A 453,996-nucleotide genomic window follows, 5' to 3' on the forward strand; every position below is an offset into this window, starting at 1 on the left:
GGTGGCGGCCCCGGCGGCGTGGCCTTCGGCTTGAAACTGGCCTTTGGCGATGCCGTGCACTGCGTGTTCGTCGAACCGACCCATTCGCCGTGCATGCTGCTGGGCGTGCACACGGGCTTGCACGAGGGAATCAGCGTGCAGGAAATCGGCATCGACAACCTGACGGCCGCCGACGGCCTGGCCGTGGGACGCCCGTCCGGCTTTGTCGGCCGCGCCATGCAGCGGCTGATCGACGGCTACGCCACCGTCACGGATGAAGAACTGTACCGCTTGCTTGCCTTGCTTGAGCAAACGCAAGGCTTGCGCCTGGAACCGTCGGCCGTGGCCGGTTTCGCCGGCATTCCTGCCGTGCTGGCCGCGCCGCAGTACCAGCAGCACCTGGACAAGGCCACGCACCTGGTGTGGGGCACGGGCGGCAGCATGGTGCCGGCGCAGGAAATGGCCGCCTACGTGGCGCGCGGGCGCGCCTTGCTGGCGGCCGGCGCCGCGTGATGCCGGCCAGGGCCGCGCTTGGGGCCACGCTGACGGCCGGCCAGTTCGCCAACCTGCACACCTTTCTCGTGGCGGCGCGCCACGCCAGTTTTGCGCTGGCCGCGCAGGAACTGGCGCTCACGCCCAGCGCCGTCAGCCACCGCATCGCCCGGCTGGAAAGCAGCCTGGGCTTGCGGCTGTTCCAGCGCCTGACGCGGCAAGTCAAGCTGACGGCCGATGGCGAGCGCATCTTTGCCGCCCTGCAAATCGGCTGGGACGGCTTGCAGGCGGCGCTGGCCGGCGGCGATGCGCTGGCGGGCAGCGTCACCGTGCATGCGCGCCCGTCCATCGCCCAGTGCTGGCTGGTGCCGCGCCTGGCAGGGTTCGCTGCGCAGTTCCCGGAGGTGTCGCTTGACTTGCGCGTGGGCAATGAAAGCGTGGACTTTCGCGCCGGCCAGGTCGACCTGGCCTTGCACTATGGCGATGGCCACTTTCCCGGCCTGGCATCGCGCAAGCTGATGGACGAATGGCTGGCGCCCGTCTGCAGCCCGCACTATGCGCGCGAACACGGCTTGCTGGAGGCAGCGCACAACTTGTCCGGCGCGACGGTGCTGCACGATACCCTGGCCTGGCCCGCCTGCGCGCCCGATGCCGAGTGGCGCCTGTGGCTGGACGGGCGGGCGCCCGAGGTGACCTTGCCTGCGCGCAGCCTGCGCTTCGACCGCGCCGACCTGTGCGCGCAGGCGGCCATCCACCACGCGGGCGTGGCCATGGGCCGGCGCCAGCTGCTGCAGCCGTGGCTGGACAGCGGCCAGCTGCTGCTGCCGTTCGGCGCTTTCGACTTGCCCAGCCCGCAGGCGTACTACCTCGTGCATGCCGCGCGGCCGCTGCCGGCCAGGGTGCAGGCCTTGTTCGACTGGCTGCTGGGGCAGGCTATTTGATACACTGCGCCCCTTGTTCAAGCACGCGCACGAAGGAAACACCATGCACGCAACATCCTCACTGACCTTCACCGCGCAGCCGGAATTGCGCGAGTTACGCGCCACTGCGCTCGCTTGCCTGCTGGAACCGGACCCGGCCACCAAGGTGGCGATGGTGGCGGCCATGGCCGAGGCGCAACTTTCTCTCGATGCGCAGGCGCCGCTGGCGCCCACCGGCGCCGTGCCGGGCCGTCCCGAGCGCCCGGAACTGGTGCCGCCGCGCCTCGTGGGGCGGCGCTCGATGATCACGCCGGAAGGGCGCGCCATGCTGGTCCACGCGCTCGCGCACATCGAGTTCAACGCGATGAACCTGGCGCTGGACGCCTTGTGGCGCTTCCCGGACTTGCCGTTTGAATACTACACGGACTGGCTGCGCGTGGCGAAGGAGGAAGCCACGCACTTTGCCATGTTGCAGGCGCACTTGCAGGTGCTGGGCCACACGTATGGCGACTTTCCCGGCCACGACAGCCTGTGGGAAATGGTCGACAAGACGCGCGGCGACGTGCTGGCGCGCATGGCGCTGGTGCCGCGCACCCTGGAAGCGCGGGGCCTGGACGCGATTCCGCCGCTGCGCGCCAAGCTGGCGCAGGCGGGAGATCTGGCCGCCGCCACCATCCTCGACATCATCCTGCGCGATGAAGTGGGGCACGTCGAGATCGGCAACCGCTGGTACGGCTATCTGTGCGATCAACGGGGCCTGGAATTGCGCGCCACCTATGCCGAGCTGGCGCTGCGCTACGAAGCGCCCACCCTGCGCGGCCCGTTCAACCTGGAAGCGCGGCGCCGGGCCGGCTTTTCGGAGCTGGAATTGTCCGACTTGCCGGCCTGAGCCGCCGCATGCCCGCCGCCGGGATGCTCAGGGGTGGGCCGTCAGGCTCAGGTGCCAGTGGCTCAGGTGGGCCGGATCGATGCTCACCTTGGCCGGTTTGGCCCAGGCCGGCACGCCGGGTATCCTGGCGTTGGGCGGGTTGGCAAAGCGGCCGTCGACGAGGGCCAGCTTGACGAAGCTGTGGCCGATGTAGATGACGCGCGTGGCGCCCTGTGCCGCTTCCAGCGTCAGCATGGCCCGGTTGGCCGCGATCCACGCCACCAGCAATGCCAGTCGCGGCTTGTTCGGCAGCCCGGCCGCCACTTCGGCCTGCGCGTCGTTGATCAGCTTGCGGATGCCGGTGCCGTTGCCGGCGCCGCCCAGCGTATCCGTGTAGCCGCCCGCGCCGTCCGCGTAGCGCATGTCGATCTGCTGGCCATCGCTGTGGCCGCTATGCCCGAGGATGGAGCGGCCCGCCGCCGTCTGCGTCACATGCTGGCCGCTGATGTCGTCGAAGCGGTAGGGTTTGTTCAACAGCCAGGCGATCGTCAGGCGCGTGGCCCACGAGTCGCCGCCCGCATCGCGGGCGCCGTAGCGCCGCGCCGCCAGCGCCGGTTCGTTGTCGGCCAGGTACAGGGGAATAAAGGCCGTGTCCCCCTTGAAATCCACCTGGCCCCCCTCGGCCGGATCGGACGTCGCTTCGCTGCTGTCGATCTGCCCCTTCAGGCGGATGGTGACGACGGCCTTCTTGTCGATCTTGTCGCCGGCAAAGGTGGGCAGCACCAGGCCCTCGAACTTGACCTTGCCCGGATTCTTGGTATTGACCTGGGACAACAGGTTGTCGGTGCTGAACGAGGGGTTGCCGCCGCCGGCGGAGATGCCGATGTTCACTTCCGTGATGGTGGCCGCCGCCGGCGTGTACTGCAGTTCCAGCGGTACCGTATGGGTTGGCGTGGTGGTGCCTTGCGATACGGAAACATAGGGGCCCGGCAAGTTGCCCGTTACCTTGATCGGTTGCAAGATGGGGTGGCCATCCTTGTTGGGTGACAGAAATTGCGCCTTGCTGACTTTCAAACCCTTGCATGCCAGGCTCAGCTCCACCCGGGTGACGGTCGGCAGCTGGCTGTCGCCGATATTCGTGGCGCTGACGGCGCCGCCGATGGCCAGGGCGCCATTCACGGTGTGCTTGCTGACATCGATGCAATCGGTCTTGACGATGGTTCCCTGCGTGAAGTGCGACTGGTTCACGGCGCCGGCGGCTGCCAGGTTGGCGCCGGGCAAACCGAGCACGGCATACGACCAGGTATCGTTGAAACGGCTTTGCTGCGTCGTGTACACGGGATATTCGGCGGTGCTGACGGTGATCTTCACGCCCACGTATTTCGTGCCTTGCGGCACCGTGTAGGCGATGGGGACGCTGATGGTCTGGCCTTGCGCGGCCGCCGTGGCCGTAAAGGTCTGGCTGCCCTCGTCATCGAGCGGCGTGGCGGCGGGCGGCGGGGCCGCATCTTCCTGCGCGCTGCGCGCGGGCGGCGCGCTGCCGTCCTGGGTGACGGTGCCGGCGACAAAGGCGCCGCCGGCGGCTGGCCTGGCCACCGACGCCGCATACGGGTAGACGATGCCGACGTTGACCGTCGTGCTGTTCGGAAAGACGGCAGCGCTGATGCTGACCGCATTCGGATGTTCGAGGTCGTTCAGGGTCAGCTGGTAAGTGTCCGGGATGACGCCGTCGAAGCGGAAGGCGCCCGTGGCGTCGATCACGGCCACGCGGCGCTGGTGGAGGTTATAGCCGGCCAGCAAGATCTTCTTGCCGGCCAGGCCCGTGGCGTTGCCACCCGTCGGCGTGCGCATCTGCCCCAGCAGCACGGTGCTCGATTTGATGACGGTCAAGGCATACGACACGGCAAATTCGCCGTCCTGCGAAACGAAGTTGAGCTGCATGTCGAGCGCGCCGGAGGGCAGGGAGGCCAGCAACTGTTGCATGGCCGTGGCGCTGATGGTGAAGCTGCCCGTGTCGGGGTGGAACACCCAGAACGGCTTCAAGGCGACGGCCGTACCGCCGGGCGCCGCCAGGAAGCCGTCGCTGTCGTTCTGCAGGGCCAGCGCCGGCGCGCCGCTCAGGCGCAATGTCAGCCCGCCCGCCAGCAGCGTATTGTTCGGCCCCAGTCCCGTGATGGCCAGCTTGGGCGGCGTGGCCGGCAGGCTGCCATCGTCGAGCGGTTCGACATAGGTTTCCACCGCCGTCGGCACTTCCGTCTGGATCAGCACATCGAAGATGGCGACTCTAGCTCCCTTGCTGATGAAAAATTGCGCATGCTGGTCGCTGCCCGTATCGCCGGGCGTCGAAAAGCGCAGGCTGCCATCCTTGAGCAGCACGTCGGTGACGGCGCCGGCGGCCTTGACGCTGTCGGCGCCATCCGGAAAGCCCAGGGCGTCGAGCGGCAGCACCACCACCTGCGCAGGCCGCACGGGGGCGAGCGCCACGCTGTCGCCGGCCGTGACGTTCCACACGAGGCCGCCCAGCTCGAAGGGCCGCGTGCGGTCGATGCGCAGCACGATGACGTCGGTGGCGGTGACCGTCGCTCCTGCCGCGATGCTGCCGGCCAGCACGTCGCCGTCAACGATGGTGGTGCCGGCCGGCACCCCGGCGAGTACGGCATGCACATTGTTTGCCGTGTCGCTGCCATTGTTGCGGATGCTGACGCGAAACGTGTATTCGTAGATGCGGCGGTTGACGCGCCGCTCGGCCGTCTTGCGCAGCGACGTGACGTCCAAGGGACCGGCGGCAAGGCCTTGATCCGTGCCATCGATGGCCGCTGGCGCCGTATCCTTGCCGGTGTCCTCTGGCGTGGCTGCCGCCAGCATGACTTTCGGCAGCGGCGGCTGCGTCGGGTCGTTCGAGCCGCCGCAGGCGCACAGGCCCGCAGCCAGCAATGGAACCAGCGCGGCGGCGGCCAGCTGCCCGCGCCGCAGGCACAGCATGGCCAGCACGCCGACCAGCAGCAGGCAGAACGTGGCCGGAACGGGAATGGCCACGGCTTGCGTCACGCCCGTTTCCAGCACGCTGAAGGAGACGGGGTCGAGAATGGAAAACGGCTGGGCGCCGGGGCTGCCCGCGCCCAGGTAATCGAAGGTGACGGAAAAGCCCGTGGCCGTGGCGCCGGGCGCGATGCCTCCCAGCATGGCCAGCGCATCGACGTAACCGTCGCCGGGAATGGCGGGATCGGGCTGCGCCAGCAGCACGTCCCAGCCGGGCGCCATGGAGACGTTCTGCAGCTTGGCGTACGTGCCCACGCTGAAGAACAAGGTGAATTCCTCGATGGGCACGGCCAAGGTGGTATTGCTGACCGTGTAGTCGTAGCGCCACTGCGTGCCGCCCAGCGACGTCGCCGTGTAGCCGATGCTGGTGGCGCGCGCGGCCGGCATCGCGCACAGCACGAAAGCCAGCAAGGCCAGCAACTTTACCAGCGCCTGTTTGATGCCTGTCATGATGACTCTCCCTGTTCCCGTCGCAAAGCGTGCCCGGGGAGGAGCTCAAGCAGGAAGCGTTCCTGCGAAAATCAGGCTGATAAAACAAGGACTTGCATGGCGTTTCGGCGGGCGGCTGTCAAATTTGCCGACAGTGGCGGGTATGGCTGAGTCTGTCAGCGCTGTCCTACCCGGCTTGTCGACACTGTCTGATTGTATGCCTTGAGGAAACACGCGATCATGATGTCAACGCTGCAACAACCCACCAATGGAGTATGCGATGCACAAGCCAGCCAAGCCCAGCCAGTTGAACAAGCCATTCCTGCTGATCTGCCTGTTCACCTTCTCGACCCTGGCGGCCACGCTGATGCAGGCTGGCGAGGCACAGCAGGCCGATACGGCGCCGGCGCCCGTGGCGCGCGAGGCGGGACAGGGTACCATGCCCCTGTGCAATAGCGATGCCTTCAAGCTGTCGGCCCAGTGCCAGCCACGACGCGAGGCCTGATACCGGCTTTGCCCGGCGCCTGTTCCTGCAAGCGCTGCTGCAGCAAGGCCAGCACGGCCGCTTCCTCCGGTGCCAGCGCCGGTACATCATCCTGCCATGGCTGCCGCGCCCGCGCGCGCATGCCTGCCAATAGACTGCCATCCAGATACGATTCCAGCACGGCCGGGTGCACATAGCATTTGCGGCAGATGGTCGGCGTGTTGCCCAGCTTTTTTGCCACCGACTCGATCGCCTGCACGATGTTCTTCTTCGCCTGCGCCTGGGAATCGACCTGCTCGAACGCCTGCAGCGCCAGCGCGGCCAGCAGGGTACCGGACCAGGTGCGGAAATCCTTGGCCGTATAGTCTTCGCCCGTCACTTCGCGCAGGTAGTCGTTGACGTCGCCCGAGTCGATGGCGTGGCGTTCGCCATGGTCATCGAGATATTGAAACAGCTCCTGGCCGGGTAGCTCGCGCATGCGCCGCAGCACCGTGGCCAGGCGCCGGTCGCTGAGGCGGATGGCGTGGCGCACGCCGCTCTTGCCCTTGAAGTGGAATTGCACGGCGTTGCCGTCGACCTGCACGTGGCGCGTGCGCAGGGTGGTCAGGCCGAACGATTTGTTCGCGCGCGCATATTCTTCATTGCCAATGCGCATCATCGTCACTTCCAGCAAATGCACGATGGTGGACAGCACTTTTTCGCGGGGCAAGCCGGGCAGCTGCATGCCGCGCGCGACGGCGGCGCGGATGGCGGGCAGGGCGGCTCCGAAGCTGAGCATGCGTTCATACTTGACTTCGTCGCGCAGCTTGCGCCAGCGCGCATGGTAGCGGTATTGCTTGCGCCCCCGCGCATCGCGCCCCGTCGCCTGCAGGTGGCCGTTGGCGCGCGCGCAGATCCAGACATCGGTCCACGCGGGCGGGATGGCCAGCGCCCGGATGCGCGCCAGGGTGGCGTCGTCGCGCACGGCTTGCCCGTCCGCGTCGAGGTAGCGGAAATTGCCGGCTTTGCCCTGGCGCGCGATGCCGTCCTGGTGGTCGCCCGTGTAGCGCAAGCCGGCGGTCTTGGCCGTGTCATGGCCAGGCATCGCCATTTTCATGCTTCACTCCCGGAGCCGGCCGCGCGCGCGGCGCGCCATTATGCTAATGTGCGCCTTCGGCAAGCCGTGCGCGGCGAACAGGAGCAGCAGATGTTTGGTAGAAGAAAGAATCTCGAGCAAGATCACGCCCCCCAGGCTGACAAGCAATACGAAAAGAAATACACCGATGACAGTTTTTGGGACAAGGTCGTCAAGTTCGCCAAGACGGCCGGGCGCGAAGTCATCGAAAAGGCGTTGTGGCTGTACTATGCCGCACAGCAGCCGAATACGCCGCTATGGGCCAAGACGGCCATCTACGGCGCGCTCGGCTATTTCATTTCGCCCATCGATGCGATTCCCGACATCACGCCCGTGGTCGGCTATGCGGACGACCTGGCCGTGCTGGCCGCCGCCGTGGCGACCGTCGCCACCTACATCACGGCCGACGTCAAGCAGCGCGCGGCCGAGAAGCTGCAGGGCTGGTTCGGCGCCTAGGCAGCGGGAGCGGGCTGGCCCTTGACGGCGTTGCGGTACCTGGCCTTGGCCTCGGCCTTCTTCACCGCCTCGCTGGCGATGTTCTGCGCCTTGATGCGGGCTTTTTCACTCTTGCTGCGCTGCTGCGCCACGTCCTTGTTGCCGATACGCTTGGTCATGCTGCTCTCCCTGGTAGTGGTGGGGTCCGAACGGCACAGCATACGTTCTTGCCAGGGCGCCACCGTGCGGCCGTTCACACAATGCGCCGCTTACTTCTTGGCCGGCCCGCCGGCCCGCGCCAGCAGGCGCCGCAGCACCTCCTTTTGAAACGTGCGCAATTCCTTGTCCGCGCCGATATTGGCGAACGCCAGCACGGCCGTCTTGCTGGCGCGGTCGACACAGACGACGGTGGCGGCGCCAGGATCGTTGCCGCTCAGGGTGGCCAGCGGCGTGCCGTCGACATCGCGCAAGACCCATGCCAGCGCCTGCCTGGCCGCCATTTCCGTTGCTGGCAGCGTGGCCGGCTGCGGCGCGAAGAACGTCTGCAAGGTCGCTTCGTGCAGGTAGCGCTCGCCACCGGCCTTGCCGCCATTGCTGAAGATGGCCAGGAAACGGGCAAAGTCATGCGCCGACGTGCGCAGCAGGCCTGCCGGCCAGTCCGGATAGCCGACAGGCGGCAGCAATTGCAGGCCCGGTTCCTTGTGCGCATACGGCAGGGCCACGCTGGCGCGGCGCGGCAGGCCGGCCAGGTTCCAGGCCGTGTGGCGCATGCCCAGCGGCTCGAACAGCAAGTTGTCGCTGAGGGCGTCGAGGCCGTCCGGATTCAGCCGGCCCGCCAGGTAGCCGAGCAGGGCGATGCCGACCCTGCTGTAGCGCCATTCCGTGCCCGGCCGCGCGGCAAACGACAGGTCCGCGTCATACCAGGCGCCGCCGCGCGACAGATAGCCTTTCAGGAAGTCGCGCAGGGGCAGGCGCGGATCGCCATCGACGGCGAAGGCCCTGGTCTTGTCGTACACGGCATCGGAAATGCCGGAAGTATGGCTGAGCAAATGGCGGAAGGTGATGGGAATGTCGGGAAACTTCGGATGCATGAGCGGGAAATCCAGGTACGCCGCCACCTTGTCGTCCAGGCCGAAGCCGCCTTGTTCCAGCAGCATCATGATGGCCGTGGCCGTGACGAGCTGGCTTACGCCGGCCGCATGGAAGGCCGTATCGGCATCGGCTTTCCTGCCGCCCTGTATGTCGGCCCAGCCATAGCCGCGCGCAAACACGGTGTCGCCGCCGCGCACGGCGGCCACGGCCATGGCCGGCGTTTCCGTGCGCGCCAGGCCGTCGTGCATGAAGGCATCAAATTCATTTTCCCAGGCTACATTGGCGGGATCGGTGGCGCAGCCAGTTTGCAGCAGGGCCAGCGACACGCCCAATCCCAGCACGCTTCTACGTTTCATCGTGTTCTCTTTCTGTACTGTTAAGCAGCCATGCGCATGCGGCGTACGCTGAGGGACGCCGTATCGATGGTCGTATATTGATTATCTTAACAATATTTCTGGACTTGATAGGCGAGATTGATGAAACATTGCTGTGCAGCAAAGACAACTGCCATCGCGCCGTGCCTATTTGCGCCAGTAACGGTCCAGCAAGGGCTTGACCGTCAGGCCGTGCGCGACGATGGAAAGCATGACGACGACGATGGTGATGTCGCCCAGTTCGCGCGCCAGCGCGGGCGGCAAGCCATGCGCGCTGGCATAGCTGAGGTAATACACGGAACCGATGCCGCGCACGCCGAACCACGCGGCCAGCCCGCGCAGGCGCACGCTGGTGCCGGAGCTTAGCAGTCCCAGCATCACGCTGGCCGGGCGCGCCACCAGCAGCAGGAACAGGGCCACGCTCCACGCCTGCCAGTTCCACGCCGCGGCCGTGACGGCGCCGCCCAGCAGCAGCACCAGGGTCAGTTCGGACAGGCGTTCCAGGTGTTCCTTGAAGACCAGCGCTTCGCCGCTGACGGTCAGCGGCGCCGCGCTGTCGTGCGGCTTGGCGGCGGACACGGCGTGGGTTTCCCCGGCCTGCAGCAAGCCTTGCCGGTCTTTCGGCGCGCCCGACAGCACCAGTTCCGTCTGGCGCAGGGCCACGCCGGCAAAGAAGACGGCCAGGAAGCCCCACGCATGCAGCCACGTGGCCACGCCGTACACGAGCGCGATCAGGCCCAGGCCCGCCAGGTCGTCGAGCACCTCGTGCTTCGGTTCCTTGCCGCGCACTTGCCAGCCCAGCCAGGCCAGCAGCGCGCCGCCGGCCACGCCCAGGACGATCGCGGCCGCGCTGGCCCACAGCAGGTCGCGCCACAGCCAGTGGCTGCCATGCGTGCCCAGCTCATGCAGGCCCAGCAAGCCCAGGCCCAGCATGACAAACGGAAAGCCGCTGCCATCGTTCATGCCCGCTTCGCTGGTGAGCATGAAGCGCAACTGTTCGCTGTCGCCCGCGTGGCGCAGCTGCACGTCGGTGGCCAGCACGGGGTCGGTGGGGGCGAGGATGGCGCCCAGCAGCACGCCCGCGCCCAATGGCAGGCCCAGCACCAGGCACGAAAAGGCCGCCACCAGGGCCACGGAGATGGCCATCGACAGCCAGGCCAGGCGCAGCGAGGGCAGCCAGCGCGCCAGGCTGAACGGCACGGGCATCTTGACGCCGGCGGAAAACAGGGAAATGAGGACGGCGATCTCGGCCAGGGTTTCCAGCAGGCTTGCCTGCTTGACCAGGTCGATGGAAAACAGGCCCAGGAACATGGGCCCCAGCAGCAGGCCCACTCCCAGGTAAGCCATGGCCGACGTAAACGGCAGGCGCGCGATGCTGGCGGCGGCCAGGCCCCGCGCCAGCATCAGGCAGCCGATCAGGATGAACCAGGCGGTGGTGCTCATGCTCCCTATTCTAATGGCGCACGGGCCAGGGCAGCGCGCCGCAGCTTGTTACGCCTTGTGCAACTGCAGCGTATCGTTCTGCGCCTGCATGGCGTGCAGCTCGATCGGGTCGAGCGTGGAGCGCAGGCGGGGCAGGCTGTGCGGATAATTGGCGGTAATAAAGGCCAGCATCTGCTCGCGCACGAGGCAGCGCAGTTCAAACGCCGTGCCCGAATCCACCGCGCTGATCAGGAAGCGCACGCGCACGGCCCGCTCGTTCGAATCCGTCGCCTGCACGGTGCAGACGCGGCCGTCCCATTGCTTGGCCGATGCGCAGATGCGCGTCAGTTCCGCCCGCAGGGGCTCGATCGGGATGCTGAAATCGAGCCACAGGAACACCGTGCCCAGGATATCCGAGGAGGTATGCGTCCAGTTCTCGAACGGATTTTCGATGAACCACTGCAGCGGCACGATCAGGCGGCGTTCATCCCACACGCGCACGACCACGTAGGTGCCCTTGATTTCCTCGACCGTGCCCCATTCGCCATTGACGATCAGCACGTCGTCGATGCGAATGGGTTGAGAAAACGCAATTTGCAGCCCTGCAATGAAATTGCCGAGCACGGGGCGGGCGGCGATACCGGCCACCAGGCCCGCCACGCCGGCCGAGGCCAGCAGGCTGGCGCCGATCTGCCGGGCGCCGGGCAGTGTCAGCAGCACGAAGGACAGGCCCAGCAGGACGACGATGGCGTGCGCGCTGCGCGTGAGCACGCGGGCCTGGGTGATCCGGCGGCGCGCGCGCAGGTTGTCGGCCGCGTCGACGGGATTGATCTGCGAAATCGTGATGCTGAGCGACTCGATGCATTGCATGGCCAGCCAGGTCAGCGCGATGATCAGCGCCACGCTGGCCAGGTGCGACATGGCGACGAGGCCCGGCGTGTCGTCGGGCGCGCTGGCCAGCACCATGCGCAGGCCGAAGACGACCAGGCACAGCTGGCTGGCGCGGAAGGCCACGCGCGCCACATTGCTGGCCAGCGCGTGGCCATGGGCCAGTCTTTTCAGCAAGCCGATGCCGGCCCGGTGCACGACTATGGCGACCAGGGCGACGAGCAGGGCGGAAACAAGCACGGTCAGCGCCGAGCGCAGCGGGCCTCCCATCAGCGAGTGAAACGTGTTGAGATCCATAGGCGAAAACTCCTTATTGATAAGTGAAATGGATGTCGGAAGCGGCTATTTTACGGGCAGATGACGTAACGGGGACGTGCGTTGCCGAACGGATAAGGTTGCCATCAAGGCAGATACTGGGCGTAACTACATGGCCCGGCCTGCCGCTTGATGTTTCATGACAGAAAGCAAGGGAACGGCGCCCCTCTGGAAACATGGCCATACTTGCCACGTTGTATTTGCAAAGGAAACAGATGATTTTACGATCGCTCCGCATGTCCTTGCGCTTCATCCTGCCACTGGCCCTGGTGCTGGGATTGTTTGCCTACATCGTCGTCCCCCTGCTCGACAATATCACCCTGCGCTGGTATGTGCGCGACCTCGACAGCCGGGCCGAATTGCTCGCCGGAACCCTCCGCCCCTCGCTCACCGACTACCTGCCCGCGCAAGACGCCACCCGCATCAGCGAACTGTTCCAGGGCGCCACGCGCGACGAACGCCTGATCGCGATCGGCTTTTGCGACAATGCGGGCCACTTGCTGTACCAATCCGCGCAATACCCGGCCTCGATCGGCTGCTGGAGCACGCCTCCCACGGGCGGCTTGTACAAGTCGCTGGCGCAATTGCCGCAAGGGCAAGTCCACCTGAGCGAAACGCCCGTCATGCAGGATGCGTCCCAGCTGGGCCGTCTGGTGCTGGTGCAGGACATGAGCTTTGTCGAGCGCCGCAATACCGATACCAAGCGTTTTATCTTTGCCTTCCTGGCCGTGCTGGCCGTGCTGATTTCCCTGATGACCGTGTTCGTCGCCCACCTGAGCTGGCGCGGCTGGCTGTCGGCCGTGAAGGATATTTTAAGAGGCGAATTGCTGCCGAAAAGTAATGCTGCGGTGGCCGCCGCCACGGCACCCGCCGCCGCGCCCGCGCCGCCGCCGGAAATGCAGCCGCTGATCGGCGACTTGCGCGAATTGCTGCAGGAATACCACCTGGAACGCCAGGGCGATAACGGCTGGTCGTCCGACTGGACGCCGGACAAGCTGCGCGGCTTGCTGGAAGCGGACTTGCAGGGCGACCAGGTGCTGGTCGTATCGAACCGCGAACCATATATCCACACCAAAACAGAGAGCGGGATCGTCGTGCAGCGCCCGGCCAGCGGCCTGGTGACGGCCGTGGAAGCCGTGATGCGCGCGTGCTCCGGCACGTGGATCGCGCATGGCGCCGGTTCCGCCGACCGCGAGACGGTCGACAAGCTCGACCACGTGCCCGTGCCGCCCGACAATCCCAGCTATACCTTGCGCCGCGTGTGGCTGACGGAAGAGGAAGAGCAGGGCTATTATTATGGTTTCGCCAATGAAGGCATGTGGCCGCTGTGCCATATCGCCCACGTGCGCCCCGTGTTCCGCTCGTCCGACTGGGAGCAGTATGTCAAGGTCAACCGCCGCTTTGCCGACGCCGTGATCGCCGAGGCAAAGACGGACAACCCCGTCGTGCTGGTGCAGGATTATCACTTTGCCTTGCTGCCGCGCATGGTGCGCGAAGCCTTGCCGAAGGCGACGATTATCACTTTCTGGCATATCCCCTGGCCGAACTCGGAATCGTTCGGCATCTGCCCTTGGCGCGAGGAAATCCTCGATGGCTTGCTGGGCAGCACCATCCTCGGCTTCCACACGCCATTCCACCGCAAGAATTTCCTCGAAACCGTGGACCGCTACCTGGAAACCCGCATCGAACCCGAGGCTTCGACGATTTCCTACGGCGGCGAGATGACGCAGGTCGAGGATTACCCGATCTCGATCGCCTGGCCCGAGGACGACCCGGCGCAGCCCGACGTGGCCGCGTGCCGCGCACAGATCCGTGCCGAGCTGGGCGTGGCGCCCGACCACTTGCTGGGCATCGGCGTGGACCGCCTCGATTACACGAAAGGCATCGTCGAGCGCTTCCAGGCCGTCGAGCGCATGTTCGAACTGCAGCCCGGCATGGTCGGCAATTTCACTTTTGTACAGATCGCCGCCCCCAGCCGCGCTTCGCTTGACGAATATCAAAGTTTTGACGCCAGGGTGCGCAAGATGGTCGAGCGCATCAACCGCCGTTTCGGCAGCGGAGACTACGTGCCCATCCTGCTGAAAGCCGAACACCACGGACAGGACGATCTGCAGCGCTATTTCCGCGCCTCGGAAGTGTGCATGGTGACAAGCTTGCATGACGGCATGAATCTGGTGGCCAAGGAATTCATTGCCGCGCGCGATGACGAGCTGGGCGTGCTGGTGCTGTCGCAATTCACGGGCGCGGCGCGCGAATTGCATGAAGCGCTGATCATCAATCCTTACCACATCGAGCAGGGCGCCGAGGCCCTGTACCGTGGCCTCGTGATGCCGCCCGTGGAGCAGCGCGAGCGCATGAAGAGCATGCGGGCGCGTGTGAAACATTTCAACGTCTACCGCTGGGCCGGGCGCATGCTGCTCGATGCGGCCCGTTTGCGCCAGCGCGACAAGGTCATGACCAAGATCGACGCCCACAGCCGCATGCAGCGGCGCAAGGGGGGGCGATGAAGCAAGCTGTTGACGATGATCACACCGTGCTGGAACTGCTGGGCAATCGCGCCTCGGCCGTCTTCCTCGATTTCGACGGCACCCTGGTCGACCTGGCGCCCACGCCCGACGGCGTGCGCGTGGCGCCCGGCGTCATCGAAGCGCTGGCGCTGCTGGCCGAGCGCCACGGCGGCGCGCTGGCCGTCATTTCCGGGCGTCCCGTGGCGCAGATCGACGCCATGCTGGCGCCCTTGACCCTGCCGGTGGCGGGCGTGCATGGCGTGGAGCGGCGCGGCGCCGATGGCCAGTTGCACGTGGCGGCCACGCCCGACGTGGCGCCCGTGCTGGCGCGCGCGCAATTGCTGGCGGCGATGTACCCCGGCTTGCTGGTGGAACAGAAGCGGGGCGCCGTGGCCCTGCACTACCGGCTGGCGCCCGAGCTTGAACCGTTATGCCTGCAGGAAATGACGGCCGCCGTGCAAGCGTGCCCCGGGGTATTGCTCTTGCATGGCAAAATGGTCGTGGAAGCCAAGCCGGCCGCCACCGACAAGGGCGGCGCCATCGCCGCCTTCATGCGGGAAAACCCGTTCGCCGGCCGCCGGCCCGTGTTTGCCGGCGACGACACCACCGACGAGGCAGGCTTTGCCTTTGTACAACAAGCAGGCGGGCAGGGCGTCAAGGTAGGTGGCGGCCCCAGCGCCGCCACCCTGCGCCTGGCCAGCCCCGGCGCCCTGCGCGCCGCCTTGCTGGCCGCCGCCGTATCCCCGATATCGAAGGAGTAGCCCATGACGACATCGCATGACACCCCCGCCAGCCCACCGTCCGCACCCGCATCGCTGAACTGCGGCGTGGTGGGCAATTGCGCCTTCAGCGCCCTGATCGACCAGGCCGGCCAGGTCGTCTGGTCTTGCCTGCCCCGTTTCGACGGCGATCCCGTTTTTAATACCTTGCTGGATGGCACGGAAAACGGCAGCGTGTGGGCCATTGACATTGAAAACTTTGCCCGCAGCGAGCAATTCTACGAGCCGAACACGGCCGTGTTGCGCACGCGCCTGTACGACACGCAGGGGCGCGGCGTGGAAATCACGGACTTCGCGCCCCGTTTCCTCAGCCGCGACCGCATGTTCCGCCCGCTGATGCTGATCCGCCGCGTGCGCCCGCTCGACCACGCCGTGCGCATCCGCGTGCGGCTGCGGCCCCGCTACGACTGGGGCCGGCTGGCGCCGCAGATCACGCAGGGCAGCCACCACATCCGCTATGTGGGGCCGGAGCAGACCTTGCGCCTGAACACGGATGTGTCGCTCAACTATGTGCTGAGCGAAACCTATTTCGTGCTGGGCGGCACGGCCAACTTCCTGCTGGGCCCCGATGAAACCCTGGCCGGCGGCATCGACGAGACGGCGCGCATCTTCGAAAAGGAAACGATCAATTACTGGCGCACCTACACGCGCCGGCTGGCCGTGCCGCTGGAATGGCAGGACGTGGTCATCCGCGCCGCCATCACATTAAAGCTGTCGTTATATGAGGACACGGGCGCCATCATCGCCGCCATGACCACCAGCATCCCGGAAGCGCCGGGCAGCAGCCGCAACTGGGATTATCGCTATTGCTGGCTGCGCGACGCCTTCTTCGTCGTGCGGGCATTGAACAGCCTGTCCGAAGTGGGCACGATGGAGGAATACCTACGCTGGCTGACGAATATCGTCGCCCGCTCGAAAGGCGGCCACATCCAGCCCCTGTACGGCATCGGCCTGGAAGAGCAGTTGCCCGAATCGATACTCGAGCACTTGCCCGGCTACCGGGGCAACGGCCCCGTGCGCGTGGGCAACCAGGCGCAGGAACACTTCCAGCATGACGTGTACGGCAATATCGTGCTCGGTGCGGCGCAGGCCTTCCTCGATCACCGCCTGTTCCACCGGGCGGGAAAAGCCGAGTTTGCCGCGCTGGAAGCCGTGGGCGACCAGGCCTTCCGCCTGCATGCGGAGCCGGACGCGGGCATGTGGGAGCTGCGCACGCGCGCCAGGGTTCACACCTCGTCCATGCTGATGAGCTGGGCCGCCTGCGACCGCCTGGCCAAGGTCGCGCACAAGCTGGGCTTGGACGACCGGGCCGACCACTGGAACAGCCGCGCCGTGCTGATACGCGAGAGATTACTGCGCGAAGCGTGGAGCGAGGAGCGCCAGGCCTTCGCGGAAAGCCTGGGCGGGCGCGACCTCGACGCCTCCGTCCTGCTGATGGCGGAAGTGAACTTCATCGACCCCATGGACCCGCGTTTCATCGCTACAGTCGACGCGCTGGAAGCATCGCTGTGCGACGGCCCCTACATGCGCCGCTACGAGGCCCCCGACGACTTCGGCAAACCCGAAACCGCCTTCAACATCTGCACCTTCTGGCGCATCGACGCCCTGGCGCGCATCGGCAGGAAGGACGAAGCCCGAAAAATCTTCGAAACCATGCTGCTGGCGCGCAACCACCTGGGCCTGCTGTCGGAAGACACGCACCCGGTGACGGGCGAGATGTGGGGGAATTTTCCGCAGACGTATTCGATGGTGGGGTTGATCAATTGCGCGGTGCGGTTGTCGGCGCCCTGGGATAGTGCGATTTGATTGTACGATTCCAGGTCAATTATTTTAACTGAGTTTGATTCAGTTTGTTCCTTGAAGCCCGCTGAAAGCGGGCTTTTTTCATAGAGTGTTTGACCGATATGTCTAATACCTTTATCACGTGAATTTTGTATTGCAAGGTGTCGTCTGAAATAAAATGTAACTTTGATTTCCTCAGTTATATGTGAAGGTGTCTGTAGAGATCAGTTACCTTCGAGTAGGCTTAGAGTAAGACGCGGCGACTATCCGGAGCAGTCATTGCGGTGCTGGGAGATACCATGGATAGCGTAAGCCCAAAAGTTAAATTATCAATATCTTCCTGCATAATGCACAGATCTTTCGCCAGCATGCTGCGTGTGATACCTTCTGCTCGAAGTGCGTCGAAAATTTTTCGTAAAACTTGAGAAGATTCAGGACGCATCGGTCTCGGCTCCAAGGTGCGATAGCCGTTTTTTGCCATTTGAATGCAGAGATTGCGATATGACCACTCAGTAAATAGGCCTAAATGATTCATTCGATATGCGAGAGCCGCTAACGAGACCCCCCATATATGTTTTATCTGCATCAGTTTGTCTAGTGTTAAAACTCCAGAACCTCTTGCGAATACATTTGCTCTCGGCATTAGGAACGCCGAGGCAAATGCATTCGCCTCACGTTCCATCTCCGGGTTATGATCCTCTCCGTGCAACATGCTATGTCGGTCGCGAACTAAGTGGCCTAGCTCATGAGCAGCATCAAATCGACTATGTTCGGCAGACTTGAACGTGTTGAGAAAGACAAAGGGATGCTCCTTATGCCACACGCTAAATGCATCTACCTCTTTAGCTTCAATCGCTAATGAATAGACCCGGATTCCTTTTGCTTCTAGTAGATGAATAAGGTTACCGATAGGAGTCTCCCCCAGGCCCCAAACACGACGTAAGGTTGCTGCTGCGTCTTCAGGGGATAGGTCACTTAGGTCAGGTAAGTTGGCCTGTGGAAGGCGAAATCGTTCTTCTATCCAATCGTTGAGTAAAAATGCCATTACACCAGCCCCTAGAGCGGTGTTTCTTAGCGCTGCAGACATTTTCGACATTGACCGGAAACTGACTGTGTCAGGTTCAATAACAGGCAGGTCGTCTCCTGAAAAGAACTCTACAGGAAAATGGAGAAGTGCACTAATCGCTGCAAGTTTCTCCGGTTCTGGTGTGTATTCGCTCAACTCATATCCTTGTATCGAGCGTACTTGCAGACCTAATTCCTTGGCAAGGCGAGCCTTCGTAAATCCGCGTCGTGTACGAGCGAACGTTAGCCTTGATGGGTTAAAAAACATTATACCTCTATATTATTTATGTTCCAGTGCGTCGTTCAATGGGCACATCAATCGGTCCAGTGGGGCGGTCATTTTGAATAAAAGCTTCACCATCAAGTAGAATGGAAGATAAAATAATTCTCTCTTTCCAATTTATAATTTTTTTTCTTTCAAATTCCGAAGGCAATGAGAGCTCAGCTCTAATTTCGGCTTTTCCATTTAATCCGGTACTGACGTGATAAAGTAAAACCCATAGTTGTGTAGCTTCTTTCGAATTAGCAAGCCTCGTGGATGCCAAATCCGCGTTAAAAAGAGTTAATTGTTTGTAGTTGTTGGCTACGGCTTGTTTAAGAACAGCGCCTTTTTCTGCTTGATTTGTGGGATATCCGCCGATGGAGCCAGTATCTGAATCACCTGTCATTACTACAATTGCAATTTTACGATTGGGGTCGACAATAAACGGACAATTACGCGTGTTCTCAGGTTTCCATCCGCGCTCAACTAGTAAAGAGCGAATAGCGTACACCGCAGCGTGCCAATGATATGAACCAGCGGCTGTGGTCGAGTGTAACTCTGTCGCTTCAATTCGCGCTCGATAGCCATGTTCGCTCACTTCTCGTAACAACGCCTCATTCAGGCTTGCGCTCAGTTCGGAGAGGCGACTAGAGACCAATGTGGGCTCCCAGACCACCTTGCACACAAATTGATTGGGCATCGGGGGAATACCAGGCAGTTCTTGTAACAAGGAAGCCTCCACAGGTAAATTTACTTCCGATAATCTTACCACGGATTGAGGTTGATAAACCGGAAGTTGGCGCTCGATTAGGCTATAAGTATTTTTCGTCTACACCTGGCGTGGTGGCGGCCAGAGCTTTCCTTCGTAGGCTCGAGAACGGATCGTAAGGGCTACTAGCAACGTTTATGGCTACGGATATTCTGAAGAGCATTCATAAGTAGAAATATATTCAGCACCCAAGAGCCGGCTGAGCAGAATCATTCGCTGCGCTCGCCACGCCCATACAACCTGCACTCCGCCGCCAGCGCCAGCAGATTCGGGTCGCGCTCGCGGCTGCTCTGCATCAGCAGGGTGATCTGCTGGTGCGAGCCGTAGCGCGCGTCCAGGGGCAGCAGTTCGATGCGCGAGCTGAAGGCGCGCACGCGGCCGGGCAGCAGGCTGTAGCCGATGCCGCCGCTGACCAAATTGATCAGCGAGAAGATGTCGCCCACGCGCATCGCCGTATCGGGCACGAAGCCCGCCAGCTCAAACGCGTGGTTGAAGCTTTGCGAGGTGACGAAACCTTCGCTGAGGGTGACGAATTTGTCATTGCGCAACTGCTGCAAGTCCACCGATGCCGTTCCCGCGTAGGGCGAGGCCAGCGGCGCGGCCAGGAAGATGTCGTCCTGGAACAGGGGCACGGCCACCAGCCCGGCATGCTGTTCGTCTTCCTGCACGCCGATGATGATGGCGTCCAGGCGGCCGTCGGCCAGGCTTTGCAGCAGGTCGCGGTTCGAGCCCAGCGTCAGGTCGATGTCGAGGCCCGGCCGGCGCAGCTTCAGGGCGATCACCAGCTGCGGGATGCAGTGCAGGGTCAGTGAATACAGCGAACCGATCTTCAGCCGCACGGGGTTGATGCCCGACATTTCGCGCACCTTGCGCACGCCTTCCTCGCATTCGGCCAGCGCGCGCCGCGCCGATTCGGCAAAGGTGTAGGCCGCGTGCAGCGGGATCAGGCTGCGGCCCTCGCGCTTGAACAGGGGGCAGCGCAAGCCGTCTTCCAGCGAGTGCAGGGCGCGGTGCACGCTGACCGTGCTTTGGCCCAGCGCATCGGCCACCCGCGCCAGGTTGTTCAATTCCATGAAGCTGAGAAACACTTCCAGCTTTTTCAGGGTAATTTCTTCGTTGATGGCCATGACTAGCCTCTTTCAAGGGAGTTCATTAACTTCAGGGTAATGAACATGCTAGCAGATTGATTGTCGCGCTGGCGCTTTCGTTCTATCGTCTGGACTCGATAGCTCATTCCGGAGGCATGATGTCAACCGCCACAGCAGCGCCAGCGCAGCGGCAAAAACAATGGGACACGCGGCGCACCGAGAAACGCCGCCGCCTCGACGCCGTGCGCCAGTACGCGAACGGCCCCGTGCTGCAAGCGGGCGACATGGTCGCCGTGCTCGAAGCGCTGCTTGCGCCGGGCGACCGCGTCGTTCTTGAGGGCAATAACCAGAAACAGGCCGATTTCCTCGCCCGCATGTTGACCCAGGTCAACCCCGACAAGATCCACCATCTGCACCTGATCATGCCCAGCGTCAGCCTGCCCGAACACCTGGACTTGTTCGAACGGGGCATCGCCCGCAAGCTGGACTTTTCGTTCGCCGGCACGCAAAGCCTGCGCATCGCCCAGTTCCTGCAGGATGGCTTGCTGGAAGTGGGCGCCATCCACACGTATATCGAGCTGTATGCGCGCCTGTTCGTCGACCTGACACCCAACGTCGTCATGGTGGCCGGCTACATGGCCGACCGCCAGGGCAATCTGTACACGGGCCCCAGCACCGAGGACACGCCCACGCTGGTCGAATCGGCCGCCTTCCGCGACGGCATCGTCATCGCCCAGGTGAACCAGATCGTCGACGACGTCAGCGACTTGCCCCGGGTCGACGTGCCCGGCTCGTGGATCGATTTCGTGGTGCAGTCCGACAAGCCCTTCTTCATCGAACCGCTGTTTACCCGCGACCCGCGCGTGATCAAGCCCGTGCACGTGCTGATGGCCATGATGGCGATCCGCGGCGTGTATGAAAAACACCAGGTGCAGTCGCTCAATCACGGCATCGGCTTCAATACGGCCGCCATCGAGCTGATTTTGCCCACCTATGGCGAACAATTGGGCTTGAAGGGCAAGATTTGCCGCAACTGGGTGCTCAACCCCCATCCGACCCTGATCCCCGCCATCGAGACGGGCTGGGTCGAAAGCGTGCACTGCTTCGGCGCGGAACTGGGCATGGAAGGCTATGCGGCCGCGCGGCCCGACGTGTTTTTCACGGGCCGCGACGGATCCATGCGCTCGAACCGCGCCCTGTGCCAGCTGGCGGGCCAGTACGCGGTCGACCTGTTCATCGGCGCCACCCTGCAGATGGATGGCCTGGGCAATTCCTCGACCGTGACGAATGGCCGCCTGGCCGGCTTTGGCGGCGCGCCCAATATGGGCCACGACCCGCACGGCCGGCGCCACCCGACGCCGGCCTGGCTGGACCTGATCGAGACGGACGACCCGCTGGCGCGCGGCAAGAAGCTGGTGGTACAGATGGTCGAGACGTTCCAGGATGGCGGCCAGCCGACCATCGTCGAATCGCTCGACGCCGTGGCCGTGGGCCAGGCCAGCGGCATGCCGCTGGCGCCCGTGATGATCTATGGCGACGACGTCACCCACGTGCTGACGGAAGAGGGTATCGCCTATCTGTACAAGGCCCGTTCGCTCGATGAGCGCAAGGCCATGCTGGCGGCCGTGGCCGGCGTCACGCCCATCGGCCTGCGCCACGACCCGAAGACGACGGCCAAATTGCGCGCCGACGGCCTGATCGCACTGCCCGAGGATATCGGCGTGCAGCGCGGCGCGGCGAACCGCTCGCTGCTGGCGGCGAAAAGCATCGCCGACCTGGTCGAATGGTCGGACGGCCTGTATCAACCCCCCGCCAAATTCAGGAGCTGGTAATGAGCGCAATGACGACGACGATGACAATGACGCCGGTGCGGGAACGTTCGGCAGCGCTGGGACGGCAGGTGCTGCAGGCGCTGCTCGATGAAGTGACCCTGACGCCGAAACCGGGCCTGGTCGATTTGCGCAGCCGTGGCGCGCATACGGACTTGAACTGGGCCCTGATGTGCCACTCGGCTTGCGTGCTGCAGCCCGTGTTTGCCGCCATGGCCGACGCTGGCGCGCAGAGTGAAGACGACGACCTGCTGCGCCAGCGCATCGGCGCCATCGGCCGCGATGGCGAGGCGCGGATGCTGGCGGCCACGGGCGGCGTGAACACGCACCGGGGCGCCATCTGGGCGCTGGGCCTCCTGGTGACGGCGGCGGCGCAGCAGGGCGCGCGCGGAGCGTCGCTGGCCTCGCTGGCGCCGCTGGCCGTGGCGGCGCGGGCCGGCGCGCTGGCCCGTTTGCACGACCGGGGCGCGCCTGGCGTCACCGGCAACAAGGGCGAGCTGGCGTGCCGCCAGTACCAGGTCGATGGCGCGCGGGGCCAGGCCCGGGCCGGTTTTCCCCTGGTGACGGGGGCGGGGCTGGCGCAGCTCCATGCGTCGCGGGCGCGCGGCGACAACGAGACGACGGCGCGCCTGAATGCCTTGCTGGCGATTATCAGCCAGCTGGACGACACCTGCGTGCTGTCGCGCGGCGGCGAGACGGCCTTGCTGGCACTGCAGGCGGGGGCGGCGCGGGTGCTGGCGGCCGGCGGCGCGGCCACGGCAGATGGCGCCAAGGCGCTGCTGGCGCTGGAAGCGTTCGCGCTGGCGCGCGGCGTGTCGCCGGGCGGCGCAGCGGACCTGCTGGCGGCGACCCTGTTCCTGGACAGACTACAAAAAGGAGAAGCGCATGGAAACGCGTAATTACGAATTTCCCGCCGGGCAGCCGGCATCGGGGCGCGCGCTGGCCGGCGTCGTCGGTTCGGGCGACCTGGAAGTGCTGCTGCAGCCCGGCGACGATGGCGTGACCCGCATCGTCGTCAACACCTCCGTCGACGGCAAGGGCGCCGTCTGGGATGCGCTCTTGCTGCGCGTGTTCGGCGGCGAGCCGCTGCCGGCGGCGACCATCGTCATCAACGACTGCGGCGCCACGCCGGGCGTGGTGCGCATGCGCATCGAGCAAGCCTACGAAGAATTGCAAGCGGGGAGGGCGGCATGAGTACATTACAACAACTGCTGGAGCGCGACAGCTTCATCGAACGGGGGGCGCGCAGCCGCGCCAAAGCCCTGCTGGATGCGGGCAGCATGCGCGAACTGCTCGACCCGTTCTGCGGCATCGCGTCGCCGTGGCTGCCGCAGCAGGGCGTGACGGCCCAGGCGGATGACGGCGTGGTGGTGGCCAAGGGCTTGTTCGACGGCCAGCCCGCCGTGGTGCTGGCCATCGAAGGCGCCTATCAGGGCGGCAGCATGGGCGAGGTGGGCGGCGCGAAGATCGCCGGGGCGCTGGAACTGGCGGCGCGCGACAACCGCCAGGGCGTGCCGACGCGGGCCGTGATCCTGTTCGAGACGGGCGGCGTGCGCCTTCAGGAAGCCAACCTGGGCCTCGCGGCCATCGCCGACATCCATGCGGCCATCGTCGACCTGCGCCGCTACCAGCCCGTGATCGGCATCACGGCCGGCACCGTCGGCTGCTACGGCGGCATGTCGATCGCGGCGGGCCTGTGCAGCTACCTTGTCGTCACGCGCGAAGCACGACTGGGTCTCAATGGCCCGGCCGTGATCGAGCAGGAGGCGGGCGTGGGCGAATTCGACTCGCGCAACAAGCCATTTATATGGAGCCTGACGGGCGGCGAGCAGCGTTTTAAGAGCGGCCTGGCCGACGCCTATGTGGACGACGATACGGCGCAGATGCGCGTCACCGTGGCCGAACTGTTCGCGCGCGGCGTGCCGGCCCGGCACCGCAGCGACCAGGCGGAAAGCTACCTGGCGCGCCTGGCCGATGTCGACGCGGCCGTGCAAGCCACGCCGGAAGCCGTGCGTTTGATCTACAGCAAAGGAGTCGCGGCATGAACGCCATCACCAATTCCAGCCGGGGCGCCGTCTGGCTGGCGGCACTCACGAATAACACTGCGCCGCTGGATGGTTATCCGCCTTCCGTGCGCGTGGTCGACGCGCCCCTGGCGGGCGAAGCGGCGCGCTATCTGGCCGTGCTGCCCGACCCGGACAACCGTTTTGTGCGCGCCCGCGCGGGCGAAATCGGCCTGGTCGAGGCGTGGCAGCTGGCGCGCGCCGTGCAGCAGGCCGTCCTCGAAGACCAGGCGCTGGCCGTGAAGCGCCCGTTTGTTGCCGTCATCGACGTGGCCAGCCAGGCCTACGGCCGGCGCGAAGAGGCGTACGGCATCCACCAGGCGCTGGCCGGCGCGGCGGGGGCGTATGCCGAGGCGCGCCTGGCTGGCCATCCCGTGATCGGCCTGATCGTCGGCAAGGCCATGTCGGGCGCCTTTCTCGCGCACGGCTACCAGGCCAACCGCCTGATCGCGCTCGACGATCCGCACGTGATGGTGCATGCGATGGGCAAGGCGTCGGCCGCGCGCATCACCCTGCGCACGGTGGCAGCGCTGGAAGCGCTGGCCGCGACGATTCCACCGATGGCCTACGACATCGGGAACTACGCGACCCTGGGGCTGCTGTGGCAAACCTTGCAGGTGGCGCAGCCCGACCATCCTTCGGCGCAGGACACGGCTGCCGTCGACGCCTGCCTGCAGGCGGCGTTGGCCGACATCCGCGCCGATCCGGAACGGGACCTTTCCAGCCGCCTGGGCGCGCCGCACCGCCAGGCGTCGGCAAAAGTCAGGGAGGTGCTACGGCAGCAGTGGTAAGTGAAATAACAGAGAAGACAGCAAGTCATTCCTATTCCAATAACGGAGACAATCATGATCATTTACGGAACCGCATTGCTGGCCCTGTGCCATTTGCTCGGCATCTTCCTGGGCGACCTGCTCGGGCAGCTGATGGGCGTCAAGACCAACGTGGGCGGGGTGGGCATCGCCATGCTGCTCTTGATCTGCGCCCGGCTCTACATGCAGCGCCGCGCATGGCTGCCGCAGATGACGGAACGGGGCGTCGAATACTGGGGCGCCATGTATATTCCCGTGGTGGTGGCGATGGCGGCGCAGCAGGACGTGGTCGCGGCGCTGCGCGGCGGCCCGGTGGCCGTGCTGGCCGCCATCGGTTCCGTGCTCGTCTGCGGCGCCGTCATCTCGCTGATGAATCGCATGGAAACCGCGCGCATGGAAAACCCGTCCGCCGCCGAAGCGGATTCGATGCTCGTCAAGGAGCACCGTCATGCTTGAACTCTTTGATAAAGCCGCCATCCACAATGGCCTGGTGACGGCGTTCGCCTTTGTCGGCCTGGTCATGCTGGTATCGATGACGCTGTCGAAATACCTGACCTTTGGCCGCGTGCACGGCTCGGCCATCGCCATCGTGATCGGCCTGGGGCTCGCTTACTGGGGCGGCGTGCATAGCGGCGGCCACAAGGGCCTGGCCGATCTGTCGCTGTTCGGCGGCATCGGCCTGATGGGCGGCGCCATGCTGCGCGACTTCGCCATCGTCGCCACCGCCTTCGAGGTGCAGGCGACCGAGGCGCGCAAGGCGGGCCTGATCGGCCTCGTGGCCCTGGTGCTGGGCGTGGTGCTGCCGTTTCTCGTCGGCGCCGGCGTCGCTTACGCGTTTGGCTATTCGGACGCCGTCAGCATGACCACCATCGGCGCCGGCGCCGTCACGTACATTGTCGGCCCCGTCACGGGCGCGGCCATCGGCGCCAGCTCGGACGTCATGGCGCTGAGCATCGCGGCGGGCCTCATCAAGGCCATCCTCGTGATGGTGGGCACGCCCGTCGCGGCGCGCTTCCTGCGCCTGAAGACGCCCCGTTCGGCGATGGTCTTCGGCGGCCTGGCCGGCACCGTCAGCGGCGTATCGGCGGGACTGGCCGCCACCGACCGCAAACTGGTGCCGTATGGCGCGCTGGTGGCCACGTTTCATACGGGACTGGGCTGCCTGCTGGGGCCTTCGCTGCTGTTCTTTGCCGTCAAGGCGGTGGTGGCCTGATGGAAGCCTGGCGCGCGCATGATTTATTGTGGGTATCCGGCTTGCCGGCCGGCGCTCCATTGCCCGCCTGGCTGGACGCCGCGTGGCTGGCCGCCGCGCCGCTGGTGGTGCGGCGCGCCAGCTGCGCACCCGGGCGCATTCCCGTCGGCGTGCGCGGCCGGCTGCGCAGCGAGCGGCAGGCGTGCGAAGTGGACGCTGCCGCCGTCGTGCGCCGCGTGACGCCGGAAATGGTGGCGAGGATGCCGATGCCAGATTTTTCCTGCGCCGCGCTGGAGGCATTGCGGCAGGTGGCACCGCTGCTCGATGCCACGGGTTGGGCCTGGGGGCCGGCGGGCGGCGTGGGCTTTGCGCTGGCCAGCGGTTTACCCGTGCTGCGCGCCGACAGCGACCTCGATCTCGTGCTGCGCCTTGCCGCGCCGCCGGATGCGGCACAAGCCGAGGCCTTGCGCACCATCGCGGCGACTGTCACGGCGTGCCGGCTGGACCTGCAGATCGACACGGGCCATGGCGGCTTTGCGTATGCCGAGTGGGCAGCGGAGCGGGGCCGGGTCTTGCTGAAGACGGATCGCGGTCCCGTGCTGACGGCCACGCCATGGGAGCTTGCATGAGCGTGCTATTCACCTTTCCGGGCCAGGGCGCCCAGACGCCGGGCATGCTGCATGCGCTGCCCGGCGACGCGGCGGTGGCGGCGGCTTTGGCCGAAGCGGCTGAAGTGCTGGGCCACGATCCCTTGGCGCTGGACACGGCTTGCGCGCTGGCGTCGACACGGGCCGTGCAACTGTGCCTGCTGATCGCCGGCGTGGCCATGGCGCGCTCCCTGGCGGCGCGCGGCGCGCTGCCCGACATGGTGGCCGGCTTTTCCATCGGCGAATATGCGGCCGCCGTCGTCGCCGGCGCGCTCGATTACGCGGACGCCGTGCGCCTGGTGGCGCGGCGCGGGCAGCTGATGGAGCAGGCGTATCCCACCGGTTACGGCATGGCGGCCATCATCGGGCTTGATCTGGCGCAACTCGAACCCTTGCTGGCCCAGGTGCATGGCGCGGCCACGCCCGTGTATGTCGCCAACCTGAATGCGCCGCGCCAGATCGCCATTGCCGGCAGCGAGCCCGCCTTGCAAGCCGTGATGGCGCTGGCCCTGGCGCATGGCGCCGGCAAGGCCAAGCGCCTGGCCGTCAGCGTGCCGTCGCATTGTCCGCTGCTGGAAGGCGCCGCCGCCGACATGGCCGCCGCCTTCGAGGGCGTGTTTGTCCGCCGCCCATCGCTCGTCTACCTGAGCAGCAGCGCGGCGCGCGCGCTGTTCGACCCGGCCCGCATCCGCGACAGCCTGGCCGCCAACATGGCGCAACGCGTGCAGTGGAGCAGTACCGTGCGCCTGGCGTGGGAGCGGGGCGCCCGGCTGGCGCTGGAAATGCCGCCCGGCAGCGTGCTGACGCGGCTGACGGCGCCTGACTTCACGGATGGCGTGGCCGTCTGCTGCGACGGCAACCGGGGCGACAGCCTGCTGGCGCTGGTACAGCGGGAGCGCAACGGCGCCGCGCCTTAGAGTTTGGCGCTCAATCCGATCTGGAAGCCACGGCCCGGCAAGGGCGCGATGTATTTCAGTGGAGAGTTGTGCGGCCTGGCATCGTCATCGAGCAGGTTGCTGCCGCTGATGAACACTTCGAGGCCTGCAAACGGCGAATCCGGCACCTGCAGGGCGCGGCTCACCTGGAAGTTCACCATGGTGTAGCCATCGAGCGGCACTTCCTCGCTGACGCTCTTGCCCAGGTACTTCTGCTTGTCGTACCAGGTGCTCGACACCCTGGCTTTCCAGCCCTGGTTCTCCCACAGCACATTTGCGCCGTAGCGGTTGGTGGGCATGTTGGGCAGGTAGGCGCCGTCGTTGTGCGCGCGCAGCTTGTCGGGATGGTCCGCCTTGTTCTTGACCAGGTCGGCAAATGCGGACAGATTCAGCTTGCCATAGTGGCCAAGCTGAACGACCTGGGAGGCGTCGATCTCGAATCCCTTGACCGTCGTATCGGTCTGCTTCCAGTATTTTAATGGCAGGCGATTGGCCATCTGGGCGCCCGAATGGCCAAGGTAGAGATAGTTCTCGTACTTCATGACGTAGCCCGTCGCGGACAGCTGGAAGCCGCGATTGCCGAACAGGGCGGTGAGTTCCGTATTCCTCGCGCGCTCGGCCTTCAGGTCCTGGTTGCCTTCCTCCTGGGTCATGATCGAATAGTGGTGGTTGCTCGCATACAACTCATTGACGTCGGGCGCTCTTTCCGAGGAGGCATAGCGCAGCTTTGCACCGAACAGCTGGCCAAGCCTGGTTGAAGCGCCCAGGCTATAGCTGTTCAGGCTGAACGACTTGTCCTCGAGTGTGGCGTTGCTGGCATTCCTCGACGTCTTGAATCCGCTCTTGCGGATGTCGTGCTCCACGTTTTCATGGCGAAAGCCGGCATCGAAGGTGGCCCAGTCGAATTCCAGGTTTTGCTTGACGAACAGGGCGCGGCTGACCGTACTGGCATCGGGCAGGTACAGCTGCGGACCGCTGCCGGCGATATCCCTGGCTTTGTGGCTGAGGCCAAGCAAGCCGCTCAGGGGGCCGGCGCGCCGCTGCGCCAGCAGGAGCTCGGCTTGATTCGTGTCAAACCGGTAGTCATTCGCCTTGGCCGCGCCGAGGCGTTCTCCCGACGCATTGTTCAAGCGGGACACGCGCAGTTGTGCGCTGTCAATGTAAGCGACGGGGTCGCGCAGATGGGCTTCCAGCGCATATTTATCCTGCTGTATCACCACGCCGACGGGCAGCCCCTCGTCATAGTTCGCGCCGAAAGATTTGTTTTCCATGGAAAAGCCCGGCACGCCATACTCGCTATTCTTGGTGTCGAGGCTGACGGCCACGTAGCCGCGATCGAAAAAGTAGGTGCTGCCGACGGCAAAGTGGGAATTGCTGGCCTGGCTGTTGCCCAGGGTGCCGTGGTAATCGGGGGTGACGTCCTTGTTGATCTTGTTCCGGGTCGTCGATGGCGTACCGGGCACGTAGGCGGGGTTGGCCGGATTGACGTAGGTCTTGCGCTGCCATACGGACGTGGGGTTATTTGTGTAGAAGGAGAAATCGCCGTCCGCCCAGTCCGGATTTTTCGTCATGAACTGGTCGATAAACGGCTGCGACGCCTTGTTGTAGACTTGCTGGATCCTCGCTTCCTTCTGGCAACTGTCGGCCAGGAAGGTGTTGACGCCGCCTGTCGCCGGAAACAACTGGCTGTTGCACGCGCCGGCCTTGCTGTTGCCCGGAATGTCGTAATGGCCGATTGTCTGGAAGGACATCTGCAGATTCGTCGAGAAGTGTTTGCCATCGTTGAAATTCAGGCGCAAGCCTTGCGCATCGGCATCGTTGAAACCCTTGCGCAGGACCAGTTCCAGGTCCTTCGGCTGGTCTTCCATCTTCCTGGAAATGAGGCCGGAATCAACGTCGACGCTGCCGCCGATGGCATTGCCGCCGAAGCGCACGCTATCGGACGACTTGTTCACGCTGACGCTGCGCGCAAACAGCGGATCGAACGGGATATTGATGTCGCCGCTGAGCGCATTCATGCCGAGGATGGACTGGCCATCTTCGAGGATCTGCACGCGGCTGCCGCTCAGGCTGCGTATCACCGGTGCGCCCGCATTCGGCCCGAAGGCGCTGCTTTGCACACCCGAGACATGCTCGAGCATGCCGCCCAGCGTCCTGTTCTGGGTTTGCGTATTTTCAACGACAACGACGCTGTCGATGCTTGACGGCCTGTCTGCGCGGACTTTGATGGTCTGCAGGGTGATGTCGTCTGCCGCGTAAGCGAGCGGGGTAGTGGACAGCATGGCGGCTGCGAATACGTGATGGCGCATGGGACTCTCTAAAAAAGGCGGAATGGGGGTGTTGGCGCTGGATGACCGCTTAAATGCAATCGAGTTGCAATCATAGCTTGCGGGTCATGCTATTGCAAGTAAACTGCATTTGATGGCGTTGGCCGGGCCGGCGCCCGGAAAGCGCGCAGCGCAGACAGCCGGCAGATGCCAGCGACTGTGGTTTAAAGTGCGGAGGGTGCGATGACGTTGCGCGTTGCACGTGATGATGCCGGCGGCAAGGTGTGCGGCGCAGACTGAGTCGATCCGCCTGCGCCGTTATGGCATCGCGGCTTCAGAGGAAATTCAATGGCTGCGCGCCTGCAGTCGGCGCGCACGGCGTTTGCGCTCCCAGATGACGATGCCCGTCACCGACAGCATGGCGACCATGAGGCCCATGAACGACATCAGTATGCGTCCCGGCAAGCCGAGGATGCGGCCCGAGTGCAGGGGAAATTGCAGCTGCACGAAGACGTCGGCGGCCGTGCCTTCCCATGGCCGGTGCTGGCCGATGATATTGCCGTCCATGCCGTCGACGTACAGGTTCGACAGGCCCATGCCGGCTGCGCCGAATTCGTCGGCCGGGTCGAAGAACGAGACGTTGTAGAACGAATAATTGCCGCCATAATAAATCCCGCCGATGGGCGCCGTGATGCCGCGCTGCACGGCTTGCTTTTTCGCAATATCTACCGCCTGTTCAAAACCGATCACGGGCGTGATATATGTGCCGTACGGTGCCGGCGTCTGCGTTTCGTACGGTCCCGGCGTGGTGGTCGAGACCAGCGACATGAGGGGATAGAACACTTCGCGGTACAGGTTCAGCGAGAACGAGGTGAAGGCGACGACGAGGATGATGGCCCACACCCACAGGCCGCCCGCGCGGTGCAGGTCGAAATTGAGCTTGTAGCCACCGGCCGCCCAGCGCACCACCCATGACGGTTTCCAGCGTCGCCACCAGCTGGCGGCGTCGCGGTGGCGCGGCGCCTCATCCTGCGCGCGCGGGCGCAAACGGCGCGGCGTGGTCAGGTAAAACGCCACCATGCTGTCGAGCAGCCAGACCAGGGCCACGGTTCCCATCAGCCAGTAGCCCCAGCGGTCCGTGCCCCAGAAGGCGGGCACGTGCAGGCTGTAGTGCAGGTGGCGCAAGAATGGCATCAGGCTGCGGCGCGACAGGGAAATGGCCGTCGAATCGCGCGCGCCCGTGATCTGCGCCGTGACGGGGTCGATGTAGACGGTGTCGTAGCCGAGCGCGAACGGTTTACCCGTGGCCGGGTCGGTCAGGGGGCGCACCATGAAGGCGGCGGCATGGCCCGCTTCCAGGCCCAGGGTCATGTAATTGACTGCCGCGCGCGGGTCGGCGGCGGCGACCTTTTGCGCCAGCGCAAACGGCGACAGCACGGGACCGCGGCCCGGCGTGTCCATGATGTCGGCGTTGAGCCATTCATCGAGTTCATGGTCCCACGAGGTGACGGCGCCCGTGAGTCCCGCGACGATGAGGAAGAGGGCGATGGAGAGACCGGCCCAGCGGTGTATGACGGTCCAGAAAGCGCGCATGCGTAAGACAACCCTGTAAAACTCGTTGAAAAATCCGCATGACCACAAATGCGAAGCATTCTCATTATCGAGCGTGAGGGATGTTTATGCAAGCGCTGGTCCAGGCGGCAACTGCGCGCACGTGGTAGCCGAAGCTGCCCGCCGCCTTGCGGCAGGACCATGGCCAGGATATTGCCCAGCAGCACGCCGCTGGCGCGGTCGAAATGGATGAAGCGGTCCAGGCCGCGCGTCAGCAGCAGGCTGGCGCCGTCGTTCAGGCACACGTCGCCGTAGCTGCGGCCGTTGCCGTGCGCCAACATGCTGCCGTCCACGGCGGGCAGCGGCGCATCGCGCGCATGCAGGGGCAGCTGCCGCGCATGGGCCGCCTGCGGCAAGCCGTTCCACGATCGCGCGGCCCCGTTCATGACGGCTGCGCCTGGATGGTGCGGCTCGAGGACAGGGCGGCCACCCCCAGGGCCACGGCAAACCACAGGGTCGTCAGGCGGATCAGGATGGTGGCGGCCACGGCTTGCGCCGGCGCCATGCCCTGCCACAGCAGCAGGCTGACCATGGCCGCCTCCGTGCCGCCCAGGCCGCCCGGCAGGAAGCTCAGGGCGCCGGCCAGCACGGCGGCCGCGAATACCAGGAAGGCGAACGGCAGGCTGGCGTCGCCGCCCAGCCACCGCAGCAGGCAGTAGAAGGCCAGCGCTTCGGCGGCCCAGGCCGCCAGCGCCAGGGCGAAGGCGGAGGCCAGCAGCCGTGGCGCGTGGCAAGCCTGGGCCTGGTGCAGCAGCTGCGCCAGGTGGCCGGCCAGCGCCCGCAAGCGCGCGCCGGGCCGTGCCACGCTCCAGGCCGCCAGCCAGCGCCCCGGCGCGGCGCGCGTCAGCAGCCACACGCCAAGCAGCGCGGCGGCGCTGGCGCCAGCCACCAGCGGCAGCAGCGGCGGATACTGGCTCAGGCCGATCAATGCCAGGCAGATGACGGCCAGCAAGTCCGACAGGCGTTCGCTGAGCAGCGCCGCCAGGCTGTGCGCATGCGGCACGCCCAGGCGCGCCAGCAGCACGCCGCGCAGCGCTTCGCCCGCCTTGCCGGGCGTGACCGTCAGGGCGAAGCCGGCCACGTAGATGCGCGCGCTGGCACGCCACGGCACGCAATGGCCCATGCCGCGCAGGTAGCGCTGCCAGCGGCAGAAGCGCAGGCTGTAGTTGAGCAGCGACAGGCCCAGCATCAGGGCCGCCCCGGCCGGCCCCACGCGCACGGTAGCGGCGGCCAGCGCGGGCAGGCCGCCCCACAGCGAAAAAACCAGGTAGCCGGCGGCGGCCATGGCAATGGAGAGCAGGAAGGCGCGGTGGCGCCATCCCGACAGCAGTGCGCCGCTCATGGCAGCACACCGATGGTGACGGCCAGCCAGCATGCCACGGTCAGCAACATGTGCCTGTCGGTCAGCAGGTCGTGCGCGGTATCGTTGCCCTGCGCGCGCAGGTGCAATAAAAACAGGTAGCGAAAGATGCCGTACACCACGAACGGTACCGTGTAGATCAGGTTGGCCGTGCCGTGGATGGCGATGGTGTCGCGGCTGACCGTGTACAGGCTGTAGCTCAGTACGGTGCAAGCGGCACTGACGGCGATGAACTGGCCCAGCATCGCCCCGCTGTAGTCGTCGAGCACGGGGCGCGCGCAGGCGCCGCCCGGCTCCGGCACGGGTGTTCCCGCCGCCGCCAGTTGCAGCAGTTCCGCCTGCCGCTTGGCGAAGCCGAGGAACAGCGTCACCATCAGGCCGCACAGCAGCAGCCATTGCGAGGGCGCGATGCCGATGCCCAGCGTGCCGGCCAGGATGCGCAGCATGAAACCGGCCGAGATGACGAAGACGTCGAGTATCACCACATGCTTCAGGTATAGCGAATAGGCCACGTTCAGCGCCAGGTAGGCCAGCAGCAGGGCGGGCACGGCCAGGCCCACGGCCCCGCCCAGGGCCAGCGCGGCGCCGGCCAGCAGCACGCCGGCGCACCAGGCCACGGGCACGCGCACCTGGCCGCTGGCAATGGGACGCCGGCATTTTTGCGGATGCCGGCGGTCCGCCTCGGCGTCGAGCAGGTCGTTGAGCACGTAGACGGCGCTGGCCATGGCGCAAAACGCCAGGAAGGCCAGCGCCGCATGCGTGGCCGTGGCGGCGTCGCGCTGCGTGGCAAAGAGCAGGCCCAGCAGGACAAAGCCGTTCTTGAGGTACTGGTGCGGCCGCAGCAGGCGGATCAGCGCGCGCATGGGGCGCTCCCGGCGGCGGAGGAAAAGAGTGCGTGCATGTTCAGACTCCGGTTGCGTGCAAAAGCCGGGGCGGGCGCGCCACAGACAGGCCCGCCCCGGAGGAGGTGGCCGGCGTTACAGCTGGAACAGATAGCTGAACTTGACGAATACCTTGCGGCCCGTGTGCATGTCGAGGTCGCGCGTGCGCTGCAGCAGCTGCGGATTGCCGATCAACTGCAGGTTTTCCTGCCGGTCCGTGTAGCCCGCATAGGCGGTGGTGCCGGGACTGAGCACGTAGCTGAACAGCAGGTCGCCCGTCAGCCGCTTGCCGCCCTCGATGCCCGTCAGCGCCCGGTTGGTCTTCAGGAAGCTGTAGTCGAGGATCAGGTGGGCGGCCAGGAAGCGGCTGTGCTGGTAGCGCAGCTTGGTGCGCGACAGCAGGTCGCGGTAGACCATGCTGCCGGCCGGCAAGCCCGCCACGCCCGCCTGCGTGCGCAGGTCGTTCCAGTACAGGGTCTGTTCGACCCTGAACTGGGCCACGGGCGTGAACTTCAGGTTGGCCGAGATGCTGCGCGCGTCGCCGAGGAAGGGCGCGATACCGGCCGCCGGCTGGTAGTTGATGACCTCGTTCTGGCCCGCCGTGACCCAGCCCGTCAGCCAGCTCAGCCATTCAGTGCTGGCGGCCAGCGAAAAGCCGGACTTGCGGAAGTCCAGGCCCGCATATTTTTCAAAGGCATCCAGCTTGTGTGCCTCGAACGTGGTGGCGCGCAAGCCGTTGACGCTGAAAAACGCGTCGCTGGACCAGTCCTGCAGCACGTTGTCGTGGTCCCTGGTGCCCACGGCCTTGATGCTGGGGCCGGCGCTGACGAGCCAGGGCGCGTCCGGGAAGTTCCACAGGTAGGACGCCGTCTGCGTCGTCTGGCGGATGTCCGTGCGGGGGATGAAGGCCAGCGCGGGATCGAAGTCGCGCGTGATGTCCAGGTACTGGCCCGCATAGTTGAAATTGCGGTCCGAGCGGCTGGCCTCGACGAAGGCCAGCCGCCCGCTGTGGCCGGGCTGGCCCTCCAGGCTGGACTTGCTGTGCGCCAGCTGGCTCGTCAGCACCCAGTTTTCATCGATCTTGTAGCGCAGGTCGACGCCGGCCACGCGGTTGCTCTGCTGGCCGAACTTGCGGTCCGTCAACAGTACGCCCACATTGGAATCGCCCGCGAAATCGTTCTGCACGCGGGCCACGGCGATGCGCGCCGCCTTGCCATGGTCGCGGCTGTCGCGCGGCAGCGCCTCGCCCGGCGCCAGGTCGTCCATCAGCAAGCCGCCCACGGACCAGTGGCCTTCGCGGCCCGTCAGGCGCGCGCCATAGCGGGGCTCGGCGATGCGGCGCGAAAAGAACAGCGGCTGCGGCGTGGTGAAAAAGCCGGAGTTTTCCAGGAAGAACGGGCGTTTTTCCGGGAACAGCACTTCGTAGCGCTTGTCGATCAGCACTTGCGGCTCGTCCGACTCGACTTCGCTGAAATCGGGCTTGTAGGTGAGGTCGAGGGCGAACTTGTCGGCCAGCACCAGTTTCGCATCGAGCCCGGCCTGGTTCTTGTCGTCGCGCTCCCAGTAGGTGCGGGCCGGATCGCGGCCGTTCAGGGCGCGGCTGCGGCCGATGTAGCCGTACGGTATCAACTGGATGTTGCGTCCGGACGTGATCGGCTCGGCGATCTGCACGGGCGCCAGCTGCGGCACGAAGGCGGCCTGGCGCTTGGTGATGTAGGGCCAGTAGGAAAATTCGTTCAGGCGCGGCACGATGCGGCCCACGGCGATGCCCCAGTTCTGCACGTCGGCGCGGTTGAAGCGCAGGCTCTTGAAGGGGATGGCCATGGTCACGACGTAGCCGGTGGGCGTGATCCTGCCGTCCGACTGCCATTGCGTGTCGAAATTGAAGTCGTCGCCCAGGCCTTCCGTGTGCTTGGCATCCATCTGCACGCCATACGGGTTGGCGTAGAAGCGGAACGAGCGCTGCTTGTCGTTGAACGAGTCGATTTCCAGCTGCACCGCATCGTCGCCGGGCAAGTCTTCGCGGCGGGCGATGCGCGCGCGCACCAGGGCCGGATCGTCCGTGCAGACGAAGACGGCGTACAGGTGCTCGTCGTCATACGACAGATAGGCTTTCGTTTCCAGCAGCGACGCTTCGCCGTCGCCGGGCGCGTACTGGCGCAAGCCCTTGATTTCCACGCCGGCGTCGGCCGGCAGCTGGCCGATATAGTCGGCCAGCACGGGGGCGCGGGCGGCGCGCGGGATCTGCAGGCGCTCGTCGGCCAGGGCCGGGGCGGAAAAGGCCAGCATCAGGCACAGGGCGGTGCGGCGCAACGGGGTCAGGATGGCTTGTTTCATGGTGTGCTTTCGTATCGAGTGGGATTCAGGCGGCCGCGGGCGACGCGGACGGATGGGCGTGGGCGCTGCGGGCGGCGGGGCGCCGCAGCACGGGCCACAGCCAGAAGGCCAGCGCCAGCAGCTGGCTGGCGGTGGACACGGCCAGCAGCAGGGGCAGGTGCTGCGGTTGCACCAGGCCGATCGGCATGACGACGGCAAAGGCCAGCCACAGCACGCCGAACAGGGCGATGCGCAGGGCGCCGCGGGTCTGATTGTTGACCTGGGCGGCGGCCAGCAGGCACCACAGCCACAGGGCGGGGAACAGCGCGTAGTCGTCGGGCACGAAGGGGCTGCGCACGGCGGCCAGGCCCAGCAAACCGAGCCAGACGGCGGCCAGTTCCAGCCGCGAGTACGCGCTGGCGCGGCGCGATGCCAGCCAGGCCAGCGCCACCACCACCACGCTCCACAGCAGGGCCACGGCGGCCAGGTGGCGGTATTCCAGGCCGTCGACGCCGAACAGCTTGAGCTTGAGCACCAGCGCCGGCACCGAGTAATTGATGGCGACGACCGCTTCCAGCCCCTCGAGCTGCATCCAGCTCCACACTTCGCCGCTGGCGATGCGCGGCATTTCATAGCCGATGAAGTCGCGGAAGGGCTGGGCGCCCAGCATGGCCCAGGCCAGCGCCGCGTACAGCAGCGAGAAGGCGATGCTCCACGCCAGCGCGCGCCAGCGCTTGCAGAACAGCAGGTAGGCGCACAGCACGCCGGGGAAGATCTTGAACAGGGCCAGCGCCATCACGGCGCCGCCGGCCTCGTCGCGTCCCCGCTGGAACAGCAGCATGGCCAGCAGGGCCAGGGCGATGGCGGCCAGCTGGAAGTTTCCCGTCTGCATGGTGATCAGCGTGGGCAGGGCCAGCCAGGCGGCCGGCAGCAGCAGGGCGGCGCGGCGTCCCGTGGCGCCGCCCAGCCAGGCGCAGACGGCCAGCATGACGGCCATCACCAGCGCCGCGTCGACGGCGAACCAGACGGCGCGCATGGCCACGAAGCCCGCGCCCAGCGAGGCCGCCAGCCGCGGCAGGATCAAAAACGGCGGCGGATACAGGTATTCGTCGAGCTTGAAGCGGCCTTCGTTGCCCGCGTAGTGGACGCTGTCATAGATGTTGGACGCGCCCGCGCTGGCCAGCTCGGCCGCTTTCCAGTACGAGGAAAAGCAGCTGTGATTGACATAGAAGGGGTCGTACCAGATGGCCGACAGCTGCGGCTGCTGCGGGTCGGCCATGAACAGGGCGACGCCGGCGAAGCGCTCCACGGCCAGCGCGGCCAGCGCCAGCCACAGCAGGCTGAGCACCGGATGCGCGCGCAGCAGGCCGTCCAGCTGGCGTGGCAGATGGCGGGCCAGCACCGGGCTCAGTCCCAGTGCGATGGCCAGCGGCAGCAGCGCCAGCGGCGACGGCGATGCCTGCAGGGCAGTGGCGGCGACGGCCGCGCAGATGCCGAAGAAGGCGCACAGCAGCAGCGCCACGGCCAGGCGCTCCCACGCGCGGCCTTGTGAATGTACAGGATGCATCAGTTACCTCCAATCAGGGTCAGGGACAGGACGACGGCGGCGATGCCCAGCACGGCCAGGGCCAGCGCGCCCGAGGCGTGCAAGACTCTTTCCTGGCGGCGCGCCCGTTGCAGCGCATCGCCGTAGGGCATGGTGGTGTGGGCGATCATGGTGTACAGCGGCAGCCAGCCGCGCGGCCAGGCGCGGTTCAGCAGCAGGTCGAGCTTCTTGCGGGCGACGAACCACGGCGACTGCACCTTTTGCCGCAGTTCCGTGAAGTTGCTTTTCGATAACTGCGCCAGCGCATCCGTGTGTTGCCGCCGCGCCAGCTCGTAGCTGGCAAATGCGCTGGCCGTGTCGCCGTGCGCGGCGGCGAGCGCATTCATTAACGTGCAGCAATCCTCGAACGCGCAATTCATGCCCTGGCCGTAGAACGGGTACACGGCATGGCAGGCGTCGCCCACCAGCACGGCCCAGTCGCCGAAGCGCCACGGCGCCGTGCGCGTGGTGATCAGGGTGCCTGTGGGGTGGCGCGACCACTGTTCCAGCAGGCCGGGCAGCAATGGCAGCAGGTCGGGGAAGTACTTGGCGAACAGCGCCGTCACGTCGGCCTCGCCGCGCACGCTGGCGAAGCTGTCCTCGCCCTCGAAGGGCAGGAACAGGGTCAGGGTGTGCGAGCCGTCCTGGTTCGGATGCGAGACGAACAGGCAGTGGCTGCGCGGCCACACGTGCAGGGCCGTCAGCTCGATGGCCGAGCTGCCGTCCGCGCGCGGCGCCAGGGTCAGCTCCTTGTAACCCCATTCCAGGTATTCCTGCTGGTAGTCGGCGCGCATGCCGTGCTGCAGTTCGCGCCGCATGCTGGAAAACGCGCCGTCGGCGCCCACCACCCAGGCCGGGTGGGCCGTGATGCGGCGGCCGCCCGGCGCTTCCAGCTCCAGCTCGCGCTGCGCCTTGTCGGCGCGCAGCAAACGGTGCTCGAAATGCAGCTTTACCTGCGGATGCTGTTCGGCCTGGTCCAGCAGCAGGTGGTTGAGCAGGTTGCGGTCGATCGAATGCAGCACTTCGCTGTCATCCTTGCCATACGCCTGGTAGCGCGTGCTGCCGTCCGGCGCGTGGATGACCCTGCCGCGCATGACGACGGCATGGGCCAGCACCTGCTCCAGCAGGCCCACCATCTGCAGCGCCTGCATGCCGCGCTTGGACAGGCCCAGGTTGATCGAGCGGCCCGCCGCGCCATCCTGGCGGCGCGGGTCGGCCCGGCGCTCATACACGTCGACGCCGTGGCCCTGCCGCGCCAGCGCCAGTGCCAGCAGGGAGCCGGCCAGGCCGCCGCCGACGATGGCGATGCGCTTGCTTGCCGGGGCCGTCATGCCGCGTCTCCCGCGCCCAGCTCGCCAAGGCGGCCGGCATCGTCCAGGCGCGCCTGCCACTGCTCGATCTCGGCGGCCACCACGCCGTCGAGCGCCTGCTCGAAGCGCGACCAGCCCAGGCTGCCCGCCAGGCGGAACAGGTAGGCGCGCAGGTAGGCGGCCCGCACGGGCGCCGCATACGCCGAGCGCAGCAGGAAGGGCAAGTCCGAATCGACCATGTGGCGCATGGCCAGCATGGGAATGGGACTGCGCAGGGGGCGGAAGTCCGCATTGCGCAAGCCCGGGCTTTCATTGCTCGCGTGGAACTCGCCGAGCATCAAGCCCTTTTCCACGAAGTCTTTCTTCAGCAATTGCTGCACTTCGTCGACCACGCCCGCGCCCGCGGCGCCCAGGTTGGGGAAGATCACGAGAAAAGCCTTGTTGATGGCGTCCGGGCCGCTGGTGGGCTCGGTGGCCAGGAACAGGTCGCGGTAATACAGGATCACGCGCGAGATGCTGTCGAGCGTGGGTTCGCGCTCGGCGATCTCGGCCATCCAGATGCTGTCCTGTTCCAGCGCCAGGGGAACGAAGGGGCAGACGGCGCCCTTGCGGCCCAGTTCGGGGTGGCTGCGGGCGAGAAAGCCGCGCATCCAGTCGAGCACGCTGGCCAGCGCCGTATGGCTGGGATAGTCGCGCTCGACCTGGGAAACGCGCATCAGTCCGTATCCGGGACCGTGCGCCGCGGCAGCCTGGTTGTCATGGTGGGCGACCGGGCACTTTTTGGGCGCCGGTGCCGTGTGCAGCATGTCTGTGTCAGTCATCTTGCTTGCTCCAGAGTATCGTTGTGCTACTGCATTGCGTTTTTGAAGAAAAAGCGTCCCCACAACGCTGCGTGGCAGCGCTTTTTTCATTCACCTTGGGTACTGCCGAGAAAAAATCAGGCCGGCTGTCGCAGCCCCTCCATGGCGGGAGGGTCCGCCTCGGATGGCGCCCAGGCGTCAGGCAGCTCGTCGGCGCGGCGCAGGGCGGGGATGCTGTAGGCCAGCAGGGCGACCAGGCTCATCGCCAGGCCCAGTACGATGAACATCAGGCCCATGCCGCGCCCCGCGCCCGTGCCGATCAGCTGGCCGATGGAGCCGGCCAGGGCGCCGCCCGGCATCAGCAGCGGCTCGAACACATGCTCGGCCAGCGGCCCCGCCAGGCAGTAGCCGACCGGCATGGCCGCTTCCGACAGCACGCGCTGGATGGCGAAGCAGCGTCCCTGCAGGCCGGGCGGGACCTTGCTTTGCCACAGCGAATCGTTTGACGCGCTGATCACGGGCAGGGTCAGGAAGAAGACGAAGCCGGCCGCCGTCACCAGCACGAAGGACGGCGCCAGGCCGTGCGCGGCCAGGGCCAGTCCCGCCAGCAGGGAAAAGCCCAGCACGCCGTTGATGCGCTTCTTCATGCCGCCCGAGGCCGCCATCAGCACGCCGCCCAGCAGCAGTCCCGCGCCGCCGATCGACATCTGCACGCCCAGCAGGGCCGGATCGGCCATCGACAGCACCAGCGGCGTGATGGTGATGGCGGCGATGCCGAAGAGGAAATTGCAGGTGCCAAACACCAGCAGCAGGCCGAACAGGCTGTGGCGCTCGCGTACATAGCGCCAGCCCGTCGCCGCTTCGCGCCACAGGCTTTGCCCTTCGCTGTCCTGGCTGCGCGGCGGACGCGGGATGCGCGCGGCCAGCATGGCGACGAAGGCGGCAAGGAAGGACAGCGCGTCGATCAGCAGCACGCCGGGCAGGCTGACCAGGCTCACCAGCACGCCGGCCAGCAAGGGGCCAGCCACCTGGGCGATGGCGCCGCCCGTCTGCACCAGGCCATTCACCCGGCTCAGCTGGCCGTGCGGCACCAGCAGCGGGATGCTCGACGCATAGGCCGGGCCGTGGAAGGCGTTGGCCAGCGCGGTGGCGCCCACGCACATATAGATGTGCCAGATCGCCAGCTGGCTGTGCATCAGCAGCGCCGCCAGCACCAGCTGGGCGCTGGCCGAGACGAGGTCGCAACACAGCATGATGCGGCGCCGGTCCCAGCGGTCGACGAGGGCGCCCGCGAACGGCGCGATCAGCAGCGCCGGCACGGCCATGGCCACGAAGATCAGCGCGAACTGCGTCGTCGAGCCCGTCGTACGCAAGACCCAGATGCCCAGTGCAAAGCTGGACAGGCGCGAGCCGATGCCCGAGGTCATCTGGCCGAACCAGATCAGCAGAAAGTCGCGCAAGCCCGCATAGCGGCCAGTGGACGTGTTCATGCGCATGCCCTTTCTTGTGGTGTGGCGCCCGCGTCGGGCAGGTAGCCCTGCCGGCGCATGTAGGCCAGATACGTGGCGAACAGCGCGCGGTCGGCCGGCGGGCAGACATGGCCCAGCGCCGCGGCCATGCGCTCGGTGGCGCCGCAGTCGAAGTCCGGCTCGCGCGCGTCGACCTGCTCCGGGAACAGGGCGGCGAAGCTGGCCAGCGCATTTTGCTGGCCAGCCGCCACCGCCTGCCGCAGGGCCGCGCGCCAGGCGGCGTAGTCAAGCAGCCGCACCTGGTGGCCGGCCGCGCGCAGGCCGTCCACCAGGGCGCCCGTCGGCAGGCGCGCGGGATTGAGGAAGTGCCAGGTGCCGTCGGCGCCATCGTCCGCCAGCACGCGGCGCGCGATGACGGCGCTGACGTGGTCGACGGGCGCCATGTCGTAGCTGGCGCCGGCGATGTCGGGCACGAGGCCCAGCTGCACGCAGCCCTTGACCCAGGAACTGAAATAGTCGCCCAGGTTGGCGCTGCCGCTGCCGCTGTCGCCGGTGATGCGGGCCGGCCGGTACAGCGCCACGGGCACGCCGCGTTCGCGCGCCGCCAGCGCCAGCTGCTCGGCGACCCATTTGCTCTGGTTGTAGCCGCCCTGCTGGCTGGCGGCCGTGGGCGGGGCATCGCCTTCGCGCACGGTGGCGCCGAGGTGGTCGGCGCTGACGTACACGCCCAGGGTCGAGACCATGTGCACGGCTTTCAGCGCGCCCGTGGTGGCCAGGCGCAGCACTTCGAGGGTACCGCCCACGTTGGCCGGCGCCAGGCTGGCATACGGCGCCAGGAAGTTGACCTGGCCGCCGTTGTGCACGATGGCGTCGGCGGTGCTGGCCACGCTGGCGTAGCCGTCGTCCGTCAGGCCCAGGCGCGGCGCGGCCAGGTCGCCCGGCAGCGGCACCAGGCGCGCCGCGTAGCTTTCCTGCCACAGGCCGTAGTGCTGCAGGTTGGCGCGCAGGCGCCGCGCGCCATCGTCCGCATGGTCGGCGCGCACCAGGCATAGCAGCCGCGCCGCGCTGGCCTCGAGCAGGTCGCGCAGCAGCCAGGCGCCGAGGAAGCCCGTGGCGCCCGTCACCAGGATGGCGCGCGGCGCGCCGGCCCGGCGCGGCGCGGCGCGCGCCGCGTCGATGTCGGCCGGCAGCGCGGCCTGCGCGGCCAGGTCGAGTTGCGGCGCAGCCACGCCGGCCAGCAGGTCGTCCACCACGCGCGACAGCGCGCTGATGCTGGGCGCGGCAAAGACGGCGCTCAGCGGCAGCTCGACGCCGAAGGCCTGCTGCAGCTGGAATACCAGCGGCAGGGTCAGTAGCGAATCGCCGCCGGCGCTGAAGAATTCATCGTCCGTGCTCAGGCCCTCGCGGCCCAGCACCTGCCGCCAGACGCCCAGCATGCGCTGCTCGGTGTCTGTCGCCGGCGCGATGATGGCGCGCCCTTCCAGGTGGTGCAGCGCCTGCGCGGGGGCGGGCAGGGCGCGCCGGTCGATCTTGCCGTTGCCGGTCAGTGGCAGCGCTTCCAGGCGCTCGAACAGGGCCGGCAGCATGGCGTCGGGCAGGCGCGCGGCCAGCTGGGCGCGCAGGGCGGCGCCCGTCACGCCGGGGCCGACAAAATACGCGAGCAGGCGCCTGTCGCCGGGCGCCACTTCCAGCACCGTGGCGACGGCCGCCTGCACGCCGTCGCAGGCCAGCAGCGCGCTCTCCACCTCGCCCAGTTCGATGCGCACGCCGCGCAGCTTGACCTGGTGGTCGCGCCGGCCCAGGAATTGCAGGCTGCCGTCGCTGTTCCAGCGCGCCAGGTCGCCGCTGCGGTATGCGCGCGCCCCGGCATCCGGGCTGTGGGGATCGGCGATGAAGCGTCCGGCCGTCAGCTCGGGCGCATGGCGGTAGCCGGCCGCCACGCCCGCGCCACCGATGGCCAGCTCGCCCGCCACGCCGCGCGGCGCCAGCTGCAGGTGGCGGTCCAGCACATAGGCGCGCACGCCGGGCAGCGGCCGGCCGATGGGCAGGTCGCTGCCCGCCAGGCCGGCGCCATCGACGGTAGCGAAGGTGGTGGCGCAGACGGTGGCTTCGGTCGGGCCATAGTGGTTGAACAGGCGCACGCGCCCGCCCGTCAGGCGGGCGAAGCGGCGCACCTGCTCCAGCGGGACGGCTTCGCCGCCGAACATCATCAGGCGCAGGCCGGGCAGCACGCCGCCGGCGGCGCTGGCGGCGCCGTCGAAGGCATCGGTCCAGCGGCGCCACAGGGCGGCCGGCGCGTCGATGGCCGTGACGGCGTGGCGCTCGCAATACGCTTGCAGTTCGGCCGCGCCCAGCTGGTTCGGCGCGCCGTGCAGCACCAGGGTGGCGCCACAGGCCAGCGCGGGGAAGATGTCGCCGACGGAGGCGTCGAACTGCAGCGGCGGTATCATCAGCAGGCGCTGGCCGGCCAGGTCGTGGACCTGGGCGAATGCGTGCAGCAGGTGCAGCACGTTGGCCTGGCTGACGCTCACGCCCTTGGGCGTGCCGGTGGAGCCGGACGTGTAGATCAGGTAGGCCGGTGCGGCGCCGTCGATGGCGGGCGCAGTAAAGCTGGCGCCGTCCGGCGCGGCATCGGTGGCCAGCACGGGCAGCTGGTTGGCGATGTCCTGCGCCTGCGCCTGTACTGCGGGCGGCGCGACGATGGCGATGGCGGCCGCGTCGTCCAGCATGAAGCGCAGGCGCGCCTCGGGCAGCGCGGGATCGAGCGGCACGTAGGCGGCGCCCGTGGCGACGATGGCCAGCAAGCCCGCCAGCGCGTCGGGCGAGCGGTCGGCCAGCAGCGCCACGTGGCCGCCCGGCCCGGCGCCCGCCGCCTGCAGGCGGCCGGCCAGCGCGGTGGCGGCGGCGAGCAGGCGCGCATAGCTCCATTCTTCGCCATGGCCGGCGATGGCCGTCGCTTGCGGGACGAGCGCCGCCTGGCGCGCCACCAGGCCGAACAGGCCGCCCAGCGGCAAGGCCGCCGGCGCGGCGGGCATCCCGCCATCGCCCAAGGCCAGCAACTGCGACCGCTGCGCGGCGGGCAGCAATGCCAGGCGCGATACGGGCGTGTCCGGCGCCTGCACGATGGAGGCCAGCAGCTGGGTAAACTGCCCGGCCAGGCGGGCGATGGTGGCGGCCTCGAACAGGTCCACGCTGTAATCGATGACGCCCGACAGCGTGCCGTCCTGCTCCGCCATCGACAGCGTGATCTCGAAGCGGGCCGCCTTGAACGGCGGCTCGAACGGGCCGGGGCGCAGGCCGTGCCAGGCCGCCTGCGCTTCCTGTGCGCTGGCGCTGGCGGACGGCGCCTGCAGCACGAACATGGCCTGGAACAGGGCGCTGCGGCCCGGCACGCGCTCGATGCGCAAGCCGTCGACGACGCGCTCCAATGGCGCTTCCGCATGCGCCAGGGCGTCGAGGAAGTGCTGGCGGTTGCGCGCCAGCAGGGCGCGGTAGCCCGGATCGTCCGACAGGTCGGCGCGCAGGGCCAGCGTATTGACGAACAGGCCGATCAGCGGCTCGCATTCGGCCGCGCCGCGGTTGGCGACAGGGGTGCCGACCACCACGTCATCCTGGTTGGCGTGGCGCGCCAGCAGCACCTGGAAGGCCGACAGCAGCGCCATGAACAGGGTCGCGCCCTCGGCTTGCGCCAGTGCCTTGACCGCGTCGCAGAGCGCGGGCGGCAGCGTGAAGCCGTGGCGTTCGCCGGCCGGCGACAGGCTGGGGCCGCGCGGCGCGTCGGTCGGCAAGTCCAGCAGGCCGCCGCTGCCGGCCAGCGCCTGCTGCCAGAAGTCCACCTGGCGCGCCAGCGCGGCCTGGCGTTCGGGCGAGCCTTGCCAGCGCACGATGTCGGGGAAGTCCAGCGCAAGGGGCGGCAGCGGCGACGGCGCGCCCGTCGCATGGGCGCGGTACAGCGCCTGCAATTCGCCATACAGCACGTTGAGCGACCAGGCGTCGGCGATGATATGGTGCAGCACCACTACCAGCGCGTACTCCTGCGGCGCCAGCGTCACCAGGCTGGCGCGCAGCAGCGGCGGGCGCGCCAGGTCGAACGGGCGCTGCGTCTCGGCGCCGGCATGGTCCAGCGCGGCCGCCTGCGCGGCGGCGGCGTCCAAGTGCGACAGGTCAAGGCGCTGCAGGGTGAACGGCGCGTGCGCCGCCACCGTCTGCAGCGGCTGGCCGCCTTGCTCGCCGAAGCCGGTGCGCAGCGCCGCATGGCGCGCCACGATGGCGGCAAAGGCCGCTTCCAGCGTCTCGGCGTCGAGCGCGCCGCTGAGGCGGCAGTGCTGGTACAGGTGATACGCCCCCGTGCCCGGTTGCAGCCGCTCGAAGAACCACATGCGCTGCTGCGCCGGCGATTGGGCGAACGGCGTGCCGGCGGCCAGCGGCGGCAGCGCGCGCACGGCGTCGGCCAGCGAGGGCCGCGACACGGCGGCGCCGGCCAGGCGCTGGCGCAGCAGCGCCAACTGCTGTTGCGTCAGGCGCGCCAGGCGCGGGTCCGCGTGCATGGGGGTATTGTTTGGATTCATGAGTTTTCCAGTGCGCCGTCCAGCAGCGCTTCGATGTTGTCGTCGGTGAGGCCCTCGAGCTGGTCGAGCATGCTGGCCAGGTCGCCCGCGTCCAGGCTGTCGAGGCGGTTGCGCATCAGGGCCGCGCCAAAGGCCGCCACCGTGGGCGCCTCGAACAGCAGGCGCAGGCTGAGTTCGCCGCCAAAGGCTTTTTGCGCGCGCATCACCAGCTGCGTGGCCAGCAGCGAATGGCCGCCCAGCTTGAAGAAGTTGTCCTCGATGCCCACGCGCTCCAGCCCCAGCACTTCCTGCCACAGCCCGCACAGGATTTCCTCGTCGCCGTTGCGCGGCGCGACATAGCTGTCGCCGGGCGCCGCCGCCATGTCGGGCTGGGGCAGGGCGTTGCGGTCGACCTTGCCGTTCGGCGTCATCGGCAACTGCTCCAGCATCACGTAGGCCGACGGCATCATGTAGTCGGGCAGCCGGGGCGCGATGGCGTCGCGCAGCGCGGCCGCCTGCAGGACCTGGCCGGGCTGGGACAGCAGATAAGCCACCAGGCGCTTGTCGCCCGGACGGTCTTCGCGGCAGGTGACGACGGCCTGGCGCACGCCCGCCTGTTCGCCCAGCACGGCCTCGATTTCCCCCAGTTCGATGCGGTAGCCGCGCAGCTTGACCTGGTTGTCGATGCGGCCCAGCACTTCCATCGTGCCGTCGCGGTTCCAGCGCGCCAGGTCGCCCGTGCGGTACAGGCGCGCGCCCGCTTCCGGCGAATGCGGGTCGGCGAGGAACTTTTCCGCCGTCAGTTCGGGCCGCGCGTGGTAGCCCTGCGCCACGCCGGCGCCGCCGATCAGCAGTTCGCCCGGGATGCCGGGCGGCAGCGGCTGCAGGAAGGCGTCGGCCACGTACAGGCGCGTGTTGGCGATGGGCCGGCCAATGGCGATCGGCGCGCCGCCGGACTCGATTCTGTCCACGCTGGACCAGATCGTCGTTTCCGTCGGGCCGTACATATTCCACAGGGTGCCGCCGCCGGCCAGCAGGCGGTCGGCCAGTTCGCGGCTCAGGGCTTCGCCGCCGCACAGCATGGCCATGCCGGGACGGCTTTGCCAGCCGGCGTCGAGCAGCATGCGCCAGGTGGCCGGCGTGGCCTGCAGCATGCTGGCCTGCGAGCTGTCGAGCAGGCGCGCCAGTTCCACGCCGTCGGCCGCCGTGCCGGGGTCGGCGATTTCGATGCGCGCCCCCACGGCCAGGGGCAGCAGCAGTTCCAGCACGGCGATGTCGAACGACAGGGTGGTCACCGCGCACAGGCGGTCGGCGGCCGTGATGCCGGGCCGCTCCTGCATCGCCAGCAGGAAGTTGTGCACGGCGCGGTGCGGCACGCGCACGCCCTTCGGCCGGCCCGTGGAGCCGGACGTGTAGATCACGTATGCCGTCTCGCCCGCCGCCACCCGGGGCGCGGCCGCCACTTCGTTCAGGCGCGCCTCTTCCAGCAGCACCAGGGCCGCGCCGCCGGCCGGCAGCAAGGGCGCCAGCGCGCGTTGCGTGACGACGAAGCGCGCCTGGGCGTCGTCGAGCATGAAGGCGATGCGCTCGGCCGGATAGATGGGGTCCAGCGGCACGTAGGCGGCGCCCGCCTTGAGGATGCCCAGCAGCGCCACCAGCATGTCGGGCGAGCGCCTGACGAACAGCCCCACCAGCTCGCCCGGCTGCACGCCGCGCGCCAGCAGGTGGCGCGCCAGCGCGTTGGCGCGCTGTTCCAGTTCCATGTAGCTCAATTCACGGCCCAGGTGCGACAGCGCCACGGCGTCGGGCGTGCGCGCGGCCTGCGCCTCGAACAGCGCGTGCGCCGTGGCGTCGCGCGCGGCCGCCGGCAGCGCGCGCGCCGTGTCGTTCCAGTCGTGCAGCACGCGGCGCCGCTCGGCGGGCGTGAGCAGCTCGAGCTCGGACAGGCGGCGGTCCGGGTCGCCCAGCGCGCTTTGCAGCAGCTGCTGCAGGTGGCCGGCCATGGCGGCGATGGTGGCCGCGTCGAACAGGTCGGTCGCATATTCGATGTACATGGCCAGGCCGTGGTTTTCCTCGCTGGCGAACAGGGTCAGGTCGACGCGCGAGGTGCCCGAGGAAATCACGCCCGGCTCGATCGGCGACAGTACCAGCCCTTGCAGGCGGATTTCCTCGGACGGGAAGTTCTGGAAGAACAGCATTACCTGGAACAGCGGCGAATGGCTGAGCGAGCGGTCGATCTTCAGCACGTCGAGCAGGCGTTCCACGGGCATGTCCTGGTGCGCGTACGCGCCCAGCGTGCCGTCCTTGACGCGCGCCAGCAATTCGCGGAAGGTGGGGTCGCCCGCCAGGTCCGTGCGCAGCGCCAGCGTGTTGGCGAAAAAGCCCACCAGCGCCTCGAGCTCCTGGCGCGGCCGGTTCGCCACGCCCATGCCGATGACCAGGTCGAGCTGGCCCGTGTAGCGCGCCAGCAGCGCCTTGAAGGCGGCGGCAAAGACCATGAACGGCGTCGCGCCCTCCTGGCGGCCCAGGCGCTTCAAGCCGTCGTAGAGGGTCGGGTCGAGGCGGTGCACGGACGCCGCGCCGCGCCGGCTTTGCTGCGCCGGGCGGGGGCGGTCGCCCGGCAGTTCCAGCACGGGCGGCGGGCTGACCAGGCGCTGCTGCCAGTAGGCGAACTGCTTGCGCATGGTCTCGCCCGCATCGTCGAGCAGCGCGTTTTGCCACAGCGTGTAGTCGGCGTACTGCAGCGGCACTTCCTGCAGCGGCGACGGCTGGCCCGCATGGTAGGCGTCATACAGCTGGCACAGCTCCGTGAAGATGATGGTGTAGGACCAGCCGTCGAGCGCGATATGGTGGCCGTTCAGCATGAACAGGTGCTCGTCCTCGTCCAGGCTGATGAGGACCGCGCGCAGCAGCGGCCCCGTGCTGAAATCGAAGGGCGTGCCCGCTTCCTGCTGCGCCAGCGCCCCCGCCTCGTCGCGCCGCTGGGCCGCGGGCAAGTGCGCCAGGCTGACGCGCCGCAGCGGCACCGGCGCCGGCGCCAGGATCGCCTGCCGGGGGCCGGCGTCGTCGGTGACGATGGCCGTGCGCAGCACTTCATGGCGGCGCACGATCTCGTCGAGGGTGCGCTGCAGGATGGCGCAGTCGGGCCGCCCGTGCATCCACATGGCCGTGGGCACGTTGTAGGTGGCCGAATTCGGATCCATCTGCTCGAGGAACCACAGGCGGTTCTGCGCATGCGAGACGGGGATGCGCTCGGGGCGCGGCTGGCGCGTGATTTCCTTGCGCGCGGCCGGTGCCGCCTGCCTGCTCAATTGCTGCATCAGCAGCGCGCGTTTTTCCGGCGACAGGCCGGCCAGGCGTTGGTTCAAATCGCTCATGTCATCATCCCAGGATAGGCGAGTCGCCGACGGGCGCGGGCGCGTGCTGCAATTGCGCGCTGGCCTGTTCGTCGCTCAGGTTGTCAAGTTGCTTGAGGAGTTCGTCGAGCGCCTCCGCATGCTGGCTGGCCAGCTGCAGGGCGATGGCGTCGGCCATCGGCGCCAGGCACGGCGCGTCAAATATGGCGCGCAGCGGAAAATCGATGCCATAGTGCTGGCCGATGCGGGCCACCAGCCGTGTCGCCAGCAGCGAATTGCCGCCGATGTCGAAGAAGCTGTCCTGCGCCTGCACGCTGGCGCCGCGCAGCAGGGGGCGCCACAGCCGCGCCAGCGTTTCCTGCTCGGCCGACAGGGGCGCCGCCGCCGCCGCCGCGGCCATGGCGGGGTCGGGCAGCGCTTGCCGGTCCACCTTGCCGTTCGCGTTCAGCGGCCAGCGTGCGAGCACGACGAAGGCGGCCGGCAGCATGTAGGCGGGCAGCTGGGCGCGCAGCGCTTCGCGCGCGGCCGTCACGTCGAAATCCGCAGCGGCCGTCAGGTAGGCCACCAGGCGCTTGTCGCCGGGGCTGTCCTCGCGCGCCAGTACCAGTGCTTCGCGCACGCCGGCGCAGGCGGCCAGGCGCGTCTCGATCTCGCCCGGCTCGATGCGGTAGCCGCGGATCTTCACCTGGAAGTCGTTGCGGCCGGCAAATTCGATAGTGCCGTCGGCGCGCCATTTGCCCAGGTCGCCGCTGCGGTACAGGCGCGCGCCGGGCACGCCGGAGAACGGGTCGGCGATGAAGCGCTCGGCGCTGTGCCGCGGCAGGTTCAGGTAGCCGCGCGCCACGCCATCGCCGCCGATGTGCAGCTCGCCAGCCACGCCCACGGGCACCGGCTGGCCCAGAGGATCGAGCAGGTAGACCTGCGTGTTGCCGATCGGCCGGCCGATGGGAATCGCGCGCGCCTCGTGCGGTGCGCCCGTCACCGCATAGGTGGTGGCAAAGGTCGTCGTCTCGGTGGGGCCATAGCCATTGAGCAGCTGGCGCGGCGGGCGCGCCTTGCCCATGACGCGCGCCACCACCTGCGGGTCGAGCACGTCGCCGCCGGCCAGCAGCCAGCGCAGGCCGCCAAAGGCTTCCTCGAGCGCGTCCGCGTACTCATGAAACAGGCCCGCCGTCAGCCACAGGGCCGTCGCGCCGCCATCGGCCAGCGCGCGGTTCAAGCGCGCGGGGGCGAGCACGGTGTCCTGGTCGAGCACCAGCAGCGAGGCTCCGTTCAACAGCGGCGCCCACAGTTCCCAGGTGGCCGCGTCGAACGCCGGATTGGCGCAGTGCGCCACGCGGTCATCGCCGCGCAGCGGCGCGAAGCCGCTGTCGACGGCCAGGCGCACGATGTTGCGGTGCTCCACCATCACCCCCTTGGGCGTGCCTGTCGACCCGGAGGTGTACATGACGTAGGCCAGCGCTGCCCCGTCGATGCCGCTCACGCCAGGCGTCGTTTCCGGCAGGCCCGGCGCCAGTTCCGCGCCCGTCTCCACCAGCAGCGGCGGCGGGCCGCCGGCCGGCAGGCGGCCCGCCAGCGCGGCGCTGCTGACCACCAGCGCGGGCGCGGCGTCGGCGAGGATATGCGCCAGGCGCTGCGGCGGGCAGTTCGCTTCCACGGGCACATACGCGGCGCCCGCCTTCAGGATGGCCAGCAAGGTCGACACCAGCGCATCGCCGCGTTCGAGCAGCACCAGCACGCGCTGGCCCGGCTGCACGCCGGCGGCCAGCAGCGCATGCGCCTGGCGGTTCGCCTGCGCGTCGAGCGCGGCATACGTCAGGCTGCGCGCGCCGTGGCGCAGGGCCAGCGCTTGCGGCGTGCGCGCCGCCTGCTGCTGGAACAGCGCATGCACGGTGGCCTCGCGCGTGGGGGGGACGGTGGCGCGGTTGAAGTCCTGCAGCACCTGCCGGCGCGCGCCCGCATCCATCAGCGGCAGGCGGCCCAGCGTCAGGTCGTCGTCGGCCGCCATGGCCGCCAGCACGGCCTGCAGGCTGGCGGCCAGGCGGGCGATGCCGTCATGGTCGAACAGGTCGCTCGCATATTCGATGTGGCCCGTCACCTGCCGGCCGTCGTCGTCGAGCAGCAGCGACAGGTCGAAATGCGTTGTGGCCTGGGGCAGCGGCAGGGGGCGCGGATCGAACAGGGTGCCGTCGCCATCGGCCGCCGGGGTGTTGTCGAGCGCCAGCACGCTCTGGAACAGGGGGCTGTAGGCCAGGCTGCGCACGGGCCTGACGGCATCGACCACCTGGTCCAGCGGCAGGTCCTGGTGTTCGTAGGCGGCCAGCGCCGTGGCGCGGATGCGCGCCAGCAGGGCGGCCACCGTGGGGTCGCCGTGCAGGCGCACGCGCAGGGCCAGCGTGTTGACGAAAAAGCCGGGCAGCGCTTCGAGTTCGGGCAGCGGGCGGTTGGCGACCGGGGTGCCGATGACGATGTCGTCCTGGCCGCCCAGGCGCGACAGCAGCGCGCTCCAGCCGGCGAGCAGGGTCATGAACAGGGTGGCGCCGTGGCGGGCGCCGAGCTGGCGCAGCGCGGCGGCCAGCGGCGGCGCCAGCGCGAAGGCCAGGCGCGCGCCCCGGTAGCTCTGGCGCGCGGGCCGTGGCCGCTCGAGCGGCAGCGCCAGCAGGGCTGGCGCGCCATCAAGCTGGGCCTGCCAGTACGCCTGCTGCGCGCGCAGCGTGGCGGCATGCGCGGGATGGCGCTGCCAGTGCGCATAGTCCGCATACTGGAAGGCGGGCGCGGGCAGCGGGTCGGGCAGGCCGGCGCTGAAGGCCGCGTACAGGGCGGCCAGTTCGGCGCGCAGGACCCCCAGCGACCAGCCGTCGCTGACGATGTGGTGCTGCACCAGCAGCAGTTCGTGCTCCTCGGGCGCCCGGCGCAGCAGCAGGGCGCGCAGCAGCGGGCCGCGCGCCAGGTCGAACGGCTGCGCGATCTGCGCCGCGTACAGGGCCTGGGCGGCGGCGTCGCGCCGTTCCGGCGGCAGCGCCGAAATGTCTTCCTCGGCCAGCGGCAAGGCGGGCGCCGCACCGGCCAGCTGGTGCGGCACGCCGTCGCTGGCGCCGAAATGCGTGCGCAGGATGGCATGGCGCGCCAGCAGGGCGTCGAGCGCGCCGCGCAGCGCGCCTGCGTCGAGCGGGCCGCGCAGACGCCACGCCACCGGCATATGGTAGGCGGCGCCGGCGGCGGCGTCGAGCTGGCTCAGGAACCACAGGCGCTGCTGCGTATACGACAGCGCCACCTTGCCGTCGGCAGGCAGCGCCAGTGCTGCCAGCGCAGGCAGGGCGGCACTGGCGGGGGCGCTGTCGAGAATGGCGGCCAGGCCGGCGACCGTGGGCGCGCCGAACAGCTGCCGCAGGGTGAGGGCCGTGCCGCTGGCCCGGCGCAGCCGCGAGAGCAGCTGGCCGGCCAGCAGCGAATGGCCGCCCAGCTCGAAGAAATCGTCGTGCCGGCCCACTTCCTCCAGTCCCAGCAGTTCGCGCCACAGGCGCGCCACCAGCATCTCCTGCGCGCCCAGCGGCGCCTCGACCTGGCGGCCGGACAGCGCGGCGCGGCCGGGCGCGGGCAGCGCGCGGCGGTCCACCTTGCCGTTCGGCGTCATGGGAAAGTGTTCGAGCAGCACGAAGGCGGGCGGCACCATGTAGGAAGGCACGGCTTGCGCCAGCAGCGCGCGCAGGCTGGCGATGGTCGCCGCGACGTCCTCGGCCGCGGCGGCGCAGCGCACGTACGCGGCCAGCCGCTTGTCGCCGGGACGGTCTTCGCGGCACACGACGACGGCCTGGCGGCAGGCCGGATGGCTGGCCAGCACGGCCTCGATCTCCCCCAGTTCGATGCGAAAGCCGCGCAACTTGACCTGGTTGTCGATGCGGCCCAGCATGTCCAGGCGCCCGTCCGGGGTCCAGCGCACCAGGTCGCCCGTGCGGTACAACAGGCTGCCGGGCACGCCCGAGAACGGATCGGCGATGAATTTTTCCGCCGTCAGCGCGGGCCGCGCATGGTAGCCGCTGGCCACGCCCAGGCCGCCGATCAGCAGTTCGCCGGGCATGCCCACGGGCACCGGCTGCAGGTGGCGGTCGACCAGGTAGACCCGGGTATTGCTGACGGGCTTGCCGATGGTGACCAGGCCTTCGCCGGGCAGCACCTGCTCGCCCGTCGAGTAAATGGTGGTCTCGGTGGGGCCGTACAGGTTCCATAGCTGCGCCACCCTGGGCAGCAGGCCGTCGGCCAGTTCGCGCGTCATCGGTTCGCCGCCGCTGATGATGCGCAGGCCGGGGCGGCCCTTCCAGCCGGCGTCGAGCAGCATGCGCCAGGTGGCGGGCGTCGCTTGCACCAGGGTGGCGCCGCACGCGTCGATCAGATCGGCCAGCGCCAGGCCGTCGGCCGCCGTGGCCGTGTCGGCGATGGCGACCGTGGCGCCCACGGTGAACGGCAGCAGCAGTTCCAGCACGGCGATATCGAACGACAGGGTGGTGACGGCGCAGACGGTGTCGGCGGCCGTCATGCCCGGCTGGTGCAGCATGGCGGCGAAAAAATTCACCAGCGCGCGGTGCGGCAGCAGCACGCCCTTGGGGCGGCCGGTGGAGCCGGAGGTGTAGATCACATAGGCGGGAGAAGCGGGATCGACGGCCACGCTCACCGATGCCGTGCCGGCCTCGATATCGTCGATCGCCACGTAGCGGTGGTCGCCGGCCGGCAGGCTGGCTTGCAGCGCGCGTTCGCCCAGCACCAGGCGCGCGCCCGCATCGTCGCGCATGAATGCCAGCCGCTCGGCCGGATAGGCGGGGTCCAGCGGCACGTAGGCGGCACCCGCCTTGAGGATGCCCATCAGGCCGGCCACCAGTTGTGGTCCGCGCCGCAGGTGCAGGCCCACCAGCTCGCCCGGCCGCACGCCCAGCGCCAGCAGGTGGGCGGCGATGTCGTTGGCGCGCCGCGCCAGCGCGCCATAGCTGACGCGCTGGCCGTCATGCACGATGGCGTCGCGTTCGGGCGCGCGCGCCGCCTGGGCATCGATGAAATCGTGCGCATTGCGCAGCGGGCCGAGCTCCAGCGCGCTGGCATTCCAGTCCTGCAGCTGCACGCGCCGCTGCGCCGGCGACAGCAGGTCGAGGCGCGCCAGCGGCGCCGCGGGATCGGCCAGCAGCGACTGCAGCAACTGGCGCAGGCTGTCGCCCCAGGCGGCGATGCAGTCGGCGTCGAACAGGTCTTGCGCATAATCGAGCCGGCCCGCATAGCCGCCGCCGGCGCTGTCGTCAAGGATCAGGGCCAGGTCGCATGGCGATTCCCCGGCGGCGTGGGGGCCGAATGCCAGCAGGGTCTGGAACAGGGGGCTGAAGCTGGTGCTGCGCGCCGGCTGCAGCGCCTCGACCAGCTGCGCCAGCGGGCCGACGGCATGGCGCGCCGCCAGTCGCAGGGTTTCGTCGGCTTGCGCCAGCAGCGCGAGGCCGGTGCAGTCTTCGTCCAGGCGCAGGCGCAGCGGCGCGATGCTGGCGTCGTGCTGGCCGGTGCCGATCACCAGGTCGTGCTGGCCGCTGAGGCGCGACAGGAAGGTCGCCCACGCCGCCAGCAGGACAGCTGGCGGCGCCACGTTGCAGCGGCCGGCCAGCCGGCGCACGTCGGCCATGGTGCCGGCATCGAGCATGAAGGGCACGCTGGCCGTGCGCCAGCTCTGGCGCGCCGGCCTGGGGCGTTCGCTGGGCAGTTCAAGCAGGGCGGGCGCGCCGTGCAGGTGCTGGCGCCAGAAGTCGGCGTGCTCCTGCGCCAGGCAGGGCGCAAGGATGGGAGACGCGGCGGAGGCCGCCTGGCCGCCGTGCCGCAGATAGCGGAAGTAGTCTGTCAGAGCCATGGTATGCACCGAAAAGTAAGACAGTGAATCATTCCGATCCGTGCCGAGGCGGCTGGCACGGAAGTCGGGGCGGGAAATCAGCGTTGCGAATATAGCACCGTGTTTTTCATTTCCAGGGCATCTTGGTGTTTTCAACTTAATAACAACACCTGGCCCGCATAATGATTATTCAGGCCATTTTTCGATTATTCGTGCGCATGGGCGGGCGCCATGATCAACGCGAATCAGGCAATGCTGGCGGCGGTTTTCCCCGCGGTTTATATCGCCACGCGAATATCTGCCTGGCAGCGCTGGCGGTCTTTCCCAGGGGCTGGAAGCACTGCCGGCGGAAGGTGGGGATGAGTAGGGATGCGGATGGCGGGCGTGACTGCGCATGCAAATGCGGCGAAGAATATGCGATTTGAAAGCTGAATCGCAGCTGCTTTTTTATCCGGGGTTAATTGCTGCGCCTTGCTGCAATGCACATAAAATGCAATGTTAACTTGTTGTAATTTTTAGTAAAATCGTAAAACATGGAAAATATTGTATCAATGACTTGTTGCAAAATATAAAAGACAAATGGCTGTAACATTCATTGTTTATTATGAAATAATGAGTTATTGCCATATTTTATTCGATTCAAGGGGCTGGTTTGCCTATGGATGATGCCATTTGACAAATATTTCCACATGTGTAAGGTGCTCTCATCAGGCGTGACGTGGATCTTCAATTGCCTTGCAAGATAAAAAATATAACCAATAGTCGCTATTTTCGTTTATTGCTATAATATTAATTTATGTTTCCGCATTTTCAAAAAAAAGCATTCTTTTCTATGCGCAGTGATATAAGAAATTTTCTATATGGCAATTTCAAAATACTATCGACGTATAAGAAAATTAAATAATTCAATATGGTTTGGTAGATGCTGGCTATCAAAAGTGTGGTAGGGATGTCTTGTTTCTTCGTTTGCCAGCGAGGTGCCATGTGCTATTTGCAATGAATTGCGCCTTATCTGCCGGTAAAATTACTTTAGGGTTAAATGAACTATTTTTGTTGCGATAAGGAATTGCCTGTCTTCCAGGGGTGGACGCGGAAAAGGCATGGCAGTGCCAAGCCGGCATCGGCGAAATGGAAAGCATGGCCCGCGCATTATGTGTGGCACAAGTGTGGCACACAATGGCAGGTGGCTATTAAAATGCTAGTGACTGCCACGTCAGGTGAGGGGGTGGGCGTTTGCGCGCACGGGGGAAGAAATCCGTCCGCTGGCGTGCGTGCCGCGCACGCGGGCAGGAGGGGGGCGGAGCGGGTGTTGCGTGGCCTCGACGGCCATGCGGACGACTACCTTTCACTTCGGCCATCGCGGCAGCCTGGCCGACCACACGCTAGCGGCCCTGATACGGCAAGGCAGCGAGGACTTCCTCGCGCCTTCGCTGGCCGGGCATGCGGCTTGCATCGAGGCGTGGGGCATGACGGCGCTGTGGCCCCATGACGACTGCTGGCGCGGAACAAATGCTGGCAACCGCGATACGGGATGCAACTGAAGCGCACCCGCTGCCGGCAATGACCGTCACCGGTATTGAATGGAAAGACATGGAACAACTGACCGAATTGGACATCGCCGTTTTCCAGCTGCGCATGGGCTTTGCCCCGGCGCAGCGCTGCGTCGACTGGGCCGTGGAACGCTTGCGCCTGGACCAGGAAGGCGACGACCTGGACGTCGTGCTGCTGGCCAGCGCCCGGGGCATTGACGAGGTGTTGCCGCTGGCCGAGGCCATCATCGAGCGCTACCGGGGCGCGCAGCGGCTCAGTGACCAGTTTTTGGCGGGAAAATACATCGTTGCATTGCGCGCCGCCTACCTGGCGGGCCGGGAAAGCGTGTCGTCGCTCGATGCCATCCTGACCCGCCTGTACCGGGCGCTCGATTACCCGGACTGGCTGGTCATGCTGAGCCGCAATTGCGAGTATGCGACGGACGTGCCCGATTTCGAGCAGCCGTTCGAGCGGGAGTTCGATTACGTTGCGGGCTTATGGTCCGAGGCCGGTAGTGCTGCCGAGTTTGAACAGCGATATTCGCGCGAGACGTCGAGCCGGCACGATGTGAGCGGTAACTGATGGGGAACGCACTATGAAGAAAATCGATATTTTTGTGTGTTCCGATGCCGAGATGCGCGCATGTGCCAGCTGGCAGCATGCCTTCAATGCGTTTCCTGTCACCGGCATCACCTTGCCCGGCGAACTGGATTTTGTGTCACTTGGGCAATTGCTGACGCAGTCGGCAGCGCCTACCCTTCGGCCTGCGCCGATGCAGGGGCGGGAGCTTTACGTGTTTACGGACGCCATCGCGCAGGCGATCGGGGGCATGGCCGCCAACGACTTGTCGGATATCGCCGTGGCGTGGTCAAAAACCGCGCCGTGGGCCGGTGCGCAAGTCAATCCCGTCGATCTGGCCGGATTTCTCATGGAACTGCAATCGAACTGGCATCAGTCCGCCACGGCGGACAAATCATTGTTTCTCTGGCTGGATACGTGATGCGAAGCACATGGCCGGCAATGTCTGTGAGCTTATTTGAATAACTATTTTCGTCAGGATAGACGTGCAACACAAAACGATAGGTTTGATCGGCGGCATCGGCTGGGCTTCCACCCTGGAATACTACCGCCTGCTCAATGAAATGCTGGTGGCGCGCATCGGCGCCGCGCACAGCGCGCGCATCATGCTGGTCAGCATCGACCAGGCTGATTTCGTCGCGCACGCGTCGCAGCCCGATCCCCGCGCCATCGAGCAATTCCTCGTGGCGGAAGGGCGGCGCCTGCAAGCCATGGGGGCGGATTTCTTCCTGCTGTGCGCGAATGGCGCGCACCGCTTCGCGCCGGCCGTCGTGCCGCGCATCGGTTTGCCTTTTATCAGCATTGTCGAGGAAACGGCGAAGCGGGTGCGGGAATCGGGCTTGAAGAAAGTCGGCTTGCTGGGCGTCAAGCAGACGATGGCGGGCCGCTTTTATCACGAGGCGCTCGAGCAGCAGGGCATCGCCACGGTGACGCCCGACGCGGCCGACCAGGAAATCCTCCACGAGATTATCTACAATGAACTGGTGCAGAATATCTTTACCGACGCCAGCCGTAACATTTTCCTCGAGATCATCGGGAAACTGCGGCGGCAAGGCGTGCAGGGCGTGATTTTGGGCTGCACGGAAATACCGCTGCTGATCCAGCCCGGCGACGTCGACTTGCCGCTGTTTAATACGACGGCGATTCACTGCGCGGCGGCGGTGGCGTTTGCCATTGCAGCCTAACGGTCGCGCACGAGCGGCCGCCTGAACAGGCCGCCGCTCGCCGGATGCATCACGCCGGCTGCGCGCCGGCCAGAGTGCGGCTGCGGTTTTCCACCAGCACGGAAATGCCGAGCACGACGATGCCGCCGCAGGCCAGCATGGCGCCCACCCAGCCGGTCGAGCGCAAGCCCATGCCCATGGCGATGGCGATGCCGCCGGCCCACGCGCCCAGGGCGTTGGCGATGTTGAAGGCGGAATGGTTGAGGGCGGCGGCCACGGTCTGCGCATCGCCGGCCACGTCCATCAGGCGCGTCTGCACGGCCGGGGCGACGGCGATGCCGGCGCCGATGGCGAACAGGTTGATCGCCGTCAGCCAGACATTGCTGCTGGTATAGGTAAACGCGGCCAGGGCGGCCACGTTCCACAGCAGCACGCCGAAGATGGTCCACAGGCGCGAACGGTCGGCCAGCCAGCCGCCGATCAGATTGCCAACCGTCATGCCGATACCGATGATGGCCAGCAAGATCGAGATGACGAGGGGCGAGACTTTCGTGATTTCCAGCAAGGTGGGCGTGATGAAGGTGTAGACGGCGAACATGCCGCCGAAGCCGATCGCCACCATCAGCAGGGTCAGCCATACTTGCAGGCGGCGGAACACGCCCAGTTCGCGGCGCGGACTCGAATCGCCGGCGGCGACCATGGGCACGAAGATGCGCACCATCAGCATGGTCAATAAACCCAGCGCGGCGACCAGCAGGAAGGCCGGGCGCCAGCCCAGGGTCTGGCCGATGTACGTGGCCAGCGGCACGCCGAAGATATTTGCCACAGTAAGGCCCATGAGGACGCGGGCGACAGCTTGTCCCCGTTTGTCCGGTTCGGCCAGGGCGGCCGCCACCAGCGCCGCCACGCCGAAATACGCGCCGTGCGGAATGCCGGCCACGAAGCGGGCCACCACCAGCAAGCCATAGTTGGGGGCGATGGCGCTGAGCAAGTTGCCGCCAGCGAACATCAACATCAGGCAGATCAGCATCAGCCGGCGCGGCATGCGCGCCAGGAAGATGGTGATCAGGGGCGCGCCGATGACCACGCCCAGCGCGTAGGCGCTGATCATGTGGCTCATCTGCGGCAAGGTCGCGCCCAGGTCGTCGGCCACCACGGGCAGGATGCTCATGGAGGCGAATTCGCCCGTGCCGATGGCGAGGCCGCCAATGGCCAGGGCCAGGTCGGCATAGCCGGCGCCAAAAGGCGCGGTGACGCGCGGAATCAGGGGATCTACGGATGCGTGCATGTTCTTATTAGCGGGTAAAGATGGTGACAGGGTGGAGAAGCGCGCTGTGGCTCAGCCGCAGGAATGGCAATGCGCCACTGGATGCGAGGTGAAGAAAGGCAAGGACTCTCCCGATATTTCGGGCTTGCAGAGCTGCCCACAGACAATATTGTAAAAGATTCGGGCCAGTCCTGCCGGGCGGCGGTCAAAACCTGCTGCACTGCACACCGCCGTCCACGCCCTTGTTGTTAACGATAACACGGAAAGGCCGCGATTGCGCAACAGCAACGGTGAAGAATGTTGTGGGCAATCCGGACAGGCGCGTTCAGGCAATTGCCTGCCTCAAAGGCCGGCGGCAGTTCAGATATCCTTGCTGCGCTTCAGATGCAGGGGCAGCAGCCACCACAGGCACAGGATCAGCGTGCCCATCACGGTGCAGGCAACGATGCCGGCCACGTGGCCGAAGACTTCGGAAATGACCAGGTTGGTGCCGAGGATGAAGGCCAGCGCCAGCGCCAGCGCACCGGCCATCATGATGCGGTCGGCCACGCGCTTGAAGCGCTCGCGGTCTTGCAAAGGGCGCATCACGCGGTGCTGGATGGCGGGCGCGCTGAGCAGCACCAGGCTCGTCATGGAAAGAAAGAAGGTGGCCAGGAAGACGACTTTTTCCGCCTGCACGATCTTTGCGAAGCCGCCGTTGAATGGCAGGATGATCAGGAAGGCCGTCAGCATCTGTGCGCCCGGCAACAGGATGCGCAGTTCGCTGAGCAGGTCGGACAGGTCGCCTTGCTCTTCCTGCTGGCCGTTTCCGTCGTGGTCGTGTGGCATGGCGTGCATCCTCGTGGTGGCAAGGTGGCCAGTCTACGCCGCGGCGCCGGGCTTGACTGTGGGCGCGCGCACCTACGCGCCGATGGCGCGGCGCGCATGAAAAAGCCCGCTGGCGGGAGCGGGCTTTGCGGGGCGGGCGCGTGGCCCGGATTTACTCTTCCGTATCGGCCAGGGTGACGATGGCGCGCGCCCACGTCGAGTATTTCAGGTTGGCCAGGTCGCGTACGGTCCTGACATTGAATGCCTGTTTCAGCAGTTCCGCATCCTTTTCGCTCACGCCTTGCAGCGCATCGACGGGCGCATCAGCAATTTCCTTGAACGTCTTTTTTTCGTAGGCTTTGTCTACCGCTTTATTGATGTTCATGTGTTGATACTCCTCAGTAAGTAGGAAAATTCATTCTACACGGTTTTGTTTTCCATCAATTTACGCTTGCATGTTATGCCGAAGTCAATATGATGGAGGTGGGCGACTCGACAGTCCAGCCTGCATTCCAGCTGCGCGCAGCATTGTAATTATAGCATTGATATTATTCATAGTATAATTGTTGCATGTGTCGGGGAAGGAGCTCCGTCCATACCGGGCGCCGCAGCCATGCGGCACTACTTAATTGCGTTCAGGAGGGTACGATGGGTTTGCTAGATCAACTTGCAGGACAGGCGATGAGCGCTTTGGGCAACAAGGGTGCCGACGGGGAGGCCACATCGGGGCTTATGGCCAGCGTCATGGAGCTGGTCAACCAGCATGGCGGCTTGCCGGGCCTGCTGCAAAAATTCCAGGAAAGCGGCCTGGGCGATCAAGTGGCCAGCTGGATCGGCACGGGCGCGAATGCCCCTGTTTCCGGCGAGCAGATCAAGGATGCGCTGGGCACGGACACGATCGCCGCGATCGCCGAACAGGCCGGCGTCGCGCCCGACGCGGCCTCGGGCGGCCTGGCGGCGCTGCTGCCCCAGCTGATCGACAAGCTGACGCCCGATGGCCAGCTGCCGGAAGGCAATGACCTGGTCAGCCAGGGCTTGAATATGCTGAAGGGCAAGTTTTTCGCTTGATACGCCTGAGTCCCTGGTTTCGGAAGTGAAAAACCTCGCCGCGCTGCGAGGTTTTTTTTAGGCCAGGTCACCGCCGGGTGTGGGACTGCGCCCAGTGTTGCCTTCAATAACGTTTCTGCAGAGCGGATGCGCCCGGCGTCGAGTATCGCGCGCCATCGCCGATAGTGCGGCAGGCAGCTGCGCCCGGGGCGGCGCTCGCTTGCCGGAGCAGAAGCTTTTTTAGGCGCCAGGGGGGGCACGCGAAGCATGAGCGCCTGAAAACCGCCCGCGACCAGGCGCCGCGCCGCAGGCCGCAGGCCGGCATGGCGCGGGGCCCGCATATCCGCGGCAACAACGCCCTGGTGGTTTTCAGGCCGCGGCCATCATGCCGAAGTGGAGCGGGGCGCCGCCGGTGAGGCGCGCCGTACTGCCCTCGACCAGATACGAGCAATAGCGGCGGCGTTCCGCCACGCCGCCGGGCCGCTCCATCAGCTCGCCCAGCATGGCGACGGCGTCGATGGCCATCTTTTGCACGGGCTGGCGCAGCGTGGTGATGTCGTAGCTGAGCCAGCCCGAGGCTTCCAGCGCGTCGAAGCCGGCCACCGACATCTGCAGCGGCACCTGGATGCCCATCTGGTGGCGCGCCGTATCGAGGCAGCCGATGGCCATGATGTCGTTGCCGCAAATGACGGCGTCCGGCGTGCGTCCCAGGCGGTCGATGACCTTGCGCAAGCCCTGTCCGCCGCTGGCGTAATCGTAGTTGCCGCTGACGACGATGGGCGCGGGCAAGCCCAGCGCCAGCAGGCGGTCCAGCACGCCCGCCTTGCGCTCCTGCGCCACGGCCGAATCGCCGGGGCCGTCGATGATGGCGAACTGGCGGTGGCCGGCCTCGGCCAGGCGCGACACCAGCAGGCGCGCCGCCTCGGCCTGGTCGCACAGCACCGCATGCACGGCGTGCCCGCGCGGGCTGCGGTTGAACAGCACCAGCGGCACGTCGCGCCGGGCAAATTCGGCGATCTGTTCGTCGGACAGGCAGGCGGCCACCACGGCGCCATCGACCTGGTATTGCCACACATCGTTCAAGACCTTGCCGATCTCCACTTCGCGTTCCAGGGTAAACAGCAGCAGGCGCTTGCCCTGGCGGGCGATTTGCTGGCTCAGGTCGGAGAGCACTTGCGGATAATACAGATTGGCCAGCTTGGAAATGATCACGGCGACCAGGTTCGAGCGGCGCGTGATCAGGCTGCGCGCGGCCGCGTTCGGGATGTAGTCGAGGCTGGCTGCCGCCCGCATCACCTTGGCGTGGGTGGCGGGAGAGACACTGGCGCCGGGCTTGAAGCAGCGCGACACGGCCGATTGCGACACGCCCGCCATCAGTGCCACGTCGTAGGAGGTCACCCGGCGCCCGGCAGCGGGCGAGCTGCGTGCGGCGGGGGTGTTGCTGGGGATCCGGGCTACAGTATTCTTTTTTCGCATAGTGGTCTGGCTAACAACCTGTCTCAAAGTATGCCTGCAGGCCTGGCCGCTTGTGGCGGCCAGGACGGGAATATGAGCATAGCGAAAATATTTCCATGTGGCAAGACTGTTTTCTTATCCATGTTGCAAATTTTATGATTTATTGGCAAGTGGTCGGCCGCCCGCGCCGGGCGCTCAGTCCGCGCTGTCGCACGGCCCCGTGCCGTAGGGGCTGGTCTGGCCTGGCGGCGGCACGCGGCGCTCGCTGAAGTCTTTGGCCAGGGTGGCCAGCGGCAATTCCGCCGTGGCGACCGATTCCGTGCCTGCCACCGTGCCGCGCACGGTCAGGGTCAGTTGCACCCAGGAACCATAATTGCGGGGATAGCTGACGGTGACGGTGGCCATGCCCAGCGCATCGGTCTGGCCGCTGGCGCTGACGGTCAGCGGGATGCCGGGGTCGAGCACGCCATTGCCGTTGCGGTCATAGGCGGCGTCGTAGATGCCGTTGCGCAGCAGGTCTTCGTTCGCGCAGCTGTAGCGCGGCAGGGCCAGGCGCCAGACGCCCGTGTCGGGGAAGTCCGCCTTGTCCGCTTCCCACACATAATAGCCCTTGCCGTAGCGGCTGGGCCAGGCGGCGGCCGTGATGGCCACCCCGGCCACGGCATTGCCGGCGCTGTCGGACACGAACACGGCAAACTCCTTTTGCAGCACGCTGGCCGAGTATTCGCGCACGATATTGCCGGTGCCAAACTTGATCGACAGGGCTTTTTTGGCCACCGTCAGGCGCACCTGCGCCGTCGCGGCCGCCTGCGTCGTGCCCTCGATGCGTGCCTGGATCAGCACGCCGTCGCGGCCGCTGTCGGCCGGTCCGGCCACGTACACGGCCCGCGCCAGGCCGTCGCTGCCGGTCAGCATGCCGCCCGTTTGCCGCAGGTAACCGCCGCTGGGGTCGCTCAAGATGCTGAACGTGACGGGAGCGTTCTTGACCAGGTTGTTGGCCGGGCCATCGCGCACGACGGCGCTGATGGTGCTGGCATTGTCCGCTGACGCCGCGTCCGTGTTCGCGCCCAGCACGGCCGGCTCCGCCTGCGCGCTGATCTTGCTCGCGCCGCCCAGCGGCGCCACGAACTCCAGGCGCGTCTGCGCCGTGGGGCCGCCCGCCACGGCCGCCGTCACGGTCGCCACGCCCGCCTGCGCCGACTGGATATAGCTGCGTGGCAAGTTGCCATTGTTAAAGGCCAGCGCGCCGGACAAGGGCTGGCTGCAGGCGCTGTCGCTGAACAGGGTGCCGCGCGAGGCCAGCAGGCTGGCGCTGCCGGCCTGGGCCACGCCAGCCTTTTCATAGCGCACGTCGAGCGGCTGGCAGGCCATGGTCGCCACTTCCGGCAGCACGTCGGCGCCGCTGGCATCCTGGCGCACGGCGGGACTCAGGCGCAAGTCGCCGCCGGCCACGGTGAAGGCCTGCGATGCGGTGGCGCCCAGGGCGCTGGCCGACACGGCGTCCTTGCCCAGGCTGCCTGCCGTCAGGCGCAGCAGCAACTGCCCTTGCGCATTGCTGACGGCGGCGCCGCCATCCTTGACGCGCACGCTGTTGCCGCTGCCCGTGCCGTAGCTGACGGCCGCGCCTGCCACGGGGCGCCTGGCCGAGTCGCGCACATTGACGGTCAGGTCGGCGTTTTGCCCCAGCGCCAGCGTGGCGGGCGCGAGGATCTCCACCGTGCTGCCCGTCACGGCCACCGTGCCGCTGCCGCTGCGCGTGCCGACGGTGGCCGTCACCTTGATGCTGCGGTTGCCGTTGGCGCCGCCCGTGCCCAGCAGCGCGCGCGCCTGCCCATTCTTGTCCGTGACGGCATCGACGCTGCCGAGTATGCCGGAATCGGCGCCGAAGGAGATTTTCGCGCCCGGCAAGGCCAGGTTGGCGCCATCCTTGACCAGCGCGGTGACGCGTACCTCGCTGCCGGGCAGGCCCGCCGATGCCAGCTCGGTGCTGGAAAAGACCAGGTCGACGGCGCTGGCCCGGCTGGCCGGCTCGGGTGGCGTGACGGGTGGCGTCACGGGCGGCGTGACCGGCGGCGTGCCGCCGCAGCCGGCCGTGCCGTGCAGGGTGCAGCCGCCAGCGGGCTGGGCATCGGTGCCGCCGCCGCCACAGGCGGCCAGGGACGTCGTCAGGGTGGCCAGCAGGGCCAGGTGGGCCAGGCGGGGAGGGCGGATATCGGTCACGAGGGGTCTCCGGGAGCTTGCCGAATTGCTCGGCATCAATTTCCCAAGAGTAGCTTTTGCGTGCCGCAGCCACTTGATGCAGAGCAAGCTTGGCGTGATCGCCAGGCCTGGACTATTTTTCTGGTGAAACTGCCCTCTTTCTGATAAGATAACGCCCCTTTATTCAGGGAAGGGTCGACATGGCCAATGCTTGCGGCGTCGATTTCGGCACGTCAAATTCCACGGTAGGCTGGGCGCGTCCCGGGCAGAGCACCATGCTCGGCCTGGAAGATGGCAAGACGACCCTACCGTCCGTCGTTTTCTTCAATGCGGAAGATGAAGAGGTCAGCTTTGGCCGCGCCGCGCTGGCCGGCTACCTGGCCGGCTATGAAGGCCGCCTCATGCGTTCGCTGAAAAGCCTGCTGGGCACCAGCCTGATCGATGGCCAGACGGAAGTGGGCGGCCGCGCGCTGCCGTTCCGCCTGCTGCTGTCGCAATTCATCGGTGAAGTGAAGCGCCGTGCCGAACAGTCGGCCGGCCGCGAATTCACGTCGGCCGTGTTTGGCCGTCCCGTCTTCTTTATCGACGACAACGCGCAGGCCGACCAGCTGGCGCAGGACACGCTGGCCGAGGTGGCCCGTTCCGTCGGCTTCAAGGACGTGGCCTTCCAGTTCGAGCCGATCGCCGCCGCCTTCGACTACGAGTCGCAGATCGCCAAGGAAGAGCTGGTGCTGATCGCCGACATCGGCGGCGGCACGTCCGACTTTTCGCTGGTGCGGCTGTCGCCGGAGCGGGCGAAAAAGGCCGAGCGCCGCGACGACATCCTCGCCACGGGCGGCGTGCACATCGGCGGCACGGACTTCGATAAATACCTGAGCCTGTCTTCCGTCATGCCCCTGCTCGGCTATGGCAGCCGCCTGCACAACAATAGCGAAGTGCCGTCCAGCTATTATTTCAACCTGGCCACCTGGCACACGATCAACCTGGCGTACACCAAGAAGATCTGGGTACAGCTGGCCGATGTATGCCGTGATGCGCGTGAGCAAGACAAGATGGGGCGTTTGCAAAAGCTGATCGACGAACGCGCCGGCCACTGGCTGGCCATGAAGGTGGAAGAGGGCAAGATCGCCCTGTCCGACGCGGCCGAAGTGCAGCTGGAGCTGGACCGTCTGTCGCCCGCGCAAAGCCTGCTGCTGAAACGCGCGCAATTCGACGACGCCATCGGCCACCTGTGCGGCTCGGTGGAAGACACCGTGCTGCGCCTGCTGCGCGACGCCGGCGTGGCGCCGCAAGACGTCGACACCGTGTTCTTCACGGGCGGCTCTTCCGGCGTGCGCCTGCTGCGCGAAAAGATCGCGGCCCTGGTGCCGGCCGCGCGCAAGGTCGAAGGCGATTTGTTCGGCAGCATCGGCGCGGGCCTGGCGCTGGACGCCGTGCGCAAATTCGGTTGATCAAATGTGCATGGCGGCATTGCCGCATCTTGCCGTACTAGTGTACTGTCTGCGCTGCGGCGGCTTGCCCCGCGCATTGTATCGATACCTCCATTTTTGCACCGACGAAAGAGCGCCCCATGCATGTGTTTGACAAACCGATCGTCATGATCGACTTCGAGACGACCGGCCTGTCGCCCGACATGGGCGACCGCATCACGGAAGTGGCGGCGCTGCGCATCGAGGGCGGACAGATCACGGGCCGCTACGTCACCCTGGTCAACTGCAATGCGCGCATACCCTCGTTCATCACGGGCTTGACGGGCATCACCCAGGCCATGGTGGACCGGGCGCCGCCCGTGGCCGAGGTCGTGCCGCAATTGCTGGATTTTATTGGCAGCGATGCCTTGTCGGCGCACAATGCCAGCTTCGACGAAAAATTCCTGCGCGCGGAAAGCGCGCGGCTGAACCTGGCGCCCGCGCACCAGTCGCTCGTGTGTTCCTTGAAACTGTCGCGCCGCGTGTTTCCCGGCCTGTCCAGCTACAAGCTGGGGCTGTTGTCGAGCCAGCTGGGCATCGCCTTCAAGAGCGCCGCCCACAGGGCCGAGTCCGATGCTGAAGTGGCGGCGCAAGTGCTGATCCATATCGGCCGCCACCTGCGCAGCAATTACGGCATCGCCGATGTCGATGCCGACCTGCTCGTCTCGCTGAACAGGCTGGCGGCGGCCAAGGTGCCGCAATTCCTGCAAAAGCACCCGTCGCGCCGGTAATGCTTGCCGCACGCCGGTTCCGGCGTGCACCACCGCGCTTCCCGTCGAGGCGGACTCATCAAATTGATATAATTTTGTTATTTCATTTGAGTTCGCTCAAGCCCTCCATGCGCATCGAATTTAAAATTTAAGCAACACACGATTTCGCCGCCCACGGCCGCCGTTTTGCGCGCGCTGCCGGCCAGCGCAATGTGGATGGGGGCGCACATGGACAAGCACCATACTGCCAGGGATAGCCATCAGGCGTATATCTGGTTTCGCACGGCCGCGGAGCAAGGCAATCCCTATGCCCAGTTCAATCTGGGGCTGATGTACAAGAAAGGCGAGGGCGTCGCGCACGACGATGCGCGGGCCTTTGTCTGGCTGCGCCTGGCCGCGCTGCAGGGGCTGGCTTTCGCGCAGAATCACCTGGGCGCGCTGTATTACCATGGCCGGGGCGTGGCGCAGAGCGACGAGGACGCCGTGCTGTGGTTCCGCCGCGCGGCGGCCCAGGGCGATGCGTCGGCACAGCAAAACCTGGGCCAGATGTACCGCAAGGGGCGCGGCGTGCTGCAGAGCGACGAGCTGGCGCTGGCCTGGTTTTACCGCGCGTCGGAACAGGGCGTGGCCAGCGCGCAGTCGCTGTTGGGCGAAGCCTATGCGCAGGGGCTGGGCGCCAAGAAGAACGATGCGCTGGCGCTGGCCTGGTTCCGCAAGGCCGCCTTGCAGGGCGATGCCCAGGCCCAGCTCAACCTGGGCCTCGTCTACAAGCGGGGCCAGGGCGTGGCGCAAAGCGATGCGCAGGCGGTGGCCTGGTTTCGCCAGGCCGCGGCCCAGGGCCTGGCGGTGGCGCAGCGGCAATTGGGCGTGGCATATGCGGAAGGGCTGGGCGTGGCGGCCGACCAACTGCGCGCCTATGCCTGGCTGCAGCGCGCGGCCGAGCAGGACGACGCCGATGCCCAGTTCAACCTGGGCGTCATGCTGGCGCGCGGCCAGGGCGTGGACAAGGACGAGGCGCGCGCCGTCGGCTGGTACCGGCGCGCCGCCCTGCAGGGGCACAGCATGGCCCAGTACAACCTGGGCGGCATGTATGCGGGCGGGCGCGGCACCGCGCGCGACCTGCGCCAGGCACTGGACTGGTACGCCAAGGCGGCCGCCCAGGGCGCGGCCAATGCCCAGTTCAACCTGGGCGTCATGTATGCGAACGGCCAGGGCGTGGCGCGCGACGAGGCGTGCGCCGTGCGCTGGTACCGCACGGCCGCCGAACAGGGCGATGCCAGCGCGCAGAACAACCTGGGCGTGATGTATGCGAATGGCCAGGGCGTGCCGCAGGATGACGGCCTGGCCGTGCACTGGTATGCGCGCGCGGCCGAGCAGGGCCATGCGCTGGCCCAATACAACCTGAGCGGCATGTACAACGGCGGCCGCGGCGTGCAGAAAGACCCCGTGCGCTCGTATATGTGGCTGGCGCTGGCGGCCGAGGGTGGCGACAGCACGGCAGGCAGCGCCCGCGAGTCGGCGGCCGGCAGGCTGGCGCAGGCCGACCTGGACGCGGCGCAGGAAATGACGCGCCAGTGGCGCCAGACGCACCCCGTGCCGGCGCCGCGCGGCTGATGCGGCGCGGCCGCGCCCATGCGATAATTACCGCTCTGCATGCCCGTTGAAGCGGCATGGACCGGGACGCGGCACAGTGAAAGGTTGAGGATGGTGAGGCAGACAGGCGAAGATGCATCCGAGCAAAAGGTCATCGATGACATCGCCACTTATGGCTGGCATTGCGTGCATATCGGTGGCGATGAAGACGGTCCCGGCTATACGTTCACGATAGGCGCTTTCCACAGCTTCGGCTTGCCCGAATTGCTCATCATGGGCTTGCCGCAGGCCACTGCCCACCAGATCGTCGATGTGGCGCTCGATGCCGTGCGCAGCGGCGCCATCACGGATTTTACGCAGACCACGGGCGCCTTGCTTGACGGCCATCCATGCGCATTCGTGCGCGTGCCCGAAGCGCGCTATCGCGACTGGGTCGGCTATGCGCGCTGGTATTACGGGGGCAATGATTTTACCGTGTACCAGATCGTCTGGCCGTCGCGCGACGGCCATTTCCCGTGGGATGCCGAGGCCGGCGAGGCCTATGTCGCCAGCCAGCCGCTGCTGGGGCCGGCCCCGCGGCCGGGCTGATGCGGGCAGCGGCGGTGGCGATCCACGCGTTTTCCTTCTGCACCGATACGGCCACCCTGTGCGTGTTCGATCCGGCCGGCCTGCGCCACAAGCTGGCGGACGACTGCGACTGGTGGAGCATTCCCGCTGCGGAACTGGCGGCCGTGAATGCGGGCCAGGCGGCGTTTTTCAATCTGGACGGCGACGGCGCGTACGCGCTGGAGGTGCAGGCCGAACTGGCCGAGCCGCAGGCGTGCGTGCATATCGCCGTCGTCTCGGGCCGCGTCTTCATCGGCGCCGGCGAGGACGTCACGGGCGGCGGCCTGGAGCCGGACGCGACCTGTGGCGGCCTGTTCGTGGACTTGCCGGTGGGCAGCTACCGGATACAGGCGCGGCGCGACGGCGCACGCATCGGCCTGGCATTCCTGCCCGATGCGCGCGACAGCAATGCGTTTGGCGACCTCGTGCGCATCTGATCTTGCGTCCAGCCTGCCTAGGCGTCGATGCGCGCCATGCCCACGCCTTGCCGCCGGTCCAGGAACAGGCTGTTGCCGTGGATTTTCTTCGCCTGCTTCTTCGCTTCCGCGGCCTGCGTGGCGATCTGGTGGTGCGTATAGTACTGGTGCGCGCCGACCTTGATCACGCCCAGCGATAGGCTGATCAATGAATAAAACACTTTCTTGCCCTGCCGGTCTTCGCTGATGTAGCCGCCCCGTTCGCAGTCGCCGCTGCTGTAGAAGTCGAGGATGGCGGCCGCGAAGTCGTCCAGCATGGCCTGGCAGCGGCTTTCCCAGTCTTCGCTCTGGAACAGGATCATGAAATCGTCGCCGCCGATATGGCCGATGAAGTCGCGGTTCGGGTCGCAATGGTCGCTGAGGATTTTGCCCGTCAGCTGGATCACGTCGTCGCCCTTGCGGTAGCCGTACACGTCGTTGAAGGGCTTGAAGTGGTCGAGGTCGCAATAGCAGACCCAGAAGCGGGTAGCGCTGTGCAGCAAGCGGTCGATATGTTCGTTGATGGGCACGTTGCCGGGCAGCTGCGTGAGCGGATTGGCGTAGCGCGCCGCATTGATCTGCATCTGCGTGATTTCGCGCATCAGGTCGTGTCCCGTGCCCATGCCCAGGTAGCGGCCGTGCTCGGTAATGATGAAGCCGTTGAACAGGTGGTGGGCATCGGACTGCACCATGGTGTAGCTGAGTTCCTGCAAGCTCGTGTCGTGGTCGGCGATGAGGGGATTGGCATCCATGAACAGGCTGCACGATTTCTTCCCGTACAGTTCGCGCTGGTAGGGGCGGGCGAAATGGTCGATCATCTCGAAGCGGCTGATCAGCCCCAGCGGCACGCCGTCGTCGACGACGGGGATGATCATCAGCTTGGGGTCCTTCAGGAAGATGTCGTACACCTCGTTATTGTTCAGTTGCGGCGACACGGCTGCCACCTTGTTCAGCAGCTTGCGGATGCTGGCGCCATTCTTTTCCAGGCTGCTGCGCTGCGGATACACGGCCACGCCGTTGCGTCCCAGCGCCTGCACCACTTCGGCCGGCAAGGCGCGCGCCGGCACCATGTTGGGCCGGCCCAGGTGGTAGCCCTGGCCAAATGCCACGCCCAGGTCGCGCAAGACCAGCAATTCCGTCTGCGCCTCGATGCCTTCGGCGATCACCAGGGTGCCCGACTTTTCCGCGATTTCCTGGATCGAGCGCACGAACTGCAGCTTCACGGGATCGTTGTTGATGCCCTGGATGAAATGCATGTCGATCTTGACATATTCTGGCCGCAGTTCCGACCACAGGCGCAGGCTGGAAAAGCCTTCGCCCAGGTCGTCGATGGCGATCTGGAAGCCCATGTTGCGGTAATGCAGCACCGCCTCGCGCATCAGCTCGTAGTCATAGGTGGGCTGGTTTTCTGTCAGCTCAATGATGACGCGGTCCGGGTTGATGCCGATGTGCTCGATGTATTCGAGGGTTTCGCCATGGCGCGCATTGCGCAGCAACAAGCACTCGGGGCTGACGTTGAGGAACAGTTTTCCTGGCAGTTTCAGTTCAGCAAAGCGCTCGAGCACCACCTGGCGGCACAGGTGTTCCACCTCCAGCGTCAGTCCATGCGCGCGGGCCACCTTGAACAGATTCATCGGCGCGTGCAGCGGGCTGTCGGACGGGCCCCGTATCAAGCCTTCATAGCCGATGATGTCGCCGCTCTGCATATGGATGATGGGCTGGAACAGGGCGCTGAGCTTGCGGCTCGCCAGGATCTCGTGCAAGGCTTCCAGGCCATCGGCGGCCATGGCGGCCGCGGCGGGGAGTTTCAGGTAGGCCACATTGGAGGGCGCCACGGCGTCCTGCGCGGACACGGCGGATGGGAGGGCGAAAGTAGGCATAGGGGATTGGCGGGCGGCGGTCTGCACGGCCGCTGGTCGGGCCATGAACATTTGCCGATAGTAAAGATACTTTATGACAGCTTGATGAAATGCAATGCTTTATGACACTGTTGCCGGCAGCCATGGCACTGTGCGTGGTTTGCCGATTGGGCGTGAAAACAGGATTTTGCATGGCTAACCATGGAAATGTGCAAAACAAAAGTCGGCAAATGCGGGGGATAACTGTGTATTAAAAGTGGCGATCCGCGCTATGATTTCTCTTGGCGAAAGTCACCATGGGCAGCCGCCGGTTTTGCCTGAGCGGCCTGCTTTCCTCGACATCCAACAATGAGACAAACAACCCATGCAATTACGTAGTGCAACCCTCATATTCAGCTTGCTGGCCGCTTTCGGTGGCAATGCCATGGCACAATCCTGCCCCGCTGGCGACGGCGCCGCCGTAACCTATCCGGTCAGCAAGAAGGTCGACCAGCAGGACAGCTATTTCGGCACCACCATCGCCGACCCTTACCGCTGGCTGGAAGACGCCAACAGCGCCGAGACGGGCGAGTGGGTGGCGGCGCAAAACAAACTGACGCAGTCGTACCTGGGCACCATCCCCGAACGCGCCGCGATCAAGCAGCGCCTGACCAAGCTGTGGAATTATGAGCGTTTCTCTACGCCAACGAAGCAGGGTGGCCGCTATTTCTACAGCCGCAACGACGGCTTGCAGAACCAGGCCGTGCTGTACACGGTGAAAAAACTGTCCGACGAGCCGCGTTTGCTGCTGGACCCGAACACCCTGTCCACCGACGGCACGGTGGCGCTGGCCGGCACCTCGATCAGCCCGAACGGCAAGTACCTGGCCTACGCCACGTCCGCTTCCGGTTCCGACTGGAACGAGTGGAAAGTGCGCGATATCGAATCGGGCAAGGACTTGACGGACCACATCCAGTGGGCCAAGTTCTCGGGCGCTTCGTGGACCAAGGACAATACGGGTTTCTTCTACAGCCGCTATGACGCGCCGAACGAAGCAACCAAGCTGGCCGATATCAATTACTTCCAGAAATTGTATTTCCACAAGATCGGCACGCCGCAAAGCGACGACGTGCTCGTCTTCGACCGTCCCGACCAGAAGGAATGGGCGTTCGGCGGCAGCACCGTCAGCGACGATGGCAATTATCTGATCATCACGGCCACGCAGGGCACGGAACGCAAGAACCGCGTTTTTTACAAGGACTTGCGCCAGAAGAATGCCAAGGTCGTCGGCTTGCTGGAGGAATTCGACGCTTCTTACTCGTTCATCGACAATGACGGCCCCGTCTTCTTCTTCAAGACGGACAACAAGGCGCCAAAATCGCGCGTGATCGCCATCGACACGCGCAAACCGCTGCCTGCCGACTGGAAGGAAATCGTGCCGCAAGCGGCCGAAACCCTGGTCGCCGTCAACCTGATCAACAACCAGCTGGTGCTCGACTACCTGAAAGATGCGCAAACGCAAATCAAGATCGTCGACCTGAAAGGCAAGCTGGTGCGTGAAGTGGCCTTGCCGGGCATCGGTTCGGCCGGCGGCTTTGCGGGCAAGCGTGGCGATACGGAAACGTTCTACTCGTTTACCAGCTTCACGACGCCGGCGACCATCTACCGCTACGACATGAAATCGGGCAAGAGCAGCGTGTACCGCCAGCCGAAGGTCGATTTCGACCCGAACGCGTTCGAGACGCGCCAGCAATTCTTCACCAGCCGCGACGGCACCAAGGTACCGATGTTCATCGTCTCGAAAAAAGGCATGAAGCTCGACGGTAGCAATCCAACCTATCTGTACGGCTATGGCGGCTTCAACGTATCGCTGACACCGAGCTTCTCCGTGGCAAATCTTGCCTGGGTGGAAATGGGCGGCGTCTACGTGATGGCCAACCTGCGCGGCGGCGGCGAATACGGCGAAGCCTGGCACCAGGCCGGTACCAAGCTGAACAAGCAAAACGTCTTCGACGATTTCATCGGCGCGGCGCAATGGCTGGTGGACAACAAGGTCACCTCGCCATCGAAGCTGGCGATCGGCGGCGGCAGCAATGGCGGCCTGCTGGTCGGTGCCGCCATGACGCAGCGTCCGGACCTGTTCGCCGCGGCCATTCCGCAGGTGGGCGTGCTCGACATGTTGCGTTTCCACAAGTTCACCGTGGGCTGGGGCTGGGTGCCTGACTACGGTTCGTCGGACGACGCCGAGCAGTTCAAGGCGCTGGTGAAATACTCGCCGCTGCACAACCTGAAGGCGGGCGGCTGCTATCCGGCCACCATGATCACCACGGCCGACCATGACGACCGCGTCGTGCCTGCCCACAGCTTCAAGTTCGCGGCCGCTGCCCAGGCAGCGCAAGGCGGCCCGGCGCCCGTGCTGATCCGCATCGACAGCAAGGCCGGCCATGGCGCCGGCAAGCCGACGACCAAGCAGATCGAAGAAGTGGCCGACCGCTGGGGCTTCCTCAGCCGTTCGCTGAAGATGACGCCGGTAGTGGCGGAGCCGGCCAAGGTGGCGGCGCAGTAAAACACGGTAGGTCGGATTAGCGCGGCATCGCCGTGCGTAATCCGACACCGCCTGTCATGCCAGCAATATGTCGGATTACGCGGGGCTTTTGGCCCCGCTAATCCGACCTACAGTTACAATCCTCGCCAGCACCCCCTCCCCAAATACGGCCTGAAACGGCAAATCCTTGCGCTGCGCATAACCGATGTAGCAGTCGCACTTGAAGCGCGGGCAGCTGCGCTCCCGCAGCATGTCCGCCAGGTCATCCTCATATAGATTCCCCAGCCGCTCGGGCACGAAGTGGCAGCGCGCCAGTTCGCCGTCGCCGTCGACGGACAGCGACGCTTCGCCCGCCAGGCACGGTTTGCCGCGCGAGGGCGAAGGGCGGCGGTTGTGCGCAAACCACGGATCGATGGCGTCCAGTTCGGCCAGGTCTGGTGCGCTGTAGTAGCCGGGGCCACGGCGGTCGTAGGCGTTCAGCCACAGGTAGACGTGGGCGGGCAAGGCGGCGCGCAGGGCGCGGATGGCGTCCAGGTGCGCGTTCATGGCCACCACGCCGACGCCATAGCGCACGCCCATGGCGTCCAGGCGCGCACAGCGTGCGAGAAAGCGGGACAAGGTGGTCTGGTCCGGGTGGTAGGTGCACCACAGGCCGACCTTTTCCAGCCCGTCCATGTGCTCCAGCCAGTCCAGGGGGCCGGACAGATTCGTCTGCAGCGCCACCTGGCGCACGTGCGGCAGCGCCGCCAGTGTCTGCATCGCGCTCCGGTAGTGGCGCCGCACCAGCGCTTCGCCCCACGGTGTAAACAGCACGCCGATGGGGCGCTTCTGTGCCGCCACCCAGCCGGTAAAACGCGCCACTTCGCGCGCATCGCGGGCCAGCGCCGCGCGGCTGTCGCGCTTCTTGGCGAACGGGCAGTAGCCGCAGGCGTAGTTGCAGCTCGATAGCGTGCCCCGGTACAGCAGCGACAGCATCGGTGCCGGCGCTGTCAGCATGCCTGGCCGCCTTCGGCCATCAGCGCGCGCACGGTATCGGACGCCAGCCACGGGCCGATGGTGTCGGCGTAGCTGTAGCCCCGCTCGTTCAGCCGCAGCAGCGGGCCGTTTTCTTCCACCAATTCCAGCGCGTGCAGCTCGGCCAGCTGCGGCAAGTCTGCTTCGCAGCGGCTGCCGAAGCGCGCCGCGTAGGCGTCGCGGTCCAGGCCCGGTTCCGTCAGCAGCGACTGGATCACGTAGCGGCGGCGCTGTTCTTCCTCATCGAGCTGGTAACCGTGTTCGGCCTGCGCGAAGCGCGCCTCGTCGAGCGCCAGGTAGTTGTCGATGATGTTGATGGTATCAAGGCGCGCCACCGCGTATTCGCTGGAGTAATGGAGGCTGGCCGTGTACGAGCGGGCGCCCGCGCCCAGGCCCACCATGCCGTCATTCTGGCAGCAGTACGAGGGACCATTCTGCTCGGGCGCATGGGGCGCGCGGAACATGCGCATGGAGACCTGCTCGTAGCCCTGGGCGCGCAAATGGTCGCGCGCCGCCGCGTACAGGGCCAGGCGGCTGTCGCCGTCCTGCGCCAGCATGATGGGGTTGAGCGATTGCGCGCCCTGGCGGCGCGCCACTTTTCCAAGACCCGTCTGTTCGCGCACGTAGAGCGGATACAGGTAGATTTCCTCGGGCCGGAAGGCCAGCGCGCTGTCGATGGAGGCCAGCAGGCTGGCGATGGTTTGCCCCGCGATGCCGTAGATCAGGTCCAGGTTCAGGGTGGGAAAGCCGGCCGCGCGTATCAGGCCGATGGCGTGCTGGACGGTGGCGTTTTGCTGGGGACGGGCCAGCGCGCGCATTTCGCCGGCGGCAAAGCTCTGGATGCCCAGGCTGACCCTGTCGATGCCGTGCGCGCGGCAGACGGCAAGGCGCTCCGCCGTGATGGTTTCGGGCGAGGCTTCGATGCCGGCCGGCGTGTGTTGCAGGTCGATGCCGAGGATGTCGCGCGCGCCGCACAGCAGGGTGTCGAGCTGCGCCGGCGACAGATAGGTGGGCGTGCCGCCGCCCAGCGCGAAGCGGGCGAAGCGCCGTTCGCCCAGCGCGCCGTTGAGTGCGCGCATCTGCAGCAGCACTTGCCGCACATAGCGCTCGACCATGTCGGCGCTGGGGCGGGCCATGGCGAACAGGTTGCAAAAGCCGCAGCGCATCTCGCAAAACGGGATGTGGATATACGCGAACAGGGCGGAGCGGTCTTGCCGCGCCCACAGGGGCGCCAGCGGCGCCGCCTGCGGCAAGGCGCGGTAGGCGGCCTTGTGCGGATATGAATACGAATACGCCTGGTAGGGCGTGTGGCGCATGCGCTGCGCCAGGGTGCCAGGCTGTTCGGAAGGGTTCACGATGGGGACTCCTGGGAAATGGTATCGGTAGCGGGGGCGATGAAAAAGTGCGCATACGGCACGTTCCACACGCTGTCGTGGGCGATGCGGTGGCCGCGGTAGCCGTCTTCGCCGTAGGCGCTGCCGTGGTCCGAACAGACGATGGCAAACGTGGGCGCGCGCGCGGCGCAGGCGGCAAACAAGGGCGCCAGCGCGCCGTCGACGTAGCGCAGGGCGGCCGCGTGGCTGTCCAGGCAATCGGCGCGGCAGCCGGGCAGGTAGGCGCGGTTGGGCGTATGCAGCGCGCTGACATTGATGAACAAGAAGGTGCGTTGATCGTTTTGCGCCAGCAGCTGGGTCGCCAGCGCCACCTGTTTTTCGGTCGAATGGCGGCTGGCCACGCCCATGCCCGCGCTCCAGTGGCTTTCCTGGAACAGCGATGGCAGCACGCAACCCAGCGCCGTCTGTTTGTTAAAAAAGCCCACGCCGCCGATGCAGAGGGTGCGGTAGCCGCGCGCGGCCAGCGCGGCGGGAATATCCGCTTGCGCGAACGCGTACGTGTGCTTCGATGTCGTTTCGCTGCCCGCAAAAGCACTGGCGAACAGGCGTGGATGGCGGCCCGGCGCGGCCGGCGTGGGCAAGAAGCCCGCGAAGAAGGCCTGGTGCGCCGCGTAGGTGAACGTGGCGGGCGAGTGGCGGCGTTCCCAGCCGCCGGGCGGCAGAAAACGCCCCAGCACGGGCAATTCGCCCGCCTCGTATAGCGCTTGCGCCACGTCAAAGCGCAGGGTGTCGAGCGTGAGGAAGACGATGTCGTGGCTGCCGACGATGGTGTGCATGTCGGGAATGGCCGGTGTTTCTTTAAGCATGGGTCAGTTGCGCTGTGTAAGTATCGATGCCTTGCCAGAGCAGGCCGGGTAGCAGGTCGCCGAAGGCGTTCGCTTCCAGCACATGGGCCTGGCCGTGGCGCACGACGAGGTCGTAGCCCGTCACGTGGCTGTGGGGGAAGGCGCGCGCGGCCAGGGCGGCGGTCTGTTCCAGCGCGGCCAGGCCGGCGGCGTCCAGCAGGCCGGACGCGTCGCCGCGCCGGTTGTCGAGGTGCAGGTTCGTCATCATCTGCTGCCCGATGCGCGCCACGCGGTGCGCGGGCTGGCCCGCCACGGTCACGACTCTCAGGTCGTAATGGCTGTCGCCGCAGCGGGGCTTGTTCAGCCACGCTTCCGCATACAGTTCCTGCGCGGCCAGCGCATCGACGAGGGCGGCGATGTCGTGTTCGGATTCGCAGCGGGCCATGCGCTTGACATTGAACAGGCGCGGCCGGCCATCCGCGCGCGACAAGGCGGCCGAGGTGGTGGCTTGCTGGCGCCCGGCCCGGTTGCGGCGGTAGGCGACGACGCCGGAGGCCGACGAGCCGTAGCGCGGTTTTAAATACACGCGGTCAAGCTGGTGTTCATGCAGCAGCGATTGCAGGTGTGCGTAGCCGTGCACGGGGCCGAGCAGGGTGGGAATGGCGATGCCGTGCGCGGCCAGGTGGCGCTGGCAGGCCAGCTTGTCCGTCATCAGGCAGATATCGGCCGGGGCATTGAGCACGCGCGTTGGCGGCAGCTCAAGCAGTTGCGCCGCCAGGGACGCCATGGCGGCCGCGAAACCGGCAAACCAGGCATCCATGGCCAGCAGCTCGCCGTGTGCGGGCGCGGCGACCGGCGGACGCTCCAGCAGGCGGCAGCCCGCTTGCAGCAAGAGCAAATGGGCGGCAGGATCGTCGCCGGGTGGTTCGATTTTGAGTGTGCCTGGCTGGCGCAAGGCTGGCTCCAGCAGCGCCGGCTGCGCCAGCCAGTCGCGCCATTCCAGCACCTGCGCGGGCGGCAGGCGCAGCTGCGCGCGCGCCGCCTGCATCAGGCGCACGCGCTTGCTGCCCTGTGTCGCCAGCAGGGTGAGTTGCGTGTGCAAAGGGGAAATCCGCTTATTCGCCGACCGCCACGTAGCGGTAGCTTTCGCCGTCGTCCTCGTCCGCTTCCTGCGGGTCGTCCAGCACCACCTCGAAGGGCAGCGCCTTCAGTTTCGCCTGGTTTTCCTCGGAAACGTAGTGGTGCGACAGGTCCAGTCGCTTCAAGCCGCCCAGCTGCGTGTGATGGAGCACGGCCACGGCGCCCAGGTCGCCGATGGTGCCCAGCGACAGGTCGAGAATATCGAGCTGCGCCACCAGCGGTTCCTCGGCCAGCCAGACGGCCAGGTCGTCGGCGATTTCCGCGTCGCGCAAGCCCAGGTATTTCAGGGTGGGCACGGTCAGCTGCGCCAGCACCTTGCGGTACAGGTCCACGTCGCCCGAAAAGCCATAGTCGTCCGTGCCCAGCCACAGTTCCAGGTGTTCCAGCTGCGGCATGCTCGATTGCGCCAATGCCTCGGCGATCTTTTGATCGAGGCCGCCCGCCTCGATGGTGAAGCGGCGCAGGTGCTGGTGCGCGAATGGTTCGATGACGAGTTCATTGCCGCCGCGGATGCGCAATTCTTCCAGCTGCGGGAAAGCGTCCAGCAGGGGCTTGTAGCTGCCTTGCACGATCCACGAGATTTCGCATTCCTCGTACGTCATGTCGCCGATGAAGATGGCGCGCAACTTGGGCAGTTGCGGCGCGTGGGCGATCAGGGCGGCCATCACTTCGTCGGCGCCCGATTCGTAGGGGTCGCCCCACATGCCGATGATCAGCGCCTCGAGTGCGCCCTTGTCGGCCTTGGCGAGGAAGCCGGCGATCAGCTCGTCCATCTTGCGCTCGTCGTCGTATTCGAGCGACAAACGGTAGACGATGCCCGGTGACGCATCGAAGGGCAGGTCAGGGTCGTACTGGACGACTTTCTTGTCGTGGAAGGTGGTGGTGCTGTCGGAAATGGTCATCGCTGTGGCTCCGTGTAGGCGGTGGAGGCCTGGATGCCGCGCGCGATGCGGCGGAGGGACGAGCCGGGATGTGCCGCGACGCTCTGCGAAGACATCCAGGCCTGGAAATCTTGTCTATACTAAAATCTTAGCATAGCCATATGGACATATTGCGCACTGCAGGCGTGCCTTATCGATGGATCACCACCAGCAGGGCCTTGCCCTCGGTTTTTCCAAGATTACGGATGATATGCGGCTGGTCCGCCGGATAGCGGGCCGTGCCGCCATTCTTGACCTTTTTCTTCGCCGTCCCCACTTCCAGCTCCAGGTTGCCGTGGATCACCGTCAAATGCTCGGTGGTGCCCGGGTCGTGCGGCTGCGACGCCAGTTCGCCACCGGGCGCCAGGGTCACTTCATACCATTCGTATTTGCCCGCCAGTTCCATCGGCCCCAGGATGCGCAGCACGTAGCCCGCGTGGTCGCCGGGCAGGGTGGGGGTTTCGTGGGCGTCCGTGATGCGGATGGTTTCCACGGCTTTTTCGGCGCTCGACAGCAATTCGCCGATCTGCACGCCCAGGGCGTTGGCCAGGCGCCAGGTGATGGCGATGGTGGGATTGGCTTTTTCGCGCTCGATTTGCGACAGCATGGACTTCGACACGCCCGCGATGCGCGACAAATCCTCGAGTGTCAGGCCGCGCGCCAGGCGCAGCCGTTGCAGGGTGGCACCCACTTCAGGGGGAGAATTGGTCGAAACGCTGGTTTTCATCGGCAGGTGGCTTGCAAAGTTCAATAGGCTTGGGTAATATCCACTATATTGAATTTCAGTTCGAAATAGTGGATTTTGAGGAAAAACACGGAAGCGTGTAGACTTCAAACAGCGCTTCACGGTACAGCATTGTGCGCGCACCGGTCAAGCGACGGCTTTTCCCCTATGGCGGCCAATACAACACGTATACAACAGGGACACACAAGGATCATCATGAGCGAGCAAGCGAAGAACACCTTTTTCAGCGGTCTGCAACAGAATCTCGATCAACTGCGCCAGCAGGGCTTGTACAAGCCCGAGCGCGTGATCGCCTCGCGCCAGGGCGCCGAAGTGGTGTGCGACGATGGCCGTACCCTGATCAATATGTGTGCGAATAACTACCTGGGCCTGTCCGGCGACCTGCAGACGCAGGAAGCGTCTATTGCCGCCACGCAAAAGTACGGCTACGGCCTGTCGTCCGTGCGCTTCATCTGCGGCACGCAAACCGTGCATAAAGAGCTGGAACAGGCGATTTCCGCCTTCCTGGGCACCGAAGACACGATTCTGTACGCGGCCGCCTTCGACGCCAACGGCGGCGTGTTCGAACCGCTGTTCGATGAAAACGACGCCATCATCTCGGACGCGCTGAACCACGCGTCCATCATCGACGGCATCCGCCTGTGCAAGGCCGGCCGCTACCGCTACGCGCACAACGACATGGCCGACCTGGAAGTGCAGCTGCAGGCGGCCATTGCCGCCGGCAAGCGCCACAAGGTCATCGTCACGGACGGCGTGTTCTCGATGGATGGCACGATTGCGCAACTCGACAAGATCTGCGACCTGGCCGACCAGTACGGCGCGCTGGTCATGATCGACGAATGCCACGCTTCCGGCTTCATGGGCGCGACGGGCCGCGGCACGCACGAGCACCACAATGTGATGGGCCGCATCGACATCATCACGGGCACCCTGGGCAAGGCCCTGGGCGGCGCCATGGGCGGTTTCACGTCGGCGCGCAAGGAAGTCATCGACACCCTGCGCCAGAAATCGCGCCCCTACCTGTTCTCGAACACGCTGGCGCCATCGATTGCCGGCGCGTCGCTGTCGGTGCTCGAGCGCCTGGCCAAGTCGACGGAACTGCGCGACCGCCTGCATGACAACACGGCCTTCTTCCGCAGCGAAATCGAACGCATCGGCTTCACCATCAAGCCGGGCACGCATCCGGTAGTGCCCGTGATGCTGTTCGACGCCCCCGTGGCGCAACAATTCGCCGCGCGCCTGTATGAACTGGGCGTGCTGGTGACGGGCTTCTTCTATCCCGTCGTGCCGATGGGTCAGGCCAGGGTGCGCGTGCAGCTGTCCGCCGCGCATACCCGCGCACAGCTGGTGCAGGTGCTGGCCGCCTTCGAGCAGGCCGGCAAGGAACTCGGTTTGCTGACCGCCACGACCACGACCAACTAACAAGAATTCAGGGGCATAGCATGGAACGCATCTTAGTCATTGGCGCTAACGGCCAAATCGGCAGTGAACTGGTGGGCGCGCTGGCGCTGCAGCACGGCGCGGACAACGTCATCGCCAGCGACATCGGCACGAACAATCTGTACCAGGCCAAGCGCTATGCGCAATTGAATGTGCTGGACAAGGACGGCCTGGCGCAGATCATCGCCGACGAAAACATCACCCAGGTGTACCAGCTGGCGGCCATGCTGTCGGCCACGGGCGAAGCGGCGCCGCTGAAGGCGTGGAGCCTGAACATGGATGGCTTGCTCAATATCCTGGAGCTGGCGCGCGAACGGGGCGAAGCGGGCAAGCCGCTGCGCATCTTCTGGCCCTCGTCGATTGCCGCCTTCGGCCCGAACACGCCGCAGGTGAACACGCCGCAAATGACGGTGATGGACCCGACCTCGATGTACGGCATCAGCAAGCTGGCCGGCGAGCGCCTGTGCGAATATTATTTCAACAAGTATGGCGTGGACGTGCGCAGCATCCGTTACCCGGGCATCATCAGCTACAAATCGCCGCCGGGCGGCGGCACCACCGATTACGCGATCGCCATCTTCCATGCGGCCTTGCGCGGCGAGCGCTATGACTGCTTCCTCGATGCGAACACCACCTTGCCGATGATCTACATGCCCGACGCCATCCGCGCCACCATCGAACTGATGGACGCGCCGGCGGCATCGATCAAGATCCGTTCGTCCTACAATGTGGCCGGCGTGTCGTTCAACCCCGAGCAGCTGGCGAAAGCCATCGTGCACATGGTGCCGGACTTCAAGATCAGCTACAAGCCGGACAGCCGCCAGGCCATCGCCGACAGCTGGCCGCAAAGCCTGGACGACAGCAAGGCCAGCGCGGACTGGGGCTGGAAAGCGCAGATCGGCGTCGAGCAGATGGTCACCGACATGCTGGCCCATGTCGACGTGGGCCATGCCGCCAAGGCAGCCTGAGTCCCACACAAGCATTGATAAAAACATACCAATATAAAGAGACAGCATATGGACATGAGCGTATTCGACCTGTTTAAGATCGGCATCGGGCCGTCGAGTTCCCACACGGTGGGGCCGATGGTGGCGGCGCGGCGTTTTCTGGTCGAATACGGTCCGCTGGACCAGGTGGTGGGCGTCGAGGCGGCCCTGTATGGCTCGCTGGCGCTGACGGGCGTGGGCCATGCCACGGACAAGGCCGTCATTCTGGGCCTGATGGGCGAAACGCCGCAGGACGTGGCGCCCGACGCCGTCGACAGCAAGCTGGCCGCCATCGAGGCGGCCGGCGAGATCGCGCTGCTGGGCACGCGCGTGGTGCCGTTTACGGCCGCCACGGGCTTGATCTGGCACAAGAGCGAATCCTTGCCCGAGCACCCGAACGGCATGCGCTTCACGCTGAAACTGCTTGATGGCAGCCGGGTCGACAAGGTGTATTACTCGATCGGCGGCGGTTTTATCCGCGAGGCGGGCGAGGCGCAAGCTGAGACCCAGTCGGAAGCGGCCGTGGAATCGGCGGCCAGCGCGCGCGTCGTGTTCCCCTTCGATACCATGGAGCAGTTGCTGGCGCATGGCGTGGAAAGCGGCCTGTCGATCCCGGAAATGCTGCGCGCCAACGAGTGCGTCAAGCGCAGCGAGACGGAACTCGATGCAGGCCTGGACCGCATCTGGCACGTCATGCGCGACTGCATCGCGCACGGCCTGGAAACGACGGGCCACCTGCCGGGCGGCCTGAACGTCAAGCGCCGCGCCGCCAAGCTGTGGCGACTGGCGCAGGAAGCGAAGGCGTCGGACAACCGCGCCAATGACTTGCCGCACGACGCCGTGCACCTGGTCAGCCTGTACGCGATGGCCGTCAACGAGGAAAACGCGGCCGGCGGGCGTGTCGTGACGGCGCCGACCAACGGCGCCGCCGGCATCATCCCGGCCGTGCTGCGCTACTACGCGCAGGATTGCCGCCCCAGCGACCCCGTGGGCGGCGTGCGCCGCTTCATGCTGACGGCCGCGGCCATCGGCATGTTGTGCAAACGCAATGCTTCGATCTCGGGCGCGGAAGTGGGTTGCCAGGGCGAAGTGGGCGTGGCCTGCGCCATGGCGGCGGCCGGCCTGGTGGCGGCCCTGGGCGGCACCAATGAACAGATCGAGAACGCGGCCGAAATCGGCATCGAGCACCACCTGGGCATGACCTGCGACCCCATCGGCGGCCTGGTGCAGATCCCGTGCATCGAGCGCAACGGCATGGGCGCCGTAAAAGCCATCACGGCCGCTTCGCTGGCGCTGAAGGGCGACGGCACGCACTTCGTCAGCCTCGACGAAGTCATCGAAACCATGCGCCAGACGGGCGCGGACATGCAGGACAAGTACAAGGAAACGTCGTTGGGCGGCCTGGCCGTGCACGTGATTACCGTCAACCACGCCGCTTGTTGAGGGCGACGCGATAAACCTACTGCGCAGCCCACTCTCGCGTTGGCGTTGCTCGCTGTACCCTGGTACAGCTGCGCTACTCAACGCGATATCGGGCTTGCTCGCTACGGTTTCTCGCGCCGCCGCGACGTCCCGTGCGATTCCTTAAAATCGTGTCGTCGGCGTAGGTCGGCTTAGCCCGCAGGGCGTAAGCCGACATCACCCCTGCAGCAAATAACCTCACTCCTCCTCAAACAACTGCTCCAGCCTTCTGGGGTAGTTATTCAGGAAATCGCGCGTCACGGCATAGTGTTCCGTGTCTTCATACGCCACCTCATGGATGCCGCCGCCCGTAAACATGAGGATTTTCGCGTTCGGGTAGGCCAGCAAAATCGGCGAGTGGGTGGCGATGATCAGCTGCGAGTCGTCCTGCACCAGCTGGTGGATCACGGACAATGCCGCCAGCTGGCGGCTCGGCGACAGGGCCGCCTCGGGTTCGTCCAGCAAATATAAACCCTTGCCCCGCAGCTTGTTGATCAGGGTCGCCATGAACGCTTCGCCATGCGATTGCGCGTGCAGCGACTTGCCGCCGTAGCTGCCCAGGTATTCGGGCATGGCGTCCATGTAGGTGGCGACATTGAAAAAGCTCTCGGCGCGCAAGAAATAACTGTCATCCGGTTTCTTGTAGCTCTTGCTCAGGCGCAAGTGTGCGTGCAAGCCCGATTCCTCGTCCGACGGCAGGGCGATGCGCACGTTGCGCGTGCCGCCATCCTTGCCGAAGCCCAGTCCCACGGCCAGCGCCTCGAGCATGGTCGACTTGCCGCTGCCATTTTCGCCCACGAAAAACGTCACATCGGGGTGGAAGTCCATGTGCACGAAGTCGCGGATGGCGGGGATGGTGAACGGATAGTGATCGAGGTCGACGACGGCGTCGTGGCGCAGCGCGGCGCTTTGCAGATACGGTTTTTTACTCAGCGACATGAGCGCTTCCATGAATGGCCCGCAGGAGGGCCGACAAACACCAGTGTGGCGCAAATCCGGCGCATGCGCCAGTACGCGGCCCCATCTTTATGCGGGACGTTGATCTCGCCATAAGAAATTTCCAAAACACAATGTTTTTGCCTCTGCCCGGCGCTGCTGTTTGACAACAGGGGCGGGGCGCAGGACGGCTGCGTGCGCATGCGATTCGCCTTGGGCGCCGCCTGGCACTATAATATCCGCTGCCATTCATGATCAACCGCACTCAGCTCAACTGGACTCTTCAAATCTATGCACTACGTGTCTACCCGCGCTGATAAAGCGCCATCGAATCCGCAGCAATTCTCCGACATCCTCCTGGGCGGCCTGGCCCCCGATGGCGGACTGTATCTCCCTGAACACTACCCGCAAGTCACTGGTGCCGAGCTCAATGCCTGGCGCACATTGTCGTATGCCGACCTGGCCTACGAAATCCTGAAGAAGTTCGCCACCGATATCCCGGCCGCGGACCTGAAGGCATTGACGGCGAAAACCTATACCAAGGCAGTCTACAAGAACGCCCGCGCCGGCGAAAACGCGGCCGACATCACGCCGCTGCGCGTGCTGGAAGAAAACCTCGTCAAGGGCGGATCGACCACGCTGATGCTGCAGGCGCTGTCGAACGGCCCGACCCTGGCCTTCAAGGACATGGCCATGCAGCTGCTGGGCAACCTGTTCGAATACACCTTGGCCAAGACGGGCGCCGAACTCAATATCTTCGGCGCCACCTCGGGCGATACGGGCAGCGCGGCCGAGTACGCGATGCGCGGCAAGAAGGGCATCCGCGTCTTCATGTTGTCGCCGCACAAGAAAATGAGCGCCTTCCAGACGGCGCAGATGTTCAGCCTGCAAGACCCGAACATCTACAATATCGCCGTCGAAGGCGTGTTCGACGACTGCCAGGATATGGTGAAAGCCGTGTCGAACGACCTGCCGTTCAAGGCCAAACAGAAGATCGGCACCGTCAACTCCATCAACTGGGCGCGCGTCGTGGCGCAAGTCGTGTATTACTTCCGCGGCTACCTGGCGGCCACCACCAGCAACGAGCAAAAAGTGTCGTTCACGGTGCCGTCTGGCAACTTTGGCAATATCTGCGCCGGCCATATCGCCCGCATGATGGGCTTGCCGATCTCGAAACTGGTGGCGGCCACGAATGAAAACGACGTGCTCGACGAATTCTTCCGCACGGGCGTCTACCGCGTGCGCAAGTCGGCCGAAACGTATCACACGAGCAGCCCGTCGATGGATATCTCTAAGGCGTCGAACTTCGAGCGCTTCGTCTACGACCTGGTGGGCCGCGACAGCGACCGCGTGCGCGCCCTGTTCACGAAAGTGGAAACCCATGGCGGCTTTGACCTGTCCGGCAAGCCTGGCAGCGACGGCGACGAATTCAAGCTGGTGGCCAAGTACGGCTTCAAGTCGGGCAAGTCCACGCACCAGGACCGCCTCGACACCATCCGCGACGTGGCCGACGACTACGGCATCACCATCGACACGCACACGGCCGACGGCATCAAGGTGGCGCGCGAGCACCTGGAGGCCAACGTGCCGATGATCGTGCTGGAAACGGCGCTGGCGGCCAAGTTCAACGAAACCATCCTCGAAGCGCTGGGCGTGGACGCGGAACGGCCAAACGGCTTCGAAAACATCGAGGACTTGCCGCAAAAGTTTGTCGTGATGGGCACGGACGTGGAAAAAATGAAGGCGTATATCGCCGCCAATACGGGCTTGTGATGAGCGATCCGACTGCACAACGCAAACCCATGCTGTCGGTGGCCGAGGCGCAAGCCTTCATGCTGGGCGCGGCGCGCCCGGTGGCCGAGGTGGAGCTGGTCGACACCATGCGCGCCAACGGCCGCGTGCTGGCCACGGCGCAGACGTCGACCCTGAACGTGCCCGAGCGAGATAATACGCAGATGGATGGCTATGCCGTGCGCGCCAGCGATTGCGCCAGCGGCGCGGCCAGCCTGCCCGTGTCGCAGCGCATCGCGGCCGGCCACGTGGGTCAGCCCCTGCAGCCGGGGACGGCGGCGCGCATCTTCACGGGCGCGCTGATCCCCGAAGGCGCCGACTGCGTGGTGATGCAGGAGCAGTGCAGCGTGCTTGACGGCGTGGTGACGGTCAATCACGTGCCGCACGCGGGCGAATGGGTGCGCCGCCAGGGCGAGGATATCCGCGCCGGCGGCGTCATCCTCGGCGCGGGCCGGCGCCTGCGCAGCCAGGAAATGGGCCTGGCCGCCTCCGTGGGGCTGGCGCAGTTGCCGGTGCTGCGCAAGCTGCGCGTCGCCGTGTTTTTTACCGGCGACGAACTGGCCATGCCCGGTGAACCTTTGGCGCCGGGCGCCGTCTACAATTCGAACCGCTTTACCTTGCGCGGCCTGCTGGAAAACCTCGGTTGCGAGATCACGGACCTGGGCATCGTGCCCGACAGCCTGGAAGCGACAAAAGCCGTGCTGCGCCAGGCGGCCCAGGGCAATGACCTGATCATCACCTCGGGCGGCGTGTCCGTCGGCGAGGAAGACCATATCAAGCCGGCCGTGGAAGCGGAAGGGCGGCTGAACATGTGGCAGATCGCCGTCAAGCCGGGCAAACCCCTGGCGTTTGGCGAAGTGCGGGACGCCTTCTTTGTCGGCTTGCCCGGCAATCCCGTCTCGAGCTTCGTCACGTTTTTACTGTTCGTGCGCCCGTTCATCCTGCGCCTGCAGGGCGTGGCGGGCAATCTGGCGCCGCGCAGCTACCAGCTGCCGGCCGCGTTCGAGCGCCTGAAGGCGGACAAGCGCAATGAGTTCTTGCGCGCCAAGGTCAATGACGAGGGCGCGCTGGAACTGTTCGCCAACCAGAGTTCGGGCGTGCTGACCTCCACCGTGTGGGGCGACGGCTTGATCGACTGTCCGCCGGGGCTGTCGATCGCGCGCGGCGACATGCTGCGCTTTATCCCGTTTAACGAATTGCTGTACTAAGGAAGTCTTGATGAAGATCAATCTGCGATTTTTCGCCAGCGTGCGCGAGCTGGTGGGCACGGCCCAGGAAGTACTCGAAGTGGCAGGGCCGCTGACGGTGGGCGAGGTGAGAACCTTGTTGATCGGCCGCGGCGGCAATTGGGAATATGCGCTGGCCCAGGGCCGCGCGCTGCGCATGGCGCATAATCAGCTGATGTGCGATGCCGACACGGTGATCGGCGAAGGCGACGAAGTGGCGTTCTTCCCGCCCGTGACGGGCGGCTGATCGCGCTTGCCAAATGAAACGGCCACTTCATCGAAGTGGCCGTTTTTTCATGACGATCTGGTTTTCGGTTTGCCGGCCGTGCTGTCGCCGCAGGCGGCGCAGGCGACGGCCTTCTTGTAGCGCCAGTATTTCGAGCCGATGAAGATGGCCGATGCCACCAGCGACCAGGCCAGCGCGCTGAGTATGTCCGCCTGGCTGGTCGTGCCCTTGCTGTACTCGACCACCGTCAGGATGATGAATAAGATCGAGCTGGCCAGCAAATAACGGGAAATCCAGAATCCTGCACCCATGTGTTTCTCCTCTTGTCGTCTCGTCGTCTCGTGAAGTCAAGCCGCTGTTCGCCGCAGCATGTCCGCGCAGTATGCATCATTTTTCGGCATTCTTGCCATCTGCTGGCCTTATCTCGACTAAAATGCCGGGGTTTTCACCGTCTTCCCCGCTTGCCATGACCCATTCCAGCCTTCCTCCCTTCCACATCGCCGTCATCGGCGGCGGCCCCGCCGGCCTGATGGCCGCCCAGGCCGCCGCCGCCCAGGGGGCCAGGGTGGAATTGTTTGACGCCATGCCGTCCGTCGGCCGCAAATTCCTGCTGGCGGGGCGCGGCGGCATGAACATCACGCACGCGGAAGGCTACCAGGCCTTCGTCTCGCGCTACGGCCGGCAGGCGCCCAGCGTGAAACCGGCGCTGGACCAGTTCGGCCCGCAAAAGGTGCGCGACTGGGTGCATGGCCTGGGCGTGGACACCTTCGTCGGCTCGTCGAACCGCGTCTTTCCGACCGACATGAAGGCAGCGCCCCTGCTGCGCGCCTGGCTGCACCGCCTGCGCGAAGCGGGCGTGCAATTTCACATGCGCCACCGCTGGACCGGCTGGCAGGACGGCCAGCTGGCGTTTGCCACGCCGGACGGCGAACGCCGTTTCACCTTTGACGCCGTGATCCTGGCGCTCGGCGGCGGCAGCTGGGCGCGCCTGGGGTCGGACGGCGCCTGGGTGCCGCTGCTGCAAGGGCAGGGCGTGGCCGTGGCGCCCCTGGCGCCGGCCAATTGCGGCTTCGACGTCGACTGGAGCGCGCATTTCAGCGGCCGCCATGCGGGCGAACCGCTGACGACGGTGGCCATCACGGCGCATGACATCGATGGCTTGAAGGTCAAGCGCCAGGGCCAGTTCGTCATCACGGCGGGCGGCGTCGAGGGCAGCCTGATCTACGCCTTGTCGGCCGCCCTGCGCGAGCAGATCGCGCGTGACGGCCACGCCACCATCTGGCTCGACCTGGCGCCCGACCACAGCCATGAGCGCGTGTTCGAGGAAGTGACGCGCCCGCGCGGCGCCCGCTCCATGTCCAGCCACCTGCAAAGCCGCCTGGGCATCAAAGGGGTGAAATCGGGCCTGCTGCGCGAATGCCTGGGCGCGGCCGACTTTGCCGACGAAGCCAGGCTGGCGGCCGCCATCAAGCTGCTGCCCGTGACCTTGCGGCGTCCGCGCCCCATCGATGAAGCCATCAGCAGCGCCGGCGGCGTGGATTTTGACGGCGTCAAAGGCAGCATGCTGCGCGCCATGCCCGGCGTCTTCGTGGCGGGGGAAATGCTGGACTGGGAAGCGCCGACCGGTGGCTACCTGTTGACGGCCTGCCTGGCGCAAGGCAAGGCGGCCGGCGAGCAGGCTGTCGGTTGGCTGGAGGAGCGAGTGAATGCCGAAAGTTAATGCCAAATAATCTCGCCTGAACCCGAGCGCTGCGCGTCGCGCTGGCGCGGGTTGCCATGCACGTGGATGTCGCCGCTGCCGCGCAGGCTCAGGTTGGCGGCGTCGCGCACGAAGACGGTGCTCTGGCCCGAGCCTTGCAGGCTGACGCTGGCCTTGTCGGCCGCCAGGTGCTCGGCATCGATGTCGCCGGAACCGCTCAGGTCGGCCCGCAGGAACTTGCTGTTGCCGCTGGCGGCGATGCGGCCCGAGCCCACCATTTCCAGCACCACGCTGTCGCTGTTGCCGCCATTGATGTCCAGGTTGCCGCTGCCGTTGACGGTGGCTTGTACCTGCTTGTAGCGTCCCGTGAAGCTGACGTCGCCCGAGCCGGCCAGTTCCAGGATGAAACTGTCGCCGGAAAAGCCCGTGATCTTGCTGTCGCCGTTGCCGTGTACTTCCACGCGCGTCAAGGCCGGCAGCACCAGTTCCACCTGCAGCGGCTGGCGGTGGTGGAACAGCATGCCTTTTGGGCCGATGTGCAGGGTGGCGCCATCTTGCGTGGTATCCACGTTCGACAGCAGGCGCTGCTCGCCGCTGACCTTCAGCGAGGGCGTGGCGCCGCGGCGCAGCGTCAGGTCGATGGGGCCGTTCAAGTCGATCTGCGTGATGGCGGCGGAGACCGGCCGCGTGTCGCTGCGCACGGCGCGGCCGGCTGCACTGCTGGGGCTGCTGATGCCCTTGGCGCGCAGGGCCGCATACGACATGGCGATCAGCACCAATGCCAGCAAGAACATGGACAGGCCAACTTTGAGCAAGCGTTTCATGGCAGCCTTTCTAGTGACCTTTGAGCAGGGAGACATTCATGGCGACGTAGCGCCTGATGCCGATGAGGGTATAGCGGCTGATAACCAGGCTGAGCAGGAAGAGGGCGATGCCGCCGAGCAGCATGCCCATGCCGAACAGCGTCTGCGTGGTGCGCGCATCGCGGTCGAGGTCCGTCGAGATGCGGATGCCGCCGCCAGCCAGCGCTTCGGCCCGTTCCATGACGCGCGAGGAGGCATGTGGCGCATCGCGCTCGCCGTCGTCGGGCGCCGTGCCGCGCCGTGGCACCTGGTCCACGTGGATGCCCGTGTCGCCGATGGTGATGCGGGTCTGCCGCGCGTCGCCGTCGTCGGCGTCATCCTGGATGACCAGGTGGCGCAGCGGTCCGTCCAGCACCAGTTCGTTGGCGCCGGACAGGCCGCTGGCCGTGATGGCGATGCCGGCCAGGTAAAGGCTCAGGCTTACCGCGTACAGGGCGGCCAGCAGCGCCGCGTACACGGCGGCGGGTATCACCATGAAAAGGTTGAAGATGGCCAGGCCCAGCAGCGAGACAAGCAGGCGCAGCAGGTTGACCGGCGTCTTCCTGTGTTCGAACGCCTGCCGCTGCGTGTTGGCGCGCAAGGTCATGGCGATTTTTTTCGGGTCGCCCAGGTCGTTGGCGATTTCCTGATCGCTGCGGCCGGCGGCCAGGCCTTCGATGTAGGTCTGTTCGTAATAGTCGAGCGTCTTGGCCGCCAGGTCCGGCGGCATGCCGGCCAGCGCGCGGCGCAGTGCGTCGAGATAGTCTTGCTTGTTCATCATAGTCTTCCTGTCAGTCCGCTTCGCCGCGTCATCCCACTGCCGGCAGCAGCATGCTTGCCTGGCTCAGCATGAATGGCGCATGGGGCGCCTGCGGTATCTGCATGATGATCAAGGTGGCCAGCGCCACGCAAGCGAGCAGCGCCACGGCTTTCAAGCTGTTTTTCAAGTGCAAGGTGGTGTGCATGGTATTCCCCGTGGCATGGCCGTTGTCGATGATCGGACTGTACCCAAGCGCACGCGGATGCACCAGCGCGGTGCGACAGAATGCAAATTCGCGGGGGCGAGCGACACCAGGGCAGGATGCACCGTCAAGTCCGTTTTGCCGCCTTGGCCGTGGTGACAACCCTGGCGGCCGCCACGCCGCTGCGCACGGCCGCCTCGATGGTGGCCGGATAGTCTTGCGTCCGGTCATCATTGGCCGTGTAGTCGCCGGCCAGCAGCAGGCCCGGCACGCCGCTGGCATTGCCGGGACGCAGTAAATCCGGCGTGCAGGCAAAGGTGGCGCGCTTTTCCGTGATCAGCTGGGTCCAGGCGGGCCGCGCCAGTTCCGGGCGCCGCAAGACCTGCGCCAGCTGCGCGGCGATCGCCTGCGCCAGCGGCCCGTGGCCTTGCTCGGCGGCAGGGCCGGACGCGCTGATGACGACGGCCAGCAAGCCCGCCTGGCTGGCGTCGAGCTGGCCCCGGTCGAAGACGAACTGGCCCCAGTGCTGCTTCTGCGGCGCATCGACGAGGGCGCAGAACGGCAAGTCCAGGCGCACCGAGGCGTCGTATTGCAGGTAGCAAGTGCTGATCGCTTCCGGCGTGAAAGCTTGCATGCGCTCAATGGCGTCGGCCAGGCGCGCGTCCTGCAAGCCTTGCAGCAGGCTGGCCGCCTGCACGGACGAGGTGGCGACGATGACGGCGTCAAAGCCGTCCCCGTCATCGACGCCGTCATCAAGCCGCCAGCGGCCATCGGGCAAGGCGTGCAAGGCGGCGACTTTGGCGCCCGTGCGCACCGCGCCGCCATGCTGTTCCACATAGCGGGCGGCCGCCTCGGGCAACAGGGTACTCAGGTCCGTTTTCGGGATCAGCATGTCGGACGCGCGGCGGCGCGATGCGCCCAGGCTGTCGCGCAGCACATTGACGAAGACGCGGGCCGAGGCGCGCTCGGGCGGGGTATTCAGTGCGGCCAGGCACAGCGGGTGCCACATCAGGCGGTTCAAGGTGTCCGTCTGGTCGAAGCGCTGCAGCAGTTCGCTCACCGTGCAATCGTTGTACAACTGCCAGCCCATCCATCGCATGGCGGTGGAAAAGCGCATCAGGGCCAGCTTGTCGGCGCGCCGCAAACCTCGGGCGCGCAGCAGGGCCCACGCCAGGTGCAGCGGCGCGGGCAGGCGCGGCGCGAGGAAATCCATGCCGCCGCTGCCGTCCGGGTAGCGCATCTGCAGGGGCAGGGTGAGGATCAGTTCGGCCGGGTCTTGCCCCGCCAGCTTGATCAGGCGCAAGGTTTCCGTGTAGGCGCCCAGCAAGATGTGCTGGCCGTTGTCGAGCACCGTGCAGTCTTGCCCAACCCCGCGTTCGACCCGGCGCGCGCGCCCGCCCAGGGTGCGCGCCGCCTCGTGGACGGTCACCGAGTGGCCGGCGCGCGCCAGTTCCATGGCCGCCGCGCAGCCGGCCCAGCCGGCGCCGATGACGGCGTAGCGTGGCTTCACGCTACGCTCAGCCACGAACCCAGGTCTTCCACGCCAGCCACAGTTTGCGGATCGGCGTGAGCGAGATGCGCTGTTTCAGCACGTGATAGCCGTCGCGCTCGACTTCATTGAGCACGGTGCGGTAGATGGCGGCCATGATCAGGCCGGGGCGCTGGGCGCGGCGGTCTTCCGCCGGCAGCAGGGCGAAGGCTTCGTCATAGGCTTGCTGCGCGCGCGCCACCTGGAAGCGCATGAGGTTTTCGAAGTTTTCGCTGTGGCGCGCGTTCAGCAAATCGGCCGCCGTCACATTGAATTGCTGCAACTCGCTGATCGGCAGGTAGATGCGCCCCTTGCGCGCATCCTCGCCCACGTCGCGGATGATGTTGGTCAGCTGGAAGGCATGGCCCAGCTTTTCCGCGTACAGCAGCGTTTCCGGGCGGGTCACGCCAAAGATGCTGGCCGACAAGATACCGACCACGCTGGCCACGTGCCAGCAATAGCGGCTCATGGCCTGGTAATCGAGGTAGCGGGTCTGGTTCAAGTCCATTTCCATGCCGTCGATGATGGCCTGCAAATGCTTTTCTTCCAGCTTATAAATATCGAGGTGCGGCTCCAGCGCGCGCATCACGGGATGCGTGGGGTTGCCCTCGTACATGGCCTTGACTTCCTTGCGCCACCAGACCAGCTTGGTGCGTGCCACGGCTTCGTCCGTGCATTCGTCGACCGTGTCGTCGACTTCGCGGCAGAACGCATACAGGGCCGTGATGGCCTTGCGGCGTTCGGCCGGCAGGAACAGGAAGCTGTAGTAGAAGCTGGAGCCGCTCTGGGCGGCCTTTTGTTGGCAGTATTCGTCGGGAGACATAGGCAAAAGAGCAAGGGTTGCAGATCGAAGCCGCTATTCTATCGTCTTACAGAGTGGCCGACGGGGGAAAAGCCGTTTTTACTTGCGTCTCTTGATGCAGGCTTTTGCGCGACATGCGCAGGGCGCGCCAGAAAATGATCAGCCAGTCGCGTTTCTCCAGCTTGGGGCGGCGCCGGAACACATCGTAATTGACGGCTTCGATGGCTTCGAGGATGCGCAAGCCCCCTTGCACCACCAGGCGCAGCTCCCAGCCGATGCGTCCGCGCAAACGCAGGGCCAGCGGCGCGCCGGACAGCATCAGCGCGCGCGTGCGCGCCACTTCGAAGCGCATCAGCGCGCTCCACTTGCCATGCGCCTCGGGCCGCTCGAAGGCGGCGGGCGAGACGGCAAAGCGGCTCAGGTCTTCCATGGGCAGGTAGATGCGTTCCTTTTGCTGGTCGATGGCCACGTCTTGCAAGAAATTAATTAGTTGCAAGGCTGAGCATATCGCGTCGGAATCGCGTACATTCTCTTCATCGGCGGCCTGGTACAGATGCAGCATCAGCAGGCCGACGGGGTTGGCGGAACGGGAGCAATAGTCGAGCACGTCTTCGTAGCTGGCGTAGCGCGTCGTTTCCACATCCTGCTTGAAGGCCGACAGCAGGTCGTGGAACGGCTTCATCGGCAACTGGAACTTGGCGATGACGGCGGCCAGGCGCTCGAACATGGGGTCGTCCAGCGGTTCCTGCCGTTCGATGCGCTCCAGCGCCGCTACATAGGCGTGCAGGGCCGCAAGGCGTTCGGACGCGCTGGCATCGCCTTCATCGGCCAGGTCGTCCGCGCTGCGGGCGAACGCATAGATGGCCTCGACGGCGGGCACCAGGCGGCGCGGCAGTAAAAAGGATGCTACAGGAAAATTTTCGTAATGGTCTACAGGCATGAACACACACTTCTTTAGTCTTGCAGTTTTTTTAATCTCAAGATTAATGACGCAAAAGTCACTAAAAACTTTTGCTCGCGATTATAATTAATAACCAGAAAGTCATTAAGGAGCGAGACGCGCTTCCCATGATCAAGCTGATATTGTCACAAATTTAAGGATATCGCATGCGAAAAAGTTTGGCTCCCTTCATCCGGCAAGCAAAAAGTTTCCTCGCATAAAAATCTAACAGCCCGCATAGTAAAGGAAAATACCTTGTTTGCCCTGAAAACCCTGCGCCGCGAGACCGGCGCGCCAGTTCCACCGGCATTGCGCCTGATTGCCGCCGCCGCCCTGGCGGCCAGCCTTGGCGCCTGTTCCAAGCCTGCCGTGAAAGTGGATGACGTGCGCCCCGTGCGCGCGATTGTATTGTCTAGCAGTAACGTCGATGTGAATGCGGAGTTCGCCGGCGAGGTCGTGCCCCGCATCGCTTCGCAGCTGGGTTTCCGCGTGGGCGGCAAGATCGTGGCGCGCAAGGTCGACGTGGGTGCCGTCGTCAAGAAGGGGCAGGTGCTGATGCAGCTCGATCCCGCCGACTTGCAATTGTCGCAGGCGCAAGCCAAGGCGTCGCTGGTCAGCGCGGAAACGAGCCGCGACCTGGCGCGCGCGGAATTGAAGCGCTACCAGGATTTGCGCGCGAAAAATTTCGTCAGCCAGGCCGTGCTCGATGGCAAGGATGCCACGTACAAGGCGGCGCAGGCGAACGTGGAAGCGGCGCAAGCGCTGTATCGGGGCCAGGCGAACCAGTCCGGCTATGCCAGCCTGCTGGCCGATGTCGACGGCGTGGTCACGCGCATCGATGCCGAAGTGGGGCAGGTGGTGGCGCCCGGCGCGCCCGTGGTGCAGGTGGCCAAGAGCGGCGAAAAGGAAGTGGTGATCGGCATGCCCGAGGATAAGGTCGAGACCTTGCGCGGCGTCAAGGATGTGGTCGTGCGCCTGTGGGCCGATCCCAAGCAGGCGCTGCCGGGCAAGATCCGTGAAGTGTCGCCCGTGGCCGATCCCGCCACGCGCACCTACCTGGCCAAGGTCAGCATCCCGGACGCGCCGCAGGCACGCCTGGGCATGACGGCCGTGGTGCAGTTCGCCTCGCAGACGGCCACGCCGCAAATCAAGGTGCCGCTGACGGCCCTGTTCAATGAAAAATCGCAAAGTTCCGTGTGGGTGGTGGAAAACGGCGCCGTGAAGCTGGTGCCCGTGACGGTGGGCGGCGTGGCGGGCAATGAATTGCTGCTGACCTCGGGCGTGAAGGAAGGCCAGACGGTGGTCACGGCCGGCGTCAACCTGCTCAAGCCGGGCCAGAAAGTGAGCATCCTCGGCGCCGAACTGGCCGGCAAGCCTGAGGTCGCCGCTGCCGCCGTCAGCGTGGGTGCGGCCAAATGAAGGGCGGCTTCAATCTGTCACGCTGGGCGCTCGAACACATTCCGCTGACCCGCTACCTGATGGCCGTGCTGCTGATCGGCGGCATGCTCAGCTATGCCAGCCTGGGCCAGGACGAAGATCCCCCGTTTACCTTCCGCGCGATGGTGCTGCAAGCTTACTGGCCGGGCGCCACGGCGCTGCAGATGGCCGAGCAGGTGACGGACAAGCTGGAAAAGAAGCTGCAGGAAACGCCGTACATCGACGAGATCACCAGTTATTCGAAGCCGGGCGAAACCCTGATCCTGCTGGAGCTGCGCGAATCGGCGCCGCCCAAGGAAACGGCGGCCGCCTGGTACCAGGTGCGCAAGAAGATCGGCGACATCAAGGGCAGCTTGCCGGCCGGCGTGGTGGGCCCGTTCTTCAATGACGAGTTCGGCGACACCTACGGCTCCATCTTCGCCCTGTCCGGCGACGGTTTTACCTATGCGGAAATGAAGGATTACGCGGACAAGGTGCGCCAGGAGCTGCTCGCCGTGGGGCAGGTGTCCAAGGTGGAACTGTTCGGCGTGCAAGACGAGAAGATTAATATTGTCTTTTCTCACAAGAAATTTGCCCAGCTGGGCATACCGTTCGACGCCATCGTGCAGCAATTGAGCGAGCAAAATACGATCAATGCCACGGGCGTGCTGGTCACGCCGACGGACAATCTGCAATTGCGCGTGACGGGCGCCATGCTTACCGTCAAGGACCTGGAAAACCTGGAGCTGCGCGCCAACGGCACCACCTTCCGCCTCGGTGATTTTGCCACGGTGAAACGCGAGTTCGTCGATCCGCCCAAGGACAAGATGCGCTTCAATGGCAAGGAAGTGATCGGCCTGGGCGTGTCGATGGAAAAGGGCGGCAACATCATCGACATGGGCAAGGCCTTGCAGGCAACGGTGACGCGCATGAAGAGCGAATTGCCGGTCGGCATAGAGCTGCAGCGCGTGTCGAACCAGCCGGAAGCCGTGTCCGCCTCCGTGGGCGAATTCGTGCACACCCTGGTCGAAGCCATCCTGATCGTGCTGGCCGTCAGCTTTGTGGCGCTGGGCCTGCACACGAAGCCGCTGCGCATCGACGTGCGGCCGGGCCTGGTGGTGGCGCTGACCATCCCGCTGGTGCTGGCCGTCACCTTCCTGTGCATGCGCATGCTTGACATCGACTTGCACAAGATTTCGCTGGGCGCCCTGATCATCGCGCTGGGCTTGCTCGTCGATGACGCCATCATCGCCGTCGAAATGATGGTGCGCAAGATGGAAGAGGGCTATTCGCGCTTCGATGCGGCCACGTTCGCCTACACCTCGACGGCCATGCCCATGCTGACGGGCACCCTGATCACGGTGGCGGGCTTCCTGCCCATCGGCCTGGCCAAGTCGGCCGCCGGCGAATACACGTTTTCCCTGTTTTCCGTCAATGCGCTGGCGCTGATCATTTCCTGGGTGGTGGCCGTGGTGTTTACGCCCTACATCGGCTACGTCTTGCTGAAAGTCAAGCCGCACGCGCATAACGACCATGAACTGTTCGATACGCCGAACTTCCGCCGCTTCCGCCGTGCCGTCACCTGGTGCGTGGAATGGCGCAAGACGACGATCGCCGCCACCCTGGCCATCTTCGCGCTGGGCATCTATGGCTTCAATTTTATCGAAAAGCAATTCTTTCCCGATTCCAGCCGGCCGGAACTGATGGTGGAACTGTGGTCGCCCGAAGGCACGACGTTCGCCGCCAACGAAAAGCAGGTGAAGAAATTCGAGGCCTTCGTCGGCAAGCTCGACGGTGTGGAAAGCGTGACCAGCTATGTGGGAACCGGTAGTCCCCGTTTCTACCTGCCGCTGGACCAGATATTCCCGCAGACCAACGTGTCGCAAGTGGTGATCCTGCCGAAGAGCCTGGCGGACCGCGAACGGCTGCGCCAGAAGATCATCGACGTCTTCAAGAAGGATTTCCCGGAAGTGCGGGGCAGGGTCAAGCTGTTGCCGAACGGGCCGCCGGTGCCATATCCGGTGCAGTTCCGCGTCACCGGCCCCGAGGTGGAAGGCGTGCGGGCCATCGCCGACCAGGTCAAGGACATCATGCGCGCCAATCCGAATACGGCAGGCGTCAATGACAACTGGAATGAATCGGTGAAGGTCTTGCGCCTGGACCTGGACCAGGACAAGATGCGTGCGCTGGGCATTACCTCGAAAACCGTGATGCAGGCGGCCAACACCATTCTGTCGGGCACGGTCATCGGCCAGTTCCGCGAAGATAACAAGCTGATCGATATCCAGGTGCGCCAGCCTTTGGCCGAGCGGGCGACCATTTCCGTGCTGAATGACACGAATATTCCTACCGGAACAGGCAAGTTCGTGCCGATCTCGCAAATTGCGCGCGCGCACTTTGTGTGGGAACCGGGCGTGGTCTGGCGCGACAAGCGTGAATGGGCCATTACCGTGCAGTCGGACGTGGTCGACGGCATCCAGGGCGCCACCGTGTCGACGCAGCTGGCGCCGCAGCTTGATGCCTTGCGCGCCAAGCTGCCCGCCGGCTACCGCATCACCGTGAAGGGCGTGGCGGCCGACAGCGGCGAGGCGGAAGCGTCGATCGCGGCCAACCTGCCGCTGGCCATCTTCATCATCTTTACCCTGCTGATGCTGCAGCTGCACAGTTTTTCGCGCTCCCTGCTGGTCTTCCTGACGGGGCCGCTGGGCGTGGCGGGCGCCGCCTTTGCCTTGCTGGCGCTGGGCCGGCCACTGGGTTTTGTGGCCAACCTGGGCATCATCGCGCTGTTCGGCATGATCATCCGCAATTCGGTGATCCTCGTCGACCAGATCGAGCAAGACATCAACGATGGCTCGGCACCATGGGATGCCATCATCGACTCGGCCGTGCGCCGCTGCCGCCCCATCGTGCTGACGGCCGCCGCCGCCGCGCTGGCCATGATCCCGCTGTCGCGCTCCGTATTCTGGGGACCGATGGCGGTCGCCATCATGGGCGGCCTGATCCTGGCAACGGCCCTGACCCTGCTGTTCCTGCCGGCCCTGTATGCGGCCTGGTTCCGGGTCAAGAGGCCGGTGGCGCTGGACAAGGGAGGGGCGGGTGCGCCAGCGGTGTAGTGCCCTGCGGCGTGGCCGCCTGGCGCATGCGCCAGTTCACCCGAACGGCGGAAATGCCGGGGTCGTACCCTGAGGGACGCCCCCCGTGCTTGCTTTGGGGGTGGACATGGCGCCAACTGACCGGTGGCGCGCGCTGAGGCGCAGCAAAAAAAGGCGGCATTCCTCTGGGAAATCCAGTAGAATGCCGCCTTTGCTTTACCGAGCGCTTGCTCCGGGCTTGCTCGTTTAGTGCAAGGTAGCCAGATCGCTCCCGAGTTGTTAAAATCCGGGGAGCTGGCTGTGGCAAGTAGTAGCAAATGCGGATGTGGTGGAATTGGTAGACACGCTGGTCTTAGAAGCCAGTGCTTCGGCTTGGGAGTTCGAGTCTCCCCATCCGCACCAATCCGGGTTGTTCCAGCCCGGACGTGCAGCACCATCAGGATTTTCCCTCAATACATCAGCCCAGTGCGCCCAGTGCGCCCAGTGCCGCCAGTTGCCGGCTCGACTGTTGCACCATTTGCATGATCAGCGCCTGCGCCTGCGGGTAGCCCGCTCTTTCCATCACCGTCCAATCGTGCGCCACCGGCATGAGCGCCTGTAGCACCTGTTGCCGCGCTTGCGGCCAGCTGTGCGCCGCGTCTAGCGTGCAGGGCGGCATGTCCCCCAGCAGATGCAGGGCCGCCCGTGCCTGCGCCAGTTCCTGTTGCGCCTGCAGTGCCGGCAGGTCGCCGCGCGGCGGCGGCTGCTGCGCCAGATAGGTGTCGAGCTTGCGGCTCTGGCGCTCGTACAGGTCGAGCAGCAAATGCAGGGTGGCGCCGCCGGGCCGCCGTTGCGTATCGAGCACGTCGAGCACGTCCAGCAGCCAGCGGGTCATTTGCTGTCCGGCCAGTCCCAGTTCGGGCCAGGTGACGGACAGCAATTGCTCGCCCAGGTAGCGGGCGCGGTCGATGGCGCGCCGGCTGCCGCTCATGTGCTGGCCGATGGGGCCGTACTGGGGCGCCAGCGCCGCTTCCTGCCGCTCCGCCAGCAGGCACAGCAAGGCCAGGTGGACATACACATGAAAGGCGGCCAGGGTGCGGTGGGCATCCCAGTAGTGATTGCCCTCAGTATCGGGCGCATTCCACAGTGAACAGACCTTGGCGCTATCCTCGCGCGCATAGTCGGGCGCCAGCAGGCTGTGGCCGTGGCGGAAGTCGTACAGTTTCTGGTGCAGCGACTCGTGCAGCAAGTGTTCGGCCAGCCACCAGGGGTTGCCGATCAGTTCCTGGTTCAGGAACACGCTGCCGTTGACGCGGAATTGCGAACTGGACGCCTTGCCGCGCCAGGTGCCCAGCTTGGGGAACAGGGCGATTAGTTGCACGTGAGAAAGCGCGCTGGCTGTCAGGCGGGGCAGCAGGGTTTCCAGCAGGCGCAGGCCCCGGCGCAGCAGGACCCGTTCCTGCGGCGTGGGCGTGGCCAGTGGCGCGCCATAGTTGTCGTCCATCACGGCAAGGAAGGCGCGCGCATACGGCGTGTCTTCCTGCCACGCATGCCAGATATAAGTGTCCTCATCCTGCAGGCTGCCCGCGGCGTGCAGCCGCGCCATGGGCGGCAGGTGGGCCACCAGCGGCCCGCCGGGCAGGTCCGCGCGCAGGTGCGCGTGGGCCTGCTGGAACAGCGTCGCGCATTGCGGCAGCGGCAAGCCGTAATCGTCGCCCAGATGCAGCTGGCGCATGGCGTGCTGGACGGCGCAGCGCAGCACCGTGTCGCCCAGCAGCTGGCGCTGGCGCGCGGGCGCCGCCGCGTCGAGCCCGTTGGCCAGCCGTGCGGCCTCGGGCAGGGTGTCACCGAGCTTGTGCAGCCGCCGCCGGTAAGCGACGGCCAGCTGGCAGCGGATGTAGTCGCTGTCGCCAAAGGCGCGGTGGCTGGCCAGCGCCGTTTCCACGGCGCCCAGCACACCGGCGTCCGGTGGCGCGGCGCGAACGCTCTGCATGGGCGGCACGGCGCGGCCGGGTCAGGCGACGGTCGGGTGGTCGTGGTCGTGGTGGCCGTCGCCCTTCATGCGCAATTCCATTTCATCGACTTCCGTCTGGATTTTTTGCAGATCCTCATCGGAAACGCCGTCGAGCAGGCGGCCGAGGACCATATGCAGCTTGGCTTTGGCGTTGCTGGAACTGCCGGGTGCGCTATCGCTCATGATGTTTTCTCCTTTAAATTCACTTGGAGCGGCGCGCAAGGACTTAGGTTTGCCTGAAAAATGGCCAAATTGAGGCAAATCAAAGGTTTTTTGCCCGAAATCTTCGCCGCGAGCGCATTTCTTTGTTTCGGACGGAGCGACAGTTCGCATATACTAATGAACGAAGCAGGCTGGAAAGCCTGTCTCTGGCGAAATAATGAATGCCGGGGCAAGAGTAAAGACAGGGCAGACCCAGGCTGCGGCGATTCGTTCGCCGCCGCTGGCATCCTCTGTGGCCGGGCCGCAAAGCCAGCCACTTCTCCGAAGTCCTTTGTTATAATGCCACGCTTTACCGAATGATGGCCGGCCCTGCGATTTACCTTGAAGCATGGCTGGACGCTCGGAGCCCTGTCGCAGTATTGGAAGCGGCGGATTGTTTGGTGCCTGGTGCGGGTTTTCCCTCAGCCGGGTAGACCAGGTCCATCGTCCTGTTTTCAATGCTTTTACAGATGAATATGCGAGCGAGTGAAGCTGGACCCATGTCTTGCCGCCAGTGATGGCGCAAGGGGTCGGGTCTTCTTTTCTCGCACAAACAGTATCTTATTTTTTGGACGATTTTTTACATGGCAACTGCAGTCGAAACCTTGGGCAAACTCGAACGTCGTATCACGATCTCCTTCCCGCTGACGGACGTCCGCACGGAAGTTGAGAAGCGCCTGAAAGTGCAAGCCCGTACGGCTAAGGCACCGGGCTTCCGTCCGGGCAAAGTGCCGTTGAAAATGGTCGCGGCACAATACGGCTACCAGATTGAATCCGAAGTGCTGAACGATAAAGTCGGCCGCGCATTCAACGACGCCGCCAACGAAAACAATCTGCGCGTGGCCGGCTTCCCGAACATCGTGCCGAAAGAAGAAGCGGCCGAAGGCCAGCTGGCATTCGACGCCACGTTCGAAGTGTATCCGGAAGTCGTCATCGGCGACCTGACGGCCGTGGAAATCGAAACCGTGCAAGCGGAAGTGTCGGAAGCCGAAATCGACAAGACCATCGACATCCTGCGCAAGCAGCGCGTGCACTTCCACACCAAGGGCGAAGCTGGCGAACACGGCGACGGCGGCGAGCCAGTTGCCGCCAATGGCGACCGCGTGACCGTCGACTTCGTCGGTTCCATCGACGGCGTTGAATTCCCGGGCGGCAAAGCTGACGGCTACGCTTTCGTGCTGGGCGAAGGCCGCATGCTGCCGGAATTCGAAGCAGCCACCCTGGGCCTGAAAGTGGGCGAGTCCAAGACTTTCCCGCTGTCGTTCCCTGAAGACTACCATGGCAAGGACGTGGCCGGCAAAACCGCCTCGTTCACCATCACCCTGCAAAAGCTGGAATGGGCGCACCTGCCGGAAGTCGATGCCGAATTCGCCAAATCGCTGGGCGTTGCCGATGGCGACCTGGCCAAAATGCGCGAAGACATCAAAGTCAACCTGCAGCGCGAAGTCGCTGGCCGCGTAAAAGCACGCAACAAGGAAGCCGTCATGGACGCGCTGATCAAAGTTGCTGAGCTGGAAGTGCCAAAGACCCTGATCGCCCAGGATTCCGAGCGTCTGGCCGAAATGACCCGCCAGGACATGGCGCAGCGCGGCATGAACGTCAAGGACGTGCCTTTCCCAGCAGAACTGTTCGCGGAAAAAGCCGAGCGTCGCGTACGCCTGGGCCTGATCCTGTCGCAACTGGTGGGCGACAACCAGCTGCAGGCTACGCCTGAGCAAGTCAAGGCGCAGATCGAAGATTTCGCCCAAAGCTACGAAGATCCGCGCGAAGTGCTGAAGTACTACTACAGCGACCGTCGTCGTCTGGGTGAGATCGAAGCCCTTGTATTGGAAGAAAACGTCGTCACTTACGTGTTGGGCCTGTCGAAAGTCACGACGAAAGCAGTTGCTTTCGACGAACTGATGGGAAGCAACGCACAAGCGTAAACCAGTTGGTATCCGGACGCCGCTCCCGGCCGCAAGGCCGGGGCGGCGCCCTCTAACTGCTTCACAAGGAAATGAAATGACAGGTATGAACCGTAATCCAGCGCTGGACACACAGATGCTCGGCCTGGTGCCGATGGTGGTGGAACAAAGCGGTCGCGGCGAGCGCTCGTATGATATTTACTCGCGCCTGCTGAAGGAACGCTTGATTTTCATGGTCGGCCCGGTCAATGACCAGATGGCCAACCTGGTTGTCGCCCAGCTGCTGTTCCTGGAAAGCGAAAATCCGGAAAAGGAAATCTCGCTCTACATCAACTCGCCAGGTGGTTCGGTCTCGGCCGGCATGGCCATCTACGACACGATGCAGTTCATCAAGCCGGATGTCTCGACCCTGTGCACGGGCATGGCTGCCTCCATGGGCGCTTTCCTGCTGGCCGCCGGCGCCAAGGGCAAGCGTTTCTCGCTGCCCAACTCGCGCATCATGATACACCAGCCGTCCGGTGGTTCGCAGGGCATGGCATCCGACATCGAGATCCAGGCGAAGGAAATCCTTTACCTGCGTACCCGCTTGAACGGCATCATGGCCGAGCGCACGGGCCAGTCGATCGAACAGATCGCCAAGGACACCGACCGCGACCGTTTCATGTCCGCCGACGAGGCCGTTGAGTATGGTTTGATCGACAAAGTGTTGACCAGCCGCGCTTGATGAGCCCCTACCGGTATTGCTAAGGTTGTAAGTAAACGCCCGGGCGATCAAACGTTCGGGCGTTTCGCTTTTATTTCGGGTAGCATGGAGCTTGTGCACGTTGTTGACTTGCGCCATGGGTGGCTGCCCTTGCGGGCAACTGCCGCACTCCGGCTTGCGATTTTGCAATATTGTTAATGCAGTTCCAACCAAAATGCCTTATGTCAGACAAAAAATCCTCTAGCGGCGAAAAACTACTGTATTGCTCGTTCTGCGGCAAAAGCCAGCACGAGGTGAAGAAACTCATCGCCGGCCCGTCCGTGTTCATTTGCGACGAGTGCATCGACTTGTGCAACGACATCATCCGCGATGAAACGTCGAGCATCGAGACGGTGACCGGCACCAAGTCGGATTTGCCGACGCCGCAAGAAATTGCGGCCTTGCTCGACCAGTACGTGATTGGCCAGCAAACCGCCAAGCGCATCCTGGCGGTGGCCGTGTACAACCATTACAAGCGCCTCAAGCACCTGGGCAAGAAAGACGACATCGAACTGGCCAAGAGCAACATCTTGCTGGTCGGTCCTACCGGCTCGGGCAAGACCCTGCTGGCCCAGACCCTGGCGCGCATGCTCAACGTGCCGTTCGTGATCGCCGATGCCACGACCCTGACGGAAGCCGGCTACGTGGGCGAGGACGTGGAAAACATCATCCAGAAGTTGCTGCAAAGCTGCAACTACGACGTCGAGAAAGCCCAGCGCGGCATCGTCTACATCGATGAGATCGACAAGATTTCGCGCAAGTCCGACAATCCGTCCATCACGCGCGACGTGTCGGGCGAGGGCGTGCAGCAAGCGTTGTTGAAACTCATCGAAGGCACGATGGCTTCCGTGCCGCCACAGGGCGGCCGCAAGCATCCGAACCAGGATTTCGTGCAGATCGACACGACCAACATCATGTTCATCTGCGGCGGCGCCTTTGACGGCCTGTCGAAAGTGATCGCCAACCGTTCCGAAAAGAGCGGCATCGGCTTCTCGGCCACCGTGCGCAGCAAGTCGCAAAGCTCGGCCAGCGAACTGATGTTGCAGGCGGAACCGGAAGACCTGGTCAAGTTCGGCCTGATCCCGGAACTGGTGGGCCGCCTGCCCGTCATCGCCACCCTGGCGGAATTGACGGAAGAGGCGCTGATCCAGATCCTCGTCGAGCCGAAGAATGCGCTGATCAAGCAGTATTCGAAGCTGCTCGACATGGAAGGCGCGGAACTGGAGATTCGTCCGGCCGCCCTGCATGCGATCGCCAAGAAGGCGCTGGCGCGCAAGACCGGCGCACGCGGCCTGCGCTCCATCCTCGAGCACGCTTTGCTGGACGTCATGTACGAACTGCCGAGCGAACAAAATGTGGTGAAAGTCGTCATCGACGAAAATACCATCACCAGCGGCGCCAAACCTTTGTTGATTTATCAAGAGACTGCCAAGGCCTCCGGAGAAAATTGATTACTGCCGAGACAAATGCTTAAAAAGGGTTTTGATTCCTTAAGGCATGGCAGTACAATTTAAATCAATGAGTGCAGGCTTCAATCGGAAAGCCACTCGCGGCGCTTAGCTGCGCGTGGCTTTTTTACTGTTACAACTGCATTTGTTACAGTCATGCGGGTGTGTTTTGCGAAATGAACAAAATGTTTGTTTCACAGAATTATTTATTCTCGCCGGTCTTGTGTTTTGGCAGCGAGCGCCAACATCGTAAACACGCTTTCTATAAGGTACGCCATGACAACTTCCAAATTAACTGAGCAAACTCAACTGCCGTTATTGCCGTTGCGGGATGTCGTCGTTTTCCCGCATATGGTGATACCGCTGTTCGTTGGCCGTCCAAAGTCGATCAAGGCGCTGGAAGCTGCGATGGAGCAGGGCAAGAGCATCATGCTTGCCGCTCAAAAAGCAGCCGCGAAGGACGAGCCGTCTCCTTCGGATATCTATGAAATTGGCTGCGTCGCCAATATTCTGCAAATGCTCAAGCTGCCCGATGGCACCGTCAAGGTGCTGGTCGAAGGTGCGCAGCGTGCCCGTATCAACCATATCAGCGATGCGCCGACGCACTTCATCGCCGACCTGACGCCGCTCGAGTCCGAGCCGGGCGACGAGTCGGAAGTCGAAGCCATGCGCCGCGCGATCGTGCAGCAGTTCGACCAGTACGTCAAACTGAACAAAAAGATTCCGCCGGAAATCCTTGCCTCCCTGTCGGGCATCGACGATGCCGGCCGCCTGGCCGACACCGTGGCCGCGCACCTGCCTTTGAAACTTGAGCAAAAGCAAGTCATCCTGGAGATTTTCAGCGTGGCCAAGCGCCTCGAGCACCTGCTGGGCCAGCTCGAAGGCGAGCTCGACATCCTGCAGGTGGAAAAGCGTATCCGTGGCCGCGTGAAGCGCCAGATGGAAAAGTCGCAGCGCGAGTATTACCTGAACGAACAGGTCAAGGCGATCCAGAAAGAGCTGGGCGAGGGCGAGGATGGTGCCGACCTCGACGAGCTGGAGAAAAAAGTCGCTTCGGCGAAAATGCCGAAGGAAGCGCTCGACAAGGCCACCAACGAGTTGAAAAAGCTCAAGCTGATGTCGCCGATGTCGGCCGAAGCCACCGTCGTGCGCAACTACATCGATACCTTGGTCAATTTGCCTTGGAAAAAGAAATCCAAGGTCAATAACGACCTGGCGAATGCGGAAAAAGTGCTCGAAGGCGACCACTACGGCCTCGACAAGGTCAAGGAACGCATCCTGGAATACCTCGCGGTGCAACAGCGCGTCGACAAGCTCAAGGCGCCCATCCTGTGCTTCGTCGGTCCTCCGGGCGTCGGCAAGACCTCGCTGGGCCAGTCCATCGCCCGCGCGACGAACCGCAAGTTCGTGCGCATGGCCCTGGGCGGCGTGCGCGACGAAGCCGAGATCCGCGGCCACCGCCGCACCTACATCGGCTCGATGCCGGGCAAGATCTTGCAATCGCTGTCGAAAGTCGGCGTGCGCAATCCCTTGTTCCTGCTCGATGAAGTCGACAAGATGGGCGCCGATTTCCGTGGCGACCCGTCGTCGGCCCTGCTGGAAGTGCTGGACCCGGAACAGAACCATACGTTCTCCGACCATTACATCGAAGTCGATTTCGATCTCTCCGACGTGATGTTCGTGGCCACGTCGAACTCGTACAATATTCCGCCAGCCTTGCTTGACCGCATGGAAGTGATCCGACTGTCCGGCTACACGGAAGACGAGAAGACCAGCATCGCGCAGCGCTACCTGCTGCCGAAGCAGGTGAAGAACAATGGCTTGAAGGAAGACGAAATCTCGGTGGCCGAGTCGGCCTTGCGCGACATCATCCGCTACTACACGCGGGAAGCGGGCGTGCGTTCGCTCGAGCGTGAAGTGTCGAAGATCTGCCGCAAGGTGGTGAAGATGCTGCTGCTGAAGAAATCCGACAAGAAAGTCATCGTCAACTCGAAGAACCTGGACAAGTTCCTCGGCGTGCGCCGCTATGATTTTGGCGTCGCGGAGAAAGAAAACCAGGTGGGCCAGGTGGTCGGTCTGGCATGGACGGAAGTGGGCGGCGATCTGCTGACCATCGAAGCCGTGTCGATGCCGGGCAAGGGCGGCATCATCCGCACGGGTACCCTGGGCGACGTCATGAAGGAGTCGATCGAGGCCGCCCGCACGGTGGTGCGCAGCCGGGCACAGCGCCTGGGCATCAAGGCGGACGTGTTCGAGAAGAGCGACATCCACATCCACGTGCCGGAAGGCGCGACGCCGAAGGACGGTCCTTCGGCCGGCGCGGCCATGACGGTGGCGATGGTGTCGGTCTTCACGGGCATCCCCGTGCGCGCCGACGTGGCGATGACGGGCGAGATCACCTTGCGCGGCGAAGTGCTGCCGATCGGCGGCCTGAAAGAGAAGCTGCTGGCGGCCCATCGCGGCGGCATCAAGACGGTCCTGATTCCGGAGCAGAACGTGAAGGACCTGGCCGAGATTCCGGACAACGTCAAGAACAAGCTGGAGATCGTGCCGGTGCGCTGGATCGACAAAGTGCTGGAAATCGCCCTCGAGCGCATGCCTGAAGCACTGGCCGAAGTGGCTGCGGTGGAGGCCGTCACGGCCGCCGCCGCCAAGCCTGACGCGGCTGGCGAGGTGGTAAAACACTAACGTTTTACCGCCGTTTTCCCCGAACAAGCGCTTTTAGAGCGCTTGTTTTATATTGAAACGTGAATTGCGCCCCCAAAGCGCTTGACACATATACAGTGTGGCTTGTTTAATACGCCTGCACATTTTTTTCGCCGGACAGCTGTGGTGCCAAAAGTGCCGCAACGATACGGTAAACGTTTTATACCTTTGTAATTGGGGATGCTAGTGAACAAGACTGAATTGATCGACCACATTGCTGAAAAAGCTGACATTTCCAAAGCCGCCGCTGCGCGCGCACTCGACGCTGTTATCGGCGGCGTGACGGAAACTTTGAAAAACAACGACAGCGTGACGCTGGTTGGTTTTGGTACCTTCTCGGTCAGCGAGCGTGCTGAGCGTACCGGCCGCAATCCGCGTACCAAAGAAGCGATCACCATCGAAGCTGCAAAAGTTCCGAAATTTAAAGCTGGTAAAGCTTTGAAGGATGCTGTAAACTAACGGACTTCGGTGAGGTGACAATCACCGGAAACATTTGGCGGCGCTTCCGGGTGCCGCGATTTCAGGGTTGAAGTTCTTCGGATCGCAACCCTGGATGCAAATGCAAGCAGTACTGTGTATTTTTCGGAGTGGTAGTTCAGTTGGTTAGAATGCCGGCCTGTCACGTCGGAGGTCGCGGGTTCGAGTCCCGTCCGCTCCGCCAAAAAAATACGCTCTCAAGGAGTGGTAGTTCAGTTGGTTAGAATACCGGCCTGTCACGTCGGGGGTCGCGGGTTCGAGTCCCGTCCGCTCCGCCAGAATATAGAAACCCGCGCTGCCGAATAAGCAGCGCGGGTTTTTCTTTTATGCGCCCGATTATCTCTGCGCGCTTTCATTTTAAAATTCCCGCATGCCGTTTTTTGAATCAAGAAGCATGGCCATTTAAATCCGCTTTAAGCTGCGCCGGGTTTAATGCGGGGACTGGCGCCTTGCCGGCATCGCCGCGCCGCGCGCCGCCAGGGCAGGGCGCGCGCCCTGATTTACTCTTGCTATAGCGCTATGGGCATTGTAGAATCAGGAGATAATGGCTTGGGCGTCAGAATCCTGCTTTAGTTCCAGCGCCAAGTTGTTGAATCTAAAGGGGAAGTGGACATCTGTCCCGTCCATTCCGCCGAAGAAATCAAGGCGAACGCATGTTCGCCTTTTTTTATAGTGATCCACTCATCCCGAATTGGCTGACCATGTTTGAATTTATTCGTACCCATCGACGCTTGATGCAGTTTCTCTTGATGCTGATCATCGTCCCGTCTTTTGCACTGGTCGGTATCAGCGGCTACCAAAGCTTCGGCGACGGCGCGAACACCATCGCCAAGGTCGGCGACCAGGTCATCACGCAGCAGCAATATGAAGAAGCGCAACGCCAGCAGATCGATCGCTACCGCCAGATGATGGGCGAGCAGTTCGACCAGAAAATGTTCGATACGCCGGAAGCACGCAAGAGCATCCTCGACAACCTGATCGCCGAGCGCGCCGTGGCCGCCGAAGTGGGCCGCAGCCACCTGGTCATCAGCGATGCCGTGCTGCAAAAGGAAGTGCTGGACATTCCAGGCTTGACCTTACCGGACGGTAAATTCGACCTGGAACGCTACAAGGCCATGCTGGCCGCCCAGGGCATGACGCCGCAAATGTACGATGCGCGCCGCCGCAGCGACCTGGCCCTGCAGCAACTGGCCGGCGCCGTGCAAGGTACCGCGTTCGCGCCGAACAGCGTCTCCAAGCGCCTGTCCGACATCACGTCGGAAGAGCGCGAAGTGCAGGAATTGCTGTTGCCGGTCGCCCAGTTCGTGCCTGAAGTCAAGGTCACCGATGCCATGGTCAAGGCTTTCTACGACAAGAACGGCAAGTTCTTTGAAGTTCCCGAGCAAGCCAAGATCGAATACGTGGTGCTCGACGGCGCCGCCGCGGGCGAGCAAGTCGATGTCAGCGATGCCGACGTGGCCGCCTACTACGCGAAAAACCAGAAAGCCTACACGAGCGAAGAAGCACGCCGCGCCAGCCATATCCTGATCGCCGTCAAGAAAGACGCTTCCGCCGCCGACAAGGCCGCCGCCAAGGCCAAGGCCGAAGCCATCCTGGCCGAAGTGCGCAAGGCACCGGCAAGCTTCGCCGCCATCGCCAAGGCCAAGTCGGAAGATCCCGCTTCGGCGGAACTGGGCGGCGACCTCGACGTCGTGGCCAAGGGTGCCTTGCCAAAACCGGTGGAAGACGCGATCTTCAAGCTCAAGCAAGGCGACATCAGCGACGTCGTCGCTTCCGATTTCGGCTACCACGTGCTGACCGTCACGTCCGTCAAGCCGCAGCACGTGAAAGCGCTCGACGAAGTCAAGGGCGAGATCACGGCCGACCTGCGCAAGCAGTTCGCCGCGAAGAAATACTCGGAAATGGCGGAAACCTTCACCAACACGGTCTACGAGCAATCGGACAGCCTCAAGCCGGTAGCCGACAAGCTGAAGCTGAAAGTGGAAACCGTTGCCAACCTGTCGCGCACGCCGTCGCCGGCACTGGGCGCCGCGCCGTTCAATAACGCGAAATTCCTCAGCGCCATCTTCTCGAACGATGCACTGAAGGAAAAGCGCAATACGGAAGCCGTGACCGTCGGCCCGAACGTGCTGATCGCGGGCCGCGTGGTGGAATTCAAGCCGGCTGCCAAGCGTCCGCTGGCCGAAGTCGAAGCGATGATCCGTCAGCGCGTGACCCTGGAAGAAGCGGCGAAGCTGGCGAAGAAAGCCGGCGAAGCCAAGCTGGCCGCCCTGAAGGCTTCGGGCGACGCCAGCGGTTTCGGCGCCGCGCAATGGGTATCTCGCAGCAAGCTCGACGGTATCAACCGCGCCGCCATCGCGCAAGTGATGAAGGCCGATACCAGCAAGCTGCCCGCGTACGTGGGCACGGAATTGCCGGCACTGGGCTATGGCATTTACCGCATCGCCAAGGTTCAGCAGCCTGAGCAGGTCGATGCGGCGCGCCGCCAGCAAGAGAAAGACCAGATCAGCAATATCCTGGCACAACAGGAAATGTTCGATTATGTCGAGTACCTGAAAAACAAGGCCAAGGTCAAGATCGTCAAGCCGGTCGCAGCCCCGGCCACGGCGCCGGTAGCGCCGTAAGAGTTTATATGCGTAAAAATAGCCGCTCTCGAGCGGCTATTTTTTTTGGCTCTGTCCCCGGCAAGCAGGGGAATTCCAGGAATCTGTCTCCGCTCCTGCTGTCTGGCCCTGCATATCGGAGCACCGGGGGCCGTCCATGCGGCCAGCCCGGTGGAAGGCCTTCATGGCCCGGTTCGCCGCACCGCTACGCGCCGCGGGACGCCGCCGTGGCCCTGATCGACAGCATGGCCCGGCAGCGGTGGCATTGTCCCGATTGTCGATTGTAACTGCAGCCATGCTTACCGGCAGGGCCACGCACACGGCTTGCAGCGTTGCCGCTGCGTGCCGTGCCGTGCGGGCGCATCCGCTCTGCAGAAACATTACTGAAGGCAACACCGGGCGCATTCCCGCACCTGGCGGTGGCATGGCCATTTTTGGGGCTGGAAACGCTTGCCGCCTCAACCGCGCAGCGCCTGCGCCGGGGGCAGGCGCATGGCCAGCCAGGCGTGGCGCGCCGCCGCCGCGCAGGTCACGGCCATGGTGGCGGCCAGGGCCAGCAGCATGGTCCACCAGCCCACCGGCGCCCGTTCGACAAAGCCGGCCAGGTAGCGCTCGATGGCCAGCGCCGCCAGCGGCAGCGCGAGGGCGGCCGACAGCAGCACCAGCGTGCCCGTTTCGCGCAGCACCAGCAGGCCGATGGCGGCGCGGTGCGCGCCATGCAGCTTGCGCAGCACGATTTCCCTGGCGCGGCGCTGCACCGTGTGGGCCGACAGCACATAGGTGCCGAAGGCGGCGATGGCCAGCGCGATGCCCGTCGACAGGGTCAGCAGGCGCGCCATGCGCGCATCGTCCGCGTAGTTGTGGGCCAGGATGGCGGCGGCGGGCCGCAGCTTGATGATGGCTTCGGGAAAGTAGCGGGGCCAGGCCGCGCGCACGGCCGCCTCCACGGCCGCCAGCGACCCCGTCGCGCGCACGCTGAGGACGCTTCCTGCCGTCCACAGCTCGTACGCTATGGCGCGCGGCGGTTCGCGCAGCGACTGGAAGCGCAGCTCCGGCGCGATGCCGATCACGCGCTTTTCGGTCACCTTGTTGTCAAAGCCCTTGAACAGCAGGATCTGCCCCAGCGCGGCGGCCGGCTCGGCGAAGCCCAGCTGGCGCGCCGCGATGGTATTGAGCACCAGCGGCACGCCGTCGTCCTCCCTGTCCTGGCGCGGATCGAACAGGCGGCCAGCCGTGGCAGCGACGCGGTACTGCGCAAAGAAATTGGCGCTCACCGACTTCATTTCCATCGGCGCGCTGGCGCCGCCCGGACGCTTCAGGTCGCGGAACCAGGCGGCGTTCCTGCGGCCCACCGCATCTTCCGAGATGGCGATGCCGGCGACAGCCGGCTCGGCCTGCAATGCGGCGATGAAACCTTGCGCCTGCACGTTGCCGCGCACCAGCACGGGCAAGTCGACGATGAGCAGCGGAGCGGGGTCGAAGCCGGGCGCCGCGCGCATGGCATAGCTGGCCTGCCAGGCGATGGCCACGCTGATGCTGGCCAGTCCCATGGCGCTGGCCACCTGCAGCAGCGTCAGCGCGCGCCGCAGCCGCAGGCCGCGCGCCGATTCGCCGCCGCCCCTGCCGCTCATGACGTGGCCCGGGCGCACGCCGATGGCGATCCAGGCCGGGTAGATGACGGTCAACAGGCCCAGCAGCAGTCCCAGCGCGCCGGCCGTGGCGATGCTGGCCGGCGCCAGCAGCGTTTCCAGCCTGCGGTCGACCAGTTCGGCGAACAGCGGCTGCAGCAGCCACGCCAGCAGCAGGCCCGCGGCCGCGGCCGCCAGCGATACCAGCAGCGATTCGGCCAGCAGTTGCAGCACGATCTGGCGCACGCCGGCGCCCAGCACCTTGCGCATCGCCACTTCCGTCTGGCGCCGCTGCATGCGCACGGTGGCCAGGTTGACGTAGTTGACGGCGGCCAGGGCCAGGATCAGCGCCGCCATGGCCGCCAGCGCGGCGATGGCGGCCGGGTGGGCCCGTTCGCCCGGCCCCGCGATCTGGTTGTGCGCCACGTCGGCGTCGAAATACGCGCTGCCCAGCGGTGCCAGCACGATGTCCATCGCCTTGCGTCCTGCCAGGCGCTGCCGCGCTTCCAGCGGCAGCGCCTGCACGGCGGGGCTGGCGTCGATGGCTTGCTGCAAGGCCCGCGCCACCGCGTCCGGCGCGCTGCCAGGGTGTAGCCGCAGCAGCAGCTTGCCCCACCAGCCGCGCTGTCCCGTGTGCATTTCGTCGCGCACGTCCGCATCGGCCAGCAGGGAATCGGTGCCGACCAGCGCTTCGAATGCGATGGTCGTGTTGGCGGGCGGCGTGGGCACGATGGCGCCCACGCGCAGCAGCTTGCCGTCGGCCAGCAGGGTGCGGCCCACGGCCTGGCTGCTGCCGAACAGGCGCCGCGCCGCGTCCTGCGTCAGCGCGATGGCGCCCGGCTGGCCCAGGGTGTGCGCCAGGTCGCCCTGCAGCGCCTGCAGGCCCAGCAGCTCCTCGAAGCCCGGCATGACCGTCAGGCTGGCCAGCTGGCTCAACTGCGTGCCGATGCGCACCGTGAGTCCCTGGCTTTCCGGGCGCGACGGCAGGTAGGCGGTGGCCGCGGCGACGCCGGGCGCGTTGGCGCCGGCCTGGCGCAGCAGTAGCGGCGCCTGGTCGAACCAGGGCGCCTTGGGGTCGACGTTGTAGCGCTGCTTGACCACGTACAGCTGTTCCACGTGCGCGATATGCTGGTTCGACTGCCAGGCATGGCGTACCAGCGCCAGCAGGAGCAGGGCGGCGGCGAAGCCGATGGCCAGGCCGCCCGTCACCACCAGTGCGTACGCGGGATCGTGGCGCAGGCTGCGCCAGGCCAGGCGTAAATGTGCGAATGTCATGTCGGGCTCTCCTCAGGCGGCATGCAGCGCATCGACGAGGATGCGCCCGTCGAGCAGGCGCAAGGTGCGCGAGGCCTGGGCCGCATGCGCGGCCGAGTGCGTGACCATGATGACGGTCGTGCCTTCGGCATTGATCTGGCGCAACAGCCGCATCACTTCATCGCCGTGGGCCGTGTCCAGGTTGCCTGTCGGTTCGTCGGCCAGCAGCATGGCGGGGCGCGCCACGAGCGCCCGCGCGATCGCCACGCGCTGCTGTTGTCCGCCCGACAATTGCGACGGCCGGTGCCGGGCGCGGTGGGCGATGCCCAGCTTGTCGAGCATGGCCGCCACGCGCGCGCGCCGTTCCGGCGCGGGCACGGGCAGGTATTCCAGGGCCAGCGCGACATTCTCGGCCACCGTCAATTCTTCGATCAGGTTGAAGTTCTGGAAGATGAAGCCGACCCTGCCGCGCCGCAGGCCATTCAGCTTCGCTTCGCTCCAGCCGGCCACGTTGCGTCCCTCGAACCAGTATTCGCCGCTGTCCGGCGTGTCGAGCAAGCCCAGCATCGCCAGCAAGGTCGACTTGCCGCAGCCCGATGGCCCGGTGATGGCCACATATTCGCCGGGATCGATTTCCAGGCTGATGCAGTCGAGCGCGGTCGTGCGCACGTCGCCGCCCTGATAGATTTTGCTGACATTCGAAAGCTTGAGCATGCCGTCCTTGTGCTGGGGAAGGGAAGTGGATCGGGGGCGCGCGAACGCGGTGGTCGTCATGATTGTGTCATCTCCTGGGGGCATTTTGTAAGGTGCGCGGCAAAAAGCTTGCTGCGGGTAGCGCCATCACCGCAACTTCCATGCCACCGAAGGCGGCCGCAGGGCGCCGCGGCGCGGGCCGGTGCCGGCACGCGCCGCCGTCCGCAAATGGACGCGCCAGGTGTCCGCTTCCGGACACCTGGCGCGGCGAAGCGGAATTTGTCTGGAGGCGGCCCGCGCCGGCTGCTAGAATCGGCCCACCTTGACCTCTCCTTTTCCCATGGCCGATCCTGCTGCGCACGTGCTGATACTCGATGACGACGCCGATGTCGCGTATGCGGCGCGATTGCTGCTGCGCCGGCACGCGGACCGGGTGAGCGTCCTGGCGCATCCGCGCGAGCTGGCGCGCCAGCTGGAAGGCGAGGCCGGCGTGCCCGACGTGCTGCTGCTCGACTTCAATTTCACGCGCGGCCGCACGGACGGCGCCGAAGGCCTGCAGGTGCTGGCGCAGCTGCAGGCGCTGCCGCGGCCGCCGGCGGTGATCGCCATGACGGCATATGCCGACGTGGCGCTGGCCGTCGAGGCGATGAAGCGGGGCGCCTGCGATTTCATCACCAAGCCGTGGGACAACGCGCGCCTGGCCGCGGCCGTCGACGGCGCGCTGGCGCGGCGCCGTCCGGCACCCGCCGCGACGCCGGTGCAGCCCGCGTGCGGCAGCATGGACGGCGCCTGCGCCGCCCTGATGGGCAGCTCGCCGGCAATGCGCGAACTGCGCGCGTTTATCGCCAGCGTGGGACCGACGCAGGCCAATGTGATGGTGCTCGGTGAAAATGGCGTGGGCAAGGAGCTGGTGGCGCGCGCCATCCATGCGGCGTCGCGGCGCGCCGGACGCCAGTTCCTGGCGGTGGACATGGGCAGCCTGCCCGAAGCGATGCTGGAAAGCGAGTTGTTCGGCCACCGCAGGGGCGCGTTCACGGATGCGCGCGGCGACCGCGAGGGGCGTTTCCAGGCCGCTTCCGGCGGCACCCTGCTGCTCGACGAAATCGGCAACCTGGCGCTGGGCGCGCAAGCGAAGCTGCTGACGGCGCTGGAGCGGCGCGAAGTCACGCCGCTGGGCGCGGACCGGCCGCAAGCCATCGACGTGCGCATCGTCAGCGCCACCAACCTCGATGAACGGCAGCTGTATGACGCGCAGGTCTTTCGCCCCGATCTGTTGTTCCGCCTCAATACCATCGTCATCCGCGTGCCGCCGCTGCGCGCGCGCCGCGCCGACATCGCGCTGCTGCTGGCGCATTACCTGGACCATTATGCATGCCAGTACCAGCGGCCGCGCATGGCGCTGGCGCCCGGCGTGGCCGAAGCGCTGCACGCGCATGACTGGCCCGGCAACGTGCGCGCGCTGCGGCATGCGTGCGAGCGCGCCGTGATCCTGGCGCAGGCCGATGCCTACCGGCTGGAAGATTTCGGCCTGTTTGCGCCAGGCGCCGCTGCGCCAGCGGCCGTGCCGCCGCCGGCGGCGGCCGCGCTGACGCTCGAGGCGCTTGAGCGCGACGCCGTCGGCGCCGCCCTGGCGCAAGTGCAGGGCAATATCAGCCATGCCGCGCGCGTGCTGGGCGTGAGCCGCGCCGCGCTGTACCGCAAGCTGGAAAAGCATGGACTCTAGGCGCCGCGCGCGGCGCGCGCTGGCCGCCGGCGCCGGCTTGCTGGCCCTGGCCGCCGGCGGCGCGGGCGCCATCGCCGCCGGCCCGGGCCAGGGCCTGCCGCTGGCGCGCGGCGCGGCCTGCATCGCGCTTGCCGCCTGGGCCATTGCGCTGCTGCGCCAGGCCTGGGCCGTGCTGGCCGCGCCGCCGCCCATCGAATGCCCGCCCGGCGCGCCGCACGACGCTGCGCGCCAGGCGCGGCACGTGCTGGCCCTGGAAACCCAGCTGGAATTCGCCCCCGTCGCCCTGTTTCGCGTGCACGGCGGGCAGGCGGGGGAGTGCGTCGCCGTGAATGCGCGCGCGCGCCGCCTGCTGGCGCCCGGACGCGCCATCGATGCGGACGACCTGGGCGCCACCCTGGCGGCGCTGGCGGAAGGCCAGCGCAAGGTGATCGACTTCCACACGGAGCGGGGCGCCGAACGGGCGCTGGCCACGGCCAGCGCCATGCTGGTCGAAGGCCTGCCGCAGCGCCTGGTGGCGCTGATGCCGATGGAAACGGAGCTGGAAGCGGAAGCCATGCAGGCCTGGCAAAAGCTCGTGCACGTGCTCACGCACGAAATCATGAATTCGCTCACGCCGGTGGCATCGCTGTCGCACACGGCGCGGGCATTGCTGGCCGGGGCGGACGGCACGCTGTCCGCCGCCACGCTGGACGACCTGGACCTGGCCCTGGAAACCATCAGCCGGCGCGCCGACAGCCTGACGCATTTCGTCAGCGGCTACCGGCGCCTGGCCAGCGTGCCCGAGGCGCGGCCGCAGGCCTTCAGCCTGGCCGCGCTGTTCGCCCGCCTGTCGGCGCTGGTGGGACCGGCGTGGCTGGCGCGCGGCGGGCAGGCCAGTTTCGCGGCCGAGCCGGCGAACCTGGAGCTGCTGGCCGATGCGGGCCAGCTGGAGCAGGCGCTGGTCAACCTGCTCCGCAACGCGGAGGAAGCGTGCGCGGAGCAGGCCGCGCCGCAGGTGCAGGTCAGCGCGCGGCTGTCGCGCGGCGGGCGGCTGCGCATCGAAGTGAGCGACAATGGGCCGGGCGTGCCGGAACACCTGGCGACGGACATTTTCACGCCCTTCTTTTCCACCAAGGGCACGGGCAGCGGCATCGGCCTGGCGATGGTGCGCCAGCTCGTGCACCGCAATGGCGGCGCCGTGCGCCACGTCAAATCGGTGGCGGGCGGCGCCCGCTTCGTCATGATTTTCTAGGTGCTACCTGGCCTTCAGCAGCGGCGCCAGCTGCGGCCAGATATTCTTGAGGATGGCCGGATGCGCCTGCGCGTTCGGGTGCATGCGGTCGGCCTGGAACAGCTGCGGCTGGTCGGCGATGCCTTCGAACATGAAGGGCACCAGCGGCGCCTTCCATTCCTTCGCCAGCTTGCCGTACACGCCATAAAACTGTTCGCCATAGGCGCGGCCATAGTTGGGCGGCATGCGCATGCCCACCAGCACCACCTGCGCGCCCGATTTTTTTACCGCCTCGCCCATGGCGCGCAGGTTCGCTTCGGCGGCCGCCACGGGCAGGCCGCGCAGGCCGTCGTTGGCGCCCAGTTCGATCAGCACGACGTCGGGCTGGTGCCTGGCCAGCAGCGCGGGCAGGCGCGCGCGCCCGCCGCTGGTGGTCTCGCCGCTGATGCTGGCGTTGACGATGCGCGTGTCGTTCTTTTGCGCCTTCAGGCGCTGCTCCAGCAAGGCAACCCAGCCCGTGCCGCGCGCCAGCCCGTACTCGGCCGACAGGCTGTCACCGAGCACCAGCAGCGTTTTTGGTGCAGAATAGGCGTTCGTCATGCCTGACACCAGGAGCAGGGCTGCCGCAGGAAGCAAGGACAGGGTGCGCCGCCGCAGGCGGCTGCCGCCCTTGATACTTATTTGTTCACGAAATTTTTTAAGATAGATCAGCATGCCCGAATTCCCTAAAGCGACTTCCACCAGTTTTCTCCCATCAGAAGCAGCAGCCCGGCGGCCTGCCGCACCCGACAGCCAAAAGGCCCGGCCGGCCATCGAAGTGGTCCAGCTGGCCAAGCGCGTACCCGATGCCGATGGTGAGCTGACCATCCTGCATCAAGTTGATTTTACCGTGCAAACGGCCGAGACGCTGGCCATCGTCGGCGCCTCCGGTTCCGGCAAGTCCACCTTGCTCGGCCTGCTGGCCGGCCTGGACACGCCCAGCGAGGGCAAGGTCATGCTCGACGGCACCGATATCTTCGCCCTCGACGAAGACGGCCGCGCCGGTTTCCGCAAGGAAAAGCTCGGTTTCGTCTTCCAGTCCTTCCAGCTGCTGGCCCATCTGACGGCGCTGGAAAACGTCATGCTGCCGCTGGAGTTGCGGGGCGACCCCGATGCGAAGGAAAAGGCGCAAGCCATGCTGGGCCGAGTCAACCTGGGCAGCCGCCTGAAGCATTACCCGAAATACCTGTCCGGCGGCGAGCAGCAGCGCGTGGCGCTGGCGCGCGCCTTCGTCACGCAGCCGCCGCTGCTGTTCGCCGACGAGCCGACGGGCAGCCTGGACGCCGCCACCGGCGAGGCCGTGATCCAGCTGATGTTCGAGCTGAACCGCGAACGGGGATCGACCCTGGTGCTCGTCACGCATGACAGTTCGATCGCGGCCCGCTGCGGGCGCACCATCACGATAGCGGCGGGCAGGCTGGTGTGATTGCTGCTGGTGTTTGTCGGATTACGCGTTCCGCTAATCCGACCTACTCGACCTGCCCGACCTCCGGTCCGCAGGTTGGATTAGCCCGCAGGGCGTAATCCAACACCCCCACGCCATACGCTTATGCCGACAAGGCATTGATCAGCTTGCGTATCGCCGGGATCAATTCCCCGGCCGTCAGGCCTATGGGACCGCTGCCTGCCGCCACCAGCGCATCGGCCGCCGCGCCGTGCAGCCACACGGCGCCAAGCGCCGCTTCCCATTCAGGCCAGCCCTGCGCCAGCAGGCTGCCGCACAGGCCGGACAATACATCGCCCGTGCCGGCCGTGGCCAGCGCGGGGCCGCCCGTGGTGTTGACGACGACGCCGCCATCGGGCGCGGCGATCACCGTGCCCGACCCTTTCAGCACCACGATGGCGCCCAGCTGCGCGGCCAGCTGGCGCGCCGCGCCCAGGCGGTCCGCCTGCACCTCGGCCACCGTCAGGTCGAGCAGGCGCGCCGCTTCCAGCGGATGCGGCGTCAGGATCGTCGCCCCCGCGCCGGAGCGCACGGCCAGCGCCGACTGCAATTCCGGCTCGGCCGCCATCAGGTTCAGGGCGTCGGCGTCCAGCAGCAGGGGGCTGTCGCTCTCGAACGCGCGCTGCAGCAGTTCCACCGTATCGACGTCGCCGCCCAGGCCGGGCCCGGCCACCAGCGCGGCGAAATGCAGGCCCGAGAAATCGAGGTCTTGCGCGCGGCGGCACATCAGTTCCGGCTGGCCGCTGTCGAAGGCGGGCGGCGCGTCGGGAAAGGCGATGTACACTCTTCCCGCGCCCGCATGCAGGGCCGTGCGGGCCGCCAGGATGGGCGCGCCGGCCATGCCTTGCGCGCCGCCGATGACGGCCACGCTGCCGTAGCTGCCCTTGTGCGTATTTTGCCGGCGCGGCTGCAACTGGCGGGCGAACAGGTGCAGGCCGCCCAGCTGCGCCCTGGCTTCCGGCAGCAGGGCCGGATCGATCGCCAGGCCGGCCACTTCCACCTCGCCCGCAAAATCGCGGCCGTTCGCCGTGTGCAGGCCCGGCTTGTCGCCGATGAAGGTGAGCGTATGGCTGGCGCGGATGGCCACGCCGTCGATGGCGCCCGTGTCCGCGTGCAGGCCGCTGGGCACGTCGAGCGCCAGCACGGGACAATCAAGCTTGTTGACCAGCTGCGCCATGTCGCGGCATTCGCCGTCCAGGGGGCGCGAGGCGCCGATGCCGAACAGGCCGTCGATGACGAGGTTCCACGGGGCGGCGCCCACGGCGGCGGCAGCCATGCTGGTAGCCGCCTCCATGCAGCGCGCCGCGCTGTTGCGGGCGCGGCTCAGGGCCGCTTCGCGCTCGGGCGACGTGGCCTGCGCCTCGGGCGCCAGCCAGGCCAGCACTTCGATGCCGCTGGCGGCCAGGTGGGCCGCCGCTTCCAGCGCGTCGCCGCCGTTGTCGCCGGGGCCGGCCAGCACCAGCACGCGCATGTGGCCACGGCCGTCGGCGTCTTCCTGCGCGTGCAGCAGCTTCAGGGCGGCGCTGGCGGCGGCCTGGCCGGCACGCTGCATCAGGGTGCCTTGCGGCAGGGTTTGCGCGGCCGCCTGTTCAATGGCGCGGATGTCGGCGATGGCGTACAGCGGTGCGGCGGTGTCAAGCAGGGTCATGGGGCGTTCCAGTTGTCGGTATCCCTTCAACATAAGGCCGATCCGCGCGGAAGGCAAGGTGCGCACGCCTGCCGTGCGCGCTAAATTGTGCGGCTACAATAGCCATCTCACATAGCGCGGGAGGCGGGACGATGGACTGGCAATTCTGGATAGACCGGGGCGGCACCTTTACGGACATCGTGGCGCGCCGTCCTGACGGCAGCCTGGCCACGCATAAACTGCTGTCGGAGAACCCGGGCCAGTACCGCGACGCGGCGCTGGCCGGCATGCGCCAGCTGATGGGCCTTGCGCCCGGCGCGCCGCTGCCCGTGGAGCGGGTGGGGGCCATCAAGATGGGCACGACGGTGGCCACCAACGCGCTACTCGAGCGCAAGGGCGAGCCGACCGTGCTGGCCATCACGCGCGGTTTTCGCGACGCCCTGCGCATCGCCTACCAGAACCGCCCGCAGCTGTTTGCGCGCCAGATCATCTTGCCGGAACTGCTGTACGGCGAGGTGATCGAGATCAATGAGCGCATGGGTGCCCACGGCGACGTCGTCACGCCGCTCGATGAAGCGGACGCGCAGGCGGCCCTGGCGCAGGCGCATGCGCGCGGCCTGCGCGCCATCGCCATCGTCTGCATGCACGGCTACCGCTACCCGGTGCACGAGGCGCGGGTGGCGCAGCTGGCGCGCCAGGCCGGTTTTACGCAGGTGTCCGTGTCGCACGAGGTCAGTCCCATGATGAAACTGGTGGCGCGCGGCGACACCACGGTGGTCGACGCCTACCTGTCGCCCATCCTGCGCCGCTACGTGGACCAGCTGGCGATGGAACTGCCCGGCGTGCACCTGCAGTTCATGCAGTCGAACGGCGGCCTGACCGATGCGCGCGCCTTCCAGGGCAAGGACAGCATCCTGTCCGGCCCCGCGGGCGGCATCGTCGGCATGGTGCGCGCCAGCGCGCTGGCCGGCTTCGACAAGGTCATCGGCTTCGACATGGGCGGCACGTCCACCGACGTGTCGCATTACGCGGGCGAGTTCGAGCGCGTGTTCGAGACGCAGATCGCCGGCGTGCGCATGCGCGCGCCCATGATGAGCATCCACACGGTGGCGGCGGGCGGCGGTTCCATCCTGCATTTCGACGGCGCCCGCTACAGGGTGGGGCCGGACAGCGCGGGCGCCAATCCCGGCCCCGCCAGCTACCGGCGCGGCGGCCCGCTGGCCGTCACCGACTGCAACGTCATGCTGGGCAAGCTGCAGCCCGCGCACTTTCCCCGCGTCTTCGGCCCCGACGCCGATGAAGCGCTGGACGCGGCCACCGTGCGCGTCCAGTTCGAGGCGCTGGCGCGCACGGTGAACTCGACGCCGGAACAGGTGGCGCAAGGCTACATCGCCATCGCCGTGGGCAATATGGCCAACGCCATCAAGCAGATTTCCGTGCAGCGCGGCCACGACGTCACCGGCTACACGCTCACCAGCTTTGGCGGCGCGGGCGGCCAGCACGCCTGCCTGGTGGCCGACGCGCTGGGCATGCGCACGGTCTTCATCCACAGCCTGGCGGGCGTGATGTCGGCCTACGGCATGGGCCTGGCCGACCAGAGCGCGATGCGGGAACAGGCCATCGAGGCCGCCTTGGGCAAGGACTTGGCCGGCGATTTCGCGGCCCTGGGCGCACTGGCGCGCGGCGACTTGCTGCGCCAGGGCGTGGCAGGGGAGCGCATCGTGCTCGTGCATCGCGTGCACCTGCGCTACGAAGGCACGGATACGGCCCTCGTCGTGCTGTTCGATACGGCCGCCGGCATGCAGGCGCAGTTCGAAGCGGCCTACAAGAAGCGATTTTCCTTCCTGATGCCGGCGCGCGCCCTGGTCGTCGAAGCCATTTCCGTGGAAGCCATCGGCGCGTCCGATGCGCCGCCAGCGGCCGCGCCGGCCCATGCGCCCCGCGCAGGCGTGCTGGCGCCCATGGCAACGGTGGCCATGTACTGCGCCGGGGCGTGGCGCGACAGCGGCCTGTATGCGGCGGACAGCCTGCGGCCCGGCGACGCCATCGACGGCCCGGCCATCGTCAGCGACGCCAATGCCACCACCGTGATCGAGCCGGGCTGGCGCGCCGAGGTGACGCCGCATGGCCATTTGATCCTGCGCAGGGTCGTTGCCTTGCCGAAGCGTGTCGCCATCGGAACGGACGCCGACCCCGTGATGCTGGAAATTTTCAATAACCTCTTCATGTCCATCGCCGAGCAGATGGGCCTGCGCCTGCAGAATACGGCCCATTCCGTCAACATCAAGGAGCGGCTTGATTTCAGCTGCGCCATCTTCGACGCGCAAGGCCAGCTGATCGCCAATGCGCCGCACATGCCCGTGCACCTGGGCTCCATGGGCGAGAGCATCCGCACCGTCATGACGCGCAACGCAGGCGGCATGCGGCCCGGCGACGTCTTCATGCTGAACGACCCGTATCACGGCGGCACGCATCTGCCCGACGTGACGGTCATTTCGCCCGTGTTTGACGAAAACGGCGGCGCCATCCTGTTCTATGTCGGTTCGCGCGGCCACCATGCCGATATCGGCGGCACGACACCGGGCTCGATGCCGCCCGACTCCACGCGCATCGAGCAAGAGGGCGTATTGATCGACAATTTCAGGCTGGTCGACGGCGCCACGGGCGCGATGCGCGAAGACGCCACCCTGGCCCTGCTGGCGGGCGCCCGCTGGCCGGCCCGCAACCCGCAGCAGAATGTAGCCGATTTGCGCGCCCAGGTGGCGGCCAACCAGAAGGGGGCGGAAGAACTGCGCAAGATGGTCGCGCATTTCGGCATCGAGGTCGTGCAAGCCTACATGGGCCACGTGCAGGACAATGCCGAGGAAGCCGTGCGCCGGGTCATCACCACCCTGAAGGACGGCAGCTACACGCTGGACCTGGACAACGGCGCGCGCATCCAGGTGGCGATCACGGTCGACGCGGCGCGGCGCGGCGCCACCGTCGATTTTACGGGCACGTCCGCCCAGCTGCCGAACAATTTCAACGCGCCATCCGCTGTCTGCATGGCGGCCGTGCTGTACGTGTTCCGCACCCTGGTCGACGACGACATTCCCCTGAATGCCGGCTGCCTGAAGCCCTTGACCGTGATCATCCCGCCCGCGTCCATGCTCAACCCCCGGTATCCGGCCTCCGTCGTCTCGGGCAACGTGGAAACCTCGACCTGCATCACCAACGCCCTGTACGGCGCGCTGGGCGCGATGGCCGCCTCGCAGGGCACGATGAACAATTTCACGTTCGGCAGCGAGCAATACCAGTATTACGAGACGATTTCGGGCGGCTCGGGCGCCGGTCCCGGCTTCGACGGCACGGACGTGGTGCAGACAAACATGACCAATTCGCGCCTGACGGACCCGGAAATCCTCGAATGGCGCTTTCCCGTGCGGCTCGACAGCTACAGCATCCGCGCCGGCTCGGGTGGCGTGGGGCGCTGGCATGGCGGCAACGGCGGCGTGCGCCGCGTGCGCTTCCTGGAGCCGATGACGGCGGCGATTTTGTCGAACAACCGCATTATTCCCCCGTTCGGCATGGACGGCGGCGAGGCGGGCGCGCTGGGGCGCAACTACGTCGAGCGCGTGGACGGCACGGTGGACCAGTTGGCGCATATCGGCAAGACCGATATGTGCCCCGGCGACGTGTTCGTCATCGAGACGCCGGGCGGCGGGGCTTACGGCAAGCCGGAATAGGCGGCGCCGGCGCTGGCACCGCTGAGCTGCGCTCGCACCAGGCCCACGTCGCGCATGGGCGCGCGGCCGAACTGGCGGCTGTATTCGCGGCTGAACTGTGATTCGCTGGCGTAGCCGACGCGGTAGCCGGCCGTGCCCGCGTCGATCTGCTCGACCAGCATCAAGCGCCGCGCTTCCTGCAGGCGCAGCAGCTTCTGGTACTGCATCGGCGTCATGGCCGTAATCGCCTTGAAGTGGTGGTGCAGCGAGGACATGCTCATGTTCGCCATGCCGGCCAGGTGCTCGATGCGCAGCGGCTGCGCGTAATGGTGCTTGATCCAGTCGATGGCTTGCGCCACCTGGTGCGACTGGCTGCTGGCCAGCGCCATGTGGCGCAAACGCGCGCCGACGGGGCCATTGAGCAGGCGATACGTCAGCTCGCGGCGGATCAGGGGCGCCAGCGCGGCGATTTCGCCCGGCTTGTCGAGCAGGCGCACGAGGCGCAGCATGGCGTCGAGCAGCTCGGGCGAGACGTCGCTGACGGAAATGCCGCGCGTGGCGGGCAGGATCTTCTGCTGCGCGCCGCCGCCCGTGCCGCCCGCGCTTTCGCTGTCGAGCAGCGCCGCCACGTCAGCGATGTCGATGCCCAGCACCACGCACAGATGCGGCTGTTCTTCGCTGGCCTGCGCCACGCGCACCTGCACCGGCAGGTCGACGGACGTCAGCAGGTACTGCATGCGGCTGTAGTGGAAGGTGTCCGTGCCCAGGGTGACGTCCTTCGCCCCCTGCGCGATGATGGCCACGCTGGGGCGCGCCGCATGGAACAGCGACTCGGTGACCGAGGACTGGCGGTGGAAGGTCAGGTTGGCGATGGCCGTCGCGTAGTCGCCGTTGCGCGGCGCGTGGCGGCTGATCAGGGCGGCGATTTCGTCTTGCGGGGGAATTGGCGTGGACATGGTGCAGTAGGCTTCAGGCGTGGAGGGGCAGGGGATGATCTTACGCAGGTTTGGAGGATCGTGCAAAGGTCTTGCAGGATCGCGGTAACGGACACCAGGCTTCTCGGGCACACTTGTGCAATCGCATGCACGGCACGCGTCCCCCTCGTCACACATATCAGATACAGGAGTTTTCATGAGCACCATCGCCAAAGGCTACGCCGCATTCGGCCCCACTTCCGCACTGCAACCGTTCACGTTCGAGCGCCGCGCCCCGCGCGAAGACGACGTGGCCATCTCGATCAAATACTGCGGCGTATGCCATTCCGACATCCACCAGGCGCGCGACGAATGGGGCGGTTCCGCCTTCCCCATGGTGCCCGGCCATGAAATCGCCGGCGTCGTCACGGCCGTCGGCGCCAATGTCAGCAAGTTCAAGGTGGGCGACCACGTGGGCGTGGGCTGCTTCGTCGATTCCTGCACCACCTGCAAGACGCGCAACGTGGACCTGGAACAGTACATGCCGGGCCTGATCCAGACCTACAACGGCGTCGAAGCGGACGGCAAGACGGCCACCCAGGGCGGCTACTCGGACAGCATCGTCGTCAAGGAAGGCTATGTGCTGTCGATCCCCGACAACCTGCCGCTGGACGCGGCCGCGCCGCTGCTGTGCGCCGGCATCACCCTGTATTCGCCGCTGAACCACTGGAAGGCCGGTCCCGGCAAGCAGGTGGCCATCCTGGGCATGGGCGGCCTGGGCCACATGGGCGTGAAGATCGCCCACGCCATGGGCGCCGAAGTGACGGTGCTGAGCCAGACCCTGTCGAAGCGCGAAGACGGCCTGCGCCTGGGCGCCGACCACTATTACGCCACCAACGACGCGGAAACGTTTACAAAGCTGGCCGGCACCTTCGATCTGATCATCTGCACGGTGGGCGCGGCCATCGACTGGAACCAGTACATCAACCTGCTGAAAGTGGACGGCAACATGGTCATCGTCGGCATCCCGGACGGCGCCGTGCCGCCCGTGAGCGCCTTCGGCCTGGTGGGCGCGCGCCGCAGCCTGTCCGGCTCCATGATAGGCTCGATCAAGGAAACCCAGGAAATGCTGGACTTCTGCGGCAAGCACAATATCGTCTCCGACATCGAGATCATCCGCATCCAGGATATCAACGAGGCGTTTGAGCGCGTGGTCAAGAGCGACGTCAGGTATCGTTTTGTGATCGACATGGCATCCCTGTAACACCCGGCGCGCCCGTGTTTGTTGGATTACGCGCTTTGCGCTAATCCAACCTACGCCTGTCCAGCGGTCCGGTTCGTCTGATTAGTGCGGTAGGTCGGATTAGCGCGTACGCGCGTAATCCGACAACCCCGCCAGCTCCCCATCCCCGCCCAAAATCAAGCACTCATGTCAATTTTTCTTTCCTTGCATCAAAAATCGGCATAAAATGAAACCGTACAGTACAGTTTCACTACGTAGATTTAAAAAAATCAGCCATCCCCGGCCTGCTGGCCTGGGCAGGGGAGGCGTCATGGATAAAAAATGGACACTACAACAAAGAATGGAGCGGCGGCGATCCCGCCGGTCTCCAGGCGCAAGCGCCTTGCGCTGGCGGTTTTCGGCATTTTCCTTATACTTTCCGGCCTGGCCCTGGCGGCGGGCGGCATCGAACTCATCACCCTTGGCGGTTCCTGGTATTACCTGCCGGCTGGTCTCGGCCTGATCTTGGCCGGCGTGCTGTATCTGCGCCGCAAACCGCTGGCCAGTGCCGTCATCGCGGTGCTGCTCATCGCCACCTTGCTGTGGGCCGTGTGGGAAACCGGTTTCGCCTTCTGGCCCATGGTGCCGCGCCTGGCGCCGTACCTCGTCATCGCTTTCGTGGCCGCCCTGCTGCATCCGTGGCTGGCGGGCCGCGCTCACGGCGGCCCCTCGCGCGGCTTCGCCGCGCTGTTTGCCGTCGTGCTGGCGGCCGGTTTTGCTGCCATGTTCAAGCCGCATGGCGTGCTGGAAGCGACCGTTCAGCCGCGGCAGGATGCCGTGGCCGCCGTCAACGACGGCAGCGCCAACTGGGCGCATTATGGCTATGGGCCGAAGGGCACGCGCTTCGCGCCCTATACGCAGATCGACAAGCAGAATGTCGACCAGTTGCAGGTGGCCTGGACCTACCGCACGGGCGAGCTGGCCGAGGGCGCTTCCGAGTCGCAAAACACGCCGCTGCAGATCGGCGACACCATCTACACATGCACGCCGACGAGCAAGGTCATCGCGCTCGACGCCGATACGGGCAAGCAGCGCTGGAGCTTCGACCCGAAGCCGGCCAACATCAAAACATGGAACCGCTGCCGCGGCGTGGGCTACTACGAACCGGCGACAGTGACAAAACCATTTCGTTTCGACGGCATGCAGGCGGCCGGCGCGCCGCAAGCGGGCGTCTGCGCCAAGCGCATCGTGCAAGTGACCATGGATGCGCGCCTGATCGAGATCGATGCGCAGACGGGCAAGCCGTGCGAGAGTTTCGGCGACAAGGGCTCCGTCGACCTGACCGTCGGCCTGGGCAAGGTCAAGATGAACGTGCCGTACTACGCCTACACGTCCGCGCCGACGGTGGCGCGCAACCTGATCATCCTGGGCGGCTGGGTCTTCGACGGCCGCTCCACCGACGAGCCGTCGGGCGTCGTGCGCGCCTACAGCGCCGACACGGGCGAGCTGGTATGGGCCTGGGACCTGGGCAACCCGGCCATCACCAAGCTGCCGCCGGAAGGGCAGACCTACACGCGCAGCACGCCCAACATGTGGTCGGCGCCCGCTTTTGATGATGCACTGGGCCTGGTCTACCTGCCGACGGGGAACGAGCAGCCCGACTTCTGGGGCGGCAAGCGTCCGCCGCTGACGGAAAAATATGCGTCGGCCATCGTCGCCCTCGACATGGCCACGGGCCGCGAACGCTGGACCTATCAAACCGTCCACCACGACATCTGGGATTACGACGTGGCCGCGCAGCCGGCCCTGTACGACGTCCCGGACGGCAAGGGCGGCACAATCCCCGCGCTGGTGCAGCTGACCAAGCGTGGCCAGATCTTCATGCTGGACCGCCGCACGGGCAAGCCGATCGCCGAAGTCATCGAAAAAGCCGTGCCGCAGGAGCACGCGGCCGGCGACTGGGTGGCCAAGACCCAGCCATATTCGACGGGCATGCCGGCCCTCGGCGCGGAAACCCTGACGGAGCGCGACATGTGGGGCGCCACCTTCTTCGACCAGCTGGCTTGCCGCATCAGCTTCCGCAAGCTCAATTACCAGGGCGAGTTCACGGCGCCCAGCACAAAAGAGACGCTGATCTATCCGGGCTACTACGGCGGCTTCAACTGGGGCGGCGCGGCCGTCGATGAAAGCAATGGCTATATGTTCGTCAACGACATCCGCATGCCGCAAGTGGTCAAGCTGGTGCCGCGCGAGACGGTGGACGTGGCCAAGCTGACGGCTGGCCACGGCGTGGGCAGCACCTATCCCATGGATGGCACGCCCTTCGTCATCGACCACAAGGCCTTCAACTCGCCGCTGGGCATACCGTGCCAAAGCCCGCCCTGGGGCGTGTTTGCCGCCATCGACCTCAAAACCCGCACCAAGGTGTGGGAGCGTCCGGCCGGCACGGTGCGCGATGCCGTCATTAACGGCGTGCGCGCGCAGCTGCCCATCCCGCTGGGCATGCCGACCCTGGGCGGCGGCATGAGCACGGCATCGGGCCTGGTGTTTTATGCGGGCACGCAGGATTACTATTTGCGCGCCATGGATATCGCCACCGGCCGTGAAGTGTGGAAGGCGCGCATGCCCGTCGGCTCGCAAGGCACGCCGATGACGTATGTGTCGCCCACGTCGGGCCGCCAGTACGTGGTGGTGGCGGCGGGCGGCGCCCGCCAGAGCCCGGACCGGGGCGATTACGTGATAGCATACGCGCTTCCCAAGACACAGTAAGAGTTTGCTTCATGCCCCAGTTGCGCACCGTTCCCGCTTCCCCCAGCAATCGAAGCGAGGAGCGGCGGCGCAAGCTGCTGGTGGCGGCGGCGGACCTCTTCCTCGCCTCCGGCTACGACGGCGTCAGCATGGACGCCATCGTGGCCGAGGCGGGCGGCTCGAAAGCCACCGCCTACCGTTATTTCGGCAGCAAGCAGGAATTGCTGGTGGCCGTGGTGGAGTACTTGTGCGCCGACTTCATCATCGCGCTGCGCCAGCTCGATACATCGCAAGCGGGCCTGGAACAGGGTTTGCAATTGATCCTCGATGAACTGGTGGCCGTCGTCACCAGCCCCCGCCACGTGGCTTTCTACCGCCTCGTCGTCACGGGCGCGGCCGCCGTGCCGGCCGTGGGCCTGACCTGGTACGAACACGGCCCGCAAGTGTGGCACGCATTGATCCTGCGCCTGCTGGAGCAGCAGCGCGCCCAGGGCCGCATCGCGCCCGATACCTCGCTGTCCAACCTGCCGCAGATTTTGTTCGACGCCGTCTTTTCGCACCTGACCACGCGCACCGTCATGCTGGGGCAGGGCGGCGACGCCGCCGCGTTCCGGCCCTTGATTGCGGAACTGATCGAACTGGTGGTGGCGCGCGTGGCGCGCCGGCCGGATTAGCGGCGCCGCCGAGGCCCGGCAGGGCCGTAATCCGACGCTGCGAAGCCTGTCCGACCTGCGCCACGCTTGCATCGAGCTTCGAAAGCTTGCTCGGCGGCTCAGGCTTGCGGCGCCGTCCAGACCAGGTTCCACAAGTGGCCATCGATATCCTCGAAGCCCTGGTCATACATGAAGCCCTGGTCCTCGGGCGGATGCGGCGTGCGGCCGCCGGCGGCAACGGCCCTGGCGATCAGGCTGTCCACCTCTTCCCGGCTTTCGCAGCTGAGGCAAATGACGACTTCATTGGCTTCCCTTGCATTTGCCACCGGCTTGTCGATCAGGGACTGGAAGAAGGGTTCGGTCGTCAGCATGGCCTGGATGGTGCCGTCGACGATATTCATGAACGCCGCGTTCTCTGCGCTGTACCGGGCATCGAAGGTAAAGCCGAGAGCGGAAAAGAAGGCCCTGGACTTGTCCAGGTCCTTCACGGGCAGGTTGAGGATGATCTGTTTGTGCATGGCGCCTCCTTGCCAGGTTGGGATTGCGTGGAACAGGGGAAATGGGCAATCGCAGCCTCATTCCTGTGGCTACGGTCCGTCATGACTTTACCTCAGATGACAGCGCAGCGGCAGTCAGTTCAAGTTTGATTCACATCAGCGGATACGGCAGCCCGGCCAGCGTGGCTTGCCTGATGAGCCTTTTTCCCCGCTCGGCGACGAGCGCAAGGAGCTGCGGCGCGTGCTGGCGATGGCGGAAAAAGGGGAGTCCGAGAAGCCCGTCTACACGCTCAGGGGCGAGCCTTGACCGAACCTTGCCCCGCGCTGCGAACCCGTTTCACGGAATCGCTCTGGCTTGCGGCGGCAAGCGGCGGGCATTTGCACCGCGTTGTTGACCACGCCTTTTCCATGCAGCAGGCGCTGGCAGCCACCTTCAATTGCGTCGCAAGAATGGATTTATCGCGGCAGCGGCCGCTCAGGAGGGGCATTCAGTGCCGCCACCTTGGAAAATGCTTCAGCGATGAAGTCCATGAACACGACGGAGCGCGTTGGCAGCAGCCTGTTTGCGACATAGACGATTTGCACCGGGACCGGCAGGGCCGTGTGCCCCGTCAGGAGCAGCTGCAAATTGCCATTCCTGAGGCCTTCCTCGAACAGCCACTGCGGCCCATGTCCGATACCGAGTCCCGCGTTGACCAGTTCTCGCGCGGCCTCAGGCGAGTTGACCCGCACCCTCCCGGATACGGGTACTTGCGTCTCCCTGAAGCGCCATGTGGCACCTGACGACAGCAGGGTGTAGATCACGCAATCGTGCCCGCGCAGATCATCGGGCGCGAGCGGGACGCCACGTTTGGCGAGATAGCCCTTGCTGGCGACGAACACGCGCTCGAACAGTCCGATGCGCCGCGCGCGCAGTGCGCTGTCTTCCAGGTGGCCGATCCGGATTGCCAGGTCCGCTCCCTCGTCGACCAGACCCACATAGCGATCACTGATCTGGAGATCGAGCGCCAAGCCAGGATAGCGCTCCAGGAAGGTGGGGACCTGCGGCAAAACAAATGCATGTGCCAGGGCGGTCGGGCATGCCACGCGCAGCAATCCGGACGGATCGACATTTTCCCTGAAGGACGATTCGGATTCGTCGACGGCGTCAAGGATGCGCCGGACTTCCGCATAGTAGCGTTCGCCTTCGGGCGTGAGGGCAAGTTTGCGCGTTGACCGGTGCAGCAGTCGCGTTTGCAGATGCTCTTCCAAGGCCGCCACATGACGACTGACGTTCGGCTGCCCCAAGCCCAGGTCGCGGCCGGCTGCGGAAAAGCTCCCTGTCTCCACCGCGCGCGCGAAGCATGTCATTAACAGAAACCGGTCCACAGTTACTCCTCATTCAATTCATGCAATTGGAGCATGAATTATATGCAAAGATGCGATCTTATCGAATTTCTTGCATGAGTGCATAGTTCTCTCCACGGCAGGTCAGCCAACGCTGGTTGATCATGAATCATCTACAGGAGAATTTTATGTCCCGTTTGCAAGGAAAACGTACGCTTATCACCGGCGGCACCAGTGGCATCGGCCTCGAAACAGCCAGGCAGTTCCTCGCCGAAGGCGCCCGCGTCGTCGTCACCGGCGTCAATCCGGAATCCATCGAGAAGGCCAGGCAGGAACTTGGCGCCGAGGTTCTCGTGCTGCGCGCCGATTCCGCCAGCGTCGCCGCCCAACAGGAGTTGGCGCAAGCCGTCCAGGCGCACTACGGCCAGCTCGATATCGCCTTTCTCAACGCTGGCGTATCCGTCTGGACGCCGATCGAAGCGTGGACGGAGGAAATGTTCGATCGTTCGTTCGACATCAACGTCAAGGGACCCTATTTCCTGATCCAGGCGCTGCTGCCAGTGTTCGCGAACCCCGCATCGGTGGTGCTCAACACATCGGTCAGCGCGCACGTCGGTTCCTCGCATTCATCGGTATATGCCGCAACCAAGGCCGCATTCTTGAACTTGTCGAAAACGCTATCGGGCGAACTGCTGGCACGCGGCGTTCGCGTCAACGCCGTCAGTCCCGGCCCCGTCGAAACGCCGCTGTACGACAAGCTCGGCATCCCGGATGCCTACCGCGATCAGCTCAACAAGGAAATTACGGCAACGATTCCCTTCGGCCGCTTCGGCACGCCGGAGGAAGTGGCCAAGGCGGTGTTGTACCTCGCTTCCGATGAGTCCCGCTGGACCGTCGGCTCCGAAATCATCGTTGACGGCGGCCGTATGCTTAACGGCTGACGTCACACAACCGCCGAACTATACGGATGCGCCCGCTCCGAATGCGCGAGCGGGCATCATTTTCAAAGAGAGTATTCAGATGCCAGAAACGCGATTGACGCTCGTCAGCCACCCGCTGTGCCCCTTCGTTCAGCGGGTCGCCATCGTATTGCATGAAAAAGGGATCGCTTTCGGGCGTATCGATGTTGATCTTCGCGACAAGCCGGAGTGGTTCCTCGCCATGTCCCCGACGGCCAAGGTTCCGCTGCTCCAGGTCTTACACGACAACGGGCGCGAGTCCGTCCTGGTCGAAAGCGTCGCGATCTGTGAATATGTCGAGGACGTGCAAGCTGCACCCGCATTGCATCCTGTCGATGCGCTGCTACGTGCGCAACACCGTGCATGGATGGAGTTCGCTTCTGCCATGTTGTCCGACGCATGGGGCCTGCTGAACGCCTCCGGCCACGAAACGGCAAAGGCCAAAGGTACTGCTTTCAGGAAGAAGCTGGAGCGGCTTGAGGCAGCCATGTCTGACGGTCCTTATTTCGGCGGAAAAGCCTTCAGCATGGTCGATGCCTTCATTGCCCCGGTTTTTCGCTACTTCGACCTGCTTGCATTTGAGTCCGGCCACCCGGTGTTTGACGGCCTCGAACGGGTAGCCATCTGGCGCCGCGCATTGGCCCGGCGTCCGAGCGTCAGGGCGGCCGTGGCGGACGATTATGCCGCCCGCTTGCGCCAGCATTTGCACGATCAGAACGCACTATTGGCGCGCAATCCTCCTTCTGGCGTCGTCCCGACCTGAGCGCTTGCCCTCCCAACCTGCCGTCGTGGGCCGTAGGGCGATGCAACATGCGCAAACGGCGGCGATGGGACGGCTCACCTTGTCGAACGTTGTTGTCGATTGGCAGGCAGGGCACAGGCAAGAGTCAGGTCGCAATACCATACTTGTGCTGCGTGGCCGCATACTGCTGCCTGAGCGACTCCAGCTGCGGATGCCTGGGGTCGATCTTGCGGATGACCTGCATCTGGTGCTGCGCCTGTTCGGCCAGCGGCGCTTCCCAGCCCAGCATATTGAGCTGGCGCAAGATGGCCTCGACGGAGGCGAACAGCACGGGCAGGTTGCCCGGCGTCTTGCGCAGCGCCTGGCGCAGCACGAAGACGGCGCCCTTGAGTTCCCCGCTTTCCACCTTGCTGGCCGCCTCCTGCATCAATTCCTGCACCTGGTGGGTGATCTGCTGGCCCATGCCTTGCGCCAGGTCATGCCGTCCCGCCTTTTCAAACACGTCCACGGCCGCTTCCATCGTCACGTCGCTGTCGGCTTCGTTGACGAGTTTCATCATGACGTCGGATGCCGCCTGTTCCAAATTGTTCTTCAGGCAACTTTGCACCAGCCCCACCTTCAGCTGCGTCGACAGGCCGCGCGCCGTGTCCAGGGCGGCGGCGGCCAGCTGCAGTTCGCTGGCGGCGGCGATGTCGTTGCCCGACAGTTCATGCAGCATGGCGGCCGAGATGGCGCGGCACGCTTCGACGTTGGCGCTGCCCCGCAAGGAGCGCTCCATGTCGCGCAGCACGCCGCTGGCCTGCGGCGCGTCGCCCTTCTTGACCAGCGTCTTGACCAGGTTGACATGGTCTTCCGGGTCGCGAAATTCGGAGTACTTGGCTTTCGTCACCACCTGCTTGTAGGCCCGTTCGGCCACGCCGATGTCGCCCGTGTCGTAGGCGATGCCGCCCAGGTGGCGCAGCCGGCGCACCATGTGCGGCGAAATGGCCACCGCGTCCTCGAGGATTTTCTTGGCCTGCACCTGCTGGCCCATGGCTTCATGGTTTTGCGCCAGCAGGTCGTAGGCGGCCATGAAGCGGGGATTTTGCTCGACCAGCTCCAGCAGCGCGTCTTGCGTTTCCTCATAGCGCTGCTGTTCGAACAGGGTGCGCGCCAGTCCCAGGTGGGCCCAGGCCATGGGCCGCGTGGCCAGCATGTCGGCGTAGATCTGTTCCGCTTCCTTCCATTCGCCGAGGGTGATATGCAGCTCGGCGCGCAGGCGGGCGAAATCGGCCGCCAGGCGCGGGTGCTGCAGTTCGGCCGCGCGGCAGCTTTTCACGGCTTCGCGCAAGTCGCCCTTGTCGATCAGCTGATAGGTGGGCAGGAAAATGGCGCGCCGCTCGATGGCGCGCGCGATGCGTCCGCTCAGCACGTCGACGGTGAACGGCTTCAGGATGTAATCGGACGGGGTCAGCTCGGCTGCGCTGATCACCTTGCTGTGGATGGCTTCCGAGGTCAGCATGATGAAGATCGTCCACAGGCCGATCAGCTTGTGGTGGCGCAAGTCTTCCAACAATTGCTGGCCGTCCTGGCCGTCCGTGCCGCTACCAAGATCGTATTCGCACAGGATGATGTCGAACGGTTTCTTCATCAGCAGGCGGATGGCCGTGCCCGCATTGACCGCATATTCGACCTTGCTAATGGCCGCCTGGTTCAGCATATTGTGCAGATTGCCCCGCATGCTGGGGTTCGGGTCGACGATCAGGACAGATAAGTCGCTATTTTCTGGCATTGTTCAGCTCTCGTTCATCTGTTTTGCGCATCGGCATTGCATCGGCTTTTCCATAATGCAGTGTAGTTGCCTAATAATATTATTTTTTATCAGCATACTGCAAAGCCGGGCCGCGCCGCCAATAAAATGCGCCGAATCGGGCACGGGGCAGGGCGTCGCCATGCAAGTGTTGCATCGCGGCGCAATGCGGGCGCCGCCGGGCGTTGCGTGCAAGCACCTCCAAGCGCGGATCACCTTGCATGGTTACCTCGGAAAGAGTATTCTATTTGCAACTTCAAGGCCTGCCCCGGGCGGGCCGGATGCGAGGCATGCGCAGCGGTGCATACCGTCAGTGGCGGAACCGCCGGCGCCTTTCCGCATGCCCTTTACCTGGATTTTCTTGCCGCCATGCCTTTTCCCTCCCTGAGCACCCTGCGGCGCGTCGCCGTTCCCCTTGCCTTTGGCGGCAACAGCGAACAGCAGCATACCTATTTCGCGGAATTGCACCGCGTTGGCATGGTCACGCAAGTGCTGGGCGTCATTGCCTACAGCATGACGTGGCTGCTGATGCCGCCCGCCTACGAGCCGCAGCTGCAGCATGCCGTGCTGGCGCTGCTGGGCATGCTCTGCAGCCTGGTGGTGCGCTACCGCTGCACCACCTTGCCCGTGCTGACCATCACGGGCGCCTGCGCCGTGCTGTCGCTGACCTTCGGCTTGCGCACCATGGCCGACGCCATCGACCACGCCAGCTTCTGGGTCTTGCCCGTGGGCGCCTTCATGACCCTGGCCATCGCCTCCATCTTCAATGGCGGCCTCAGTTACCTGGCCGTGGTGGCCGGCGTCTGGTGGAACATGGGCCACGGCCTGTTTCCCGTGAATGCGGGCATGCCGGACGAAGCCTGGGTGCCCTTGCTGATCGCCGCCAGCGTGCTGTTCGGGCTGGCGCTGAACGTCAGTTTCAGTTTATTGCGTTTACGCAACTATCACGCCAAGGTGGAATTGACGCGGCTGGCTTTCCAGGACAGCCTGACGGGCTTGAACAACCGCCGCATGTTCACGCAGCGCGCCCAGCAGATGCATGGCGCGCCGCAGGGAGGCATGCTGCATTTCCTGATGATCGATATCGACGATTTCAAGATCATCAATGACCAGCAGGGGCATGATGCGGGTGACGCGGTGCTCATGCGCACGGCCGCCATCATCGCCGACAAGGCGCAAGGCCATCTGTGCGGGCGCCTGGGCGGCGAGGAGTTCGGCGTCGTCTATGCGGGCAGCCGCGAAGATGCGGCCGCCTTTGCCGGCTCCCTGGTCGAGGCCGTCAGCCAGGCTTTCCATGCCGCCCAGTTCGTCTCGATCAGCGTGGGCGTGGCCGAGGTGGACCGGGGCAAGGACCTGGGCCACAGCTACCGCCTGGCCGACGAATCGCTGTACCAGGCCAAGCGCCAGGGCAAGAACCGCTACGTGATCGCTTGAGCTTTGTCCGGCGCGGCTGTTGCAGGACGGTCAAAAAGTGGCGGCCTGCGGGCGCAATTGGCGGGAAAGCCCCAAGTTCCGGTCATAAGGCAGGGGTAAAACGGGTATAATGCGCGCAAAGGAAATTTGCCGTACGAAAGATATTGTCATACCTACCTTTAACCCGCAGCCACGCTGCATCAACCACCTTCCAACCATGTTGATACTGCCGGGTTCCAATGCCCTGTCCCATTTCCGTAGCCACCGTCTGTTAAGCCAACTGCAAGCCGTCTCGCCTGCGATTGTTGCCGTACAAGCACGCTATGTCCATTTCATCGATGCCAGCGCGCCCCTCACGGCCGACGACAGCACGCGCCTGGGCGCCTTGCTGACGTACGGCGAGCCGGCCCAGGCTGACAATACGGAAGGCGCTGCCGAAGAATTCTTCGTCATCCCCCGTTTCGGCACGATTTCGCCGTGGGCTTCAAAAGCCACCGACATCGCGCATAACTGCGGCATGGCGCACATCAAGCGCGTCGAACGCGGCGTCGCTTTCCGCATCAACCTGAAATCGGGCATCCTGGGCAGCGCCATTGGCGCCGGGAAATTGTCGGACGAGCAAGTACAGGCCGTGGCCGACCTGCTGCACGACCGCATGACCGAATCCGTGCTGCGCAGCGCCGACGACGCCAAGGACCTGTTCCGCACCCTGGAAGCGCGTCCGCTGGAATCGATCGACCTGCTGGGGCAGGGCAAGCGCGCGCTGGAAACGGCGAACGTCGAGCTGGGCCTGGCGATGTCGGAAGACGAAATCGACTACCTGGACGCTGCCTTCACCAAGGCCGGCCGCAACCCGACGGACGTGGAACTGATGATGTTCGCGCAGGCGAACAGCGAGCATTGCCGCCACAAGATCTTCAACGCCGACTGGACCATCGACGGCGTGGCGCAGCCCAAGTCGCTGTTCGGCATGATCAAGAATACGCACGAACTGCAGCCCAAGGGCACCGTCGTCGCCTACAGCGACAACTCGTCCATCATGGAAGGCGCCACCGTGTCGCGCTTCTACCCGCGCGGTGCAAACCACGAATACGCGGCTTCCACGGAACTGACGCACACGCTGATGAAGGTGGAAACGCATAACCACCCGACGGCCATCTCTCCATTCCCCGGCGCCTCCACGGGCGCGGGCGGCGAGATCCGCGACGAAGGCGCAACAGGCCGTGGCGCCAAGCCGAAGGCCGGTTTGACCGGTTTCACCGTGTCGAACCTGTCGTTGCCGGACGCCGTGCGCAGCTGGGAAACGGCCGCTTCCGTGACGGCGCCGCTGGCGTCGCGCACTGATGCAGATGATGCAGATCAATACGGCAAGCCGGAGCGCATCGCGTCGCCGCTGCAGATCATGATCGAAGGCCCGTTGGGCGGCGCCGCGTTCTCGAACGAATTCGGCCGTCCCGTGTTGGGCGGCTACTTCCGCACCTATGAACAGAACGTCGGCACGGACAAAGACGCCGTATTCGGCTACCACAAGCCGATCATGATCGCGGGCGGCATCGGCAATATCTCGGCGCAGCACACGCACAAGAACGACATCCCCGTCGGCAGCCTGCTGGTGCAGCTCGGTGGCCCGGGCATGCGCATCGGCATGGGCGGCAGCGCCGCCTCGTCGATGACCACCGGCAGCAACACGGCCGACCTGGACTTCGATTCCGTCCAGCGCGGCAATCCGGAAATGGAACGCCGTGCCCAGGAAGTCATCAACGCCTGCTGGCAAATGGGCGCGGACAACCCGATCATCTCGATCCACGACGTGGGTGCGGGCGGCTTGTCGAACGCTTTCCCGGAAATCACCAACGACGCCAAGCGCGGTGCGATTTTCGACCTGCGCAAGATCCCGCTGGAAGAATCGGGCATGGCGCCGAAGGAAATCTGGAGCAATGAATCGCAGGAACGCTACGTTCTCGCCATCGCGCCGGAAAGCCTGCCCTTATTTAAAGCCATGTGCGAACGCGAGCGCTGTTTGTTCGCCGCCGTGGGCGTGGCCACCGAAGAACGCCAGCTCAAATTGATCGATCCGGAACTGGGTAACGAGCCGGTCGACATGCCGATGGACGTCTTGCTGGGCAAGCCGCCGAAGATGCAGCGCGACGTGGTCCACGTGGCCAACGACTTCCCGGCCATTGATCTCACCGGCATGGACCTGGTGGATGTGGCGCAAAAAGTGCTGCTGCTGCCGACCGTGGCCGATAAATCGTTCCTGATCACCATCGGCGACCGCAGCGTGGGCGGCATGACCGTGCGCGACCAGATGGTGGGACCATGGCAGGTGCCGGTGGCCGATTGCGCCGTCACCACCATGAGCTTCGAGGGTTATCTGGGCGAAGCGATGGCCATGGGCGAACGCACGCCGCTGGCCGTCATCGACGCAGCCGCTTCCGGCCGCATGGCCGTGGGCGAAGCCGTCACCAACATCGCTGCCGCCGCGATTGCCGACATTTCCGACATCAAGCTGTCCGCCAACTGGATGGCCGCCTGCGGCCAGCCTGGCCAGGACGCAGCCCTGTACGACACGGTGAAAGCCGTCGGCATGGACCTGTGCCCGGCGCTGGGCATCAGCATCCCCGTCGGCAAGGATTCACTGTCGATGCGCACGACGTGGAAAGACGAGGGCACGGGCGCGGCGAAATCCGTCACGTCGCCGGTCTCCCTGATCGTCTCCTCGTTCGCGCCGGTGACGGACGTGCGCAAGTCGCTCACGCCGCAGCTGAAAACGGACCAGGGCGACACGTCCTTGATCTTGATCGACCTCGGTCGTGGCAAGAACCGCCTGGGCGCCTCCGCGCTGGCGCAAGTCATGGGCCAACTGGGCAATGCCACGCCGGACGTGGACAGCGCGGAAGACCTGAAAGGCTTCTTCGCCGCCATCCAAAAACTGAACAGCGACGACAAGCTGCTGGCCTACCATGACCGTTCGGACGGCGGCCTGTACGCCACCCTGACGGAAATGGCCTTCGCCGGCCACACGGGCATGTCCGTCAACCTCGACATGCTGACCATGGAAGGCGAGCATTCGAGCGACTGGGGCGACGCCAAGAACTGGGCCGGCCAGGTGGCGGAACGCCGCAACGAACTGACCCTGCGCGCCTTGTTCAGCGAAGAGCTGGGCGCCGTGATCCAGGTGCGCGCGGAAGAAAAGTCGCTCGTCATGGACGTGCTGCGCACGTTTAATCTGGGCGCCTGCAGCCATATCATCGGCAAATTGAACGACCGCGACGTGATCGAATTCACGCGCGACGCCAAGCTGATTTACACCCAGCCGCGTGCAGCCTTGCACCGCCTGTGGAGCGAAACGAGCTGGCGCATCGCCCGCCTGCGCGACAACCCGGCCTGCGCGGACGCCGAATACGACCGCCTGCTGGACGTGCAAGATCCGGGCATGTCGCCTATCGTCACGTTTGACCAGAACGACAACATCGCCGCGCCATTCATCGCCACGGGCGTGCGTCCGCGTGTCGCCATCCTGCGCGAGCAGGGCGTCAACTCGCACATCGAGACGGCCTACGTGATGCACCAGGCAGGCTTTACGGCCGTCGACGTGCACATGAGCGACCTGATTGCGGGCCGCGTGAAACTGGACGACTTCCAGGGCGTCATCGCCGTGGGCGGCTTCTCGTACGGCGACGTGCTGGGCGCGGGCGAAGGCTGGGCGAAAACGATTCTGTTCAACGCCAGCCTGGCGGAACAGTTCGCGCGCTTCTTCAATCGCAAGGACAGCTTCGGCCTCGGCATCTGCAACGGCTGCCAGATGATGAGCAACCTGAAATCCATCATCCCCGGCGCCCACGCCTGGCCCAAGTTCACGCGCAACAAGTCGGAGAAATTCGAAGGCCGCTTTGCCATGGTCGAAGTGATGGATTCCCCATCGATCTTCTTCAACGGCATGGCCGGCACCCAGGCCGGCATCGCCATCGCCCACGGCGAAGGCTACGCCGACTTCTCGCAAACGGGCGACATCACCCAAGTCACCAAAGCCATGCGCTTCGTCGACAACAAGGGCGCCGCCACCGAAGCCTACCCGTACAACCCGAACGGCTCGCCCGAAGGCATCACCTCCGTCACCACGCCAGACGGCCGCTTTACAGTGTTAATGCCGCACGCGGAACGCGTGTTCCGCAGCGTCCAGCAGTCGTATCACCCTGAAGCATGGGGCGAGGATTCGCCATGGATGCGCATGTTCAGGAATGCACGGAAGTTTGTGGGGTAAATATATCTTAGGTGCAGCATTGATGATGTACTACTAAGATAGAAGATGAGCCACTGTCAATTGATAGTGGCTTTTTTATTGTTGAGTCATGATTGCATATGAGGAATTTTCTTGCTAAAAAAATTTCTCTTTGCTAAGATTTGAGTAAAGCTAACACATCATTAAATGTTGCTTATTTTATATAACTTGGAAACATATGACTAACTCGACCGCTGTACTTCGCCTGCAAAAACAACTGGATGAGGAAAGAAGACTCGTTTCCTTTGATAGTTATGATATGACTGTACGACAGATTTTTGATATGTTTGTCGAGGGGGCTATTTTTGTTCCGCCGGAGTATCAACGTCAATTTGTTTGGGATATAGAGAGGGAATCTGAGTTAATTGAATCGATTTTATTAGGCATTCCAGTTCCAAGTTTATTTATGGCTACAAATCCTGACTCAACTTGGGAAATTGTTGATGGTGTGCAGAGGTTGTCAACTATTGTTCATTTTATCGATCCATCCCCCGAGTTTTTAGCTAGAATAGTTAGAAAAACTGGATTGAAAATTACTGGATTGGAAAAGCTAACAGAGCTCAATGATTTTGTTTTCTCTGATTTGGCAAAATCTATTCAGCTCATGTTTATGACTCGGCCAATTAGGGTGACGGTTTTAAATGATAAGAGTGATCTTAGTGTGCGATTTGATTTGTTTGAGCGATTGAATACTGGTGGGGTTCTGCTCACAAATCAAGAAATAAGAAATTGTATTTTCAGGGGTGTATTTAATCAGGATTTGAAGAAATTGTCAAAAGTTGTAGACTTTAATACTGCTGTGCGACTTAAGGAAAGCGCACAGCAGAATGGTATGATAGAAGAATATGTACTAAGATTTTTCGCATACTTAGATAATCATGAAAATTTTGATGGTAGTGTTAAATTTTTCTTAAATGATTACATGAAAGCCAATTCAAACAATAATATTCCAGCAAAAAAAATGACTCTTTTTAGGAAGACATTTGCTGCATTGGCCACTGCCTATCCAGATGGAATAACGCGTGGGCAGTCGTCAACAACCGGTGCTAATTTATATGAAGCCTTAGCGGTTGGTGTAGCAATGGCTATAACTGAGGGACGAGTTATTTCGACTGCAATTTTGTCTAAATTGGCAGAGGATCCTGGGCTTAAAAAACTTACAACTGCAGGGACGAATAGTCGAAGGATGGTGTTGTCGCGGATAACATATGTAAGAGATGCTTTTTGATGGCATTTATCATCGAAAGGAGTAAGGCTAATGAACGCATGCATCAAGTGCGTACACTTTTGAGTTTTATAAAAGAACATGAGTCTAAAAATACGCCGCCCATAGATGCGGATGATATAAAGATCGTTAGAGGGCTATTTTATGTTGGACTTTATGGAGCATTTGAAAAAACAATAAATGAGGCAGTAGAGCAATATATAAGAGGTGTTGGTACGTTAAAAATTCAATTTTCAGAGCTGAATTGGGGTTTTTTACCTACTGCTCTCGACCCAATTTTTACCTCGCTCAAGGCAGGTGGGAAATGGGAAAAAAGAATCGAACTTTTTGATTCGTTGCAGTCGGAAGATATATGTTCTATAAGTGATACAGTTTTTTCTGATCAGCTTCAAAATACTTGGTTTGAAAAATTACAGAAAATAGCAAACTGTATAGGGGTGCGAGATAATTTTTTGAGAAATGGAAGGGATGCAATTTATGTTGATGAAGTCGTGGATAAAAGAAACCAAGTCGCGCATGGTAGAAATACTCCTTTGGCGATTGGGAGTTTAGGTCGGTCAACAGAGCTTGGGGTAAGATTTGATGCTATTTCAAGGGTGATTGATGATTATTTAAATATGCTTGAAAATAATTATAATTCCCTTGATTTTGTGAAAAGTGAATATAGACAAAAGTATATTGCAAATGATTTTGTCTCGTGATTTTTAGTTGGTGAAGATGTATCGCTGAAGTTTTATATGTTTGTGCTTCAGTGCTATGCTAAAAATTAGCTTCTTTTGGAAAATTCAAAATGAATTTATTCTGAAATTCCATGTTTTTTCTGCGTTATATATGTGTCTTTTTTAAAGTAAATTAATTTTTGGTATTTTATTTATGTAAATTTTTAATTTAATGTTTTTTAATTGGGAATGATGTAGTGGTGAATTTAATTCGCTTGATTCGCATATTCATACAAACCGAATCTCTATAAACTATTCGCCACCCCCACAATCACCACCGCCGACGGCACCAGCAAAAACTGCGCGATCAGCGTCCCTGCCAATCTGCTTCCCACCAGCCACACCACCGCGCGCCGGAATTGCGATTCTTCGATCTTGCCTTCGATGACGTCATCCGTCATGCCGGACACCACGTGCCGATGAAGACGGCCATCATGATGGTGGCGCCGCCGTTGATGATCGATGAAAGCGTGCTGGAGGTGACGCGCACGCTGGGGTCGAGCACGCCCGCGTACAGGGCGGCGGTGTAAGGTGGACAAAGATGCGCCCACCGTCCACAGGGCCGTGGCGATGACGATGGAGACGGAGACGCCGGATTGTTGGCGCAGGCCCGTGACGTTGGCGGGCTTGGGCAGGCTGGCGGAGGTCTTGAGGTAGGACAAGCCGCCCTTGAAGACGGCGTGCAGCAGCAGTTTCGGCACCGACCTGTGTACCTGGAAATGCTCGACGGCGCGGCAGAAGGCGCGCTGGAAGGTGGGGATCAGGATGGCGCCCAGTATCGTCGCCAGGCTGGCGGAGAACAGCAGCCAGTGGAAGTCCAGCAATAAGGTGCCGGCGGCGACATGCTGGTCGATACCGGTTTCCACGCGCTTGGCCAGGAATGGCCCCAGGAAGGAGTTCGACGTGCGCGACAGCAGCATCAAAATGCTGAACAGGGCCAGCGAGACGGCGATGCGCCGCGTGCGGATGCCGGCGATGCGCACGGAGTAGGCGAGGGTGCCGATGAGGTGGATGATGAACGTCAGTGCGCAAATCAACAACAATTGCTTGTCCATCACAACCTTGCAGTGAAGAAAATGTAATTCCATGCTGCCATGAAGTTACATATTTTTCAACTGCAAATTAGATAAGCATGACGGGTATCGGCGTTTTCAGTCCATGGTTGTGGATGGACACGCAGTGGCGCCTTGCCGCGCTCTGCAGTGAACGCTGGATTCTCTGGCTGAATGAAGGAAATAATGTCAAAAATAAATATTCTTGATTTGTGAATATTGGTGAATATTTAGCAATATCAAACGGTGCAGAATCAGGCATCGCATCTTTTGCAATTTCAACAAGTCTTCATGGATATCGCTTGCCCCCGCACGCAAGGCGAGGGTGGCGGCATTGCGTGCAGCAGCAAGATTCTTGACCGGCATTCGCAAGCAGCGCTTGCATGAGGAGAATTGATGATGACGCCATATCCCGATGATGCCCTGCATCTGACGTCGGAATGGTTCATTCTGCCCGGCTGCGAGGCGCAGGTGGAGCAGGCGCTGGCCATGCTGGTGCAAGCCGTGCTGTCGCAGGAACCCGATACGCTGGCTTATCTCGTGCACCGCCCGCGCGCGGCGCCTTCCGGCCTGCAGTCGCTGCCGCCGGGCAGTCCCCAGTCGCTGCTGTTTTTTGAAATCTATCGCAACGACGCCGCGTTCCTGCGGCATGTGAACGGGCCGGTATTCCAGGCATTCGTCGCCGAGCACGGCCAGCTGTTTATTGGCGCCGGGGGGCGGCCCTTTACCACGGTAGCCTTTCTCTCGCAGGTCAACGGTTTTGTGCGCAGCGCGCCTGTCTAGGCTGCATGGCGGCCCGGCTATCGATTTTGTCGTCGTCCTTCAACTGGAGAAAGTCATGCAAAAAATTGCAATGTTGATATTGTGCGCCGGCCTGTGTGCCAATGCCGCCGCGCAAGCCATCGATCCCTTCGCCAATTCGCAGCTGCCGCCGCCTGCCGGCTATAGCGGCCCCGTGTTTGCCTTGAGCCATGCCTACCCGGCTGGCCAGGCCATCCCGGCGATGCCATGGCGCGCGGCCATCAACAATGGCCAGATCACGACGGCGAATGCCGGCGCCTATGCCGAGGCGTTGAAGGCATCGATCGGGGCGGACATGCGCGTCATGTTGCTCGACTACAAGAACTGGAACGCCGGCGAGCGCGGCTGGTATAACGAGCCGTGGATGGGCGCGACCTCGGTGACGCAAAAACGCGCGAGCATGCGCGAGCCCCTGCGCGGCATGTATGTGGGATCGGGCGAGCTCGATGCCGACCTGTTCAAGGCCAGCGGCCTGAAACGGCCGATCACCACCTATGTGCTGACGTATTACGACAAGACCGCCGCCGTGACGCTCAACAAGGTGTGGGGGGCGACGGCGCGCGAGCCCAACCTGACGGCGCAATCGACGCAGTTTGCCGAAGGCTCGGTGATCATCAAGGCCGCCTTCATCACGGCCGGGCCGGAACTCTGGCCGGTCATGCAGGGCACCTTGTCCTGGCCCGCGTATGTGAGCGTCAACGCCACGCTCCCCAAGCCACCCACGGCGCCGGCGTTGACCAATACCTATCTGATGCAGTTCGACATCATCGTCAAGGACAGCGTGTCCGCGCCGAAGACGGGCTGGGTGTTTACCACGCTGGTCTACGACTCGCGCGCGGCAAAGGGCGGCGACATCTGGGACAAGATGGTGGTACTGGGCGCGCAATGGGGCAACGATCCGCAGGCCAGCGACCCCGCCATACTCAAGCCGGTGCTGCAGGAAAACTGGATGAACCCGGTGGCACCCGCCTACGGCAGCGCCACCCTGGGCTGGGGCGGACGTCTTTCCGGCCCCAACGATGGTGCGATGAATAATATCGCCTATCCGGAAGGGAAGAAACCCACCCTCAAATACGCGCGCAACGGCCAAAGCTCGTCCTGCATGAGCTGCCACAGTTCCGCGCAATGGAACGTGGCCAGCCATTCCATGCCATCGTTCCTGTTGCCGATACTCAACTCCGGCTCCATCCAGTTGCCCAAACCGCAGAACGGCGCCGATTTCATGCTCACGCCGGCGCCCGGTTCGGAGCTATGGATGAAATGGTTTCAGAACCGCAAAGGCGACGTGCCGATGGATGCCGGCAGCATCGCCGGCGACTTCGATATGGTGCTGACCTTTAAATCGTTGCCGAACTGGTACTCGTCGACCCAGACCCCGGGCGTGGCGCACACGCTGATGAATTTCGACCTGCGGGGCAAGCGCCTGCCCGGCAAGGAGGCCGAGTAGCAGCGGCGGCAGGGCAGGTCGATGCTTGCATTTGAGGCATGCGCCCTCATTTGGGTGGGAGTGGCAGCGTAGCGCTGCCGCACCCACACCAACCCGGAGGCACACCATGAGTTTCGATTCCTTTCTGTCCAAACTGAAGACCAAGGCAAGCGAACTGAAAACCGAGGCCTTGAAGTACAAGAACAAGGATTTCCTGAACGCCGCGATGGCGGGCTCGGCCCTGATCGCCATGGCCGACGGCAGCGTCAGCGCGGAAGAGAAGCAAAAGATGGTGAAGTTTATTGAAAGCAATGACGCGCTCTCCGTGTTTACCACCACGGACGTGATCAAGGCTTTCCAGGAGTATGTTGGCCAGCTGGAGTTCGACAAGGATATCGGCGAAGCCAAGGCCTACCAGGCGCTGGGCAAGATGAAGTCGAATGTGGAAGCGTCGCGCCTGCTGGTGCGCATGATCATCGCCGTCGCTTCGTCGGATGGCAATTTCGACGCCAACGAGCAGCGCGTGGCCAGCAAGATCGCGCGCGAGCTGGGCTTGACTCCGGCGGAGTTCGAGTTGCAGTAAAGCAGTAAAGCCGGGCCAGCCGGACCCGGCTGGCTTAACTCTTGTCCCACCACGGCGGCGTGCCCGACGACCAGGGGCACGCCATGTCCACTTCGCTGATCCTGTAGCGGATCTCGATCACCTGTCCGGGGCTGAAGGGACCACGTTTCCAGTCGCCGGAATCAAAGACGTAGCCTTTGCCCTTGATGCAAAGACTGGTCGGATTGCTGCCGATGGGGCCGGTCGAGTGCAGGGTGACGCGCACTTCGCCGTTGGCGTCCAGCGGGGCGTCGCCGCCCATGAACAGTGCATCCGAGCCGACGTCGCAGACACTGGTGCTGCCCACTTTGCTGCAGTGCTTGATATACGTTTGCTGGCGCGCCTGGGCCAAGTAATTGTCATGCCGCATCGGCTTGCCGTCGTCATAGGTAAAGCGCAGGACGACTGGCGTGGGTTCGCTGGCAGGATGGCGCGTGGTGCTGGTGCAGGCGGCGCTGACCAGGGCCAGCAAGGGCCAGGCCAGCAGGCGCAGGCCGCGGCGCGCTAGCTTGCGCAAGCGGACAGGAAACCTTTCAGATCGAAACATATTGCCCCATGGGAATGGCTGTGCCGTCATCGCGACGAAGGCGGCGATGATAGCACGCAGCTATTTACCCGGGGAGCACGCCAGCCACGCCGTGCGCGCGCCGCAATTGGCACTGCCGCCAGCCGCCCCGGGCCGATGGCGGAAATCACGGTGTTGTTCATGGCGGACTCGCCTTGCCGGTAAATGGGCTGGCACCCTGGTGGATCTTGGCGATCAATTCGCCCTGGCGCGCCGTGCCCGTCTTGTCGTAGATGTGGTGCAGATGCGTCCTGACGGTGTTGATGGAGACGCCCGTATCGGCGGCGATGCGGTCGATGGCGGCGCCGTGCGCCAGCGCCTGGGCCACTTGCGCCTCGGCTTGCGTCAGGTCAAACAGCTGTTGCAGCGCAGGGACGGCCACGGGCGGCGCCTGCGGGTCGCGCGCCAGCACCAGGGCGCACGGGCGCTGGCCGGACTGGCCGTGCGGCGGCCGGAACGGCGCCACCGTCAGGCACAGCTCGGGCGCGCCGGGACGCGGCAGGCGCAGGGCGCTGGCCACGGGCGCGGCTTGCCGCGTGCCGAGGCCGGCGCCGATGGCTTGCCGCACGGCTTGTGCCAGTTGCGGCAGCGCGCACCAGCGGGGACTGCCGCCAGCAGGACAATGCAGGCTGCGCTCGAGGCCGGGACCGAACAGGGCCAGTGCGCTGGCGTTGGCGTAGACCACGTCGAGCCGGCTGTCTACCAGCAGCACGGCCGTGTCGAGCGCATCGAGCGCCGCGCGCGTGGTGCGCTCCCGCATGCTGCTGTGCGCCAGGCGGGAGCGGATGCGCAGGGCGCGCTGCAGGTGCGGCAGCAGCGCTTGCAGTTGCGCCTGCACCAGTGGGCTGTCCGTAAACGGCCCCTGCGTGCGCTGGCGGTGCACGCCCAGCTGGGCAGATTCCCCGGGCGCCATGGGCAAGATCGCGCAGATGACGTGGTAAAGGTCGTGCGGGCGGCAAAAGTCGGCATAGAATTCCGTGCGCTCGAAATCGCGCGGACGAATGTGCTTCGCGCTGTCGTGTACCTGGCCCACGCCCAGGCGGTAAGCCAGTTTCGCCCAGATATCGTGCTGCCAGTAATACGCTTCATACGCGCTGGTAGCCTCCTTGCCGAAGTGGCCTGCAGGATTGAGCAGCTGCGCGCCGCTGTCGCTTTCCAGGATCAGGATGGTTTCACTGGCGCCGCCGCACGCATCGGCCAGGTCGCGGCACAGCTGCGGCCACAGCGTATCATCGAGCGCCGCGTCATACAGGCGGGCGATCAATGCCTGCTGCTGCGCTGTCATCGGCATGTCCATGGCGTCCGCCAGTTCCTGCCACGGTCAGCGGCCTGGAAAGCCCAGCGTGGCCAGATGTTCGCCCTGCGCGCTGCCATCGGCCAACTGGCGTGCCGGCACCACCATCACCAGTTCGCCGCCCACGCTGCCATCGTCGTGGCGGTCGATGCGCACTTTCAGCTGGCGGTCCAGCGCGACGAAGGCGTTGCGGCCCGTGGCGACGATGCGGTGCTCGTCCTGCTCGCCGATGCGCGCATACATGATGGTGCCGGCGCGGCGCAGCTGCAGGGTGTCGCCGTTCGACAGGTCGTAGGTGCCCGCGAATTGCTGGAAGTCTTCGCGCAGCATGTGGCGCGGCTGGGCCGGCACGTCGATGCGCAACGCATGGCCCGGCACCTCCACGGTGTTGTCTTGCGGCAGGGTTTGCGCGGTGGCCAGCATGCCGGTGAGGGCGGCCAGGCCCAGCAGCGTGCGCGGAATAATGGTTTTCATGATGTCGTCCCTCGATGGTTGAGCGCCCCTGGCGCGCGGCCCGGACGGGCGGGGCGCGAGGCTGGAGCCAGTCTAGGCAAGGGCGCTGTGCGACGCATCATTCATCCGAATGAGATGGGGATGGATATTTGCAGGGTGCTGGCGTGTGGAATGGCGCCACGGCCTTCCATGCGTACCTCACCTTAGGCCAGATTTTGGCGTCAGGCAAAGTCGGCCACGGCGCTGCATGCTCGAAAATCTTTCATCAACGCAATCTCGCGCAAGAAATGGCGGCCCGTGATGTAAGATTCGCACTATGTCCGATTTCACATTTACCGATAGCCCATGAGTTCAATAATGATTCCCGACGTCGCCCTGGTCGACAACACCGAACAACGCACGCCGCTGGTGCTCGTGCTGGACTGTTCCGGCAGCATGGCGGGCGAACCCGTCGCGCTGCTCAACGAAGGCCTGGCCTTGCTGGAACAGGAACTCAAGTCCGACGTGATCGCCGCCAAGCGCGTGCGCATCCTGGTGATCCAATATGGCGCCCACGACGAAGCCGTGGTGGCCAGCAACTGGTGCGACGCCATGGATTTCACGGCGCCCCGGCTCGAAGCGAACGGCACCACGCCGACCGGTGCGGCCGTGGAACTGGCCCTGGCGGAAATCGAGCAGGAAAAGCAGCGTTTCCGCCAGGCGGGCGTGGCGTACACGCGGCCCTGGCTGTTCTTGATGTCGGACGGCGAGCCGACCGATCCCTGGCTGCGCGGCGCCGAGCAGGCGCGCACGGCCGAGCAGGCCAATAAAGTGGCGATCTTCCCCATCGCCGTGGGCGACAATGCGAATACCGAGACCCTGGGGCAGTTTTCCAGCCGGGGCGAGCGGGGCGTCAAGCAGCTGAAAGGCTTGCAGTTCCGCGAGCTGTTCCTGTGGCTGAGCGCCAGCATGCAGGTGGTGTCGCAGTCGCGTCCCGGCGCGCAGGCACAGCTGGCCTCGACGGACGGCTGGTCCGTCGTGAATACGTGAAAGCCCGCTGATCCATGGCGACAGTAAACCAGCACTGGCGCGTGTTCGGCGCCTCCGTCACGGGCAAGGCCCATCTGGATAAGGAGATCCCTTGCCAGGATGCGCACGCGCACGCCGAGGTCAACGGGATACTCGTGGCCATCGTCTGCGATGGCGCCGGTTCGGCCCGCCTCAGCGAGCAGGGCGCGCAGTTTGTCGCAACGCTCGCCGTGCAGGCGCTGGCCGGACGGCTGGAGCAGGGCGCCACCGTGCAGGATCTGCATGACGGCGCGCTGGCGGGCACCCTGGCGCAGATCCGCGCCGCGCTCGACGACATCGCCCGCGCCGCCAACGCCACCCTCGATGACTACGCCTGCACGGTCGTCGGCGTGGTCATGGGGCCAGATGCCGGCTTCTTTTTCCACCTGGGCGACGGCCTGGGCGTGGCGCAGCTGATGGACGGCGGCGAGCTGATTTCGCTGCCCGCGAACGGCGAATACGCGAACGAAACATATTTCATCAGCGGCGCGCGCTGGCGCGAACAGCTGCGTCTGCTTGCGATTCCGCAAGCCGTGCGTGGCGTCGTGCTGATGTCGGACGGCTGCATGCCCTTTGCCATGAGCAAGAACAATGCGGCGCTGTATGCGCCGTTCATGGATGCCGTGCAAGGCTATCTGCGCACGGTCGAGAGCGTTGAACTGGGCAATGCGGCGCTGGCCTCCACCCTGGCGGACCCGCGCACGCACCAGATCACGGGCGACGACAAGACCCTGCTGCTGGCCTTGCGCGCATGAGCCAGAAGCAAGGCGTCACGCCCGGTCTGAGTCCGGGCGGCAAGATATGGCTGGATAAGGTCCGCAGCCTGGTACTGGGCAAACTGATTAAAAGCGGCGGCGCGGGCAGCGTCTACCTGCTGCCCGGCGCGTCCGCGCAGGTGGCCAAGCTGTACCACCCGCACCTGGACCGGGCCGCCAACCGGCGCAAGCTCGAGGCGATGCTGGAACTGACGCCCGAGCTGCCCGACCAATTGGAAAACGGCAAGCGCTATGTGCAGATCGCCTGGCCGCAAGCGGCCGTGTTCGACGGCCAGGGCGGTTTTGCCGGTTTCGTCATGCCTTTGCTGGACATGGCGCAGACGGCCGAGCTGGAACAGATCCTGCAGGAGCGGCAAGCGCGCGCGGCCGGCCTGCCCACGGGACTCGGTCCCAAGCTGACGCTGGCCGCCAACCTGGCCGCCGTCCTCGATGCCTTGCACCAGCAGCAGCATTACGTGGTCGATTTAAAACCCGTGAACCTGCGCTTTTACCGCGATTCGCTGTACATCGCCATGCTCGACTGCGACGGTTTCAGCATCCAGGGCCATGCCGAGCGTTTTCCTGCCGAGCAATTCACGGCCGACTACCTGGCGCCGGAATTCCAGCGCAAGGGCATGCCGGCGGGCACGGAAATGGCGCAAGACCGCTTCGCCCTGGCCGTCGTCATCTTCCAGTTGCTCAACTTCGGCATCCACCCGTACAGCGGGCGCCCCGGCAATGCGCAGGTGCCCACCGAGATTCCCGGGCGCATCCGCGACGGCTATTACGCGTATGGCGTCAAACGCCACAAGAACATGGCGCCGAACGCCACCAGCGGCCACGCCTTGATGCCGCCCGAGCTGCGCGCCATGTTCGACCGCGCGTTTTCCCAATCGCCAAACTCCCAGCGGCCCTCGGCGGCCGACTGGGCGCAGTTGCTGCGCGGCTATGCGCAGCGCAGCGGCGGCAAGCTCGTCGTGTGTGCCGTGAATGCGGAGCACCAGTATTTTGCGGGCCACGGTTGCGCGGCCTGCGCGCGCGACAAGGTGATAGCCTCGGCCGCGCAGGCGTCGGCTTCAGCTCAGGCTTCGGCGCAGGCAAGGCAGGCGGCGCCGCAGCGTTCACGCGCCTTGCCTGGCAAGCCGGCGCCGGCCCCGGCCCCGCAAGGGCAGTCCGCTGTGTCGGACACGGGCTGGGTGGTCATCATCATCCTGATCGTGTTCTTCGTGATCGGCTTTGCCATCTGGACCGCCGTACCGAACGAGGCGAAAAAGAAAACCGGGCAGCAAGCCACGACGGTGCCCGTAGCCGGGCTGGAACAGCTGGACTGGCATGCGCGCAAGGCCGGTGCATTGCAGCAGTCGGACGTGCGGCGCGCCGTGCGCAGCCTGTCGCAAGCCATGGGCAAGGGTGACGATGCCGCCGTCGTGCGGGGCCTGCAATTGCTGTACCGTAGCGAGCGGGAAAAGTCGTCGGGCTACAGCGGTGACCTGGCGCGCGCGCGCCTGCGCACCTCGATGATGGAAAGCATGGGCTGGCTGCCCGGCTACCAGTCCAGCCTGTCCGATACCTACCTCGATTTGCTGCAAGCCGATCCGCGCGACCACCTGGCTGCGGCGGCGCTGGCCCGCACGCACCTGAGCCTGAACGAGCCGCAAGCGGCGCGCCAGTATTTCGAGCAAGCCGTGTGGGCCCGCCCGACCGATGGCGTGGCCTGGCTCGGCATTGCCGCCACGGCGCTGCTGCGCGGCGGTGGCGGCGAGCAAGATGCCGCCAACCTGGTGGCGCTGGCGCAAGTGACGGCGCAGCGCCATGCGGCGCAGAATGCCATGCCGGCCGAAGAAGGCGAAGCGGCCGACAACGGCGTCGAGCGCACGGCCGGCCGCATGGAGCGCGCGGCCAATATGTTGCGCCTGGTACATCCGGGCGCCTATCCGAAGCGCTGGGACAAGGCGCTGGCCGACGGCGCCTTGCTGGCAAAGAAACTGGCAGCCTTGCCGGCGCCGCCAGACCAGGGCGCCAGCGTACAGCGCGACAGCATGGCCACCGTCGCCTACCGCGTGTTGAGTGAGGCGCAGGCCAACGGCGAAAGCCGCCTGACCTTGTCCATCGCTGCCGATGGCAGCTTGAGCGCTGCGCGGGCCGAGCAAGTCATGGAGCCCATGCTCAACAAGGTCATCCTGGATAGCTTGAAGCGCTGGACTTTCAACCCGTCCGTGAAAAATGGACAATTCCAGGACGGCAAGGTTGACGTGCTGGTGCGCTACCGCAACGGCCGGGTCAGCTTCGAGCCGGCCGGCGTGGCCGCCACGACGGACAATTAAAGGAAGAGCATGAAAATCAAGACGATCTGCGCCGTGCTGGGCGCCTGTTTGCTGACCCCGGGCCTGGCGCAGGCGGACATCGTGCAGCGCCAGGTGCTGGCCAGCATGGCCGCCGAACCCGACAACGAGGGCGGCGATGTGTACACGATTGCCGGCACGACGGCCTGCGGCGGCAGGCAGATACGCATGGATGCCCGTTCGGTGAACCTGGGCGAAGCGCCGTACGAGGCGCTGAAAGCCGAACTGGCCCGGCACATCCGCAGCAAGACGCCGATGCGCGTCACCCTGAAAAGCTGCCCCGAGGATGCAAGCGTGCCCATCGTGCGCCAGATCGCCGCCTGCACGCCCGCCACCTGCGCCGATGGCCGGGCGCGGCTGTACCTGCACGCAGGTTTCTACCCCATCGAGCAGGAGCAGGCACAGAACGTGTTGCTGTTGCCCTTGCCGAAAGGCAAACTGCCTGGCACGTGGAAGGTCGATATTTATAGCGTCGCCGGCCACCAGCTGCGCCTGGCGGGCCAGGTCAACCAGGCCGATTATGCCTCAGGCGAGCTGGTGGGCGGCTATGTCACATATTACCCCAATGGCAAGATCGAAAAACAGGTGGCGCAGGATGGGCGGGGACGGCAGGACGGCGTCACCAGCCTGTATCGTGCGGATGGCAGCCTGGAATCGCGTGGCGACTGGCGTCATGGCTTGCCGGAAGGCACGCACCAGCAATATCACGCCACAGGCAAGCTGCGCGAGGCCAGCGTGTACCGCGAGGGCCAGCGCGTGGACGGCCCCGTGCAAACCTTTGATGAAAATGGCAAGCCCGGCACCAGCTACACTTTGCGCGGCGGCAAGATGGAAGGCGCGCTGCTTGCGTACTTCCCTGATGGGAAAATCTCCAGCCGCGCGGAAATGCAGCACGGTAAGTTCAATGGCGTGAGCACGGATTACTATCCCGATGGTGCCGTGCGCGCCAGGATGACGCAGGTCGACGATTTGCCGGTCGGGGAAGCGCTGGAGTTCTATCCCGACGGTAAGGTGCAAAGCCGCCAGCAGTATGGCGACAAGGGCGGCTTGCTGAGTCTTCAGCGCTACAGCCCGCAGGGCGTGCTGGTGCTGGAACGACGCTGGGATGCGCAATGGCGCGAGCAGGGCACGTCGCGCTCCTGGTACGCAAGCGGCAAGCCTGAGCAGTCGATCGACTATGTGAACGACCGGCGCGACGGCTGGAGCCGCAGCTGGCACGAGGATGGCAGCCTGAAAAGCGAATGCCGCTATGTGGCCGGCAAGGCCCAGGGCGGCTGCGGCGACGCGCCGCCAGAGCCGGAACTGCAGCGCAAGGAGCAGGCATGGCGCGCCTTGTGAGGCAGCTGCTGGGCGCCATGCTGCTGTGGCCGGCGCTGGCCCAGGCCGAGATCGAACAGCGCCAAGTGGTCACGGCGATCCAGGCCGAGCCAGGCAAGGGCGCTGGCGACGTGCTGACCCTGGCCAGCGACAGCGGCTGCGGCGGGCGCCAGGTGCGCATGGATGCCCGTTCGGTCGGGCTGGATGCGGCGCAATACGCGGCCATGAAGCAGCAGCTGGCGCCGCTGATACGCGACGCGACGCCCTTGCTGATGCGCATCCTGTCGTGTCCGGCGCCGGGCGCAGCGGCGGCAATACCCGAAGTTAGCAAGCTGGGCGGCTGCGAGCCGCAAGCCTGTGCCGATGGCAAGGCGCGCCTGTACCTGAATCACAATCTGACGCGCGGCGAAGTCAAGGAGCGGGCGCGCTACGCGCTGCTCGTCCCGCTGCCGCCAGGCAAGACACCGGGCACCTGGCAAGTCGATGTCTTCCACGTGCGCGAAGGCGAGCCGAAGCGGCTGACGGGCCAGGTCAATGCTCCCGATTACCTGCGCGGCAAGCTGGTGGGCAACTACAGCATGTATTACCCGCATGGACAGCTGGAAATGCAGGTGGAGCAGGACGGGCGCGGCGTGCAGGAGGGCGTGCAGACGCAGTATCGCCCGGATGGCCAGCTGGCCTTGCGTGCCAGCTGGCGCAACGGTGCGCTGGAAAGTGCGCCAGGCCAGCCCCACGACTGGGTGCACGCCGACGGACTGGTGGAAACCTTCGACCAGGAGGGCAAGCTGAGCACGCGCAGGACGCAGGTCAAGGGCCAGCCGGATGAATTGCTGCTGTTCTATCCGGACGGCACCGTGGAAAGCCGCAGCCAGTATGTGAACGACATCATGACGGGGCCGAGCACCGGTTATTATCCAGATGGTAAGGTGCGGCGCACAAGCAACTATGTGAATGGCAAGCCTGCCGGCGACAGCGTCGAATATTATCCGGACGGCAAGGTCGCCAGCAAGCGCACGCACAGCGGCCATTACGTGCTGCGCAGCGAACAGCGCTTCAGCCGGGCCGGCGTATTGCTCGTGCACAAACTGTGGAACGCGGGCGGGCGCGAGGAGGGCGCCTTGCGCTCGTGGTATGTCGATGGCAAGCCGAGGCAGCTGATCGAATACGCCGATGGCGAGCGCGACGGCTGGACCCGGCACTGGCGCGCCGATGGCAGTGTGGAAAGCGAATGCCGCTATGTGGCGGACGAGCCGCAGGGGGAGTGTACGGGTGATTCAGCCAAGATGTCGTACACGGAGGATGGGATTGTGTTCGAGATGCCGGAGTAGTGATACGGGCAAGTCATTGCCGTTCGATCACTGATGCGTGGCCAGCCTTTTTGCCAGGCATGCACAGGTATTGGAAATGAGGCCCCCAAGCAGTCGGTCATCGCCTCAAGAATCGATCTGCTCAATGACTAATTCCGTGCACGCGAGCAGTTGCGCCTTGATAAGAGCACTCAAATCAACGTTCACGCCCACGCCTTTAACATGGGCAAGCGAACCGATTATCAGTTGAAAACAATCGTCGGGGACATCCCTCGTATCGAACGCTGGAAGGGGCGGCGCCAACAAAGCAAGTTCGAGTCCGAGTGCCGAGGCAAGGTAGGCCGGATACTCCTCGTATTTCCCGCCTTGATCACGGCAAAACCTGATGCCGAGTGCCTCGCCCAACACGGCAACGGTCGCTTCGAATGATAGCGTGGGGCGAATGTTCAAGCATCCGGTGAAATTCGTTCCCTTTTGATATAGGTCCATAAGCTCATAAGGAAAAATGTGAGGTTTTATGCGGCAACGGGCAAAGGCTTCGAATGGCTGCTTCTGGCCGGAGGCTGCCTGAAAGACATCAGCCAAGCATAGCGGACGCGCAGCGTCTCATGTTACAAGCGCCCGTCGTGAGAAGCATGGATCGAAGTACCCGGAAGCAGAAGCCTTGCCTCCCTCATTGGCGCAGCAAACCGTAACACGGCGCCTGACGTTGACAGCACCAAAACCAGGCCGCCCTTGATTGCTATTTGATCGAATGGATTGGATTGATCCGAAACAAACGTCCAAACAGGTGCATGATTTTGCAGCGATTCCAACACGACTACGCCGATTGAGCCGTGTTCCGCCGCCTCTCCGCACTTGACGATGTATTGTCCGCCATACAGCTCTTCTTGCGCCAGAATCGCAACATTGAGCCAACCGCCAAGTTCCTGTTTTTCACATACGCTGGCCATGCTGCTTGCGTGCACGTCGTAGATATCACCATTGCTGCACAGGAGGCCATTGTAGCTTCGCACTTCCTGGTTCTTCCACTTTGTGGCCATCACTGTCATTGATTCCCTATGCAGAAATGGGCGGCTGCATGCCCTGAATTAAACAAGCTCTATTCTATCTATCCAACATTCGCTTCTGGCCGGTTTAAGCCACAATTCCATACCTGTTCCGAGCAACGGCCGCAAGCTCAGCCTGTGGCAAGCCTGCTTGTTGCCAAAATTCAAAAAAATACTCCAATGTTTCGGCAGAAGCAGCAATATCCATGGGATGCAGGACGCATATGGCCGTTCTTATCTTCAAAACGTCCGGCGCGTCCGATTGGTCTCGCCCTTCGATTGCTCGCCAGAGACGTACGCGCTCGGCGATGACTTCCTCAGCCGTCGCCGCACCGGTCATGTATCGATACGCCACCGCTGCCGCTGCCCTGGCAAGCGCAGGCAATTGTTCAGTCACTCTGCCGATAGCCTCAATCATGAATCGCTGCGCTAAAGATTCTTCTGCAGGGTCATCCAGGTCCACCGCGGATGCAATCGCATCAAAAAGTTTCTTATTCAACATGTGCATTCAGTTTCGGTGATTGCGCGATGCCTGCGGCGGGGCCGCCTCCAGCAAATGGCGTGCCCCCAAGACACAGACCGGGGTCGTACCCTCATGGTAGGACCCCGGACCTTGCATGGCTTCCAGGACGGAAGGGCCTGCTGGCTTAGCGGTGCGGCGGCGTCAGCACGCTGGCGATGGCCTTCGGCAAGGTTTCCGGATAGTCGCGGCTGAAGTGCAAGCCGCGGCTTTCGCGGCGCGACAGGGCGCTGTTGACGATCATCGAGGCCACGTCGACGAGGTTGCGCAGTTCCAGTAAATCGTGCGTGATGCGGAAGTTGCGGTAGTACTCGTCGATTTCTTCCTTCAGCAGGGCGATGCGGTGCTGGGCCCGCTCCAAACGCTTGGTGGTGCGCACGATGCCCACGTAATTCCACATGAAGCGGCGCAACTCGTCCCAGTTGTGCGAAATCACCACCTCTTCATCCGCATCCGTGACGCGGCTTTCGTCCCAGTCGGGTAAATACGGCGTGCCCAGCTTTTCCTTGCTTTCGATATCCTGCGCGCAGGCGCGGCCGATGACGATGCATTCCAGCAAGGAATTGCTGGCCAGGCGATTCGCGCCATGCAGGCCCGTGCAGGCCGTCTCGCCCACGGCGTACAGGCCCGGCAGGTCGGCGCGGCCGGCCAAATCCGTCACGACGCCGCCGCAGGTGTAGTGGGCGGCCGGCACGATGGGAATCGGCTGCTTGGTGATGTCGATGCCCAGTTCCAGGCAGCGCGCGTAAATCGTGGGGAAGTGTTCGATGAGGAAGTCGGCCGGCTTGTGGCTGATATCGAGGTGCACGTAATCGAGGCCGCGCTTCTTGATCTCGAAGTCGATGGCGCGCGCCACCACGTCGCGCGGCGCCAGCTCGGCCCGCTCGTCGTGGGCCAGCATGAAGCGCGTGCCTGCCGCCGCGCCCGCTTCGGGCGGCAGTTTCAGCAAGCCGCCTTCGCCACGGATGGCTTCGGTGATCAGGAAGGACTTGGCATACGGGTGGTACAAGCATGTCGGGTGGAACTGGATGAATTCCATGTTCGACACGCGGCAGCCGGCGCGCCAGGCCATGGCGATGCCGTCGCCGCTGGCCGTGTCGGGATTCGTTGTATATAAATACACTTTGCCGGCGCCGCCCGTGGCCAGCACGGTATGCTCGGCGGCAAACGTGTGCACCTTGCCCGTTTGCTCATCCTGCACGTAGAGGCCGTGGCAATGCGGTTGCGCGTTGCGCTGGGTCGGCTTCATGCCCAGCTTGTCGGAGGTGATCAGGTCGATGGCGCAATGGTGTTCGAACAGGCTGATGTTCGGGTGGGCGCGCACCTTTTCTTCCAGGGTCACCTGCACGGCGTGGCCGGTGGCATCGGCCGCGTGGATGATGCGGCGCTGGCTGTGGCCGCCTTCGCGGGTCAGGTGGAAACCCAGCTCGGCCGTGGCGTCGCGCGTAAATGGCACGCCTTGCTCGATCAGCCATTCGATGGCTTCGCGGCCGTGTTCGACGATGTAGCGCGTGGCGCTCTCGTCGCACAGGCCGCCGCCCGCGATCAGGGTGTCTTCGATGTGCTGCTGGTGGCTGTCGCCCGAGTCCAGCACGGCCGCGATCCCCCCTTGCGCCCAGTTGCTGGCGCCGTCGAGCAGCGCGCGTTTGGAAATGATCGCGACGGTGCGCGTCTCAGCTAAATGCAGTGCAACCGATAAACCCGCCAGGCCACTGCCGACAATCGCTACATCAAATTTCATGACATTTATCTCTTTTAGGGGATGCATACTATATTCCATTTCACTTCATTCGGTAATGTATTGAGATAAATTCTGCCGGCGAAAGATAGCCGGGGCCGTAGCTTGTGGCGCGTCAATGCCTGCGCGGAACAGTTCGCCATGATGGGAAGACCAGATGCCCGGCGCCGTTTTCCTGGCGCGCGGGTGCCGCCTGGTCCTTGCCGCAGGGAGCACGCCATGATCCGCATATTCAGCCATTACGTGTCGAAGACAGCGTTTATCCTGCTGTTGCTGGAGATCCTGATCCTGCTGCTGTCGGCCACGCTGACGTCCCTGTTGTGGCTGGTTGACGGCAGCCGCGTGCTGCGCGTGGGCGAGATTTACCTGTCGTCGGCCATCTTTGCGCTGGTCATCGTGTTCAGCATGAGCGCGCTGGGCATGTACCAGCACCGCTCGCGCGACGACATCCGCAGCACTTTATTGCGCATCCTGCCGTCGTTCGCGCTGGGTTTTGCCGTGCTCAGCGTCCTGATCCGCTTCATCCCATCCCTGCATTTCGGGCGCGGCAGCGTGCTGATCTTTGGCCTGGGCGCCATCGGCGTGCTGCTGGCCCGCCTGGTGGTGTTCAAGTCCTCGGAGTCGGCGCTGATGGAAGGGCGGCTGATCCTCGTGGGCGGCGGCGCGCTGGCGCGCGAGTGCATGGACCTGGCGGCCAGCAAGATCGGCTTTCACCAGTTCACGGTGGTGGGCTGCATCGAGGTGCCGGGCGAACCGTGCTGCGTGCCGGCCTCGGCCCTGTTGCCGGCCGAACCGTCGCTGCTGGCCATGGCACAGCGCCATGCCGCGCATGAGATCGTCGTGTCCGTCAGCGACCGGCGCAATGGCGCTTTTCCCGTGCGGCAACTACTGGAATGCGCGCTGGGCGGCGTGAAGGTGATCGACGCGGCCACGTTTTTCGAGCGTGAAGCGTGCCAGATCCGCATCGATTCCTTGCAGCCCAGCTATCTGATCTATGGCGGCGGCTTCGACCAGAGCTTTGTCCGCGCCGCCTCGAAGCGCCTGTTCGACCTGGCCGCCAGCGGCATCATCTGCCTGGCGGCGCTGCCCGTGATGCTGCTGACGGCGATCTGCATCCGCCTGGAAGACGGCGGCCCCGTGTTTTACCAGCAGGAACGGGTGGGGCGCGACGGCTTGCCCTTCCACGTACTGAAATTTCGCAGCATGCGCTGCGATGCCGAGCGCGAGGGCACGCCCGTCTGGGCGCTGGCCAACGATGCGCGCATCACGCGCGTGGGCCACTTCATCCGCAAGCTGCGCATCGACGAGCTGCCGCAGATGCTCAATGTGTTTCGCGGCGAGATGAGTTTTGTCGGCCCGCGCCCCGAGCGCGCCTATTTTGTCGAGCAGTTGAAGCAGCAGGTGCCGTACTACAACATTCGTCACAGCATCAAGCCCGGCATCACGGGCCTGGCGCAGGTGCGCTACCAGTATGGCGCCTCCGTCGACGATGCCGTGAAGAAGCTGCAATACGATTTGTATTATGTGAAAAACAATAGCCTGTTCCTGGACTTGCTGATCCTGCTCGACACGGTGCAAGTGGTGTTGTTCGGCAAGGGCAGCCGATGATGCGGGCGCAGTCGGCCCTGCTGGCGGCGGCCGACGCGGCGGCGCTCAGCCACGGCCTGGCGTCGCTGGCCTTCTTCGTGCTGGCGCTGCTGCTCATCAGCAACTGGCGCGCGCGGCAAAATGCGCGCGCGCTGCTGGCCGCCTGCCTGGCGACGGGGGTGTGGGCGACCGGCACGGTCATTCTCGTGCTGCTGGGCTGGCGTGTCTCGCTGGCGGGCGACGTACTGGAAATGCTGCGCACGCTGGCCTGGCTGGTGTTCCTGCTGCTGCTGATCGAGCCCTCGCGCGCGCGCCTGCGGGCCGTGCTGGCGGGCATTGCCGCCATCGCGCTGGCGCAGTGGCTGTCCGGCCTGGCCGACCGCTGGTCGCCGCTGGCCATGCCGGGCCGCGCCACGGGCATCGTCTGCCACTTGCTGCTGGCCGTGCTGGGCATGCTGCTGGTGGAGCAGTGGTACCGCAACACGCCGCCGCTCAAGCGCTGGGGCATCAAGTTCGCCTGCCTGGGCGTGGGCGGCCTGTTTGCCTACGATTTCTACCTGTACAGCGACGCCTTGCTGTTTCGTGCCGTCAATGACGACATCTGGGCCGCACGCGGCATCGTCGATGCCCTGTGCGCGCCGCTGCTGGCCGTCTCCGCCGCGCGCAACCCGGGCTGGGCGCTGGGCCTGTCCGTCTCGCGGCAGATGCTGTACCGCTCGGCCGCCCTGCTCGGTTCGGCCATCTATTTGCTGGCCATGGCGGCCAGCGCCTATTATTTGCGCTATTTCGGCGGCACCTGGGGTTCATTGATGCAGATGGCCTACCTGGGCGGCGCGGGCCTGCTGCTGGCCGGCGTGCTGTTTTCCGGCAGCCTGCGCGCCAAGCTCAAGGTAACTATCAATAAACATTTCTATAATGCTATTTTTGACTACCGCGAGGAATGGCTGCGCTTTACGCGCGCCTTGTCCGAAGACGGTCCGGCCCTGGGCGAACGCACGATACAGGCCATGGCGCAGCTGGTGGAGAGCCCGGCCGGCGCGCTGTGGATCTTGCGCGAGCAGCGCGCGTTCGTCCCGGCCGCCAGCTGGAACTGGCCGCCGCAAAGCTGGAGCGAAACGGCGGCGGGCAGCCTGTGCCAGTTCCTCGAGGCGCGCCAGTGGGTGATCGACGTGCCCGACTGCGAGCAGCATCCGCGCCAGTATGGCGGCCTGCTGTTGCCGCCCGCGCTGCTGGCGCTGCCCAGCGTCTGGCTGCTGGTGCCCCTGATCCTGCATGGCCAGCTGTTTGCGTTCGTGGCGCTGGCCCGGCCCCGCGTGCGCATCGGCCTGAACTGGGAAATCCGCGACGTGCTGAAAATCGCCGGCAGCCAGGCCGCCAGCTACCTGGCGCACCGCGAATCGCTCGATACGCTGACGGTGTCGCGCCAGTTCGAATCGTTCAACCGCATGTCCACCTTCATCGTGCACGACCTGAAAAACCTCGTGTTCCAGCTGTCCCTGTTGCTCAGCAATGCAGAAAAGCACCGCGCCAATCCCGCCTTCCAGGAAGACATGCTGGGCACCTTGGATCATTCCGTGCAGAAAATGAAGACCCTGCTGCAAAAGCTGGCGCGCGGCGAGGCAGCGGAGGCGCCCGCGCCGCTGCGGCTGGACGGCTTGCTGCGCCAGGCCGTGGCGGCCAAGGCCAGCCTGGCGCCGTCGCCGCGGCTGGAAATCGTCGATGACGGGCTGACGGTGCTGGCCAACCGCGCGCGCCTGGAACGGGTGCTCGGGCACCTGATCCAGAACGCCATCGAGGCCACAGCCAGCGATGGCAAGGTGGACGTGCGGCTGCGGCGCGAACGGCACATGGCCGTGGTCGAACTGGACGACACGGGGCAGGGCATGAGCGAGCAGTTCATCCGCGAGCGCCTGTTCAAGCCCTTCGATTCCACCAAGACGGCCGGCATGGGCATCGGCGTGTTCGAAAGCCGCGAATACATCCGCGAAGTGGGCGGCAGCCTGGAGGTGCGCAGCGAGCCGCAAGTGGGCACGACGTTTCGCGTGATCCTGCCGCTGCATGCGGCATAGCAAAGGAGTGCCATGGGCAAACAAAAACTGCTGGTCATCGAGGACGATCCCGGCCTGCAAAAGCAGCTGCACTGGAGTTTCGACGGCTACGAGGTGTTGCTGGCGGGCGAGCGCGAGGCGGCGCTGGCGCTGGTGCGGCGCCACCAGCCGGCCGTCGTGACGATGGACCTGGGCTTGCCGCCCGACCCCGATGGCGCCACGGAAGGCCTGGCCACCTTGCAGCAGATCCTGGCGCTGGCGCCCGACACCAAGATCATCATCCTGTCGGGCAACCAGGAGCGCGCGCATGCCTTGAAGGCCATCGCGCTGGGCGCCTACGACTTCCACCAGAAGCCGTTCGAGGCCGACATGCTGGGCCTGGTCATCGCGCGCGCCTTTTACCTGCACGCGATGCAGCAGGAAAACCGCCGCATGCTGCAGACGCAGGCCGATTCGCCGCTGGCCGGCATCGTCAGCCGCGATCCCGGCATGCTCAAACTGTGCCGCAGCGTGGAAAAGGTGGCGCCCTCGTCGGCCAGCGTCATGCTGCTGGGCGACTCGGGCAGCGGCAAGGAACTGGTCGCGCGGGGCTTGCATGCGCTGTCGAGCCGCCATGCGCAGCGCTTCGTCGCCATCAATTGCGCGGCGATTCCCGAAAACCTGCTGGAAAGCGAACTGTTCGGCTATGAGCGGGGCGCGTTTACGGGCGCGGCGCGGCAAACGCTGGGCAAGATCGAACTGGCCCACGGCGGCACCTTCTTCCTCGATGAGATCGGCGACATGCCGATGGCCCTGCAGGCCAAATTGCTGCGTTTTTTGCAGGAACGGGTCATCGAGCGCGTGGGCGGGCGCGGCGAGATCGCCGTCGACGTGCGCATCGTCTGCGCCACGCACCAGGATGTAAAGGTGCTGGCGGAGCAGGGGCGTTTCCGCGAGGACCTGTATTACCGGCTCAGCGAAATCGTGCTGCGCATCCCGCCGCTGCGCGAGCGGGCCGGCGATGCGGCCTTGCTGGCCCACCATTTCAAGAACAAGTTCTGCGCCAGCGAAGGGCGCGGCAGCCTGCATTTCAGCGCCGGGGCGCTGCAGCTGATCGAGGCATATGGCTGGCCCGGCAACGTGCGCGAGGTGGAAAACTGCATCAAGCGGGCCGTCATCATGAGCGATGGCCCGCAGATCGGCGCCGACGACCTGGGCTTGCCCGCCAGCGCCCAGGCGGCGAGCGCCGACGAATCGATCAACCTGCGCCAGGCGCGCGAGGCGGCCGAATACAAGGTCATGGTGCGCGCGCTGGCGCGGGCCGACGGCAATATCGCCCGCGCGGCCGAACTGCTGGGCGTGAGCCGGCCCACCCTGTACGACCTGATGAGCCACCACGGCATCAAGTGAGGCGGGCTCAAGTGTGAATGAAATATCAAGATTGTGTATGGCGTCGCACATACGCTGGCGCCGCCGTGGCGCATCCTAGCCTCATCAACAACAAGGAGGCGCCATGAATGCGATCAATCTATTGATGAAGGACCACAAGGCCGTCAAGGCCCTGTTTGCCCAATATGAAGGCTTGAGCGACCGCTCATTTGCCACCAAGAAAAAGCTGGCCGACCAGATCTGCCAGGAATTGACCGTGCACACGCAGCTGGAAGAGGAAATCTTCTATCCGGCCGTGCGCCGCCCCATCCACGACGGCGACCTGATGGATGAAGCCCTCGTCGAGCACGCGAGCGCCAAGGAACTCATCGCGCAGATCGAAGCGATGGACCCGTCCGACGACCTGTACGACGCCAAGGTCAAGGTGCTGTCCGAGCAGATCGAGCATCACGTCGGCGAAGAGGAGGGCGACATGTTTCCCAAGGTGCGGCAGGCTGGCGTCGACCTGGAGGCGCTGGGCCGCGAAATGGCGGCGCGCAAGGAACAGCTGATGGGCGTGCCCGCCTGAGCATTTGAACAAATCACCAACCAAGGGAGTCATCCATGCAAGCTACGCAACTGTCCGTTTCGGACCTGAACAATCCGGGCGTGTCCTGGGGCGCCGTGCTGGCCGGCGCGGCGGCCGCCGCCGCGCTGTCCTTCATCCTGCTGATTCTCGGCGTGGGCCTGGGCCTGTCGTCCGTGTCGCCGTGGTCGTTCAACGCGACGGCCATCGGCGTGTCGACCATCGCCTGGCTGGCCTTCATGCAACTGGCCGCCTCGGGCATCGGCGGCTACATGGCGGGCCGGCTGCGCGTGAAATGGAGTGCCGTCCACACGGATGAGGTGCATTTCCGCGATACGGCGCACGGCTTGCTGGCCTGGGCCGTGGCCACCTTGATCACGGTGGCCGTGCTGGCGGGCGGCACGCGCGCCGTGCTCAGCGGCGCCATCGACGCGGGCAGCGGCGTGGCGGCGGCAGTTGGCCCGGCCGTAGGGGCGGGCGCAGCGGGCGCCGGTGCTGCCGGTGCAGCCAGCGCCAAGCCGGGCGAGGGCGGCGGCGCCAATCCGCTCGATTATTTCTCGGACATGCTGCTGCGCGCCGCGCCAGCGCCCGTTGCCGCCACCGGCACGCCGGCGATGGCGAACCCCGGCGCCACCGTCGCCGACCAGCGCGTGGAAATCGGCAAGATCTTCGCCACGAGCCTGTCCACGGGCAGCCTGGCCGCCGACGACCGCGCCTACCTGGGCCAAGTCGTGGCCAGCCGCACGGGCTTGGCGCAGGCGGAAGCGGAAGCGCGCGTGGACGCCGTCTACGGCCGCGCCGCCAAGGCCGCCGCCGATGCGAAGGCGGCCGCCCGGCAAGCGGCGGAAACGGCCCGCAAGGCCGGCGCCCACACGGCCTTGTGGATGTTCGTGGCCTTGCTGCTGGGCGCATTCGTGGCCAGCCTGGCGGCAACGTTCGGCGGGCGCCAGCGCGACCATGAACGCGTGCTGCGCCATGTGCCGATCTGAATCCACCATTGACTGATTAATAAGGAGAGTTGCCATGCGTTCCATCCTCTTGCTGCTGTTGGGCATTCCATTACCCATCGTCATATTGATCGCCCTGTTCGTCCGCTAAGCGGGCCAACATGAGAAAAACCGGCGCCCGCTGCAAGGTGGGCGCCGGTTTTTGCATGAAAGCGGCCGCATGTGTAAGATGGCGCCATCCTTCCACCGAGACTATCCATGAACGTGAGCACCATCCGTCCCTTGCTGAAAACCGCCGCCATCGCGGCCTTTGCCGGTACGGCGCTGGCCGCGTGTTCCACCCTGATCGGCCCGCGCGATGTGAATGTGTCGCTCAGCAAGATGCAGCAGGGGCTGGAGCGCCGCTTTCCCATCGACAAGCGCGTGCTGTCCGTGCTGGACGTCAAGCTGACGCACCCGCAGCTGTCGCTGCAGCCCGAGCGCGAACGGGTGGCGCTCAGCGTCGACGCCAGCGTCTTGCCGCCGTTCGTGCGCCAGGGCTGGCGCGGCAGCCTGGCCCTGTCGGGCCGCCTGGTGCTCGACGCGCAGCGCAATGCCGTCTACCTGAGCGAAGCGAGCGTGGACAGGGTGAACATCGAGGGCATGGACGCGGCGAAGCAGCGCCAGTTCGCCCAGGTGGCCAGCCTGGTGGCCGACCAGCTCATGCATGAAACGCCGATCTACAGCTTCAAGCCCGACGAACTGCGCTACGCGGGCGTGCAGTTCGTGCCGACGCAGCTGCGTACCACCGGCACCGGCCTGACCGTGACGTTCGAGCCGGTAAAATAGGGCCGCCCGCGCGCGGCTGCGACAATGATGGATAGCAAGGTGACTCATGGAAAAACAGCTTGCCGAGGAACTCATGCGCGATATTCTCCAGCTGAGCGCACAGCTCAATGTCATCGCGGCCAAGGTGGAAACGCTTGCGCCGCCAGCCGAGCTTGCCGTCCTGCGGCGGCACATGGCATGCATGATGGCGGCGTGCGACGAGCATCTGTTCAGTCCCGTCCTGCGCCAGTATCCGGAGCTGGAGCCGCATTGCTAGGCCGCAGCCTGGCGCCTGGCGGGCCGGCATGACGCGGCCGTCGCCGTCGCCGGCATGCCCGCCCGCCGCCCGTGCGGCGATTTCCTTGCGGCGCAGCGGGCGCGCGACTACCTGCATGCGCGCAGCGGCCAGGCCGTGACGCTGGAGCAACTGGAACAGGCGACGGGGCGCGACCGCTGGAGCCTGTCGCACGATTTCCGCACCTTCTACGGCACCAGTCCCTACCGCTACCTGACGCTGCGGCGCCTCGAGGCCGTGCGCCGCCTGCTGATCGCGGGCAGCGCATTGGCCGAGGCCGCCGCCAGCGCGGGTTTCGCCGACCAGAGCCACATGACGCGGCAGTTCGCCAGGGCCTACGGCCTGACGCCGGGTCGCTGGCTGCGCATCGTCCGGGGCGCGGTGCTGCGCTGAAGCGGCCACGATCGTTCTATCTCTGCGCGCGCGCGGCGCGTATCGTCGGGTTCCTGACTTTAACGGAGAACCACCATGTCGCAATCCACCAGCCATTTTCCCATGCCGGCCGACCGGGGTCAGTGCCGGGCCATCGATCTGGCCGCCAAGCTCGCGCAGATCGACGGCCACTGGCAGCCGCGTGTCGTGACGGAACTGAACGATTACCAGATCAAGGTGGTCAAGGTGCTCGGTGAATTCCAGTGGCACCGCCATGCCGATACGGATGAAGCGTTTTTTGTGCTCGAAGGCGAGCTGCGCATCGATTTTCGCGGCGGGCCTGCGGGCGACGGCGCCATCGTGCTGCGCGCCGGCCAGATGGCCGTGGTGCCGAAGGGCGTCGAGCACAGGCCCTGCGCCAGCGCCGGGGCCAGGCTGATGCTCGTCGAGCCGCGCGGAGTCGTCAATACCGGCGACGGCGCCAGGGACGCGCGCAGCGTCGACAATGACCTGTGGCTCTAGCCGGCCCGCCAGGTCAGCCCGGCAGGGAGCGTTTCTTCACCGCCGGCGCTGCCTGCCTCTGCGGGACTCGGCCCTTAGTCGCGCCGGTAGCGCCCGACATACCGGGCGCGCGGCCGTATCATGGCCGCGTCGCCCGCCTGTTCGGCGGCGTGCGCGATCCAGCCGGCGCAACGGGCCAGCGCGAAGATGCTGATCGCGGCCGTATCGGGCCAGCCGAAAGCGAGCGTCATCGCCGCCAGCGCCAGGTCCGCATTCGGCCGGGCGGCCAGCGCGTCGGCGGCCGCCGCGCACGTGGACAGGATGGCGGCCAGCCGCGGCGTGTGCTGCGCCATGCCGTCCAGGCGCGCCAGCAGATACGCGGCGCGCGGATCGCCCTGCGCATACAGCGGATGGCCATAGCCGGCCAGCTCGGCGGCCACCGACCGGTAATAGGCGCCGATAAACGCCGCGGGCCGGGGCGCGGCCAGCGCGCCGGCCAGCATGCGCATGGCCGCGCCGCTGCCGCCGCCGTGCCTGGCGCCGGACAGGGCCGCCAGCCCGGCTCCCAGCGCCGCGGGCAGGCTGGCGCCCGTCGAGGCGACGCAGCGCACGGCAAAGGTCGATGCATTCAACTCATGGTCGGCCAGCAGCACCAGCGCGGCGCGTATCAGCTCGCCCTGGGCCGCGTCGGCACCCCAGGCCCGCGCCAGCTGCTGGTGCAGCGGCAGCGCGGAAGGCGCCGTGCCGAGCAGGATGGCGGCCAGCAGGCGCATCAGCACCGGGCCCTGGCGCGCCATGGCGCCTGCCGTGTCCGTGTGCGGCGCCACGCAGTGCGCCAGCGCCGGCATGACGGCCATGGCGCGCTGCAAGGGCGGCGCGCCGGGCACGCAGGCCAGCGCGCGCTCCAGCAATCCCGGCGGCAGCGCGGCCGCGTCCTGCGCAAAATAATCGTCGGCGCCGGCATCCCACAGCAGGCATGCCGTGGCCTCCAGGGTCGCATGGCCGGCCAGCGCCGTCGCCTCGCAGCCCCGGTACAGCAGTTGTCCTGCATTGATCTGGGAAATGTGCGTCTCCAGCACGGGCAAGCCCCAGTGCATGGCGGCCACGGCCGCCTGGCCGCCCCGCCTGGCATCGCTGTTCCTGGCCGCCAGGCGCAGCACATCCTCGTGCGGGTAGCGCTTGCGGCGCGCAGGCCCGCTGCTGCCCGGGGACAGCAAGCCCCGGCTCACGTACGAGTACAGGGTGGCCAGGCTGACGCCCAGGATGCGCGCCGCCTCGGCCGCGGACAGGTCTTTGTTCATGGGCGCCATTGTATCTTTATATCGATTGCGGCAATCAAGATTGACGGACCGGGCGGCGCGTCCCTAGACTCCTGTCTTTTCCTCGCGCAAGCATAGCCATGAGTGAATCTACCTTCCGTACCCTGCGCCTGGACGACGCCAGCCAGTTGCTGCAATTCGAGCTGGACAACCGCGCGTGGTTCGAGCGTCACATCGCGCCGCGCGCCGATGATTTTTACACGCGCGATGGCGTGCTCGCGCACATCGGGCAATGCCTGGCCGCCCATGCGGACGGCAGCATGCATCCCTGCGTGATCGTGGACCGGCACGGGCGGCTGGCGGGGCGCGCCAACCTGAAGGATATCGACCGGCACGGCCGCAGCGCCGAAGTCGGCTATCGCATCGGGCAGCGGCAGGCCGGCCAAGGGCTGGCCACGGCCGGGCTGCGCCACCTGATCGTGCTGGCGCGCTCGCAATGGCGGCTGGCAAGCCTGTGCGCCTACGCGATCGACGCCAACCTGGCGTCCGTTCGCGTGCTCGAACGCTGCGGTTTTACGCGCGGCGCCGACGTTCCCGGCATTGCGCTGGTGGCGGGCGTCGCCGTCGACGGCCACCGCTTTGCGCTCGAGCTCGCTGAAGGGGACGGCGCACGCCCGCCAGGCGTCGCCAGCGGGGAGGCGCGGCCGTAGGGCGTCGCGTGCCGCTACACCCAGCTGCGCCAGGCGAGCAGTTCTCCGGCGCTCAAGGGCGGCCCCCAGCCTGCGCGCAACCGCGCCGCGCCCTGCCTGTAGCGGTGCAGTGCCGGCGTGGGCACGCCATGTTCGCCGCAGATGCGCAGCACCGCTTCCAGTTGTTGCCTTGATGCAATCAGATTCTCGCCATGCCAGGTCGATGCGCTGGTCTCGAGCACGTGCTCGACCAGCGTCGTCAGCGTGCCCAGCATGGCATGGGGGATGCTGCTCTTTACCTCGTCGGGCCAGGCATCGCCCAGGCCCGTCACGGCCAGCGCGGCAAAGCCGCGCTCCCAGGAGGCGAAGTCCTGCGGCCCGAGTTGCGCGATTTTCCATGCATGCTCGATGAACGCCTGCAGGGCCGGATGCGTGATCTGGTGGCGGCGGCAAAAGCGCGCCAGGCAGGTGAGGGCGATGCACTGCCTGGCAATCACGGACAGCGCGTCGAGCGCGGCGGCCGGCATGCTCATGGCGCAGGCGGCTGCGCGCCGATGCAGTCGTGGAGATGCCCGAGCAATTGCAGAAACACGCGTCTATCGGCCACGTGATTCATCGTGTTGCTCATGAAAACATCGCCGTCGGCCGCTGCCACGGCGCTGCGGGCTTGCGCGCAGGCGGCATGCAGTTGCGCGCGGTCAAGCTCAAGCAGCGCCGTGGCGATGGCTTCACGCGTGAAGTCGAAGGCGTCGATGCCGCAGCAGCCGGCCACGCAATGGGTTTCCAGGCGGCAGATCAGCGGCCACAGTTCCCCCAGCAAGCCATCGATGTCGACGGCCTGGTCATAGCGGCCGTCAAGATCGATGAATTCGATCCAGGCGTCGTCGCCGATTTGGATATCGTACTGGCGGTCGCGTTCGGTCATTGTCAGATTCTCCTGGTCGGTGGTAGCGCATTATAAAAAAAACCGCCCGAAGGCGGCTTTCATGAAATCGGCAATGCCGGTCTCTAGATAAAGTAGATCAGCGCGATCACGGCCACGACGAGGGCCACGCGGGTCACCTGGTAGGCCGTCTTGTTCCACGCCTTGAAACGGCGGCGGTACTGGCCCATGGTCCAGGAAATCTGGAACAGCTTGCTCACGCCGCCGACCTGGTCGCCCAGTTCGTTGGGCGAGGCGGCGGCCGTCATCAGCGTGCGGCCCAGCCAGCGGTTCAGCGCCTGTGCCCAGCGGTAGCGCATCGGGCGCTCGATGTCGCAGAAGAGGATGATGCGGTCGCTGTCGGCGTCGTTGCGGGCCCAGTGGATATACGTCTCGTCGAACATCACGGCCTGGCCGTCGCGCCAGCTGTGGCGCTCGCCATCGACGTCGATGAAGCAGCGGTCGTCGTTTGGCGTCTGCAGGCCCAGGTGGTAGCGCAGCGAACCGGCGAAGGGGTCGCGGTGGGGGTTGAGCTTGCCGCCTTGCGGCAATTCCGCGAACATGGCCGCCTTGATCGAGGGAATCGATTGCAGCAGCGCATAGGTTTGCGGGCACATCTGCTGTGCCGACGGGTGGTTCGCGTCATACCATTTCAGGTAGAAACGCTTCCAGCCATACTTGAAGAAGGAATTGAAGCCCACGTCATTGTTCTTCTCGGCCGCCTTGATCTTCTTCATTTCCTGCATGCGCAGCGCTTCATCGCGGATGACCTGCCAGTTCTGCTGCAGCGGCGCCAGTTCCGGGAATTGCTCGACGGAAAGATACGGCGTGGCCGGCACCTTGGAAAAGGTGTGCATGAACAGGTTCAGCGGCGCCATGAACGAGGAATGGTCGAAGATCTGGCGGCGGAACGGCAGGCGCACCTTGCCACGGAAATGTATATGTAAAACGGAAAACACAAAAATGCCCAGCAAGGCCCACTTCATACCTAACCCCGATTGTAAAGAATGGGGCAATTATAACCAGTTAATGCCATGGCCACCCCGTGCCACGGTGAAGGAATGATGAAGCGGCGCGCGGGGCGCGGCTGCCCTACAATGGCTTTATCTTGATACTTTTCAGAGGTCACCATGGAAATCTGGCACGCACCGCTCGACCTGGCCACGCTCAACGCCGCCAGCGAGGGCACGGCCATGCGCCACCTGGGTATTGTCTTCACGGCCTTCGGCCCCGACTGGATCGAGGCGACCATGCCCGTCGACCACCGCACCATGCAGCCTTTCAAGCTGCTGCATGGCGGCGCGTCCGTGCTGCTGGCCGAAACCCTGGGCAGCATGGCCGCGAATGCCTGCCTCGACAGCCGGCGCCAGGTGAGCGTGGGCCAGGAAATCAATGCCAACCACGTGCGCGGCGTGCGCGGCGGCCACGTGACGGGGCGCGCCACGCCCATCCACCGGGGGCGCGGCAGCCAGGTGTGGGAAATCCGCATCGTCGACGACGACGGCAAGCTGTGCTGCATCTCGCGCATCACCATGGCCGTCATCGAGGCCCCTGGCACGGGCGGAAACGGCGCTTCTTGATTTGCATCAAGGCATCAAAAGTGAACGCGTGGAATCATCCAGCACGCTGTTCGCTTATAATTCAGTGTGCTCTTGTACCGCGCGGCATCGTCCGCGCGCGTCCACATTGCCCGGAATAAAAGCTGACTGCCCAAACAACGCCAGTCGGAGACGCATCCTGCACCATGCAGGAAAGGCAACACGACGGCGAGCAGATCGCCGGTTCTAGCGGAACCGGCAACAATCAACTTTATACAGGGCAAGAACAATAATGATGTCATTCAATCGTTTGACGATAGGCGCGCGCCTGACGGCCGGCTTCGCCTCTCTGGTGTTGCTGATGCTGGTGCTGGCCGCGTTCGCGCTGCTGCGCATCGGCGCCATCTCGCAGGCCATGGAAGCGCAAGAAAAAGTACAACTGGAGAAACTCGAACCGCTGTACGTGGCCCGCGAAGCGCTCGACCAGACGGGCCTGGCCGCCCGCAATGCCTATATCTTCCACGACCAGGCCGCCGCCGAGAAGGAACTGGACATCCTCGACAGCCAGAAGGCGCTGTACCTGGACGCGCTGGCCAGGCTGGCGCCGCGGTTCGCCGGCGATGCGCAGTTCGAGAAAGTCGGCACCGGCCTGAAGGCCATGGCGCAGGAACTGCTGCGCCCGCGCCAGTTCCGCGCGGCGGGACAGATGGAGCAGTACGGCACCTTCCTCGTCGAGGAGTGCAGCCCGCTGCGGCGCCAGATCGTCGCCGATATCGATACCATGCTCCAGTCGGTGCAGCGCGAATCGGCGCAGGCGAGCCTGGACGCGCGCGCCATCTACGGCCAGTCGCTGCGCTGGATCGCCGCGCTGGCCGGTTTCAGCGTGCTTGCCTGCATCGTGGTTGCCACCGTCATCACGCGCGGCCTGCTGCGCCAGCTGGGCGGCGAACCGGCGTATGCGGCCGCCATCGCGGGGCGCATCGCCCAGGGCGAACTGGCCATCGAGGTGCGCACGCGCCAGGGCGACGACAGCAGTTTATTGTTTGCCATCAAGACCATGCGCGACAACCTGGCCGCCATCGTCGGCAAGGTGCGCCACGGCACGGAAAGCATCGCGACGGCCTCGACCGAGATCGCCACCGGCAACCGCGACCTGTCGCAGCGCACGGAACAGCAGGCCGGTTCACTGGAAGAGGTGGCGTCGTCGATGGAAGAGCTGATCTCCACCGTGCGCCAGAATGCGGACAATGCCCAGCAGGCGAACCGCCTGGCGCGCGAGGCGTCGAGCGTCTCGGAGCAGGGCGGCAAGGCCGTGGCCGAAGTGGTGCACACCATGGGCCTGATCAACGCTTCGTCGAACAAGATCGTCGACATCATCGGCGTGATCGACGGCATCGCCTTCCAGACGAATATCCTGGCCCTGAACGCGGCCGTCGAGGCGGCGCGCGCGGGCGAGCAGGGGCGCGGCTTTGCCGTGGTGGCCACCGAGGTGCGCAGCCTGGCGCAGAGGTCCAGCGCCGCCGCGCGCGAAATCAAGGCGCTGATCGACGATTCCGTCAGCAAGGTGGGCACGGGCACGGTGCTGGTCGAGCAGGCGGGCGCCACCATGCACGAGGTGGTGGCCGGCATCGGCCGGGTGACGGGCATCATGGCCGAGATCAGCCATGCCACGCAGGAACAGGGCGCCGGCATCGAACAGGTCAACCGCGCCATCGTCGACATGGACCGCGTGACCCAGCAAAACGCGGCGCTGGTGGAGCAGGCGGCGGCCGCCGCCCATGAATTGCAGCTGCAGGCGGCGCAACTGGAGCAGGAAGTGGGGATTTTCAAGCTGGCCAAGCCGACGAACGGCCCCTTGCGCCTGGCGGCCTGAGGCCACGCCGCGGAAGGGCGCGGCGCCGCACGCGCCGCGCGCCAACCCTCGTATTCCGCGCTACAATGAGCGCTGGATCACCGCCAGGACCACTCATGCAAGTGCGCAGCAGCCACGATCTCTCCAGCCCGGACGACGACAAGCCCGCGCCGCCCGTGTGGCACCAGGCCTTGGCCGGCCTCGGCTGGGGCTTGCTCACGTGCGCGCTGTGCTTCGCCATCCTGGCCGTCACCAAGGCGCTGCTGCCGCCGCAGTACTGGGGCGCCAGCATAGGCCTGGCCAGGTTCAAGCGGGAAATGTCGCTGCCGCTGCTGGTCTTCTGGGTGGTGATCTACTCGCCCATCCTGGAAACCTTCCTGGGACAACTCCTGCCGCTGGAAATCCTCAAGCGCGTGGGCGCGGGCCGGCGCCTGAGTATCGTTCTCGGCGCCATTTTCTGGGGCGTCGTGCATTACCTGAGCGGCGGCCTGCTGCATGCCATCGTCGCCCTGGGCTCGGGCGCCATGTTCAGCTTTGTCTACCTGCGTTACCGCGAACCGGGCGTGGCCGTTGCCTACGCCACAACGACCTTTTCCCGCGCCTGCAACAACATCGCCATTCTCGTTGCCGTGTTTTACGGTCTCGACACCTAGGCGCCTGTAGATCTTTTCTTCCTGAGCAAATACGGCACCAGCGCCGCCAGCGCCACGGCCAGCCCCGCCAGGCCGTGCAGCAGGTGGCGGAAGGCGGCGTCGTAGCTGGCGCGCAGCAGCGTTTCGTGGCCGCCCAGCAGCTGTGTCGCTTGTCGGATATCTCCCAGCGCGGCGCGGCTGGCGGCCGCCAGCAGCGGCAGGCCGGCCGGCAGCTGCCGCGCCAGGTCTGTGCCGATCAGGCCGGCCAGCACGGCGCCCGCCAGGGCCAGCGCCACCCCGTCGGCGCTGATGCGCACGGTATTGAAGATGCCCGTCGCCATGCCGGCCCGCTCTGTTTCCACCACGCTCAAGGCCATGCCATCCATCAAGCCCCACGGCAAGCCGATGCCCGCGCCGATCAGCAGCAGCGGCCCGGCCAGCGCCGCGGCGCCGCCATGGCCCAGGACCTGCGCCAGCCAGGCCAGGCCCGCCGCCGCCAGCAACAATCCCGCCGCGCACACGGTGCCGGCCTTGACCCAGCGCAATAGCAGTGTCGCCAGCACGGGCACGAGCAGCAGCGGCGCGGCCAGGGCCACCATCAGGCGGCCCGCCGCCAGCGCGGACACGCCATCGATGCCGATGAAGCGCCCCGGCAGCATGACGATCAGCACGATGAACAGGAAGGCGGGCGAGGCGGCCAGCACTTGCACTGCGACAAAGTGGCGCTGGCGGAACAGCGATAAATCCAGCAGGGGCTGCGCCATCCCGCGTTCGACCGCGATAAACATACAAAACAGCAGCGCGGACGCGGCGACGGGCAGCAGCACGGCCACGCTGCGCCAGCCGTGTTCGGGCGCCAGCAGCATGCCCAGGGTCAACAGGGCCAGCGCGGCGCTGAAGCTGGCGGCGCCCGGCCAGTCCAGCCGGTCCTTGCCGCGCGCCGGATCGGCCGGCACGCTGCCCCATACCAGCAGCGCGCCGATGGCGCCCAGGGCGGCCGTGGCGTGAAAGATGGCGGGCCAGCGCGCCATTTCCAGCATGGCGCCCGCCGCCAGCGGACCGAAGGCCAGGCCCAGGCCGAAGGTCGTGCCCAGCACGCTCATCACCCGGCTGCGGGCCGCGCCGTGGAACAGGGGCGCCAGCGACGACATCGCGGCGGCGAACGCGGCCGCGCCACCGAGGCCCTGCACGCCGCGCAGCGCGGCGATCCATGCCACCGAGGGCGCGACGGCGATGGCCACGGTGGCCGCGCAAAACAGCGCCAGCCCCGCCAGCCAGACGCGGCGACGTCCCAGCACGTCCGTCAGGCTGCCGGCCACCATCATGGCGCTGCCATAGCTGAGGATATACGCATTGACGACCCAGTTCAGGGCGGCGGCGCTGCCTTGCAGTTCGGCGCCGAGGGCGGGCAGGGCCACGGCCGGACCCGTGAAGCACAGGGGAATGAGCAAGCCCGTCAGGCAGGCGGCCAGCACTTGCAGCGGGAGAGAAAAGCGGGAGGAAAAGGGCATCGGTATCGGATATGAAAGGAAGAGGGACGAGTATGGCGCGCCCGTCATTGAAGAAAAATGGGCTAAACTGACGAACATATCGGACAAGAATGTCTTCAATGGGGAATCGCGTGGATAGCTTGGGTGGCATCGCCATGTTCGTGCAGGTGGCCGACAGCGGCAGTTTCTCGGCCACGGGCCGCCTGCTGGGGCTGTCATCGTCGGCCGTGGGCAAGAGCGTGGCGCGCATGGAAGCGCGGCTCGGTGCGCGCCTGTTCCAGCGCAGCACGCGGCACCTGGCGCTGACGGCCGAAGGAGAAATGTTCCTGCAGCGCTGCAAGCGCATCCTGGCCGAGGTGGCAGCGGCCGAGCGCGAGCTCGGTGAATCGGGCGGCGCACCGGGCGGCCGCCTGCGCATCAGCCTGCCCCGTTACAGCGGCCTGTTCGAACCGGCCATCGCCGCCTTCATGCAGGCCTATCCCGCCATCGAACTCGATCTCGATTTCTCCGACGCCATGGTCAATCTCGTCAGCGACGGCTTCGACGCGGCCGTGCGCACGGGCGATCTGGCCGATTCGGGCTTGATGCGGCGCAAACTATGCACCTTCCGCCGGCTGCTGGTGGCGTCGCCCGCCTACCTGGCGCGCCATGGCCGGCCCGACGACGGCGCCGCGCTGCTGCGGCACCCGCGCCTGCACTACCGTTTTCCCGCCACGGGCCGCCTGGAGCCGTGGCCGCTGATGGACGAGGCTGCCCAGCCGGCGCCCGGCATGGTCTGCAACAGCGTGGAAATGCGCGTCTTCCTGGCCGTGCAGGGGCAGGGCATCGCCTATCTGCCCGCGTTTGCCGTGCAGCGCGAGCTGGCGGCCGGGCAACTGGAAAGCGTGCTGGACGCGCATACGCAGGCGCGCACGGCATTCTGGCTGCTGTGGCCGGCCAGCCGCCACCTGCCGCCGCGCCTGCGCGTGTTCATCGATTTCATGGTGGAGCAATTGCAGGACCGTTGTTTTGGAGGTCTGCCTTGAGCGATGACCATACCCTTGCCGGGCTGCAGCGCCACGTGGCCGGCGCCATCGTCAGTCACGACCATCCGTTTCGCGTGCCGCCGCTGCCGCCGCAAGAGCCGCTGACGGCATCCCTGCGCGACGACTGGGTGCGCCCCCTGTACATGGGCTTGCACCAGCCCCAGGCGCGCGCATGCGTGGCCCGGCTGGCGCTGGCCGACGACACGGTGATCGCCCGCCTGCTGGGGCAATGCGACTGGCGCAGCCGCACTGCGGGCGCGTATCTGGCCACATTGACCGAGCGGCCCGGCTTCACGGAGCAACTGGGCGGCTTGCTGCTGGCCAGCGAGGTCTGTTATGCGGGTAGCGCCTATTGCCTGGCGCTGGTCGCCCTTGACACGCCCGCCAGCCGCGATTATCTGCACCGTTATCTGGAACATTACCTGCGCCAGCCGCAGCTGCATTTTGAGCAGGCGCAGGCGATGGCCGCCATACGGTATCTGGATGACAAGAACGGTACTGCCGAGGCCGCCCGCCACGCGCCAGCCTGGGCCGATTTTGCGGCCCACCGGCCGGGCCTGACGCTGGACGACGCCTGCGCTGTGTTTGCCAATGGCATGGCCGCTTTGCGCGCCATGGTTGTGCAAAAATGACTATATTGGTGGCTGTCCTCCCCGCACAGGGAAGGCGTTCTTATTTCGGACTAGGGAGACATCATGCACAGCATCCAAAAGATTACCCCATGTTTATGGTTCAACGGCAACGCCGAGGCGGCGGCCCGGTTTTATACGGAAATATTCCCCAATTCCAAGATCGGCCAGATCCTGCGCTACGGCGAGGAAGGCAGGGAAATCCACGGCCAGGAGCCGGGCAGCGTGCTGACGGTGGCCTTTGAGCTGGACGGCCAGACCTTCACGGGCTTGAACGGCGGGCCGCAATTCCATTTTTCCGAAGCGATCTCGTTCCAGGTCAACTGCGAAACCCAGGACGAGGTCGACCACTACTGGACGCAGCTGTCCGAAGGCGGAGCGAAGCAAGCGCAGCAGTGCGGCTGGCTCAAGGACCAGTTCGGCGTGTCCTGGCAAATCGTGCCCACCATCATGATCAGGCTGCTGGCGGACCCCGATCCCGTCAAGTCGCAGCGCGTGATGAAGGCGATGATGGGCATGAAAAAGATCGACATCGCCGAGATCAAGCGGGCGTACGCCGCTTAGAAGCTGGCCCGCAAGGTCAGCTGCGCGTTGCGCGGATCGCCATAGTGGCCGCTGCCGTACAGGCCGTAGCCGCTGTAATAGCGCTTGTCGAAGACATTATTGAGGTTTAGCACGGCGCTGAACCGCTTGCTGAACGCGTAGCGCGCCATCAGTCCCGCCACGCCAAAGCTGCCTTCGTCGGCGCGTGCCGGCACGTCGCCCGCCAGGACGGTGTGGTAGTACGTCCGGCCCTGCCAGTTGACATTGCCGCCCACGCTCCAGCGGCGCCAGTCGCCGCCCAGGCGGTAGCTGGTCGCCAGCTTGACGCTGCGTTCGGGACGCGTCGTATCGATGCGCTGGCCATCCTTGTCGCGCGGGCGGCTGAACGTCGCTCCCGCCTGCACTTGCCAGCCAGGCAACAGCTGGCCGGCCACTTCCAGTTCCACGCCGCGCGTGGTGGTGCCGTCGATGGGCCGGTAGACTTCCCGTTCTTTGGCGTCCGTGCCCACGTAATCGGCCAGGTTGTCTTGCTGGATGTGAAACAGGGCGAAGCTGGCGTTCAGCTTGCGCTCGAAAAACTCGCCCTTGATGCCGCTTTCCCAGGACTTGCCCGTGGTCGGCGGCAGCGCCCTGGCATTGGCGTCGCTGACCGATTGCGGCTCGAAGATGCTGGCATAGCTGAGATAAGCGGAATACGTGCCGTTCAAGTCGTAGACGGCGCCCGCATACGGCACCAGCCGGTGTTTTTCCTTCGCGTCGTCGCGGCCCGTGCCGCCCGAGCCATAGATCAGCTCGCCCGTGCGTTCATAGCTGTTCAGGCGGCTGCCGACGATCAGCGACCAGCCTTCGGCCGGCTTGAAGCGGGCCGCGCCGTACGCCGCGTATTCCTTGAAGCTGTATTGTTGCGTCTGGCTGACGGCCATGCTGGCAGGCAGGGGGACGTTGTTGTTCCAGTGGCGGTAATCGATTTCCACATTCCCGCCGCGATAAGCCACGTAGTCGGACTTGCGGTGACTGGCGTTGACGCCCAGCACCAGTTCATGCTGGCGGCCCAGCCACTGGAACGGTCCCGTGGCGTAGGCATCGAGCGAATTGCTGTCGATGGCATAGGTTTTTGCGCCGCGCTGCACCGTGGCCAGGCCCGTGGCTGAATCCGGATAGGGACCCCAGCTGATGATGTTCGCTTGCAACTGGTCCGTATCGCCTTTCCAGTGGCTCGCTTCCGCCTTCACCTGCCAGCCGTTGTCGAACAGGTGCTCGGCGGCGGCGAACACGCGCGTGCTGGTGCTGCCCGCGTGCGTCCAGCGCGCGGCGGGGTTGAAGGCGCGCGCGAACCGCGTGCGGCTGCCATCCGTGTAGAACAGGGGGTTCTGGCCGAAGGACGAACCGTTTGAATCGATTTTCTGGTAGTCGATGCCGGCCAGCACGCGCGTGCGCGGCGTCAAATCGGCCTCGATGACGCCGTACACCACGCTTTTGTCCTGCTGGTAATAGTCGATGTAGGAACCATGCTCCTGGTGCGCAGCCACCAGGCGCGCGCGCACGGAGCCGTCTTCGTTCAGGGGGCCGGAGACATCGGCTTCCGCGCGGTAGCGGTCCCAGCTGCCGAGGCCCGCCTGCGCATGTGCCTGGAACTGGCGCGTGGGTTTCTTGCGCACCAGGTTGACGGCCCCGGCGGGGCTGCCGGCGCCGCTCATCAGGCCATTCGCGCCGCGCACCACTTCCACCCTGTCGTAGATGGCCATGTCGCGGATGCCCAGGCCGTTCGAATTGGTGCTGAAATCGAAGGTGGGCACGCCGTCGTACTGGAAACTGTTCAGGCTGAAGCCGCGCGCATAGTAGTTATAGCGCTCCGTATCGTCGTGCGAGACGGTCACGCCCGGCGTTTGCTGCAGCACGTCGGCCAGGCTGAGGACACCCTGGTCATCCATCTGCTGGCGCGTGATGACGGTCAGCGATTGCGGCGTTTCGCGCGGCGACAGGGTGAAACGCGTGGCCGTGCCGGCCAATGCCGCCGCATGCGCGCCGCTGCCTTCCGTTTCCAGCGCCGGCTCGCCGCCTGCCGTAACCGTGATTTCGGCCAGTTGCTGCGCGCCATCGGCCGCATTCGCCGACCTGGGCAGCGGGCGCAGGACGAAATCCTTGGGCGCCAGCTGCAGCGCCGCCAGTCCGCTGCCGGCCAGCAGCGCCTCGAGGCCGGCCGCGGCACTGTCATTGCCGGCCAGGCCGGCCGTGCGCAAGCCGCGCACCTCGCTCGCCTGGTAGGTGAGCGTCAGGCCCGCCTTGCGCGCCAGCTGTTCCAGCGCCGCATCGAGCGGGCCGGCGGCGATCTGCAGGGCGACCATGGCGCTGGCGCTGGCGGCCTGGGGTGGATGTTGCTGGGCCAGGACGGGCGCGCTGCCAAGCAGCAGCAGGGCGCCGGCGACGGCGCCGGTGAGACGGGAACGGACGGGCTGGGAGCAGGGGAGATAAGCTTGGGGCATATATCGGTATCATTTGAGTGGTATCAAGCTGTATGCCGTGCGGCCAGCCCGATCCCCTCATCTTTTTTACGCTTTTTTCAGCGTGACCCAGAAGCGCGTGCGGTATACGGCCACGATGGGCTGCGCATGCAGCAGCACGCGCAGGGCCCGCTCGGGATCGTCCAGCTGGAAGACGCCGGAAACGGGCAGGTGGGCGATATCGGCGTCGCACAGCAGCAAGCCATGCCGGTGGCGCGCCAGTTCGGCCACCAGCTGGCCCAGGGGCATGTCGCGCGCGGCAATCACGCCATCGAGCCAGGCGGCCGGATCGTCATGCGCCGGCCCGGGCCAGACGCGCGCGCCATCCGTCACGATGCTGTCGCCGGCCTGCACCAGCACGGGCCGGGCAGCGCTCGCGGCTGCCTGCAGCCGCACCGCGTGTTCCTGCACCGCCAGGCGCGTCAGCGTGGCATCGGTGCCATCGGCGCCAGCGAGGCGGCGCACCGTGAAGCGCGTGCCCAGCGCCAGCATGCGCGCTTCGCCCGTGTCGACGAGAAACGGCCGGCGCTGCGGGTCGGCGTGCGTGGTAATGGCAATTTCGCCATGCAGCAAGCTCAGCAGCCGCTGCGTGCCATCGAAGCGCAGCTTGACGGCCGTGCCCGCATTCAGGTGCAGCAAGCTGCCGTCCGGCAGGCGCACGGCCAGGCGCTGCCCCGTGCCTGTGCGGTAATCGGCGCGCGCGTCGATGGCGAACCAGGTGGCCGTGCCGGCAAAGCCGATGCCGGCCAGCACTTTCAGGGCCTGGCGGCGCTGGCGGCGGCGCGCCAGGCTGGCGTCGAGGGTGGCGCGGCTCGCTTCCGGCGCCAGGCCGGACAATTGAGTGCCGATGCTGGCGATACGCTGCCATGCCTGCTCATGGCGCGCATCCGCATCACGCCAGCGCTGCAGCGAGTGCAGCGCGTCCGGCGTGGCGCCCTGCATCTGCAAGCGCACGGCCCACGCGATGGCTTGCTCCACGGGATCATCCGGCGTGGCTGCGGCTGTCACTGGAAATGTCACTGGAAATATACGCGGTAGCAGGCGCGCCAGGCGCTGGCCAGGTCGCGCTCGACGGTGGCCAGCGAGACGCCGAGCCGGGCGGCGATGGCGGGACCCGTCAATCCGTCCAGCTGGGCCAGCAAAAAGGCCAGCCTGGCGCGCGGTTTGAGGGCATCGAGCGCCGTATCGAGGCGCACCAGGGTGTCGATCACCAACAGCCGTGTTTCGGGCGACGGCGCCGTCTGTTCGGGCAAGGCGGCCAGTGCCTGCAGGTAGGCGTATTCCACGTCGCGGCGCCGGTAATGGTCGATCACCAGGCCTTGCGCGATGCGCGACAGGTAGGCGCGCGGTTCGCGCAGGGCGGGCTGCGGCCGTTCGCGTCGCTGCAGCAGGCGCATGAAGGTGTCGTGCGCCACGTCGGCCGCATCGGCGCCGCAGCCCAGTTTATGCCGCAGCCAGCCCTGCAGCCAGCCGTGGTGGGCGCGGTACAGGGTGGCAAGGTCGGGCGGTGCGGCAGGGTTCATGGTGGCAAGGACGATGATGGGTGATGATTAATTGAGAATCATTCTCAATTATTGCATCGACTGCCTGCGCTGGCAAGTGCCGCCGCCGGGGGCTGCACGGTTGGCGCGCCCTGTCCAAGATGGCCGGCATTTGTTATAGTCCCAGCCATCTTTCCATCCGACTACTGATCCTGCCCATGACCTCCAGCCCCATCGCCAGCAGCACCATCGTGCCCCGCACCTTCGGCACGCCCCTGTCTTCCACCGCCATCAAGGTCATGCTGCTGGGTTCGGGCGAACTGGGCAAGGAAGTGATCATTGCGCTGCAGCGCCTGGGCGTGGAAGTGATCGCCGTCGACCGCTACCCGAACGCGCCCGGCCACCCGGTGGCGCACCGCTCGCACGTGATCGACATGAGCGACGGCGTGGCCCTGGCCGCGCTGATAGCCCTGGAAAAGCCGGACCTGATCGTGCCGGAAATCGAAGCCATCGCCACTGACACCCTGGCCGCGCTGGAAGCGGCGGGCCAGATCACCTGCATCCCGAACGCGCGCGCGGCCGTGCTGACGATGAACCGCGAAGGCATCCGCACGCTGGCGGCCGAAACCCTGGGCGTGGCGACGTCTCCCTACCGTTTCGCCAGCAGCCTGCAGGAGCTGCATCTGGCGTGCCAGGAAATCGGCTTCCCGTGCGTGGTGAAACCCGTCATGTCCTCGTCGGGCAAGGGCCAGTCCAGGCTCGACGGCGCCGCCGACGTGGAAACGGCGTGGGTGTATGCGGCCAGCGGCGGGCGGGTCGATACGGGCCGCGTCATCGTCGAGGGTTTCATCGACTTCGACTACGAAATCACCCTGCTGACGGTGCGCGCCGTCGGTGCCTCGGGCCAGATCGAAACGCAGTTCTGCGAGCCGATCGGCCATCTGCAGGTGCACGGCGACTACGTGGAATCGTGGCAGCCGGCGCGCATGGCGCCGCTGGCGCTGGAGCGCTCGCGCGAGATCGCGCGCAAGGTGACGGACAACCTGGGCGGCCTGGGCCTGTTCGGCGTGGAGCTGTTCGTCAAGGGCGACATGGTGTGGTTCTCGGAAGTGAGCCCGCGTCCGCACGACACGGGCATGGTCACCATGGCCAGCCAGGTGCAGAGCGAATTCGAACTGCACGCCAAGGCCATCCTGGGGCTGCCCGTCAACGTGGCGCTGCGTTCGCCCGCCGCCTCGGCCGTCATCTACGGCCAGATCGAGGCGAAAGGCATCGCCTTCGAGGGCGTGGCCGAGGCCTTGAGCGTGCCCGGCGCCGACCTGCGCCTGTTCGGCAAGCCCGAATCGTTCGCGCGCCGCCGCATGGGCGTGGCGCTGGCCACGGCCGGCGATATCGACACGGCCCGCGAACGGGCCGTGCTGGCCGCCTCGAAAGTCAAGCCGGTCGCCCGCTGATGGCTGACCCCAGCCTGCCGCTGGCCGACGCCGGCGGCGACGACATCAAGCGCAAGCTGCGCGGCCATATCGCGCGGCGCAACCTGGCAGGGGCCGCCAATGACTGCAAGTGGAACGCGCTGCTGGCCTTCATGCGCGGGCGCACCGACTGGGCGCCGTCCTACCGCTACGGCTCCGTGTCCGGCTACGTGTCGCGCTGGGACACGGAATGGGATTACCACCCGCCATTCCCGTTCCTGGGCGTGGAGTGGTTCGACATCGGCCTGTATTCGGAAGAACACGTGGCCATGCTGCTGCCGAAGAAAATCATCGACCACGGCGTGTGGATCGTGCCGGAGCTCGAACGCATCGGCTTTGATTTCGAGGTGCGCGGCCGGGTGGCGCGCATCTGGGGCTATCTGCCCCGCAATGATCACGATTTCCCACCTGCTGATTGACACCCGACCAACCCTGCTGCGCTTCTTCGCCACCTCTCCCTGCCGCCCGCTACGGTGTTGTCAGGTGTCGTAAATAATAGATTGATAACATGCCTGAAAACGATATTCCACAAGTGCCTCAACCGGACGACGCCGTCGTCGGCAAGGAAGCGGGCGCGCGGATGCTGGCCGCGGCCTGCGCCGCGCGCGACGCCTTTTATGCCACCCTGGGCACGGTAGACGCCGACGTGCTGGCGCCGCTGCTCAACCCCGCCTTCATGGGCGGCCCCCGTTGGCCATCGCTGCGCCAGGCCTGGAGGGTGATCCGCCGCGCCGATACCATTCTCATCGCCAGCGACGGCTTGAGCGATCCGTTCGAGGATGACGACGACGTGTTCGTGCCGCGCGGCCACCTGCTGGAAGTGTGCATCGAGGCGCCGCTGGCCGCCTTCGACGGCGATGCCGTGCAGGCGTCGTGGCTGTTCGACGCGATCTATCAAGTCAGCCAGAACGTGGCCGACCACGGCTCCATCGACTTGCTGGTGCAGCGCCACGGCAGCGTGTCGATGGTGCTGGACGTGCGGGATGCGCCGCCAGGCCTGGAAGACGAGGATGAACAGGTGGGCGTGCTGCTGGCGCAGGGAGCAGGCGGCCTCCCGCCATCGTTCGCCACGCCGTATGGCGAAGTGCTGCTGCTGACGGCCACCGTGCTGCAGCCGGCCGAACTGGCCCACATCGGCGGGGCCGACGACAAGGCGCAGGCGCGGCGCGACCTGGCCGCCGCGCTGGCCGCCTCGCCGACGGGGCAGTTGAGCGTGGCCGCCCGGCCGGCCGTCACTCTTCGCTAGCGGGCAGCTGCCGCGCCGGCACCGCTTCGGCGGCCGGCGCAGGGGGCGCCGCCGGCGTTGGCGCGGGCGGCGGTTCGCGCCATTTGCCCGCCGCCTTCAGCTTGTTCTTCAGTCCCGGCAGCGGAAAGCCCAGCGCATACGCCTTTTGCGCATGCACGCTGGCCTGCGCGTAATCCTTCTTTTTGACGTACATCAGTCCCAGGTTGTACTGGATTGTGGCGTGCTCGGGCGCCAGGCGGCCCGCCTCGCGCAGCTGTTCCAGCGCCTGCGCGTCCTGCTCCGTGGCCAGCAGGTAGGTGCCGTACACCATGCGCGCCGTCGCATCGTGCGGCGCATAGGCGATGGCGCGTTCGAAATAGCAGCTGATCGAGAAGTTCGCGCCGACCGGCTGCGCGCTTTTTTCGCGCAAGCCCAGCCTGGCCATGGACGACAGCGCGCGGTGGTGGTTGGGGAAGTGTTCGAGCGTGTAGCCGATGTCGCTGCCCAGGCTGCCCGTCATGCCCTGCGCCAGTGTTTCCACAGCGCGCGAAAAATGGAATTTCTCGACCACGGCCAGGCCCTTGCGGTCGTCCGCATTCGTGTAGTCGCCGCCCGGCTCGTGCTTGACATACGGCGGGCAGCCCGGGGCGGCGGCCAGGCAGGCGCCGGCGCCGGCGCACAGGATGGTGGTGACGAGCAGGCGTTTCATGGCGATCTCCGGTGGCTGACCTGGTCCAGCAATTCGGCCAGCGCGTGGCTGCGCTCCTGCCGCGATTGCAGGGCGATGACGGTGCTGCTGGCGAGCGGTGCGCGGCCCTGGCGCGCCAGTTCCAGGAAGCGCAGCAGCGCGCGCGCGCAGTCGCTGCTCGACGCCAGCTGGCCGATGGTGTCGATGCCGCAGTGGCGCAGCTTGGCCGCGCTGTCGCCCGCCAGGTCGGTCAGGGCCAGGATGGGCCGGCGGCAGCGCAGGTATTCATACAGCTTGGCGGGGATCTGGCCATTGCAGTTGGCCGCCTGCAGCAGCAGCAGGCCGTCGGCCGCCAGCATTTCCCGCAGCGCCGCCTGGTGCGGTTGCAGGGGCGCGATGCTGACCAGGTCGGCGATGCCGTACTGGAGCAGCAGCGTGGCGATCCACGCATCGTGGCCCGTGGCGCGCAGCACCAGCTGGAAATTGCGCGCGCTCAGCGTGCCGTCGCGGCGCAGGCGGGCCAGCGCTTCGAACAGCGCTTGCGGATCGCGTTCGGAAGGATAGATCACGCCGCTGTGCAGCAGCAGGAAACGGCTCCGGTGGCCGCGCGGCGTGCGCTGCGCCGCGTCCTGGCTGTCGTCATAGCCGTCCTCGTCGTAGCCGTTCTCTATCAGGCTGAAGCGCTCGCGCGGCAGCTGCGCCAGGCGCCGCCGGTGCGCATCCAGCGCGCCCGGCGTGGTGCAGACGATGGCCGCGCTGCGCGCCGCGAGGCGCTGTTCTATCCACGCGTGCATGCGGTGCAGGCGCGCATCGGGCGGATAGGGCGCCAGCGCGTCGCTGTCATCGAGCATGGGGTCGCGCTGGTCGGCGATCCACGGCAGGCCGCTGAGTTTTTGCAGGGTCAGCGCGATCAGGTGGGCCGTGGCGATCGGGTAGGTCGACCAGATGGCGTCGGGGCGGTATTCGCGGATCAGGCGCAGGCCGGCCGGCACGGCGCTCAGCCACCAGGAGCTCCAGCGGTCGGGCAGGGCCAGGCAGCGCGGGTAGCGGCCCGCGATGGCCAGGTGGCGCGCCGCGTCCAGCGCCAGGGTGCGCCGCACGGTGGTCTGCGCGCCCGCCTGCGCCAGCTGCGCGTCGCCCGTCTGCGCGTACGCGCCGGCGCTGGCGCTGAGCACCAGCGGCTGCCAGCCGCAGGCGGGCAGGTGGCGCGCGAAGCCCAGCGTGCGCAGGATGCCGCTGCCGCCGGCAAGCGGTGGAAAATGGTAGGCCACCATCAATACCCGCCTTGGCATGGCCGCTACCATGTGGCGATCCAGTGCGCGCACAGCCGCTCGACGTCGGCGCGCCAGGCGGCGCTGGCGAACGTATGGTTGGCGCCGTCGACGCGCTCCCGCGTCCATTGCGCGCGGGCGCAGACGGCGCGCCAGGCCGGGTCGCCGCGCTGCAGCTGCAGCCACTCGCGCGCGCCCAGGTCGTCGCCGCTGAGGATCAGCAAGACCTTGCCCGGGAAGCGCTGCAGGGCCTTCAGCAGCGCGGCGGCGGGCTGCCCGTCGTCGGCGCCCGCGTGGCGCGCCGCGGCGGCGACCCGGCGCAGCGATGCCAGGCTGGCGCCCAGGCGCAGGCCGCCGCGCGCCAGCGTGCGCCAGAAGGCGGGCTGCAGCAGGCGCGGCAGATAGTAGTGGCGCAGGGTGGCGCGCGCCAGGCCCGTTTCGCTGCGCACCCAGGGGTTCAGCAGCACCAGCGCGGCCACGCGCGCGTCGCCGGCCGCATGGCAGGCGGCCGCCGTGGCGCCGTCGCACAGGCCCCACAGCACCACCTCGCGCAGGGCGGGCACGGCGTCGAAGAAGCACGCCAGGGCGCCGCCGATATCGTCGCCGATGGCGCGGTAGTCGCGCGGCGCGCCTTCGCTGTCGCCCATGCCGCGCACGTCGAAGCGCAGCACGGGGATGCCGCGCGGGGCCAGCGCGCATGCCAGCAGGGTGAACTGGCGGTGGCTGCCGGCCCGGTACTGCGGGCCGCCCGTGACGACCAGCACGCCGCGGGGGCCGGGCGCGGCCGGCAGGCTGAGGATGCCGACCATGCGCGCGCCGGCGTCGGCGCCGCCGGCCCCGTCTGCGCAGCGAAAGCGCAGCGCCAGCTGGCGCACGGCTTGCGGCGCGGCGCCGTCGCGTTTCATGGCAGGGCTCCGTCGTCGAGCCAGTCGCGGCACAGTTCGCGCGTCGCCGCCAGCAGTTGCGGGCAGTCGAGCAGCTCGGCGCTGTTCCAGAACGGGCCGTCGCCGAAGGTGGCCAGGTGCACGGCCGCGCCGCTTGCGCGCCATTGCCGCGCCCAGTGCGGCAAGGGCGCGCGCGGGCCGTCGGGCGCGCCGTATTCGAGCCAGTACACGGGCAGGGCCGGCGCCAGGGCGGCCGTGTCGAGCGCCTCGATGGCCTGCGCCAGCGCGGGCGCCAGCAGGTAGCCGGCCACTTCCACCGGCCGTCCCGCCGCCAGTTCGGCGCGCGCGTGGCCCGGGCTTTCCGCCGCGCCGCCCGCCAGCATGCGTCCGGCCAGGCGCAGGCGCAGGAAGCGCTCGATGCAGCGCCGTCCGTCGAGCTCGGGCTGCCACAGCAGCAGGCGCGCCAGCGGCACCGGCGCATGGCGGGCGATATCGAGCGCCAGCAGCGCGCCCAGGCGCAGCCCCCACAGCGTCAGCGGGCCGTCGACGCGCTGCGCCAGCCAGGCGCAGGCCAGGTGCAGGTCGTTGTGCCAGATGGACCAGCGCGCCTCGCCGAAATCGCCGCTGCTGTCGCCGCAGCCATACAGGTCGACCTGCAGCACGCTGTAGCCGGCGGCGGCAAACGCGCGCGCCTGCCGGGCGGCCACGTGGCGGCTCTTGTTGAGCTCTTCGGCGAACGGGTGGAGGTAGACGATGCCGCCGCGCGGCGGCTGGCCGGGCGCCGGCAGGTGCAGCAGGCAATAGCGCTGGCCGCCGCTGGCGGGCAGGAAGAAGGGCAGCAGGCCGGTGGAAGCGTTCATCATCGGCGCAGCTTCGCGTGCACGAAGTCGTGGAGCGTGCCGACGGTGGCGAAATGGCGGGCGTGGATGTCCTCGTCGGCCACCTCGATGCCGAAATGCTCTTCCAGCGCGGCGATCACGCTGATGACGGCCATCGAATCGAGTTCCGGCACGCTGCCCAGCAGCGGGGTGTCCGCCGCCAGCGGCAGCTTGCGCAGGCCAAGGGTGGCGTGGAGGATGTGTTTTACTGCTTCAAGATGCGGCATGTCAGCTCCAGGGAAGGGTAGTGCGGCAGGGACGACGTATCGAAGGCGAGGCAGGGAACGGCGTCGGCGCCACGCGACAGGTGGCAATACGGCGGCAGGCTGGAGAACATCCATTGCCAGCCGCCGCAGCGCAGGAAGGTGGCCGTGCCCAGCGCATGCGTGCCCAGGCGCGCATGCGCGGCCAGCGAGGCGCGGTTGAAGCGCGAGATGCGGCTGCACGACCAGCGCACGCCCTGCGCGTACAGCACGGCGTTGGCTTCTTCCCACAGGCGGGCGAAGACCAGGCCGCCGCGCTGCTGCGGATGCACCCAGACGTCGAGGTCCCATGCCGATTGCAGCGACGCCAACTCGTAGCGGGCGCGCACCTCGTCTTCCTGGCAGCCGCTGCGCAGCAGCCACAGCCAGCCTGCCATGGCCCCGTCCGGCCCGCTGCGCGCCACCAGGCATTGCGCGCCCTGGCGGTAGCGTTCGCGCAGCACGGCGGGCGGGCGCATGGGGCCGGCCGGCAGGTCCTTGGCGGCCAGGCAGCGCGTGACGACGATGCCCTTGCCGCGTCCGTGGCACAGCGAGCCGGGCGCCACCGCCTGCGCCACGAACTGGTAGCGGTACAGCGCGCAGCGCCCGCCCGGCAGGTGCGCCAGCAGGCGCGCGAGCGCGAACCAGGCGGTGTCGCGCCAGCCCAGCTGCCGCAGGCTGCCGGCGAGGCGGTGGAACAGGCGGGTCAAGGGGGCGCGGGCCATGGCGGTCACGGATGGGGCGGCTGTACAGCCAACGTTGTCCATTAGAGCGCAGCGGCCGGCGCCGGTCTTGCGCCGGCTCAAGCTGTGTTGCTGAAACTGTTAATTGATACAAATCAACACCATCACTGCCGTTTGTCCCAATCATAGGCAATGCATGAGACATCATGGCGACCTGAGGATGAAACGATGGCAACATTGATACACGATGTACTGTTCCAGGCGGCGCAGCGCGCGCCCGCCGCCCCGGCACTGTCCTGGCAAGGCGAGGACATCGCCTACGCAACCCTGGCCACGTCCGTGCGCGACTGCGCCAGCGCCTTGCTGATGCTGGGCCTGCGGCGCGCCGAGCGGGTCGCCGTCTACCTGGAAAAGCGCCCGGAGAATGTCTGCGCCATGTTTGGCGCCGCCGCGGCCGGCGGCGTCTTCGTGCCCGTCAACCCGCTGCTCAAGCCGGACCAGGTGGCCTACATCCTGGCCGACTGCAATGTCGCCATCCTCGTCACCTCGCGCGAGCGCCTGGCGCAGCTGGGCACGGCGCTGGCCGCCTGCCCGGACTTGCGCACCATCGTCGTCACGGGGCCGCGCCAGCCGGACGAAACGCCGGGCGGCGCGCAGGTGCTGGCCTGGTCGTCCGTGCTGGCCGCCGGCGCCGGCCCGGCCGTCGCGCCGCATGCGGTGATCGACGCGGACATGGCGGCCATCCTGTACACCTCGGGCAGCACGGGCCGGCCGAAGGGCGTGGTGCTGTCGCACCGCAATATGGTGGCCGGCGCGCTCAGCGTGGCCAGCTACCTGCGCAACACGCCGCAAGACCGCATCCTGTGCGTGCTGCCGCTCAGCTTTGACTACGGCCTGAGCCAGCTGACGACGGCCTTTGCCAGCGGCGCCTGCGCCGTGCTGATGAATTACCTGCTGCTGCGCGACATCATCGAAGCCGTGGAGCAGGAACGCATCACGGGACTGGCCGCCGTGCCGCCGCTGTGGATACAGCTGTCGCAGCTGAGCTGGCCCCTGTCCACGCCCTTGCGCTACATCACCAATTCGGGCGGCGTGATGCAGCGCGGCACGCTCGACCGGCTGCGCCAGTCGCTGCCGCGCACGCAGATTTTCCTCATGTATGGCTTGACGGAAGCCTTCCGCTCCACCTACCTGGCGCCGGAACAGCTGGAACGGCGCCCCGATTCCATCGGCCAGGCCATCCCGAACGCGGAAGTGCTGGTGCTGCGCCCCGACGGCAGCGTCTGCGACGCCGACGAACCGGGCGAACTGGTGCACCGCGGCGCGCTGGTGGCGCTCGGCTACTGGAACGATGCGGCCCGCACGGCCGAGCGCTTCAAGCCGCTGCCGCCGCAGGCCGGCGGCCTGGTGCTGCCGGAACTGGCCGTCTGGTCGGGCGACACCGTGCGCCGCGATGCGGACGGCTATCTGTATTTCGTCGGCCGCAGCGACGACATGATCAAGACCTCGGGCTACCGGGTCAGCCCGGCCGAGGTGGAGGAGGTCGTGTATGCGAGCGGCCTGGTGGGCGAGGCGGCCGCGCTGGGCCTGCCCCATGCCGTGCTGGGCCAGGCCATCGCCCTGCTGGCGACGCCCGCGCCCGGCCAGGAACTGGCGCGCGAGACCCTGCTGGCGGCGTGCCGCGCGCGCTTGCCCGCCTACATGGTGCCGCTGTGGATCGAGGTGCGGGCCGGGGCGCTGCCGCGCAATCCGAACGGCAAGATCGACCGCGCGCTGCTGGCGCGGGAACTGGCGCGCGCGCATGCGCTGGCCCCGGGAGAGCAGCCATGAACGGCCCCGGACTGCCGGCGCATGCGGCCCCGTGCCAGTTCGCCGTGGCCGACGACGTGCTGCAGCTGGGCGGCATCGCGCTGCCGCGCCTGGCGCAGCGCGTGGGCCGCACGCCATTCTATGCGTATGAACGCGCGCACATCGTGCGCCGCGTGGCCGCGCTGCGCGCCGCCTTGCCCGCCGGCGTGCACCTGCATTACGCGATGAAGGCCAATCCCATGCCGGCCGTGGTGCAATTGCTGGCCGGGCTGGTCGACGGCATCGATGTCGCCTCCGGCGGCGAGCTGGCGACGGCGCTCGATACGCCCATGCCCGCGTCGCGCATCAGCTTTGCCGGGCCGGGCAAGGGCGAGGGCGAGCTGGCCCGCGCCGTGGCTGCGGGCGTGCTGCTCAACGTGGAATCGGCGGCCCAGCTGGAAAAGACGGCGCTGGCCAGCGAGCGGCTCGGCGTGGCGGCGCGCGTGGCCGTGCGCGTCAACCCCGATTTCGCCCTGCGCCGCGCCGGCATGCGCATGGGCGGCGGGGCCCAGCCCTTCGGCGTCGACGCGGCCCGGGTGCCGGCGCTGCTGGCGCGCATCGGCCAGCTGGGCCTGGATTTCCACGGCTTTCACCTGTTTGCCGGTTCGCAAAACCTGTCGGCCGCCGCGCTGGCCGAGGCGCAGGCGGCCAGCGTGCGGCTGGCCCTGCAACTGGCCGACAGCGCGCCGGCGCCGCTGCGCGTGCTCAATATCGGCGGCGGCTTCGGCGTGCCGTACTTTCCCGGCGAGCAGGCGCTGGACCTGGCGCCGCTGGCCGCCAGCCTGCAGGCGCAGCTCGATATCGTGCGCGTGGCGGCGCCCGGCGCGCGCCTGAATATCGAACTGGGCCGTTACCTGGTGGCGGAAGCGGGCATCTATGTGTGCACGGTGCTCGAGCGCAAGGTGTCGCACGGCCAGGTATTTCTCGTCACGGACGGCGGCTTGCACCACCACTTGGCCGCGTCCGGCAATTTCGGCCAGCTGATCCGCAAGAACTATCCGGTGGCGATCGGCACCCGCCTGCATGGCGGCCCGCGCGAAGTGGCGTCCGTGGTCGGACCGCTGTGCACGCCGCTGGACCTGCTGGCCGACCAGATGGCGCTGGCGCGCGCGGACGAAGGCGACCTGGTGGTGGTCTTCCAGTCGGGCGCCTACGGCCTGACGGCCAGTCCCACGGCCTTTCTTGGCCACCCCTTGCCGGCGGAGGTACTCGTATGAGCGGCATCTGCGGCTGGCTGGCGGCCACGGGCACGGCCAGCGACACGGCGGCCCACGAGACGGAACAAGGGATGGCGCGCATGGCCTCGCCCCTGTCGCGCCTGGACGGCGCGCCCGTGCAGGCGCAACACGAGGGGGGCAGCGCCGTGGCCGTGGCGGCCGGCAATGCCAGCGGCCACCTGTACCGGCAAGACGGCTTGCTCGTCGCCATCTGGGGCCGGCCCCTGCTCGACGGTTCGCCGGAGCAGGTGGCGCGCCGCCTGGCGCCCATGTGGCTGGGCCAGGGCGCGGCCGCCTGCGCCAGCCTGTCGGGACCCTTCGCGCTGGCCATCCTCGATGCGTTTTCCGGCAGCGCCTTGCTGGCCGTGGACCGGGCCGGCAGCCTGCCGCTCAGCTATGCGAGCAACGCCCACGGCCTGTTCTTTGCCTCCTCGCATGATGCCTTGCTCGCCCATCCATCCGTGCGCGGCGCGCTCGACCCGCAGGCCCTGTACGACTACCTGTTCTTCCACATGGTGCCGGCGCCGGCCACCGCGTATGTCAGCCAGCATCGCCTGCTGCCCGGCGAATACCTGCATGTGCGCGCCGGCAAATACGAGCGCGGCAGCTACTGGCGGCTGGCCTTCCACGAGCCGGCGCCGGCCCGCGCGGCCGGCGGTTTCGCCAGGCAGCGGCAGGAATTCCTGCGCCTCCTGCGCCTGGCCGTGGAAAGCAGCCTGGGCCAGGACGCGTCCGTCACGGGCGCCTTTCTCAGCGGCGGCACCGACAGTTCCACCATCGCCGCCATCGTGGGGCAAGTGACGGGCCGGCCCGCACGCACCTATTCGATCGGCTTCGACGCGCCCGGCTATGACGAAATGGCCTATGCGCGCCTGGCCGCCAGCCATGCCGGCAGCGCGCACCACGAGCGCTATGTGACGGCCGACGACGTGCTGGCCGCGATTCCCGCCATGGCGGCCGCGTTCGACCAGCCGTTCGGCAATGCGTCCGCGATTCCCGCCTTCTATTGCGCGCAGATGGCGCGCCAGGACGGCGTGACGCGCATGCTGGGCGGCGACGGCGGCGATGAACTGTTTGGCGGCAATGAGCGCTATGCGCGCCAGGCCCTGCTGTCGCGCTATGAGCAATTGCCGGCCATGCTGCGCCAGGCCATCATCGAACCGCTGCTGTTCCGCCGCAGCCCGGGCCGGCGCTGGCGCCTGGGCGACAAGGCGCGCAGCTACATCGAGCAAGCCAGCATGCCCTTGCCGGCGCGCCTGGAAAGCTACAACCTGCTGCAGCGCTACGGCCACCGCGTGGTGCTGGAAGACGGCTTCATCGATACCATCGATCCCGGCGCGGCGCCCGCCCGCCTGAACGGCGCATACTGGGAGCGGCAAGACCTGGGCCTGAGCCAGATCAACGAACTGCTGGCGCTGGACATGCGCTTCACCCTGGCCGACAACGACCTGGTCAAGGTGCGCAAGGCCTGCGAACTGGCCGGCGTGGAAGCGGCGTTTCCGTTCCTGCACGACGACATGGTCGATTTTGCCGCGCGGCTGGCGCCGCGGGACAAGCTCAAGGGAACGCAGCTGCGGCCCTTCTTCAAGCGGGCGCTTGCTGAAACCTTGCCGCCGGCCATCTTGCGCAAGAAAAAGCATGGCTTCGGCCTGCCGTTCGGCCTGTGGCTGCACAGCCACGCGGGCTTGCGCGACTTTGCCTTCGACAACCTGACGCAGCTGCGCCAGCGCGGCATCGTGCGGCCGGCCTTCATCGACGAGCTGCAGGGCCGGCTGCTGGCGCAGCACCCGGCCTACCACGGCACCATGGTGTGGATACTGCTGATGCTGGAACAGTGGCTCAGGGCCCATCCGGGCGCGCTCGCAGCGTATTCTGGCGCAGGCGCCACAGAAACGCCAGGCGTCCTCGATCCCACGGCGTGAAGCGGGGCAGCTGGTACGGGTCCAGGCCGGGGCCAGGCCGCGCCACGCCCCAGTCGGTGGCGACGGCGGCCGAAAAGCCCAGGCTGCGCACGATGTCCACGTGGCGCGGCCCGTAGTCGTGGCCGGCTTTGCCATTCGGATAGGCGAACAGGCTGACGGGCGCCTGCAGCAGGTCTTCCAGCCGGCGCTTGCCGTCGGCGATATCGTTGCGCGCCGCCCGTTCCGACAGGGTCGCCAGGATCGGGTGGCTGTGCGTGTGGGCGCCGATGGCCATGCCCGCCTGCTGCAGCTGGCGCAGCTGCTGCGAGCTGAGCATCGGCGGCGCGCCGTCGGCGGCGCCGGCCCGCCGGCGTATCTGCTCCGCCAGGTGCTGGCGCTGCGCGAACGGCAGGTATTTCAGCCGTCCCAGCAGGGCGTCGATGGCGGCCCGGCGCTGCGCCAGGCTGCCGATCGCCAGGCAGCCCAGGCCGTGTTCACGCAAGTCCAGCACGGGGCCGCGCGCCTGGCGCACGCCGTCGATCACGCTGTCGTTCCACATGCGTCCGCCGTCGAGGTAGCCGGTGGCGATAAAGAAGGTGGCGTGCATGCCATGGCGCAGCAGCAGCGGCAGCGCCTGCTGCGCATTGTCCGCATAGCCATCGTCGAACGTGATGCAGGCTGCGCGCGGGGGCAGGCTGCCGTCGCGCAGGCGCCGCAGGGCCTCGGGCAGCGGCAGCGGCGTGCAGCAGCGCCGCAGCAGGCGCAGCTGGCGCTGGAACAGGCGGGCGTCGACTTCGCCGGGAAACAGCGGATCGGGCCGGGCCAGCACGCGGTGGTAGATCAGGATCGACAGGCAGGGCGCTTTCATGGCTGGCCCTCGAGGCGCACGCCGGCGGCGGCGCGCCGGGGCGGCAGGGGCTGCGCCCGCAGCTGCTGCTCGACCACGATGCGCGTGGCGATCAGCGCCGCCATCAGGTAATACGGCATGTCGAAATACAGCAGGCTGAGGAAGGCGCCGCCCACGGCAAAGCCGATCAGGCTGGCCTGGCTCATGGTGGCCAGGCCCAGCGCCCAGCGCAGCTCGTCGCGGCCGCGCGTCAGGCGGATGATGGCCGTCGCCGTGCGCCAGGTGGCGATGCCCAGCGCCAGGTAGATGGCCAGGCCGACGAAGCCGTGCTCGCCCAGCGCCTGGAAATAGATGCTGTGCGCCGCATGCACGTCCATGGGATTGGGCGCATAGCGGGCAAAGATGGACGGGTCGGACACTTCGAAGCCGCCGCCGAGGAAGCGGTCGCGCGCCAGGTTCCAGGCCATGCGCCAGGCATTCAGGCGGCCCATGGCCGAGACGTCGTCCTGGTAGGTGTTGATGGTGTCCATGCGTTCGGCCCAGCGCTCGGGCATGAAGGCCAGCAGCAGGGGCGTCACCGCGCACAGCAGCGCGCCCAGCATCGCCTTGCGGCCGCTCTTGACCCACATGAACAGGCCCATGGCGGCGATGGCCAGCAGCGCGCCGCGCGAATAGGAGCCGAGCGCGGCCAGCGCCGACAGCAGCATCGCCGCCGACAGGCCGTGGCGCAGCCAGCGCCTGTCCGTGTTCTGCTGCAGGTAATACATGAGGGGAATCGTGATGATCAGCGCCAGCGCCAGCGCGTTGTTATCGCCAATAAAGGTTTCTTCCGGTCCCCAGACGCGCTCCGAGCCGCCGTTGCGGATGGTGAAGATGCCGCCCTTCACGCCGTAATAGCCGATCGAGCCCACCAGCACCCATACCAGGCGCACGATGTCGCGCCGCGTGCGTATCACCATCATCACCACAAAGCTCATCAGCATGATCTTCATGACCTTGTTCCATTGCACCCAGGAAGGCGTGGGCAGCAGCGCAAACGGGGCCGTGACATTCATCCACAGCACGAACAGCAGCAGCAGCACGCTGACGGGCGTCAGCGGCAGGCTTTTCGGCGTGCGCGCAAACAGCAGGCTGGCCATGGTGGCGATGGCGATGATGAAGGCGAACGGCAAGTGGGTGGCGAAACCCCAGCCCTGCGTGTGCGGGTTCATGACGCTGACCCAGATCCACATCAGGCCGCCGATGGCCGGCGATTTCAGGATGAAGGGCAGCGAGCCGAGGATGATGACGGTGATCAGTATGTCGCGCATGGCAGGGTGGTGCTCCGGGCTGTCGCGTGGCTGGGGCCGGGCCTTGATGCCTGTCAACGGGTTGGCGTCAGGGCTCAGTACACTGTTGAAGCGGTGAATCAGTTTTGTCATGGTAAGACGAAGGAGACGCGCCCTTGTTGACCGTTCTCATGGCGACCTACAATGGCGCCGGTACCCTGCCCGAAGTCTTGCGCGCCTATGCGGCGCTGCAGGCGCCCGCGGGCGGCTGGCGCCTGATCATCGCCGACAATGGCAGCACGGACGGCACGGCCGCCATCCTCGCCGCCTTTCGCGGGCGCCTGCCGCTGAGCGCCATCCATGCGCCCCGGCGCGGCAAGAACGCGGCGCTCAACGCGGCGCTGGCGCTGGCCTTGCGCGCGGCGGGCGATGGACAGGACCTGTTTGTCTTCACCGACGACGACGCCGTCCCCGCGCCCGACTGGCTGCGCCAGCTCGCTGCCTGCGCGCGCCGGCAGGGCGGCCATGCGCTGTTCGGCGGCGCCATCGCGCCGGCCTGGCGCCGCGCGCCGCCGGCCTGGCTGCTGCGCCATGCGCCGGCCGGACTGAGCTGGGGCGTGACGGCCGCCGGCCTGCCGGACGGCCCCGTCTTTCCCGGCCTGGTCTGGGGCGCCAACATGGCCGTGCGCCGCCGCCTGTTCCTGCAGGGCTGGCGTTTCGACGAAAGCATGGGGCCGAACGGCGCCAGCTATGCCATGGGCGGCGAAGTGCAGCTGAACCTGCGCCTGGCGCAGGCCGGCCACCTGGCGTGGTTCTGTCCGCGCGCCAGGGTTGCGCACATCATCCGCGAACGGCAGGTGGAGACAGCCTGGGTCCTGCGCCGGGCCTGGCTGTTCGGCCGGGGCAGCTGCCGCCAGCAGCCGGTGGCGCCGGCCAGCGAACTGCTCGGCGTGCCGCGCTGGATGCTGGGGCGCTACCTGCGCGACAGTGCGGCCAGCCTTTGGGCCTGGCTGCGGGGCGATGCGGAAGACCGCTTCCTGCGGCGCTGGGAACTGGCCTATTTGCGCGGCTATTTCCACGAGGCGTGGCGCGGGCGCCGCAAACGGCTGCCGCGCATCGTCATCACCAGCTATTCCGGCGAACTGGGCGGCATGGAGCTGCGCATGGCGCAGGAAGCGCGCATGCTCGACGGGGCCGGCTATGACAGCGTGCTGGCGCTGCGGCGCTTCGCCGGCTTTGGCGCCTGGGTGCAAGGCTTGCGCGCGCAGCGGCTGCGGGTGCGCGTGTACGAGCCGCCGCTGTTCCTCGAGCATTGGCCGTGGCGCCGCTGGAACCTGCTGCGCGCCCGCGTCACGGGGGCCTGGCGCCTGCGCCGCCTGAAGCCCGACCTGGTGCACGTGGCGTTTTGCTGGAGCACCTATGGCGCCTCCATCCTGTGGCTGGCGCGGCGCTGCCGCCTGCCTGCCGTCGTCAGCGTGCATAACGCGTTTCCGCGCGAGCCGTTCAGCGACTGGCAGCGGCCGCTGCTGCGGCAGGCATTTGCCGGCGTGAAGGGCGTGTATGCCGTGTCGCCCTCGGCCCTGCGGCATTTCCTGGCCCTGTACCAGGACATGCTGGCGCCGCAGACGCGGCTGGCCGTGATACCGAACGGCGTCGACACCGAGGTGTTTACCGTCTCGCCCGAGCGCCGCCGCCTGGCCCGCCAGCAACTGGGCTTGCCGGCGGACGCGCTGGTGATCGGCTCGGTGGCGCGCCTGTCGGCGCAAAAGCGGCCGCAGGCGCTGCTGGCCATGTTCGCCCTGCTGGCCAGGCAATTTCCCCGGCTCTATCTGGTGCTGGCCGGCGCCGGTCCGCTCGAAGCCATGCTGCGCGCGCAGGCGCTGGCGGCCGGGCTGGCCTCGCGCGTGGTATTTACGGGCTTCCAGCCGCGCATCGAGCTGCTGATGCCGGCGTTCGACCTGCATCTGCTGCTGAGCAAGAACGAGGGCTTCGGCATCGCCACCATCGAGGCCATGGCCTGCGGCGTGCCGGCCGTGGGCACCGACGTGCCGGGCACCAGCGATATCCTGCACGGCAGCGCCGGCGGCCTGCTGCTGCCGCTCGACGACGAGGCGGCCGCCTGCCGCGCCGTGGCCGCGCTGCTGCGCGACGCGCCGCGGCGCGCGCGCATGGGACGCCAGGCGCGCCTGGAAGCGGAACAGCGCTATTCGATGCCGCGGCTGGAGCGGCAGCTGCGGCAATTCTATGCCGGCCTCGTGTAGCATCACGCACCGTCCCGCATGAACGCCACCCGCCGCTCGTTTTTCTTTTCCTTCGCGGAAAAATATACGGTGCTGCTGCTGGGCATTATCGCCACCATGATACTGTCGCGACTGCTCACCCCGGCCGAGGTGGGCGTGTATTCGCTGGGCGCGGTGCTGGTGGCGCTGGCCCAGGTGGTGCGCGACTTTGGCGTGGGGCAATACCTGATCCAGGAAAAGCAGCTCGATGCCGTGAAGCTGCGCGCCGCGCTGGCCACCAGCCTGCTCGTCGCCTGGCTGCTGGCGGCCCTGGTGCTGCTGGCCAGCGCGCCGCTGGCGCGATTCTACGGCGAACCACGGCTGACGCTGGTGCTGCGCCTGCTGGCGCTCAACTTCGTGCTGATACCGTTCAGTGCGCTGACCCTGCCCATGCTGCGCCGGCAGCTGCGCTTTCGCGCCATCTATGCGATCAATGCGGCCAACAGCATGGCGTCGCTGCTGGTGGGCGTGGGCCTGGCGCTGCTCGGCCACAGCTATATGAGCATGGTGTGGGCCGCGCTGGCCGGTTCGCTCGCTTCGCTGCTGGCCAGCCTGCCGCTGCGGCCGCGGGAACTGCCGTGGCTGCCGGCCTGCCGGGGCATGCGGCGCATCCTGGCCTTCGGCGCCTGTTCCACGGGAGGCGGGCTGGTCGACGAGGCCAGCGTGGCGGCGCCCGACCTGGTCATCGCCAGGATGATCGATCTCGAGAGCCTGGCCCTGTTCGGCAAGGCGCAAAGCGTGCTCGCCATTTTCAACCAGGCCATCACGAGCGCGATTTCCCCCGTGGTGTTTCCCCTGTTCGCGGCGCGCGAACGCGAGGGCGCGCACGACGGGCAGGGCGGGGCGGGGCCCGTCTACCTGCGCACGGTCAGCTATATGACGGCGCTGTCCTGGCCGTTTTTCCTGTACCTGGCCTGCATGTCCTTGCCCTTGGTCAAATTGCTCTACGGGCAGCAATGGCTGGGCTGCGTGCCCTTGATACGCATCATGTGCGTGTCGGCCGCCGTGTATAGCATGTTCAGCATGGCCCGCTACCTGTTCGTGGCGACGGGACGGATGCGTGCGCAAGTGGGGCTCGATGCGTGGGCCGGCGCGCTGAAGGTGGCGCTGCTGCTGCTGGCGGCACCGTTCGGCCTGCTGGCCGTGGCCTGGGCGGCGGTGCTGGCCACCTTGCTGCGCAGCTGGCTGATCTATCGCTGCCTGCGCCGCTTGAGCGGCCTGGACTGGCGCATCCTGCTGCACGCCCTGCGCAAGAGCCTGGCCCTGTGCGCGTGCACCAGTCCGCCGCCGCTGTGCATGCTGCTGCTGGGCCCGGAGCGCATGCCGCTGCTGGCGCTGGCGGGCACGGCGCTGGCCATGCTGGCTTGCTGGGTCGGCGGGATTTTTTTGCTGAAGCACGAGATCGCCGCCGAGTTCTTGTTATTGCAACGCAAGCTCGCCGCCAGCCTGATGGCGGCCCGATCATCGCACTGAAGGAGCACCATGCGCGTCGGCATACTTTCCTACCCCATGCTGTTCCAGCGCGACGGGGGCTTGCAGATACAGGTGCGCGAAACCCTCGCCGCCCTGAACCGGCTGGCGCCGCGCCCGGCCCGGCGGCTCAGCGTGCAGCTGGTCGACGCCAACCATGAGCGGCTGGCCGATTTCGACCTGATCCACGTGTTTTCCGCGATTAACGGCAATTACCGCATCGTCGAGGCGGCCCGCGAGCTGGGCGTGCCGGTAGTGCTGTCGCCGCTGCTGTCGCCGGGCTGGAACCGCTCCAGCGCGTGGCGCGCGCGGCTGGCCGACCGGCTGGCCGGGCGCTTGACGGACTGGATGGTGCAGACCAGCTATGCGCAGACCAAGCGGGCGCTGCAGCTGGCGAATGCCGTCATCGCGCTGGGCGAGGCGGAACGCGATGCCATCGTCGAAGGCTTCGGCATGCCGGCCGAGGCCATCCGCGTCTTCCCGAACGGCATCAATCCGCATTTTTTCACGGCGAATGGCGACCTGTTCCTGCGCGAGACGGGCCTTGCCGGGCCGTTCGTGCTGATGGTGGGCAGCATCTCCGCCTATAAAAACCAGCTGGGGCTGGCGCAGGCGCTGGCCGGCAGCGGCTGGCCCGTCGTGCTGATCGGCGCGGCGCCGCGCCACGATCCGCTGTACCTGCAGCAACTGCTGGGCCTGCCCCATGTCAGCTGGCTCGGCGCGCTCGACCATGCGGACCCACTGCTGGCCAGCGCCTACCATGCGGCGGCCGTGGTGGCCCTGCCCAGCCAGGGCGAAGTGTTTCCGCTGTCCGTGCTCGAAGCGCTGGCGGCCGGCACGCCCGTCGTCATGACGGCGCAAAGCGCGCTGGAACTGCCCGATTCCGCGTTTGCGCTGCGCAAGGTGCGCTGGGACGATGGCGCGGCGCAGCGGCTGGCCATCGCGCAGTATGTGGCCCAGCGTCCCGAACGGGCCAGCGTGCGCGCGCTGGTGCGCCAGTTCACGTGGGACAGGGTGGCCGCGCAGATCGCCGGCTGCTACGAGCAGGTGCAGGCGGGCGCCGCGCTTCCGCTGGCCAGGAGGCGCCATGCTGTTTAACTCCTTCGGTTTCCTGTTTGCCTACCTGCCCGTCGTGTTGGCCGGCTATTTCCTGCTGGGACGGCTGGCCGGCCCGGGCCTTGCGTCCCCGTGGCGCCAGCTGGCGCCCACCGCCTGGCTGGCGGCCGCCTCGCTGTTCTTCTATGCGTGGTGGGACGTGCGCTACCTGCCGCTGCTGCTGGCCTCGATCACCGGCAATTACGGCGCGGGGCGGCTGATCGGCGCCAGCACGGGCCGCGCGCGGCGGCGGGTGCTGGCCGCCGCGCTGGCGCTGAACCTGGCCCTGCTGGCCTGGTACAAGTATGCCGATTTCTTCATCGACAGCGTCAATGCCGTCGCCGCCACCGCTGGCGCCGCCAGCGTGCACTGGGCCAGCCTCGATATCATCTTGCCGATCGGTATCTCGTTCTTCACGTTCACGCAGATCGCCTTCCTCGTCGATTGCTACCGGGGCGAGGTGCGCGAATACCGCTTCATCCATTACGTGCTGTTCGTCAGCTATTTTCCGCACCTGATCGCCGGCCCCGTGCTGCACCACCGCGAGATGATGCCGCAGTTCGCCGACAGCGCGAATGCGCGCCCGCAGGCGTCCCATTTCGCCATCGGCCTGTCGATCTTTGTCGTCGGGCTGGCAAAGAAGGTGCTGATCGCCGACAACCTGTCGCCGCTGGCCATTCCCGTCTTCGCGGCGGGCGCCGAGCCGACGCTGATCGAGGCGTGGATCGGCGTGCTCGCCTATACCTTCCAGCTGTACTTCGATTTTTCCGGCTATTCCGACATGGCCATCGGCCTGTCGCGCCTGTTTGGCGTGAAGCTGCCGCTCAATTTCAATTCGCCGTACAAGGCGGACAACATCGCCGAGTTCTGGCGCCGCTGGCACATGACGCTGTCGCGCTTCCTGCGCGACTACCTGTACATCGCGCTCGGCGGCAGCCGGCGCGGCCCCGCCATGCGCTACCGTAACCTGATGCTGACCATGCTGCTGGGCGGCCTGTGGCACGGCGCCGGCTGGACCTTCGTCATCTGGGGCGGCCTGCACGGCCTGTACCTGGTGCTGCAGCAGGCGTGGCGGCGCGTGTTCGGCGCGGCCACCTCGCGCCGCTGGCCCGCCGTCCTGACCTTCTTCGCCGTCATGCTGGCCTGGATCTTCTTCCGCGCGCCCGATGTGGCCACGGCCTGGGATATCCTCGGCGCGCTGTTCGGCGCGAACGGCGTCAGCCTGCCGCGCGGCCTGGCCGGCCTGGCCTCCCGCCTGGCGCCCTGGGGCCTGCAGCCGGCGTTCGACGGCATCCGCTGGATCGAGCTGGCCGGTCCCGGCCTGCCCATCCTGCTGGGCGCCATGCTGCTGGCCTTCCGGGCGCCGAATACGCAAGAAATATTCTTTCGCCATGAGCCTGCGCTTGAAAGAATATTTCAGCCCGCCGGGCGCCTGGCGTTCAGCTGGCGGCCCACGCGCCGCTGGAGCCTGGGCTTTGCCGCGCTGTTCATCGCCTGCATCTTCGGCATGAACCGCGTCACCGAATTTCTTTACTTCCAATTCTGATCATGCATGCCGCCGCCCGCCATTACGTCGCCGTCTTCTGCGCCTGCGTCAGCGTCGCGCTGGCCCTCGTTTCCGCGATCAACTACCGCGTCGACCCGTATCTGCTGCACCAGTGGGACACGCCGCTGCTGCAGCGCCTGCGCCCCACGCACGAAAAGCTCAGCGTGTGGGGCAAGACCTACGCGGTGGCGCGCTACCGGCCCGCCATCGTGTATATCGGCAATTCACGCACGGAAATGGGCTTGCCGACTAGCGTGCAGTCCGTGTTCGCGGGCAAGACCGTCTTCAACAGCGCCGTCTCGGGCGCCTCGATCGGCGACGCCATCCGCCTGGCCGAGCATGCGGCCCGGGTCAGCCATATCGACACGCTGGTGTGGGGCATCGATGCGCCCTCGTTTTCCATGGAGCTGGGCTCGGCCGGCCTGGAGCCGGGCTTGACGGACGCCGGCCCGGCGTTTTTCGCGCGGCGCGCCTTGCTCAACCTGAAGCGCGGCCTGACGGTGGACATGACGCACGACACGTGGCGCATCCTGAACGGCAGCTATGGCGGCGTTTGCCTGTCGAGCCTGGCGCTGAACGGCCAGCGCGACAAGTCCTGCATCAGCGACCGCATCCACGGCTGGGGCGGCACGGCGCGCGCCATGCTGCCGCGCCTGCAGGAGTTTGGCGACGGCAAGGGCCCGACGGCGCCCGCGCTGCAGGCCTTCGACGCCAGCATCGCCAGGCTGTGCCGGGGCGGCACGCGGCTGCGCCTGTACATCAACCCCACGCATGCGCTGACCCTCGATGCGCTGTACTGGCAGGGCAAGTGGTCCGCCATGCAGCGCTGGCAGCGCGACCTGGCGCGACTGGCCGAGCGCCAGCGGGGCCAGGGCTGCGACGTGCGGCTGTATGATTTTTCCGGCTTTAACAGCATCACCAGCGAACCGATTCCCCAGGCCAGCGGCGCGCGCGAAATGCGCTATTACTGGGAAGCGTCGCATTACCGCGACAATGTGGGCCGCTACATCCTGGCCCGCCTGTTTGGCGGCGCGCCGCAGCCGCCGGCCGACTTCGGCGTGGAACTGGACAGCGCCAGCATCGCCGCGCACCAGGCCGCCATGGATGCGGCGCGCGAGCGCTACCACGTCGCCCATCCGCAGGAAACGGCCTTCGTGCAGCACGCGCTGGCCATGCCGCGCGAGCCAAAATAAGGTTGGCGGCGCCAGCCGTACGCAGGAAAGGCGGGCGCTTGCGCTATCATGCTGTTTTGCTATCCGGCATCATTTGCCCGGGCAACACGGCGGCGCAGCCGGTCTTGCCCGGGCTTTGTCCATGCCGGCCCACTTTCCAGGACACCCCATGAAAATCGCCTTCTTTGCCAGCCAGCCCTATGACCGCCGCTTCTTCGACGAGGCCTTGCCGTCCCAGCCCGGCGCGGCCGGCATCGAACTGGTCTACCACAGCGCCTTGCTGAGCGAGGAAACCGTGGTGCTGGCGCAAGGCGCGCAAGCCGTCTGCGTGTTCGTCAACGACGTGCTCGACGCGCAAGTGCTGCAAGCCCTGCACGGCTACGGCGTGCGCGCCATCCTGCTGCGCTGCGCCGGCTATAACAACCTGGACCTGGAAGCGGCCCGGCGCCTGGGCTTCTTCGTCGCCCGCGTGCCCGCGTATTCGCCGGAAGCCGTGGCCGAATACACGCTGGCCCTGGTGCAGACCCTGAACCGCCACACGCACCGCGCCTATGCCCGCGTGCGTGAAGGCAATTTCTCGCTGGACGGCCTGCTCGGTGCCACCTTGCACGGCAAGACGGTGGGCATCGTCGGCACGGGCAAGATCGGCCTGGCCACGGCGCGCATCTTCAAGGGTTTCGGCTGCACGGTGCTGGGCCACGACCCGTATCCGGCCCCCGCGTTCGCGCAGCTGGGCACGATGGTGGAATTGCCGCGGCTGCTGGCCGAATCCGACATCGTCTCGCTGCATTGCCCGCTGATGGCGGGCACGCGCCACATGATCAGCGACGCCACCTTGCCGCTGATGAAGAAGGGCGCCATGCTGGTGAATACCTCGCGCGGCGGCCTGATCGACACGGGCGCCGTCATCGAGGCGCTCAAGTCGCGCCAGCTCGGTTCGCTCGCCATCGACGTGTACGAGCAGGAAAGCAACCTGTTCTTCCAGGACCGCTCGTCCGACATCATTGACGACGACATCTTCCAGCGCCTGATGACCTTCCCCAACGTGCTGGTGACGGGCCACCAGGGCTTTTTCACCATCGAGGCGCTGCGCGAAATCGCCGCCATCACCTATCACAACCTGCAATGTTTCTTGCAGGGCAAGGCGTGCGACAACAGCGTCTTAACTGGCTGAGGCCTGCTTCCTGGGCTTGGGCGGCGGCTTCGGTTTCGGCAGCGGCAAGGCATCGGCCGTGCGCCGCGCCAGCTGGCCCAGCCACTCGCGCTCGTCCCACAGCCCGCCGTCGACGAGGAAATACGGCTTGGCCTGCGGATAGGGCGGCGCTTCCTGCGGCGTGCCCCGCGTGCTGATCCAGGCGCGGCCCGCGTCCGTCGGCTTGACGAAGAGCATGTCGTCGGCCACGATGGCGAACATCTTGCCGTCGCAATACAGGCCATATTCGCCAAACATTTTCTTCGCGCTGACAGCGCCCGCGCCCGCCATCTGGTCGAGCAGGAAATCCACCGTGCCTTGTTGTGATGCCATAGTATTCTCCGTAGGAAGGAATAGTGTAGCGCACTGGCCAGGACAGGGCGGCGCGGCTACACTGTCGCCATTATTTATTTTGCATGAGCTGCCATGACACCCCAGCCTATTCTTCACCGCGGCATCCGCATCGTCACCCTGGCCGCCGGCGACGCCATCGAAACCCATTGTGCGCCGGGCCACACGGCCATCCGCGAGCAGGACGACGGCTGGTGGCTGTATTTTGTCGACGAAGACGGCAATGTCGACGGCTACGACAGCCCGTTCGCCAGCCACGCCGAGGCGCTGTGGGCCGCCAAGGCCGCAGCCGAGTTCAGCGCGCAATGAAGGCCAGTCCCTGGGCTTGCCGCAGGCGCCCGTGCCGGAAGCGGAAAGCGCCGACTACGGCGCCTGCCGCGCCGACCTGCACGGCAGGCGCCTGGTCCTGCGCGTGGCGAAAACCACGCCGGCCAAAACCGGCCAGTTCGTCACCGTCTGGAAGCGCCCCCATCCCGGCGCCGAGATCGCGCCGCTGGACGAGGCGGACCCCGTCGATGCCGTCGTCATCGCCGTGGACGACGGCGCGCGGCACGGCTTTTTCATCTTCCCGCGCAGCGTGCTGCTCGAGCGCGGCGTGATGTCGCGCGCCGGCGCCGGCGGCAAGCGCGCGCTGCGCGTCTACCCGCCCTGGTGCGCGCCGGCGTCCATCCAGGCGCGGCGCACGCAGCGCTGGCAGGGCGGGTGGTTTGTGGCGCAGGAAGATTTGCCGGGAATCGTGCGCCTGTTGCACGGCTGAATCGGCTGCGAAAGTTATCTGCCAGGGTCTCTGCGATAGGACATGCGCCCTTCACGGGCATTGCGTCAAGCCACCTTGCTCACCACATAACGGTACTTGCCCGACGCCTCCGCGGCGATCTCGTCGACTTCCTCGATGATGACCTGCACTTGCGCGCCCAGCCTGGCCTGGAAGCCGCTGACGATGGCGCTGCGCGTGGCGTCGTCCAGGCGCGGCTGGCAGACGAGGAGCACGCGCGTCAGGTCCAGGCTTTCCTGGATGATTTTAAAACCGCGCACCTGCGGCAGTTCGCGCACGATGTAGACCAGGGCCAGGCCGTGCATGACGGTGCCGTCTTGGGCCGTGAGGAAATCGGTGCTGCGGCCCTCGATTTTCTGCAGCAGCGGCAGGCCACGGCCGCAGGCGCACGGCTGCGTGCCCAGCGCGCCCACGTCGCCCGTGGCGTAGCGGATGAACGGGTAGTCCTGCGTGGCCAGGTGGGTGACGACGATTTCGCCCGTGGCACCAAAGGGCAGCGGCCGGCCCTGGCCATCGACGATTTCGACGATGATGTCCTCGGCCGTGACGTGCATGCCGCCGTCCGGGCATTCGTGGGCGATGAAGCCGGCGTCGCGCCCGCCGTAGCCGTTGGCCACGGGGCAGCCGAAGGCGGCGGCGATCTGCGCGCGCTGTTCGTCATACAGGCGTTCGGCCGTGACGAAGGCAACTTTCACGCCCAGGCCGTCGAGTGGCAGGTCGCGCGCGCGCGCGTGGCTGGCGAGGCGGCACAGGGCCGACGGGTAGCCGAACAGCATGCGCGGGCGCCGGCGGCGCAGCTGCTCGACGTAGCCGTCCAGGCGCGCCGGCGACATGGCAAACGCGGGCAGCAGGGTGGTGCGCAGCAGCGCGTCGCGCACGCGGCGCAGGCGGTCCTGCGCGTGCAGCTCGATGGGCGAGCCCCACAGCACGGCTTCGCGGTCGCCGATATCGACGCCCCACCAGCGCGTGGCGCGCCACTTGGCGGCGATGTCGTGGCTGACCCGGCGCCGGCCGAGGAAGAACTGCAGCGGCTGGCCGCTGGAGCCGCCCGTGGCGAACGGCCGCAGGCCCACGGCGCGCGAGGACTTGAAGGCGTCGCGCGCGCTGGCGATATCGGCCTTGCGCAGCAGCGGCAGGGCGGACAGGTCGGCCAGGCTGGCCAGCTGGCGCGGGTCGAAGCGGCTGCGCCGGAACAGCTCGCGGTAGTAGGGCACGTGATCGGCCGCGTGGCGCAGCAGCGCGCGCAGGCGCGCCAGCTGCCACTGTTCCAGCTGCTGCGCGCTCCACCACTGCGAGCGTTCGAGCCGGCGCAGCAGGCGCGCGCTGTGGTGGCCCTTGAGCCTTTCGTGCAGCGGAAACAGCCAGTGCGCGACGAAGCGCGTGTAGGGACCGGGACGCGGCGCGGCGCGGATGCGGCGGTAGTGCGCCGTCAGCTGCGGCGCCACCGTGGCCCAGTCGAAGCGGGCCGCATGCGCGCGGCCGGCGTCAGCGAGCGCGCGCGCGCGGTCTGGATCGCGCAGCAGGGCCAGGATCGCCTGCGCCATGGCCGGCGCGTCGCCGGGCGGCACCAGCAGCGCCGTGGCGTCGTGGCGCAGCAGCGCGGGAATGCCGCCCACGTTCGTGCTGACGACGGGCACGCCGCAGGCCAGCGCCTCGAGCACGGAAACGGGCATGTTGTCGGCCAGGCTGGGATTGAGCACGATGTCGCTGGCCTGGTACAGGGCCGGCATGTGCGCATTGTCGACGTGGCCGGCGAAGTGCAGGGCGTCGCGCACACCGAGCGAGCGGGCCAGCTTGTCGAGCGCCGCGCGCTGCGGGCCGGCGCCCGCCAGCACCAGGCGCGCGGCCGGATGGCAGTCGCGCACGATGGCGAACGCGCGGATCGCGCTGGCATTGTCGTACAGCGCCTCGAGGTGGCGCGCCACCAGGATGCGCGGGCCGTCGGCCGATGGCGCGTGCGGCGCGCGCGGCACGAAGCGGCGCAGGTCGACCACGTTGGGCACGATGTGGGCCGTGTGGCCGTGCCGCTCGAAGACGTCGGCCAGGAAGGCCGATGGCACGACGATGGCGCTGGCGCGGCGCAGGCTGAACGACACCAGGCGCGGCCAGCGCGCCAGGAAGGCGGCCGCCTCGCCGCCCCGGTAATTGAGCAGGGCAGGCTTGCCTTTCAGGCTGGCGATCCACAGCGCGGGCGTGGCCTGCAGGTGCCAGGACCAGCCGGAATTGGCCATGATGTGGAACAGGTCCACCGTATTGGCGGCGCGCCACAGGCGCCACAGGTGGACCGGCAGGCGCAGCGCCGCGCGCAGGTAGCGGATGCGCGCCAGCCAGGGCGGCAGCACGGGGCCGTTGACGGCCATCAGTTCCACCCTGGCGCCGTCGGCGCGCAGCAGCGCCGCCAGCTGAAGCGTCTGATTGGCCATGCCGCCGGCCGGCGGCGGCAGCGGCCCCACCAGCGCGATGCGCAGGCCGGCCAGCTTCATGGCCTGTCCCGCGTGGCCGCTTGCGGCGCCAGGCGCGCATACACGGGCGCGTAGCGTGCCACGCTGGCGGCCCAGCTGCGCTCCCGTTCGACGAAGGCGCGCGCCTCGCGGCGCAGCGGCGCCCAGCTGTCGGGCACCTGCAGCAGGGCCAGCACCGTCTGCGCCAGCGATTGCGCGTCGCCGGCGCGAAACAGCAGCCCGGTCCTGCCGTGCTGCACCAGTTCGCGGTGGCCGCCCACGTCGGAGGCCACCACCAGCCGCCCCTGCGCCATGGCCTCGAGCGGCTTCAGGGGCGTGACCAGTTCCGTCAGGCGCATGGCCAGGCGCGGATAGATGCACAGGTCGACCAGCTGGTAGTAGCTGGCCACCTGGGCGTGCGGCACGCGGCCGGCGAACACCACCTGGCCGGCGATGCCCAGTTCGTGCGCCAGCGCCACCAGCGCCGCCTCTTGCGGGCCGCCGCCGGCCAGCAGCAGCCGCAGCGCCGGCTGCGCCGCCAGCATGCGCGGCATGGCCCGCAGCAGCAGCTCCAGGCCCTCGTACGCATAGAACGAGCCGATGAAGCCGATCACCAGATGGCCATGCAGGCCCAGCTTGTGCGCGAGCCACGGGTCGCCGGGCGCGGCGGCGCTGAACGCGGCCACGTCGACGGCGTTCGGGATGACGGTGATCCGGTGCGCCGGCACGCCGCGCGCGCACAGTTCGCGGCGCAGGCCGTCGCAGATGGTGGTGACGGCGTCGGCGCGCCGCAGCGCATGGCTTTCCAGCGCCCGCGTCAGGCGGTAGCGCAGTCCGCCGGGGCGGCTGCTGCCGTGGTCGGCGGCCGCGTCTTCCCAGAAGGCGCGCACTTCGTACACGACGGGAATGCCCAGCGCGCGTCCCACGCCGAGGGCGGCGATGGCGTTCAGCGCCGGCGAATGCGCGTGCAGGATGTCCGGCCTGAGCTGCTGCGCCAGCTGGCGCAGGCGCAGGGCCAGGCCCACGATGACGGCATACTGGCGCAGCACGGGCAGGCGCGCCCACCACTGGCGGCCAGGCGCCGTGCGGTAGAAGTGCCAGCCGTCGACCAGCTGCTGCGCGGCGTCCGTCGCGCCCTGCTTGGCACTGGTCAGCTGCGCCGTGTGCCAGCCCAGCGCCCGCTGCTGCGCCAGGATGGCGACGGTGCGGAAGGTGTAGCCGCTGTGCAGCGGCAGGGAGTGGTCGAGGATATGCAGGATGCGCATGGCTCACCCCGTGACGCTGGCGCTCGCCGGCACGGCCGGGGCCGGGAAAGATGCCGCCGTCCCCGCGTCCAGCGGCAGCACCTGGCGCAGGAAGGCTTCGAACATGAGCAGGGTCCACAGGGGCGCGCTGTAGTCGCGCCGCCCCGCGCCATGCTGCTCGATCAGCTGGCGCACGTAGTCCATGTCGAACAGGCCGCACTGGGCCAGCGTGGCACCGAGCAGGCGCTGCTGCAGGCGCTGGCGCAGCGGGCCGCGCAGCCAGGCGGCCAGCGGCACGGAAAAGCCCATCTTGCGGCGGTACAGCAGTTCGTCGGGCAGCAGCGGGCGCAGGGCCTTTTTCAGCAGGTACTTGCCTTCGCCGCGGCGCAGCTTCAGCCGCGGCGGCAGGCCGGACATCCACGCCACCAGTTCGTGGTCGAGCAGCGGCGAGCGCACTTCCAGCGCATGCGCCATGCTGGCGCGGTCCACCTTGGTCAGGATGTCGCCGGGCAGGTAGGTCTTCAGGTCGAGGTACTGCACCTGCGATAGCGGGTCTTGCGCGGGACTGGCCAGCGCATGGCGGCGCAGCACCTCCACGGCCCGGTAGCCTTGCAGGCTGCGCCGCAGTTCGGGACTGAACAGGCGCGCGCGCATGGTGTCGCCCAGGATGCTGACGCCGTGGAAGTACGCGTCGGTGGTGTCGCGCGCCAGGCCCTCGAACGTGGTCTTGGCGCGCAGGAAGCGCGGCGCCCAGTCGGCCTTCGGATACAGCCGTCCCAGGGTGCCGAACAGCGACTGGCGCAGGCCGGGCGCCATCAGCGCGCGCACCTTTTCCTCGCGCGCGTGCAGACGGTAGCGCCGGTAGCCGGCCAGGCTTTCATCACCGCCGTCGCCGGACAGGGCCACCGTGACCCGTTGGCGCGCCAGCTGGCAGACACGGTAGGTGGGCATGGCGGAACTGTCGGCGAACGGCTCGTCGTACAGCCGCGCCAGCAGGTCGATCAGCTCGAAATCGTCCTGCTCCACCTGCAGCGCGTGGTGGCAGGTGCCGTAGCGGCGCGCCACCAGGTCGGCGTAGCGCGCCTCGTTGTAGGCCGGGTCGCCGAAGGAAATCGAGCAGGTGTTGACGGGCGCGGCGCTGGCCCCGGCCATCAGGGCCACCACGGCGCTCGAATCGACGCCGCCCGACAGGAAGGCGCCCAGCGGCACTTCGGCCACCATGCGGATGCGCACGGCCTCGCGCAGGCGCGCCAGCAGTTCGTCGGCCGCCTGCGCCTCGCTGGCGGGGCAATGCGGCGTGAACGGGATGTCCCAGTAGGGCTGCGGCTCGGGCAGCGGCTGGCCCGCGCGGATGGACAGCGTATGGCCCGGCGGCAGCTTGCGCGCGTGGCGGAAGATGCTGCGCGGTTCGGGCACGTAGCCGTACGCGAAATACTCTTCCACGGCCTGCGCGTCGATCTCGCGCGGCATGGCCGGATGCGCAAGCAGGGCCTTGAGCTCGGAGCCGAACGCCACGGTGCCGTCCTGCGCCTGGCCGTAATACAGCGGTTTCACGCCCAGGCGGTCGCGCGCCAGGAACAGCAGGTGGCGCCGGCGGTCCCACAGCGCGAACGCGAACATGCCGCGCAGGCGCTGCACGCACCGTTCGCCCCACTGTTCCCACGCGTGCACGATGACTTCCGTGTCGCTGCTGGTGCGGAACGGATGGCCGAACTGGCGCAGCTCGGCCATCAGGCTGCGGTAATTGTAGATTTCGCCGTTGAAGACGATGGCGATGCTGCGGTCGGCATTGAACAGCGGCTGCTGGCCGCCGGCCAGGTCGATCACGGCCAGGCGCCGGTGGCCCAGGCCCAGGCCCGGTTCGCGGTGCAAGCCGTCCGCGTCCGGCCCCCGGTGGCGCAGGCTGTGGTTCATGCGCGCCAGCAGCGCGGGATCGATGTCGCGCTGGCCCTGCAGATCAAAGATGCCGACGATGCCGCACATGGGATGCCTTTCACGGAGTGGTGGAGAGGGGCGACGCCTGGCGCGTGCCCGTCAGCCTGTCGTACACGGCCAGGTAGGCGCCGGCCATGGCCGGCAGGCTGTGCTCGGCCAGCACCTGGCGCCGTCCGCGCGCGCCGTGCCGCGGTCCCAGTTCCGGCATGCTGTAGTAGTCGAGCATGGCGTCGGCCAGCATGTCGGGCGAAGCGGGCGGTACCAGGGTGCCGCTCCAGCCCGATTGCACCAGCTCGGCATTGCCGCCCACCTGGGTGGCGACGATGGGCAAGCCCGTGGCCATCGCCTCGAGGATGGTGTTCGAGCTGCCTTCGGCCAGCGACGGCAGCACGAACAGGTCCATGGCGCGCAGCAGCTGCGCCACGTCGTCGCGCGCGCCGGGCAGCCAGGCAAGATGGGCCACGCCGGCCTGTTGCAACAGATCCAGGCAGGCCTGGCGGCACGGCCCGTCGCCGACGATGATCAGGCGCAGGCGCGCGCGCGCGCCCGGCTGCGCCAGCAGCAGCAGGAAGGCCCGCACCAGCGAGACATGGTCCTTGACGGCGGCCATGCGGCCCACGCTGCCGATGACGAAGGCGCCGTTGCACAGGAAGCCGGGCGGGCCGACGGCCGCCGCCGGTCCCAGACGCGGGTGGAAATGCACGCTGTCGACGCCGTTGCCGATGTGCGTGACGCGCGCGGGCGCGGCGCCGATGACGTCGACCAGCCATTGCCCCAGGTCGGCGCTGACGGCGATGAAGTGCCGCACGAAGGGCAGCATGCACCTGCGCAGCAGCCGGTATCTGGCGCTGGTGCCGTGCAGGTCGCCGATGTCGCGCCCGTGCTCGCCATGCACGCGCAGGGGCACGCCGGCCAGGCAGGCCAGCAGCTGCGCTTCGATGCAGCCCAGGTTGCGCGTGTGGACCAGCGCGGGCCGCAGCTGTTTCAGCACGCGGTACAGGTGCACATAGTGGCGCCAGTCCTTGCCTTCGCGCTTGTTCAGGCTGATGACCTCGACGCCGGGCGCCGTCAGCCGCTGGCGGAACGCGGTGGCGTTCTTCAGGCAGACGATGGCGTGCCGGTAGCGTTCCGGCGGCAGGTGGTTGATCAGGTTGACGAGGCCGTTTTCCAGCCCGCCCACGTCGAGCTGGTGGATCACGTGCACGATCAATGGCGCAGCTGCCCGGGTGTCAGCGGCCATGCGGCAACTCCTGCAGGCGCTGTTCGATGGCGGGCAGCGCCGCCTGCAGGAATGCCTGCAGCGCGGCATGCGGCGCCGGCGCCAGCTCGTCATAGGCGGCAAAGACGATGATCTCGGCGCCATCCTGGCGCGTGCCGAGCAGCGTGGCGCCGGCCAGCAGCAGCTTGACCAGCGCCGGTTCCACCGTTTCCACGCCGCCCTGGCGGTAGAAGCGCCATACCAGCAGCCGTTCGCCGCCGCGCGCCAGCACGCTTTCCCGCACCGGCAGCATGCGGCGCGCCAGCGCGACCGTCCGGCTGCCGTGCGCCAGCGGCATCCAGCGCTCGCCATACGGCAGCACCTGGTGCGCCAGCAGTTCGGCGTCGCGCGCCTGGCGCGCATACCAGGCCAGCTGCAGGCCGACCCGCGCGCCGGCATGGGCATAGGTGGCGGAAAACTGCGCGGGCGCGCCGGCAAACGGCGCCTGCCAGGCGGGCGCCAGGCCGTGCAGCCGCTGCCAGGCGGGCGGATCGGGCAGCTCCAGCGCGCGCGGTGGCGGCGCGGGCGGGGCGCCGGCGTGGCTGCGCACGGCCAAGGCCGGCCACAGCGCGGCGATGGCCAGGCAGGCCAGCGCGTACCGCAGGGCGGCGCGCGCGCGCGCCGGGCTGGCCGTCGCGGGGGAGGGCACGGCGGCGGGCGGCGGCGGGCGTTCGCGCCAGCGTGTGGCGATCCAGAACAGCAGCAGCGCCACCAGGCCGAAGAACAGCCAGCCATACACCAGGTGGTCGACGCCCACGGCCAGGCGCATATTGCTCAGGTGTCCCAGCATGACGATCAGGTAGGCGCGCAAGCCATTGGCCAGGATGGGCACCAGCAGGGCGGCGGCCATGACGGCCAGGCGGCGACGCGTGCTGTGGAAGTTCAGGTGGGCGAACAGGGCGCCCAGGGCCAGCGCGGCGATCAGGTAGCGCAAGCCGCTGCACGCTTCGACCACCGACCAGTTGCCGGTGGGAAGAGAGAAATTATTGCCGTCCCTGAACACGGGCACCCCCGTCAGCTGCAGCGCGCCCACCGTAAAGGCGGCCGTGAAGTCGATCAGCGGCTCGAGGAAGACTTCGCCAAACGGCACGGCCAGGAACAGGTAGGCGAGCGGAAACGCCAGCAGGCGCACGGCGGGCCAGCCCAGGATGGCCAGCACGCAGGCGGGCAGCATGGCCGTGGCCGCGTACTGTTCCACCACTTGCACGTTGGCGGCGTCGGCCAGCAGCCAGGCCAGTCCCAGCGCGGCCAGCAGCAGCACGCCCGGCCACGACGGCCGTGGCGCCAGCGCCGCCAGCTGCGCGCGCCGGCGCCAGGCCAGCCAGGCGCAGATGGGCACGATCAGGAAGCCGTGCGCGAAGGTTTGCGAGCGCGACCACAGTGCCAGCATCGACCAGAACGTGGCGTGGTACAGCAGCAGCACGGCGGCCAGGGCCAGCAGCAGGGCCGGCACGCCGCTGGCGCGGGCGGCGGACGCGGCGGCGGGGGCCGCCTGGGCCGGCGCGGCCACGTTGTCGCCCGGGCTCATGTCGACGGTTCCCGTGCCGGCAAGGCGGCGTGGCCGGCCGGCCCCGGGGCTGGCGCCGCGCCGCCGGCGGCAGGCAGGCCCAGCATGCTTCCCAGCGCCTGCAGGTTTGTTTCCCAGTTATAGTCTTGCAGCACCAGCTGGCGCGCGGCCGCGCCGATGGCGGCGCCGCCAGGGTGCGCGCCCGGCCCCTGGCGCAGCACGCGCGCCGCGTGGTGGATGAATTCCGCCTCATCGCGCGCCAGCAGCAGTTCCAGTCCCGGCTGGGCGGCGATGCCTTCCAGCGCCTGCGGCGTGGCCAGCACGATCTTTTCCATCGCCATCGCTTCAAGCACCTTGTTCTGCACGCCGCGCGCGATGCGCAGGGGCGCCACGGCCAGCGCGGCGCCGGCCAGGTAGGGGCGGATGTCGGGCACCTTGCCCGTCACCGTCACGCCGGGTACGGCGGCCAGCGCCCTGACGGCCGGCGCCGGCCGGCTGCCGACGACGTAGAACAGCAGCTGCGGAAACTGGCGCCGCAGGCCGGGCCAGACGTGGCGCACGAACCATTGCACCGCATCGATATTCGGCCAGTAGTCCATGGCGCCCGTAAACACCAGCACCTGCGCGCCGGCCGGGTAGGCGCGGGGGTAGCCATCGCGCGGCGCAAAGTAGGCCGCGTCGACGCCGTTGCTGACATGGCCAGTCTTGCGGCGCGCCATGGGCGCGCAGTGGCGGAACAGGGCCGCCTCGGCCGGCGAGACGAAGCTGGCGGCGGCAAACTGCTGCGCGATATGGCGTTCGTACTGCAGCAGCAGCCGGGCTTCGCGCCGGTACAGCTGCGACAGTGGCCAGGGCTTGCTGTCGCCGTACTGGCGCCATTTGTCGGAATCGACGTCGACGAAGTCGATCACGCGGTGCAGCGGGCGGCCCGCGCCGGCGTCGAGGTATTGCGCCATCGGCCCGGAAAAGGCCAGCGCATGGCTCGCCTTGCCGCCCGATAGCACGCCGTCCACCCATTGCAGCAGGCGGGCGTCGCGGTAGTAGTGCACGCTCATGGCCTGGCGCGACAGCAGCGCCTGCGCGGCGCGCCAGCGGGCGGCGCCGCGCCGCAAGCCGATGAAGCGCGTGCTCGCGCACAGGGCGGCGACGGTCTTGGCGTGCTGCCAGTCGTCCTCGTCGTCGATGAAGCAGCCGAGGTGCACGCGGAAGTGCCGGCTCAGGTATTGCAGCATGTGCCAGGAACGTATCTTGTCGCCCTTGTTGGGCGGATACGGCAAGCGGTGCGCGAGGAAGAGCAGTTCGCGCATGGCTAGCCCAGCTGCCGCACGATATGCGGCCCCAGCAGGTTGGCCAGCGGCAGCGGCAGGCGGCGCCAGGCGCGGATGTACAGCGCGTATTTCGGGTTGAGCGGATTGACCTCGGGCAGTGCCGTGGCGCGCACCAGCTTGTAGGCGTAGGGCAGCGGCTGCGGCGCGAAGCCCCAGTTCTTCTTGAAGTCGTAGGCGCCCGTGCCGATCTTGCTGCGGCCGAAGTCGAACAGGCGGCAGCCGCGCAGGCTGGCGCGGCGCATCACTTCCCAGTACATGAAGTCATTCGCGCCCGAGCTGCGCGCAAGGAGCGTGCCGCCGCCGTAATAGGGCAGCACTTCGTCGCGGAAGTAAAACACCAGCACGCTCGCTTGCGCCTGCTGGTCGTGGTACACGCTGACGATGTCGCAATCGTTGCCGAAGACCGTGCGCAGCAGCGCGAAGTAGCGGCGCGCGAAGACGGGCGTGCCCAGCCGGTGCACGCTGCCCGCATAAATGGGAAAGAACGGCACGGTATCGTAGTCGATGGCGCTGTGCAGGCCGGCGGCCATGGCCTTGCGCACGACGGCGCGCTGCTTGCGGGGGATGGCCAGCAGGTTGCTTTCGGGATCGGCGTGCAGGACGCGGCGGAACGTCGCGTACAGGGGCCGGCGCAGCCAGCCGTCGGCGGCGATGTCGGCGCCGCTGCCGTCGACGTCGCGCCAGCGGTATTCGAGGTGGCCCACGCGCAGCCGCTGCGCCAGCGCCTGCGCGGCCCCGTCGAGGGCCTGGCGCGCCGCCGCGCCGCCGCCGGCGATGCCGCCGTACACGCAGAAGGGCAGCGAGACGAGGGCGGCGCCGGACAGGCGGCTGCGCAGGTGCGCCAGCGGCAGCACGGCGGCGATGCGGCCATCCTGTTGCGCATACAGGAAATAGCTGTCGTGGCCCAGGCCCTGTTCCATGACGGTTTGCCAGCCGGCGCGGTGGAAGAAGGTGGCATCGGGGCAGGCTTGCACGAACGCGTCCCAGCGCGCGTGCTCGTGCGGTTGCAGCTGATGCACGGCAATGGTGCCGGGACGCGGCGCCGCGCCGTCGGGGGCCGTGGCGTGGCAGGGGGAAAGGCTAGCCTCGTGCATCATGCGCTCTCAAGAAAAATACGGTCCATGCGGTCCCAGGCGAAGTCGGCCGTCAGGCGCGCCAGCCGCGCTTCCATGCGTCCCAGGTTCAGGTAGTGGCGCACGCGCGTCTTCACGCTCAGGCCTGGCAGGCGCGGTTGTCCGGGATCGAGTTCCCAGGGATGAAAATAGAATATGCCAGCTTGCCCGTCGAGCGAATTGATGCGCCGCAAAAGCCAGCGCGACAGTGCGTACGGCAGCAGGCGGAAGTAGCCGCCGCCGCCGGCGGGCCAGTTGCGCCCGCGCAGGCGCACGGTGCTGACGGGCAGCTCCAGCAGGCCCTGCGGTCCCCGTGGGCGCCACGCGAAACGCGGCGCGTCCGGCATGCCATAGTGGTCGTGGCGGATCGGGTAGATGCTGGAACTGTAGCGGTAGCCCGCTTCGCGCAGCAGGTCGAAGGCCCACAGGTTGGCCGCGCCGATGGAAAAGCTGGGCGCGCGGTAGCCTTGCACGGCCTGTCCCGTCACTTGCTCGAGGATGGTCTTGCTCAGGCGTACATCGTGCAGGAAGTCGGCCGGCGCCTGCGCCGAGGCGCGCAGATGGGCGTGGCCGTGGCTGGCCACTTCGTGCCCGGCGGCGGCCACGCGGCGCAGCATGGCCGGGTAGCGCTCGGCGATCCAGCCCAGGGTAAAGAAGGTGGCGTGGATGCCGCGCCGCTCGAGCAGCAGCAGGATGCGCTCGACATTGGCCTCGACGCGGCAGGCCATGGCGGGCCAGTCGGCGCGGGCGACATGCGGCGCGAAGGCCGACACCTGGAAGTAATCCTCGACGTCGATGGTCAGCGCGTTGCGCAGCGGCCGCGCGTTCATGACGGCACCTGGCGCCCGTCCAGCCAGCGCAGCGTGGCGGCGGCGATGCGCGCGGCCGACTGGCCGTCCCACAGCGGCGGCAGGCGGCCCCGCTTGCCGCCGCCGTCGAGTATCTCGCGCGCCAGCGCCACGATGCGCGCCGGGTCCGTGCCGGCGACGGTATTGGTGCCTTCGCTGACGGTGGCGGGGCGCTCCGTGCTGTCGCGCAGGGTCAGGCAGGGCACGCCCAGCGCCGTGGTCTCTTCCTGGATGCCGCCCGAATCGGTCAGCACCAGCCGCGCCTGCTGCATCAGGCCCAGCATTTCCAGGTAGCCCAGCGGCGGCAGCGCCGTGATGGCGTGGCGCGCGAGCAGCGCCTCGAGCCCCGAGCGCTGCAGCATGGCCCGCGTGCGCGGATGGATGGGAAACAGCAGCGGCAGCCGGGCCGACAGGGCCGCCAGCGCCTGCAGCAGGGCCGCCAGGCGGGCGCCGTCGTCGACATTCGACGGCCGGTGCAGGGTCAGCAGGCCGTAGGCCGGCGGGCAGGCATGGCCGTGGGCGCGCAGGGTCGCCGCCGGCGGCACGGCGCGCGGCAGCTGCTGCCGCAGGCTGTCGATCATGACATTGCCGGCGAAGTGGATGCGCTCGGCGGCGATGCCTTCGCGCAGCAGGTTGGCGCGCCCGCCCGCCTCGCTGGTAAACAGCAGGTCCGACAGCTGGTCGGTCAGCACGCGGTTGATTTCCTCGGGCATGTGGCGGTCGCCGCTGCGCAGCCCCGCCTCGACGTGGATCACGGGCAGCGCCCGCTTGGCCGCCACCAGCGCGCAAGCCAGCGTGGAATTGACGTCGCCGACCACCAGCAGGGCGTCGGGGGCGGGGCGCAGCGCGTCCAGCACGGCGTCGAAGCGGCGCATGATTTCACCCGTCTGCTGCGCATGGCTGCCGGAGCCGACATCCAGGCCGATGTCGGGCGCGCGCATGCCCAGTGCCGCGAACACGTGCGCATTCATGGCCGGGTCGTAATGCTGGCCCGTATGCAGCAAGGTGAGGCGCATGGCCGGCGCCTGCCGCGCAAACGCCGCCAGCAGCGGGGCCATCTTCATCAGGTTGGGGCGCGCGGCCACCACGCACAGCAGGTGGTGCTGCGCGTGCCGGGCCAGCGGATCGTCGGGCATGATGCATCCTCCTTAAAACTGCATGTTGAGCGTGGCGCTGATGCCGTTCTCGCGGTAGCCGCCGCCGCGGGTACTGCTGTGCTGGGTGCGGCGCACGTCTATGCTGGCCGTCATCTTCGGCTGCAGGATGCGGCTGAAGCCGGCCGTGAAGGTGGCATTGTTGTCGCGCCGCGGCGCGCTCAGCGAGCGCACGCTGGCATAGCCGGCATTGGCATTGATGCTGGTGCGCGACGAGGCTTGCCAGCTCCAGCCGAGATTGCTGCCCACCTGGCGCGTGCGGTCTTCGCTGCCGAATTCCATGCCCGGCAGCAATGCGCTGTCGATGCCGCTGGCCGTCTGCGCCGTGCGGTCGATGGCATTGATGCCGAACACCACGGTGGTTTTCGCCGTCGCCCGCGCCATCGTCAGCTTCAGCTGCTTTTGCAGGAAATAGCGCTGGCTGAAGTAATTGATGGCGCCCAGTTCCGGTCCCAGTCCGTTCGCATAGCGCAGGAAGGCCTCGATGCGCAGGCGGCGCTGCTGGCGGTTGGGGAAGATGCTGCGCCACAACTGGTCGAGCAGGCTGAACGCCTCGCGGTCGCCCAGGCGCAGGAACTGGGTCGGCATGCTGGTGATGTTCTCGCTGTAGCCGAGCGACCAGTTGGTATGGCGCTGCAGGAAGTTGGCATCCAGGCTGTAGGTATTGCCGAAGAAGCGCTTGCCGCCGCTGAAGGCCACGCTGGTGCGCGGCGAGGGGGTCCAGACGCCGCCCAGCGACCAGAAGCGGCCTTCCGGCGCCTTGCCGCTGCTCGAGGCATAGCCTTCCTTTTCCATGCCGGCATTGGCGGTGGCGGCCCATTTGCTGCTGAACGGGTAGCGCAGGCCCACGCTGCTGCGCTCCATGCGCTGCGGCGCCAGCTTGCTGTCCTGGGTGCGGCGCAGGTCGTAGCTGGCGTTCCAGTTCCAGCCGTTGCCGCGCGGTTCGCCGCTGAGCAGCATCTCGACCTCGTCGCTGTGCATGGACAGCAGCGCGCTGTCGCTGGCGACGGTGTTGCGCGTATAGCGCAGCTCGGCCGTGCCCAGGGCGCGGAAGCGGTGCCGCAGATAGGGGCTGACGGTGGTGGTGCGCACCGTGCTGGCGTTGCCGGCGCCGGGCAGCTCGTCGATGATCTGCGGCCCGAACGGCGAGATATTGTTCCTGCTGATGCTGGCGCGCGCCTCGACGTGGAACCAGTCCTTGAGCAGCTCCGCGTCGGCGGACGCCTGCAGCTGATGGTTGGCCGTGTCGGGCCGGCGCAGGTAGTAGAACATGCGCCAGCTGTAGTCGAGGTGCACCTGCAGGCGCGGCCCGCTGCCGATCAGGGCGATGGCGGGCGCGATCTCGGTGATGAAATCGGACCTGGCCTGGGCGGCCGGCGCCAGCAGCGCGTTGTCGGTATAGCTTTCGCGCAGGCGCAGCGAGGGCACCACCAGCCAGTCGACCGCGGCGGACGGCACGGGAAACAGCAGCAGCATCAACGGTAGCGGCAACAGGCGGCTAGTCGTAATAGCCATAGTAATCGTTGCCCGGAAACGATTTGGTCTTGTTGTAGATCAGGTGGATGTGTTCGCACGATTCGATCTGCCGCAGCGCTTCCTTGACGGCGTGCTGGGTGGTCGTTTCCGCCTCCACCACCATCACCACCTGCCCCATCTGCCCCACCAGCGCGTGGGCTTCGCTGGTGATCAGCAGCGGCGGCGAGTCGAAGACGACGATGCGGTCCGCATAGCGGCTGGCGATTTCACTGAGCAGCCGGCTCATGGCGCGGCTGCCCAGCAGTTCCGTCGCGTGCTTGTTGCTGCGCCCGGCCGGCAGGATGCTCAGGGTGGCGACGTTGGTCTTGAGGATCACGTCCGACATCGCCAGCTGCTCGTCGAGCAGCACGTCCATCAGGCCCGGCTCCGGCGGCAGGCCCAGCACTTTCAGCACGGACGGGCGCGCCACGTCGGCATCGACCAGCAGCACCGTGATGTCCATTTCCATGGCGATGCTCATGGCCAGGTTGACGGCGCAATACGTTTTGCCTTCGCCGGGCATGGCGCTGGTGACGACGATCAGGTTGCCATGGCGGATGGCCTCGGCGCCGCTGGCGCGCGCCTGGCGCAGCAGCGGGCGCTTGATGATGCGGAAGTCCTCGGCCACCGTGGTGCGCCCGCTGTCGTGCGTGACCATGCCCTGTTGCTGCAGGCGGGCCAGGTTCAGCTCGCGGTAGCGGGGCGACGCCGCCGCATCGGCCGCCCCCGCGGGCTGCGCCAGGTAGGGTACGCCGGCCTCGGCCACGCCCAGTTGCGGCTCCTGCTTGCCATCGTCGTTCATGGTCGCTCCCCTAGAATTTGAGCAGCGCGGCCGTCATGACCGCGCCGTACAGCACGAACAGGCTGCCGAGGCAGGCGCCAAAGCCGTAGCGCGCGCGCCGGCGGCGGATGGTCTGCAGTTCGGTCCAGTTCATCGACACCGTGCCCAGCACGCTCAAGCCGGTGGCGTCGCGCAGTTCGGCCGGGCTGAGGAAGGTGGGGCGCACCTGGCTGATCAGCAGTGCCGCGGCGACGCCGGCCACCAGCGCCGCGCCCAGGGCCGCGGTAAACAGCAATGGCCGGTTCGGCCCGACGGGGGCGAACGGCACGGTGGGCGGGTCGATGATCTTGAAGGCCATCATGTCCGTGGTGGAACTCAGTTCGCCCGACAGCTTGGCCGCTTCGCGCCGGCCGATCAGCTTTTCATAGTTTTCCTTGTTGATGATGTAGTCGCGGTTCAACTGCGCCAGCTGCGATTCGACCTCGGGCACGGCATTGCTTTGCGCCAGCAGGCGCTCGTTGCGCGCGTTGTATTCCTGCACGCGCGCCTTGATGGCGGCCACCTTGGCGTCCGCCTCCGTCAGCGCCACCTTCAGCTGCTGCAGCATGGGGCTGTAATTCTTGCCGGGATCGCCGGATGCCGCCTTCAGCTTGCTTTCCTCGATCTTGCGCTCTTCCAGCTGGGCCACCAGGCGCTTGGCGGCGATGATGTCGGGATGCAGTTCCGTGTATTGCATGCGCAGGCTGTCGAGGTTCTTGTTCAGCGAGGCGATGCGCTCGTCGAGCTCGGGATTCGTGATGGCGGCCGCGTTGGGCTCGAGGTCGAGCACCGGTTCGTCGCCCTCGATCTGGCTCAGGATGGCCTTGCGCGCCTGTTCCGCCTCGACCAGCTCCAGCCTGGCATTGTTCAGGCTATCGGACGACATCAGCAGCTGGCTGCCATAGTCGATGCCCTGGCGCGGCAGCAGCAGGTTGTTGCGGATCTTGAAATCCTTCACCAGGTTTTCCGCCGCGCTCAGCTTGTCCTCGTAATTCTTGATCTGTTCGTCGATGAACTGCACGGCTTTTTGCGAATCGCCTTTCTTGCCCTGGAAACTGCCTTCGACAAAGATCGTCAGCAGGCTTTGCACCACGTCGCGCACCACCTTCGGATGGCGGCCGTTATAGCTGATCGTGTAGATGTCGTAGGCGTTGGTGCCGGTGATCTTGATGCGGCCCATCAGTTCGTCCAGCTGGGCCTCGTGCTCGCGCACGGTCTTCGCATCGAGGTCGAGGTCGACCATGCGCATGACGCGCTCCACGTTCGGCCGGCTGAGCAGGGTGCGGCTCATGATGGCCACCTGCTGTTCCGTGTTCGGCACGCTGGTCATGCCGGCCATCAGCGGCTTGAGGATGGTCTGCGTATCGACAAACACGCGCGCCGAGGTCTGGTAGTCGTCGGGCAGGCTGATGACCTTGATGAAGCCGGCGATGGCCACCAGCCACGCCACCAGGACCGCATGCCAGCGGTATTTCCAGATGCCTTTCAGGCCGGAAAGCAATTGCTGTATCAACTCTTCCATGGCGCTTCCTTCATGTCACGGTGGGACGCGGTGCGCGTGCCGGCGGCGCGCAAGGAACAATGCGGAACCGTTGTCGGGCATGCAAAGTATAGGGCCGTGCCCGGCCAATATTTCCCAAGATGATTGCTTCTTGATACGCCTCAAGGATCGCTTGCCGCGTTTTAATAATCATAGGAACTTCGCGGCCCAGTCTGGCTTCGCGCGGCCCTTGCGCCGTCGCGCGGCCGGTCCGCACGCGCCACCGACTCGAAGAGGCTAGGCATGAATCCGTTCCGACGTGCACTGTTGAAGAATGCGCTGGCCCTGGCGGCCGCCGGCGGCCTGCTGGGCGCGTGCCGCACGCGCTACCCGCTGGCACCCGCCGATGACAGCGTGCCCATGCACGACTACCTGATCGGGCCCGGCGATTCCGTCAACATCATCGTGTGGCGCAATCCCGAGGTGTCGCTGACGGTGGCCGTGCGGCCGGACGGCAAGATCACCACGCCGCTGGTGGAAGACCTGCCGGCCAGCGGCAAGACCTCGACCCAGCTGGCGCGCGACATCGAGCAGGCGCTGGGCAAGTTCATCCAGCAGCCGGTGGTGACGGTCATCGTCACCAATTTTTCCGGCCCCTACGACGAGCAGATCCGCGTGATCGGCGAGGCGGCCAAGCCGCAGGCGCTGCCGTATCGCCTGGGCATGTCGCTGATGGACGTGCTGATCGCCGTCGGCGGCATTACCGATTTTGCCGCCGGCAACAAGGCCAGCATCATCCGCGTGCGCGAGGGCCGCCAGCAGCAGCTGCGCGTGCGCCTGGACGACTTGCTGAAAGAGGGCGATATTTCCGCGAATGTCACGATGCGTCCGGGCGACGTCTTGCTGATCCCGGAAAGCTTTTTTTAAGGCCAGTTTCCAGAGCAGGCTCATGCTGACAAAAAAGCACTTTTATTTGTCATTTTGTACTTACTGGCAAATTTCAGGGCGTTATTTGCTATTAAATAGGTAATTTCTTCTGTTTTTTTTGCGGTCGGCGGGAACTTCTCCAGTTTTCCTCTTGTCACAAGGCATTGGCTTCAGTCCGTCTCAAAGCGGAGGGCCGATGATAGCGAGGACAAGATGAGCTTAGAAGACGAACCAATTATTTCCTTTGACACGCCCGGCGGCTTCAGCGACCTGGTGGTCGGCGAAGGCAAGATCGATCCGGCCATGGAGCACGAACTCGACTTGCAGCGCTTCCATATCCGCATGGCCAATTCGCGCGGACGGCGCGAAGCGGCCAGCTTGCTGATCCGCAAGATGTATGGCTGGCGCGGCTATGCCGTCGATCCCGGCATCGCGCATGCGCTCAACAAGATCACCCTGTTTGCGGAAACGGCCGGCACCACGGTCGGCACCATGACCTTGTGCCTGGACAACGACGAAACGGGCTTGCCCGCCGACGAAAACTTCCGCGACAAGCTCGACCTGCTGCGCGACGAGGGGCGGCGCCTGTGCGAACCGTCGCGCCTGGCCATCGACAAGGGCGTGAGCAAGCGCGTGTTCGCGGCGCTGATCCATATTTCGTATATCTATGCCCACAACATCCACGGCTTCACGGACTACGTGATCGAAGTCAATCCGCGCCACGTGGTGTTTTACAAGCGCATGCTGGGGTTCCGCGATTTTGGCGGCGAGCGCGAGTGCACGCGCGTGGGGGCGCCGGCCGTGCTGCTGCGGCTAGACCTCGACTACATGGGCGAGCAGATCCGTAAATACGGCGGCTTGATGGAACAACATGGGGGTGAACGGTCGTTTTACCCCTTTTTTTTTCCAACATGGGATGAGCCTGGCATCACGGACCGCCTGCGCCAGGGACGCAACTGACGCCTATTTGTTTTTTAACAGGATCGCCTGCATGTAGTGGCCGGGAATGGCATAGGTAATGCCGCTCGGCGCGCTGATGGCGCTTTCCTTCAAGCCTTTCACGTACACCATGTTGACGATGCCGTAGACGATGCCCGTGTCCGGATCGAACAGGGGACTGCCGCTGCTGCCCGGGTAGGCGGTCGCGTCCAGCTGGAACACGGTGTAGGGCGACTTTTGCAATTGCGCCAGGCGCTTCGCATCGAGGCGCTGCGCGTTTTCGCTGGGCATGACCACCGGCGTCAGCGACGACACGGTGGCGCGGTGCGTCACGTGGTGCAGGCCCAGCAGCATGCCCAGCGGGAAACCCGTGAAGGCCAGGGCCTGGCCTTCGCGCACGCGGGCCGCGTCGCCCAGCTGCAGGGCCGGCAGCGGCGCGCCCGACAGGCGCAGCAAGGCCAGGTCGTGCTCGGCGTCGATGGCGCGCACGCTGGCCGGGCGGAACTGGGCCGTGTCGCCCTGGCCCGTGAGGATGCCGATGACTTCGTTGGGATTGGCGTCGAGCAGCTTCTGGATCACGTGGGCGCAGGTGAGCACGCTCAAGCCATCGTCCGTGACGAAGCCCGTGCCGATGAAGGTCATGGGCGGCGTGCGCGTCTTTTGCACGCTGCCGACGCCGACGACCGATGGCTTGATGCGCGCAATCACTTGCGCCAGCGTATCGTCGGCGCGGCCCGGCGGCACGGCGGACAGCAAGCCCAGGCAGAACAGGGACGTGGACAGCAGGGTTTTCATGGGGGCGGCTCCTGGACGGGGGCGGGGGCATGGGGAAGGCGCAACAGCGCGCACAGCAGCATCAGATAGCACAGCAGGGCGATGCGCGGCACGTCGAGCAGGCTGTCGAACAGGCCGACGACGAGAAAGCCGGCCAGGCTGGCGCCGCCCGCGATGGCCCAGGCATGGCCGCGCGCGGCCGCGCGCAGCAGCCGCATGGCGGCCAGCGTCATCAGTCCCAGCATGGCCACGGCGCCGCACACGCCCGATTCGATCAGCAGATGCAGCGGCAGGTTCTTGACGTGCCAGGGCAGGTGGTGGTGGTCGCTGCTGAAGAACCAGTAGTCGGGGGCGGCGCTGAACTGGCCATTGGCGACCAGTTCCGCGCCGTCGTCCGCGCGCAGGCTCAGGTTGTCGATATCGATCACGGACGAGGCGGCCGTGCCGCTGGCCGCCACTTCCAGCTGCACCGGCGCGCGCAGCAGCCAGGGGCTGCCGCCCAGCCAGGCGCTGTCGACGCGCGCCTCGACATGCTGCCAGACGGGCCGGCCGGCCACGGGCGGCGGCAGGCGCAGCGGCACGTTGACGCAGTTTTGCGGGTACAGCAGCTGGCGCTCGCATAGCCGTACCTGCAGCACGGGCATGGGGCCGGCGCGGCGCACGTCGAGCGCCAGCGTGTACGCGCGCCGCGGCTCGACCGGCAGCCGTTGCAGCAGGCGCAGCAGTTCGCCATAGCCGGCGCGGTAGCCGGGACTGGCCAGCCGGAGATAGCGGTTGCCTGCCTCATCGGCGTATGCCATGCTGGCCGGTATCTCGCGCAAGGGATTGCGCCAGAAATAGGTGGCGGGAAAGCTGCCCGTGCCCATGCCGAACGCGGTGCTGGCCGCATCGGCCGACATCATGCCGAGCGCCTGGCGCCAGTGGCGCAGCCGGCCCTGCAAGTCGCCGCCGCTGGTGGCGAAGCGTTCCGTCGCGTAGTAGCTGGCCGACACGGGTATGGCCAGCAGCATCAGCACGCCCGCCGCGCCGGCCAGGCCCAGGCTGGCGCGGTTCAGCTGCCACAGGGGCGGCCGCAGGCGCGCATTGCCCAGCATGGCGGCGGCCAGGGCGACGACCAGGCCGGTAGCGGGCAGGGCCGGCGCCCCGGCCCAATGCCAGCCTATCCACACGAGATTGCAGGCAAGCAGGGTCCATGCCATCATGGCCAGGCACAGCCGGGCCGGGCCGCCGCCAGGCGGGCGCCCGACCGGCCACAGCGCGCCGGCCAGCAGCAGTGCCGACAGCAGGAACAGGCAATACGGCGGCTTCAGCCAGCCTGCCGCCGGCAGGCCTGCCGGCCACCAGGCGGCCAGCAGGCCTTCGATGGCCAGCGCGCACAGCACGCAGGCGGGCGCCAGCCGCCACGGCAACGGCCGCGTGGCCAGCACGAAGCTTGCGCCCAGCAGCACCACGGCGGCGATCAGGCCGCGGTAGCCGCCGCTGCCGAACAGGTACAGCAGCACGCTGGCGGCCGCCGCCAGCAGCAGGCCGGCGCCGGCGCGGCGCCCTGGCGGGCGGCGCGGTCCATGGCGGCCGGCGGCGAGCGCCTGCCACAGCGACAGCAGGCCGCCGGCCAGCATGGCCGCGTACAGGGCGCGCGAGAACGTGGTGAGCGCCGCGTGCAGCGCCAGCGCCAGCAGCAGCAGGGCCAGCGCGCCGTGCCGGCGCGTGCGCGCGCGGGCCAGCCACAGCGCCGCGAACGGCAGGCTCAGGGCCAGGTAGCCGTCGAGGGCGGCGCCGCCCGTGTGCATGGCGGAAAACGGCGCCGTGATGCGATAGTCGCTGGACAGGTTCAGCAGGCCGGGAAACACGGCGCGCTCCCACAGCGCACAGGCGGCCACCATGGCCAGTCCCGCCAGCAGGCCCGGCAGCGCATAGCGGCGCAATGCCGGCCCGCTGGCATCGCGCAGCAGCAGCGGCAGCAGCAGCATGGCCCAGGCCCAGGCCTTGCCCAGGCGCAAGCTGTTGTAGTGGCTGAGATAATTGTTCCACGCATCGGCATCGGCGGGCGGCAGCGGCAGCAAGCCGCGCAGCAGCGCCGCCAGCCAGGCCAGGCAGCACAGCAGCAGCCAGGCGCGCGCCACGGGCGCCAGGCTGGCCGCGGGGGCCGCCTGGCCCAGCCGCCAGTAACCGCAGGCCAGCGTCAGCAGCAGCAGCAGGTCGATTTCCTCGAGAAAGAACCAGCCCGTCCACGGCGCCAGGTCCAGCACGGGCAGCAGGGCCGGCAGGCAGAACAGCCAGCAGGCGGGACGCCGCCACAGCAGTAGGGCGTAGACGGGCAGCAGGGCGGCGAACAGCCAGGCGGGCCAGCCGCGGGCCAGCGGGTAGGCGTGCAGGGCCAGCAGGAAGGCGCCGCCCGCCAGCAGGGCCAGCAGGCGCGCCGCGCGCGTCGCCATGGCCTACAGCTGGGTCAGCAGGGCCTGGGCCTCGGCCCGCTGCGGGAAGTCCTTGTTGGCCGCCAGCAGCTGTTCCAGTTGCTTGCGCGCGCCGCCCTTGTCGCCGGACCTGGCCAGCGCCACGCCCAGGTGGTACTGGATTTCCGCCGCCTTCGGCGCCAGGTCCGCCGCCTTGCGCAGCAGGCCGGTGGCGCGCTTCGGCTCGCCCTGTTCCAGCAGGATCCAGCCCAGGGTGTCGAGCACGGCGGCATTGTCGGGCGCCAGCTTCAGCGCCTGTTCGGCCGTCGCCTGCGCGCGCCTGTCCTTGTCTTGCTGGTACGCCCATGCCAGGTCGTTCAGGGCCAGCACGTTGCCGGCATCCCTGGCGATGATGTGCTGGTATTGCTCGATGGCCGCGCGGTATTGCTTGGCCACCAGCTTGGTGCTGGCCAGATAGGTGCGCGTGGGCAAGTCGTTCGGGTTTTCCTTCAGCCATGCGGCCATGCGCGCGTCCGCCTCGGCCGCTTGCCCGGATGCCTGCAAGGCGCGGTATATCTGCACTTGCAGCGGACCGATCCTGCTGATCTGGTAAGCGCGCTCGTACAGCTTGAGCGCCTGTTGCGGCTGCTTTTGCTCCATCAGGACGTCGCCCTCGAGCTTGTAGCCGGCCGCCAGCTTGGGTTGCTGCTGCTGGACCTGGCGCGCCACGCCCAGCGCTTCGCGCTGCCGGTTCAAGGCCAGCAGCATGGCCACTTCGATCACTTGCGCATCGAGCAGCGTGGGGTCCAGCGCCTGCGCCCGCTTGACGGCCTGCAGCGCGCCGCCATGCTCGCCCAGCGCCAGGTGCAGGCTGGCGATGCGCATCTGCAAGGGGGCCGAGGTGGTCTGCACGCTGGCCAGCTTGGCGTAGCTGTCCAGCGCCGCCTGCGCCAGGCCGGCGCTGTATTCCACCTGCGCGCGCAGGGCCAGCGCGTCGGCATCGCCCGGATGGCCCGTCTGCAGCGTGCGCGCCAGGTCCAGCGCCTTTTGCGTTTCGCCCGTCTTCAGGTAGAAATTGCTCAGCAGTGAAGCGGGCGCGACGGCGTCGGGATTATCCTTGTGCGCCCGTTCCAGCCAGCGCCGCGCCTCGTCCGTCTTGCCCTGCGAGGCGGCCAGCTTGGCCAGTGCCGCGCACAGGTCGGCATTCTTCGGCGCTTTCGCCAGCGCCTTTTCGAAGCGCTGGCGGGCCAGTTCGGGCTTTTTCTCGGCCATGTCGATCTGTGCCAGGTTGGTCAGCGCGGGCAGGTAGAGCGGGTCGATGGCCAGCGCCTGCTCGAAGCTGGCACGCGCGGCGGGCAGGTCGCGCAAGGCCAGGTAGACGCCGCCCTTCAGGTTCAGCAGCAGGGGATTCGTGCCTTTCTGCTTTTCCATCACCACGACGGTGGCCAGCGCCTTGTCGTTCTGCTTGTTGCGCAGCAAGGTCATCACCAGCATGGTGCCGGCCTGCGGCGAGTTCTTGTCGAGCACGCTGGCACGCTCCAGTTCGCTGATGGCGCGGCCGCTTTCACCCATGCCCAGGCGGCTCACGCCCAGGGCCGCATGCAGCTTGGCGGTGTCGGGCGCGAGCCCGCTGGCTTTTTCGAAATACACGGTGGCCTGGTCGTAGCGGCGCGCGCGCAGGTGCGCCTCGCCGGCCAGCGACAGCAGTTCCACGTCGTCGGGAGCGCGCGCCAGCAGCGGCAGCAGCCGGTCGATGGCCATGTCGTTCTTGCCCCGCATCAGCTCGATGGACGCCATCATCTTGTTGGCATACAGATGCCCGGGTTGCGCGGCGAGGAAACGCTGCAGGTAGGTCTCCGCCAGCTGGGGCGAGCCCAGCGCCAGCTGCACGGCGCCGGCCAGCAGGATGGACGGCTGGTGCTCGGGCGCCGCCTTGAGCACCAGTTGCAAGCCTTCCAGCGAGGCCTTGTACTTGCCCTGGCGGAAATCGAGCAGGGCCTGCGCCTGCAGCAGGCCCAGGCTGTTGGGTGCCGTCCTGCGCGCCGTGGCCAGCTGCGCCGCCGCTTCGGCGTAGCGGTTTTCGCTGATGTCGAGGTTGGCGAGATCGATATGCGCTTGCGTATTGTCGGGCTTGAGCTGGAGGATCTGCAGGTAGGCGCGCCGCGCCGCCTCGTTCCTGCCTTGCAGGCGCTGCAGGTCGCCCTGCAGGCGCAGCGCGTCCAGGTCGCTCGGCCCCGCTTTCAGCGCCTGCGCGACCAGCAGCTCGGCGCTGCCCGGCTGCTGCTCCAGCGCGGCGATGCGCGCCATGCCCAGCAATGCCTGCACCTGCTCGGGATGGCGTTCGAGCAGGCGCGCAAACACGGCGCGCGCCTCGTCCGTGCGGCCCAGGGCCAGCAAGGCGTCGCCGCGCAGCGCCAGGATGGCCGGTGGCTGGGCGGCATCGTCGGGTACCTCGCCCAGGACCTTGTCGAACTGGCCCAGCATCAGCCAGGCCTTGCCCAGCAAGGGCAGGACCTGGGCCGCGGGCAGGCCCAGCGCCTGTGCCTTGCGCAATTCCTTTTCCGCCGACAGGGCTTCGCCCGTATCGAGATAGATGCTGCCCAGCAGCATGCGGCCCTGGCGGTTTTCCGGTTCCTTTTGCAGCAGGTTCTTCAGCTGGATGATGGCGGCCCGCGCTTCGCCCTTCTGGCGGTACTGTTGTGCCTCGGCCAGCAGGCTGTCGCTGCTCTGCGTGCCGTGGCACGCCGTCAGCAGCGGCAGCGGCAGCAGCAGGGCGGTGCACAGGGCGCAGGCGGGCAAACGGGGCAGGGCAGGCAGGGAAAGGCGGGGCATGGAAGTCTCCGGTATCGGCATGCGCGGGGGCAGCGCACAGCCTAGGTTAAAAAAGATGTGCGTGGGCCTCATTGATTGTGCTCAACAGGCCGGCGATTGCCGTCCGCGCGGCTTGCCGGCGGCCCGGCTTCCTTGTTCCCGCTCAAGAATGGTCGCGGCCGCGACCGTAGAATTTCCCCGACGGCGGCAGCTTCGCCACAACCAGACGGAGCACATATGGACAGCAAGGTGGCCGGCAACGGCGGCGTGGTGGCGGTGATGGGACTCGGCTATGTGGGCCTGCAGCTGGCCGTGGCCTTCGGCGCGCGCCGGCGCACCATCGGCATCGACCTGTCGCAGCGCAAGGTGGACAGCTATCGGCGCCACGTCGACCCGACGGGCGAGGTCAGCGGCGAACAGCTGCGCGCCGCGCAATGGCTGAGCGTCGGCTGCGACCCGGCCGAGCTGCAGCTGGCCGACTTCATCGTCGTGGCCGTGCCCACGCCCGTCGACAGCGCGCACAATCCCGATTTTTCCGCGCTGGCCGGCGCCAGCGCGGCCGTGGGCCGCCACATGAAGCGGGGCGCCATCGTCATCTACGAGTCGACCGTGTATCCGGGCGCCACCGAGGAAATCTGCATCCCGCTGCTGGAACAGCATTCGGGCCTGCGCTGGAAGGACGACTTCCACGTGGCTTTTTCGCCCGAGCGCATCAACCCCGGCGACCGGGCGCACACGCTGCACAGCATCCGCAAGGTGGTGTCCGGCGACGACGCGCCCACGCTGGACAAGGTGGCGTCGCTGTACGAAGGCGTGGTCGAGGCCGGCGTGCACCGGGCGTCCAGCATCCGCGTGGCGGAAGCGGCCAAGGTCATCGAGAACACGCAGCGCGACCTGAATATCGCGCTGATGAATGAACTGGCCATCATCTTCGACCGCATCGGCATCGATACGCTGGAAGTGCTGGAGGCGGCCGGCACCAAATGGAACTTCCTGCCATTTCGCCCCGGCCTGGTGGGCGGCCACTGCATCGGCGTCGACCCGTACTACCTGACGCACAAGGCGGAGATGCTGGGCTACCACCCGCATGTGATCCTGGCCGGGCGCCGCATCAATGACGGCATGGCCAAGTTCGTGGCGGAAAAGACCATCAAGGAAATGGTGCGCGCCGGCTTCAAGCTCAAGGGCGCGCACGTGAACGTGCTGGGCCTGACCTTCAAGGAGAACTGCCCGGACCTGCGCAACTCGAAGGTGGTCGACATGATCCACGAACTGCAGTCGTACGGCGTGCAGGTGCATGTGCACGATCCCGTGGCCGACGCGCAGGAAGCGCTGGAAGAATACGGCCTGGCGCTGGAAAGCTGGGAACAGCTGCCGCAGGCCGAAGCCGTCATCAGCGCCGTCTCGCACCACGCCTTGCTGCTCCGTCCGCTGGCCGACTTCCAGGCCAAGGTAGTGGAAAATGGCTGCTTCATCGACATCAAGTCGCATTTCGACCCGCATGCGCTGGCGGCGGGCGGCCTGCATGTGTGGCGGCTGTGATGGACGATTGCCGCGCGCGGCCGGGCGGCGCCGCGCCTGGCGGGCAGGCCGGCGCGGGCGCGTATGCGCAAGCGTGCGCGCGGCTGGAACAGGCGCCGTGCCGCTGGCTGGTCACGGGCGCGGCCGGGTTCATCGGCTCGCACCTGCTGCAAACCCTGCTGTCGCTGGGCCAGACGGTGCGCGGCCTCGATAATTTCTCGACGGGCCACCGGCACAACCTGGCGCTGGTGCGCGCGGCGGTGGGCGAACGGGCCTGGCGGCGCTTCGACTTCATCGAGGGCGACATCCGCGACCCCGGCGCCTGCGCGGCCGCCTGCGCCGAGGTCGATACGGTGCTGCACCAGGCGGCGCTGGGGTCCGTTTCGCGCTCGCTCGAGGAGCCCCTGCTGTGCCACGCCGTCAATGTCAGCGGTTTTCTGAACATGCTGGCGGCCGCCCGCGCGGCCGGCGCGCGGCGCTTCGTGTATGCGGCATCGAGCGCCACCTACGGCGACCATCCGGCCTTGCCGAAAGTGGAACAGCATATCGGCGCGCCGCTGTCGCCGTATGCCTTGAGCAAATACGTCAACGAACTGTACGCGCACGTGTATGCGCGCTGCTTTGCCACGCAAGCCGTGGGGCTGCGCTACTTTAACGTGTTTGGCCCCAGGCAGGATCCGCTGGGCGCCTACGCGGCCGTGATTCCCCGCTGGATAGGCGCCATGCTGGACGGACAGGCCGTGCAGATCCATGGCGACGGCGCCACCAGCCGCGACTTCTGTTTTGTCAGCAATGCCGTGCAGGCGAACATCCTGGCCGCCACCACCGTGGACCCGGCGGCCATCAACCAGGTGTACAACGTGGCCGTGAATGCGCGCACCAGCCTGGCGCAGCTGCACGCCGGCATGCAGGCGATGCTGCTGGCCGCCTGCCCGCGACACCTGCCGCGGGCGCCCGTCCATGGCGACTTCCGCGCCGGCGACGTGCGCCATTCGCAGGCCGACATCGGCAAGGCCGCGCGCCTGCTTGGCTATGCGCCCACGCATGACCTGGCGCAGGGGCTGCGGCTGACCATCGACTGGTACCTGACGCAACACCGGGGCCAGCCTCCGCTCGGCGCCGGCCAGCCCGGCCGCGCCTGACAGCATGAGCGCACGAGCGCTTGGCGGCCCGCACGCTGAAACGCCGAAACGCCGAAACGCCGAAGCGCCGAAGCGCTCAATGCGCGGCGGGCGGTGCGGCGACGCCGCCGGCCTTGCCGTTGAGGACCTTGGGCATGCCGCGGAAATCGACCGTATGCAGGCTCACGGGCCGTCGCCAGACCCTGGCCAGGTAGGCCAGCACGCGCTCGGCCTGCTCCAGGTCGAGGCCACGTCCGTCGCGCTGGTGATCGTGGCGCAGCACCAGGCTGCCATCGTCATGCACCAGGGTGGCGGCGATGCAGGGCGCGCCATAGTTGTACTTGGGTGCCAGGATGGCTTCGCGGACGGCGTGCAGGTCGCGGCTGGCCAGCCGTACCTCGCCGTCGAGCCGGTCTTCGTGCACGAACAGGCCCAGCTGATCGGCCAGTTCCGCATCGAGATAATTACGGATGAAGCTGAAATCGTCGTCGTCGCGGCAAATCCGGCGCGCCGCCTGCAAGCCTTCGCGTGCGATGATGCGTTCCCACATGCAAAAACCCAGGTGATACGGATTCACGGCCAGGGCCAGCTGCTTGTCGCCCGCATACGGGCGCACCACGTCCGAATGCGATTTGACGGCGCCGATATACAGGGCCGGCGGCAGGAAGTCCGCTTCGCGCAGCAGCCGCGCATGCCAGTACGAGGCCCAGCCCTCGTTCATGATCTGGCAGGCATAGACAGGGTAGAAATAAAACGATTCTTCGCGCACGGCGAGAAAGATATCGCGTTCCCAGTCGGCCAGTTCCGGCGCGTGGCGCGCGATGAACCACAGCAAGTCATACTCGGGCTGCGGCGGCAGCGGCGCGCGCTGCGCCGGGCCCGCAGGCGCCGGCACCCCGGCTTCACCGGGCAGGCGCCGGTAGCGGCGTGAAAACGGGCCAGGCGCGCCGTGCGTATCGGCCGCGGCGGGCATGGACTGCTCGGCATAGGGCGCGCGGTGCAGCGCGGCATTGATGTCCACATGCTGTTCCAGCGCCAGTGCCGCGTCGAGCACGGCTTCGACCTTGTCCTGCCCATGGCGCTGCAGCGCCGCCTCGATGCGGTGGGCCCTGGCCGCGCTTTGCTCGAGGATATGGCTGCCCGCCATGGCGCCAAAGCGCACAAACAGCTGGTTGCGGCGGGCAAAGTCGGCATGGCCCAGCACATGCGCGGTGACCAGGGTATTTTCGGCCAGCGAATTGTTTTCCGCCATGTAGGCGTGGCAGGGGTCGCCGGGGAACATGACTTCGAAGATATGCGAGTTGCCCATCTTCTGATGCACGAGCTGGTGGATGTAGCGCACGCCAAACGACCAGTGGCGCATGCGCACGGGCAAGCCATAGATGGCGATCTCGGCCATGAAGCTGTTGGGCACCAGCTCGAAGTCGACGCGGTTGAATTCCAGGCCCAGCGCCCTGGCCAGCTCCTCGATGCGCGCCCCGTAGTCGGCCAGGGCGGCCGCATCGGCGGCACCTGGCGTGCTCATGCCCCCTCCCTGGCATCATCGGCCTCATGCTGGAAGAAGGTGCGGATGGCCGCCCAGACATCGTCGGGCGTGGCCAGGATGCTGCTGCGCAGCGGCAAGCCGCGCCTTTGCTGCTCGGCGCACAGCCGGTGCATTTCCGTTTCCATGCTGCGCGGCACCCCGGGCACCGTTTCCACATAGCCCATATAGTTGAGCAAGCCGGCCAGTTCGCCCAGGGCCAGGCTGGCGGGGGCACGGTCCTCGCTGAAGTTTTCGCCATCGGACGCATAGAACAGGTAGGCATTGTACTGGCCGGGCGCATAGCGTTCCTTGAGCAGTTCCTGGCTCAGGCGGAAGGCGCTGGAGGCCATGGTGCCGCCCATGCCGTTGACCTGGAAGAAAGCTTCTTCGGAAAACTCCCAGGCCCGCGTCGTGTGCGCGATAAAGCGGGTTTCCACGCGCGCATAGTTGCGGCGCAAGCCTTGCAAGGCAAAGAAGAAGAACGATTTCGCCAGCCGGCGTTCGGCCTGCGCCATGCTGGCCGAGACGTCGAGCACGAACAACACGACGGCATTCGCGCTGGGCCGCGGTTGCGATAAAAGTTGCCGGAAGCGCAAGTCGTCATTGGTGAAGGCCACGGGCTGTTCCTGCAGGGCGCGCCGCTTGATCGCTTCCTTGGCGGTGCGCCGGCGGTCCAGGCGCGAGCGGGCGCCGTGCCTGTCCCAGCCGGACCGCACCAGCTGCACCTCGTCGATGGCGCTCAGGTGCCGCGGCTTGAGGTGGGGCAGCTTCAGCTCGTCCCACAGCCATTCCAGGATGTCGTCGACGGCAAATTCCAGCAGCACGCGCACCTCGCCTTCGCCGTTGCCGCCCGCGCCGCCGGCATCGGAGCCGGCCGTGCCGGCCGGCCGCGCCGGCCGCAGAATATCGCCGGGCTGGCCGTCGCCCTGGCCCGCCGCGCGGCTGCTGCGCGCGGGCGCCAGGCGGAAATGCGCGTGTTCGAGCAGGCGCACGGGCACTTGCACGGTGCGCTGTTGCGGCCCGCCGATCAGGTCCGGGCCGGCGATCAGCTCGGGCAGGTGGGCTTGCACGGCATCGCGCACCTTCTGGTTGTGCCGCAGCCAGTCGCGCGCGCCGCGCGAAAACAGCGCATACCACGGCTGCGCCAGGTGGCGCCGCGCCTGGCCGGAGCCGGCTGGCGGACCGGCCGCTGGCGTGGCGGGCCTGCCGTCTGCGGCGGCTGGCGGCTGCATGGCGGCGGGCAGGGGGGGCGTGGGCATGCTCATTCCTGCGCCAGCAAGGTGGTCACGTAGTTCAGCGCTTCGCGGGCGCTGTGCGCGTCGTAGCCGTATTCGTCGACCAGGCGCTGCTCGACGGCCGAGATCTTGGCCCGCACGTCGTCGTCCGGGCGCTTGGCCGAGCTGACCAGGCGCAGCACGTCGCGCCGCTGCTCGAACAGGTATTGCTGGATGGCGTCGTGCAGCTGCACATGGGTGCCCAGGCCGAAGGGCTCGCCGCGCTTGAAGGCGCCCATGGCCTTGCGCACGACTTCCTGGCGGAACGATTGCTTGCCCGAGTCGCTGATATGGATTTTTTCCTCGACGGCCCGCAGGAAGCGTTCGTCCGGACGGCGCTCCTCGCTGGTGATGGGATCGCGGACCTGGCGGTTGTCCAGCATGGCCTCGACTTCATCGAGATACTTGTTGAGCAGGTCCTGGGCTTCCTGCTCGAACGAGACGAACAGCGCCTTGTGCACGTCGGCCTTGACCCAGCGGTTGTAGAAATCCTTGCGCGTCAGCACCAGGTAATCGATCCACTTGCGCTTGCGTCTGGGCTCGATGCGGGCATCGCTTTCGATGCCGTCCTTCAGGGCCAGCAGCACGTCCATCGTGCTCAGGCTGTTGCGCTGGGCGGCGATGATGGCGTGCGACAAGGCATTGATGACAAAGCGCGGCGACACGCCGGCCAGGCCTTCGTCGGGCGCCTTCTCGCGCTCGCGGATGCGCCGCACCTCGGTCTGGTTCAAGTCTTCCACTTCTTCGTCGGCGTGGATGCGCAGCTTCTTGACGAGGTCCGCTTCCTTGTCGTCGCCCTCCTGCATGCGGCTGAGGATGGCAAACACGGCCGCCGCGTGCAGCACATGGGGGTCCAGGTGCACTTCGCGGAAGGCGGGCGCGGCCGAGAGGATCAGCTTGCGGTAGATGCGTGCTTCCTCGCGGTAATTGAGCGTGTACGGCACCTGCACGATGACCATGCGGTCGAGCAGCGCCTCGTTCTCGCTTTCTTGCAGGAATTTGCGGAATTCCGCCAGGTTCGTATGCGCGACGATGCTTTCGTCCAGGTAAATCAGGGGAAAGCGCGAGACCTTGACATTCTTTTCTTGCGTCAAGGTCAGCAGCAGGTACAGGAATTCGCGCTTGACCTTGAGGATTTCTATCATTTCCAGCATGCCCCGGCTGGCCGCATACACGGCGCCCGACCACGACCAGGCGCGCGGGTCGCCCTCGTCGCCGTACTGCGCCACTTTCGACAGGTCGACCGAACCGACCAGGTCGGCCAGGTCGGCGGTGCTGGGGTCGTGCGGCGCGTACGTGCCGATGCCGCAGCGGCCCGCCTCGGACAGGTGGATGCGCTCGACGGGCATGCGCAGGAAATCGCCCGCGTGCTGGTCTTCCAGGCGCGCGCGGCAATGGGGGCACAGTTCGCCCTGGATATCGACGCCGTAGCTGGCGCGGAAGTCGGCGCGCATGCTCTGCGGCACCAGGTGCAGCGGCGATTCGTGCACGGGGCAGCCGGCGATCCCGTACAGCGCGCCTTCATCGCTGTGGCTGTATTCTTCCAGCCCCCGCTTGAGCAGGATCACCAGCGTGGACTTGCCGCCCGATGGCGGTCCCAGCAACAGCAGCATGCGCCGGCCCACCTCGGAACCGGCGGCGGCCGCCTTGAAATAGGCGGCGACGCGGTCGATCGCCTCGTCCATGCCGAACAGTTCGTCGTCGAACAGGCGGCAGCGGAAATGGCCGTCGCTGTCTTCGTGGCCGCTCCAGCGCATCATGTCCCACAGGTACTGGTGGGCGCTGCGGGCCAGCAGGCTGGCGCCGCCGGGCAGGACATGCGCGAGGAAGTCGGCAAGGCTGCCGCGCCACGGGCTGCCCCGGCGTGCCTCGGCATAGGCCGCCATGCGGTCGATGAAATGGGCGTGCGGCACGGCGCCATCGCCGCTGCCGCTGCCGTCGCCGCGCGCCGCGTGCCGCATGCGCTCCGTGGCGTCTTGCGCCGCCCCGCCTGGCGTCGTTGCAGCGGGCTGTGTCGTCCGTAGGCTCGTCATCGCTGTCCCATCCATGCAGTTGACAGGCCGATGCTGCCAGCCTGTCATCGCAGTATAGGATGTGGCCCGTGTTTGCACGCCTGATGTCGCTCAAGCGGAAAAACGGAACTATTTCGCAGTTGCGGCAACCATGCTGCCCGCGGCGCCGCAGTCCCCATGCGCTTCAATCCAGATCAATACGGGCCGCCGCGGCCGGCCCACACTGGTTCTCCGCAGCGAACCACAGGAGAACGAGATGATGGGAAATGACAATGGCTTTGCCGCGCCGCCGGGCGGCGGGGCGGGCCGGGCGCAGAGCGCCGACGATGAAGAGGCGGTCGACCGGTTCGCCGTGCCGGGCGAAGGGGATGGCCAGGCCGAGACCGCCTCCGTGGCAGAGGCGAACGATGCCCTGAGCGGCGTGAGCATGGAATTGCTGGAGATCAAGCGCAGCATCGAGGATGGCATGCGCCAGGCGGTGCTGCGGGCGGCCGGCGCCAGGGCCGCCGACGCGTTCAGCGATTCAGGCAATATCCAGGGCGTGTCGATCGGCCTGGGCGAGGGCGCCAGCGATACCTCGTCGGGCGAGCCGGGCCTGCCGGCGCTGACCCTGTACGTGGCCGAGCCCACTTCCGTGGACCGGGCCAAGGCCGCCATCGTCGCAGCGATGGGCGTGCGCGCCGTCGCCAGCGACCAGGTGCCCGTGAATATCGTCGTCACGGGCGTCATCGATGCCCAGCCGCACCGCTTCCGCCTGCGGCCGGCGCCGGGCGGGGTCTCGGTCGGCCATTTCCGCATCACGGCCGGCACCATCGGCTGCCTCGCCGTGGGCCGCGGCGCGCCGCGCAACAGCCGCCTGATGATCTTGAGTAACAACCACGTGCTGGCCAACTCGAACAATGGCGTGTTTGGCGACTGCATCGTGCAGCCGGGCCCCATCGATGGCGGCAAATGCCCGCAAGACCAGGTCGCCATCCTCGAGCGCTTTGTGCCGATCAACTTCGGCGGCGGCGTCAATTTCGTCGATTGCGCGACGGGCTGGGCCTGGCCCGACCGCGTGCGTCGCGAGCTGGTGTACCTGAGCGGCGGCGTGCCCGCGTATTTCCGCATCAGCAATGCACTGGTGGCGCCCACGCTTGGCATGCTGGTCGGCAAGTCCGGGCGCACCACCCAGTTGACGCAGGGCCGCATCACGGGCCTGGGCGCCACCATCAACGTCAACTACGGCGGCGGCAGGATCGCGCTGTTCCAGGACCAGATCGCCATCACGGGCGTCAGCGGCGCGTTCAGCGCGGGCGGCGATTCCGGCTCCTCGATCTGGACCTGGAACCAGCAGCGCAATCCCGTGGGGCTGCTGTTCGCCGGCGGCGGCAATATCACGTTTGCCAACCAGATGCGGCGCGTCGTGGCGGCGCTCGACATCGATCTGTATACCTGAGCCGGCGATGGGCCGCCGGGCAAGGCGGTGCCGCCTGGCGCGGCGCGACGCGGCCTTGCGCCGCACCGCCTTTTGCACGATGATGCTAGTGTCGGGAGCAGCACCAGGAGGAGTCGTCATGTCAAACAGTAAATTCATGCAGTCGCCATACGGCGTCTTCGAAGATGCCGCCATGCCCTACCTGCCGGACGGCGGCGATCAAGGCGGCGGCCGCTTCCAGCCGGCCCCGCCGGTGACAACTGGCCGGCTGGAAGCGGCCAGGCGGCGCAATGAGCGGGCGCTGATGGCCATCGACGGCGTCGAAGGCGTCAGCCTGGGGCAAACGGCCATGGGCCGCGACGCCATCGTCGTGTATCTGCGCGATTCGTCCGTCAAATGGCGGGTGCCGCTGCAAGTGGAAGGTTATCCGGTGGAAACGAGCATCACGGGCCAGATCGATATCCAGCCGCGCTAGGAAAGCCGGCCCGCGGGCCGCCCCAGGCCGGCACGCCGACGCCCGGCCGTAGCGGCGCCCGCACGCGCCGGCCAGGCCGGCCAGGCGCGCTTGCAGGCCAGGGCATCCGATGAAAGCATCCGATGAGCCCATCGGAGATCGTGCGCTTCGGCGGCGCCTGCCGCTGCCGCCGCCGCTGCCGCCCTTGGCGCGGCGGCAACGGTGGCGCGGCTTATTTGCTCAGCCGGCCTATCGCCTCGGCCACGCCCGCGCCATAGGCCGGGTCGCACAGGGTGCAGTTGCCGATGTGGCGTTGCTTGACCTGTGCCGACGCGCCCGAGATGGCGCGCGCCGTGTTGTCGAACAAGGCTTGCTGCTGTGCCGGCGTCATCAGCTGGAACAGGGCACGCGGCTGCGAATAGTAATCCTCGTCGACCCTGTGGTTCCAGTGGTCGGCCGCACCTTCGATGCTCAATGGCGGTTCGCGGAAATCTGGCTGCTCGGCCCATTGCTGCTCGCTGTTCGGTTCATAGCCCAAGGTTCCCCCCTGGTTGCCGTCGACTCGCATCTGGCCGTCGCGGTGGTAGCTGTGGAACGGGCATTTCGGCGCATTCACGGGAATATGGCTGTGGTTGACGCCGAGGCGGTAGCGCTGCGCGTCGCCATACGAGAACAGGCGGCCCTGCAGCATCTTGTCCGGCGAAAAGCTGATGCCGGGCACGACGTTGGCCGGGTTGAAGGCGGCCTGCTCGACTTCCGCGAAGTGGTTGTCGGCATTGCGGTTCAGTTCCAGCACGCCCACCTCGATCAGCGGATAGTCGCCGTGCGGCCACACTTTCGACAGGTCGAAGGGATTCAGGTGGTAGGTGCCTGCCTCTTTTTCCGGCATGATCTGCACGTACAGGGTCCAGCGGGGGAAGTCCTTGTTCTCGATGCTGTCGTACAGGTCGCGGTGCGAGCTTTCGCGGTCCTTGCCGACCAGCGCCTCGGCTTCGGCGTCCGTCAGGTTTTGTATCCCTTGCTGGGTTTTGAACGTGAACTTGACCCAGAAACGCTCGTTTTGCGCATTCAGGAAGCTGAAGGTATGGCTGCCGAAGCCGTGCATGTGGCGGAAGCTGCGCGGCAAGCCCCGGTCGCTCATCACCACCGTCACCTGGTGCAGCGCTTCGGGCAGCGAGGTCCAGAAGTCCCAGTTGCTGTTGGCGCTGCGCAAGCCGGTGCGCGGGTCGCGCTTGATGGCGTGGTTCAAGTCGGGGAATTTCAGCGGGTCGCGCATGAAGAACACGGGCGTGTTGTTGCCGACCAGGTCCCAGTTGCCTTCTTCCGTATAAAACTTCAGGGCAAAGCCGCGGATGTCGCGTTCCGCGTCCGCCGCGCCCCGTTCGCCGGCCACCGTGGAAAAGCGCGCGAACATCGGCGTTTGCTTGCCCACTGCGCCAAAAATCTTCGCCCGCGTGTAGCGCGTGATGTCGTGCGTGACGGTAAACGTGCCGTGCGCGCCCGATCCCTTGGCATGCATGCGGCGTTCGGGGATGACTTCGCGGTCGAAGTGGGCCAGCTTTTCCAGGAACCACACATCCTGCAGCAAGGCGGGGCCACGCGGGCCGGCCGTCTGGATGTTCTGGTTGTCGACGACAGGCGCGCCAAAGGCGGTGGTCAGCTTTTTCATTGGACTCTTTCTTTATAGGGAGGTCGACGGACGAGCCAGGGCCTGCCCAAACACTGGCTGGGCTGAGCAATACAATGCGCTCACCGAGGCTGGTCCAGAGTAACAAATTTCTAAAAAGCAAATTCAGTGTAATGCATTTTCGGGGCGTGCCGCTGCCCCGCCGCCGCCGGAGAGGCGGCTGGCCCATCATAGCCCGTCGGCCAGGTCTAGCCCAACACGATAGACCTGGCGCAAAGTCCGGCGTGATGTTCCCGCCTCAGCGGTAGCTGGCCCAGTGGGCGCGCAGCCAGGCCAGCACGGCCGCATGGCCGCGTATCCCGGCGGGCAAGTGGCGCTGGATCAGCCGCTCGCATTTGAGCGCCGTCGCCAGGCTGCCGCCCGACCAGCTGTTGCAGCTGTACAGCACTTCATACCATTCGTGGCGGTTCAGCAAGACGCTGTCGGGGATGGCGCGTAGCGCCGGGTCGTCGCCGTCCGCCGGGCCGTCCCGGTAGCTGAACTGCAAGTCGCTCTTCTTCATGGGGCCTGTCCGGTGATCTGCCATGCCTGCCTCGCGCTGAAATTGCGCACGAACCCATGTGCGTGCCAGGCAAGCTTATGCTTCTGGCAAATATTTCACACAGAAATACAGGCTGGCCTTGACCTGGCTTAAAACTTGTTCCAGTTATTGTGCCGGTGCTCGGTCGCTTCCTTCATCAGGTGGCCGGCGCGCACGGCGTCGTCCGCCTGCACCGTCATGGCCAGTTCCTGGATGGCGGGCGGGTACTCGTGGTGGGCCGCTTCTTCCAGCCATTCACGGCCCCTGGCCAGGTCGCGCGCCACGCCACGGCCTTCGCGGTAGGCGTTGTACAGCAGGAACATGGCATGTGGATTGCCCAGCTCGCTTGATTTTTCCAGCCAGCGCGCCGCGACCGCTTGATCTTTGGGCACGCCTTCGCCGTTGGCTGCCAGCAAGCCCAGCATCAATGCCGCCTTCGCATGGCCTTGCTGCGCCGCCTGGCGGTACCACGGCCACGCCTGCTCCGGGGTGGCGGCGCGCCGCATCTGGCCCAGTTCGAACGCCGCTTCCGTGTCGCCGGCGCGGGCCGCCTGTTCGAACAGGCTCAATGCCTCGGCGCGGCGTGCCGCGCGGGGCTGGTAAATCAGCGCCAGTTCGCGCTTGGCGACAGGCATGTCCTTGCCGGCCCAGCTGCGGACCTTGCGTTCGGCCTGGTGGTCGCCCGCCTGGCGCGCCTGCATGGCCAGCGCCTCGATTTCGGCCGCCGTGGGCGGCGGCGACGACTGGCAGGCGGCCAGGACGCCGGCCAGCACGAGGGCGGGGAGGGAAAGCGCTTGTTTCATCTGGATCACCTTCGATAAAAGCGGGCCGGAATGCCAGAGCGGCATCCCGGCCCGGCAGGCTTACTTGGACAGGTCGATGACGTACTTGGCAAAGCCGCTGGCGTCGAGCCCGCCTTCGGACGCCACATTGGCGATGCCGCTGCCCTTTGCCAGCGCCAGGTGGCCCGGCGCCGAACGCAGGATCACGGGGCCGGCCGTGGCCGTCTTGACGAAGCTCCAGCTGCGCGCGCTGCCGTTGGCCGCCAGGGTCACCTTGCCGCCCTTGCTGCTCAGCGAAGCCAGGTAAGTGCTGACCACGGCCTGATTCGCATCGGGCGACTTGATGATGGTCTTGCTGCCGTCGATGCCGGGCACGGCGCCGCCGCCGGCGCGGTAGTCGTTGGTGGCGACGATGAAGTCATCGCCGTCGGCCACGGGCGCGCCCTTGTACAGGAGGTTGACGATGCGGCTGCCGATCTTTTTCGTCACGTCGATCTGGTATGTCAGCGCATTGTTTTCCGCGTAGAACACGTCATAGTTGTAGATCGTGCCATACGACGGCACCAGGTCCTGCTCGGCCGTGGCGTTCGGGTCGATCTGGGCGAATTGCTTGGCCGACGTTTCCAGCCAGGCCTTCAAGTCCGATCCCTTGATCTTCACGGCTTGCAGGTTGTTGTTGCTATATAAATACAAATCGCCCGGATTGCGCACCTGCAGGCCGACCGGGGCGGCCGGCGAGGCGCCGGACGCCACGTCCGTGAAGTCCGACGGCCCGTTGCGGCCCGCCTTGAACGGCGCGCTGCACGAGATGACGGGAATGTTCTTGTAGCTCGACAAGGTCGCATCCGTGCTGCTGGCGATGAAATTTTTCACATAATCGAGCTGGGCCTGGTTCACCAGCTGGATGGCGCTGACGTCGCCCACCAGCGCAAAATAGGCCGACATCTCGAAATCCGTGCTGATGCCCAGCGGCTGCTTGGCATAGGCGATGGTGGCCGCGTGTTCGGTGGCCACCAGCGGCGCGATGGCCGGGTCGGCTTTCACGAGCGTCTTGCCATCCGTGTATTTGAAACCGCGCGATTCGACCGTGGTCTTGGCCGGCTGCACCACCCAACGCCCGGACTGGAATGCCAGGGTCAGCTTGATGATGCCCAGGCGGCGGCCCCAGCTTTGCGCCATGACGGTCGGCACGCCGTTCACAAAACCGTTGACGGCGTCGATCTTGGCGCTGGCCGGGAAGGCGGCAAACGAGGCGTCCAGCGCGGCAGCGCCTTCTTCCTTGCCTTTCGGGAAGATCAAGTGCGAGTGGCCTATCATCAGCGCGTCGATGCCCGTGCTGGTCAGGTGATAGCTGCCGTTTTCCATCTTCGGGCTGTAGGCGCTGGTGTCCAGGCCGCCATGCGACAGGGCCACGACGATGTCGGCGCCCTTGCTGCGCAATTCCGGCACGTACTGCTTGGCCGTTTCCTGCACGCCCTTGACGCTGACCTTGCCGGCGAGCACTTTCTGGTCCCATTCGAGGATTTGCGGCGGCACGAAGCTCAGCACGCCCACATTGATTTTCACGTCGAGCTTGCCGCCGTCCGGTTTCACGGCCGTGAAATCGCGGGGCAGCATGGTGTAGGGCTGGAAGATGGGCTTGCCGCTGGCCACGCCGACGACATTGCTCAGCACGGAAGGGAAGGCGGGGGCGCCGCAGTTGCCCGTCGGCTTGGCCACGCCCGGTATGCCGAAATCCGTGTTGGTGATCTGGCTCAGGAAAGCGAGGCCATAGTTGAATTCATGGTTGCCCATGCCGCCCGCGTCGTATTTCAGCGCGTTCATGGCCTTGTGCACGGCCAGGGTGCCCGCGCACGGCACGGGAGCGGCCACGGCCTGCAGGTCCGCCAGCAGGGTGCCCTGGATGACGTCGCCATCGTCGAGCAGCACATTGTTCGGATTTTCCGCGCGCGCCGCCTGGATCAGGGTGGACGTGCGCTCCAGGCCCAGGCTGGTGTCGTCGGCCAGCGCGTAATAGTTATAGCTGAGGACATTCGAATGAAGGTCCGTCGTTTCCAGCAGCGCCACCGTGACCGTGGTGCCTTCTGGAATGACCTGCGCCGTCGTCGAACCGCCATTGCAGCCGACCAGCCCCACACTTGCCAGCGCCGCCAGCATGACCCAATTTGTTTTCATTACCGCCCTCGGAAAGATTCAAAGGACGCGACTGTAACGCGGGCATATGACGCCACCATGACAGCGTGGCAAGGCGCATCGATGCGGGGGCCGGCGGGAAGCGGGGAAGGGCGGCGCGCCCGGCCGCCCGGCGTGCGTGCCCGGCGTCAGTCCGCTGCGCGGCGAATCGACAGATTTGCCGCCGTCGTCGACGGCGCATTCGCGTACAGCGTCGCCAGCGCATCCCAGTAGGACGCGGAAATCGCCGGACCATTGCCAAAGCCATTGAAATGGTTGGCCAGTCCAAGCGCATGTCCAAACTCATGCGTCACGATATCCTGGGTGACGTTGCAATGCCCATTGCCCAGATTCAGATACACGGGATTCGAACCGATGCCATTCTGGCTGCCTGGCTGAATCGGGTTGCCCATGTTTTTCCCTGTCGCCACATTGGCACAGTAACTGGCATAGTCGGTGGAATTGGGCGGCACATATGACGTGCCATAACTGACGAGAATATAGTTACCGCTTGCGGGAACAGTATTGACCGCATCGAGCACCAACAGGCCGCGCAATTTCGTATTAATCTGCGCGATCGCGTTTTGCGTCTTGCCCGAGTAATCCAGCTCGGTAGCGTTGCCCGCCGCCGGCGGCGTGACATAGACGGCAACGTGCTGTTGCGGGGTGCCCAGCCAGCGCCAGGTGCCAGCCGGACGATTCGCGCTTGAAAAATCAATATTGCTGGACTTGATATTGGCAATCACATCGCTATCGCTTGCGCTGACATTGTCACCGCCGCCACATGCTGATAATCCACCACAGAGCAGGGCCATTGCGATCAGGTTCAATTTCATCTAGGTTCTCGTTTTAATGGTTTTGGCAGGGCCGGGAAATGGCTTGCCTATCAAGGCCGAAAGCTTTATTGCCGCGGCAGGCGATTGTACCTCAGCTATTTACAAAAAAGCAGCAGCGGCAGCATGTCCATGGCGCCTGCGCCCGACGGCCGGCACGGCGGCAGCCCGCCTGCAATCGCCATCTTTGCGCCAGGACAAAGCCACGGAAAGATCGTTCCGGATAGACGCTTCGTGCCGGCAGCCACGGATGACCGCACACATGCAAGTCAGTTGCATTATAATTCCACATGCAACTAACTTGCGTTGAGCGGCGCGGCGCACCGCCGCCCCGTCCTTATGCGAATCCATCCACCACCATCCGAAGGAAGCCCATGCCCCAGCTCCAGCGCACACTCCCCGTCACCGTCCTGTCCGGTTTTCTCGGCGCCGGCAAGACCACCTTGCTCAACCACATACTGCGCAACCGCGAAGGCAAGCGCGTGGCCGTCATCGTCAACGACATGAGCGAAGTCAATATCGACGCCGCGCTGGTGAAAGACAGCGCGGCGGCGGCCGGCGCGGCCCTGTCGCGCACGCAAGAAAAGCTCGTGGAAATGTCGAACGGCTGCATCTGCTGCACCCTGCGCGACGATTTATTACTGGAAGTGCGGCGCCTGGCCCTGGAAGGGCGCTTCGATTATCTGCTGATCGAATCGACGGGCGTGGGCGAACCGATGCCCGTGGCCGCCACCTTCGACTTCGAGGACGAGCACGGCGACAGCCTGAACGACGTGGCGCGCATCGACTGCATGGTCACCGTGGTCGACTGCGCCAACCTGCTCGACGATTTCCATAGCGAAGACAGCCTGGAGCAGCGGGGAGAAACGGCGGGCGAGGGCGACGACCGCCAGCTGGCCAACTTGCTGACCGAACAGATCGAGTTTGCCAATGTCATCGTGCTCAACAAGGTCGACCTGGTGGCGGCGGCCGAGCGCCTGCGCGTGCTGGCCGTTCTAAAAGCCCTCAATCCCGGCGCGCGCATCATCGAAACGAGCCAGTCCGTCGTGCCGCTGGACGCCATCCTGGGCACGAACTTGTTCGACCTGGAGCAGGCGGCCGCCATGCCGGGCTGGGCTTTGGCCCTGGCCGGCGTGCACGCGCCGGAGACGGACACCTACGGCATCGGCAGCTTCGTCTACCGGGCCAGGGAACCGTTCCACGCGCAGCGCCTGCACGACTATATTTCGCAGCCGATACCGGGCGTGGTGCGCAGCAAGGGATATTTCTGGCTGGCCAGCCGTCCCGAATGGGTGGCCAGCCTGTCCGGCGCGGGCAAGCTGGTGAATATCGAACCCGTGGGCCTGTGGTGGGCGGCCGTGCCGCAGGAACGCTGGCCCACGGATGCCGCCGAGCTGGCGGAAGTGAAGGCGGGCTGGAGCGAAACGTATGGCGACCGCTACCAGGAGCTTGTCTTCATCGGCCAGGACATGGACCAGGCCGCCATCGTGGCGAACTTGAATACATGTCAACTCAACCCCACGGAAACGCGCCAGGGCATGGCCGCCTGGCGCAAGCTGCCCGACCCGTTTCCCCAATGGCAACGGATGGAAGAACTCGACGATTAACCATCGATAGGAAAGCAACATGACAGAACTGATCCCCGTCACCATCATCACGGGTTTTCTCGGCAGCGGGAAAACCACCTTGCTCAAGCGCATATTGCAGGGCGACCACGGCGTGCGCATCGCCGTGATCGAAAATGAATTCGCCGCCGAAAGCATCGACCACGGCTTGCTGGTACAGGACAGCGAGGAGCAGATCGTGGAAATGAACAATGGCTGCATCTGCTGCAGCGTGCGCGGCGACCTGATCCGTATCCTGGGCGAGCTGCACGCGAAACGCGCAGCGGGAACCATCGCGTTTGACCACGTGATCATCGAAACGACGGGCCTGGCCGCGCCGGGTCCCGTGGCGCAGACCTTCTTTGCGGAGCCGTCCGTCAGCGAGTTCTACATGCTGGACGCCATATTGACCGTGGTCGATGCGCGCCATGCGCAGCAGCAATTGACTGCGCACAAGGAAGCGCAGGAGCAGGTGGGCTTTGCCGACCGCATCCTGCTGTCGAAGACGGACCTGGTCGACAAGGACGCGCTGGCCGCGCTGCGCCAGCGCCTGGTCGCCATCAATGGCCGCGCCGGCATACAGAAAGTGCGTTTCGGCAACGTGCCGCTGCGCGATATCCTGAACATTCGCGGTTTCAATCTGAACGCCATCGTCGAGCTGGAGCCGGATTTCCTGGGGGAATTGGGCCACCGCCACGGCGACGGCGTGCAATCGTTCGTCTACCACCAGTCCCGGCCCCTCGATTTGCTGCAGGTGGAAAACTTCCTCGATGCCGTGGTGCAGCTGTTCGGCACCCAGCTGATGCGCTACAAGGGCATTTTATACCTTGCCGACACGCCGTGCCGCGCCGTCTTCCAGGGCGTGCACATGCTGATGGGGTCGGAGCTGGGCGCGCCGTGGCAAGAGGGCGAGACGCGCGCCAGCACGATGATCTTCATCGGCCGCGACTTGCCGCAAGAGATGCTGACGCGGGGGCTGGACCGCTGCGCGACGACGGGGGCCACGGCGGACAGGCCGACCCAGGTGGCGGCATGAGCGTGGAAGCGGGCTTGCCCGCGCTGGCGCTGATTTTTATCCTTGGCATGCGCCATGGCCTGGAACCGGACCACCTGGCCGCCGTCGACGGCCTGACCTTGCGCAGCCAGTGCGCCCATGCGCGCTGGGCGCCGTGGATGGGCGCGCTGTTTGCGCTGGGGCATGGCCTCGCCGTGCTGGCCATCGTGGCTGTCGCCGCCCTGGCGTCGCGGCAGTTTTCTCCCTCGCCCGGCGTGTTCGGCTGGCTCGAGTGGCTGCCCATCGCCTTGCTGCTGCTCATTGCCGCCCTGAATGCGCGCAGCCTGCTGGCAGGCGCGCAACTGGCCCAGGTGCGCGGCCGGCTGCTGCCCGGCTGGCTGCGGGGCGCGTCCGGGCCGTTCGGCGCCATCCTCGTCGGCGTGCTGTTCGCGCTGGTGTTCGACACGGTCCTGCAGGCCGCCGCCTGGGGCTATGCGGCCATGGCCCTGGGCGGCATGGCCCCGGCCGTGCTGACGGGGCTGGTGTTTGCCGTGGGCATGGGCGTGACGGATACTGTCGATGGCTGGGTCACGGCTAAGGTCATGCGCACGGGCCAGGCGCACCTCGTGCGCGCCTTCCGGCGCCGGCTGGGCTGGCCCATCGTCGCCGTCTGCGTGGCCATGGCCGGCCATATGGCCGCCGCCAAGCTCGATGCGGCGTGGGCGCTGCCGGAAAGCTGGACCACGGCCCTCGGTGCGGCCATGCTGCTGCTGATGGCGGCCCTGTACGGCTGGACCCTGTACGGCTTGCGCCGCGTGCACGCGTGAGGCAAGGGCATGGGTATAATGGAAAAAACTGCCGAGTCTTCCCATGCCCGCACCCGATATCGCCATCCGCCTGCTGACGCCAGCCGACACCGCCGCCTTTTGCGCGCTGCGCCTGCGCGCCATCGAGAACTCGCCCAGCTCGTTTTCCTCGTCGCGCGAAGACGAGCTGGCGCGCACACCCGAGGAGCACGTGCAGCGCATCGCCGGCGGCCCCATGCTGCAGGCGTTCGGCGCCTTCGACGGCGACCGGCTGGTCGGTTTTGCGGGCTTGCGGCGCGAACCCTTGCGCCAGCTGTCGCACAAGGCCTTGCTATGGGGCGTGTTCGTCGATGTGACGCACCGGGGCAAGGGCGTGGCGCGCCGGCTCGTCAGCGCCTGCATCGCGCAGGCCGAGCGCGACCCGGCCATCCTGCAGGTGCATCTGAGCGTGAATGCGGAAAACAATACGGCGCGGCAGCTGTATGAATCGCTGGGCTTCATCCGCTACGGCACGGAACCGCGCTCGATGCGCGTGGGCGAGCTGTTTTATGACGAGCATCACCTGGCCTTGCTGCTCAAGTGATGGCAGAGGGGCTTACTTGCAGCGCGGGCACAGGCCCTTGATCAGGTAATCGACCTCGTCGCCGCTGAAGCCTTCCGGCAGGGCCACGGGCGCGGGCAGCTTGACTTCGTTGAAGCAGGTGACGTTGGCGCACTTGGTGCACTGGAAGTGCGCGTGTTCGTGCGCCTGGTGGCCGGCGCCCGCGCTGAAGCGCCACACCTGGTCGGCGCCGGCGATGCGGTGCACCAGTTCATTTTCCGTCAGCCACTCGAGCACGCGGTACAGGGTGACGGAATCGATGTCGCTGTCCTGCGACAGCGCCTGCTGGATTTCATGGTGGGTCAGCGAGCGGCTTTGCGCCATTAAAAAGTCGAGCACCTTCACGCGCGTCTTGGTGACGCGGGCGTTGGTGTTGCGTATCAGCGATTCGGCTTGCGGTGTAGAAGAAGATGTCAACATAATATGGCCTGCTTAGGGGTGGACGGGCTGGCGGCATGATCGCCGTGCCCTTGCCACCGTCTGGGCCGTATCTTAGCATGTGTGCTGCGCCGCATGAAACGCCGTCATGGCTTGAACGTCCAGTAGCGGCCCGCGGGCGTGTCGACGGGGTCGAGAAAGCGCTGGTCGGCGCGCGTATTGTTGCGTATCAAATAAAACATGTCGGACAGGGCCGAGCGCTTTTCCGCGAAATACGCGTGCTTCATGAAGCTCGTGTCCACGCCGGTGGCGTCGATGGTTTCCACGCCGGCCACGATCAGCATGCCGGCACCGCTGTCGCCCGCGCGCGGGTAGCCGTGCACGGCCTTCGAGGCGGCCAGCGCCAGGTCTTCCGACGAGGCGTACAGGGTGACGGGGTTGCGCGCGCCGGCCAGTTTCGGCGCGATATCATGCTGGAAGATGGCGGCGTCGATGTCGGGCGCCGTGAGGATGATGTCCGTGATCTTTTGCGCCAGCATGGGCTGCGCGGCCATCAGCTCGGCCACGGCCCGCGCCAGGCCCCGGTTGCCCATGCTGTGGCCGATCAGGTAGACGTGCGCCGCCTCGCTGCGTGCGAGGAAATCGGCCAGGAAGGCCGCGATGTGCGGCGTGCTCCACTCGATATTGTTTTCATCGACGGCGTAGCTGGCGAGATCGCCCTGCGACGGCCAGCTGTAGAACACGGGGGCGCCATCGAAGCCCAGGTCGTAGGCCATCTGCCCCGTGCGCCGGGCCGCATCCTCGAACGTCACATTGTAGCCATGCACGAAGACGAAGGCGCTCTTGCCGGCCGAGGCGCGCACCTGGGTTTTCAAGGCGGCAAAGAAATTCTCCTGGTCTTGTACCTCGGCATTCAGCAGCACCACGTGCCGGGCCGGGTCTTCGCGAAACTCGAGGCGCCACAGCGACGGCGATTCCAGCTGGCCCATGCGGTGGTCGCGCGGGATGCTGATGTCGCAGCTGCCGTAGGCGAGCGCGGCATCGCCGCCTGTGCCGTCGTTGCTGCGTTCGGCGCTGAAGCGCTGCGCGGGCGGCTTGCCCAGGTCGCGCCGGCGGTCGGTGGCAAAATAAGCTCTCACCACCGCATAATTGGACACGACGGCGCTCTTTTCCGCGGCCGCGGGCGCGGCTGGCGCCGGGGGAGGGGCGGCGGGGGCTTGCAGCGCATCGAGCAAGCCTTGCGCGGCAAACAGGGTTTCCATGTCGTCCGGCGCCCGGGCCGTGGCCAGGGCGGCCGACAGGGCCAGTTGCAGCTCGGTACTGGCCGGTGCCGCTTCCAGCGCGGCGATGGCGGCCAGGATGGCGGCGGCGCTGTCGAACTTGGCGATGGCCCGCATGAGGCTTTGAAAATGGCGGGTGACGGCTTCGGGCGCGTGGCCGGGCGCGCCATGCCCGATGGCCGCCACGACGGCGGAAGTGATCAAGTCCATGCGCCACCTGCCTTTCCGGTCTATCTGGATTTCATGTCATCCATATTGCCATAAAAGCATGCGGAAGGCGACTTGTCCAGCGGCGCGCGCAGGCGGCACGCTGCGGATCAATGCTGGCTGTCGTCGCTGAACTGCTGCGCCAGCGATTGCAGCGGTGCCACGCTCCCGCCGCCGCCCACGTGCTCCGGCAGCGCGACGCGCACGGGCTTGCTGTGCATATTCGTCGACGACAGCACGTTTGTCGTGGTGTCCGGCGTGGCGTTCCACACGGGATCGGCGATGCCTTCGAACACCTGTTTCAGCTGTTCGCCCCAGGTATCGCGGATCATGCGGAAATACTGGTTCTTTTCATCGATGGTGACGAAGCGCGTGACGGCCAGGCGGCCCGTCTCGTAGACGAGCAAATCGAGCGGCAAGCCGACGGAAATATTCGAGCGCAGGGTCGAATCCATCGAGATCAGCGCGCACTTGGCCGCTTCATCGAGGCGCGTGTGCGGGGTGATGACCCTGTCGATGATGGGCTTGCCGTATTTGGCTTCGCCGATCTGGAAATACGTGTTTTCATCGTGCGATTCGATGAAATTGCCGGCCGAATACACCTGGAACAGCCGGCAGCGCTCGGCGCCTATCTGGCCGCCCAGAATAATGCTGACGTTGAAATCGATGCCGCAGTCGGCCAGCGCCTTCGCTTCGCGCTGGTGCACGGTGCGCACGGCGTCCCCCACGATGCGGGCCGCGTCGTACATGCTGGCCACGTTCCAGATGCCGCGCCCGTCCGCATCGACGTGGTCGGAGACGATCTGGCGGATCGCCTGCGAAATCGACAGGTTGCCGGCCGTCATCAGCACCAGCATGCGGTCGCCCGGGTTCTCGAACACGCTCATCTTGCGGAAGGTGCCCACCTGGTCGACGCCGGCATTCGTGCGGGAGTCCGACAGGAAGACCAGGCCTTCATTGAGGCGCACGCCTATGCAATATGTCATCGTCGTAAATCAAGTCAAAAGGGGAAGCATTCTACACCAGCCGGGGCTGGACTCTGCGCCGCCAGCCCCGGCCAGCCGCATTCCCGCACCTTCATACGGGCACGATCTGTACATCGACTGTCAACGTTTCCGTGCCGCCGCCCTGGCGCACGCCGCGCACGGGGGCGGCCGAATCGTAGTCGCGCCCGATGGCCAGGCGGCAATACGCATCCGTCATCAGCCGCGCATGCGTGACGTCGATGCTGACCCAGCCCGCGAAATCCCTGTCTTCCGTCCAGGCGTCGACCCAGGCGTGGCTGGCCGCGTGGCCCGTCGTGCCCGGATCGATATAGCCGGACACATAGCGGGCCGGTATGCCCCAGGCGTGGCAGCAGGCGAGGAACAGATGCGCGTGGTCCTGGCACACGCCGCGCCCCAGCGCCAGGGCGTCGCCGGCCGTGGTGGTGACCATGGTGGCGCCGCTTTCATACGCCACCTGGCCGACGATGTGCTCGGCCAGGCGCAGCAAGTGGCCGGTGCCGGCCGTCACCCGGCGGTCCGGCAGGCTGGCGGCCGCCAGCTCGACGATGGCGGGATCGGCCTGCGTCAGCGGCGTCGGCATGGTAAACAGCAGCGGCGACAGGGCATCGACCAGGTTCAGCCGTCCCTTGTGCGGATAGATGGTTTCCACCACGCCCAGGGCGACCAGGCTCAGCGACTGGTGGCTGCCATTGATCGTCAGCATGTGCGACAGGTTGCCGTAGGCATCCGTATAGGCGTGGCACCGGCCCGGCGTGGTGATTTGCCAGGACAGCGCGCGCTGCTGCGGCTCGATGCGCGGCGTCAGGTGCAGCTGCTGTATCGTGTAGGCCAGCGGCGCACTGTAGGCGTAGCGGGTTTCGTGGCGGATGGTGAGCTGCATCAGGCCGCCAGGGGAACGAGGAAGTCGCGGCTGACGCGGTTGCCCAGCTCATAGATGTTTTCCAGAAACTCCGTCAAGGTATGGTGCAGGCCCGCCTTCATGATGTCGTCGATATGGCCGAATTTCAGCTCGGCATGCAGCTTGCCCGCAAACCGCTCTGTATCGGCGGAAACATCGTTGCGGATGTGTTTCAGGTTTTCCACCACGTCGTCCATGCAGGCCAGCAGGGAGCGCGGCATGTCGCCGCGCAGCATCAGCAATTGCGCCACCCGTTCCGGCGTGATCACGTCGCGGTAGACCTTGCGGTAGATCTCGAAGCCGGACACCGAGCGCAGCAGGGCCGCCCAGTAATAGAAATCGCGCTGGCTGACGTCTTTCGACGTCTCGCGCGCGCCGTGGAACTTCACGTCGAGGATGCGCGCCGTGTTGTCGGCCCGCTCGAGGAAGGTGCCGAGGCGGATGAAGTGGATGGCTTCGTCCTTGAGCATGGTGCCCAGGGTCACGCCGCGCGACAGGTGCGAGCGGTACTTGACCCATTCGAAGAAGGCGCTGGGGTCCGCTTCCAGCAGATTGCTTTTCAGGCGCTTCTGCATGTCGAGCCAGGTGGCGTTCTGGATTTCCCACACTTCCGTCGTCAGGGTGCCGCGCACGGCGCGGGCGTTTTCGCGCGCGCCCGTCAGGCAGGCCAGGATGGAAGACGGGTTGTTCGGGTCGCGCACCATGAAATCGAGCACGTCGCGCATGTGGAAGCGGCCATATTGGTGGTCGTAGGCGCTTTGCAGTTCGGAAATGCCCAGGGTGGCGCGCCAGCCCTGTTCCGCATCGTGCTCGGACTGGGGCAGCATGGCCGTCTGCATGTTGACGTCCAGCATGCGGGCCGTGTTTTCGGCGCGCTCCGTGTAGCGGGCCATCCAGAACAAATGATCGGCGGTGCGGCTCAGCATGTTTTCTCTCCTGCAAAAGCTGCTTTTTCTTCTGATAATGTGGCTTCGAGTACCCAGGTATCCTTGGTGCCGCCCCCTTGCGAGGAGTTGACCACCAGCGAGCCTTCACCGAGCGCCACGCGGGTCAGGCCGCCGGGCACCATGGAGATGGTCTTGCCGGACAGCACGAACGGGCGCAGGTCGATATGGCGCGGCGCAATGCCCGATTCCACGTAGGTGGGGCAGGCCGACAGGGCCAAGGTCGGCTGGGCGATGTAGCCGCCCGGATTGGCCAGCAGGCGCCGGCGGAAATCCTCGATCTGCGCGCGCGTGGCGGCCGGTCCCACCAGCATGCCGTAGCCGCCCGCGCCATGCACTTCCTTGACCACCAGTGCCGGCAAATTGGCCAGCACATAGGACAGGTCGGCCGCCTTGCGGCACTGGTAGGTCGGCACGTTGTTCAGAATAGGTTCTTGCGACAGGTAGAACTTGATCATGTCGGGAACAAAAGGATAGATCGACTTGTCGTCGGCCACGCCCGTGCCGATGGCGTTGGCCAGGGTGACCCTTCCCGCGCGGTAGACGGACAGCAGGCCCGGCACGCCCAGGGACGAGTCCGAGCGGAAGGCCAGCGGATCGAGGAAATCGTCGTCGACCCGGCGGTAGATCACGTCGACCCTCTTCGGCCCGCGCGTGGTGCGCATGTAGACGGAATTGTCGTTGACAAACAAATCCTTGCCCTCGACCAGTTCCACGCCCATCTGCTGGGCCAGGAAGGCGTGCTCGAAGTAGGCGGAGTTGTACATGCCCGGCGTCATGACCACCACCGTCGGGTCGTCCACGCCCATCGGGGCGACGGAGCGCAGGTTATCGAGCAGCATGTCCGGGTAATGGTCGACGGGGGCGATGCGGTTGCGCGCGAACAGTTCCGGGAACAGCCGCATCATCATCTTGCGGTCTTCCAGCATGTAGGAGACGCCGGACGGCACCCTTAAATTGTCTTCCAGTACATAGAATTCGCCCTGGCCCGCGCGCACGATGTCGACGCCGGCGATGTGCGCGTAAATGTCGGAGGCGACGGCGATGCCCTGCATTTCCGGGCGGTACTGGGCATTCTTGTAGATTTGCTCGGCGGGAATGATGCCGGCCTTGATGATGCGCTGCTCATGATAAATATCATGGATGAACATGTTCAGGGCTTGCACGCGCTGTACCAGGCCCGTCTGCATCTGCGCCCACTCGGCGGCGGGGATGATGCGCGGGATGGTGTCGAACGGTATCAGGCGCTCCGTGCCCGCATCGTCGCCGTAGACGGCAAAGGTGATGCCGACGCGGCGGAAGGTCAGGTCGGCTTCGGCCCGCTTGCGGGCGATGGTGTCGGGGGATTGCTGCCGCAGCCAGCTGTCGAATTCACGATAGTGCTCGCGTACCTTGCTGTCCGGCCCCACTTCATCCGCAGTCATTTCATTGAAAAAATTTGCCATGTGGTGATTTCCCCTTGAGCCTTGGTCTGACTATAGCTCAGCAGGAATCATGCCAATGCGGCGTGCGTGAAATCATGTAAAAAATGACCACTTTTGTGGCGTAACTCCGTCATCCGCACCGTATTGGTGCGTTAATTGCCGGTATCGGGCAAGTTGCTGGACGGCACGAATGGCCGGCAATCGACGGGCAGGTCGAAGATGAAGCTGGTGCCCGTCTCGGGCGAACTGTCGACGGCGATGCTGCCGCCATGGCTTTCGGCCACGTTCTGCACGAAAGGCAGGCCGATGCCCCAGCCTGGCGCCGGGCCATGGTTGTCGCGGCGCAGGTAGTCGAAGATGCGGGCCGTCTGCTCGGGCGCGATGGCCTGGCCGCCATTGTGCACGGTGACGATGATGCGTTCATGCGTGTCTTCCACGTGCAGGCTGATGGGGTCGTCGTTGCCATACTTGACGGCATTGCCGACCAGGTTTTCGATGGCCCGGCGCACGGAATTTTCGCACCACCAGCCGATGACCGGCTGCCCCGAGACGCGGCACTTGCCCGGATGCTGCAGATTGACCTGGCTGGCGACCGCCTGCACGAGGGGCAGCATGTCGAATCGGGCGAGCACCAGCGGCAGTCGCTGGCCTTCGCGGTAGCTCAAGGTGTCGAGCAATTCCTCGATCATGGCGTCGAGCCGCTGGCTGTGTTCGGCAATTTTATGCGCCAGCGCGGGCACCCGTTCCGCCGCCACGGGCCGCATCAGCAGTTGCGCGCTGGTGGCAATGACGGACAGCGGATTGCGCATGTCGTGCGACAGGCCGGCCGCGATGCGGCGCCGGAAGCTTTCATGCATGTTGGTAAATTCGCGTATCGATTCGCGGATGCCCGTGTCGATCGACTCGTTGATGACGCGCCAATCCTTGCGGCGCAGCGGCACGCCGGCCTGGTGGGCCACGGCGGCGAAGCAGTCGCGGAAGATCTGGTATTCCTGGATCACCTGTTCCGGACCGTAATTGGTCATGCGCGCGCGCTCATTGCCGTGCACGGCGGGCACGTTGCTGTTGCTGGCGGCATTGTTGCGCGGATGGCCGGGGATCAGCGCCTCGACCAGATTGTCGAAAAAGGCGGGCAGGGTATTGATGAGGATGGGCGTGAGCAGCTGGTCGGCCCCGCGCACGCTGGCGCGCACCCGGTGTTCCCATTCGCCGAGCACGGCGTCGCGCATGGCAAGCAGGCGCTGCGCGCGCATGGGCGCATGCGGTCGCGCTTGTTGATGATCCGGGGCAATATTCACCTGAGCTCCCTGGCGGCAGTGGCTATGCTCCTGATAGTATGCGCCAAATCGGCGGCCAGGGAAATGGTTTAATGTTCAGTGCCGCCCGCCGCCACGGCCGCATGCAGGCTGGCGAGCGCCTGCGACCACTGCATCAACGAAAAATTCTGCGGGTCGTCATGCCCGTTCGCATAGCCGGTGTCGAGCACGGCGTGAAAGGCGGGAATCAGCCACGTGCCCTTGCGCACGCTGGCGGCCAGGTACAGCAGGGCCAGCCGCTCGTATTGCGCGGGCGTAAAGCCCGGGTCGGGCGCCAGGCCGTCGTTGCCCTTGCCGCCCGTGGGCACGGAATGGCGCGGCTGCACCAGTTCCACGTGCAGGAACAGGCCCGTCAGCGAGGGCTTGTCCTTTTCCAGCTTGCTGGCATAGCCTGCCGTGCCGAAGTCGCGCACGGCCAGGGAACCGCCGAGGCGGTTCACGTAGACATGGCCTTTCGGGCCGCCGCCCAGCGCCGGGTTACGGATAGTGAAATCGTTGAAATCCCAGCCGGCGTCGTTGATGTGATCGGGAATGGGGTCCAGCAGGAAATTCGGGTAGCTGGTGTCGTGGATCACGAAATAGCGGGCCATGGGCGCCGCCAGCCGGCCCACGGCGCGCGACAGCGGCGCGTCGACGGCGCCGCCCGCATCCGCTTCGCTGATCGATTCGGCCGCCAGGTAGCGGCGCAGCTGCTGCGGGCGGATGACGGTCTGCTTGCCCACGTGCGCGTCGAGAAAGTCCGGCAAGGGCGCGCTGGCGCCCAGGCGCGCATACAGCTTGACGGGGCGCAACAGACACGTGGCTTGCGCGCGCGCATCGCCCTTGAAGCCGCTTTTCCAGGCGGCATACGGGCAGGCGGCTTGATTCTGGGCAAGGGCGGTGCCGGCGGTGGCGCACAGCAGCAGGGAGAGGAGGGCGGGGCGCGGTATCATGTGCGCATTGTCGCCCAGGCGCAAGCAATTGCACAGGGGCACACGCGGCGCGGCGCCCCTGCCCGGCCTGCCGCCTAGAAATCGACCGAGGCGGAGACGACGACGGTGCGCGGCGCGCCCAGCACCAGGTAGCCGGCGCCGGAAGCGCCGCCGGCCGAGGCCCAGTAGTTCTTGTCCGTTACATTGTCGAGGCGCGCGCGCAAGGTCACGGCGCGCTCGGCGATGCTGGCCGTATAGCGGGCGCCCAGGTCCAGGCGCGTCCACGACGGCAGCTGTTGCTGGTTGGCCGCATCGAGATACTGGCTCGCGGTGTACAGGGCGCGGCCCGTCAGCGCCAGGCCGTGCACGCCCGGCACATCCCACTCCACGCCCGCATTGATCTGTTTGCGCGGCACGCCGATGGCGTCCTTGCCCTTGTTCGCCGGGTCTTGCACAGTCACCTGTTCCGCATCGAGCAAGGTCAACCCGCCCAGCAGGCGCAAGCCGCGCGCCGGGCTGCCGAAGACGGACAATTCCAGGCCACGGTTGCGCTGTTCGCCAAACACGCCGAAGGTGCCCTTGTCCACGTACGCCAACGGCTGCCTGGTGGTGAACAGGGCGGCGCTCATGCCGAGGCGGCCGCCGTCATACTTGACGCCGATTTCCTTCTGTTTCGATTTGTATGGCGCAAAGACCTGGCCGATATTGTTCGTCACGCCGAAGCCGCCCGCCACGGCGCCTTTCTGCAAGCCTTCTATATAGTTGGCATACACGGACAGTTCCTTGCCGGGGCGGTACACGAGGCCCGCCAGCGGCGTGGTGGTGCTTTCGCTGTAGCCGGGAGCCGTCTGCCGGCCCGTGTCGTAGTCGTAGCTGTCGTCCTTGATGGTCTGGCGGCGCAGGCCCACGGTCAGCAGCACGCTGTCGTTGGCAAAGCCCATGGTGTCGGCCACGGCAAAGCTCGACAGGATGCTGCGCGACGTCACCAGCGGATTGTCCAGCTTGCCGCCAACATACAGGGTGGCGGCCGGCGACACGGCATTGAACGGCGCCTCGATGCTGGCGTTGAAGTTGCCGCTCATGCCGTAGGCATTGCGCGATTGCGACCGGAAGCTCGACGCCGTGGCGCTCAGGCTGTGGCTGACGCTGCCCGTGACAGCCTTGCCGCGCACGCCGATCTCGCCCGTGCGCACGGTGTCGCGGCGTTCATTGTCGAAACGGTAAGCCGTGCCGCCGCCATCCGCGCCGGCGACCGTGGGCACGGCCAGCACGTTCGATTCCTTGCCGCTGCGCGCGCCCAGCGCGGCCCAGGCCACCACATCGCTGGCGATATCGTATTCGCCGCGCAGGGTGCCGAAGGTGTCGCGTTCGTTCGAATGCGTCCAGTCCTGGGCGAAATTGCGGCTGGCGTCCGGCGCGGCCGGGACCGCCAAGCCGGGCGCCACGTTCACGCTGGGACGCGGCGCCGTCAGCTTGTGGTCCTGGTAGCCGGCATCGGCCGACAAACGGAAGTCGCGGCCACGGTAGTCGGCGCCGATGGAAAAGACGCTCAATTCGCGCTTTTCACGGTCGACGGCCGTGCCGCCATCGCGGCGCGCCGCATTGATGCGCATGCCCGTATTGTGGTCGGGACCGAAGCGGCGCGCGATATCGGTGGCCAGATAGGCCTGGCCGCCGCTTTCCACGCCCACCGTCAGCTGCGTCAGCGGCGCATTCGGCGCCCGCTTGGGCAACAGGTTGATGGCGCCGCCGATACCGCCGCCGCCCGGCGCCGCGCCATTGATGAAGGTATTCGCGCCCCGGAACACTTCCACGCGCTCGAGCAGCTCGGCTGCGACGAACTGGCGCGGCAGCAGGCCGTACAGGCCGTTGTACGCGAGGTCGTCCGAATTCACGGGGAAGCCGCGTATCATGTACATTTCCTGGAAATTGCCGAAACCGCGCGTGACGCGCACGCCCGGATCGTTTTGCAGCACGTCGCCCACGCCTTGCGCCTGCTGGTCCTGGATCAGCGCCTGCGTGTAGTTGAGGCTATTGAACGGCGTGGCCATCATGTCCACGTTGCCCAGCAGGCCCAGGCGCCCGCCGCGCGCCAGCTGGCCGCCCGCATAGGCCTTGGGCAAGCCGTCGGCCGAGGCATCGGCCGACGCGCTGATGCTGACGGTGGGCATGGTTTGCGCCTCGCCCGCCCCGGGCGCGTCCTGCGCGCCGGCGGCGGAACTGGCCAGCAGGAAAGCGCCGAAGGCGAACGGTGTGGGGATGAGCTGGAAGGTGGGCAGGGCTGGCATATTGTTCGATAATAATGAGAATGATTATCATTATATTCCCTGAAGGCGGCCCGCGTGAAAAAGCGCGCGCCGGACCTGGAAAATGGGTGCCGCGCGCAACACCCGACGGTCCAGGCACCGGAATCCGGCGAAAAAAGGCGCGCCAGACGATACCTTGCGGATTGATCCATGCCGATTGCCCAGTCTCGCTACAATAGGCCTCCCGCGCCCGCGCCTCCAGGATCTTGCATGCCATCGTTACGCCACCTTCAGTCTGCATCGCTTCGCCTGAAGCGGGGACTCAGCCTGAGGGGCGCCGCCGTTGCGCTGATCCTCGCCATGCATGTGCTGGGTGTGTATTTCCTGCTCCTGCCGCCGCGCCAGCTCAAGCAGTACACGGAGGTGGCCTTCATGACCCTGATGCCGCCCCGGACCCAGGCGCAGACGCCGCCCTTGCCCATGCTCATGCCGCCGGCGCAGGCGCAGGCGCGCCGGCGTGCCCCGGCGCGCGCTTCCGGACCGTCCATGCCGCTGGCGCAGCCCGAGGCCGCCCCGGCGGCACCGGAGGCGATCGCCGCGCCGGCAGGCGAGGTGCCCGCAGTGCCTGCCGGCGAGGACTTGCGCACGCGCGCGCGCAAGTCCGCCGGCAGCATCGACAAGGCCTTGCGCACGGAACTGAGGAAGGACAAGCCGTGGCTGGCGGAGGAAAGCGCGGCCCAGGGCGGTTTCCGCACACTCCTCGCGTCCGCCTATCGCGGCGGCGCCGTGCTGACGGTGGACGATTACCTGACCGCCGATGGCCGGCCCGCTTCGCGCGTGCGCACGCCGGCCGGCTCGACCTGCTATGCGATGGACGAGAACCCGGGCGCGGGCGCCGACCCGTTCAGGACGGGCGGCAAGGTGAAACGGGTGCCTTGTCCGCACTAGGGTGTGCCCGCCGGCCAGCGGCGATGGGAGGGCGGCGGCGAACACGTGCTTCGCCGGTCTCGGGATGTCATGAGCCGGGCCTGCCTTTACATGGTGACGTTCGGCGGGCATGTTTGCAATGGTGTCACAAGTGCTCCCGTCGTCGTGACACATTGGGGGAATTTCTGCTTCGTCGTCAGGGCAAGCGGCTGGTCGCTGCAGATCTGCAGCGTGACATTGTCCGGTCCGGCAATCCACAGGAAGGTGAAGACAAAAGCATTGTTGCGCAATTTTGCCGTGTACAGGCGCTGACCGCCCGTTGCAGGCCTGCCTGCAAATGCGGCGACCTCGCTCAGGTTCTCGAACGCCGGCAGATTGCCCATCATGTCGCCGGCAAGCGTGCGCAAGTCGTCCGCGGGTTTCACGCTGTTCCAGGCCACGGCCGCTTGGCTTGAACATGGACGGTCAAGCGCGGCGGCGATCTGCTGGACGGCATCGGTCTTCAGCTGCGTCCGATCGGGCTGCTTCGGATACTGCAGCTGCGGAAACGTCGCTGAGGCCATGGCCGGCGGTAGCGCCAGGCCAGGCCAGCCGAGCGCCAGGACGAGAATCAGGCGCCGCCGGTTTGCACGGGAAACATATCGATATTGCAAGGTCGGCATCTTATTTCTCCTGTTGCAGGGCGGTGGACGAGGGCGGTTTGTACCCTAGTGGAAATATCCAGATCGCCCTGTAGCCTATGGCGACGGGGCTTTCGAATCTCTGGCTCAGAGTGGTTCCCGCATTGCTGATGGAGACTACCCGGATCGAGCCGTATTTTTCCGCTCCCTCCATTTTCTTTTGCAGCGCATCGATATGCATTTGCATGTCCTGTACCTTCTTGTTGAGCGCAATGGTTTCAGTCGTGGCCGCTACCGTTGCGGGTGCGTCTGTCTTGGCGTCGCCGGGCGCGCCGGCCCCCGTTGCGGCAGCGCCGGACGCTTCCTTGCCCGGCGCGGCGGCTTGCGCTGCGGGCACAGGCAAGGCCAGCGATGCCGCAGCGCCGAATGCCGAGGCCCGGCCCGTATTGTAGAAATAATTAATTTCCCGTGCGTAATAGACGGAGGTGACTATGCCTATTTTGGGAATCAGCACGGCCGTATCGTTGGGCAGCTTCAGGTTGTTGAACAGGTGGCGCATCACCGGGTTGCTGGCGGAGCAGACCGGCTCCTGGTCTTCCTGCCAGCAAAATTCCGCGAGTTTATCCCATGCCTCGAGCGCCGGGACTTCCTCGTATTCGGCGCTCGGTATGCTGATGGCCATGACCAATTCACTGCTTTTGGAGGCACCGAATACGGCACGAAACAGATTCAGCGGGAAAGTGGCGGCGAGATCGGATTCCCTGATTTCGGAAACGTTGAAGCCGGGGAAGGCGACGGGCCGCAATGCGGTCGTCGTGGGCGCCGCCTCGAATACATTGGCGCCGGGCTTGCCGTTGGAGGTGAGGGGAAGATTCAAGCGACTTTTGCTATCGTTCAAGATGGCCTGCTGCACCGCCGCGCGGCCCAGATACATGGTGCGCCGTTTCCAGCGGTTGGCATCGCTTTCATCCTGCTGCGCGGATTCTCCCGCCAGATAGATGTCGCCGAGATGTACCTGGCGCGGCAGGAAAACGGGATCGATATTGAAACCCCTCAGTGTCGTGGACCAGCGGTCGGCGACGAAGCCCGGATCGACCTTTGGTGGGGCGCTGCATCCGCCAAGCAAGGTAGCCAGGCCCAGGCAGCACAGGAGCGGCAGCGACGGTGTTCCCCATTGTGGTTTCCGGAAAAAATAATGCATATATCCTCGCACGATGATTGCAGGCCAATGAACGCGTGAATGCACGCCATTGAACAGTTCCTCGGAGTAATGTGGTTTCGTTTGCGGCATTAAACTCCACGACGATGGTGGCGGGCTGCTTCCCGTTCAAAGGCGGGTCGTCGAATGTCAAAAAAATGCGCGATCCTTGACTTGAATATTTTGGGTGGAAACATATTGATCACCTTGCAATATCCAGGCGATCGTTGGCGTCCATGCTGTGGCCGCCGGTTCCAATCCGCCGGCCAATGCGGCATTGAAAAAATAAAATGAACCGAAAAGGATTCTTTCATGATTCATGAAAATTCCAGTTATTTGCAAAGAGAATTCATCAAGTGGACATGGCAGGCGGAGGGTTTGCTGGCTCCTTTATTCCCATGCTGGCATTGAATAATCATTGGGCATTGATTTTTCTCATGGCTAGCCTGCGGCATGAAAATAAATTCAGCATGAATTTATATCCAGGAATATCGCCGCCCGGCAGGAGGGCCGGCTGGGTGCGGCCGGACTCGACGTCGCTACGGCTGAACGGCGCGTGCCCGCCGCCTTGCGCGCCTTGCCCAATGCGGTGCTGACGCCCCGTGCGGGTAGCCTGAGCGTGGAAACGCGGCAGGCCATGGGGCCGCCGGTGCTGGATCAGCGGCAAGCCCGCTGTGCCGGCCTGCCGCTGGGCATGCCGGTGCCCTGACACGCCGCCGCGTCATGGCTTGAGCACCCAGCGCACATTGTCGAGCGACAGCAGCAGCTGCTCGGGCGACGCGTCCGTAAAGAAGTTCAGGCGGAAATCCATGGCCGCGCCGCCGCCCGTGGTCGGCTGCTGCGCGTCATACCACTGCTGTAGCTGCGCCACCAGCGCCATGGGCGCGGCGGGAGGGCGGGCCGCATCGATGGGCGCGAGCACGGCCGGCAGCAGGCCGACCGGCAGCGAGGTGCGCGGAAAGCCGGCCACGGCGGGCATCACGCTGTAGGAATAGCTGCCATCCATGGCGATGCGCACGCTGCCCGAGGCGCCCGTGAACAGGGCGTTGAAGAAGCCCGTCATATAGGCGGCCACGTCGCTGCCGCCCACGGGCGCGACTTGCCGCAGGTCATAGCCTTGCCAGCTCAGGCGCGGCAGGATGGGGTCGCTGAACTTGACGACCGGCGTCTGGTACAGGAAGGCCGGCATGGTCGACACCTGCGCCTGGCTGGGCGGGCACAGGTAGCGGTTGCGCTGCACGTACAGCGAGGCCTGGGCGTTCTTGTACACCATCACGTTCAGGCCACGCATGCCCACCACGCGGCTGGAATCGGCCAGCGCGGCCGCGAACGACAGGTCCGGCGCGCCGGCGGCGATGGCCGCGTAGCGGTAGGCCAGCAGCGCGCCGGGCGGCGCGGGCGTGGCCGGCGTGGCCCGGTACTGCTGCGCATCGATGTCGAGCACCGGCACGGGCACGCTGACGCTGCCATTGCCGAGGGTGCCCGCCAGCGCGTCGTAGGTGGCGGGCAGGCCGCCGACGCTGACATTGAGCAGCGCATACCAGGCGTCGCCGTCATGGTCTACCAGCCGCGCGTCGAATTCCACGGCCACGCTGGCCTCGCCCTGCGCTGCCGGCAGCCGCGCCGTGTCGAAATGCCCGCCGTAGCTGGCCGCCACCTGCGTCACCAGCTGCTGGAAGGCGGTGGCGGCCAGTGTTGCCTTGGAGATATTGTCGGCCGAGTCCTGCTTGCCGTCGATGGGCACGAGGAAGTGGTCGAGGTCGGCGGAGATGCGCGGATAGTTGCTGACGAAGGCGGCCAGCGCCGTGAACAGGTCGGGGCCGGCCGCCGCAGCCAGGCGGGCCGGCGGCGGCGGTACGTTGAGCACGATGCTGACGTGCACGGCGTCCTGTGCCGCCTGGCGGTAGGTATAGCTGAAGCTGTAATCCCACAGGGCCAGCTGGGCCGGCTGCAAGCCATCCGCCGCCAGGCGCAGGCGGCCGGCCTGCGGCGCGCCGGCGGAGGCGCTGGCATTCTGCCGGTTGACCGTGGGCGGCACGGGCAGGGCGCGGTTCAGCACGGGGATATATTGCGTGCCATCGCCCAGCGCAACCTCGATCGGACCGTTGATGAACAGCAGCCACTGGCTTTCCACGTAGTGCTCGATGCCGGGCACGTATTGCTGGTCGAATTCCATGTGCGTGATCTGGTAGCGCAAGTCCAGCGGCACATAAGCCTGGCCCTCGATGTTTTTCGAGATGAAATTGAATGACAGCCGGGTTTGTTCTGGCGCAATGTCGCCTTGCAGCGGCAGCCGGGCCGGGAACAGCGTGTAATTCTGGTTGCCGCCGCCAACCGCTCCCGTGGCGGCGGGCTGGCCGTACAGGGCGGGCGGCCCGGCCTGGTAGACGCCTTCCGCGCCAGTGACCTGGTCCACGCCGTACACCACCACGGCGCCGGCGGCAAAGGCCGGCCCCAGGGTGGTCAGCAGCTGCTGCCGCATGGTGGCGGCCGCGCTGGCGCGCGTGGCGTCGTCCGCCGCGCTACTGCTGAGCACGGGACTGACCGTGGCGCTGATGGCATCGGCCAGCGCCTGTTTCGCCGCCAATACCAGGCCCAGCTGGCCACCCTGCAGCGGATCGGCGCTGCCGTTCAGGCGGTCGAGGATGTAGGCCGGTGGCGCATAGGTGGCCGAGAGGAATTTGTCGACGGCGTCGAGGCAGCTTTGCAGCCACAGGTTCAGGTCGATGCCGTTGAAGGTCAGCGTCTGCGGCGTGTTGGCCGGATAGGCGGCGATGGTGACCGTGCGGTTTTCCAGCGAGTTGGCGACAGGCAGCGGCGCGTAGTAGCTGGCTTGCCCGCCAAGCCGGAAATGGATGCCCTGGCCGGGCGTGTCGCTGAAACGCACGGCGAACAGCTGCTGCGTCTGCCGCCCGGCGCTGCCCACGCGCGTCAGGCCCGCTGCCGCGCGCATCGACCATTGCGGCGTTTTCAGGCACGCTTCGAGCGCCGTGGCAAAGGTGGTGTAGCTGGATGCGCTGGCGCCCGCGTCCGCCTGCGGAAGCACGGCGCTGGCCACGCTGGCGCCGTCCGGCAGGGCCGCCAGCACGGGATCGAGCAGGATGGCCTGGCGCGTCAGCACCAGTTCCACGTCCAGCGCGATGCGGTTGGCGCTGGCCAGGCCGGCCAGCGGCACCGGCAGGCACAGCGTGGCGGCCGGCGCCGTGGCGCTGCCGCCGCCGGCCAGGGCCTGCAGGTAGATGGCGCAGGCGGCGACGAAGTCGCGCACCTGCCGCGACTGGGCCTCGTCCAGCGGCTGCAGCGGCGTGGCCAGCAGGGAGTTGCTCAGGGACATGCTGACCGCATTGCCGCTCAGCCCGGGCACGCCCAGGCCCGTATAGTCCTGGTGCAGCTGGAAATACAGGCGCTGGTAGGTGGGCAGGTCCTGCGCCGCGTCGGCCGGCGTGGCGTAGGCCAGGCCATCCATGCGCAAGGTCAGCAGCAGCACGGGCGCGCCGCCCGCATCGGCGCCATACAGGTAACTGGACTGGACCTTCGGCCAGGCGGACAGGCCCAGCAGGCGGTCCGTGTAGCGCAGCGCGGCGGGAGCCTGGTTCAGCGTGCCCGTGTAGCCGGCTGGCGGCGCCTCGAACGGCGTGACGGTGGTATTGCCGAACAGGTCTTGCCAGCGCAGCGCCAGCGCCGCATGGCTGCCCACGCCCAGGTAGGGATTGTCGGCCGCAGGCGGCAGGCCGGCCGGCGGATTGGCGGGCGCCGCATTGAGCTTGGCGAACGGCCGTCCCAGGCTGTCCTTGCCCAGGTAGCCCAGCGCCTGGCGGTAGTCGTAGTCGGCCAGGGCCGCGGCCGCATAGCGCCGGCGGTGGGCGTCGCCATCGTCGCCATCGTCGCCGCCGTCGCTGGCGTTCGCATGGTCCTGCGGCCCGAACGGCAGGCCGTAGGGACTGGGCAGGAAATACGGGTTGCTGCCCAGGCCGGCCGACAGCGTGTTGTACAGCGCGGACAGGGTCGCTTGCGCATACTGCCGCTGTTGCGCCGGCGTGGCATCGGGCGGCAGCACGGGCACGCCGTCGTTGGCGCGCTGGAGCTGGAAGGACAGGTTGCCTGGCGCCAAGGTCGCCTGCGCGTCGAGGCACAGGCTGTCGACGTCGAGCACGGCGCCATCGGCGAACAGGCCGGGCGTGGCGGCCGCGCCCAGGGCCAGCGCGTCCACCGGCACGCCATAGTAGGCGGCCAGCGCGGCGAAGGTATTGCCGGGACCGTCAGAGGTCGCCGGCATGCGGTAGACGAGCGGCGGAATGCGCAGGGTCGCACCCAGCGCCACCGTCACGCCGGGATTGTAGGCGGCGATCTGCGCCGCGCTCAGCGCGGTGGCGCCGGCCGAGTAATAGGCGGCCACCGCGTCGAGCGGCTGCGCGGGGGCGGGCGCGGCCATGTCCTGCCGCGTCAGCTGGTGCAGGATGCCGGCCACGGGCACGCTGGCGCCGGCGCGCAGCGGCCGCACGGCGTTGCTTTGCGCCAATTGTCCCACGCCCATGCCGTACGTGGCCGCCAGCCCGGCCAGGGTGGCCGTGGCGGCCCGGGCCAGGGGCAGGGTCCGGGCCGGCTTGCCCTGCGATTCGAACACCAGCACGTCCTGCCGCGGATCGATGGCCTGCGTGGTCAGCAGCGCGTTGACGAAGTTGGGCACGGTATCGGCGGCGCCTGCCGCCTGGCGCGCCAGCGGGGCCACCAGGGTCAGCGTGGCCGTGCCCGTGGCGTCGAACAGGGACGGGGGCAGGCCCGCGCCCGACACCATGTCCTCGAAATACAGATAGTAGCCGCCGCCGCGCACCACCGATTGCTCCCACAGCAGCTTGATGAATTGCGAAGGGCTGTTGGCTATGCCGCGTGGCAAGGCCGTTTCCGTCCCGGCCAGCAGCATCCGGCCGGCAGGGGGATGGCTTTCCGTCGACAGGTTGGTCTGGCTCAGGAAGCACAGGTAATCGGCATCGGCCTGGCCCGTCAGCGCGACCTGGTCGCTGCCGCCTTCGCTGTACAGCAGGAACAGGCCGGCCACCAGGGTTTCGCCCACGGCGGCCATGCCGGTCAGCAGGTATTGCAGGCGCTGGGCGTCGGCCGCCGACGGCCCCACCAGCTCGTACACGTGGGCCAGGGTGGCGGCGCTGGCCAGCGCGGTGCCGCTGGCGTCGTCGGTGGCCACGGTGGCGGCGGGCAGGCGCGTCACCTGGAAGTCCACGCGCAGGGCGTAGGCATAGCCGTTCGCGTCCAGGTCCTGGAACACGGTGCTGCCGCTGTTGGGCGGCGTGTTGCCCATGCGGGGACGGTAGGCGGGCATCAGGGCCAGCATGTCCGCGTATGGCGCCTGGGCGTACAGCGCCTGCAGCGTATCCTGGCGCTGCGCGATGCTGGCCAGCATGGCGTCGGGCAGTTGCCACAGATAGGGCGCGGGCGCCGCCTGGCTGGCGGCAGCGCGCGGCGCGCCGGCCGTCACGGCGGCCAGGCGCGCCAGGTCGGCGCTGATCCAGGCGGCGTAGCCGGCCGCCGGGAACTGCCGCGGCTGCAAGGATGCCTGCGGCAGGATGCGCAGCGTTGGCGACGGCACGAAGCTGCCCGCCTGCGCATACGCCAGCACGCCCGACAGCAAGCCGTACGCGGCGTCCAGGTCGATGGCCAGGCTGGTGCCGGGCGCACCGGCGAAGGTGATGAAATCGAGGGCCACGCCGTGCGAAACGGCATTGCGTCCCAGGCCGATGCGGTAGCCGTCGGCGGCGCTGGTGGGCGTGGGAAATTGCTGGCCCGTCAGCTGGTACAGCGCGTAGTCGGTCTGCGTCCTGCCATACAGGAAAGCAGGCGACAGGCTCAGGCCGGGCGCCACCGGTAGGCGCAAGCCATAGGTGACGAAGCGCGCGACCTGGCCCGCGGCCTGGGCCACGGCGCCGCTGGCCTGCACGCCGCTCCACAGCTGCTCCAGCGGCAAGGCGTCGAGGCGGGCGATGGCCAGGCGGCCCGGGGCGGGGGCGGCCGTGGCAAACAGATCGGCGACGCGCGCATTGTCGCGGCCGAGCGCGGCCGCCGTGGTGGCGAAGCGGGCGGCGATGCCGCCCAGGGTGTCGCCGGCGGCCGAGGCATAGGCCAGCGGCGGCACGGCCAGGATGGCCGCCGGCAGCAGCAGGTCGGCGCGCGCATACAGCGAGGCCTGCTGCGCCAGGGCGGCCAGCGGCACGCCCAGCGCGGCGGCGATGGCGCCGAAGCTGTCGCCGGGCGCCGTGACATGGCCCACCGGGCCGGCGCCGAAGTCGAAGGCCAGCGCCACGCCCGTGCGCAGCGCGCGCGGCGCCGCATTCGCGCCGATCAGCTGGGCCGCGGTGGTCTGCCAGCGCCCGCCTGCGCCCGCCGGGTCCGTATAGCGGGCGGCGATGGCCGCCAGGGTATCGCCGGCCTGGATCACGGCCGACAGGCCGCCGACCCGCAGCGGCAGCGCGCCGTTCAGCGGATACGCGGCATTCGGCAGCGACACGTCGTCGGCGTCGATGGCGTTGCCCGCCCGGTTGAAGGCATCGACGATGCCGGCGATGCTGTCGCCCGGCTGCAGCGCATAGCTGTAATTGTCGAAGGCATCGATGGCCGACTGCAGCAGCGCGCGGCCGATCAGGCTGAAGACGTCGACGAAGACGAAGGCCGCCATCGATTCGGCCGCCTCGTCGTCCTGCGCCAGCAGCGCGGGCCTGGCGGGCGCCTTGCCGACCCGGGCGGCCACCTGGCGCAGGATGCCGGCCACCGTGCCGCGGTACTGTTCCGTCGCCGTCGCATAGGTCTCGAGGTCGATCGCCTGCGTGCCGGCGCCCCCTTGCGGGTCGGGTATGCTCAGCCGCAGGCCGTCAAACAGGGGAAACAGCGTGGCGCCGTCGATCTGCGCGGACGCAGCGCTGATGTTCAAGCTGAAGTTGTCGGCAAGAAATTGCAGCAGCTCGCCCATGCCGAACGGCTGCGTGGCCGGGTCGGCCAGCACCTGGATGCCTGCCACCAGATCGGCCAGCGTCACGCTGGTGCCGGCGGCCACGGCCAGGTCCAGCGCCGCGCCCGCGTGCAGCGGCTGCAAGGCGTCGAGCAGCCACGGGAAATATGCCTTGCACAGCAGGTCGAACGAGGTCTTGCCGGCGCCCGGGCCGCCGGCGGCCGGATCCGGCGCATCCATGGCGAACAGGCAGACGAACGCGCCCTGCTGCGCGCCGCTGGCGGTGGCGCCCTGCGGCGCCAGCACCGTGAACTGCGGCGCCGCCACCAGTTGCAGCACGGGCAGGGGCCCGCTGCGCAGCACGCGGCGCGGCTGGCGGCGCGGCGCGCCATGCAGCCGGGCGGCCTGCAGTTCCATCGGCAGGGTGCGCGCGCGGCCGCGCGCCAGGCTGTCCAGGCGCAGCGCGGCGCCGCCGTCCCACGGCGCGCGGCTGTCGCTGCCGATGCGAAATTGCGCGCTGACGGTGGCGGAAAAACCCACGGAAATGGTGAAGCTGAAGATGCCCAGGTCGATCTTGACGCGCAGGCTGATGCGCACGGACGCCGTCACGGACAGGGGGATGGCGCGATAGGATTCATAGCCGATCTGCACCGACACGGTGATATTGACGAGCAGCGAAGCGCTGATGATCTTCAAGTCCACTTCGCCGTACAGCAGGCCGATCACGCCGAACGTGCCCGTCAGCTTGAAGTAGCTGCTGTCCTGCACGCTGCCGGACGCGCCGGTGCCGGCCAGTGCCACGGCGGCGCTCTGGTCGTACGGGTGGTAGGTGGCGATCACGCCTTCGATGATACCGAACACGGTCAGCGCGAAGCCCGCTTTCAGCGGCCCCTTGACGAAGTTGTAGCCCAGGCCCAGCTGCAGGCCCAGGCCGAAGACGATGACGGGATTAAAATACCCGAGCTCGGTTTTCGGCACCTGCGTCGCCGTCGCGGCCGACAACTTGCCGAAATACACGCCGCCCGAGCCCATCACCGGCACGCCGTAGACGATGGCGCTGAAGCTGAACGAGCGCGCAAAGTCCATATTGTAGGGAAAACCGATGTCGATCAGGAAGTCGCCATTCGTGTAGATCTTGATGCCTATCATCGGCAGCACCACGCTGACGGCGCCGAAATTGAGGTTGCGTATGCTGTCGGGGAAGGTGAAGTCGATCTGGAACAGGCCCACGTCGTCGCTGATCTTCTTGTACAGGATATCGACCACCAGGCCCGCCAGGCCGCCCATCTTGGGGCTGCCCAGGGTCAGGCGCAGGCCGTACAGGTTGGGATCGTTGAAGACGACCTGCACGTCGATGGCCCACACGCCGGCCGTCTGCAGGACGCCGAAATGGGCGGCGATCAGCCAGTTGCTGTCCGGCTGGTAATACGGAGAGCCGGGATTGTCCTTGCCCGTGTTGACGGGCGGATTGTGCTTGTCCGTGGTGGACGGCGCATGCGACAGCGCGTCGATGACAGCCTTGGTCGAGCTGAAGTCGGTGGCGCCCCGGATGGCCACGCGCTGCCCCAGCAGCAGCAGGAAAACCTTGAAGTAGCTCGCGCCAGCGCCCGGCACGCTGGGCATCTGCTCGACGTCCTGGCCCTTGTCCGGGTCCAGCAGGTCGCCCATGCTGCCGTTGAGCAATGGCGGCACCGTGGCGTCCAGCGCCAGGGTCACCTTGCCGTCCGTATTGCGCTTGAAGACCAGGCTGCGGATGACGATGAAGCCGAGGTTGAGGGGCGAACTGAGCGTGTAGGTGGCGCTGAGGCGGTTCTTTTCGCCGTTTTTCAGCGACACATTGATGGACAGGCCGTCGAGGGTGACCTGGTTCAGCAAGTCCCACGGCGACGGCAGCACGAAATACGGGTCGCCCAGCGTGCGCACGAGCGCCTGGATCAGGCTGCCCAGCGACCAGCCTGCCAGTGTGAAGCTGAGCATCTCGTTGCCGCTGGTATAGCTCGCCTTGAAGCCTTCCCAGCTCAGGTACAAGCTGTGGTTCGGGCCCTCGTCCGTCGGCTGGAACGCATAGCCGACGCCGAGTTTCAAATGGATGGCCTGATAGATCCACACGGCATCGGCCTTGCCCGAGAATTGCTGCGCCGCCGGCTTGGCGCCGTCATATTGCACCGAGAGCGTGGCCGTCTGCAGGCCGATCTCTTGCTGGCCCAGCAAGAACAGCCACGCGAAGGTGGTGTCGACCTTGTAGCTGGTGGCCAGCTCCGTGCTGGGCTTGCCGCTGGGAATGACCGCTTCGATGGCGAATGCGGAAATCTTCAGGTGGCCCGGCAAGAAGTCCGGAAAATCATAGAGGCCGCCGGCGGCAAAGAATTGCCCGATCATCTCGCCCACGTCGAGCTCCTGCGCGAGCGAGGCCGACAGGGTCCAGCGGGGCGGCGTTTCCTGGCTGCTGTAGGCGACGCTGACGGCCGCCTGCAGGCTGGCCCCCACGCCCAGCAGGCCGGAAATGGAACCGGCCCAGGCCGTGCCGGCGCCCGCTTTGCCCGCCCTGGCGCCGGCCATGGCCGGCGCGCCGTCGTCCGCGTCCTCGTCGTCGGCCACCGTGGCGCTGATGCCGGACAGGCTGATCTGGCCATCCGCAATGCTCAGGATGGGCGCGCCGCCCACCGTCAGGAAGGACAGGCTGGCGGCGTAGTCGCTGGAGAACGCGAAGGACTGGGCCGCGCCGTCTATGCTCAGCGCGATATTCGACACCTCGGCCTGGATGCTGTCGGGCAGGCTGACGAGGCCGTTCGAGACGACGGACAGGAAGTCCGTCAGCGTCGCCTTGCCGGGGAACTTGGCTTCGAACAGTTGCGCCGAGTTGAACTGCACGTCGAATTCGCCGCCCGGCGTGCCGTCGAGCTTGCGAAACACCGTGGGCAGCAGCGTGAACGTGGTGCCGAACAGGTATTCATAGCGCGACTTGCCGCTGGCCTTGCTGGCCAGCGGCTGGTAGGCCGTCCAGTCGAGGAAGAACGAGGTGATGGTAAAGCTCAGCGCCGGCGTGGGCGCCGGGATGGGCTGCCAGCTGAGGTCGCGCACGGTGCGCAGCTGCAGCGTGACCTGGTCCACTGTGGGGGCGGCCTTGGGCGGGACGCTGCCGCTGATGGTCATGCCGTCCAGGCCGAACGAGGTCAGGAATTGCTGCAGCACGGCGGGCGTGGCGCGGAAATAGCTGGCGCCCCCGCCGATCAGGCTGATGGCGGCGCCGGGACTGAGCGGCGGCCCGTCGCTGCCCGCTTCCAGGCTGACCGCATAATTGCCGTCGCCATCGGCATTCGACGGCTGCAGCAGCAGCGACAGCGTGTAGTCGGCCGCGCCCGCGCCCTCGACGCTGAGCGTGGCCGTCAGGGCCAGCGTGGCGGCCTGGTCGCCGTCGGCCGCTTCCCCGTCGTCATCGCCGTCGCCGCGCAGCAGCAGCTGCTGCACGCCGCCGTCGAGCAGCAGGGCGTCGGGCGGCGGCGCATCGACGGGCGGCGGGATCGTCACGGTGAGGCTGGGCGCGGTGACGCGCAGGTAGCCGGCGAACGTGCAGTCGAGTTCGCTGAGCGTGGCCGACAGCACGCCGCTGGGCATCAGGCCGCCCAGTTCGAACGTCTTGCCGTCATACAAGGCCATGTCCAGGTAGCCGCCGATCTGCAGCGTGCCCGGCGGCGCCGCCAGGTCGGAAAACAGTTCCAGGAATGGCGTCACGAAGGCGGGCAGGGCCACGCCGGCGCTGAGGTTTTGCCTGGCGCCGCCCGTGACGGCCAGCGCGCCGTCCGCGCCATCCCACGGATAGACGCCGTCGGCGCTGGAAAACACCAGCAGCGCGCCCGACAGCGGCAATTCGCTGAAGGGCCAGCCGCCCATGAAGGGAAAGCTGCTGTCCCAGTTCCAGCCGGCCGGACTGGCGGCCACCTGCACCACCAGCACGGCCGCGTCGTCATCGTCATCGTCATCGTCATTTTCGTCGCCGCCGGCCGCCTGCGTGGCAAACACCAGCGTGGCCGGCGTCTGCAGCAGGCCGCCGATGAAGGGCAGGCGCACGTTGCTGACCGTGAAGACGCCGTCGGCCACCTCGCCCACGTCGGCCGGCGCGCAGCTGAGGCGGAACTGCGCCGCGTCGATCTGGAAGGCCTGGCCGATGATGGCGTCGAATTGCTCGGGCGGCGTCACGTCCGGGTCGGCCAGGCCCGCTTCCAGGAAGGCGGCGTCGAGCACGAACGGGCCATCCTTGGCGGCGTTGGCGATGGCTTGCTGCAGGTTGTCCAGCGCGGTATCGGTGGTGGCCATGGGAACTTGCTCCTTGAATCGGTCATGATGTCCGGGGCGGACGCCCGCATGCGCCCGGGCGTTCTGTCTAGATCACGGCAAACAGCGCCAGGTGATCGCTGGTGCTGCGCAGGTAGCCGTAATTGGCCCAGCCGTTCAGCGTGCGCGCCTGGCCCACGGCATACGCGGGCGCCGGTGATTGCGGCCAGGCCATGCCGGCGGGCACGTTCGGAAACTGCGGCGCCAGCGCGCGCGTGCCGATGGGCACGCCGGCCGGCATGCCGCCGGCGCCCGTGAACGGCGTGCCCGACACGGGATTCATCACCGTGAACTGGTAGTTATTCGCCACTGCCAGCGGGTTGACGAGCATATTGTCGATCGAGAAAAAGTTGCTCACCATATCACTGCCGATGTAGTTATAGCCCGGATACGGCGACGCCAGCGGCGCGCCGCCGGCCGTATTGTCGGACCACAGGAAACGCGATTGCTGCGTCAGCTGCTGCCTGGTGCGCTTGGGGCGGATATGCGTGGCCAGATAGCCCTGGTAGGCGTCCAGCGTCAGGTTGGCGGCCACCGGCATGGCCAGCGGCGGGTCCAGCAGCGGCACGTAGTTGAGCGCGCGCAACTGGTCGTAGGCGGTGGTGCGCCCGCCCGCGCCGGGCGGCAGTGCGTGGATGGCGTTCAGGTTGAAGTCGCCGCAGATCAGCTTGACTTCATTGTGCGGCGCGGGGGCCGGCGCGGCCGCCACGTCGCGCACGCCGCGCAGCAGGATATTGATGAAATTGGTGGCGCCGCCGTGGTTGGGCGGCGCATGCACGGCAAACAGGGTCAGGTTGCGCGTGATGACGTTCGCCTGGTTCGTTTCCACGAAGCTGACCATGAAGGGCTGGCGCAAGCCGTTGAAATTGACCAGGCCGCCAGTGACGGGCGGTGTGGCCGGCGGTGCGGCCGGCGCGAACGCGATGCGCGCCGCCGCCATGCCTTCGGCCAGGCCGCCGTTGTACAGCGCGCCGGCCGGGATGGTGCGCGCCGGCTGGCCCGGCGGGTCGAGCAGGTCGCCGATGTTGGCCGCGCCCGCGCCCCCGGCCGGATAGGCGGCGGGGACGGCGCCGGCCGCCACGGCGGACACGCCGCCGCCCGTCCACACGTTCGGCCCGGTAAAATAGCGCCGCACTTCCGTGGGCGTGCCGGCCGCGCCCGATATGCCCCGGTACAGCACGGCCACCGATTCCGTGCGTCCGCCCGTGCCCACCTTCAGCGGCGGCACCAGGCGCCAGGCATGGCGATTCGGGTCGCTGGCGTCGTTGCGCAGCAGCTGCAGCAGGAAGATCGCGCCCTGCAGGCCGCCCGTGTCGGGCGCCAGGTCGCCGGCGCCGCCGGCGCTGGCCGATACCTCGATCAGCACGAAAATATCGGGCCGCGTGGCCTGCAGGATGGTCAGGATATGGTTGCGCCGCTGCTGCGCGGCCACGGCCGGCAGGTTGCCGCCGCAGCGGCCGCCTTCGCCATAGCGGGGCCGCTTGCGGCTGGGATTGTTGATCTTGTCGATGCCGAAGTTCTCGATATTCCAGTACACGACGTTGGTCATGCTGCGCTCCCCGTTGAAATGGCCTGCAACGGCAGCGCGGCCGGCACCGGCGCCTGCCGGGCGGCCGTATCGTCGACGTAGGCGGCATACCAGCCCAGGCTGCCCGTATTCTTCGGGTCGCCGAACAGGAAGAAACAGATGCTGGCGTCGGGCGGCAGCTTGGCGATGCCGAGGAATTTGATGGCGATGTTGTCCAGCCGCAAACAATAATAGTAGGACCCGGGGTGCGCCCCTTCATGGCGTATCAGCCCGATACTGTCGATGGACAGCTTGAAGATGCCCTGCAGGCTGATCAGCTTGGCGCCGGGCGCCGCGCCGGGCAGCGACAGACCGACGAAGACGGCCTGCTCGTCGCTGCCGGCGACGCTGGCGGGCGACCAGGCCAGCAGCAGGGTCGAGTGGAAACCGGCGGCCGAGACGAGCGCGCCCGGCCCGCCCATGGTGACGTCGTACACGACGCCATGCCAGGGGCCGTCGAGCGTGGCCAGCTTGAGCGTCGTGCTGACGGGCAAGAAGCCGAAATCGGCCGGCTTTTGCCCGTCGGCGGCCGCGATAAAGCCCGACAGTTCCAGGCCGAAGCCCTTGAACAGGCTGTCCGGCCTGGCCTGGCTGGCGTCGAGGTCGTAGGCCAGGCTGGCCGTTACCTCGGCGAAACGCACGGCCGCCGGCGTGGTCTGCGGGTAGCGCATGTCGATGACCAGGTTGGAAAAGGCCAGGCCCTGTCCGTCCGGCGGCTGGGCCGGGTCGAGCGCGCCGAACGACAGCAGGTCCAGCAGGGCGCCGTCGCCCTCCAGGCTGGCGAAGTCCAGGGTGCCCCAGACGCTGAAGCGGTTCAGCACGGTTGCGCCCGCGTCGACGGTGCCCAGGCAGTTGAACTGGATGCGCTGGAAGGCCACGCTGCGCAGCAGGTTGCTGTCGAGGCTGAAGATCGATGGCGTGGCCTGCTCGAAGATGTAGACGCCGGTGCCGTTCTGGTCGATATAGCTGCCGTCGAGCACCACGCCGTTGTTCGGCATCGCACTGCCGCCGAAGGTGGTGCCCGTCACGGCCGAGCCCAGCAGGCGGTTGACGGCCAGCTGCACGTAGCTCTTGAAGGTCTTGATCACGGCATTGTCGAACAGCACCTGCAATTGCAGCACGCGGAACGCATAGTTGTCGGTATCGGGCAGGGCGATCGGCGTATCGGGCGGCAAGCCGTTGCGCTGGCCCGCGGCGAAGGCCGGGTCCTGGTAGTCGACCAGGCCGAAGGTGCTGGAATTGCCGTCGAGCGTGATGCTGCCGTCGCCATGCACCGTCACGCGGCTGGCCGTGAAGCCGAAATGGTGGGCGACGAAGCGCGTCAGGTCGAGGCCGGCCGCAATGCCCTGCAGGCCAGGCGGCAGGCTGGACGGATTCAAGTCCGCCTGCAATACCAGCACGCCCGTCCATGCGGGATCGTCGACCAGTTCCAGGAAGTGCCGGTACGGCGAATCGGGCTGCTCCGCCGCCAGCGCCTCGGCCGCCGCGATGGTGTCCTGCAGCCATTGCGACAGTCCCGTGTAGGCGATGCCCTGGACGCCGGCGCCGGCATCGGCGGCCAGCGAGAACTCGGGCGCGCCGGACCAGGCATTCGGGTTGCTGACCCGCTCCCTGACGCTGCCGCCGCAGTACTTGAGCAGCATCACGTTGCGGTAGGACGTCGGACTCACGCCGGCACCCACCTGCGCCTGCATGGTCCAGCCCGCGATGCCCACGGTGCTGTCGAAGCGCGCATCGCCGCCCGACAGGTGGGCCGCGTTGACGGCCACGAGGAACAGCTGGTTGGTCTGCAAGGCGTCCTGCAGCGTGCCGTCCGGGAAGCGGAAGCCGAACGGCAGGACTTGCCCGCCGCCGTCCAGGGTCTGGCCCAGGGTCACCGACAGGAAGGCGTCCTGGTCCCCGTCCTGGCTGGATACGGTGGCGACGGCTCCCTGCGGCGTGGTGCGGTAGTGCGGCGCCTCGGCCCTTGCCGCGCTGGCGGCCAGTGCGCTCACGCGGCGGCCGGCGGCCGCGCGCGCGCGCCAGGTGGCGCCGGCGCCGCCGGAAATGACGGCCTTGCGGGTGGCTGCCACGATGCTGGCCTCAAAGCTCGACAGCAGCGCGGCGTCGATGGCCAGCGGGCCGCCGCTGACGGCGCCGCCATACGGCAGCAAGGGAAAGGCGTGCGCGGCGCCCTGCGGCACGGGCAGCGCGGGCGGGGTCGAGGCCAGCACGGTATCGGCGGCCACGGCGCGCAGGGCGGCGGCGGCCCGCGCGGCAGGGGGCAGGCCGAACATGGGGCTGCCCGCCGGCTCCGCGTGGTACTGCGGCACGCCCGCGCCGCCCTGCAGCACGGTGGCCCAGCAGCCCAGGTAATCCGGCGCCAGCGGCGTGGCCACGTTGCCGGAATCGGGCATGTCCAGGGTCGCGGCCTGGAACGGAAACACGGGGGCGTAGGCGGGCGAGGCGGGCACGAACAGCAGGCTGTCATTGTCCGGCGCGCCGCTGTCGTAGGTGGCAAGGCTCAGCTGTTCCGAACCGAAGATGCCGCATAGCAAGTTTGTCTGTGCCCCGGCCGCCTGGCCGCTGGCGCTCAGGCCGAAGCGCCCGGCCGGCGTCAGCAGGGCCTTGCTGCTTGCGGGCTGGGCCGGCGCGGGCGCCGCGCAGCCAAAGGCCAGCGCGCCCGATTGCAGGCCGATCACGGGCGGCTGCCCGCTGGCGGCGCCCAGCGGCAGCAAGGCCGTGGCATGACCCAGCGCCGTGCGGTAGGTGGACGGCAAGGCGGGCTGGCCGGCGGGCAGCAAGCCGCAGCGCAGCACGCCTTCCAGCCTGGCGGCGGCGGACAGCTTCTGGTTGTAGGGGTCGAGCGGGTCGACCGTGCCGACCCAGGCCAGGCTGGCCGGCAGCGCGGCGGGCGCGCTCAGTGCCGGGTAGAACAGGCGCTGCAGCTGGCCGCTGGCCGTGTCGCGCGCGCTCAGGGGGAAGCCGACGGCCAGGCCGCCCGGACCGAAGGTGACGGCCGGATTGACGCTGGCCGTAAACGTCAGGCAGCCCGCATTCGGTCCCTCCAGCGGCACGAAAGTGCGGATCATGCTGCCGCTGCCCGTGACGCGCACGCCGATGTCGCTGGCATTGCGCTGGAAGGCCAGCGTCGGCGGCGTGGCCAGCGGCGCGGACAGCCGGAGGCTGCCGCTGACGGCGTCCACCGACAGGCCGACGCCGGACAGCACGTTGAACAGCAGGTCCTGTCCCAGCAAAAAATTCACGTTGCTGCTGGTGGCGAACACCTTGGTCAGCGGATTGTGGCTGTAGCTGCAGCCATAGTTCTTGAACGGGCCGAAGCGCGGTCCGTCGGCGTCGAGCAGCCACAGCAGCGCGTTCAGGTTCAGGCCGGGCGCCGACATCTGCTGGTCGATGTATGCGGCCAGGGCGGCGATGAAGGGGCCGGGTGCATCGCCGAGCGCGGCCGGGCGGGCACTGGCAAACACGTAGCCGCCCATGCGCTGCTGCGCCAGGCTGTCGGCGTAGCTGAGGCGGTCGGGCGGCGCGGCCGGGGGCGCGACGGGCGGCAGCAGGTAGCCGGCCCAGGCATGGCCCGCCTGGGCCGGCGATTCATACAGGCTGACCTTGCTGACGGGGTCGGTGGCGACGTAGCTGAAACCCATGACAACCTCCACTCAAGACGCGACTCGGGCTGCGATGGGACGGCATGGCCACCTGGCGCGCGCCGCTGCGTACCGCAATCGTTAACAACAGGGTAGGCCCGGAAAGGGCGGCCGATGGCCGGGCTCGCGGCCCGTGCCCGGTGGCGGGCGGCCATCCGCGGCACCCGCCAGCGGGCGGGTGCGGACCCGCCGCTTACTGCGAGTTGGAGGTGAAGGAGGCCAGCACGAAGCCCGTATAGACATACACGCTGCCGCTGTCGACGATCTCGCCGTCGAGCAGCACGTTGTACAGCCCCGTGGTTTGCGGCGAGTAGGTGACCGTCAGGCCGGCTTTCCACGTGACGACGGCGTTGCCCGTGTCGTTCGCCAGCTTGATGGTGGTGTAACCGGTGCTGACGCCGGGATTCCAGTACGTGATGCGGCCCTGGAATTGGAAGGCCACGCCGGTCTGGTTGTTGGCGTCGCCGCTGGCGATGGCCAGCGCGAGGCTGTTGGGCGAGGTGTTGGTGGTGACGCTCTGGCCGGCGCCCAGCGTATGGTTGGTGACTTCGACGCGAGGTAAGTTGGACATGATATTCTCCATGAAGTGATATCGGCCTGCACTTGCTCTGGGTACCCCGTGGCCGACAGGTCCGGGACAGTTGGGTAAATCGGTGGAAAGCGGTCTTGCGGACAGGCGATTAAAAATGGCGGGACGCTATGTCATTTAAAAAAACAGATAAAACATTTGATATTAATCAAAGGCGAATTGATTAATACGTTTTTTAAATTTTCTTATTCGGAAAAATAGTTTCTAGCGCCTTGGAAAATAAAATATTGATACTGTTTTCCACATCAGGAATAGCGATTCTATGCCTATTTTTTTACCGGATTCTCACGAATTGTGGCAATGGCATTTTTAATAAAAAATATAATCACCGCCAGAGGGCGCGCCAGCTGGCGCGGTGTTTGAACGGCGTGCCGAACGGGCGTCCGGGCAGTCAGGCGCTGGCGCGCCGGATTTTTCGGCGCGGCGGCAAGATCCATGGAAATTGATATGGAATGAATTGAATATAAACAGTTTGCGGTTTAAATCGAGACGGTGCCGGGCCTTATCGGGCAAGCGCGGCGGGCATGGCCGGGCAGCGCTCAAAAACGGCCACCACCTTGCCGGTCAGCGTGTATTGCGTGCCGCCGTCGAGGATGGGTCCATCGATGAGGATTTGATATTGCTGCGGACCCAGCGCCTGGAAGCGCAGGGTCAGTCCTTGCTGGAACGTCACGACGGCATCGCCGCGGTTCGCGTCCAGCCGCAGCAGGATATTGCCTGTGGACAACAGAACGGTCCAGTAGGCGGTGCCGTTGGCGCGCAGCGCCACCGTGGTATTGTCATTGAGGTCGTTGCTGGCCGTGGCGATGGCATCGCTATTGGCCGTCAGCGCCATGCCTTGCGGCGCCCGGCAAGGGGCAACCGGTTCGCCAGGCTGGCGCGCCAGCGCCGGCGCGTCGCCCCCGAGCGATAGCAGCAGCGCGGCGGCCAGCCAGTGGCCGCGCCAGGTCAGCAGGTACATGGTGAAGGGGAAGGCCCGCGCATGCGTTCCATCGTAGCGACATTCGGCCGCAAGCGCAACTCGATGCTGGCGCCAGGCCGTTGCGGGAAGGCCGTGCCTTGTTGCCATGGGCGCCACGTTGATCTGCTATCATCCTTGCGTTTTGGCTGGCGCCGCGGGTGCCGGTCCGGTATTTATGCAAGGAAAAAAATGAATAATCGCATCTCCCTGCTGCGCCAGCGCGGCGCGCAGGACAGCGGCAAGGTGGGCATGATCGAGCTGTTCTTCGACCTCGTGTTCGTGTTTGCGGTAACGCAACTGTCGCACGGCTTGCTGGCCCACCTGAGCGCCGTGGGCTGGCTGCAGACGGGCCTGCTGCTGATGGCCGTCTGGTGGGTGTGGATTTTTACTTCCTGGATCACCAACTGGCTCGATCCCGAACGCATTCCCGTGCGCATCAGCCTGTTTACGCTGATGCTGGGCGGCCTGATCATGTCCGCCTCGATTCCCGAGGCCTTCGGCACGCGCGGCCTGGGCTTCGCGGCCGCCTACGTGGCCATGCAGGTGGGCCGTCCCCTGTTCGCCTGGTGGGCCGTGCGCCATGAGGCGTTGGCGCGCCGCCGCAATTTCCAGCGCATCAGCCTGTGGGCCGTGTTGTCCGGCATCTTCTGGATCGCCGGCGGCATCGCGTCGCCCGAGCAGCGCCTCTTCTGGTGGGGCGCGGCCCTGGCGATCGACCTGGCCGGCCCCTGGATGCGCTTCGGCGTGCCGGGTCTGGGCAGTTCGTCGACGGCGGACTGGGACGTCGATGGCAGCCACATGGCCGAGCGCTGCGGCCTGTTCGTCATCATCGCCCTCGGTGAATCCCTGCTGGTGACGGGCGCCACGTTCGCGGGACTGGCATGGACACCCGGCAACTGGCTGGGCTTCTTGTCGGCCCTGGCCGGCAGCATCGCCATGTGGTGGATTTATTTTGACACGGGTGCCGAAACGGGCCACCACCGCATCGTCCATTCGAAGGACCCGGGCCGCGTCGCCCGCATCGCCTACACGTATATCCACGTGCTGATCGTGGGCGGCGTGATCGTTTCCGCCGTGGCCGATGAACTGGCCCTCGTGCATCCGGACGAGGCCAGCTTCGCCGGCATCAGCGCCTTGCTGGGCGGCCCGATCCTGTATCTGCTGGGCAATGCGCTATTCAAATGGGTCAGCAGCGAGCGCGCCGCGCCACCGCTGTCGCATCTGCTGGGCATATTGATCATCCTGGCGCTGATCCCGATGGCGTATGGACGCCTGTATTCGCCGTTGACCCTGGCCTGCATCACCAGCTGCGTGCTGGTCCTGGTGGCCGTGTGGGAACACATGGCGCTGCGCCGCCCGCCGCCGGAGATCGACCCCTGACCTTTGCTTGACCTCAACCGGGCGGCGCAATGCCGTCCGGATCGCTGCGCGTGTCGAGCTGCAGCTGCAAGAATGCCAGGTCCAGCCAGGCGCCGAACTTGGTGCCCACCTGGCGCATCAAGCCCACTTCCGCGAAGCCCAGCTGCTTGTGCAGGGCGATCGAACCGGCATTGCCCGCCTCGATGCCCGCCACCATCACGTGCTTGCCCAGGCCGCGCGCCCGCGTAATCAATTCCCCCATCAAGGCCTTGCCGACGCCGGCGCCGCGCCTGTCGGCGCGCACATACACGGAATGCTCGACCGTATGCCGGAAACCCTCGAACGGGCGCCAGTCGCCGAACGAGGCGTAGCCTGCGACCGTCCCTTCCGCATCGATGGCGACGAGCACCGGATAGCCGGCCCGCTGGCGCTCGGCCAGCCAGGCGGCGCGGTTGGCCGCATCGACCGTGCGTTCATTCCAGATGGCCAGGGTATGGCTGACGGCATCGTTGTAGATGGCCGTGATGGCCTCGATGTCGCCCGCGTGGGCATCGCGTATGGGCATGTTGATCTCCTTGCTAGTCGTCTACTATAATGGACAAATCATAGATGGCCTCCCACGCCTTGTCCAATAAAATCCGAATGGAACTCGATACATGTCCACTAAACCAGACGAATTGAACCAGCGCATCGGGGCCAGGGTGCGCACCGAGCGGGAAAGCCTGGGCTGGTCGCTGACGCAGCTGGCGGCCCGCTCGGGCGTGTCGCGCGCGATGGTGCACAAGGTGGAGCGCGGCGACTGCAGCCCCACGGCCACCTTGCTGGCGCGGCTGTCGGGCGCCTTTGGCCTGAGCATGTCCGAACTGATCGCCCGCGCCGAGATGCGCGCGGGACGCTTGCTGCGCAAGCTTGAGCAGCCCGTGTGGATCGACCCGCAGAGCGGCTATGTGCGGCGCCACGTGTCGCCCGCGTCCGACATGCCGCTCGACCTCGTGCACATTACCTTGCCGCCGGGCGCCGTGGTGGCCATGCCGGCCGCCGCCTATGTGGCGCGGCGCCAGCTGATCTGGTCGCTGAGCGGCAGCCTCGTCTTCCTCGAAGGCGAGACGCGCCACGTGCTGGACGAGGGCGACTGCTTGGAACTGGGTCCGCCGGCCGACTGCGTGTTCCGCAATGAAACGGCCGCCGCTTGCACCTACGCCGTGGCCGTCTTGAAGAGCGCCTGACGGCTATTTTAGGCAATGGCCGCCGCGCGCAGCTGGGCAATGAAGGCGCGCGCGGCGGGCGCCTGTTCGTGGCGGCGGAAGGCCACGGCGATTTCCGAACTGATCTGCGGGGCTGCCAGCTCGCGGAAGCACACGCCGGGCAATTGCACGCTGGCCATCACGGCATGGGGCACGATGGCGCAGCCCACGCCCAGCGACACTTCCGTCAGCACGGCCACCAGGCTGCCCGGGCGCGACACCACCTGCGCCGCAAAGCCGCCGCGCCGGCTCACTTCCAGGGTGCCCAGTTCCTGTTCCGGCACGATGAAGGCCTGCTGCGCCAGCGCCGCCGGCGTCACCTGCTGCTGGCGCGCCAGCGCGCTGTCGGCCTGCACGGCCAGCACGAAGCGGTCGCGCAGCAAGACCACGCTGTCGAGTCCGTCTGGCAGCTGCAGGGGCGGGCGCACGAAGGCCAGGTCCAGCCGGCCCTGGTCCAGCAGCGCGGGCAGCGCCTCCATCGCATACTCGCGCGCGCCGATGCGGATGCCCGGGTGGCTGGCGCGAAAGCGGGCGAACTGGCCCTGCAGCACGCCTGAGTATGCGGCCGAAGCCACGTAGCCGATCTCCAGCCGTCCCAGCTCGCCCCGTCCGGCGCGCCGCGCCACTTCCTGCGCCTGCGCCAGCTGCTCCAGCGCCCGCCGCGCCTCGATGACGAACAGTTCGCCGGCCGCCGTCAGGGCCACGGCGCGCTTGCTGCGCTGGAACAAGCGCGTGCCCAGCAGCTGTTCCGTTTCCTGCACCTGCTTGGTCAGCGCGGGCGGCGAAATGCCCAGTTCCGCCGCCGCCCGCGCGAAGTGCAGGCTGTGCGCGACGGCCAGCACGCAGCGGAAGTGCCGCAATTCCATGTCTTTTTCTGTATTCACCATGAGTAAATTATAAGGCGCTTGTCTTATAACAGGAAATAATACAAGCCTGCTTAAAATACAGGCATGAAAAATACCAACTGGACTTTATATACGTGCTCGGGCGTGTGCGCGCTGATCATGCTCGACACCAACGTCGTCGCCGTCTCGCTGCCGTCGATCGCCCGCAGCCTGAACGCCAGCTTCGTCGACGTGGAATGGGTGGTCAGCGCCTACATGCTGGCGTTCGCCTCGTTCCTGTTGCCGGCTGGCAGCATCGCCGACCGCCTGGGACGCCGCAGGGTGATGCTGTATGGCCTGGCCGTGTTCGCGCTGGCCTCGCTGCTGTGCGGCCTGGCGTGGACGCCGTTCGTGCTCAACGTGGCGCGCGCCGTCAAGGGACTCGGTGCGGCGCTGCTGCTGACGTCCGCGCTGGCCGTCATCGGCCACACCTTTCACGCGGAAAAGGAGAGGGCGCGCGCCTGGTCCGTGTGGGGCGCGGCCATGGGCGTGGCCATGACGGTGGCGCCGCTCTTGGGCGGGCTGGTCACGAGCGCCATCAACTGGCGCTGGATTTTCTACCTGAACCTGCCCGTCGTCGCCATCTTGATGTGGCTGGTGGGCAAGCACGTGGACGAGTCGAAGGATGCCTCGAACGCCAGCTTCGACCCGGCGGGCGCCGTGTTGTTCTCCGCCGGCCTGTTCTGCATCATCTGGGGCTTGATCGACGCCAGCGTGGCGGGCTGGGCCAGCCATGCCACCATGCTGCGCTTCGCGGCGGGCGCCGCGCTGCTGGCCGTCTTCGTGCTGGTGGAGCGGCGCCAGCGCGCGCCCATGGTCGATTTGAGCCTGTTTGGCCGGCGCGTGTTCGTCGGCGCCGTGCTGGGCATGTTCGGCTATGCCATCGCCGCGCAAGTGATGATGACCTTCTTGCCGCTGTACCTGCAGAACGCCTTCGGCTTTTCCGCCGTGCTGGCCGGCTGCGCCATGCTGCCGTTCGCCGTCGCCATGGTGGTGTTGTCAAGGCTGGCGCCGCGCGCCATGCGGGTGCTCGATGATCGCGGCATCCTGGTGACGGGCTTGCTGATCGTCGCCGTGGGCAATATCGCAAGCGCCGTTGCCGCCGCCAGCCTGCAATACGGCTGGGTGGCGGCCGGCATGGTCGTCACGGGGGCGGGCGCCGGACTGCTCAACGGCACGACGCAAAAGGCCATCCTCGCCTGCATTCCCCGTGAACGCACGGGCATGGGCTCGGGCATCAGCACCACCACGCGCTTCGTCGGCATCGTGCTGGCCGTCGGCGCGCTGGGCGCCGTGCTGGCCATGCGCACGGCCGCCTCGTTCGAGCAACTGGCGTGGCTGCACGGCTTGAAGGCTTCGCCCGAGATGATAGGGCGCATCGTCGCCGGCAATGCGGCCGACGCCTTCGGCCAGCTGCCGCCCGCGCTGCAGGCCGTGGCGCAGGAGGCGGCCCGGCACGCCTTCATCGACGGCTTTGCCAGCGTACTGTACCTGGCCGGCGGGCTGGCGGCCGTGGTGGCGGCGCTGGTGTTCGTGCTGGCGCGGCCCGAGTTGCCCACCGCGCAGGCAGCGGGAAAAGTGTAACTGTTCAACAAGATGCGCGTGCGCGGGCCGCACTTGTAATATGATGCCATCGAGCAATACATAGCAATCATATAACTACCACAGGTATCCGCATGCGCAGAAAACGCATTATCGTGACCAGCGTGCTGGTCGCCGTCATCGGCGTGGCCGCTCCCCTGAGCCTGGCCTTCTACCTGTCGTCCGTGCGCGCCCTGGCGGGCGAGCAGGAACGCCTGCGCCTGCTGGCCGGCTATGCGCTCGAACGGGCCCACCGCTCGATCGCCTCGGCCGGCGTGGCCCTGCGCAGCGCCGATGCGCTGGCGCTGGCGCCGTGCTCGGACGCGCATATCCAGCAATTGCGCCGCATCACCATCACCACGCGCAGCATCGACGATATCGGCTATGTGGAAAACGGCTTGCTCAAATGCACGTCCACGGGACTCGAAGAGGCGCGCATCGCTGTCACGCCTGCCGACTTCACCATGGCCGACGGCATGGGCATCGATTTCAATTTGCGGCCCGTCGTCAGCGGCGGCAAGCGCATGGTGGGCCTGTCCTACCGCGCCTACAAGGTGCTGATCGATCCCGTGCGCTTTTCCGACGTCATCGTCGACAGCGACATCCAGATGGCCGTGGCCATCGGCAAGCGCGGCGTGCTCGACACCCTGCATCACCCCGACCCGGCCGCCGTGCAGGCCCTGCTCGACGGCCAGCCCGCGACGGGCGCCGCCGCGCACGATGACAGCATCCATGCGATGCTGTACCGCGATGGCTTGACGGCCGTCATGATCGAGCCGCGCAGCAAGCTCGACGACAGGCTGCGGCGCGAACAGCTGCTGCTCCTGCCCATGGGCCTGCTGATGGCCGCCTTCATCGTCGGCATCGTCGTGTGGCTGTCGCGCCGCCGCCTGTCCTTGCGCGGCGAACTGGAAACGGCGGTCGAGCGACGCGAATTCTTTGTCCATTATCAACCGATTATTGCGCTGGACACGGGCGTGTGCGTGGGCGCCGAGGCGCTGATACGCTGGCGCCGTCCCGACGGCAGCATGATACGGCCCGACCTGTTCATCCCCGTGGCCGAGGAAAGCGAGCTCATCCTGCCCATCACGGACCAGGTGATCGCCTGCGTCATCACCGACCTGCGCACCGCGCTGCTGGCCGACCGCGCGCTGCACATCGCCATCAACCTGTGCGCCAGCGACATCGAGACGGGCCGGGTGCTCGACGTGCTCGAGCGGGCCCTGGCCGGCACGGGCATCGAAGCGCAGCAGATCTGGCTGGAAGCGACGGAGCGGGGCTTCATCAACGTGGAAGCGGCGCGCGCCACCATCGAAAAGGCCCGTGCCCGCGGCCATGCCGTGGCCATCGACGACTTCGGCACGGGATATTCCAGCCTGTCGAGCCTGCAAAACCTGCCGCTCGACGCCCTGAAAATCGACAAATCCTTCGTCGACACCATCGGCACGGACGCGGCCACCAGCAGCGTCACGCCGCACATCATCGACATGGCCCGCACCCTGAACATGCTGATCGTGGCCGAAGGCATCGAAACGCAGCAGCAAGCCGACTATTTGCGCGAACGCAAGGTCGAATTCGGTCAGGGCTGGCTGTTTGCGAAAGCGCTGCCGGCCTTGGACTTCCTCGCCTTTTACGCAAGCCGCCGCCTGCCTTCGTCCACATGAAACAGCCACGCTTTCCCTATCCCTTGCAGCCGCTGCGCGTGCCCGGCGGCTGGCATATCACCGTCAACACCCTGTTCGAGGTCGAGCCGGGTCCGGACACCATGCAATGGTTCAGCAGCGCGCTGCTGCTGTGGGGCCATAGCCGCGACAGCGGTCACTGCTTCAATTCCCACTTCGAGCCGGAAGACGATCCCGATGGCGAGTTCGTTGTCGAATTTTGTAAAGTAGTATTTGATGGCCAAAGCAAGAAAAAAACGAATTCTGAAGAATTTTTAGGCGAATTTAGAACAAAATCCCGGCTTGAATTGATAAAAGTAATCGAAAGCTATATGCTTGATGGTGAGATATCATAGGCATCATTGCAGACGAAAAATATTCTTTCTCACCGCCCTAAAATTTATTAAATTTCAAGTCCAACCCAGATGAAAATTGAAGCCCACGACAAGCAAATACAAGACATTTTCTCACTAGGATATTTCCAGATTCCGCGTTTTCAACGTCCTTATTCTTGGGAAAGAGATGAGGTGGAAAATTTTTGGAACGATATAATTAATGATGTTTCAGAGAATTATTTTATTGGATCGATGGTCGTTTATCAGGAAAGAAAGCCATATTTTGGAATTGTCGATGGCCAACAGAGATTAACGACTATTACTCTCATTTTGTCAGCAATAAGAAATTCCTTTTTGAGACTAGGTGAGGATAATCTGGCAAAAGGTGTGCATAAATTTGTTGAGCAGCCAAATATAGATAATGAGGCCGAGTTTATTTTAGATGCCGACACATCATTTCCTTATCTTCAAGATCACATTCAATCTTTCAATGGTTTAAAAATAGATTGTGATGTGGGCATTGAGGAGCAAAAGCTAAAAAACGCATTTGAGATTATTTGTGCGCGATTGGAGGACGAAGTTCCAACCTCCAATTCCGAAAGCGGCGGACAAATAAATATGTTTCCGGTAGAAGTTCCTGATCCAATTTTAAAATTAAAAGAAATTCGAGATAAGGTACTATCTTTAAAGCTTGTTTTTATTCAATTAGACAATAAAAGTGATGCACATCTGATATTTGAAACCTTAAACGCTCGAGGGCGTGATTTGCGCACGTCGGATTTGGTGAAAAATCTATTGCTAAGTAAGATAAAGGAAGGTAACGCGAAGTTGGATTCGGCGAAAGAGTCTTGGAATTCATTGATTAGAAAATTCGATGACGCAAGTGAATCGGAAATAATTGACTCATTTCTCTTGCATTTTTGGATATCCGAATACAACTACACTACTGACAAGAAATTATTCTCAGAAATTTCAAAATTTGTATCCGAGGATGAAAAGAATGCGAATGATTTGCTTAAAAAATTAAATCATGCGGCAGCTATTTATTGCAAATTAATCGATCCTGGTGCCCATGAGTGGAGCAGGGAAGAAACTGATGTCAGAGAATCCCTTAAGGCATTAAGATTGTTTAAGGTAAAACAACAATCATCTATGACGTTGGCTCTGTTGCGAGCCTATTATGAAAAACGACTAACCTTAAGAAATTTAAAGACATGCCTTAGAAAGCTAGAATATTTTCATTTTGTGTTCAATGCTGTTACTTCGCAGAGATCGTCAGGAGTTATCGCTACGACTTATTCAAGCCACGCGATTTCGCTAACCGGGGCGAAAGGAAATGATGATATTCAGGCTATTATATCAAGCCTCTTTTATTCCTTGAAGACAAAATTGCCGCAATATGAGGAATTTGAGGTGAAGTTTTTGGAGTTATCTTATTTGTCTAGTAAGACAAAAAATAAAGGGATTATTAAGTATTGCCTATCAAAACAATTCGGCGATAAGTTTGGCGGAATTGATATTAATCATGAATCAATGAGTATTGAGCATATAATTTCAGAGTCGGCTATGAAGGATGGGCAAAGTTCTGATGTTGTTGGCAGCATTGGAAATCTATTGTTGGTTGATGAAAAAACAAATTCAGAAGAGCTTATGAATTTAACAGTTTCTGAGAAAATTAGGAAATTAGAGGGGAAGGGCTATCCATTGGCCAAGGCTTTGGTTGGGGAGAAATTTTCCGGAAATTCTGGAGTTCAAGATAGGGCAAGAAGTATTGCGCAACATCTTTATAATAGTGTTCAACTCTAGAAATTTACTTTTTTATGCAGCGGTATTAATTATTTTTCATTGTGGTTAGATACTTTATTAAACGGTACATAGGAAATAATTTTTATCTAGTATTTATGCATTAGCGTGAGAATTGCTATTGCTTAAAGATTGCAGATATAAGACCAGGCCTACAGGTCTTATTACGGCTTGCGCGGCAAGACCACGTCCTGCCCGCCTTGCGTCAGCACGGCGGCGGCGATCTTGCCCGCCGCGTCGCGCGTAAACGCCAGTTCCGCTTCGATGGCGCGGAAGAAGAACCGGTCCTTGGCGCTGGCGAACAGGGGTGCCGAGCCGACGCCGGTGCCGGCCGCTTCCAGGCCATGCTTGCCCAGGCTGACCGTCAATGTGAAATCCTTGTCCAGCGGATACGTGCCCACATACTCGGCCAATGCCGCGCGCGTCATGGCGATGGCCACGCCGGGCTTTTTCAGCGGCGGCAAGGGCGTGCCGGGCAGCAGGGCGGACAAACCCAGCGCATCGACGTCGCGCGCCGTATTCGTCAACACCACCACGCCCCGCTTGCCATCCGTCGTGAACGCCGCATAGCTGGCGTAGCCGCCCGTCTGGCCGCTGTGCCAGGCGTAGCTGTGACCCTGCCGCTGCTCCAGCAGCCAGGCCAGGCCGATTTTCGTGTCGCTGTCGGCCGCCAGCGGACGCTGCGGCTGAAGCGCCAGCGCGTACGGGCGCAGCGGCTTGAACATGTAGGCTTGCAGATAGGCGACCATGTCGCGCGCGCTCGCATACACGCCGCCGGCCGGCGCCACCACGTTCAGCTCCCAGGCGGGCGTGGCCTCGCCCGACAGCAAATGGCCGGGCGCCAGGCGCGCCAGCATGCCGGCCGAGGGCGTGATCGCGGTCGAACGCATGCCCAGCGGCACGGCGATGCGCGCGCGCAGCAGCGCTTCATAGCTGCTGCCGGCCTGCGCCGCCAGGGCCGTGCCCAGCACGGCATAGCCGATGTTCGAATAGTCAAATGCCGTGCCCGGCGCACGGGGCAGGCGGTAGGCGGCGAGAAACTGCCGCTGCTTCGCTTCCGTGTAGTCCGCATACGGGTTGGCCGGGTCTTGCGGCGCGAAATTGTCGGGCAGGCGCGGCAGCCCCGAGGTGTGCGTGGCCAGGTCTAGCAGGCTGATCTGCTTGCCATCGAAGGCTGGCAGCGTATAGCCCGGCAACAGGGCCGCCACCGGCGCGTCGAGCTTTGCCTTGCCTTCGATGACGGCGTCGGCCAGCAGCAAGGCCGTCATGGTCTTGCTGATGGAACCGATCTGGTAGACGGTGTCGGCGCCCGGCTTGGCGCTCTTGCGTGGATGCGCGCTGCCAAAGCCGTAGACGGCGCTGTCCTTGCCGTCGATCACGGCGATGACGATGCTGGCGTGCATGCCCGTGCGCGTCAGTTCGTCCGCGCGCTGGCGCACGGCGTCGTCGAGGACGGGCGCGGCCAGGACGGCGCCGCCGAGCAGGCAAAGGGGGAGGAGGGTGTAAGCGGGTATCATGGGAACCTTGTCCAGGGTGGGCCGTAGGCATGCCGGCGCCTGGATAAGGCGGCTGGCATGCCTGGGCAAGTATACGGCGCCAACATGAAGGTTGTCTGAGTTTTATGCCATTCTTGCCCGTTTGCTAAGGTTTGCGCTTGCCCGGCATCGCCTGGCCATTCTGGTGCAGGACGACGCCCGTGATGGCGCCCTGGGCGTCGCGCTGAAATACCAGTTGTGCTTCGACCACCTTGTAAAAGAAGGTGTCTTTCGCACTCGCGTACACGGGCGCTTCGCCCTGGCCGGTGGCGCCCACCAGCAAGCCGTCGGGACCCTGGCGCACGCTGAGGACAAACGTGGGCGCCAGCGCATACTGGCCCGCATATTGGGCCAGCTCGGCCGGGGCGATGGCGATTTCCTTCGGCGCCGGGCCGGCCGGCGGCGGCAGGCTGCCGGGCAGCAGCACGCCCACGCCCAGCGCATCGACGTCGCGCGCGGTATTGCTCAGCACCACCACGCCCCGTTTGCCATCAAGCGTGTAGCCGGCAAAGCTGGCATAGCCGCCCGTCTGCCCGTTATGCCAGGCAAAAGCCTGGCCCTTGACCTGGTCGAGCATCCACGCCAGGCCGATCTTTTTCACGCCGTCGCCATCGCCTTCGCCGGCCAGCACCTGGCGCGGCTGCACGGCCAGTTGCTGCGCGGGACTGCTTGCCCGCATATACGATTGCATATAGGCAATCATGTCGCGCGCGCTGGAGCGCACGGCACCGGCCCCCGCGATGGCCTGGAAATCCCAGTTTGCCGCCGGCTTGCCGTCGGCCAGGTGGCCCGGCGCCAGGCGCGCGCGCAGGGCGGGTGGCGTCACCGTCGAGCTGCTGGCCATGCCCAGCGGACGGAAAATGCGCCCTTGCAGCAGTTCTTCGTAGGACATGTTGGCCTGCGTGGCCAGGGCCGTGCCCAGCAAGCCATACGCGAGGTTCGAATATTCATACGCGGCGCCCGGCGCGCGGGCCAGCTGGTGGCCGGCCAGGAAGGCTTGCAGCAGCGCCGGCGTATAGTCGGCGTAGGGATTGCGCATGTCGGCCGGGGCCAGGTTGGCGGGCAGGCGCGGCAGGCCGGAAAAATGCGTGGCCAGCCGGGCCACGGTGATTTGCTGGCCGTCCAGCGCGGGGATGGCGTAGGCGGGCAGCAATTGCGCCACGGGCTGCGCCAGCTGCGCCTTGCCCGCCACGATGGCGTCGGCCAGCAGCAGGCCCGTCATGGTTTTTGTCACGGAGCCGATTTCATACACGGTGTCGGCATCGGGCACGCCCGCCTCGCCGGGCCGCGCGCGGCCGAAACCGTAGACGGCGCTGTCCTTGCCGTCGATGACGGCGATGACCAGGCTCGCATGCTTGCCGTCACGCACCAGTGTTTCGGCCCGTTCCCGCACGTTCGCATCGAGGGTGGGCGCGGCCAGGGCGCCGCCAGCGGACAGCGACAGCATGGATAACAGCAGAGGGCGCAAGCGTGGGAGCATGGTTATTTCCGTCGGAAAAATGATTAATGGGAGGAAAGCATATCATCGCCAGCGCCAGTGTGGCTGTTTGAGCAAGGTGTATCGCTTGGCATCTCCGCGCTCGCCGCAGGCGTGTCCAGGAAGCATGCCAATTGCGCGCGCATATCGGCCGCCATACCTTCCAGCATGGCGCCACGGCGGCGCGCGTCGGCGCGCTTTTTCGAGGGTAGCTCGGCCAGGTCGGGCGTCCGGCAGGCCGCGCAGGGCAGGTAATAGTTGCCGTCGCGCATGGGCAAGGCGTGCAGTTCGCGCCAGGCCAGGTCGTAGTCGGCGGCGATATGGCGGCGGCGCCGGGCATTCAGGGCGATGCGGTTGTCATTGCAAATTAAAAACAGATTATTGCAGGCAAAAAAATCGCCAAAATCACGCAGGGCCGTCACCATCAGGTTTTTCGGGCGGCAGCCGTGCAGCGCCCGCGTGGCGCCCTTGACGGCCAGCGCGCCGGCATCCGAGCGCACGCCCTGCAGCGCGCCGAGCTGGATGGAAACGCCATCGGCACGCGGCGTGAACAGGAAGCTGGCCAGGTACAGGGGCAGGCCGTTGCGCGTCAGCCGCAGGCACAGTTCGCCTTCGCGGTAGCTGTCGTGGATGGCCGTCAGCTGCAAACGGTACAGGGCCTCATCCTTGCCCTCGAACGCGGCCAGCAGCACGGGCTGGCGCGCGGCCCGTTCGACCAGCGGGCGCGCCCCGGCTTGCCACAGGAAGCGGTAATGGCCTTCCAGCAAGGCCAGGCGCGCCGTGCAACCGAGCTGGCGCGAAGCGTAGGGGCGGTAGATCTTGTAGCGCAGGCAGGGATACAGCTGCGCCAGCGCCGCCATGCCCGGCATGCTGCCAAGAAACGCCTGCCAGCGCGCGCGCTGGCGGGGGAAGAACAGGGCGCCCAGGGCCGCTTTCAGGCGGTGCCCGCCGGCGCGCTGCGGCAGGACGGCGCTGTTGCGCAGGGTTAAAGCGATGTCATTCATGATTGAACCGGAAAATGGCAGGCGCTGCACGATGAGAGCCTTGCCAATCTGAATGCTACGCGGGCCAGGTGAATTTCATATTAAGAAGCTATTCCCACGGGGGGTTAGAGCCTATCCCAGTAGATGAATACATCCCCTGCTGGCCCCCTCAGAAGCGGGGACTGCGTTGATCGTCGTCGCGTGGCTCGCCACGCGTCCTCCTCACGCCTTGTCCGCGCTCCTGATGACCTGCCAGCAGAAGACGCTCCCTACCGGAATAGGCTCTTAGAGAATGGAAACTAAACACTTGCCTTTTGGCAATGTGGCCGCTTATGCTCGCGGCACCGTGACCCGATGAAATGATTGTGCCCCATGAAACTCCGCCATTTGCTTGCCATCCCCATGCTGCTCGCCGCGCAGGCCACCCACGCCCAGGAGCGCGGGGCCGATCCCCTGGCGCCGCTGGCGCAATGCATCAACCGCAGCCAGTTCCAGTTCAAAACGCAGGACCGCTTGCCGGCCAGCGCGAGCACGCGCGTCGTCAAGATGGCGGCGGGAGAGCGCCGGGTCTCGACGGCCGATGGCTACCGGCTGATGCTGTTCCGCAAGAGCAGCTTGCCGCTCGCGAATCTGAAGATCGATCGCAGCGCCGAAGGCCAGTTTGCCGCCGACCGCGAGACCATCGTGGCGCAAATGCAGGAAATGTCGGTCAGCGGCAAGCCGCCGCATCAGGTGCCGCTGGAAACGGACGTGCGCCAGGGCGTGGAAGTGCTAGGATTGAATCAGGCCAGCATCGCGCAGGCGCAAGGCATCATCAGCCTGTACACGCTGCTGCACGCCGCCAGCGGCACGGTCGCCACGGCCTATCTGCTGAACCAGCCGGCCGACCCGCGCGACTTTGCCACGGATGCGCAGTACCAGGCGCTGCGGACACAATTGATTGCTACCCTTGCCAGCTGCCTGGCCGAGCCTGCGCAGTAAGGCAAGCGCAAAGGAGACGTGAACCATGAGAAAAGCAGCAAGCGGCGCGCCGCCCGGCGAGGAAGCGGCAGGCAGCGCGTCCGCCGCCAGCCTGATCGACGCGAAAATCGCCGCGCTGGCGGACTGGCGCGGCACAACCCTGGTTACCGTGCGGGCGCTGATCCATGCGGCGGACCCGGACGTGGTCGAGGAAGTCAAATGGCGCGGCGTGCCCGTGTGGTCGCACGCGGGCATGCTTTGCACGGGCGAGACGTATAAATTGGCCGTAAAACTCACCTTCGCCAAGGGCGCCGCCCTGCCCGATCCGGCCGGCCTGTTCAATGCCAGCCTGGACGGCAATACGCGCCGGGCCATCGACCTCCATGAAGGCGAGCACCTCGATGTCGCGGCGTTCAAGGCGCTGATACGCGCCGCCGTGGCCCTGAACACGGCGCCCAAAACGAAGCGGACCAGCACTTGAGACATTATCTGTATATCTGGCACGACCCGGCCGCGCGCATGATTGTCGCCTCCGGCATGGAATTGAAGGATATGCTCCCCGCGCTGATGGGGGCGGACGGCCTCGTGCTGCGCAAGGGCCGCGCCGGCACGGCCGGCAAGCCGGCCCGCTACCAGGCCTTGGCGCGCCAGCAGCTGCCGGCCCTGGCCCGCGAAGACCTGTACGCCTGCGGCAGCCATGCCTGGGCCGATTGGCAGGGCGCGCCGCCAGCCGTCCGTGATGCCGATGTGGCGACGATGCTCGACCACCGTGGCGTGCTCGGGCCGCCTGCCGCCTTGCGCAGCCGCTTTCTCGCCTTTGCCCACGACGACGGCTGGTACCTGAAACTGTTGTATGCGGCGTGGGGCGATGTGGCGGCGCTGCTGGCCGGCGCCATCCCCCCAGCGCTGGGCGCGCTCGACCTGGATGCGCTGGAGCGGGCCGGCGACGGCTACTGGCTGCAGGACGGTGCGGTTCAGGTGGAACTGAAAACCCACGACATCGATAGCGTGCTGAACCGCCGCCTGTGATCATGGCGTCGGATGCGGCCCCCGGCCCGTCCGGCAGCATCATGGCGATCCCCCGCCCTATAGACGGGTTCAGACATCGCGTTTCCCCTTGTTGTGCAGCGCCAGGTGCGCGGCCATTCCGGCATTGTCGCGCAGCAAGGCATCGCGTTCCAGCGCCAGCGCTTCCGCCTTCTGCTGCGCCGTCTGGGCATTTTCCGCCAGCATGTCGAGCTGCCTGTCCTGCGCGGCCAGCGCCACCCTGGCGTCGTTCAGCGCCAGCAGGGCCGTATCGAGCTTGGCGAGCAGGGCGTCGGCGGACGCGGCCGCCTGCAAATACTGAAATTCGAACTGGTCGCGCTCGGGGCGCACGGTGGCCAGCGCTTCGCGGTCGGCGGCCGCTTCGCTGGCCAGCCGCGTTTGCTCGGCCTGCAGTTGCGCCAGGCGCATGTCCTGCTGTACCAGGGTGGTTTGCTGGCCTTGCAGCCGCTGCTGACACTGGGCGTTGTCCTGCTCCAGACGGCTGATCCGCTGCTGCGCCTGTGCCCGCTCCTCGCTGCGCTGGGCGGCGGCCGCTTCCTGATAGTGGTCGAACTGCGAGCGCACCTGCGCCAGCTGGCGGTTCAGGGCCGCGATGTCCTCGCCCCGGTCGGCCAGCCGCTGCGTCAGGCCAGCATTGTCGCTGTGCAAGGTCGCCAGGGTGACGGCGCGGAAATGGTGTTCTTCCTTTAACTGCGCCAGCGCGTGCTGGGTGGCGCGCAGCTCCTGGGTGAGGGCGGCGCGCGCCTGCGTCAGTTTCAAGCGTTCGCTTTCCGTCTTCTTCAGTGTTTCCAGTGCCGCATCGCGTTCCGCGCGGTGTTGCTGCATGGCCGTTTCCAGCTGCTGCGCCACGTCGCGCTGCTGCTTCTCGTAGACGCCGCGCATCGCTGCCATCAGTTCGGCCGGCAAGCCTGCCTCGGTCTTGACGGCGCCCGCGCCCTGGAACTCTTCCTTCCAGCGCTTGAGCAGGGGCGCGATGGTGCTCTTGCTGCCCGTGCTGCCCAGCGCTTCGCGCACATTGTCGACCGTGGGATTGCGCCCATCGGCAGCGACGATTTGGGCTGCTTTCATAACATCAGAGTACAGAATGCCGGTGCGGGCCATGAAACCACCTATGAGCGAAATTTAGTAACGTATTACATGATACGTAATATCGCGTAATATTACGATATAAATTTTGATGAATCTTGAAAAATATAAGCCGTGATAAGAGTGCTTATCGCGTCTTATGGGGGTGTCTGGCATGCTATTCTGCGTGTCTCCCAGTACAAAACCGCGATTTCGCCGCCGCCATGCCCGATCTGCCCCTGAACAAACGCCGCCTTGCCGTGGCAAACCCTGCCGCCATTGCCGTCGCGCCGTTACACGGCACCCTGGTCGACGCCGAGCTGGCCGCGCGCCACCAGGCCTTTCTCGCCGCCGCCACGTCCGACAACACGCGCCGCAGCTACCGCTCCGCCATCCGCCACTTCCAGGCCTGGGGCGGGGCGCTGCCCGCCGACGAGTCCAGCGTCATCCGCTACCTGCTGGCGTATGCGGACAGCCTGAACGCGCGCACGCTGGCCCTGCGCCTGACGGCCCTGTCGCAATGGCATGTGTACCAGGGCTTTGCGGATCCGGCGTCCACGCCCACCGTGCGCAAGACCCTGGCCGGCATCGCCCGCCTGCACGGCAAGCCGAAAAAGAAGGCGAGGGCGCTGCCGCTGGAAGACCTGGAATTGATCGTCACCAGGCTGGCCGCGCTGGGCACCAACAAGGCCTTGCGCGACAGCGCCTTGCTGCAGCTGGGCTTTTTTGGCGCCTTCCGCCGCAGCGAACTGGCGGGGCTGGCGCTGGAAGACGTGCGCTGGGAGCCGCAAGGCCTGGTGATCACCTTGCCGCGCTCGAAAACGGACCAGTCGGGCGAGGGCATCGTCAAGGCCATCCCGTTCGGCGACGGCGTCTGCTGTCCGGCCACGGCCCTGCGCGCCTGGCTGGGCGTGGCGGGCATCGCCAGCGGCCCGCTCTTGCGCACCGTCAACCAATGGGGTCATGTGGGAGGCAAGGGATTGCACGCGAGCAGCATCAACACGATATTGGAAGGCTGCGCCCGGCTGGCCGGGCTCGATTACGTGCCGGAATTATCGAGCCACAGCCTGCGCCGCGGCATGGCCACCAGCGCGCACCGGGCCGGCGCCGATTTCCAGGCCATCAAGCGCCAGGGCGGCTGGCGCCACGACGGCACCGTGCACGGCTATATAGAGGAGGCGGGGCGCTTCGAGGAAAACGCGGCCGGCAGTTTGCTGAAGGGGAAGAGGAAGGCGGCGGGCTGAGGCCATGCGACCACACGTTGCCGCATGCTTGCGGCAGGCGGGGAGCGTACGCATGAAAGCAACGTTTGACCTTAGCGCATCAGGAAAGATGCCGTGCTCAAGGAGATCAGGACCCCAGCGCCATCCGGACCGGTCCGCTCATCAATTCCTGTTGATACGGCATGCGGCACCTTGCCGTCGTGATAATTTGTGTATTTTTTTTGATAACATACTGCTATATTGATCTGGCTGGCACTCGACAAGCTGCCAAACAGGGAACGCAGATTCTCCTTGATGCGCAATGCCATAAAGTGCAATAAAAATATTGCGCAAATTTATAGCCGGGACTTGGGGGGGAGTATGAAAATATTTTGCTCTGCAAAAGGATGTTTTGCGCGCATCTTACTGCTATTCACAGGCGCCGGCATAACTGCGTGCTCGACAAGTCTTGAATCAAAAAAAATCGAGAATTTCAGTAATATATCCCGGGGTCAAGTATATTATCTCCCGCGCGTGGATTTTCAGGTCGCCACCACCAGGGAACTGCGGAAATGCGGCATTTCTTATCTCACGGATACGCTGACCATTCAAGCATGGCTGGCTGACCAACTAGAAGCCGCCACTCTGCAGGATACCGATGAGCAGACCATGCGCTTGATCGCAGCGATACCGTCGGACCCCATCCTTAAAATCGATAATCTAAAAGCCGCTCTTGGAACGCAGTGGAGTGACAACTTGGCCGCTTATAGCCGCATCGATGATAAAAAATCGACGCCGAAGAGCCAGATGAAGGCGCTCAGGAACGAAATGGCAAGGATTTCGGCAATTATCGCGGGTGCAAAGCCGACCGCCATTTTCAATCTTGAGGCAAGCATTGGTGCGCAGGCAACGAGTTCAATTACGGCCGACACCTCCCATAGCTATACCCTGTCATATGAACGAATGCAAAGTGGGCTCAAGGGAACAGATTATGCTGTTGAAGTCTACCCGAATGGCACATTAAAGGCAGTAAATGTCGCTATCGATGACCAGACGGGACCGGCGATTCAGAGCGTACTCGGTGGCATTGTCAAAATCGCTGCTGCCGCAGGCGGTTTTCCATTGCAGTCAAGGCAAGCTCAATCCGGCAAAGCCAAGGGTTTTCTCTCCTTTTCAGACTGGGGCGAAGCGGAAACCAGGAATCTGCTCTCGCCATGCAAGCCTGACATCGCCCTCAAGCTGTATCAACGCAGCGGCGTGGAGGATCAGGCTGATGCCTACGCAAAAGCTGCCCTTGAGACATTGAAGAAAATTGACAAGCTCAGCGGCGAGCAGGTCAACATGCTGGCAGCGCGTGACAAGGCCAAGGCCGCGCTGAAGGACATGCACGCCAGTGATCCTGATTACCCTGCCGCTGCGGCGGCATTGAAAAACGCCGAGAGTGCCCTGAAGCTTGCAAGCAGCGCGCTCAACGACGCTAAAGCTGTGCAAGCCAGCAACGACCAGGACGCAGCAAAGGTAACAAGCCGCTTGGCGACCTTGCGCAAGGCGCTATCGGACACCTTGATGTCGACAATACGACCGCAAGCGGAAGGACGATCGCTGAAAATAGAGGGGGAAGAAATCGCGCTCCAAAAATGGCTGAATGGCCCCAGCCAAGCTTACTGCAACAAGGCGCCGGAAGTATGCGACAGCATTGAGAAATTTAAGCGTTCATTAACGGCGTATGCGGACCTGTATCTGCCCGGCCTGCCCATGCAAAATGCCAACGATGAAACGCAGACTGGAATTTATTACCGGCAGCCGGTGAAAGCAACTTTACTTGTTTGCAAGATTGCCTCCTGTTTAAATACGCAAAGAGAAATATCAGCACATCCCGACACCATTTTGCTCAATACATTAGTTGATATTCCTCAACTCGGCGCGCTGGCGGTGCTGCCGCTCAAAAATGAGACGTTCCAGAACAATACCCTCGGCGCCTCGTTTGCCGAAACTGGAACGCTCACGAAAGTGATTTACAAATCGAATGCTGCGGCGGTCAAGGCGGCAGCCGTCTTCGAATCGTCGGCAGATACCGTGTTGAAATTTACGGATGCAAAGCGGCTGCAGGAATCGACCAAGCTGGATGCCAATACGGCCGAACTGGAATCGCGCAAGAAATTGATCGACGCGCAATTATCTGTGGAGAAAGCCCAGGCCGATCTCGACAACTTCCGGGAATCGCAAAAAAAGGACGCAAAATGAGCAAGCCGGTTCCAGCCAGGCCGCGCACCGCCGAAAAGCTGCCGCAACTTCCCGGTATTACTGATCGGAAACTGCTGGCGGCGTATAGGGACGCCCAATGTTTTCTGCGCAGACGGTATGTCTCTGGCGTGGGCATCGGCTATGCGATGAAGAACGGGAAATACACAAAGGAGCTGGCCATCTCCATCCACGTGGACACAAAGGTTCCCATTGAACAGCTCACCAAGCTGCAGCGCTTCCCTGCAACCCTGGGGGGCGTCCGCGTGGACGTGGTCGCACTGCGCATTGCGCCGCACATTTCAGGCGACGAGGCGGAGGCGCGCCAGCGTACCAAGCTCAACCCGCTCAGGCCTGGCGCCCTGCTGAAAACCGAGGATGGCGACATAGGCACCATCGGCTTGCTGGTCACCGGGCAGCGGGACGGAAAGACGTATTTGCTCAGTGCCGCCCATGTGATGCAGTCGCTCGCTGTCAAGATATATCAGCCCAATAAAGCACTGGCGCCGGCATTCCTGGGCCAGGTCATTGCCATATTTAACACTCCTGGCGATGTCGCCATCGCCGAATGCCGTGGACGGCGCACCCTGAATCAGCCGATGGGAAGCAATACGCCGATCAGCAAGGTCAGAAGCGTCGCGCTAGACGATGTGCTGACGATATCGGGCGCGATGAGCGGACTGGCAAAGGGCAAAGTGATGTGGATAGGCCGGAAAGACATGATTTATGGCCCGGACGACGTCAGAAAAGTGGATGGTTTCCAAATGTGCTCGGCAACTGCTACGCCCTTGAGTACCAGACGGGGCGATTCCGGCGCATTATGGTTCGATGAAGATGGCGCTGGCGTGGGCTTGCATGTGGGTGGCGATACCACCGATGGCCTGCCATGGTATTTCGCCTGCAATCTGGAGCAGGCAATGGCTAGGCTGAAAGTGAAGCTCTAAGAGGCGTCCAGCAGCGACACCGCCTCTGGCGACGGCACCATATTCTTTCCGGCAGTGACTTGATGCGACAAAGGCATAGAGTCACCGCCGGAAAGGCAGCGACAGCGCATGGGCGGCAGCTTGCGGCCGCCTTGGCACAAGCATGGCGTTGCGGCTCCCATGACCAGCAAGAGGCAACTGGGGCGCGGCCTGTCCGTATCAGGCGGCGGCTTGCTCCCGTTCGGCCGGGCGGATGATCATGCAGGTAGCCGTCGCGTGCGCATAGACTTTGCCCGCTTCGTCGCGGATCGTGCCTTCGGAAATGACCAGGTTGCGCCCAGCATTGATGACCTTGCCTTCGGCAAAGACCGTCACGTTGAAGGGCAGCGGGCGGCACATCTTGATATTCAGGTCCGTCGTGCCATAGCTGACGCCGGCCGGCAAGACCGTGTGCGTGGCGCAGCCCGTGACCGTGTCGAGCACGGTGGCGGCAAAACCGCCGTGCACGCCGCCCATGGGGTTCGTATGGTTTTCATTCGCCGTCGCCGTGAAGATGACTCTGCCGTGCTCGACGGTGTGCGCATCCATGGGCATGGTCCTGGAAATGCCCGGCCGGGGAAACAGGCCTTGCGCGAAAGCTTGCATCAGTTGCAAGCCGGTCATGTCGTTCGGGTGCATGGGTAACTCCTGTGGTGGTGAGGTGGGGATGAGTCAGACGTCCTGCGCAAAACGCAGGCGCGAGGCATGCAGCAGGAAGCGGGCGACGACGGCCAGTTCCTCCTCGCTGAAACCTTGCCTCAGTTGTTCATTCAGGCTGTCGAGCAAGGGCAAGGCGGCCGCCAGCACTTCGCGGCCCTTGGGCGACAGGTGCAGCGAGCCGGCACGGGCGTCCAGCGCGGACTGGCCGCGCACGATCAGGTCATTTTCTTCCATGCGCGCCACCAGGCCCGTGACGGCGGAATTTTTCAATTGCAGCAACCGCCCCAGGTCCTTCAGCTGGCAGCCTTCCTCGCCCTTCAGCGCGAACAAGGCCACGACCTGCGTGCCGGAATAGCCTAGCTCGCTGGTAAAGACGGCATCGGCCGAGCGGAACAGGTTCTGGCGCGCCAGGCTGAGCAGGTTAAACAGGCGCGGCGAGCGCTCGCCCAGCGGGCAGGCGGCGGCAGCGGGAAGGTTTGGCGGGGGCGGAATATTGGTACGCATGCGGAGTATACTACTACGCATGCGTAATAAAACAAGGATAAGTTGATGCCGTGCTGGATGGCGGCGGAGCCAGCTTGCCGCCAGCCAAGCGCTATAATCGGCCAGCGGAGACAAGCTGATCAAACAACACAAGAGGGGACAGGTGCGAATGGGTACTGCTGGAATGGAACGCATCGTCGTCATCGGCGCCGGCATCGTCGGCGCCGCGCTCGCGCATCAGCTGGCCCGCAAGGGCGCGCAAGTTACCGTCATTGAGGCACAAGGCATCGCGTCCGGCGTGACGGGCACCTCGTTTGCGTGGATTAATACCTCCTGTGCCGGGCCGGACCCCATTGCGGCGCTGCGCGGCGGCGCCATCGCCGCCTGGCGCCGGCTGGAAACGCAGGTGCCCGGCCTGGCAGTGCGCTGGCATGGCGCCGTGTCGTATGGCACGCAGGACGGGCGCGTGTCGCCCGAGTCCGTATTGATTGACCGCCCGCGCATCGCCCAGCTGGAACCGCGGCTGCGGCACCCGCCGCAGCAGGCGGTGTACGAGCCGGAGCAGGGCGCCCTCGATGCCGTTGCCGCAACGCATGCCCTGCTGGCAGCGGCCCAGGCGCACGGTGCGACGGTCCTCACGCACAGGCCCGTGCTGGGTTTTACCGTCCGGGACGCGCGGGTGACGGGCGTGGAAACGGCCGCGGGCCTGATCGAGGCGGACACCGTCGTGCTGGCGGCAGGCACGGGCACCGCCAAGCTGGCCGCGCAACTGGGTGCCGACCTGCCGATTCACGCCTCGCCCGCCATCTTCCTGCGCTACCGGGCGCCGCCGGGCCTCGTGCGCGCGATTATTTCCAGTCACGCAATGGAAGTGCGGCAAGCCGAGGACGGCACCATGCTGGCGGCGGAAGATTACGTGGACGACGCGCCGGAAAACCAGCCCGCCGCCATGGCGCTGCGCACGGCCTGTGCGATCCGGGAAGAACTGGAGGGGGCGGAGGCCATCGTGCCGGCATTCGCCGGCATCGGACTGCGCCCCATGCCGCTTGACGGCGTGCCCGTCATCGGCTACCTGCCGCAGGTGGCAGGCGTATATGTGTGCGCCATGCATCCGGGCGTCGTGCTGGCCGCCATCGTGGGCCAGCTGGCCAGCGGGGAAATCGTCGACGGCCAGCCGGCGCCGGCCCTGGAGGCGTGCCGGCCCGCGCGTTTTCAGGCGTGCTAGTGCGCTGATTACTACGGCACAGGCGCGACGAACACGGGCAGGACGAACGGCGCCGGCTCCTGCCCATCGCCGTCCTCCGCTGGAGCCTGCATATAATTCTCGTTGCGCCAGTCCCCGTTCACCACGCGCTCGGCGATCAGAGATAAATCCTGCGTTTCGCGCAGCGCGCAGCGAAACGGCAGCCTCCCATGCGAGCGCGACACCAGGCTGACGCGCAACTGGCGGCATTGCGCATCGTGCCAGCAATAGAACAGCATATCTGCGCCAGCGAGCGCGCTGCGCCGGGCCGCGAGCACCTCACCGATGAAGGCAACGATATCGGCCGCATGGATCTGCGGCGTTTCCTCGTCCGTGGGCGAAAAGCTCCACATATTGGTTCGGGCTTCGTGGTTGATGTCGTCGGGATCAATCTCGACGGCATCGTCTTTTGCCATGGCGAGCCAGTTGGTGATGACTGTTGAATGAATCATGTGAATCTACCAATACCTTTTAAACCTGTCTATTTACGCATGGAAGAGGAAACTCTCTGTTTCCGCGTGGCTCACATTATTTTACCTATCAGTTTAGCTGCCAACCGGTACTTAACTGGACTGTCCATGTCGACGCATCCATTCATCCGCAACATCGCCCATGGTTTTGATGGTGCCATCACATATCCAGGCCATGAAGTCACGGTCCAGCTTGAACTCGGGGCCGCACTGGTCAAGGAAGAAACGCCTGGCGTTTTGCGTGTTTTTGTAGTGGGCGTCGATGCTGGTTTGCCGGGTGATGATACAGCTATGCCAATTGAAATTCATGTGTCTGCCAGAAAAGTATATGCGAGGTGCAAGTGTCCAAAGAAAAGGCTCGAGCATCGAGTTCAGACCCGCAAATAAATGAGACAGCCTAAGCTGCCTCATTAGCTTTATACATTACTGCGTCGCCGGTGATTCCATCTCAGCGCGGATATGACCGGCAGTGCTCGCATACGTACTCAAGCTTCCCCCTGCGGAAGCGGGTGTATGCAATCACATGAACGGATTTTGGATATTGACATGTTTTCATATCGCCAACTCTTTCGTCAAAGTGATGACCTCGACGACGAACTTGACGCTTGCAAAGCAGTGGTTAAGGTACTAAACTGCCCACTGCTACCCAATAGCATGCAATTCAAGAGAAAACCAGAGATCGTTTGATTTTCTTTTACCCCTAAAACGTGTAAAAAGCGCCAACTTTTTACACGTTTTTTCCTAAAATCTCAGCTCGCCTAGCATGCGCAGCTTCAAAACTAACCCCAAATGCATCAACAACCTCTTGGACTGTGCTATAGCGACAGATGAGATCAGGAGGCATCATTAAGTATGATGCGAATGTATCGGCTTGCCATTCTGAATTGCAGTAAATCTTCGGTGGTGATGCTGGATCAATTCGTGAAAGGGCGATGCCCCGGTGCATCATTAGGTGTCCCAACTCATGGCACATCGTAAAGCGGTCTCTAGCCTCACCAATGCAGGCTCGCTCATACACGTCATTTCTAAGCACAATTCGACGCTGATCGGGATATGTACGACCATGGTCTTCTCCCATCTCGTACTCCTCGTAGACCTCAAAATCAGCGTCTTCGAACATCATGCCTAGCATCGCATATACTGCAGGTACCGGAAAATAATCTTGTTTTTCCAGCTTAAGAAACTGTCGCATCGCTTGAGCATTCGCTGCAATATCCTTCTTCGAGCGCGGCGTTACAACGGTTCCTTCTGTCCTGGTCCTAGTCATTGGCGGGGCCATGTCTACTCCATTGTCACCAGATTTCGAATTCGTTCTTTATCTTCAGCAGACAAACTGCCGAAGCGCCTAGCCAATGCAGTGGCCAACATTGCATCATCGTAACTAGCGTCATTTAACGGCACACTGACCTCCTTCCTAGCTTGATTAACCAAAACCTCGAATTTGTTGCGTTCTTTAGCAATTGCCGGAAACGCCGTTGCCAATACATCAAGTGTTCCATCCGGAATACGCTTCCGACCAGTTTCAATTGCTGAAAGGAAAGCTGACGATACGTTAATCTTTTGGGCCATCTCCATCAAAGTGATGCCAAGATCAATGCGCAGCTTCTTTAGTTCCTTTCCGAACTGGGTTGTCATTTTTCTCTCCTAGAGTAGGTGACCTGCTCTCATGAACCCTTATGGGTGAGCCCTCTTGGACCCGCAGATGGTGTAAGGGGCTTCCCCTTAGCAATATAGTCTCAAATTTCGAAATAAAAATCAACCACTTTGGTTAATATTTATTGCGAAAATGAGATGAAAATTTACACTCAAGGTCTACTTGATTTATTGCGATGTTAGATCCGAAGCTACAAGCCTCTAGTGACCGCAATGAAAGACAGCAAATCACCCCCTCGGCCCATCCGCCAGCAACTCCGCCAGCCTGTGCGTCAACCACAAGCTCGTCTCGCTGAGCTTCTTGCCATGAATCGATAAGCGCCGCACCGGCAGCCTGGATAAAGCCAGCGCAGGGCAGGGTACTTCCTGCAGATAGCCTTTGTAATTGTCGTAGTTGGCGATGTTCAGGGGCAGAATCGCCCAGCCCAGCTCGTCCGCGACCATTTCCGCGATGCTGTAGAAACTGTCGGAAAACCAGACGGCGGGGCTGAACGCGTGTTCGCGGTTCAGCTCGGAATCCATGATCAGCTGGCGGTAGCGGGTCAGCTCGTTGCGGCTCACTTCCTGGCCGTGGGCCATGGGGTGGCCTTTGGCCACGAACACGCCTTGCGCCACGCTGCCGATGTGCTGCTGTTCCAGCACGGGAGAAATCGGGCCGCGGTCAAAATGAAAAGCCACGTCGGCTTGCTGCTGCTCCACGTATTGCGCCACCTCGGACGCCGTGGCGTTGAGCATCACCAGTTCCAGCGCCGGATAGCGCGCCGCCAGCTCTTTGACCAAAGTGCCGATGGCCAGGTAGGGCAGGGCTTCGTCCAGCGCCAGGGTCAGCTGCGCTTCGGGCGCCTCGCTCAGCAGCTGGGCGCGCAGCTGCAAGCGCTCGGCCTGGCGCAGCAGTTCGCACGCTTCCAGGTGCATCACCTTGCCCGCCTCCGTCAGCACGGCGCTGCGGCGCGAACGGTCGAACAGTTCCACGCCGAATTCCGCTTCCAGCAAGCCGATCGAGGTGCTGACCACCGATTGCGCGCGGCCCAGCCGGCGCGCCGCGCCCGAGAAAGAACCGGCCGCGACAGCCGCCTCAAAGTAGCGCATTTGTTCCAAAGTCCATTGCATGGCATCCACCTATCTGTTTTACAGATGGATTTTAACTTGAATGCCATTCAGGGGCGACATAAAATGCCATTTACCAATTCAACAACACGAGATTCGCCATGAGAAACGCCCAACAGAACACCCCCGCCATCAACTTCAGCTGGTGTCACGACGCCAGCGCCGAAGACAGCTTGTGCCAGTTATATCTTGATAACGTCAGCGCCGACTATATCTCGCATTCGGAGCTGCAGGGCGAACGCGCCGATGCGCCCGGCAACTGGCGCGCGGACTTGCCTGAAGTCATACGCGGCGAAATCCGCGCCGCCCTGTCGCACGACTGGGCGCATGGCGATTCGACCCTGCTGGCCGTCGCCACCGCAGGCGACGCCATCGTCGGCATGGCCCTCGTGTCCATCGATACGCGCCAGCGCGCCTCGAAATCGTTCGCCGCGCTGGACGACCTGGTCTTGCTGCCTTCCGTGCGCGGCAGCGGCATCGGCAGCTTGCTGGTGGAGTGGGTGGCCGATGAGCTGCGCAGCCACGGCATCGCGCGCTTGTTCCTCGAATGCGGCGCGCACAACCTGACGGCGCAACAATTCTTCCAGGGCCGCGGCTTCAAGCAAGTGTCCGTCGTCATGCTGCGCGAACTCGATGCGCCGGAAGTGACGGCCGCCGTGGATGACAAGGATGACAAGGATGGCGACCGTGGCTGACGCCCGCCGCCCCCGACAAGGCCAGGCCCGTGGCAGCCTGGAACGTAAATATTTGCGCAGCACCCGCTTTATCCATACCGATAGTTGTTAAAAGTTACACTAAAATCCATGAGTTGTTTATGCATCCAATGAAAAAATGGCTGACGCTGGCCATCGTCTCCAGCGCCCTGTTCCTGATCGTGGTCGACATGACCGTGCTCTACACCGCCTTGCCCGCGCTGACGCGCGACTTGCAGGCCACTTCCTCGCAAAAACTGTGGATCATCAACGTCTACGCGCTGGTCGTCTCCGGCTTGCTGCCCGGCCTCGGCACCCTCGGTGACCGCTTGAGCCACAAACCCGTTTTCCTTGCCGGCCTGGCCGTGTTCGGCATCGCCTCGCTGTGCGCCGCGTTTTCGCCCGCCGCCGAATGGCTGATCTTTGCCCGCGTGCTGCTGGCCGTCGGCGCCGCCTTGATGATGCCGGCCACCCTGTCCATCATCCGCCTGACGTTTACCGATAACCGCGAGCGCTCGTTCGCCATCGGCGTGTGGGCGGCCATCGCCTCGGGCGGCGCCGCCTTCGGTCCCGTGCTCGGTGGTTTCCTGATGGAACATTACTGGTGGGGTTCCGTGTTCCTGATCAACGTGCCCATCGTGCTGCTGACTTTGCTCCTGGCCGCCGTCATCCTGCCGAAACGGGCCGGTAACCGCGACAAGCCGTGGGACTTGAAGGGCTCGCTGCAAATCATGATGGGTCTGCTTGGTGGCGTGTATGCGATCAAGGAGCTGGGCAAGTCGCAGCCGTCGTATGCGCTGGCTGCCGCCTCGTTCGCCGTGGGCGCCTTCTTCATGCTCAAATTCGTACGTCGCCAGAAGCGCCAAGCCAGGCCGCTGATCGACTTCGCCCTGTTCCGCGAACTGCCGTTTTCCAGCGCCGTGGCCGCCGCCATGGTGGCATCCGCCGCCCTGATCGGCATGGAACTGGCGCTGAGCCAGCACATGCAGCTGGTGCGCGAGCTGTCGCCGCTGGAAGCGGGCTTGCTGCTGCTGCCGCTGCCCCTGGCGTCCGTGTTTGCCGGTCCGCTGACGGGTTTCATGCTGCCGCGCGCCGACAAGGCCAAGGTCCTGTGGGGTTCGCTGCTGCTGTCCGGCATCGGCATGGCCTCATACCTGCTGCTGCATGACGCCGCCGTCTCGGCCCAGGTGGCCAGCCTGGTGATCCTGGGCCTGGGCCTGGGCGCCGTGATGACGGCCGCTTCGAGCGCCGTGATGCTCAACGTGGCGCCGCAGCAGGCCGGCATGGCCGCCTCGATCGAGGAAGTGTCGTACGAGCTGGGCGCCGTCATCGGCGTCACCGTGCTGGGCACCATCATGTCGGCCGTCTACAGCGCCACCCTGGTGATCCCGGAAAGCGCGGGCCTGCTGCCGAACGCCCACGACACGCTCGATGCGGCGCTGCTGGCCGCCGAGCAATTGCCGGCCGAACTGGGCTTGCAAGTGTCGGAACTGGCCCGTTCGGCCTTCGACAAGGCATTTGTTGTCGTGCTGGCAACCGCGTCAGGCATCCTGATGGCGGCCGCCGCCACCATCCGCCATCTGCATCTGCGGGCGCGCCGCGTGGCCTGCAGGCCGGCCTGATCGCAGGCAACTGCCCGAAAAACCGTCGCCAGCCGGCGTCATTGCCCGGCGGGCAGCACCTGCCGGATCGCCGCCTCGACGATGTCGGGTGACGTCAATGCCATCTGGTGGCTGGAATCGGCCACCGTCCTGAGCGCTTGCGGGTATAGCGCGGCGACGCTGTCGCGGGTGCTCTTGTCCATCCTGAATGCGCCAAAGTCGACGGCGATCGCCGTGCGCGAGACGGGCCGGTTTTCCAGGCGCACCACGGGCTTGCCGCTGTCAGGCAGGGCCAGCACCATCTCGCCCGTCGCGTCGATCTGCTCGATTTCGCGCCAGACGGCGCGTGAAAAGGCCAGCTGGCCCACGATGCGCGTCAGCCAGGGGAAATCCTGCACCGGCTTTACCATGCGCGGATACAGCGCATCGACCAGCACCAGGGCCTTGACTTCCTCGGGGTAGCTGCGCGCAAACAGCTGCAGGTACAGGCCGCCCAGCGAATGGCCGACCAGCACATAGGGCGGCCGCAAGCCCTTGAAGCGCAGCACGGCGCGCAACTCCTCGACGATGGTGCGGCCGTCGCGCGGCGCGGCGGCCGCCTCGCTGTTGCCATAGCCGGGCCGGTGATACGCGAACACGGAGGCATCCGCTGCCAGCCGCGCGGGTACCACGCCCCATTTGTCCATCGTTGCGCGCGAACCATTCTCGAACACCACCACGTCGCGTGACGTGGGATGGCGCCAGGTCAGCGACTCCACCTGGCGCCCGTCGAGCGTGTCGATGACGGTGGCGGGCAGGGCGGCAAGGGCAGGCATCGCGCTCGCGGCGCACAGCAAACCTACAGTGACAGGCAGTATGTTGAACATGGGGCGTCTCCGGCAATGAAAACGCCAGCATCGCCGATGGCAGTGCCCGCCGCGCCGGCCATGCGACGAATCGACAGCCGGCGCGACGGATGGCAAGCAGGCAGGACGCGCTACATGGCCCGGAACAGGTGGACGAAGGCGCGGCTCACGGGCAGCTCGCCCGCGTGGCCGCGCAGGCGCACGAACAAGCGGCTGGCGTCGTCGCGGCGCGTGCCGTCCAGCCAGGCCAGGTTGATCAGGGTGGAGCGGTGCACTTGCCAGAATTGCTCCGGATCAAGCTGGGCCGCCAGCTCGGTGATGGGCGTGCGGATCAGGAATTCGCCGTCCACGCTGGCGACCACCGTGTACTTGTCGTCGGCATGGAAAAAGCGCACCTTGGCCACGTCGAGGTGGTGCGTGTGCTCGCCCCGGGACGCGAGGATGTAGCGCAGCCGGGGGCGGGCAGGGCCGGGCGCGGCCGTCAGCTGCCGCAGGGCCTGCGCCATGGCCGCACTGGCGGGCGGCAGGGGCGGCGCGGAGCGCAGGCGCGCCACGGTGCGGGCCAGCCGTTCCGTGGTGACGGGTTTCAGTATGTAATCGAGCGCCGCGTGCTCGAAGGCCTGCACGGCAAACTCGTCGTAGGCCGTGACGAACACCACGCGCGTAGGGCCTTCGATGCCTTGCGCCACCTCAAGGCCGGTCAGCCCCGGCATCTGGATGTCGAGGAAGGCGATATCGGGTTCCAGTTCGGCGATGCGGGCGGCGGCCTCGACGCCGTTGCGCGCCATATGAATGATCTGCAATTCCGGCCACAGGGCCAGCAGCTGGTCGCGCAGGTACAGCGCCAAATGCGGTTCATCGTCCGCGATCAGGGCGCGCGTCATGCGGCCGCCTGCACTGCGGGCGCGCCGTCGCCGCGCCGGTACGGCAGTTGCAGCACGGCTTCGGTCCCATGCCCGCTCCCGCGTCCGCGCAGGACCAGGCTGGCCTGCGCGCCGAACTGGGCCTGCAGGCGCGAGCGCAGGTTGGCCAGCGCCATGCCGCTGCCCGGGCGCGGTGGCTGGCCTGGGGCCGTCAAGCCTGCGCCGTCGTCCAGCACGCGGATTTCCAGGCGGCCCGCGCGCACCTCGGCTTGCACGACGACGCTGCCGCCATCCAGCTTTGGGGCCAGTCCATGCTGGATCGCGTTCTCGACCAGCGGCTGCAGCATCAGTGTCGGCATGCTGGCCAGGCGCGCTTGCGCGCTGGCGTCGATGCGGAAGCGCAGCCGCTCCTCCATGCGTATCTGCAGCAGGCACAGATACTGGCTGGCCATGTCGAGTTCCGCTTCCAGCGTGCTGTCGCCCCGGCGCAGCTGCGACAGGCTGGCGCGCAGGTAGCCGGAAAACGTCTCGAGCATCCGTTTCGCGCGCGGCGGGTCGTAGTCCATCAGGCTCTGGATGTTGGCCAGGGTGTTGAACAGCAGGTGCGGCTCGATCTGCCCCTGCAGCAGGCGCAGGCGCGCCTCCGTCACCTCGCCTTGCAGCTGCTGCTGGCGCAGGCGCGAGCGCCACCACGCCCAGTTGGCGCCCATGACAAACAGGATGAAGACGGCAAACTTGGTCAGCGCGGCAGGCAGCGAGACGAACATGCCCCACAGCTTGAAACCCACCAGTATCGGGACGATGGTGAAGCCGATGCTCATGCCCAGGATGATGGCCGCCAGCGACAGCGCGCCCAGCGCCATGCCGGCGCGCAGGTCGCGCACCTGCGACATGCGCTCGACGAGCGGCGCCGGCAGCCAGCGCCCGGCCAGGCGCAGCACGCCGAACAGGGTGTGCACGATGCACAGGCAGATGCCGATATTCGGCAGCAGCGAGGCCCACCACCAGTGCGGCCGGTCGACCCGGCCGAAGATGGCGACGATGGCCATCAGGCCCAGCGCCAGCGCGATGCCGATCAGGGAGATGAGCAGCAGGCGGGCGAGGGTGGGAACGTCGTGCCGGGGGCGCAGTTCCCATAGGGAGCGCCAGCCCTGCAGCAGGGTGGGTTGTCTGGTCATGGGCGTAGTGTAGCGGCCGCTTGTCTTGTTGACCAGAACATGGCTTGCCATTCGTCGGCTCCATTGTCGATTCGTCGCATGCGCCCGGCCATCGGCCGGCCCGGCTGTCAATCTGCACTCCCACCCACCGATTACCAGGAGCCACATGAAGCACAGCATTATTTCCCTTGCCTGCGCCCTCTTTTGCAGCGCCCAGGCCGCTAGCGCCCCCATCCTCCCGCCCATGGCCGGCATTCCCGCCGGCGTGTTTAGCATGGGCAGCACGGAGCCGCGCATCGGCGACGGCAGCCATAATCCGGCCGAGGGGCCGCCCCACGCAGTGCGCGTGGCGGCATTCCGACTGGCAAAATACGAGACGACGGTGGCGCAGTTCCGGCAATTTATCGAAGCGACCGGCTATCGGGCGGCTGGCGAATGCTGGGATTTCGACCGCACTGACGGCATCGCGCTCAAGGAGGCGGGCTGGGACGCCCCCGCGCATGCGCCAACGGACTATCACCCCGTCATGTGCGTGAGCTGGGACGACGCGACGGCCTACGTGCAATGGCTGGCGCGGGAAACGGGCCGGCCCTTCCGCCTGCCCAGCGAAGCGGAGTGGGAATACGCGGCGCGCGCCGGCACGACGACGAAATACCCGTCCGGCGATGCGCCAGATCAATTATGTACCTACGCCAACATGAAGGACCGGCGCTTCAAGGCCGCCGCCCGGCGCGACTTCGGCCTCGACATGCTGGTCACCGATTGCGACGATGGCGCCGAATACACGGCCGTCGTGGGCATGTATGCGCCCAACGGCTACGGCGTGCACGACATGATGGGCAACGTGGCCGAATGGGTGGCCGATTGCCAGCATCCCGATTACCGGGGCGCGCCCGCCGACGGGTCGGCCTGGCGCAGCGCTTGCGAGGCGGAAGGCGACTATTTCATCACGCGGGGCGGCAGCTATTCTGCCTCGCGCCAGGTGCTGCGCAGCGCCGCGCGCGGACATGGCGGACGCGGCAATGCCAGCAGCCTGGGCGAAGGCTTCCGCATCGCCGAAGACCTGGGCAGCTGCGCGGCCAGCAGCTGCGCCGAGGGCGACGCCGCCTTTGTCGCGGCGCTGGCGGCGGCGCGCCAGGCGGACCGGCAACGCCGCGCAAGCCATTGAAGGCTTGCTTTACTGCAGCAGCGGCGCCAGCTGGTCGCGCAAGACCGTCCATTGGGCGTCGAGCACGGCCTGGTTGGGGTCGTGCCCGGCCCGTTTCACCAGGGTAAAACCCTTGGCCGGCGCCGTGATGCTGTCAAAGTATCTGCGCGCGATGGCGGGCGAGGTCAGCAAGTCCGCTTCGCCCATGATGAAGAACACGGGCAAGTCGAAGCGCGTGCCCAGCGCGGGCAGGTCGACCTTGGCAAACATGCCGTCGCCGCGCAAGCCGATGAACGCCAGGTACGAGTAATCATCGGCCGCCTCGGCATCGGCCAGCGCTTGCGGCGTGGCGTAGAACGGCGCCGGCTGCCACCAGTGCTTCGGCGGCGCATCCGTTGCCAGTCCTTCATATTTACGGTCGAAGCGGCGCAGGATGCCGAAGTTGCGCGGATCGGTCCAGGGCGGCGCGCCGAGCGCCGCCAGCTTGTCCACCGTGGCGGTATCGCCGGCCGCTTGCGCCAGCGCAAGCACTTGCCGGTACATGCCGGCCTCGTTGTCGCGCGCATTGACCACCTGCGCCGTGCCGACATACGCGTGGAACAGGTCCGGGCTCGCCTTGGCCATGTGCACGCCCAGGATCGATCCCCAGGAGCTGCCCATCAAAATGACCTTGTCCTTGCCCAGGCGCTGCCGCAGATAGCGGGCCACGGCGATGCCGTCGTCGCGCATCTGTTCCAGCGTCAAGGGCACATCTTGAGTGGGCCGCTGTTTCCCATACGTCATGCCCGCGCCGCGCTGGTCCCACTGCACCAGCGTGTAGTGGCGCTCCCAGCCTGCATAGATGGCGTCGGCATACGGACTGAGCGCGTTGCCGGGGCCGCCATGGAGGAAGAGGATCACGGGATTGCCGCAGGCGGCGCCCGTGACCGTGATCCATTGCCCGATGCCGTTGATGGGCACATAGCCCTGTTCGCGTACGGCTTGCGCGGGCGAGGTGCAGATGGTGCCAGCGGAAAAAGCGGGTTCGGCGTGCAGGGAGGCGGCAGCCAGCAGAGCGGCCAGCAGGGTCAGGCGGGGAAGAAAAATCATCGGCTACTTTGGCGAAGGGGAAGACCAGCCGCCAAAGTAGCGTTTTTTATACCAATTGTCCAGATGGAAATATTTCTGCGGGAGACTATGCCTGTTTGCTGTTGCGCAGCAGGCGCAAGCCGTTTGCCACCACCAGCAGGCTGGCGCCCACGTCGGCGAACACGGCCATCCACAGGGTCGCCATGCCGGCCAGGGCCAGGCCGAAGAAGACGGCCTTGATGCCGATGGCAAAGCTGATGTTTTGCACGAGGATGCTGCGCGTGCGCTGGCTCAGGCTGATGAATTCAGGCAACTTGCCCAGTTCATCGTCCATCAGGGCCACGTCCGCCGTTTCGATGGCCGTGTCGCTGCCGGCCGCGCCCATGGCAAAGCCGATGTCGGCTTGTGCCAGGGCCGGGGCGTCGTTGACGCCGTCGCCCAGCATGGCCACCACGCCGAATTGCTGCTGCAAGGCCTTGATTTCATCGAGCTTGTTTTCCGGCAGCAATTCCGCCTTGACCAGGCTGACACCGACTTCAGCCGCGATGCGCTGCGCCGTCAGCAGATTGTCTCCCGTCAGCATGACGGTGGTCACGCCCAGCGCATTCAGGCGGGTGATGGCGGCCGCCGCCGTCGGGCGCAGCACGTCGGCCACGGCGATCACGCCCAGCGCACCGGCCTGGGTGGCCAGCACCATGGCCGTATAGGCTTGCTGTTCCAGCCGAGCCAGGATGGCTTGCAGTGCCGGCGTCAAGAGCTGCAATTCCGTCATCAGGCGCGCATTGCCCAGATAATAGGTCTGACCATCGATATCGCCTTGCACGCCGCGTCCATGCAGGGCGGCAAACTGGCTGACGGGCAAGTGGCTGCTGGCGGGCGGACCGGCCTTGACGATGGCGGCGGCCAGCGGGTGGGCCGAGTGCGCGTCCAGGCTGGCGGCCAGCAGCAGGATGGCGTCGCGCTCGCTGCCCGCCAATGCCACCACGTCCGTGACGGCCGGCTTGCCCATGGTCAGGGTGCCCGTCTTGTCGACGGCGATGGCCTTGATGCGGTAGCCCGTTTCCAGGAATTGCCCGCCTTTCACCAGGATACCGCGCCGCGCGGCCGCCGTCAGGCCGCTGACCACCGTCACCGGCGTGGAAATGACCAGCGCGCACGGGCAGGCGATGACCAGCATCACCAGCGCTTTATACACCCAGGCCATGAATGGCTGGCCCAGCAGCAAGGGCGGCAGCACGGCCACGAGGATGGCGAAGACGACCACGGCGGGCGTGTAGTAGCGGGCAAACTGATCGACGAAGCGCTGCGTGGGCGCCTGTTTTCCCTGGGTTTCCTCGATCACCTTGACGATCCTGGCCAGGGTGCTGTTGCCGCTGTTGGCCGTCACGGTGACGTCGAGCACGCCCCGTTCATTGATGGTGCCCGCATACACGACGTCGCCCATGGCTTTGTCCACCGGCATGCTTTCACCAGTGATCGATGCCTGGTTGACGGACGACTCGCCGCTGGCCACCACGCCGTCGAGGGCGATGCGCTCGCCCGGCTTCACGCGCATGGTCGCGCCGACGGCCACCGTGGCGACAGCGACGGACTGCCAGGCGCCGCCCGCGCCGGCGACAGTGGCCGTGTCGGGCGCCAGCTGCATCAGGCTTTGCACGGCATTGCGCGCGCGGTTCAGCGACAAGCCTTCGATCAGTTCGGCGATGGCGAACAGGAAGATGACCATGGCCGCTTCCGGCCACTGGCCGATGGCGATGGCGCCAAGCACTGCCAGGCTCATCAGGAAGTTGATGTTCAGGGTGAAGGTCTTCAGGGCGATCCAGCCCTTTTTCAGGGTCGGCCAGCCGCCTGTGGCGATCGACAACAGGGCCAGGGCGATGACGAGGGGCGAACTGTCTTCATGCGTGGTCCACGCCAGCGCCTCGGCGCCGGCAGCGGCCAGGCCGGAGACCACCAGCAAGCCTTTTTGCAGGCCGGACAGGCTGCCTTCGTCCGGATCGCGCACCACGGCCGCGCCCGTTTCCATCAGCACGGCCTGCATGCCGATGCCGTGCAGGGCCGCTTCCACCGTGGCCAGCGAGGCCAAGGTGTGGTGCACGTCGAGCACGCGGTTCATCAGGTTGAAATCGAGGCCCACGACGCCGGCCATATGGGCCAGCTTGTTGCGGATCAAGCGTTCTTCCGTGGGGCAATCCATGTTGACGATGCGGTACTGCACTGTCTGCGCCCCGGCGATGGCGGTTCTGGGCAATGCCGGCGCGGCCTGGGCGGCAGGCGTGGACGAGCACGCATGCTGGCTGGCGCAGCAGCCGGCGGCCTTGGGCGACGCGTCATGCGCGTGCTTGTGCCCATGCTTGTGCTCATGCTTGTGCTCATGGTCGTGCTTGTGGGTATGATCGTGGCTATCGTGCGGCATCGCATTCATCCTTCCGGTTTCGTGTATGCTTCCATTAGAAACCCTGTAGCCGCTACAGGGTCAAGCGGAATTTGCACTAAAGAATAAAAAGGGGATGCCATGCGTATCGGAGAACTGGCCAAACGGACAGATTGTGACGTGGAAACCGTGCGTTACTATGAAAAGGCGGGCTTGCTGCAGGAACCGGGGCGCAACAGCGCCGGCTATCGCGAGTACCGCGAAGAGCACCAGGAACGGCTGCAATTCATCCGCCACTGCCGCTCGCTGCAGATCGGCTTGACCGATATCCGCGCCTTGCTGGAATTTAAGAACAATCCGGCCGAAGGCTGCCAGAGCGTCAATGAATTGCTCGACCACCATATCCTGCGCATCGCCGAGCAGATGGCGAATCTGCAAACCCTGCAGCAGCAACTGGTGACCCTGCGCCACCAGTGCGACCAGCCGCAGCCGTCGCAAGACTGCGCCATCCTGCAAAACCTGTCCGAGGCGGCCAGCGGCCACGACTGCGCCTGCCATACTGAACTTCATTGAACCGATTGCTGCATGCTGAAACTGTTGCCTAAAAGAACTTTACTCACCTTGTCCCTGTTATCGCCACTGAGCCATGCGGCCGATGCGCCTGCCGCAGCCGGCCACTACCTGACCCTGTACGCCGCCCCCGGCGTGCCGCAAGACGACGACCCCTACACCTGGAGCACGGTAGGCGGCAAGCAGCTGACAAAGGGCGTGACCAAGGCGGACGGCCGCGCCTATGTGAAAGGGGAAGAGGGCGAAGAAAACTATCTGTTGAAAACCGTCAGCATGCGCTGGCAGCTGAAGGTGCCGGCCCGGTGCTGGCAGGGCACGCCGGAGGCTTTCCTGGACTGCGTCAAGCTGGCCAAGACCACGAGCCGCTATGACGAGGAGCAAGAGGCGCTCAAGCTGGCGGGGCAGCAGAAAGAAGTGAAGATGCAGGCCAAGATCGCCGCCTATGCCGTGGAAGCACGGGCCAATGACGATGCACTGGCCTGGCTGGGCCGCTTGCCTGCGAGCTGGACCCTGGAAGGCTATGGCAAGCGCCTGCTGGGCATCGGCGACAAGGTCTCCCGTTACATCGCTGACGAAGTGCCGCAGGACGGCCCCGACGCGCGCCAGTTCGTCTGCCGCGCGCCCGCCTACTATGGCCCCGTGCCGGACCAGGCCGCCGTCGAGGCCTGGCCGGGATCGCCTGACGAAGTGGGCAAGGTACGCACCGGCCCCGCCTGGGATGCGCTGGTGGCGGCAGGCGAAAAGGGCAACTGGATGGCCCGGCTGGAACTGTATTACGCCTTGTCCGGCGCCAATGTCAGCGAACTGAGCTTGCTGGAACAATACCGCATCGTGCAATTGATGGAATGGCTGCACAAGAAGAAGATTAGCGGCCTGTACAGTTATTTCATCGGCGCCATCCCGGTCGCGCCCGGCAGCGACTACCATGCCGCCTGGCGCAGGCGGGATCAGGTTTTCCTGTATGCCGCGCAACTCGGTGATTACCATCAACAATTCCGCATGGGCAATGTCTTGCGACGGGAAACCGACCCCGCGCTGGTCGAGACAGGCAAGGCCATGCAAGCCTGTTCCCGGGCCGCCATGCCGCGGCGGTACTAACGGGGCAGCAGCGGCGGGCCGCCGTCGCCCAGGCGGAAGGCGTCGACCACGCGCAATAAATCATGCGCCTGGTCCTGCATGCTTTGCGCGGCGGCGGCCGATTGCTCGACGAGGGCGGCATTGCGCTGGGTCAATTCGTCCATTTCCGTGATGGCATTGTTGACTTCCTCGATGCCCTTGCTCTGGCGCTGGCTGGCCGCCGTGATGTCGTTCATGATTTCCGTCACCTGCTGAACGGAGGCGACGATGTCGCCCATGGTGCGCCCGGCGCTGTCGGCCAGTTCGCTGCCCGTTTCTATCCTGGCAACGGAATCCTCGATCAGTTGCTTGATTTCGCGCGCCGCCGTGGCCGAGCGCTGCGCCAGGCCCCGCACCTCGGTGGCGACGACGGCAAAGCCGCGGCCCTGTTCGCCCGCGCGCGCCGCTTCCACGGCCGCGTTCAGGGCGAGGATATTGGTCTGGAAGGCGATGCCGTCGATGACGGCGATGATGTCGACGATGCGCCCGGAACTGGCCTTGATCGAGCCCATCGTCTCGACCACCTGGCCCACCACGCGGCCGCCCTCCAGCGCCACGTTCGAGGTCGACAGCACCATCTGGTTGGCCTGGTGCGCATGGCTGGCATTTTCGCGCACGGTGTCCGTCAGGGCGTGCATGGACGACGCCGTTTCTTGCAAGGAATGGGCTTGCGACTCGGTGCGGGCCGACAGGTCCGCATTGCCCAGCGCGATTTCGCTCGCTTCCACCGTGATGGTGGAACCGGCCTGGCGTATGTCGCCCAATACCGTGTTCCAGTTCTTCAGCACGGTGGCCAGGGCGCGCGACAGCTTGCCCACCTCGTCATCGCCCCGGGCGTCGATGCGCGTGGTGAGGTCGCCGGCGGCCAGGCATTCGGCGGCGCGGCAAGCCTCGTCGATGGGACGCACGACGGAACGCGCCACCCAGGTGGCGATCAGGGCCAGCAAGGCGAAGCCGGCGGCCATGGTGCCCAGCGACAGCCAGGCGGCGCGCTGGCCCGCATGCTTGGTTTCCTGCAGTGCATCGACGGTGCGGTGGTCGAGGTTCAGCAGCACCTGGCGCAGCTGGACGCGCACTTGCTGATAGTGCGTGGCGGCGTTCTGCATGGCGGCCACGCCCGTGTTCGGGTCCATCGAGGCCAGGTCCAGCGCCTGCGCCACGCTGGCCCGGTAGCGCTCGACGGCCGGCAGCGCCTGCGCCGCTTCCGTGGCGGCGCCCGAGAATTTCTTCAGTTCCGACAAGCCTTGCGCGATGGCATTGAGCTGGCCATCCGTCTGCGCGCCGAACTGCTTGAATTGCTCTTCCGACAAGCTGGCCGCAATGGCGATCTTGGCATACGCATCGGCATGCACCTGGCCCAAGGCTATGGCTTGCTGGTTGGCAATCCGCTCCGCCGCCAGGGTCACGTCCTTCAATTCGCGCATGCGGCTTTCGTTCTGCTGCATGGCGAAATAGGACACGGCTCCCATGGCCAGCAGGCAAGCCAGCGCGACCACCGGGACGATCAACATCTTGTGTGCGATTTTCACAGGCAACCCATATCGTCAAGAGATCGGAAAACCATCCCGGCACTGGCGGCGCGGCGGCTGGCTACAGGTAGATGCCGCCGCAGACGACGGTGTCGGCCAGTTTTTCGCAGTACATGGCCTTTGGCTCGATCTTCTTGTTTTCCGGGTTCGTGAATTTGTATTCCTGCCAGAACGTGCCCTTGCTCTTGGCCAGGTCGACTCTCTCCTTGACGAAGGCCTTGCCATCGATATCTTTCAGTTCGATCAAATTCTTGCCCACCATTTTCTGGTTGGCGCCATGCGCGACGACCGTGCCGTCAAGCTTGTAGACGACCAGGTACAGGTCGTGCAGGATGAATTGCGGCGACTTGGCCGTGATCTCGCCATACGCCTTGGCATCGCCGGCGCTCTTGATATAGGCCACGCCTTTCTTGACCATGGCTTCGGCGTCGGCGCGCGTGGCGCCGCCTTCGGCAGCGCTGGCAGCCGACGGCAGGGTAGCGGCGGCAACCATGAGGGCCAGGCAAAGGGCGGGGGCGAACTTGGGCATGAGAGTCTCCTTCAAATTGCGGCAGAGGGATGCCGGCGGGGAACCGGCGCGGTGACGGGAGTGCCGACGGTTCATGGTAGCGCGATGCCAGCGGGCATGCGCTGGTGCAACAGAATTTTTTTCAGTGGGGCGTTTTTGCAACATTGCACGCACGTTGGCGCAATGGGGTTTTCAGAGGGGAAAGGCTGCCGCCGGCTATCGATCTGCTAGTGTGGCAGGCGCGCCGCACTACCAGTCGGACGGGTCTTCCGCCGCCGCGCGCGCCAGCTCGTCGGCCCAATCCTGCCGCACCAGCCGGTAGATATCGGCGAAAAAGGCGCGCGGATCAGCCATTTCATCCCACAAGGCGGGCAGCGCGTGCGTGCTCTCGGGGTCATGTTCGAGGATGGCCTGGAAATCGTAGGCGGGGTCCTGCAGCGCCTGCGCCAGCACGGCCACCAGCGCGTGGCGGTGGCGGTAGCCAAGTTCCTTGTACTGCGAGGTGATGTCGCGCCGTATCAGCGCCGCGCGCTGGAGCGGGTCGTTCATGTCCCAGCTGTCCAGTTCCATGCCCAAGGTTTCTTCGCGGTCATACACGTCGAATGGAGCGAGAAAATAGTGCAGCGTGGGGATGTAGAGGGCGTCGCTCCAGGGGCCGCGCAATCCCTTTTGTTTTTGCATGATTACTCCTTGTTCACGCACATGCGGGCAGGGTCCAGCCCTCGTCGCCCATGTCGGTCGGGTAGATGGCGCGGTTCCGCCCCCAGCGCGCATGGTCGAGGATGCCGTCCTCATGCATGTCCAGCACCCATTCTGTGCTTTCCAGCAAGGTGCCATCCTTGTGGTAGACGCGGAAAAACGTGGACGTGCTCAATGCGCGCACGATGTTTTGCGCCACGCCGTCGCCATAGTGGGGCACGTAGGTCTTGATGACGCAGCTGCCTTGCTCGTTCCACTTCTGGGCATACACGGTGGCGTTGCGGGCTGCCGCCACTTTGATGAATAACCAGACGGCAATGAAAAATAAGAGTAATACCAAGCCCGCGATCAGGCTGGTTTTTTTCAGTAAAAGCCACATAGGGATGATGAAAGACAAGTTGATCGCATTGTATGCGAATATGGCCGCATTCCCGCGGACGATTGTGAGATGCTATTAGCTGGCGCGATGCGCGGGATGCAGGCCAGCGTTTCATACTTATCAAAAGATAATTTATAGAATAGACAATTTTCAGGCGATCAAGAAGATTACTCAACTTTTTATCCGGGGAAAAGCATGAGCAATGAAAGCAGCAATGCGGAGCGCTGGTGGGAAAGCTATCTGGTTCGTTATTTCCTTGGATTCATATTCGGCGTTATCTGCATTTTGATTTTAATATCAAAAACACATCCGGATATTGCAACTAGCCTGCTTGGAAAAGCAGCCCCCATTTTCTTGCAGGCAGAAAAAATGGCGCCGCCATCTTCCTTGCCGGATGCTCATGATGGCGCCGCCCCGGCGGCAAAAAAAACCGCATCGCCCGATGCCGGCGCGCCGCCCGCCATGGTATCGGGTGAGTCTGGCAGCACTTCCTTTGCGATCGCCATCGCACTGCTGGGACTGGCATATTGTTATATCGCCAGTACCCCGGTAACCGTATTGCACAGCACGCGCATGATTAATACCTGGGTCGGCGCAAACTCGCGGGCCTTCTGGATAGGGTGGGGGCTGTCATTGCTGTGTTATGCCTTCATCAAGAGCCATCGTGCGCTCGATAACATGACCCGCACGGACATCTATGATGCGAGCGCGCTGCTGCTCGTCATGGCAGCGGCGCTGTGGACAAGCAATAGGGCGGGAAACACGGCGACCACGCCCTCCACCACGCAGTTGTTGCGCATTACAGGCAGGCAACTGACGTTCTCCATTCTTGCGTTCTTTTTCTTCATTCTGGCCGTGGCGGGCTTCATGCGCCAGGCATTTCCGGAAAGCTCGATAGGACTGCTTATTTTTTCAACGCCCGTGCTGTGGATAACCATTAGCCAGTACTGGGCGCTGTTTGCTTTGTTGCAAGGTGAAAATGACAAGAAATTCGTCAGGTTTTATATGCGGATATCGAGGGCAAGGCAGCGCGTCGGGGCACGAGATATCCGTGACAGTTACTCCCATTTGCGCGAGCATTCCAATTCCATCTTTGTCGTCGTCATAGAACTCTGCATCCTGTCCGCCCTGTTATATTTCCTGGACATCTACCAGCTGGATACGCCCAGTTCCCAGGTTTTGACGGCCTCCGCCCTGAAGAACGAGGAATTCAATGTGCTGGTGCTGTTCTTTTTGGGCTTATGGCTCATACCCACGATTTATATGTGGGGCCTGGCGAATCGCCTCGAGCGCAAGTTTGCCGAAAATCCATCCCATTTCGTTCCCTGACGCTGTTCCCGATGTGCCCGGCGCTGCCGCAAGATGCGCGGCGGCGCCGGTGGGCCGCCGCCCCTGGGCTTGCACTTGCGGCTAGGGCTGCCGCAGCAAGGTCGCGTGCAGGGTATTGGCCATGTCCAGGTGATGCTGCAAGGCGGGCAAGGTCTTGGCGGCAAAGGCCTTGATGTCGGGATCGCTGGCTTTCTGGCTGGCGTCCGTGAACAGTTTCACGGCTTCCTTGTGCGCGGCCACGCCGATGCTGGCCGCATATTCCTTGTCGAAGGACTGGCCTTCCAGGCGGCCCAGCTTGTCGATCTGCGCCTGGTGCTTCTTGCCGGGCTGGTCGCTCACCTCGATCTGCTTGCTGCTGGCCAACTGTTTCAGCTCGTCGGCCACTTTCGTGTGCTCGGCGACCATGGCATCGGCGAATTGCTTCACTTCCCCATTGCTGCTCTTGCTTTGCGCTATTTTGCTGGCGGCAATTTCCGTGCTGCCCGCGTCGGCCGCCTTGCTGAGGAACTGCTTGTCGTAGGCGCCCGGCGCGGCGGCGGCGATGCTGTTGATGGCGAGGCCGCTCAGCAGGGCCACGGCGCCGGCGATGGCCACGCTTTTCAGCGAGGGTGTGCGGGAACTGGTGGTCGAAATGCGCATGGGAACTCCTTTCAAGTGTGGTTTTTAATGCAAGCTGATGACAATGTTAAGCCAGCAGCCCGCGCACACCCATAGGACACTTTCGAAGCTGCCAGTAGGACTAGTCCTGTTCGTTAGCGCACAGTTCTACTTGTTTCAGGGCAAACAAGGCGGTGATGCCCGCATCGCGGCGCCAGGCGGGCATGCCGATGTCGAGCCATTCCGCCATCGCGTCCAGGTGGGACGCTTCCGACACGCTGTGTTCGAGTTCGTCGAGCACCGTGTCGCGGTCGATGTACAGGCTGTCCAGCCAGGCATCGAACGAGGGCGCCAGTGGCATCAGGCCGTGGGCGCGCTTGCCCGTCCAGTCCGGCAACTCCTGCACATAGGCCAGCACCCGGCCGCCGCCTTCGTCCGTCAGGTCCAGGTAGAGCATGGAATTGCCGCCATCGCGGGCGAAGGGCAGGATTTTCACGGGCATGCCCGCATGCTGGCGCGCGGCGCGGATTTCGCCGACCAAGGTTTCATCGCAGAAATCGCCTTCATCGGCGCTGAAGAAGGTATTGAAGCCCATTTTCTCCACGCCGCCATTGCCGTCCGGCACATCCGTGGTGTAGTCGAACCAGGCGCCGTTGGCCACTTGCAGGAAGGCCAGGAAGGCGGGCGGCAGGGGCGCTTCCAGCAGGGCTTCGATGGCGGCGATCTGCTGCGCCGTGGGGGCGGGCTTGGCGCCCTCGAGCGCCAGGTGGCGGTATTGCGTGTAATAGGTCATTGATTATCCTTGTCAGTTTCTTGCGACCGCGACGCCATCGTCGCAGCCTGTCTCCACCTTGGCCAGCGCGTCGACGAGCCCGGCGCGCAGCACGGCCATCGAACGCGCCTTGTCGTCGATCTGGGCGATTTTCGTTTCCAGCATGGCCCGCTTGGTGTGCGCATCGAGCGCGTTTTCCTGCCAGACGGCAATGACCTCGGCGATTTCCTTCAAGGTAAAGCCCAAGGCCTTGGCGTGGCCGATCAGCTCGATGCGCCGCAGTGCCTGCGCCGAGTACTCTTTATAGTTGTTCGTCAAACCCGGCTGCGGCGCTTCGTCCAGCAGCCCCTGGCGCTCGTAGAAGCGCACCGTGTCCTTGCTGACGCCCGTCAGGCGGGTGATTTCTCCGATGCGCATCGATTCCCCTTGACCGTGGACTAAAGTCTACAGTTTACAGTAGAAACACTTTCAACTACACACCGCTGCCATGACCGCCTTCAACTATACCAATCAGACCGTGCTGATCACGGGCGCCTCGTCCGGCATTGGCCGCGTCTTTGCGGAAACCCTGGCCGCGCGCGGCGCGCATTTGCTGCTGTTGGCCCGTTCCGGCGCCGTGCTCGACAACCTGGCCAAGGAATTGTCCCGGCGCCACGGCATCCGCGCCCATGCGCTGGTGGCCGACCTGGGCCTGCCCGGCGCCGCCCAGAACGCCCATGCGCAGGCCTGCGCGCTGGGCATGCCGCCCGACGTGCTGATCAATAACGCGGGTTTCGCCACGCATGGACGGTTCGAGGGCATCGATCTGGCGCGCCAGGGGCTTGAGGTGACCGTCAATTGCACGGCCCTCATGGAACTGACGCACTGCGCCTTGCCCCACATGCTGGCGCTGGGGCGCGGCGCCATCATCAACGTGGCGTCCACGGCGGCCCTGCAGCCCGATCCCTACATGGCCGTCTACGGCGCCAGCAAGGCGTTCGTGCTGTCGTTTTCGGAAGCGCTGTGGGCGGAAAACCGCAGCCGTGGCGTGCGCGTGCTGGCCCTGTGCCCGGGCGCCACGGACACGGCCTTCTTCGACGTCGTGGCCGCGCCCGAAGCGGCCGTGGGCCGGCGCATGGCGCCGCAAGCGGTGGTCGACGAAGCGCTGCTGGCGCTGGACCGGGGCCGCAGCAGCCACGTGGCGGGCCGGCCCAACCGGCTGCTGGCCTGGTTGCCGCGCTTGCTGCCGCGCCAGACCGTGCTGGGCATCGTGGAAGGCATGCTCAAGCCGAAGGCGGCGTAGCCTTCACAAAATCATGGTGGCGAACATGGCCAGCACGGCCGTCGCCATGACGACGGTAGCCAGCCAGCCCAGCGCCCACAGGCGGCGTGAAATGGTCAAGGTGCCCATGATGGCGGGGCGCGAGGCCATCACCATCATCAGGGCCATGATGGGCACGGAAATGACGCCGTTGATGACGGCGCTCCAGTACAGGGCCTGGATGGGGTCGAGCGGCGAAAAGCACAGGGCCGCGCCCAGCATGGTGGCGCCGATGATGATGGCGTAGAACTTCTTGGCCGCCCGGGGCGCCAGTTCCAGGCTGTTTTTCCAGTGAAAGGCGCCCGCCATGGCGTAGGCGGCCGAGCCGGCCAGCACGGGGATGGCCAGCAAGCCCGTGCCGATGATGCCCAGGCTGAACAGGGCGAAGGCGAACTCGCCCGCGATGGGACGCAGGGCGGACGCGGCCTGGGCGGAGGTGTCGATATGCGTGATGCCTTGCGCGCCCAGGGTCACGGCCGTCGTCAGCATGATGAAGAAGGCCACCAGGTTGGAAAAACCCATGCCGATGGCCGTGTCCATCTTGATGCGCTGGAATTGGCGTGGCGCCTGTTCCGGGGCGCGGCGCAAGGCTTGCGCGCCAGCGTCCGCCTGCAAGTCTTCCACTTCCTGCGAGGCTTGCCAAAAGAATAAATAGGGACTGATCGTCGTGCCGAACACGGCCACGATCATGGTGACCGAGGCGGCCGACCAGGCGAACTGGGGCCAGACCGTGCGCAGCGCCACGTCGCCCCAGGGAATGTGCACGGTCAGCACGGTGGCCACATAGGCGAGCAAGCCCAGGGTCAGCCATTTCAGGATGCGCACGTACTGTTGATACGGAATGAACACTTGCAGCAGCAGCGACAGCAGGCCGAAGCCCACGGCGTACACATGCGTGGGGCCGCCGATGATCAGGGTCAGGGCATCGCCCATGGCGGCCACGTCGGCGGCAATATTGATGACATTGGCCAGCAGCAGCAAGCCGACGATGGCGTATAGCAAGGATTTCGGATAGTGGCGGCGGATATTCGTCGCCAGCCCATGGCCGCTGACCCGGCCGATCTTGGCGCTGATGACCTGGATGCCCAACATCAAGGGAAACGTCAGGCAGACGGTCCACAGCATGCCGAAACCGAACTGGGCGCCCGCCTGCGCATACGTGGCGATACCGCTGGGGTCGTCGTCGGCCGCGCCCGTGATCAGGCCGGGGCCCAGCTTGCCCAGCCAGGTGTCGGATGGGTCGGCCTGGCCGCTGTCGGTCTGCATGCGTCGCTCCTGCGTGATGGAGCGAGCAGCGTATCACAGGCGGGCGGCGTCCAGAAGGGGCACCGCCCGGGAAACTCACGCGTCAGTAGCGTGCATCCTTGGGCTTGCCGCCCTTGGGCCAATCCTTGACCTTGTCGGGGAAGTCCGGACGGGGCATGTGCGTAAAATATTCGGCCACGTCGACGGCGTCCTGGTCGGACAGGTTGCCTTGTCCCAGCGGGAATTTCTGGCCGTGGCCCATCACCATGTTGGCCTTGACGAAGCCGGCCGCCGTGTAGGTGCGGGCCATGCCGGCGCCGATATTGAACGAGCGTTCGCCCCACAGCGGCGGGAAGGCAACCACGCCATTGGCGCCACGGATGCCTTCGCCGTTCGCGCCGTGGCAGACGGCACATTGCTCGGCATACACTTTTTTGCCATGCACGGGATCGGGCAGCAGAGCGCGGTCTATCTTCGCCACACCGCGTCCCGCCACCTTGTCGCCCGCCTGCGTGGCGCCCTTCATCCAGTCGATGTAGGCGACCATGGCCTGCAGGTCGGGGCCGTCCACGGGCAGCGGCTTGCCGTGCATGGAGCGGCGGAAGCAGCCATTGATGCGCTCTCCCAGGCTGATGACCTTGCCGGCGCGCGGCGCCTCCGACGGGAAGAAGGCGGAAATGCCGAGGAAGGGCGAACCGCCGGCCACCGTGCCGCCATTCAGGTGGCAGCTGCTGCAATTGAGGTCGTTGCCCACGTTTTGCGGCAGGCGGGCCCGCGTTTCCGTCATCAGCTGCATGCCGTGGATCAATTGACTGGCATTCGGATCGGCCGTCAGGGCGGCGAAGCGGGGCGTGACGAAGCCGCCCGCGTCCGGCGCCTTGAGCTTGAGCTCCTTGCGCACCTTGGCGATCTGCGCGGGCGTCACCGGTGCGCCCTGGTTGCCCCACTTGCCGCGCACAAAGGTGAGGATTTCCGCCAGTTCCGTGTCGGCCAGGCGGTCATACGCGGGCATGCCGAACGAGCGCGGCGAGTGCTGCGTGACGGCCGACTGCCAGCCCGTCAGCGCGATATGGATGACCGTGGTGGCATCCTTCGACTGCACCGAGTCGTTCTGCGCCAGCGGCGGGAAGATGTTGTCCACGCCACGGCCGTCGCGGCGGTGGCAGGTGGCGCAAAACTGCAGGTAGCCGAGGCCGCCGCGCGTGTTGTACAGCGCATCGTTGCTGGCGGCCACGACGGGCGCCGTTTTCCTTGCTGGCGCTGCTGCCCCATCCTTGGCGGGCAAGCCGTGCAGGTAGTGCGCCAGCGCATCGAGGTCGGCATCCGTGAAGTACTGCGTGCTGTGCGTGATGACTTCCGTCATGCTGCCGGCCGCCGTGCCGAAGCTGTTGCGGCCCGTTTTCAGCAATTGCACGATGTCGCCCGGCGTCCACAGATTGCGCAAATTCACCGCATGCCAGCCGTCAAACGTAAAGCCGGACAGGTAGTGTTTGCCGCTGCCGCCCTCCTGGCCCATGGTTTTTTCCTGGAAAGCCACGCCGCGCGGCGTGTGGCAGGAGCCGCAATGGCCGAGACCCTGGGCCAGGTAGCTGCCGCGGTTCCACTGGGCCGACTTGGCGCTGTCGGGCTTGAACGGCGCGTCGTCGAGGAAGACGGCGTTCCACAGCGACAAGCCCCAGCGCATGCTGAACGGCCATTTCATGTCCGTTTCGCGGTTTTGCTGCGCCACGGGCGCCACGCCGCGCTGCAGGTAGGCGTACAGCGCCTGCATGTCGTCGGGCGTGATCTTCGCGTAGGACGGGTAGGGCATGGCCGGATACAGGTTGTGGCCGTCCGCCGCCACGCCCTTGCGCATGGCGCGGTCGAACTGGGCAAATGTATACGTGCCCAGGCCCGTCTTCGCGTCCGGCGTGATATTCGTGCTGTAGATGGTGCCGAACGGCGTTTTCAGTTCCAGGCCGCCGGCCATGGCGGCGCCGTTCGGGCTGGTGTGGCAAGCCACGCAGTCGCCGAGCCGGGCGACGTATTCGCCGCGCTTGATCAGCTCGGCCGAGGCCGTGGGCATGGCGGGCGTCGTGGCGGGCGCGGCCCAGGCGCTGGCGCAGAAGCCCAGCATGCCCAGCAGCATTGCCGCCAGCCAGGCAGTGATCGAAAAGGAAGAAATGGGAGGGCGGCGCGAACCGCGGTGCAGGATGGAAATGGCGTTCATGGTGACCCTTTATTATTACGCGCAAGCTTACGCAATCGTCACCACGGCGAACATTGGGAGTTTCTTTCGATCAACTAGGTAATCTTCCCTAGTGTCTTGCACTGGAAAATCGTGTAGGCAGGCTACAAGCTGGCCAGGATGCGCTCGCGCAGCCAGCGGTGCGCCGGGTCCAGGTGCATGCGCTCGTGCCAGACCATGGCCATCTCGTAGTCGGGCAGGGCGACGGGCGGCTCCCACGTGCGCAAACCGCCCAGCGCATTCTTCAGCAGGCGCGACGGCAGCAGGGCCACCATGTCGGATGCGGCCAGCAAGGGCGGCACGATGAGGAAATGCGGCACGGACAGCACCACCTTGCGCCTACGCCCCAGCTGTTCCAGGGCCGTATCGACGTTGCTGCGGAAACCGCCGCCGTTGGGCGAGACGACGATGAATTCCAGCGCGCAGAATTGCTCGAGGCCGGGCGGCGATTGCAGCAGCGGATGGTCGCGCCGGCCCGCCAGCACATAGTGTTCGGTGAACAGGGTGCGGTGGCGCAAGCCGGGCGGCGCCTCTTCCTGCGCCAGGAAACCCAGGTCGACCTGGCCCGTTTCCAGATCGTGCGCCATGCGCGCCGGCACGGCTTCGAACACGGCCATGCGCGACAGCGGCGCCTGCGCGCGCAGGGCGGGCAGCATGGGCAGCAGGATCGCATACTCGGTGGCGTCGGCCGCCGCCAGATTCCAGCGCACCTCGGCCGTGGCCGGATCGAAGGCCGATTCCGGCTGCAAGACTTGCTCCAGCTGGGCCAGCACGGCTTGCAACGGAGCAAACAAGGCCAGCGCCCGCGCCGTGGGCAGCATGCCGCGCGGACCGGGCAGCAATAGCGGATCGTCGAAGGCCGCGCGCAGCTTGCCCAGCTGCACGCTGACGGAGGGCTGGCTCAGGTGCAGCCGCGCCGCCGCCCGCGTGACGTTGCGCTCGATCAACAGCGCGTTCAGGGTCAGCAGCAGGTTCAAGTCCATCCTGCGTAAATTGTCCATAGCTATACCTTGTATATCAACTATTCATTTCCACTATGATAGCGCAAGCCCTACAGTGGTTCCTGTGTCTTTCACTCTTCACCTTTTACGGGAACTAACTGATGCAACTGCATGAATATACAAGCTTTGATGGTCTGGGACTGGCGCAACTGCTGCGCCAGGGCGCCGTCTCGACCACCGAACTGCACGACGCCGCCATGCGCGCCTGCGCCGCCGTCAACCCGCAGATCAATGCCGTGGTCGAACTGTGGCCGGCGGATTTCACGCAAATCGACCACGCGGCGCCGTTCGCCGGCGTGCCATTCCTGATCAAGGACGTGGCCGTCACCATGGCGGGCCAGCGCAGCGAAGCGGGCAGCCGCCTGGGCGCCGGCCATGTCGCCGCGTTCGATTCCCACCTGATGACGCAATTCCGGGCGGCGGGCCTGGCGACGTTTGGCCGCACGAGCACGCCGGAAATGGCCTTCGCCACCACCACGGAACCGGTCTTATATGGCGCCACGCGCAATCCCTGGAACGTCGGCTTGAGCGCGGGCGGCTCCAGCGGCGGCGCGGCGGCGGCCGTGGCGGCCGGCATCGTGCCGCTGGCCCATGCAACGGACGCGGCCGGTTCCATCCGCGTGCCGGCCGCCTCGACGGGCCTGTTCGGCTTCAAGCCCAGCCGGGGACGGGTGTCAAACGGCCCCGCCATGGACGAGATCTTCAGCGGCCTGGGCGTGCAGCTGGGCGTGAGCCGCAGCGTGCGCGACAGCGCCGCCTTGCTCGACTGCGTGCAGGCAATCATGCCGGGCGAACCGTATGTGACGAATCGTCCTGACCACAGCTGGCTGTCGCAGGTGAGCGTGGCGCCGGGCAAGCTGCGCATCGCCGTGCAGCGCATCGCCTGCAATGGCGCCCGGCCCGTGCCTGCCGTAGCCGCCGCGCTGGACGCCGCCGTGCGCCTGCTGGCAAGCCTGGGCCACCATGTGGAAGAAGTGCAACCGGCGCTGGGCGTGTCGTGGCCAGCCTTCGTGCACGCCAATGCCGGCATCTGGTGCGCCAACCTGGTGCCGTGGATAGACGGCCTGGCGCAGGAAAGCGGGCGTGCTATCTCGCCCGATACGCTGGAAGCGGCCACTTTGGCCTGCTACCGGTACGGGCAGACGGTGTCGGCCGTCGAGTTCGTCGCCGCGCTCGACGTGCGCAATACCGTCACGCGCCAGGCCGGCGCCCTGTTCGGCCAGTATGACGTCGTGCTCACGCCCACCATGCCGGATGTGCCGTGGCCGCTGGGACGCTACGGCGAAAAGGAAGAACAGCTCGATGGACTGGGCTGGACGGCGCGCCTGTTCGAGCATTCGCCGTACACGCCGCTGGCCAACGTGGCGGGCTTGCCGGCCATGTCCGTGCCGCTGGCCATGTCGGATGAGGGCTTGCCGATCGGCATGCAGTTCATGGCCGGGTATGGAAACGATGGAACCTTGCTGCGCCTGGCGGGCCAGCTGGAGCGGGCGGCGCCGTGGGGACAGCGGCATCCGCCTGTGTGGGCAGCTAATTAAGAGGGGCGATTACAGGGCGGCGAGCCGGGCCGCGCCACGACTTTCTATACGGAAACGAAATCGCTCCCACAGCCGGTCGTGGAAGGGCAGCACGATCACGTTGCAGATCGGCTCGACCACGGCCAGCAGGCCGCCGAAGGCCATCGAGCCGGTGGCCCAGTACATGACGCCGAAGGCCACGCCCATGTGCAGGGCCGTCTGGCTCAGTTTTTCGCCAGCCAGGGCGGCCAGGCCCAGGCGGCTGGCGGCGTGGCGGCGGCGGATCGCATGCCAGGCTTTTTCATGCATGGGCAGCAGGGCAACATTGATGACCGGTTCGATGATCGCGGCCAGGCCACCGAGGGCCAGCGAACCCGTCAGCAAGTAGGCGAGGCCGAAGGCGATCGACATATGCGTGCAGACCTGGCTGAATGTTTTGATGGCGGTGAACAAGGGATGCTCCTTTCTGTTGAATTCGCTTATCCTTGATTCAGATAGTAACGATTCTCATTTACAAAAGGAAGTAAAATATTTCAACCGAATCAATAGATACAGACTATTCATAGTCTGTATTACATTGTTATTGCCTCGATGGCGGCGAATCAGCCGCCGGCAGGCCCCGCAGCAAGAGCCACAGGCCGGTCAGCGGGTATGCCAGGCCCAGCGGAATCAGCAAGGCGTGCATCACGTCCAGGCCAAACAGTTCGCGCGCCACGGCAATCCACTGCAGCACGCCGGCCAGCATGCCGGCCACGGCCAGCAGGCGCGGGATCGCCCGGGCGCGGTACAGCAGCAGATACATCAGGGTCACGCCGAGACCGCCCAGCAGCTTGTCCGGAAAGTGCACGCCGTTGCGCAGTCCCGCCAGCAGGGCGCGCGCCGGTTCATAGACGTTGCCGTCGGCGCCGGAGGCGAGGAAGGCGACGCTCAGGCTGCGCATGGCCAGCACCAGCGTGCCTTCGAACAAGCTCGTTGCCAGCGCCGCCGCCACCAGCGCCACGTAGCAGCGGCTCAGCAGGGGCTGCCGAGCGCCGTACAGGCCGCGCAGGGCCGCCGCGATAGCCAGCCCCATCAAGGCCGTGAGCAGCCCCAGCATGACGATCAGCCCCACCTGCAATGGCATGCCGGCCGCGCGCGACAGGAAGCCCGGCGCGGCAAATACTTGCTCCTGCAGCCAGAAATTCGACCAGATGCCCAGGCCAAAAATGCACAGCAGTCCCAGCCCCAGCCATCGCCCCGGCGGGACGGCGGCGCCAGGCTGCAGCGGCGGGGTGGACGGGAGCGCGGCTTGCCGCGTGGCGGTGGAGATTGTTTGCTTCATCGATACACCTTTGTCGGAGTGGGATCAAGCCTGCCGGGGCAGGACCAGTCAGCGCAGTGTCGGCATACGGGCGCGCCGCGGCAAGGCCGATCCGACGCCTCACGCGCCCAGGGGGCCGAAGTGCGCCCATGCGCGATGAGTGACGCGGCCCGGCCGCGTGCGGGGACTATTCCGCCTTGAACAGGTGGAGAAAGGAGCGGCTGACCGGCAGCACTTCCGGCCGGTGCTTCAAGGTCACTTCGGCCGTCTCGTGGGCGCCGCGCACGACTTGGCGGATGGCATGCAGGTTGACCACCACGGCGCGGTGGATTTGCTGGAACTGCCCGGGATCGAGCTGCACCAGCAATTCCTTGAGCGAATTGCGCAGCAAGGCTTCGGCGGGCTGGCCGCCGTCGCGCCAGGCCACCAGCGTGTACTTGTCGTCGGACTTCAGGTAATCGACGTCATCGACGGGGATCAGCCGCACGGCCGTGCCCACGCTGGCGCGCAGCCAGCGCAGCGGCGCTGGCGCCGGTTCCGGCGCGGGGGCGGCCTGCAGGTAGGCCGCCAGCTGTTGCAACAGCGTCTCGTTGAGGGCTCCGGGCCGGGCCGCCGCCAGGCGTTCGCGCAAGCGCGTCACGGTACCGGCCAGGCGGGCCAGCTGCACCGGCTTGACCAGGTAGTCGAGCACGCCCTGCTCGAAGGCCCGCAGCGCATACTGGTCGTAGGCGGTGACAAACACCAGGTGGGCGCGGCGGCCGATCTGGCTGGCCACGTCGACGCCGGACAGGCCAGGCATGTGCACGTCGAGGAAGCAGACGGCCGGCCGGTGCCGCTCGAACAGCTCGAGCGCCTCCGGCCCGTTGCGCGCTTCGGCCACGACGTGCAGCTCCGGCCAGCACTCGGCCAGCTGGCGCCGCAGGCTGGCGCGCAGCAGCGGTTCATCGTCGGCAATCAGGGCGGTCAGCTTCATGGCCATGCGGGACAGTCTATGGAAACACGGAATCCGTGGGGAGCCAGTTCGCTGATGCGCAAGGCCGCTTCGCCGCCAAACATCAGCGCCAGGCGCTCGCGCAGGCTGCCCAGTCCCGTGCCCAGGCCGGGGCTGCCCGCTTGCAGGCCCGCTCCGGTATCGCTGACCTCGATATGGCAACGGCCATGCGATTCGGTAATGAGCACGTCGATGCGCCCGCCATCGAGGCTGGGATCGATGCCATGGCGCACCGCGTTCTCGACCAGGGTCATCAAGGTCATGGGCGGGCATTGCAGTCTTTCGCAGCCGGGCGCGACATCGATGCCGAACTGCAGGCGGTCTGGCATGCGCAGCTGCATCAGCACCAGGTAGGCGCGCACCATTTCCAGTTCCTGTTCCAGGCGGGTGGCCGCTTCGCTCAGGCGCGGCACGGCGGCCCGCAGATACGTGACCAGGTGCGCCAGGACGGGCGCCGCATGGCTGGAACCCGCATCGAGCAGGGCTTGCAGGCTGGCCAGCGTATTGAACAGGAAATGCGGCTGGACCTGGGCCTGCAGCAGCCGCACGCGCGCATCGCGGGCCTGGCGTTCCAGCTCGCCGCGCCGGCGCTCGGCTTCGCGCACGCGGGCGTCGCGCTGGCGCAGCAGGGCGGCCATCGCCGTCCATGGGCCGAGCAGCAATCCCAGGAAAGCGAGCGAGACATAGCTCTGCAGCCGCTCCTGCACCTGCCAGAACGGCGGCGCACCGGGCCGGGTATTGAGCAGATACAGGCTGGCCAGGGTCAGCACGATTGCCAGCGCCACGCCCACCACCTGCAACACCCAGCGGGGCAGCCAGCCCGGCAGCCGGCGCGGCCAGCGCTCGAACAGGCCATAGGCCAGCAGCGCCGCCAGCGCCGGCAGGAAGACCGCCATGGCCAGATACCATAACGGGTCTTCCCAGGACAGCGAAAACAGGGCGAATTCGAACAGCGCAGCGAGCCCGGCCACGCACACTCGTCGCGCGGACAGGCAGCTTCGCAGGCCATCGATGGCACAGCGCAGTGTAAGCATGAATGTGACGGCCCCAGGAATGCCAGAAGAGCCGCAGAATAGGGCAAAGCCACGCGCTCCGCAATAGCGGCGGGCGCGAAGCACGCTTTCCTGGGCGCCAGCGACGCCCTGCGGGGCCGGGCCGCGATGGCCCGGAGCACTGGTCGTTGTCGCGGCCATCCCCGTCGAACGCCACGGCATCGCCCCGCGCAGGTCCGGCCAGGCCTGCGCGGCTTGATGCTGCGGCAGTTGAACAAGTCAGCGTATGGCCGTCGCCTGCGACCAGACGGCTTGCCAGCGTCCATCGCGCCACTCATAGCTGTCCATATGCCAGTAGCGGGCGCGCGGCACGGCGTGCCCGCCAAAGATGATTTCCAGTTGCGCCTGATAACGCAGGATGGCGGCCGTGCCGTACAGGCGCACGCTGATCGCTTCCGGCTCCCAGCTCAGGTAGCGCATGTGGCCGGAGGCGATGGCGCCCAGGTAGTGTTCCCGCGACAGCATGCTGCCGATGGGCGTGATCAGCTGGAAGTCGTCGGCATGCAGGATGCGCGCCGCTGGCGTATCGGCGGCCACGAGCGCGCGCAGACGGCTGCGCTCCGTGTGGCGCAGCAAGTCCATCTGCTGTTCTTCAGTCAGTGCGGCATTGAAATCGGTCATGGCGGTCCTGTGGGAGAGAGGGATTGACATTTTGACGTTTTTTGTCCAAAAGTCATGTTGACACTATATGACCATAGTGTCAACATGTCCGCATGACGACCGATACCCCTAAAAGCCAGCAGATCCTCGATGCGGCCCTGGCCGTGTTTTGCCACTACGGCTACCGCAAGACGTCCATGCTCGACATCGCGCAGGCGGCCGGCATGTCGCGTGCGGCGCTGTATCTGCATTTCAGGAACAAGGAAGACGTGTTCCGCGCCGGCTCCGAACGGGCCCATGCCACCGTCATGGCGCACGTGGCGGCGGCGCTGGCCGACCCCGGCCCCGTTTTTGCGCGTATCGAGACGGCGCTGCTGGCCTTCCAGCAAGGCTTGATGGCGGACATTTCCGCCAGCGCCCACGGGCAGGAGTTGTTCGATGCCAACATGACCCTGGCCGCCGACATCACCTTGACGGCGCGGGCAACGCTGCTGGCGTCGCTGGCCCGTGCGCTGGAACAGGCCGAGGCGGCGGGCGACATCGCGCTGCGCCGGGTGGACGCGAGCGCCGCGCAAGTGGCGGCCTTGCTGGTGGCCGCCATGGATGGCATCAAGCACACGCAAGGGGGAGGGGAGGCGTTGCGCCAGGGCATCGCGCTGCAGATGCGCGTGCTGGGCGCGGCGCTGCTGCGCATGTGAGCTTGTTGCCCCCATGCGCAGTCGGCCAAGGCTGTTACGGCAAGGTCTTCAGCACGGTCTTCGTCGGCACGGAGAAAGTATGGTTGTCGTGGCGGTCCCAGTTGATCGACCACGTCATCACGCCGCGGAAGTCCGGATACGCCTGCAGCGGCTTGATGGTGCCGCAATTGAGCAGGCGCGTCAGGCAATTGAGGGCGTTGCTGACGTCGGCGTTCGTCGTGAAGCCCGAGCCGGCCGAGCTGCGCCCCGACGGCACGCCGAAGCCCACCTGGTCCGGACGCAGGCCGGCGAAGGTGTTGCCGCCATAATTAAAGCCTTCGATCAGCATGCGCGCCGTGGCCACCAGCTGGTCCGCCGAGCCCGCCTTGATGGCGCCCGTGGCATACGGCGTGTAGATGTCGCCATTGTTGTAGTACTGCGGGTGCAGCACCGTCAGCTCGCTGCGCAAGGCATTGATGATGGGAATGTAGGCGCCCCAGATGCTGCCGTAGCTCGTGTAGCCACCTTCGACGTACACCCATTCCGGCGCCATCGACAGGTAAAAGCCGCTGCCGACCTTGGCTTTCAGGTTTTTCACGGCGATCGGCAGATAGGTCTGGATGGCGGCGCCTTGCGCCACGCCGTTTTCCAGGTCCAGGTCAATGCCGTCAAAACCGTATTTGGTGATGATGGCGTACAGGCTGTTCGTGAAATTCGTCGCTTCAGCCGTGTTGCCGACGGAAACGGAGCCGTTTTGCCCGCCCAGCGACAGGATGACTTTCTTGCCCTTCGCCCGCTTGGCGGCCACGTCGGCGATGAACTGCGCTTCCGTGCCCGCGCCCGGATCGATGGTCAGGCTGACATTGCCGCCGCCCGCGTTGTCGCCGAACGAGACGACGATCACGTCCCAGTCGTCGCTGACCTGGCTGATCGGGTAGGTGGCGCCGCTGGGATTGGTGAAGTTGTGCCAGTAGCCGATCAGCGCGTGTTTAGCCAGGCCGGTGGGTGTTGGAGTTGGAGTCGGAGTCGGAGTCGGAGTCGGTGTTGGAGTCGGTGTTGGCGTCGGGGTTGGCGTCGGGGTTGGAGTAGGCGTCGGGGTAGGCGTTGGGGTGGGAGTTGGCGTTGGAGTCGGCGTTGGGGTGGGAGTCGGCGTCGGCGTCGGCGTGCCGCAGTCTCCCACCGCCGTCCAGGGCTGGCCGCTGCCGGCGCCGCCGCTGCTGGTCGACGGGTTATTTCCCTGTGTCCACCAGTTGGCCGTGTAATTGATGTTGTTGTAGCTGGCCTGGCCGCCGCCGTTGTAGGCCGTGCCGCTGTTCCACGGCGTGTAGCAGGCCACCGCCTCGGTGCCGCCGGCCAGCAGCCGGCTTGCGCCTGCACCGGCGCCGTCGCTGCCGCCGCAGGCGGCCAGCGTGCCACCGAAGAGGGTAATGATGAGAGTGTTCATGGCTGTCCGCTTCATTGCATCTCCTTGTGTATTTTTGTTGCCGTCCGGCTGGACACCGTCCGAATTTTCAGAGTGCAAGCATTGCAGGTGGTAGTCAACTGGTTTTGTTCTTTGCGCAAGATCACAATACCAGTTGCAGCCTTGCCCCAGAAGATGGGCGATGCGGGCCATACCAGTGCCTGTTTTCCAATGTGCTGGTATGGTGTGCGAAATAGCGCGCGGAGCAGGGCGGGGAAGGGCGGCGGACGCCGGACAAGCTCTTGCGGCGGCCAGGGCGCGGTTTCCTGGCGCAAATCGGCTGTTGGGCAGCACTTCCAGCGCGCCCAGTTGCCCGATGACGAGCACGGCGGCCATGCGCTGCGCCAGGCCATCGTCCTTGTGGCGATCCATGAACTGCTCGATGCCCGCGCCGCCAGGGAGATGAGCGCCCGTCAGCAGCAGCATGACGCTGCGCGGCAAGCTGTCCTGCGGCGTGACGCCATGGACCGGGCTTGCTGGCACAGGCGGACAGAGCTGCCGCGAAAATCCCGGCACGCAGACTCCTATGGATTTGCAATGAATCGTGGGCGTCATGGGCGATGGTGATGCAAGCCATCCGGCACGCGATTGCAGGAGCAGCAAACGCTGCGCCGTACCTTCAACGGAGCGCGTCCGCCATGCCACGCCGGGGCCATTGCCTGCTTAAATCCATCGGCCCGCCGAATACGCCGGCGCACGGCAGCCGTGGCAGATGCAGAGTGCGGCCGAAGTTGCGCGGCCGCACAAGCCGCCGCACGGACGCGCCAGATCCGCGACCAGACACGGCGCAGAGCACCGCTGCAACGTGGCAGGCCAGCGCGCGCACGCAGAACACCCAGTATTGCACCGGCAGACGGGGACGCAGCATTGCCAACGCCAGGAAGCCTGCATGCCAGCCTGGAGTTGGCCAGTGTATCGACGCGCAAACGGATTGCGCGGAACCATGGTGCAACAGTCCGGACGCCAGGCGGCGCGCAAAGGGCTAAAATCGCATTTGCGATTGTACAAGTTGCAAAAAGGGGCATTTGACGAATTCCTCCATAACTTCGCATAATTTATATTATGTCAAATTATGGGCGGAGGTTACAGGTACTTTTGGTGGCTCTCTACATTGATGCGTCCATTGATGACCTCCACGTTAATTTGTACAAATCTGGAGTGGTCAGTTTCGGCATACCTTCATCGGCATTAACTTCCACCACTTAATTTCCATCGTCCCACTCATTCAGAAAATCAGCCAAAATATCACCGTGGCATGCATCAGGTTTGCAAAAACAACCTAATGTCTTTCCCGCCAACTTGTAGACCTCAGATTTTTCTTTATTGGGAAATTTCTCGTAGTCAAAATCATACTTGAACTTTCTTATTACTTCCTCTCTACTTTCACCAGCAGCGAACATCGAGTAAGGATTCCCCCAGTATGAACCGCGTCCAATATATTCATAGGCCGCATTGCTCTTTATTCCTGCAAATCGCTCATCTTTTTTTATGTTAATAACGCGTGTAATCTGAATCCTAATGCGGCGCAAGGGGATATTCAAACTCGAAATTCTTAAAATAGTATCAAAAAAAACCTCATCATCTGCAAATACAATTGCATGAGTCACATCCTGCTCTTCCCAATTATTGGTTTCAACTAACATCCTCGCTTCCAATCTAGGCGAAAAAAAATTCTTGATGAAACCATTGTCGTCATGCGGAAAAATAATTTTATAACCAGTCATCTTGCTAACAATATTTGCGACTTTTCTATCAAACTTAGTTTGACTACGAAATTCAGGAGGGTACAAAATTAGGATCGAGTTCATTTTAAAATAGGTGTTTGACATTCAAATCTAAATCAGTTGTCTTATTTAAATAATCGACTACAAGCCTCCTATGACAATGATGTGGCTCATGTTCACTACACAATAGGCAACCTTGATCTAGTAACTGCGGCTTAATGGACCGCTCAATATTTCGTTTTGCCATAAGATTCAAAAATTTCTCCTCGTATGACTGCCAACTCAATTCACCCTTTTTATATGGATCGAGAATCTCTTTCGTCGGAGTTAAGTCTGGAATATGAATATACTCAGCCGAGCATAATTCTTTCAGAAAAAATCTCAAATCATCTTTTTTTGCGAACCCAGCTAATTGAGATACATTATTCAATCGAACATCAATCAGAGTTTTAACATTTGATGTGCGCAGAAATTTAAAAAATGTTTCAGCATTTTTTTTTGTAAAGCCAATAGTGTAGATATTCATTCTTTAGCCTTTTAGATTATTGTCGCTATAATCTTATAATGGTATCCATCGGTGTGGCGCTCACCCAAACTCACCACAATATAGTTGTTATGAGGAATCTCTCCACTAATAATTTTGTCAAAATCTGGGCAGGTTGAAGGCAGATCATATTCAATATCATTATACGTAAACGTCGCTCTGCGCTTGTCATCGGGCGACAATTTCAGATTGAGGTCATCGACCTCAACCAAGTATAGGGACTGATCTATTTTGTCGCCAAATTCAATTTCTGCTGTACTAATTCGTTTTCCTGGCCCCCATAAGGACTCCGGCTGATCGACGTATTGTGGAATGTCGGCGACGCCTATCTTATAATTTTGGACCCATCCAGGTTCGCAAAGTACATTTTCAGGCTGATGCTTTAAAGGAACTGGCTGCGCAATGTTCATAATAATTTTTTGCAATGGACGACACAAATATCGGCCATTATGAACATTTGTAAATGATGCTTGATCGCGACTGATTGCTTCCCCCGTAGCATCAGCTACAAGCCGCACCCAGCGACCAGTTTTCAGCGACTTTCCTGCGACACATCTTAATTTATGCTTGTAGGAATTTGCAAGGATCAATATTGTTTCCTTCATATACACTCCGGTCACCATGCACGATAGCCCAAGCCGGTAATCATGGTCAGAACCATTGTAGCAAAAAAACAATTCCATCAGGAATCTTTCGCATTTATCAACTTCATGAGTTAAAGTCACCACGCTTTGCACGAGCACAGATGCCATGGCAACGAAATTCATCCTTGAAGCATCGCTCACATACGCGTTGTCGCAAGCAGTAGCGAGCCTGCTGGACAGCCCATTTAGGAACTCCGAGCATATACATAAAGTCGCCTAAAACGCTAGTTCGGTTGACCGCCCGCCAGTTGGTCCGCCTGGAATTCCGAATAATCCAGTACTGATTGCGGAATTCATCCTCTATTTGCTCAAGTACCCGCAGTGTATTAGCGTCAAAATTTGCCATATCACGTCCCTCCTCCCCATCAATCGAGGTGGAGTAACTGTCAGAACGGACAATCGTCCACCACCTGTGGCAATCCGGGCGCGGTCGCCAGGTACACTACGCCGAGATTGTTGTTGCACCAAGTCTGTAGGCCGTCCATGCAATGGCCTGAAAGCGCCTGGAATGCGATCTGCGCGGCGCGCAGCATGTTTGTACAAAACGGCACCCGCCATACATCGACTTCCGGCACCACAATGCCCCTGGAGCGGAAGTAGCGTTTCTGGTCAAGCGCCCTGCACTGCATTTCCTTGCCGCAGTATTTCGCTATGTAGCTGGCGATCTTGTGCGCCCCGGCCACGCCGAAGCCGAAACGGTGCGGGTCACGCACGTGGACTTGGCCCATTTGCTCACCATTCGGGCCACGCCCCAGGATGCCTTGCCAGATCGAGCGCAGCAGCGCATACATTTGCCGTCCAGCGACTGCCACATGGAAATGCAAAGCACCTCTGGCCTGTTCCTCAATGACCGCTACATAATGAAACTGTTTATGCTTACCAAGTTTTCGACAAAATGCCTTCCAGTGCTTTAATGCAAGTTCGCGGTCCAGCATATTTTCCCTGTAGGTCAACGTCACCATGCGATCAGCACCGATTTGCTTGCAGCACAGGCGTACATTTTTCTTTGCGCGCCTGCCCGCATCATCGTCATTTGCCTCGCGCTGGCTCGACTCACCGCGTTTCGCCCGTGGTTTGCGCCGGAGCGCCGGACCGATGAAGAAACGTTCCTTAACGACAGTAACTTCACACTGTCCATCAGGAAAAACACGGCGTCGTGCCGTGTATGTATCGTTCCAAGTATTCTTAATACCATCATCGTTCCAATAGCTGGGCCTGCTTATATCAATATCTTGCTCAGCAGAAGAGAAATCTATTGACGAAATCGTGCTTTCATCATCTAATTCATTCATTCGGTACTCCTGTGTGGCAGGGTTATCGAAGGCTCCAAGCATTTTGCCGATGCTTGGAGTTTTTTTATTGAAAGAAAGAATTAAGTTCTTTAATGCAAATGCCGAATCTCCTGTGGTGTGCTTAAGTGTCCCTAATATAAATTTAGGCCGCCTTGCGGCGGCCGCCGCTGCAAGCAGCGCGACCGCCGCAAGTTGCCTGTGATAATGTTGTCTTCATGGATGGGGTCCGTATTCGACGTGATACACCTGAGAAATAAATAGCGCTAAAGTCTGCCCGCTAAAACTTTTTAAACTATGCGGGTCGCCCGCATCGAATACCACCTCAGCCAATGGGCTGTTACCCCAACATCAACCACCGATTCCAGATACCCAAAAGATTTTGCCCGCCCTGCGGGCCGCTTGTACTGTCAAGGCCATCCCAGGGCCGCTAATTGAGCGCGGAAGCCACGCGGGCACTCAGGATCAGCACCAGGTCCGTATGCGAGTCGGAGGACGTGCCACCGCCCCAGGAGCGCGGCAGAAATGAGAATCCGCTGTGCGCCGTAGACGAGCGCGTGTCGTCCAGTCCGCCAATAATCACCACTTCGCCATCGGCTATGGTCACGGAGGTTTTCACCTGGCGCTTAAGCAGCGTGGGCGACCCCGTTACGCCATTGACGGTGGATTGAAAGGACGATACCTGCCCGTCGACAGCCAGCGACAAGCGCCCAGGGCCAGCGGCACGCGGCGTCACATCGAGTATCACGCCCGATGGCCGGTAGACGATGTTTTGCACGGCATTGCCCTGATTGTCGCGGCCCGAACTGGCGATAGTGGGCGTTTCGTCCCCGACTGTCAGCAGCAGGTGTTCCGCTTCATCGCCCAGGACACGCGAATTCGATACCTGCTTGAAGCGGCCGTCGGCGCGCAGCGCGTCAAGCACCAGCTGGAAGCCGCCCGCCGACACGCTCAGCGAACCGGTGGACGTGGAAAAGGCCGCGCCAAACCGAGCCGCCAGCGTGGAGGCGACGAGCGACAAGCCCCTTGAGGTGGAGTCGGAGCGCAGCACCTCGACAAACGACGCGGAAACCTCGACGGTGCGGCCCCGCTCATCGAGCGATTCAAGCAAGCGGCGCGCATCGGCTGATCGTGCGGCGGGCACGGAGAGCGCCACGACGACACCGGCAAGCCGCGCATATGGCGTACCAAAGGCCGCATTGAGGGCCGTGACAAGGAACTCGGCGGGCCGGTGGCGCGGCGCATAAAGCTCGACCACATCGAAGGCGGCGCCGTCGCGTTCGGGCACGCCAGCGGCAGAAACGGCGGCAAGGGCCGCTTGCGGCAAGTCGGGCGCGGCCTTATCAGCACTGGCGGGCGCCATTTCCAAGTAATACACCCCGTCTTTGATGCGTGTTCGGATGCCCTGCGCCTTCAGCAGCCCATCCACAAACGCTGGCACCTCTTCCACGGGCAAGGATTTGATGTTGATGCTGAATTGCCGGTCAAGCGCCAGTACTTCCGGCGCGATCACATAGTCGCGCATCAGCAGGTTTTTATACGTCGCCTGCATAAAGGCTACAACAGGCACCGCGGCAAAATTGAGGGTAATGGTGGACGGTCCTAGCGGCTGCGCCGCAATGGGCAGCGAAGCTGCAAGAAAAATCATTGGAAAAAGCAGAACCTTTAACAGCCGATTCATTGCACACCTCCCCTCACCCATAAGTCTGGCGCGATTTGCGCCTCATACCCGCCCGGGAAAACCTTGAATTGCTGCGGCTGGAAAATCACCCGCCCGTCTGAAAGGAGCAAGGTAATCGCGCCCCCGTGATTGAAATAGCCGCGCGCGGTGACGCTGGTCGAAAAGGTGCGCGTGTCAAGCACCGGCGCGGCAACGACAGGAACGGTCGCGCCCGACACAGGGTCTTGCAGGCCCTTGCCGCCAATACTGTGCGTCAGTACCGAATAGGCGCGGGGGACGAAAACGACGCCGAGGGCCACGGCAAGCACAGGGATAAAGACCCATATCGGCAAACGGAAGCGCTGTTTGGTATGGACTTCGGCAGACTTGTACCAGGTGTAGGCCTTTTTCGGATAGGCCCAGTAACTCTTGACCGCATTCTTGAGCCCACCAAGGCCGTCATTGCATGCGTCAAATTCGTAGACCATGGCGCGCTGGCCACCGAACAGGCGGCGAAAATGCTTATGCTTGCCGACCAGGGCGCGCACGGAGCCATCCATTAATTTTGGGTGTTGCGTGGTCAGCCAGATATCGAAACCGTTGTGCCGGTGGACGTTCAGCCACGCCACATGCGGCAGCGGTTTTGATTGGGTGGAGCGTGGCGGAAACGCGCACTGGCATTCATCGATAATGACCAGGGAGCCATGGGGCATGGCTTGCCAGTCAGGGATGACCTCCGATAGCCCCAACTGGCCGACGGAGACAGACAGTAGCGGCATGGCCGCGTGCGGCAAGGATAGTTCAGGGATGCCATGCACGAAGATCGGCCTGGCCTCTTCCGGATGGCGTTCCCACCGCCCCACGAGCGCCGCCAATTGCTGGACCATGGAGAGCGTTTTGCCCGAGCCGGGCACGCCAGTGTTTAGCTCGATCATGGCGCATCCCGTGCTGTCAGCTGGATTTCAGCACATAGCGCGCCGCGCCGACGCTGGCCCACATGGCCACACGGGCCATGTACGCGCCAAACAGCATGCCTAGCGATTCAGGGATGCCGGACAAGGAACATAGCTGCAGAACGGCCAGGGGAATCGTGGACCAACTGGCCTGGGCCGAGGCGATCAGCTGATTGACCAGTTCAGTCACGCCGGTGAAGACCAGTGCCGTAAAGCCCAGTGCGATGATGGCCTTGACGACCAGGGGGCCGACCAAGGCCAGTAACCAAGCGGCAAGCTGTGTCATGTTTTTAACCCCTGCATAAAGATCAACGCCGCGCCCGCAGCAGCGCAGGCCAGGAACAGCGGGCGCAGCTTGGTCATCAAGTCGCACATCGGCGTGAAGGTAATCAGGCGCGGCCCGTACATATCAAAAGTGATTGGCGCCGGACAGGACGCGGAGGAAGCGAAGGGAAGCGGCGTGAAGGTCACTGGCACGTTCTGGCGCGGGATGATGTCGGCAACAGGCGGCACGTCCAGTTCCGCACACCCTGCCCTGCGTGGATTGTCCTGGCAGGCGTTGCGCATCGCCTTGATATCGGCGGCAATCGCTTGCTGCGTCGGTTCGCGGTTGTAATCTGTTGGCAAATTGACGGTGGCCGGAACGACTGGCGGCACATTCAAATTTGAGTTTTCTGTCGTTGTCGTCGTTGTGGGCGGATTCGACGTGGATTGCCCAGTGTTATTTGTCACCGTGGTGGTGGTGACGTTTTGCGTATTGTAGGTAATGCTGGTGGAGGTGCTGGTACCCGTCTGCGTTGGCGTGATCGTGGTTTTTTCTTGCGTGGTCTTGGTCTGCGGTATGCCGTTCGCATCATTGTAGTTTTGCACGGACGTTGTCGTTTGCGGCGTGCTGACCGGTGGCGCACTCATGGTGGTTTGCGACGTGGGCGGCATCATCACGTCAACCGGCACGCCAGTCTTGCCATTCGCACGGGCTATTTCATTGACGGCCTCCGCTGCATCCCATGCCCGTTTGGCGGTTGCGGCGCCAGTCGTCGGATTAGCGAGGGCGGCATTGAGTTTCTCATCGATTTCCGCATCCGATGCAGGGCCGCTGCCACCAGCACCTGTAATACAGCCGAGCTTTACGTCCTTAGTGGCCCCTGGCGGGCAAACAACCTTATAGGAAAGTATGTCGCTTCGAGACATACGCGGTTCCAAACTAGCGCATGCAGGAACACCTGATGCACTAACAATAAGAAGGAAGCCGCCGCCCCAGTCATCATTGCCCGATCTGTCATTGTAAAGGCCTTCGCAAGCAGCAATAGGAGATTGATAAGGAACGCCAGGCCTGGCTACTGAATAGTACCAGCCACTATCAGGAGCCACGGGGGTACCGGCAGCAGTGGAACAAAGGTAATCAGGTGCAGGACAAGGCGTCAGGCCGGAATCTTTAACGACGTTGTAAATGTCCCATGCCGTGAGCGCCAGCCCGACAGGGCCAGCCAATCCCCGAGCCAGTTTGAACGCACGGCCTGCAGCGATTGCAACATTAGGTTTGGTAATCAAGGTGCTTAAAGAAACAGGAATCTTGATATGGATGCCGTTTTTAACGGCGATGGCAACGCCATTGGCGTTCACCGATACGCCTGCACTTGATACTGATGTGGAGCCATTAGCGACGGCAAAACCGGTCTGGCCTGCCGGGAAATAAGCGGAATATGGTCCGGCCACATTGTTTGGAGGCAGCAAGACCGTGCCTTGCGCATGGGCTGGCGGAATCCACAGCGCCAGTAAGGACAAGGCAACAATACAAAGAATTTGAATTGCTTTCATTTCTCAGCCCTCGACCATTCAAGGAACGAATGAACTTTGTAAGCGCTCCAGCAAAGAACAACCGCAGTGAGGACAACGCCAAACACTTGCATACCGGCGCTGATTACGGAATCGTTCTGGCATGGCGGGAAATCGATGCGATGGATGGCCGATACCGTCATCGCGGCGGCGCCATTGGTTGGGGTGGTGGTAATGCGTAGCATGAGACCACCGTCGGGTGTGGCCGAGGTACAGCTGGCCGATTGAATCCCGCTACCGTCAGCTAACACGATGGTAGCGGGTGGAAATGCGGCACAGGCGGCAACCGCAGCATCCGCTGTACTAGCGTAACACCACGGGCCGACCTGATAGGCCATGTTATGCGCCCGCCTTTTTGCTGATGAACGAGTACACTTTGGTCACGCCAAAAATGGCGACGCTCAGGGCGATCAGGGCACCGATCACCGCGAGAATGGCCGTTTGCGCTTCGGAAATACCCGTGGTCATGGTGGTAGTGTCGATCGGTGCAGCAAATGCCGGTGCAACCAGCGTGGCGACGGCCAGAGCAGGAACAACCGTTTTCAGCGACAAGTATTTCTTCAACATGATGATTCCCCTTCTATGCCGGAGATCGCCGGCGCGATTCGGCAAAATGCCGTAAAACAAGTTGATTAGGTGGCGGCTGCCGGCGTGCTCGCTGCATGACGATGCGATGGCCGTTGCGGTTCCTCTTTAATGGCTTCGATGGAGAACACTTCGGCCCCCACGCGCTTGTCCCGGGAGATGGCCACGTCGAATTCCACCTCATACGTGCCTGGCACTGTGTCTTTGAATTTTTCCGGCAACAGCAGCTCACCGACGAGCGGCTCAACGAGATTGGTGGCGCGATTGATCTTGTGGACGATGCACTGCGCCATCCTCATGTCGTAATCGTTGCCCGTTTTTTTGGAACGGCCAGCAACTTGAGTGATGTGCAGGATCTGGATGGTGTGTTTCATGGCTTGCCCCTTTTTCGCCCGCTAGAGCGATTGATGAAATGCCGGATTGGCGTGAGAAGTCAGTAGTAATCGAACTGCCATCGAGGAAGCTTGATAGCGGGAAAGCTCATCAATCACAGCATCGAGCTTTGCTATTTCCGCAAGTTGCAGGTCAATCTGATGCGTGAGGTTTGCTGGCAGCAAAGGAAGGAGAGCAAGCTGCTCCTGCCCTTCGGCACGGCGCGACAGGAGCGCCAAAATGGATTCGTTCACAGCGTCATCACTCAGGACAAATTGGCTAGCCATGCTGCCCCCGATTTCGCCCGCTAGAGCGATTTGAAACGTCTACGAATGTGCTAGGATGAAGAAACGTACTGGGTAAAAAGCTATACCGGTCGTACTAATACACGTTAGTACTCCGAACGGAATAACTGAAATGGATAATATCTATGAAATATTCTGACTTGATAGAAATGGCACTAAAGGGGCGTTCCGTCAATTCAATGGCCAGAACGTGGGGTGTACCGCAGCCAACTTTAGCGCGGTATATGCAGGGCAATAGATTGCCGGACTACGATCTTGCCCTGAAGATTGCCATCGAGGCGGGCGTGGAGCCTGGGGAAGCCTTCGTAGCCCTAGCCGAAGAGCAACGAAATTTGAAATCGAAGAACTTTAAGTTACAAGGAGGTTTTGTACAAATCACCCCCCTCCTCTCTATGGCAATAGGCACTGCAACTATACTAGTTCTTTATATTATGTAAAATTGAAGATGAGGGATGTGAGGTACTTATTTTTGGATCAATGTTCAGCAAGGCAAGTACACTGCCGTTGCTGAACTCAAAACACTACTTTTTTTAAGCTACTAGTTGCATGCTAAAGCTCGTTTGCGTAGGTCACCGATCTACCAGAAGATTCCATTTGTCGTTGATCTTGGGCTTCGTCCATGAGGAGTTCTGTGGTGAATGCTGAGGAAGGCTACATATTGCTTCTGTTCCCATACCTTGATAAAGCTATTGAACTTACTATGGCAACTGTATTGGCCACCAGTTTGGCAACGTAAATCATCCTGAGCTTGCGAATAAAAGCCTTCGCAGGCAGCATCAGTGCCAAAGTAAATGCGTCACAATAATAAATCACTGCTCTGCACGCACCCATACGTGACGCGGGTCTATGATGGTACTGGAACCTGCATTTAAAGCATATGTATAAAGTTTGATACTACTGGCTGTGCTTGATCCTATCGAGACTATACCACCATGACCCGATGCATTTGTATCCAGGACAACAGATAATGAGTAATTATCGCTGGGCATGGTACGAGTCCATGTTATAGTGTATGTTCCTATTGATGTTCTAGAAACAGTAGCGCCTTGCCCGCCGTCAATAACAATGGTGGAACCATCCCAGTGAAATTTTACCCAAGGACTTTTAAGTGCCTTGTTATACAAAACCATATCCGCGCCAGATGAGTCAACGCCCCCCGGGATACTCCCTCCATTTTCAAATAAGCGTATCCGGTTTTTACTTCCCAAGTCAGTAATGGCGGCGGCATTAGTTGCCGTATAAGCACTCAGCCGGAAGTTGTTCGATCTAGATGCGTTACCAAGATATAACAGGTAATCCGCGCCTGAACCCGCCTCAATATACCCACCGCTGAATTCGTTGCCATAACCATCTGCGCGTAGCACATAAGACGGCCCTGTATTTCCGAACTGTTTCCTTACATCTTGAAGAGTATTATCCCGCCATGAAATACCGGTTGTGTACCTTGATTCTTGAACCAAAATATGTTGACCTGTCTGCAAATCCGAGTTCACCACCGTTGTGGCGTGTGCCGCTGATTGTGGCGACAGTATTTTGTCATCAATTACAACAAGTTTGTAAGCACCCCATATCGAGCAGTCACGAATTGTATTAACTTCGCCGCCAGCATACGAAGATGCTCCTGAGCTGACATTGCCCAGCACAATTCCGTAACCTTGTATTTCGTAGTTTCCATTGATAGATTTAACGTATGGTCCACCTACCGGTGCAATATTCCCGACATGTACCCGCTCAACGATTGAACGCGTAATATTCCTCATATCGATGCCAATCTGGATTTCCGTTGACGTCACGCTCTTTAATGGATGAGTCATTACAACTGCAAAATCAGCCAATCGTACATCGTTGACATAAGAATTTTTGGCTGGTGCCATACTGAAATTTCGACGGATAATCGCGCATCCGCGATAACTGGCCAATTGCGCCGTAGTACAGCCACCCGGCTTTGCAAATAGTACTGTCTTGTTCTTTCCATCACCCCATAAATTCAACCCCGTTCGCACAACGATGCCTTGACTCGGATCTATCATGTATTTTCCTGCCGGGATAAATACACTGGAATAAGCGGCAATTGCCTTCTGAAAGGCAGCGGTCGAATCTGCCACGCCGGTTGGATCTGCCCCAAAATCGGTAACACTGCCCGATTCCTTCAATTTTTTCGTAATATCTCTCGGGACAGCACCTACACCATTCTGCAAAAATAATTGCCCCGATGTTGCCGAATTCAAGTTTTCTGCGTGAACATTTCCGCCATTAAAAGCAATCAACAAATTGAAGTATAAATAGCTTGAAATTATTATTTTCATATTTTAATCCATATTAATTATTCTATTTCATGTCGATATTTATTTCGATACTTCATCATTTTGCGAAATTCTGGCTGTTGTGATGGCCTCGTGCCACCAACACCTGCGGTTTCAATCCATCAATGAAACACAATGTTCAAATATTTAAGCTGGTGTTTGATAGTGTAGCGTCTTCTTGGGCGCTAGGTGTCACTGAACTTATGCAATATCCAGGACGGCATCAAGCTGAAGACCGTCACGATGAGCGCCGGCCACGCGCCGGGCAGCAGCGAGACGTAGCGGCGGGCGCTGATGCCATTCGACTTCCATATCCGCGATACAACCGCCATGCGCTCCGCACCGATGGCCGGATTCAAAGCGTCCTGTGTGCCCCGAAATATCGCGGCTGGCGTATGCATGCACTTTTCTTGCCGGTATATGTTGATGTAGATCAATCAATTTTCCTATTGTGTGCAGCAGAATGTGATCATTCGCAAGGCTCTGTTATGTGAAATAGATCATGCCAGAGCGCCTGCGCCCTGCACTACGCATTAGCCACCTCATAAGGAACAAGATGATACCCACTACCATGAAAGCCGCCGTTGTCGAGCAACTGGGCCAGCCGCTGGCGCTGCGCGAGGTGCCCGTGCCGGTGCCCGGTCCCGGCCAGATCCTCGTCAAGACGGAAGCGTGCGGCGTGTGCCACACTGACTTGCATGCGGCGCGCGGCGACTGGCCCGTCAAGCCGACGCCGCCGTTCATTCCCGGCCATGAAGGCATCGGCCTGGTGGTGGCCGTGGGCACGGGCGTGACCGAGGTGCAGCTGGGCGACAGGGTCGGCGTGCCCTGGCTCTACTCGGCTTGCGGCCATTGCGAACATTGCCTGGCAGCCTGGGAAACCGTGTGCGCCGAGGCGCAGTTCGGCGGCTACACGAAGAATGGCGGCTTCGCCGAATACATCCTGGCCGACCCGCGCTATGTCGCGCATATTCCGGCCGGTCTTTCCGCCGTGCAGGCCGCGCCCATCATCTGCGCCGGCGTAACGAGCTACAAGGGCATCAAGGAAACGGGGGCGCGGCCGGGCCAGTGGCTGGCCGTGTCCGGCATCGGCGGACTGGGCCACCTGGCCATCGAATATGCGGTAGCGATGGGCTTGCGCGTGGCGGCCGTCGACATCGATGAAGGCAAGCTCGAGCATGCGCGCGCCCTCGGCGCCGAGGTGACCATCAATGCGCGCCAGGGCGACCCCGTGGCGGCCTTGCGCGAAGCGACGGGCGGCGGCGCCCATGGCGTGCTGATCACGGCACCGTCGATCGATGCCTTCCAGCAAGGCGTGGCGATGACGCGCAAGCGCGGCACCTGCGTGCTGGTGGGCTTGCCGCCGGGCGACTTCCCGACGCCGCTGTTCGACGTCGTCGCCAATTGCGTGACGATACGCGGCTCTTTTGTGGGCACGCGCCAGGACATGGCCGAGGCGCTCGCGTTTGCCGCCACCGGCAAGGTCAAGGCCGGCATCGAATTGCAGCCGCTGTCGGCCATCAATGACATCTTCAGCCGCCTGGAGCACGGCAAGGTTGCCTCGCGCGTCGTGCTCGATTTCAGCGGCAGCTGAGCGCGGCTGCACCGCGCGGTCGCTGTGTCCTATGGTGCGACGGCAAGCAATTGCCGTTGCTATCATGACATTTCATAAAAGACACAACAAGGACACCGCGATGAAAAAATCCCTTTCCGGCCTGCTGGCCTGTGCCGCCCTCGCCTGGCCGCTTGCCGCTGGCGCGGCCGACCAGGGCGCCTCCTTCCTGCCCGGGCACTATTACCTGCAAGGCGTCATGGAAACAGGCTCGGAACTGCTGCTGAAAAAGGACGGCACCTTCGAGTGGATGCTCAGCTACGGCAGTATGGACGAGCAAGCGAGCGGAGCATGGCGCGTTGACGGCGACGTGCTGACCCTGGTGGCGGGCAACGGCGGCAAGGAGCCACGGTTCCGCGTCTTCGAGGAAGCGGAAATGCGCATCCAGAAACCGGCCGAAGCGGGCCAGTGGGTGGCCATCGTCGGCTTTCCCCAAGTGGGGCCGATGGCCGGCGTGGAGGTAAAATTCGAAGCGCACAGCGGCAAGACGGCCACGGCCGTAAGTGCGGCGAACGGCGACGCCATCGTGCGCATGCCGGCGTCGGAACGCTGGCTGCGCGCCGGCTTGCGCCGCCAGGGTTCAACTGCCGACTATCAATGGCTGCCCGTGCCGCCCGCGCGCGCGCAGGAACGCATCGCCGCGTTTGCCGTCACCGACGCGCAGTGGCTGCGGGGCCAGGCATTCCAGAAGCTGGCCTTGCGCGTCGTCGACGGCGGCCTGAAAGTCGACGATGCGGACAATGGCCTGGCCAGGGGCCTGTACGTCAAGCCGGCATCGAAGCAATAGCCCTCCATTAACCTCGTTCCATTGCGCAAACACGCGGCAACTGGCCAGCAATATCGGCCAGGGCAGCGCTGTTTTGCGCCCGCGCCCAGCCGTGCGCCGTTGACACCCCGCGCCGTCTGTCCTATAGTCGCCGGGTTAACGACAAATGAGAATGAGAATCATGTTCAGCTCTATCAAGAAATGGCTCGTATGCTATCCGCTCGTGGCCGCCAGCCTGTTGCTGGCCGGTGGCGCGCAGGCGCAAGTGGCCGATCCTGGCGCCGGCGCCAAGCAATTGTGGCAATTGATTGACTATGTGGCCGTCGATTACAGCGGCGCCGTCGAGCACGGCAAAGTGGTCAGCGAGGCCGAATACGCGGAAATGCTCGATTTCACGGACAACGCGACGACGCAGATCGCCGCCCTGCCCGCCCACGCGTCGCAGGCGGCCATCGCCGCCGCCATCGCCGACCTGCGCAAAGCCGTCGTGGCCAAGGCCGATGGCGTGGAAGTCAAGCGCCTGGCGCACCACGCGAACGGCTTGCTGATCGCCGCCTACCCGATCCCCGTGGCGCCGAAAGTGCTGCCTAACCTGGCGCGCGGCGCGGCCCTGTATGCGGCCCAGTGCGCTTCCTGCCATGGCGTGGCCGGCGGCGGCGACGGCCCCTTGGCGGCCAGCCTGGAGCCGAAGCCGATCGCCTTCTCGGATGCCGAGCGGGCGCAGTCGCGCAGCGTGATGGCCCTGTACCAGGTCATTTCGCAAGGCGTGGCCGGCACCTCGATGGCCAGTTTCGGCCAACTGTCGGAAAACGAGCGCTGGGACCTGGCCTTTTTTGTCGGCGGCATGTCGCACGACGCGGCGGCGCGCGCGCACGGCGAAAAGCTGTGGCAGGACGATCCACGGGCCAAGCAACTGTACGCGGACCTGGCCGCCGTGACGACCGTGACGCAGGAAGCGGCGGCGGCCAAGCTGGGCGCGGACGAGGCGCAAGCCTTGACGGCATACCTGCGCAGCCATCCTGACAAGGCCGAGGCGCACAAGCCCACCGGCCTGGCGCTGTCGCGTCTGCGCCTGGCCGAAAGCCTGGCCGCCGTGCACGCGGGCGACCGCGCGGGCGCCACGCGCCTGGGCCTGTCCGCCTACCTCGACGGTTTCGAGCCGATCGAGCCGATGGTCGGCGCGCGCAACAAGTCCCTGCTGCTGGCCGTGGAAAACGCCATGCTGGCCTACCGCTCCGCCGTTGCCAAGGGCACGGTGGCCGAGGCCGAGGCGGCCGGTGACAAGCTGCAGCAACTGTTTACCCACGTGGAAGCGGAACTGGGCGACGCCAAGGCCGACCCGATGACGACCTTTATCGGCGCCCTGACGATACTGCTGCGCGAAGGCGTGGAAGCGCTGCTGATCGTGATCGGCATCATCGCCTTCCTGCGCAAGGCCAAGCGCAACGACGTGCTGCCCTACGTGCATGCGGGCTGGGCCAGCGCCCTGGCGGCGGGCGGCCTGACGTGGGTCGCGGCAACGTATCTGGTCACCATCAGCGGCGCCAGCCGCGAAGTGAGCGAGGGGCTCGGTTCCGTCTTCGCGGCCCTGGTCCTGCTCAGCGTGGGCTTGTGGATGCACCAGAAGAGCAGCGCCGGGCGCTGGCAGGAATACCTGCACGAGAAACTCACGGCGGCCATGACGCGGCGCTCGGCCTGGGGCCTGTTCGCCCTGGCCTTCATCGCCGTCTACCGCGAAGTGTTTGAAACCGTGCTGTTCTATTCCGCCCTGGCGGCGGACGGCAACGGCGGCGCCCTGCTGGGCGGCTTCCTGGTGGCCATCGTGCTGCTGGTCGTGATCGCCTGGGCCTTGCTGCGCACCAGCGCGCGCATGCCGATTGGCAAATTCTTCTCGTGGACGTCCGCCTTCGTGGCCGTGCTGGCCGTGATCCTGATGGGCAAAGGCGTGGCCGCGCTGCAGGAAGCGGGCTGGGTCGGCGTGACGCCCGTCGACTTCATGCGCATCGACTTGCTGGGCATCCTGCCGACGGCGGAAACCCTGCTGGCGCAGGCGGCCATCGTGGCCATCATCATCGCCGGCTATGGCTGGAACCGCGTCTCCGCAGGCAAGCGCAAGCTGGCCTGACCTTGCAATAGCCGGCCCGGGCACGCTGCCCGGGCCGGTACTTCCGCACTTTTCTCCCATTCACCTGGCGCGAGGCCGCTCACGGAGCGGCATCGCGCGCATCCACATAGGCCCAGGCCTGCAGGCCCGACGCCAGGGTGACGCGCTCGCGCCGGTAGTCGGCCACCTCGTAACCGTCCGCCTGCCGCAATTCCTCGGCCGAGACGGCCAGCACGGCGCCCGCCACGCTATCGGCCGCCGCACCGCGCGAGGCGATCGGATGATGCGTCTTGCCGCTGGTCGCCACCACCTGCGCATCGCTGATGGCCAGCTGCGCCAGGCGATAGCCGGGCAACTGGTCGGGCTGGCTGCCCAGCAGGCGGCCGAAGGTGGCCAGTTGCACCTCGGGCTGCTGCAAGGTGCCGTAGGAAAACAGGTGTTCCATCGCTGCCGCTGGAATAGTTGCCATCTGAATAGTTGCCATCTGTCGCTCCTGGTCGCATGTCGATAGCATGCATCGTAGCGCCTTTTGCCGGCACGGGCCCTGCACGGTTTTGAAAACTGCGATATGATGATCATCATGCAGAACTCCTACGACAAATCATCTGACAAGAAACCCTCGGCGCAAAGCCGCAAGGAAGCCACCCATGAACGCATCGTCGAGGTGGCCACGCGCGCCATCCGCCGCAGCGGCTATGCGGGCACGGGCGTGGCCGATATCATGAAGGAAGCGGGCCTGACGCACGGCGGCTTCTATGCGCACTTCGCCTCGCGCGACGCGCTGCTGGCCGAAGCGGGCGACCGCGCGGGCGCCGAAGCCGTGGCGCTGGCGGCCAGCGTGGCGGCCGCCGCCCCGCCCGGCCAGGCGCTGCAGGCCATGCTGGCCGCCTACCTGTCGCCCGAACACATCGCCGCCATCGAGGTGGGCTGCCCCGTCTCGGCACTAGGCTCGGAAATGCCGCGCCAGGCGCCCGAGGTGCGGCGCGCCGCCACCATCCACATCAAGGAAATGATCGACCTGTTCGCGCGCCAGCTGCCGAACTGGGGCCAGCCCGAAGCGCACGCGCAAGCGATGGCGACGGTGTGCGCCATGATCGGCACCACCATCCTGGCGCGCGCCGTCGACGAGCCGGCCCTGTCGGACGCGCTGTGCGCGGCCACCCTGGCGCAATTTCAAGAGACAAACCAGCCGTAACGCCCATGGCCCGGGTCCGTCCCGGGCTTTTTTTCAAATGACAATATGACGATCATCATATTCAATGCTATCCACCACTGAAGGACTGCCATGAACAATAACAAGATTGCCCTCGTCACCGGCGCCTCGTCCGGCATCGGCGCGGCCACGGCCCAGCGCCTGGCGCAGGCGGGCTACACGGTGTACGGCACCAGCCGCCGCGGCGCGCAAGCCGATGCGGTCGGCCACGCGATGCTGGCGCTCGACGTCACCAGCGACGCGTCCGTCGCCGCCGCCGTCGCCGAGCTGATGCGGCGCGAAGGCCGCATCGACCTGCTGGTGAATAACGCCGGTTTCGGCGTGGCCCCGGCGGGCGCCGAGGAAAGCAGCATGGCGCAGGCGCAAGCCATCTTCGACACGAATTTTTACGGCGTCGTGCGCATGACCCTGGCCGTGCTGCCCCACATGCGGACCCAGGGCGGCGGACGCATCCTCAACATCGGTTCCGTCGTGGGCTTTTTGCCCATGCCTTATGGCGCGCTGTATTCGGCTACCAAGCACGCGATCGAGGGCTACACGGAATCGCTCGACCATGAAGTGCGCGGCTGGGGCATCCGCGCCAGCGTCATCGAGCCGGCCTACACGAACACCACGTTCGAAGCCAATCTGCTGGCGCCAGATAGCCCGCTGGCCGCCTACCGGCAAGTGAGCGCGGCCGTCACGCGCCGGCTGCAGGCGCTGATGGCCGGCGCCGATGCGCCTGGCGTCGTGGCCGGCACGGTATTGGCGGCGGCGCAGGCAAGCCGGCCGAAACTGCGCTACACGGCCGGGCCGCTGGCGGCGCGCCTGCGCCTGATGCGCCGTTTCCTGCCCGCCGCGCTGCTGGACGCCGGCTTGCGCAAGGACCTGCGCCTGGCCTGAACGCCGGCGCCCTTTTCAGCCTTCAGAGAGAACATCATGCAAGCATTGCAACTTAAAAAATACGGTGGCCTCGATCACGTGGCGTTTGCGGAACTGCCCCGCCCCACGCCCGGCCCCGGCGAACTGCTGGTGCGCGTGCACGCCGTGGGCCTCAATCCCATCGACACCCTGATTCCCAGGGGCGACTTCAAGCCGATATTAAAACTGCGCTTGCCGGCCACCCTGGGCAGCGACCTGGCCGGCGTGGTGATGGAAGTGGGCAGCGGCGTCACGCGTTTTAAAGCGGGCGACGCCGTGTATGCGAGCATTTTCGACACGCCGCACGGCAGCCTGGCCGAATTTGCCGTCGTGCCCGAACAGGCTGCCGCGCTGAAACCGGCCAGCCTCGATTTCGTGCAGGCGGCCTCCATTCCCATGGTGGGCTTGACGGCGTGGCAAGCCATGCACGAGCGCATGCAGCTGCGGCCGGGCCAGAAAGTGTTCATCCCGGCCGGTTCCGGCGGCATCGGCACGTTTGCCATCCAGTTGGCCAGACACCTGGGCGCCCGCACGGGCACGACCACCAGCACGGCCAACGTGCCGCTGGTGCGCGGCCTGGGCGCCGATGAGGTGGTCGACTATAAACAACAGCCGTTCGAGGAGGTGCTGCGCGATTACGACGCCGTGCTGGGCACGGTGCGCGGCGACGGGCTGGAAAAGGCCTTGCGCATCGTCAAGCCCGGCAGCCGCGTCGTCTCGCTGGTCGGCCCGCCGGACGCCGCCTTTGCGCGCGCGCGCGGCATGCACCCGGTGCTGCAACTGGTGTTCGGCTTACTCAGCCGCAAGATCATCGGCCAGGCGCGGCGGCGCGGCGCCAGCTACGCCTTCCACTTCGTGCGTCCCGACGGCGGCCAGCTGGCGCAGATCGCCGCCCTGCTCGAAGCGGGCGCCATCCGCCCTGTCATCGACCAGGTGTTTCCTTTTCTGCAGGCGAAACAGGCGCTGGCCTACCTGGCGCAGGGCCGCGCACGGGGCAAGGTGGTGGTGCGGCTGCCCGTGCCTTGAACGCGCTGCGCCGCAACGGCTTTGGGCGCCGTGATTATGTGTGAGTTTTGCGTTGGCAATTTCGGCCATACTCGATTGCATCCTTATACCTATTGATATCGATCAACCTCAATAAAGGTAGCTGATGCGTTTATTTCCGACATGCTGCTGGCTGGCGATCACCTTGTGGAGCGGCATCGGTCATGCGGCCGAAGCGGGCGTCAGCGATACGCACATCCGGCTCGGCATGGTCAACGCGCAGACGGGCGCCGCCTCGGGGCTGGGGCGGGCCATGCTCGACGGCGCGACGGCCGTTTTCGAGGAAGCGAACCGCAGCGGCGGCATCCATGGCCGGCGCATCGAGCTGGTGGTGGCCGACGATGGCTACGATCCGGACCGCGCCATCAGCGAAACGCTCAGGCTGGTCGAGGAAAAACAGGTATTCGCCCTGTTCGGCAACGTGGGCACGCCCACCACCAACGCCGTCATCCCGATCGTCCAGGAAATGAAGGTGCCGCTGGTGGGCGCGTTTACGGGCGCGATGACCTTGCGCCGCCCCGTGGTGCACGAAATCATCAACTTCCGCGCCAGTTACGACGATGAGTCCGATGCTCTGGTGCAGTATTTCACCAGCCGGGGCATCCAGCGCTTTGGCGTGCTGTACCAGGACGACGGCTTCGGCAATGCCGTGCTCGACGGCACCGTGCGCGCACTGCAGCGGCGCGGCATGGAACTCGTTGCCAAGGGGGCGTTCCAGCGCGGCACCACGGCCGTCAAGGCGGGGCTGGCGGCCCTGATCGGCCACGACCTGCAGGCGGTGATCATGGCCGGCCCCTACACGCCGGTGGCCGCCTTCGTGCGCGAGGCGGGCCAGGCCGGGCTGAAGGCGGCCCTGGCCACCGTGTCCTTCGTCGGCACCGACAGCCTGCTGCAGCTGCTGGGCACGGAAGGCAACAACATTGTGATTTCACAAGTGGTGCCCCTGCCGGAAGACCGCCAGCTGCCGATTGCCGCGGACTGCGCCGCCCTGCTGGCCAGGCACGTACCGGCGGCCAGGCTGTCTTTCGTCAGTTTCGAAGGCTGTATCTCGGCCACCCTGATGGTGGCGGCGCTGCGCCGCGCGGGCGCCGACCTCACGCGCGAGCGCCTGATCCAGAGTTTCGAAACCTTCGACCGGCTCGACCTGGGCGGCTTGCGGGTGACGCTGCGGCCAGGCGACCACCAGGCGTCGACGGCCGTTTTCCTGACCCGCATCGCCGACGGCAGGATCGTCCCGGCGGACCTGGCGCCTGGCGCCAAGTGATGCGCGCCCACTTTTCCGGCCCGCCCTGGAGCCTGGCATGAAAATCAGGACCAAGCTGATCATCAGTACCACCGTCCTGCTGGCGGGCGTGGCGGCCATGGCGGCGGCCGGCCTGCTGCTGGTGAAAGGCATCGAAACCCATGTCCACGGCTTGACCGACGAGACGGTGCCGCTGTACACGGACGTGTTGCGCCTGCGCTATACCGTGCAGGACATGGCCTCGGATTTTTTCGAGCTGGGCAAGGCGGAAGACCTGGCGCAGCTGGAACAGGTGTCGAACAAGATCGTCGCCAATATCCAGGCAGCCGAGAGCATCAGCGACGATCTGCGGCACCATGGCGAGTCGCAGGCACCGCGCTACCACGCGGCCTTCGAACGGGAATTCCAGCGCATGCGCGTGGCCGTGCGCAAGCGCCTGGAAAACGAGGCCTACTACAAGGCGCAGGCAACGGAGATACGGCAAGTGCTGGCGCAGATCAAGGCCGCCGCCAAGGGGGCGCGCAGCAAGATCCGCGTGGTCGACGGCCAGGCCCAGGCCACGGCCGCCGAGGTGCAGCTGCAAAGCCAGCGCCTGAACCAGAACGCCCGCTACCTGACGGACTTGCGCAAGAGCATACACGACATGCAGATTGCGCTGGCCGAAACGGAGGCCGTGAAGAACCGTTTCCGCATCGCGCCCCTGCGCGAGCGGCTGACGGCGGCCGTCGCCCACCTGGCGGGAACCAGCGAGCGCGACATCAGCCCGGCCCAGCAGGCGCTGCGGGCAAAACTGCTGGCCACGGCGCAGCAGATGCTCGATCCCGCCGCCGGCCTGCTGGCCCTGCGCGCCAAGGTGCTGGCCGAGGGCGGCGCCGGCGCGGCGCAGCAGGCTGCCTACGCCGCGCTGAAGGAACAGACCAGCGCCGCCCTGGCCACTGCGCACCTGCGCCTGGCCGAGGAACTCGATCCCATCGAACTGCAGCTGGCCATCGGACGCGACCGGCTGGCCGAGGCGGGCCGCTACATGCACACCTCGGCCCGCATCGAGGACGCCAGCGGCGAAATCAACCTGGCCGTCGACGCCATCAGCATCGACGTGGGCGAAGTCATGCTGGCCACGGCCGCCGCCGACGTCACGCGCCTGGGCCACGACATCGCGCAGCGCATCGGCGCCCTGCACCGCGACATGGCGACCATGCAGACCTTGCTGCAAAGCATAGGCCAGCTGGACTTGCTGGCCGAAACCCGTGGCGTCAACACCCATCTGGACGCGGTGGAGCGCTCGGGACGACGGCTGGTGCAGGCCAAGGGCAGCGTGCTGGACAGCCAGATGGCGCTGAGCGAGGTCATCGAGCATGTGCGCGCCTTCGAGCGTGAGCAGGCCGCGTATTCCGCGCAGCAAGTGGCGCGCATCACGGCCCAGCAGCAGGATGCGGTGGCCAAGGTGCGCTATGGCGTGCGGCATGCGTTCGTGCTGATCCTCGGCATCGCCCTGGTGCTGCTGCTGGCCTGCGTGGCCATCACCGGGCTGATCAGCGCATCCATCGCCAGGCCGCTGGCGCGCCTGTCCTACGCCATGGCCCATATCCGCGACGGCAAGGCGCTGTCGGTGCGCGTGGCACAGCACGGCAGCGACGAACTGGGGCAGCTGATCACGGGCTTCAACGGCATGCTCGAACATGTCGAACAGCGCGACCTGGCGCTCAAGCAGGCCAAGGCCGAGGCCGACGCCGCCAACCGCGCCAAATCGGAATTCCTGGCCAAGATGAGCCACGAAATCCGCACTCCGATGAATGGCGTGCTGGGCATGACGGAATTGCTGCAGCGCACAGAACTGAGTCCCAAGCAGCAGCGTTTCGTGCACACGGTGCACCGCTCGGGCGAAAGCCTGCTCAGCATCATCGACGACATCCTCGACTTTTCCAAGATCGAGGCGGGCAAGCTGGTGCTCGAACACATCCCCTTCGACCTGCGCCAGGTGATCGACGATGTGGTGGCGCTGTTTGCCAACGGCATCCAGCGCAAGGCCATCGAATTTACCTGCCGCATCGCCTCCGACGTGCCGCAGCACGTGCGCGGCGACCCCGTCCGCCTGCGCCAGATCCTCACCAACCTGCTCAATAACGCCACCAAGTTCACGGAACGGGGCGACATTTCCGTCGATGTCAGCTGCCCCGCCGCCGGCCAGATCCGCCTGGAAGTGCGCGACACGGGCATCGGCATGGCGCCGGAAGCGGCCGCGGCCGTCTTCCAGCCCTTCCGCCAGGCCGACAGCACCACGTCGCGCAAGTATGGCGGCACGGGACTGGGCCTGGCCATCATCAAGCAACTGGCGGAAATGATGGGCGGCAACATCGTGCTCCAATCCGTGGCGGGACAAGGCTCCAGCTTTGCCGTCACCGTCGTCGTGGGCGAGGTGGCGCCCGAGGACGCGCCGGCGGCGCCGGCGCCGCGCGTGTCGCTCGATGCCTTGAGCGTGCTGATCGTGGACGACCATGCCACCAACCGCAGTATCCTGCTGCAGCACGCGATCGAGTGGCAGATGGCGGCCGCCAGCGCCGCCGACGGCGCCGAGGCGCTGGACCTGCTGCAGGGGGCGCTGCGTAGCGGACGGCCGTTCGACCTGGCCATCATCGACATGCGCATGCCCGTCATGGATGGCGCCGAGCTGGTGCGGGCGATCAAGGCCGACGCGCGCATGGCGGCGCTGAAAATCATCATGCTCAGTTCACTCGATGGCTCGGCCGAGCTGCGCCAGGTGACGGCGCTGGGCGTGGAATACTGCCTGACCAAGCCCGTGCGGGCGCTGGAACTGCGCCACTGCATCGAGGCCGTCGGCGGCTTCGGCACCCTGGCGCCCACGATCGCTGCCCTGCCTGCCCTGCCCGCCGCGCCGGACGCCGCTGGCGCAGCCCCGGGCCGGGCGCCGCTGCGCATGCTGCTGGTGGAAGACAATGCGATCAACCAGGAAATCGCCCTGGCCATGCTGGAAGATACCGTTTACGAGGCCACGCCGGCCGACAACGGGCGGCGCGCGCTGGCCCTGTGGGAGCGCTCCCCGTTCGACGTGATCCTGATGGATTGCCAGATGCCGGAAATGGACGGTTTTGAAGCGACCCGGCGTTTGCGCCGCATGGAAGCCGAGCAAGGCCGCAGCCGCACGCCCATCATTGCCCTGACGGCCAATGCCATCCTCGGTGACCGCGAACTGTGCCTCGAGGCGGGCATGGACGACTACCTCGCCAAGCCGTACACGCGCGCCGCCCTGCTGGCGGTGCTGGCCCGCTGGCGTCCGGCGGCGGCAGCGCAGGAAGCCGTCCCGGCGCAGGCCGCCCCGGCGTCGGCGGAAACAAGCTCCATCCTCGACGCCGCCGCCCTGCAAAACCTGCGCGCCATGCGCCGTCCCGGCCGTCCCGACGTGCTGGGCCGCATCATCGACCTGTTCTACAGCGACGCCCCGCGCCTGCTGGGCCAGCTGGAAGTGGCCGCCGGGGCCAGCGATGCCGCCGCGCTGCAGCTGGCCGCGCACACGCTCAAGTCGAGCTGCGCCAACGTGGGCGCGCTGGGCCTGTCGGCCACCTGCCGTGAAATCGAACAATATGCGCGCGGCAATGACGTCGGCAGCGCGCTGCAGCATATCCGCGGCATCCAGCTAGAACTCGACCGTGTCCTCGCCGCCCTGGCCATTGAGAAGGAAACCCCATGAATACCGCACACCCCCCGCAAGCACTGGTCCTGGTGGTCGATGACGACACCATGACGCGCATCCTCGTGACGGAAGCGCTGGAGCCGGAAGGCTTCCGCATCGAGGAAGCGGCCAGCGGCCTGGAAGCGCTGGCCGCCTTCCAGCGCGGCGTGCCCGACCTGATCCTGCTCGACGTCGCCATGCCCGGCATGAGCGGCTTCGAATGCTGCGCACAACTGCGCCGGCTGCCCGGCGGCGCGCACGTGCCCATCGTCGTGCTGACCGGCAACGACGACGATGACTCCATCAAGCAGGCGCTGGAAGCGGGCGCAAGCGACTTCATTTCCAAGCCGATGCAATGGCGGCTGCTGGCGCACCGCTTGCGCTACCTGCTGCGGGCCAGCAGCGCGCTCACCGAACTGAGCCGTATCCAGGATAGCCTCAGCCACGCGCAGGCGCTGGCCCGCCTCGGCAACTGGGAATGCCGGGGCACCGGCGGCGACGGCTACTGGTCGCCGGAACTGCTGCGCATCCTGGGCCTGGACACCGGTTCCGGCGCCACCAGCTTCGACCGTTTGCTGCAATGCCTGCCCGAAGACCAGCGCCCGCTGCTGCTCGATGCCTTCATGGAACTGCATGCCAACGGCACCAGCTACAGCCTGGAACACAAGGTGCTGCGGCCGGACGGCGGCGAGTGCATCGTCTTTCACCAGGCCGAGGCCGTACGCGAAGGCGGCGAAGTGCGGCTGATGCGCGGCACCGTGCAGGACATCACGGAACGCAAGCTGCAGGAATGGCGCATCGAATACCTGGCCAACCACGATGCGCTGACGGATTTGCCCAACCGCCAGTTGTTGAACGACCGCATCGGCCAGGCCATCGCCCACGCGCGCCGCGCCCGCCTGCACCTGGCCACCCTGATGCTGGACCTCGACCGTTTCAAGTTCGTCAACGACAGCTATGGCCACCCGGTGGGCGATGCGCTGCTGCAAGAAGTGGCCCGCCGCCTGAAGCTGGCCGTGCGCGGGGGCGACACCGTGGCCCGCCAGGGAGGCGACGAGTTCGTCATCCTGCTGACGGATCTGCCCGATATCGTGACGGCCGAACAGATCGTGCAAAAAGTGCTGGCGGTCTTCATCGATCCCTTCGTGCTGGGCGAACATACCTTGCACGTCAGCACCAGCATCGGCGCCAGCGTCTTTCCCTCCGACGGCGACAGCGCCGACTTGCTGCTCAAGACGGCCGATGCGGCCCTCTACAGCGCCAAGGACAAGGGCCGCAACGGCTACCAGTTCTACAACCACAAGATGGGCGTGCTGGTGGAAGAACGGGCCGAAATCGAACACGCGCTGCACCAGGCGCTGGCGCTGGGCGAGCTGGAACTGTACTACCAGCCCAAGGTCGACCTCACCAGCGGCAAGATTTATGGCATGGAAGCGCTGCTGCGCTGGCGCAGGCCTGGCATCGGGCTGGTGCCGCCGGACCGCTTCATTCCCCTGGCCGAGGAAATGGGCATGATCGTGCCCATCGGCGAATGGGTGCTGCGCACGGCTTGCGCGCAACTGGGCGTCTGGCATGCGTACGGCTTTACGCACCTGACGATGGCCGTCAACGTGTCGGCGCGCCAGTTCCGCCAGGTCGACATGCCGCAACTGGTGCGCGCCGTGCTGGCGGAAAGCGGCGTGCCGGCCGATTGCCTGGAACTGGAGCTGACGGAGAGCGTGCTGATGCAAAACCGCGACCTCGTGGTGCGGGCGCTGGAGCAGTTGAAGGAAATCGGCGTCACCCTGTCGCTGGACGACTTCGGCACAGGCTATTCCAGCCTGTCCTACCTCAAGCAGTTCCCCATCGACGTGGTCAAGATCGACCAATCGTTCATTCGCGACGTGACCGACAGCGTGGACGGCGCTTCGCTGACCCGCTCCATCATCGCCATGGCCAAGTCGCTGCACCTGACGACGGTGGCCGAGGGCGTGGAAACGGAGGGACAATTGGGATTTCTCAATACCAACCGCTGCGACGCCATGCAAGGCTATTACTTCAGCCGCCCCCTGCCCGGCGCCGAAATGGATCTGATGTTGCATGCCGGCACCCATTTGCCGCCCGAGAGTTGCCATGCCGAAGCGCCGCAGCGCGTGCTGCTGCTGGTCGATGACGAGGAGCATATCCTGTCCGCCCTGCGCCGCTCGCTGCGCAAGGAGGGTTACCAGATACTCAGTACCAGCAAGCCGCAGGAAGCGCTGGACCTGGTGGCCGCCCATGCGGTGGGCGTGATCCTCACGGATGCGCGCATGCCGGGCATGTCCGGCAATGAACTATTGCGCCGCATCAAGGGCGTCTATCCGGAAATCGTGCGCGTGATGCTGTCCGGCTACCCGGAACTGCATTCGGTCACGGCGGCCATCAATGAAGGCTCGGTGTATAAATTCATCACCAAGCCCTGGGACGAGACCCTGCTGAAGGAACATTTGCAGGAAGCCTTCCTGCGTTTCGAATCGGGCGTGCAGCGGCCGCCACGGGGTCCCCATGGCATCGAGATCAGCAACCGTGCCGCCTAGCGAGACACCTTCGAGGCATCGCTGCAGCGGCGCCGGCTGTTTGAACAGCTATTGCCGCTATTGCAAGAAAAAACATGGACCGGGGCGCGGCGAGCTGCCTTGAGGGGCAGCTCGCCGTATCACATTACCAGTAACCAAGCACCTTCCACCAGGTCGTGCCGACGACGGCAAAGATCAGCAGTTCCACCACGCACATGATGAAGCCAACCCGCCACCAGTTGCCCATCGTCACGAAGCCGCTGCCGAAGATGATGGGCGAGGTACCCGTCGCGTAATGGGTCAGGGTCATCATGATGGCCGAGCCGGCCGTCATCATCAGCATGAACGGTACGTGGTATTCAGCCGGGATCAGGTGCAGGCCCACCGTCAGGAAGGCCAGCAGCATGGCGCTGATGTGGGCCGTCGTGCTGGCAAAGAAATAATGCGAAAAGACAAACACCAGCACCAGGACGCTGGCGATCGGCAGCCAGTCCATGCCGCTGGCGACGATCGCCGCCTTCATGCCGGCCGAGAACCAGGCGATCACGCCCGTCTTGTTCAACTGCTCGGCCATCATGACCAGGGCGCCGAACCACACGAGAGTGTCCCAGGCGCTCTTTTCCGACAGCACGTCGTCCCAGTCGATGGTGCCCGTGATGATCAGCACGAACAGGCCGACAAAGGCGACCACCGTCGCGTCGAGCGAAAACGCGGGGCCGAACAGCATGGCGGGCACGTTCGCCCACAGCAACAGCAGCAAGCCGAAAGTGCCCAGCATGACTTTTTCCGACGGCGACAGCGGGCCCATGCCTTTCAGCTCCGCCTTGGCGTAGGTGACGGCGTCCGGTGTGGCCTTCAGCTCCGGCGGCGACAGCCAATAGATAATCAGGGGCATCACCAGCAGGCAGACCAGGCCGGGCAGCAGCATGCACAGGGCCCAGGTGGTCCACGTCAGGTGGAAATTCTGGCCGCTGGCCTTGGCCACGAAATCGACCACCAGCGGATTGGGCGCTGTGGCCGTCAAAAACATCGCCGAGGTGATCGGATTGGCGTGGTAATTGACGAGGGCCAGATACGTGCCCACCTTGCCTTCCGTGCCCTTGGCCGGGTCCGAATCGAAGGCGTTGGCGATCGATTTCATGACGGGGTGGACGATGCCGCCGCCGCGCGCCGTGTTACTCGGCGTAAATGGCGCCAGCACCAGTTCGCAGATCGCCAGGCCATAGCCGATGCCCATGGTGCGCTTGCCCAGCAGGGAAATGAACAGCAGGCCGATGCGGCTGCCCAGCCCCGTTTTCTTCAGGCCGCGCGAAATCAGGATCGCCACGACGATGAGCCAGATCAGCGGATTGGCAAAGCTGCTCAGCGCATCCGTGATGGCGCCCTTGGACGAGGTCGCCGTCACCTGCGACAGCGACACGATGACGATGGCCATCATGGCCATCACGCCGATGGGCATGACTTTTAATATGATCGCCAGTATCGTGGTGAGGAAGATCGCCAGCAAGCCCCAGGCCTTGGGCGTGAGGCCATCCGGCGCCGGCAGCAGTAGCATGCTTACCAGCAAGACGGTGCAGATCAGGGCCGGCACGAGCCGGAACGGGACGGCTTCCTTGAAATGCAGGAACATTTCGCGCACTGTTTTATACATCGTTATTACCTTTCGCTGTGGGTCGGGCATCCTGGCGGCCGGAATCGTGCACGCAGATTCATGGGCTGGCAGGCACGAATAGCCGTGCCCGCAAGATGACAGATGCCCAACAATTCTGTTCGGCAATATCATACACGCAAGACTTCCCCATCCCCTGCTCCATTCGCCATGCCCGTTCCGGCAATTGCAAATTCGTTGACCTTTGAGCGACATGTGTCGCATAATTGCCCCTCATGTCGCCAAACCAGCCGAGGACGCCATTGCCTACCCGTAATCAACCTATTGACGCCCTGCGCGGTGCGGCCATCCTGTGCGTGCTGCTGCTGCACTTCGCCCTCGCCTACGGTCTGAAGAACAGCCCGCTCTCCGCCCTGCCGGACTGGCTATTGAAAGCCGCCTACCAGGGCAATTACGGCGTGACCATATTCTTCGTCATTTCCGGCTACCTGATCACCTCGACCTCGCTGCGCCGCTGGGGCGACCTGGCGCGCATCGACCTGGCCGCGTTTTATGCCTACCGCATCGCGCGCCTGCTGCCTTCGCTACTGCTGGCCCTGTCCCTGATCGTGCTGCTGGGCGTGCTGGACGTGCCCTACTTCGCCAATTCGGACGGCGGCAAGGACTTGCCTGCCAGCTATTTCGTCATCGCCATCGCTTCCGTGCTGACCTTCTGGCACAACGTGCTGATGCAAAGCGCCGGCTATTTCAATTACTGCCTGAACGTGTACTGGTCGCTGTCCGTCGAAGAAATGTTTTATCTGCTGCTGCCGCTGTCGTGCCGCCTGCTGCGCCGGCGCCAGGCGATCATGCTGCTGTGCGGCGTGGCCATCGTGGCCGGTCCCGCCTACCGCAGCCTGCACGCGGACAACGAAATCTATTTCATGTATGGCTATGCCGCCTGTTTCGACGCCATCGCCATCGGCTGCCTGACGGCCTTGCTGACACAACACTGGCAGCCGGGCGCGCGGGCCGGGCGACTCTTGCGCTGGGCGGCGGGCCTGGCCCTGGCGGCCCTGTACGTGCGCGGCATCGGCGGCCATGAAGTCTTCGGTTTTACCCTGATCGCGCTGGCCAGCGCCGCCTTCATCATCGGCGGCACGGCGCCTGCGGCAGGCGGCGCGCGCCGCTCAGGCGCCCTGCAATGGCTGGGACGCCACAGCTATGAGCTGTACCTGTTCCATATCATCGTCCTGGCCGGCATGCGCAACGTGGTCGACAAGGCTGGCCTCGGCTACGCGGAGCGCCTGCCGTGGCTGGCGCTGTTCCTGGCCGCCTCGGCGCTGGTGGCCGCCCTCGTCGCCCGCCATGTGTCCGAACCGGCGAATGCCGCCCTGCGCCGGCGCTTCCGGGGCGCCGCCACGGCCGCGCCGGCACGCGCGGGCGGCAGCCCTGGCGCGGCCCCCTGAAAAAGTGAGCCAGGTCAAGAGTCCGCATGCCGGCCGTGCGTTTCAGGGGGAATTCCAGCCCGATCTTGCCATCCGCACTATAATGTCGGCACCGCGTGCGGCAGCAATGGCGGCGATAGACGGTAACAATTTCGTGTGGAGGCCAGTACAATAGCGGCTGGGCCTACACAGGGTTTCACTTTTGCCAGCAGTTGCCAGCAACTAACCATTTTTTTGACCAGCCAACAAACACTATGAGTTCGATGAATGAAGAGCGCGTTTTAAGCGTGCACCACTGGACGGATACCCTGTTCTCCTTTACCACCACGCGCGACCCGTCGCTGCGTTTCTCGAATGGCCATTTCACCATGATCGGCCTGCGCGTGGACGGCAAGCCGCTGCTGCGCGCCTACAGCATCGCCAGCGCCAATTACGAAGACCACCTGGAATTTTTCAGCATCAAGGTGCCGGGCGGCCCCTTGACGTCGCGCTTGCAACACTTGCAAGTGGGCGACACCGTCATCGTCGGCCGCAAGCCGACCGGTACCCTGGTATCCGATTACCTGCTGCCAGGCAAGCGCCTGTACATGCTGTCGACGGGCACGGGCCTGGCGCCCTTCCTCAGCATCGTGCGCGATCCCGACATCTACGAGCGCTTCGACCAGCTGATCCTCGTGCACGGCGTGCGCCAGGTCGATGAGCTGGCCTACCGCGAGCTGCTGGAAGAGCACCTGCCGCAGCACGAGTTCCTGGGCGAGATGGTCACCGACAAGCTGCGCTACTACCCGACCGTGACGCGCGAGGATTTCCGCAACATGGGCCGCATCACGCAACTGATCGAGAACGGCAAGCTGGCCGAAGACCTGGGCTTGCCGGCGCTCAATCCTGCCGAAGACCGCGTCATGATCTGCGGCAGCTCGGACATGCTGCGCGACCTGAAGGAGATGCTGGAAGCGCGCGGCTTCAAGGAAGGCAACACCTCGACGCCAGGCGACTTTGTCGTCGAGCGCGCGTTCGCCGAGAAGTAATCCGCTCCGCTCCCGTGGGCCCGGTCCCGCCGCACCTTGCGGCGGCGCCGGGCCCTTGCGCATTATGGCGCCAGCGCCTTCTGGTAGCGCACGCCATTCATGTAGCGCTGCGCGGGCGCGTAGCCGTTGCTGAGGATATCGTCGCGCGCCGCGTAATAGCGCGTCTCGACCTTCAGCAAACCCAGCACGGTCGCATCGAGCCTGTCCGTCTGATAGGGCCGGCTTTCCAGCGCCACACGCGCCGCGCCGGCCGGCGCCGCCAGGCTGTTGCTCCAGATTAGCATGGGAATTTCGTAGCCGCTCCTGTCGGATGCCGAATGCCCGGCATGGTTGCGGCTGTGGCCTACCTCCTGCCCATGGTCGGACACGTACAGCAAGGCGGCGGCCTGGCCGGACAGGGCCTTGCCGGCCACGCCGATCAGCGTGCCCAGCACATGATCGCCATAGCGAATCGCGTTATCGTAGGCATTGCGCTGGCTGCGTATCCACAGCGAACGGCCCTGCCTTGCCATGTGCGCGCTCACCGCATCGCGGCTGCCGTCGAAATGCGAAAACTGGCTGGGATAGCGCATGCCGTAGCTGGGGTGCGCGCCCAGCAGGTGCACCACGATCAGCTTCTTGCGCGCCGTATCCTGCAGCGCCTGCGCAAACGGCGCAAGCAGGTTGCCGTCAAAATTGTTTTCGCCGCGCCCCGTGCCGTAATTGATGAAGTCGCTTTCGTCGGCCTCGCCCGCCAGCAAGCCGATCCAGCCGTCATTGCGTGCCTGGTTCGACACCCAGAACGTCTTGTAGCCGGCCGCCTCGGCCAGCATCAGCAGGTTCGGCTTGGCCATCCACGCGTCGGGACTGCCGATATCGGCCGGCGTGAGCATCGTCATCATCGATTCCACCGTGCTCGACGCCGGTGAAATCACGTCGTTGAAGACCAGCAGTTGCGAGCGCATGGCGTCGAGCCGTGGCGTGGTCGGGCGCGCATAGCCGTACAGCGACATCGAGGCGCGGTTGGTGCTCTCGCCGATCACCAGGATCACGGTGCGGCTCTGCTCGCCCATATAGCGCACCTTCCAGTCCCGCGGCGATGCCATGCCCGCCGTGACGGCGTGCTGCATCGCGCGCATCGCCTCCAGTTGCGCCGTGTATTGCTGGTAGCGCAGGGGCCAGAACAGCACGGGGTTTTCACGGCGCATGGTGGGATTGAAATGCAGGAGAATAAAAAATGCCGCCATGAACACGGCCAGGCCCTGCTGGGCGCGGCTGGGCGGCGCCTGCATGCGCGGCGCCAGGCGGCGCAGCAACTGGCGGTCGGCCAGCAGCACGGCCACGCTGACGGCGAGCAGGCAGGCGGCCGCCTGCGCCAGCGCGGCACTGTTATGCAGGAAAAATTCCGCCGTCTCGGCTTGATCTGTCGCAAACATCGCTTGTAAAACGGCATTTGGATTGGGCCGCATGCCAAAATAGCTGCGCAAGAAACCCTTGATGGCCGCATCGAGATAAAACAGGGGCAACACCAGTCGCGGCAGCAGCGCGACGCAGGCGGGACGGCAACGCCAGGCGTGCAGCATGCCGCCCATGCCCAGCAGCGCGGCGGCCAGCAATACGCTCATCTTCGCCAGTTCGTTGGCGCTCAGCTGGCCCAGCAAGAAGAACGCCAGCAGGCCGGCAACACCGAGCAGGACACGACAGAGCAGAATAAGCATGGGGCGACCGGGAGAAATCAAATGTTGAAAGTGTGCACGCGCAAGGGCGCGATTGTAGCCCAGTCCCCGCGCCGCCGGCATGATCATTTGACGCCGGCGCCCTGCGCGGCGGCGGCCGGCGGCTCCTGACAGAAACTGACAGTCGCCTTGGGTATCCTGTGGCCTCACGCAAACACGCGCACGCCATGCAAGGCAGCGCAACTTGTCTCTACCATTTCATCACAGGACTTCGCCATGACACGCGCCATCACCATACTGACCGAGAATTTTGCCGACTGGGAAACCGCCCTGATCAACGCCACCGCGCGCCTGTACTACGGCTTCTACACGCAGTTCGCCGCGCCGGGCGGGCAGCCCGTGACGTCGTCCGGCGGCATGCTGGTGACGCCGCAGCTGGCGCTGGAAGACATCGTCCTCGACGGACTCGACCTGCTGATGGTTTGCGGCGGCAGCAGCTGGCAAAGCGGCAAGGCGCCCGACCTGGGTCCATTGCTGCGCGCCGCCCGCGACAAGGGCGTGGTGCTGGCCGGCATATGCGACGGCACCCGCGTGCTGGCGCAGGCGGGCGTGCTCGACACCGTGCGCCACACTTCCAATTCCGCCCACAACCTGGCCGATACCGGCTACGCGGGCGCCGCCCTGTACCAGGACGTGCCCTGGGCCGTGGCCGACGACCGCGTCATCACGGCGCCGGGCACGGCACCGGTCAGTTTTACGCGCGAAGTGCTGCGCAGCCTGGGCATAGACGACGACAACCTGGCCGCCTATCTGACCATGCATGGGGCCGAGCACGGCCAGCCTCCCGCCGCCTGATCTTGCTCCTTGGCTGGCAATTGCTGCCGCCCTTCACAACAGGGCGGCAGCAGCCGCGCAACTTGATGACAGCGCATCCCTTGCCGGCCCCCGGAAGGATACGATGCGATGCCTGAAATGCCTGTCAGCCTGCCTGACACTGTTGTGCTGCGCGCCGACTTGCGCCTGGTCCGGCAGTCGATTGCCGAGCCCCCCCCCCCCCCGGAACCGGGCTTTTCCGCCGATCCCGCCACCGTGCGGCAAGCCTACGAATACATGGCGGAGCAAATGCAGGCGCGCATGGCGCCAGACGACGACAGGTGGATCGATGGCGTATTGCGCTATATCGCCGACAAACCGTGGCGCTGGGCGTCGACCTGCCGGCCCCGCCGGCCTAGTCGGCGGCCAGCACGCGCAGGCGCGCCGCCGCATGCGTGTTGCCGGGGTCCAGTTCCAGCGAACGGCGGTAATGCGTGACGGCCAGGGCCGTGGCGCCGTCCGCCTCGTGCGCTTCGGCCAGGCTGTCGTGGCCGTTCGCGCTGCCCGGATACAGTCGCACGGCCAGGCCCAGCACGGCGACGGCCTGCCCGGCCTGGCGGCGCGCCAGCAGGCGGTAGCCCCAGGCATTCAAGTCGTTTTCGGACGGATCGGGCAAGCCATGCTGGCGCCGGATGGCAGCCAGTCTGGCGTCCAGCGCCGCGTAGTCCGACCCGGCCACTTCCTGCCGCAGCAGCTGCGCGGCATAGGCGCCGCCGTGCTGCCGGCGTAGCGCCGGCAGATAGAAGCCGGCAACCGTGTCGATCAGCTGTTCCGGCTGGCCACCGGCCAGGTTGCTCAGGATAATGACGGCCAGCCCGTCGTCAGGATACACATAGAAGGCGGAACGGCCGCCGCCAATGCCGGCCACGGCGCGGTGGCTGTCGCGGCCGATGACGGGCCAGCCCAGCGCCCATGGCGCCGGCTTGCCATCGTTCAGGCTGGTGGTCTGCCACAGCCGCTCGAGCATGGCGGGCGCCAGCAGGCGTCCCGATTGCAGCGCGACGAGCCAGTTGGCCAGTTCGCCCGCATTGCTGTTGATCCCGGCCCCGGCGCGCATGAAGACGGGAAAATCCTCGATGACGTTGCGGTAGCCCTTGCCGCCGGCACCGAGCACATAGGAACTGGCCTTGTTGGCGACCACGTCCTTGGCATCGCCGAAGCCGCTGTGCGGCATGCCGGCCGCGTCGAACTGTCCCCGCTGGATGAAGTCGGCGTAAGGCTGGCCGCTCTGGCGCTCGATCAATTGCGCCAGCAGCACATAATTGCTCTGGTTATAACGGTAGCGCTGGCCCGGCAGGGCTTCAACGGGCAAGGCCTGCACGGCTTGCCAGGCGGCCTCGGGATTGTCCGGCTGCGGGCCCGCCAGCTTGCCGCTGCGCTGGTCCAGCACGTCGGGCAGGCCGGAAGTATGGTTGAGCAGCTGCGTCACCGTCACGGCTTGCCAGGCCAGCGGCAAGCCCGGCAGGTACTGGCCGATGGGTGCGCCCAGGTCCACCTTGCCCTGTTGCACCAGCTGCATGATGGCCACGCCCGTAAATGCCTTGGTGGCCGAATTGATGGAAAACAGGCTGGCATCCGTCACCGGCACGCCGTACTGCAGGCTGGCCACGCCGACATTGCGCGCCAGGACGACCTTGCCATGCAGGATCACCGCCACCTGCATGCCCGGAATCTGGCGTTCCCGCATTTCGCTGCGCAGGAAGGCGTCGATGGCTTGTTCCGTGGGCGACGGCTGCAGCGCGCCCGCGGGGGCGGCCGTGGCGGCCACAGCGCCGGGAGCAAAGGCGGCGGCAAGCGCCAGGAGCAGCAGCATGGAAGGCAGGCGTGGAGGCAAGATGGCACTTTCGGCAGGTCGCGGGAGCTGCAGCATCCCATACCTGTATATCAAGGTCAACGACAATCTTGCCGGTTAGAAAACTACTCTTCCCGCCACACATCCTCGTAGCCTGCACGGTCGAGGATGAATTTCGCGCCGCTGGGCAAGGCCAGGTAGTCGAGCACCTGCGGCAGCAGCTCGGACAAGTGCGCCGCATGCAGGGGCTGGTAGAAATCCAGTGCATCGGAATGCTCGCCGCAATGGATGAACCAGCTGATGCTGCCATTCTCGGGCAGGTCGATGCGCGTGCCATAGATGGGCGACCGGTCCAGGCTGCCGACGGCCACGGCCACCATGGCTTCGGGCGCCTGCGCGGGCAAGCTGTATTTGTCGCAGATGTGCTGCTGTTGCTGATTGACTGCCTGATGCATATTCCTGCCTTTAAGAACCGATGTATTTGTAATGCAGGGCCAGCGCCCCGTCCCGGGCCGAGACTTCCACATGCAGGATGGCCTCGCCTGGCTTGCCATCGCTGAACAGCACGCATTCCAGGCCGCGCGTGCCCGCGTGCGTCAGATAGCTGTCGATGGCGGGCCGTTGCGCGCCCGGCGCCGGCGGCGCTGCGGGCAAGGATGCCAGCGACAAGCTGCTCCCGAGGGCAAAATAGCCGTCGATATCGGCAAAGATTTCATCGGCGACGGCACTGGAACTGCCGCAGAGATGCCGTACCGCGGCGCCGTCGCGCGCGCTGATCGCCGCGACCAGGGCGCTTGCCAGCGCATAGGCCTGTTGCAGGGTGGGTGTCGTCATCGCGTGTTCCGCTGGAAAGTAGCGCCATTATAGAAGTTGCGGGCACTACCGTATAGAATCGAAAACATTTCCAGTTGATATTTTTTCCAGGCGGATGCCCGATATGCTGAAAACCTACCATGGCAGCTGCCACTGCGGCGCCGTGCGCTTCGCGGCCGAGATCGACCTGGCCGCCCCCAGCCTGCGCTGCAACTGCTCTTATTGTCTGAAGATCCGCGGCTGGGCCAGCCAGGTGCCGCCCGCGGCGTTCCGGCTGCTGGCCGGCGCGGATGCCTTGACCGAATACTGCTTCGGCGCCGGCCGCGAACGCCATTGTTTTTGCCGCCATTGCGGCGTGCGCCCGTTCGGCCACGGCGATTCGCCCCGCAGCGGGCCGTTCGTCGGCATCAGCGTCAGCTGCCTCGACGATGCGTCCACGGCCGAGCTGGCCGCCGTGCCCGTGCGCTACGTCGATGGCCGGCATGACGCGTGGGATGCACCGCCCCGCGAGACGCGGCACTTGTAGATTGCAATCGAGAAATGGTTGCTTGCCGCGCCGGAGTTTTCCTACGCGCACACAGGTGGTGTCCCTATGGCTAGGTCCGACTTGCGCAAGCAGAATGGGTCAACGGTGCGGTGCACGCGGTACCGGCGCGGTACCGGATATCCCATTCATGGCAAATCTTTAACCGAGGAGAACATCATGGCTTCAAGCAACAACGACAAATCCGGCAACCAGTCGGGCAAGCAGCAACCGGGCAGCCAGCAGTCCGACAAGCAATCTGGCAGCCGCCAGTCGTCGGGCGGCACCCAGGGCGGCACGCACGAGCAGCATGTGGAAGCGGGACGCCAGAGCCACAAGAATGACGCCGACAAGCAATCGGGTTCGCAGCAGTCGGGCCAGGGCAGGAGCGGCAGCGAACAATCGGGCTCCGGCTCCGGTTCGCGCGGCGGCACGCATGAGCAGCACGTGGAAGCGGGACGTCAAAGCCACAAGAATGACGACAAATCCTGATTCCCGCTGGCATTGCGGCGCCACGGCCCGTTAGGCGCCGGGCAAGACGGGCCGGCACGGCATTGCCCTGCCGGCCCGCCGAAGCGCGCGCTGCGTGGCCCGGCGCCCGGGCCGCCGGGCCGCAGCCGGCCAGATATCCGTCCGTTCCCGTTGTCTGGATCGGCATTCTGGGCGATAATTACGCCCATGAACGATACCACTACCTTACCCCCATTGCCCGATCGCCTGTCGATCGACCCGAGCAGCCCTTACCACGTTGCAGCCGTGTTTGAAAACGACGTCGGCATCCGCTTCAACGACAAGGAACGTCTTGACGTGGAAGAATATTGCATCAGCGAACGCTGGATCAAGGTCGCTTCCACCAAGTCCCTCGATCGTCGCGGCCGTCCGCTGCAGATCAAGCTGAAGGGCAAAGTCGAAGCGTTTTACCGCTAAGCACCGCTGTTCACTCCCAACGAGGCCGGTTTTCATCGGCCTTTTTTGCGTCCGCCGTCTTGCGTTTTCCGCTATGCTGGAAGTCAGGTGGCGGGCGGCGGCTGGAAGGCGCAAAAGCCGGGCCACTGCGCGCGGCTGTCGCACACTTTCAGGCAGCCTTTGTTGTCCTTGAAGGTGGCGCTGACCTTCAGCGGGAAGCCATAACGGGGCGTGATGGCGTCGAAGGCGGACGGGCAGCTTCTTTCATTGCTGAAGCGGAAAGTGATTTCTTCGCGCCTGCCCTTGTGCTCAAAGCTCAGCATGAAGCTTTCATTGCTGTTCCATTGCGCCTTGCCCGGCACGCGAAAACGGTAGCGCTGGCCATCGACATGCTGGCCGAAGACGCGGCTGCTGGCCGTGGCCGTCTCGATCTTGGCGACCGGATACGGCACGGCAAACATATAGGTGCCCGCAAACCCCTGGTCGAAACCCAGCCCCTTCTGGTAGAACGGCACGACGATGTGCGGCGCGCCCGCGTATTCCACGCTGTTGCGTGACGTGGTGCGCGACGCCAGCCTGTCGTCGGGCGCTTGCGCGAAGACGATGTCCACTTCCAGCAAGGCTTGCTGCTTGTCGATGTCTTGCGCCAGGTAATCCCTGGGAAACAGCTCGCCGTGCACGCAGCCGGCCAGCACGGCGGCGGCAAGGCAGGCACCGAGAAGGTTCAGTCGTTTCATGGCTGTTTTCCCTGTTGCGGCGCGGAAGCGAGGCCCAGCCCCGTCACTTGCCAGCCGTTTTTGCCCTGCTTCCATTGAAATTGCTGGCCGAACCAGGCCAGTTCCAGCTCGCGCCGGATGCGGTGACTATCCGTGCGGCCCTGGCGCGCCTCGATGGCGGCGCGCGCCTGCACGGAAGCGGCCTCCGAAATCGGTTTCAGCCAGCGCTGATGCGTGTCTGGCGGCAAGGCCAGCACGCCGGCCACGCCCTCGTCGCGCGTGGCGACGATGATCCCCACCTTCGTCAGCGCATTCGTCAAATACGCGCCGCGCTGCCCGTCGGGCGAGACGGAGACCAGCATGGCCTGCGGATAGTCGCCGCTGACGTTGCCGGCCACGTCAAACCACAGCAGCTCGCCCGTGCGCGTGTCGAGCGCGCGGCCGTCGCGGGCAAACAACAGCACCTCGGGGCGGCCCGGCTGCGGCACGCCCCATTCCGGGTCGCGCTCCGTGCGCACCATATTGTCGCGTTGCAGGGGACTGACGGGACGCATCAGCGGTTCGCCATTCTGCACGCCGATGAGGATGGTGCCCTGCCCTGTATAGCCCTTGGTGAATGCCAGCAGCATGGGCTGGCCTTCACGCCTGGCCTGGATGGGCCGCACTTCCACCACTTCGCGCGCGCCGCCTGGCCAATAGCCCTGCTGGCGGAAGGACAAGGTGACGAGCGCATCGTGGCGATCGTTGGCGACGACGAAGTCGCCATATTGCATGCTTACCGGCACATACGGCGTCTGCGCCTGCGCGGCGGGCACGATGGCGGCAGCCAGGGCGGTGGCGGCCGCCAGGCGGCGTAAAGGAAAGAACAGCATGGCATCCTGCAAGGGTCGCACCGGGCGAAGAATCGCCATCATAGACGATTCATCGCCAGCAATACTGTCCGATAGCCAACATCAGCGGCGCTCGATTTCGATCAGCTCGATCTCGAACAGCTTGGGCCACAACTTTCCCGTGACAAACAAACGCTTGCCGCGTGCATCCCAGGCGATGCCGTTGAGCACGGCGTCGGGATTGGCCGTGCCCCGCTGCCCGGGCGGCAGCAAGCCCGTCAGGTCGATCCAGCCGACCACCTTGCCGCTGGCCGGGTCGATGCGGGCGATCACGTCCGCGCCCCACACATTGGCAAACAGTTGCCCGTCGACCATTTCCAGCTCGTTCAAGCGGTCGATGGGGCGGCCCTCGGCCTTCACCTCGACGCGGCGCACTTCGGCCAGGGTTTTCGGATTGAGCACGCGGATGGCCGAGGTGCCGTCGCTCATGTAGACGAATTTGCCATCGCTGGCCAGGCCCCAGCCTTCGCCCTGGTAGCTGAACTTGCGTTTCAATTTGAAGGTTTTCACGTCGAAGACATAGCCGGTCTGCGAAATCCACGTCAGGCCGATGATCTCGTCGCCCACGTCCGTGATGCCTTCACCGAACACATTGCTATCGAGCATGGCCCGCTGCAGCACCCTGCCCGTCTTCACATCCACCTTGCGCAGCGAGGACTGGCCATTCTGGCCCGTGCTTTCATACAGATGGCCATCCCGGAACAGCAAGCCCTGCGTGAAGGCTTGCGGGTCGTGCGGATAGGTGTTCTTAATAAAATAGCCATATACGGGAAGGGCGGCCTGGGCATGGCCCATTTCGCTCATCAGGCCCACGGTGCATAGCAATCCCAGCAGCAATGAGCCGGCCGTGCGTTTGAGTCTGGTATTGACGTTGATGTTCATCTGGTCGGGCGGAAGTTGGGAGTCGCCTATTGTAAACGCGCCGCGTCCGCCATGTGCGCCCGGACGAGGTCCAGCCAGGCGCGCGCCGCGAATGACAGCCGCCCGCCCCGGCGCCAGGCCAGCATCAAATTCCACTCCACGGGCGGGCCGTCCAGGGGAATGACGTCAAATTGCGCGGCATCGAGCGTGTCGCAATACATCTTCGGCAACAGGCAGATGCCCACGCCCAGCCTCACCAGCGAGGCAATGAAGTCCCACTGGCCGCTGCGGCCCGTGATGCGCGGCGCGAAGCCGGCCCGCTGGCAGGCGTCCAGCACGATGTCGTTCAGGGCAAACGCGGCGCCATAGAAGATGAAGGGGCTGTCGGCCAGCTCGGCCAGGGCCACGGCAGTGCGTCCCTGCCACGGCGAGCCGGGCGCTGCCAGCAGGCACAGCGGCGAGCGCACGAGGGGCAAGGCTTCGAAATCCTGCCAGGTGGCCGCATTGCCCGGGTAGTCGAGCATGGTGCCCAGTTCCACCGTGCCGGTGCGCAAGTCGCGCTCGATCGCCTGCGTGCCGCTTTCATACATCTTCAGTTCGATGCCCGGATAGCGCTGGTGGTATTCGGCCAGCCACGGCGCCAGGGTCGAATGCGTCTGCGGCGACACGCCGACCCGCAACTCTCCCCGCTCAAGGTGTTGCAGGTCGCGCAATTCCACCTTCAGTTCCGCATGCAGGGCCAGCAGCTCATGCGCGCGCGACAGCACTACCTTGCCCGCGTCCGTCAGGGTAAAGCGTTTACCGGCGCGGTCCAGCAAGGCCAGGTCCAGCGACTGTTCCAATTGCTGGATCATCTTGCTGACGGTGGGCTGCGTCACGTGCAGCTTGCTGGCTGCGCGCGTAAAACTGTTCTGTTCGACCACTTCGACGAAGTAGCGCAGCGAGCGGATATCCATGATGCATTCCAATATCGAATGATAATCATGAGTTTAAGTCATTTTATCTTTTGATGTGGGCTCACTACAATGAAACCTTCCTCCTGCCGTTTGAAAGCCCGCCGTGAAAGCCGTCCCTTGTTCCACCGCCGCCCTGCCCTCCGTTCCCGTCTGGCGCCAGCCCGCGCAGACCGCGTGGCAAGTGGGTATTTTGATCGCCGCCTGGTGGCTGGCCGACGCGGCCGCCTCCGCCCTGCACTTGCCGTTTTCCGGCGGCGTCGTCGGCTTGTTCGTGCTGGTGGCCCTGCTGCTGGCGGGCTGGGTGCGCCCCGCCGCCATCGAACTGGGCGCGAACTGGCTGCTGGCCAATATGCTGCTGTTCTTCATACCGCTGGTCGTGTCCGTGGTGCAATTTACGCAACTGTTGAAGTCGCAGGGCTTGATGCTGTTCGTAAATATCGGCCTGGGCTTTGCCTGCGTGATGCTGGCCACGGCCTTGACGGTGGAAGGGGTGTGCCGCTATGAACGCAAGTTGCGTCTGAATAAGCTGCTGCGCCAGAGAAAAGCCCGGGGGCAGGCATGAGCACCGTGCTGCTGTCCCTGCTGTTCTTGCTGCTGACCCTGGTGCTGTTCTATGCCAACCAGGCCGTGCACCGCCGCCACCCGCATTTCTTGCTGACACCGGCCATCTGCACCTCGGCCATCTTGATCGTCATCGTGCAGGCCACGTCGACGCCGTTCGCCACGTATTTCGGCGAGACGCGCTGGCTGCCTTGGCTGCTGGGCCCGGCCACCATCGCGTTTGCGCTGCCCATCTTCCAGGAGCGCAAGCTGATCCGCAAGCACTGGCTGGCCCTGTCGCTGGGCAGCTGCGCCGGCATCGTGGCATCGGTCGCCGCCACCCTGCTGCTGGACCGGGTATTTGGCGTGCACGGCGACATGGCGCGCAGCCTGCTGGCCCGTTCCGTGTCGACGCCGTTCGCGCTGGAAGCGTCGCGCCACATGGGCGGCTCGGCCCAGCTCACGGGCATCTTCGTGGTGATGACGGGCTTGTTCGGCTTGATGCTGGGCAAACCCTTGTTAAAACTGCTGCCCTTGCGCATGCGCATCGCGCGTGGCGCCCCGTATGGCGCGGCCGCGCACGGTTTTGGACTCTCCGTGGCGCGCAGGGTCGGCACGGAAGAAGGCGCCGTGGCCAGCCTGACCATGATCTTTTCCGGCGTCGTGACGGTGCTGCTGGCGCCGCTGCTGGGACATCTGCTCGGTTAGCGGCCCGCTTGCAGCGCCCGCATGCCATGCACGATCAGGTCGATGCCCGCCAGAAAATCGTCCCGGTCGTCGTGCGCGCGCAGCTGGCCCGCCACCTTGCGGGCAAACGGAAACGCCTGCGCATCGAGGCGTGACCACGCGCCCGCCAGGGTGTCGAGGAAATGCGCGCGCTCCAGCCCCTGTTCCCGGGCGATGAGGGCATTGGCCGCATTCTGCCCGCTCACGCCCAGCAGATAATTGAGCAAGGCGCATGCCGCCATCCACTGCCGGTCTTGCGGCACGCCCAGCGCATCGACCTGCCGGCCCAGGCGTTCCAGGATGCGCACGGTGGGCAGCTGGCCCGGCGCGCGCGCCAGCGCCGAGCCCAGCCACGGATGCGCATCCATGGCCTCGAACATGGCCAGCGCCACGGCGCGGATGCCCGCCTGCGGCGTATCGCCGGGCGGGGCGGCCTGCATGGCGCGCACGACGATGGCGTCGCTGGCGGCCGTGAACAGGTCGTCCTTGTCGGCCACGTGCCAGTAGATGGCGCCCGCTCCCGTCGCCAGGCGGGCGGCCAGGGCGCGGAAAGTCAGGCCGCCCTCGCCCGCTGTGTCGAGCAGGGCAATGGCGGCATCGATGATGGTGTCGCGCGTCAGCGCGTCGGCGCGTCGTGGTGGGGTCGCTACGGTATGGGGCATCGCTTATCTTGACACAGATGCCGGCTTGCCGCAAAATTCCTCTGGAACGTCGTTCCATTATCATTTTAAACACCATCTGAAGGGTCATCCATGCATGTCACCATCATCGGCGCGGGCCTGGGCGGGCTGATGCTCGCCCGCGTGCTGCACGTCCACGGCATCGCCGCCACCGTGTATGAAGCGGATGCGTCGCCGCAGGCGCGCCGCCAGGGCGGCATGCTCGATATCCACGAAGATACGGGCCAGCAAGCGCTGCGGGCGGCCGGCCTGCACGACGCCTTCCGCGCCCTCATCCACGCGGGCGGCGAAGCGAGCCGCGTGCTCGACCGGCATGGCACGGTCTTGCACGACGAGGGCGACGATGGCACGGGCGGGCGTCCCGAAGTGCCGCGCGGCGAGCTGCGCCGCATCCTGCTCGAAGCCTTGCCTGAGGGCTGCGTGCGCTGGGGTCACAAACTGAGCAACGTCGCAACGCTGGGCGGCGGCCGGCACCTTTTACACTTTGCGCATGGCGCCACGGCGGCCAGCGACCTGCTGGTGGGCGCGGACGGCGCCTGGTCCCGGGTGCGGCCGCTGCTCTCCGGCGCGCAGCCCGCCTACAGCGGCATTGCCTTCATTGAAACGTATCTGTTCGACAGCGACCGGCGCCACCGGGCCAGCGCGCACGCCGTGGGCGCCGGCGCCCTGTTCGCGCTGGCGCCGGGCAAGGGCATCCAGGCCCACCGCGAAGCCGATGGCGTGCTGCATGCGTATGTGGCCCTGAGTCAACCCGAAGAATGGCTGGCCGGCATCGATTTTACCGACCCCGCCGCCAAGGCAGCCATCGCCGCCCAGTTTGCCGGCTGGGCGCCGGCGCTCACGGCCCTGATCACGGATGCCGACACGCCGCCCGTGCCCCGTCCCGTGCACCTGCTGCCCGTCGGCCACCGCTGGCAGCGCGTGGCGGGCGTGACCTTGCTGGGCGATGCGGCCCATCTGATGGCGCCGGCCGGCGAAGGCGCCAACCTGGCCATGCTGGACGGCGCCGAGCTGGCGCAGGCGCTTGCCGCGCATCCGGGCGACGTGGCGGCGGCCCTGCTGGCCTATGAAACGGCGCTGTTTGCGCGCAGCAGCGCGGCCGCGGCGCAGTCCGAACGCATCCTGCGCCTGTGCTTTGACGACGATGCGCCGCACAGCCTGGTGCGGTTCTTTACGGGCATGCAAGATGGCGGCCCGGCACCCGAAGGGTGAACGGCGGCGCCAAAGCCCCACGCCGGCGGCGTTTATCGGGGATAATACGTCTTTCCCATTCCCAGCAGCCGCGCCACGATGAAATACCCCGCAGTCCTGCCCTTCAGCGACATCCTGCCACGCCTGCATGAATTCGACGCCATCATCGACGTGCGCAGCCCGTCCGAGTTCGCGGAAGACCACTTGCCGGGCGCCATCAACCTGCCCGTGCTCGACGACGAGCAGCGCGTGCGCGTCGGCACGCTATATAAACAGACGAGCGCCTTCGAGGCAAAGAAGCTGGGCGCGGCGCTGGTGGCGAAGAATATCGCGCGGCATATCGAAGACGGTTTCCTCGGCCACCCGCACGAATGGACGCCGCTCGTCTACTGCTGGCGCGGCGGCAACCGCAGCGGCGCCATGGCCCACATCCTGGCGCGCATCGGCTGGCCCGTCACACAACTCGAGGGCGGCTACAAGGATTACCGGCGCCACGTGAACGCCGACCTGGCCACCCTGCCCGAGCGCTTCGATTTCATCAACGTGCTGTGCGGCCCGACGGGCAGCGGCAAGAGCCGTTTGCTGCAGGTGCTGGACAAGCAAGGCGCGCAAGTGATCGACCTGGAACAATTGGCGGCCCACCGCGGCTCCGTGCTGGGCGGCTTGCCCGAGGAAGAGCAGCCGTCGCAAAAGGCGTTCGAGAGCGCGCTGTGGCAGCAGTTGCGCCAGTTCGACCCGGCATTGCCCGTGTTTATCGAATCGGAAAGCAAGAAAGTGGGCCGCTTGCGCGTGCCCGACGCCCTGATGGACAAGATGCGCGCGGCCGCCTGCACGGATGTGCGGCTGGCCACGGAGCAGCGCGTGCAATTGCTGATGCAGGACTACGAGCATTTCGTCGGCGACCCCGTGCGCCTGAACGTGCAGCTGGCCCTGTTGACGCAGCTGCACGGCAAGGAGAAAATTGCACACTGGCAGCAACTGGCGACGGCGGGCCAGATGGCCGAACTGGTGGAAGCGCTGCTGGTCCAGCATTACGACCCCGTCTACCGGCAATCGATCGCCCGCAACTTCAGCCGCTACGCCCAGGCGACGCCGCTGGTCTTGCCCGATATTTCAGAACATGCCTTTGAGCAAGCCGCGCGTGCCTTATGTGCTATCGTCGGCGACAACCGTACCGCCAGCGCCGCGTGATGCCTGGCTTGCCACCCAATTACTTATTTCAGCAGGATGACGACCATGTCCGATAGCGCAGCAACATCCCATACCCCCATCCGATTGACCGAATTTGCCCACGGCGGCGGCTGCGGCTGCAAAATCGCACCGGGCGTGCTGGCCGACATTTTAAAGGGCAGCGGCGGCTTTCCCCTGCCGAAGGAATTACTGGTCGGCATAGAAACCTCGGATGACGCGGCCGTCTACCAGCTCAACGACGAGCAGGCGCTGATCGCCACGACGGATTTCTTCATGCCCATCGTCGACGACCCGTTCGACTTTGGCCGCATCGCCGCCACCAACGCCATTTCCGACGTGTACGCCATGGGCGGCACGCCCATCATGGCGCTGGCCCTGGTCGGCATGCCGATCAACAAGCTGCCCGTGGAAACCATCGGCCTCATCTTGAAAGGCGGCGAAACCATCTGCGCCCAGGCCGGCATCCCCATCGCGGGCGGCCACACCATCGATTCCGTCGAACCGATCTATGGCCTGGTGGTGCTGGGCCTCGTGCACCCGTCGCAGGTGAAACGCAACGCGGGCGCGCGCGCCGGCGATAAACTGGTGCTGGGCAAGCCGATCGGCGTGGGCATTTTGTCGGCCGCGCTGAAGAAAAATGCGCTGGACGCGGACGGCTACGCTTCCTTGATCAACAACACCACCAAATTGAATACCCCGGGCAAGAAACTGGCCCTGCTCGACGGTGTGCATGCGCTGACGGACGTGACGGGCTTCGGCTTGCTGGGCCACACCCTGGAACTGGCGCGCGGCGCCAAGTTGCAGGCGCGTATCGCCATGGCTGAGGTGCCGCTGCTGCCGCAAGTGCAGCAACTGGCGGACAATGGCAACATCACGGGCGCCTCCGGCCGCAACTGGCAAGGCTATGGCGCGCAAGTGGCGCTGGCCGACAGCCTCAGCGCCATCGACAAGGCGATCTTGACGGACCCGCAGACGGCCGGCCCCCTGCTGGTGGCCTGCGCGCCGGAAGCCGTCGAGCACGTGCTGGCGATTTTCCGCGCCGAAGGCTTTGCCGACGCGACGGTGATAGGCGAGATGCAGGATGGCAGCACCGGGGTTTCCGTATATTAATGAACATTTTTTCAAAGGCAGTCCCATGACCACGTTCTCCAACAAGTTTCCCGCCATCCTGGCCACCGTCGCCGCCACCCTGGCCATCCACAGCGGCCTGGCGCAGGCGCAGCAAGTGTTGCGCGTGTCCGCCATCCCCGATGAAGCGCCGACGGAATTGCAGCGCAAGTTCAAGCCGCTGGGCAGCTACCTGGAGAAAAAGCTGGGCATGAAAGTGGAATTTACGCCCGTCACCGATTACGCGGCGTCCGTGGAAGGCTTGATCAATCACAAGCTCGACATGGTCTGGTTCGGCGGTTTTACGTTTGTGCAAGCGAACGTGCACAGCGGCGGCAAGATCGTGCCGCTGGTGCAGCGCGAGGAAGACACGAAATTCCGCTCCGTGTTCGTCACCACCAGCAAGGACATCAATCAATTGTCTGACCTGAAAGGCAAGAATTTCACGTTCGGTTCGGAATCGTCGACCTCGGGCCATTTGATGCCCCGTTACTATCTGCTGGCCGCCAAGATCAACCCGGACACGGACATGAAGCGCATCGCGTTTTCCGGCGCGCATGACGCCACCGTGGCGGCCGTGGCCGGCGGCAAGGTCGATGCGGGCACCTTGAACATTTCCGTGTGGGAAAAACTGGTCGAAGCGAAAAAGGTCGATCCAGCCAAGGTGCGCGTGTTCTACACGACACCGGGCTATTACGATTACAACTGGAGCGTGCGCGCCGACATGAATCCCGTCGTGCGCAAGAAGCTGACGGACGCCTTCCTGGCGCTGGACCCATCGACGGCCGAAGGCAAGGAAATCCTCGAGCTGCAGCGCGCTACCAAGTTCATCCCGACCAAGGCCGAGAACTACAAGGATATCGAAGCGGCCGCGCGCGATGCTAAGCTGTTGAAGTAATTGCTGAATCTGTCGGATTACGGCCTCCGGCCTAATCCGACCTACGCTGCCGTCGCATGGCGTAGGTCGGATTAGCGGCGCAGCCGCGTAATCCGACACACCAACGCCCCCACACCGAACATCGCATGACATTCCAACTTCACAAGGTCAGCGTCCACCACGCAGGCGCGGCCGGCAATGCGCTGGCCCTGCGCGAACTGGACCTGGACGTGGCCCAGGGTGAACAGATCGCCCTGATCGGCCCTTCCGGCGCGGGCAAGACCAGCCTGCTGCACACCTTGGCCTGCGCGCTGCGCCCGGCATCGGGCAGCTTGAGCGTTCTAGGAACGTCTCCATGGCAACTCGGCAGTGCCGCACGCCACGCCCTGCGCGCGCGCCTGTTCCTGGCGCCGCAAACGCCGCCGCTGCCGCCGCGCCAGCGCGTCGTCAACGCCGTGCTGGCGGGACGCTTGCCGCAATGGAGCTTGTGGACAGCCATCCGTTCGCTGGTCGCGCCCGTCGATCCGCGCGCCGCGTGGGAGGCTTTAGGTAAATTCAATCTGCAGGATAAACTGTATGCGCGGGTCGACCGCCTGTCCGGCGGCGAACGCCAGCGCTGCGGCATGGCGCGCGCCCTCGTGTCGGATGCGCAAGTGTTCCTCGTCGACGAACCGCTGTCCGCCCTCGACCCCACCCTCGCCTTGCAGACGATCCACGTGCTGCAGGCGGAAGCGACGGCGCGCAAGGCCACCCTGATCTGCAGCCTGCACCAGGTGGAGATCGCGCGCGCCTGCTTCACGCGCATCGTCGCCCTGCGCGACGGCAAGATCGTCTTCGACTTGCCTGGCGCCGAGGTCAGCGACGCCATGATCGCCGCGCTGTACCGCAACAAGACCGATCCGGCGCCCCGGTTCGAGGCCGTGGCAGCGCACCTGGACGCCGCGAGGCCCCTTTGCTGAAGAGCGCCGCCATGCCGCGCGACCCCGCCTGGCGCGGCCGCCTGACGACCGCCGCCATCGTGCTGCTCGTGCTGTGGCCGATGCTGGTGCAAGCCGAATTCAAGCCGTGGATACTCTGGGATGCGCAAAGCCTGGCGGCCACCTGGCAATTCATCGCCAGCTTCGTGCCGCCCGCCCACTCGCCGGAATTTTTGCAACTGGTGGCCACGTCCGCCTGGGAAACCATCGCCATGGCCACGGCCGGCATGGCGCTGGCCATGCTGGGCGCCATCCCCCTGACCTTGCTGGTGACGGAGCGCCTGTCGATCTCGCGCATCGGCTCCGGCCAGGTGTCACCGCTGGCCGCCAGCGTGCGCCATGGCGTGCGCGCGCTGCTGGTGCTGCTGCGCAGCGTGCCGGAACTGGTCTGGGCGTTGTTGCTGGTGCGCATAGTCGGGCTGGGGCCGACGGCGGGCGTGATCGCCATCGCGCTCACGTATTGCGGCATGCTGGGCAAGGTGTATGCGGAAATCCTCGAATCGTCGGATGCGTCCGCCTGCAATGCGCTGCTGCACAACGGCAGCGGCCGCTTGAAAGCCCTGCTGTACGGCGCCCTGCCCGAATCGGCCGCCGAACTGGTGTCGTACACGATCTACCGCTGGGAGTGCGCGATCCGCGGCTCCGTCGTCATGGGTTTTGTCGGCGCGGGCGGCCTGGGCCAGCGCATGGATGAATCGATGAAGATGATGGCGGGCAATGAATTGGCCACCATGCTGATGGTGTTCGTGCTGCTGGTGGCGGGCGCCGACGCCGTCTCGGCCATGCTGCGCCGGAGGCTGGCATGAAGACGGAACCGATGTTGCCCGCTCCAGCGCCCGTGCGCTGGTCGACCTGGGCCTTGCTGGCCGGTTTATTGATGCTGGTCATCGCCAGCTTCGCCACCCTGCCCCTGAAATGGGGAGAACTCTTCAGCGCCGACGCCGTGCGCACCACGGCCGATTTCCTGCACGGCTTCGCCCCGCCCGAACTGGCTCCCCCCTTCCTGATGAAAGTCGGCGTGGCCACGTTCGAAACCCTGGCCATGTCGGCCATCGGCACGGTCATCGCGGCCGTATTGGGCGCACTGCTGGCCCTGCCCGCCAGCGGCCGTTTTGGTCACTTGGCGCGCAACGCCACGCGTGCTGCCTTGAACGTGCTGCGCTCGATCCCGGAACTGGTGTGGGCCTCGATCCTGCTGATCGCCGCCGGCCTCGGCCCGTTCGCGGGCACCCTGGCGCTGGCCCTGCACACGGTGGGCGTGCTGGGGCGATTGTTTGCCGACGCGTTTGAAAATTGCCCGCCCTTGCCGGCGGCCACCCTGCGCATCAATGGCGCGCGGCCCGCCGTGGCCTTTTTGTATGCGACCTTGCCGCAGTGCGGCCCGCAGATGCTGTCCTACACCCTGTACCGCTGGGAAAACAATATCCGCGCCGCCGCCATCCTCGGCGTGGTCGGCGCGGGCGGCCTGGGGCAAATGCTGAAATACCATCTGTCGCTGTTCCAGATGCAGAACGCCGCCACCGTCATCGTCGCCATGCTGCTGATGGTGGCCGCCGTCGATGGCCTCAGCTATCTGCTGCGCCGCGCCATGACCCGTTAATTGTCACTTTTTACAAGGAATCCCCATGTCAGGCTGGTGGACGATCATCTCGACAGAAACGCCGGAGCACATGGCCGATATGACGAAAGTCAACAAGGAAGCGTTTCTCGCCAGCTGGGAAGCGGGCCTGTTTGGCGCCGGCTGGATCGCGCAACTGTGTGAGCAAGGCAAGGCGACCCAGCTGACGTTCAACGGCTTTCCCAACCGCTACACGGCCCAGGCCTGCGTCATCGCGCCCCTGCTGCTGGCGGGCATCGCCGAAGCGCAGGATGGAGAATTTCCGCAAGACAAGCTCACAGGCTGGCCCGGCAGCATCACCGTGCATGCGGAACGCATCGCCGCCTGTGAGCCGGGGCAGCTGCTGACCGTCGAAGTGTGGGACCAGTCTTAAGTCGTATGCAACAGATACGACTGCGCAAGCCAGCGCTCCTGTTAATATTGGCAAATACATCAATGACTACTCTTATCGCATCAGGAATACTGACAATTTGAACAAGATTATCATCCGCCCCACCACCGCCAGCGACTGGCCCGCGCTGAAAGCCACGCGCCTGGCCGCCCTGCTCGACGCGCCCACGGCCTTTGGCGCCAGCCACGCCAGCGCGGCCGCTTTCTCAGACGCCGACTGGCAGCTGCGTGCCGTCAGCACGCCGCAGCGCACGTTTTTCCTCGCCTTTGATGGCGATCAATCCATCGGCCTGGCCGCGCAAGTGGTGGCCGGCAATGGCGAATGCCATCTGATCGCCATGTGGGTACAGTCCGACTATCGCGGCCTGTCCGTGGCGCAAGGCCTGGTCGAGGCCGTGAAGCAATGCGCCGTGGACCATGGCCATTCCCGGCTGGTGCTCGACGTGGCGCCCGAGAATGCCCGCGCGGCCGCGTTTTACCTGAAACAAGGCTTTGTCTTCTTGCCGGAATGGGAAGCACTGGAAAGCCATCCGCATATCCAGGTGCAAAAGATGGAGTGGCGGGCGCCCGCATGATGGCCCTATTGTCGGCCGAATTTTGTTATGTATCCGGCCAGTCTGGCGGCTATGCGATATCTTGCCATCGCATCCGGTAAAACGGCGCGTTCAAGCACTTCATTCATCCTAATCGACGCTCTGTCTTAAAAACCTGCTCATACCGGTGTTTTTTTCTACACTCGCGTTTTCATTGATGAATAGAAAGATCAGGTATGCGTGCCATTAAAAGAGCGGGGCTTTTGCTGTGTTTGTGCGGTGTCGCGGCGCAAGCTTGCGCTGATACGGAAGCAGCCGTGGAACAGGCCGGGCAGGATGCGGCGGCGTCCGTCAACGTGAAAGGCATGCGCGACCCGGACTGGAAGCCCTACAGTGCCATGCTCAAGGGCGTCCTACGCTTCGAGGAAAAGCATGCGCTGGCGCCCGGCGCCGAATTGAAATTCATCCTCGAGCCGCGCCGTGCCGACGTCGACATGCATGGCATCGCGCTGCGGCTGGAAAGCGACGAGGCGGGCCTGGCGATACCGCTGGGCGAGCGCAATATCTTCAGCTTGCCCGTCGAGCAAGGTCCGCTGTATGACAAGGCCGAGCTGACCGTGAACCGCAAGGCGGGCTCGGTCCGGTGGATACCCTACGTCAGGAGCGCGGCGACCAGCGACACGCTGCGCCGCCTGGGCGACCTGCGGCTGGCGTGCGAAGTCCACTGGGCCATCGACAAGGAAACCTTGCCTTTCGCCATGCGCACGGCGATGGGCGCACTGGGCGGCCCGTGCAATTTCGTGTCGCAAAAAGGCACCTACAGCTTTACGGAAGCACGGCGCATCACGGCCGCGACGATCAGCTACAACGGCAAAAGCGCGCCCGTGCCCTTCAGCGGCACGTCGTTCACGCCGCCGTTGCGGGAGCAGGACTGGAGCAATGACAGCATGATCGAATTGACATTCGACAACGACCAGACAGCGCAGTAACTATTTCACCCGCTGCTTTTCCAGCTTGCGCGCCAGGGTGCGCCGGTGCATGCCAAGGCGGCGGGCCGTTTCCGAGATATTAAAATCCGTCTCGGCCAGCATTTCGTGGATGCGTTCCCATTCCAGGGTCTTGATGTTGGTGGCGCGATTCGTCAGTTCGATGTCGGCGTTGCCGGCCACGTGGCCGAAGGCCGCTTCGATGTCGTCCGTGTTCGACGGCTTCGCCAGGTACTGGCAGGCGCCCAGTTTGATGGCTTCGACGGCCGTGCCGATGCTGGCGTAGCCGGTCAGCACGACGATCAGCATTTCCGGGTCGTGCTGGTGCAGCATCTGCACGCAGGCCAGGCCCGAGGTATTGCCATTCAACTTCAAATCGACGACGGCGTAGTCGGGGCAATGCTGCTCGAGCAAGGCGCTCGCTTCGTCGAAATTGGTGGCCAGGATGACCTGGTAGCCGCGCCGCTCGAACGAGCGGCCCAGGGTGCGGGCAAACGCGGCATCGTCTTCCACGATCAGTAACAGACGGTCATCCTGCATGGTGGTCGCTTTCTCTTTCCAGTTTGATGGCCGCCAGCGGCAAGGCCAGGTGCACCACCGCCCCGCCCTGTACCCGGTTGCGCGCCGTTACCGTACCACCTAAAGTACGCGCGACATTCACCACCAGGAACAGCCCCAGGCCGCCGCCGGGCTTGCCCTTGCTGCTTTGATACGGTTTTCCCAGGTGCGTCAGCATCGACGGCTCAAAGCCGGGACCCGCATCGGTAATGACCAGGTGCAGCGCGTCCGCCTCGCGCGTCGCTTCGAAGCGCAGCCATTCGGGTGACGCTTCGAGCGCATTATCGAGCACATTGCAGATGGTTTGTTTCAATGTGGAATCGAAGACGACGGGCACGTCGTGCTCGATGCGGTTATCGTACTCGAAACCCTGGATCGGGCGGCTCGTGCGCCACTCGTCAACCAGGTCGTTGAGGAAGGTGTTGATCGTCGTTTTCACGGACGATTCGCCGCGCGCCTCGCCCGCCGACAATAAGATGCCGCTGACGATGCTCTTGCAGCGCTGCAACTGCGCCTGCATTTCCGTGATTTCTTCCAGCAGTTCGCTGTTCTTGCTCAATTCCGGCATGCGGCGCCAGTCGCCGAGGATGACGGACAAGGTGGCCAGCGGCGTGCCCAGTTCGTGCGCGGCACCCGAGGCAAGCAAGCCCATGCGGATGATGTGCTCTTCTTCCGCCGCGCGCTGGCGCAAGTCGGCCACCTTGGCGTCGCCGGCCCGCTGGTTGCGGTTGATGCGCGTAATAAACACCACCAGCAAGGCGGCGTTGAGGATGAAGCAGATCAGCAAGCCCTGCACATACAGGCTGAAAAAACCCCGCTCGGGGTCGATCGGCAGGATCAGGGGGCCGGGCAGCAAGGCCAGGCCGGCCAGGCACAGGCTGGTAATGGCCACCATGATCCAGGTCGACCACACTTCCAGCAGCACGGCGCTGAGGATGACTTGCAACAGATACAGGAAGGCAAACGGGTTGCTGATGCCGCCGCTCAGGTAGAGCTGGGCCGTCAGCACGGTGACGTCGACCAGCAGGGCAAGAAAGAGCGCCGTGTTCGAGACGGGCTGGCGTTCGTGCCAGCGCAAGAGGCTGGCCAGGTTGAAGGCGATCAGGCAGGACAGCACTTCGAGCATGTAGGGCACGGGCAAGGCGATGCCCAGTCCCACGCCCACGCCGAAGATGGTGCTGATCTGGCCGATCACGGCCAGCCAGCGCAGCTGGATCAGCAGCTTCATGTTCTGGTGGCCGGCCGGATGTTCCATCTCGGCCGCCACGGCGCCGCGTTCTAATACCTCGCGGTTGGGCAGGATCTCAATCCTGCCCGGCATGGTCGCTTTCTTGCGATGGATCAAGCTTCTTGCCACGGGCGCGACGGCGCTTGTCCTCGCGCACGATCCACCACGTGATGCCGGCGACCATCAAGGCCAGGGCAAACCACGTCAAGGCATACACGAGGTGGCTGTTGTGGAACGAGATCACGGTCAGGCCGCCGACGGGGGCGTCAACGGCCGTTTCCGACTTTTCTTTCGCGTCGACAAAATATGGCGCCACGTTGGTCAGCATGTGCGAGGCGGCGATGGCGGCCACGTCGCGCGAATACCAGTGCTGCGTGGCAGGACTGTTTTCGCGCAGGAAACCGCCGCCCGTTTCGCTGATGCGCAGCAAGCCGTCGACCTCGACGATGCCGGGCGGCGTGCCGGCGGCGATGCCGGCGCGCTTGGCCACGAAGCCGCGGTTGACCAGCACGGTGCTGCCATCGGCCAGGCGCAAGGGCGTGATTAACCAGTAGCCGCTGCCCAGTGCCGTCGTTGCTTGCACCAGGGTATTGAATAGGGGGAGATACGTACCGGAGAGTCGCACATGGCGGTATTCATCCGTTTGAGGCGTGATGCCGGCCCAGGCTGCGGGTCCAGGCGCGTCCGTTGCGGGCGCATGTACGCGTTGTTCGACGCGCTCGATCAGGTCAAGCTTCCAGAACAGGCGCTTGACTTGCCAGGTGCCCAGGGCACAGAAACCGGCAAACAAGATCCCCGCGAGTATGGCCAGCGTATAACGCACAGCCATGCCGCGTGGGCCTGGCGCGGCATCTTGCGATGCGGCGCCAGGGGCGCGCCCGGTGCTGTCTGGGCGCGGTTGACTCATCATGGAGCCGTTTTCGTATGCATGTACTCAGGCATCAGATCCGGCATCATGTTGTGGTTCATATGGTACATGACCCACAGGGAACCGGCCATGGCGATGCCCACGATCATGATCGTGAAGATCAGCGCCATCATGTTCCAGCCGCCTTCGGACTTGGTGTTCATGTGCAGGAAGTACACCATGTGCACCACCACTTGAACGGCCGCGAACGCCAGCAGGACCAGGCCCATGGTGCCCGAGTTGGTGATGGCTTTCGTCATCACCAGCCAGAACGGAATGGCCGTCAGGATCACCGACAGGATGAAGCCGATGGTGTAGCTTTTCAGGCTGCCATGATCGTGATTGTCATGGTGGTGGCTATCGCCGTGTGTGTGGTGGTCGCTCATGGCAGCACTCCCATCAGGTAGACAAAGGTGAAGACGCCGATCCAGATGACGTCCAGGAAGTGCCAGAACAGCGACAGGCACATCATGCGGCGGCCGTTTTCCGGGGTCAGGCCATGCTTGTTCAACTGGAACATCAGGGTCACGAGCCAGATCACGCCGAACGTCACGTGCAAGCCGTGGGTACCGACCAGGGCGAAGAACGACGACAGGAACGCGCTGCGCTGCGGACCGGCGCCTTCGTGGATCAGATGAATGAATTCATACATTTCCAGCGACAGGAAGGCCAGGCCGAACAGGCCCGTGATGCCCAGCCAGACCAGGGTGCTGCGCAATTGCTTGCGCTGCATGGCCAGCATGGCGAAGCCGTAGGTGATCGACGACAGCAGCAGCATGGCCGTGTTGACGGCCACCAGCGGCAGGTCGAACAGCGCGGCGCCCGTCGGGCCGTCCGCATAGCTGCGGCCGACCACGGCGTAGGTGGCGAACAGACAGGCGAAGATCAGGCAATCGCTCATCAGGTAGAGCCAGAAACCGAGCAGGCTGCCGTTTTCCGGGTGGTGCTCGCGCACAAAGTAGCTGCGCGTGCTTGGTGCGGCGCCAGCGGCGCCGGTGTTATGGGCGATGGTATCAGACATGGCTGCTCAGCAATTTAGTATAAGCGTCTTCGGTACGGACCACTTCTTCCGCAGGAATGTAGTAATCGCGCTTGTAGTTAAAGGTATGGACGATGATGGTGACCATCATGATCACGAAGCCGACGGCGGCGACGAGCCACATTTGCCAGATCAGGCCAAAACCGACCAGTGCGGACAGTGCGGCGATCACGAAACCGGCCCAGGTGTTCTTCGGCATGTGGATCTTCGTGAAACCGGACGTCGGACGCTGGTAACCGTGTTTCTTCATGTCAGTCCATGCATCGAGTTCGTGCACTTGTGGCGTGAAGGCGAAATTATAGTCTGGCGGAGGCGACGACGTCGACCATTCCAAGGTACGGCCGCCCCATGGGTCGCCGGTCACGTCGCGCAGGGCGTGACGGTTGCGGTAGCTGACATAGAACTGGATCAGCATGGAAGCGATACCCAGGGCGATCGAGACGGCGCCAAACCAGGCGATGATGGTCCAGATTTGCAACGATGGATCTTCAAAGTGGTTGACACGACGGGTCACGCCCATCAGGCCCAGCACGTACAGCGGCATGAAGGCCAGGTAGAAGCCGACGAACCAGAACCAGAACGAGCACTTGCCCCAGAACGCGTCGAGCTTGTAGCCGAAGGCTTTCGGGTACCAGTAGTTGATTGCAGCAAATACACCGAAGACCACGCCGCCGATAATCACGTTATGGAAGTGGGCGATCAGGAACAGGCTGTTGTGCAGCACGAAGTCCGCTGGAGGTACGGCCAGCAAGACGCCGGTCATGCCGCCGATGGTGAAGGTGACCATGAAGCCGATCGTCCACAGCATCGGCAGCTCAAAGCGGATACGGCCGCGGTACATGGTAAACAGCCAGTTGAAGATCTTCGCGCCCGTCGGGATCGAAATGATCATCGTCGTGATGCCGAAGAAGGAGTTGACGCTGGCGCCCGAACCCATGGTGAAGAAGTGATGCAGCCATACCAGGTACGACAGGATCATGATGACGCAGGTGGCGTAGACCATCGAGGCGTAGCCGAACAGACGCTTGCTGCTGAACGTGGCGACCACTTCCGAGAACACGCCGAACAGCGGCAGGATCAGGATGTAGACTTCCGGGTGACCCCAGATCCAGATCAGGTTGACGTACATCATGGCGTTGCCGCCCAGTTCCGTCGTGAAGAAGTTAAAGCCGGCAACGCGGTCCAGCGACAGCATGGCCAATACGGCCGTCAGCACCGGGAAGGCGGCGACGATCAGGATGTTGGTGCACAGTGCGGTCCAGGTGAAGACGGGCATTTTCATCCAGGTCATGCCAGGCGCGCGCATCTTGACGATGGTGGCGATCAGGTTGACACCGGACAATAGCGTCCCGACCCCGGCAATCTGCAAGGACCAGATGTAATAGTCTACCCCCACGTCCGGACTGCCGACGATGCCCGACAGCGGCGGATAGGCCAGCCAGCCCGTGCGGGCGAATTCGCCGACGAACAGCGAAGCCATGACCAGGGCGGCGCCCATGGTGGTCATCCAGAAGCTGAAGTTGTTCAGGAAAGGGAAAGCCACGTCGCGCGCGCCGATTTGCAGCGGCACCACGTAGTTCATCAGACCCGTCACGAAAGGCATCGCGACGAAGAAGATCATGATCACGCCGTGGGCGGTGAAGATCTGGTCGTAGTGATGCGGTGGCAGGAAGCCGGCATTGTCGCCAAAGGCGATTGCCTGCTGGGTACGCATCATCAGCGCGTCGGCAAAGCCGCGCAACAGCATGACCAGGCCCAGAATCATGTACATGATACCGATTTTTTTATGGTCGATACTGGTGATCCAGTCGCGCCACAGGGTACCCCAGACGCGGAAATACGTCAGTGCCGCAACGAGTGCGATACCGCCCAGGGCGACCATGGCAAAGGTCGCCAGCAGGATAGGTTCGTGAAATGGAATTGCATCCCAAGTCAGACGGCCGAATATAAGCTTCGTCAGATCAATATGGTCTAGCATTGTTACTCTCAGAGAAAAAAGGGAGGCGCCAGGCAAGCGGCGCCAGTATCTGCAGCGCATTGCGCTGCGGGATTCATGCAGTCGTTACTTGGCTTGAACGCCCTTTTCAACCACTGCATCGCTAGCGACTACTGCCGTTACGGCCGCTACCGGGCTTTTTGCCATCGTCAATTTATATGGCTCGACCGGCGTCACGCACAGGGCGTCGGAAACGATGGTGCGGTTCAGAATTGCCTTGTACAGATCGTTAGGCACGGCGCTGTAGCGGCGCACCGGATCGCGTTCGCTAGGCTGGGCCAGCGACAGGTAGTCGTCGCGGTTCAGCGCGCCGCCACCGGCACGTGCCGATTCCACCCATTTGTCGAAGTCCGCATCATTGACGCCGTGGAACTTGAAGCGCATGCCCGAGAAACCGGCACCGCTGTAGTTCGCGGAGAAGCCCTTGTAGACACCGGGCTTGTTGATGACGGCATTCAACTGCGTTTCCATGCCCGGCATGGCGTAGATCTGACCTGCCAGTGCGGGAATGAAGAACGAGTTCATGACGGACGAGGCGGTGATCTTGAAGCGGATCGGACGGTCGACGGGCGCATACAGTTCATTCACGGAAGCGATGCCTTGCTCCGGGTAGATGAACAGCCATTTCCAGTCCAGGGCCACGACTTCGACGATCATCGGCTTGTGGCTGGCGGGAATCGGGCGGTTGGCGTCGATACGGCTCAATGGGCGGTATGGATCGAGGGTGTGGGTGCTGATCCAGGTCAGCAGGCCCAGCACGATGATGATCAGCAGGGGCGCGCCCCAGATGATCAGCTCGAGGCGAGTCGAGTGGTCCCAGTCCGGCTCGTATTTGGCCGCGGTATTGTTTTTTCTATAGCGCCATGCGAACAGCAGGGTCAGGGCGATTACCGGAACGATAATCAACAGCATCAGCAGTGTCGAGATGACAATCAGATTGCCTTGCTGAACTGCGATGTCGCCGGACGGATTCAGTACCACCATATTGCAACCAGCCAACAATGCGAGAGGTAAAAGAAGCAGTCCGCGACGAACTTTTAATGAAAACATACAGGAAAGTCCAGTACAGGGGATGAAGATATGGTACTGTATTCTCACTGGAGCGCACTGGCAATTGGACGTTTTGTCCTACCCCTTGCTCGGACTTTCCCTTGGTAGTCGAGGACTTATCCTACAACTATCCAATGAATAGTCCTGCTCCGGGCGTGAGACACCCGGGGTAAGTTACGCGTTGGCCGAACTCGAAACGATATTGGAGACGATCATCATGTCCAGCACACGCATACCCAGCGGAGACGTACCCGCCGACTTTTCCCCCCATTCCCTGCGCGACGCACGCGGGGCCGGCACGGTCGAATCGCATATCGACCCCGGTGAGATCGCCGTCGGCGTGATCATCGGCCGCGCTTCCGAGTACTTTGACTTCTTTGTCTACGCCATCGCCTCGGTGCTGGTGTTTCCGCGCGTCTTCTTTCCGTTCGAAGAACGCCTGGAGGGCACATTATATGCTTTCCTGATCTTCTCGTTCGCCTTCATCGCCCGTCCCTTCGGCACCGTGCTCTTCATGGAGATCCAGCGCCGCATGGGACGCAGCGCCAAGCTGACGTTCGCCCTCTTCCTGCTGGGCGTATCGACGGCCGGCATCGCCTTCCTGCCCACCTACGCGCACCTGGGCTTTGCCGCCATCGTCTGGCTGTCGGTGCTGCGCATCGGCCAGGGCGTGGCGCTCGGTGGTTCGTGGGATGGCCTGCCGTCGCTGCTGGCCCTGAACGCGCCCGAAAACAAGCGCGGCTGGTACGCCATGCTGGGCCAGCTGGGCGCGCCCGCCGGCTTCCTGATCGCGGCCGGCCTGTTCTGGTTCATGCTGACCACCCTGACGGACGAGGAATTCCTCGACTGGGGCTGGCGCTATCCCTTCTATGTCGCCTTCGCCATCAACGTGGTGGCCCTGTTTGCCCGCTTGCGCCTGGTGTCGACGAATGAGTATGCGCGCCTGCTCGACGAACGCGAACTGCAGCCCGTGAGCGTGTTTGAAATGAGCCGCGGCCAGGGCCGCAACGTGCTGATCGGCGCCCTGGCCGCGCTGGCCAGCTATGCGCTGTTCCACCTGGTGACGGTGTTCCCGCTGTCGTGGATTTCCGTCTACCAGACCCGTTCCGCCTCGGACTTCCTGCAGATCCAGATGCTGGGCGCCGTGCTGGCCGCCATCGGCGTGGTGATTTCCGGCTTGCTGGCCGATAAAGTGGGTCGCCGCACCACCCTGGGCGTGCTGGCCGTGCTGATCGCCATCTTCAGCGCCTTCGTGCCGACCCTGATGGGCGGCGGCAATACCGGCCAGGACGTGTTCATCCTCGTCGGCTTCAGCCTGCTGGGCCTGTCCTACGGCCAGGCCGCCGGTGCCGTGACGGCCAACTTCCCCGCCCGCTTCCGCTACACGGGCGCGGCCCTGACGTCCGACCTGGCCTGGCTGGTCGGTGCCGGCTTCGCCCCGCTGGTGGCGCTGGGCCTGTCGGCCAATTTCGGCCTCGCCTATGTCAGCTTCTACCTGCTGTCGGGCGCCGTCGCCTCGCTGGCCGCCCTGAGCCTGAACCGGGCGCTGGAAATACGCGACTAGGCCATCTTCCAGCCGATACGCCGCGCACCGCCAGCCCTGGCCGGCGGTGCGCGGCAAGCCCTTCCGCTTGAGCCTCCTGCTTGAGCCTCCTGTTTGAGCCTGTATATATCAGTTGCGGTATCCGCTGCGGTATCAGTTGCCGCCTCTTTGCCCGGCCTGCCCGGTGCGCAAGGCGGGCAGCCGTCCCGCGCGCCCTCGCCCCCTCGCCCCCTCGGCTCACCACCGCTTCCGCGCCGCCGTGACCGGCCGGCCCTCGGTGCCTACTGGTCCCCGCTGTCCGCGATGTGACAGGCCGGGGCCGGCGCCGCCTTTTGCCGGGCGGCGGAACTGGACCGGCGGTGGCCGCTGGCCGACAACAGGCGCAGCATCATGCTGCTGCCGATACCCTGCTGGCGCAGATACGCCTCGGCGGCCAATCGCCCTTCGGCGTGCAGGATGGCGATGCCTGTTTCGACAATGGCTGCCGTGGCGACATCGGGACGTGACAAGAAATGCTGTGGCGAAGATTTGGGTGGGTTGGCAGTCATATCGAAACATGGACAAGCACGCGGGGTGCCGGGTTACTCAGGGACCGCCGTCACCGCCTCGCGCGCGGGCGCGTGGCAGTAACAGCCGGTCATGTTGTCGAAATGATAGCGCATTGACTTCCCGATACCACTGTGCGCTTGTACAGTGGTGTGCTCCGCCGCCGGTCCCTATTGTATTTGCAGCTGCTTGCCGCCCGTGCCCTCTTTCTTCTGCAGGCTCAGTTGCAGCACGCCATCGAGATAGCGCGCCTGCGAACTGTTTTCATCGACTTCCTGGGGCAAGGTGAAACTGCGGTATTGCTGCCCATACAGCCGTTCATTGCGCACCGTCTTGCCGCCATCGTCGGCATGGCGCTCTTCCTTCAGTTCAGCCGTGATGGAGACGCGGTTGCCATCGATGGCCACCTGGATGTCGTCGCGGCTGACGCCGGGGATTTCGGCCTTCACCAGGTAGGCTTGCTCGGTTTCTGAAATGTCCAGGCGCATGCGCGGCGCGCTGCCTTCGCGCGCGCGCCAGGCGGGCGCGAAGAAATCGCGCATGAGATCGTCAATGTCGCTGAACGGGTCGAAGCGCCCCAGCGTGTGGAAGGGGTCGCGGGGGATCAATTGAGACGCCATGATAGCTTTCCTTTATAAAAAATCATGTCCGATACGAGGCGCGCAGAACAGGCGCGCAGTCGCAGGAGTGGGCACGGGCGGCGATGCCGGCGGCCTGCCTGACACCTTTCATGCTAGATGCCGCCGACGCATCACCCTTGATGTGCGTCAAATGTGTGACGCGCTGTTATGCTAGCGCCTGCCTTGGCAAGCCCTGTTGTTCAAGGCACTATGCATTGCGCGGCAGAAATTGCATATCAGTTAAAATTGCTCACCTGTTTTCCACCCCGGATCCCATGAATACCAAGACCCCGATCGACACCTTCAGCTTTCGCCGCATTCTTGCCCGCAACGTCACCCTGCCGCTGGTGGTGGGCGTGCTCACCGCCCTGGTCTTTGTCGGCCTGATCGCCTACCTGCTCTCCGCGCTGCGCTCGGTGGAACACTCGGAACGGGTGATCGGCAATGCCAACGAAGTCATGAAATTGTCGGTGGACCTGGAAACGGGCATGCGCGGCTACCTGCTGACGGGCGACGAAGCCTTCCTGGCGCCCTACAAGTCGGGCAAGGCCAAGATCGCCGTCGAGATGAGCACGCTGCTGGAACTGGTCTCGGACAGCCCTATCCAGGTCGACCGCCTGCGCCGCATCCGCGCGCTGCAAACGCAGTGGATGGACTATGCGGAAGGCGTGATCGCGCAGCGCCGCGGCAACCAGGAATTCCTGGCGCGCGTGCGCCAGGGCGAAGGCAAGCTGGAATTCGATGAAATCCGCCGCGAATTCCTCGCCTTCCTGTCGATGGAGCAAAGGCTGCGCCAGGAGCGCAGCGACGCGGCCGAAGGCCGCACCATCACGGCCATGGTGCTGTTCCTGGCCCTCAGCCTGGGCCTGTCCGGCTTGCTGGCCTACCTGGGACGGCGCGAACTGCTGCGCCTGTCCGACATCTACAATGAAGCGCTGGAGCAGCGCAGCAAGGACAATGAAGTGCTGCAGGAACAGGCGTGGCTGCGCACCGGGCAGACCGACCTGGCGGCCCATACCAGCGGCCAGCTGGCCTTGCCGCAACTGGCACGGCAAGTGCTCGACTTCCTGGCCAATCGCCTCGACGTGGCCGTCGCCACCCTGTATGCGGTCGATGACGACGGCAGCCTGCGCCGCGCGGCCGTGTACGGCTTCAGCGAACAAGGGGTGAAAGACAAGCAGGTGTTCAAGCTCGGTGAAGGCCTGGTGGGCGAAACGGCACGCGAAAAACGCCTGAAGCACGTGCAGCAGGTCCCCGAACACTACCTGACCGTGACTTCCGGCCTCGGCCATGGCACGCCGCTGGAACTGGTGCTCGCGCCCGTCAACAATGAAGGCGCCGTCAACGGCGTGATCGAACTGGCATTCACCCGCCCCGTCAGCGCGCGCGCCAAGGAGTTGCTGAACCTGATCGCCAGCAATGTCGGCACCTCGCTGGAAGCGGCGATGTACCGCCAGCGCCTGCAAAACGTGCTGGAAGAAACCCAGCAACTGAATGAGGAACTGGAAGTGCAACAGGAAGAGCTGCGCACGGCCAACGAAGAACTGGGCGAGCAGTCGCGCGTGCTGGAGCAGTCGCAAGCCCACCTGGAAGAGCAAAAGGCGGCGCTCGAGCAATCGAACGAGCAGTTGGCCGTGCAGGCGCTGGCGCTGGACCAGAAGAACGTCGCCATCGGCCAGGCCCACGCCGAACTCGAAGCCCGCGCCGAAGAGCTGCAGCGCGCCAGCCGCTACAAGTCCGAATTCCTGGCGAATATGTCGCACGAGCTGCGCACGCCGCTGAACAGCTCGCTCATCCTGTCCAAGCTGCTGTCGGACAACAGCGCCGGCAACCTCACGCCGGAACAGGTGACGTTCGCGCAGACCATCTATTCGGCCGGCAATGATCTGCTGACCCTGATCAACGACATCCTCGATATTTCCAAGGTCGAGGCCGGCAAGCTGGACCTGACCCCGGAAGAAGTGCCGCTGGCAGAACTGCTGAGCAGCATGAAGATGCTGTTCGGCGCGCAGGCGGAGCAAAAGCGCCTGGCCCTGAGCACCAGCGTGGCGCCCGGCGTGCCGGCGGCCTTTGTCAGCGACCGCCAGCGCCTCGAGCAGATCCTGAAAAACCTGCTGTCGAACGCCATCAAGTTCACGGATGCGGGCGCGGTGGCGCTGCAGGTGACGCAGGACGACGCCGGCCAGCTGCGCTTCCAGGTGCAGGATTCGGGCATCGGCATCGCCGACGACCAGCAGCAGAAAGTCTTCGACGCCTTCCACCAGGCCGATGGCACGACCAGCCGCCGCTATGGCGGCACGGGCCTGGGCCTGTCGATTTCGCGCGACCTGGCCGCCTTGCTGGGCGGCACGATCGAACTGGCCAGCACGCCTGGCCAGGGCAGCACCTTCACCCTGGTGCTGCCGCTGGCCTGGCAGCAGCGCGCCGCGCCGCAACCCTTGCGCAGCGCGCCGCAGCCGCACCGCCCGCCCGCCATGCCGGCGGCAGCCGTGCCCGCCGTACCGAAACCGGTGCCGCCAGCCACCTTCAAGGATGACCGCGACAGCGCCCCCGCCGCCCGCAGCGGCCAGCGTTCGGTCCTGGTGATCGAGGACGAGCCCGCGTTTGCCGGCATCCTGTTCGACCTCGCGCACGAAATGCAGTACCGCTGCCTGGTGGCGCACGGCGCCGACGAGGGCTTGCGCCTGGCCGCCGACTTCATGCCCGACGCCATCTTGCTGGACATGGGCTTGCCGGACCGTCCGGGCTTGCTGGTCTTGCAGCAGCTCAAGGAAAACCCGCGGACGCGCCATATTCCCGTGCACATCGTCTCGGGCAACGACCACATGCAGGCGGCCATGCAGCTGGGCGCCATCGGCTACGCCACCAAGCCGCGCACGCGCGAGCAGCTCAAGGACGTGTTCCTCAAGCTCGAATCGAAGTTCACGCAAAAGATGAAGCGCATCCTGCTGGTCGAGGATGACGAGCGCCAGCGCGAAAGCGTGGTCCACCTGATCAGCGACGAGGACGTGGAAATCACGGCCGTGGCCTTGGGCGAACAGGCGCTGGAGTTGCTGAAGACACAAATTTTCGACTGCATGATCATCGACCTGAAGCTGCCCGATATCCAGGGCAACGAATTGCTCGAACGCATGGAACACGAGGAACTGTGCTCGTTCCCGCCCGTCATCGTCTACACGGGCCGCAACCTGAGCCGCGAAGAAGAGGCGGACCTGATGAAGTACTCGCGCTCGATCATCATCAAGGGCGCCCGCTCGCCCGAACGCCTGCTCGACGAAGTGACCTTGTTCCTGCACAAGGTGGAGTCGGAACTGTCGAGCGAGCGCCAGGGCATGCTGCAGCAGGTGCGCAGCCGCGAGCGCGTCTTCGAAGGCCGCAAGATCCTGCTGGTGGACGACGACGTGCGCAACATCTTTGCGCTGACGAATGCGCTGGAACAACGAGGCGTGGTGGTGGAAATCGGCCGCAACGGCTTCGAAGCGATCAGCAAGCTCAACAGCGTGGACGACATCGACCTGGTGCTGATGGACGTCATGATGCCGGGCATGGATGGGCTGGAGGCGACGCGCCTGATCCGCGCCGATGGCCGCTACGCCAAGCTGCCCATCATTGCCATTACCGCCAAGGCCATGAAGAATGACCAGGAGGAATGCCTGCAGGCCGGCGCCTCCGACTACCTGGCCAAGCCGATCGACCTGGACCGCCTGTATTCGCTGCTGCGCGTGTGGATGCCGAAGATGGAACGCATCTGATGGCAGGCAAGATGACGGAGCGCCGCTGATGTCCATGCGCTACACGGAAGCGCAGCTGCAGGCCCTGATGGAAGCGCTCTATCAGCGCTACAGCTACGACTTCCGCGACTACGCGGTGCCGTCGCAGCGGCGCCGCGTGAACCATGCGCTGGACCGCTTCCAGTGCGACGGCGTGCCGGCGCTGCAGCAGCGCGTGCTCGACGATCCCGCCGCCTTCGGCCAGCTGCTGCAGATCCTGACCGTGCCCGTCACGCAAATGTTCCGCGATCCGGCCTTTTTCCGGGCCCTGCGCGAACAGGTCGTGCCCGTGCTGAAAACCTATCCCTCGCCGCGCATCTGGGTCGCCGGCTGCTGCACGGGCGAGGAAGCGCTGTCGCTGGCCATCGTGCTGCACGAGGAAGGCTTGCTCGCGCGTAGCCTGATCCATGCCACGGACATCAATCCGCAGGCGCTGGCGACGGCGGCGCGCGGCGCCTATCCGCTGCACCGGATGGACGACGGCCAGCACAATTACCTGGCCGCGGGCGGCCGCGGGCACCTGGCGGACTATTACACGGCCGAGCACGCCGTGGCCCGCTTCGACCCTGCCTTGCTCGAAAAGATCACCATTGCCGACCACAGCCTGGCCACGGACAGCGTGTTTGCGGAAACGCAATTGATTTGCTGCCGCAACGTGCTGATTTACTTTAACAAGGCGCTGCAGGACCGCGCGCTGGGCCTGTTCCACGAATCGCTGTGCCACCGGGGCTTTCTCGGCCTGGGCAGCAAGGAAAGTCCGAACTTCACCCGTTTCTCCGCCGATTTCGAGCCCTTGCCGGGCCTGGAAGGGGAAAAACTTTACCGCAAGCGCGCGCACGCCGCGCAGCGAGGCAATGCCAGGAATGCACCATGATGACTGAAACCCGCACCAAACTGCTGATCGTCGACGACTTGCCGGAAAACCTGCGCGCGCTGAACGCGCTCATCCGCGAGAACGACCGCAGCATCTACCAGGCCTCCTCGGGCGAGGAAGCGCTGGCCCTGCTGCTCGAACACGATTTCGCGCTCGCCATCCTCGACGTGCAGATGCCGGAAATGGACGGCTTCGAGCTGGCGCAGCTGATGCGCGGCACGGAAAAGACGCGCCACATCCCCATCGTCTTCGTCACGGCGGCCGGCAAGGAAATGAATTTCGCCTTCCAGGGCTATGAAAGCGGCGCCGTCGACTTCCTGCACAAGCCGCTCGACATCAATGCCGTGCAAAGCAAGGTCAACGTCTTCGTCGCCCTGCACCAGCAGCGCAGCGAGACGCGGCGCCAGGTGCAGGCGCTCGAATACAGCCGCCAGCAGCAGGAAGCGCTGCTGCAGCAATTGCGCGCCACCCAGGCAGAGCTGCAGCGCTCGCTGCGCCTGCGCGATGAATTCATGTCCATGGTGGCGCACGAGCTGCGCACCCCGCTCAATACCCTGTTCCTGGAAACGCAGATGCGCACCGTCAACCTGGAACGCGGCAACCTGGCCGCCTTCGAGACGGACAAGCTGCACAAGATGGTGGCGCGCGACGGGCGCCAGATCCGCAGCATGGTGCGCCTGATCGACGACATGCTCGACGTGTCGCGCATTACCAGCGGCAAGCTGTCGATACGCCGCGAAGCGGTGGACCTGACGGCGCTGGTGCGCCGCGTGGCCGACGACCTGGCGCAGCATGCCGGCGCCACGGGCAGCGTGCTGGAAGTGCTGGCCTTCGACACCATCACGGGTTTCTGGGATGCCTTCCGCGTGGAACAGATCGTTGTCAACCTGATCAGCAATGCGCTGCGCTACGGCCAGGGCCAGCCCATCGAAATCAGCCTCGCGCACACGCAGAACAGCGCCGTCATCGAAGTGCGCGACCATGGCATCGGCATCAACGCCAAGGACCAGGAGCGCATCTTCGACGCCTTCGAGCGCGTCGTGCACCAGGACCGCACGGGCGGCCTGGGCCTGGGCCTGTTCATCACCAAGCAGCTGGTCGACGCCCATGGCGGCGCCATCACCCTGCAAAGCCAGCCCGGCAATGGCGCCCTGTTCAGCGTCACCCTGCCGCTGGCAGGAAGCTGAGGCCGGCATGGCAAACGGACACGGCATGAGCAGCCGGGCCGGCGGCGTCGCCTTCCTGCTGCAACTGGAACGCCGGCTGCGCCCGCTGCACGACACGGGCGAGATCCTGGCCCTGTCGGCGCGGATGCTGGGCCAGCGGCTGGACGCCCACCAGGTCGCCTGTTTCGACATCGAGCAGACATTGCACTGCCCCACCCTGCCATACGCCTGGAGCGACGGCCTGGCACCGGGCGCCGCCGGCGAATATTTCCTCGGCGACTATGCGGCCGGCCTGGCCGAGGCACTGGCCGCCGCCCACCCGGTCGCCGTCAGCGACGTGGCCAGCGATCCCCGCACGGCCATGCCCGCCTCGCTGGCCACGTTCGCGCGCCTGGGCATCCGCGCCTTCCTCAACATTCCCATCGTCAAGGAAGGCCGGCTGGCCGTGCTGTTCGTCGTGCACAGCCGCACGGCGCGGCTGTGGCATGCGGACGAGATCGAGCTGGCCGTGCAAGTGTCGGAACGGGTATGGTCGACCATCTTGCGGGCCCAGGCGGAAGAACAGCTGCGCGCGCTCAGCGCAAGCATGGAGAGCCAGGTTGCCGAACGCACGCGCGAATTCGGCCGCACCTGGCGCGTCAGCCCGGACCTGCTGGGCGTGCTCAACCTCGATGGCTATTTCGAGCATTCGAATCCCGCCTGGCAGGCGACGCTGGGCTGGTCGGAAGAAGAGATCCGCGCGATGCGGTTTTTCGAACTGATCCATCCAGACGACTTGCAGCGCACATATGCGGCCTGGGACGCGGCCAAGCAGGGCCAGCCGGCGCTGCGCTTCGAAAACCGCTACCGCCACAAGCTGAGCGGCTGGCGCTGGCTGTCGTGGGTGGCCGTGCCCGAGGAAGACAAGGTGTATTGCAGCGCGCGCGATATCAGCGTGGAAAAAAAGCTGGAAGCGGAACTGGCCGCGCGCAACAGCGAGCGCGAACGGCTGTGGCGCAGCGCGCACGACCTGATGGTGGCGGTCGACGCCGAGTACTGCTTTGCCGCCGTCAATCCCGCCGCCAGCGCCATCCTGGGCTGGCTGCCCGAGGAAATGCTGGGCCGCAGCGTGTTCGACTTCGTGCTGCCGGAAGATGCGCAGGCGACGCGCGCGGCGCTGGCACAAGTCACGGGCGAGGCCGCGCCCAGCTTTGAAAACCGCTACCGGCACCGCGACGGCGGCTACCGCTGGCTGTCCTGGGTGGCCGCGCCCGAAGGCGACCTGGTCTTTGCCACGGGCCGCCACGTCACGCTGGAAAAGGAAGCGGCGCACGCCCTGCGCAGCATGCAGGAATCGCTGCGCCACAGCGAGACCGCCCTGCTGCAGTCGCAAAAGCTGGAAGCGCTGGGCAAGCTGACGGGCGGCGTGGCGCACGACTTCAACAACGTGCTGCAAATCATCTCGGGCAACCTGCAACTATTGCAGATGACGGTGGGCGGCGATCCGCAGGCGGCCAAGCGCATCGCCAGCTCCTGCGTCGCCGTCGAACGGGGCGCCAAGCTGTCGGCCCAGCTGCTGGCCTTCGCCCGCCGCCAGCCCCTCAAGCCGCTGGTGACGGACCTGGCGCACCTGCTGCGCTCGACGGAAGACCTGCTGCGCCGCGCCACGGGCGAAACCATCGATACCCGCCTGCTGCTGGCGGACCAGGCCTGGCACGCGCTGGTCGACCCGAACCAGCTGGAAAACGTCATCCTGAACCTGGCCATCAATGCGCGCGACGCCATGGATGGCCGCGGCCAGCTGACCATAGAACTGAGCAACTGCGTGCTCGACGCCGCCTACGCGGCCCGCCATGCGGACGTGGCGCCCGGCGACTACGTGCAGCTGGCCATCTCGGACACGGGCACGGGCATCGCGCCCGAGCTGCTGGACAAGATCTTCGAACCGTTCTTCACCACGAAAAAGGAAGGCGAAGGCACGGGCCTGGGCCTGTCCATGGCATATGGCTTCCTCAAGCAGAGCGGCGGCCACCTGAAGGTCGACAGCCGGCCCGGCCATGGCAGCACTTTCCGCATCTACCTGCCCCGTTCGCTTGAAGGGGCCAGCGAACTGCCCTTGCAGCTGAGCGGTCCCGTGCTGGGCGGCAAGGAAACCATCCTCGTGGTGGAAGACGACCTGCAGGTGCAGACGACGGTGGTCGACATGTTGCGCGGCCTCGGCTATTTCGTGCTGCGCGCCGCCGATGGCGAGGGCGCCTTGAACATCATCGGCAGCGGCATTCCCGTCGACCTGTTGTTTACGGACGTGGTCATGCCCGGCCCCGTCGCCAGCACGCAGCTGGCGCGCCAGGCGCGCCAGCTGCTGCCCGCGCTGGCCGTGCTGTTTACCTCGGGGTACACGCAGGACGCCATGATGCAGGGCGGCCGCCTGGAACCAGGCGTGGAACTGCTGAGCAAGCCTTACCGGCGCGAAGACCTGGCGCGGCGCATCCGCCATCTGCTGGCCAACCGCCAGCACGTCACGGCGCTGCACCAATACCGCGCGCAGATGGCGCCGCAGCCGGCCGGCACCCCGGCGCGTAGCGGACGCCACATCCTGCTGGTGGAAGACAACGCCGATGCGCGCGCCATGACGGGCGAGCTGCTGCGCATGCTGGGCCACACCGTCAGCGCCGTCGCTTGCGCGGAGGACGCCTTGCCGCTGCTGAGCACGCCGGGCCTGGAATTGCTGCTCACCGATATCAGCCTGCCGCAGATGTCGGGCGCCGAACTGGCCGCGTTGGCGGCCAGCCGGCATCCGCAACTGGAAGTGGTGTTTTCCACCGGCCACGCGCCCGCCAATTCCGGCGTCAGCGACCCTGCGGCGCGCTTTCTCGTCAAGCCGTTTACCATCGAGCAGCTGCAGCAGGCGCTGCGGGCGCCCGGCAAGGCCGGCCCTTGAGAGCCCCGGCTGACGCTTTCTGCCGGGACAGGTTCTAATCCCGGGGGCGCCGGGCTTTCAGCACGGCCGCCAGTTCCTCCAGGCTGAAGGGCTTGGACAGGAAGCGCGCCTGCTCGTCGTGCAGCAGGCTGGCCCCCCAGGCATGGCCCGAGGCGACGATCACGTCCAGGTGCGGCCAGCCCTCGCGCGCATGGCGCGCCAGTTCCAGGCCCGACATCGTGGGCAGGCTGATATCGGTGACGAGGATGTCGAGCCCCGGCATGGCCAGCAGGGGCAGCGCTTCTTCCGCGCTGGCCACGCCATGCACGGTATGCCCCAGCATATTGAGCATTTCCGTGCTCATTTCACGCGCATCGTCATTGTCTTCCACCAGCAGCACGCGCCGCCCGGACGGGTCGGGCGCGCCCACCAGGCGGCGGTCGGCCAGCAGGTGGCGCACCGTGCGCGCCAGGTCTTCGCGCCGGTACGGTTTGCTCAGCAGTTCCACGCCCGGGTCCAGGCGGCCGCCCTGCATGATGGCGTTGTGCGTGTAGCCCGAGGTGTACAGCACGGCCAGCTCGGGCAGCAGCAGCCGCGCCTGGCGCGCCAGTTCCTTGCTGCTGACGGGGCCGGGCATGACCACGTCCGTAAACAACAGGTCGATGGCCACGCCGCCGCGCAGCAGGGCCAGCGCGCTGTCGCCGTCGTCCGCATGCAGCACGTCGTAGCCGAGGCCGCGCAGCATGTCGACCACCGTATGCTGCACCGGCGCGTCGTCTTCCACCACGAGGATGGTTTCGCCGCCGCCGAGCACGGGACCGGCCAGGCTGGGCGGCGGCTCGGCCAGTTTTTCCAGCGAGCGAGGCAGGTAAATCTTGAAGGTGGTGCCGGCGCCGGGCGCGCTGTGCACCTTGATATGGCCCGCGCTCTGGCGGATGAAGCCATACGCCATGGACAGGCCCAGGCCCGTGCCCTCGCCTTCGCGCTTGGTGGTGAAGAACGGTTCGAAGATCTGGTCGATCACGTCGTTCTCCATGCCATGGCCCGTGTCCGTGATGGTCAGCAAGACATACTGGCCCGCCAGCACGTCCGCATGCAGGCTCGCATAGGCGGCGTCCAGGGTGACATTGCTCAAGGTAAACGTCAGGCGGCCGCCCCCTTCCATGGCGTCGCGCGCATTGATGGCCATGTTCAGCAGCACGTTTTCCATCTGGTTCGGATCGACCAGGGTGTGCCACAGCCCTTCGCTGATGAAGGTCTCTTCGCTGACGCGTTCGCCCAGCGCGCGGCGGATCAACTCATGCATGCTGCGCAGCAGCCGTCCCATGTCCGTCACCAGCGGCTTCAGGGGCTGGCGACGGGCAAAGGCCAGCAGCTGCGACGACAGTTTCGCGCCGCGCTCCACGGCCGAGGCGGCGGAATCGAGGCGCTTTGCCGCTTGCGGATTGTCGGCCACCGTCAGCTTGAGCAACTGCAGGTTACCGGAGATAATTTGCAGCACGTTGTTGAAGTCGTGCGCCACGCCGCCCGTCAGCTTGCCGATCGATTCCAGCTTTTGCGCCTGCAGCAGCGCTTGTTCGCTGCGCACCAGCGCCAGCCGCGCATCCTTTTCATCGGTGACGTCGCGCCCGATGGCGTGGATCAGCTTTTGCGCGGGCACGGCCGTCCAGGAAATCCAGCGGTAGCTGCCGTCGCGGCGCCGGTAGCGGTTTTCCATGCGCAAGGTGGGCGCGCCATGCGCGAGGCGCGCCAGGTCCCTCAGGGCCGCCATGCGGTCCTCGGGATGCACGAGGCTGATGAAATCCATGCCCAGCGATTCAACTTCCGGGCGCTCGAGGATGCCGGTCCAGGCGGGATTGACGGCGATGATGATGCCGGCGAGGTCCGCCACCAGCATGATGTCGGTGGACAGGCGCCACATGCGGTCGCGGTCGGCCGTGCGGTTGGCCATCTCCACTTCCAGCGAGGAATTCAGGTAGGCCATCTTTTCCAGCAGGTTCTTCTGTTCCTGCACATCCGTGTTCGTGCCCACCCAGCGCAGCACCTTGCCCGACTCGTCGAACAGGGGCAAGGCGCGCGCCAGGAACCAGCGGTAGGCGCCGTCGCTGGCGCGGCGCATGCGGAATTCATTTTCATAGGCGCTGGACGTGGCCACGGCCACTTGCCAGCTGCCGTGCGTGCCTGGCTGGTCGTCGGGATGCACGCAGTGGCGGAACCCGCCGTCGACCAGCGACTGCATGGACTGCCCCGTGTATTCGCAGACGCGCTCGTTGACCCAGTAGGTATCGCCGTTGCTGCGCGCCAGCCACGCCTGGTTGGGCATGGCCGACGCCAGCGAGCGGAACTGCGCTTCGCTGTCGAGCAGGGCATTGCGCGCGCGCCAGTGTTCGTCGATGTCTTCGCAAGAGCCGTACCATTTGACGGGCTTGCCGTGCTCGTCCAGCCGGCAGTAGGCGCGCGAATGCACCCAGCGGTACTGGCCGTCGCGGCGGCGCACGCGCTGTTCCACGTCGAAGGACTGGCCGCTGCCCACCGCTTCGCTCCAGGCGGCCAGCGTGGACGCCACGTCGTCGGGATGGATGGCATCGAGCCAGCTGGTGCCCAGGCCGCTACTGCCCGTCCACTCGCGCCAGCGCTGCGCCACGTAGTCGAGTTTGCCGTCGATGCCGGCCGTCCACAGCACCTGGGTATTGAGTTCGATGGCGTAATGGAAATGCTCGCGATAATCGTGCAGGCTTTTTTCCAGCTGGCCCCGTTCGATGACATGGGCGGCCACGCGCGCGGCGATGACCAGCAGTTCGATTTCGGGCTGGGTCGGGTGGCATGGCGAGGTGAACAGCATGCCCAGCACGCCGAGCACGTGCCCGCTGGCGCCGAACACGGGCGCGACCCAGCAGGCGCGGTAGCCGTGCAGCAGCGCTTCCTTGCGTCCCGCGCTCCAGTGCAGGTCGCGCGTGATGTCGCCGCAATATGCGGGCGCGCCGGAAAAGGCGGCCAGGCTGAACGGGGACGACTGCTCGCCGCCGTGGCGCAGCGCCAGGCTCAGGTCTTGCGGCAGGCTGGGGGCGGAAAGGCCGCAAAAACGGTCGGCCTCATCGATCCGCACGATACAGGCGTGCATGGACTCGCTGGCCTGGCCTTCCAGCGCCAGCAGCAAATGTTCCAGGGCATGGCCCAGGTCGACCCCGGCCGCGATGCTTGCCAGCGCGCTCTGCTCGGCGTCCAGCAATGTGATGAGATGGTTTGCGTGCACCGTGTCGATATGCGGATAACTGATCCCCGGAATATACCATGGAGCAACGTTGTTAGAGGAGAAAGTAGAACAGCGTTTTTTACGCCGGCGCCAGTCTGCGTTGCAGCAGCGCCAGCAAGGCAGGCGTCTTGGCGGCCAGGTCCGCTTCGCAGGCCGGGCGCGCCAGCATGGCAAAGCCGATACCCGGCAGATCGTGGCCGGCATGGCGCGCGCCTGGGGCAGCGGGCTGTTTTCCGCTCAGTAAGCCTATGCTACAGTGTTATTCTTTTCTCAAGCGAAAGCAACGATGCCCACGTCCCTGCCATCTTCCCTGCTCGCGACCGCCCTGCTCGCCTCTGTCCACGGCGCCGTCGCCGCCCCCATGAGCCTGGACGACTACCTGGCCCTGGACGGCCCCGCCCCCACGGCGCAGTTCGCCTATGGCCCCGCGCCGTCGCAATACGCGCAGCTGTTCCGGCCCGCAGGCGCGGGACCGTTTCCCGTGGTCGTGCTCGTGCATGGCGGCTGCTGGACGGTGGCCTTCGGCGGTATCAAGCAGATGCGCAACGTGGCCGGCGCCCTCGTCGCGCAAGGCATTGCCGTGTGGAATGTCGAATACCGCCGCGTCGACGAGCCGGGCGGCGGCTACCCGGGCACCTACGAAGACATGCACGCGGCGCTCGACAGCCTGCAACAGCACGCGCCCCAGTACCAGCTGGACGTGAAACGCATCCTTGCCATGGGCCACTCAGCCGGCGGCCAGCTGGTGCAATGGATCGCAGGACGGGAAAAACTGCCCAGGACCAGCCCGCTGTACCGCGCACAGTATCTGCCGATCAAGAATATCCTCAGCCTGGGCGGCCTGGCCGACCTGCGCCATGAGAAGGAGTTGATCAAGAGCAGCTGCGAACGCGACATCGTCCAGCTGGCAGGCAGCGCCAGCACGGAGCGCCCCGACATCTACAGCGACACCAACGCGGCCGACCTGATCCCCAACGGCAGCCGTACAGTCCTGGCGACCGGAGAACTCGACACCATCTCCCCGCCCCGCGTGGCGCACGACTATGCGGCCAAGGCCAGGCTGGCCGGCGACCATGCGGAAGTGCTGATCTTGCCGGGCGCCAGCCATTACGACGAGATTGCGGCGACGTCGAATGCGTGGCAGATGATTTTGCCGGTGGTGCGGGCGATGCTGGGAGGCGGGGCGCAAATTATTCATGAATGAGTGCGGACGGCTATCGGCTAATTGCTGTCGCGCTTTCAAGCAATCTAGTTCGCAACTAAAATCATCAGCTTACTCAATTCCTCGCCTCTGGAAAGGCCGTCCATGACTATTTTGAGCATCGCCAACCGAGACATGCTGCATTCGCTATCATGGTACATGTCAGCAAGGCAAACTGCGCTACGCGCGGCCCTATCATTCCGCACCCAATTATCGGCAACTGAACTGACGGATATGAGAGTTCACTACTCTGGCTACTTTTTGAATCTTCTGGCTGCTACTGAGCTCTTCATTGAAACGAAAACGCTGCATCCAAATGATTTTGAGGCGCAGTTACATTCGCGCCTAGTGTTTGATGGATTTCAGGATGGTGCCGCGAACTACTCCTACATCCGTGAGCTACGTAATGCAGTTGTTCACCGCGGCCTGGATATTACCTCTGCTGCGCACATCGACGGCAACTTTCCTATGATCCTTGCTGAGCCAGCAGTCCAAAATCAGAGTAAGAAAAGGACATTCCTCGCCTTTGATACCTACTTGCTGCATCTCATTGTCAAGTGCGAATCGGTGATCGGTTCGGTGATGCTGGATTGCTTGAACACAGCAGGTATTTTTGAGGCCACAATAGATGCGGAGGCTGCCATTACCGAGTACCGCGAATCCGTTGAGCAGTCGCACGCCATGCCTGACCATATTAAAGCGATGGCCTTGGTAACGGAATTCAAACCTGAATGGGCTTTGGCCTCCCACAACTCTGCAATGATGAAGTTGCGCGAAGTGTTGTTGCCATGCAATACCACCAAGCCACTTAACCCGAACGGCGAAAATGCTGAGGTTAGCCCCTGAGGTTCGGCCCCCTGAGCTTTGCTTTTAGGCAGGGAAAGGATGAAACTTAACGGCATTAGGGGCGGACGGACGGAGTTTTTTTGATGCCAACCAAGGCGAAATGCCGTCGATGGGGCGCAACTGCCCCATGTATCAAACTTGAGATACAAGAGCAAGCCGAATAGGCTACTGCCTCCAACCCAGGTTCCCCGGGCCCAGCGGGCCTGAAAAATGGCCAGGGCAAGGCGCGCGGGCGAAGACAGTACGCATGTACGGCGAGCCCAAGCAACGCAGCCATGGCCATTTTCTCAGGCCCGCGGCTCCGGCCCGCCGTTCAAAACAATACGCTCACTGAACACGCGCCAAGTACTGGGCCAGCTGTCCAAACGTCGCCTTGAACCCCTGCTTCATCGATTCAAACCCCTGCTTGAACGTCTCATGCTGCTCATTGGTGGCCTTGTGCGGCGTCGACCGCAAGGTCATCGTCGTCTTGCCGTTTTCTTCCGTCAGGGTCATGACATTGAACGATTCCAATGGCCAGGTCGCGCTGACCGGGTGCTGCACGGCATTGCCCTGCTTGTCGGCGAATGACAAAATCGAGACAATCCTTTCCGGCGCGTCGATCTGCTGGTAGGTGAACTTGCCCCACATCTCGTAGCCATTGTCGGCGCGCATGCCGTAGTGGAAAACGCCGCCCGGCTGCAAATCGAGCGCCAGCACGCTCAATTCGAAGCCGACCGGCCCCCACCACTGGGCCAGGCGTTCCGGCTCCACCCACGACTGGAACACCAGTTCGCGCGGCGCGTCGAAGGTTTGCGTGATGACAAAGTCGCTGCTGTCGCGGTGCTGGCCTTCCTGCTTCTGTTCTGCAGTGCTCATGACACTCTCCTGATGGTGATGGACTGGCACTAATGTAACAGCGGCGCCGGAAAACAGGAAGGCCTGCACGGCGCGCAAAATCGCATGCTCGAATATTAATTCGAGGCCTAAGGATTAGATGACTTACCTTATGACTTCTATTGAAGAGCGCTTTTCCGCCGCGCTCCACAAGACGGCGCGTGGCTGGCTCAGCGTTAAGCGAACAAATCCACATCGGGCAATGCAATACGGCCTCAGAATAGGCCGCATCACTTTTTCGGCGGGGGCACTGAGCCGAAATGATTCAATTCGCCAACAAACCGCGAAGACGTCAGCCCGTTGCCGATAGCGTCCGCAGGACGTATGCGGACGCATGCGGACAAGCGCCGGGCCTGCGCAAATCGGCGCGCTGGGCCGGATGGTGTAGTATTTTCTTTCTGGTATGTAAATTGCGTGTATATATTAGGCACCATTCTTAAAGGTCTTTGTTCAATGCGCGATCCATGCCGTTCGTTTCTTATGATGTTGGGACTGTTGCTGACAGTCGCGCCCGCTTTGGCGGAAGTCGCGCCCGTCCCGCCTCTGCTTTCAGTTATCCAGTTGCAGGAAGATCTAACCTTCCTGAAAAAATCGATCCAGAAAACTCACCCGAATGTCGCCTACTCTGCAGATCCGGCGCAGCTAGAGCAGGCTTACGGGAAGCTGGAGCGACAGTTGCAAACCCCGATGACGCGCGATGAAGCCTGGCGCGTGTTCGGCGCGCTGAACCCCGTGTATAACGACGCCCACCTGCAAGTCTCGATGGGCGACTTTGGTCCGGACGCCGCCGCGCATATGGCTGCCGGAGGCGGCTTTTTCCCGTTCGAGGTACAGGTCAATGTCAGCGGCGAATTGATCATTCGCGCGGAAGTTGGCGGTGCGCCCAGCGCACTGGCGTCGATGCGGATTGAAACGATCAACGGCGTTCCCGCGCGCCAGGTGACGAGCCAGCTGCTGGCCCTCACCTTCGGCGACAACGCCACGCTGCGCGCAAACCTGCTCTCCGGCCGTTGGTGGCGCTTCTACTGGAAATCGTATGGCACGCCGGCCCGTTTCGACCTGACGCTGGCCACGCCGGCCGGGCCGCAACGCATCACCCGCGCCGCCGTTGCCTTGCCGCCCTCCAAGGACTCCGACTTCAGCAAGGCGTATCAATTCGAGATGCTGCCCGGCGGCGTCGGCTTGCTGACCGTGGGCACGTTCCTGTGGCCAGACAAGGAATTGTTTTATGCGTTTACCAAAAAGGTATTCACGACATTGCGCGACGCCAAGGTGAGCACCCTGCTGATCGATGTCCGTGACAATGGCGGTGGCGACGACGACATGTGGAAAGAGGGTTTGCTGCGCTACCTTGCCGACAAACCTTACCGGCACGGTTCTACCTACGAAAAGAAAGTGATCGAAGGGCGTGCTAGCGGCACCGAAAAGGTCGGCGATATCGTGCACGGTGAAATTGCAACCTGGCACCAACCGGAGTTGGCTAATCCGCTGCATTTTTCCGGCAAGACCTATGTGCTGATCGGCCGCACCACGTATTCCTCGTCCATCCTGTTCATCAACACGATGCAGGACTTCAAGTTTGGCACGCTGGTAGGCGAGAGCGGTTACGCGCGCGCCCGGCAGAGCGGCGGCATCCAGCATATGGTGCTGCCCAACAGCAAATGGGGCGTCATCGTGCCGCGCTTCATTCTCGACCGGCCGTCCGGTGCGCGTACGCCGGAACTGGTCTACCCTGACCTGGTCCTGCCCGACAGCCCGCTCGACAAGCGTGCGTTGATCAATGCCTTGCATGCGCGCATCGCATTAGCGAAGCCTTTAGGCGCTAATCCGTAGCTCTACACGACCCAGGCGCTGAGCCAGCCCGTGGACGAGGCGGAGAAGATGGGCGATGCGATTATTGCGCAAAATCTTGCCCATTAAACCGCCCGTTGAACTCAAACGACATCCGGGGCCAGACCCGCCGGGTCTGACCCCAGCCTTGCTTAACCCGCCACCACCAACGGCCTTCGCCAACAATGTTGTCGGATTACGCGGGGCGTTGCCCCGCTAATCCGGCCTACCTGGCCTTACCGGCCGATGCCACCTGGTCCAATATATGCTTGGGCACGGCCGCATAGTGCTTGAATTCCATCGTGTACGTGGCGCGGCCCTGGGTCAGCGAGCGCAAGGTGGTGGAATAGCCGAACATTTCCGCCAGCGGCACCAGGGCCTTGACGATGCGCCCCGCGCCGCCGGGGATGTCGTCCACGCCCTGCACCATGCCGCGCCGGGCCGTCAAGTCGCCCATGACGTTGCCCATGAATTCTTCCGGCGTTTCCGCCTCCACCTGCATCATCGGTTCCAGCAGCACGGGCGACGCTTTGCGCATGCCGTCCTTGAAGGCGATGGAACCGGCCATGCGGAACGCGTTTTCATTCGAATCGACGTCGTGGTAGGAGCCGAACGTCAAGGTCGCCTTGACGTCGACGACCGGGTAGCCGGCCAGCACGCCCGACTTTAACGTTTCGATGATGCCCTTGTCGACGGCGGGAATGAATTCGCGCGGCACCACGCCGCCCTTGATGGCGTCGACGAACTGATAGCCCGTGCCCGGCTCCAGCGGTTCGAGTTTCAGCACCACGTGGCCGTACTGGCCCCGTCCGCCCGATTGCTTGACGAACTTGCCCTCGATATCTTCCACCGTGCGCGTGATGGTTTCGCGGTAGGCCACCTGGGGCTTGCCGACATTGGCTTCCACGCCGAATTCGCGCCGCATGCGGTCGACCAGAATTTCCAGGTGCAATTCGCCCATGCCCGACATGATGGTCTGGCCCGATTCCTCGTCCGTATGCACCCTGAACGACGGGTCTTCCTGCGCCAGGCGGTTCAGGGCGATGCCCATCTTTTCCTGGTCCGGCTTGGTCTTCGGCTCTACGGCCTGGGAAATCACGGGTTCCGGGAAGATCATCTTTTCCAGCACGATGACGTGGTCGATGGCGCACAGGGTGTCGCCCGTGGTGACGGCTTTCAGGCCCACGGCGGCGGCGATGTCGCCCGCATACACTTCCTTGATTTCCTTGCGCTCGTTCGCATGCATCTGCAGGATGCGCCCCAGCCGCTCGCGCGCGCTCTTGGTGGGGTTGTAGACCATGTCGCCCGAGTTCACCACGCCCGAATACACGCGGAAGAAGGTCAGCTGCCCCACGAAGGGGTCGGTCATGATCTTGAAGGCCAGCGCGGCAAAATGCTCGTCGTCGGCCGGATGGCGCTCCACCTCCTTGTCGTGCTCGTCGTGGCCCATGATGGGCGGCACTTCCAGCGGCGACGGCAGGTATTCGATGACGGCGTCCAGCATCGCCTGCACGCCCTTGTTCTTGAAGGCGCTGCCGCACAGCATGGGCACGATTTCATTGCGGATGGTGCGCGCGCGCAAGGCTTGCTTGAGTTCCGCTTCCGTGAAGGTGTCGCCATTCAGGTAGCGTTCCGTCATCTCCGTGGTGGCCTCGGCCGCGTGCTCGACCATATGCTCATGCCATTCCCGCGCCTGCGCCTGCAAGCTGGCGGGAATCTCGCCATAGCTGAACTGCACGCCCTGGCTAGCGTCGTCCCAGGTGATGGCGCGCATTTTCAAGAGGTCGATGACGCCCGTGAAATGCTCTTCGGCGCCGATGGGCAGCTGGATGGGCACGGCCACGCCCTTCAGGCGCTCACCGATCTGCTGGCGCACGCGCAGGAAATCGGCGCCCACCCGGTCCATCTTGTTGATGAAGGCGATGCGCGGCACATGGTATTTGTTGGCCTGCCGCCAGACGGTTTCCGATTGCGGCTGCACGCCGCCGACGGCGTCGTAGACCATCACGGCGCCGTCGAGCACGCGCATCGAACGCTCGACCTCGATCGTGAAATCCACGTGGCCGGGGGTGTCGATGATGTTGATCCGGTGTTCGGGGAAGTTGCCGGCCATGCCTTTCCAGAAGGCCGTGGTGGCGGCCGAGGTGATGGTGATGCCCCGTTCCTGCTCCTGCTCCATCCAGTCCATGGTGGCGGCGCCGTTGTGCACTTCGCCGATCTTGTGATTGACCCCCGTGTAGAACAGGATGCGCTCGGTGGTGGTGGTCTTGCCGGCGTCGATATGGGCGCTGATGCCGATGTTGCGGTAGCGCTCGATAGGTGTTTTGCGGGTCATCACAATCTCCATGGCTAGCCCGGCGCGCCAGTGTCTGCACCGGTTTTCCAGTGTAGCAGACATCGATTTGGGCGGCACGGGGCAGCGGTTTTTACCATGCGCGCAACACCGGCAGGCACGCGCACGCCAGACGAACGGGGCAATTCTGGTATTCCGCTATACTTTCATATGTATTAATTCAACAAAGATTAATCAAAATCAAGACACACGATAATGTATCGTGTAAGGCGACGCCGCCGGCATGCCAGCCCAGGTGCGCACCGAATGACATGCCCCACTCAGCCTATGACTATCCGACTAAGAAAAATAATCCTCTCCTCCCTGCTGGTCTCGCCAGCGCTGGCCATGGCCGGCGAACTGGAACAGCAAATGCAGCGTTGCGCCGTGCTCGGCGACGCCAGCGCCCGCCTGGGCTGCTTCGACACCCTGGCCAAGGCGGCGGAAAAGGCCACCATCGCCGCCGGTGGTGATCCCGCCACGGCGGCCGTCGCCCTGGCGGCCGCGGCCGAGGTGGCCCCCCTGACGTTTGTCAGCCCGCCGGGCGTGGCCACGCCGGAAGCCGTCAACGCCGCCATACCCGCCATCGCGCAGGCTGGCGCGGCGCCGCCGGAAGCGCCGATTTCGCGTACCCAGCAATCGTGGGAATTGAACGACGCCTCGAAGCGCGGCCTGTTCAACTTCCGCCCGCACCGCGACACCTATCTGCTGCTGGCCAACTACAGCGATGCATCGAACGATGAACCGTTCCAGGATTTCACGCCGGGCGGCATCAAGAGCCAGCACGTGGAACTGACCTTCCAGCTGAGCTTCAAGATGAAGCTGCTGGAAGACATCGCCGGCACCCCCATCGACATGTGGTTCGGCTATACGCAGCAAAGTTTCTGGCAGGCGTATAACCGCAAGGCGTCGAGCCCCTTCCGCGAGACCAATTACCAGCCCGAGCTCATGCTGGTCATGCCGATCAACAAGAATCTTGCCGGCATCGAATTCAATTACCTGAACTTCGGCCTGGTGCACCAGTCGAACGGCCAGACCTCGACCCTGTCGCGCAGCTGGAACCGCGTGTATGCCGAGCTGGGCATGGAGAAGGACAACCTGGCCGTCACGGCCCGCGTCTGGCACCGCCTCGACAATAGCGCGGTCGACAATGACAATATCGACATCACCGATTACCTGGGCCATGGCGACTTGCGCGTAAGCTACCGCAACAAGGGCCATGAATACGCGGTGACGGCGCGCCGCAATTTCAGCAAGAAGCACGGGTCCATGCAGGCCAGCTGGGCTTTCCCATTGAAAGCCAACCTGAAAGGCTATCTGCAGCTGTTCTCCGGCTATGGCCAGAGCTTGATCGACTATAACTATTCGCAGAAATCGATCGGCGCCGGTTTCATGGTCGACCTGTAAGCGGCACGGCAAACAAAAATGGCGCCAATGGCGCCATTTTTTATGGGAAATATCTGGTTTAGCGCCGGCCGCCGCCCAGCACGCGGGCCGGCAGCATGACGATGGCGCGCAGCAATTCGAACACGCCGTCCACGCCGATGCCGATCAAACGGAATGGCAGCAACAGCAGCCAGGCCAGCGGATACAGCACGAGGGCCAGCAAGGCCAGGGGCCAGCACACCAGCAAGAGCAGCAACCACAGCACGAATCCCAGCATCGCGTCCCCCTCAAATGAAATGTGCGGAGCAAGCCGCGCTTGCCCCGCTACCGTGACAGCACTATAGTCAAGCGCCGCCGCGGCGGCAACGGCCATGCGATGAACTGCGTGCTATGGGGATGAACGGCGCAAAACCGGGAATGAACGGGGGCTTACTGACCGACGCAAATGACTTTCGTGACGTACTCGTGCGCGTTCGGCTTCTTCTTGGTGGCCCATTGGATGGCCTGGTTGGCGTCCTCGATGGTCATGACGGTGGCCTTGTCCTTGGACTTGATGAAGGACACGCCTTCAAACACGCCTTCCTTGCTGCGCATTACCTTGGCAAACACGGGCGGCCTGGTCTCGCCGTCGCTGATTTTGTTCTGTTGCACGAGGTAACGCTGATCGATCTGTTCCATGATAGTAAAGCTGTCCGGTGGTAAAAGACGAAATATACCCTGAATGGACAAACGCCGCAGGACGAAATCGCTGCGGCGTTGCCTTGGAATTAACGATACTCAGGCGTAGACGGCGTTCTGCATCACCGGTTGCAGGTTGACATCGTAAATGACTTGCGCGCGGATCGACGCTTCCAGCGACGGTATCGAGCCGCCCGCGCGGTACTGGAAGCTGACCTGCAGCACGTCGCCCGCCTTCACGGCGACGGGCGCGGCCAGCGGCAAGCACATATAGTGATTGAGCCAGTCGATGGTGGTCGAGCGCTCGGGCACCACGGCCAGGATGTTCTTGGTGATGAAGCGCAAGGCGTTCAGGGTGCCGCTGCGCTCGACGACGAACTTGCCGTCAAAACCGAAGAGGGTATCGGTCGGCTGGGTAAAGTCGATGATGCTGTAGACCGACGGCGGCGCCAGTTCCAGCACGCCCGGATGAATGGCCGTGGTTTCCTGGAATTGCACGATGGGCGCGTAAAAGCCTTCGAAATCGTATTCCTGCTGCATCGGCTGCACGGCCATGATGACGGCTTCCGGCAGGAACAGCGGCAGCGGGCCGCCAAAGCGGGCCTGGTAGCGGCGCTTGAACGATTCGATCACTTCGACCTGCTTTTCGCGCAGCATGCCGACATGGATCATCTCGCAAATGACCACGTCGACGGGCTCGGGCGGCAGGTATTCGAAGGCATCCGCATGCACGACTTCCACTTTTTCGCCGTTGGCATTGAGCGCGAGCATCTTGCGCGCTTCCTTGACCATGTCGGGATTGAATTCCACGCACCAGACCTTGTCGGCGCGCGCGGCCGCAAAGCACGACAGCACGCCCGTGCCGCCGCCCAGTTCCAGGACCTTCATGCCGGGCTTGACCGCGTAATCGATCGCCGACTTGAAGCCGTGCATGCGGTTCTGGTCCATCAGCATATTGTGGTGGTAATGGACGGGGATAAATTGCCCCAGGTAACAACTCTCGATTTCTCGTTCATTCAGCATGTCTGTCCTCTTGGAGTCTCGGTCCGATGGCCGATCGGTTTTGTCGTTCCAGAAAGCAGTGATATCGCAGGGGCTGCGCGAGGGGCGGCGACAGTACAGCCGGCGCCTGGCGTGGATTGGATTGCCCATGAGACCTATCTCCTGATTAATGCGACGAGATCATTATCGTTAATCAGTCGCAAGAACAAAGGGCTGAGATGAGAGGCAATTGCGTGCCAGTTCTGACGCTGGCAGAAATGATTGTCAAAGCGATATCGTTGCGATATCGCCCGGCCGCCTACTTGCGCGCCGCGCGGGCCTTGCGGGCCGCCGCGATGATGGCGGCGACGCCGGGCTTGTCGGCGGCCTGCGCAAACTGCTCGGCCGTCCAGCCATGGTCGCTCTTCAGGTTGGCGTCCGCGCCCCAGGACAGCAGCAGCTTGACGGCGCCTTCCTGGCCTTCGCGGGCGGCAAACATCAGCGGCGTGATATTGGTCGGCGCGCGCGCGTCGACCACGGCGTCGCGGTCCAGCAATATCTTCATGATGGGCAGGTCGCCGGCCGATGCCGCGTAATGCAGCGCCGTCCAGCCGCTCTGGTTGACCTTGGCGCCCTTGGCCAGCAAGGCTTCCACGGCCGCCTGCTTGTGCTTGTAGGCCGCCATCATCAGCGCCGTATTGCCATTGGCCGAGCGCGCATCGAGCGCGATGCCTGGCGCATCGAGCAAGACCTGGAACACCTTGTCCGCATCGTCGCGCAAGGCCAGCACGAGGGCGATATCGCCGCGCTGCGCGTCGGCCAGGTTGGGATCGGCGCCTTCGGCCAGCATGTCGCGCACGCCGCTGGCATTGTCCACCGACACGGCGCGCAAGAAGGCGTCCGGATCCGGCGCCGCGTGGCTGGCGGCCGCGCAGCACAGCATGGCGGCCAAGGCAAGTTGTCGCATCATCATTAACCTTAAGAAGTTATGGCAACTGGTTGAATAATTTGAAGAAATTATCCGTCGTCTGCTGCGCCACCTGGGCCAAAGGGATGCCTTTCAGGGTCGACAGGTATTCCGCCACGTGGGCCACGTAGCCCGGTTCGTTCATGCGGCCGCGGAAGGGCACGGGCGCAAGATACGGCGAATCCGTCTCGATCAGGATGCGCTCGATCGGCACTTCCAGCGCCACGGCTTGCAAATCCTTGGCGCTCTTGAACGTGACGATGCCGGAAAACGAGATATAGAAACCCATGTCGATGGCGGCGCGCGCCACTTCCAGCGATTCTGTAAAGCAATGCATGACGCCGGCCACGCCGCCGTCAGCCACGCCCGCGCCCTCTTCGCGCATGATGCGGATGGTGTCTTCGCTGGCCGCTCTTGTGTGAATAATCAAGGGCTTGCGCGTGATTCTTGAAGCTTTGATGTGAGTGCGGAAACGCTCGCGCTGCCATTCGAGGTCGCCCGTCAGGCGGAAATAGTCGAGGCCCGTCTCGCCGATGGCGATGATCTTCGGATGGTCGGCCAGGCGCACCAGGTCTTCCACCGACGGTTCAGGCGTATCCTCGTAATCGGGATGCACGCCGACGGACGCGAAAATATGCGGATACTGCTCGGCCAGGGCCAGCACCTGCGGGAAGTCCGGCAAGTCGACGGACACGCACAGCGCGTGCGTGACCTTGTTCTCGGCCATCTTGGCGAGGATCTCGGGCATGCGAGCGGCCAGCTCGGGGAAATTGATATGGCAATGGGAATCGATATACATAAGGCGGGATTGTACCGGAGCGTGCAAAAACTGGCAGGGGAACAGCGGCGGCGCGCGTCCCCTGCCGGGGCGGTTCGGATGCTTTTGGCCGGCTACAGCTGCGAGGCCGGGTGTTCGGCGAGCGGAACGAAGTTGCCGGTGGACTCGTCGAGCGCATCGAGGGAGCCGTTCTCGATGTCGTAGACCCAGCCGTGCAGGGTCAGCCGGTGCTGTGCCATGGCCAGGGCCACCGAGGGATGGGTGCGCAGGTTGTTCAGTTGCGCCACCACGTTGGCGCGCACCATGCCGTCGATGCGCGACTGCTCCGTCGGATGGTCGACCGATTCGTTGATCATGCGCGCCGCGTCGGCATGGTGCAGCCAGCTGCGCACGGCCGGCATGTGCTCCAGGCAGGCGCAGGTGGCGATCGCCTTCATGGCGCCGCAGTCGGAGTGGCCGCAAATGACGATGTCGCTCACGTTCAGGGCCGACACGGCAAATTCCACCGTGGCGCTGACGCCGCCCGGCTCCGGCCCGTACGAAGGCACGATGTTGCCCGCGTTGCGGATGACGAAGAGCTCGCCCGGCTCGCGCTGCGTCACCAGTTCCGGCACCATGCGGCTGTCCGAGCAGGAAATGAACAGGGCCTTGGGCGTTTGTCCCGTCGCCAGGGTCTTGAACAGCTCGCGGCGCTCAGGAAAAACCTCTTTTTGGAAGCGTAGAAATCCAGCAATAATGTCGCGCATAAATAGATAGGGTGGTGATCTGAGCCGGTATTATCTCTGAATGGCGCAGGTTTCGCCTACTGCCGCGCCTACTGCCCTTCCGGCGGCTGCCACAGCTCCACCTTGTTACCCTCGGGATCGATGACCCAGCCAAACTGGCCGTATTCCGAGTCGGGCGCCTTCTCCAGCACCTGGCAGCCCTCGTCCCGCAACGCCTGCAGCAGCGCATCGAGGTCGTCGACCCGGTAATTGATCATGAAGGACGCCTTGCCGGGCGCGAATTGGTCGCTGTCTGTGGCCGCGACGGACCAGATGGTGGTGCCGCCCGCCGGCTTGCCGTCGGCGTCCGCCCAGGTGAAGGCGGCGCCGCCCCACGGTTGCACGTCCAGGCCCAGGTGGCGCTGGTACCAGGCGCGCAGCGCGGCCGGGTCTTGCGCGTGGAAAAAGATGCCGCCGATGCCAGTGACCCGTTTCATGCACGCCTCCGTAGCTGTCCCATTCCTTGACTGTAACACCGGGCACGGGAGGTGGCAATCAGACATGGACGGTAGGCAAAGCCGTTATCAAGATGTATAGTTGCCTGCTGACGCGCAGCCATGGGGCGGCGTGCGCATACCTGGAGTGTTCGATGTTAAAAGTTGCCGGCCCCCTGATACTCACGCTGCTGGCCTGCCTGGCGCAGCCGGCGCATGCCCAGGACAGGCGCGACGCGCCCAAGCCTGCCGCCGAGACCGGCCTGTGCCAGCCCATCTGCGCCTCGGCGCGCCAGGATTGCCGCGCGCAGGCACAAGGCGCCACGGAAAATGATAGCAGCCCCGTCCTGTCGATGAAGCCCAGCAGCAACCCCTACGTCGCGGCCGGCAGGAATGCGGACGCGCCAGCGGAGCAGCTGCGCCCCACCGAAGCCCAGGCTTTCCGCGCCCGGCGCGCCGAACGCCAGCAAGCGTGCGAAGTGCAATACCGCAGTTGCACGCGCGCCTGCGGCTAAGTTCCCAGCGTGCCAAGAACCAGACAATCCGGATTAACTTGGCGATGCAAGCCCTTGATTTTATTGGCAGCTTGCTGCGTACTCGAGCAACATGTCTTCGAGGAACAGCTTCGGTGACAAGGGGTGTTCGGCAATCGCGCGGCGCGCGTTCGCGGACTTGATGGCGGCCATCAAACGGCTGACGTTGATGCGCCCGGCCAGCGCTTCCAGCTCGCGCCGGTGGCGCGGGTAGTAGCGTATGGTGCCCGATAATTTGACGGAAAACACGTCGTACAGCCAGCGCTGCAGGGACGCCACCAGCGGCGCCAGCGGCGCCTTCTGCAATTTATCGGCCGCCTTCAGGGCCGCCTCCACGCCCGGATTGGCCAGCACCTGCAACAATTGTTCCGTTTCCTCGCGGCCGCCCGACTCGGACTGGGCCAGCGCCGCCAGCGGCGCGCCGCCCTGCTCGCGCAGCCAGCTGTCCGCATCGTTCAAGCCTTGGGCCTTGAGCCAGGCCAGGGCCTGCTCGTGGCTGGGCATGGGCAGGGCGAACTTGCGGCAGCGCGACAATATCGTCGGCAGCAGGCGGTCCAGGCTGTTCGATGCCAGCAGGAACAAGGTACCCGGCGGCGGTTCTTCCAGGGTCTTCAGCAAGGCGTTCGAGGCGGGCGTATTGAGCGCCTCGGCAGGGTACAGCACCACCACGCGCAAGCCTTGCCGGTGCGTGGAGATATTCATGAAGTCGGCCAGGTTGCGGATCTGCTCGATCTTGATGTCCTTCGACGGCGTCTTGGTCTTGGCGCTTTTCTTCGCGCCCTCGCCCTCTTCGCCGTCGTCCGCCACCTCGTCTTCCAGCGCTTCCGGACGGACCCTGCGGTAATCGGGATGGTTGCCCTGGCTAAACCAGCCGCACGAGGCGCAGGCGCCGCAGGCATGGCCGTCGGCGCGCACGTCTTCGCACAGCAGCGCTTGCGCGAAATGCTCGATGAAATCGGCCTTGCCGATGCCCTGCGCGCCATGGAACAAAATGGCGTGCGGCATGCGCGGGCGCAAGGCTTGCAATTGCTGCCAGGCGTCCTGTTGCCAGGGATAGAGGGAACTGGTCATATTATTCTTTGTCAATCAATGTGTTACAGCACTTTGCTCGAGCAATACATCAAGCAATTCTGCCAGCTGCACTTGAATGTCGGCAATGCTTTGCGTGGAATCGATGATGCGGAAGCGCCCAGGGAACTGGGCTGCCCGGCGCAGGTATTCGTTGCGCGTGGCGGCAAAGAAATCGGCCTGCTCCTGCTCGAATTTATCCAGCGCGCGCGTGGCGTCCAGGCGGGCACGGGCGACGGCCAGCGGCACGTCGAACAGGAAAGTGATGTCCGGCTGCAAATGCGGGTGCACCCACGCTTCGAGCTGCTCCATCTTGCGTAAATCCATGCCGCGGCCGCCGCCCTGGTAGGCGAAGCTGGCATCGCTGAACCGGTCGGAAATGACCCATTCGCCCCGCGCCAGGGCGGGCGCGATGACTTGCGCGATGTGTTCGCGGCGGCTGGCGAACATCAGCAAGGCTTCCGTTTCCAGGTGCATTTTTTCATGCAGCAGCAGTTCGCGCAGCTTTTCGCCCAGGCTGGTGCCGCCCGGTTCGCGCGACGAGACGAGGCTCACGCCCCGCTGCCGCAGGTAGTCGGCGACAAAGCCGATATGCGTGGACTTGCCCGCGCCATCGATGCCTTCGAAGGTGATGAAGCGCGGTTGATAGTGTTGTGTCATGAAACTCTTGATCTGATATGGATATTAGCGCTGGTACTGGTTCACGGCGCGGTTATGGTCGGGCAGGTTGGCCGAGAACTGGCTGGTGCCGTCGCCGCGCGCGACGAAATACAGGGCCTGCGTGCGGGCCGGCGCCAGCGCCGCCGTCAGCGATTGCGCGCCGGGCAAGGCGATCGGCGTGGGCGGCAAGCCGCCACGCGTGTAGGTATTGTACGGGGTGTCCGCTTCCAGGTCGCGCTTGCGGATCTTGCCCTGGTAGTTGTCGCCCATGCCATAGATCACGGTCGGGTCCGTCTGCAGCAGCATGCCCGTCTTCAGGCGGTTGACGAAGACGCCGGCGATCATGGCCCGCTCGGACTTCTGTCCCGTTTCCTTTTCCACGATGGACGCCATGATCAGCGCCTCGTACGGGTTTTTATACGGCAGGGCCGGATCGCGCTTGTCCCACGCTTCGGACAGGCGCCCTATCATGGCCGTATGCGCCTGCCTGAAGATCTGCATTTCGCTGGCGCCCTTGGCGAACAGATAGGTGTCCGGGAAGAACAGGCCTTCCGGCAAGGGATACTCGGGACTGATCTTCGCCATCAAGGCCTTGTCGCTGAGCTCCGCCGTATCGTGCTTGAGGCCGGGATGGTTGGCCATGGCCACGCGCATCTGCCTGAAGGTCCAGCCCTCGATGATGGTCAAGGACTCTTGCGCGAACTCGCCGCGCGCCAGCTGCGTGATCAAACGCTGCGGCGTGGTGCCCGGCTTCAATTCGTAGGAACCTGCCTTGATCTTCGACGTCTTGCCTTCGATGCGGGCCAGCAGGTTGAACAGGATGGGCACGATGGGCACGCCCGCGTCCGCGATCTGCTGGCCGGCCGCATGCGCGCCGCTGCCCGGCGTAATCGTAAACGGGATCGCTTCGCCGTCCGTCGTGATGGGCTGCTGCGCCCAGTACACAAACGTGCCGCCGACGCCGATGGCGGCGATGACTGAACTGACTACAAGTTTTTTAAAGAAAGCCATTGTTCCGATTCTTGTGATGCGCGCGCTGGCGAGCAACGCGCGCTTGTTATGATCGTTCATTGATGAAGCAAGTCCGTGGAAAGCGGCAGCGGCACTGGGAATCTTGCCGTTGCCGACGCGTTCCGCGCGACATCACTATAATGAACCCGTAATGATAATGCTTAATCGCTGATCTAATGGAAATTATGAATAACTGGAATCAATTTTTAGTCGCGCAAGGCGCCCGCCCCGTTCCTGGAACAGGCGCGCCTGACAGCACCGTTCTTGCCACCGGCGTCCTCCCCGTCGCCGATTTTGGCCAGCCCCTGGCGGTGTCCCAGCTGCAAGAAGGTTTTGTCGCCGTCATCACGGACCAGGGCCTGATCGCCATCGAGGGTGACGATGCGGCCAGTTTCCTGCACAGCCAGCTGACCAACGATGTCGACCACCTGAACCAGGAGCAAGTGCGCCTGGCCGGCTACTGCACGCCGAAAGGCAGGCTGCTGGCCAGTTTCCTGATGTGGCGCAACGCCACCACCATTTATCTGCAATTGCCGCGCGCCATACAGCCGGCCATCCAGAAGCGCCTGCAGATGTTCGTGCTGCGCGCCAAGGCCAAGCTGCACGACGCGACCCCTGATGCAAGCAATCAGGTCGTCCTGGGCCTCGGCGGCACGCAAGCCGGCGCGGCCCTGTCGGCCTTCTTCCCCGCCTTGCCCGCCGCGCCGTTCAGCAAGGTGGAGCACGCGCTGGGCACCCTGCTGCGCGTGGCCGATGCGTTTGGCGCCCCGCGCTACCAGTGGCTGACGTCCGCCGCCACGGCGCGCGACGCATGGCCGCAACTGGCGGCACAGCTGGCCAAGGGCGGCAGTGATGGCTGGCGCCTGTCGGAAATCCATGCGGGCATTCCGCAGATCACGGCCGCCACGCAAGAGCAATTCGTGCCGCAGATGGTCAATTTCGAGCTGCTGGGCGCCGTCAACTTCAAGAAAGGCTGCTACCCGGGCCAGGAAATCGTCGCGCGCAGCCAGTACTTGGGCAAGCTCAAGCGCCGCACCACCCTCGTCAGCATCGCCGATGCAGCGGCCGTGGCGGGCGGTGAACTGTTTGCCGTCAGCGACCCCGAGCAGCCTTGCGGCATGGTTGTCAACGCCGCGCCGAACGGTGCCGGCGGCATCGACGCCCTCGTGGAAATGAAGCTGGGGGCGATCGAGCAGGGTTCAAGCGAAGCGGGCGCCGTGCGCTACGCCTCGGCCCAGGGCGCAGCCGTGCGCTTCTTGTCCATGCCTTACGTGCTCGACGCACTCGACTTGTGAGAATGCCATGAAAGATTTGTACATTTACTATCAAGTAAAGGAAGAGCACGCCCAGGCGCTGGAAGCCAGGGTGCGCGCCTTGCAAGCGAAACTGGCGGCCGCCTGCGGCGTGGCGCCGCAACTGAAGCGCCGCCCGGAAGTGAAGGATGGCTTGCAGACGTGGATGGAAATCTATCCCGTCGTCGGTGAAGGTTTTACGGAGCTGCTGGCGAGTGCCACCGACGAGGCCGGCTTGCTGTCCCTGACGGCCGGCGCGCGCCATACGGAAGTGTTCATGGATTTGCCCCCATGTGCCTGATCGTTTTTGCCTGGAAAGTCAATCCGCACATCCCGCTGATTGCCGCCGCCAACCGCGACGAATTCTATGAGCGCGCCAGCGCCCCCGCCGGCGCCTGGCCCGAACACCCGCAAGTGTATGCGGGCCGCGACCTGCAGGCGGGCGGCAGCTGGATGGGCATCACGCAGTCCGGCAGCGGCAGCTCGCGCTTTGCCGCCATCACGAATATCCGCAGCCCGCAAGACCGCAACCCCGATGCGCCCTCGCGCGGCGCGCTGGTGGCCGACTATCTGGCCGGCACGATGTCGCCGCAAGACTACATCGCGCAGATCCGCCCCGGCTGCAAAGCCTACAACGGTTTCAACCTGGTGCTGGGCGACGCGCAGACGCTGATCTGGTTTTCCAACCGCGGCGATGGCGATGCGCGCAACGGCCAGCCCCTGGAGCCGGGCATCTACGGCCTGTCGAACGCCCTGCTGGACGCGCCGTGGCCGAAGGTGCTGAAGACCAAGGCCCAGTTCGCCAGCCTGCTGTGCCAGGGCGCGCCCGACGAAGCGTATTTCGACATGCTGGCCGACACCACGCGCGCACCGGACTTCCGCCTGCCCGACACGGGCGTGCCGCTCGACCTCGAGCGCGTGCTGTCCGCCGTCTGCATCGACACGCCCGGTTACGGCACGCGCACGTCCACCGTCGTCAAACTGTTCCCGGACTCGCCCGGCGAACTGCATGAGCTGGTGATCCAATAACGCCACCTTGCACCAGGCAAGGTCGGGGTAGGTCGGGGTAGGTCGGGTTAGCGCGCAAGCGCGTAACCCGACAACACCAGCGCCCTCAACCAGCATCACCGCCCCCCTCAACCAACATCACCGCCGTCCCCGAAGTCGGATTACGCGCGCCTGCGGCGCGCTAATTCGACCTGCGCAAGCCTTCCCTATCCTCATCGAAAACCCGCCCGCCATCCATCCGCACAAAAAAGAAAGCGCTTGCGCAAGCGCTTTCTTTTGTTTACGATAGGTTCAAACGCGGCGACACAGCCACACACTATCGCAGTACACAATAATAAAAAATACCTCAGGAGACACCATGGCCACCATGGAAGATGTAGCGCGGGCGGCGGACGTATCGCTGTCGACCGTTTCGCACGTACTCAACGGCACCCGCAAGGTCAGCCCGAAAACCGTCGCCGCCGTCAACGCGGCCATGCAGCAGATCGGCTATGTGCCGAACATGCTGGCACGCGCGCTGGCAGGCTCCTCGTCAGGCACCATCGGCGTGGCCATTTCCGCCTTCACCAACCATTATTTCAGCGAAACCGTGCGCGCCATCGAGGCCGCCTGCACGCGCCACGGCCTGATGATGCTGTTTTCCGATACGCATGACGATCCGGAGCAGGAATTGAAAGTGGTGCAGAACCTGCACCAGCGCCGCGTCGACGGCATCGTGCTGGCGCCGTCCGGCGATCCGCACAACCGCGCCCTCGACTATTTGACCAGCAACAAGATCGCTTCCGTGCTGGTCGACCGCATGTCGCCCCAGCCTTTCGACCAGGTGGGCGTGGAAAACATCGAGGCGACGGCCGAACTCGTCGGCCATCTGGTCGCCGCCCACGGCCACCGCCGCATCGGTTTCATCAGCGGCGCGCCGGGCCTGTCGACGACGCACGAGCGTATCGCGGGCTACCGCCTGGCCTTGCAGCGCGCCGATATCGCGTTTGACCCGGCACTGCTGCGCTCGGGCGACTCGAACCTGGAGCGCAGCGGCGCGGCCACGCGCGAACTGCTGGCCCTGCCCCCCGGGCAGCGCCCGACGGCCATCGTGGCCGGCAATAACCTGATGACCATCGGCACCATGCACGCCTTGCGCGATGCCCATATTGCGGTACCGCAAGACGTGGCCCTGGCCGGCTTCGATGATTTCGACTGGGCCGATTATTTCAGCCCCCGTTTGACGGTGATGGCCCAGCCGCTCGAAGAGCTGGGCGCCATGGCCGTCGACCTGTTAATCGACCGTATCGCCAACCCGGGCCGTGCCCAGCACGTGCAGCGTTTGTCGCCGACCTTGCGCGTGCGCAATTCCTGCGGCTGCCCCTGACCTTTGACAGTAAAACACATGCATCCAGCGATTTCCCTCGGTATCGACCTCGGTACCTCCGAACTGAAAACCGTGCTGATGGACAGCACTGGCGCCGTGCGCGGCCAGGCCTCCGTGCGCATCGACACGAGCCGCCCGCAGCCGGGCTGGTCCGAACAAGCGCCGCAGGACTGGTGGGCCGCCTGCGTCCACGCGCTGGCCCAGCTGCGCAGCGCCTTTCCGCAAGACTACGCGCAGATCGCCTGCATCGGCCTGTCCGGCCAGATGCACGGCGCCGTGCTGCTCGATGGCAACGATGCCGTCATCCGCCCGGCCATCCTGTGGAACGATGCGCGCGCCGATGCCGAAGCGGCCGCCCTGGCGCGCGACTATCGCGCCTACGCGGACGTGACGGGCAGCCTGCCCATGGCGGGGCTGACGGCGCCCAAGCTGCTGTGGCTGCAAAAGCATGAACCGGCCGCGTTTGCCGCCATCGCCTGCGTGCTGTCGCCGAAGGACTATCTGCGCCTGCAACTGACGGGCAACAGGATCACCGACATGTCCGACGCGGCCGGCACCCTGTGGCTGGACGTGGCCCGCCGCGCCTGGTTCGCGCCCATGGTGGCCGCCTGCGGCTTGCGGCTCGAGCAGCTGCCGCCGCTGGTGGAAGGCGACGCGGCCACGGGCACGGTACTGGCCGCCGTCGCCGATGCACTGGGCTTGCCCATGGACGTGGTGGTGGCCGGTGGCGGCGGCGATAATCCCGTCTCGGCCGTCGGTATCGGCGCCGTCAATGGCGGCGACAGCTTTATTTCGCTCGGCACCAGCGCCGCCATCGTTTCCGTGACGGAAACGCCGCTGGGCAAGCCGGCCGGCGGCGTGCACAGCTTTTGCCACGCCCTGCCCGGCCGCTGGTATGCGATGGGCGCGATCCTGTCCGGTGCCAGCTGTTTGCGCTGGGCCACCGGCGTGCTGGGCCAGCCCGACGAAGCGGCGCTGCTGGCGCTGGTGGAAAGCGCCCTGCCGCTCGTGGCCCCCATCGCGCCGTCGGCACCGCTGTTCCTGCCCTATCTGTCGGGCGAGCGCACGCCGCATAACGACCCGCAGGTGCGCGGCGCCTTCTTGCAGCTGGGCCACGACAGCACGCCGGCGCAGCTCGGCTACGCCGTGCTCGAAGGCGTGGCGTTTGCCTTGCGCGACGCCATGGCCGCCGTCACCTCGACCGGTGCCGTGGTGCCCCACTGCCTGCTGGTGGGCGGCGGCGCGCGCAGCCAGTACTGGGCGCAGCTGCTGGCCAATGTGCTGGGCCGCGAAATGCGCACCTTGCACGACAGCGAACTGTCGGCCAGCCTCGGCGCGGCCAAGCTGGGCTTTGCCGCCATCGGCGAAACCGCCCCGCTGGCCACCGGCCTGCCCGTGAAAAACATCTTCTTGCCCGATGCCGCGCACTCTGCGGCCTTGGGCGTGCGCTACGGCCGCTACCGTAGCCTGTTTCCAGCCGTGCAAGCCCTGCACCAACTCAGTGATAAGGAATAGTAATGACTCAGCTGCAACATCAACTGCAACAACTGAAGCAACACAGCACCGTCGTCGCCGACACGGGCGATTTCCTGCAGTTGGCGCGCTTTGCGCCGCAGGATGCCACCACCAACCCGTCGCTGATCTTGAAAGCCGTGCTGCAGCCCGATTACGCGCCCTTGCTGGAAAGCACGGTCGCCGCGCACAAGGACGCTGCGCTCGACGATATCGTCGACCAGGTGCTGGTGCGCTTCGGCCTGGAAATTTTAAAGGTCGTGCCGGGCCGCGTCTCGACCGAAGTCGATGCCCGTTTGAGCTTTGACCGCGACGCCACCGTGGCCCGCGGACGCCGCCTGATCGCCCTGTATGAGCAAGCGGGTATCGCGCGCGAGCGCGTGCTGATCAAGGTCGCCGCCACCTGGGAAGGCATCCAGGCGGCGCGCGAACTGGAAAAAGATGGCATCTTTTGCAACCTGACCCTGTTGTTCGCGTTTTGCCAGGCCGTCGCCTGCGCCGATGCCAAAGTGCGGCTGATTTCACCGTTCGTGGGCCGCATCTACGACTGGCATAAAAAATCGCTGGGCGCGGCATGGGACGAAGCGGCGCGCAGCCTGTCCAACGATCCAGGCGTGCAATCGGTCACGCGCATCTTTAATTACTACAAGCAACATGGCATCGCCACGCAAGTGATGGGCGCCAGCTTCCGCAACGTGGGGCAGATCACGGCCCTGTCCGGCTGCGACTTGCTGACCATCAGCCCGGACCTGCTGGCCAAGCTGGAAGCGTCGAGCGAACCGGTCGAGCGCGCGCTCGGCGGCGACCTGGGCGCGGCGCAGCCGGCCGTCAGCTACGACGAGGCGGCCTTCCGCTACGCCCTGAACGACGACGCGATGGCGACCGAGAAGCTGGCCGAAGGCATACGCGGCTTTGCCGTCGATGCGGGCAAGCTCGATGCCATGATCGAGAAATTGCGCAGCCACTAAGTTTTTACCCGTAGCACAGTCTGTTTTTACAATAAAAACCCTTGGAGATCCTCATGAAAAAAGTCATTACCGCCACCCTGCTGCTGTCCGCCGCCTGCGGCGCCTTCGCCGCCGACAAGCCTTTGAAATCGATCGGCGTGAGCGTGGGCGACCTGGCCAACCCGTTCTTCGTGGCGATTGGCCGCGGCGCGGAAGAAAGCGCGAAAAAGCTCGGTGGCCCCGGCGTGAAAGTCACGACTGTTTCCAGCAAGTATGACCTGAACACCCAGGTGGACCAGATCGAGAACTTTATCGCCAACAAGACCGACATCATCATCCTGAACGCCGTCGATTCCAAGGGCATCGCCCCGGCCATCAAGAAGGCGCGCAATGCGGGCGTGGTGGTGATCGCCGTCGACGTGGGCGCCGTGGGCGCTTCGGCCACCGTGATGTCGGACAACACCATGGCGGGCGACGTGTCGTGCGCCTACCTGGCCAAGCAGATCGGCGGCAAGGGCAATGTGGTGATCCTGAACGGCCCGCCCGTCACGTCCGTGATCGACCGCGTCAACGGCTGCAAGAAGACCCTGGCCGCCTTCAAGGACATCAAGATACTGTCCGACAACCAGAATGCGGGCGGCAGCCGCGACGGCGGCATGACCGTGATGTCGAATTTGCTGACGGCCCATCCGAAGATCGACGCCGTGTTCGCCATCAACGACCCGACCGGCATCGGCGCCGAACTGGCGATCAAGCAATCGAAGCGCACGGACGTGAAACTGATCACGGCAGTCGATGGCGCGCCCGATGGCCAGAACGCCCTGAAAAACAAGGCCGGCCTGTTTGCCGCCACCTCGGCGCAAAATCCGTACCGCATGGCGACCGATGCCGTGCAGATGGGCTACGACATCATGAACGGCCGCACGCCGAAACAGACCATGGTGCTGTTGCCGACCCCGGCCATCACCAAGGAAAACGTCGCCACCTACACGGGCTGGGTAAAGAACTGATCTGCCTGACCTGAACCACGTGGCGCCGCCAGCCTGCGGGCAGGCGGCGCCAGTTTCACCCGCAAGGAAGGACAGTCATGAGCGACGATATTATTTTTGAAATGCGCGGCATCGAAAAGCGCTTTGGCGCCACGCGCGCGCTGCGCGGCGTGCACCTGACGGTGCGCAGCGGCGAAATCCATGCCGTGATGGGCGAAAACGGCGCCGGCAAGAGCACCCTGATGAAAATCCTCTCGGGCGTGTACACACCGGATGCCGGTGAAATCATTCTCGACGGCAAGCCGATCAAGATCCGCAACCCGGGCGAGGCCCGCGCCCTCGGCATCAACCTGATCTACCAGGAACTGAGCGTGGCCAAGAACATGACGGTGGCGCAGAACGTCTTCATGGGCAGCGAGCCGCAAGGACCGTTCTGGACCGTCAAGGGCGGAGAAATGCGCGCGCGCACGAACGCCATCCTGGCCGACCTCGGTTCCCGCTTCGACGCCGACACCATGGTGTCCACCCTGTCGATCGCCGAGCAGCAGCAGGTGGAAATCGCCCGCGCCCTCGTGCATGAAAGCCGCATCCTGATCATGGACGAGCCCACTGCCGCCCTGTCAGACCGGGAAACCGAACAATTGTTCCGCATCATCGAAGAACAGCGCGACAAGGGCCTGGCCGTGCTCTACATCAGCCACCGCATGGCCGAAGTGGAACGCCTGGCGCGCCGCATCACGGTGCTGCGCGACGGCGCCTATGTGGGCGAACTGGGCAAGGATGAGCTGGATCAAAAGAAAGTCGTGCAAATGATGGTGGGCCGCCCCGCCGACGACTTTTATGCGCACCAGCGGCGCACGACGCGCGGCGCCGAGCGCCTGCGCGTGGACAACGTGGGCGGCGGCAAGGTCAAGCCTGCCTCGTTTGCCCTGCATGCGGGCGAAGTGACGGGCCTCGCGGGCCTGGTCGGTGCGGGCCGCACGGAACTGGCGCGCCTGATCTTTGGCGCCGACAAGAAGCAATCGGGGCAAGTGTGGCTGGACGGCCAGGAAGTGCACATCCAGCGGCCGTTGGCGGCCATTCGCCACGGCATCGGCTATTTGCCGGAAGACCGCAAGAGCCTGGGCCTGTTCATGCAATTGTCGGCCATGGAAAACATGTCGATGAACATCCTGTCCAGGCACTCGACGGCGGGCGTGGTCAACCGTGGCGCCCTGACCCAGCTCACGCGCGAGGCGATCGCCAACCTCAACGTCAAGGTTTCGGGCCCGGACGGCATCGTCGGGGGACTCTCCGGCGGCAATCAGCAGAAAGTCTTGCTGGCGCGCTGGCTGGCCATCGCACCGAAAGTCCTCATCCTCGACGAACCGACGCGGGGCGTGGACGTGGGCGCGAAGAGCGAAATCTACAAGATCATCCACCAGTTGGCGGACGCGGGCACGGCCGTGCTGTGCATTTCCAGCGAGCTGGCCGAGCTGGTCGGCATCTGCGACCGCGTGATGGTGATGTGCGAAGGACGCCTGACGGGCGAGGTGACGGGCGACGATATCACGCAGGAAAACATCCTTGCCTATGCGACCCAGCTGGAAGCGGCATAAGAATAATCATTCAGGAGATTCAACATGACAACTACTACCACAGGCGGCGCCCCGCGCGCCGGTGTACCCTTCAATGCCTCGAACCTGATGCGCCGCCTGGGCATGCTGCCCGTGCTGGTCGTGCTGTACCTGGCCATGTATGGCTTGACCTTGTATTTCTCGGCCGACGGCACGTCGACCTTCATGACCAGCAACAACACCATGAACATCTTCCGCCAGGTGTCGATCAATATCGTGCTGGCGTCCGGCATGACCTTCGTCATCCTGACCAGCGGCATCGATTTGTCCGTCGGCTCCGTGCTGGCCGTCTCGGCCGTGGCGGGCATGCTGATGTCCTTGTCGGCCCAGTTCGCCGGCTTCTCGATTCCCGCCTTCCTCATCGTCGGCCTGCTGCTGGGCGCGCTCAATGGCGTGCTGGTCGCCCTCGTCGGCCTCAATCCCTTCGTCGTGACTTTGGGTACCATGACGGCCCTGCGCGGCGCCGCCTATCTGCTGGCCGACGGCACCAGCGTGCTGAACACGGAAATCCCGAGCTTCGAATGGATGGGCAACGGCAGCTTCCTGGCCGTGCCCTGGCTGATCTGGCTGGCGGCGGCCGTCGTCGTGCTGACCTGGTTTATTTTGCGCAAGACGACTTTGGGCCTGCATATCTATGCCGTGGGCGGCAATATCCAGGCGGCGCGTTTGACGGGGATCAAGGTCGGCCTCGTGTTGATGTTTGTCTACACCATCAGCGGCCTGTTCGCCGGCCTGGGCGGCGCCATGTCGGCCAGCCGCCTGTATGCGGCCAACGGCAACTGGGGTACCGGTTATGAACTCGATGCCATCGCGGCGGTCGTGCTGGGCGGCACGAGCCTGATGGGCGGCGTCGGTTCCGTCTGGGGCACCGTGATCGGCGCCCTGATCATCGGCGTGATGAACAATGGCTTGACGATTTTGGGACTGTCGTCGTTCTGGCAGTATGTGGCGAAAGGCGTCGTGATCGTGCTGGCCGTGATCCTGGACAAATGGCGTCAGAGCCACGCGCAGAACTGAGGGTGCTGGTGGTGTCGGGTTACGCGCTTTGCGCTAACCCGACCTACCATAGCCGGCGTAGGTCGGATTAGGCCGCAGGCCGTAATCCGACAACACCGGAAGCACCGTTTAAAACACCAGCCGCATCTCCACATGCGCAATCCCCGCCTCTTCAAACACCTCCCCCTGTTGCACGAAACCGTGGCGCGCATAGAATGGCGCGGCCACGGTTTGCGCGTTCAGCACCACCGCCGCATCGCCGCGTTCGCGCGCCTTGCCCATCAGCAAGGTCAAGATGGCGCCGCCCACGCCCGTGCCGCGGCCCGGCTGGCGCACGGCCATGCGGCCGATGTGACCGTCGGGCAATAACCGGCCCGTGCCGATGGCATTGCCGGCGTCATCGTAGGCGACGGCGTGCAGGCAGACGGCGTCCATGTCGTCGAGTTCGATCTCGGCCGGCACTTTCTGTTCATCGACAAAAACTTCGAAACGGATGGCGGTGGCGTCAAGGCCCAGGGTGGCCCAGTCGCCGAGGCGGATGGTGTGCTTGGTCATGGTGTAAGGTAAAAAGAGACAGGCCGTTATTGTCGCACGGCCTGCCTTTCCACAGAGAGATCAGCTGAGCTTGACCAGCTGCTTGCCGAAGTTGCGGCCTTTTAACAGGCCGATGAAGGCCTCGGGTGCGCTGGCCAGGCCCTCGGCCACGGATTCGCGGAATTTCAGCTTGCCCGTCGCCACCAAGGTAGCGAGTTCACTCAAGCCTTGCGGCCAGAATTCCGGCTGCTCGGACACGATGAAGCCGCGCACGGTCAGGCGGTTGGTGAGGATGAAGCGGGCATTGTCGAGCGGCGTCGGCTCGCCGTTGTAGCCGGCGATCCAGCCGCACAGGGCCACGCGGCCAAACGCGTTGGTGCGCGCCAGGGCCGCGTCGAACACGGCGCCGCCCACGTTTTCAAAGATGGCGTCGATGCCGTCCGGCGTGGCCGCCGCCAGGTCCGCTTCCAAGTTGCCCGCCTTGTAGTCGACGCAGGCATCGAAACCCAGTTCATTCACCACATACGCGCATTTCTCCGCGCCACCGGCGATGCCGACGACACGGCAGCCTTTCAATTTCGCCAGTTGGCCCACGACGCTGCCCACGGCACCGCTGGCGGCCGACACGACCACGGTTTCACCCGCCTTCGGCGCCATGATCTGGTTCAAGCCATACCAGGCCGTCATGCCCGGCATGCCGACGGCGCCCAGGTAGGCCGAGGCGGGAATATGCGTCGTGTCGACCTTGCGCAGCATGGTGCCGTCCGACACGGCCACTTCCGTCCAGCCCAGGGTCCCCACGACCGTGTCGCCCGCGGCAAACTTCGGATGCTTCGATTCGAGCACCACGCCCACCGTGCCGCCTATCATGGTTTCATCGAGCGCCTGCGGCGCCGCATAGCTTTTATTCGTGCTCATGCGCCCGCGCATATACGGGTCCAGCGACAGATACTGGTTCCGCACCAGCAATTGGCCGTCCTGGATGGCGGGAATGTCTTTCGTTTCCAGACGAAAGTTATCCGGCTGCACTTCTCCGGTGGGACGCGAGGCGAGGACGATGCGTTGGTAGGTGGTCATGAAGGCTCCTGTCAATAAAGTTGATGGCTAACATTGATATTCACGACACCGAACAAAACCGTAGCGAGCGGAAGGGAGAGGTGGCCGAGAAGCGCAACCGTACCGAAGTACGGGGCCGCCGAGGCGGTGAGCATCGCAGGCCACCTATGCCGACGCGCAGTAGGTTTGGTTCGGTGTCACTACACTTCGTAATCCATGCATTGCCGCGCTTCCCGCACGGCACCAAAAAACGGCTTGATCTTCACGTGCTCGGGATGGTTCTGGTAAGCGTCGAGCGCTGCGCGGCTGGCGAATTCGCTGTACAGCACGATGTCGTAGGTCGCTTCCAGGCCCGGCTGGGCCACGGCCACCTCGAATTTCAAGATGCCGGGCACCAGATCCGAACAGGCATCGAGCAGGGCTTTCAGTTTCAGGGCGTTCGTGGCGCGGTCGGCGCCTTCGGCGTGGTCTTTGAGTTTCCAGAAAACAATGTGCTTGATCATGGTGGCAGGCTGCTTGTTTATTAATGAAGCATTACTGTACCCGCTATCGGCGCACTCTGCAGAAAGTGGCCATGCAAAGAAAACGGGCGGCCCTGCAAGCCGCCCGCAGACTCGGTTTGATCTACCTCACAGCACTTCGAACAGGCCGGCCGCGCCCTGGCCGCCGCCGATGCACATGGTGACCACCACGTATTTGACGCCACGGCGCTTGCCTTCGATCAAGGCATGGCCCGTCAGGCGCGCGCCCGACACGCCGTAGGGGTGGCCGACGGCAATCGCGCCGCCGTTGACGTTCAGGCGGTCCATGGGAATGCCCAGGGTGTCGGCGCAATACAGCACCTGCACGGCAAATGCCTCGTTGAGTTCCCACAGGCCGATGTCGGCCACCGTCAGGCCCGCCTTTTTCAGCAGTTTCGGGATGGCGTAGACGGGGCCGATGCCCATTTCATCGGGTTCGCAACCGGCCACGGCAAAGCCGCGGAAGACGCCCAGCGGCTGCAAGCCTTTCGCCTCGGCCACTTTCGCATTCATGACGATGGCCATGGACGCGCCGTCGGAAAACTGGCTGGCATTGCCGGCGCTGATGACGCCGCCGGGAATGGCCGGGCGGATCTTCGCCACGCCGTCGTAGGTCGTGTCGGCACGGATGCCTTCATCGCTGGCAATCGTCACTTCGCGCGACACCAGCATGCCGCTGGCCTTGTCGGCCACGCCCATGATGGTGGTCATCGGCACGATTTCCGCGTCGAACAGGCCGGCGGCCTGGGCGCTTGCTGCGCGCTGCTGGCTTTGCGCGCCGTACACGTCCTGGCGCTCGCGCGAAATCTGGTAGCGTTTTGCTACCGTTTCGGCCGTCTGCAGCATGGGCCAGTACACTTCCGGCTTGTGCTGCTGCAGCCAGACGTCGCGGTACATATGCGTATTCATTTCGTTTTGCACGCAGGAAATCGACTCCACGCCGCCCGCCGCATAGATGTCGCCTTCGCCGGCGATGATGCGCTGCGCCGCCAGGGCGATGGCCTGCAAGCCGGAAGAACAGAAGCGGTTGACGGTCATGCCGGCCGTCGTCACGGGGCAGCCGCCGCGCAAGGCCACCTGGCGCGCGATATTGCCGCCTGTGGCGCCTTCGGGGAAGGCGCAGCCGACCAGCACGTCCTCCACTTCCTGCGCCTCGATGCGCGCGCGCTCGATGGCGGCCGCCAGCACATGGCCGCCCAGGGTGGCGCCATGCGTCATGTTGAACGCGCCCTTCCAGGACTTGGCCAGGCCCGTGCGGGCGGTCGATACGATGACGGCTTCATTCATGCTGTGTCTCCTCTGGGGAATGTTATAGGGGGCTCATGCCTCGCAGGGACGAGAATAGCACGATTAAGCACGATCGTTCGTAAAACTTGATGCTTGGCCGTGCCGCCCCATGCTGGTCATGAAACGTCTTTTTGTAAGCTTGCTGTAAGTTTGAAGCAAGCATGACGTAAGTTTCGGAGAACAGACTCGCTCCAACTGTTGCAAGAAAGGTCAACAAATGACCGCGGCAATGGTTCACTATAAAACATAGGGAGACAAACCATGGCATCACCATCCGGCTCGGCCGACGTACGGAAAATTTCCACCAAAGGAACTCCGATTACGCCTGAAGAACGCAAGGTCATCTTTGCGTCATCGCTAGGCACCGTCTTTGAATGGTACGATTTTTACCTGTACGGCTCGCTCGCTTCCATCATCGCCAAGCAATTCTTCATCGGCGACCCCACCACCACCTTCATTTTCGCGCTGCTGGCCTTTGCCGCCGGCTTCATCGTGCGCCCGTTCGGCGCGCTGGTCTTCGGCCGCCTGGGCGACATGATCGGCCGCAAGTACACCTTCCTGATCACGATCCTGATCATGGGCGGCTCCACCTTCATCGTCGGCCTGCTGCCGGGCCACGCCTCCATCGGCATCGCCGCGCCGATCATCCTCGTCATCCTGCGCATCCTGCAAGGCCTGGCGCTGGGCGGCGAATACGGCGGCGCAGCCACCTACGTGGCCGAGCACGCGCCTGAAGGCAAGCGCGGCGCGTTCACGGCCTGGATACAGACGACGGCCACGCTGGGCTTCTTCCTGTCGCTGATGGTCATCCTGGGCACCCGCCTGGCCACGGGCGAGGCAGCGTTCGAGGCCTGGGGCTGGCGCGTACCCTTCCTGGTCTCCGTGGTCCTGCTGGCCATTTCCGTGTGGATCCGCATGGCCATGAATGAATCGCCGGCCTTTGCCAAGATGAAAGCCGAAGGCAAGACCTCGAAGGCGCCGCTGACGGAAGCGTTCGGCAAGTGGAAAAACCTGAAGATCGTCATCCTGGCCCTGGTCGGCCTGACGGCAGGCCAGGCCGTCGTCTGGTACACGGGCCAGTTCTATGCGCTGTTCTTCATGATCCAGACCCTGAAGGTGGACCTGGCCACGGCCAACGTGCTGGTCGCCATCGCCCTGCTGCTGGCCACGCCGTTCTTCCTGTTCTTCGGCGGCCTGTCGGACCGCATCGGCCGCAAGTACATCATCCTCGGCGGCTGCCTGATCGCCGCGCTGACCTACTTCCCCATCTTCAGCGGCCTGACGCACTTCGCCAATCCGCAGCTGGAAGCGGCATTGAAGAACTCGCCAGTCGTCGTCGTTGCCGATCCGGCATCCTGCCACTTCCAGTTCAACCTGACAGGTACCAAGAAGTTCCCTTCGTCGTGCGACATCGCCACGGGCTTCCTGTCGAACAGCTCCGTCAACTACACGAAGGAAGACGCGCCGGCCGGCTCAATCGCCAAGGTGCGCATCGGCGCCAAGGAATTTACGTCGTTTAACGCCGTCATGACGGCCGATGGCCTGAACTTCGATGCTGACAGCAAGGCCCACGAAGCGGCGTTCAAGAAGGAAATCGGCGCCGGCATCAAGGAAGCGGGCTACCCTGCGAAAGCCGATCCCGAGCAGATCAACAAGCCGATGGTGGTCTTGCTGCTGTTCATCCTGGTGCTGTACGTGACCATGGTGTACGGCCCGATCGCCGCCATGCTGGTGGAAATGTTCCCGACCCGCATACGCTACACCTCGATGTCCCTGCCCTACCATATCGGCAATGGCTGGTTCGGCGGCCTGCTGCCGACCACGGCCTTCGCGCTGGTGGCCTTCAAGGGCGACATCTATTACGGCCTGTGGTACCCGATCGTCGTGGCCCTGGCGACGGTGGTCATCGGCACCCTGTTCGTCAAGGAAACCAAGGACAACAACATCTACGCCGACGATTGATCCGGCGCAAGCCCCGGCCGCAAGCCGGGGTCTGCAACGCAAAACGCCGCTGACGGGTCAGCGGCGTTTTTTTTATGCGACGGCAAGGCGGGCTTACTTGTCGCTCTTGCTCTTTTTCAACTCGTCACGCTGCTGCACGTATGCCTGGTAGCTGGTCTGGTTGCGCTTGCGGCAGGCGTTGCGGTCGTCAAAATTGTTCAGGCTATTGCAGTACTCACCGATCTTGTCCCGGTTCGCGTCATACAGTACCTCGCAGCCGGTAATGGCCAACAGGAAGGGAACGATCAGATATTTCATTGCATCTCTCATGTGTATGGACGGGATTGCACGACAAAAAACGCCAGCTTGCCAGCTTGATAAGCGGGCAGCTTTATATTAACGCGATCCCGGCGAGAAGTACAAGCGCTCGGTATTACTTAGTGGGAAGGATTGCCTGCGTTCGCGCCCCCTCGCCATCGCCCTGGCCGTGAATGGCGACTTTGCGCGCGTGCTGGACGATTATGCGCAGCGCCTCGACGACGAGCGCGACCCTGCCGCCATCGTCCGCCTGCAGCGCGAAGCGTCGCGCAAGCTGATCCGTTCCTGCAATATCGTGCGCCAGGATGGCGAACCCGGCTGGCCCGCCAGCCTGGACGAGCATGCGGCGCTGCTGTTGCGCCACCATCCCGCCATGCGGGCGCAAATGGCGTATTTCCTCGCTCAGGCCAGGCCCGGCGCCGCTCCGGCCAGCGGTTTTACGTCCGCATTGCGCCAGTTCACGCAGTGGCTGGCGCAGCAGCAAGCCCTTTAAACGTCCAGCTCCCCGTTCAACAGCGGATTGCCCGCCGCAAACGCCGCCAGGTGCTCGAGCAGCACGCGCACCCTGGCCGGCAGGTAGCGCCGCTGCGTCCACACGGCATACACATGGCGCGGCTGCGGCATCCAGTCGGGCAGCACGCGCACGAGCGAACCACGCGCCACCTCGTCGCGGCACTGCAGCAGCGGGCACAGCAGGATGCCGATGCCCGCATCGGCCATTTCCACGGCCAGGCGCATTTCATTGACGCGCAGGCGCGCCTGCGGCTCGATCAGCATTTCGGCGCCATCGCCGGGACGCCGCAAGCGCCAGCTGCGCAGCGGTTCGGCCACGATCAGCTCGTGCTTTTCCAGTTCCTGCAAGTCGCGCGGCATGCCCGCGCGCGCCAGGTAGCCGGGCGCGGCCACCATCACCAGCGCGGCGCTGCCCAGCCGGCGCTGCATCAGCGAGGAATCGTCGAGCGCGCCCACGCGGATGGCCAGGTCGGCGCCGCTGCCCACCAGGTCTTGCAGCAGGTTCGACAGTTCCAGTTCCAGGCGGATATCCGGATACTGCTGCATGAAGCTGACCCAGGCGGGCGTCAGCAAGCCGCTGGCGAAGTTGACGGGCGCCAGCACGCGGATGCTGCCCGAGACGGCCGACAGGCTGGCGTCGAGCTGCTGCGTGGCTTGCCGCAGCGCGTGCACGAGGGGCCGGCACTGTTCATAGTATTGCCAGCCTTCCGCCGTCGGCTGCAGGCGGCGCGCGCTGCGGTTGAGCAAACGGTAGCCGAGCCGGCTTTCCAGCTTTTGCAGGCGGCGCGTGACGGTGGCGGCGGGCAAGTCTTCCTTGACGGCCGCCGCATGCAGGCTGCCCGCCTCGACTATGGAAACAAACAGGGCTAGGTCATCAAGCATGATTCGTCGAGCATGATTGCATTTATGGAATTTGAAATTAAAAATATGGCTCTAGTATAGATTGCTGCAAGTCGTTACGCTGGCAACTCCTTCATTTTTCGAAAGTGCCCCATGTCCGACGCCCTGCGCCTGCGCTGCGTATTTGCCTTCCTGATGTCGCTGGTCATGACCCTGCTGATGAGCGCCTGGGTCACCTGGCTCAATATCGGCCTGCAGGCGGACTTCCTGCCCCGCTGGCGCCATGCCTTCCTTGCCGCCTGGCCCGTGGCCTTCTGCGCCGTGATGCTGTTCGCGCCGCGCGTGCAACTGATGAGCCGCAGTATCGTGGCGCGGCTCGCCAGCCGCCCGTAACCGGCAGTCGGCTGCCGCCAGTGTCACTCGGTTACTGCCGCCCACGGCCGCCCTGATCCGGGCTATGCTATGGCCGTCCTTGTTTTTACAGTGGAATGCCCATGCTCGATCATGTTTCCCTTACCGTTGCCGACCTGGTGCGCGCCGAGCGCTTCTACGACGCCATCTTCGCCGCGCTCGGCGTGCCCAAGGTGGGCAGCGACCATGCCCATGCGTGGATAGGCTATGGCGAACGCAGCGATGCCGAGCACCCCGGCCGCAGCTATTTTTCCGTGCGCCTGGGCCCCAAGCCGGACGACGCGCCGCGCCGCCACTGCTGCTTCAAGGCGCCCACGCGCGCGGCCGTCGATGCCTTCTGGCAAGCCGGCCTGGCCGCGGACGGCATCGACCTGGGCGCGCCCGGCCTGCGCCACTATCACGCCAGCTATTACGCGGCCTTCCTGTTCGATCCGGACGGCAATCGCATCGAAGCCGTCTGCCACCGCGCCGACGCCGGCTGACAGGACGCGAAATCCGCTTCTGTTCGGCATTTCCACTTCCCTGCGATTTGCCTATAATGGCTGGCACGCCATACCGGGCAGTGAACCAAGAAGGAGATTCATGCATCATCTATTCGTCGGCCGCCCCGCGCGCACCATGCTTCTCTCCAGCGCCGGTTTGCTGCTGGCAGGCTGTTTTTCCGGCTGCTCCCTGTTGCCATCGACCCCGGTGATGCCGGGCGTGCCCGCCACGGCCGCCCTGCCCGACGCCAGCATCGCCTACACCCTGAGCGGCCAGGGCGGCTTGCCCGTGGTGTTCCAGTCGGCCATGGGCGACGGCAAGGATGTGTGGGCCAAGGTGGTGCCCGAAGTGGCAAAGCAGCACCGCGTGCTCGTGTACGACCGTCCCGGCTACGGCGACAGCCAGAAAACCACCACGCCGCGCGACCCCTGCACCATTGCCGCCCAGCAGCGCGCCCTGCTGGCGCAGGCGGGCCTGAAACCGCCGTACGTGCTGGTCGGCCATGGCCTGGGCGGGCTGTACCAGTATGTATATGCGAGGCTGTACCCGCAGGACGTGGCCGGCCTGGTCTTGCTCGACCCCACGCATCCGCAGCAATGGAGCCGCCTGCAGACGGACGCCTCCACCTACGCCATGCTCGTGAAGACGCGGCGCAAACTCATGTTCAACAGCACGGAATCGGCCGAATTCGACGCCCAGGCGCAATGCCTGCAACATGTCGACATGGCCAGCCCGCTGCGCGTGCCCGCCATGCTGCTGGTGCGCGACAAGTTTGGCATCGAGGAAATGGGCTCGTTTGAAAACGTGGTGCGGGCGCAGGAAAAGGATTGGCAGCGCCTGTCCGGCGCGCCCGCCATCGAGCGCATCACGGGCGCCGGCTACTACATCCAGAAAGACAACCCCGTCATCGTCAACGAGGCGGTCAAGATGGTGGCGAAGAAGAAGTAAACATGCTTGCTGGCGTCCGTGGTGGCGTCGGATTACGCGGCGTGCCGCCGCTAATCCGACCTACCCGGCTCTTGAGCCCCTTGTCAAACCGTAGGCAGGATGAGCGCGGCAAAGCCGCGCTCATCCGACAATACTGTTGGCGTCCGTTTAGCTATTAAAACCCTTGCCCTCGCCCGCCAGTTTCACCAGCAGGGGCGCCGGCGTCCACGCTTCGCCATGGCGGCCTTTCGCATAGCCATGGATGGTATCGAGCACGTTCGGCAAGCCGACCGTGTCCGCGTAGAACATGGGGCCGCCGCGGAACAGGGGAAAGCCGTAGCCCGTCAGATACACCATGTCGATGTCCGAGGCGCGCAGGGCGATGCCCTCTTCCAGGATGCGCGCGCCTTCGTTGACGAGCGCATACACGAGGCGTTCGACGATTTCCTGGTCGCTGATCTTGCGCCGCGCCACGCCGATATCGGCCGAATGCTGGACTATCATGGCATTGACCTGTTCCGAGGCATACGCCTTGCGGTCGCCCGGCTTGTAGTCATACCAGCCGGCACCCGTCTTCTGGCCGAAGCGCCCCAGTTCGCACAGCAGGTCGGCCGTCTTCGAATACGTGACGTCCGGCTTTTCCACGTAGCGGCGCTTGCGGATGGCCCAGCCGATGTCGTTGCCGGCCAGGTCGCCCATGCGGAACGGGCCCATGGCGAAGCCGAATTTCTCGACCGCCTTGTCGACCTGCTCCGGCAGGCAGCCTTCTTCCAGCAGGAAGCCGGCCTGGCGGCTGTATTGCTCGATCATGCGGTTGCCGATGAAGCCGTCGCACACGCCCGAGACGACGCCCGTCTTCTTCAGTTTTTTCGACAGAGCCAGCGCCGTGGCCAGCACGTCCTTGCCAGTCTTCGCGCCACGCACGATTTCCAGCAGCTTCATCACATTTGCCGGGCTGAAGAAATGCGTGCCGACCACGTCTTGCGGACGCTCGGTGAAGGCGGCGATCTTGTCCAGGTCCAGGGTGGACGTGTTCGAGGCGAGGATGGCGCCCGGCTTCATGACGGCGTCGAGCTGCTTGAACACGCTTTCCTTGACGCCCAGTTCCTCGAACACGGCTTCGATGACGATGTCCGCCTGCGCGATGTCGGCATACGCCAGCGTGCCGCTGACCAGAGCGATGCGCTGCTCGGCCTTGTCCTGCGTCAACTTGCCCTTCTTGACCGTGTTCTCGTAATTCTTGCGGATGGTGGCCAGGCCCTTGTCCAGCGCTTCCTGTTTGGTTTCCAGCAGCATCACGGGAATGCCCGCATTGGCGAAGTTCATGGCGATGCCGCCGCCCATGGTGCCGGCGCCCACGATGGCCGCGCTGGAGATCGTGCGCACGGGCGTGTCGGCCGGCACGTCGGGCACCTTGCTGGCGACCCTTTCGGCAAAGAAGGCGTGGCGCAAGGCTTTCGATACGGGCGACTGCACCAGCTGCATGAACAGCTCGCGCTCGTATTTCAAGCCATCGTCGAATGTCATCGTCACGGCGGCCGCCACGGCATCGACGCATTTGAGCGGCGCGGGAAACGGGCCGGACATGGCCTTGACGGTATTGCGCGAAAACTGCAGGAACGCTTCGTGGTTCGGGTAATCGACCTTGCGCTCGCGCACTTTCGGCAGCGGACGCACGTCGGCCACCTTGGTGGCGAAGGCCACGGCGGCTGGCAGCAAATCGGCGCCCGGGGCGATGACTTCGTCGAACAGGGCCGTGCCGGCCAGTTTCTCGGACGCCACGGGCGTGCCCGAGACGATCATGTTGAGGGCCATTTCCAGGCCCAGCACGCGCGGCAGGCGCTGCGTGCCGCCCGCGCCCGGCAAGATGCCGAGCTTGACTTCCGGCAAGGCCATCTGCGCGCCCGGCGCGGCCACGCGGTAGTTGCAACCGAGCGCCAGCTCCAGGCCGCCGCCCATGCACACGCTGTGGATGGCCGCCACCACCGGCTTGCTCGACTGTTCGACGACGTTGATCAGGGTGTGCAGGGTCGGTTCCGTGAGCGCCTTGGGCGAATTGAATTCCTTGATGTCGGCGCCGCCCGAAAAGGCCTTGCCGGCGCCCGTGATGACGATGGCTTTGACGGCCTCGTCGGCCAGCGCCTGGCGGATGCCGGCCACGGCGGCCGTGCGCGTCGCCAGGCCCAGCCCATTCACGGGCGGGTTACTCAGGGTAATGACGGCGACGGCGCCATGGACTTGATATTCAGCACTCATGTCTCTTCCTTATTGGTTTTGCTCAACGTATGAGGTGGTTGCAAGGGATGAAGCTTTACTATACCGCATAAAAGAACGCTCGTATTATTTTTGTCGTTCCCACAGCGCGGTTTGCATGGTATGCCATGGTACAACATCGCTCGGGCAAAGAATCTGCCGCGCCCGAGGGGGCCGCCGGCAGCTATCATTTGGATATTCATTCAAATAATAAAAGAGCAATGTTTAAAACAGCGTTTTATTATGCGAAGAATTGCTCTGATATATGCCATGGCAGGTCGATAACGACACTTTTTGCATTATTTATTTCCGCCCCTTGTTTTTCGCCAGGCGCTGGGGAATAATAAAATTATTGATTCAAATCAATACCATGCAATTCATTTAATATAGACACGGCGCGACGGGAAGAACGCATGCCAGGCCACGCCACTACGCCGCGCGCATTCTCACCGATTCTCACCGTGGCAGGCGCCGGCGCGATGCCATTGCGCTTCACGCAGCAATATAAAGAACAGATCCGCATTATCGTCCCCATTCATTTCGTCTCACCCTGAAGGAAATATTATGGACGCAGCCAGCCATGTCAGCCCATCGCAGGATCTGGACTTACTAGCGATAAATACTGCACTCAACCGTGCCCAGGCCGTGATCGAGTTCGAACTCGATGGCACCATCCTGCATGCGAACGACAATTTCCTGCGCATGCTCGGCTATGGCCTGGCCGAAGTGCAAGGCCGGCACCATGCCATGTTTTGCGACGCCGGCTACGCCAAGACACCCGCGTACCGGCAATTCTGGGCCGGGCTGGCGCGTGGCGAAAGCGACCAGGGTGAATACAAGCGCCTCTCCAAGGAGGGCAAGGAAGTATGGATCAATGCCTCGTACAACCCCATCTTCGACGCCGACGGCAAACCGTATAAGGTCATCAAGTTTGCCACCGACATCACGGCCAGCAAGCGCCGCAATGCCGACTACGAAGGCAGGATGGATGCCATCAGCAAGGCGCAGGCCGTGATCGAGTTCGGCCTGGACGGCACCATCCTGGGCGCCAACGACAACTTCCTCAAGTGCGTCGGCTACACGCTGGAAGAAATCGAAGGCCGGCATCACCGCATCTTTTGCGCCGCCGACTATGCGCAGAGCGAACAATACGCGCAGTTCTGGAAAAAGCTGGGCCGGGGGGAGTTCGACGCCGGCGAGTACAAGCGCGTGGCCAGGGATGGACGTGAAATCTGGCTCAGCGCCTCGTACAACCCCATCTTCGATACCGAGGGACGGCCGTTCAAGGTGGTCAAGTTTGCCAGCGACATCACGGCCCTGAAGATGCGCAATGCCGAATACGAAGGCAAGGTCAGCGCCATCGGCAAGGCGCAGGCGGTGATCGAGTTCGACATGCAGGGCAAGGTGCTGGACGCGAACGACAATTTCCTGGCCGTCATGGGCTATGAACTGGCCGATATCCAGGGCGAGCATCACCGCATGTTTTGCGAAGCCGAGTACGCCGGCAGTTCCGACTACAAGAAATTCTGGCAAAAACTCAACCGCGGCGAATTCGACAGCGGGCGCTACAAGCGCATCGGCAACGATGGCAAGGTGGTGTGGATACAGGCGACCTACAATCCCATCCTCGACCTGAACGGCAAGCCGTATAAAGTGGTCAAGTTCGCCATCGACATCAGCGAACAGGTGAACCTGGAAAACAGCATCCAGGCCAGGGCCGCCAGCGACAACCGCAAGGTCGACGCCCTGCTCGCCTCGGTGGCGCGCGCCGCGCAGGGTGACCTGACCGGCAATATCGTGCCCGAAGGCGGGGAACCGATCGACCTGCTGGCCGGCGGCATCAGCAAGATGATCGTCGACCTGCGCGGCGTGATCGGCAACGTGGTCTCGGCAGCGAACGGCTTTGCCGACGCCTCGCATGCCATCGCCGAGCGGGCCACGGGCGTGGCCGTGGGCACGCAGGCGCTGGGCGCGACGGTGGAAGAAATGAACGCCTCCATCGACGGCCTGACCTTTTCCATCAATTCCATCGCGGAAAACACCTCGAGCGCCGATGCCCTGGCGAAAGCCACGCAGCAGGAAGCGGAAGCGGGCGCGCGCGCCGTCGCCAAGTCCATCGAGGCGATGGACCTGATCAACCGCTCGTCGGAAGACATCGGCGAAATCGTCAAGGTCATCAGCGAAATCGCCAACCAGACGAATATGCTGGCGTTTAATGCCGCCATCGAGGCGGCGCGCGCGGGCGAGCACGGCCTGGGCTTTTCCGTCGTCGCCGACGAGGTACGCAAGCTGGCCGAGCGCTCCTCGCAGGCGACAAAAGAGATTTCCAAGCTGATCAACGAATCCGTCAAGCGCGTCTCGACCGGCAGCGAGATTTCGCGCCAGGCCAGCGACGCCTTCGACAAGATCGTCTCGGGCGTGGCGAAGACCACCTTGGCCATCTCGGACATCTCGAAGGCGGCCAACGAGCAGCTGCTGACGGCGCGCGAAGTATCGACGGCGATCCAGTACATCGCCGAGGAAACGGAGAAATCGGCCGCCAACTGCGACAGCATCGCCCGCTCCACGGATGGACTGAACGAGCGCGCGGGCAGCCTGAACCGCACGGTCTCCGGCTTCGTGGTGTAAGCGATGCGCCACGCGGCCACCTTGACGCCCGAGGTGCTGACGCGCCTGATCGCGCTGGTGCGCGAGCATACGGGCATTGCCATGACATCGCGCAAGAGCGACTTGCTGGAGCGGCGCCTGCAGCCGCGGCTGCAGGCGCTGTCCCTGCCCAGCTACCAGGCTTACCTGGAGCGCGTCGCCAGCGACCGCGACGAGGTCGCGCATTTCATCGACCTGGTGACCACCAACGACACCCTGTTCTTCCGCACGCCGCATATCTGGGATCACTTGCGCGAGCACTACCTGCCCGCGTGGGCGCGCGCCCATCCGGGCGCCTGCCTGGAAGTCTGGTCGGCGGCGGCCGCCAGCGGCGAGGAACTGTATTCGATCGCCATGCTGTGCGAGCAATTCAGGCTGCAGGCGCCCGCGTTCCGCTACCAGATCCTGGCCAGCGACATTTCGCGGCAGATCCTGGGCGCGGCCAGGGCCGGCCAGTACAGCGGGCGCTCCGTGGAACGCCTGCGCCTGTCGCACCCGGACTTGCTGCGCAAATATTTCACGCCCTCGCCCTATGGCGTCCAGGTCAGCGAGGAACTGCGGCGGCACGTGAGCTTTGCGCAGCACAACCTGCTCGAGGCGCTGCGCCCGGCGCGGCGCTTCGACCTGGTCTTCCTGCGCAATGTGCTGATTTATTTCGACGCGGAGCACCAGGAAACCGTGCTGCGGCAGGCACGCCTGAGCCTGAAGGACGAGGGGCGGCTGATCCTGGGCGAATCGGAAACCATCGCCCGCCTGGGCACCGGCTATCAATTCGAGTTTCCCATGATTTACAAGGCGGGTAGCGCATGAGCCTTCTCCTCGAGCCTGGCCTGCCGCCGCATCATGTTGGCATGGGGCAACTCAGCGTGGGCACGCCGGGGCAACAGCTGCAAGCGCTGCTCGGCTCCTGCATCGGCATCGGCTTCCTCTGGAAAAATGGTCCCTGCTGCGGCCTGGCCCACTGTCTGCTGCCGGAAGCGCCCGGCGCCGGGCATGCCCTTGGCGCGCCGAATGCACACGCCTTCAATGCACGCTATGTGAGCCAGGCCGTGCCTTTGCTGCTGCGCCTGATGGGCGCGCGCGTGGCCGACTACCCCGATATCGACGTGGTGCTGGCCGGCGGCGCCAGCATGTTCGGCCCCGCCCATGTCCATGGCCGCCTGCAGGTGGGACGGCAAAACGCGCAGGCGGCGCAAAAATACCTCGATCAATGCGGCTTGCGCGTGCATTTTTGCGCGCTGGGCGGACGCCACGGGCGCCAGTTGCTGATCGATTGCGCGCGCCGCAGCTACGCCGTCACCGATGTGGTGACGCATGCCGGATGGATGACACACAAGGAAAGCGCCCATGGACAAGCATGAAGCACGCGAGGGCGACGGCGCCACGGAACTGTTCGGCTCCTTCTTTCTCGGCGACGATGAATTCGCCCTGCCCGCCAGCTGCATCCGCGAGGTCGTCAATTATCCCGCCAAGGTGACCGCCCTGCCCCTGTCGCCGCCCTATCTGGAAGGCATGTTCACCTTGCGCGGCAGCGTCATTCCGGTGGTCAACCTGGGCCGCCTGTTCCGCGCCGGGGCGCCGGGCGCCGTGGCCACGGACAAGGTCGCCATCCTCGACTTCCAGCAGGTGCTGGTCGGCATCGTCTTCCAGGATACGGGCGAAATCCTGCGCGTGCCCGCCAGCGCCCGCAGCGCGCTGCAGTATGCGGCCGGCGACGCCCACGCCGT

At 65.1% G+C, this 453,996-nt stretch carries 389 protein-coding genes, 3 tRNA genes and 2 pseudogenes (2 of these 394 running past the window's edge); 188 read left to right on the forward strand and 206 right to left on the reverse strand.

The window, feature by feature from the left end; genetic code table 11:
* The 3 genes in view from dsdA to AC3RCJ_RS14345 are tightly spaced (at most 43 nt apart) and all read left to right on the forward strand, a layout consistent with a single transcriptional unit that may run on beyond the window.
* Positions 1-492: the end of a D-serine ammonia-lyase gene (gene dsdA / locus AC3RCJ_RS14335; RefSeq protein WP_492964351.1), read on the forward strand. 840 nt of this gene lie to the left of the window's left edge; 492 of the gene's 1,332 nt are visible here — the last part of the coding sequence; its start codon lies off the left edge, out of view; it ends in the stop codon at positions 490-492.
* Positions 492-1,412, forward strand: coding sequence for a DNA-binding transcriptional regulator DsdC (dsdC, locus tag AC3RCJ_RS14340; protein ID WP_492964350.1), 921 nt, complete (start codon positions 492-494; stop codon positions 1,410-1,412). Before dsdA ends, dsdC begins: the two co-directional genes overlap by 1 nt.
* Positions 1,413-1,455: 43 nt before the next feature.
* Positions 1,456-2,280 carry a ferritin-like domain-containing protein gene (locus tag AC3RCJ_RS14345; protein ID WP_492964349.1) on the forward strand — a complete coding sequence of 275 codons (825 nt, stop codon included), beginning with the start codon at positions 1,456-1,458 and terminating at the stop codon, positions 2,278-2,280.
* Between the two features lie 27 nt (positions 2,281-2,307).
* Here the strand turns inward: AC3RCJ_RS14345 and AC3RCJ_RS14350 are convergent, their stop codons facing one another.
* Entirely contained in the window at positions 2,308-5,748 is a 3,441-nt protein-coding gene (locus AC3RCJ_RS14350; protein ID WP_492964348.1) for a hypothetical protein, read from the reverse strand.
* Between the two features lie 259 nt (positions 5,749-6,007).
* Here AC3RCJ_RS14350 and AC3RCJ_RS14355 point away from each other — a divergent pair, with 259 nt between their 5' ends.
* Entirely contained in the window at positions 6,008-6,232 is a 225-nt protein-coding gene (locus AC3RCJ_RS14355; RefSeq protein WP_492964347.1) for a hypothetical protein, read from the forward strand.
* Here the strand turns inward: AC3RCJ_RS14355 and AC3RCJ_RS14360 are convergent.
* The gene (locus tag AC3RCJ_RS14360) at positions 6,192-7,307 is read right to left on the reverse strand and encodes a DNA topoisomerase IB (RefSeq protein WP_492964346.1); all 1,116 of its coding nucleotides are present in this window, start codon (positions 7,305-7,307) and stop codon (positions 6,192-6,194) included. The two genes, AC3RCJ_RS14355 and AC3RCJ_RS14360, sit on opposite strands and share 41 nt — an antisense overlap.
* A 90-nt stretch (positions 7,308-7,397) precedes the next feature.
* On the opposite strand from AC3RCJ_RS14360, the gene AC3RCJ_RS14365 reads away from it, so the two are divergent.
* Positions 7,398-7,781, forward strand: a complete 384-nt coding sequence (locus tag AC3RCJ_RS14365) for a YkvA family protein (protein ID WP_492964345.1) — start codon at positions 7,398-7,400, stop codon at positions 7,779-7,781.
* Here the strand turns inward: AC3RCJ_RS14365 and AC3RCJ_RS14370 are convergent.
* The 4 genes from AC3RCJ_RS14370 to AC3RCJ_RS14385 form a co-directional block, all read right to left on the reverse strand.
* Positions 7,778-7,939, reverse strand: coding sequence for a hypothetical protein (locus AC3RCJ_RS14370; RefSeq protein ID WP_492964344.1), 162 nt, complete (start codon positions 7,937-7,939; stop codon positions 7,778-7,780). The two genes, AC3RCJ_RS14365 and AC3RCJ_RS14370, sit on opposite strands and share 4 nt — an antisense overlap.
* Before the next feature lie 90 nt (positions 7,940-8,029).
* Positions 8,030-9,208 carry a serine hydrolase domain-containing protein gene (locus AC3RCJ_RS14375; protein WP_492964343.1) on the reverse strand — a complete coding sequence of 393 codons (1,179 nt, stop codon included), beginning with the start codon at positions 9,206-9,208 and terminating at the stop codon, positions 8,030-8,032.
* A 165-nt stretch (positions 9,209-9,373) separates the two neighbouring features.
* Positions 9,374-10,669: a cation:proton antiporter gene (locus AC3RCJ_RS14380; RefSeq protein WP_492964342.1), complete on the reverse strand. Its 1,296-nt coding sequence runs from the start codon at positions 10,667-10,669 to the stop codon at positions 9,374-9,376.
* Between the two features lie 48 nt (positions 10,670-10,717).
* Positions 10,718-11,833: a mechanosensitive ion channel family protein gene (locus AC3RCJ_RS14385; protein WP_492964341.1), complete on the reverse strand. Its 1,116-nt coding sequence runs from the start codon at positions 11,831-11,833 to the stop codon at positions 10,718-10,720.
* A gap of 254 nt (positions 11,834-12,087) precedes the next feature.
* On the opposite strand from AC3RCJ_RS14385, the gene AC3RCJ_RS14390 reads away from it, so the two are divergent.
* The 3 genes from AC3RCJ_RS14390 to AC3RCJ_RS14400 are packed head-to-tail and all read left to right on the forward strand — an operon-like array spanning position 12,088 to position 16,943.
* A complete protein-coding gene (locus AC3RCJ_RS14390; protein WP_492964340.1) occupies positions 12,088-14,358 on the forward strand; it encodes an alpha,alpha-trehalose-phosphate synthase (UDP-forming) in 2,271 nt (756 codons plus the stop codon).
* Positions 14,355-15,119, forward strand: coding sequence for a trehalose-phosphatase (otsB, locus tag AC3RCJ_RS14395; protein WP_492964339.1), 765 nt, complete (start codon positions 14,355-14,357; stop codon positions 15,117-15,119). Before AC3RCJ_RS14390 ends, otsB begins: the two co-directional genes overlap by 4 nt.
* A gap of 3 nt (positions 15,120-15,122) precedes the next feature.
* Positions 15,123-16,943 (forward strand): glycoside hydrolase family 15 protein, encoded by a 1,821-nt coding sequence (locus AC3RCJ_RS14400; RefSeq protein ID WP_492964338.1) that lies wholly within the window; start codon positions 15,123-15,125, stop codon positions 16,941-16,943.
* Between the two features lie 220 nt (positions 16,944-17,163).
* On the opposite strand, the gene AC3RCJ_RS14405 is transcribed toward AC3RCJ_RS14400, so the two are convergent.
* The 3 genes from AC3RCJ_RS14405 to AC3RCJ_RS14415 form a co-directional block, all read right to left on the reverse strand.
* On the reverse strand, positions 17,164-18,252 hold the full coding sequence (locus AC3RCJ_RS14405) for an ImmA/IrrE family metallo-endopeptidase (RefSeq protein ID WP_492964337.1): 1,089 nt from the start codon (positions 18,250-18,252) through the stop codon (positions 17,164-17,166).
* A gap of 16 nt (positions 18,253-18,268) precedes the next feature.
* Positions 18,269-18,976, reverse strand: a complete 708-nt coding sequence (locus AC3RCJ_RS14410) for a hypothetical protein (RefSeq protein WP_492964336.1) — start codon at positions 18,974-18,976, stop codon at positions 18,269-18,271.
* Between the two features lie 248 nt (positions 18,977-19,224).
* Positions 19,225-20,142, reverse strand: coding sequence for a LysR family transcriptional regulator (locus AC3RCJ_RS14415; RefSeq protein ID WP_492964335.1), 918 nt, complete (start codon positions 20,140-20,142; stop codon positions 19,225-19,227).
* A gap of 116 nt (positions 20,143-20,258) precedes the next feature.
* Between AC3RCJ_RS14415 and mdcA the strand changes: the two genes are divergently transcribed.
* Genes mdcA through mdcH form a run of 9 tightly spaced genes read left to right on the forward strand, consistent with a single transcriptional unit; the run spans position 20,259 to position 27,560 of the window.
* Entirely contained in the window at positions 20,259-21,935 is a 1,677-nt protein-coding gene (gene mdcA / locus AC3RCJ_RS14420) for a malonate decarboxylase subunit alpha (RefSeq protein ID WP_492964448.1), read from the forward strand.
* Positions 21,935-22,831 (forward strand): triphosphoribosyl-dephospho-CoA synthase, encoded by an 897-nt coding sequence (locus AC3RCJ_RS14425; protein ID WP_492964450.1) that lies wholly within the window; start codon positions 21,935-21,937, stop codon positions 22,829-22,831. The genes mdcA and AC3RCJ_RS14425 overlap by 1 nt, the downstream gene beginning before the upstream one ends.
* A complete protein-coding gene (locus tag AC3RCJ_RS14430) occupies positions 22,818-23,126 on the forward strand; it encodes a malonate decarboxylase subunit delta (RefSeq protein WP_492964452.1) in 309 nt (102 codons plus the stop codon). Before AC3RCJ_RS14425 ends, AC3RCJ_RS14430 begins: the two co-directional genes overlap by 14 nt.
* Positions 23,123-23,977, forward strand: coding sequence for a biotin-independent malonate decarboxylase subunit beta (locus AC3RCJ_RS14435; RefSeq protein WP_492964454.1), 855 nt, complete (start codon positions 23,123-23,125; stop codon positions 23,975-23,977). Before AC3RCJ_RS14430 ends, AC3RCJ_RS14435 begins: the two co-directional genes overlap by 4 nt.
* Positions 23,974-24,786, forward strand: a complete 813-nt coding sequence (gene mdcE, locus AC3RCJ_RS14440) for a biotin-independent malonate decarboxylase subunit gamma (protein WP_492964456.1) — start codon at positions 23,974-23,976, stop codon at positions 24,784-24,786. The genes AC3RCJ_RS14435 and mdcE overlap by 4 nt, the downstream gene beginning before the upstream one ends.
* A gap of 54 nt (positions 24,787-24,840) precedes the next feature.
* On the forward strand, positions 24,841-25,260 hold the full coding sequence (gene madL, locus AC3RCJ_RS14445) for a malonate transporter subunit MadL (RefSeq protein WP_492964458.1): 420 nt from the start codon (positions 24,841-24,843) through the stop codon (positions 25,258-25,260).
* A complete protein-coding gene (madM, locus tag AC3RCJ_RS14450) occupies positions 25,253-26,017 on the forward strand; it encodes a malonate transporter subunit MadM (RefSeq protein WP_492964460.1) in 765 nt (254 codons plus the stop codon). The genes madL and madM overlap by 8 nt, the downstream gene beginning before the upstream one ends.
* Positions 26,017-26,625: a malonate decarboxylase holo-ACP synthase gene (locus AC3RCJ_RS14455; RefSeq protein ID WP_492964462.1), complete on the forward strand. Its 609-nt coding sequence runs from the start codon at positions 26,017-26,019 to the stop codon at positions 26,623-26,625. The genes madM and AC3RCJ_RS14455 overlap by 1 nt, the downstream gene beginning before the upstream one ends.
* The gene (gene mdcH, locus AC3RCJ_RS14460; RefSeq protein ID WP_492964463.1) at positions 26,622-27,560 is read left to right on the forward strand and encodes a malonate decarboxylase subunit epsilon; all 939 of its coding nucleotides are present in this window, start codon (positions 26,622-26,624) and stop codon (positions 27,558-27,560) included. The genes AC3RCJ_RS14455 and mdcH overlap by 4 nt, the downstream gene beginning before the upstream one ends.
* On the opposite strand, the gene AC3RCJ_RS14465 is transcribed toward mdcH, so the two are convergent.
* The 12 genes from AC3RCJ_RS14465 to AC3RCJ_RS14520 form a co-directional block, all read right to left on the reverse strand.
* Positions 27,557-29,887 (reverse strand): TonB-dependent receptor, encoded by a 2,331-nt coding sequence (locus tag AC3RCJ_RS14465; RefSeq protein ID WP_492964465.1) that lies wholly within the window; start codon positions 29,885-29,887, stop codon positions 27,557-27,559. The genes mdcH and AC3RCJ_RS14465 overlap by 4 nt on opposite strands.
* Before the next feature lie 303 nt (positions 29,888-30,190).
* Entirely contained in the window at positions 30,191-31,438 is a 1,248-nt protein-coding gene (locus AC3RCJ_RS14470; RefSeq protein WP_492964466.1) for a PepSY-associated TM helix domain-containing protein, read from the reverse strand.
* Between the two features lie 400 nt (positions 31,439-31,838).
* A complete protein-coding gene (locus AC3RCJ_RS14475; protein ID WP_492964468.1) occupies positions 31,839-32,798 on the reverse strand; it encodes a lysylphosphatidylglycerol synthase transmembrane domain-containing protein in 960 nt (319 codons plus the stop codon).
* The gene (locus AC3RCJ_RS14480; RefSeq protein ID WP_492964470.1) at positions 32,795-33,679 is read right to left on the reverse strand and encodes a decaprenyl-phosphate phosphoribosyltransferase; all 885 of its coding nucleotides are present in this window, start codon (positions 33,677-33,679) and stop codon (positions 32,795-32,797) included. Before AC3RCJ_RS14480 ends, AC3RCJ_RS14475 begins: the two co-directional genes overlap by 4 nt.
* Positions 33,680-33,793: 114 nt before the next feature.
* The gene (locus AC3RCJ_RS14485) at positions 33,794-36,034 is read right to left on the reverse strand and encodes a carbohydrate binding family 9 domain-containing protein (RefSeq protein WP_492964472.1); all 2,241 of its coding nucleotides are present in this window, start codon (positions 36,032-36,034) and stop codon (positions 33,794-33,796) included.
* 25 nt (positions 36,035-36,059) lie between these two features.
* Positions 36,060-37,580 (reverse strand): glycosyltransferase family 87 protein, encoded by a 1,521-nt coding sequence (locus AC3RCJ_RS14490; RefSeq protein WP_492964474.1) that lies wholly within the window; start codon positions 37,578-37,580, stop codon positions 36,060-36,062.
* Positions 37,580-38,929: an FAD-dependent oxidoreductase gene (locus tag AC3RCJ_RS14495; RefSeq protein WP_492964476.1), complete on the reverse strand. Its 1,350-nt coding sequence runs from the start codon at positions 38,927-38,929 to the stop codon at positions 37,580-37,582. The genes AC3RCJ_RS14490 and AC3RCJ_RS14495 overlap by 1 nt, the downstream gene beginning before the upstream one ends.
* The gene (locus AC3RCJ_RS14500; protein WP_492964478.1) at positions 38,926-39,729 is read right to left on the reverse strand and encodes a DUF6875 domain-containing protein; all 804 of its coding nucleotides are present in this window, start codon (positions 39,727-39,729) and stop codon (positions 38,926-38,928) included. Before AC3RCJ_RS14500 ends, AC3RCJ_RS14495 begins: the two co-directional genes overlap by 4 nt.
* 116 nt (positions 39,730-39,845) lie before the next feature.
* On the reverse strand, positions 39,846-41,198 hold the full coding sequence (locus AC3RCJ_RS14505) for an MFS transporter (RefSeq protein ID WP_492964480.1): 1,353 nt from the start codon (positions 41,196-41,198) through the stop codon (positions 39,846-39,848).
* The gene (locus AC3RCJ_RS14510; protein WP_492964482.1) at positions 41,195-45,745 is read right to left on the reverse strand and encodes a non-ribosomal peptide synthetase; all 4,551 of its coding nucleotides are present in this window, start codon (positions 45,743-45,745) and stop codon (positions 41,195-41,197) included. Before AC3RCJ_RS14510 ends, AC3RCJ_RS14505 begins: the two co-directional genes overlap by 4 nt.
* On the reverse strand, positions 45,742-49,101 hold the full coding sequence (locus tag AC3RCJ_RS14515; RefSeq protein ID WP_492964484.1) for a non-ribosomal peptide synthetase: 3,360 nt from the start codon (positions 49,099-49,101) through the stop codon (positions 45,742-45,744). Before AC3RCJ_RS14515 ends, AC3RCJ_RS14510 begins: the two co-directional genes overlap by 4 nt.
* Positions 49,102-49,105: 4 nt before the next feature.
* The gene (locus tag AC3RCJ_RS14520; protein WP_492964486.1) at positions 49,106-54,955 is read right to left on the reverse strand and encodes an amino acid adenylation domain-containing protein; all 5,850 of its coding nucleotides are present in this window, start codon (positions 54,953-54,955) and stop codon (positions 49,106-49,108) included.
* Positions 54,956-56,262: 1,307 nt separating this feature from the next.
* Between AC3RCJ_RS14520 and AC3RCJ_RS14525 the strand changes: the two genes are divergently transcribed.
* The 4 genes from AC3RCJ_RS14525 to AC3RCJ_RS14540 all read left to right on the forward strand — a co-directional run bounded on the left by AC3RCJ_RS14525 (position 56,263) and on the right by AC3RCJ_RS14540 (position 58,227).
* Complete coding sequence (locus tag AC3RCJ_RS14525) at positions 56,263-56,475, forward strand: hypothetical protein (protein WP_492963692.1); 213 nt, start codon at positions 56,263-56,265, stop codon at positions 56,473-56,475.
* 49 nt (positions 56,476-56,524) lie between these two features.
* Positions 56,525-57,046 carry a hypothetical protein gene (locus AC3RCJ_RS14530; RefSeq protein ID WP_492963694.1) on the forward strand — a complete coding sequence of 174 codons (522 nt, stop codon included), beginning with the start codon at positions 56,525-56,527 and terminating at the stop codon, positions 57,044-57,046.
* A 13-nt stretch (positions 57,047-57,059) separates the two neighbouring features.
* On the forward strand, positions 57,060-57,464 hold the full coding sequence (locus tag AC3RCJ_RS14535; RefSeq protein WP_492963696.1) for a hypothetical protein: 405 nt from the start codon (positions 57,060-57,062) through the stop codon (positions 57,462-57,464).
* A gap of 64 nt (positions 57,465-57,528) precedes the next feature.
* Complete coding sequence (locus AC3RCJ_RS14540) at positions 57,529-58,227, forward strand: aspartate/glutamate racemase family protein (protein ID WP_492963698.1); 699 nt, start codon at positions 57,529-57,531, stop codon at positions 58,225-58,227.
* 49 nt (positions 58,228-58,276) lie between these two features.
* Here the strand turns inward: AC3RCJ_RS14540 and AC3RCJ_RS14545 are convergent, their stop codons facing one another.
* The 3 genes from AC3RCJ_RS14545 to AC3RCJ_RS14555 form a co-directional block, all read right to left on the reverse strand.
* Entirely contained in the window at positions 58,277-59,494 is a 1,218-nt protein-coding gene (locus AC3RCJ_RS14545; protein ID WP_492963700.1) for an MFS transporter, read from the reverse strand.
* A 339-nt stretch (positions 59,495-59,833) separates the two neighbouring features.
* Positions 59,834-60,301: a DUF6328 family protein gene (locus tag AC3RCJ_RS14550; protein WP_492963702.1), complete on the reverse strand. Its 468-nt coding sequence runs from the start codon at positions 60,299-60,301 to the stop codon at positions 59,834-59,836.
* A gap of 151 nt (positions 60,302-60,452) precedes the next feature.
* Complete coding sequence (locus AC3RCJ_RS14555) at positions 60,453-60,665, reverse strand: hypothetical protein (protein WP_492963704.1); 213 nt, start codon at positions 60,663-60,665, stop codon at positions 60,453-60,455.
* 263 nt (positions 60,666-60,928) lie between these two features.
* On the opposite strand from AC3RCJ_RS14555, the gene AC3RCJ_RS14560 reads away from it, so the two are divergent.
* Positions 60,929-61,348, forward strand: a complete 420-nt coding sequence (locus AC3RCJ_RS14560; protein WP_492963706.1) for a YidB family protein — start codon at positions 60,929-60,931, stop codon at positions 61,346-61,348.
* 65 nt (positions 61,349-61,413) lie between these two features.
* Here AC3RCJ_RS14560 and AC3RCJ_RS14565 read toward each other — a convergent pair.
* The 3 genes and pseudogenes from AC3RCJ_RS14565 to AC3RCJ_RS14575 form a co-directional block, all read right to left on the reverse strand.
* Positions 61,414-61,521 (reverse strand): annotated as a pseudogene (locus AC3RCJ_RS14565) (IS1595 family transposase); the annotation flags it as partial.
* A 175-nt stretch (positions 61,522-61,696) separates the two neighbouring features.
* Entirely contained in the window at positions 61,697-62,725 is a 1,029-nt protein-coding gene (locus tag AC3RCJ_RS14570; RefSeq protein ID WP_492963708.1) for a LacI family DNA-binding transcriptional regulator, read from the reverse strand.
* 252 nt (positions 62,726-62,977) lie between these two features.
* Complete coding sequence (locus tag AC3RCJ_RS14575; protein WP_492963710.1) at positions 62,978-65,002, reverse strand: Ig-like domain-containing protein; 2,025 nt, start codon at positions 65,000-65,002, stop codon at positions 62,978-62,980.
* 179 nt (positions 65,003-65,181) lie between these two features.
* On the opposite strand from AC3RCJ_RS14575, the gene AC3RCJ_RS14580 reads away from it, so the two are divergent.
* The 5 genes from AC3RCJ_RS14580 to AC3RCJ_RS14600 all read left to right on the forward strand — a co-directional run bounded on the left by AC3RCJ_RS14580 (position 65,182) and on the right by AC3RCJ_RS14600 (position 69,796).
* Complete coding sequence (locus AC3RCJ_RS14580) at positions 65,182-66,432, forward strand: Hsp70 family protein (RefSeq protein ID WP_492963712.1); 1,251 nt, start codon at positions 65,182-65,184, stop codon at positions 66,430-66,432.
* A gap of 119 nt (positions 66,433-66,551) precedes the next feature.
* A complete protein-coding gene (locus AC3RCJ_RS14585; RefSeq protein WP_492963714.1) occupies positions 66,552-67,181 on the forward strand; it encodes a 3'-5' exonuclease in 630 nt (209 codons plus the stop codon).
* Positions 67,182-67,388: 207 nt separating this feature from the next.
* Positions 67,389-68,774: a tetratricopeptide repeat protein gene (locus tag AC3RCJ_RS14590; RefSeq protein ID WP_492963716.1), complete on the forward strand. Its 1,386-nt coding sequence runs from the start codon at positions 67,389-67,391 to the stop codon at positions 68,772-68,774.
* Positions 68,775-68,864: 90 nt separating this feature from the next.
* Positions 68,865-69,341 carry a DUF4262 domain-containing protein gene (locus AC3RCJ_RS14595; RefSeq protein ID WP_492963718.1) on the forward strand — a complete coding sequence of 159 codons (477 nt, stop codon included), beginning with the start codon at positions 68,865-68,867 and terminating at the stop codon, positions 69,339-69,341.
* A complete protein-coding gene (locus AC3RCJ_RS14600; RefSeq protein ID WP_492963720.1) occupies positions 69,341-69,796 on the forward strand; it encodes a DUF6386 family protein in 456 nt (151 codons plus the stop codon). Before AC3RCJ_RS14595 ends, AC3RCJ_RS14600 begins: the two co-directional genes overlap by 1 nt.
* Before the next feature lie 17 nt (positions 69,797-69,813).
* On the opposite strand, the gene AC3RCJ_RS14605 is transcribed toward AC3RCJ_RS14600, so the two are convergent.
* Positions 69,814-71,601 (reverse strand): GGDEF domain-containing protein, encoded by a 1,788-nt coding sequence (locus tag AC3RCJ_RS14605; protein WP_492963782.1) that lies wholly within the window; start codon positions 71,599-71,601, stop codon positions 69,814-69,816.
* A gap of 496 nt (positions 71,602-72,097) precedes the next feature.
* Here AC3RCJ_RS14605 and AC3RCJ_RS14610 point away from each other — a divergent pair, with 496 nt between their 5' ends.
* Positions 72,098-74,218 carry a prolyl oligopeptidase family serine peptidase gene (locus tag AC3RCJ_RS14610; RefSeq protein ID WP_492963722.1) on the forward strand — a complete coding sequence of 707 codons (2,121 nt, stop codon included), beginning with the start codon at positions 72,098-72,100 and terminating at the stop codon, positions 74,216-74,218.
* Positions 74,219-74,293: 75 nt separating this feature from the next.
* Here AC3RCJ_RS14610 and AC3RCJ_RS14615 read toward each other — a convergent pair whose 3' ends face one another.
* The 6 genes from AC3RCJ_RS14615 to AC3RCJ_RS14640 all read right to left on the reverse strand — a co-directional run bounded on the left by AC3RCJ_RS14615 (position 74,294) and on the right by AC3RCJ_RS14640 (position 80,177).
* On the reverse strand, positions 74,294-75,193 hold the full coding sequence (locus AC3RCJ_RS14615) for an STM4011 family radical SAM protein (RefSeq protein WP_492963724.1): 900 nt from the start codon (positions 75,191-75,193) through the stop codon (positions 74,294-74,296).
* Positions 75,187-76,566: an STM4012 family radical SAM protein gene (locus AC3RCJ_RS14620; RefSeq protein WP_492963726.1), complete on the reverse strand. Its 1,380-nt coding sequence runs from the start codon at positions 76,564-76,566 to the stop codon at positions 75,187-75,189. Before AC3RCJ_RS14620 ends, AC3RCJ_RS14615 begins: the two co-directional genes overlap by 7 nt.
* A complete protein-coding gene (locus tag AC3RCJ_RS14625; protein ID WP_492963728.1) occupies positions 76,563-77,411 on the reverse strand; it encodes an STM4013/SEN3800 family hydrolase in 849 nt (282 codons plus the stop codon). The genes AC3RCJ_RS14620 and AC3RCJ_RS14625 overlap by 4 nt, the downstream gene beginning before the upstream one ends.
* The gene (locus AC3RCJ_RS14630; protein ID WP_492963730.1) at positions 77,404-78,492 is read right to left on the reverse strand and encodes an STM4014 family protein; all 1,089 of its coding nucleotides are present in this window, start codon (positions 78,490-78,492) and stop codon (positions 77,404-77,406) included. Before AC3RCJ_RS14630 ends, AC3RCJ_RS14625 begins: the two co-directional genes overlap by 8 nt.
* 13 nt (positions 78,493-78,505) lie before the next feature.
* A complete protein-coding gene (locus AC3RCJ_RS14635) occupies positions 78,506-79,432 on the reverse strand; it encodes an STM4015 family protein (protein ID WP_492963732.1) in 927 nt (308 codons plus the stop codon).
* 169 nt (positions 79,433-79,601) lie between these two features.
* Positions 79,602-80,177, reverse strand: a complete 576-nt coding sequence (locus AC3RCJ_RS14640; RefSeq protein WP_230538158.1) for a helix-turn-helix domain-containing protein — start codon at positions 80,175-80,177, stop codon at positions 79,602-79,604.
* A 213-nt stretch (positions 80,178-80,390) separates the two neighbouring features.
* Between AC3RCJ_RS14640 and kbl the strand changes: the two genes are divergently transcribed.
* Genes kbl through AC3RCJ_RS14655 form a run of 3 tightly spaced genes read left to right on the forward strand, consistent with a single transcriptional unit; the run spans position 80,391 to position 84,064 of the window.
* The gene (kbl, locus tag AC3RCJ_RS14645) at positions 80,391-81,617 is read left to right on the forward strand and encodes a glycine C-acetyltransferase (protein ID WP_492963734.1); all 1,227 of its coding nucleotides are present in this window, start codon (positions 80,391-80,393) and stop codon (positions 81,615-81,617) included.
* Positions 81,618-81,637: 20 nt separating this feature from the next.
* Positions 81,638-82,603: an NAD-dependent epimerase/dehydratase family protein gene (locus tag AC3RCJ_RS14650; RefSeq protein ID WP_492963736.1), complete on the forward strand. Its 966-nt coding sequence runs from the start codon at positions 81,638-81,640 to the stop codon at positions 82,601-82,603.
* Between the two features lie 48 nt (positions 82,604-82,651).
* On the forward strand, positions 82,652-84,064 hold the full coding sequence (locus AC3RCJ_RS14655; protein WP_492963738.1) for an L-serine ammonia-lyase: 1,413 nt from the start codon (positions 82,652-82,654) through the stop codon (positions 84,062-84,064).
* Positions 84,065-84,280: 216 nt separating this feature from the next.
* Here AC3RCJ_RS14655 and AC3RCJ_RS14660 read toward each other — a convergent pair whose 3' ends face one another.
* Positions 84,281-85,021 carry an AAA family ATPase gene (locus tag AC3RCJ_RS14660; protein WP_492963739.1) on the reverse strand — a complete coding sequence of 247 codons (741 nt, stop codon included), beginning with the start codon at positions 85,019-85,021 and terminating at the stop codon, positions 84,281-84,283.
* A 288-nt stretch (positions 85,022-85,309) separates the two neighbouring features.
* On the opposite strand from AC3RCJ_RS14660, the gene thrC reads away from it, so the two are divergent.
* The 3 genes from thrC to moaD are packed head-to-tail and all read left to right on the forward strand — an operon-like array spanning position 85,310 to position 88,282.
* A complete protein-coding gene (gene thrC, locus AC3RCJ_RS14665; RefSeq protein WP_492963741.1) occupies positions 85,310-86,791 on the forward strand; it encodes a threonine synthase in 1,482 nt (493 codons plus the stop codon).
* Positions 86,791-88,017 carry a molybdopterin molybdotransferase MoeA gene (locus tag AC3RCJ_RS14670; protein WP_492963743.1) on the forward strand — a complete coding sequence of 409 codons (1,227 nt, stop codon included), beginning with the start codon at positions 86,791-86,793 and terminating at the stop codon, positions 88,015-88,017. Before thrC ends, AC3RCJ_RS14670 begins: the two co-directional genes overlap by 1 nt.
* Positions 88,018-88,027: 10 nt before the next feature.
* Positions 88,028-88,282: a molybdopterin converting factor subunit 1 gene (gene moaD / locus AC3RCJ_RS14675; protein WP_492963745.1), complete on the forward strand. Its 255-nt coding sequence runs from the start codon at positions 88,028-88,030 to the stop codon at positions 88,280-88,282.
* Positions 88,283-88,329: 47 nt separating this feature from the next.
* On the opposite strand, the gene AC3RCJ_RS14680 is transcribed toward moaD, so the two are convergent.
* The gene (locus AC3RCJ_RS14680) at positions 88,330-88,572 is read right to left on the reverse strand and encodes a hypothetical protein (protein ID WP_492963747.1); all 243 of its coding nucleotides are present in this window, start codon (positions 88,570-88,572) and stop codon (positions 88,330-88,332) included.
* Between the two features lie 155 nt (positions 88,573-88,727).
* On the opposite strand from AC3RCJ_RS14680, the gene AC3RCJ_RS14685 reads away from it, so the two are divergent.
* Positions 88,728-89,981, forward strand: a complete 1,254-nt coding sequence (locus AC3RCJ_RS14685; RefSeq protein ID WP_492963749.1) for a TIGR03862 family flavoprotein — start codon at positions 88,728-88,730, stop codon at positions 89,979-89,981.
* Here AC3RCJ_RS14685 and AC3RCJ_RS14690 read toward each other — a convergent pair.
* The 6 genes from AC3RCJ_RS14690 to hpnC form a co-directional block, all read right to left on the reverse strand.
* Positions 89,978-90,784, reverse strand: a complete 807-nt coding sequence (locus AC3RCJ_RS14690) for a head GIN domain-containing protein (RefSeq protein WP_492963751.1) — start codon at positions 90,782-90,784, stop codon at positions 89,978-89,980. The genes AC3RCJ_RS14685 and AC3RCJ_RS14690 overlap by 4 nt on opposite strands.
* A gap of 10 nt (positions 90,785-90,794) precedes the next feature.
* The gene (locus tag AC3RCJ_RS14695; protein WP_492963753.1) at positions 90,795-91,583 is read right to left on the reverse strand and encodes a DUF1700 domain-containing protein; all 789 of its coding nucleotides are present in this window, start codon (positions 91,581-91,583) and stop codon (positions 90,795-90,797) included.
* Between the two features lie 28 nt (positions 91,584-91,611).
* The gene (locus AC3RCJ_RS14700; protein ID WP_492963755.1) at positions 91,612-91,767 is read right to left on the reverse strand and encodes a hypothetical protein; all 156 of its coding nucleotides are present in this window, start codon (positions 91,765-91,767) and stop codon (positions 91,612-91,614) included.
* 124 nt (positions 91,768-91,891) lie between these two features.
* Positions 91,892-93,274 carry a hydroxysqualene dehydroxylase HpnE gene (hpnE, locus tag AC3RCJ_RS14705; RefSeq protein ID WP_492963757.1) on the reverse strand — a complete coding sequence of 461 codons (1,383 nt, stop codon included), beginning with the start codon at positions 93,272-93,274 and terminating at the stop codon, positions 91,892-91,894.
* A gap of 7 nt (positions 93,275-93,281) precedes the next feature.
* On the reverse strand, positions 93,282-94,115 hold the full coding sequence (hpnD, locus tag AC3RCJ_RS14710; RefSeq protein ID WP_492963759.1) for a presqualene diphosphate synthase HpnD: 834 nt from the start codon (positions 94,113-94,115) through the stop codon (positions 93,282-93,284).
* Between the two features lie 46 nt (positions 94,116-94,161).
* Entirely contained in the window at positions 94,162-95,034 is an 873-nt protein-coding gene (gene hpnC / locus AC3RCJ_RS14715) for a squalene synthase HpnC (protein ID WP_492963761.1), read from the reverse strand.
* A gap of 255 nt (positions 95,035-95,289) precedes the next feature.
* On the opposite strand from hpnC, the gene AC3RCJ_RS14720 reads away from it, so the two are divergent.
* The 3 genes from AC3RCJ_RS14720 to AC3RCJ_RS14730 all read left to right on the forward strand — a co-directional run bounded on the left by AC3RCJ_RS14720 (position 95,290) and on the right by AC3RCJ_RS14730 (position 99,944).
* A complete protein-coding gene (locus AC3RCJ_RS14720) occupies positions 95,290-96,453 on the forward strand; it encodes an efflux RND transporter periplasmic adaptor subunit (protein ID WP_492963763.1) in 1,164 nt (387 codons plus the stop codon).
* Positions 96,450-99,563 carry an efflux RND transporter permease subunit gene (locus tag AC3RCJ_RS14725; protein ID WP_492963765.1) on the forward strand — a complete coding sequence of 1,038 codons (3,114 nt, stop codon included), beginning with the start codon at positions 96,450-96,452 and terminating at the stop codon, positions 99,561-99,563. Before AC3RCJ_RS14720 ends, AC3RCJ_RS14725 begins: the two co-directional genes overlap by 4 nt.
* 298 nt (positions 99,564-99,861) lie before the next feature.
* Positions 99,862-99,944: transfer RNA gene (locus tag AC3RCJ_RS14730), tRNA-Leu, on the forward strand.
* Positions 99,945-99,999: 55 nt separating this feature from the next.
* Here AC3RCJ_RS14730 and AC3RCJ_RS14735 read toward each other — a convergent pair.
* Both AC3RCJ_RS14735 and AC3RCJ_RS14740 read right to left on the reverse strand, forming a co-directional pair.
* Positions 100,000-101,514 carry a hypothetical protein gene (locus AC3RCJ_RS14735; protein ID WP_492963766.1) on the reverse strand — a complete coding sequence of 505 codons (1,515 nt, stop codon included), beginning with the start codon at positions 101,512-101,514 and terminating at the stop codon, positions 100,000-100,002.
* A gap of 21 nt (positions 101,515-101,535) precedes the next feature.
* The gene (locus AC3RCJ_RS14740; RefSeq protein ID WP_492963768.1) at positions 101,536-101,718 is read right to left on the reverse strand and encodes a hypothetical protein; all 183 of its coding nucleotides are present in this window, start codon (positions 101,716-101,718) and stop codon (positions 101,536-101,538) included.
* Between the two features lie 602 nt (positions 101,719-102,320).
* Here AC3RCJ_RS14740 and tig point away from each other — a divergent pair.
* From tig to AC3RCJ_RS14780, 8 genes are all read left to right on the forward strand, one after another.
* On the forward strand, positions 102,321-103,661 hold the full coding sequence (tig, locus tag AC3RCJ_RS14745) for a trigger factor (protein WP_492963770.1): 1,341 nt from the start codon (positions 102,321-102,323) through the stop codon (positions 103,659-103,661).
* 85 nt (positions 103,662-103,746) lie between these two features.
* On the forward strand, positions 103,747-104,364 hold the full coding sequence (clpP, locus tag AC3RCJ_RS14750; RefSeq protein WP_374106380.1) for an ATP-dependent Clp endopeptidase proteolytic subunit ClpP: 618 nt from the start codon (positions 103,747-103,749) through the stop codon (positions 104,362-104,364).
* Between the two features lie 200 nt (positions 104,365-104,564).
* Positions 104,565-105,833 carry an ATP-dependent Clp protease ATP-binding subunit ClpX gene (gene clpX, locus AC3RCJ_RS14755; protein WP_492963772.1) on the forward strand — a complete coding sequence of 423 codons (1,269 nt, stop codon included), beginning with the start codon at positions 104,565-104,567 and terminating at the stop codon, positions 105,831-105,833.
* A gap of 273 nt (positions 105,834-106,106) precedes the next feature.
* A complete protein-coding gene (gene lon, locus AC3RCJ_RS14760) occupies positions 106,107-108,518 on the forward strand; it encodes an endopeptidase La (RefSeq protein ID WP_492963774.1) in 2,412 nt (803 codons plus the stop codon).
* Between the two features lie 204 nt (positions 108,519-108,722).
* Positions 108,723-108,995, forward strand: coding sequence for an HU family DNA-binding protein (locus AC3RCJ_RS14765; protein WP_010398442.1), 273 nt, complete (start codon positions 108,723-108,725; stop codon positions 108,993-108,995).
* A 125-nt stretch (positions 108,996-109,120) separates the two neighbouring features.
* A tRNA-Asp gene (locus AC3RCJ_RS14770) sits at positions 109,121-109,197 on the forward strand.
* A gap of 17 nt (positions 109,198-109,214) precedes the next feature.
* Positions 109,215-109,291: transfer RNA gene (locus tag AC3RCJ_RS14775), tRNA-Asp, on the forward strand.
* A gap of 423 nt (positions 109,292-109,714) precedes the next feature.
* Positions 109,715-111,637, forward strand: coding sequence for a SurA N-terminal domain-containing protein (locus AC3RCJ_RS14780; protein WP_492963776.1), 1,923 nt, complete (start codon positions 109,715-109,717; stop codon positions 111,635-111,637).
* 437 nt (positions 111,638-112,074) lie between these two features.
* Here AC3RCJ_RS14780 and AC3RCJ_RS14785 read toward each other — a convergent pair whose 3' ends face one another.
* Both AC3RCJ_RS14785 and AC3RCJ_RS14790 read right to left on the reverse strand, forming a co-directional pair.
* Positions 112,075-114,519 (reverse strand): FtsX-like permease family protein, encoded by a 2,445-nt coding sequence (locus AC3RCJ_RS14785; RefSeq protein WP_492963778.1) that lies wholly within the window; start codon positions 114,517-114,519, stop codon positions 112,075-112,077.
* A 12-nt stretch (positions 114,520-114,531) separates the two neighbouring features.
* Entirely contained in the window at positions 114,532-115,212 is a 681-nt protein-coding gene (locus tag AC3RCJ_RS14790) for an ABC transporter ATP-binding protein (protein WP_492963784.1), read from the reverse strand.
* A 301-nt stretch (positions 115,213-115,513) separates the two neighbouring features.
* Here AC3RCJ_RS14790 and AC3RCJ_RS14795 point away from each other — a divergent pair, with 301 nt between their 5' ends.
* A complete protein-coding gene (locus AC3RCJ_RS14795) occupies positions 115,514-116,914 on the forward strand; it encodes a sigma-54-dependent transcriptional regulator (RefSeq protein WP_492964503.1) in 1,401 nt (466 codons plus the stop codon).
* Positions 116,904-118,145: a sensor histidine kinase gene (locus AC3RCJ_RS14800; protein ID WP_492964504.1), complete on the forward strand. Its 1,242-nt coding sequence runs from the start codon at positions 116,904-116,906 to the stop codon at positions 118,143-118,145. Before AC3RCJ_RS14795 ends, AC3RCJ_RS14800 begins: the two co-directional genes overlap by 11 nt.
* A 3-nt stretch (positions 118,146-118,148) precedes the next feature.
* On the opposite strand, the gene AC3RCJ_RS14805 is transcribed toward AC3RCJ_RS14800, so the two are convergent.
* A complete protein-coding gene (locus AC3RCJ_RS14805) occupies positions 118,149-118,838 on the reverse strand; it encodes an arylesterase (RefSeq protein ID WP_492964506.1) in 690 nt (229 codons plus the stop codon).
* Between AC3RCJ_RS14805 and AC3RCJ_RS14810 the strand changes: the two genes are divergently transcribed.
* Complete coding sequence (locus AC3RCJ_RS14810; RefSeq protein WP_492964508.1) at positions 118,837-119,589, forward strand: ABC transporter ATP-binding protein; 753 nt, start codon at positions 118,837-118,839, stop codon at positions 119,587-119,589. The two genes, AC3RCJ_RS14805 and AC3RCJ_RS14810, sit on opposite strands and share 2 nt — an antisense overlap.
* Before the next feature lie 121 nt (positions 119,590-119,710).
* Here the strand turns inward: AC3RCJ_RS14810 and AC3RCJ_RS14815 are convergent, their stop codons facing one another.
* A complete protein-coding gene (locus AC3RCJ_RS14815) occupies positions 119,711-121,255 on the reverse strand; it encodes an NAD(P)H-hydrate dehydratase (protein WP_492964510.1) in 1,545 nt (514 codons plus the stop codon).
* Positions 121,256-121,386: 131 nt separating this feature from the next.
* On the opposite strand from AC3RCJ_RS14815, the gene AC3RCJ_RS14820 reads away from it, so the two are divergent.
* Complete coding sequence (locus AC3RCJ_RS14820; protein WP_492964512.1) at positions 121,387-124,959, forward strand: hydantoinase B/oxoprolinase family protein; 3,573 nt, start codon at positions 121,387-121,389, stop codon at positions 124,957-124,959.
* On the opposite strand, the gene AC3RCJ_RS14825 is transcribed toward AC3RCJ_RS14820, so the two are convergent.
* On the reverse strand, positions 124,941-125,894 hold the full coding sequence (locus AC3RCJ_RS14825; protein ID WP_492964514.1) for an AraC family transcriptional regulator: 954 nt from the start codon (positions 125,892-125,894) through the stop codon (positions 124,941-124,943). The two genes, AC3RCJ_RS14820 and AC3RCJ_RS14825, sit on opposite strands and share 19 nt — an antisense overlap.
* 175 nt (positions 125,895-126,069) lie before the next feature.
* Between AC3RCJ_RS14825 and AC3RCJ_RS14830 the strand changes: the two genes are divergently transcribed.
* The 3 genes from AC3RCJ_RS14830 to AC3RCJ_RS14840 all read left to right on the forward strand — a co-directional run bounded on the left by AC3RCJ_RS14830 (position 126,070) and on the right by AC3RCJ_RS14840 (position 130,496).
* A complete protein-coding gene (locus AC3RCJ_RS14830; RefSeq protein ID WP_492964516.1) occupies positions 126,070-127,116 on the forward strand; it encodes an NAD(P)-dependent alcohol dehydrogenase in 1,047 nt (348 codons plus the stop codon).
* 300 nt (positions 127,117-127,416) lie between these two features.
* Positions 127,417-129,843 carry a membrane-bound PQQ-dependent dehydrogenase, glucose/quinate/shikimate family gene (locus AC3RCJ_RS14835; RefSeq protein WP_492964518.1) on the forward strand — a complete coding sequence of 809 codons (2,427 nt, stop codon included), beginning with the start codon at positions 127,417-127,419 and terminating at the stop codon, positions 129,841-129,843.
* Positions 129,844-129,854: 11 nt separating this feature from the next.
* Positions 129,855-130,496: a TetR/AcrR family transcriptional regulator gene (locus AC3RCJ_RS14840; protein ID WP_492964520.1), complete on the forward strand. Its 642-nt coding sequence runs from the start codon at positions 129,855-129,857 to the stop codon at positions 130,494-130,496.
* Between the two features lie 98 nt (positions 130,497-130,594).
* On the opposite strand, the gene AC3RCJ_RS14845 is transcribed toward AC3RCJ_RS14840, so the two are convergent.
* Together AC3RCJ_RS14845 and AC3RCJ_RS14850 are read right to left on the reverse strand one after the other, a co-directional pair.
* Positions 130,595-130,993 carry a VOC family protein gene (locus tag AC3RCJ_RS14845; RefSeq protein ID WP_492964522.1) on the reverse strand — a complete coding sequence of 133 codons (399 nt, stop codon included), beginning with the start codon at positions 130,991-130,993 and terminating at the stop codon, positions 130,595-130,597.
* Between the two features lie 435 nt (positions 130,994-131,428).
* The gene (locus AC3RCJ_RS14850) at positions 131,429-132,340 is read right to left on the reverse strand and encodes a LysR family transcriptional regulator (protein WP_492964524.1); all 912 of its coding nucleotides are present in this window, start codon (positions 132,338-132,340) and stop codon (positions 131,429-131,431) included.
* Positions 132,341-132,486: 146 nt separating this feature from the next.
* Here AC3RCJ_RS14850 and AC3RCJ_RS14855 point away from each other — a divergent pair, with 146 nt between their 5' ends.
* Together AC3RCJ_RS14855 and AC3RCJ_RS14860 are read left to right on the forward strand one after the other, a co-directional pair.
* Entirely contained in the window at positions 132,487-133,239 is a 753-nt protein-coding gene (locus tag AC3RCJ_RS14855) for an SDR family oxidoreductase (protein ID WP_492964526.1), read from the forward strand.
* Between the two features lie 94 nt (positions 133,240-133,333).
* A complete protein-coding gene (locus tag AC3RCJ_RS14860) occupies positions 133,334-134,020 on the forward strand; it encodes a glutathione S-transferase family protein (RefSeq protein ID WP_492964525.1) in 687 nt (228 codons plus the stop codon).
* A 124-nt stretch (positions 134,021-134,144) separates the two neighbouring features.
* On the opposite strand, the gene AC3RCJ_RS14865 is transcribed toward AC3RCJ_RS14860, so the two are convergent.
* On the reverse strand, positions 134,145-135,770 hold the full coding sequence (locus AC3RCJ_RS14865; protein WP_492964523.1) for a response regulator: 1,626 nt from the start codon (positions 135,768-135,770) through the stop codon (positions 134,145-134,147).
* A gap of 387 nt (positions 135,771-136,157) precedes the next feature.
* Here AC3RCJ_RS14865 and AC3RCJ_RS14870 point away from each other — a divergent pair, with 387 nt between their 5' ends.
* The 4 genes from AC3RCJ_RS14870 to AC3RCJ_RS14885 all read left to right on the forward strand — a co-directional run bounded on the left by AC3RCJ_RS14870 (position 136,158) and on the right by AC3RCJ_RS14885 (position 143,409).
* Complete coding sequence (locus AC3RCJ_RS14870) at positions 136,158-137,222, forward strand: GGDEF domain-containing protein (protein WP_492964521.1); 1,065 nt, start codon at positions 136,158-136,160, stop codon at positions 137,220-137,222.
* Positions 137,223-137,418: 196 nt separating this feature from the next.
* A complete protein-coding gene (purL, locus tag AC3RCJ_RS14875) occupies positions 137,419-141,465 on the forward strand; it encodes a phosphoribosylformylglycinamidine synthase (protein ID WP_492964519.1) in 4,047 nt (1,348 codons plus the stop codon).
* Between the two features lie 196 nt (positions 141,466-141,661).
* Positions 141,662-142,711 carry a GmrSD restriction endonuclease domain-containing protein gene (locus tag AC3RCJ_RS14880; RefSeq protein WP_492964517.1) on the forward strand — a complete coding sequence of 350 codons (1,050 nt, stop codon included), beginning with the start codon at positions 141,662-141,664 and terminating at the stop codon, positions 142,709-142,711.
* The gene (locus tag AC3RCJ_RS14885; protein WP_492964515.1) at positions 142,711-143,409 is read left to right on the forward strand and encodes an MAE_28990/MAE_18760 family HEPN-like nuclease; all 699 of its coding nucleotides are present in this window, start codon (positions 142,711-142,713) and stop codon (positions 143,407-143,409) included. The genes AC3RCJ_RS14880 and AC3RCJ_RS14885 overlap by 1 nt, the downstream gene beginning before the upstream one ends.
* A gap of 263 nt (positions 143,410-143,672) precedes the next feature.
* Here AC3RCJ_RS14885 and AC3RCJ_RS14890 read toward each other — a convergent pair whose 3' ends face one another.
* Positions 143,673-144,482, reverse strand: a complete 810-nt coding sequence (locus tag AC3RCJ_RS14890; protein WP_492964513.1) for a lipid II flippase family protein — start codon at positions 144,480-144,482, stop codon at positions 143,673-143,675.
* A gap of 393 nt (positions 144,483-144,875) precedes the next feature.
* Between AC3RCJ_RS14890 and AC3RCJ_RS14895 the strand changes: the two genes are divergently transcribed.
* The 3 genes from AC3RCJ_RS14895 (at position 144,876) to AC3RCJ_RS14905 (ending at position 147,289) form a co-directional block, all read left to right on the forward strand.
* Complete coding sequence (locus tag AC3RCJ_RS14895) at positions 144,876-145,262, forward strand: putative quinol monooxygenase (RefSeq protein ID WP_492964511.1); 387 nt, start codon at positions 144,876-144,878, stop codon at positions 145,260-145,262.
* A gap of 55 nt (positions 145,263-145,317) precedes the next feature.
* Positions 145,318-146,727: a hypothetical protein gene (locus AC3RCJ_RS14900; protein ID WP_492964509.1), complete on the forward strand. Its 1,410-nt coding sequence runs from the start codon at positions 145,318-145,320 to the stop codon at positions 146,725-146,727.
* Between the two features lie 106 nt (positions 146,728-146,833).
* Positions 146,834-147,289, forward strand: a complete 456-nt coding sequence (locus AC3RCJ_RS14905; protein WP_099664126.1) for a tellurite resistance TerB family protein — start codon at positions 146,834-146,836, stop codon at positions 147,287-147,289.
* A gap of 34 nt (positions 147,290-147,323) precedes the next feature.
* On the opposite strand, the gene AC3RCJ_RS14910 is transcribed toward AC3RCJ_RS14905, so the two are convergent.
* From AC3RCJ_RS14910 to AC3RCJ_RS14920, 3 genes are all read right to left on the reverse strand, one after another.
* Positions 147,324-147,824: a hypothetical protein gene (locus AC3RCJ_RS14910; RefSeq protein WP_492964507.1), complete on the reverse strand. Its 501-nt coding sequence runs from the start codon at positions 147,822-147,824 to the stop codon at positions 147,324-147,326.
* 187 nt (positions 147,825-148,011) lie between these two features.
* Positions 148,012-149,169: a helix-turn-helix transcriptional regulator gene (locus AC3RCJ_RS14915; RefSeq protein ID WP_492964527.1), complete on the reverse strand. Its 1,158-nt coding sequence runs from the start codon at positions 149,167-149,169 to the stop codon at positions 148,012-148,014.
* A gap of 24 nt (positions 149,170-149,193) precedes the next feature.
* Entirely contained in the window at positions 149,194-149,640 is a 447-nt protein-coding gene (locus tag AC3RCJ_RS14920; protein ID WP_492964528.1) for a hypothetical protein, read from the reverse strand.
* Between the two features lie 324 nt (positions 149,641-149,964).
* Here AC3RCJ_RS14920 and AC3RCJ_RS14925 point away from each other — a divergent pair, with 324 nt between their 5' ends.
* Genes AC3RCJ_RS14925 through AC3RCJ_RS14945 form a run of 5 tightly spaced genes read left to right on the forward strand, consistent with a single transcriptional unit; the run spans position 149,965 to position 156,408 of the window.
* Positions 149,965-150,648, forward strand: a complete 684-nt coding sequence (locus tag AC3RCJ_RS14925; RefSeq protein WP_492964529.1) for a vWA domain-containing protein — start codon at positions 149,965-149,967, stop codon at positions 150,646-150,648.
* Between the two features lie 14 nt (positions 150,649-150,662).
* On the forward strand, positions 150,663-151,421 hold the full coding sequence (locus tag AC3RCJ_RS14930) for a PP2C family serine/threonine-protein phosphatase (protein WP_492964530.1): 759 nt from the start codon (positions 150,663-150,665) through the stop codon (positions 151,419-151,421).
* Positions 151,418-153,745 (forward strand): hypothetical protein, encoded by a 2,328-nt coding sequence (locus tag AC3RCJ_RS14935; protein ID WP_492964531.1) that lies wholly within the window; start codon positions 151,418-151,420, stop codon positions 153,743-153,745. The genes AC3RCJ_RS14930 and AC3RCJ_RS14935 overlap by 4 nt, the downstream gene beginning before the upstream one ends.
* Positions 153,746-153,754: 9 nt before the next feature.
* Positions 153,755-155,101, forward strand: a complete 1,347-nt coding sequence (locus tag AC3RCJ_RS14940) for a toxin-antitoxin system YwqK family antitoxin (RefSeq protein WP_492964532.1) — start codon at positions 153,755-153,757, stop codon at positions 155,099-155,101.
* On the forward strand, positions 155,086-156,408 hold the full coding sequence (locus tag AC3RCJ_RS14945; protein WP_492964533.1) for a toxin-antitoxin system YwqK family antitoxin: 1,323 nt from the start codon (positions 155,086-155,088) through the stop codon (positions 156,406-156,408). The genes AC3RCJ_RS14940 and AC3RCJ_RS14945 overlap by 16 nt, the downstream gene beginning before the upstream one ends.
* 105 nt (positions 156,409-156,513) lie before the next feature.
* On the opposite strand, the gene AC3RCJ_RS14950 is transcribed toward AC3RCJ_RS14945, so the two are convergent.
* The 4 genes from AC3RCJ_RS14950 to nadB all read right to left on the reverse strand — a co-directional run bounded on the left by AC3RCJ_RS14950 (position 156,514) and on the right by nadB (position 159,697).
* A complete protein-coding gene (locus AC3RCJ_RS14950) occupies positions 156,514-156,972 on the reverse strand; it encodes a hypothetical protein (protein ID WP_492964534.1) in 459 nt (152 codons plus the stop codon).
* A gap of 26 nt (positions 156,973-156,998) precedes the next feature.
* Positions 156,999-157,439 (reverse strand): hypothetical protein, encoded by a 441-nt coding sequence (locus AC3RCJ_RS14955; RefSeq protein ID WP_492964535.1) that lies wholly within the window; start codon positions 157,437-157,439, stop codon positions 156,999-157,001.
* An 85-nt stretch (positions 157,440-157,524) separates the two neighbouring features.
* Positions 157,525-157,938 carry a hypothetical protein gene (locus AC3RCJ_RS14960; RefSeq protein WP_492964536.1) on the reverse strand — a complete coding sequence of 138 codons (414 nt, stop codon included), beginning with the start codon at positions 157,936-157,938 and terminating at the stop codon, positions 157,525-157,527.
* A gap of 145 nt (positions 157,939-158,083) precedes the next feature.
* Complete coding sequence (gene nadB, locus AC3RCJ_RS14965) at positions 158,084-159,697, reverse strand: L-aspartate oxidase (RefSeq protein WP_492964537.1); 1,614 nt, start codon at positions 159,695-159,697, stop codon at positions 158,084-158,086.
* A gap of 216 nt (positions 159,698-159,913) precedes the next feature.
* Here nadB and AC3RCJ_RS14970 point away from each other — a divergent pair, with 216 nt between their 5' ends.
* From AC3RCJ_RS14970 to AC3RCJ_RS15010, 9 genes and pseudogenes are all read left to right on the forward strand, one after another.
* Entirely contained in the window at positions 159,914-161,302 is a 1,389-nt protein-coding gene (locus AC3RCJ_RS14970; protein ID WP_492964538.1) for a TIGR03013 family XrtA/PEP-CTERM system glycosyltransferase, read from the forward strand.
* Positions 161,299-163,350 carry an XrtA/PEP-CTERM system histidine kinase PrsK gene (gene prsK / locus AC3RCJ_RS14975; RefSeq protein ID WP_492964539.1) on the forward strand — a complete coding sequence of 684 codons (2,052 nt, stop codon included), beginning with the start codon at positions 161,299-161,301 and terminating at the stop codon, positions 163,348-163,350. Before AC3RCJ_RS14970 ends, prsK begins: the two co-directional genes overlap by 4 nt.
* 12 nt (positions 163,351-163,362) lie before the next feature.
* A complete protein-coding gene (gene prsR / locus AC3RCJ_RS14980) occupies positions 163,363-164,718 on the forward strand; it encodes a PEP-CTERM-box response regulator transcription factor (RefSeq protein WP_492964540.1) in 1,356 nt (451 codons plus the stop codon).
* 103 nt (positions 164,719-164,821) lie between these two features.
* On the forward strand, positions 164,822-165,265 hold the full coding sequence (locus tag AC3RCJ_RS14985) for a hemerythrin domain-containing protein (RefSeq protein WP_492964541.1): 444 nt from the start codon (positions 164,822-164,824) through the stop codon (positions 165,263-165,265).
* A gap of 35 nt (positions 165,266-165,300) precedes the next feature.
* A complete protein-coding gene (locus AC3RCJ_RS14990) occupies positions 165,301-166,251 on the forward strand; it encodes a hypothetical protein (RefSeq protein ID WP_492964542.1) in 951 nt (316 codons plus the stop codon).
* Between the two features lie 216 nt (positions 166,252-166,467).
* The gene (locus AC3RCJ_RS14995; RefSeq protein ID WP_492964543.1) at positions 166,468-167,037 is read left to right on the forward strand and encodes a DUF1439 domain-containing protein; all 570 of its coding nucleotides are present in this window, start codon (positions 166,468-166,470) and stop codon (positions 167,035-167,037) included.
* 46 nt (positions 167,038-167,083) lie between these two features.
* A complete protein-coding gene (locus AC3RCJ_RS15000) occupies positions 167,084-167,293 on the forward strand; it encodes a hypothetical protein (RefSeq protein WP_492964544.1) in 210 nt (69 codons plus the stop codon).
* Positions 167,294-167,326: 33 nt separating this feature from the next.
* Positions 167,327-167,704 (forward strand): annotated as a pseudogene (locus tag AC3RCJ_RS15005) (helix-turn-helix domain-containing protein); the annotation flags it as partial.
* A 75-nt stretch (positions 167,705-167,779) separates the two neighbouring features.
* On the forward strand, positions 167,780-168,205 hold the full coding sequence (locus AC3RCJ_RS15010; protein ID WP_492964545.1) for a cupin domain-containing protein: 426 nt from the start codon (positions 167,780-167,782) through the stop codon (positions 168,203-168,205).
* 74 nt (positions 168,206-168,279) lie between these two features.
* On the opposite strand, the gene AC3RCJ_RS15015 is transcribed toward AC3RCJ_RS15010, so the two are convergent.
* The gene (locus tag AC3RCJ_RS15015; protein WP_492964546.1) at positions 168,280-169,485 is read right to left on the reverse strand and encodes a citrate synthase family protein; all 1,206 of its coding nucleotides are present in this window, start codon (positions 169,483-169,485) and stop codon (positions 168,280-168,282) included.
* A gap of 98 nt (positions 169,486-169,583) precedes the next feature.
* On the opposite strand from AC3RCJ_RS15015, the gene AC3RCJ_RS15020 reads away from it, so the two are divergent.
* Positions 169,584-170,153, forward strand: coding sequence for a GNAT family N-acetyltransferase (locus AC3RCJ_RS15020; protein WP_492964547.1), 570 nt, complete (start codon positions 169,584-169,586; stop codon positions 170,151-170,153).
* Between the two features lie 14 nt (positions 170,154-170,167).
* On the opposite strand, the gene AC3RCJ_RS15025 is transcribed toward AC3RCJ_RS15020, so the two are convergent.
* From AC3RCJ_RS15025 to lpxO, 3 genes are all read right to left on the reverse strand, one after another.
* On the reverse strand, positions 170,168-170,665 hold the full coding sequence (locus AC3RCJ_RS15025; RefSeq protein ID WP_492964548.1) for a hypothetical protein: 498 nt from the start codon (positions 170,663-170,665) through the stop codon (positions 170,168-170,170).
* Positions 170,662-171,057: a DUF6331 family protein gene (locus AC3RCJ_RS15030; protein WP_492964549.1), complete on the reverse strand. Its 396-nt coding sequence runs from the start codon at positions 171,055-171,057 to the stop codon at positions 170,662-170,664. The genes AC3RCJ_RS15025 and AC3RCJ_RS15030 overlap by 4 nt, the downstream gene beginning before the upstream one ends.
* Before the next feature lie 83 nt (positions 171,058-171,140).
* A complete protein-coding gene (lpxO, locus tag AC3RCJ_RS15035; protein ID WP_492964550.1) occupies positions 171,141-172,040 on the reverse strand; it encodes a lipid A hydroxylase LpxO in 900 nt (299 codons plus the stop codon).
* Between the two features lie 144 nt (positions 172,041-172,184).
* Here lpxO and AC3RCJ_RS15040 point away from each other — a divergent pair, with 144 nt between their 5' ends.
* From AC3RCJ_RS15040 to AC3RCJ_RS15050, 3 genes are all read left to right on the forward strand, one after another.
* Positions 172,185-172,634 carry a hotdog fold thioesterase gene (locus tag AC3RCJ_RS15040; RefSeq protein ID WP_492964551.1) on the forward strand — a complete coding sequence of 150 codons (450 nt, stop codon included), beginning with the start codon at positions 172,185-172,187 and terminating at the stop codon, positions 172,632-172,634.
* A gap of 250 nt (positions 172,635-172,884) precedes the next feature.
* Entirely contained in the window at positions 172,885-174,465 is a 1,581-nt protein-coding gene (locus tag AC3RCJ_RS15045) for a methyl-accepting chemotaxis protein (RefSeq protein ID WP_492964552.1), read from the forward strand.
* A 95-nt stretch (positions 174,466-174,560) separates the two neighbouring features.
* On the forward strand, positions 174,561-175,097 hold the full coding sequence (locus AC3RCJ_RS15050; protein WP_492964553.1) for a hypothetical protein: 537 nt from the start codon (positions 174,561-174,563) through the stop codon (positions 175,095-175,097).
* On the opposite strand, the gene AC3RCJ_RS15055 is transcribed toward AC3RCJ_RS15050, so the two are convergent.
* A complete protein-coding gene (locus AC3RCJ_RS15055; protein ID WP_492964554.1) occupies positions 175,094-176,587 on the reverse strand; it encodes an MFS transporter in 1,494 nt (497 codons plus the stop codon). The genes AC3RCJ_RS15050 and AC3RCJ_RS15055 overlap by 4 nt on opposite strands.
* Positions 176,588-176,697: 110 nt before the next feature.
* Here AC3RCJ_RS15055 and AC3RCJ_RS15060 point away from each other — a divergent pair, with 110 nt between their 5' ends.
* The 3 genes from AC3RCJ_RS15060 (at position 176,698) to AC3RCJ_RS15070 (ending at position 178,784) form a co-directional block, all read left to right on the forward strand.
* The gene (locus AC3RCJ_RS15060; protein WP_492964555.1) at positions 176,698-177,591 is read left to right on the forward strand and encodes a LysR family transcriptional regulator; all 894 of its coding nucleotides are present in this window, start codon (positions 176,698-176,700) and stop codon (positions 177,589-177,591) included.
* Complete coding sequence (locus tag AC3RCJ_RS15065; RefSeq protein ID WP_492964556.1) at positions 177,588-178,223, forward strand: DUF6000 family protein; 636 nt, start codon at positions 177,588-177,590, stop codon at positions 178,221-178,223. Before AC3RCJ_RS15060 ends, AC3RCJ_RS15065 begins: the two co-directional genes overlap by 4 nt.
* A 63-nt stretch (positions 178,224-178,286) precedes the next feature.
* Complete coding sequence (locus AC3RCJ_RS15070) at positions 178,287-178,784, forward strand: VOC family protein (RefSeq protein ID WP_492964557.1); 498 nt, start codon at positions 178,287-178,289, stop codon at positions 178,782-178,784.
* Here AC3RCJ_RS15070 and AC3RCJ_RS15075 read toward each other — a convergent pair.
* The 3 genes from AC3RCJ_RS15075 to AC3RCJ_RS15085 all read right to left on the reverse strand — a co-directional run bounded on the left by AC3RCJ_RS15075 (position 178,781) and on the right by AC3RCJ_RS15085 (position 182,787).
* The gene (locus AC3RCJ_RS15075) at positions 178,781-181,246 is read right to left on the reverse strand and encodes a TonB-dependent siderophore receptor (protein ID WP_492964558.1); all 2,466 of its coding nucleotides are present in this window, start codon (positions 181,244-181,246) and stop codon (positions 178,781-178,783) included. The genes AC3RCJ_RS15070 and AC3RCJ_RS15075 overlap by 4 nt on opposite strands.
* Positions 181,247-181,312: 66 nt before the next feature.
* Complete coding sequence (locus tag AC3RCJ_RS15080; protein ID WP_492964559.1) at positions 181,313-182,272, reverse strand: FecR domain-containing protein; 960 nt, start codon at positions 182,270-182,272, stop codon at positions 181,313-181,315.
* 8 nt (positions 182,273-182,280) lie between these two features.
* Entirely contained in the window at positions 182,281-182,787 is a 507-nt protein-coding gene (locus AC3RCJ_RS15085) for a sigma-70 family RNA polymerase sigma factor (RefSeq protein ID WP_492964560.1), read from the reverse strand.
* A 176-nt stretch (positions 182,788-182,963) separates the two neighbouring features.
* Here AC3RCJ_RS15085 and purT point away from each other — a divergent pair, with 176 nt between their 5' ends.
* The 3 genes from purT (at position 182,964) to AC3RCJ_RS15100 (ending at position 185,463) form a co-directional block, all read left to right on the forward strand.
* Complete coding sequence (purT, locus tag AC3RCJ_RS15090; protein WP_492964561.1) at positions 182,964-184,199, forward strand: formate-dependent phosphoribosylglycinamide formyltransferase; 1,236 nt, start codon at positions 182,964-182,966, stop codon at positions 184,197-184,199.
* Positions 184,199-184,636 (forward strand): DUF6678 family protein, encoded by a 438-nt coding sequence (locus AC3RCJ_RS15095; protein WP_492964562.1) that lies wholly within the window; start codon positions 184,199-184,201, stop codon positions 184,634-184,636. The genes purT and AC3RCJ_RS15095 overlap by 1 nt, the downstream gene beginning before the upstream one ends.
* A gap of 89 nt (positions 184,637-184,725) precedes the next feature.
* Entirely contained in the window at positions 184,726-185,463 is a 738-nt protein-coding gene (locus tag AC3RCJ_RS15100; RefSeq protein ID WP_492964563.1) for a hypothetical protein, read from the forward strand.
* Here the strand turns inward: AC3RCJ_RS15100 and AC3RCJ_RS15105 are convergent.
* The 6 genes from AC3RCJ_RS15105 to AC3RCJ_RS15130 are packed head-to-tail and all read right to left on the reverse strand — an operon-like array spanning position 185,450 to position 190,130.
* Positions 185,450-186,151, reverse strand: coding sequence for an ABC transporter permease (locus tag AC3RCJ_RS15105; protein ID WP_492964564.1), 702 nt, complete (start codon positions 186,149-186,151; stop codon positions 185,450-185,452). The two genes, AC3RCJ_RS15100 and AC3RCJ_RS15105, sit on opposite strands and share 14 nt — an antisense overlap.
* The gene (locus tag AC3RCJ_RS15110; RefSeq protein ID WP_492964565.1) at positions 186,148-187,404 is read right to left on the reverse strand and encodes a glycosyltransferase; all 1,257 of its coding nucleotides are present in this window, start codon (positions 187,402-187,404) and stop codon (positions 186,148-186,150) included. The genes AC3RCJ_RS15105 and AC3RCJ_RS15110 overlap by 4 nt, the downstream gene beginning before the upstream one ends.
* A gap of 23 nt (positions 187,405-187,427) precedes the next feature.
* Positions 187,428-188,306, reverse strand: a complete 879-nt coding sequence (locus tag AC3RCJ_RS15115; RefSeq protein WP_492964566.1) for a hydrolase 1, exosortase A system-associated — start codon at positions 188,304-188,306, stop codon at positions 187,428-187,430.
* On the reverse strand, positions 188,303-189,148 hold the full coding sequence (locus AC3RCJ_RS15120) for a hydrolase 2, exosortase A system-associated (RefSeq protein ID WP_492964567.1): 846 nt from the start codon (positions 189,146-189,148) through the stop codon (positions 188,303-188,305). Before AC3RCJ_RS15120 ends, AC3RCJ_RS15115 begins: the two co-directional genes overlap by 4 nt.
* Positions 189,145-189,390 carry an acyl carrier protein gene (locus tag AC3RCJ_RS15125; protein WP_492964568.1) on the reverse strand — a complete coding sequence of 82 codons (246 nt, stop codon included), beginning with the start codon at positions 189,388-189,390 and terminating at the stop codon, positions 189,145-189,147. Before AC3RCJ_RS15125 ends, AC3RCJ_RS15120 begins: the two co-directional genes overlap by 4 nt.
* A complete protein-coding gene (locus AC3RCJ_RS15130; protein WP_492964569.1) occupies positions 189,369-190,130 on the reverse strand; it encodes a GNAT family N-acetyltransferase in 762 nt (253 codons plus the stop codon). Before AC3RCJ_RS15130 ends, AC3RCJ_RS15125 begins: the two co-directional genes overlap by 22 nt.
* A 186-nt stretch (positions 190,131-190,316) precedes the next feature.
* On the opposite strand from AC3RCJ_RS15130, the gene AC3RCJ_RS15135 reads away from it, so the two are divergent.
* From AC3RCJ_RS15135 to AC3RCJ_RS15145, 3 genes are read left to right on the forward strand one after another with little or no spacing between them, the layout of a single operon-like run.
* On the forward strand, positions 190,317-191,918 hold the full coding sequence (locus AC3RCJ_RS15135; protein ID WP_492964570.1) for an acyl-CoA ligase (AMP-forming), exosortase A system-associated: 1,602 nt from the start codon (positions 190,317-190,319) through the stop codon (positions 191,916-191,918).
* On the forward strand, positions 191,915-193,153 hold the full coding sequence (locus tag AC3RCJ_RS15140) for a pyridoxal-dependent decarboxylase, exosortase A system-associated (protein ID WP_492964571.1): 1,239 nt from the start codon (positions 191,915-191,917) through the stop codon (positions 193,151-193,153). The genes AC3RCJ_RS15135 and AC3RCJ_RS15140 overlap by 4 nt, the downstream gene beginning before the upstream one ends.
* Positions 193,150-195,075, forward strand: coding sequence for an asparagine synthetase B family protein (locus AC3RCJ_RS15145; RefSeq protein WP_492964572.1), 1,926 nt, complete (start codon positions 193,150-193,152; stop codon positions 195,073-195,075). Before AC3RCJ_RS15140 ends, AC3RCJ_RS15145 begins: the two co-directional genes overlap by 4 nt.
* On the opposite strand, the gene AC3RCJ_RS15150 is transcribed toward AC3RCJ_RS15145, so the two are convergent.
* Both AC3RCJ_RS15150 and AC3RCJ_RS15155 read right to left on the reverse strand, forming a co-directional pair.
* On the reverse strand, positions 194,993-195,922 hold the full coding sequence (locus AC3RCJ_RS15150) for a polysaccharide deacetylase family protein (RefSeq protein ID WP_492964573.1): 930 nt from the start codon (positions 195,920-195,922) through the stop codon (positions 194,993-194,995). The two genes, AC3RCJ_RS15145 and AC3RCJ_RS15150, sit on opposite strands and share 83 nt — an antisense overlap.
* Positions 195,919-197,322, reverse strand: coding sequence for a putative O-glycosylation ligase, exosortase A system-associated (locus AC3RCJ_RS15155; RefSeq protein WP_492964574.1), 1,404 nt, complete (start codon positions 197,320-197,322; stop codon positions 195,919-195,921). The genes AC3RCJ_RS15150 and AC3RCJ_RS15155 overlap by 4 nt, the downstream gene beginning before the upstream one ends.
* Positions 197,323-197,345: 23 nt before the next feature.
* Between AC3RCJ_RS15155 and AC3RCJ_RS15160 the strand changes: the two genes are divergently transcribed.
* From AC3RCJ_RS15160 to AC3RCJ_RS15185, 6 genes are all read left to right on the forward strand, one after another.
* The gene (locus AC3RCJ_RS15160; RefSeq protein WP_492964575.1) at positions 197,346-199,430 is read left to right on the forward strand and encodes a glycosyltransferase; all 2,085 of its coding nucleotides are present in this window, start codon (positions 197,346-197,348) and stop codon (positions 199,428-199,430) included.
* Between the two features lie 18 nt (positions 199,431-199,448).
* Positions 199,449-200,921 (forward strand): oligosaccharide flippase family protein, encoded by a 1,473-nt coding sequence (locus tag AC3RCJ_RS15165; protein ID WP_492964576.1) that lies wholly within the window; start codon positions 199,449-199,451, stop codon positions 200,919-200,921.
* A 9-nt stretch (positions 200,922-200,930) separates the two neighbouring features.
* Positions 200,931-202,016, forward strand: a complete 1,086-nt coding sequence (locus tag AC3RCJ_RS15170; protein WP_492964577.1) for a glycosyltransferase family 4 protein — start codon at positions 200,931-200,933, stop codon at positions 202,014-202,016.
* Positions 202,006-203,559 (forward strand): MBOAT family O-acyltransferase, encoded by a 1,554-nt coding sequence (locus AC3RCJ_RS15175; protein WP_492964578.1) that lies wholly within the window; start codon positions 202,006-202,008, stop codon positions 203,557-203,559. The genes AC3RCJ_RS15170 and AC3RCJ_RS15175 overlap by 11 nt, the downstream gene beginning before the upstream one ends.
* A gap of 2 nt (positions 203,560-203,561) precedes the next feature.
* A complete protein-coding gene (locus AC3RCJ_RS15180; RefSeq protein ID WP_492964579.1) occupies positions 203,562-204,752 on the forward strand; it encodes a hypothetical protein in 1,191 nt (396 codons plus the stop codon).
* A gap of 148 nt (positions 204,753-204,900) precedes the next feature.
* Entirely contained in the window at positions 204,901-205,905 is a 1,005-nt protein-coding gene (locus tag AC3RCJ_RS15185) for a 2-hydroxyacid dehydrogenase (RefSeq protein WP_492964580.1), read from the forward strand.
* Here the strand turns inward: AC3RCJ_RS15185 and AC3RCJ_RS15190 are convergent.
* On the reverse strand, positions 205,894-206,256 hold the full coding sequence (locus AC3RCJ_RS15190) for a TfoX/Sxy family protein (RefSeq protein WP_492964581.1): 363 nt from the start codon (positions 206,254-206,256) through the stop codon (positions 205,894-205,896). The two genes, AC3RCJ_RS15185 and AC3RCJ_RS15190, sit on opposite strands and share 12 nt — an antisense overlap.
* Before the next feature lie 93 nt (positions 206,257-206,349).
* On the opposite strand from AC3RCJ_RS15190, the gene AC3RCJ_RS15195 reads away from it, so the two are divergent.
* Entirely contained in the window at positions 206,350-206,583 is a 234-nt protein-coding gene (locus AC3RCJ_RS15195; protein ID WP_492964582.1) for a hypothetical protein, read from the forward strand.
* A gap of 16 nt (positions 206,584-206,599) precedes the next feature.
* Positions 206,600-207,031 carry a MepB family protein gene (locus tag AC3RCJ_RS15200; protein ID WP_492964583.1) on the forward strand — a complete coding sequence of 144 codons (432 nt, stop codon included), beginning with the start codon at positions 206,600-206,602 and terminating at the stop codon, positions 207,029-207,031.
* A 65-nt stretch (positions 207,032-207,096) separates the two neighbouring features.
* On the opposite strand, the gene AC3RCJ_RS15205 is transcribed toward AC3RCJ_RS15200, so the two are convergent.
* The 12 genes from AC3RCJ_RS15205 to AC3RCJ_RS15260 are packed head-to-tail and all read right to left on the reverse strand — an operon-like array spanning position 207,097 to position 223,733.
* Positions 207,097-209,532 carry a glycosyltransferase gene (locus AC3RCJ_RS15205; RefSeq protein WP_492964584.1) on the reverse strand — a complete coding sequence of 812 codons (2,436 nt, stop codon included), beginning with the start codon at positions 209,530-209,532 and terminating at the stop codon, positions 207,097-207,099.
* Positions 209,529-210,755 (reverse strand): TIGR04063 family PEP-CTERM/XrtA system glycosyltransferase, encoded by a 1,227-nt coding sequence (locus AC3RCJ_RS15210; RefSeq protein WP_492964585.1) that lies wholly within the window; start codon positions 210,753-210,755, stop codon positions 209,529-209,531. Before AC3RCJ_RS15210 ends, AC3RCJ_RS15205 begins: the two co-directional genes overlap by 4 nt.
* 3 nt (positions 210,756-210,758) lie before the next feature.
* Entirely contained in the window at positions 210,759-212,717 is a 1,959-nt protein-coding gene (locus AC3RCJ_RS15215; protein WP_492964586.1) for an XrtA/PEP-CTERM system amidotransferase, read from the reverse strand.
* A gap of 10 nt (positions 212,718-212,727) precedes the next feature.
* A complete protein-coding gene (locus AC3RCJ_RS15220) occupies positions 212,728-213,909 on the reverse strand; it encodes a TIGR03088 family PEP-CTERM/XrtA system glycosyltransferase (protein WP_492964587.1) in 1,182 nt (393 codons plus the stop codon).
* A complete protein-coding gene (gene xrtA, locus AC3RCJ_RS15225) occupies positions 213,899-215,455 on the reverse strand; it encodes an exosortase A (protein WP_492964588.1) in 1,557 nt (518 codons plus the stop codon). The genes AC3RCJ_RS15220 and xrtA overlap by 11 nt, the downstream gene beginning before the upstream one ends.
* On the reverse strand, positions 215,452-216,741 hold the full coding sequence (locus AC3RCJ_RS15230) for a TIGR03087 family PEP-CTERM/XrtA system glycosyltransferase (RefSeq protein ID WP_492964589.1): 1,290 nt from the start codon (positions 216,739-216,741) through the stop codon (positions 215,452-215,454). Before AC3RCJ_RS15230 ends, xrtA begins: the two co-directional genes overlap by 4 nt.
* 2 nt (positions 216,742-216,743) lie before the next feature.
* The gene (locus tag AC3RCJ_RS15235) at positions 216,744-217,856 is read right to left on the reverse strand and encodes a FemAB family XrtA/PEP-CTERM system-associated protein (protein WP_492965783.1); all 1,113 of its coding nucleotides are present in this window, start codon (positions 217,854-217,856) and stop codon (positions 216,744-216,746) included.
* On the reverse strand, positions 217,856-218,704 hold the full coding sequence (locus tag AC3RCJ_RS15240; RefSeq protein ID WP_492964590.1) for an XrtA system polysaccharide deacetylase: 849 nt from the start codon (positions 218,702-218,704) through the stop codon (positions 217,856-217,858). The genes AC3RCJ_RS15235 and AC3RCJ_RS15240 overlap by 1 nt, the downstream gene beginning before the upstream one ends.
* Positions 218,701-219,858: a non-hydrolyzing UDP-N-acetylglucosamine 2-epimerase gene (gene wecB / locus AC3RCJ_RS15245; protein WP_492964591.1), complete on the reverse strand. Its 1,158-nt coding sequence runs from the start codon at positions 219,856-219,858 to the stop codon at positions 218,701-218,703. The genes AC3RCJ_RS15240 and wecB overlap by 4 nt, the downstream gene beginning before the upstream one ends.
* Positions 219,859-219,870: 12 nt before the next feature.
* Positions 219,871-221,391 (reverse strand): TIGR03016 family PEP-CTERM system-associated outer membrane protein, encoded by a 1,521-nt coding sequence (locus tag AC3RCJ_RS15250; RefSeq protein ID WP_492964592.1) that lies wholly within the window; start codon positions 221,389-221,391, stop codon positions 219,871-219,873.
* Positions 221,375-222,193, reverse strand: coding sequence for an XrtA-associated tyrosine autokinase (locus AC3RCJ_RS15255; protein ID WP_492964593.1), 819 nt, complete (start codon positions 222,191-222,193; stop codon positions 221,375-221,377). The genes AC3RCJ_RS15250 and AC3RCJ_RS15255 overlap by 17 nt, the downstream gene beginning before the upstream one ends.
* A 10-nt stretch (positions 222,194-222,203) precedes the next feature.
* The gene (locus AC3RCJ_RS15260) at positions 222,204-223,733 is read right to left on the reverse strand and encodes an XrtA system polysaccharide chain length determinant (protein ID WP_492964594.1); all 1,530 of its coding nucleotides are present in this window, start codon (positions 223,731-223,733) and stop codon (positions 222,204-222,206) included.
* A gap of 261 nt (positions 223,734-223,994) precedes the next feature.
* Between AC3RCJ_RS15260 and AC3RCJ_RS15265 the strand changes: the two genes are divergently transcribed.
* Positions 223,995-224,618 carry an XrtA/PEP-CTERM system exopolysaccharide export protein gene (locus AC3RCJ_RS15265; protein ID WP_492964595.1) on the forward strand — a complete coding sequence of 208 codons (624 nt, stop codon included), beginning with the start codon at positions 223,995-223,997 and terminating at the stop codon, positions 224,616-224,618.
* Positions 224,619-224,831: 213 nt separating this feature from the next.
* Positions 224,832-225,578: an N-acyl amino acid synthase FeeM domain-containing protein gene (locus tag AC3RCJ_RS15270; RefSeq protein WP_492964596.1), complete on the forward strand. Its 747-nt coding sequence runs from the start codon at positions 224,832-224,834 to the stop codon at positions 225,576-225,578.
* Positions 225,579-225,581: 3 nt separating this feature from the next.
* On the opposite strand, the gene AC3RCJ_RS15275 is transcribed toward AC3RCJ_RS15270, so the two are convergent.
* Genes AC3RCJ_RS15275 through prsT form a run of 3 tightly spaced genes read right to left on the reverse strand, consistent with a single transcriptional unit; the run spans position 225,582 to position 231,556 of the window.
* On the reverse strand, positions 225,582-226,352 hold the full coding sequence (locus AC3RCJ_RS15275) for a S1 family peptidase (RefSeq protein ID WP_492964597.1): 771 nt from the start codon (positions 226,350-226,352) through the stop codon (positions 225,582-225,584).
* Positions 226,349-228,766: a hypothetical protein gene (locus AC3RCJ_RS15280; RefSeq protein ID WP_492964598.1), complete on the reverse strand. Its 2,418-nt coding sequence runs from the start codon at positions 228,764-228,766 to the stop codon at positions 226,349-226,351. Before AC3RCJ_RS15280 ends, AC3RCJ_RS15275 begins: the two co-directional genes overlap by 4 nt.
* A gap of 3 nt (positions 228,767-228,769) precedes the next feature.
* The gene (gene prsT / locus AC3RCJ_RS15285; protein ID WP_492964599.1) at positions 228,770-231,556 is read right to left on the reverse strand and encodes an XrtA/PEP-CTERM system TPR-repeat protein PrsT; all 2,787 of its coding nucleotides are present in this window, start codon (positions 231,554-231,556) and stop codon (positions 228,770-228,772) included.
* A gap of 216 nt (positions 231,557-231,772) precedes the next feature.
* Between prsT and AC3RCJ_RS15290 the strand changes: the two genes are divergently transcribed.
* Both AC3RCJ_RS15290 and AC3RCJ_RS15295 read left to right on the forward strand, forming a co-directional pair.
* Positions 231,773-233,077 carry a nucleotide sugar dehydrogenase gene (locus AC3RCJ_RS15290; RefSeq protein ID WP_492964600.1) on the forward strand — a complete coding sequence of 435 codons (1,305 nt, stop codon included), beginning with the start codon at positions 231,773-231,775 and terminating at the stop codon, positions 233,075-233,077.
* Entirely contained in the window at positions 233,077-234,198 is a 1,122-nt protein-coding gene (locus AC3RCJ_RS15295) for an SDR family oxidoreductase (RefSeq protein ID WP_492964601.1), read from the forward strand. The genes AC3RCJ_RS15290 and AC3RCJ_RS15295 overlap by 1 nt, the downstream gene beginning before the upstream one ends.
* A gap of 76 nt (positions 234,199-234,274) precedes the next feature.
* On the opposite strand, the gene AC3RCJ_RS15300 is transcribed toward AC3RCJ_RS15295, so the two are convergent.
* The 3 genes from AC3RCJ_RS15300 to AC3RCJ_RS15310 are packed head-to-tail and all read right to left on the reverse strand — an operon-like array spanning position 234,275 to position 239,009.
* Positions 234,275-235,702 (reverse strand): SpoVR family protein, encoded by a 1,428-nt coding sequence (locus tag AC3RCJ_RS15300; protein WP_492964602.1) that lies wholly within the window; start codon positions 235,700-235,702, stop codon positions 234,275-234,277.
* Positions 235,699-236,961 (reverse strand): DUF444 family protein, encoded by a 1,263-nt coding sequence (locus AC3RCJ_RS15305; RefSeq protein ID WP_492964603.1) that lies wholly within the window; start codon positions 236,959-236,961, stop codon positions 235,699-235,701. The genes AC3RCJ_RS15300 and AC3RCJ_RS15305 overlap by 4 nt, the downstream gene beginning before the upstream one ends.
* A gap of 2 nt (positions 236,962-236,963) precedes the next feature.
* Positions 236,964-239,009 carry a serine protein kinase gene (locus AC3RCJ_RS15310; RefSeq protein ID WP_492964604.1) on the reverse strand — a complete coding sequence of 682 codons (2,046 nt, stop codon included), beginning with the start codon at positions 239,007-239,009 and terminating at the stop codon, positions 236,964-236,966.
* A 235-nt stretch (positions 239,010-239,244) separates the two neighbouring features.
* On the opposite strand from AC3RCJ_RS15310, the gene AC3RCJ_RS15315 reads away from it, so the two are divergent.
* Both AC3RCJ_RS15315 and AC3RCJ_RS15320 read left to right on the forward strand, forming a co-directional pair.
* Positions 239,245-240,426 carry a chymotrypsin family serine protease gene (locus AC3RCJ_RS15315; protein WP_492964605.1) on the forward strand — a complete coding sequence of 394 codons (1,182 nt, stop codon included), beginning with the start codon at positions 239,245-239,247 and terminating at the stop codon, positions 240,424-240,426.
* Between the two features lie 118 nt (positions 240,427-240,544).
* Positions 240,545-240,880: a hypothetical protein gene (locus tag AC3RCJ_RS15320; RefSeq protein ID WP_492964606.1), complete on the forward strand. Its 336-nt coding sequence runs from the start codon at positions 240,545-240,547 to the stop codon at positions 240,878-240,880.
* A gap of 211 nt (positions 240,881-241,091) precedes the next feature.
* On the opposite strand, the gene AC3RCJ_RS15325 is transcribed toward AC3RCJ_RS15320, so the two are convergent.
* The 5 genes from AC3RCJ_RS15325 to AC3RCJ_RS15345 form a co-directional block, all read right to left on the reverse strand.
* Positions 241,092-242,528: a catalase gene (locus tag AC3RCJ_RS15325; protein WP_492964607.1), complete on the reverse strand. Its 1,437-nt coding sequence runs from the start codon at positions 242,526-242,528 to the stop codon at positions 241,092-241,094.
* A gap of 256 nt (positions 242,529-242,784) precedes the next feature.
* Positions 242,785-243,048 carry a hypothetical protein gene (locus AC3RCJ_RS15330; RefSeq protein WP_492964608.1) on the reverse strand — a complete coding sequence of 88 codons (264 nt, stop codon included), beginning with the start codon at positions 243,046-243,048 and terminating at the stop codon, positions 242,785-242,787.
* Between the two features lie 128 nt (positions 243,049-243,176).
* The gene (locus tag AC3RCJ_RS15335) at positions 243,177-243,869 is read right to left on the reverse strand and encodes a tetratricopeptide repeat protein (protein WP_492964609.1); all 693 of its coding nucleotides are present in this window, start codon (positions 243,867-243,869) and stop codon (positions 243,177-243,179) included.
* A gap of 60 nt (positions 243,870-243,929) precedes the next feature.
* Positions 243,930-246,023 (reverse strand): bifunctional 2',3'-cyclic-nucleotide 2'-phosphodiesterase/3'-nucleotidase, encoded by a 2,094-nt coding sequence (locus AC3RCJ_RS15340; RefSeq protein WP_492964610.1) that lies wholly within the window; start codon positions 246,021-246,023, stop codon positions 243,930-243,932.
* Between the two features lie 146 nt (positions 246,024-246,169).
* Positions 246,170-246,856 (reverse strand): zinc metalloprotease, encoded by a 687-nt coding sequence (locus AC3RCJ_RS15345; protein ID WP_492964611.1) that lies wholly within the window; start codon positions 246,854-246,856, stop codon positions 246,170-246,172.
* 371 nt (positions 246,857-247,227) lie between these two features.
* On the opposite strand from AC3RCJ_RS15345, the gene AC3RCJ_RS15350 reads away from it, so the two are divergent.
* The 4 genes from AC3RCJ_RS15350 to AC3RCJ_RS15365 are packed head-to-tail and all read left to right on the forward strand — an operon-like array spanning position 247,228 to position 250,840.
* A complete protein-coding gene (locus AC3RCJ_RS15350; RefSeq protein WP_492964612.1) occupies positions 247,228-248,460 on the forward strand; it encodes a GTP-binding protein in 1,233 nt (410 codons plus the stop codon).
* Between the two features lie 19 nt (positions 248,461-248,479).
* On the forward strand, positions 248,480-249,493 hold the full coding sequence (locus AC3RCJ_RS15355; RefSeq protein WP_492964613.1) for a CobW family GTP-binding protein: 1,014 nt from the start codon (positions 248,480-248,482) through the stop codon (positions 249,491-249,493).
* Complete coding sequence (locus AC3RCJ_RS15360) at positions 249,490-250,278, forward strand: HoxN/HupN/NixA family nickel/cobalt transporter (RefSeq protein WP_492964614.1); 789 nt, start codon at positions 249,490-249,492, stop codon at positions 250,276-250,278. Before AC3RCJ_RS15355 ends, AC3RCJ_RS15360 begins: the two co-directional genes overlap by 4 nt.
* A 43-nt stretch (positions 250,279-250,321) precedes the next feature.
* The gene (locus tag AC3RCJ_RS15365) at positions 250,322-250,840 is read left to right on the forward strand and encodes a GNAT family N-acetyltransferase (RefSeq protein WP_492964615.1); all 519 of its coding nucleotides are present in this window, start codon (positions 250,322-250,324) and stop codon (positions 250,838-250,840) included.
* A gap of 12 nt (positions 250,841-250,852) precedes the next feature.
* On the opposite strand, the gene AC3RCJ_RS15370 is transcribed toward AC3RCJ_RS15365, so the two are convergent.
* The 9 genes from AC3RCJ_RS15370 to AC3RCJ_RS15410 form a co-directional block, all read right to left on the reverse strand.
* Positions 250,853-251,278: a Fur family transcriptional regulator gene (locus AC3RCJ_RS15370; protein ID WP_492964616.1), complete on the reverse strand. Its 426-nt coding sequence runs from the start codon at positions 251,276-251,278 to the stop codon at positions 250,853-250,855.
* A 104-nt stretch (positions 251,279-251,382) separates the two neighbouring features.
* On the reverse strand, positions 251,383-252,726 hold the full coding sequence (locus tag AC3RCJ_RS15375; protein WP_492964617.1) for an alpha/beta hydrolase: 1,344 nt from the start codon (positions 252,724-252,726) through the stop codon (positions 251,383-251,385).
* Positions 252,727-252,833: 107 nt separating this feature from the next.
* Entirely contained in the window at positions 252,834-253,709 is an 876-nt protein-coding gene (locus tag AC3RCJ_RS15380) for a proteasome-type protease (protein WP_492964618.1), read from the reverse strand.
* A gap of 91 nt (positions 253,710-253,800) precedes the next feature.
* A complete protein-coding gene (locus tag AC3RCJ_RS15385) occupies positions 253,801-254,610 on the reverse strand; it encodes a transglutaminase family protein (RefSeq protein WP_492964619.1) in 810 nt (269 codons plus the stop codon).
* The gene (locus AC3RCJ_RS15390; RefSeq protein ID WP_492964620.1) at positions 254,610-255,554 is read right to left on the reverse strand and encodes an alpha-E domain-containing protein; all 945 of its coding nucleotides are present in this window, start codon (positions 255,552-255,554) and stop codon (positions 254,610-254,612) included. The genes AC3RCJ_RS15385 and AC3RCJ_RS15390 overlap by 1 nt, the downstream gene beginning before the upstream one ends.
* The gene (locus AC3RCJ_RS15395) at positions 255,548-257,017 is read right to left on the reverse strand and encodes a circularly permuted type 2 ATP-grasp protein (protein ID WP_492964621.1); all 1,470 of its coding nucleotides are present in this window, start codon (positions 257,015-257,017) and stop codon (positions 255,548-255,550) included. The genes AC3RCJ_RS15390 and AC3RCJ_RS15395 overlap by 7 nt, the downstream gene beginning before the upstream one ends.
* Positions 257,018-257,148: 131 nt before the next feature.
* Entirely contained in the window at positions 257,149-258,294 is a 1,146-nt protein-coding gene (locus AC3RCJ_RS15400) for a sensor histidine kinase (protein WP_492964622.1), read from the reverse strand.
* A gap of 68 nt (positions 258,295-258,362) precedes the next feature.
* Positions 258,363-259,244, reverse strand: coding sequence for a hypothetical protein (locus tag AC3RCJ_RS15405; protein WP_492964623.1), 882 nt, complete (start codon positions 259,242-259,244; stop codon positions 258,363-258,365).
* Between the two features lie 74 nt (positions 259,245-259,318).
* Positions 259,319-261,511: a TonB-dependent receptor gene (locus tag AC3RCJ_RS15410; protein ID WP_492964624.1), complete on the reverse strand. Its 2,193-nt coding sequence runs from the start codon at positions 261,509-261,511 to the stop codon at positions 259,319-259,321.
* Positions 261,512-261,829: 318 nt separating this feature from the next.
* On the opposite strand from AC3RCJ_RS15410, the gene AC3RCJ_RS15415 reads away from it, so the two are divergent.
* On the forward strand, positions 261,830-262,417 hold the full coding sequence (locus tag AC3RCJ_RS15415) for a hypothetical protein (RefSeq protein WP_492964625.1): 588 nt from the start codon (positions 261,830-261,832) through the stop codon (positions 262,415-262,417).
* A gap of 86 nt (positions 262,418-262,503) precedes the next feature.
* Here AC3RCJ_RS15415 and AC3RCJ_RS15420 read toward each other — a convergent pair whose 3' ends face one another.
* Genes AC3RCJ_RS15420 through AC3RCJ_RS15430 form a run of 3 tightly spaced genes read right to left on the reverse strand, consistent with a single transcriptional unit; the run spans position 262,504 to position 264,535 of the window.
* On the reverse strand, positions 262,504-263,058 hold the full coding sequence (locus AC3RCJ_RS15420; protein ID WP_492964626.1) for a hypothetical protein: 555 nt from the start codon (positions 263,056-263,058) through the stop codon (positions 262,504-262,506).
* A gap of 1 nt (position 263,059) precedes the next feature.
* Entirely contained in the window at positions 263,060-264,307 is a 1,248-nt protein-coding gene (locus AC3RCJ_RS15425) for a hypothetical protein (RefSeq protein WP_492964627.1), read from the reverse strand.
* Between the two features lie 57 nt (positions 264,308-264,364).
* Entirely contained in the window at positions 264,365-264,535 is a 171-nt protein-coding gene (locus tag AC3RCJ_RS15430) for a hypothetical protein (RefSeq protein WP_492964628.1), read from the reverse strand.
* A 235-nt stretch (positions 264,536-264,770) separates the two neighbouring features.
* On the opposite strand from AC3RCJ_RS15430, the gene AC3RCJ_RS15435 reads away from it, so the two are divergent.
* Complete coding sequence (locus tag AC3RCJ_RS15435) at positions 264,771-264,923, forward strand: hypothetical protein (protein ID WP_492964629.1); 153 nt, start codon at positions 264,771-264,773, stop codon at positions 264,921-264,923.
* A 12-nt stretch (positions 264,924-264,935) separates the two neighbouring features.
* Here AC3RCJ_RS15435 and AC3RCJ_RS15440 read toward each other — a convergent pair whose 3' ends face one another.
* The 6 genes from AC3RCJ_RS15440 to AC3RCJ_RS15465 all read right to left on the reverse strand — a co-directional run bounded on the left by AC3RCJ_RS15440 (position 264,936) and on the right by AC3RCJ_RS15465 (position 282,262).
* Positions 264,936-275,483 carry a LysM peptidoglycan-binding domain-containing protein gene (locus AC3RCJ_RS15440; protein ID WP_492964630.1) on the reverse strand — a complete coding sequence of 3,516 codons (10,548 nt, stop codon included), beginning with the start codon at positions 275,481-275,483 and terminating at the stop codon, positions 264,936-264,938.
* A gap of 67 nt (positions 275,484-275,550) precedes the next feature.
* Positions 275,551-277,050: an endonuclease/exonuclease/phosphatase family protein gene (locus tag AC3RCJ_RS15445; protein WP_492964631.1), complete on the reverse strand. Its 1,500-nt coding sequence runs from the start codon at positions 277,048-277,050 to the stop codon at positions 275,551-275,553.
* A complete protein-coding gene (locus AC3RCJ_RS15450; protein ID WP_492964632.1) occupies positions 277,047-280,712 on the reverse strand; it encodes a hypothetical protein in 3,666 nt (1,221 codons plus the stop codon). The genes AC3RCJ_RS15445 and AC3RCJ_RS15450 overlap by 4 nt, the downstream gene beginning before the upstream one ends.
* 193 nt (positions 280,713-280,905) lie before the next feature.
* Complete coding sequence (locus tag AC3RCJ_RS15455) at positions 280,906-281,283, reverse strand: hypothetical protein (RefSeq protein WP_492962832.1); 378 nt, start codon at positions 281,281-281,283, stop codon at positions 280,906-280,908.
* Between the two features lie 284 nt (positions 281,284-281,567).
* Positions 281,568-281,738 (reverse strand): hypothetical protein, encoded by a 171-nt coding sequence (locus tag AC3RCJ_RS15460; protein ID WP_492962834.1) that lies wholly within the window; start codon positions 281,736-281,738, stop codon positions 281,568-281,570.
* Between the two features lie 65 nt (positions 281,739-281,803).
* A complete protein-coding gene (locus AC3RCJ_RS15465) occupies positions 281,804-282,262 on the reverse strand; it encodes a hypothetical protein (protein ID WP_492962836.1) in 459 nt (152 codons plus the stop codon).
* A gap of 189 nt (positions 282,263-282,451) precedes the next feature.
* On the opposite strand from AC3RCJ_RS15465, the gene AC3RCJ_RS15470 reads away from it, so the two are divergent.
* Positions 282,452-283,642 carry a low temperature requirement protein A gene (locus tag AC3RCJ_RS15470; protein WP_492962838.1) on the forward strand — a complete coding sequence of 397 codons (1,191 nt, stop codon included), beginning with the start codon at positions 282,452-282,454 and terminating at the stop codon, positions 283,640-283,642.
* A gap of 13 nt (positions 283,643-283,655) precedes the next feature.
* Here AC3RCJ_RS15470 and AC3RCJ_RS15475 read toward each other — a convergent pair whose 3' ends face one another.
* The gene (locus AC3RCJ_RS15475; RefSeq protein WP_492962840.1) at positions 283,656-284,186 is read right to left on the reverse strand and encodes a GNAT family N-acetyltransferase; all 531 of its coding nucleotides are present in this window, start codon (positions 284,184-284,186) and stop codon (positions 283,656-283,658) included.
* A gap of 91 nt (positions 284,187-284,277) precedes the next feature.
* Between AC3RCJ_RS15475 and AC3RCJ_RS15480 the strand changes: the two genes are divergently transcribed.
* Positions 284,278-284,847, forward strand: coding sequence for a helix-turn-helix domain-containing protein (locus tag AC3RCJ_RS15480; protein WP_492962842.1), 570 nt, complete (start codon positions 284,278-284,280; stop codon positions 284,845-284,847).
* An 8-nt stretch (positions 284,848-284,855) separates the two neighbouring features.
* On the opposite strand, the gene AC3RCJ_RS15485 is transcribed toward AC3RCJ_RS15480, so the two are convergent.
* Positions 284,856-285,731 carry a LysR family transcriptional regulator gene (locus AC3RCJ_RS15485; RefSeq protein ID WP_492962844.1) on the reverse strand — a complete coding sequence of 292 codons (876 nt, stop codon included), beginning with the start codon at positions 285,729-285,731 and terminating at the stop codon, positions 284,856-284,858.
* Positions 285,732-285,815: 84 nt separating this feature from the next.
* Between AC3RCJ_RS15485 and AC3RCJ_RS15490 the strand changes: the two genes are divergently transcribed.
* The 4 genes from AC3RCJ_RS15490 (at position 285,816) to AC3RCJ_RS15505 (ending at position 291,132) form a co-directional block, all read left to right on the forward strand.
* A complete protein-coding gene (locus tag AC3RCJ_RS15490; protein WP_492962846.1) occupies positions 285,816-287,333 on the forward strand; it encodes an MFS transporter in 1,518 nt (505 codons plus the stop codon).
* A gap of 92 nt (positions 287,334-287,425) precedes the next feature.
* The gene (locus AC3RCJ_RS15495; RefSeq protein WP_492962848.1) at positions 287,426-288,994 is read left to right on the forward strand and encodes an EAL domain-containing protein; all 1,569 of its coding nucleotides are present in this window, start codon (positions 287,426-287,428) and stop codon (positions 288,992-288,994) included.
* A complete protein-coding gene (locus tag AC3RCJ_RS15500; RefSeq protein WP_492962850.1) occupies positions 288,991-289,347 on the forward strand; it encodes a hypothetical protein in 357 nt (118 codons plus the stop codon). The genes AC3RCJ_RS15495 and AC3RCJ_RS15500 overlap by 4 nt, the downstream gene beginning before the upstream one ends.
* Before the next feature lie 69 nt (positions 289,348-289,416).
* Entirely contained in the window at positions 289,417-291,132 is a 1,716-nt protein-coding gene (locus AC3RCJ_RS15505) for a DUF262 domain-containing protein (protein WP_492962852.1), read from the forward strand.
* A 161-nt stretch (positions 291,133-291,293) separates the two neighbouring features.
* On the opposite strand, the gene AC3RCJ_RS15510 is transcribed toward AC3RCJ_RS15505, so the two are convergent.
* From AC3RCJ_RS15510 to AC3RCJ_RS15520, 3 genes are all read right to left on the reverse strand, one after another.
* Positions 291,294-292,646, reverse strand: a complete 1,353-nt coding sequence (locus AC3RCJ_RS15510; RefSeq protein WP_492962854.1) for a serine hydrolase domain-containing protein — start codon at positions 292,644-292,646, stop codon at positions 291,294-291,296.
* A gap of 124 nt (positions 292,647-292,770) precedes the next feature.
* On the reverse strand, positions 292,771-294,144 hold the full coding sequence (locus AC3RCJ_RS15515; protein WP_492962856.1) for a serine hydrolase: 1,374 nt from the start codon (positions 294,142-294,144) through the stop codon (positions 292,771-292,773).
* Positions 294,145-294,167: 23 nt separating this feature from the next.
* Positions 294,168-295,145, reverse strand: a complete 978-nt coding sequence (locus AC3RCJ_RS15520) for a VirK/YbjX family protein (protein ID WP_492962858.1) — start codon at positions 295,143-295,145, stop codon at positions 294,168-294,170.
* Positions 295,146-295,496: 351 nt separating this feature from the next.
* On the opposite strand from AC3RCJ_RS15520, the gene AC3RCJ_RS15525 reads away from it, so the two are divergent.
* Genes AC3RCJ_RS15525 through AC3RCJ_RS15535 form a run of 3 tightly spaced genes read left to right on the forward strand, consistent with a single transcriptional unit; the run spans position 295,497 to position 297,113 of the window.
* On the forward strand, positions 295,497-296,105 hold the full coding sequence (locus AC3RCJ_RS15525) for a hypothetical protein (RefSeq protein WP_492962860.1): 609 nt from the start codon (positions 295,497-295,499) through the stop codon (positions 296,103-296,105).
* A gap of 25 nt (positions 296,106-296,130) precedes the next feature.
* The gene (locus AC3RCJ_RS15530; RefSeq protein ID WP_492962862.1) at positions 296,131-296,565 is read left to right on the forward strand and encodes a DUF1801 domain-containing protein; all 435 of its coding nucleotides are present in this window, start codon (positions 296,131-296,133) and stop codon (positions 296,563-296,565) included.
* On the forward strand, positions 296,562-297,113 hold the full coding sequence (locus tag AC3RCJ_RS15535) for a hypothetical protein (RefSeq protein WP_492962864.1): 552 nt from the start codon (positions 296,562-296,564) through the stop codon (positions 297,111-297,113). Before AC3RCJ_RS15530 ends, AC3RCJ_RS15535 begins: the two co-directional genes overlap by 4 nt.
* A 69-nt stretch (positions 297,114-297,182) precedes the next feature.
* Here AC3RCJ_RS15535 and AC3RCJ_RS15540 read toward each other — a convergent pair whose 3' ends face one another.
* On the reverse strand, positions 297,183-298,199 hold the full coding sequence (locus AC3RCJ_RS15540; RefSeq protein WP_492962866.1) for a DNA-binding protein: 1,017 nt from the start codon (positions 298,197-298,199) through the stop codon (positions 297,183-297,185).
* Positions 298,200-298,420: 221 nt separating this feature from the next.
* On the opposite strand from AC3RCJ_RS15540, the gene AC3RCJ_RS15545 reads away from it, so the two are divergent.
* A complete protein-coding gene (locus tag AC3RCJ_RS15545) occupies positions 298,421-299,440 on the forward strand; it encodes a site-specific integrase (RefSeq protein WP_492962868.1) in 1,020 nt (339 codons plus the stop codon).
* 71 nt (positions 299,441-299,511) lie between these two features.
* On the opposite strand, the gene AC3RCJ_RS15550 is transcribed toward AC3RCJ_RS15545, so the two are convergent.
* Positions 299,512-299,727 carry a hypothetical protein gene (locus AC3RCJ_RS15550; protein ID WP_492962870.1) on the reverse strand — a complete coding sequence of 72 codons (216 nt, stop codon included), beginning with the start codon at positions 299,725-299,727 and terminating at the stop codon, positions 299,512-299,514.
* Between AC3RCJ_RS15550 and AC3RCJ_RS15555 the strand changes: the two genes are divergently transcribed.
* On the forward strand, positions 299,711-301,642 hold the full coding sequence (locus tag AC3RCJ_RS15555) for a hypothetical protein (RefSeq protein WP_492962872.1): 1,932 nt from the start codon (positions 299,711-299,713) through the stop codon (positions 301,640-301,642). The two genes, AC3RCJ_RS15550 and AC3RCJ_RS15555, sit on opposite strands and share 17 nt — an antisense overlap.
* On the forward strand, positions 301,639-302,583 hold the full coding sequence (locus AC3RCJ_RS15560) for a hypothetical protein (protein WP_492962874.1): 945 nt from the start codon (positions 301,639-301,641) through the stop codon (positions 302,581-302,583). Before AC3RCJ_RS15555 ends, AC3RCJ_RS15560 begins: the two co-directional genes overlap by 4 nt.
* Positions 302,584-302,781: 198 nt before the next feature.
* Here AC3RCJ_RS15560 and AC3RCJ_RS15565 read toward each other — a convergent pair whose 3' ends face one another.
* Both AC3RCJ_RS15565 and AC3RCJ_RS15570 read right to left on the reverse strand, forming a co-directional pair.
* The gene (locus AC3RCJ_RS15565) at positions 302,782-303,240 is read right to left on the reverse strand and encodes a PaaI family thioesterase (RefSeq protein ID WP_492962876.1); all 459 of its coding nucleotides are present in this window, start codon (positions 303,238-303,240) and stop codon (positions 302,782-302,784) included.
* A 33-nt stretch (positions 303,241-303,273) separates the two neighbouring features.
* Positions 303,274-303,765 (reverse strand): MarR family winged helix-turn-helix transcriptional regulator, encoded by a 492-nt coding sequence (locus AC3RCJ_RS15570; protein WP_492962878.1) that lies wholly within the window; start codon positions 303,763-303,765, stop codon positions 303,274-303,276.
* 148 nt (positions 303,766-303,913) lie between these two features.
* Here AC3RCJ_RS15570 and AC3RCJ_RS15575 point away from each other — a divergent pair, with 148 nt between their 5' ends.
* Positions 303,914-304,969, forward strand: coding sequence for an NAD(P)/FAD-dependent oxidoreductase (locus AC3RCJ_RS15575; protein ID WP_492962880.1), 1,056 nt, complete (start codon positions 303,914-303,916; stop codon positions 304,967-304,969).
* Positions 304,970-304,980: 11 nt separating this feature from the next.
* On the opposite strand, the gene AC3RCJ_RS15580 is transcribed toward AC3RCJ_RS15575, so the two are convergent.
* From AC3RCJ_RS15580 to AC3RCJ_RS15600, 5 genes are all read right to left on the reverse strand, one after another.
* Positions 304,981-305,439: a hypothetical protein gene (locus AC3RCJ_RS15580; protein ID WP_492962882.1), complete on the reverse strand. Its 459-nt coding sequence runs from the start codon at positions 305,437-305,439 to the stop codon at positions 304,981-304,983.
* A gap of 111 nt (positions 305,440-305,550) precedes the next feature.
* Complete coding sequence (locus AC3RCJ_RS15585; RefSeq protein WP_492962884.1) at positions 305,551-305,868, reverse strand: DUF6434 domain-containing protein; 318 nt, start codon at positions 305,866-305,868, stop codon at positions 305,551-305,553.
* Positions 305,869-306,184: 316 nt separating this feature from the next.
* A complete protein-coding gene (locus AC3RCJ_RS15590) occupies positions 306,185-306,736 on the reverse strand; it encodes an ImmA/IrrE family metallo-endopeptidase (RefSeq protein WP_492962886.1) in 552 nt (183 codons plus the stop codon).
* 2 nt (positions 306,737-306,738) lie between these two features.
* Complete coding sequence (locus AC3RCJ_RS15595) at positions 306,739-307,092, reverse strand: helix-turn-helix domain-containing protein (protein WP_492962888.1); 354 nt, start codon at positions 307,090-307,092, stop codon at positions 306,739-306,741.
* A 246-nt stretch (positions 307,093-307,338) separates the two neighbouring features.
* Positions 307,339-308,220: a LysR family transcriptional regulator gene (locus AC3RCJ_RS15600; RefSeq protein WP_326459334.1), complete on the reverse strand. Its 882-nt coding sequence runs from the start codon at positions 308,218-308,220 to the stop codon at positions 307,339-307,341.
* 98 nt (positions 308,221-308,318) lie between these two features.
* Between AC3RCJ_RS15600 and AC3RCJ_RS15605 the strand changes: the two genes are divergently transcribed.
* Both AC3RCJ_RS15605 and AC3RCJ_RS15610 read left to right on the forward strand, forming a co-directional pair.
* A complete protein-coding gene (locus AC3RCJ_RS15605) occupies positions 308,319-308,912 on the forward strand; it encodes a GNAT family N-acetyltransferase (RefSeq protein ID WP_492962890.1) in 594 nt (197 codons plus the stop codon).
* 128 nt (positions 308,913-309,040) lie between these two features.
* On the forward strand, positions 309,041-310,531 hold the full coding sequence (locus AC3RCJ_RS15610; RefSeq protein ID WP_492962981.1) for an MFS transporter: 1,491 nt from the start codon (positions 309,041-309,043) through the stop codon (positions 310,529-310,531).
* Positions 310,532-310,569: 38 nt separating this feature from the next.
* Here the strand turns inward: AC3RCJ_RS15610 and AC3RCJ_RS15615 are convergent, their stop codons facing one another.
* From AC3RCJ_RS15615 to AC3RCJ_RS15625, 3 genes are all read right to left on the reverse strand, one after another.
* The gene (locus tag AC3RCJ_RS15615; protein WP_492962892.1) at positions 310,570-311,376 is read right to left on the reverse strand and encodes an alpha/beta fold hydrolase; all 807 of its coding nucleotides are present in this window, start codon (positions 311,374-311,376) and stop codon (positions 310,570-310,572) included.
* Positions 311,377-311,486: 110 nt separating this feature from the next.
* Positions 311,487-312,239 carry a LytR/AlgR family response regulator transcription factor gene (locus AC3RCJ_RS15620; protein ID WP_492962894.1) on the reverse strand — a complete coding sequence of 251 codons (753 nt, stop codon included), beginning with the start codon at positions 312,237-312,239 and terminating at the stop codon, positions 311,487-311,489.
* Entirely contained in the window at positions 312,236-313,396 is a 1,161-nt protein-coding gene (locus AC3RCJ_RS15625; protein ID WP_492962896.1) for a sensor histidine kinase, read from the reverse strand. The genes AC3RCJ_RS15620 and AC3RCJ_RS15625 overlap by 4 nt, the downstream gene beginning before the upstream one ends.
* Before the next feature lie 145 nt (positions 313,397-313,541).
* Between AC3RCJ_RS15625 and AC3RCJ_RS15630 the strand changes: the two genes are divergently transcribed.
* Complete coding sequence (locus AC3RCJ_RS15630) at positions 313,542-314,543, forward strand: formylglycine-generating enzyme family protein (protein WP_492962898.1); 1,002 nt, start codon at positions 313,542-313,544, stop codon at positions 314,541-314,543.
* A gap of 9 nt (positions 314,544-314,552) precedes the next feature.
* Here the strand turns inward: AC3RCJ_RS15630 and AC3RCJ_RS15635 are convergent, their stop codons facing one another.
* Together AC3RCJ_RS15635 and AC3RCJ_RS15640 are read right to left on the reverse strand one after the other, a co-directional pair.
* Positions 314,553-315,611: an alpha/beta fold hydrolase gene (locus tag AC3RCJ_RS15635; protein WP_492962900.1), complete on the reverse strand. Its 1,059-nt coding sequence runs from the start codon at positions 315,609-315,611 to the stop codon at positions 314,553-314,555.
* Between the two features lie 85 nt (positions 315,612-315,696).
* Positions 315,697-318,006, reverse strand: a complete 2,310-nt coding sequence (locus AC3RCJ_RS15640; RefSeq protein ID WP_492962902.1) for a heavy metal translocating P-type ATPase — start codon at positions 318,004-318,006, stop codon at positions 315,697-315,699.
* Positions 318,007-318,105: 99 nt separating this feature from the next.
* On the opposite strand from AC3RCJ_RS15640, the gene cadR reads away from it, so the two are divergent.
* Entirely contained in the window at positions 318,106-318,537 is a 432-nt protein-coding gene (cadR, locus tag AC3RCJ_RS15645; RefSeq protein WP_034787498.1) for a Cd(II)/Pb(II)-responsive transcriptional regulator, read from the forward strand.
* A gap of 48 nt (positions 318,538-318,585) precedes the next feature.
* Entirely contained in the window at positions 318,586-319,632 is a 1,047-nt protein-coding gene (locus AC3RCJ_RS15650) for a hypothetical protein (RefSeq protein ID WP_492964633.1), read from the forward strand.
* Here the strand turns inward: AC3RCJ_RS15650 and AC3RCJ_RS15655 are convergent.
* The 4 genes from AC3RCJ_RS15655 to AC3RCJ_RS15670 form a co-directional block, all read right to left on the reverse strand.
* Positions 319,629-321,161 carry a methyl-accepting chemotaxis protein gene (locus AC3RCJ_RS15655; protein ID WP_492964634.1) on the reverse strand — a complete coding sequence of 511 codons (1,533 nt, stop codon included), beginning with the start codon at positions 321,159-321,161 and terminating at the stop codon, positions 319,629-319,631. The two genes, AC3RCJ_RS15650 and AC3RCJ_RS15655, sit on opposite strands and share 4 nt — an antisense overlap.
* Positions 321,162-321,240: 79 nt before the next feature.
* On the reverse strand, positions 321,241-321,708 hold the full coding sequence (locus tag AC3RCJ_RS15660) for a cache domain-containing protein (protein WP_492962908.1): 468 nt from the start codon (positions 321,706-321,708) through the stop codon (positions 321,241-321,243).
* Between the two features lie 228 nt (positions 321,709-321,936).
* Positions 321,937-322,368 carry a hypothetical protein gene (locus AC3RCJ_RS15665; protein ID WP_492962910.1) on the reverse strand — a complete coding sequence of 144 codons (432 nt, stop codon included), beginning with the start codon at positions 322,366-322,368 and terminating at the stop codon, positions 321,937-321,939.
* A gap of 13 nt (positions 322,369-322,381) precedes the next feature.
* On the reverse strand, positions 322,382-322,726 hold the full coding sequence (locus AC3RCJ_RS15670) for a hypothetical protein (RefSeq protein WP_492962912.1): 345 nt from the start codon (positions 322,724-322,726) through the stop codon (positions 322,382-322,384).
* A 234-nt stretch (positions 322,727-322,960) separates the two neighbouring features.
* Here AC3RCJ_RS15670 and AC3RCJ_RS15675 point away from each other — a divergent pair, with 234 nt between their 5' ends.
* Positions 322,961-324,094: a hypothetical protein gene (locus tag AC3RCJ_RS15675; protein ID WP_492962914.1), complete on the forward strand. Its 1,134-nt coding sequence runs from the start codon at positions 322,961-322,963 to the stop codon at positions 324,092-324,094.
* A gap of 81 nt (positions 324,095-324,175) precedes the next feature.
* Here AC3RCJ_RS15675 and AC3RCJ_RS15680 read toward each other — a convergent pair whose 3' ends face one another.
* From AC3RCJ_RS15680 to AC3RCJ_RS15690, 3 genes are all read right to left on the reverse strand, one after another.
* Positions 324,176-324,733, reverse strand: a complete 558-nt coding sequence (locus AC3RCJ_RS15680; RefSeq protein WP_492962916.1) for a DUF4142 domain-containing protein — start codon at positions 324,731-324,733, stop codon at positions 324,176-324,178.
* Positions 324,734-324,833: 100 nt separating this feature from the next.
* Complete coding sequence (locus tag AC3RCJ_RS15685) at positions 324,834-325,484, reverse strand: SMI1/KNR4 family protein (RefSeq protein WP_492962918.1); 651 nt, start codon at positions 325,482-325,484, stop codon at positions 324,834-324,836.
* Between the two features lie 12 nt (positions 325,485-325,496).
* Positions 325,497-325,880: a MerR family transcriptional regulator gene (locus AC3RCJ_RS15690; RefSeq protein WP_492962920.1), complete on the reverse strand. Its 384-nt coding sequence runs from the start codon at positions 325,878-325,880 to the stop codon at positions 325,497-325,499.
* 70 nt (positions 325,881-325,950) lie between these two features.
* Here AC3RCJ_RS15690 and AC3RCJ_RS15695 point away from each other — a divergent pair, with 70 nt between their 5' ends.
* A complete protein-coding gene (locus AC3RCJ_RS15695; protein ID WP_492962921.1) occupies positions 325,951-326,745 on the forward strand; it encodes an SDR family NAD(P)-dependent oxidoreductase in 795 nt (264 codons plus the stop codon).
* Between the two features lie 3 nt (positions 326,746-326,748).
* Here AC3RCJ_RS15695 and AC3RCJ_RS15700 read toward each other — a convergent pair whose 3' ends face one another.
* From AC3RCJ_RS15700 to AC3RCJ_RS15710, 3 genes are all read right to left on the reverse strand, one after another.
* The gene (locus AC3RCJ_RS15700) at positions 326,749-328,029 is read right to left on the reverse strand and encodes an NRAMP family divalent metal transporter (protein WP_492962923.1); all 1,281 of its coding nucleotides are present in this window, start codon (positions 328,027-328,029) and stop codon (positions 326,749-326,751) included.
* 82 nt (positions 328,030-328,111) lie between these two features.
* On the reverse strand, positions 328,112-330,124 hold the full coding sequence (locus tag AC3RCJ_RS15705; protein WP_492962983.1) for a c-type cytochrome: 2,013 nt from the start codon (positions 330,122-330,124) through the stop codon (positions 328,112-328,114).
* Positions 330,125-330,339: 215 nt separating this feature from the next.
* Positions 330,340-331,236: a LysR family transcriptional regulator gene (locus tag AC3RCJ_RS15710; protein WP_492962926.1), complete on the reverse strand. Its 897-nt coding sequence runs from the start codon at positions 331,234-331,236 to the stop codon at positions 330,340-330,342.
* A 101-nt stretch (positions 331,237-331,337) separates the two neighbouring features.
* On the opposite strand from AC3RCJ_RS15710, the gene AC3RCJ_RS15715 reads away from it, so the two are divergent.
* Complete coding sequence (locus AC3RCJ_RS15715; RefSeq protein WP_492962928.1) at positions 331,338-332,774, forward strand: amidase; 1,437 nt, start codon at positions 331,338-331,340, stop codon at positions 332,772-332,774.
* A 9-nt stretch (positions 332,775-332,783) separates the two neighbouring features.
* Here AC3RCJ_RS15715 and AC3RCJ_RS15720 read toward each other — a convergent pair whose 3' ends face one another.
* From AC3RCJ_RS15720 to AC3RCJ_RS15740, 5 genes are all read right to left on the reverse strand, one after another.
* Complete coding sequence (locus AC3RCJ_RS15720; protein ID WP_492962930.1) at positions 332,784-333,206, reverse strand: DUF2061 domain-containing protein; 423 nt, start codon at positions 333,204-333,206, stop codon at positions 332,784-332,786.
* Between the two features lie 127 nt (positions 333,207-333,333).
* On the reverse strand, positions 333,334-334,074 hold the full coding sequence (locus AC3RCJ_RS15725; RefSeq protein ID WP_492962932.1) for a DUF4386 family protein: 741 nt from the start codon (positions 334,072-334,074) through the stop codon (positions 333,334-333,336).
* 166 nt (positions 334,075-334,240) lie between these two features.
* A complete protein-coding gene (locus AC3RCJ_RS15730; protein WP_492962934.1) occupies positions 334,241-335,026 on the reverse strand; it encodes a LytR/AlgR family response regulator transcription factor in 786 nt (261 codons plus the stop codon).
* A complete protein-coding gene (locus AC3RCJ_RS15735) occupies positions 335,023-336,015 on the reverse strand; it encodes a sensor histidine kinase (protein WP_492962936.1) in 993 nt (330 codons plus the stop codon). The genes AC3RCJ_RS15730 and AC3RCJ_RS15735 overlap by 4 nt, the downstream gene beginning before the upstream one ends.
* A gap of 300 nt (positions 336,016-336,315) precedes the next feature.
* On the reverse strand, positions 336,316-336,717 hold the full coding sequence (locus AC3RCJ_RS15740) for a nuclear transport factor 2 family protein (RefSeq protein ID WP_492962938.1): 402 nt from the start codon (positions 336,715-336,717) through the stop codon (positions 336,316-336,318).
* A gap of 92 nt (positions 336,718-336,809) precedes the next feature.
* Between AC3RCJ_RS15740 and AC3RCJ_RS15745 the strand changes: the two genes are divergently transcribed.
* Positions 336,810-337,394 carry a TetR family transcriptional regulator gene (locus tag AC3RCJ_RS15745; protein ID WP_492962940.1) on the forward strand — a complete coding sequence of 195 codons (585 nt, stop codon included), beginning with the start codon at positions 336,810-336,812 and terminating at the stop codon, positions 337,392-337,394.
* A 34-nt stretch (positions 337,395-337,428) separates the two neighbouring features.
* Here AC3RCJ_RS15745 and AC3RCJ_RS15750 read toward each other — a convergent pair whose 3' ends face one another.
* The 9 genes from AC3RCJ_RS15750 to AC3RCJ_RS15790 form a co-directional block, all read right to left on the reverse strand.
* A complete protein-coding gene (locus AC3RCJ_RS15750) occupies positions 337,429-338,817 on the reverse strand; it encodes a chitinase (RefSeq protein WP_492962942.1) in 1,389 nt (462 codons plus the stop codon).
* A 1,220-nt stretch (positions 338,818-340,037) separates the two neighbouring features.
* Complete coding sequence (locus AC3RCJ_RS15755; protein ID WP_492962944.1) at positions 340,038-340,664, reverse strand: DUF4326 domain-containing protein; 627 nt, start codon at positions 340,662-340,664, stop codon at positions 340,038-340,040.
* Positions 340,645-341,085 (reverse strand): DUF488 domain-containing protein, encoded by a 441-nt coding sequence (locus AC3RCJ_RS15760; protein ID WP_492962946.1) that lies wholly within the window; start codon positions 341,083-341,085, stop codon positions 340,645-340,647. Before AC3RCJ_RS15760 ends, AC3RCJ_RS15755 begins: the two co-directional genes overlap by 20 nt.
* A gap of 11 nt (positions 341,086-341,096) precedes the next feature.
* Positions 341,097-341,855, reverse strand: coding sequence for a dual OB domain-containing protein (locus AC3RCJ_RS15765; RefSeq protein WP_492962948.1), 759 nt, complete (start codon positions 341,853-341,855; stop codon positions 341,097-341,099).
* A 278-nt stretch (positions 341,856-342,133) separates the two neighbouring features.
* Positions 342,134-343,039, reverse strand: a complete 906-nt coding sequence (locus tag AC3RCJ_RS15770) for a rolling circle replication-associated protein (RefSeq protein WP_492962950.1) — start codon at positions 343,037-343,039, stop codon at positions 342,134-342,136.
* Between the two features lie 427 nt (positions 343,040-343,466).
* Positions 343,467-344,717 carry a type II secretion system protein GspD gene (locus AC3RCJ_RS15775; RefSeq protein WP_492962951.1) on the reverse strand — a complete coding sequence of 417 codons (1,251 nt, stop codon included), beginning with the start codon at positions 344,715-344,717 and terminating at the stop codon, positions 343,467-343,469.
* Positions 344,714-345,631 carry a zonular occludens toxin domain-containing protein gene (locus AC3RCJ_RS15780; RefSeq protein WP_492962952.1) on the reverse strand — a complete coding sequence of 306 codons (918 nt, stop codon included), beginning with the start codon at positions 345,629-345,631 and terminating at the stop codon, positions 344,714-344,716. The genes AC3RCJ_RS15775 and AC3RCJ_RS15780 overlap by 4 nt, the downstream gene beginning before the upstream one ends.
* 16 nt (positions 345,632-345,647) lie before the next feature.
* A complete protein-coding gene (locus tag AC3RCJ_RS15785; RefSeq protein ID WP_492962955.1) occupies positions 345,648-345,935 on the reverse strand; it encodes a DUF2523 domain-containing protein in 288 nt (95 codons plus the stop codon).
* The gene (locus AC3RCJ_RS15790; RefSeq protein WP_492962957.1) at positions 345,932-347,467 is read right to left on the reverse strand and encodes a virulence factor TspB C-terminal domain-related protein; all 1,536 of its coding nucleotides are present in this window, start codon (positions 347,465-347,467) and stop codon (positions 345,932-345,934) included. The genes AC3RCJ_RS15785 and AC3RCJ_RS15790 overlap by 4 nt, the downstream gene beginning before the upstream one ends.
* Before the next feature lie 29 nt (positions 347,468-347,496).
* Between AC3RCJ_RS15790 and AC3RCJ_RS15795 the strand changes: the two genes are divergently transcribed.
* Positions 347,497-347,667, forward strand: coding sequence for a hypothetical protein (locus tag AC3RCJ_RS15795; RefSeq protein WP_492962959.1), 171 nt, complete (start codon positions 347,497-347,499; stop codon positions 347,665-347,667).
* A 157-nt stretch (positions 347,668-347,824) separates the two neighbouring features.
* On the opposite strand, the gene AC3RCJ_RS15800 is transcribed toward AC3RCJ_RS15795, so the two are convergent.
* The 3 genes from AC3RCJ_RS15800 to AC3RCJ_RS15810 all read right to left on the reverse strand — a co-directional run bounded on the left by AC3RCJ_RS15800 (position 347,825) and on the right by AC3RCJ_RS15810 (position 348,729).
* Positions 347,825-348,052, reverse strand: coding sequence for a major capsid protein (locus AC3RCJ_RS15800; RefSeq protein ID WP_492962961.1), 228 nt, complete (start codon positions 348,050-348,052; stop codon positions 347,825-347,827).
* A gap of 65 nt (positions 348,053-348,117) precedes the next feature.
* Positions 348,118-348,444 carry a hypothetical protein gene (locus AC3RCJ_RS15805; protein ID WP_492962963.1) on the reverse strand — a complete coding sequence of 109 codons (327 nt, stop codon included), beginning with the start codon at positions 348,442-348,444 and terminating at the stop codon, positions 348,118-348,120.
* 21 nt (positions 348,445-348,465) lie between these two features.
* Entirely contained in the window at positions 348,466-348,729 is a 264-nt protein-coding gene (locus AC3RCJ_RS15810) for a hypothetical protein (protein WP_141749903.1), read from the reverse strand.
* Between the two features lie 143 nt (positions 348,730-348,872).
* Here AC3RCJ_RS15810 and AC3RCJ_RS15815 point away from each other — a divergent pair, with 143 nt between their 5' ends.
* Positions 348,873-349,184 carry a helix-turn-helix domain-containing protein gene (locus AC3RCJ_RS15815; protein WP_492962965.1) on the forward strand — a complete coding sequence of 104 codons (312 nt, stop codon included), beginning with the start codon at positions 348,873-348,875 and terminating at the stop codon, positions 349,182-349,184.
* Between the two features lie 372 nt (positions 349,185-349,556).
* Here the strand turns inward: AC3RCJ_RS15815 and AC3RCJ_RS15820 are convergent, their stop codons facing one another.
* Positions 349,557-351,053: a glycosyl hydrolase family 28-related protein gene (locus AC3RCJ_RS15820; protein WP_492962967.1), complete on the reverse strand. Its 1,497-nt coding sequence runs from the start codon at positions 351,051-351,053 to the stop codon at positions 349,557-349,559.
* A 182-nt stretch (positions 351,054-351,235) separates the two neighbouring features.
* Positions 351,236-351,451, reverse strand: coding sequence for a hypothetical protein (locus AC3RCJ_RS15825; protein ID WP_492964635.1), 216 nt, complete (start codon positions 351,449-351,451; stop codon positions 351,236-351,238).
* A 170-nt stretch (positions 351,452-351,621) separates the two neighbouring features.
* On the opposite strand from AC3RCJ_RS15825, the gene AC3RCJ_RS15830 reads away from it, so the two are divergent.
* From AC3RCJ_RS15830 to AC3RCJ_RS15840, 3 genes are all read left to right on the forward strand, one after another.
* Positions 351,622-352,644: a zinc-dependent alcohol dehydrogenase gene (locus AC3RCJ_RS15830; protein WP_492962971.1), complete on the forward strand. Its 1,023-nt coding sequence runs from the start codon at positions 351,622-351,624 to the stop codon at positions 352,642-352,644.
* Between the two features lie 100 nt (positions 352,645-352,744).
* On the forward strand, positions 352,745-353,449 hold the full coding sequence (locus AC3RCJ_RS15835) for a hypothetical protein (protein ID WP_492962973.1): 705 nt from the start codon (positions 352,745-352,747) through the stop codon (positions 353,447-353,449).
* A gap of 160 nt (positions 353,450-353,609) precedes the next feature.
* On the forward strand, positions 353,610-355,553 hold the full coding sequence (locus AC3RCJ_RS15840; RefSeq protein ID WP_492962975.1) for an FTR1 family protein: 1,944 nt from the start codon (positions 353,610-353,612) through the stop codon (positions 355,551-355,553).
* Positions 355,554-355,632: 79 nt separating this feature from the next.
* Here AC3RCJ_RS15840 and AC3RCJ_RS15845 read toward each other — a convergent pair whose 3' ends face one another.
* Positions 355,633-356,001, reverse strand: a complete 369-nt coding sequence (locus AC3RCJ_RS15845) for a gamma-glutamylcyclotransferase family protein (protein WP_492964636.1) — start codon at positions 355,999-356,001, stop codon at positions 355,633-355,635.
* Between the two features lie 99 nt (positions 356,002-356,100).
* On the opposite strand from AC3RCJ_RS15845, the gene AC3RCJ_RS15850 reads away from it, so the two are divergent.
* From AC3RCJ_RS15850 to AC3RCJ_RS15875, 6 genes are all read left to right on the forward strand, one after another.
* A complete protein-coding gene (locus AC3RCJ_RS15850; protein ID WP_492964637.1) occupies positions 356,101-356,727 on the forward strand; it encodes a TetR/AcrR family transcriptional regulator in 627 nt (208 codons plus the stop codon).
* Between the two features lie 90 nt (positions 356,728-356,817).
* Positions 356,818-357,627, forward strand: coding sequence for an oxidoreductase (locus AC3RCJ_RS15855; RefSeq protein WP_492964638.1), 810 nt, complete (start codon positions 356,818-356,820; stop codon positions 357,625-357,627).
* 36 nt (positions 357,628-357,663) lie between these two features.
* On the forward strand, positions 357,664-358,671 hold the full coding sequence (locus AC3RCJ_RS15860) for an NADP-dependent oxidoreductase (RefSeq protein ID WP_492964639.1): 1,008 nt from the start codon (positions 357,664-357,666) through the stop codon (positions 358,669-358,671).
* A 124-nt stretch (positions 358,672-358,795) separates the two neighbouring features.
* Positions 358,796-359,953: an ABC transporter substrate-binding protein gene (locus AC3RCJ_RS15865; protein WP_492964640.1), complete on the forward strand. Its 1,158-nt coding sequence runs from the start codon at positions 358,796-358,798 to the stop codon at positions 359,951-359,953.
* A gap of 37 nt (positions 359,954-359,990) precedes the next feature.
* Entirely contained in the window at positions 359,991-363,638 is a 3,648-nt protein-coding gene (locus tag AC3RCJ_RS15870) for a response regulator (protein WP_492964641.1), read from the forward strand.
* Positions 363,635-366,175: an EAL domain-containing protein gene (locus tag AC3RCJ_RS15875; RefSeq protein WP_492964642.1), complete on the forward strand. Its 2,541-nt coding sequence runs from the start codon at positions 363,635-363,637 to the stop codon at positions 366,173-366,175. Before AC3RCJ_RS15870 ends, AC3RCJ_RS15875 begins: the two co-directional genes overlap by 4 nt.
* Before the next feature lie 124 nt (positions 366,176-366,299).
* On the opposite strand, the gene AC3RCJ_RS15880 is transcribed toward AC3RCJ_RS15875, so the two are convergent.
* Positions 366,300-367,805, reverse strand: a complete 1,506-nt coding sequence (locus AC3RCJ_RS15880) for a DASS family sodium-coupled anion symporter (RefSeq protein WP_492964643.1) — start codon at positions 367,803-367,805, stop codon at positions 366,300-366,302.
* A gap of 260 nt (positions 367,806-368,065) precedes the next feature.
* On the opposite strand from AC3RCJ_RS15880, the gene AC3RCJ_RS15885 reads away from it, so the two are divergent.
* Both AC3RCJ_RS15885 and AC3RCJ_RS15890 read left to right on the forward strand, forming a co-directional pair.
* The gene (locus AC3RCJ_RS15885; protein ID WP_492964644.1) at positions 368,066-369,211 is read left to right on the forward strand and encodes an acyltransferase family protein; all 1,146 of its coding nucleotides are present in this window, start codon (positions 368,066-368,068) and stop codon (positions 369,209-369,211) included.
* Between the two features lie 233 nt (positions 369,212-369,444).
* A complete protein-coding gene (locus AC3RCJ_RS15890; protein WP_492964645.1) occupies positions 369,445-370,218 on the forward strand; it encodes a ferredoxin--NADP reductase in 774 nt (257 codons plus the stop codon).
* 62 nt (positions 370,219-370,280) lie between these two features.
* Here the strand turns inward: AC3RCJ_RS15890 and AC3RCJ_RS15895 are convergent, their stop codons facing one another.
* Positions 370,281-371,915 carry a phosphoethanolamine transferase gene (locus AC3RCJ_RS15895; RefSeq protein WP_492964646.1) on the reverse strand — a complete coding sequence of 545 codons (1,635 nt, stop codon included), beginning with the start codon at positions 371,913-371,915 and terminating at the stop codon, positions 370,281-370,283.
* A 234-nt stretch (positions 371,916-372,149) separates the two neighbouring features.
* Here AC3RCJ_RS15895 and AC3RCJ_RS15900 point away from each other — a divergent pair, with 234 nt between their 5' ends.
* Positions 372,150-372,728: a type 1 glutamine amidotransferase family protein gene (locus tag AC3RCJ_RS15900; RefSeq protein WP_492964647.1), complete on the forward strand. Its 579-nt coding sequence runs from the start codon at positions 372,150-372,152 to the stop codon at positions 372,726-372,728.
* 373 nt (positions 372,729-373,101) lie between these two features.
* Here AC3RCJ_RS15900 and AC3RCJ_RS15905 read toward each other — a convergent pair whose 3' ends face one another.
* The 3 genes from AC3RCJ_RS15905 to AC3RCJ_RS15915 form a co-directional block, all read right to left on the reverse strand.
* Positions 373,102-374,580, reverse strand: a complete 1,479-nt coding sequence (locus AC3RCJ_RS15905; protein ID WP_492964648.1) for a serine hydrolase domain-containing protein — start codon at positions 374,578-374,580, stop codon at positions 373,102-373,104.
* Positions 374,581-374,663: 83 nt separating this feature from the next.
* Positions 374,664-374,993, reverse strand: a complete 330-nt coding sequence (locus tag AC3RCJ_RS15910) for an immunity protein Imm33 domain-containing protein (RefSeq protein WP_492964649.1) — start codon at positions 374,991-374,993, stop codon at positions 374,664-374,666.
* 10 nt (positions 374,994-375,003) lie between these two features.
* A complete protein-coding gene (locus AC3RCJ_RS15915; protein ID WP_492964650.1) occupies positions 375,004-375,372 on the reverse strand; it encodes a hypothetical protein in 369 nt (122 codons plus the stop codon).
* A gap of 103 nt (positions 375,373-375,475) precedes the next feature.
* On the opposite strand from AC3RCJ_RS15915, the gene AC3RCJ_RS15920 reads away from it, so the two are divergent.
* The 3 genes from AC3RCJ_RS15920 to AC3RCJ_RS15930 all read left to right on the forward strand — a co-directional run bounded on the left by AC3RCJ_RS15920 (position 375,476) and on the right by AC3RCJ_RS15930 (position 376,801).
* On the forward strand, positions 375,476-375,877 hold the full coding sequence (locus AC3RCJ_RS15920; protein ID WP_492964651.1) for a GFA family protein: 402 nt from the start codon (positions 375,476-375,478) through the stop codon (positions 375,875-375,877).
* Positions 375,878-376,054: 177 nt separating this feature from the next.
* On the forward strand, positions 376,055-376,366 hold the full coding sequence (locus AC3RCJ_RS15925; protein ID WP_492964652.1) for a hypothetical protein: 312 nt from the start codon (positions 376,055-376,057) through the stop codon (positions 376,364-376,366).
* Between the two features lie 186 nt (positions 376,367-376,552).
* A complete protein-coding gene (locus AC3RCJ_RS15930) occupies positions 376,553-376,801 on the forward strand; it encodes a DUF3297 family protein (protein WP_010398340.1) in 249 nt (82 codons plus the stop codon).
* Between the two features lie 83 nt (positions 376,802-376,884).
* On the opposite strand, the gene AC3RCJ_RS15935 is transcribed toward AC3RCJ_RS15930, so the two are convergent.
* The 4 genes from AC3RCJ_RS15935 to AC3RCJ_RS15950 are packed head-to-tail and all read right to left on the reverse strand — an operon-like array spanning position 376,885 to position 380,203.
* The gene (locus tag AC3RCJ_RS15935; RefSeq protein ID WP_492957936.1) at positions 376,885-377,517 is read right to left on the reverse strand and encodes a hypothetical protein; all 633 of its coding nucleotides are present in this window, start codon (positions 377,515-377,517) and stop codon (positions 376,885-376,887) included.
* Complete coding sequence (locus tag AC3RCJ_RS15940; RefSeq protein ID WP_492957938.1) at positions 377,514-378,410, reverse strand: hypothetical protein; 897 nt, start codon at positions 378,408-378,410, stop codon at positions 377,514-377,516. The genes AC3RCJ_RS15935 and AC3RCJ_RS15940 overlap by 4 nt, the downstream gene beginning before the upstream one ends.
* A gap of 39 nt (positions 378,411-378,449) precedes the next feature.
* Positions 378,450-379,268, reverse strand: coding sequence for a glutaminyl-peptide cyclotransferase (locus AC3RCJ_RS15945; protein WP_492957940.1), 819 nt, complete (start codon positions 379,266-379,268; stop codon positions 378,450-378,452).
* 26 nt (positions 379,269-379,294) lie between these two features.
* Positions 379,295-380,203 (reverse strand): LysR family transcriptional regulator, encoded by a 909-nt coding sequence (locus tag AC3RCJ_RS15950; RefSeq protein ID WP_492957942.1) that lies wholly within the window; start codon positions 380,201-380,203, stop codon positions 379,295-379,297.
* A gap of 103 nt (positions 380,204-380,306) precedes the next feature.
* Here AC3RCJ_RS15950 and AC3RCJ_RS15955 point away from each other — a divergent pair, with 103 nt between their 5' ends.
* Positions 380,307-380,765, forward strand: coding sequence for a CidA/LrgA family protein (locus tag AC3RCJ_RS15955; protein WP_492957944.1), 459 nt, complete (start codon positions 380,307-380,309; stop codon positions 380,763-380,765).
* A complete protein-coding gene (locus AC3RCJ_RS15960) occupies positions 380,762-381,451 on the forward strand; it encodes an LrgB family protein (RefSeq protein WP_492957946.1) in 690 nt (229 codons plus the stop codon). The genes AC3RCJ_RS15955 and AC3RCJ_RS15960 overlap by 4 nt, the downstream gene beginning before the upstream one ends.
* Here the strand turns inward: AC3RCJ_RS15960 and AC3RCJ_RS15965 are convergent.
* The gene (locus AC3RCJ_RS15965; protein WP_492957948.1) at positions 381,448-382,131 is read right to left on the reverse strand and encodes a TetR/AcrR family transcriptional regulator; all 684 of its coding nucleotides are present in this window, start codon (positions 382,129-382,131) and stop codon (positions 381,448-381,450) included. The two genes, AC3RCJ_RS15960 and AC3RCJ_RS15965, sit on opposite strands and share 4 nt — an antisense overlap.
* Positions 382,132-382,221: 90 nt before the next feature.
* Here AC3RCJ_RS15965 and AC3RCJ_RS15970 point away from each other — a divergent pair, with 90 nt between their 5' ends.
* From AC3RCJ_RS15970 to AC3RCJ_RS16015, 10 genes are all read left to right on the forward strand, one after another.
* Positions 382,222-383,361 carry an FAD-dependent oxidoreductase gene (locus AC3RCJ_RS15970; protein WP_492957950.1) on the forward strand — a complete coding sequence of 380 codons (1,140 nt, stop codon included), beginning with the start codon at positions 382,222-382,224 and terminating at the stop codon, positions 383,359-383,361.
* A gap of 78 nt (positions 383,362-383,439) precedes the next feature.
* Positions 383,440-384,531, forward strand: coding sequence for a tRNA 2-selenouridine(34) synthase MnmH (gene mnmH, locus AC3RCJ_RS15975; protein WP_492957952.1), 1,092 nt, complete (start codon positions 383,440-383,442; stop codon positions 384,529-384,531).
* Positions 384,532-384,576: 45 nt separating this feature from the next.
* Positions 384,577-385,641 carry a selenide, water dikinase SelD gene (gene selD, locus AC3RCJ_RS15980; RefSeq protein WP_492957954.1) on the forward strand — a complete coding sequence of 355 codons (1,065 nt, stop codon included), beginning with the start codon at positions 384,577-384,579 and terminating at the stop codon, positions 385,639-385,641.
* A gap of 25 nt (positions 385,642-385,666) precedes the next feature.
* Positions 385,667-386,536 carry a putative selenate ABC transporter substrate-binding protein gene (locus AC3RCJ_RS15985; RefSeq protein WP_492957956.1) on the forward strand — a complete coding sequence of 290 codons (870 nt, stop codon included), beginning with the start codon at positions 385,667-385,669 and terminating at the stop codon, positions 386,534-386,536.
* 125 nt (positions 386,537-386,661) lie between these two features.
* A complete protein-coding gene (locus tag AC3RCJ_RS15990) occupies positions 386,662-387,474 on the forward strand; it encodes a phosphonate ABC transporter ATP-binding protein (RefSeq protein WP_492957958.1) in 813 nt (270 codons plus the stop codon).
* Positions 387,475-387,485: 11 nt separating this feature from the next.
* Complete coding sequence (locus AC3RCJ_RS15995) at positions 387,486-388,298, forward strand: PhnE/PtxC family ABC transporter permease (RefSeq protein ID WP_492957960.1); 813 nt, start codon at positions 387,486-387,488, stop codon at positions 388,296-388,298.
* Positions 388,295-389,092 (forward strand): phosphonate ABC transporter, permease protein PhnE, encoded by a 798-nt coding sequence (phnE, locus tag AC3RCJ_RS16000; protein WP_492957962.1) that lies wholly within the window; start codon positions 388,295-388,297, stop codon positions 389,090-389,092. Before AC3RCJ_RS15995 ends, phnE begins: the two co-directional genes overlap by 4 nt.
* Positions 389,093-389,117: 25 nt before the next feature.
* Entirely contained in the window at positions 389,118-389,483 is a 366-nt protein-coding gene (locus AC3RCJ_RS16005; protein WP_492957963.1) for a hypothetical protein, read from the forward strand.
* Between the two features lie 97 nt (positions 389,484-389,580).
* A complete protein-coding gene (locus tag AC3RCJ_RS16010) occupies positions 389,581-390,075 on the forward strand; it encodes a GNAT family N-acetyltransferase (RefSeq protein WP_492957965.1) in 495 nt (164 codons plus the stop codon).
* 275 nt (positions 390,076-390,350) lie between these two features.
* Positions 390,351-391,022, forward strand: a complete 672-nt coding sequence (locus AC3RCJ_RS16015) for a hypothetical protein (RefSeq protein ID WP_492957967.1) — start codon at positions 390,351-390,353, stop codon at positions 391,020-391,022.
* Here the strand turns inward: AC3RCJ_RS16015 and AC3RCJ_RS16020 are convergent, their stop codons facing one another.
* The 7 genes from AC3RCJ_RS16020 to cyoA form a co-directional block, all read right to left on the reverse strand.
* Positions 391,023-391,559, reverse strand: coding sequence for a response regulator transcription factor (locus AC3RCJ_RS16020; RefSeq protein WP_034788474.1), 537 nt, complete (start codon positions 391,557-391,559; stop codon positions 391,023-391,025).
* The gene (locus tag AC3RCJ_RS16025; RefSeq protein ID WP_492957969.1) at positions 391,549-392,898 is read right to left on the reverse strand and encodes an ATP-binding protein; all 1,350 of its coding nucleotides are present in this window, start codon (positions 392,896-392,898) and stop codon (positions 391,549-391,551) included. Before AC3RCJ_RS16025 ends, AC3RCJ_RS16020 begins: the two co-directional genes overlap by 11 nt.
* A complete protein-coding gene (locus tag AC3RCJ_RS16030) occupies positions 392,882-393,715 on the reverse strand; it encodes an SURF1 family protein (protein ID WP_492957971.1) in 834 nt (277 codons plus the stop codon). The genes AC3RCJ_RS16025 and AC3RCJ_RS16030 overlap by 17 nt, the downstream gene beginning before the upstream one ends.
* A complete protein-coding gene (gene cyoD / locus AC3RCJ_RS16035; RefSeq protein WP_034748058.1) occupies positions 393,712-394,098 on the reverse strand; it encodes a cytochrome o ubiquinol oxidase subunit IV in 387 nt (128 codons plus the stop codon). The genes AC3RCJ_RS16030 and cyoD overlap by 4 nt, the downstream gene beginning before the upstream one ends.
* Entirely contained in the window at positions 394,095-394,733 is a 639-nt protein-coding gene (gene cyoC, locus AC3RCJ_RS16040; RefSeq protein WP_034788486.1) for a cytochrome o ubiquinol oxidase subunit III, read from the reverse strand. The genes cyoD and cyoC overlap by 4 nt, the downstream gene beginning before the upstream one ends.
* Positions 394,726-396,729: a cytochrome o ubiquinol oxidase subunit I gene (gene cyoB, locus AC3RCJ_RS16045; protein ID WP_492957974.1), complete on the reverse strand. Its 2,004-nt coding sequence runs from the start codon at positions 396,727-396,729 to the stop codon at positions 394,726-394,728. The genes cyoC and cyoB overlap by 8 nt, the downstream gene beginning before the upstream one ends.
* 84 nt (positions 396,730-396,813) lie before the next feature.
* A complete protein-coding gene (gene cyoA, locus AC3RCJ_RS16050; RefSeq protein ID WP_492957976.1) occupies positions 396,814-397,797 on the reverse strand; it encodes a ubiquinol oxidase subunit II in 984 nt (327 codons plus the stop codon).
* 217 nt (positions 397,798-398,014) lie between these two features.
* Here cyoA and AC3RCJ_RS16055 point away from each other — a divergent pair, with 217 nt between their 5' ends.
* Positions 398,015-399,361, forward strand: coding sequence for an MFS transporter (locus tag AC3RCJ_RS16055; protein ID WP_492957978.1), 1,347 nt, complete (start codon positions 398,015-398,017; stop codon positions 399,359-399,361).
* A 260-nt stretch (positions 399,362-399,621) separates the two neighbouring features.
* Here the strand turns inward: AC3RCJ_RS16055 and AC3RCJ_RS16060 are convergent, their stop codons facing one another.
* Together AC3RCJ_RS16060 and AC3RCJ_RS16065 are read right to left on the reverse strand one after the other, a co-directional pair.
* Positions 399,622-399,849, reverse strand: coding sequence for a hypothetical protein (locus AC3RCJ_RS16060; protein WP_492957980.1), 228 nt, complete (start codon positions 399,847-399,849; stop codon positions 399,622-399,624).
* A 207-nt stretch (positions 399,850-400,056) separates the two neighbouring features.
* Positions 400,057-400,506 carry an Hsp20/alpha crystallin family protein gene (locus tag AC3RCJ_RS16065; protein ID WP_492957982.1) on the reverse strand — a complete coding sequence of 150 codons (450 nt, stop codon included), beginning with the start codon at positions 400,504-400,506 and terminating at the stop codon, positions 400,057-400,059.
* A gap of 275 nt (positions 400,507-400,781) precedes the next feature.
* Between AC3RCJ_RS16065 and AC3RCJ_RS16070 the strand changes: the two genes are divergently transcribed.
* Genes AC3RCJ_RS16070 through AC3RCJ_RS16085 form a run of 4 tightly spaced genes read left to right on the forward strand, consistent with a single transcriptional unit; the run spans position 400,782 to position 409,236 of the window.
* On the forward strand, positions 400,782-404,258 hold the full coding sequence (locus AC3RCJ_RS16070) for a response regulator (protein ID WP_492957984.1): 3,477 nt from the start codon (positions 400,782-400,784) through the stop codon (positions 404,256-404,258).
* A gap of 28 nt (positions 404,259-404,286) precedes the next feature.
* Positions 404,287-405,150, forward strand: coding sequence for a CheR family methyltransferase (locus AC3RCJ_RS16075; RefSeq protein WP_492957986.1), 864 nt, complete (start codon positions 404,287-404,289; stop codon positions 405,148-405,150).
* Positions 405,147-406,337, forward strand: coding sequence for a hybrid sensor histidine kinase/response regulator (locus AC3RCJ_RS16080; protein WP_492957988.1), 1,191 nt, complete (start codon positions 405,147-405,149; stop codon positions 406,335-406,337). Before AC3RCJ_RS16075 ends, AC3RCJ_RS16080 begins: the two co-directional genes overlap by 4 nt.
* Positions 406,338-406,344: 7 nt before the next feature.
* Positions 406,345-409,236, forward strand: a complete 2,892-nt coding sequence (locus AC3RCJ_RS16085) for a hybrid sensor histidine kinase/response regulator (RefSeq protein WP_492957990.1) — start codon at positions 406,345-406,347, stop codon at positions 409,234-409,236.
* A gap of 34 nt (positions 409,237-409,270) precedes the next feature.
* Here the strand turns inward: AC3RCJ_RS16085 and AC3RCJ_RS16090 are convergent, their stop codons facing one another.
* The gene (locus tag AC3RCJ_RS16090; RefSeq protein ID WP_492957992.1) at positions 409,271-412,468 is read right to left on the reverse strand and encodes a PAS domain-containing protein; all 3,198 of its coding nucleotides are present in this window, start codon (positions 412,466-412,468) and stop codon (positions 409,271-409,273) included.
* Between the two features lie 286 nt (positions 412,469-412,754).
* On the opposite strand from AC3RCJ_RS16090, the gene AC3RCJ_RS16095 reads away from it, so the two are divergent.
* Both AC3RCJ_RS16095 and AC3RCJ_RS16100 read left to right on the forward strand, forming a co-directional pair.
* Complete coding sequence (locus AC3RCJ_RS16095) at positions 412,755-413,672, forward strand: alpha/beta hydrolase (RefSeq protein ID WP_492957994.1); 918 nt, start codon at positions 412,755-412,757, stop codon at positions 413,670-413,672.
* A 102-nt stretch (positions 413,673-413,774) separates the two neighbouring features.
* Positions 413,775-414,515: a hypothetical protein gene (locus AC3RCJ_RS16100; RefSeq protein WP_492957996.1), complete on the forward strand. Its 741-nt coding sequence runs from the start codon at positions 413,775-413,777 to the stop codon at positions 414,513-414,515.
* Positions 414,516-414,842: 327 nt separating this feature from the next.
* Here AC3RCJ_RS16100 and AC3RCJ_RS16105 read toward each other — a convergent pair whose 3' ends face one another.
* Positions 414,843-415,373, reverse strand: coding sequence for an SRPBCC family protein (locus AC3RCJ_RS16105; protein WP_492957998.1), 531 nt, complete (start codon positions 415,371-415,373; stop codon positions 414,843-414,845).
* Between the two features lie 498 nt (positions 415,374-415,871).
* On the opposite strand from AC3RCJ_RS16105, the gene AC3RCJ_RS16110 reads away from it, so the two are divergent.
* Positions 415,872-417,224, forward strand: coding sequence for a S41 family peptidase (locus AC3RCJ_RS16110; RefSeq protein WP_492958000.1), 1,353 nt, complete (start codon positions 415,872-415,874; stop codon positions 417,222-417,224).
* A gap of 223 nt (positions 417,225-417,447) precedes the next feature.
* Here the strand turns inward: AC3RCJ_RS16110 and fusA are convergent, their stop codons facing one another.
* Positions 417,448-419,556 carry an elongation factor G gene (fusA, locus tag AC3RCJ_RS16115; protein WP_492958002.1) on the reverse strand — a complete coding sequence of 703 codons (2,109 nt, stop codon included), beginning with the start codon at positions 419,554-419,556 and terminating at the stop codon, positions 417,448-417,450.
* 285 nt (positions 419,557-419,841) lie between these two features.
* Here fusA and AC3RCJ_RS16120 point away from each other — a divergent pair, with 285 nt between their 5' ends.
* The gene (locus AC3RCJ_RS16120) at positions 419,842-420,960 is read left to right on the forward strand and encodes a phospholipase A (protein ID WP_492958004.1); all 1,119 of its coding nucleotides are present in this window, start codon (positions 419,842-419,844) and stop codon (positions 420,958-420,960) included.
* Positions 420,961-421,018: 58 nt separating this feature from the next.
* Here AC3RCJ_RS16120 and AC3RCJ_RS16125 read toward each other — a convergent pair whose 3' ends face one another.
* The 7 genes from AC3RCJ_RS16125 to AC3RCJ_RS16155 all read right to left on the reverse strand — a co-directional run bounded on the left by AC3RCJ_RS16125 (position 421,019) and on the right by AC3RCJ_RS16155 (position 425,544).
* Positions 421,019-421,216 carry a hypothetical protein gene (locus AC3RCJ_RS16125; RefSeq protein WP_099374429.1) on the reverse strand — a complete coding sequence of 66 codons (198 nt, stop codon included), beginning with the start codon at positions 421,214-421,216 and terminating at the stop codon, positions 421,019-421,021.
* A gap of 152 nt (positions 421,217-421,368) precedes the next feature.
* A complete protein-coding gene (locus AC3RCJ_RS16130; RefSeq protein WP_092797745.1) occupies positions 421,369-421,617 on the reverse strand; it encodes a hypothetical protein in 249 nt (82 codons plus the stop codon).
* A 99-nt stretch (positions 421,618-421,716) separates the two neighbouring features.
* Positions 421,717-422,640: a class I SAM-dependent methyltransferase gene (locus AC3RCJ_RS16135; RefSeq protein ID WP_492958007.1), complete on the reverse strand. Its 924-nt coding sequence runs from the start codon at positions 422,638-422,640 to the stop codon at positions 421,717-421,719.
* 277 nt (positions 422,641-422,917) lie between these two features.
* Positions 422,918-423,571 (reverse strand): ankyrin repeat domain-containing protein, encoded by a 654-nt coding sequence (locus tag AC3RCJ_RS16140; protein WP_492964653.1) that lies wholly within the window; start codon positions 423,569-423,571, stop codon positions 422,918-422,920.
* A 13-nt stretch (positions 423,572-423,584) separates the two neighbouring features.
* Positions 423,585-424,364, reverse strand: a complete 780-nt coding sequence (locus AC3RCJ_RS16145) for a TatD family hydrolase (RefSeq protein WP_332860070.1) — start codon at positions 424,362-424,364, stop codon at positions 423,585-423,587.
* A 92-nt stretch (positions 424,365-424,456) separates the two neighbouring features.
* Positions 424,457-425,089: a carbonic anhydrase gene (locus tag AC3RCJ_RS16150; RefSeq protein ID WP_492958011.1), complete on the reverse strand. Its 633-nt coding sequence runs from the start codon at positions 425,087-425,089 to the stop codon at positions 424,457-424,459.
* A 68-nt stretch (positions 425,090-425,157) separates the two neighbouring features.
* Positions 425,158-425,544 (reverse strand): VOC family protein, encoded by a 387-nt coding sequence (locus tag AC3RCJ_RS16155; RefSeq protein ID WP_492958013.1) that lies wholly within the window; start codon positions 425,542-425,544, stop codon positions 425,158-425,160.
* A gap of 152 nt (positions 425,545-425,696) precedes the next feature.
* On the opposite strand from AC3RCJ_RS16155, the gene AC3RCJ_RS16160 reads away from it, so the two are divergent.
* Entirely contained in the window at positions 425,697-426,056 is a 360-nt protein-coding gene (locus tag AC3RCJ_RS16160) for a hypothetical protein (protein WP_492958015.1), read from the forward strand.
* A 60-nt stretch (positions 426,057-426,116) separates the two neighbouring features.
* Here AC3RCJ_RS16160 and AC3RCJ_RS16165 read toward each other — a convergent pair whose 3' ends face one another.
* From AC3RCJ_RS16165 to mltG, 3 genes are read right to left on the reverse strand one after another with little or no spacing between them, the layout of a single operon-like run.
* Complete coding sequence (locus AC3RCJ_RS16165; protein WP_492958017.1) at positions 426,117-427,145, reverse strand: DNA polymerase III subunit delta'; 1,029 nt, start codon at positions 427,143-427,145, stop codon at positions 426,117-426,119.
* Positions 427,146-427,160: 15 nt separating this feature from the next.
* On the reverse strand, positions 427,161-427,802 hold the full coding sequence (gene tmk, locus AC3RCJ_RS16170; protein ID WP_492958019.1) for a dTMP kinase: 642 nt from the start codon (positions 427,800-427,802) through the stop codon (positions 427,161-427,163).
* Between the two features lie 24 nt (positions 427,803-427,826).
* On the reverse strand, positions 427,827-428,813 hold the full coding sequence (mltG, locus tag AC3RCJ_RS16175) for an endolytic transglycosylase MltG (protein WP_492958021.1): 987 nt from the start codon (positions 428,811-428,813) through the stop codon (positions 427,827-427,829).
* A gap of 176 nt (positions 428,814-428,989) precedes the next feature.
* Between mltG and ygfZ the strand changes: the two genes are divergently transcribed.
* From ygfZ to AC3RCJ_RS16220, 9 genes are all read left to right on the forward strand, one after another.
* Positions 428,990-430,108, forward strand: a complete 1,119-nt coding sequence (gene ygfZ, locus AC3RCJ_RS16180) for a CAF17-like 4Fe-4S cluster assembly/insertion protein YgfZ (RefSeq protein ID WP_492958023.1) — start codon at positions 428,990-428,992, stop codon at positions 430,106-430,108.
* A 7-nt stretch (positions 430,109-430,115) separates the two neighbouring features.
* Positions 430,116-430,406: a DUF4936 family protein gene (locus AC3RCJ_RS16185; RefSeq protein WP_492958025.1), complete on the forward strand. Its 291-nt coding sequence runs from the start codon at positions 430,116-430,118 to the stop codon at positions 430,404-430,406.
* Positions 430,397-431,134 carry an NRDE family protein gene (locus AC3RCJ_RS16190; protein WP_492958027.1) on the forward strand — a complete coding sequence of 246 codons (738 nt, stop codon included), beginning with the start codon at positions 430,397-430,399 and terminating at the stop codon, positions 431,132-431,134. The genes AC3RCJ_RS16185 and AC3RCJ_RS16190 overlap by 10 nt, the downstream gene beginning before the upstream one ends.
* 337 nt (positions 431,135-431,471) lie before the next feature.
* Positions 431,472-432,479, forward strand: a complete 1,008-nt coding sequence (locus tag AC3RCJ_RS16195; RefSeq protein ID WP_492958029.1) for a LacI family DNA-binding transcriptional regulator — start codon at positions 431,472-431,474, stop codon at positions 432,477-432,479.
* A gap of 30 nt (positions 432,480-432,509) precedes the next feature.
* Complete coding sequence (gene xylB, locus AC3RCJ_RS16200) at positions 432,510-433,994, forward strand: xylulokinase (protein WP_492958283.1); 1,485 nt, start codon at positions 432,510-432,512, stop codon at positions 433,992-433,994.
* A gap of 2 nt (positions 433,995-433,996) precedes the next feature.
* Positions 433,997-434,959, forward strand: a complete 963-nt coding sequence (tal, locus tag AC3RCJ_RS16205) for a transaldolase (RefSeq protein ID WP_492958031.1) — start codon at positions 433,997-433,999, stop codon at positions 434,957-434,959.
* Positions 434,960-435,012: 53 nt separating this feature from the next.
* Positions 435,013-435,948 carry an ABC transporter substrate-binding protein gene (locus AC3RCJ_RS16210; protein ID WP_083708248.1) on the forward strand — a complete coding sequence of 312 codons (936 nt, stop codon included), beginning with the start codon at positions 435,013-435,015 and terminating at the stop codon, positions 435,946-435,948.
* Positions 435,949-436,025: 77 nt separating this feature from the next.
* The gene (locus AC3RCJ_RS16215; RefSeq protein ID WP_492958033.1) at positions 436,026-437,525 is read left to right on the forward strand and encodes a sugar ABC transporter ATP-binding protein; all 1,500 of its coding nucleotides are present in this window, start codon (positions 436,026-436,028) and stop codon (positions 437,523-437,525) included.
* A 24-nt stretch (positions 437,526-437,549) separates the two neighbouring features.
* Positions 437,550-438,560, forward strand: a complete 1,011-nt coding sequence (locus AC3RCJ_RS16220) for an ABC transporter permease subunit (RefSeq protein WP_492958035.1) — start codon at positions 437,550-437,552, stop codon at positions 438,558-438,560.
* Between the two features lie 108 nt (positions 438,561-438,668).
* Here the strand turns inward: AC3RCJ_RS16220 and AC3RCJ_RS16225 are convergent, their stop codons facing one another.
* The 4 genes from AC3RCJ_RS16225 to AC3RCJ_RS16240 all read right to left on the reverse strand — a co-directional run bounded on the left by AC3RCJ_RS16225 (position 438,669) and on the right by AC3RCJ_RS16240 (position 441,937).
* Positions 438,669-439,094 (reverse strand): GNAT family N-acetyltransferase, encoded by a 426-nt coding sequence (locus AC3RCJ_RS16225; RefSeq protein ID WP_492958038.1) that lies wholly within the window; start codon positions 439,092-439,094, stop codon positions 438,669-438,671.
* 60 nt (positions 439,095-439,154) lie between these two features.
* Positions 439,155-440,150, reverse strand: coding sequence for an NADP-dependent oxidoreductase (locus AC3RCJ_RS16230; protein ID WP_492958040.1), 996 nt, complete (start codon positions 440,148-440,150; stop codon positions 439,155-439,157).
* Positions 440,151-440,329: 179 nt separating this feature from the next.
* A complete protein-coding gene (locus AC3RCJ_RS16235; protein WP_492958042.1) occupies positions 440,330-440,632 on the reverse strand; it encodes a Dabb family protein in 303 nt (100 codons plus the stop codon).
* Between the two features lie 126 nt (positions 440,633-440,758).
* Positions 440,759-441,937: an acetyl-CoA C-acyltransferase gene (locus AC3RCJ_RS16240; protein ID WP_492958044.1), complete on the reverse strand. Its 1,179-nt coding sequence runs from the start codon at positions 441,935-441,937 to the stop codon at positions 440,759-440,761.
* A gap of 261 nt (positions 441,938-442,198) precedes the next feature.
* Here AC3RCJ_RS16240 and AC3RCJ_RS16245 point away from each other — a divergent pair, with 261 nt between their 5' ends.
* Positions 442,199-443,899, forward strand: coding sequence for an MFS transporter (locus AC3RCJ_RS16245; RefSeq protein ID WP_492958046.1), 1,701 nt, complete (start codon positions 442,199-442,201; stop codon positions 443,897-443,899).
* Positions 443,900-443,992: 93 nt separating this feature from the next.
* Here the strand turns inward: AC3RCJ_RS16245 and AC3RCJ_RS16250 are convergent, their stop codons facing one another.
* Positions 443,993-444,196 carry a hypothetical protein gene (locus AC3RCJ_RS16250; RefSeq protein ID WP_492958048.1) on the reverse strand — a complete coding sequence of 68 codons (204 nt, stop codon included), beginning with the start codon at positions 444,194-444,196 and terminating at the stop codon, positions 443,993-443,995.
* 169 nt (positions 444,197-444,365) lie between these two features.
* On the opposite strand from AC3RCJ_RS16250, the gene AC3RCJ_RS16255 reads away from it, so the two are divergent.
* Positions 444,366-444,689, forward strand: coding sequence for a hypothetical protein (locus AC3RCJ_RS16255; protein WP_492958050.1), 324 nt, complete (start codon positions 444,366-444,368; stop codon positions 444,687-444,689).
* On the opposite strand, the gene AC3RCJ_RS16260 is transcribed toward AC3RCJ_RS16255, so the two are convergent.
* A complete protein-coding gene (locus tag AC3RCJ_RS16260; RefSeq protein ID WP_492958052.1) occupies positions 444,686-445,591 on the reverse strand; it encodes a LysR family transcriptional regulator in 906 nt (301 codons plus the stop codon). The genes AC3RCJ_RS16255 and AC3RCJ_RS16260 overlap by 4 nt on opposite strands.
* Positions 445,592-445,702: 111 nt before the next feature.
* Between AC3RCJ_RS16260 and AC3RCJ_RS16265 the strand changes: the two genes are divergently transcribed.
* The 3 genes from AC3RCJ_RS16265 (at position 445,703) to AC3RCJ_RS16275 (ending at position 447,391) form a co-directional block, all read left to right on the forward strand.
* Positions 445,703-445,942 (forward strand): DUF2798 domain-containing protein, encoded by a 240-nt coding sequence (locus tag AC3RCJ_RS16265; protein WP_492958054.1) that lies wholly within the window; start codon positions 445,703-445,705, stop codon positions 445,940-445,942.
* Positions 445,943-446,037: 95 nt separating this feature from the next.
* Positions 446,038-446,442 carry a VOC family protein gene (locus AC3RCJ_RS16270; protein ID WP_492958056.1) on the forward strand — a complete coding sequence of 135 codons (405 nt, stop codon included), beginning with the start codon at positions 446,038-446,040 and terminating at the stop codon, positions 446,440-446,442.
* Positions 446,443-446,542: 100 nt separating this feature from the next.
* The gene (locus AC3RCJ_RS16275) at positions 446,543-447,391 is read left to right on the forward strand and encodes an alpha/beta fold hydrolase (protein WP_492958058.1); all 849 of its coding nucleotides are present in this window, start codon (positions 446,543-446,545) and stop codon (positions 447,389-447,391) included.
* Between the two features lie 147 nt (positions 447,392-447,538).
* On the opposite strand, the gene AC3RCJ_RS16280 is transcribed toward AC3RCJ_RS16275, so the two are convergent.
* A complete protein-coding gene (locus tag AC3RCJ_RS16280) occupies positions 447,539-449,626 on the reverse strand; it encodes a 3-hydroxyacyl-CoA dehydrogenase NAD-binding domain-containing protein (protein ID WP_492958060.1) in 2,088 nt (695 codons plus the stop codon).
* A 561-nt stretch (positions 449,627-450,187) separates the two neighbouring features.
* On the opposite strand from AC3RCJ_RS16280, the gene AC3RCJ_RS16285 reads away from it, so the two are divergent.
* The 4 genes in view from AC3RCJ_RS16285 to AC3RCJ_RS16300 are tightly spaced (at most 3 nt apart) and all read left to right on the forward strand, a layout consistent with a single transcriptional unit that may run on beyond the window.
* On the forward strand, positions 450,188-452,251 hold the full coding sequence (locus AC3RCJ_RS16285) for a methyl-accepting chemotaxis protein (protein ID WP_492958062.1): 2,064 nt from the start codon (positions 450,188-450,190) through the stop codon (positions 452,249-452,251).
* Positions 452,252-452,254: 3 nt separating this feature from the next.
* Positions 452,255-453,079, forward strand: a complete 825-nt coding sequence (locus tag AC3RCJ_RS16290; RefSeq protein WP_492958064.1) for a CheR family methyltransferase — start codon at positions 452,255-452,257, stop codon at positions 453,077-453,079.
* Complete coding sequence (locus AC3RCJ_RS16295; protein ID WP_492958066.1) at positions 453,076-453,630, forward strand: chemotaxis protein CheD; 555 nt, start codon at positions 453,076-453,078, stop codon at positions 453,628-453,630. The genes AC3RCJ_RS16290 and AC3RCJ_RS16295 overlap by 4 nt, the downstream gene beginning before the upstream one ends.
* Positions 453,617-453,996: the 5' portion of a chemotaxis protein CheW gene (locus tag AC3RCJ_RS16300; RefSeq protein ID WP_492958068.1), read on the forward strand. Its footprint extends 1,138 nt past the window's final position; only the first 380 of its 1,518 coding nucleotides appear in the window; the start codon lies at positions 453,617-453,619; its stop codon lies off the right edge, out of view. Before AC3RCJ_RS16295 ends, AC3RCJ_RS16300 begins: the two co-directional genes overlap by 14 nt.

This window comes from Janthinobacterium sp. GW822-FHT07H11 (assembly GCF_058798615.1).

Coding starts and splice junctions, on each gene's coding strand:
- dsdC (WP_492964350.1), top strand. CDS start 492: ATGCCGGCCAGGGCCGCGCTTGGGGCCACGCTGACGGCCGGCCAGTTC.
- AC3RCJ_RS14345 (WP_492964349.1), top strand. CDS start 1,456: ATGCACGCAACATCCTCACTGACCTTCACCGCGCAGCCGGAATTGCGC.
- AC3RCJ_RS14350 (WP_492964348.1), bottom strand. CDS start 5,748: ATGACAGGCATCAAACAGGCGCTGGTAAAGTTGCTGGCCTTGCTGGCT.
- AC3RCJ_RS14355 (WP_492964347.1), top strand. CDS start 6,008: ATGCACAAGCCAGCCAAGCCCAGCCAGTTGAACAAGCCATTCCTGCTG.
- AC3RCJ_RS14360 (WP_492964346.1), bottom strand. CDS start 7,307: ATGAAAATGGCGATGCCTGGCCATGACACGGCCAAGACCGCCGGCTTG.
- AC3RCJ_RS14365 (WP_492964345.1), top strand. CDS start 7,398: ATGTTTGGTAGAAGAAAGAATCTCGAGCAAGATCACGCCCCCCAGGCT.
- AC3RCJ_RS14370 (WP_492964344.1), bottom strand. CDS start 7,939: ATGACCAAGCGTATCGGCAACAAGGACGTGGCGCAGCAGCGCAGCAAG.
- AC3RCJ_RS14375 (WP_492964343.1), bottom strand. CDS start 9,208: ATGAAACGTAGAAGCGTGCTGGGATTGGGCGTGTCGCTGGCCCTGCTG.
- AC3RCJ_RS14380 (WP_492964342.1), bottom strand. CDS start 10,669: ATGAGCACCACCGCCTGGTTCATCCTGATCGGCTGCCTGATGCTGGCG.
- AC3RCJ_RS14385 (WP_492964341.1), bottom strand. CDS start 11,833: ATGGATCTCAACACGTTTCACTCGCTGATGGGAGGCCCGCTGCGCTCG.
- AC3RCJ_RS14390 (WP_492964340.1), top strand. CDS start 12,088: ATGTCCTTGCGCTTCATCCTGCCACTGGCCCTGGTGCTGGGATTGTTT.
- otsB (WP_492964339.1), top strand. CDS start 14,355: ATGAAGCAAGCTGTTGACGATGATCACACCGTGCTGGAACTGCTGGGC.
- AC3RCJ_RS14400 (WP_492964338.1), top strand. CDS start 15,123: ATGACGACATCGCATGACACCCCCGCCAGCCCACCGTCCGCACCCGCA.
- AC3RCJ_RS14405 (WP_492964337.1), bottom strand. CDS start 18,252: ATGTTTTTTAACCCATCAAGGCTAACGTTCGCTCGTACACGACGCGGA.
- AC3RCJ_RS14415 (WP_492964335.1), bottom strand. CDS start 20,142: ATGGCCATCAACGAAGAAATTACCCTGAAAAAGCTGGAAGTGTTTCTC.
- mdcA (WP_492964448.1), top strand. CDS start 20,259: ATGATGTCAACCGCCACAGCAGCGCCAGCGCAGCGGCAAAAACAATGG.
- AC3RCJ_RS14425 (WP_492964450.1), top strand. CDS start 21,935: ATGAGCGCAATGACGACGACGATGACAATGACGCCGGTGCGGGAACGT.
- AC3RCJ_RS14430 (WP_492964452.1), top strand. CDS start 22,818: ATGGAAACGCGTAATTACGAATTTCCCGCCGGGCAGCCGGCATCGGGG.
- AC3RCJ_RS14435 (WP_492964454.1), top strand. CDS start 23,123: ATGAGTACATTACAACAACTGCTGGAGCGCGACAGCTTCATCGAACGG.
- mdcE (WP_492964456.1), top strand. CDS start 23,974: ATGAACGCCATCACCAATTCCAGCCGGGGCGCCGTCTGGCTGGCGGCA.
- madL (WP_492964458.1), top strand. CDS start 24,841: ATGATCATTTACGGAACCGCATTGCTGGCCCTGTGCCATTTGCTCGGC.
- madM (WP_492964460.1), top strand. CDS start 25,253: ATGCTTGAACTCTTTGATAAAGCCGCCATCCACAATGGCCTGGTGACG.
- AC3RCJ_RS14455 (WP_492964462.1), top strand. CDS start 26,017: ATGGAAGCCTGGCGCGCGCATGATTTATTGTGGGTATCCGGCTTGCCG.
- mdcH (WP_492964463.1), top strand. CDS start 26,622: ATGAGCGTGCTATTCACCTTTCCGGGCCAGGGCGCCCAGACGCCGGGC.
- AC3RCJ_RS14465 (WP_492964465.1), bottom strand. CDS start 29,887: ATGCGCCATCACGTATTCGCAGCCGCCATGCTGTCCACTACCCCGCTC.
- AC3RCJ_RS14470 (WP_492964466.1), bottom strand. CDS start 31,438: ATGCGCGCTTTCTGGACCGTCATACACCGCTGGGCCGGTCTCTCCATC.
- AC3RCJ_RS14475 (WP_492964468.1), bottom strand. CDS start 32,798: ATGAGCGGCGCACTGCTGTCGGGATGGCGCCACCGCGCCTTCCTGCTC.
- AC3RCJ_RS14480 (WP_492964470.1), bottom strand. CDS start 33,679: ATGCGCGCGCTGATCCGCCTGCTGCGGCCGCACCAGTACCTCAAGAAC.
- AC3RCJ_RS14485 (WP_492964472.1), bottom strand. CDS start 36,034: ATGAAACAAGCCATCCTGACCCCGTTGCGCCGCACCGCCCTGTGCCTG.
- AC3RCJ_RS14490 (WP_492964474.1), bottom strand. CDS start 37,580: ATGCATCCTGTACATTCACAAGGCCGCGCGTGGGAGCGCCTGGCCGTG.
- AC3RCJ_RS14495 (WP_492964476.1), bottom strand. CDS start 38,929: ATGACGGCCCCGGCAAGCAAGCGCATCGCCATCGTCGGCGGCGGCCTG.
- AC3RCJ_RS14500 (WP_492964478.1), bottom strand. CDS start 39,729: ATGACTGACACAGACATGCTGCACACGGCACCGGCGCCCAAAAAGTGC.
- AC3RCJ_RS14505 (WP_492964480.1), bottom strand. CDS start 41,198: ATGAACACGTCCACTGGCCGCTATGCGGGCTTGCGCGACTTTCTGCTG.
- AC3RCJ_RS14510 (WP_492964482.1), bottom strand. CDS start 45,745: ATGAATCCAAACAATACCCCCATGCACGCGGACCCGCGCCTGGCGCGC.
- AC3RCJ_RS14515 (WP_492964484.1), bottom strand. CDS start 49,101: ATGAGCGATTTGAACCAACGCCTGGCCGGCCTGTCGCCGGAAAAACGC.
- AC3RCJ_RS14520 (WP_492964486.1), bottom strand. CDS start 54,955: ATGGCTCTGACAGACTACTTCCGCTATCTGCGGCACGGCGGCCAGGCG.
- AC3RCJ_RS14525 (WP_492963692.1), top strand. CDS start 56,263: ATGCGGACGACTACCTTTCACTTCGGCCATCGCGGCAGCCTGGCCGAC.
- AC3RCJ_RS14530 (WP_492963694.1), top strand. CDS start 56,525: ATGGAACAACTGACCGAATTGGACATCGCCGTTTTCCAGCTGCGCATG.
- AC3RCJ_RS14535 (WP_492963696.1), top strand. CDS start 57,060: ATGAAGAAAATCGATATTTTTGTGTGTTCCGATGCCGAGATGCGCGCA.
- AC3RCJ_RS14545 (WP_492963700.1), bottom strand. CDS start 59,494: ATGCACGCATCCGTAGATCCCCTGATTCCGCGCGTCACCGCGCCTTTT.
- AC3RCJ_RS14550 (WP_492963702.1), bottom strand. CDS start 60,301: ATGCCACACGACCACGACGGAAACGGCCAGCAGGAAGAGCAAGGCGAC.
- AC3RCJ_RS14555 (WP_492963704.1), bottom strand. CDS start 60,665: ATGAACATCAATAAAGCGGTAGACAAAGCCTACGAAAAAAAGACGTTC.
- AC3RCJ_RS14560 (WP_492963706.1), top strand. CDS start 60,929: ATGGGTTTGCTAGATCAACTTGCAGGACAGGCGATGAGCGCTTTGGGC.
- AC3RCJ_RS14580 (WP_492963712.1), top strand. CDS start 65,182: ATGGCCAATGCTTGCGGCGTCGATTTCGGCACGTCAAATTCCACGGTA.
- AC3RCJ_RS14585 (WP_492963714.1), top strand. CDS start 66,552: ATGCATGTGTTTGACAAACCGATCGTCATGATCGACTTCGAGACGACC.
- AC3RCJ_RS14590 (WP_492963716.1), top strand. CDS start 67,389: ATGGACAAGCACCATACTGCCAGGGATAGCCATCAGGCGTATATCTGG.
- AC3RCJ_RS14595 (WP_492963718.1), top strand. CDS start 68,865: ATGGTGAGGCAGACAGGCGAAGATGCATCCGAGCAAAAGGTCATCGAT.
- AC3RCJ_RS14600 (WP_492963720.1), top strand. CDS start 69,341: ATGCGGGCAGCGGCGGTGGCGATCCACGCGTTTTCCTTCTGCACCGAT.
- AC3RCJ_RS14605 (WP_492963782.1), bottom strand. CDS start 71,601: ATGGCCGCCGATGGCCTGGAAGCCTTGCACGAGATCCTGGCGAGCCGC.
- AC3RCJ_RS14610 (WP_492963722.1), top strand. CDS start 72,098: ATGGCACAATCCTGCCCCGCTGGCGACGGCGCCGCCGTAACCTATCCG.
- AC3RCJ_RS14615 (WP_492963724.1), bottom strand. CDS start 75,193: ATGCTGACAGCGCCGGCACCGATGCTGTCGCTGCTGTACCGGGGCACG.
- AC3RCJ_RS14625 (WP_492963728.1), bottom strand. CDS start 77,411: ATGCTTAAAGAAACACCGGCCATTCCCGACATGCACACCATCGTCGGC.
- AC3RCJ_RS14635 (WP_492963732.1), bottom strand. CDS start 79,432: ATGACCATTTCCGACAGCACCACCACCTTCCACGACAAGAAAGTCGTC.
- AC3RCJ_RS14640 (WP_230538158.1), bottom strand. CDS start 80,177: ATGAAAACCAGCGTTTCGACCAATTCTCCCCCTGAAGTGGGTGCCACC.
- kbl (WP_492963734.1), top strand. CDS start 80,391: ATGAGCGAGCAAGCGAAGAACACCTTTTTCAGCGGTCTGCAACAGAAT.
- AC3RCJ_RS14650 (WP_492963736.1), top strand. CDS start 81,638: ATGGAACGCATCTTAGTCATTGGCGCTAACGGCCAAATCGGCAGTGAA.
- AC3RCJ_RS14655 (WP_492963738.1), top strand. CDS start 82,652: ATGGACATGAGCGTATTCGACCTGTTTAAGATCGGCATCGGGCCGTCG.
- AC3RCJ_RS14660 (WP_492963739.1), bottom strand. CDS start 85,021: ATGTCGCTGAGTAAAAAACCGTATCTGCAAAGCGCCGCGCTGCGCCAC.
- thrC (WP_492963741.1), top strand. CDS start 85,310: ATGCACTACGTGTCTACCCGCGCTGATAAAGCGCCATCGAATCCGCAG.
- AC3RCJ_RS14670 (WP_492963743.1), top strand. CDS start 86,791: ATGAGCGATCCGACTGCACAACGCAAACCCATGCTGTCGGTGGCCGAG.
- moaD (WP_492963745.1), top strand. CDS start 88,028: ATGAAGATCAATCTGCGATTTTTCGCCAGCGTGCGCGAGCTGGTGGGC.
- AC3RCJ_RS14680 (WP_492963747.1), bottom strand. CDS start 88,572: ATGGGTGCAGGATTCTGGATTTCCCGTTATTTGCTGGCCAGCTCGATC.
- AC3RCJ_RS14685 (WP_492963749.1), top strand. CDS start 88,728: ATGACCCATTCCAGCCTTCCTCCCTTCCACATCGCCGTCATCGGCGGC.
- AC3RCJ_RS14690 (WP_492963751.1), bottom strand. CDS start 90,784: ATGAAACGCTTGCTCAAAGTTGGCCTGTCCATGTTCTTGCTGGCATTG.
- AC3RCJ_RS14695 (WP_492963753.1), bottom strand. CDS start 91,583: ATGATGAACAAGCAAGACTATCTCGACGCACTGCGCCGCGCGCTGGCC.
- AC3RCJ_RS14700 (WP_492963755.1), bottom strand. CDS start 91,767: ATGCACACCACCTTGCACTTGAAAAACAGCTTGAAAGCCGTGGCGCTG.
- hpnD (WP_492963759.1), bottom strand. CDS start 94,115: ATGTCTCCCGACGAATACTGCCAACAAAAGGCCGCCCAGAGCGGCTCC.
- hpnC (WP_492963761.1), bottom strand. CDS start 95,034: ATGCCTGTAGACCATTACGAAAATTTTCCTGTAGCATCCTTTTTACTG.
- AC3RCJ_RS14725 (WP_492963765.1), top strand. CDS start 96,450: ATGAAGGGCGGCTTCAATCTGTCACGCTGGGCGCTCGAACACATTCCG.
- AC3RCJ_RS14735 (WP_492963766.1), bottom strand. CDS start 101,514: ATGCAGAGCGTTCGCGCCGCGCCACCGGACGCCGGTGTGCTGGGCGCC.
- AC3RCJ_RS14740 (WP_492963768.1), bottom strand. CDS start 101,718: ATGAGCGATAGCGCACCCGGCAGTTCCAGCAACGCCAAAGCCAAGCTG.
- tig (WP_492963770.1), top strand. CDS start 102,321: ATGGCAACTGCAGTCGAAACCTTGGGCAAACTCGAACGTCGTATCACG.
- clpP (WP_374106380.1), top strand. CDS start 103,747: ATGAACCGTAATCCAGCGCTGGACACACAGATGCTCGGCCTGGTGCCG.
- clpX (WP_492963772.1), top strand. CDS start 104,565: ATGTCAGACAAAAAATCCTCTAGCGGCGAAAAACTACTGTATTGCTCG.
- lon (WP_492963774.1), top strand. CDS start 106,107: ATGACAACTTCCAAATTAACTGAGCAAACTCAACTGCCGTTATTGCCG.
- AC3RCJ_RS14780 (WP_492963776.1), top strand. CDS start 109,715: ATGTTTGAATTTATTCGTACCCATCGACGCTTGATGCAGTTTCTCTTG.
- AC3RCJ_RS14785 (WP_492963778.1), bottom strand. CDS start 114,519: ATGACATTCGCACATTTACGCCTGGCCTGGCGCAGCCTGCGCCACGAT.
- AC3RCJ_RS14790 (WP_492963784.1), bottom strand. CDS start 115,212: ATGCTCAAGCTTTCGAATGTCAGCAAAATCTATCAGGGCGGCGACGTG.
- AC3RCJ_RS14800 (WP_492964504.1), top strand. CDS start 116,904: ATGGACTCTAGGCGCCGCGCGCGGCGCGCGCTGGCCGCCGGCGCCGGC.
- AC3RCJ_RS14810 (WP_492964508.1), top strand. CDS start 118,837: ATGCCCGAATTCCCTAAAGCGACTTCCACCAGTTTTCTCCCATCAGAA.
- AC3RCJ_RS14805 (WP_492964506.1), bottom strand. CDS start 118,838: ATGCTGATCTATCTTAAAAAATTTCGTGAACAAATAAGTATCAAGGGC.
- AC3RCJ_RS14815 (WP_492964510.1), bottom strand. CDS start 121,255: ATGACCCTGCTTGACACCGCCGCACCGCTGTACGCCATCGCCGACATC.
- AC3RCJ_RS14820 (WP_492964512.1), top strand. CDS start 121,387: ATGGACTGGCAATTCTGGATAGACCGGGGCGGCACCTTTACGGACATC.
- AC3RCJ_RS14825 (WP_492964514.1), bottom strand. CDS start 125,894: ATGTCCACGCCAATTCCCCCGCAAGACGAAATCGCCGCCCTGATCAGC.
- AC3RCJ_RS14830 (WP_492964516.1), top strand. CDS start 126,070: ATGAGCACCATCGCCAAAGGCTACGCCGCATTCGGCCCCACTTCCGCA.
- AC3RCJ_RS14835 (WP_492964518.1), top strand. CDS start 127,417: ATGGACACTACAACAAAGAATGGAGCGGCGGCGATCCCGCCGGTCTCC.
- AC3RCJ_RS14840 (WP_492964520.1), top strand. CDS start 129,855: ATGCCCCAGTTGCGCACCGTTCCCGCTTCCCCCAGCAATCGAAGCGAG.
- AC3RCJ_RS14845 (WP_492964522.1), bottom strand. CDS start 130,993: ATGCACAAACAGATCATCCTCAACCTGCCCGTGAAGGACCTGGACAAG.
- AC3RCJ_RS14855 (WP_492964526.1), top strand. CDS start 132,487: ATGTCCCGTTTGCAAGGAAAACGTACGCTTATCACCGGCGGCACCAGT.
- AC3RCJ_RS14865 (WP_492964523.1), bottom strand. CDS start 135,770: ATGCCAGAAAATAGCGACTTATCTGTCCTGATCGTCGACCCGAACCCC.
- AC3RCJ_RS14870 (WP_492964521.1), top strand. CDS start 136,158: ATGCCTTTTCCCTCCCTGAGCACCCTGCGGCGCGTCGCCGTTCCCCTT.
- purL (WP_492964519.1), top strand. CDS start 137,419: ATGTTGATACTGCCGGGTTCCAATGCCCTGTCCCATTTCCGTAGCCAC.
- AC3RCJ_RS14880 (WP_492964517.1), top strand. CDS start 141,662: ATGACTAACTCGACCGCTGTACTTCGCCTGCAAAAACAACTGGATGAG.
- AC3RCJ_RS14885 (WP_492964515.1), top strand. CDS start 142,711: ATGGCATTTATCATCGAAAGGAGTAAGGCTAATGAACGCATGCATCAA.
- AC3RCJ_RS14890 (WP_492964513.1), bottom strand. CDS start 144,482: ATGGACAAGCAATTGTTGTTGATTTGCGCACTGACGTTCATCATCCAC.
- AC3RCJ_RS14895 (WP_492964511.1), top strand. CDS start 144,876: ATGATGACGCCATATCCCGATGATGCCCTGCATCTGACGTCGGAATGG.
- AC3RCJ_RS14900 (WP_492964509.1), top strand. CDS start 145,318: ATGCAAAAAATTGCAATGTTGATATTGTGCGCCGGCCTGTGTGCCAAT.
- AC3RCJ_RS14905 (WP_099664126.1), top strand. CDS start 146,834: ATGAGTTTCGATTCCTTTCTGTCCAAACTGAAGACCAAGGCAAGCGAA.
- AC3RCJ_RS14915 (WP_492964527.1), bottom strand. CDS start 149,169: ATGGACATGCCGATGACAGCGCAGCAGCAGGCATTGATCGCCCGCCTG.
- AC3RCJ_RS14920 (WP_492964528.1), bottom strand. CDS start 149,640: ATGAAAACCATTATTCCGCGCACGCTGCTGGGCCTGGCCGCCCTCACC.
- AC3RCJ_RS14925 (WP_492964529.1), top strand. CDS start 149,965: ATGAGTTCAATAATGATTCCCGACGTCGCCCTGGTCGACAACACCGAA.
- AC3RCJ_RS14930 (WP_492964530.1), top strand. CDS start 150,663: ATGGCGACAGTAAACCAGCACTGGCGCGTGTTCGGCGCCTCCGTCACG.
- AC3RCJ_RS14935 (WP_492964531.1), top strand. CDS start 151,418: ATGAGCCAGAAGCAAGGCGTCACGCCCGGTCTGAGTCCGGGCGGCAAG.
- AC3RCJ_RS14940 (WP_492964532.1), top strand. CDS start 153,755: ATGAAAATCAAGACGATCTGCGCCGTGCTGGGCGCCTGTTTGCTGACC.
- AC3RCJ_RS14945 (WP_492964533.1), top strand. CDS start 155,086: ATGGCGCGCCTTGTGAGGCAGCTGCTGGGCGCCATGCTGCTGTGGCCG.
- AC3RCJ_RS14955 (WP_492964535.1), bottom strand. CDS start 157,439: ATGACAGTGATGGCCACAAAGTGGAAGAACCAGGAAGTGCGAAGCTAC.
- AC3RCJ_RS14960 (WP_492964536.1), bottom strand. CDS start 157,938: ATGTTGAATAAGAAACTTTTTGATGCGATTGCATCCGCGGTGGACCTG.
- nadB (WP_492964537.1), bottom strand. CDS start 159,697: ATGAAATTTGATGTAGCGATTGTCGGCAGTGGCCTGGCGGGTTTATCG.
- AC3RCJ_RS14970 (WP_492964538.1), top strand. CDS start 159,914: ATGATCCGCATATTCAGCCATTACGTGTCGAAGACAGCGTTTATCCTG.
- prsK (WP_492964539.1), top strand. CDS start 161,299: ATGATGCGGGCGCAGTCGGCCCTGCTGGCGGCGGCCGACGCGGCGGCG.
- prsR (WP_492964540.1), top strand. CDS start 163,363: ATGGGCAAACAAAAACTGCTGGTCATCGAGGACGATCCCGGCCTGCAA.
- AC3RCJ_RS14985 (WP_492964541.1), top strand. CDS start 164,822: ATGAATGCGATCAATCTATTGATGAAGGACCACAAGGCCGTCAAGGCC.
- AC3RCJ_RS14990 (WP_492964542.1), top strand. CDS start 165,301: ATGCAAGCTACGCAACTGTCCGTTTCGGACCTGAACAATCCGGGCGTG.
- AC3RCJ_RS14995 (WP_492964543.1), top strand. CDS start 166,468: ATGAACGTGAGCACCATCCGTCCCTTGCTGAAAACCGCCGCCATCGCG.
- AC3RCJ_RS15000 (WP_492964544.1), top strand. CDS start 167,084: ATGGAAAAACAGCTTGCCGAGGAACTCATGCGCGATATTCTCCAGCTG.
- AC3RCJ_RS15010 (WP_492964545.1), top strand. CDS start 167,780: ATGTCGCAATCCACCAGCCATTTTCCCATGCCGGCCGACCGGGGTCAG.
- AC3RCJ_RS15015 (WP_492964546.1), bottom strand. CDS start 169,485: ATGAACAAAGACCTGTCCGCGGCCGAGGCGGCGCGCATCCTGGGCGTC.
- AC3RCJ_RS15020 (WP_492964547.1), top strand. CDS start 169,584: ATGAGTGAATCTACCTTCCGTACCCTGCGCCTGGACGACGCCAGCCAG.
- AC3RCJ_RS15025 (WP_492964548.1), bottom strand. CDS start 170,665: ATGAGCATGCCGGCCGCCGCGCTCGACGCGCTGTCCGTGATTGCCAGG.
- AC3RCJ_RS15030 (WP_492964549.1), bottom strand. CDS start 171,057: ATGACCGAACGCGACCGCCAGTACGATATCCAAATCGGCGACGACGCC.
- lpxO (WP_492964550.1), bottom strand. CDS start 172,040: ATGAAGTGGGCCTTGCTGGGCATTTTTGTGTTTTCCGTTTTACATATA.
- AC3RCJ_RS15040 (WP_492964551.1), top strand. CDS start 172,185: ATGGAAATCTGGCACGCACCGCTCGACCTGGCCACGCTCAACGCCGCC.
- AC3RCJ_RS15045 (WP_492964552.1), top strand. CDS start 172,885: ATGATGTCATTCAATCGTTTGACGATAGGCGCGCGCCTGACGGCCGGC.
- AC3RCJ_RS15050 (WP_492964553.1), top strand. CDS start 174,561: ATGCAAGTGCGCAGCAGCCACGATCTCTCCAGCCCGGACGACGACAAG.
- AC3RCJ_RS15055 (WP_492964554.1), bottom strand. CDS start 176,587: ATGCCCTTTTCCTCCCGCTTTTCTCTCCCGCTGCAAGTGCTGGCCGCC.
- AC3RCJ_RS15070 (WP_492964557.1), top strand. CDS start 178,287: ATGCACAGCATCCAAAAGATTACCCCATGTTTATGGTTCAACGGCAAC.
- AC3RCJ_RS15075 (WP_492964558.1), bottom strand. CDS start 181,246: ATGCCCCAAGCTTATCTCCCCTGCTCCCAGCCCGTCCGTTCCCGTCTC.
- AC3RCJ_RS15085 (WP_492964560.1), bottom strand. CDS start 182,787: ATGAACCCTGCCGCACCGCCCGACCTTGCCACCCTGTACCGCGCCCAC.
- purT (WP_492964561.1), top strand. CDS start 182,964: ATGACCTCCAGCCCCATCGCCAGCAGCACCATCGTGCCCCGCACCTTC.
- AC3RCJ_RS15095 (WP_492964562.1), top strand. CDS start 184,199: ATGGCTGACCCCAGCCTGCCGCTGGCCGACGCCGGCGGCGACGACATC.
- AC3RCJ_RS15100 (WP_492964563.1), top strand. CDS start 184,726: ATGCCTGAAAACGATATTCCACAAGTGCCTCAACCGGACGACGCCGTC.
- AC3RCJ_RS15105 (WP_492964564.1), bottom strand. CDS start 186,151: ATGAAACGCCTGCTCGTCACCACCATCCTGTGCGCCGGCGCCGGCGCC.
- AC3RCJ_RS15110 (WP_492964565.1), bottom strand. CDS start 187,404: ATGGTGGCCTACCATTTTCCACCGCTTGCCGGCGGCAGCGGCATCCTG.
- AC3RCJ_RS15115 (WP_492964566.1), bottom strand. CDS start 188,306: ATGAAACGCGACGGCGCCGCGCCGCAAGCCGTGCGCCAGCTGGCGCTG.
- AC3RCJ_RS15120 (WP_492964567.1), bottom strand. CDS start 189,148: ATGATGAACGCTTCCACCGGCCTGCTGCCCTTCTTCCTGCCCGCCAGC.
- AC3RCJ_RS15125 (WP_492964568.1), bottom strand. CDS start 189,390: ATGCCGCATCTTGAAGCAGTAAAACACATCCTCCACGCCACCCTTGGC.
- AC3RCJ_RS15130 (WP_492964569.1), bottom strand. CDS start 190,130: ATGGCCCGCGCCCCCTTGACCCGCCTGTTCCACCGCCTCGCCGGCAGC.
- AC3RCJ_RS15135 (WP_492964570.1), top strand. CDS start 190,317: ATGGCAACATTGATACACGATGTACTGTTCCAGGCGGCGCAGCGCGCG.
- AC3RCJ_RS15140 (WP_492964571.1), top strand. CDS start 191,915: ATGAACGGCCCCGGACTGCCGGCGCATGCGGCCCCGTGCCAGTTCGCC.
- AC3RCJ_RS15145 (WP_492964572.1), top strand. CDS start 193,150: ATGAGCGGCATCTGCGGCTGGCTGGCGGCCACGGGCACGGCCAGCGAC.
- AC3RCJ_RS15150 (WP_492964573.1), bottom strand. CDS start 195,922: ATGAAAGCGCCCTGCCTGTCGATCCTGATCTACCACCGCGTGCTGGCC.
- AC3RCJ_RS15155 (WP_492964574.1), bottom strand. CDS start 197,322: ATGACAAAACTGATTCACCGCTTCAACAGTGTACTGAGCCCTGACGCC.
- AC3RCJ_RS15165 (WP_492964576.1), top strand. CDS start 199,449: ATGAACGCCACCCGCCGCTCGTTTTTCTTTTCCTTCGCGGAAAAATAT.
- AC3RCJ_RS15170 (WP_492964577.1), top strand. CDS start 200,931: ATGCGCGTCGGCATACTTTCCTACCCCATGCTGTTCCAGCGCGACGGG.
- AC3RCJ_RS15175 (WP_492964578.1), top strand. CDS start 202,006: ATGCTGTTTAACTCCTTCGGTTTCCTGTTTGCCTACCTGCCCGTCGTG.
- AC3RCJ_RS15180 (WP_492964579.1), top strand. CDS start 203,562: ATGCATGCCGCCGCCCGCCATTACGTCGCCGTCTTCTGCGCCTGCGTC.
- AC3RCJ_RS15185 (WP_492964580.1), top strand. CDS start 204,901: ATGAAAATCGCCTTCTTTGCCAGCCAGCCCTATGACCGCCGCTTCTTC.
- AC3RCJ_RS15190 (WP_492964581.1), bottom strand. CDS start 206,256: ATGGCATCACAACAAGGCACGGTGGATTTCCTGCTCGACCAGATGGCG.
- AC3RCJ_RS15195 (WP_492964582.1), top strand. CDS start 206,350: ATGACACCCCAGCCTATTCTTCACCGCGGCATCCGCATCGTCACCCTG.
- AC3RCJ_RS15205 (WP_492964584.1), bottom strand. CDS start 209,532: ATGAAGCTGGCCGGCCTGCGCATCGCGCTGGTGGGGCCGCTGCCGCCG.
- AC3RCJ_RS15210 (WP_492964585.1), bottom strand. CDS start 210,755: ATGCGCATCCTGCATATCCTCGACCACTCCCTGCCGCTGCACAGCGGC.
- AC3RCJ_RS15215 (WP_492964586.1), bottom strand. CDS start 212,717: ATGTGCGGCATCGTCGGCATCTTTGATCTGCAGGGCCAGCGCGACATC.
- AC3RCJ_RS15220 (WP_492964587.1), bottom strand. CDS start 213,909: ATGGCCGCTGACACCCGGGCAGCTGCGCCATTGATCGTGCACGTGATC.
- xrtA (WP_492964588.1), bottom strand. CDS start 215,455: ATGAGCCCGGGCGACAACGTGGCCGCGCCGGCCCAGGCGGCCCCCGCC.
- AC3RCJ_RS15230 (WP_492964589.1), bottom strand. CDS start 216,741: ATGCGCGAACTGCTCTTCCTCGCGCACCGCTTGCCGTATCCGCCCAAC.
- AC3RCJ_RS15235 (WP_492965783.1), bottom strand. CDS start 217,856: ATGCACGAGGCTAGCCTTTCCCCCTGCCACGCCACGGCCCCCGACGGC.
- AC3RCJ_RS15240 (WP_492964590.1), bottom strand. CDS start 218,704: ATGAACGCGCGGCCGCTGCGCAACGCGCTGACCATCGACGTCGAGGAT.
- wecB (WP_492964591.1), bottom strand. CDS start 219,858: ATGCCCGACGATCCGCTGGCCCGGCACGCGCAGCACCACCTGCTGTGC.
- AC3RCJ_RS15250 (WP_492964592.1), bottom strand. CDS start 221,391: ATGGCTATTACGACTAGCCGCCTGTTGCCGCTACCGTTGATGCTGCTG.
- AC3RCJ_RS15255 (WP_492964593.1), bottom strand. CDS start 222,193: ATGAACGACGATGGCAAGCAGGAGCCGCAACTGGGCGTGGCCGAGGCC.
- AC3RCJ_RS15260 (WP_492964594.1), bottom strand. CDS start 223,733: ATGGAAGAGTTGATACAGCAATTGCTTTCCGGCCTGAAAGGCATCTGG.
- AC3RCJ_RS15265 (WP_492964595.1), top strand. CDS start 223,995: ATGAATCCGTTCCGACGTGCACTGTTGAAGAATGCGCTGGCCCTGGCG.
- AC3RCJ_RS15270 (WP_492964596.1), top strand. CDS start 224,832: ATGAGCTTAGAAGACGAACCAATTATTTCCTTTGACACGCCCGGCGGC.
- AC3RCJ_RS15275 (WP_492964597.1), bottom strand. CDS start 226,352: ATGAAAACCCTGCTGTCCACGTCCCTGTTCTGCCTGGGCTTGCTGTCC.
- AC3RCJ_RS15280 (WP_492964598.1), bottom strand. CDS start 228,766: ATGGCGACGCGCGCGGCGCGCCTGCTGGCCCTGCTGGCGGGCGGCGCC.
- prsT (WP_492964599.1), bottom strand. CDS start 231,556: ATGCCCCGCCTTTCCCTGCCTGCCCTGCCCCGTTTGCCCGCCTGCGCC.
- AC3RCJ_RS15290 (WP_492964600.1), top strand. CDS start 231,773: ATGGACAGCAAGGTGGCCGGCAACGGCGGCGTGGTGGCGGTGATGGGA.
- AC3RCJ_RS15295 (WP_492964601.1), top strand. CDS start 233,077: ATGGACGATTGCCGCGCGCGGCCGGGCGGCGCCGCGCCTGGCGGGCAG.
- AC3RCJ_RS15300 (WP_492964602.1), bottom strand. CDS start 235,702: ATGAGCACGCCAGGTGCCGCCGATGCGGCCGCCCTGGCCGACTACGGG.
- AC3RCJ_RS15305 (WP_492964603.1), bottom strand. CDS start 236,961: ATGCCCACGCCCCCCCTGCCCGCCGCCATGCAGCCGCCAGCCGCCGCA.
- AC3RCJ_RS15310 (WP_492964604.1), bottom strand. CDS start 239,009: ATGACGAGCCTACGGACGACACAGCCCGCTGCAACGACGCCAGGCGGG.
- AC3RCJ_RS15315 (WP_492964605.1), top strand. CDS start 239,245: ATGATGGGAAATGACAATGGCTTTGCCGCGCCGCCGGGCGGCGGGGCG.
- AC3RCJ_RS15320 (WP_492964606.1), top strand. CDS start 240,545: ATGTCAAACAGTAAATTCATGCAGTCGCCATACGGCGTCTTCGAAGAT.
- AC3RCJ_RS15325 (WP_492964607.1), bottom strand. CDS start 242,528: ATGAAAAAGCTGACCACCGCCTTTGGCGCGCCTGTCGTCGACAACCAG.
- AC3RCJ_RS15330 (WP_492964608.1), bottom strand. CDS start 243,048: ATGAAGAAGAGCGACTTGCAGTTCAGCTACCGGGACGGCCCGGCGGAC.
- AC3RCJ_RS15335 (WP_492964609.1), bottom strand. CDS start 243,869: ATGAAACAAGCGCTTTCCCTCCCCGCCCTCGTGCTGGCCGGCGTCCTG.
- AC3RCJ_RS15340 (WP_492964610.1), bottom strand. CDS start 246,023: ATGAAAACAAATTGGGTCATGCTGGCGGCGCTGGCAAGTGTGGGGCTG.
- AC3RCJ_RS15345 (WP_492964611.1), bottom strand. CDS start 246,856: ATGAAATTGAACCTGATCGCAATGGCCCTGCTCTGTGGTGGATTATCA.
- AC3RCJ_RS15350 (WP_492964612.1), top strand. CDS start 247,228: ATGCCCCAGCTCCAGCGCACACTCCCCGTCACCGTCCTGTCCGGTTTT.
- AC3RCJ_RS15355 (WP_492964613.1), top strand. CDS start 248,480: ATGACAGAACTGATCCCCGTCACCATCATCACGGGTTTTCTCGGCAGC.
- AC3RCJ_RS15360 (WP_492964614.1), top strand. CDS start 249,490: ATGAGCGTGGAAGCGGGCTTGCCCGCGCTGGCGCTGATTTTTATCCTT.
- AC3RCJ_RS15365 (WP_492964615.1), top strand. CDS start 250,322: ATGCCCGCACCCGATATCGCCATCCGCCTGCTGACGCCAGCCGACACC.
- AC3RCJ_RS15370 (WP_492964616.1), bottom strand. CDS start 251,278: ATGTTGACATCTTCTTCTACACCGCAAGCCGAATCGCTGATACGCAAC.
- AC3RCJ_RS15375 (WP_492964617.1), bottom strand. CDS start 252,726: ATGGACTTGATCACTTCCGCCGTCGTGGCGGCCATCGGGCATGGCGCG.
- AC3RCJ_RS15380 (WP_492964618.1), bottom strand. CDS start 253,709: ATGACATATTGCATAGGCGTGCGCCTCAATGAAGGCCTGGTCTTCCTG.
- AC3RCJ_RS15385 (WP_492964619.1), bottom strand. CDS start 254,610: ATGCAGCTCACCATCCGCCACGAAACCCGCTACGCCTACAGTGCGCCG.
- AC3RCJ_RS15390 (WP_492964620.1), bottom strand. CDS start 255,554: ATGCTGAGCCGCACCGCCGATCATTTGTTCTGGATGGCCCGCTACACG.
- AC3RCJ_RS15395 (WP_492964621.1), bottom strand. CDS start 257,017: ATGGCAAATTTTTTCAATGAAATGACTGCGGATGAAGTGGGGCCGGAC.
- AC3RCJ_RS15405 (WP_492964623.1), bottom strand. CDS start 259,244: ATGATACCGCGCCCCGCCCTCCTCTCCCTGCTGCTGTGCGCCACCGCC.
- AC3RCJ_RS15410 (WP_492964624.1), bottom strand. CDS start 261,511: ATGCCAGCCCTGCCCACCTTCCAGCTCATCCCCACACCGTTCGCCTTC.
- AC3RCJ_RS15415 (WP_492964625.1), top strand. CDS start 261,830: ATGCATGTGCTGGGTGTGTATTTCCTGCTCCTGCCGCCGCGCCAGCTC.
- AC3RCJ_RS15420 (WP_492964626.1), bottom strand. CDS start 263,058: ATGCCGACCTTGCAATATCGATATGTTTCCCGTGCAAACCGGCGGCGC.
- AC3RCJ_RS15425 (WP_492964627.1), bottom strand. CDS start 264,307: ATGCCGCAAACGAAACCACATTACTCCGAGGAACTGTTCAATGGCGTG.
- AC3RCJ_RS15430 (WP_492964628.1), bottom strand. CDS start 264,535: ATGAATCATGAAAGAATCCTTTTCGGTTCATTTTATTTTTTCAATGCC.
- AC3RCJ_RS15440 (WP_492964630.1), bottom strand. CDS start 275,483: ATGGCCACCACCGATACCGCGCTGGACAACCTGCAGCAAGCCATCGCC.
- AC3RCJ_RS15445 (WP_492964631.1), bottom strand. CDS start 277,050: ATGACCAACGTCGTGTACTGGAATATCGAGAACTTCGGCATCGACAAG.
- AC3RCJ_RS15450 (WP_492964632.1), bottom strand. CDS start 280,712: ATGGGTTTCAGCTACGTCGCCACCGACCCCGTCAGCAAGGTCAGCCTG.
- AC3RCJ_RS15455 (WP_492962832.1), bottom strand. CDS start 281,283: ATGTCCAACTTACCTCGCGTCGAAGTCACCAACCATACGCTGGGCGCC.
- AC3RCJ_RS15460 (WP_492962834.1), bottom strand. CDS start 281,738: ATGGATCTTGCCGCCGCGCCGAAAAATCCGGCGCGCCAGCGCCTGACT.
- AC3RCJ_RS15465 (WP_492962836.1), bottom strand. CDS start 282,262: ATGTACCTGCTGACCTGGCGCGGCCACTGGCTGGCCGCCGCGCTGCTG.
- AC3RCJ_RS15470 (WP_492962838.1), top strand. CDS start 282,452: ATGAATAATCGCATCTCCCTGCTGCGCCAGCGCGGCGCGCAGGACAGC.
- AC3RCJ_RS15475 (WP_492962840.1), bottom strand. CDS start 284,186: ATGCCCATACGCGATGCCCACGCGGGCGACATCGAGGCCATCACGGCC.
- AC3RCJ_RS15480 (WP_492962842.1), top strand. CDS start 284,278: ATGTCCACTAAACCAGACGAATTGAACCAGCGCATCGGGGCCAGGGTG.
- AC3RCJ_RS15485 (WP_492962844.1), bottom strand. CDS start 285,731: ATGGAATTGCGGCACTTCCGCTGCGTGCTGGCCGTCGCGCACAGCCTG.
- AC3RCJ_RS15490 (WP_492962846.1), top strand. CDS start 285,816: ATGAAAAATACCAACTGGACTTTATATACGTGCTCGGGCGTGTGCGCG.
- AC3RCJ_RS15495 (WP_492962848.1), top strand. CDS start 287,426: ATGCGCAGAAAACGCATTATCGTGACCAGCGTGCTGGTCGCCGTCATC.
- AC3RCJ_RS15500 (WP_492962850.1), top strand. CDS start 288,991: ATGAAACAGCCACGCTTTCCCTATCCCTTGCAGCCGCTGCGCGTGCCC.
- AC3RCJ_RS15505 (WP_492962852.1), top strand. CDS start 289,417: ATGAAAATTGAAGCCCACGACAAGCAAATACAAGACATTTTCTCACTA.
- AC3RCJ_RS15510 (WP_492962854.1), bottom strand. CDS start 292,646: ATGATACCCGCTTACACCCTCCTCCCCCTTTGCCTGCTCGGCGGCGCC.
- AC3RCJ_RS15515 (WP_492962856.1), bottom strand. CDS start 294,144: ATGCTCCCACGCTTGCGCCCTCTGCTGTTATCCATGCTGTCGCTGTCC.
- AC3RCJ_RS15520 (WP_492962858.1), bottom strand. CDS start 295,145: ATGAATGACATCGCTTTAACCCTGCGCAACAGCGCCGTCCTGCCGCAG.
- AC3RCJ_RS15525 (WP_492962860.1), top strand. CDS start 295,497: ATGAAACTCCGCCATTTGCTTGCCATCCCCATGCTGCTCGCCGCGCAG.
- AC3RCJ_RS15530 (WP_492962862.1), top strand. CDS start 296,131: ATGAGAAAAGCAGCAAGCGGCGCGCCGCCCGGCGAGGAAGCGGCAGGC.
- AC3RCJ_RS15540 (WP_492962866.1), bottom strand. CDS start 298,199: ATGAAAGCAGCCCAAATCGTCGCTGCCGATGGGCGCAATCCCACGGTC.
- AC3RCJ_RS15545 (WP_492962868.1), top strand. CDS start 298,421: ATGCCCGATCTGCCCCTGAACAAACGCCGCCTTGCCGTGGCAAACCCT.
- AC3RCJ_RS15550 (WP_492962870.1), bottom strand. CDS start 299,727: ATGGCATTGCGCATCAAGGAGAATCTGCGTTCCCTGTTTGGCAGCTTG.
- AC3RCJ_RS15560 (WP_492962874.1), top strand. CDS start 301,639: ATGAGCAAGCCGGTTCCAGCCAGGCCGCGCACCGCCGAAAAGCTGCCG.
- AC3RCJ_RS15565 (WP_492962876.1), bottom strand. CDS start 303,240: ATGCACCCGAACGACATGACCGGCTTGCAACTGATGCAAGCTTTCGCG.
- AC3RCJ_RS15570 (WP_492962878.1), bottom strand. CDS start 303,765: ATGCGTACCAATATTCCGCCCCCGCCAAACCTTCCCGCTGCCGCCGCC.
- AC3RCJ_RS15575 (WP_492962880.1), top strand. CDS start 303,914: ATGGGTACTGCTGGAATGGAACGCATCGTCGTCATCGGCGCCGGCATC.
- AC3RCJ_RS15580 (WP_492962882.1), bottom strand. CDS start 305,439: ATGATTCATTCAACAGTCATCACCAACTGGCTCGCCATGGCAAAAGAC.
- AC3RCJ_RS15585 (WP_492962884.1), bottom strand. CDS start 305,868: ATGAGGCAGCTTAGGCTGTCTCATTTATTTGCGGGTCTGAACTCGATG.
- AC3RCJ_RS15590 (WP_492962886.1), bottom strand. CDS start 306,736: ATGGCCCCGCCAATGACTAGGACCAGGACAGAAGGAACCGTTGTAACG.
- AC3RCJ_RS15595 (WP_492962888.1), bottom strand. CDS start 307,092: ATGACAACCCAGTTCGGAAAGGAACTAAAGAAGCTGCGCATTGATCTT.
- AC3RCJ_RS15600 (WP_326459334.1), bottom strand. CDS start 308,220: ATGCAATGGACTTTGGAACAAATGCGCTACTTTGAGGCGGCTGTCGCG.
- AC3RCJ_RS15605 (WP_492962890.1), top strand. CDS start 308,319: ATGAGAAACGCCCAACAGAACACCCCCGCCATCAACTTCAGCTGGTGT.
- AC3RCJ_RS15610 (WP_492962981.1), top strand. CDS start 309,041: ATGAAAAAATGGCTGACGCTGGCCATCGTCTCCAGCGCCCTGTTCCTG.
- AC3RCJ_RS15615 (WP_492962892.1), bottom strand. CDS start 311,376: ATGTTCAACATACTGCCTGTCACTGTAGGTTTGCTGTGCGCCGCGAGC.
- AC3RCJ_RS15620 (WP_492962894.1), bottom strand. CDS start 312,239: ATGACGCGCGCCCTGATCGCGGACGATGAACCGCATTTGGCGCTGTAC.
- AC3RCJ_RS15625 (WP_492962896.1), bottom strand. CDS start 313,396: ATGACCAGACAACCCACCCTGCTGCAGGGCTGGCGCTCCCTATGGGAA.
- AC3RCJ_RS15630 (WP_492962898.1), top strand. CDS start 313,542: ATGAAGCACAGCATTATTTCCCTTGCCTGCGCCCTCTTTTGCAGCGCC.
- AC3RCJ_RS15635 (WP_492962900.1), bottom strand. CDS start 315,611: ATGATTTTTCTTCCCCGCCTGACCCTGCTGGCCGCTCTGCTGGCTGCC.
- AC3RCJ_RS15640 (WP_492962902.1), bottom strand. CDS start 318,006: ATGCCGCACGATAGCCACGATCATACCCACAAGCACGACCATGAGCAC.
- cadR (WP_034787498.1), top strand. CDS start 318,106: ATGCGTATCGGAGAACTGGCCAAACGGACAGATTGTGACGTGGAAACC.
- AC3RCJ_RS15655 (WP_492964634.1), bottom strand. CDS start 321,161: ATGTTGATCGTCCCGGTGGTCGCGCTGGCTTGCCTGCTGGCCATGGGA.
- AC3RCJ_RS15660 (WP_492962908.1), bottom strand. CDS start 321,708: ATGCCCAAGTTCGCCCCCGCCCTTTGCCTGGCCCTCATGGTTGCCGCC.
- AC3RCJ_RS15665 (WP_492962910.1), bottom strand. CDS start 322,368: ATGCAAAAACAAAAGGGATTGCGCGGCCCCTGGAGCGACGCCCTCTAC.
- AC3RCJ_RS15675 (WP_492962914.1), top strand. CDS start 322,961: ATGAGCAATGAAAGCAGCAATGCGGAGCGCTGGTGGGAAAGCTATCTG.
- AC3RCJ_RS15680 (WP_492962916.1), bottom strand. CDS start 324,733: ATGCGCATTTCGACCACCAGTTCCCGCACACCCTCGCTGAAAAGCGTG.
- AC3RCJ_RS15685 (WP_492962918.1), bottom strand. CDS start 325,484: ATGACCTATTACACGCAATACCGCCACCTGGCGCTCGAGGGCGCCAAG.
- AC3RCJ_RS15690 (WP_492962920.1), bottom strand. CDS start 325,880: ATGCGCATCGGAGAAATCACCCGCCTGACGGGCGTCAGCAAGGACACG.
- AC3RCJ_RS15695 (WP_492962921.1), top strand. CDS start 325,951: ATGACCGCCTTCAACTATACCAATCAGACCGTGCTGATCACGGGCGCC.
- AC3RCJ_RS15700 (WP_492962923.1), bottom strand. CDS start 328,029: ATGCAGACCGACAGCGGCCAGGCCGACCCATCCGACACCTGGCTGGGC.
- AC3RCJ_RS15705 (WP_492962983.1), bottom strand. CDS start 330,124: ATGCTGGGCTTCTGCGCCAGCGCCTGGGCCGCGCCCGCCACGACGCCC.
- AC3RCJ_RS15710 (WP_492962926.1), bottom strand. CDS start 331,236: ATGGACAATTTACGCAGGATGGACTTGAACCTGCTGCTGACCCTGAAC.
- AC3RCJ_RS15715 (WP_492962928.1), top strand. CDS start 331,338: ATGCAACTGCATGAATATACAAGCTTTGATGGTCTGGGACTGGCGCAA.
- AC3RCJ_RS15725 (WP_492962932.1), bottom strand. CDS start 334,074: ATGAAGCAAACAATCTCCACCGCCACGCGGCAAGCCGCGCTCCCGTCC.
- AC3RCJ_RS15730 (WP_492962934.1), bottom strand. CDS start 335,026: ATGAAGCTGACCGCCCTGATTGCCGACGATGAACCGCTGCTGCGCGCC.
- AC3RCJ_RS15740 (WP_492962938.1), bottom strand. CDS start 336,717: ATGACCGATTTCAATGCCGCACTGACTGAAGAACAGCAGATGGACTTG.
- AC3RCJ_RS15745 (WP_492962940.1), top strand. CDS start 336,810: ATGACGACCGATACCCCTAAAAGCCAGCAGATCCTCGATGCGGCCCTG.
- AC3RCJ_RS15750 (WP_492962942.1), bottom strand. CDS start 338,817: ATGAACACTCTCATCATTACCCTCTTCGGTGGCACGCTGGCCGCCTGC.
- AC3RCJ_RS15755 (WP_492962944.1), bottom strand. CDS start 340,664: ATGTCAAACACCTATTTTAAAATGAACTCGATCCTAATTTTGTACCCT.
- AC3RCJ_RS15760 (WP_492962946.1), bottom strand. CDS start 341,085: ATGAATATCTACACTATTGGCTTTACAAAAAAAAATGCTGAAACATTT.
- AC3RCJ_RS15765 (WP_492962948.1), bottom strand. CDS start 341,855: ATGGCATCTGTGCTCGTGCAAAGCGTGGTGACTTTAACTCATGAAGTT.
- AC3RCJ_RS15770 (WP_492962950.1), bottom strand. CDS start 343,039: ATGAATGAATTAGATGATGAAAGCACGATTTCGTCAATAGATTTCTCT.
- AC3RCJ_RS15775 (WP_492962951.1), bottom strand. CDS start 344,717: ATGAATCGGCTGTTAAAGGTTCTGCTTTTTCCAATGATTTTTCTTGCA.
- AC3RCJ_RS15780 (WP_492962952.1), bottom strand. CDS start 345,631: ATGATCGAGCTAAACACTGGCGTGCCCGGCTCGGGCAAAACGCTCTCC.
- AC3RCJ_RS15785 (WP_492962955.1), bottom strand. CDS start 345,935: ATGACACAGCTTGCCGCTTGGTTACTGGCCTTGGTCGGCCCCCTGGTC.
- AC3RCJ_RS15790 (WP_492962957.1), bottom strand. CDS start 347,467: ATGAAAGCAATTCAAATTCTTTGTATTGTTGCCTTGTCCTTACTGGCG.
- AC3RCJ_RS15795 (WP_492962959.1), top strand. CDS start 347,497: ATGAACTTTGTAAGCGCTCCAGCAAAGAACAACCGCAGTGAGGACAAC.
- AC3RCJ_RS15800 (WP_492962961.1), bottom strand. CDS start 348,052: ATGTTGAAGAAATACTTGTCGCTGAAAACGGTTGTTCCTGCTCTGGCC.
- AC3RCJ_RS15805 (WP_492962963.1), bottom strand. CDS start 348,444: ATGAAACACACCATCCAGATCCTGCACATCACTCAAGTTGCTGGCCGT.
- AC3RCJ_RS15810 (WP_141749903.1), bottom strand. CDS start 348,729: ATGGCTAGCCAATTTGTCCTGAGTGATGACGCTGTGAACGAATCCATT.
- AC3RCJ_RS15815 (WP_492962965.1), top strand. CDS start 348,873: ATGAAATATTCTGACTTGATAGAAATGGCACTAAAGGGGCGTTCCGTC.
- AC3RCJ_RS15820 (WP_492962967.1), bottom strand. CDS start 351,053: ATGAAAATAATAATTTCAAGCTATTTATACTTCAATTTGTTGATTGCT.
- AC3RCJ_RS15825 (WP_492964635.1), bottom strand. CDS start 351,451: ATGCATACGCCAGCCGCGATATTTCGGGGCACACAGGACGCTTTGAAT.
- AC3RCJ_RS15830 (WP_492962971.1), top strand. CDS start 351,622: ATGAAAGCCGCCGTTGTCGAGCAACTGGGCCAGCCGCTGGCGCTGCGC.
- AC3RCJ_RS15835 (WP_492962973.1), top strand. CDS start 352,745: ATGAAAAAATCCCTTTCCGGCCTGCTGGCCTGTGCCGCCCTCGCCTGG.
- AC3RCJ_RS15840 (WP_492962975.1), top strand. CDS start 353,610: ATGTTCAGCTCTATCAAGAAATGGCTCGTATGCTATCCGCTCGTGGCC.
- AC3RCJ_RS15845 (WP_492964636.1), bottom strand. CDS start 356,001: ATGGCAACTATTCCAGCGGCAGCGATGGAACACCTGTTTTCCTACGGC.
- AC3RCJ_RS15850 (WP_492964637.1), top strand. CDS start 356,101: ATGATGATCATCATGCAGAACTCCTACGACAAATCATCTGACAAGAAA.
- AC3RCJ_RS15855 (WP_492964638.1), top strand. CDS start 356,818: ATGAACAATAACAAGATTGCCCTCGTCACCGGCGCCTCGTCCGGCATC.
- AC3RCJ_RS15860 (WP_492964639.1), top strand. CDS start 357,664: ATGCAAGCATTGCAACTTAAAAAATACGGTGGCCTCGATCACGTGGCG.
- AC3RCJ_RS15865 (WP_492964640.1), top strand. CDS start 358,796: ATGCGTTTATTTCCGACATGCTGCTGGCTGGCGATCACCTTGTGGAGC.
- AC3RCJ_RS15870 (WP_492964641.1), top strand. CDS start 359,991: ATGAAAATCAGGACCAAGCTGATCATCAGTACCACCGTCCTGCTGGCG.
- AC3RCJ_RS15875 (WP_492964642.1), top strand. CDS start 363,635: ATGAATACCGCACACCCCCCGCAAGCACTGGTCCTGGTGGTCGATGAC.
- AC3RCJ_RS15880 (WP_492964643.1), bottom strand. CDS start 367,805: ATGTATAAAACAGTGCGCGAAATGTTCCTGCATTTCAAGGAAGCCGTC.
- AC3RCJ_RS15890 (WP_492964645.1), top strand. CDS start 369,445: ATGAGTTCGATGAATGAAGAGCGCGTTTTAAGCGTGCACCACTGGACG.
- AC3RCJ_RS15895 (WP_492964646.1), bottom strand. CDS start 371,915: ATGCTTATTCTGCTCTGTCGTGTCCTGCTCGGTGTTGCCGGCCTGCTG.
- AC3RCJ_RS15900 (WP_492964647.1), top strand. CDS start 372,150: ATGACACGCGCCATCACCATACTGACCGAGAATTTTGCCGACTGGGAA.
- AC3RCJ_RS15910 (WP_492964649.1), bottom strand. CDS start 374,993: ATGCATCAGGCAGTCAATCAGCAACAGCAGCACATCTGCGACAAATAC.
- AC3RCJ_RS15915 (WP_492964650.1), bottom strand. CDS start 375,372: ATGACGACACCCACCCTGCAACAGGCCTATGCGCTGGCAAGCGCCCTG.
- AC3RCJ_RS15920 (WP_492964651.1), top strand. CDS start 375,476: ATGCTGAAAACCTACCATGGCAGCTGCCACTGCGGCGCCGTGCGCTTC.
- AC3RCJ_RS15925 (WP_492964652.1), top strand. CDS start 376,055: ATGGCTTCAAGCAACAACGACAAATCCGGCAACCAGTCGGGCAAGCAG.
- AC3RCJ_RS15930 (WP_010398340.1), top strand. CDS start 376,553: ATGAACGATACCACTACCTTACCCCCATTGCCCGATCGCCTGTCGATC.
- AC3RCJ_RS15935 (WP_492957936.1), bottom strand. CDS start 377,517: ATGAAACGACTGAACCTTCTCGGTGCCTGCCTTGCCGCCGCCGTGCTG.
- AC3RCJ_RS15940 (WP_492957938.1), bottom strand. CDS start 378,410: ATGATGGCGATTCTTCGCCCGGTGCGACCCTTGCAGGATGCCATGCTG.
- AC3RCJ_RS15945 (WP_492957940.1), bottom strand. CDS start 379,268: ATGAACATCAACGTCAATACCAGACTCAAACGCACGGCCGGCTCATTG.
- AC3RCJ_RS15950 (WP_492957942.1), bottom strand. CDS start 380,203: ATGGATATCCGCTCGCTGCGCTACTTCGTCGAAGTGGTCGAACAGAAC.
- AC3RCJ_RS15960 (WP_492957946.1), top strand. CDS start 380,762: ATGAGCACCGTGCTGCTGTCCCTGCTGTTCTTGCTGCTGACCCTGGTG.
- AC3RCJ_RS15965 (WP_492957948.1), bottom strand. CDS start 382,131: ATGCCCCATACCGTAGCGACCCCACCACGACGCGCCGACGCGCTGACG.
- AC3RCJ_RS15970 (WP_492957950.1), top strand. CDS start 382,222: ATGCATGTCACCATCATCGGCGCGGGCCTGGGCGGGCTGATGCTCGCC.
- mnmH (WP_492957952.1), top strand. CDS start 383,440: ATGAAATACCCCGCAGTCCTGCCCTTCAGCGACATCCTGCCACGCCTG.
- selD (WP_492957954.1), top strand. CDS start 384,577: ATGTCCGATAGCGCAGCAACATCCCATACCCCCATCCGATTGACCGAA.
- AC3RCJ_RS15985 (WP_492957956.1), top strand. CDS start 385,667: ATGACCACGTTCTCCAACAAGTTTCCCGCCATCCTGGCCACCGTCGCC.
- AC3RCJ_RS15990 (WP_492957958.1), top strand. CDS start 386,662: ATGACATTCCAACTTCACAAGGTCAGCGTCCACCACGCAGGCGCGGCC.
- AC3RCJ_RS15995 (WP_492957960.1), top strand. CDS start 387,486: ATGCCGCGCGACCCCGCCTGGCGCGGCCGCCTGACGACCGCCGCCATC.
- phnE (WP_492957962.1), top strand. CDS start 388,295: ATGAAGACGGAACCGATGTTGCCCGCTCCAGCGCCCGTGCGCTGGTCG.
- AC3RCJ_RS16005 (WP_492957963.1), top strand. CDS start 389,118: ATGTCAGGCTGGTGGACGATCATCTCGACAGAAACGCCGGAGCACATG.
- AC3RCJ_RS16020 (WP_034788474.1), bottom strand. CDS start 391,559: ATGCAGGATGACCGTCTGTTACTGATCGTGGAAGACGATGCCGCGTTT.
- AC3RCJ_RS16025 (WP_492957969.1), bottom strand. CDS start 392,898: ATGCCGGGCAGGATTGAGATCCTGCCCAACCGCGAGGTATTAGAACGC.
- AC3RCJ_RS16030 (WP_492957971.1), bottom strand. CDS start 393,715: ATGATGAGTCAACCGCGCCCAGACAGCACCGGGCGCGCCCCTGGCGCC.
- cyoD (WP_034748058.1), bottom strand. CDS start 394,098: ATGAGCGACCACCACACACACGGCGATAGCCACCACCATGACAATCAC.
- cyoC (WP_034788486.1), bottom strand. CDS start 394,733: ATGTCTGATACCATCGCCCATAACACCGGCGCCGCTGGCGCCGCACCA.
- cyoB (WP_492957974.1), bottom strand. CDS start 396,729: ATGCTAGACCATATTGATCTGACGAAGCTTATATTCGGCCGTCTGACT.
- cyoA (WP_492957976.1), bottom strand. CDS start 397,797: ATGTTTTCATTAAAAGTTCGTCGCGGACTGCTTCTTTTACCTCTCGCA.
- AC3RCJ_RS16055 (WP_492957978.1), top strand. CDS start 398,015: ATGTCCAGCACACGCATACCCAGCGGAGACGTACCCGCCGACTTTTCC.
- AC3RCJ_RS16065 (WP_492957982.1), bottom strand. CDS start 400,506: ATGGCGTCTCAATTGATCCCCCGCGACCCCTTCCACACGCTGGGGCGC.
- AC3RCJ_RS16070 (WP_492957984.1), top strand. CDS start 400,782: ATGAATACCAAGACCCCGATCGACACCTTCAGCTTTCGCCGCATTCTT.
- AC3RCJ_RS16075 (WP_492957986.1), top strand. CDS start 404,287: ATGTCCATGCGCTACACGGAAGCGCAGCTGCAGGCCCTGATGGAAGCG.
- AC3RCJ_RS16080 (WP_492957988.1), top strand. CDS start 405,147: ATGATGACTGAAACCCGCACCAAACTGCTGATCGTCGACGACTTGCCG.
- AC3RCJ_RS16085 (WP_492957990.1), top strand. CDS start 406,345: ATGGCAAACGGACACGGCATGAGCAGCCGGGCCGGCGGCGTCGCCTTC.
- AC3RCJ_RS16095 (WP_492957994.1), top strand. CDS start 412,755: ATGCCCACGTCCCTGCCATCTTCCCTGCTCGCGACCGCCCTGCTCGCC.
- AC3RCJ_RS16100 (WP_492957996.1), top strand. CDS start 413,775: ATGACTATTTTGAGCATCGCCAACCGAGACATGCTGCATTCGCTATCA.
- AC3RCJ_RS16105 (WP_492957998.1), bottom strand. CDS start 415,373: ATGAGCACTGCAGAACAGAAGCAGGAAGGCCAGCACCGCGACAGCAGC.
- AC3RCJ_RS16110 (WP_492958000.1), top strand. CDS start 415,872: ATGATGTTGGGACTGTTGCTGACAGTCGCGCCCGCTTTGGCGGAAGTC.
- fusA (WP_492958002.1), bottom strand. CDS start 419,556: ATGACCCGCAAAACACCTATCGAGCGCTACCGCAACATCGGCATCAGC.
- AC3RCJ_RS16120 (WP_492958004.1), top strand. CDS start 419,842: ATGACTATCCGACTAAGAAAAATAATCCTCTCCTCCCTGCTGGTCTCG.
- AC3RCJ_RS16125 (WP_099374429.1), bottom strand. CDS start 421,216: ATGCTGGGATTCGTGCTGTGGTTGCTGCTCTTGCTGGTGTGCTGGCCC.
- AC3RCJ_RS16130 (WP_092797745.1), bottom strand. CDS start 421,617: ATGGAACAGATCGATCAGCGTTACCTCGTGCAACAGAACAAAATCAGC.
- AC3RCJ_RS16135 (WP_492958007.1), bottom strand. CDS start 422,640: ATGCTGAATGAACGAGAAATCGAGAGTTGTTACCTGGGGCAATTTATC.
- AC3RCJ_RS16140 (WP_492964653.1), bottom strand. CDS start 423,571: ATGATGATGCGACAACTTGCCTTGGCCGCCATGCTGTGCTGCGCGGCC.
- AC3RCJ_RS16145 (WP_332860070.1), bottom strand. CDS start 424,364: ATGTATATCGATTCCCATTGCCATATCAATTTCCCCGAGCTGGCCGCT.
- AC3RCJ_RS16150 (WP_492958011.1), bottom strand. CDS start 425,089: ATGCGCGACATTATTGCTGGATTTCTACGCTTCCAAAAAGAGGTTTTT.
- AC3RCJ_RS16155 (WP_492958013.1), bottom strand. CDS start 425,544: ATGAAACGGGTCACTGGCATCGGCGGCATCTTTTTCCACGCGCAAGAC.
- AC3RCJ_RS16160 (WP_492958015.1), top strand. CDS start 425,697: ATGTTAAAAGTTGCCGGCCCCCTGATACTCACGCTGCTGGCCTGCCTG.
- AC3RCJ_RS16165 (WP_492958017.1), bottom strand. CDS start 427,145: ATGACCAGTTCCCTCTATCCCTGGCAACAGGACGCCTGGCAGCAATTG.
- tmk (WP_492958019.1), bottom strand. CDS start 427,802: ATGACACAACACTATCAACCGCGCTTCATCACCTTCGAAGGCATCGAT.
- mltG (WP_492958021.1), bottom strand. CDS start 428,813: ATGGCTTTCTTTAAAAAACTTGTAGTCAGTTCAGTCATCGCCGCCATC.
- ygfZ (WP_492958023.1), top strand. CDS start 428,990: ATGGAAATTATGAATAACTGGAATCAATTTTTAGTCGCGCAAGGCGCC.
- AC3RCJ_RS16185 (WP_492958025.1), top strand. CDS start 430,116: ATGAAAGATTTGTACATTTACTATCAAGTAAAGGAAGAGCACGCCCAG.
- AC3RCJ_RS16190 (WP_492958027.1), top strand. CDS start 430,397: ATGTGCCTGATCGTTTTTGCCTGGAAAGTCAATCCGCACATCCCGCTG.
- AC3RCJ_RS16195 (WP_492958029.1), top strand. CDS start 431,472: ATGGCCACCATGGAAGATGTAGCGCGGGCGGCGGACGTATCGCTGTCG.
- tal (WP_492958031.1), top strand. CDS start 433,997: ATGACTCAGCTGCAACATCAACTGCAACAACTGAAGCAACACAGCACC.
- AC3RCJ_RS16210 (WP_083708248.1), top strand. CDS start 435,013: ATGAAAAAAGTCATTACCGCCACCCTGCTGCTGTCCGCCGCCTGCGGC.
- AC3RCJ_RS16215 (WP_492958033.1), top strand. CDS start 436,026: ATGAGCGACGATATTATTTTTGAAATGCGCGGCATCGAAAAGCGCTTT.
- AC3RCJ_RS16220 (WP_492958035.1), top strand. CDS start 437,550: ATGACAACTACTACCACAGGCGGCGCCCCGCGCGCCGGTGTACCCTTC.
- AC3RCJ_RS16225 (WP_492958038.1), bottom strand. CDS start 439,094: ATGACCAAGCACACCATCCGCCTCGGCGACTGGGCCACCCTGGGCCTT.
- AC3RCJ_RS16230 (WP_492958040.1), bottom strand. CDS start 440,150: ATGACCACCTACCAACGCATCGTCCTCGCCTCGCGTCCCACCGGAGAA.
- AC3RCJ_RS16235 (WP_492958042.1), bottom strand. CDS start 440,632: ATGATCAAGCACATTGTTTTCTGGAAACTCAAAGACCACGCCGAAGGC.
- AC3RCJ_RS16240 (WP_492958044.1), bottom strand. CDS start 441,937: ATGAATGAAGCCGTCATCGTATCGACCGCCCGCACGGGCCTGGCCAAG.
- AC3RCJ_RS16245 (WP_492958046.1), top strand. CDS start 442,199: ATGGCATCACCATCCGGCTCGGCCGACGTACGGAAAATTTCCACCAAA.
- AC3RCJ_RS16250 (WP_492958048.1), bottom strand. CDS start 444,196: ATGAAATATCTGATCGTTCCCTTCCTGTTGGCCATTACCGGCTGCGAG.
- AC3RCJ_RS16260 (WP_492958052.1), bottom strand. CDS start 445,591: ATGCTTGATGACCTAGCCCTGTTTGTTTCCATAGTCGAGGCGGGCAGC.
- AC3RCJ_RS16265 (WP_492958054.1), top strand. CDS start 445,703: ATGTCCGACGCCCTGCGCCTGCGCTGCGTATTTGCCTTCCTGATGTCG.
- AC3RCJ_RS16270 (WP_492958056.1), top strand. CDS start 446,038: ATGCCCATGCTCGATCATGTTTCCCTTACCGTTGCCGACCTGGTGCGC.
- AC3RCJ_RS16275 (WP_492958058.1), top strand. CDS start 446,543: ATGCATCATCTATTCGTCGGCCGCCCCGCGCGCACCATGCTTCTCTCC.
- AC3RCJ_RS16280 (WP_492958060.1), bottom strand. CDS start 449,626: ATGAGTGCTGAATATCAAGTCCATGGCGCCGTCGCCGTCATTACCCTG.
- AC3RCJ_RS16285 (WP_492958062.1), top strand. CDS start 450,188: ATGGACGCAGCCAGCCATGTCAGCCCATCGCAGGATCTGGACTTACTA.
- AC3RCJ_RS16290 (WP_492958064.1), top strand. CDS start 452,255: ATGCGCCACGCGGCCACCTTGACGCCCGAGGTGCTGACGCGCCTGATC.
- AC3RCJ_RS16295 (WP_492958066.1), top strand. CDS start 453,076: ATGAGCCTTCTCCTCGAGCCTGGCCTGCCGCCGCATCATGTTGGCATG.